The sequence below is a fragment of the Flagellimonas zhangzhouensis genome, from assembly GCF_900102925.1.
GTDB classification, from domain to species: Bacteria; Bacteroidota; Bacteroidia; order Flavobacteriales; family Flavobacteriaceae; genus Flagellimonas; species Flagellimonas zhangzhouensis.
The window spans coordinates 230,686-692,058 of record NZ_FNKI01000001.1 but is presented as its reverse complement, the minus strand read 5'-3'; the positions used below and the strand labels follow the sequence as shown (position 1 = coordinate 692,058).

At 39.5% G+C, this 461,373-nt stretch carries 406 protein-coding genes and 3 tRNA genes (2 of these 409 cut by a window edge); 185 read left to right on the top strand and 224 right to left on the bottom strand.

All coding sequences use genetic code 11. The features are described from left to right. The 11 genes from atpA to BLQ18_RS02950 all read right to left on the bottom strand — a co-directional run. Positions 1-1,242: the 5' portion of a F0F1 ATP synthase subunit alpha gene (gene atpA, locus BLQ18_RS03000; protein WP_090292461.1), read on the bottom strand. The gene continues 339 nt to the left of window position 1, outside the view; 1,242 of the gene's 1,581 nt are visible here — the first part of the coding sequence; the start codon lies at positions 1,240-1,242; the stop codon falls past the left edge of the window. A gap of 2 nt (positions 1,243-1,244) precedes the next feature. After that, complete coding sequence (gene atpH, locus BLQ18_RS02995; RefSeq protein WP_090292459.1) at positions 1,245-1,784, bottom strand: ATP synthase F1 subunit delta; 540 nt, start codon at positions 1,782-1,784, stop codon at positions 1,245-1,247. 3 nt (positions 1,785-1,787) lie between these two features. Continuing rightward, positions 1,788-2,288: a F0F1 ATP synthase subunit B gene (locus BLQ18_RS02990; RefSeq protein WP_090292458.1), complete on the bottom strand. Its 501-nt coding sequence runs from the start codon at positions 2,286-2,288 to the stop codon at positions 1,788-1,790. A 97-nt stretch (positions 2,289-2,385) separates the two neighbouring features. Continuing rightward, positions 2,386-2,577: an ATP synthase F0 subunit C gene (gene atpE / locus BLQ18_RS02985; RefSeq protein ID WP_053970734.1), complete on the bottom strand. Its 192-nt coding sequence runs from the start codon at positions 2,575-2,577 to the stop codon at positions 2,386-2,388. Positions 2,578-2,614: 37 nt separating this feature from the next. Further along, positions 2,615-3,754 carry a F0F1 ATP synthase subunit A gene (gene atpB, locus BLQ18_RS02980; RefSeq protein WP_090292454.1) on the bottom strand — a complete coding sequence of 380 codons (1,140 nt, stop codon included), beginning with the start codon at positions 3,752-3,754 and terminating at the stop codon, positions 2,615-2,617. A gap of 116 nt (positions 3,755-3,870) precedes the next feature. Continuing rightward, positions 3,871-4,263, bottom strand: coding sequence for a hypothetical protein (locus BLQ18_RS02975; RefSeq protein WP_090292452.1), 393 nt, complete (start codon positions 4,261-4,263; stop codon positions 3,871-3,873). Then, the gene (locus BLQ18_RS02970; RefSeq protein WP_090292450.1) at positions 4,260-4,490 is read right to left on the bottom strand and encodes an AtpZ/AtpI family protein; all 231 of its coding nucleotides are present in this window, start codon (positions 4,488-4,490) and stop codon (positions 4,260-4,262) included. The genes BLQ18_RS02975 and BLQ18_RS02970 overlap by 4 nt, the downstream gene beginning before the upstream one ends. Continuing rightward, on the bottom strand, positions 4,468-4,884 hold the full coding sequence (locus BLQ18_RS02965) for a bactofilin family protein (protein WP_090292448.1): 417 nt from the start codon (positions 4,882-4,884) through the stop codon (positions 4,468-4,470). Before BLQ18_RS02965 ends, BLQ18_RS02970 begins: the two co-directional genes overlap by 23 nt. Before the next feature lie 21 nt (positions 4,885-4,905). Then, on the bottom strand, positions 4,906-7,446 hold the full coding sequence (porW, locus tag BLQ18_RS02960) for a type IX secretion system periplasmic lipoprotein PorW/SprE (protein WP_175443706.1): 2,541 nt from the start codon (positions 7,444-7,446) through the stop codon (positions 4,906-4,908). An 84-nt stretch (positions 7,447-7,530) separates the two neighbouring features. Next, positions 7,531-8,226: an ABC transporter ATP-binding protein gene (locus BLQ18_RS02955; RefSeq protein ID WP_090292446.1), complete on the bottom strand. Its 696-nt coding sequence runs from the start codon at positions 8,224-8,226 to the stop codon at positions 7,531-7,533. Positions 8,227-8,249: 23 nt separating this feature from the next. Continuing rightward, a complete protein-coding gene (locus BLQ18_RS02950) occupies positions 8,250-9,719 on the bottom strand; it encodes a DUF5687 family protein (RefSeq protein ID WP_090293653.1) in 1,470 nt (489 codons plus the stop codon). 118 nt (positions 9,720-9,837) lie between these two features. Between BLQ18_RS02950 and BLQ18_RS02945 the strand changes: the two genes are divergently transcribed. Then, entirely contained in the window at positions 9,838-10,884 is a 1,047-nt protein-coding gene (locus BLQ18_RS02945) for a ferredoxin--NADP reductase (protein ID WP_090293652.1), read from the top strand. 6 nt (positions 10,885-10,890) lie between these two features. On the opposite strand, the gene BLQ18_RS02940 is transcribed toward BLQ18_RS02945, so the two are convergent. After that, on the bottom strand, positions 10,891-11,664 hold the full coding sequence (locus tag BLQ18_RS02940; RefSeq protein ID WP_090292444.1) for a patatin-like phospholipase family protein: 774 nt from the start codon (positions 11,662-11,664) through the stop codon (positions 10,891-10,893). 219 nt (positions 11,665-11,883) lie between these two features. Between BLQ18_RS02940 and BLQ18_RS02935 the strand changes: the two genes are divergently transcribed. Both BLQ18_RS02935 and arsS read left to right on the top strand, forming a co-directional pair. Beyond that, positions 11,884-12,219, top strand: a complete 336-nt coding sequence (locus tag BLQ18_RS02935) for an arsenosugar biosynthesis-associated peroxidase-like protein (RefSeq protein ID WP_090292442.1) — start codon at positions 11,884-11,886, stop codon at positions 12,217-12,219. 107 nt (positions 12,220-12,326) lie between these two features. Further along, positions 12,327-13,415 (top strand): arsenosugar biosynthesis radical SAM (seleno)protein ArsS, encoded by a 1,089-nt coding sequence (gene arsS / locus BLQ18_RS02930; RefSeq protein ID WP_090292441.1) that lies wholly within the window; start codon positions 12,327-12,329, stop codon positions 13,413-13,415. A 64-nt stretch (positions 13,416-13,479) separates the two neighbouring features. On the opposite strand, the gene BLQ18_RS02925 is transcribed toward arsS, so the two are convergent. The 5 genes from BLQ18_RS02925 to BLQ18_RS02905 all read right to left on the bottom strand — a co-directional run bounded on the left by BLQ18_RS02925 (position 13,480) and on the right by BLQ18_RS02905 (position 17,881). Continuing rightward, positions 13,480-14,169, bottom strand: a complete 690-nt coding sequence (locus tag BLQ18_RS02925) for a hypothetical protein (RefSeq protein WP_090292439.1) — start codon at positions 14,167-14,169, stop codon at positions 13,480-13,482. A 24-nt stretch (positions 14,170-14,193) separates the two neighbouring features. Next, a complete protein-coding gene (locus BLQ18_RS02920) occupies positions 14,194-15,132 on the bottom strand; it encodes a hypothetical protein (RefSeq protein ID WP_090292437.1) in 939 nt (312 codons plus the stop codon). A gap of 129 nt (positions 15,133-15,261) precedes the next feature. After that, positions 15,262-16,320, bottom strand: coding sequence for a glycosyltransferase family 9 protein (locus BLQ18_RS02915; protein ID WP_090292435.1), 1,059 nt, complete (start codon positions 16,318-16,320; stop codon positions 15,262-15,264). After that, the gene (locus BLQ18_RS02910) at positions 16,304-16,909 is read right to left on the bottom strand and encodes a DUF4254 domain-containing protein (RefSeq protein ID WP_090292433.1); all 606 of its coding nucleotides are present in this window, start codon (positions 16,907-16,909) and stop codon (positions 16,304-16,306) included. Before BLQ18_RS02910 ends, BLQ18_RS02915 begins: the two co-directional genes overlap by 17 nt. 39 nt (positions 16,910-16,948) lie before the next feature. After that, entirely contained in the window at positions 16,949-17,881 is a 933-nt protein-coding gene (locus BLQ18_RS02905; protein WP_090292431.1) for a DUF6427 family protein, read from the bottom strand. A 39-nt stretch (positions 17,882-17,920) separates the two neighbouring features. On the opposite strand from BLQ18_RS02905, the gene BLQ18_RS02900 reads away from it, so the two are divergent. Continuing rightward, on the top strand, positions 17,921-18,142 hold the full coding sequence (locus tag BLQ18_RS02900) for a DUF6341 family protein (RefSeq protein WP_090292430.1): 222 nt from the start codon (positions 17,921-17,923) through the stop codon (positions 18,140-18,142). On the opposite strand, the gene purD is transcribed toward BLQ18_RS02900, so the two are convergent. The 27 genes from purD to BLQ18_RS02765 form a co-directional block, all read right to left on the bottom strand. Next, entirely contained in the window at positions 18,131-19,408 is a 1,278-nt protein-coding gene (gene purD / locus BLQ18_RS02895) for a phosphoribosylamine--glycine ligase (RefSeq protein WP_090292426.1), read from the bottom strand. The genes BLQ18_RS02900 and purD overlap by 12 nt on opposite strands. 206 nt (positions 19,409-19,614) lie before the next feature. Continuing rightward, positions 19,615-20,601, bottom strand: a complete 987-nt coding sequence (locus BLQ18_RS02890; protein ID WP_090292425.1) for a UDP-glucuronic acid decarboxylase family protein — start codon at positions 20,599-20,601, stop codon at positions 19,615-19,617. Positions 20,602-20,698: 97 nt separating this feature from the next. Beyond that, the gene (locus BLQ18_RS02885) at positions 20,699-22,051 is read right to left on the bottom strand and encodes an undecaprenyl-phosphate glucose phosphotransferase (protein ID WP_090292423.1); all 1,353 of its coding nucleotides are present in this window, start codon (positions 22,049-22,051) and stop codon (positions 20,699-20,701) included. A gap of 53 nt (positions 22,052-22,104) precedes the next feature. Further along, on the bottom strand, positions 22,105-23,004 hold the full coding sequence (locus tag BLQ18_RS02880; RefSeq protein WP_090293651.1) for a GDP-mannose 4,6-dehydratase: 900 nt from the start codon (positions 23,002-23,004) through the stop codon (positions 22,105-22,107). Further along, positions 22,988-24,022: a GDP-mannose 4,6-dehydratase gene (gene gmd / locus BLQ18_RS02875; protein ID WP_090292421.1), complete on the bottom strand. Its 1,035-nt coding sequence runs from the start codon at positions 24,020-24,022 to the stop codon at positions 22,988-22,990. Before gmd ends, BLQ18_RS02880 begins: the two co-directional genes overlap by 17 nt. A 267-nt stretch (positions 24,023-24,289) precedes the next feature. Beyond that, positions 24,290-25,399 carry a glycosyltransferase gene (locus tag BLQ18_RS02870; RefSeq protein ID WP_090292419.1) on the bottom strand — a complete coding sequence of 370 codons (1,110 nt, stop codon included), beginning with the start codon at positions 25,397-25,399 and terminating at the stop codon, positions 24,290-24,292. Continuing rightward, entirely contained in the window at positions 25,399-26,442 is a 1,044-nt protein-coding gene (locus BLQ18_RS02865) for a glycosyltransferase family 4 protein (protein ID WP_090292417.1), read from the bottom strand. The genes BLQ18_RS02870 and BLQ18_RS02865 overlap by 1 nt, the downstream gene beginning before the upstream one ends. A 4-nt stretch (positions 26,443-26,446) precedes the next feature. Next, positions 26,447-27,424 carry a sulfotransferase domain-containing protein gene (locus BLQ18_RS02860; RefSeq protein WP_175443705.1) on the bottom strand — a complete coding sequence of 326 codons (978 nt, stop codon included), beginning with the start codon at positions 27,422-27,424 and terminating at the stop codon, positions 26,447-26,449. Between the two features lie 23 nt (positions 27,425-27,447). Continuing rightward, complete coding sequence (locus BLQ18_RS02855; protein WP_175443704.1) at positions 27,448-28,668, bottom strand: O-antigen ligase family protein; 1,221 nt, start codon at positions 28,666-28,668, stop codon at positions 27,448-27,450. After that, on the bottom strand, positions 28,643-29,950 hold the full coding sequence (locus tag BLQ18_RS02850; protein WP_090292412.1) for an O-antigen ligase family protein: 1,308 nt from the start codon (positions 29,948-29,950) through the stop codon (positions 28,643-28,645). Before BLQ18_RS02850 ends, BLQ18_RS02855 begins: the two co-directional genes overlap by 26 nt. A 50-nt stretch (positions 29,951-30,000) precedes the next feature. Then, positions 30,001-30,975, bottom strand: a complete 975-nt coding sequence (locus BLQ18_RS17050; protein ID WP_262492773.1) for a glycosyltransferase family 2 protein — start codon at positions 30,973-30,975, stop codon at positions 30,001-30,003. Between the two features lie 110 nt (positions 30,976-31,085). Then, the gene (locus tag BLQ18_RS02840; protein WP_090292409.1) at positions 31,086-31,997 is read right to left on the bottom strand and encodes a sulfotransferase family protein; all 912 of its coding nucleotides are present in this window, start codon (positions 31,995-31,997) and stop codon (positions 31,086-31,088) included. Then, a complete protein-coding gene (locus tag BLQ18_RS02835; RefSeq protein ID WP_090292407.1) occupies positions 31,997-32,554 on the bottom strand; it encodes an acyltransferase in 558 nt (185 codons plus the stop codon). Before BLQ18_RS02835 ends, BLQ18_RS02840 begins: the two co-directional genes overlap by 1 nt. Further along, the gene (locus BLQ18_RS02830) at positions 32,541-33,878 is read right to left on the bottom strand and encodes a flippase (protein ID WP_090292405.1); all 1,338 of its coding nucleotides are present in this window, start codon (positions 33,876-33,878) and stop codon (positions 32,541-32,543) included. Before BLQ18_RS02830 ends, BLQ18_RS02835 begins: the two co-directional genes overlap by 14 nt. Before the next feature lie 126 nt (positions 33,879-34,004). After that, a complete protein-coding gene (cysN, locus tag BLQ18_RS02825; RefSeq protein ID WP_090292403.1) occupies positions 34,005-35,258 on the bottom strand; it encodes a sulfate adenylyltransferase subunit CysN in 1,254 nt (417 codons plus the stop codon). Positions 35,259-35,265: 7 nt separating this feature from the next. Further along, positions 35,266-36,171, bottom strand: coding sequence for a sulfate adenylyltransferase subunit CysD (gene cysD, locus BLQ18_RS02820; RefSeq protein WP_090292401.1), 906 nt, complete (start codon positions 36,169-36,171; stop codon positions 35,266-35,268). After that, positions 36,171-36,761, bottom strand: coding sequence for an adenylyl-sulfate kinase (gene cysC, locus BLQ18_RS02815; RefSeq protein WP_090292399.1), 591 nt, complete (start codon positions 36,759-36,761; stop codon positions 36,171-36,173). The genes cysD and cysC overlap by 1 nt, the downstream gene beginning before the upstream one ends. After that, on the bottom strand, positions 36,743-37,177 hold the full coding sequence (locus tag BLQ18_RS02810) for a DUF2061 domain-containing protein (RefSeq protein WP_090292397.1): 435 nt from the start codon (positions 37,175-37,177) through the stop codon (positions 36,743-36,745). Before BLQ18_RS02810 ends, cysC begins: the two co-directional genes overlap by 19 nt. Next, positions 37,178-37,990 (bottom strand): 3'(2'),5'-bisphosphate nucleotidase CysQ, encoded by an 813-nt coding sequence (gene cysQ, locus BLQ18_RS02805; RefSeq protein ID WP_262492768.1) that lies wholly within the window; start codon positions 37,988-37,990, stop codon positions 37,178-37,180. It abuts the gene before it with no gap. Positions 37,991-38,002: 12 nt separating this feature from the next. Then, on the bottom strand, positions 38,003-38,548 hold the full coding sequence (gene rfbC / locus BLQ18_RS02800) for a dTDP-4-dehydrorhamnose 3,5-epimerase (protein WP_090292395.1): 546 nt from the start codon (positions 38,546-38,548) through the stop codon (positions 38,003-38,005). Further along, entirely contained in the window at positions 38,545-39,417 is an 873-nt protein-coding gene (gene rfbA / locus BLQ18_RS02795) for a glucose-1-phosphate thymidylyltransferase RfbA (protein ID WP_090292393.1), read from the bottom strand. The genes rfbC and rfbA overlap by 4 nt, the downstream gene beginning before the upstream one ends. A gap of 12 nt (positions 39,418-39,429) precedes the next feature. Further along, the gene (gene rfbB / locus BLQ18_RS02790; protein WP_417935092.1) at positions 39,430-40,485 is read right to left on the bottom strand and encodes a dTDP-glucose 4,6-dehydratase; all 1,056 of its coding nucleotides are present in this window, start codon (positions 40,483-40,485) and stop codon (positions 39,430-39,432) included. A gap of 48 nt (positions 40,486-40,533) precedes the next feature. Then, the gene (rfbD, locus tag BLQ18_RS02785) at positions 40,534-41,310 is read right to left on the bottom strand and encodes a dTDP-4-dehydrorhamnose reductase (protein ID WP_090292392.1); all 777 of its coding nucleotides are present in this window, start codon (positions 41,308-41,310) and stop codon (positions 40,534-40,536) included. Between the two features lie 4 nt (positions 41,311-41,314). Further along, positions 41,315-42,364 carry a hypothetical protein gene (locus BLQ18_RS02780; RefSeq protein ID WP_090292389.1) on the bottom strand — a complete coding sequence of 350 codons (1,050 nt, stop codon included), beginning with the start codon at positions 42,362-42,364 and terminating at the stop codon, positions 41,315-41,317. 6 nt (positions 42,365-42,370) lie between these two features. Continuing rightward, positions 42,371-44,059 (bottom strand): DUF6909 family protein, encoded by a 1,689-nt coding sequence (locus BLQ18_RS02775; protein WP_090292387.1) that lies wholly within the window; start codon positions 44,057-44,059, stop codon positions 42,371-42,373. Positions 44,060-44,108: 49 nt separating this feature from the next. Further along, positions 44,109-45,608 (bottom strand): GH3 auxin-responsive promoter family protein, encoded by a 1,500-nt coding sequence (locus BLQ18_RS02770; RefSeq protein WP_090292386.1) that lies wholly within the window; start codon positions 45,606-45,608, stop codon positions 44,109-44,111. After that, positions 45,609-46,478, bottom strand: coding sequence for a M23 family metallopeptidase (locus BLQ18_RS02765; RefSeq protein WP_090292384.1), 870 nt, complete (start codon positions 46,476-46,478; stop codon positions 45,609-45,611). Positions 46,479-46,641: 163 nt separating this feature from the next. Here BLQ18_RS02765 and tatA point away from each other — a divergent pair, with 163 nt between their 5' ends. The 3 genes from tatA to BLQ18_RS16950 all read left to right on the top strand — a co-directional run bounded on the left by tatA (position 46,642) and on the right by BLQ18_RS16950 (position 49,546). Further along, the gene (tatA, locus tag BLQ18_RS02760; protein WP_090292382.1) at positions 46,642-46,839 is read left to right on the top strand and encodes a twin-arginine translocase TatA/TatE family subunit; all 198 of its coding nucleotides are present in this window, start codon (positions 46,642-46,644) and stop codon (positions 46,837-46,839) included. A gap of 229 nt (positions 46,840-47,068) precedes the next feature. After that, a complete protein-coding gene (locus BLQ18_RS02755) occupies positions 47,069-49,129 on the top strand; it encodes an OmpA family protein (protein WP_090292380.1) in 2,061 nt (686 codons plus the stop codon). Between the two features lie 246 nt (positions 49,130-49,375). Further along, positions 49,376-49,546 carry a DUF6747 family protein gene (locus BLQ18_RS16950; protein ID WP_175443702.1) on the top strand — a complete coding sequence of 57 codons (171 nt, stop codon included), beginning with the start codon at positions 49,376-49,378 and terminating at the stop codon, positions 49,544-49,546. 69 nt (positions 49,547-49,615) lie between these two features. On the opposite strand, the gene BLQ18_RS02745 is transcribed toward BLQ18_RS16950, so the two are convergent. The 3 genes from BLQ18_RS02745 to BLQ18_RS02735 all read right to left on the bottom strand — a co-directional run bounded on the left by BLQ18_RS02745 (position 49,616) and on the right by BLQ18_RS02735 (position 53,551). Continuing rightward, positions 49,616-50,629, bottom strand: a complete 1,014-nt coding sequence (locus BLQ18_RS02745; protein ID WP_090292377.1) for a DUF4837 family protein — start codon at positions 50,627-50,629, stop codon at positions 49,616-49,618. A 12-nt stretch (positions 50,630-50,641) separates the two neighbouring features. Next, complete coding sequence (locus BLQ18_RS02740) at positions 50,642-52,243, bottom strand: lytic transglycosylase domain-containing protein (protein ID WP_090293648.1); 1,602 nt, start codon at positions 52,241-52,243, stop codon at positions 50,642-50,644. 117 nt (positions 52,244-52,360) lie between these two features. Next, the gene (locus BLQ18_RS02735; protein WP_090292375.1) at positions 52,361-53,551 is read right to left on the bottom strand and encodes a phosphoglycerate kinase; all 1,191 of its coding nucleotides are present in this window, start codon (positions 53,549-53,551) and stop codon (positions 52,361-52,363) included. 131 nt (positions 53,552-53,682) lie between these two features. Between BLQ18_RS02735 and BLQ18_RS02730 the strand changes: the two genes are divergently transcribed. Genes BLQ18_RS02730 through BLQ18_RS02705 form a run of 6 tightly spaced genes read left to right on the top strand, consistent with a single transcriptional unit; the run spans position 53,683 to position 57,391 of the window. After that, positions 53,683-54,834: a DNA polymerase III subunit gene (locus BLQ18_RS02730; protein ID WP_090292374.1), complete on the top strand. Its 1,152-nt coding sequence runs from the start codon at positions 53,683-53,685 to the stop codon at positions 54,832-54,834. Between the two features lie 15 nt (positions 54,835-54,849). Then, positions 54,850-55,245, top strand: a complete 396-nt coding sequence (locus BLQ18_RS02725) for a DoxX family protein (protein ID WP_090292372.1) — start codon at positions 54,850-54,852, stop codon at positions 55,243-55,245. A gap of 11 nt (positions 55,246-55,256) precedes the next feature. Continuing rightward, entirely contained in the window at positions 55,257-55,712 is a 456-nt protein-coding gene (locus tag BLQ18_RS02720; protein ID WP_245668054.1) for a hypothetical protein, read from the top strand. Between the two features lie 22 nt (positions 55,713-55,734). Continuing rightward, the gene (locus tag BLQ18_RS02715) at positions 55,735-56,310 is read left to right on the top strand and encodes a DUF7010 family protein (RefSeq protein WP_090292370.1); all 576 of its coding nucleotides are present in this window, start codon (positions 55,735-55,737) and stop codon (positions 56,308-56,310) included. A 12-nt stretch (positions 56,311-56,322) separates the two neighbouring features. Then, entirely contained in the window at positions 56,323-56,889 is a 567-nt protein-coding gene (locus BLQ18_RS02710) for a Crp/Fnr family transcriptional regulator (protein ID WP_090292369.1), read from the top strand. A gap of 52 nt (positions 56,890-56,941) precedes the next feature. Beyond that, positions 56,942-57,391, top strand: coding sequence for a DoxX family protein (locus BLQ18_RS02705; protein WP_090292368.1), 450 nt, complete (start codon positions 56,942-56,944; stop codon positions 57,389-57,391). A gap of 53 nt (positions 57,392-57,444) precedes the next feature. Here the strand turns inward: BLQ18_RS02705 and BLQ18_RS02700 are convergent, their stop codons facing one another. From BLQ18_RS02700 to BLQ18_RS02680, 5 genes are all read right to left on the bottom strand, one after another. After that, positions 57,445-57,951, bottom strand: a complete 507-nt coding sequence (locus tag BLQ18_RS02700; protein WP_090293646.1) for an OmpH/Skp family outer membrane protein — start codon at positions 57,949-57,951, stop codon at positions 57,445-57,447. 238 nt (positions 57,952-58,189) lie between these two features. Beyond that, entirely contained in the window at positions 58,190-59,020 is an 831-nt protein-coding gene (locus tag BLQ18_RS02695; RefSeq protein ID WP_090292365.1) for a class I SAM-dependent methyltransferase, read from the bottom strand. Positions 59,021-59,124: 104 nt separating this feature from the next. Continuing rightward, positions 59,125-60,993, bottom strand: coding sequence for a tRNA uridine-5-carboxymethylaminomethyl(34) synthesis enzyme MnmG (gene mnmG, locus BLQ18_RS02690; protein ID WP_090292363.1), 1,869 nt, complete (start codon positions 60,991-60,993; stop codon positions 59,125-59,127). Between the two features lie 2 nt (positions 60,994-60,995). Then, positions 60,996-61,415, bottom strand: a complete 420-nt coding sequence (gene ybeY, locus BLQ18_RS02685; protein WP_090292361.1) for an rRNA maturation RNase YbeY — start codon at positions 61,413-61,415, stop codon at positions 60,996-60,998. Continuing rightward, a complete protein-coding gene (locus BLQ18_RS02680; protein WP_090292359.1) occupies positions 61,408-64,836 on the bottom strand; it encodes a hypothetical protein in 3,429 nt (1,142 codons plus the stop codon). Before BLQ18_RS02680 ends, ybeY begins: the two co-directional genes overlap by 8 nt. Positions 64,837-64,998: 162 nt before the next feature. Here BLQ18_RS02680 and gltX point away from each other — a divergent pair, with 162 nt between their 5' ends. Together gltX and BLQ18_RS02670 are read left to right on the top strand one after the other, a co-directional pair. Next, a complete protein-coding gene (gene gltX / locus BLQ18_RS02675) occupies positions 64,999-66,501 on the top strand; it encodes a glutamate--tRNA ligase (RefSeq protein ID WP_090292357.1) in 1,503 nt (500 codons plus the stop codon). An 86-nt stretch (positions 66,502-66,587) separates the two neighbouring features. After that, positions 66,588-67,517 carry an SPFH domain-containing protein gene (locus BLQ18_RS02670; RefSeq protein WP_090292355.1) on the top strand — a complete coding sequence of 310 codons (930 nt, stop codon included), beginning with the start codon at positions 66,588-66,590 and terminating at the stop codon, positions 67,515-67,517. A gap of 50 nt (positions 67,518-67,567) precedes the next feature. Here the strand turns inward: BLQ18_RS02670 and BLQ18_RS02665 are convergent, their stop codons facing one another. From BLQ18_RS02665 to BLQ18_RS02650, 4 genes are all read right to left on the bottom strand, one after another. Further along, positions 67,568-67,783, bottom strand: a complete 216-nt coding sequence (locus BLQ18_RS02665) for a DUF6327 family protein (protein ID WP_090292353.1) — start codon at positions 67,781-67,783, stop codon at positions 67,568-67,570. Then, entirely contained in the window at positions 67,780-68,130 is a 351-nt protein-coding gene (locus tag BLQ18_RS02660; RefSeq protein WP_090292351.1) for a hypothetical protein, read from the bottom strand. Before BLQ18_RS02660 ends, BLQ18_RS02665 begins: the two co-directional genes overlap by 4 nt. Before the next feature lie 3 nt (positions 68,131-68,133). Further along, complete coding sequence (locus BLQ18_RS02655) at positions 68,134-68,463, bottom strand: YtxH domain-containing protein (RefSeq protein WP_090292349.1); 330 nt, start codon at positions 68,461-68,463, stop codon at positions 68,134-68,136. Positions 68,464-68,777: 314 nt separating this feature from the next. Further along, the gene (locus tag BLQ18_RS02650) at positions 68,778-70,463 is read right to left on the bottom strand and encodes a glutamine--tRNA ligase/YqeY domain fusion protein (protein ID WP_090292347.1); all 1,686 of its coding nucleotides are present in this window, start codon (positions 70,461-70,463) and stop codon (positions 68,778-68,780) included. Positions 70,464-70,729: 266 nt separating this feature from the next. Here BLQ18_RS02650 and BLQ18_RS02645 point away from each other — a divergent pair, with 266 nt between their 5' ends. The 6 genes from BLQ18_RS02645 (at position 70,730) to BLQ18_RS02620 (ending at position 90,752) form a co-directional block, all read left to right on the top strand. Next, the gene (locus BLQ18_RS02645; RefSeq protein ID WP_090292346.1) at positions 70,730-72,988 is read left to right on the top strand and encodes a T9SS type B sorting domain-containing protein; all 2,259 of its coding nucleotides are present in this window, start codon (positions 70,730-70,732) and stop codon (positions 72,986-72,988) included. Positions 72,989-72,994: 6 nt separating this feature from the next. Continuing rightward, entirely contained in the window at positions 72,995-75,052 is a 2,058-nt protein-coding gene (locus BLQ18_RS02640) for a PorP/SprF family type IX secretion system membrane protein (protein WP_090292344.1), read from the top strand. Between the two features lie 12 nt (positions 75,053-75,064). After that, the gene (locus BLQ18_RS02635; protein WP_090292342.1) at positions 75,065-89,248 is read left to right on the top strand and encodes a T9SS type B sorting domain-containing protein; all 14,184 of its coding nucleotides are present in this window, start codon (positions 75,065-75,067) and stop codon (positions 89,246-89,248) included. Between the two features lie 21 nt (positions 89,249-89,269). After that, entirely contained in the window at positions 89,270-90,229 is a 960-nt protein-coding gene (locus tag BLQ18_RS02630; RefSeq protein ID WP_090292340.1) for a PorP/SprF family type IX secretion system membrane protein, read from the top strand. A gap of 45 nt (positions 90,230-90,274) precedes the next feature. After that, positions 90,275-90,631: a dihydroneopterin aldolase gene (gene folB / locus BLQ18_RS02625; RefSeq protein WP_090293645.1), complete on the top strand. Its 357-nt coding sequence runs from the start codon at positions 90,275-90,277 to the stop codon at positions 90,629-90,631. 50 nt (positions 90,632-90,681) lie between these two features. After that, positions 90,682-90,752: transfer RNA gene (locus tag BLQ18_RS02620), tRNA-Cys, on the top strand. A 34-nt stretch (positions 90,753-90,786) separates the two neighbouring features. Here the strand turns inward: BLQ18_RS02620 and BLQ18_RS02615 are convergent. Genes BLQ18_RS02615 through rnr form a run of 3 tightly spaced genes read right to left on the bottom strand, consistent with a single transcriptional unit; the run spans position 90,787 to position 94,368 of the window. After that, positions 90,787-91,449, bottom strand: a complete 663-nt coding sequence (locus BLQ18_RS02615; RefSeq protein ID WP_090292339.1) for a LysE family translocator — start codon at positions 91,447-91,449, stop codon at positions 90,787-90,789. 2 nt (positions 91,450-91,451) lie between these two features. Further along, complete coding sequence (locus tag BLQ18_RS02610; protein WP_090292337.1) at positions 91,452-92,132, bottom strand: head GIN domain-containing protein; 681 nt, start codon at positions 92,130-92,132, stop codon at positions 91,452-91,454. 52 nt (positions 92,133-92,184) lie between these two features. Further along, positions 92,185-94,368 carry a ribonuclease R gene (gene rnr, locus BLQ18_RS02605; protein ID WP_090292336.1) on the bottom strand — a complete coding sequence of 728 codons (2,184 nt, stop codon included), beginning with the start codon at positions 94,366-94,368 and terminating at the stop codon, positions 92,185-92,187. Between the two features lie 595 nt (positions 94,369-94,963). On the opposite strand from rnr, the gene rpiB reads away from it, so the two are divergent. Genes rpiB through BLQ18_RS02590 form a run of 3 tightly spaced genes read left to right on the top strand, consistent with a single transcriptional unit; the run spans position 94,964 to position 96,760 of the window. Next, positions 94,964-95,395 (top strand): ribose 5-phosphate isomerase B, encoded by a 432-nt coding sequence (rpiB, locus tag BLQ18_RS02600; RefSeq protein ID WP_090292333.1) that lies wholly within the window; start codon positions 94,964-94,966, stop codon positions 95,393-95,395. Between the two features lie 4 nt (positions 95,396-95,399). After that, positions 95,400-96,320 (top strand): cation diffusion facilitator family transporter, encoded by a 921-nt coding sequence (locus BLQ18_RS02595; protein WP_090292331.1) that lies wholly within the window; start codon positions 95,400-95,402, stop codon positions 96,318-96,320. Beyond that, the gene (locus BLQ18_RS02590; RefSeq protein ID WP_090292329.1) at positions 96,320-96,760 is read left to right on the top strand and encodes a GNAT family N-acetyltransferase; all 441 of its coding nucleotides are present in this window, start codon (positions 96,320-96,322) and stop codon (positions 96,758-96,760) included. Before BLQ18_RS02595 ends, BLQ18_RS02590 begins: the two co-directional genes overlap by 1 nt. A 14-nt stretch (positions 96,761-96,774) precedes the next feature. Here BLQ18_RS02590 and dcm read toward each other — a convergent pair whose 3' ends face one another. Together dcm and BLQ18_RS16860 are read right to left on the bottom strand one after the other, a co-directional pair. Then, positions 96,775-98,010 carry a DNA (cytosine-5-)-methyltransferase gene (gene dcm / locus BLQ18_RS02585; protein ID WP_090292327.1) on the bottom strand — a complete coding sequence of 412 codons (1,236 nt, stop codon included), beginning with the start codon at positions 98,008-98,010 and terminating at the stop codon, positions 96,775-96,777. 37 nt (positions 98,011-98,047) lie between these two features. After that, on the bottom strand, positions 98,048-98,608 hold the full coding sequence (locus BLQ18_RS16860; RefSeq protein ID WP_139150350.1) for a hypothetical protein: 561 nt from the start codon (positions 98,606-98,608) through the stop codon (positions 98,048-98,050). 416 nt (positions 98,609-99,024) lie between these two features. Here BLQ18_RS16860 and BLQ18_RS16945 point away from each other — a divergent pair, with 416 nt between their 5' ends. Beyond that, positions 99,025-99,165, top strand: coding sequence for a hypothetical protein (locus tag BLQ18_RS16945; RefSeq protein WP_175443701.1), 141 nt, complete (start codon positions 99,025-99,027; stop codon positions 99,163-99,165). Here BLQ18_RS16945 and BLQ18_RS02575 read toward each other — a convergent pair. The 5 genes from BLQ18_RS02575 to BLQ18_RS02555 all read right to left on the bottom strand — a co-directional run bounded on the left by BLQ18_RS02575 (position 99,157) and on the right by BLQ18_RS02555 (position 105,710). Next, positions 99,157-100,782: a S41 family peptidase gene (locus tag BLQ18_RS02575; protein ID WP_090292323.1), complete on the bottom strand. Its 1,626-nt coding sequence runs from the start codon at positions 100,780-100,782 to the stop codon at positions 99,157-99,159. The genes BLQ18_RS16945 and BLQ18_RS02575 overlap by 9 nt on opposite strands. Further along, positions 100,766-101,212: a ribonuclease P protein component gene (locus BLQ18_RS02570; protein WP_090292321.1), complete on the bottom strand. Its 447-nt coding sequence runs from the start codon at positions 101,210-101,212 to the stop codon at positions 100,766-100,768. Before BLQ18_RS02570 ends, BLQ18_RS02575 begins: the two co-directional genes overlap by 17 nt. Before the next feature lie 107 nt (positions 101,213-101,319). Beyond that, complete coding sequence (locus BLQ18_RS02565; protein ID WP_090292319.1) at positions 101,320-103,170, bottom strand: M1 family metallopeptidase; 1,851 nt, start codon at positions 103,168-103,170, stop codon at positions 101,320-101,322. A gap of 3 nt (positions 103,171-103,173) precedes the next feature. After that, complete coding sequence (locus tag BLQ18_RS02560) at positions 103,174-104,820, bottom strand: S8 family peptidase (protein WP_090292317.1); 1,647 nt, start codon at positions 104,818-104,820, stop codon at positions 103,174-103,176. 23 nt (positions 104,821-104,843) lie between these two features. Beyond that, positions 104,844-105,710: an MBL fold metallo-hydrolase gene (locus BLQ18_RS02555; protein WP_090292315.1), complete on the bottom strand. Its 867-nt coding sequence runs from the start codon at positions 105,708-105,710 to the stop codon at positions 104,844-104,846. A 184-nt stretch (positions 105,711-105,894) separates the two neighbouring features. On the opposite strand from BLQ18_RS02555, the gene BLQ18_RS02550 reads away from it, so the two are divergent. The 5 genes from BLQ18_RS02550 to BLQ18_RS02530 all read left to right on the top strand — a co-directional run bounded on the left by BLQ18_RS02550 (position 105,895) and on the right by BLQ18_RS02530 (position 109,627). Further along, the gene (locus tag BLQ18_RS02550) at positions 105,895-107,730 is read left to right on the top strand and encodes a cation:proton antiporter (protein ID WP_090292313.1); all 1,836 of its coding nucleotides are present in this window, start codon (positions 105,895-105,897) and stop codon (positions 107,728-107,730) included. 136 nt (positions 107,731-107,866) lie between these two features. After that, complete coding sequence (locus BLQ18_RS02545; RefSeq protein WP_139150349.1) at positions 107,867-108,148, top strand: hypothetical protein; 282 nt, start codon at positions 107,867-107,869, stop codon at positions 108,146-108,148. 204 nt (positions 108,149-108,352) lie between these two features. Next, positions 108,353-108,781 carry a hypothetical protein gene (locus BLQ18_RS02540; protein WP_090292310.1) on the top strand — a complete coding sequence of 143 codons (429 nt, stop codon included), beginning with the start codon at positions 108,353-108,355 and terminating at the stop codon, positions 108,779-108,781. Between the two features lie 191 nt (positions 108,782-108,972). Further along, positions 108,973-109,221 (top strand): hypothetical protein, encoded by a 249-nt coding sequence (locus BLQ18_RS02535; RefSeq protein ID WP_090292309.1) that lies wholly within the window; start codon positions 108,973-108,975, stop codon positions 109,219-109,221. Positions 109,222-109,396: 175 nt separating this feature from the next. Continuing rightward, positions 109,397-109,627, top strand: coding sequence for a hypothetical protein (locus tag BLQ18_RS02530; RefSeq protein WP_139297732.1), 231 nt, complete (start codon positions 109,397-109,399; stop codon positions 109,625-109,627). 38 nt (positions 109,628-109,665) lie between these two features. Here BLQ18_RS02530 and lepA read toward each other — a convergent pair whose 3' ends face one another. Beyond that, a complete protein-coding gene (gene lepA / locus BLQ18_RS02525) occupies positions 109,666-111,462 on the bottom strand; it encodes a translation elongation factor 4 (RefSeq protein ID WP_090292305.1) in 1,797 nt (598 codons plus the stop codon). A gap of 152 nt (positions 111,463-111,614) precedes the next feature. Between lepA and BLQ18_RS02520 the strand changes: the two genes are divergently transcribed. Both BLQ18_RS02520 and dusB read left to right on the top strand, forming a co-directional pair. Beyond that, complete coding sequence (locus BLQ18_RS02520) at positions 111,615-114,035, top strand: TonB-dependent receptor domain-containing protein (protein ID WP_090292303.1); 2,421 nt, start codon at positions 111,615-111,617, stop codon at positions 114,033-114,035. Positions 114,036-114,086: 51 nt separating this feature from the next. Beyond that, a complete protein-coding gene (gene dusB, locus BLQ18_RS02515; protein WP_090292302.1) occupies positions 114,087-115,079 on the top strand; it encodes a tRNA dihydrouridine synthase DusB in 993 nt (330 codons plus the stop codon). Here the strand turns inward: dusB and BLQ18_RS02510 are convergent. Together BLQ18_RS02510 and rbfA are read right to left on the bottom strand one after the other, a co-directional pair. Next, entirely contained in the window at positions 115,076-116,284 is a 1,209-nt protein-coding gene (locus BLQ18_RS02510; RefSeq protein WP_090292301.1) for an ABC transporter permease, read from the bottom strand. The two genes, dusB and BLQ18_RS02510, sit on opposite strands and share 4 nt — an antisense overlap. 1 nt (position 116,285) lies before the next feature. Next, positions 116,286-116,681 carry a 30S ribosome-binding factor RbfA gene (gene rbfA / locus BLQ18_RS02505; protein WP_090292299.1) on the bottom strand — a complete coding sequence of 132 codons (396 nt, stop codon included), beginning with the start codon at positions 116,679-116,681 and terminating at the stop codon, positions 116,286-116,288. Between the two features lie 104 nt (positions 116,682-116,785). Between rbfA and mce the strand changes: the two genes are divergently transcribed. The 6 genes from mce (at position 116,786) to BLQ18_RS02475 (ending at position 123,928) form a co-directional block, all read left to right on the top strand. Then, the gene (gene mce / locus BLQ18_RS02500; protein WP_090292297.1) at positions 116,786-117,193 is read left to right on the top strand and encodes a methylmalonyl-CoA epimerase; all 408 of its coding nucleotides are present in this window, start codon (positions 116,786-116,788) and stop codon (positions 117,191-117,193) included. 59 nt (positions 117,194-117,252) lie between these two features. Continuing rightward, positions 117,253-117,326: transfer RNA gene (locus BLQ18_RS02495), tRNA-Ile, on the top strand. Between the two features lie 237 nt (positions 117,327-117,563). Further along, entirely contained in the window at positions 117,564-118,778 is a 1,215-nt protein-coding gene (locus tag BLQ18_RS02490) for an esterase (RefSeq protein WP_090292296.1), read from the top strand. 164 nt (positions 118,779-118,942) lie between these two features. Beyond that, positions 118,943-119,737, top strand: a complete 795-nt coding sequence (locus BLQ18_RS02485) for an N-formylglutamate amidohydrolase (protein ID WP_090293644.1) — start codon at positions 118,943-118,945, stop codon at positions 119,735-119,737. Next, a complete protein-coding gene (gene hutF, locus BLQ18_RS02480) occupies positions 119,734-121,113 on the top strand; it encodes a formimidoylglutamate deiminase (RefSeq protein WP_090292294.1) in 1,380 nt (459 codons plus the stop codon). The genes BLQ18_RS02485 and hutF overlap by 4 nt, the downstream gene beginning before the upstream one ends. A 199-nt stretch (positions 121,114-121,312) precedes the next feature. After that, entirely contained in the window at positions 121,313-123,928 is a 2,616-nt protein-coding gene (locus tag BLQ18_RS02475; protein WP_090292292.1) for a M14 family metallopeptidase, read from the top strand. A 57-nt stretch (positions 123,929-123,985) separates the two neighbouring features. Here BLQ18_RS02475 and BLQ18_RS02470 read toward each other — a convergent pair whose 3' ends face one another. Next, positions 123,986-124,741, bottom strand: a complete 756-nt coding sequence (locus BLQ18_RS02470; protein ID WP_090292291.1) for a sulfite exporter TauE/SafE family protein — start codon at positions 124,739-124,741, stop codon at positions 123,986-123,988. A 68-nt stretch (positions 124,742-124,809) separates the two neighbouring features. Here BLQ18_RS02470 and BLQ18_RS02465 point away from each other — a divergent pair, with 68 nt between their 5' ends. Then, positions 124,810-126,618: a sodium:solute symporter family protein gene (locus tag BLQ18_RS02465; protein ID WP_090292289.1), complete on the top strand. Its 1,809-nt coding sequence runs from the start codon at positions 124,810-124,812 to the stop codon at positions 126,616-126,618. On the opposite strand, the gene BLQ18_RS02460 is transcribed toward BLQ18_RS02465, so the two are convergent. Next, positions 126,615-127,205 carry a riboflavin synthase gene (locus BLQ18_RS02460; protein WP_090292287.1) on the bottom strand — a complete coding sequence of 197 codons (591 nt, stop codon included), beginning with the start codon at positions 127,203-127,205 and terminating at the stop codon, positions 126,615-126,617. The genes BLQ18_RS02465 and BLQ18_RS02460 overlap by 4 nt on opposite strands. Positions 127,206-127,263: 58 nt before the next feature. Here BLQ18_RS02460 and pdxA point away from each other — a divergent pair, with 58 nt between their 5' ends. From pdxA to BLQ18_RS02425, 7 genes are all read left to right on the top strand, one after another. After that, on the top strand, positions 127,264-128,331 hold the full coding sequence (gene pdxA / locus BLQ18_RS02455; RefSeq protein ID WP_090292285.1) for a 4-hydroxythreonine-4-phosphate dehydrogenase PdxA: 1,068 nt from the start codon (positions 127,264-127,266) through the stop codon (positions 128,329-128,331). A gap of 95 nt (positions 128,332-128,426) precedes the next feature. After that, positions 128,427-128,963 carry a YceD family protein gene (locus BLQ18_RS02450; protein WP_090292283.1) on the top strand — a complete coding sequence of 179 codons (537 nt, stop codon included), beginning with the start codon at positions 128,427-128,429 and terminating at the stop codon, positions 128,961-128,963. 7 nt (positions 128,964-128,970) lie between these two features. Continuing rightward, a complete protein-coding gene (gene rpmF, locus BLQ18_RS02445) occupies positions 128,971-129,171 on the top strand; it encodes a 50S ribosomal protein L32 (RefSeq protein WP_072876398.1) in 201 nt (66 codons plus the stop codon). A gap of 174 nt (positions 129,172-129,345) precedes the next feature. Continuing rightward, complete coding sequence (locus tag BLQ18_RS02440; RefSeq protein WP_090292282.1) at positions 129,346-130,341, top strand: beta-ketoacyl-ACP synthase III; 996 nt, start codon at positions 129,346-129,348, stop codon at positions 130,339-130,341. A gap of 27 nt (positions 130,342-130,368) precedes the next feature. Further along, on the top strand, positions 130,369-130,860 hold the full coding sequence (accB, locus tag BLQ18_RS02435) for an acetyl-CoA carboxylase biotin carboxyl carrier protein (RefSeq protein WP_090292280.1): 492 nt from the start codon (positions 130,369-130,371) through the stop codon (positions 130,858-130,860). Between the two features lie 88 nt (positions 130,861-130,948). After that, on the top strand, positions 130,949-132,307 hold the full coding sequence (gene accC / locus BLQ18_RS02430; RefSeq protein ID WP_090292278.1) for an acetyl-CoA carboxylase biotin carboxylase subunit: 1,359 nt from the start codon (positions 130,949-130,951) through the stop codon (positions 132,305-132,307). 33 nt (positions 132,308-132,340) lie between these two features. Further along, positions 132,341-133,462: an NAD(P)/FAD-dependent oxidoreductase gene (locus tag BLQ18_RS02425; protein ID WP_090292277.1), complete on the top strand. Its 1,122-nt coding sequence runs from the start codon at positions 132,341-132,343 to the stop codon at positions 133,460-133,462. An 85-nt stretch (positions 133,463-133,547) separates the two neighbouring features. Here BLQ18_RS02425 and BLQ18_RS02420 read toward each other — a convergent pair whose 3' ends face one another. The 10 genes from BLQ18_RS02420 to BLQ18_RS02375 all read right to left on the bottom strand — a co-directional run bounded on the left by BLQ18_RS02420 (position 133,548) and on the right by BLQ18_RS02375 (position 150,354). Beyond that, positions 133,548-134,210, bottom strand: coding sequence for an ABC transporter ATP-binding protein (locus BLQ18_RS02420; protein ID WP_090292275.1), 663 nt, complete (start codon positions 134,208-134,210; stop codon positions 133,548-133,550). 10 nt (positions 134,211-134,220) lie between these two features. Further along, positions 134,221-136,671 (bottom strand): ABC transporter permease, encoded by a 2,451-nt coding sequence (locus BLQ18_RS02415; RefSeq protein WP_090292273.1) that lies wholly within the window; start codon positions 136,669-136,671, stop codon positions 134,221-134,223. 21 nt (positions 136,672-136,692) lie between these two features. Beyond that, positions 136,693-139,125 (bottom strand): ABC transporter permease, encoded by a 2,433-nt coding sequence (locus tag BLQ18_RS02410; RefSeq protein ID WP_090292271.1) that lies wholly within the window; start codon positions 139,123-139,125, stop codon positions 136,693-136,695. A gap of 23 nt (positions 139,126-139,148) precedes the next feature. Next, positions 139,149-141,548: an ABC transporter permease gene (locus BLQ18_RS02405; RefSeq protein ID WP_090292269.1), complete on the bottom strand. Its 2,400-nt coding sequence runs from the start codon at positions 141,546-141,548 to the stop codon at positions 139,149-139,151. Positions 141,549-141,569: 21 nt separating this feature from the next. Continuing rightward, complete coding sequence (locus BLQ18_RS02400; RefSeq protein WP_090292267.1) at positions 141,570-143,984, bottom strand: ABC transporter permease; 2,415 nt, start codon at positions 143,982-143,984, stop codon at positions 141,570-141,572. 22 nt (positions 143,985-144,006) lie between these two features. Further along, entirely contained in the window at positions 144,007-146,394 is a 2,388-nt protein-coding gene (locus BLQ18_RS02395; protein ID WP_090292266.1) for an ABC transporter permease, read from the bottom strand. A gap of 30 nt (positions 146,395-146,424) precedes the next feature. Beyond that, on the bottom strand, positions 146,425-147,120 hold the full coding sequence (locus BLQ18_RS02390) for an ABC transporter ATP-binding protein (RefSeq protein WP_090292264.1): 696 nt from the start codon (positions 147,118-147,120) through the stop codon (positions 146,425-146,427). Positions 147,121-147,183: 63 nt separating this feature from the next. After that, the gene (locus tag BLQ18_RS02385; protein WP_090292261.1) at positions 147,184-148,434 is read right to left on the bottom strand and encodes an efflux RND transporter periplasmic adaptor subunit; all 1,251 of its coding nucleotides are present in this window, start codon (positions 148,432-148,434) and stop codon (positions 147,184-147,186) included. Positions 148,435-148,442: 8 nt separating this feature from the next. Next, positions 148,443-149,783: a TolC family protein gene (locus BLQ18_RS02380; protein WP_090293643.1), complete on the bottom strand. Its 1,341-nt coding sequence runs from the start codon at positions 149,781-149,783 to the stop codon at positions 148,443-148,445. Positions 149,784-149,997: 214 nt separating this feature from the next. Further along, entirely contained in the window at positions 149,998-150,354 is a 357-nt protein-coding gene (locus tag BLQ18_RS02375; protein ID WP_090292260.1) for a hypothetical protein, read from the bottom strand. 202 nt (positions 150,355-150,556) lie between these two features. On the opposite strand from BLQ18_RS02375, the gene BLQ18_RS02370 reads away from it, so the two are divergent. From BLQ18_RS02370 to BLQ18_RS02360, 3 genes are read left to right on the top strand one after another with little or no spacing between them, the layout of a single operon-like run. Next, positions 150,557-151,918, top strand: coding sequence for a sigma-54-dependent transcriptional regulator (locus BLQ18_RS02370; protein ID WP_090293642.1), 1,362 nt, complete (start codon positions 150,557-150,559; stop codon positions 151,916-151,918). Next, the gene (locus tag BLQ18_RS02365; protein ID WP_090292258.1) at positions 151,918-153,267 is read left to right on the top strand and encodes a sensor histidine kinase; all 1,350 of its coding nucleotides are present in this window, start codon (positions 151,918-151,920) and stop codon (positions 153,265-153,267) included. Before BLQ18_RS02370 ends, BLQ18_RS02365 begins: the two co-directional genes overlap by 1 nt. A 9-nt stretch (positions 153,268-153,276) precedes the next feature. Continuing rightward, the gene (locus tag BLQ18_RS02360) at positions 153,277-153,723 is read left to right on the top strand and encodes a 3-oxoacyl-ACP synthase (RefSeq protein WP_090292257.1); all 447 of its coding nucleotides are present in this window, start codon (positions 153,277-153,279) and stop codon (positions 153,721-153,723) included. Between the two features lie 3 nt (positions 153,724-153,726). Here the strand turns inward: BLQ18_RS02360 and arfB are convergent, their stop codons facing one another. The 3 genes from arfB to BLQ18_RS02345 form a co-directional block, all read right to left on the bottom strand. Continuing rightward, the gene (arfB, locus tag BLQ18_RS02355; protein WP_090292255.1) at positions 153,727-154,131 is read right to left on the bottom strand and encodes an alternative ribosome rescue aminoacyl-tRNA hydrolase ArfB; all 405 of its coding nucleotides are present in this window, start codon (positions 154,129-154,131) and stop codon (positions 153,727-153,729) included. Beyond that, complete coding sequence (locus tag BLQ18_RS02350; protein ID WP_090292252.1) at positions 154,109-155,104, bottom strand: ABC transporter ATP-binding protein; 996 nt, start codon at positions 155,102-155,104, stop codon at positions 154,109-154,111. Before BLQ18_RS02350 ends, arfB begins: the two co-directional genes overlap by 23 nt. 125 nt (positions 155,105-155,229) lie before the next feature. Next, positions 155,230-157,383, bottom strand: coding sequence for a prolyl oligopeptidase family serine peptidase (locus tag BLQ18_RS02345; RefSeq protein WP_090292250.1), 2,154 nt, complete (start codon positions 157,381-157,383; stop codon positions 155,230-155,232). Positions 157,384-157,668: 285 nt separating this feature from the next. On the opposite strand from BLQ18_RS02345, the gene BLQ18_RS02340 reads away from it, so the two are divergent. Next, entirely contained in the window at positions 157,669-158,910 is a 1,242-nt protein-coding gene (locus tag BLQ18_RS02340) for a S8 family serine peptidase (protein WP_090292248.1), read from the top strand. A gap of 67 nt (positions 158,911-158,977) precedes the next feature. Here the strand turns inward: BLQ18_RS02340 and BLQ18_RS02335 are convergent, their stop codons facing one another. The 4 genes from BLQ18_RS02335 to BLQ18_RS02320 form a co-directional block, all read right to left on the bottom strand. Continuing rightward, positions 158,978-159,991 (bottom strand): aspartate-semialdehyde dehydrogenase, encoded by a 1,014-nt coding sequence (locus tag BLQ18_RS02335; RefSeq protein ID WP_090292246.1) that lies wholly within the window; start codon positions 159,989-159,991, stop codon positions 158,978-158,980. Positions 159,992-160,182: 191 nt separating this feature from the next. Then, positions 160,183-160,590, bottom strand: coding sequence for a large-conductance mechanosensitive channel protein MscL (gene mscL / locus BLQ18_RS02330; RefSeq protein WP_090292243.1), 408 nt, complete (start codon positions 160,588-160,590; stop codon positions 160,183-160,185). Positions 160,591-160,664: 74 nt separating this feature from the next. Further along, a complete protein-coding gene (gene alr, locus BLQ18_RS02325; protein ID WP_090292241.1) occupies positions 160,665-161,774 on the bottom strand; it encodes an alanine racemase in 1,110 nt (369 codons plus the stop codon). Beyond that, positions 161,767-162,411: a thymidine kinase gene (locus BLQ18_RS02320; RefSeq protein ID WP_090292239.1), complete on the bottom strand. Its 645-nt coding sequence runs from the start codon at positions 162,409-162,411 to the stop codon at positions 161,767-161,769. Before BLQ18_RS02320 ends, alr begins: the two co-directional genes overlap by 8 nt. Before the next feature lie 157 nt (positions 162,412-162,568). Between BLQ18_RS02320 and BLQ18_RS02315 the strand changes: the two genes are divergently transcribed. The 3 genes from BLQ18_RS02315 (at position 162,569) to BLQ18_RS02305 (ending at position 165,198) form a co-directional block, all read left to right on the top strand. After that, positions 162,569-163,264 (top strand): hypothetical protein, encoded by a 696-nt coding sequence (locus BLQ18_RS02315; protein ID WP_090292237.1) that lies wholly within the window; start codon positions 162,569-162,571, stop codon positions 163,262-163,264. A 33-nt stretch (positions 163,265-163,297) separates the two neighbouring features. Next, positions 163,298-163,969, top strand: a complete 672-nt coding sequence (rsmI, locus tag BLQ18_RS02310; RefSeq protein ID WP_090292235.1) for a 16S rRNA (cytidine(1402)-2'-O)-methyltransferase — start codon at positions 163,298-163,300, stop codon at positions 163,967-163,969. Positions 163,970-164,067: 98 nt separating this feature from the next. Then, on the top strand, positions 164,068-165,198 hold the full coding sequence (locus tag BLQ18_RS02305; protein WP_090292233.1) for a DUF819 family protein: 1,131 nt from the start codon (positions 164,068-164,070) through the stop codon (positions 165,196-165,198). On the opposite strand, the gene BLQ18_RS02300 is transcribed toward BLQ18_RS02305, so the two are convergent. Further along, a complete protein-coding gene (locus BLQ18_RS02300; RefSeq protein ID WP_090292231.1) occupies positions 165,199-165,801 on the bottom strand; it encodes a carboxymuconolactone decarboxylase family protein in 603 nt (200 codons plus the stop codon). A gap of 54 nt (positions 165,802-165,855) precedes the next feature. Between BLQ18_RS02300 and BLQ18_RS02295 the strand changes: the two genes are divergently transcribed. The 4 genes from BLQ18_RS02295 (at position 165,856) to BLQ18_RS02280 (ending at position 169,731) form a co-directional block, all read left to right on the top strand. Next, on the top strand, positions 165,856-166,278 hold the full coding sequence (locus BLQ18_RS02295; RefSeq protein WP_090292229.1) for an OsmC family protein: 423 nt from the start codon (positions 165,856-165,858) through the stop codon (positions 166,276-166,278). A gap of 98 nt (positions 166,279-166,376) precedes the next feature. Then, complete coding sequence (locus BLQ18_RS02290) at positions 166,377-166,727, top strand: four helix bundle protein (protein WP_090292227.1); 351 nt, start codon at positions 166,377-166,379, stop codon at positions 166,725-166,727. A 49-nt stretch (positions 166,728-166,776) separates the two neighbouring features. After that, complete coding sequence (gene recJ / locus BLQ18_RS02285; RefSeq protein ID WP_090292225.1) at positions 166,777-168,465, top strand: single-stranded-DNA-specific exonuclease RecJ; 1,689 nt, start codon at positions 166,777-166,779, stop codon at positions 168,463-168,465. 6 nt (positions 168,466-168,471) lie between these two features. After that, entirely contained in the window at positions 168,472-169,731 is a 1,260-nt protein-coding gene (locus BLQ18_RS02280; RefSeq protein ID WP_090292223.1) for an MFS transporter, read from the top strand. On the opposite strand, the gene BLQ18_RS02275 is transcribed toward BLQ18_RS02280, so the two are convergent. From BLQ18_RS02275 to BLQ18_RS02260, 4 genes are all read right to left on the bottom strand, one after another. Then, positions 169,728-170,495, bottom strand: a complete 768-nt coding sequence (locus tag BLQ18_RS02275; protein WP_175443700.1) for a UDP-2,3-diacylglucosamine diphosphatase — start codon at positions 170,493-170,495, stop codon at positions 169,728-169,730. The genes BLQ18_RS02280 and BLQ18_RS02275 overlap by 4 nt on opposite strands. A 99-nt stretch (positions 170,496-170,594) precedes the next feature. Then, on the bottom strand, positions 170,595-171,362 hold the full coding sequence (locus BLQ18_RS02270; protein WP_090292221.1) for an enoyl-CoA hydratase/isomerase family protein: 768 nt from the start codon (positions 171,360-171,362) through the stop codon (positions 170,595-170,597). Positions 171,363-171,395: 33 nt separating this feature from the next. Continuing rightward, a complete protein-coding gene (locus BLQ18_RS02265; protein ID WP_090292219.1) occupies positions 171,396-172,730 on the bottom strand; it encodes an MATE family efflux transporter in 1,335 nt (444 codons plus the stop codon). Positions 172,731-172,742: 12 nt separating this feature from the next. After that, positions 172,743-173,243 (bottom strand): GNAT family N-acetyltransferase, encoded by a 501-nt coding sequence (locus BLQ18_RS02260; protein ID WP_090292217.1) that lies wholly within the window; start codon positions 173,241-173,243, stop codon positions 172,743-172,745. Between the two features lie 53 nt (positions 173,244-173,296). Here BLQ18_RS02260 and BLQ18_RS02255 point away from each other — a divergent pair, with 53 nt between their 5' ends. The 11 genes from BLQ18_RS02255 to BLQ18_RS02205 all read left to right on the top strand — a co-directional run bounded on the left by BLQ18_RS02255 (position 173,297) and on the right by BLQ18_RS02205 (position 180,599). Continuing rightward, positions 173,297-174,094, top strand: coding sequence for a universal stress protein (locus BLQ18_RS02255; protein WP_090293640.1), 798 nt, complete (start codon positions 173,297-173,299; stop codon positions 174,092-174,094). A gap of 56 nt (positions 174,095-174,150) precedes the next feature. Continuing rightward, positions 174,151-174,224: transfer RNA gene (locus BLQ18_RS02250), tRNA-Ala, on the top strand. A 393-nt stretch (positions 174,225-174,617) separates the two neighbouring features. Continuing rightward, positions 174,618-174,989 carry an ArsR/SmtB family transcription factor gene (locus BLQ18_RS02245; protein ID WP_090292215.1) on the top strand — a complete coding sequence of 124 codons (372 nt, stop codon included), beginning with the start codon at positions 174,618-174,620 and terminating at the stop codon, positions 174,987-174,989. Between the two features lies 1 nt (position 174,990). Next, positions 174,991-175,593, top strand: coding sequence for a mercuric transport protein MerTP (gene merTP, locus BLQ18_RS02240; protein WP_090292213.1), 603 nt, complete (start codon positions 174,991-174,993; stop codon positions 175,591-175,593). After that, a complete protein-coding gene (locus tag BLQ18_RS17065) occupies positions 175,593-175,802 on the top strand; it encodes a GDCCVxC domain-containing (seleno)protein (RefSeq protein ID WP_090293639.1) in 210 nt (69 codons plus the stop codon). The genes merTP and BLQ18_RS17065 overlap by 1 nt, the downstream gene beginning before the upstream one ends. 464 nt (positions 175,803-176,266) lie before the next feature. Further along, positions 176,267-176,536 carry a helix-turn-helix domain-containing protein gene (locus BLQ18_RS02230; RefSeq protein ID WP_090292211.1) on the top strand — a complete coding sequence of 90 codons (270 nt, stop codon included), beginning with the start codon at positions 176,267-176,269 and terminating at the stop codon, positions 176,534-176,536. Between the two features lie 75 nt (positions 176,537-176,611). Further along, on the top strand, positions 176,612-177,817 hold the full coding sequence (locus BLQ18_RS02225) for a primase-helicase family protein (RefSeq protein WP_090292209.1): 1,206 nt from the start codon (positions 176,612-176,614) through the stop codon (positions 177,815-177,817). A 205-nt stretch (positions 177,818-178,022) separates the two neighbouring features. After that, a complete protein-coding gene (locus BLQ18_RS02220; RefSeq protein ID WP_090293638.1) occupies positions 178,023-178,925 on the top strand; it encodes a CHC2 zinc finger domain-containing protein in 903 nt (300 codons plus the stop codon). A gap of 45 nt (positions 178,926-178,970) precedes the next feature. Then, entirely contained in the window at positions 178,971-179,267 is a 297-nt protein-coding gene (gene mbpA, locus BLQ18_RS02215) for a mobilization protein MbpA (protein ID WP_090292207.1), read from the top strand. Next, positions 179,264-180,133, top strand: coding sequence for a relaxase/mobilization nuclease domain-containing protein (locus BLQ18_RS02210; RefSeq protein WP_090292204.1), 870 nt, complete (start codon positions 179,264-179,266; stop codon positions 180,131-180,133). The genes mbpA and BLQ18_RS02210 overlap by 4 nt, the downstream gene beginning before the upstream one ends. Before the next feature lie 10 nt (positions 180,134-180,143). After that, entirely contained in the window at positions 180,144-180,599 is a 456-nt protein-coding gene (locus tag BLQ18_RS02205; RefSeq protein ID WP_090292202.1) for a DUF6730 family protein, read from the top strand. Positions 180,600-180,714: 115 nt separating this feature from the next. Here BLQ18_RS02205 and BLQ18_RS02200 read toward each other — a convergent pair whose 3' ends face one another. After that, entirely contained in the window at positions 180,715-181,932 is a 1,218-nt protein-coding gene (locus BLQ18_RS02200; protein WP_090292201.1) for a site-specific integrase, read from the bottom strand. A gap of 369 nt (positions 181,933-182,301) precedes the next feature. Here BLQ18_RS02200 and BLQ18_RS02195 point away from each other — a divergent pair, with 369 nt between their 5' ends. Further along, positions 182,302-182,544, top strand: a complete 243-nt coding sequence (locus BLQ18_RS02195; protein ID WP_245668052.1) for a GIY-YIG nuclease family protein — start codon at positions 182,302-182,304, stop codon at positions 182,542-182,544. A 90-nt stretch (positions 182,545-182,634) separates the two neighbouring features. On the opposite strand, the gene BLQ18_RS02190 is transcribed toward BLQ18_RS02195, so the two are convergent. Further along, complete coding sequence (locus BLQ18_RS02190) at positions 182,635-183,489, bottom strand: CPBP family intramembrane glutamic endopeptidase (RefSeq protein WP_090292199.1); 855 nt, start codon at positions 183,487-183,489, stop codon at positions 182,635-182,637. Between the two features lie 68 nt (positions 183,490-183,557). Further along, positions 183,558-184,427: an RluA family pseudouridine synthase gene (locus BLQ18_RS02185; protein WP_090292197.1), complete on the bottom strand. Its 870-nt coding sequence runs from the start codon at positions 184,425-184,427 to the stop codon at positions 183,558-183,560. A gap of 148 nt (positions 184,428-184,575) precedes the next feature. Between BLQ18_RS02185 and BLQ18_RS02180 the strand changes: the two genes are divergently transcribed. Then, on the top strand, positions 184,576-185,286 hold the full coding sequence (locus BLQ18_RS02180; protein WP_090293636.1) for an SDR family oxidoreductase: 711 nt from the start codon (positions 184,576-184,578) through the stop codon (positions 185,284-185,286). Here BLQ18_RS02180 and BLQ18_RS02175 read toward each other — a convergent pair whose 3' ends face one another. The 4 genes from BLQ18_RS02175 to BLQ18_RS02160 form a co-directional block, all read right to left on the bottom strand. Further along, positions 185,287-188,016, bottom strand: coding sequence for a PD-(D/E)XK nuclease family protein (locus BLQ18_RS02175; RefSeq protein WP_090292196.1), 2,730 nt, complete (start codon positions 188,014-188,016; stop codon positions 185,287-185,289). A 64-nt stretch (positions 188,017-188,080) separates the two neighbouring features. After that, entirely contained in the window at positions 188,081-189,439 is a 1,359-nt protein-coding gene (locus BLQ18_RS02170; RefSeq protein WP_090292194.1) for an OmpA family protein, read from the bottom strand. A 123-nt stretch (positions 189,440-189,562) separates the two neighbouring features. Beyond that, positions 189,563-190,756, bottom strand: coding sequence for a glycine C-acetyltransferase (kbl, locus tag BLQ18_RS02165; protein ID WP_090292192.1), 1,194 nt, complete (start codon positions 190,754-190,756; stop codon positions 189,563-189,565). Between the two features lie 11 nt (positions 190,757-190,767). Further along, positions 190,768-193,890, bottom strand: a complete 3,123-nt coding sequence (locus BLQ18_RS02160; protein ID WP_139150348.1) for a UvrD-helicase domain-containing protein — start codon at positions 193,888-193,890, stop codon at positions 190,768-190,770. Between the two features lie 122 nt (positions 193,891-194,012). Between BLQ18_RS02160 and BLQ18_RS02155 the strand changes: the two genes are divergently transcribed. Continuing rightward, positions 194,013-194,621 carry a superoxide dismutase gene (locus BLQ18_RS02155; RefSeq protein ID WP_090293635.1) on the top strand — a complete coding sequence of 203 codons (609 nt, stop codon included), beginning with the start codon at positions 194,013-194,015 and terminating at the stop codon, positions 194,619-194,621. A 522-nt stretch (positions 194,622-195,143) separates the two neighbouring features. Here BLQ18_RS02155 and BLQ18_RS02150 read toward each other — a convergent pair. The 6 genes from BLQ18_RS02150 to purN all read right to left on the bottom strand — a co-directional run bounded on the left by BLQ18_RS02150 (position 195,144) and on the right by purN (position 201,853). Further along, positions 195,144-195,611: a hypothetical protein gene (locus tag BLQ18_RS02150; RefSeq protein ID WP_090292189.1), complete on the bottom strand. Its 468-nt coding sequence runs from the start codon at positions 195,609-195,611 to the stop codon at positions 195,144-195,146. 12 nt (positions 195,612-195,623) lie between these two features. Beyond that, positions 195,624-197,195: a hypothetical protein gene (locus BLQ18_RS02145; protein WP_090292186.1), complete on the bottom strand. Its 1,572-nt coding sequence runs from the start codon at positions 197,193-197,195 to the stop codon at positions 195,624-195,626. A 436-nt stretch (positions 197,196-197,631) separates the two neighbouring features. Then, positions 197,632-199,530, bottom strand: coding sequence for an amidophosphoribosyltransferase (locus BLQ18_RS02140; protein ID WP_090292185.1), 1,899 nt, complete (start codon positions 199,528-199,530; stop codon positions 197,632-197,634). A gap of 43 nt (positions 199,531-199,573) precedes the next feature. Beyond that, complete coding sequence (locus tag BLQ18_RS02135) at positions 199,574-200,500, bottom strand: PfkB family carbohydrate kinase (protein WP_090292183.1); 927 nt, start codon at positions 200,498-200,500, stop codon at positions 199,574-199,576. Between the two features lie 154 nt (positions 200,501-200,654). Continuing rightward, the gene (locus BLQ18_RS02130; protein WP_090292181.1) at positions 200,655-201,290 is read right to left on the bottom strand and encodes a ribonuclease H1 domain-containing protein; all 636 of its coding nucleotides are present in this window, start codon (positions 201,288-201,290) and stop codon (positions 200,655-200,657) included. Next, complete coding sequence (purN, locus tag BLQ18_RS02125; RefSeq protein WP_090292179.1) at positions 201,290-201,853, bottom strand: phosphoribosylglycinamide formyltransferase; 564 nt, start codon at positions 201,851-201,853, stop codon at positions 201,290-201,292. The genes BLQ18_RS02130 and purN overlap by 1 nt, the downstream gene beginning before the upstream one ends. Before the next feature lie 161 nt (positions 201,854-202,014). Here purN and BLQ18_RS02120 point away from each other — a divergent pair, with 161 nt between their 5' ends. The 8 genes from BLQ18_RS02120 (at position 202,015) to BLQ18_RS02090 (ending at position 208,175) form a co-directional block, all read left to right on the top strand. Next, positions 202,015-202,248 carry an acyl carrier protein gene (locus BLQ18_RS02120; RefSeq protein WP_009778413.1) on the top strand — a complete coding sequence of 78 codons (234 nt, stop codon included), beginning with the start codon at positions 202,015-202,017 and terminating at the stop codon, positions 202,246-202,248. A 100-nt stretch (positions 202,249-202,348) separates the two neighbouring features. Further along, positions 202,349-203,599 (top strand): beta-ketoacyl-ACP synthase II, encoded by a 1,251-nt coding sequence (gene fabF / locus BLQ18_RS02115; protein ID WP_090292177.1) that lies wholly within the window; start codon positions 202,349-202,351, stop codon positions 203,597-203,599. Positions 203,600-203,608: 9 nt separating this feature from the next. Continuing rightward, entirely contained in the window at positions 203,609-204,346 is a 738-nt protein-coding gene (rnc, locus tag BLQ18_RS02110; RefSeq protein WP_090292175.1) for a ribonuclease III, read from the top strand. Positions 204,347-204,451: 105 nt separating this feature from the next. After that, positions 204,452-204,922: an IPExxxVDY family protein gene (locus BLQ18_RS02105; protein ID WP_090292173.1), complete on the top strand. Its 471-nt coding sequence runs from the start codon at positions 204,452-204,454 to the stop codon at positions 204,920-204,922. Between the two features lie 2 nt (positions 204,923-204,924). Next, on the top strand, positions 204,925-206,367 hold the full coding sequence (pyk, locus tag BLQ18_RS02100) for a pyruvate kinase (protein ID WP_090292170.1): 1,443 nt from the start codon (positions 204,925-204,927) through the stop codon (positions 206,365-206,367). 131 nt (positions 206,368-206,498) lie between these two features. Beyond that, complete coding sequence (locus tag BLQ18_RS02095) at positions 206,499-207,347, top strand: helix-turn-helix domain-containing protein (RefSeq protein ID WP_090292168.1); 849 nt, start codon at positions 206,499-206,501, stop codon at positions 207,345-207,347. Between the two features lie 89 nt (positions 207,348-207,436). Further along, the gene (locus BLQ18_RS16940) at positions 207,437-207,595 is read left to right on the top strand and encodes a hypothetical protein (RefSeq protein ID WP_175443699.1); all 159 of its coding nucleotides are present in this window, start codon (positions 207,437-207,439) and stop codon (positions 207,593-207,595) included. A gap of 31 nt (positions 207,596-207,626) precedes the next feature. After that, positions 207,627-208,175: a carboxymuconolactone decarboxylase family protein gene (locus BLQ18_RS02090; RefSeq protein ID WP_090292166.1), complete on the top strand. Its 549-nt coding sequence runs from the start codon at positions 207,627-207,629 to the stop codon at positions 208,173-208,175. Between the two features lie 53 nt (positions 208,176-208,228). On the opposite strand, the gene BLQ18_RS02085 is transcribed toward BLQ18_RS02090, so the two are convergent. Next, a complete protein-coding gene (locus BLQ18_RS02085) occupies positions 208,229-208,807 on the bottom strand; it encodes a TetR/AcrR family transcriptional regulator (protein ID WP_090292164.1) in 579 nt (192 codons plus the stop codon). Between the two features lie 241 nt (positions 208,808-209,048). Between BLQ18_RS02085 and BLQ18_RS02080 the strand changes: the two genes are divergently transcribed. After that, positions 209,049-211,832 carry a M16 family metallopeptidase gene (locus tag BLQ18_RS02080; protein WP_090292162.1) on the top strand — a complete coding sequence of 928 codons (2,784 nt, stop codon included), beginning with the start codon at positions 209,049-209,051 and terminating at the stop codon, positions 211,830-211,832. Positions 211,833-211,865: 33 nt separating this feature from the next. Here BLQ18_RS02080 and dinB read toward each other — a convergent pair whose 3' ends face one another. Next, the gene (gene dinB / locus BLQ18_RS02075; RefSeq protein WP_090292160.1) at positions 211,866-212,966 is read right to left on the bottom strand and encodes a DNA polymerase IV; all 1,101 of its coding nucleotides are present in this window, start codon (positions 212,964-212,966) and stop codon (positions 211,866-211,868) included. A gap of 27 nt (positions 212,967-212,993) precedes the next feature. On the opposite strand from dinB, the gene BLQ18_RS02070 reads away from it, so the two are divergent. Both BLQ18_RS02070 and BLQ18_RS02065 read left to right on the top strand, forming a co-directional pair. Next, the gene (locus tag BLQ18_RS02070) at positions 212,994-213,467 is read left to right on the top strand and encodes a CYTH domain-containing protein (RefSeq protein ID WP_090292159.1); all 474 of its coding nucleotides are present in this window, start codon (positions 212,994-212,996) and stop codon (positions 213,465-213,467) included. Continuing rightward, complete coding sequence (locus BLQ18_RS02065) at positions 213,461-214,129, top strand: lysoplasmalogenase (RefSeq protein ID WP_090292157.1); 669 nt, start codon at positions 213,461-213,463, stop codon at positions 214,127-214,129. Before BLQ18_RS02070 ends, BLQ18_RS02065 begins: the two co-directional genes overlap by 7 nt. Here the strand turns inward: BLQ18_RS02065 and BLQ18_RS02060 are convergent. The 21 genes from BLQ18_RS02060 to BLQ18_RS01960 all read right to left on the bottom strand — a co-directional run bounded on the left by BLQ18_RS02060 (position 214,126) and on the right by BLQ18_RS01960 (position 238,190). Next, positions 214,126-215,421 (bottom strand): Zn-dependent hydrolase, encoded by a 1,296-nt coding sequence (locus BLQ18_RS02060; RefSeq protein ID WP_090292156.1) that lies wholly within the window; start codon positions 215,419-215,421, stop codon positions 214,126-214,128. The two genes, BLQ18_RS02065 and BLQ18_RS02060, sit on opposite strands and share 4 nt — an antisense overlap. A gap of 51 nt (positions 215,422-215,472) precedes the next feature. After that, positions 215,473-216,612 carry an AEC family transporter gene (locus tag BLQ18_RS02055; protein WP_090292154.1) on the bottom strand — a complete coding sequence of 380 codons (1,140 nt, stop codon included), beginning with the start codon at positions 216,610-216,612 and terminating at the stop codon, positions 215,473-215,475. Then, on the bottom strand, positions 216,612-217,805 hold the full coding sequence (locus tag BLQ18_RS02050) for a pyridoxal phosphate-dependent aminotransferase (RefSeq protein ID WP_090292152.1): 1,194 nt from the start codon (positions 217,803-217,805) through the stop codon (positions 216,612-216,614). The genes BLQ18_RS02055 and BLQ18_RS02050 overlap by 1 nt, the downstream gene beginning before the upstream one ends. A 142-nt stretch (positions 217,806-217,947) precedes the next feature. After that, positions 217,948-218,553, bottom strand: a complete 606-nt coding sequence (locus tag BLQ18_RS02045; RefSeq protein ID WP_090292150.1) for a TetR/AcrR family transcriptional regulator — start codon at positions 218,551-218,553, stop codon at positions 217,948-217,950. Positions 218,554-218,556: 3 nt separating this feature from the next. Then, positions 218,557-219,957: an efflux transporter outer membrane subunit gene (locus BLQ18_RS02040; RefSeq protein WP_090292148.1), complete on the bottom strand. Its 1,401-nt coding sequence runs from the start codon at positions 219,955-219,957 to the stop codon at positions 218,557-218,559. Positions 219,958-219,988: 31 nt separating this feature from the next. After that, positions 219,989-223,135, bottom strand: coding sequence for an efflux RND transporter permease subunit (locus BLQ18_RS02035; RefSeq protein ID WP_090292146.1), 3,147 nt, complete (start codon positions 223,133-223,135; stop codon positions 219,989-219,991). A 32-nt stretch (positions 223,136-223,167) separates the two neighbouring features. Beyond that, positions 223,168-224,244 carry an efflux RND transporter periplasmic adaptor subunit gene (locus BLQ18_RS02030; RefSeq protein WP_245668051.1) on the bottom strand — a complete coding sequence of 359 codons (1,077 nt, stop codon included), beginning with the start codon at positions 224,242-224,244 and terminating at the stop codon, positions 223,168-223,170. Positions 224,245-224,284: 40 nt separating this feature from the next. Beyond that, the gene (locus BLQ18_RS02025; RefSeq protein WP_090292141.1) at positions 224,285-224,764 is read right to left on the bottom strand and encodes a GbsR/MarR family transcriptional regulator; all 480 of its coding nucleotides are present in this window, start codon (positions 224,762-224,764) and stop codon (positions 224,285-224,287) included. Between the two features lie 97 nt (positions 224,765-224,861). Further along, entirely contained in the window at positions 224,862-225,260 is a 399-nt protein-coding gene (locus tag BLQ18_RS02020) for a hypothetical protein (RefSeq protein WP_090292139.1), read from the bottom strand. Positions 225,261-225,266: 6 nt separating this feature from the next. Further along, positions 225,267-226,286: a phenylalanine--tRNA ligase subunit alpha gene (pheS, locus tag BLQ18_RS02015; protein ID WP_090293634.1), complete on the bottom strand. Its 1,020-nt coding sequence runs from the start codon at positions 226,284-226,286 to the stop codon at positions 225,267-225,269. A 159-nt stretch (positions 226,287-226,445) separates the two neighbouring features. Continuing rightward, the gene (locus tag BLQ18_RS02010; RefSeq protein ID WP_090292137.1) at positions 226,446-227,072 is read right to left on the bottom strand and encodes a carbonic anhydrase family protein; all 627 of its coding nucleotides are present in this window, start codon (positions 227,070-227,072) and stop codon (positions 226,446-226,448) included. Positions 227,073-227,081: 9 nt separating this feature from the next. Next, complete coding sequence (locus BLQ18_RS02005) at positions 227,082-228,668, bottom strand: SulP family inorganic anion transporter (protein WP_090292135.1); 1,587 nt, start codon at positions 228,666-228,668, stop codon at positions 227,082-227,084. Positions 228,669-228,741: 73 nt separating this feature from the next. Next, positions 228,742-229,056, bottom strand: coding sequence for a hypothetical protein (locus BLQ18_RS02000; protein ID WP_090292134.1), 315 nt, complete (start codon positions 229,054-229,056; stop codon positions 228,742-228,744). Between the two features lie 56 nt (positions 229,057-229,112). Further along, positions 229,113-229,877, bottom strand: coding sequence for a tetratricopeptide repeat protein (locus BLQ18_RS01995; RefSeq protein WP_090292132.1), 765 nt, complete (start codon positions 229,875-229,877; stop codon positions 229,113-229,115). Next, positions 229,874-231,652 carry a BatD family protein gene (locus tag BLQ18_RS01990; protein WP_090292131.1) on the bottom strand — a complete coding sequence of 593 codons (1,779 nt, stop codon included), beginning with the start codon at positions 231,650-231,652 and terminating at the stop codon, positions 229,874-229,876. The genes BLQ18_RS01995 and BLQ18_RS01990 overlap by 4 nt, the downstream gene beginning before the upstream one ends. Beyond that, positions 231,652-232,566 (bottom strand): tetratricopeptide repeat protein, encoded by a 915-nt coding sequence (locus BLQ18_RS01985; RefSeq protein WP_313795029.1) that lies wholly within the window; start codon positions 232,564-232,566, stop codon positions 231,652-231,654. The genes BLQ18_RS01990 and BLQ18_RS01985 overlap by 1 nt, the downstream gene beginning before the upstream one ends. After that, positions 232,547-233,593 (bottom strand): VWA domain-containing protein, encoded by a 1,047-nt coding sequence (locus tag BLQ18_RS01980; RefSeq protein WP_090292127.1) that lies wholly within the window; start codon positions 233,591-233,593, stop codon positions 232,547-232,549. The genes BLQ18_RS01985 and BLQ18_RS01980 overlap by 20 nt, the downstream gene beginning before the upstream one ends. 2 nt (positions 233,594-233,595) lie before the next feature. Beyond that, positions 233,596-234,594, bottom strand: a complete 999-nt coding sequence (locus tag BLQ18_RS01975) for a vWA domain-containing protein (protein ID WP_090292125.1) — start codon at positions 234,592-234,594, stop codon at positions 233,596-233,598. After that, positions 234,595-236,247: a BatD family protein gene (locus tag BLQ18_RS01970; protein ID WP_245668050.1), complete on the bottom strand. Its 1,653-nt coding sequence runs from the start codon at positions 236,245-236,247 to the stop codon at positions 234,595-234,597. A gap of 5 nt (positions 236,248-236,252) precedes the next feature. Beyond that, positions 236,253-237,119 (bottom strand): DUF58 domain-containing protein, encoded by an 867-nt coding sequence (locus BLQ18_RS01965; protein ID WP_090292122.1) that lies wholly within the window; start codon positions 237,117-237,119, stop codon positions 236,253-236,255. A 69-nt stretch (positions 237,120-237,188) separates the two neighbouring features. Further along, the gene (locus BLQ18_RS01960; RefSeq protein ID WP_090292120.1) at positions 237,189-238,190 is read right to left on the bottom strand and encodes an AAA family ATPase; all 1,002 of its coding nucleotides are present in this window, start codon (positions 238,188-238,190) and stop codon (positions 237,189-237,191) included. A gap of 158 nt (positions 238,191-238,348) precedes the next feature. Between BLQ18_RS01960 and BLQ18_RS01955 the strand changes: the two genes are divergently transcribed. From BLQ18_RS01955 to BLQ18_RS01945, 3 genes are read left to right on the top strand one after another with little or no spacing between them, the layout of a single operon-like run. Next, positions 238,349-239,221 carry an aldo/keto reductase gene (locus BLQ18_RS01955; protein ID WP_090292118.1) on the top strand — a complete coding sequence of 291 codons (873 nt, stop codon included), beginning with the start codon at positions 238,349-238,351 and terminating at the stop codon, positions 239,219-239,221. A 10-nt stretch (positions 239,222-239,231) separates the two neighbouring features. Beyond that, positions 239,232-239,987, top strand: coding sequence for an SDR family NAD(P)-dependent oxidoreductase (locus tag BLQ18_RS01950; RefSeq protein WP_090293633.1), 756 nt, complete (start codon positions 239,232-239,234; stop codon positions 239,985-239,987). Then, positions 239,984-241,120 (top strand): ATP-binding protein, encoded by a 1,137-nt coding sequence (locus BLQ18_RS01945; protein ID WP_090292116.1) that lies wholly within the window; start codon positions 239,984-239,986, stop codon positions 241,118-241,120. The genes BLQ18_RS01950 and BLQ18_RS01945 overlap by 4 nt, the downstream gene beginning before the upstream one ends. Here BLQ18_RS01945 and BLQ18_RS01940 read toward each other — a convergent pair. Further along, a complete protein-coding gene (locus tag BLQ18_RS01940; protein ID WP_090292114.1) occupies positions 241,117-243,045 on the bottom strand; it encodes an alpha-amylase family protein in 1,929 nt (642 codons plus the stop codon). The genes BLQ18_RS01945 and BLQ18_RS01940 overlap by 4 nt on opposite strands. After that, entirely contained in the window at positions 243,045-243,989 is a 945-nt protein-coding gene (locus BLQ18_RS01935; protein ID WP_090293632.1) for a carbohydrate kinase family protein, read from the bottom strand. Before BLQ18_RS01935 ends, BLQ18_RS01940 begins: the two co-directional genes overlap by 1 nt. A 154-nt stretch (positions 243,990-244,143) precedes the next feature. On the opposite strand from BLQ18_RS01935, the gene BLQ18_RS01930 reads away from it, so the two are divergent. Both BLQ18_RS01930 and BLQ18_RS01925 read left to right on the top strand, forming a co-directional pair. Next, positions 244,144-244,869: a metallophosphoesterase family protein gene (locus BLQ18_RS01930; protein WP_090292113.1), complete on the top strand. Its 726-nt coding sequence runs from the start codon at positions 244,144-244,146 to the stop codon at positions 244,867-244,869. 47 nt (positions 244,870-244,916) lie between these two features. Then, complete coding sequence (locus BLQ18_RS01925; protein WP_090292111.1) at positions 244,917-245,912, top strand: acyl-ACP desaturase; 996 nt, start codon at positions 244,917-244,919, stop codon at positions 245,910-245,912. A 25-nt stretch (positions 245,913-245,937) separates the two neighbouring features. Here the strand turns inward: BLQ18_RS01925 and BLQ18_RS01920 are convergent, their stop codons facing one another. The 6 genes from BLQ18_RS01920 to BLQ18_RS01895 form a co-directional block, all read right to left on the bottom strand. Then, complete coding sequence (locus BLQ18_RS01920) at positions 245,938-246,495, bottom strand: hypothetical protein (protein WP_090292109.1); 558 nt, start codon at positions 246,493-246,495, stop codon at positions 245,938-245,940. Between the two features lie 352 nt (positions 246,496-246,847). After that, positions 246,848-248,401, bottom strand: a complete 1,554-nt coding sequence (gene amaB / locus BLQ18_RS01915) for an L-piperidine-6-carboxylate dehydrogenase (RefSeq protein ID WP_090292107.1) — start codon at positions 248,399-248,401, stop codon at positions 246,848-246,850. A 60-nt stretch (positions 248,402-248,461) separates the two neighbouring features. Beyond that, positions 248,462-248,863, bottom strand: a complete 402-nt coding sequence (locus tag BLQ18_RS01910; RefSeq protein ID WP_090292105.1) for a DUF1304 domain-containing protein — start codon at positions 248,861-248,863, stop codon at positions 248,462-248,464. Beyond that, entirely contained in the window at positions 248,863-249,405 is a 543-nt protein-coding gene (locus BLQ18_RS01905; RefSeq protein ID WP_090293631.1) for a 3-hydroxyanthranilate 3,4-dioxygenase, read from the bottom strand. The genes BLQ18_RS01910 and BLQ18_RS01905 overlap by 1 nt, the downstream gene beginning before the upstream one ends. Positions 249,406-249,510: 105 nt before the next feature. Then, on the bottom strand, positions 249,511-250,020 hold the full coding sequence (locus BLQ18_RS01900; RefSeq protein WP_090292103.1) for a CAP domain-containing protein: 510 nt from the start codon (positions 250,018-250,020) through the stop codon (positions 249,511-249,513). A 185-nt stretch (positions 250,021-250,205) separates the two neighbouring features. Further along, complete coding sequence (locus BLQ18_RS01895) at positions 250,206-250,733, bottom strand: CvpA family protein (RefSeq protein ID WP_090292101.1); 528 nt, start codon at positions 250,731-250,733, stop codon at positions 250,206-250,208. Positions 250,734-250,793: 60 nt separating this feature from the next. Here BLQ18_RS01895 and BLQ18_RS01890 point away from each other — a divergent pair, with 60 nt between their 5' ends. From BLQ18_RS01890 to BLQ18_RS01870, 5 genes are all read left to right on the top strand, one after another. After that, on the top strand, positions 250,794-251,150 hold the full coding sequence (locus BLQ18_RS01890; protein WP_090292100.1) for a hypothetical protein: 357 nt from the start codon (positions 250,794-250,796) through the stop codon (positions 251,148-251,150). Beyond that, complete coding sequence (locus BLQ18_RS01885; RefSeq protein WP_090292098.1) at positions 251,151-251,459, top strand: antibiotic biosynthesis monooxygenase family protein; 309 nt, start codon at positions 251,151-251,153, stop codon at positions 251,457-251,459. A 6-nt stretch (positions 251,460-251,465) separates the two neighbouring features. Further along, positions 251,466-253,133: a glycerol-3-phosphate dehydrogenase/oxidase gene (locus tag BLQ18_RS01880; RefSeq protein WP_090292095.1), complete on the top strand. Its 1,668-nt coding sequence runs from the start codon at positions 251,466-251,468 to the stop codon at positions 253,131-253,133. 256 nt (positions 253,134-253,389) lie between these two features. Next, the gene (locus BLQ18_RS01875; RefSeq protein WP_090292093.1) at positions 253,390-254,628 is read left to right on the top strand and encodes a hypothetical protein; all 1,239 of its coding nucleotides are present in this window, start codon (positions 253,390-253,392) and stop codon (positions 254,626-254,628) included. 14 nt (positions 254,629-254,642) lie between these two features. Next, positions 254,643-255,299 carry a hypothetical protein gene (locus BLQ18_RS01870; protein WP_090292091.1) on the top strand — a complete coding sequence of 219 codons (657 nt, stop codon included), beginning with the start codon at positions 254,643-254,645 and terminating at the stop codon, positions 255,297-255,299. A gap of 8 nt (positions 255,300-255,307) precedes the next feature. On the opposite strand, the gene BLQ18_RS01865 is transcribed toward BLQ18_RS01870, so the two are convergent. Further along, on the bottom strand, positions 255,308-256,309 hold the full coding sequence (locus tag BLQ18_RS01865) for an NAD(P)H-dependent glycerol-3-phosphate dehydrogenase (protein ID WP_090292088.1): 1,002 nt from the start codon (positions 256,307-256,309) through the stop codon (positions 255,308-255,310). Positions 256,310-256,433: 124 nt separating this feature from the next. Between BLQ18_RS01865 and BLQ18_RS01860 the strand changes: the two genes are divergently transcribed. Further along, a complete protein-coding gene (locus tag BLQ18_RS01860) occupies positions 256,434-257,351 on the top strand; it encodes a nicotinic acid mononucleotide adenyltransferase (protein ID WP_090293630.1) in 918 nt (305 codons plus the stop codon). Between the two features lie 87 nt (positions 257,352-257,438). Here BLQ18_RS01860 and BLQ18_RS01855 read toward each other — a convergent pair whose 3' ends face one another. Continuing rightward, positions 257,439-258,281 (bottom strand): AraC family transcriptional regulator, encoded by an 843-nt coding sequence (locus tag BLQ18_RS01855; RefSeq protein ID WP_090292086.1) that lies wholly within the window; start codon positions 258,279-258,281, stop codon positions 257,439-257,441. Between the two features lie 136 nt (positions 258,282-258,417). Here BLQ18_RS01855 and BLQ18_RS01850 point away from each other — a divergent pair, with 136 nt between their 5' ends. Continuing rightward, positions 258,418-259,386 (top strand): phytanoyl-CoA dioxygenase family protein, encoded by a 969-nt coding sequence (locus tag BLQ18_RS01850; protein WP_090292084.1) that lies wholly within the window; start codon positions 258,418-258,420, stop codon positions 259,384-259,386. An 82-nt stretch (positions 259,387-259,468) separates the two neighbouring features. After that, positions 259,469-260,995 (top strand): SulP family inorganic anion transporter, encoded by a 1,527-nt coding sequence (locus BLQ18_RS01845; protein WP_090292082.1) that lies wholly within the window; start codon positions 259,469-259,471, stop codon positions 260,993-260,995. Positions 260,996-261,178: 183 nt separating this feature from the next. On the opposite strand, the gene BLQ18_RS01840 is transcribed toward BLQ18_RS01845, so the two are convergent. From BLQ18_RS01840 to BLQ18_RS01805, 8 genes are all read right to left on the bottom strand, one after another. Next, positions 261,179-261,784, bottom strand: a complete 606-nt coding sequence (locus tag BLQ18_RS01840; protein WP_217630562.1) for a DinB family protein — start codon at positions 261,782-261,784, stop codon at positions 261,179-261,181. 24 nt (positions 261,785-261,808) lie between these two features. Beyond that, positions 261,809-262,282, bottom strand: a complete 474-nt coding sequence (locus BLQ18_RS01835) for a hypothetical protein (RefSeq protein WP_090292080.1) — start codon at positions 262,280-262,282, stop codon at positions 261,809-261,811. Between the two features lie 2 nt (positions 262,283-262,284). Further along, positions 262,285-263,109: an META domain-containing protein gene (locus BLQ18_RS01830; RefSeq protein WP_090292078.1), complete on the bottom strand. Its 825-nt coding sequence runs from the start codon at positions 263,107-263,109 to the stop codon at positions 262,285-262,287. Then, entirely contained in the window at positions 263,106-263,525 is a 420-nt protein-coding gene (locus tag BLQ18_RS01825; RefSeq protein ID WP_090292077.1) for an META domain-containing protein, read from the bottom strand. The genes BLQ18_RS01830 and BLQ18_RS01825 overlap by 4 nt, the downstream gene beginning before the upstream one ends. A gap of 93 nt (positions 263,526-263,618) precedes the next feature. After that, positions 263,619-264,326, bottom strand: coding sequence for a hypothetical protein (locus BLQ18_RS01820; protein ID WP_090292075.1), 708 nt, complete (start codon positions 264,324-264,326; stop codon positions 263,619-263,621). 83 nt (positions 264,327-264,409) lie between these two features. Beyond that, a complete protein-coding gene (locus BLQ18_RS01815) occupies positions 264,410-264,889 on the bottom strand; it encodes a c-type cytochrome (protein WP_090292073.1) in 480 nt (159 codons plus the stop codon). A 112-nt stretch (positions 264,890-265,001) separates the two neighbouring features. Beyond that, positions 265,002-265,961: a YheT family hydrolase gene (locus BLQ18_RS01810; protein WP_090292070.1), complete on the bottom strand. Its 960-nt coding sequence runs from the start codon at positions 265,959-265,961 to the stop codon at positions 265,002-265,004. Positions 265,962-265,969: 8 nt separating this feature from the next. After that, positions 265,970-266,947, bottom strand: a complete 978-nt coding sequence (locus BLQ18_RS01805; protein ID WP_090292068.1) for an NAD(P)H-dependent flavin oxidoreductase — start codon at positions 266,945-266,947, stop codon at positions 265,970-265,972. A gap of 116 nt (positions 266,948-267,063) precedes the next feature. On the opposite strand from BLQ18_RS01805, the gene BLQ18_RS01800 reads away from it, so the two are divergent. Then, a complete protein-coding gene (locus tag BLQ18_RS01800) occupies positions 267,064-267,552 on the top strand; it encodes an acyl-CoA thioesterase (RefSeq protein ID WP_090292066.1) in 489 nt (162 codons plus the stop codon). Positions 267,553-267,559: 7 nt separating this feature from the next. Here the strand turns inward: BLQ18_RS01800 and BLQ18_RS01795 are convergent, their stop codons facing one another. Both BLQ18_RS01795 and BLQ18_RS01790 read right to left on the bottom strand, forming a co-directional pair. After that, entirely contained in the window at positions 267,560-268,456 is an 897-nt protein-coding gene (locus BLQ18_RS01795; RefSeq protein WP_090292064.1) for a DMT family transporter, read from the bottom strand. Further along, positions 268,453-268,806 (bottom strand): arsenate reductase family protein, encoded by a 354-nt coding sequence (locus BLQ18_RS01790; RefSeq protein ID WP_090292063.1) that lies wholly within the window; start codon positions 268,804-268,806, stop codon positions 268,453-268,455. The genes BLQ18_RS01795 and BLQ18_RS01790 overlap by 4 nt, the downstream gene beginning before the upstream one ends. Before the next feature lie 142 nt (positions 268,807-268,948). Here BLQ18_RS01790 and BLQ18_RS01785 point away from each other — a divergent pair, with 142 nt between their 5' ends. Then, complete coding sequence (locus tag BLQ18_RS01785; RefSeq protein WP_090292061.1) at positions 268,949-269,416, top strand: DinB family protein; 468 nt, start codon at positions 268,949-268,951, stop codon at positions 269,414-269,416. Here the strand turns inward: BLQ18_RS01785 and BLQ18_RS01780 are convergent. Then, positions 269,413-270,153 (bottom strand): DUF3298 and DUF4163 domain-containing protein, encoded by a 741-nt coding sequence (locus tag BLQ18_RS01780; protein WP_090293628.1) that lies wholly within the window; start codon positions 270,151-270,153, stop codon positions 269,413-269,415. The two genes, BLQ18_RS01785 and BLQ18_RS01780, sit on opposite strands and share 4 nt — an antisense overlap. A gap of 86 nt (positions 270,154-270,239) precedes the next feature. Here BLQ18_RS01780 and BLQ18_RS01775 point away from each other — a divergent pair, with 86 nt between their 5' ends. The 4 genes from BLQ18_RS01775 to BLQ18_RS01760 all read left to right on the top strand — a co-directional run bounded on the left by BLQ18_RS01775 (position 270,240) and on the right by BLQ18_RS01760 (position 276,098). Beyond that, positions 270,240-271,394, top strand: coding sequence for a cystathionine gamma-synthase (locus tag BLQ18_RS01775; RefSeq protein WP_090292059.1), 1,155 nt, complete (start codon positions 270,240-270,242; stop codon positions 271,392-271,394). A 131-nt stretch (positions 271,395-271,525) separates the two neighbouring features. Then, positions 271,526-272,869, top strand: coding sequence for an NADP-specific glutamate dehydrogenase (gene gdhA, locus BLQ18_RS01770; protein ID WP_090292057.1), 1,344 nt, complete (start codon positions 271,526-271,528; stop codon positions 272,867-272,869). An 87-nt stretch (positions 272,870-272,956) separates the two neighbouring features. Continuing rightward, positions 272,957-273,676 carry a DNA repair protein RecO gene (gene recO, locus BLQ18_RS01765; protein ID WP_090292056.1) on the top strand — a complete coding sequence of 240 codons (720 nt, stop codon included), beginning with the start codon at positions 272,957-272,959 and terminating at the stop codon, positions 273,674-273,676. A 1-nt stretch (position 273,677) separates the two neighbouring features. Then, complete coding sequence (locus BLQ18_RS01760) at positions 273,678-276,098, top strand: TonB-dependent receptor (protein ID WP_090293627.1); 2,421 nt, start codon at positions 273,678-273,680, stop codon at positions 276,096-276,098. 52 nt (positions 276,099-276,150) lie between these two features. Here the strand turns inward: BLQ18_RS01760 and BLQ18_RS01755 are convergent, their stop codons facing one another. Beyond that, on the bottom strand, positions 276,151-276,429 hold the full coding sequence (locus BLQ18_RS01755) for a hypothetical protein (RefSeq protein WP_090292054.1): 279 nt from the start codon (positions 276,427-276,429) through the stop codon (positions 276,151-276,153). A 180-nt stretch (positions 276,430-276,609) separates the two neighbouring features. Between BLQ18_RS01755 and ileS the strand changes: the two genes are divergently transcribed. The 4 genes from ileS (at position 276,610) to BLQ18_RS01735 (ending at position 281,731) form a co-directional block, all read left to right on the top strand. Next, on the top strand, positions 276,610-280,011 hold the full coding sequence (gene ileS / locus BLQ18_RS01750; protein ID WP_090292052.1) for an isoleucine--tRNA ligase: 3,402 nt from the start codon (positions 276,610-276,612) through the stop codon (positions 280,009-280,011). 3 nt (positions 280,012-280,014) lie between these two features. Continuing rightward, positions 280,015-280,398: a TraR/DksA family transcriptional regulator gene (locus tag BLQ18_RS01745; RefSeq protein WP_090292051.1), complete on the top strand. Its 384-nt coding sequence runs from the start codon at positions 280,015-280,017 to the stop codon at positions 280,396-280,398. A 61-nt stretch (positions 280,399-280,459) separates the two neighbouring features. Further along, on the top strand, positions 280,460-281,047 hold the full coding sequence (locus tag BLQ18_RS01740; protein WP_245668049.1) for a hypothetical protein: 588 nt from the start codon (positions 280,460-280,462) through the stop codon (positions 281,045-281,047). A 33-nt stretch (positions 281,048-281,080) separates the two neighbouring features. After that, on the top strand, positions 281,081-281,731 hold the full coding sequence (locus BLQ18_RS01735) for a lipoprotein signal peptidase (protein WP_090292047.1): 651 nt from the start codon (positions 281,081-281,083) through the stop codon (positions 281,729-281,731). Here BLQ18_RS01735 and BLQ18_RS01730 read toward each other — a convergent pair. Then, a complete protein-coding gene (locus BLQ18_RS01730) occupies positions 281,719-282,282 on the bottom strand; it encodes a 5-formyltetrahydrofolate cyclo-ligase (RefSeq protein ID WP_090292045.1) in 564 nt (187 codons plus the stop codon). The two genes, BLQ18_RS01735 and BLQ18_RS01730, sit on opposite strands and share 13 nt — an antisense overlap. A gap of 487 nt (positions 282,283-282,769) precedes the next feature. On the opposite strand from BLQ18_RS01730, the gene uvrC reads away from it, so the two are divergent. The 8 genes from uvrC (at position 282,770) to BLQ18_RS01685 (ending at position 295,346) form a co-directional block, all read left to right on the top strand. Continuing rightward, the gene (uvrC, locus tag BLQ18_RS01725) at positions 282,770-284,560 is read left to right on the top strand and encodes an excinuclease ABC subunit UvrC (protein ID WP_090292043.1); all 1,791 of its coding nucleotides are present in this window, start codon (positions 282,770-282,772) and stop codon (positions 284,558-284,560) included. A 2-nt stretch (positions 284,561-284,562) separates the two neighbouring features. After that, entirely contained in the window at positions 284,563-286,821 is a 2,259-nt protein-coding gene (locus BLQ18_RS01720) for a patatin-like phospholipase family protein (RefSeq protein WP_090292042.1), read from the top strand. 335 nt (positions 286,822-287,156) lie between these two features. Then, on the top strand, positions 287,157-287,936 hold the full coding sequence (locus BLQ18_RS01710; protein ID WP_090292039.1) for a DUF3108 domain-containing protein: 780 nt from the start codon (positions 287,157-287,159) through the stop codon (positions 287,934-287,936). 11 nt (positions 287,937-287,947) lie between these two features. Then, positions 287,948-288,922: a tryptophan 2,3-dioxygenase family protein gene (locus tag BLQ18_RS01705; RefSeq protein WP_090292037.1), complete on the top strand. Its 975-nt coding sequence runs from the start codon at positions 287,948-287,950 to the stop codon at positions 288,920-288,922. A gap of 6 nt (positions 288,923-288,928) precedes the next feature. Then, entirely contained in the window at positions 288,929-290,209 is a 1,281-nt protein-coding gene (locus BLQ18_RS01700) for a peptidoglycan DD-metalloendopeptidase family protein (RefSeq protein WP_090292035.1), read from the top strand. Beyond that, positions 290,209-291,846, top strand: coding sequence for a glucose-6-phosphate isomerase (gene pgi / locus BLQ18_RS01695; protein WP_090292033.1), 1,638 nt, complete (start codon positions 290,209-290,211; stop codon positions 291,844-291,846). Before BLQ18_RS01700 ends, pgi begins: the two co-directional genes overlap by 1 nt. A 172-nt stretch (positions 291,847-292,018) precedes the next feature. Further along, positions 292,019-294,814: a TonB-dependent receptor gene (locus BLQ18_RS01690; protein ID WP_090292031.1), complete on the top strand. Its 2,796-nt coding sequence runs from the start codon at positions 292,019-292,021 to the stop codon at positions 294,812-294,814. A gap of 94 nt (positions 294,815-294,908) precedes the next feature. Further along, on the top strand, positions 294,909-295,346 hold the full coding sequence (locus BLQ18_RS01685) for a hypothetical protein (RefSeq protein ID WP_090292029.1): 438 nt from the start codon (positions 294,909-294,911) through the stop codon (positions 295,344-295,346). Between the two features lie 28 nt (positions 295,347-295,374). Here BLQ18_RS01685 and BLQ18_RS01680 read toward each other — a convergent pair whose 3' ends face one another. Continuing rightward, positions 295,375-296,412, bottom strand: a complete 1,038-nt coding sequence (locus BLQ18_RS01680) for an endonuclease/exonuclease/phosphatase family protein (RefSeq protein WP_090292027.1) — start codon at positions 296,410-296,412, stop codon at positions 295,375-295,377. Between the two features lie 103 nt (positions 296,413-296,515). On the opposite strand from BLQ18_RS01680, the gene BLQ18_RS01675 reads away from it, so the two are divergent. Together BLQ18_RS01675 and BLQ18_RS01670 are read left to right on the top strand one after the other, a co-directional pair. After that, positions 296,516-299,248, top strand: a complete 2,733-nt coding sequence (locus tag BLQ18_RS01675) for a TonB-dependent receptor (RefSeq protein WP_090292025.1) — start codon at positions 296,516-296,518, stop codon at positions 299,246-299,248. Positions 299,249-299,258: 10 nt separating this feature from the next. Then, a complete protein-coding gene (locus BLQ18_RS01670) occupies positions 299,259-300,620 on the top strand; it encodes a DUF5689 domain-containing protein (protein WP_090292024.1) in 1,362 nt (453 codons plus the stop codon). Between the two features lie 53 nt (positions 300,621-300,673). Here the strand turns inward: BLQ18_RS01670 and BLQ18_RS01665 are convergent, their stop codons facing one another. Next, complete coding sequence (locus tag BLQ18_RS01665) at positions 300,674-301,204, bottom strand: lipid-binding SYLF domain-containing protein (RefSeq protein WP_090292022.1); 531 nt, start codon at positions 301,202-301,204, stop codon at positions 300,674-300,676. Positions 301,205-301,585: 381 nt separating this feature from the next. On the opposite strand from BLQ18_RS01665, the gene katG reads away from it, so the two are divergent. The 3 genes from katG to BLQ18_RS01650 all read left to right on the top strand — a co-directional run bounded on the left by katG (position 301,586) and on the right by BLQ18_RS01650 (position 305,151). After that, entirely contained in the window at positions 301,586-303,805 is a 2,220-nt protein-coding gene (gene katG / locus BLQ18_RS01660) for a catalase/peroxidase HPI (RefSeq protein ID WP_417935091.1), read from the top strand. A gap of 92 nt (positions 303,806-303,897) precedes the next feature. Then, on the top strand, positions 303,898-304,374 hold the full coding sequence (locus BLQ18_RS01655) for an ankyrin repeat domain-containing protein (protein ID WP_090292020.1): 477 nt from the start codon (positions 303,898-303,900) through the stop codon (positions 304,372-304,374). Then, positions 304,375-305,151: an amidohydrolase gene (locus BLQ18_RS01650; RefSeq protein ID WP_090292018.1), complete on the top strand. Its 777-nt coding sequence runs from the start codon at positions 304,375-304,377 to the stop codon at positions 305,149-305,151. Here BLQ18_RS01650 and BLQ18_RS01645 read toward each other — a convergent pair. Together BLQ18_RS01645 and BLQ18_RS01640 are read right to left on the bottom strand one after the other, a co-directional pair. After that, the gene (locus BLQ18_RS01645) at positions 305,135-306,754 is read right to left on the bottom strand and encodes an Ig-like domain-containing domain (RefSeq protein WP_090292016.1); all 1,620 of its coding nucleotides are present in this window, start codon (positions 306,752-306,754) and stop codon (positions 305,135-305,137) included. The two genes, BLQ18_RS01650 and BLQ18_RS01645, sit on opposite strands and share 17 nt — an antisense overlap. Positions 306,755-306,818: 64 nt before the next feature. Beyond that, positions 306,819-307,514 carry a ComF family protein gene (locus tag BLQ18_RS01640; protein WP_245668048.1) on the bottom strand — a complete coding sequence of 232 codons (696 nt, stop codon included), beginning with the start codon at positions 307,512-307,514 and terminating at the stop codon, positions 306,819-306,821. Positions 307,515-307,563: 49 nt separating this feature from the next. Between BLQ18_RS01640 and BLQ18_RS01635 the strand changes: the two genes are divergently transcribed. Both BLQ18_RS01635 and BLQ18_RS01630 read left to right on the top strand, forming a co-directional pair. Beyond that, positions 307,564-308,460, top strand: a complete 897-nt coding sequence (locus BLQ18_RS01635) for a hypothetical protein (protein WP_090292015.1) — start codon at positions 307,564-307,566, stop codon at positions 308,458-308,460. Positions 308,461-308,496: 36 nt separating this feature from the next. After that, positions 308,497-310,038 (top strand): glycine--tRNA ligase, encoded by a 1,542-nt coding sequence (locus tag BLQ18_RS01630; RefSeq protein WP_090292013.1) that lies wholly within the window; start codon positions 308,497-308,499, stop codon positions 310,036-310,038. Positions 310,039-310,124: 86 nt separating this feature from the next. Here BLQ18_RS01630 and BLQ18_RS01625 read toward each other — a convergent pair whose 3' ends face one another. The 11 genes from BLQ18_RS01625 to BLQ18_RS01575 form a co-directional block, all read right to left on the bottom strand. Then, on the bottom strand, positions 310,125-311,792 hold the full coding sequence (locus BLQ18_RS01625; RefSeq protein ID WP_090292011.1) for a formate--tetrahydrofolate ligase: 1,668 nt from the start codon (positions 311,790-311,792) through the stop codon (positions 310,125-310,127). Between the two features lie 104 nt (positions 311,793-311,896). Beyond that, positions 311,897-312,409: a DUF3124 domain-containing protein gene (locus tag BLQ18_RS01620; protein ID WP_090292009.1), complete on the bottom strand. Its 513-nt coding sequence runs from the start codon at positions 312,407-312,409 to the stop codon at positions 311,897-311,899. A gap of 67 nt (positions 312,410-312,476) precedes the next feature. Further along, positions 312,477-313,118 carry an SdpI family protein gene (locus BLQ18_RS01615; RefSeq protein WP_090292007.1) on the bottom strand — a complete coding sequence of 214 codons (642 nt, stop codon included), beginning with the start codon at positions 313,116-313,118 and terminating at the stop codon, positions 312,477-312,479. Positions 313,119-313,120: 2 nt separating this feature from the next. Further along, positions 313,121-313,375, bottom strand: a complete 255-nt coding sequence (locus BLQ18_RS01610) for an autorepressor SdpR family transcription factor (protein WP_090292005.1) — start codon at positions 313,373-313,375, stop codon at positions 313,121-313,123. A 210-nt stretch (positions 313,376-313,585) separates the two neighbouring features. Next, a complete protein-coding gene (locus BLQ18_RS01605; protein ID WP_090292003.1) occupies positions 313,586-315,058 on the bottom strand; it encodes a M28 family peptidase in 1,473 nt (490 codons plus the stop codon). 48 nt (positions 315,059-315,106) lie between these two features. Further along, entirely contained in the window at positions 315,107-316,096 is a 990-nt protein-coding gene (locus tag BLQ18_RS01600; RefSeq protein WP_090292001.1) for a metallophosphoesterase family protein, read from the bottom strand. A 3-nt stretch (positions 316,097-316,099) separates the two neighbouring features. Then, a complete protein-coding gene (locus BLQ18_RS01595) occupies positions 316,100-317,527 on the bottom strand; it encodes an amidohydrolase (RefSeq protein ID WP_090291999.1) in 1,428 nt (475 codons plus the stop codon). A 280-nt stretch (positions 317,528-317,807) separates the two neighbouring features. After that, positions 317,808-318,152 (bottom strand): iron chaperone, encoded by a 345-nt coding sequence (locus BLQ18_RS01590; RefSeq protein ID WP_090291996.1) that lies wholly within the window; start codon positions 318,150-318,152, stop codon positions 317,808-317,810. Positions 318,153-318,202: 50 nt separating this feature from the next. Next, the gene (locus BLQ18_RS01585; protein WP_090291994.1) at positions 318,203-320,263 is read right to left on the bottom strand and encodes a TonB-dependent receptor family protein; all 2,061 of its coding nucleotides are present in this window, start codon (positions 320,261-320,263) and stop codon (positions 318,203-318,205) included. 19 nt (positions 320,264-320,282) lie between these two features. After that, positions 320,283-321,389 (bottom strand): Gfo/Idh/MocA family protein, encoded by a 1,107-nt coding sequence (locus tag BLQ18_RS01580; RefSeq protein ID WP_090291992.1) that lies wholly within the window; start codon positions 321,387-321,389, stop codon positions 320,283-320,285. A gap of 38 nt (positions 321,390-321,427) precedes the next feature. Next, entirely contained in the window at positions 321,428-321,982 is a 555-nt protein-coding gene (locus BLQ18_RS01575) for a cysteine hydrolase family protein (RefSeq protein WP_090291990.1), read from the bottom strand. Between the two features lie 135 nt (positions 321,983-322,117). Between BLQ18_RS01575 and BLQ18_RS01570 the strand changes: the two genes are divergently transcribed. Both BLQ18_RS01570 and BLQ18_RS01565 read left to right on the top strand, forming a co-directional pair. Then, on the top strand, positions 322,118-322,882 hold the full coding sequence (locus BLQ18_RS01570) for an exodeoxyribonuclease III (protein WP_090291988.1): 765 nt from the start codon (positions 322,118-322,120) through the stop codon (positions 322,880-322,882). Positions 322,883-322,941: 59 nt separating this feature from the next. Beyond that, complete coding sequence (locus BLQ18_RS01565) at positions 322,942-323,982, top strand: NADP(H)-dependent aldo-keto reductase (RefSeq protein WP_090291986.1); 1,041 nt, start codon at positions 322,942-322,944, stop codon at positions 323,980-323,982. Position 323,983: 1 nt separating this feature from the next. Here the strand turns inward: BLQ18_RS01565 and BLQ18_RS01560 are convergent, their stop codons facing one another. From BLQ18_RS01560 to panC, 6 genes are all read right to left on the bottom strand, one after another. Further along, the gene (locus tag BLQ18_RS01560; RefSeq protein ID WP_090291984.1) at positions 323,984-326,140 is read right to left on the bottom strand and encodes an outer membrane protein assembly factor BamB family protein; all 2,157 of its coding nucleotides are present in this window, start codon (positions 326,138-326,140) and stop codon (positions 323,984-323,986) included. A gap of 51 nt (positions 326,141-326,191) precedes the next feature. Next, the gene (radA, locus tag BLQ18_RS01555; RefSeq protein WP_090291981.1) at positions 326,192-327,550 is read right to left on the bottom strand and encodes a DNA repair protein RadA; all 1,359 of its coding nucleotides are present in this window, start codon (positions 327,548-327,550) and stop codon (positions 326,192-326,194) included. A 103-nt stretch (positions 327,551-327,653) separates the two neighbouring features. Beyond that, the gene (locus BLQ18_RS01550; protein WP_090291979.1) at positions 327,654-328,796 is read right to left on the bottom strand and encodes an alpha/beta hydrolase; all 1,143 of its coding nucleotides are present in this window, start codon (positions 328,794-328,796) and stop codon (positions 327,654-327,656) included. A 29-nt stretch (positions 328,797-328,825) separates the two neighbouring features. Then, positions 328,826-329,791, bottom strand: coding sequence for a lysylphosphatidylglycerol synthase transmembrane domain-containing protein (locus BLQ18_RS01545; RefSeq protein WP_090291977.1), 966 nt, complete (start codon positions 329,789-329,791; stop codon positions 328,826-328,828). 2 nt (positions 329,792-329,793) lie between these two features. Next, complete coding sequence (gene panD, locus BLQ18_RS01540) at positions 329,794-330,144, bottom strand: aspartate 1-decarboxylase (protein ID WP_090291975.1); 351 nt, start codon at positions 330,142-330,144, stop codon at positions 329,794-329,796. Positions 330,145-330,156: 12 nt separating this feature from the next. Next, positions 330,157-331,005, bottom strand: coding sequence for a pantoate--beta-alanine ligase (panC, locus tag BLQ18_RS01535; protein ID WP_090291973.1), 849 nt, complete (start codon positions 331,003-331,005; stop codon positions 330,157-330,159). A 101-nt stretch (positions 331,006-331,106) separates the two neighbouring features. Between panC and BLQ18_RS01530 the strand changes: the two genes are divergently transcribed. The 6 genes from BLQ18_RS01530 (at position 331,107) to BLQ18_RS01505 (ending at position 340,920) form a co-directional block, all read left to right on the top strand. Then, positions 331,107-331,922 carry a glycogen/starch synthase gene (locus BLQ18_RS01530; protein ID WP_090291971.1) on the top strand — a complete coding sequence of 272 codons (816 nt, stop codon included), beginning with the start codon at positions 331,107-331,109 and terminating at the stop codon, positions 331,920-331,922. Positions 331,923-331,926: 4 nt separating this feature from the next. Beyond that, positions 331,927-333,756 (top strand): DUF4270 domain-containing protein, encoded by a 1,830-nt coding sequence (locus BLQ18_RS01525; RefSeq protein WP_090291969.1) that lies wholly within the window; start codon positions 331,927-331,929, stop codon positions 333,754-333,756. Positions 333,757-333,884: 128 nt separating this feature from the next. Further along, positions 333,885-335,732 carry a glutamine--fructose-6-phosphate transaminase (isomerizing) gene (glmS, locus tag BLQ18_RS01520; RefSeq protein ID WP_090291967.1) on the top strand — a complete coding sequence of 616 codons (1,848 nt, stop codon included), beginning with the start codon at positions 333,885-333,887 and terminating at the stop codon, positions 335,730-335,732. Positions 335,733-336,134: 402 nt separating this feature from the next. Continuing rightward, positions 336,135-338,897 carry a TonB-dependent receptor gene (locus BLQ18_RS01515; protein ID WP_090291963.1) on the top strand — a complete coding sequence of 921 codons (2,763 nt, stop codon included), beginning with the start codon at positions 336,135-336,137 and terminating at the stop codon, positions 338,895-338,897. A gap of 162 nt (positions 338,898-339,059) precedes the next feature. Next, the gene (gene atpD, locus BLQ18_RS01510; RefSeq protein WP_090291961.1) at positions 339,060-340,568 is read left to right on the top strand and encodes a F0F1 ATP synthase subunit beta; all 1,509 of its coding nucleotides are present in this window, start codon (positions 339,060-339,062) and stop codon (positions 340,566-340,568) included. A gap of 73 nt (positions 340,569-340,641) precedes the next feature. Then, the gene (locus tag BLQ18_RS01505) at positions 340,642-340,920 is read left to right on the top strand and encodes a F0F1 ATP synthase subunit delta/epsilon (RefSeq protein WP_090291959.1); all 279 of its coding nucleotides are present in this window, start codon (positions 340,642-340,644) and stop codon (positions 340,918-340,920) included. Positions 340,921-341,194: 274 nt separating this feature from the next. On the opposite strand, the gene BLQ18_RS01500 is transcribed toward BLQ18_RS01505, so the two are convergent. Together BLQ18_RS01500 and BLQ18_RS01495 are read right to left on the bottom strand one after the other, a co-directional pair. Further along, positions 341,195-341,725, bottom strand: a complete 531-nt coding sequence (locus BLQ18_RS01500; protein ID WP_090291956.1) for a GNAT family N-acetyltransferase — start codon at positions 341,723-341,725, stop codon at positions 341,195-341,197. Then, positions 341,726-343,522 carry a M61 family metallopeptidase gene (locus BLQ18_RS01495; protein ID WP_090291954.1) on the bottom strand — a complete coding sequence of 599 codons (1,797 nt, stop codon included), beginning with the start codon at positions 343,520-343,522 and terminating at the stop codon, positions 341,726-341,728. 110 nt (positions 343,523-343,632) lie between these two features. Between BLQ18_RS01495 and BLQ18_RS01490 the strand changes: the two genes are divergently transcribed. After that, positions 343,633-344,019 carry a putative signal transducing protein gene (locus tag BLQ18_RS01490; protein WP_090291952.1) on the top strand — a complete coding sequence of 129 codons (387 nt, stop codon included), beginning with the start codon at positions 343,633-343,635 and terminating at the stop codon, positions 344,017-344,019. An 18-nt stretch (positions 344,020-344,037) separates the two neighbouring features. Here BLQ18_RS01490 and BLQ18_RS01485 read toward each other — a convergent pair whose 3' ends face one another. After that, positions 344,038-345,537 (bottom strand): ArnT family glycosyltransferase, encoded by a 1,500-nt coding sequence (locus BLQ18_RS01485; protein ID WP_090291949.1) that lies wholly within the window; start codon positions 345,535-345,537, stop codon positions 344,038-344,040. Positions 345,538-345,625: 88 nt separating this feature from the next. Here BLQ18_RS01485 and BLQ18_RS01480 point away from each other — a divergent pair, with 88 nt between their 5' ends. The 3 genes from BLQ18_RS01480 to BLQ18_RS01470 all read left to right on the top strand — a co-directional run bounded on the left by BLQ18_RS01480 (position 345,626) and on the right by BLQ18_RS01470 (position 347,918). Continuing rightward, positions 345,626-345,835, top strand: a complete 210-nt coding sequence (locus tag BLQ18_RS01480; RefSeq protein ID WP_139150347.1) for a hypothetical protein — start codon at positions 345,626-345,628, stop codon at positions 345,833-345,835. A gap of 71 nt (positions 345,836-345,906) precedes the next feature. After that, the gene (locus BLQ18_RS01475) at positions 345,907-346,482 is read left to right on the top strand and encodes a hypothetical protein (RefSeq protein ID WP_090291944.1); all 576 of its coding nucleotides are present in this window, start codon (positions 345,907-345,909) and stop codon (positions 346,480-346,482) included. 5 nt (positions 346,483-346,487) lie between these two features. Next, on the top strand, positions 346,488-347,918 hold the full coding sequence (locus BLQ18_RS01470; protein ID WP_090291942.1) for a flotillin family protein: 1,431 nt from the start codon (positions 346,488-346,490) through the stop codon (positions 347,916-347,918). A 51-nt stretch (positions 347,919-347,969) separates the two neighbouring features. Here the strand turns inward: BLQ18_RS01470 and BLQ18_RS01465 are convergent, their stop codons facing one another. Continuing rightward, on the bottom strand, positions 347,970-349,463 hold the full coding sequence (locus BLQ18_RS01465) for an aminotransferase-like domain-containing protein (RefSeq protein WP_090291941.1): 1,494 nt from the start codon (positions 349,461-349,463) through the stop codon (positions 347,970-347,972). Between the two features lie 97 nt (positions 349,464-349,560). Here BLQ18_RS01465 and BLQ18_RS01460 point away from each other — a divergent pair, with 97 nt between their 5' ends. Further along, the gene (locus BLQ18_RS01460) at positions 349,561-351,393 is read left to right on the top strand and encodes a TonB-dependent receptor plug domain-containing protein (protein WP_090291939.1); all 1,833 of its coding nucleotides are present in this window, start codon (positions 349,561-349,563) and stop codon (positions 351,391-351,393) included. Between the two features lie 105 nt (positions 351,394-351,498). Then, positions 351,499-352,368, top strand: coding sequence for a cupin-like domain-containing protein (locus BLQ18_RS01455; RefSeq protein ID WP_090291937.1), 870 nt, complete (start codon positions 351,499-351,501; stop codon positions 352,366-352,368). On the opposite strand, the gene BLQ18_RS01450 is transcribed toward BLQ18_RS01455, so the two are convergent. The 3 genes from BLQ18_RS01450 to BLQ18_RS01440 all read right to left on the bottom strand — a co-directional run bounded on the left by BLQ18_RS01450 (position 352,369) and on the right by BLQ18_RS01440 (position 355,017). Further along, positions 352,369-352,842 carry a regulatory protein RecX gene (locus BLQ18_RS01450; RefSeq protein WP_090291934.1) on the bottom strand — a complete coding sequence of 158 codons (474 nt, stop codon included), beginning with the start codon at positions 352,840-352,842 and terminating at the stop codon, positions 352,369-352,371. It lies immediately after the preceding gene. Between the two features lie 60 nt (positions 352,843-352,902). Continuing rightward, the gene (locus BLQ18_RS01445; protein WP_090293624.1) at positions 352,903-354,456 is read right to left on the bottom strand and encodes an Rne/Rng family ribonuclease; all 1,554 of its coding nucleotides are present in this window, start codon (positions 354,454-354,456) and stop codon (positions 352,903-352,905) included. Positions 354,457-354,726: 270 nt separating this feature from the next. Beyond that, positions 354,727-355,017 carry an HU family DNA-binding protein gene (locus BLQ18_RS01440; protein ID WP_090293623.1) on the bottom strand — a complete coding sequence of 97 codons (291 nt, stop codon included), beginning with the start codon at positions 355,015-355,017 and terminating at the stop codon, positions 354,727-354,729. A gap of 124 nt (positions 355,018-355,141) precedes the next feature. Between BLQ18_RS01440 and mutY the strand changes: the two genes are divergently transcribed. From mutY to gldD, 4 genes are read left to right on the top strand one after another with little or no spacing between them, the layout of a single operon-like run. Further along, positions 355,142-356,179, top strand: coding sequence for an A/G-specific adenine glycosylase (gene mutY / locus BLQ18_RS01435; RefSeq protein ID WP_090291933.1), 1,038 nt, complete (start codon positions 355,142-355,144; stop codon positions 356,177-356,179). Positions 356,180-356,202: 23 nt separating this feature from the next. Further along, positions 356,203-356,664: a single-stranded DNA-binding protein gene (locus tag BLQ18_RS01430; protein ID WP_090291931.1), complete on the top strand. Its 462-nt coding sequence runs from the start codon at positions 356,203-356,205 to the stop codon at positions 356,662-356,664. Between the two features lie 24 nt (positions 356,665-356,688). Continuing rightward, a complete protein-coding gene (locus BLQ18_RS01425) occupies positions 356,689-357,999 on the top strand; it encodes a gliding motility-associated protein GldE (protein ID WP_417935090.1) in 1,311 nt (436 codons plus the stop codon). Next, complete coding sequence (gene gldD / locus BLQ18_RS01420; RefSeq protein ID WP_090291928.1) at positions 357,989-358,546, top strand: gliding motility lipoprotein GldD; 558 nt, start codon at positions 357,989-357,991, stop codon at positions 358,544-358,546. Before BLQ18_RS01425 ends, gldD begins: the two co-directional genes overlap by 11 nt. Here gldD and BLQ18_RS01415 read toward each other — a convergent pair whose 3' ends face one another. The 3 genes from BLQ18_RS01415 to BLQ18_RS01405 form a co-directional block, all read right to left on the bottom strand. After that, positions 358,547-358,984: a hypothetical protein gene (locus BLQ18_RS01415; RefSeq protein ID WP_090291926.1), complete on the bottom strand. Its 438-nt coding sequence runs from the start codon at positions 358,982-358,984 to the stop codon at positions 358,547-358,549. Positions 358,985-359,141: 157 nt separating this feature from the next. Beyond that, the gene (locus tag BLQ18_RS01410; RefSeq protein ID WP_090291925.1) at positions 359,142-361,214 is read right to left on the bottom strand and encodes a M16 family metallopeptidase; all 2,073 of its coding nucleotides are present in this window, start codon (positions 361,212-361,214) and stop codon (positions 359,142-359,144) included. Between the two features lies 1 nt (position 361,215). Further along, the gene (locus BLQ18_RS01405) at positions 361,216-362,538 is read right to left on the bottom strand and encodes a M16 family metallopeptidase (RefSeq protein ID WP_090291923.1); all 1,323 of its coding nucleotides are present in this window, start codon (positions 362,536-362,538) and stop codon (positions 361,216-361,218) included. A gap of 183 nt (positions 362,539-362,721) precedes the next feature. On the opposite strand from BLQ18_RS01405, the gene BLQ18_RS01400 reads away from it, so the two are divergent. The 8 genes from BLQ18_RS01400 (at position 362,722) to eutC (ending at position 372,205) form a co-directional block, all read left to right on the top strand. After that, complete coding sequence (locus BLQ18_RS01400) at positions 362,722-363,177, top strand: DUF4199 domain-containing protein (RefSeq protein ID WP_090291921.1); 456 nt, start codon at positions 362,722-362,724, stop codon at positions 363,175-363,177. A gap of 95 nt (positions 363,178-363,272) precedes the next feature. Continuing rightward, entirely contained in the window at positions 363,273-363,812 is a 540-nt protein-coding gene (rplU, locus tag BLQ18_RS01395; RefSeq protein WP_090291919.1) for a 50S ribosomal protein L21, read from the top strand. Positions 363,813-363,836: 24 nt separating this feature from the next. Then, positions 363,837-364,097, top strand: a complete 261-nt coding sequence (rpmA, locus tag BLQ18_RS01390; RefSeq protein WP_090291918.1) for a 50S ribosomal protein L27 — start codon at positions 363,837-363,839, stop codon at positions 364,095-364,097. Positions 364,098-364,238: 141 nt separating this feature from the next. Further along, positions 364,239-365,822 (top strand): tetratricopeptide repeat protein, encoded by a 1,584-nt coding sequence (locus BLQ18_RS01385; protein WP_090291915.1) that lies wholly within the window; start codon positions 364,239-364,241, stop codon positions 365,820-365,822. Positions 365,823-366,002: 180 nt separating this feature from the next. Then, positions 366,003-368,894, top strand: coding sequence for a TonB-dependent receptor (locus BLQ18_RS01380; RefSeq protein ID WP_090291913.1), 2,892 nt, complete (start codon positions 366,003-366,005; stop codon positions 368,892-368,894). Positions 368,895-369,001: 107 nt separating this feature from the next. Beyond that, entirely contained in the window at positions 369,002-370,027 is a 1,026-nt protein-coding gene (locus BLQ18_RS01375) for a phytase (RefSeq protein WP_090291912.1), read from the top strand. A 52-nt stretch (positions 370,028-370,079) separates the two neighbouring features. Continuing rightward, positions 370,080-371,450, top strand: a complete 1,371-nt coding sequence (locus BLQ18_RS01370) for an ethanolamine ammonia-lyase subunit EutB (protein WP_090291910.1) — start codon at positions 370,080-370,082, stop codon at positions 371,448-371,450. Then, positions 371,450-372,205, top strand: coding sequence for an ethanolamine ammonia-lyase subunit EutC (gene eutC / locus BLQ18_RS01365; protein WP_090291908.1), 756 nt, complete (start codon positions 371,450-371,452; stop codon positions 372,203-372,205). Before BLQ18_RS01370 ends, eutC begins: the two co-directional genes overlap by 1 nt. Here the strand turns inward: eutC and BLQ18_RS01360 are convergent. Beyond that, complete coding sequence (locus tag BLQ18_RS01360; RefSeq protein WP_090291907.1) at positions 372,202-373,311, bottom strand: D-TA family PLP-dependent enzyme; 1,110 nt, start codon at positions 373,309-373,311, stop codon at positions 372,202-372,204. The genes eutC and BLQ18_RS01360 overlap by 4 nt on opposite strands. A gap of 142 nt (positions 373,312-373,453) precedes the next feature. Between BLQ18_RS01360 and BLQ18_RS01355 the strand changes: the two genes are divergently transcribed. Next, positions 373,454-374,032 carry a DUF3332 domain-containing protein gene (locus tag BLQ18_RS01355; RefSeq protein WP_090291905.1) on the top strand — a complete coding sequence of 193 codons (579 nt, stop codon included), beginning with the start codon at positions 373,454-373,456 and terminating at the stop codon, positions 374,030-374,032. Positions 374,033-374,100: 68 nt separating this feature from the next. On the opposite strand, the gene ahcY is transcribed toward BLQ18_RS01355, so the two are convergent. After that, entirely contained in the window at positions 374,101-375,417 is a 1,317-nt protein-coding gene (ahcY, locus tag BLQ18_RS01350; RefSeq protein ID WP_090291903.1) for an adenosylhomocysteinase, read from the bottom strand. Positions 375,418-375,489: 72 nt separating this feature from the next. On the opposite strand from ahcY, the gene BLQ18_RS01345 reads away from it, so the two are divergent. The 6 genes from BLQ18_RS01345 to BLQ18_RS01320 all read left to right on the top strand — a co-directional run bounded on the left by BLQ18_RS01345 (position 375,490) and on the right by BLQ18_RS01320 (position 382,169). Beyond that, entirely contained in the window at positions 375,490-376,131 is a 642-nt protein-coding gene (locus BLQ18_RS01345; protein ID WP_090291901.1) for a 4'-phosphopantetheinyl transferase family protein, read from the top strand. A gap of 42 nt (positions 376,132-376,173) precedes the next feature. Next, positions 376,174-376,434 carry a thiamine-binding protein gene (locus tag BLQ18_RS01340; RefSeq protein WP_090291899.1) on the top strand — a complete coding sequence of 87 codons (261 nt, stop codon included), beginning with the start codon at positions 376,174-376,176 and terminating at the stop codon, positions 376,432-376,434. Continuing rightward, positions 376,418-377,053, top strand: coding sequence for a nicotinamide riboside transporter PnuC (pnuC, locus tag BLQ18_RS01335; RefSeq protein WP_090291897.1), 636 nt, complete (start codon positions 376,418-376,420; stop codon positions 377,051-377,053). The genes BLQ18_RS01340 and pnuC overlap by 17 nt, the downstream gene beginning before the upstream one ends. Beyond that, a complete protein-coding gene (locus tag BLQ18_RS01330) occupies positions 377,014-377,583 on the top strand; it encodes an AAA family ATPase (protein ID WP_090291895.1) in 570 nt (189 codons plus the stop codon). Before pnuC ends, BLQ18_RS01330 begins: the two co-directional genes overlap by 40 nt. After that, positions 377,576-379,114: a DUF4301 family protein gene (locus tag BLQ18_RS01325; RefSeq protein ID WP_090291893.1), complete on the top strand. Its 1,539-nt coding sequence runs from the start codon at positions 377,576-377,578 to the stop codon at positions 379,112-379,114. Before BLQ18_RS01330 ends, BLQ18_RS01325 begins: the two co-directional genes overlap by 8 nt. An 850-nt stretch (positions 379,115-379,964) precedes the next feature. Continuing rightward, on the top strand, positions 379,965-382,169 hold the full coding sequence (locus BLQ18_RS01320) for a TonB-dependent receptor (RefSeq protein ID WP_175443698.1): 2,205 nt from the start codon (positions 379,965-379,967) through the stop codon (positions 382,167-382,169). Between the two features lie 52 nt (positions 382,170-382,221). Here BLQ18_RS01320 and BLQ18_RS01315 read toward each other — a convergent pair whose 3' ends face one another. Next, positions 382,222-382,656, bottom strand: coding sequence for a Rieske (2Fe-2S) protein (locus BLQ18_RS01315; protein ID WP_090291889.1), 435 nt, complete (start codon positions 382,654-382,656; stop codon positions 382,222-382,224). Between the two features lie 187 nt (positions 382,657-382,843). Between BLQ18_RS01315 and greA the strand changes: the two genes are divergently transcribed. Together greA and BLQ18_RS01305 are read left to right on the top strand one after the other, a co-directional pair. Beyond that, positions 382,844-383,320, top strand: a complete 477-nt coding sequence (greA, locus tag BLQ18_RS01310) for a transcription elongation factor GreA (RefSeq protein WP_090293622.1) — start codon at positions 382,844-382,846, stop codon at positions 383,318-383,320. A 66-nt stretch (positions 383,321-383,386) separates the two neighbouring features. After that, a complete protein-coding gene (locus BLQ18_RS01305; protein WP_090291887.1) occupies positions 383,387-383,779 on the top strand; it encodes an HIT family protein in 393 nt (130 codons plus the stop codon). Here the strand turns inward: BLQ18_RS01305 and BLQ18_RS01300 are convergent. After that, on the bottom strand, positions 383,769-384,122 hold the full coding sequence (locus BLQ18_RS01300) for a hypothetical protein (protein ID WP_090291885.1): 354 nt from the start codon (positions 384,120-384,122) through the stop codon (positions 383,769-383,771). The genes BLQ18_RS01305 and BLQ18_RS01300 overlap by 11 nt on opposite strands. A 4-nt stretch (positions 384,123-384,126) precedes the next feature. Beyond that, positions 384,127-385,278 (bottom strand): sensor histidine kinase, encoded by a 1,152-nt coding sequence (locus BLQ18_RS01295; RefSeq protein WP_090291883.1) that lies wholly within the window; start codon positions 385,276-385,278, stop codon positions 384,127-384,129. A gap of 122 nt (positions 385,279-385,400) precedes the next feature. Between BLQ18_RS01295 and BLQ18_RS01290 the strand changes: the two genes are divergently transcribed. Together BLQ18_RS01290 and aat are read left to right on the top strand one after the other, a co-directional pair. Continuing rightward, complete coding sequence (locus BLQ18_RS01290) at positions 385,401-385,778, top strand: DUF3127 domain-containing protein (RefSeq protein WP_090291881.1); 378 nt, start codon at positions 385,401-385,403, stop codon at positions 385,776-385,778. Positions 385,779-385,869: 91 nt separating this feature from the next. After that, positions 385,870-386,520 carry a leucyl/phenylalanyl-tRNA--protein transferase gene (gene aat / locus BLQ18_RS01285; protein ID WP_090291879.1) on the top strand — a complete coding sequence of 217 codons (651 nt, stop codon included), beginning with the start codon at positions 385,870-385,872 and terminating at the stop codon, positions 386,518-386,520. Here aat and BLQ18_RS01280 read toward each other — a convergent pair. The 3 genes from BLQ18_RS01280 to BLQ18_RS01270 are packed head-to-tail and all read right to left on the bottom strand — an operon-like array spanning position 386,509 to position 388,313. Beyond that, on the bottom strand, positions 386,509-387,198 hold the full coding sequence (locus tag BLQ18_RS01280; RefSeq protein WP_090291877.1) for a DUF2490 domain-containing protein: 690 nt from the start codon (positions 387,196-387,198) through the stop codon (positions 386,509-386,511). The genes aat and BLQ18_RS01280 overlap by 12 nt on opposite strands. Next, positions 387,179-387,760, bottom strand: coding sequence for a hypothetical protein (locus BLQ18_RS01275; RefSeq protein WP_090291875.1), 582 nt, complete (start codon positions 387,758-387,760; stop codon positions 387,179-387,181). The genes BLQ18_RS01280 and BLQ18_RS01275 overlap by 20 nt, the downstream gene beginning before the upstream one ends. Then, complete coding sequence (locus BLQ18_RS01270; RefSeq protein WP_090291873.1) at positions 387,750-388,313, bottom strand: DNA-3-methyladenine glycosylase I; 564 nt, start codon at positions 388,311-388,313, stop codon at positions 387,750-387,752. The genes BLQ18_RS01275 and BLQ18_RS01270 overlap by 11 nt, the downstream gene beginning before the upstream one ends. Before the next feature lie 119 nt (positions 388,314-388,432). Here BLQ18_RS01270 and BLQ18_RS01265 point away from each other — a divergent pair, with 119 nt between their 5' ends. The 5 genes from BLQ18_RS01265 to BLQ18_RS01245 all read left to right on the top strand — a co-directional run bounded on the left by BLQ18_RS01265 (position 388,433) and on the right by BLQ18_RS01245 (position 394,268). Continuing rightward, entirely contained in the window at positions 388,433-389,122 is a 690-nt protein-coding gene (locus tag BLQ18_RS01265; protein ID WP_090291871.1) for a TetR/AcrR family transcriptional regulator, read from the top strand. Continuing rightward, positions 389,122-390,792, top strand: a complete 1,671-nt coding sequence (locus tag BLQ18_RS01260; protein WP_090291870.1) for a peptidase domain-containing ABC transporter — start codon at positions 389,122-389,124, stop codon at positions 390,790-390,792. Before BLQ18_RS01265 ends, BLQ18_RS01260 begins: the two co-directional genes overlap by 1 nt. 5 nt (positions 390,793-390,797) lie before the next feature. After that, on the top strand, positions 390,798-392,153 hold the full coding sequence (locus BLQ18_RS01255) for an HlyD family secretion protein (RefSeq protein WP_090291868.1): 1,356 nt from the start codon (positions 390,798-390,800) through the stop codon (positions 392,151-392,153). Then, complete coding sequence (locus tag BLQ18_RS01250) at positions 392,137-393,552, top strand: TolC family protein (protein WP_090291866.1); 1,416 nt, start codon at positions 392,137-392,139, stop codon at positions 393,550-393,552. Before BLQ18_RS01255 ends, BLQ18_RS01250 begins: the two co-directional genes overlap by 17 nt. A gap of 98 nt (positions 393,553-393,650) precedes the next feature. Beyond that, on the top strand, positions 393,651-394,268 hold the full coding sequence (locus tag BLQ18_RS01245) for a thioredoxin family protein (protein ID WP_090291865.1): 618 nt from the start codon (positions 393,651-393,653) through the stop codon (positions 394,266-394,268). Here BLQ18_RS01245 and BLQ18_RS01240 read toward each other — a convergent pair. The 5 genes from BLQ18_RS01240 to BLQ18_RS01220 form a co-directional block, all read right to left on the bottom strand. Further along, positions 394,251-394,970 carry a hypothetical protein gene (locus BLQ18_RS01240; protein WP_090291863.1) on the bottom strand — a complete coding sequence of 240 codons (720 nt, stop codon included), beginning with the start codon at positions 394,968-394,970 and terminating at the stop codon, positions 394,251-394,253. The genes BLQ18_RS01245 and BLQ18_RS01240 overlap by 18 nt on opposite strands. Before the next feature lie 62 nt (positions 394,971-395,032). Beyond that, entirely contained in the window at positions 395,033-395,722 is a 690-nt protein-coding gene (gene truB, locus BLQ18_RS01235) for a tRNA pseudouridine(55) synthase TruB (RefSeq protein WP_090293621.1), read from the bottom strand. A 31-nt stretch (positions 395,723-395,753) separates the two neighbouring features. Beyond that, positions 395,754-396,548 carry an undecaprenyl-diphosphate phosphatase gene (locus BLQ18_RS01230; protein WP_090291862.1) on the bottom strand — a complete coding sequence of 265 codons (795 nt, stop codon included), beginning with the start codon at positions 396,546-396,548 and terminating at the stop codon, positions 395,754-395,756. Between the two features lies 1 nt (position 396,549). Then, entirely contained in the window at positions 396,550-396,816 is a 267-nt protein-coding gene (locus tag BLQ18_RS01225) for a DUF3098 domain-containing protein (RefSeq protein ID WP_090291860.1), read from the bottom strand. A 100-nt stretch (positions 396,817-396,916) separates the two neighbouring features. Continuing rightward, complete coding sequence (locus BLQ18_RS01220; protein WP_090291858.1) at positions 396,917-397,795, bottom strand: cell division protein FtsX; 879 nt, start codon at positions 397,793-397,795, stop codon at positions 396,917-396,919. Between the two features lie 190 nt (positions 397,796-397,985). On the opposite strand from BLQ18_RS01220, the gene leuS reads away from it, so the two are divergent. The 3 genes from leuS to BLQ18_RS01205 all read left to right on the top strand — a co-directional run bounded on the left by leuS (position 397,986) and on the right by BLQ18_RS01205 (position 403,131). After that, positions 397,986-400,865: a leucine--tRNA ligase gene (gene leuS / locus BLQ18_RS01215; protein WP_090291857.1), complete on the top strand. Its 2,880-nt coding sequence runs from the start codon at positions 397,986-397,988 to the stop codon at positions 400,863-400,865. 370 nt (positions 400,866-401,235) lie between these two features. Beyond that, on the top strand, positions 401,236-402,336 hold the full coding sequence (gene ald, locus BLQ18_RS01210) for an alanine dehydrogenase (RefSeq protein WP_090291855.1): 1,101 nt from the start codon (positions 401,236-401,238) through the stop codon (positions 402,334-402,336). 93 nt (positions 402,337-402,429) lie between these two features. Continuing rightward, positions 402,430-403,131, top strand: a complete 702-nt coding sequence (locus BLQ18_RS01205) for a zinc metallopeptidase (protein WP_090291853.1) — start codon at positions 402,430-402,432, stop codon at positions 403,129-403,131. A 67-nt stretch (positions 403,132-403,198) separates the two neighbouring features. On the opposite strand, the gene BLQ18_RS01200 is transcribed toward BLQ18_RS01205, so the two are convergent. The 4 genes from BLQ18_RS01200 to BLQ18_RS01185 all read right to left on the bottom strand — a co-directional run bounded on the left by BLQ18_RS01200 (position 403,199) and on the right by BLQ18_RS01185 (position 406,083). Continuing rightward, complete coding sequence (locus BLQ18_RS01200) at positions 403,199-403,717, bottom strand: ferritin (RefSeq protein ID WP_090291851.1); 519 nt, start codon at positions 403,715-403,717, stop codon at positions 403,199-403,201. A gap of 114 nt (positions 403,718-403,831) precedes the next feature. Further along, a complete protein-coding gene (locus BLQ18_RS01195) occupies positions 403,832-404,152 on the bottom strand; it encodes a hypothetical protein (protein ID WP_090291849.1) in 321 nt (106 codons plus the stop codon). A gap of 39 nt (positions 404,153-404,191) precedes the next feature. Further along, on the bottom strand, positions 404,192-404,662 hold the full coding sequence (locus BLQ18_RS01190; protein ID WP_090291847.1) for an Lrp/AsnC ligand binding domain-containing protein: 471 nt from the start codon (positions 404,660-404,662) through the stop codon (positions 404,192-404,194). A gap of 47 nt (positions 404,663-404,709) precedes the next feature. Beyond that, on the bottom strand, positions 404,710-406,083 hold the full coding sequence (locus BLQ18_RS01185; protein ID WP_090291845.1) for a saccharopine dehydrogenase family protein: 1,374 nt from the start codon (positions 406,081-406,083) through the stop codon (positions 404,710-404,712). A 79-nt stretch (positions 406,084-406,162) separates the two neighbouring features. Between BLQ18_RS01185 and BLQ18_RS01180 the strand changes: the two genes are divergently transcribed. Both BLQ18_RS01180 and pckA read left to right on the top strand, forming a co-directional pair. Beyond that, on the top strand, positions 406,163-406,546 hold the full coding sequence (locus BLQ18_RS01180) for a DUF423 domain-containing protein (protein ID WP_090291844.1): 384 nt from the start codon (positions 406,163-406,165) through the stop codon (positions 406,544-406,546). A 72-nt stretch (positions 406,547-406,618) separates the two neighbouring features. Next, positions 406,619-408,235, top strand: coding sequence for a phosphoenolpyruvate carboxykinase (ATP) (gene pckA / locus BLQ18_RS01175; RefSeq protein WP_090291842.1), 1,617 nt, complete (start codon positions 406,619-406,621; stop codon positions 408,233-408,235). A gap of 53 nt (positions 408,236-408,288) precedes the next feature. On the opposite strand, the gene BLQ18_RS01170 is transcribed toward pckA, so the two are convergent. The 3 genes from BLQ18_RS01170 to BLQ18_RS01160 are packed head-to-tail and all read right to left on the bottom strand — an operon-like array spanning position 408,289 to position 411,350. Further along, positions 408,289-409,032: a uroporphyrinogen-III synthase gene (locus BLQ18_RS01170; protein WP_090291841.1), complete on the bottom strand. Its 744-nt coding sequence runs from the start codon at positions 409,030-409,032 to the stop codon at positions 408,289-408,291. Positions 409,033-409,038: 6 nt separating this feature from the next. Further along, positions 409,039-409,695 carry a DUF4271 domain-containing protein gene (locus BLQ18_RS01165; RefSeq protein WP_090291839.1) on the bottom strand — a complete coding sequence of 219 codons (657 nt, stop codon included), beginning with the start codon at positions 409,693-409,695 and terminating at the stop codon, positions 409,039-409,041. After that, positions 409,692-411,350, bottom strand: a complete 1,659-nt coding sequence (locus BLQ18_RS01160) for an ArnT family glycosyltransferase (RefSeq protein ID WP_090291838.1) — start codon at positions 411,348-411,350, stop codon at positions 409,692-409,694. The genes BLQ18_RS01165 and BLQ18_RS01160 overlap by 4 nt, the downstream gene beginning before the upstream one ends. 120 nt (positions 411,351-411,470) lie before the next feature. On the opposite strand from BLQ18_RS01160, the gene BLQ18_RS01155 reads away from it, so the two are divergent. Genes BLQ18_RS01155 through BLQ18_RS01145 form a run of 3 tightly spaced genes read left to right on the top strand, consistent with a single transcriptional unit; the run spans position 411,471 to position 413,992 of the window. Then, on the top strand, positions 411,471-412,199 hold the full coding sequence (locus tag BLQ18_RS01155) for a polyprenol monophosphomannose synthase (RefSeq protein WP_090291836.1): 729 nt from the start codon (positions 411,471-411,473) through the stop codon (positions 412,197-412,199). A 2-nt stretch (positions 412,200-412,201) separates the two neighbouring features. Further along, positions 412,202-413,536, top strand: coding sequence for a dihydroorotase (locus tag BLQ18_RS01150; RefSeq protein ID WP_090291834.1), 1,335 nt, complete (start codon positions 412,202-412,204; stop codon positions 413,534-413,536). Positions 413,537-413,539: 3 nt separating this feature from the next. Next, a complete protein-coding gene (locus tag BLQ18_RS01145) occupies positions 413,540-413,992 on the top strand; it encodes a DUF4296 domain-containing protein (RefSeq protein WP_090291833.1) in 453 nt (150 codons plus the stop codon). On the opposite strand, the gene BLQ18_RS01140 is transcribed toward BLQ18_RS01145, so the two are convergent. Then, complete coding sequence (locus tag BLQ18_RS01140) at positions 413,973-414,977, bottom strand: NAD-dependent epimerase/dehydratase family protein (protein ID WP_090291831.1); 1,005 nt, start codon at positions 414,975-414,977, stop codon at positions 413,973-413,975. The two genes, BLQ18_RS01145 and BLQ18_RS01140, sit on opposite strands and share 20 nt — an antisense overlap. 85 nt (positions 414,978-415,062) lie before the next feature. Here BLQ18_RS01140 and tyrS point away from each other — a divergent pair, with 85 nt between their 5' ends. Continuing rightward, on the top strand, positions 415,063-416,358 hold the full coding sequence (gene tyrS / locus BLQ18_RS01135) for a tyrosine--tRNA ligase (RefSeq protein ID WP_090291829.1): 1,296 nt from the start codon (positions 415,063-415,065) through the stop codon (positions 416,356-416,358). Positions 416,359-416,360: 2 nt separating this feature from the next. Here tyrS and BLQ18_RS01130 read toward each other — a convergent pair whose 3' ends face one another. The 5 genes from BLQ18_RS01130 to BLQ18_RS01110 form a co-directional block, all read right to left on the bottom strand. Then, entirely contained in the window at positions 416,361-417,347 is a 987-nt protein-coding gene (locus BLQ18_RS01130) for a long-chain-fatty-acid--protein ligase (protein WP_090291827.1), read from the bottom strand. A 71-nt stretch (positions 417,348-417,418) separates the two neighbouring features. Next, entirely contained in the window at positions 417,419-417,742 is a 324-nt protein-coding gene (locus tag BLQ18_RS01125) for a T9SS type A sorting domain-containing protein (RefSeq protein ID WP_090291826.1), read from the bottom strand. Between the two features lie 147 nt (positions 417,743-417,889). Beyond that, the gene (locus BLQ18_RS01120) at positions 417,890-418,201 is read right to left on the bottom strand and encodes a T9SS type A sorting domain-containing protein (RefSeq protein ID WP_090291824.1); all 312 of its coding nucleotides are present in this window, start codon (positions 418,199-418,201) and stop codon (positions 417,890-417,892) included. Between the two features lie 151 nt (positions 418,202-418,352). After that, positions 418,353-419,549 (bottom strand): multidrug transporter, encoded by a 1,197-nt coding sequence (locus BLQ18_RS01115; protein WP_090291822.1) that lies wholly within the window; start codon positions 419,547-419,549, stop codon positions 418,353-418,355. Between the two features lie 20 nt (positions 419,550-419,569). Then, the gene (locus BLQ18_RS01110) at positions 419,570-422,395 is read right to left on the bottom strand and encodes a TonB-dependent receptor (RefSeq protein WP_090291821.1); all 2,826 of its coding nucleotides are present in this window, start codon (positions 422,393-422,395) and stop codon (positions 419,570-419,572) included. Positions 422,396-422,583: 188 nt separating this feature from the next. Here BLQ18_RS01110 and BLQ18_RS01105 point away from each other — a divergent pair, with 188 nt between their 5' ends. Beyond that, positions 422,584-423,270: a response regulator transcription factor gene (locus BLQ18_RS01105; RefSeq protein WP_090291819.1), complete on the top strand. Its 687-nt coding sequence runs from the start codon at positions 422,584-422,586 to the stop codon at positions 423,268-423,270. Next, on the top strand, positions 423,270-424,346 hold the full coding sequence (locus BLQ18_RS01100; RefSeq protein ID WP_090291817.1) for a sensor histidine kinase: 1,077 nt from the start codon (positions 423,270-423,272) through the stop codon (positions 424,344-424,346). The genes BLQ18_RS01105 and BLQ18_RS01100 overlap by 1 nt, the downstream gene beginning before the upstream one ends. Here BLQ18_RS01100 and BLQ18_RS01095 read toward each other — a convergent pair. Beyond that, the gene (locus BLQ18_RS01095) at positions 424,250-425,362 is read right to left on the bottom strand and encodes a glycosyltransferase (protein WP_090293620.1); all 1,113 of its coding nucleotides are present in this window, start codon (positions 425,360-425,362) and stop codon (positions 424,250-424,252) included. The genes BLQ18_RS01100 and BLQ18_RS01095 overlap by 97 nt on opposite strands. 85 nt (positions 425,363-425,447) lie before the next feature. Here BLQ18_RS01095 and trmB point away from each other — a divergent pair, with 85 nt between their 5' ends. Genes trmB through BLQ18_RS01080 form a run of 3 tightly spaced genes read left to right on the top strand, consistent with a single transcriptional unit; the run spans position 425,448 to position 427,074 of the window. Then, complete coding sequence (trmB, locus tag BLQ18_RS01090; RefSeq protein WP_090291815.1) at positions 425,448-426,116, top strand: tRNA (guanosine(46)-N7)-methyltransferase TrmB; 669 nt, start codon at positions 425,448-425,450, stop codon at positions 426,114-426,116. Between the two features lie 3 nt (positions 426,117-426,119). Further along, positions 426,120-426,749: a LysE family transporter gene (locus tag BLQ18_RS01085; RefSeq protein WP_090291814.1), complete on the top strand. Its 630-nt coding sequence runs from the start codon at positions 426,120-426,122 to the stop codon at positions 426,747-426,749. Between the two features lies 1 nt (position 426,750). Then, positions 426,751-427,074 (top strand): MGMT family protein, encoded by a 324-nt coding sequence (locus BLQ18_RS01080; protein ID WP_090291812.1) that lies wholly within the window; start codon positions 426,751-426,753, stop codon positions 427,072-427,074. Here BLQ18_RS01080 and BLQ18_RS01075 read toward each other — a convergent pair whose 3' ends face one another. Beyond that, entirely contained in the window at positions 427,075-428,736 is a 1,662-nt protein-coding gene (locus BLQ18_RS01075) for an amidase (RefSeq protein WP_090293619.1), read from the bottom strand. Positions 428,737-428,959: 223 nt separating this feature from the next. Here BLQ18_RS01075 and BLQ18_RS01070 point away from each other — a divergent pair, with 223 nt between their 5' ends. From BLQ18_RS01070 to BLQ18_RS01055, 4 genes are all read left to right on the top strand, one after another. Then, on the top strand, positions 428,960-430,099 hold the full coding sequence (locus BLQ18_RS01070) for an Mrp/NBP35 family ATP-binding protein (RefSeq protein ID WP_090291810.1): 1,140 nt from the start codon (positions 428,960-428,962) through the stop codon (positions 430,097-430,099). Between the two features lie 11 nt (positions 430,100-430,110). After that, entirely contained in the window at positions 430,111-430,350 is a 240-nt protein-coding gene (locus BLQ18_RS01065) for a NifU family protein (protein WP_090291809.1), read from the top strand. A gap of 63 nt (positions 430,351-430,413) precedes the next feature. Then, entirely contained in the window at positions 430,414-431,472 is a 1,059-nt protein-coding gene (locus BLQ18_RS01060) for an NAD(P)/FAD-dependent oxidoreductase (protein WP_090291807.1), read from the top strand. 58 nt (positions 431,473-431,530) lie between these two features. After that, on the top strand, positions 431,531-431,863 hold the full coding sequence (locus BLQ18_RS01055) for a 2Fe-2S iron-sulfur cluster-binding protein (protein ID WP_090291805.1): 333 nt from the start codon (positions 431,531-431,533) through the stop codon (positions 431,861-431,863). Here BLQ18_RS01055 and BLQ18_RS01050 read toward each other — a convergent pair. Continuing rightward, on the bottom strand, positions 431,860-433,596 hold the full coding sequence (locus tag BLQ18_RS01050) for an ABC transporter ATP-binding protein (protein ID WP_090291804.1): 1,737 nt from the start codon (positions 433,594-433,596) through the stop codon (positions 431,860-431,862). The genes BLQ18_RS01055 and BLQ18_RS01050 overlap by 4 nt on opposite strands. Before the next feature lie 96 nt (positions 433,597-433,692). On the opposite strand from BLQ18_RS01050, the gene BLQ18_RS01045 reads away from it, so the two are divergent. Next, entirely contained in the window at positions 433,693-434,730 is a 1,038-nt protein-coding gene (locus BLQ18_RS01045; RefSeq protein WP_090291802.1) for a TPM domain-containing protein, read from the top strand. A gap of 50 nt (positions 434,731-434,780) precedes the next feature. Further along, positions 434,781-436,946: an acylase gene (locus BLQ18_RS01040; RefSeq protein ID WP_090291801.1), complete on the top strand. Its 2,166-nt coding sequence runs from the start codon at positions 434,781-434,783 to the stop codon at positions 436,944-436,946. Between the two features lie 12 nt (positions 436,947-436,958). Here BLQ18_RS01040 and BLQ18_RS01035 read toward each other — a convergent pair whose 3' ends face one another. The 3 genes from BLQ18_RS01035 to BLQ18_RS01025 all read right to left on the bottom strand — a co-directional run bounded on the left by BLQ18_RS01035 (position 436,959) and on the right by BLQ18_RS01025 (position 440,096). Then, the gene (locus BLQ18_RS01035) at positions 436,959-437,612 is read right to left on the bottom strand and encodes a hypothetical protein (RefSeq protein WP_090291799.1); all 654 of its coding nucleotides are present in this window, start codon (positions 437,610-437,612) and stop codon (positions 436,959-436,961) included. A 67-nt stretch (positions 437,613-437,679) separates the two neighbouring features. Next, positions 437,680-438,831 carry an acyltransferase family protein gene (locus tag BLQ18_RS01030; protein ID WP_175443697.1) on the bottom strand — a complete coding sequence of 384 codons (1,152 nt, stop codon included), beginning with the start codon at positions 438,829-438,831 and terminating at the stop codon, positions 437,680-437,682. A gap of 89 nt (positions 438,832-438,920) precedes the next feature. Beyond that, positions 438,921-440,096, bottom strand: a complete 1,176-nt coding sequence (locus tag BLQ18_RS01025; RefSeq protein WP_090291797.1) for a helix-turn-helix domain-containing protein — start codon at positions 440,094-440,096, stop codon at positions 438,921-438,923. A 77-nt stretch (positions 440,097-440,173) separates the two neighbouring features. Here BLQ18_RS01025 and BLQ18_RS01020 point away from each other — a divergent pair, with 77 nt between their 5' ends. Then, the gene (locus BLQ18_RS01020; protein WP_090291795.1) at positions 440,174-441,436 is read left to right on the top strand and encodes an aminotransferase class V-fold PLP-dependent enzyme; all 1,263 of its coding nucleotides are present in this window, start codon (positions 440,174-440,176) and stop codon (positions 441,434-441,436) included. On the opposite strand, the gene BLQ18_RS01015 is transcribed toward BLQ18_RS01020, so the two are convergent. Further along, positions 441,433-442,329 carry a metallophosphoesterase family protein gene (locus tag BLQ18_RS01015; protein ID WP_090291793.1) on the bottom strand — a complete coding sequence of 299 codons (897 nt, stop codon included), beginning with the start codon at positions 442,327-442,329 and terminating at the stop codon, positions 441,433-441,435. The two genes, BLQ18_RS01020 and BLQ18_RS01015, sit on opposite strands and share 4 nt — an antisense overlap. Before the next feature lie 117 nt (positions 442,330-442,446). On the opposite strand from BLQ18_RS01015, the gene BLQ18_RS01010 reads away from it, so the two are divergent. Next, the gene (locus BLQ18_RS01010) at positions 442,447-444,822 is read left to right on the top strand and encodes a GAF domain-containing protein (RefSeq protein ID WP_090291792.1); all 2,376 of its coding nucleotides are present in this window, start codon (positions 442,447-442,449) and stop codon (positions 444,820-444,822) included. Positions 444,823-444,825: 3 nt separating this feature from the next. Here BLQ18_RS01010 and BLQ18_RS01005 read toward each other — a convergent pair whose 3' ends face one another. Beyond that, positions 444,826-446,025: a Pycsar system effector family protein gene (locus tag BLQ18_RS01005; protein WP_090291790.1), complete on the bottom strand. Its 1,200-nt coding sequence runs from the start codon at positions 446,023-446,025 to the stop codon at positions 444,826-444,828. Positions 446,026-446,078: 53 nt separating this feature from the next. Here BLQ18_RS01005 and BLQ18_RS01000 point away from each other — a divergent pair, with 53 nt between their 5' ends. Beyond that, positions 446,079-449,792 carry a metallophosphoesterase gene (locus BLQ18_RS01000; protein WP_090291788.1) on the top strand — a complete coding sequence of 1,238 codons (3,714 nt, stop codon included), beginning with the start codon at positions 446,079-446,081 and terminating at the stop codon, positions 449,790-449,792. Here the strand turns inward: BLQ18_RS01000 and BLQ18_RS00995 are convergent. From BLQ18_RS00995 to BLQ18_RS00965, 7 genes are all read right to left on the bottom strand, one after another. Continuing rightward, positions 449,789-450,640: an NHL repeat-containing protein gene (locus tag BLQ18_RS00995; protein WP_090291787.1), complete on the bottom strand. Its 852-nt coding sequence runs from the start codon at positions 450,638-450,640 to the stop codon at positions 449,789-449,791. The two genes, BLQ18_RS01000 and BLQ18_RS00995, sit on opposite strands and share 4 nt — an antisense overlap. Continuing rightward, positions 450,633-451,535 carry a GyrI-like domain-containing protein gene (locus BLQ18_RS00990; protein WP_090291785.1) on the bottom strand — a complete coding sequence of 301 codons (903 nt, stop codon included), beginning with the start codon at positions 451,533-451,535 and terminating at the stop codon, positions 450,633-450,635. The genes BLQ18_RS00995 and BLQ18_RS00990 overlap by 8 nt, the downstream gene beginning before the upstream one ends. 22 nt (positions 451,536-451,557) lie before the next feature. Continuing rightward, positions 451,558-452,889 carry a vanadium-dependent haloperoxidase gene (locus BLQ18_RS00985; protein ID WP_175443696.1) on the bottom strand — a complete coding sequence of 444 codons (1,332 nt, stop codon included), beginning with the start codon at positions 452,887-452,889 and terminating at the stop codon, positions 451,558-451,560. Positions 452,890-452,899: 10 nt separating this feature from the next. Beyond that, complete coding sequence (locus BLQ18_RS00980) at positions 452,900-456,139, bottom strand: VCBS repeat-containing protein (protein ID WP_090291781.1); 3,240 nt, start codon at positions 456,137-456,139, stop codon at positions 452,900-452,902. Continuing rightward, the gene (locus BLQ18_RS00975; protein WP_090291779.1) at positions 456,132-459,479 is read right to left on the bottom strand and encodes a CRTAC1 family protein; all 3,348 of its coding nucleotides are present in this window, start codon (positions 459,477-459,479) and stop codon (positions 456,132-456,134) included. The genes BLQ18_RS00980 and BLQ18_RS00975 overlap by 8 nt, the downstream gene beginning before the upstream one ends. Before the next feature lie 259 nt (positions 459,480-459,738). Further along, positions 459,739-461,328 (bottom strand): RagB/SusD family nutrient uptake outer membrane protein, encoded by a 1,590-nt coding sequence (locus BLQ18_RS00970; protein ID WP_090291777.1) that lies wholly within the window; start codon positions 461,326-461,328, stop codon positions 459,739-459,741. A gap of 14 nt (positions 461,329-461,342) precedes the next feature. After that, positions 461,343-461,373, bottom strand: the 3' portion of a protein-coding gene (locus BLQ18_RS00965; RefSeq protein ID WP_090291775.1) for a SusC/RagA family TonB-linked outer membrane protein. It continues 3,032 nt past the right edge of the window; 31 of the gene's 3,063 nt are visible here — the last part of the coding sequence; its start codon lies beyond the right edge, outside the window — the gene reads right to left on this strand; the stop codon is at positions 461,343-461,345.

Genomic DNA, 461,373 nt, shown 5'->3' with positions numbered 1-461,373 from the left:
GAACTGGGCTTGATCCAATTTCAAAGTACCTGATACTTTTTTCATGGATTTGATCTGTGCAGATCCACCTACACGAGATACAGAGATACCAACGTTGATCGCTGGACGCACCCCTTGGTTGAACAAATCTTGCTCCAAGAATATCTGACCATCAGTAATGGAAATTACGTTGGTTGGAATATAGGCAGAAACGTCACCCGCTTGAGTTTCAATAATTGGAAGTGCAGTTAATGAACCACCACCTTTTACAATCGGTTTCAATGATTCTGGAAGATCGTTCATATCCTTTGCAATCTCGTCATCGGCAATCACCTTAGCGGCACGCTCCAACAATCTTGAGTGAAGATAGAAAACGTCTCCAGGATATGCTTCACGTCCTGGTGGTCTTCTCAACAACAAAGATACCTCACGATAAGCAACGGCCTGTTTTGACAAATCATCATAGATGATCAATGCAGGACGTCCTGTATCCCTGAAGTACTCACCAATGGCAGCACCTGCGAAAGGAGCATATACCTGCATTGGAGCAGGGTCAGATGCATTCGCAGCTACGATGGTTGTATAAGCCAATGCACCTTTTTCTTCCAAGGTTTTTGCAATGGCAGCTACTGTTGAGGCCTTCTGACCTACGGCAACGTAGATACAGAAAACTGGCTCACCAGCATCAAAAAATTCTTTTTGGTTCAAGATGGTATCGATACAAACAGTGGTTTTACCAGTCTGCTTATCACCGATCACTAACTCCCTTTGTCCACGACCTACAGGAATCATAGCATCTACTGCCTTGATACCAGTCTGCAAAGGTTCGTTTACAGGTTGTCTAAAAATTACCCCGGGAGCTTTACGTTCCAATGGCATTTCGTAGGTTTCACCAGAAACTGGTCCTTTACCATCGATTGGATTCCCCAAGGTGTCGATAACACGACCAACAATTCCTTCACCAACGTTGATGGATGCGATACGCTCTGTTCTTTTTACAGTGGCGCCTTCCACAATCTCTTTGGATGGGCCTAACAATACCACACCTACGTTGTCTTCTTCCAGGTTCAAAACAATACCTTGCATACCGCCTTCGAACTCTACCAACTCCCCATATTGGGCATTGGAAAGTCCATAGACACGGGCAATACCATCACCCACTTGTAACACAGTACCCACTTCGTCCAACGAAGCCCCAGCTTCGAAACCTGATAACTGTTTTTTCAAAATTGCTGATACCTCAGCGGCTTTTACTCCTGCCATTTTTATAGACTATTTGTAAATTCTCTTTTTAATCCGTTCAATTTGTTGGCGATGCTCGCATCGTACTGGGTATCCCCAACTCGAAGCACAAAACCGCCGATGATGCTCTCATCCACCTTGTTTTCCAAAGTCACTTTGTTACCAGTTGCTTTGGTCACTTGGGCCAATATTTTCTTTTCCAACTCAGCTGTCAATGGAACAGCGGTGGTTACGTAGGCCACTTCTTCACCCTTCATTTTTTCGAAAAGGATGATGTATTTATAGGCCACATCTTGTAACATGGCGATTCGCTTGTTGCCAATCAAAGTGTCCACAAGACCTTTTGTGATCTCGTTGGCACCTTTGAAGATTTCCAACAAGGTGTTCTTTTTAACCTCAGCTTTAATGATGGGGCTCTCCAACACATTTTGAAGCTCCACATTTTCAGCTAGGGTCGCAGCAATTTCGCGCATGTCTTTTTCAACGGCATCAGCCGCTTTCTTTTCTACAGCGAAATCCAAAGTTGCCTTGGCGTATCGTATGGCTGCCCTGTTCTGGTTCATGCCTTAGTTTAATTTGATATCACCCAACATATCGTCAACCAACTTTAGTTGCTTGTCTTTATTGGAAAGTTCTTCTTTGATTACTTTCTCTGCAATTTCTACTGAAAGATTGGCCACTTGCGCTTTGATATCGGCAACAGCAGCTTTTTTCTCAGCTTCAATTGTAGCCTGAGCTTGCTTGATTACCTTATCGCCTTCAATTTGTGCTTGCTCCTTAGCTTCTGCAATGATACTTTCTTTGATCTCTCTTGCTTCCTTCAACAACACATCTCTTTCCGCTTTGGCTTCTTTCAACAGTTTTTCGCTGTCGGCAGTAACGTTCTGCATTTCCTTTTTTGCAGCTTCAGCAGCTTCAAGGGCATCTTTAATTCCCTCTTCTCTTTTTTCTACCGCACCCAAGATTGGTTTCCATGCGTATTTACGCAACAACAACAATAGGCCCACGAAGAGCAACAATTGCCAGAAAAACAATCCGAAAGAAAACTGTTCGATTAACTTTTCCATGTATCTTAACTATTAAATCTTTTTAACTATATCACTTTGTAGTTTAATGAAGGACCATAGCCAACCGCTATGGCCTTCATCAATACTGTTACGGTTATTAAGCTGCAAAAAGAGCGGCGAAACCGATACCTTCAATAAGGGCTGCTGCAATCAACATTGCTGTTTGGATTTTACCAGAAGCTTCAGGTTGACGAGCAATAGCTTCCATTGCCTGTCCACCAATTCTACCGATACCCAATCCTGCTCCGATTACGATCAAACCAGCACCTACGATGTTTGGAATTGTCATGATATATGAATTTAAATATTAAACGTTCTATTCTTAATTAATGATGATCTTCTTCTACTGCCATTCCAAAATAAAGAGCTGACAACATGGTGAAAATATACGCTTGTAATGCGGCTACCAACAATTCCAACAAGGAAAGGGCAAATGCCAATACAAACGATAATGGACTTCCTATCCAGTTCTTAAAAATGAACATAAGTCCGATAATACTCATCAATACTACGTGACCTGCTGTGATGTTGGCATACAAACGAATCATCAACGAAAATGGTTTGATGAAGGTTCCCAACAATTCAATCGGGGCCAATATAATTTTCATGGGGGCAGGTACGCCTGGCATCCAGAAAATGTGTTTCCAGTAGTTTTTGTTTCCAGAGAATGTTGTAATCAAATAGGTGATCAATGCCAAAGCAAAGGTTACTGCAATGTTGTTGGTTACGTTTACACCAAGTGGAGTAAGACCCAACAAGTTGATGATCCACACAAAGAAGAATACTGTAAGCAAGTAACTCATGTATTTCTTGTACTTGTGCTCACCAATGTTTGGAATTGCAATTTCATCACGAACAAAAAGCACCAATGGCTCCAACACTCTACCTACTCCTTTTGGAAGACTGTTCTTTTTATAATTATTGGCAACGCCACGGAACATCAAGAACATCAACAAACCTACCAACATGATAAATACCACGTTTTTAGTGATGGAAAAATCCAAAGGCTTTTCGTTGGTCGGATGGGAATCATCTACCACTAAGTTCTCACCAAATGCATCCTCTGAATGGGTTTCTTCGCCATGATGGCCACCAAAATTGATGGTGCCCTCTGCATCTGTCTTGTAAATTTTATTGTGATAAAGTGCATAGTAGTTTCCACCAGCCTCAGCAACACCTTCTCCGTGCTCCAATTGTGCAGAAGAGAACACCTTTAGACCGTTGTCCCACAAAATAACAGGCAATGGAAAGCCAATGTATTTATGCTCGCCCTGATCTGTAGTGTAGGAATAAAGGGTAAAATCATGCGAATCTAGAAGGTGGTGATCGATGTATTCCTTGATTTGGGTCTTCAAATCATGGGCACCTGTTTCAACTTCTTCTCCCTCATGGCCTTGGGCCGATACAAATCCCGTAATCAATAGTGTTACGGCAACTAATTTTTTACTGATAAAAGAATATCGCATATGATCCAACTAATGGGTCCTCAAAAATTGGTGCAAAAATACATTCCTCATTTAAAAGAAAAAAGCTTTTTATAGTATTATTTGTTAAGCCTATTTTTTTGGTCGTTTCCAGACCTTTATCTCACAGTATTAAGCAGTTTCACCAAAAAGAAGGTTTCCAACACCAATGAAAATCCGTAGGGGGTAAAAAAAGCCAAGAACTCCGTGCGTTCCAAAACGCCGTCTTGGTGATAGGTGGGGTATAAAAAAATGAAGAAAAGGGTGAATTTGACCAAACTTCCACCTAAAAAAAAGAAGCCCAGCAAATCGCGATACTTATCCCTAAATATATATATGGCAAAAAAAACAATGGCGGCCATGATGGCATTCAGCACATAACTTTTTACCAACTGAAGGTCTGTAGCATTATAATCTCCAGATTCCAATATATAGGAATGACCAAAAAAAAGGGCAACAAGGCCCAACAGTAAAACAATAGTAAAATAGTACGGGTAAGCGCTGATCTTCAATTGTTGATTCTTTTCAATTGTTGCAGCACCAAATATATGGAGATTGCCACACCCAGAATGGTGCAAATGGCCAGAAAGATTTTTTCGGTTCCGAAATAACCGTCCAACCATTGGCCTCCTTTCACGGCCAAATAAATCACAACGCCCATTTGAATGGCAGAACCAGACAAACGGGCGGCGGTATTAATTGAGTTCTTTATGTTCTTAGGAGACTTTTGCTGGCTCATTTTTGTTCGACTCCGTTTTTGGTACGGCAACAGCTCCTTTGCCCATAGTACAGGCTGCATTAAAGGTTGCTCCTGGCTCAACAGCCAACTTAGCCACACTTACCGTTCCTTCGATTGTTGCGGAAGATTTAAGGGATAATAAATCTTTCACCAAAAGTTCACCATTGAATTTACCTTCGATATCGGCGTTAACACATTCTACTTTTCCGTTGATGTAACCATCCTTGCCGATTACTACTTTACCAGAAGTTTTTACGTTACCTTCCAATTTTCCGTCGATGCGGAAATCTGCTTCGGAAGTAATATCACCCTTAATTTTGGTGTTCTTTTCTATTCTGTTGGGCTGTCCGCCAAATTCAGTCATAGGCCGTGGTTTTTTGTTGTCAGAAAACATTGTGTTCTTGGATTTTGGGGTTTAAAATTGTGCTTTGTATGATTCGAGGTTTTTGTGTACTTGGATGATTTTATAATTATCGGATAAAACTACAAAATTCTCATCTTTAATGCGGTAGTCCCTATTGTTTTTTATAAGCTCGGCAAAGCCCAAGGCGAAATCCTTGCCCCTAAATCCGTGTACTACCACGAACTCTTTTTCCAAATCATAAATGTCCTTGGAGATAATATTTTTATAGCGCAACTCTTCCACGACTTCTTCCAAACGCTTCTTTAACGCTTCAGCCTTTTCATCGTTTGCCCTACTGAAGGTAAAGACCACTTTCCAATTGCCAGTCCCTGTGGAACCTGTTTCTGGAGAGAAATCCTTGCCCTCTAATTTGGGCAATTGCTCTTTTACCATCTGCTCGGCCTTTTTCCCCTCAGGGTTGTTGGGGTAAGTGAGCGCCACATAATTCAAGGCTTCTTTAAAGGGCTCAAAACCTTGAAGTCGACCGATGGCGTTGGCCTTCAACATTTCAAATTTGGGCACAATGGGGTCACCTGTAAATTTGTTGATGTAATCTTCCGATTGGGTAATCACTTGCAAGAAATGTTGCTGTTGATATTGTTTGAACAACGCATTATATCTCGTATCTGGACTATCGGTATTTCCATCCAAAACCGCCTGTGGATTTAAAAGAATTTCCGCGTAACGGGACCCTGAATGGTTGCGGATAATATCTTGCTTCATTTGGTCTGCCATTACTACCGTGCCAGATTCCTCGTAAATTTTGTACAGGTTGTATTTGGATGGTAAAATCAAACGCTCTTCTGGATCGGAATCCAATACGTTTTCCAATTTTGAGGCTGCCAACAAATTGTCCTTGAATTTTTCTTTATAGATCAATCCCAATTGATAGTTGGCAAAATTTCTTTCGGCCCTAAGACTATCAATCACTGATTCTTCGGAAGGAACAGTTCCCAAATAATAATCGACAGAATACTTTTGGTCTTGGGTCAAGTTTTCTCCATCTGCGCTGGCAACCACTTCTTCTCCTGTTGCCTCTGAAACCAAAGTTCTGGCCTTGTTGCTCCAGCGCCAATCATCCTCTAGCGCTCTTTCGCCCCATCGAGTTCTAAAATCATTTTTACCATATCCCAAACTGGTGATGTTGTAAAAATAAAACTTGCCCTGGTTTTCCTTCCCGCCTTGGCTATTGGCAAAAGCCGCAAATCCTGCTTCCGTTCTTTTCTTCTCGGCTTCGGCTGCTTGTTCCTCTTTTCGTTTTAATTCGGCAATATAATCTTCAAAATAGGCTTTACGCTCTGCTTCGGGCATCTCGTAAATGGTGATCACACTATCGGCATTTTGCGCAATGTCCTCATACTTGATTACATCTTCCAAATTGTCCAATTTCTTCTTGATGTTGCGATGCTCTCTCGTATTTTCTTTGAGATTGGTCAACGTACTGTCGTAGTATGCCCCAGCTGTTTTGTATTCGTCTTGATTAAAATAATAATCGGCCAAGCTTTGGTAGTTGAAAGAATTCAACTTGCGGTCACCTTGAGTAGCTTTAATGGATTTGTTGTAATAGGCGATCGCCAAACTATCGGAACCTGTGGCCAAATGAAATTGCGCCACTTCCCTATAGATTTTATCCAAAAAAGGACGGTTTTCCCTGTTTTCCTCCAATTTCGTGAGGTATTCCAGCATTTCTTCGCGGTTAGCCTCCGAAAGTTCAATGTTTTGGATTTTCTTTAAATGGGCATTGATGAAATACACCCGTGGTGTTCTTCTGTTGAGTTCAATAACCTTGTTGAAAGCATAGTTGGCACTATCCTTATGTCCCAATTCGTTGAACAATTGACCAATAATGAAGAGGTATCTCCCCTTTTCAGGATTCTTTTTGGTGTAAGCTTGGGCAATTTTTAATTTTTGAATGGCCGTGTCACGCACTTTTAAATTGATGTAGCATTGTGCCAAAACTGCATTGGCATCGGCATATTCTTGGTCCTTAAGCACTTCAAATTTGAAAAGTCGTTTCAAGTTTTTGATGGCCACTTCGGGATTGTCCAAACGCATATTCGTTTTTTCTCTCCAAATGGTGGCTTCGTTCAATTTGTCACTTTCGGAATATTTGCGAAGAATATAGTTGAACGATTCAAGGGCAGGAATATAGCGTTGATCAAAATAACGTGACTTGCCCAAAAGCAAAAAAGCCTCATCCGTTTGCGGATTTCGCTCTTCGTCTTTGATGTCCATACTGTGCTTTTGGATAGCTTTTGTGGCCTTTTCCTCTGCAATAATAAAGTTCGGGTTGTTGTCTTCGGAATCGAGTTTAATTTCATCGGTCACTTCCAAACGCTCAACAGGAAGAATGTCCCAATAATCATCTCGATAGCTATTATTGAGTTCTTCGCGCCCTTTTTCAAAGGCGATATTGCCATTGTACAACGTGTTGTATTTGGTGTTGAGGGCGTGCCAATTTCGGTTGATGAATTTATCTTTTTGAGTGGAACAGGCATTAAATGCAAGTCCTCCCAAAACCAAGGCACCCAAAAAAGTATAATGAAGCTTCAAAGTTATCGTCGATCTTGTGTAACCTTAACTCAAAAAAGAACAGATTATTATAAGGCTCGTCGATAAAATGCATGAATTTTTGAGCTATCCCCCAAAGAAGGTTTCCAACTCTTTTAAAGTTTCGGTGGAGGTATGGATATCACGCACAATTTCGCCCTTGTTCAAGACCACAATGCGCTCACAAACTTCAGTCACGTGAATCAAATCGTGACTCGACACCAAAACGGTCACTTCTTCCTTGGCGGCCAAATCTTTGATGATGCCTTTTAAACGGATTTGTGTAGTGGGATCCAAATTGGCAAAAGGTTCGTCCAAAATTACCACATCAGGGTTGCCGATAAAGCTGGCCACAATACCCACTTTCTTCTGGTTTCCTTTGGAAAGATCTCGCAAATACTTCTTTTGGCCCAAGATTTCATCATGAAAGAAATCCGTATAGTTGGATAGCAACGCATCCACATCGGCCTTGTTGCGACCACGAAGTTCCCCAATAAAATAGAAATATTCCTCGGGGGTCAAATAGCCTATTAAAAAGCTTTCATCAATAAAAGCGGAGGTGAAAGGTTTCCATGCCTCACTTTGGTCCACTTGCACATCGTTGTTCACAATATGCCCCGATGAGGGCTGAATCAAATCCAAAAGCAAACTGAAAAGTGTGGTTTTTCCAGCGCCGTTATTCCCCACCAACCCAAAGCTTTGTCCTTTGGGAATTTCGAGTCCTTCAATGTTCAAAACGGTTTGCTGGCCGTACGTCTTGGTTAAATTATGAACTGTGATCATATATTTTTTCTGTTAATGGTGTTTTATTTCTGTTTGTATGCTTGTAGTGTCTTGTATTTTTCTTTTTTGTAAATGCCCTCGATCATGGTGAATACCTTTTCCTTAAAGGCAAATCCCAACAATCCAAATATGGCCACAAATAAATATCCTGCAACTGGATTGATCAAAAAGTGACCAATGGCATAAATACCGATGGGCAAGGCCAACTTGGGCAAAGTGAGCAATAGCGTTTTGGCATTAAAGGCTTGTTTATCACCAAATGCTTTTTTGTTGGATGTCAATTCAATAGGAGTTTTTACATAAGCTCCCCCCCAAAGCACCAAATAACTGTTGATTCCAATATTATAAATGGCACCCACTAAAACCGCGGCATAGGCCTCCCAACCAAAATAGAGGTAAAACGAAGCCAAGATGGTTGATATAATGGTCGCAATGATCACCAAATACCATTTTGAAGAAAGGTACTCCCGATATTTAATGTTCTGACTCATCATCAAGGGATAATAGCTACTGTCCCAACTTGGCACGTATTGTCCAAAACTGAAAAGGAAGCCACCTGTGACAAAAATTCCCGCAAATATTTTCCAAAAAGGACCATCGTAGACTTCAATGGCACTTGTAAAGAACAACAGGCCATAAAAGATGAAAAAGAAGCCCATAATCACTGCAGTACGCGAGCGTTTGTTTCTTTTGATGAGTTTGATGTCGTTCTTCAAAAAAGTTCCCAAGTTGCCAAAACGATCTAACCATTCCAGATTTTCGGTTTTTGCTTCGGACTGCTTTTTAGCCAACCCACCATCCAAAAACATATGTTTTTTGAAATAAGCAAAAGCAGAAAAATAGAGGCTAACCAAAATCAACCAAGGAACAATGGCTGTCCAAGGCAAATCATAAAGGAAGTCAAAAACAGGTTGGGTATAAATCGTTATATCAAACCACTGGTAATATTGCGAAGCTCCCGCCAAAATGAACAAGGCGGCAAATACATAGAAAACACCATCCTTGTTGTTCACCATAATGTTGATGAAGTTGTTGCAATAAAACAGTGCCATCAACCCCAAATGCCATCCGATTACTTGTATTGGTGCATACCCTTCAATAAGCAACACCACACTAAAAGGAATAAAAAAGAAAGCATGGGCGATATTAAAAAAGGAGATGATGGTTTTTCCCAAGGAATAATTTACCACTTGACTTTTCTTAAACGGCAAATAGAGCAAGGGCTTAATGTTGGTCACTGGCATTTTTTGGAGCATGTATCTAAACACCAAGTCAAATGCCAAATAATAGATCATAAATCGGTTGACCACCCGCAAAGGATCTCCCAATCCTGATTTTTCAATGATATAAAAGGATCCTACTCCCATTCCGAGAAAAACGAGAATAAAATAGAGAGCTCCCAATCCCATTAAAATCTTGAACCAGATCTCGGTCTTGAACGAAGCAGACCTATAAAAGGATTTCCATTGGAGTCCAATAAAGTGTTTGAGCATGGTTAGTTTTTTATAGTTGGTATCTAATTTATTTGATTTGTTACAATTCCGTCTCCTTTTTATAAAAATTGGCATTCAAAAGATGCCCAATGCTTATTTTTGCAGCAAATTTGTTTCAATGAGCGATTTTCATGCCTTAAAAATAGCTGCGGTAGACCAACTTACTCCCAATTCCGTAGCCCTTACGTTCGAAATCCCCGTAAACCTTACGTCGACTTTCTCTTTTACTGCTGGACAATACATTACCTTAAAACATGAAGTGGATGGCAAAGAATTGCGAAGGGCTTACTCAATTTCATCACCACCATCTTCTGGAAAGCTGACCGTGGGAATTAAAAAAATGGAAGGTGGAACGTTTTCCGTTTACGCCAATGAAAAATTAAAGACAGGCGATATCATTGAGGTAATGCCACCTCAAGGCAGGTTTGTTTATAAGCCTTCGAAGAGAAGCAAAATTGCAGCCTTTGCGGCAGGTAGTGGCATCACACCGATCATGAGCATTGCTCAAACGGTATTGGAAAGCCATAGAAAAAATATTTTTGTGCTGGTCTTCGGAAATCAATCGGCTGAAGAGACCATGTATTTTAAGGATATCCAAACACTAAAAGAACAATACAAGGATCGCTTCTTTGTACAGTACGTGTATAGTAGAGGGATTGCGGCAGATGCTCTTTTTGGGCGAATTGACACCTCAACTGTAAACTTTGTGCTTAAAAACAAGTTCAAAAATACCAAGTTTGATGGTTATTACCTTTGTGGGCCTGAAGAAATGATTCACATGGTTTCAGATACGCTTAAAAACAACAAGATTTCTGAAGATAAAATACATTTCGAACTCTTTACAACTACAGATACCGAAGATGAAGTAGCAGAAGGTTTAGAGGGAAAAACCCAAGTTGAAATTATCTTAGACAACGAGCACCATACCTTTGTTATGGATAAGAAGGAATTGGTCTTGGATGTTGCCCTTAAAGAAAACATTGATGCCCCCTATTCTTGTCAAGGTGGGGTTTGCAGTACGTGTATTGCCCGAATCAAAGAGGGTAAGGCGGAAATGGTGCGAAATCAAATTTTGACCGATGGAGAAATCAAGGAAGGGTTTATTCTTTCATGCCAAGCACATCCATTAACGCCTAAATTGATTTTGGATTATGATGATGTGTAAATGGGATTAGGTTTTGGACAATAATTGTTCCAAGGCCCTGCTTCCATGTTCATAACCAATATTAAAGGCATTTTCAATTCCCTTTTTATCCAACACCCCTATTTGGTCCAATTCTTTGGGTTCGATAAACAAATCGCATTCGCGTAATTTTTCATCATTGGAAGCATGAATCATTAAGCTGGTTACCCTGCCTGTCAATTGAAAGGAATTTCGAAGATCTTTCTTTTGCAAGGGAACAGTTACGGACACATTGCTTCCGATGATAAAGTTGGTCTTGTTTTCTACATATTCCTTTGGAAAGTTGTTCATAATACCGCCATCGGCATATAATATGTCGTCAATATCCACAGGGCTAAAAACAGGAGGGAGTGCTGCTGAGGCCAGCAAAGGTTTAATAAGTTGACCCTGATAAAAAACGGTTTCCTTTCCAGTCAATAAATCTGTCGCTACAATAAACAAGGGTCTTTTTAAACTTTCGAAGCTGTTTTTTGGAAAAAAGCTGGTAAAAATCTTTGCATACTTTTCGGTATCGATAAATCCAGATTTGTTGATGGTAAAAAAGCTATACTGAAACAAAGGTGTTTCCTTAAAGAAAGTAAGCATTTCTTCAACGGAATTTTCATTGGCATAAAGCGCCCCAACCAAAGCCCCAATACTCGTTCCTGCAACCATATCAGCATCAATTCCATGTTCACGCATCGCCTTAATAAGACCAATATGAGCCATTCCGCGAATACCTCCCCCAGAAAGCACTAGACCAATAGATTTGTCTTCAAGCATTTTATTTGTTGCTTTTTACAGCACAAATGTAAACTATTGGTCGATTTGTTTTTAAAAGACTAGTAACCATATCCTTTTCTTAATCTATTTGAGAATCAACAGATCTTAATTTTTCACTACAAACTGTAATTGATTCTTGATGGCTACGACCAAAAGCAATAGTAATAATTGTTGTAGTTTAGGTGTAAAAATACATTTACTAACTCAAATTAATATATCATGGCCAATTCCTATTACGACCCAGCTGACTTGCGAAAATTTGGCAAGATTACCGAATGGAGTGAAGAACTTGGGACCAAATTTTTTGATTACTATGGAAAGGTCTTTGAAGAGGGTGCCTTGAGTGCACGGGAAAAATCCTTGATTGCCCTTGCCGTGGCCCATGTGGTCAAATGCCCTTATTGTATTGATGCTTATACCAAAGATGGTTTACAACGGGGAATCACCAAAGAGGAAATGATGGAAGCGGTTCACGCTGGAGCGGCCATTGAAAGTGGGGCCACTTTAGTGCATGGGGTACAAATGATGAACAAATACGACAAGCTTTCCATGTAATTCTCTAGAACGCTGCGCTTATAGACTTTAGACCGCCTCGCTTTTAGATGTTAGAATTTACCTAGATGAAATTGGAAATGCCTCAAATCGTAATAGAAAAGAAATAAATGGAACAAAGCATATTGACAGACTTAAAAAAGGCAGCTAAGAAATCCCTGAAAGCTCGTGACAACGAATTGGCCAACTCAAAAATGCAGTTGGACATATTGAACGGAGAGCTTTTTGCGGATGGAGAATTGCCTTTTTTTAAAGATAAAATCGCCGAGACTGGTCAATTTCCTTTGCGTCCTAAAAAGTTGGAAATCCTACAGATCAATGTGGGCTATATGTGCAACCAAGTTTGTAACCACTGCCATGTGGATGCTGGTCCAGACCGAAAGGAAATCATGTCGCGGGAAACCATGGGGCAATGTTTAGAGGTAATTCGGAACACTGGAGCCCATACATTGGACCTCACTGGGGGTGCTCCCGAAATGAACCCTGATTTTAGATGGTTTGTCGAAGAGGCTTCCAAAGCGGGCATCCAAGATTTTATTGTACGTTCCAATTTGACCATTATGCTGGCCAATAAAAAGTATAATGATCTACCAGAGTTTTTCAAAAAGCACAATGTACATGTGGTCTCTTCCATGCCTCATTATACCCAAGGAAAAACAGACAAACAACGTGGAGATGGGGTTTTTGACAAGTCCATTAAAGCGCTGCAAATGCTAAATGAGGTAGGTTATGGTATGACTGATAGTGAGTTGCGATTGGATTTAGTGTACAATCCATCTGGGGCATTTTTGCCAGCAGACCAAGCTGCGATGGAGCACGATTTTAAAAAGGCTTTAAAGGCTGATTTCAATATTGATTTTCATAACCTCTTTGCTATTACCAATTTGCCTATTTCACGGTTTTTGGACTATCTCATCGCTTCCGACAATTATGAGGATTATATGTATTCCTTAGTGGAAGCCTACAACCCTGCCGCAGTTGAGAATGTTATGTGCACCAATACCATTTCCGTAAGTTGGGATGGTTGGTTGTACGATTGCGATTTTAACCAAATGCTGGACCTAAAGGTTGCCAGTAAGGTGAAACACATCAAAGATTTTAACGATGATATGTTGAGCAATCGCGATATTATTATTTCACAGCATTGCTACGGTTGTACTGCAGGGGCTGGAAGTAGTTGTCAGGGTACGGTGGCTTAATTTAATCCACCACAGTTTCGTCCAACAAGTGTAGGTTCATATTTGGCACTACTTAAAAATCATATCAGAAAGGTTCAACCTCTTTTAAATCTTTGCTATAGTTCCACTCCATTGTTTTCCCGTTCAAAAAGGATTCAGTTAGATCAGAATATTTTTCTACCCAATCAGATAACTTAACCAAGTTAATGCACTCTAAAAGTATTTTCTTCATTTGATTTAATTCCCGTAGCAAAATATTTTCATGATTTACACAAGAGCTAAATTCTAGTGTTTGGACTCCATTTCTGAAAAACACTGAAAAATCAACAAAAGGTTTTTCGAAGTTAATTTTGATTTCGGCGGAATCCCGTGTTGTCGGAATTTTATAAGGTACATATTCAAGATTTCTAATCATCGAATGTTGAAGTTGGACAAACTTTTCATTCAATTCTTGCGACATTTCTTTTTTTATAGAACCTAGTTGTATGTCCACCTTAGGAAATATTGTTGAAGGCTCTTTTTGCGCTCTATCTAGATCTTTTCGCCTATCCCAAGTCAAATTTCTTATCATTGGTTGTAAAAAGCCCTTTTCCTTATTCATGGTGTCATCACTCCAAATAGAGAAAGATTCTAACCTTCCATTTTCTGGATAATGAAATATTATTTGCAAGTCCTTTTCGAGCCAATCTTGCCCAATTGAATTAAAAATAACATTTGGCCCTTCTATCAATGTGTTCCCTATTCTTACTAGCTTTTCAAAATGGGTCTCCTTCATCTAATTCTATTGATTTCAAATGGTTCAATTCACCACTTTAGGAAACATTCCCCTTGTTCCCATATCCACCACAGTTTCGTCCAACAAAGGTTCGTATTTGCCATTGCCGTTGGTGTCTTCCCATTCAAAACTTTGGTTGATGGATATCACCACCTCAATATTGATGTCTTCCGAAGCATTTGCAGGAATTACCAAAGCTGTCGGGAATTGACCCGTGACTACACAGGAGCCTTCAGGAACTGGTGAAGTATCGTTTATTGGATTTGGCACTGTGGTTTGAGCTGATTCACCTTCCGTCAATTGATTAAAAACAAAACCATTAATGTTTCCTCTGGATTCCAATCCAAAATAACCTTGGGCCTTATTTCCGTTGACGGTCACCGATAAATTATCCAATGTATATGTTCCAATATAGGTATTGTACCCTAAAAATGAGGCAACCGTAGCATCTACATCAATGTTATCATCAACACCTTCGGGCCAATCAGGAATTATATTTTCTGCCCCCTCAAGGTTGTAGACTATTTTATACTTCTGATATCCAATTGAAGCTCTTAGATATTCATATGTGCCAGGAGTAACATAACTCAAAGGAAGGCTAAGTGTATTTACTTCTTCATTAAAAAACACTTCACTATTAAAATCTATGGCCAAGGCACCTCCACTACCAGTTGTTGCTGTGGAAGCAATGGTTACGCCATCGTCATAGGGTGTAAATTGATCCGGATATAGCCCAACAAAATGAAGTCCTAAAAGTTCAAAATCGGGATTTTGAGCGGCATTGCCTTCAGGAACTGATACTGGGTTACCTAAATTGTCCAGTCGTTCAGCTTCGTCATCCATGATGAAGGTGATATTTAACCTCGCAGTTTCTGTTGGATTTGGTACAGGGTCTTCAGTGGAACAGGAAATGATTACCACTAATCCCATCAAAGACATTAACCCTCTTTTTATGTGTTGCATAGTTTGTTTGTTTTTTATGTGATGCACAATTTTGAAAAAGGTTGATTCAAAATATCAAGATAGTTGATATTTAATCATTAGAAGTGAAAAATGTACCAACGCCACTTTTGGCTTGACCAATATGCTTTATCAATCTACAATTGGTTCCAAAATGGACAAAAGTTTTTCCACAACTTTCTTTGGTTCTATTGTTTTCATGGCATTTTCATAACCTTCTGGAACTTTATTCCCATAGATAGAAGTCGGAATCAAGGGATACTTTTCTCTGTCGGCCAAAAGCGCATTTTCCAAGGGTTGATTGAAAGAGTAAAATCCAGCAAAAGGGTGGGTAACTCCCCAAAGAGTGACCACAGGAATTCCATAATTGGTGGCCAAATGGGAATTGCCACTATCCATGGACAACATTACATCCAAATTGGAAATGAGTTGCAGTTCTTCGGATAAAATGAGCTTACCTGCCATGTTCAAGGCGTTTTCATAAGTGCTTGCAAGTTCTTCCAATAGTTCTACCTCTTTGGCTCCCCCTCCAAACAACAAGATTTTATACTTATTAGTATTGTTGAGTTCCTTTATCACCTCTTCAGTGTGTTCCAGAGGATACATTTTACCCTCATGGGCCGCAAAAGGGGCAATTCCCACCCATTTTTTGGTGTCCTGCTGTACTAATCCAAGTACTTTTTCAGAAAGCTGAATTCGTGCTAACGGCTTTGCTTTGGATAATTCAATTGGAAAACCCAACTGCGTAAAAACATCGGCGTAGCGTTGGTGGGTCGACTTTAATTGCTGAAAAACTTTGTTTTTGGAACGGGTAAGGGCTTTCTTTTCTTTTCTACCCTTATCAATTTGTTCAATCGGTATTCGCTCCAAAGCAAAATACTTTTTGAGTACCCGACTGCGCAACACATTGTGTAAATCAGCCACTGCATTAAAATTCAACGGTTTTAATTCTTGATACAAACGCCAAAGACCTATAAGTCCTTTATGACGTTTTTTAACATCGGCCTCAATAGTCTGAACTCGTTCCATCCCATTAAAAATGGGCATGAAAAGTTTTTTGGTAAGAACAGTAACCTGAACTTCGGGATATTTTTCCGTAACTGCTTGAATAACGGGAACGGTCATGGCCACATCGCCCATGGCCGACAACCTTAAAAGTAAAATATGGGTGTGTTTACCCTTTTTGTCCACGAAGTACTGGGTTTAGTTCGTCGTCGTTGTACATTTTCATCTGCTTGTAGACTTTCATGTACTTGTCTCCAGCTTCAATATCTGCTAAAAGTTGATCAATTGCTGTGGAAAGGTCCTTTTTCTGTTCCAAAAGAACCGCTAATTTCTCGCTACATTTTTTAGTGTGTTCTGCTGAGGCATCGGTACGGTTCACCTCTTCCTGCATGTGATAGATCTTCAATGCCAAAATGGAAAGTCGGTCTATGGCCCAGGCTGGACTTTCGGTATTGATGGTAGCATCATCCTTTACTTGTACCGATTGGTATTTGTTTAAGAAATAGCTGTCAATATATTCTACCAAATCGGTTCTATCTTGATTGCTGGCATCAATCTTACGTTTTAGATCAAGAGCAGCTACTGGATCAATTTCAGGGTCGCGGATGATGTCTTCATAATGCCATTGTACTGTATCGATCCAATTTTTTCGATACAATAAATGCTCTACCTTATCCTTTGGATATGGGTTGGAGAAATCTTGATACACATCATCCTTAATGTGATAAGTGTCTATACTTTCCTGAAATATCTTGAATGCAAAATCACTGAACATAACTCATCTCAAATTTGTTCAAAGATATTGCTTTATGATTTATGAATTTATTTCCAACACAAAAAGCAGGATGGGCAAGACGATACTAAGTGCCAATAATGCTTCCAAAAGCTTAACTTTTTTAATGCCCTCCCCATAATTCCCTAAAAAAACTGCTGCTGGAAAAAATGTGATGAGCATTGGTGATTCATTTACTGGGGTAAGCAAGGCGGTAATTACTCCAAAAACAAAAACAATCAATAGCGTTCTAAGCATCAACAGTTTCCCTCCTCCTAAACTTCGAAGTCTAATAAATACGGAAAAGGCCACGATAAAAATCAAAATGAAGTAAATGAGTGCTTTTACGTTCAAGGCTTGAAAAAAGGAACTAGAACCAAAAATTCCCAAGGTGAATCGATAATGTTCTTTGAAAAATTCTAGAGAACCTGTCCATTTTAAATACGTAAACGAAAGGATAAAAACCGTACCCAAACCTAAAAATGGCACCAACCAATTTTTAAAGGTCTTGCGGTCATAAATTCCGACAACGTAAAAAACCAAAAGAATAAAAATGAGTGCCCAGTCATAGAATAAACTGGCAGTAGCTATTAAAAGGGAAGCATCAAAAATCTTATGCTTTACGTTTTTAAGTGATCGAACGGCAAACAATCTCCAAATGGCCAACAACAAAAACAGATTGGTAAAAATCACATTTTTATTGGCCAGTTCTTCAGAAAAAACAATGATCAATACCACAAAAAAGAACATGGCGTATGAGTTCAGCTCGGTCACTTTTTCCGCTCGGACCATTTGACCAATGGACAGAAGTGAAATCAAAAGAACCACAAATGCAATCAGCTCCACGCCAAAAACCCTACTGATTTCCTGATGGTTAGTTTCAAAAAAAACACTGGAGAAATAAAACAAAAAGAGCGAGATAGCTAAAACAATATGGGTAATGGGTTTTGTTTTTTCGAAAAAGCTTGAAATCATCCTATCTTTTGCTACTTTTGTAAAGTAAATATAGCCAACATGAGCAAGTTTTTTTACGGTATAGAAGACTTATTTGTAAACTACCTATTCGCCCCTTTGGATTTTTTGCGTTTTACGCACAGCTGGTGGGGAGCCAACACCATTAACTGGATTTTTATGGCCATTGGTTTTGTAGCCATGGTATATTGGATGAAAGAGTTGAAAATATTCAACGATAATGGTGAAGAGGACAAGAGCATTAGCTCACATTCATACATCTAGATCGAATCCTAAATCTTTACGGTAATACATGCCATCAAAATGGAGCTTTTCCATATTTTGATAGGATGTTTTTAGCGCTTCCTTAAAGTCTTTTCCAAAGGAAGTGATTGCTATTACACGCCCCCCATTGGTCACTACTTTTCCATCGGAAAGTTTGGTTCCTGCGTGGAAAACAATGGAATCTTGAATGTTTTCGGTTCCTGTGATTTCTTTTCCTTTTTCGTAGGCTTCGGGATATCCACCAGAAACGGCCATAACCGTTGTGGCCGCACGCTCATCAATCTGCAAGTCGATTTGGTCCAATGTGCCATTGGCCATTGCCGAAAGTACCTCAACCAAATCATTTTTTAATCGAGGAATTACCACCTCGGTCTCAGGGTCTCCCATGCGAACGTTGTATTCGATTACCTTGGGTTCTTCACCAACTTTTATCAAGCCGATAAAGATGAAACCTACATAAGGCAAATTATCCTTTTTAAGGCCGTGTACGGTCGGTTTTACAATTTGCTGCTCAATCTTATCCATGAATACCTCATCTGCAAAAGGAACAGGTGAAATGGCGCCCATACCACCTGTATTGAGTCCAGTATCACCCTCGCCAATTCTTTTGTAGTCTTTTGCTGTTGGAAGTACTTTGTAGTTGGTTCCATCAGTAAGTACAAAACAGCTTAATTCAATACCATCCAAGAATTCTTCGATAACCACTGTGGCACTTGCGTTCCCAAATTTGGAATCGACCAACATGGATTTTAGTTCATCTTTTGCTTCTTGTAGCTTTTGAAGAATTAAAACGCCCTTTCCCGCAGCAAGACCATCAGCTTTAAGAACATAAGGAGGGTTTAGGGTTTCCAGAAAGGCATAACCCTTTTCCAGAGACTCACTTGTAAAACTTTCATAAGCTGCCGTTGGAATGTTGTGTCGCATCATAAACTCTTTTGCAAATTCCTTGCTTCCCTCGAGTTCGGCTGCTGCTTTTTCTGGTCCGATTACAGGAACGGTCTTTAGCTTTTCATCATTCAAGAAGAAATCATGAACGCCATTCACCAATGGGTCCTCAGGTCCTACTACCACTAAATCGATGCTTTCATTCAACACCAATTCTTTAATGGCTTCAAAATCGTTTACCCCTACCTCAACATTTGTGGCAATTTGTGCTGTTCCCGCATTACCTGGTGCAACAAATAACTTAGTGATTTTAGGACTTTGAGAAATTTTAAGGGAAATGGCATGTTCGCGTCCGCCAGAACCCAAGACCAAGATGTTCATGATTCAACGTTTTGGCAAAAATAACGCAATTCAAATTTAATTTGATGGTTATTTATAAATGATTCGAACATACTTATTGATACGAATTTCATAGTAAACCACTGCATCATTAGTATCGTTTAATTGTCTCTTTGGATATTTGAAAAAATTAAAAAGGCCCGAGAAATTTCTTCGGGCCTCTAATCATTCTTCTTTTACAAAGAAGGTTACTTTTTATTGTGAGTGGTAAAATCTCGGTGTTCGGTTTTTTCCAAATCTTCTTTTGAAAGACCTTTAAAATATTCGAAAGTTTTACGCATTCCCTCTTCACGTCCCACTTTGGGTTCCCATCCCAAAATCTCTTTTGCTTTGGTGATATCTGGTTGACGTTGCATTGGATCATCCTTGGGCAAAGGTTTGTAAATAATCTTTTGATCGGTACCTGTCAGTTTAATGATTTCCTCTGCAAAATCTTTGATAGTGATTTCATTAGGGTTACCAATATTCACTGGATGCGTATAATCACTCATCAACAAGCGGTAGATACCCTCAATTTCATCATCCACATAGCAGAACGAACGAGTTTGAGAACCATCACCAAACACGGTTAAGTCTTCTCCACGTAGTGCCTGCCCCATAAATGCTGGGATAACACGACCATCGTTCAGTCGCATTCTGGGTCCATAAGTGTTGAATATTCGGACGATACGGGTATCCAATCCGTGAAAACGGTGATAAGCCATTGTTATTGATTCCTGAAAACGCTTGGCCTCATCATACACCCCTCTAGGTCCGATGGTATTCACGTTGCCATAGTACTCTTCAGTCTGTGGATGCACCAAAGGATCACCATAAATTTCAGAAGTTGAGGCAATCATAAATCTCGCACCTTTTTCCTTAGCAAGTCCCAACAAATTGTGGGTCCCCAAAGCTCCAACTTTTAAAGTCTGAATTGGAATTTTAAGATAATCAATTGGACTTGCTGGCGAAGCGAAATGTAATATATAATCCAGCTTTCCTGGAACATGCACAAAGTTGGTAACATCGTGATTATAGAAAGTAAAGTTTTCTAATGGAAATAAATGTTCAATGTTTTTAAGATCCCCTGTGATCAGATTATCCATTGCAAACACTTCATGCCCTTCAGCAATAAATCTGTCACAAAGATGGGAGCCTAAAAAACCTGCGGCTCCTGTAATTAAAGTTCTTTTCATTTATTGGTAGATTAATTGGAGTCTTTGACGCTTACAAACATAATTTATATGGTCTCAGATTGAAACTTTTATGGTCAACCTACACCAAATTATCGACTCAATACGCTTTTTCCTCACCTTTGAAGGCATTAAGAATGGTTTGGACTATAATTTTCAAATCCAAAAACATGGACCAGTTTTCAATATAAAAAATATCAAACTTTATTCTATTTTGAATATCTGTTTCCTGCTCTATTTCCCCTCTGTAACCCCTAACCTGTGCCAAACCAGTAATTCCTGGTTTGACAAAATGTCTTACCATATATTTGTCAACACTTGAAGCATATTCATTGGTGTGCTTAACCATATGGGGGCGCGGTCCAACTACAGCCATAGTTCCAAACAATACATTGTAAAATTGAGGAAGTTCATCAATACTAGTTTTTCTAATGAACCTTCCTATTTTGGTTATTCGCATATCGTTTTTGGTTGCTTGTATATGGTCTGCATTTTTATTGGGGGCCATTGAGCGAAATTTGTAGCAATAAAACTCCCTGTTGTCCAAACCATTTCTGGTTTGTCGAAAGAAGACAGGGCCTTTTGATTCCATGGCGATCAAAATGGCCAAAATTGGCGTGAGCCATGATAGTATCCCCAAAATGATGATCAGAGAAAAGATGATATCGAATGTTCTTTTAATAAAAGCATTTATCGGACTATCTAAAGGAATATCCCTTAAAGACAAAACTGGGATATAATCATAGTACTCAAACTTTAATTTTTTCGAAAAGATATTCTTGTTATCTGGAATAAACTTGAGTGTTTTTAGGTTGTTGTCCGCAAAGCTGATGAACCTGGCAATTTCTTCATTTTTGAGTTCTGAAATTGAACAATATATCTCATCAATTTTATGCTCTAAAATGTAATCTTGACATTCATAAATGTCAAAATCCTGAGATTTAGGTGAAAACTGTTTTTGAAAATTATACCCAAATTCTGCCCTTTCATTAAAAACTTTACGGAGTTGATCTGTCTTCTTGTTCTTACCTATGATTACAACATTTCTTAAGTTGCCCTTTACCCGTTCGCGATATTCCATCAACAAAAAGTAACTAAGAAGCTTTACAGAGGAAATAATTGCAAAAACAAGAACAAAATACTCTCCCAAAGCCAGTCTACTAATAATAGGCTGCTTAAAAAATCCGATAAAGGCGTATAATGCTAAAAAGTAAAATACAAACTGGACAAAAATCAATCGAAATACATAAGTGACCTTTGAAAATCGATAAATCGTATAAAACTCATTTTTAATGGATATTACAATCCATGCAGCCGTAATATATAAATGGATTAAAATTGGGGTCTGAAAGTTTATGGGGAGAAGGTACAAGAATATATTCAACACAATAAGATCAATCGCATACGAAATCGGAGCAATTAAATTCGAAAATCTATGTTGTTTGAAAAACATTCTTTTTAGAGCAGATCAAATTAAGATGATATTAGCTTAAGCAAACACCATTCTTAGCTAAGATACATTTCTTCCAGTGTATTTGGTAAAGAATTTGTTGAATCATTAACTGACCCTATAAGCTGAATTAATTTATTGGATGATCCCTTAAGCTCCTTTACTTCATTCTTTCTCACAAATTGGCTATTTACTTTTACCTGAATTTTATGGGAAGACAGATCCGTCATAATCGTTAATATATCATTAATCGAAAAAGTAGAGCCACTTGCGATGTTGACAGTATCAGATTTATCATCAATCAATAATAGTTTTCGATAACAACTGACCAAGAACCTTACATCATTATACTCCCTATAAGTATCAAGATTGCCAAGTTCTATTACATCCTTTTTCTCCTTGTAGTGTTTGATGATTTTTGGAATTAAAAAATGATCTTCCTGACCTATACCTGTATAATTAAATGGCCTAGCTATAATAATGTTTAGTTTATCAAAATAGTTGGCGACCATATTCTCCATGGCTAATTTGCTATTGCCGTAATGATTGACAGGTTTTGGACACATGTCTTCCGAAAGAACGGTCCCTATATTGCCATAAACGGCGGCACTACTTGCCACAAGAACCTTTTTAATAGGTTTATTTGCGCCAAGGAGTGCTTCCATTAGATTTAGTGTTCCTTGTACATTGGTTGCATAAATCTTTGGAATGTCTTTTGTCGCCACAAATGAAATTGCTGCAAGGTGAATTACATAATCTGGACTCGTTTTGGCAATTACCTTGGCCAATTGGTCAAGATCCAAAATGTTGCATTCAAAATGATTCTCTTGAAGCGGTTTTGAATACGTAGTCCCAAATACTTGAAACCCATTTTCTGACAATTCAGTCTCCAAATGTTTTCCAGTAAATCCAGTAACCCCAGTAATTAAAACTGTTCTACTAATAGGACTTTCCATTTTTGTTTTTTTCAATGTCCGATTTTACCATCATTTCGCACAATTCTTCCAAAGTGGTCTTGGCTTCCCAACCTAATATGTTTTTGGCCTTTGTAGGATCTCCAATAAGTAATTCAACTTCTGCAGGACGATAAAATTTTGGGTTCACCTTCACTAAGGTTTTACCTGTGTTCTTATCCAATCCTATTTCATTCTCGTCTTTTCCTTGCCATTCTAGATCTATTCCCACAGCTTTAAATGCCATTTCCACAAAATCCCTAACGGTTTCCGTTCTTCCTGTAGCCAAAACAAATACATCAGGTTTGTCCGCTTGCAATATTTGATACATTCCTTCAACGTAGTCTTTAGCAAATCCCCAATCTCTTTTCGCGTCCAGGTTGCCCAATTCTATTACATCCAACATTCCCAAGGAAATTTTGGCCACTGAGTCTGTAATCTTTCTGGTAACAAATTCCTTGCCTCTTAAGGGAGATTCATGGTTGAACAAAATACCGCTAGAAGCAAATAAATCATAAGACTCTTGATAATTCAAAGTTGCCCAATGTGCAAAAACCTTGGCCACACCATAGGGACTTCTGGGATGGAAAGGGGTTTCTTCCGATTGAGGGATAGCCCTCACCTTACCGAACATTTCAGATGTAGAGGCTTGATAAAACCTAATTTTTGGATCGATGGTTCTTATTGCCTCCAATAAATTCATTGCACCCACTCCCGTGATTTGAGCAGTTGCAATTGGTTGAGAAAATGATACTCCAACAAAACTTTGGGCAGCTAAATTATATACTTCGTCTGGTTGAATTTCCGAGATAATTCTAAATGCACTTGATAAATCTACAAGGTCGTATTCCAATAAATGAAGGTTTGGATGTTCCTCTATTCCTAAATCTTCTATTCTCCAAAAATTGGTTGAACTGGTCCTTCTATAAGTACCGTAAACTTCATAATTTTTAGATAATAGCAGTTCTGCCAAATAAGCCGCATCTTGACCTGTAATTCCTGTTATTATGGCTTTCTTCATTCTATTTGATAGTCGATTTTAATTAAAAATATTATTGAAATTCATCAATAAAATACCTTACAGAATCCTATTTTAGAATGAATTCGAAATTTTGAGTAAATTCTTTTTCAAATTCAAAATAAGAATTCTTAACCACGTAAGATTAATTGTGGCAAATATATGGCTTTGAAATTTCTAATCAGCTTGACAGATAATTTTTCAAGTAGAGCTTAAAATTGTATTAAATCTAAGTTCATTCCAACAGTCAGCATATTTAAACAAAGAAGACTACCGTTTAAATTCCATGTACTTCTTTTCCACAAATGATTTGATTTCATTCTCAAATCTATAAGTGCTAAACCTTAGTGCATTCTTTCTAATAACATCAGCATCAAAATCCATTCTTTCAAAGATTTCAATTGAATTTTGAATAGCTTTTTCCGTTTGCTGATAGAAATGTACACCTGTTTCCCCGTTTATTACCGTTTCTAATAACCCTCCTTTTGCATAACAAATTATGGGCGTTCCACAAGCTTGAGCTTCAACTGGAACAATTCCGAAATCTTCTTCGGCTGCATAAACAAATGCTTTGGCATTTTGTAAATGATTTATAATTTCTTTTTCAGAAACAAATCCCAAAAATTCAATGTTTTGCTTTGCAATTTTATTAAGCTTAGAAAATTCTGGGCCATGACCTGCCACTATCAATTTTTTATTTGGCATCCCGTTAAAGGCTCTAATGATCAATTCCATTTTTTTATATGGAACCATCCTTGAGGCAGTAAAATAATAATCTTCCTTATTCTTGTTTAGTGTAAATAATTGAGTGTCTACAGGTGGATAAATTACAGTTGATTCCCTGCCATATATCTTTTTGATTCTTCTAGCGATATAATTGGAGTTTGCAATAAAATGATCTACTCTATTTACACTCATGATATCCCACATTCTAATTTTATGGAGAACATACTTTGCATATTTGCCTTTTAACCCTTTATCAAGGCCAGATTCTTTAAGATATTGATGATATAAATCCCATGCATATCTAATTGGTGAATGACAATAACAAATATGTAGTTGATCTTGATTAGTGAGTACGCCCTTGGCCACTGACGCAGACGAACTTAAAATCAAGTCATATTCTTTTAAATCAAACTGCTCTATTGCAATGGGGAAAAGCTGAAGAAATTTCTGGTGACCTTTTCTTGATGTTGGTAAATTCTGAATGAATGAAGTTGACACTGTTTTACCATTTAGAATAGTTTTCCGATCATCTTCATTTAAAAAATCCACCAAGGCATAATGATCAAAATCATCCCAAACCGAATTAAATGATTTAATGACTTTTTCTGCACCGCCATCAACATAATACCAATCATGAATCAATGCCTTCTTCATTAGATATGCTTTTCTATTATTTTGATCAATTGGCTGGCAGAGTTGTTCCAATCATATTTTGCCACATTATCTGTCCCAAGCTTTTTAAGTTTTAATCTGGTCTCAGGATTTTCAATCAATGTATTTATACATTCTTTAATTGATTCAACTTCATATGGGTCACAATACAGAACTGAATTGCCATAAACCTCGGGCAAACTGGTTTTATTCGAGACTATACAACTACAACCGCAGGCTTGTGCTTCTAATGGGGGAATTCCAAATCCCTCAAATAACGATGCGTAAACAAAAATTTCTGAAGTATTATACAGTTTTACAAGTTCGTCATCTGTTAGGTAACCAGTAAACTTAATTTTTGGATTGTTCAAATAATCTTTAAAATCGATACTGGCAAAACTTTTGTTCTTTTTGCCCACGATCACGAGTTCATATTCAGTATCCAATAGATTAAAAGCATTAATAACCCTCAACAAATTTTTACGTGGATCTAGAGAAGAAACGGTCAAGATAATTTTATTTTTTTGTATTCCATTATCCCGAAACATTTTAGCTGGGGCAGCGTAAAGCACTTCTATCTTTTCTTTGTTTATTTTAAATTGTTTACAGATGTCATCTTTAACATAATAGCTATCTGTAATAATAAACTTAGTTCTTCTAATACTTATTGGTATTAAAGTGTTGTAGGTTTTTTGAAATGAAAAGGAAAACCATTCTGGGTAGTGTTTAAATGCAAGGTCATATAAAGCCATAATCTTATTTTTATAGAATATTGGCGCAATACCAACCAAGTTAATCAACAAAGGTTTTCCTTTTTGTGACAAGAATTTTGGGAGCTCTATCTGTTCCCATAAATTTCCTGAAAAATACCCAAATTGTATTATGTTTATATCTTTACTAAAATGCGTTACACTTTTGGATTTTGGAGCAACAAATACTACTTCTTCATCTCCGATTTTAGATGGTAATCGCTTACAAAGTTCTATGGCAAAACGTTGTACTCCTGTAATTGACTGAGTTAGAAATCTGGCGTTTATAACAATCATAAAATTAAATTGCTATTTTATTAAGCTGCTTATACAAAGCATTTGTTCTACTATTTATAAATTCAACTTCTTTTTCTGAAAGCTTGTTTTGCCATGAATTAATCTCATTTTTTGAGTTTCGTTTTACATCTTTCGTCTTCTTACTTTTGTGATTCCCTTGCGTAAATGATGTGATGGTTTCCAAATCGGCCTTTTCACTGAATTCTAATTTCTGGAATAACATTTCCATCTGTTCTTTAGGGTTTCTGGATAATTTATCGTGTGAAATACAAATTATTTTTGCACCATGATTAACTATTTGATCGAGTAATATTGTATTTATTACTATCCATTCATTAATAATTCTATCCGCCTCTGTAGCCGTAGGCAATTCTTTAATAAATGGATAATCCTTTACCAATTCATCCTGCTCTAAAAAGTTTTCCAGAGACATTTCCCAATTAAGCCTTTTCACGCTATGATAAAACCCGACTGGATTACGAAAAATGAACACAATACCCGTATCCGTACTATTCTTTAATATAAAACTTGTGGAAAGAGACATTAAAGCATCTTTAAAAACAGTTTTTCTATTTGAAAATATTCTTGCTTTTATATACGACAAATGATGGTTGCTTTTAAGAAAAATTCTTAAAAACCTGGTTGAAAAAAATTCCTCCGAACTATTCTTGAAAAGTTCTACAAATACATCCTTAAGACTTACATTAGCAACAACTCTATTTTTTTGATTATTTACAATACTGTATTTAAAAGGAACTTTTTTTAATTTCAGCAACCTTATTAAATCCTTTTTGATTTTCAGATTTTTATCATCATCCTTGAGATAAGGATACCAAATAAGGTCCAAATTTTTAATGCCCCTAATAGGATTAAAGGGTTCTTCTACATAATTCAACCCTTTTGCTGATAAACTCAATAATTTGCCAATAAATGTGGTGCCTGCTCTTCTGGTTCCAACTATTAAAATACTTTTTTTTTCCAATATTTTATTTTTGAACTCAATGATTATGTATTTAAAAACTTGCTTTTATACAAAATGGTAAAGGCTAAAAGAGAATTGAAGGCTGCAAATAGAACTATCCCTGTATTCCTTGACAAAAGATTTTCAGTTAATAGTACCAAGAAAAATAAAATTAAAAAATTAAAATACATATTGGTCTTTGCTCCAAGGGATATCTTTATAAAATAGGCAAAACAACAAATAATTAATACAAATCCCAAAATGCCGAAGGATGCTAAATAATCCAAATACTGATTATGCGTGTTATATATCTGTTGTGCATATGCTGGAGTTTCAAATTTAGTCTCATAACAAGCATCTAGTCTATCTTGAACATCTGCAGGGCCATAACCATAAATTGGTGCATCTTTTATTATGTCAAAGGAACAACTGTAAATCCCCATTCTAAGGTTAAAAGAGTTATAATGTAAGCCTTTGGGGAATAAATGCTTTGTGAAAATAATTTCATTAACCCTAGCTTTAATGGGCGGTAATAAATATGAGCTAAAACACATAATAAATAAAAGAGTCAAAACAGCATATCGTTTATTTCTTGACTTAATGTTTTGAAAAACAATCAATATCATAACCACAAAGAGCCCTAAAATTACGCCGCGGGAACTCGCTATTAATAAGGTTGTTCCATATATAGAAAACAGTAATGCATTGATTGCCCAGCCAGAAAACCTGTTATAAATCAATAAAAGAACCGAAACAGCCAACAAAAGAGAAAAATATATTGGATGTTCGCCTATAAAGGGTGCCGAATTTATGGCCTGTCTTAGTTTTATGCTGAAAACATAATTGCTGTTGCTTTGTAGGATTTCATTCAAATTAAATCCAATGTATAAAAGGATAATACATGAACTAATTGCACAAGAAATTAAATAGACCTTTATAAAGGTATTTATATTCCTAAAAGATTTAAATGGTTTTAATAAAAATAGGGTTGTAGGAAATATAAGAAAAGACATTTTCTTTTCTATTTGTTTGAGGCCAACCGCAAAATCATCTGTCCAAATTAATGAGATGATGTATAAAAAAAAAAGGGTGGAAAATACCAATATCAACTTCACTTCACTTGCACCCACTTTATGTTTTTCATATCCCAAACATGCACCTAAAACAAACAGTATAATACTAACACTAACCATTTTTAGTGATAGTAATGGAAGTAAAGCAACAGAATAAATAAGAATATTATTTTTCCCGTACAGATATTTCATTTTCATTTACGTTAAAAGAAGTCCTAGAATTTACTAGCGCCAAAAACACCCAAATAAACAACACTATAAAAGAAGGAAATGCATTGAATGACACCAAAAGTGCCAAGACCCCCCCAGTAAGCATATCATTTCTTGCTTTAAAAGATTTTAAAAGTAATAACAAAAGAAAGCTAACAAATATCAAAAAACCAACAATACCATATTCCGACCAAACCTCCAAATAAACATTGTTTGGGATAGCCCTTTTATTTTCTCTTTTAAAGTATTTCAATGAAAATTCTGTATTGTTGGTAATGAAGCTTTCAAAATCGTTATGCTCATCATAATGCAGAGCATAATTATATGGACCAACTCCAAATATTGGATTGTCCAAACCTTCATAAAATGCAATTCGGGCTGAAATCACCCTGTCTACCTTTGAAAAATTACTTGGGGACAATTCATTGGAAGGTTTAGCGAGTTTTGCATAAATCCGCTCTTGAAAAATTGATGACTGAATAAATATTGCAGTAGAAATTAGAATGAACGGCGATAAAATTAAAGCGTATTTAAGCACTTTCTTTTTGAGGAAAACTCTTCTGGAAATGAAAAGCAAAAAAACAAATACACTAACATAAGTCATCGTTGATAATGTCGTAATTGTGGATATCAACAAAAAAGTGGCTGTCTTAGTTCTGTTTAAATGCAAGGCAATTACCCCTGAAAGTATTAAATACAATCCAAAAAAATTACCCTCCTTAAAAGTACCGCATCTAATTACCCCATTAATGTTTTGAGGTACTTCATCCATCCCGAACAATTTAATATAAGGCAAGTTTAAACTTGAGAAAACAAAAAGGTGCCATGCATATACGCTCGCAATAACGGCCCCAGTGACCCAATACCCCAAAGCTTTAGGAAATATTTTAAAATACTTTTGAGAAATAAAATAGGCAAATACAGACAACCAGACATATAATAAACGTAATATACTATCAAGCTTTAGACTTCCCATTCGAGTAGGGATTTCTTTTAGGGGATATGGGTATTGCCAAAATAAGTTAATTAAAAATGAAAAAGTGGCCCATACTAAAAACAGAATAATAAGGTTGTTTGCGCCTTGCTTCACATTCACCTTGCCCACTTTTACTTTTGCAATTGAAACAATAATCAATAGAATTAAAAGTAACTCAGAAATTTTAAGAGGGAACCCAACATTAACGGTCAGGGCCTGGGTAAATGGCAAAAAAAGCAAAAACAGAGTAAATATACGACCAAGATTTAAGGTTACTTTTTTTGTCATAGGAAAGGGATATGTCTTAAAGTAGCTCAATCAAATCTAGTTACTATGTATCAAAACTTATTAGGGTTTATCTTTAAGACTTCATAAAAAAGACTTGCACCACGCTTAAATTTTAAAAACAAAAATCTTTTAAAGATAGAAAAAAACACTCCTAAATATGTGGTTGTCAGATAAGTCCTATTATACTTTTTAGCGAAATTAATCCTGTTTATTAGAGAGTATTTGTCCGCTATAAAACTTTTGTGATTAGACCCTATACTTACCCCTCCCTTATGATACACAAAACAATCTTCAAAATAGGTCGTAGAATATGTCACCTTTCCTCTTTGTACCCAATCCAATTCTTCATAATAAAGAAAATATTTTTCTTCCAAAAGACCTATTTGCTTTAGCACCTTGATAGAAAGAAACATAGCCGCCCCAACAGGATAATCAATATGTGCCTTTTCAAGACCCAATTCGTTGATTTTTATACCCTCCAAGGCTTGAGTGGTAATACCAAAATATTTATTGTATAACCCTCCTACAGATTGCACAATGTCGGGTTTTGAATATTCCAACAAGACACATCCAACAACCCCATAGTCATGTTCAACATATTTTGATGCCAATTTTGTAATAAGGTCCGGAGGGATGACCGTATCATTATTGAGCAAAAAAAGTAATTCTTCTTGGCCAGATCTGTCCAATTTAGTCTTTAAAACCACATTGTTGGCCGCAGCAAAACCCTCATTTTTGCCTGCCTTAACAAAAATCACATCATAATCGTCATTCTGTGATTTTTGCCAATATTCAGTGTCACTTATAGAAAGATATTTTAATGGCTTATTATTCTCCGGGAATACCAATGAAGAAAAATTGGTCCTTTCCACTTTGACATTACCTTCTGCCCAGGATTCCAAATTTTTAATAGAATCGAAACTAGGTGAATTGTCTACTACCACAATATCGATCGGTGAATATTTAGACTTTAAAACGCTTTCTAAACATTCTATGGTATCTTGCCAATTGTTATAATTTACTATGAGGACGGTAACTTTCAGTCTATATTCTTTTTTAAGCTTTTAAAAAACAAATCCCTAATTGTGATTGGGATCTTTGAATTGACCCGTTAGGAATTCCTTTTTAATATATTCTAATACTCCCAAAAATCAATTCTTCTGTTTAAAAATTTCTCCAATTCCTCAACTTCACTATCGAACTCCTTTCTTAATGATGAGTATATAAAAGGGGAAAGTTTTTTTTCTTCTTCAGAAAGTTCTTTTAAATTTATTTTTTTTACAAAATTTTTGATTCGAAGCCTAATCCAAGTAGGGGTTATCTTTTTTAAAACACTTTTTAAAGGAGAGGAGGTTATCAAGAATTTTGAAACTAAAATTGATTTTGACTTTTGTGCAGGATTACTTTTGATTGATAAATCAAATTCAAAATTATTATCTACCTCAATAAAATTTAATAGGTCAGTAATTGTATTTTGTTTATCCCCAAGAAACTCTTCAAAAAAAACCACTTTTATGTTTTTTTGGGGAATACGTTGATGCAAATGCTTTAATGTCTTTAAATAATGGCTTCTTAATGAATATCCTAGGTGGTCTTTCTCAAAATGTCCTAATTCGTTAGTATAATATTTTTTATAGTTTTTGGGGTTTTTAATTCTGTGACTTTCTTGATTTAATGCTTCTTGAAAGGTTAATTTCTCATACCCCCTTTTTTTACTCATTAAATAATGAGAATACATGCGTTTAACTGGATCCCTAAGGATAAATATTATCTTAACCTCTTTATTGCCATAAGAATCAATGATACGATCAATGGACCTATTTTCAACCTGAAGATTTGGATTAATATTACCTATTCTTTTTTGTCCAGAATATGTTGAGAAAAAAGTTTCAAAATAGTCAAGTCCTTTTTCATATCTTTCATTCACATCAAAAAAATGTGCTTCCTTATCTGGGGGTAAATAAATATCAGGGTGCTGTATAAGTATATCATGAAGCAGTGTAGTTCCGGCTTTTTGCGCGCCAATACAGAAAAAATTTACCTTCATTATTCTCTATATTTTATAATTTTTGCGGGAACACCTCCCACAATTGCATTTTTGGGCACGTTTTTGGTTACCACTGCGTTTGCTCCAATTATTGCTCCTTCTTCAATTATAACACCTTTGGTAATTACCGCGCCATATCCAATCCAAACATTGTCTTTTATCTCCACTTTTTTAGTGATAATCCCTTGAGATATCATGGGTTTACTTAAATCTTCAAAATTATGGTCTGTATCCCTGATAGAGACAGATTGAGCAATCATAACATTTTTACCTATACTAATGGATTCATTTGAACCAATAACCGAAAATGATCCTATAAAACTATTCTCTCCCAACAAGATCTTCCCAGAGCCCTGCAAAATTACATCATGGTAAATTTTAGCACTATTAGCCAGTAATATCGATAACCTTTTGTTTTTTACATTAAAGTCTCGAATATGGACCCTTTCTTGTATTATGTTTGCTCCGCTACAAGTTAAATATGGATAATAATATATCCTATTTGTCAAAGTACTTGCCCTATTCTTAATTTTTCTAATTATTTTACCTAGTACCATGAAAATTCCAAAATCTATAAACAGTTAAAATTTTGTATTTTTTATATACATAAAACACAGAAAAGACATTGATTATAAATGAACCAACCATACCAACAATTGCTGCTCCTACTATTCCTTGGTCAGGCACCAACACGGCATATCCGACTAACACAAAAATTGTAGTAATAGCCATGATATTTCGGAGTGTTTTTTGGTTGCCACTCATATTTAGAAAAAGTCCAGCAGGGCCTGATATCGTATTTATTGCTTGTCCAATTGCTAAATAAACAAGCGTCGTAACACCTGATTTAAAATCATTGCCAAAAACTCCTAAAATGAAATTTGAAAATGTAATAACAACCAAAATTGAAACTAGACTTATCCAGAAAATCATTTTAGAAGCCTGCTGAATAAACTTATCTAATCCTTTAAAATTTTTAGCCCAAAACAATTCGGAAATCTTAGGAGCGGCTATTGTATTAACCACTATTAAGATCAAACTTACCAAATTGGCTATTCGCAGGCAAACATTAAATATTCCCACCTGATCTGATGTTGAATAGGCTTCAATAAAAAAAGTAGCCGCATTAATCAACAAAAATGTAAATAAACTAGTAATTAACATTGGTGTGGATGTTTTTAGTAATTTACCAATGTTTAATTCATTGATTTGTGCTTTTGTTGATTTAATTTTTCTTAACTTATTGTAAATGAAATAAGTGGATAAAATATACCCAGAAATGCCAGCAATGACCAAGCCATAAACGGGATTTAACTTGTCCTTGCCTAAGATCAAAACAACTAATATTACCAGAAATGGTCTATTAATACTCCTCAAGAACTCTGATATTCTCAATATCTTAAGACCTCTTATGTATTCCACATTTACAAGGTTTATTGAATAAAACGGTGTTACAACGGCACAGATTTTCAATGCATTTTTATATGTAGAATTGCCAAAAATATTGGTTGCTATATAATCTGAATTAAAGTATATTACGATTGCTAAGAGTATCGAGAATGGAAAGACGACTTTATAGACATTTTTCACTAATAGTTTTAAAATTGACGGTTCACTTGAAACTGTATTAAATTGTCCTACATACCTTAAAACCGCAACATTTAATCCAATAGTGCCCAGAATTGATATAATTTCCAAAAAGCTTAAGGTCAACGTATAGATTCCTGTTCCTTCAGCATCAAATTTTTTAGATACAATAAACACCACAAGATAACTTAGAATAAGACCAAAAATTCTAATTACAAATGTAACTGTGCTTCCGGACAAAAGTTCTTTTAAATTTTTATCGGTCTCTAGCTTATTTTGGATATTTTTTATCAAAAAAACAAAGTTAAAGCTCTAAATTATGTAGAATGATACAATTATTGAAGATTTAGGATAACCTTAATTGGTTTTTATTAAAAAACCAAAAACATAGAATATAAGTCTAGGAAATTCTTTTCATACCTAAACTACCATTCCTGCCGCAACTGTCTCATTAGTCGCATCATCAATTAAAATAATACTGCCCGTGGTCCTATTTTCCCTATAAGAGTCGACCATTAAAGGTTTAGTAGTTCTTATCTTTACCTTACAAATATCATTCATGGACATTTCCATGTCTTCTGAATTACGGTTCAAGGTATTGATGTCTATTTTGTACATCACCTCCTTGATCATCGCCTTTTGTTCGTTAGAAGTGTGCTTTATTGAATATTTAGCTCTTGGTTTTGCTGGACTATTATTTAACCAACATAGCATTACTTCAATGTCTTGTTGAGCTTCCGGTTTGTTATTGGAGCGTACAATCATATCTCCCCTACTAATATCTATGTCATCCTCAAGTGTGATGGAAACCGACATAGGAGCAAATGCCTCTTCTACCTCTCCTGAAAATGTGTCTATAGATTTAATTTTGGAGGTAAAACCAGAAGGCATTATGGTAATCTCATCCCCTTTTCTAAGTACACCGCTGGCCATTCGACCTGCATAACCCCTATAATCTCTGAACTCTTCGCTTTGAGGCCTTAAAACCGTTTGTACAGGGAATCTCGCATCCACTTTATTAGTGTCGCTACTAATGTGCATGGTCTCCAAGGTGTGCAAAAGTGGAGCTCCTTGGTACCAATCCATATTTTCAGAACGGTTAACTACATTGTCACCTAAAAGGGCGCTGATGGGAATAAATCGAACATCTTTTACGAGCAGTTTTGAAGAAAACTCTTCAAACTGACCGATTACTTTATTATATGCCTCTTCACTAAAATCTACAAGGTCCATTTTGTTAATACAAACGATCACATGGGGTATTTGCAATAAGGAAGCTATAAAAGCGTGTCTTTTGGTTTGCTCAATTACGCCGTGTCTTGCATCTACCAAAATAATGGCTGCATTGGCAGTTGAAGCTCCTGTAACCATGTTACGGGTATATTGAATATGCCCTGGGGTGTCTGCAATAATAAATTTTCTCTTTGGTGTTGTGAAGTATCTATATGCTACATCAATAGTGATGCCCTGTTCTCTTTCGTCCCTTAGACCATCTGTGAACAGCGCCAAATCCACACCTACATGACCCTTTTTCTTACTAGTTGTTTCTATAGCTTCAAGTTGGTCTTCAAAAATGGATTTTGAATCATATAACAAACGTCCGATCAAAGTGCTTTTTCCGTCATCGACACTACCTGCCGTGGTAAATCTTAAAAGTTGATTGTTATCTATCATATCTTTTCTAAAAATATCCCTGTTTTTTTCTGTCTTCCATAGCCGTTTCAGAACGCTTATCATCGCTTCTGTTTCCTCGTTCGGTCTGTCTCATTGCCGATACTTCCTGTGCAATTTTTTCCACGGTATCTGCATCTGATTCTATGCCACCCGTAATGGTAATGTCACCAAGTGTTCTGAACCTTATTTTTTTTGTCAATACTTCCTCGCCCTCATCCAATTTTAAAAATTCGGAGTTGGGAATCCATGAATTGCTTCTCCAAACCACTTCCCTTTCATGGGCAAAGTAAAGTGATGGGATGGCGATGTTTTCTCTTTTAATATAGTTCCAAACATCCATCTCTGTCCAGTTACTGATAGGGAAAACACGGAAATGTTCCCCTTCAAATTGTTTGCCATTGAAAAGGTTCCACAATTCTGGACGTTGGTTTTTTGGATCCCATTGTCCAAAATCATCACGGTGTGAAAAAAATCGCTCTTTGGCTCTGGCTTTTTCCTCATCCCTTCTACCTCCACCAATTGCGCAATCCACTTTGTTTGATTCAATGGCATCCAACAGTGTGGTTATTTGAAGCGCATTTCTGGTGGCGTTCTTTCCTTTTTCTTCAGCCACTCTTCCCTGATCAATGGATTCTTGTACGGAACCAACGATAAGTCTAACTCCTAAACTATCAATTAGGTCATCCCTAAATTTAATGGTTTCTGGAAAGTTGTGCCCTGTGTCCACGTGCATTAAAGCAAAGGGAATCTTACTTGGATAAAATGCCTTTCTGGCCAAATGTGTCACTACGATGGAATCCTTACCGCCAGAAAATAAGATCACAGGGTTTTGGAACTGGGCCCATACTTCTCTAAGAACATAAATGGCCTCAGACTCTAACTCATCTAAATAGTTTAAATAATATTTACTCATTACAATTGTAATTTGGGTCGAATCAATTCATAAATTCTATTTACCGCCTCTTTTACGGACTCCATTTCCGTAAGCGTAATATCTGGATGTAAAGGTACTTCATATGGACTGGAAATACCTGTCATATCCTTTATTTCTCCTTTTCTTGCCTTCTTGTACAGACCTTTCACATCTCTCCTTTCGCATTCTTCCAAGCTTGTATTTACAAAAACCTCGATATAGTTTTCTTCACCCACCGCTTTTTTGATCAGGTTTCTATCCTTTTCATATGGGGCTACAAACGCGGCCAACACCACTAATCCTGCATCCACAAACAAATTGGCCACTTCACCGATTCTTCTATTATTTTCTGAACGATCTTCAGGGGAAAAACTTAAATCCTTATTGATTCCTTTTCTAACATTATCGCCATCAAGGGTATAGGTTTTAATGTTTTCCTCCACCAACTTTTGTTCAAGAGCATTGGCGATAGTGGATTTACCCGAACCTGAAAGACCAGTAAAAAATATAAGGAATGAAGAGTGACCATTGGCCTTTCTTCTATCCTCAATTCCAATTTTATAATTATGTTTTATGATGTTCTCTTCCATTTCCTTGCTCTATTTCTTTTATCAAGTCCATAATTGATCTTATACCAAGAACGCTCATGAAAATAATATAATATCATTTTGGTAATAACCTCAGCAAATCCAATTTTCAATCCTGTTAAAGGGTTTCCAGAAATAAACCATGAAAGGACAATGGTATCCAAAGTGCCTAATATCCTCCAAGTAATTGTTTTTATAATGTGTCTTTTTCTACTTTCCTCAATATCAATTTTTAACCAAACTCTCTCATGAAAATAATAGAGTGTCATTTTGGTGACTACTTCGGCAAATCCGATTTTCAATCCCGTAAAAGGATTCCCCGTTATTGCCCAGGAAAGTAGAATGGTATCCATTGTGCCTACCAGCCTCCAAGTAATTGTTTTGGCTAAATGCCTTTTATATGATACTTTTTGAGTCATTTATTTTACCAAGAAATACGGGTTCAAAAGGTTTTCCTTATTATACTTTAAATCTTCACCTGTTTCCCAATTTGTTACTTTCAATCCCATTGCTGTACATATCGCATGGCCCGCTGCCGTATCCCATTCCATGGTTGGGGCTACTCTGGGATAAATATCTGCCTTTCCCTCTGCCACGATACAAAATTTTAGCGAACTTCCCTTTGATACTATTTCAACTTCTTTTCCGTCATCCTTTAAATGTTGGATATAGTTTTCGGTTTCCTCGTTCATATGGGACCTACTACCCACAACACGGACAACTGATTGATTCGAATTAGTGGTAGTTTCCAATAAATATTCAGATGCGAAAATATCATTTGGAAGGCTCAGACTATCATTTAGAACAATTTTGTAAGATTTGTTTTGCGCAACATTTCCTAAATAAAGTTCTTTGCTTACAGGAACATAAATCACACCCAAAATAGGCTTACAATTGCTTATCAATGCAATATTTACGGTAAACTCCCCATTTCTTTTGATAAACTCCTTGGTTCCGTCCAAAGGATCTACCATCCAGCATAATTCCCAATCTTTTCTTTGGTCAAAGTCAAGGTTTTTATTCTCCTCACTAATAATTGGAATATCTGTATTTATCAAATAGGACATGATTACCTTATTTGACTCCAAGTCGGCTTGTGTTAAAGGTGAATCATCTTTCTTTAATTCCGTACCAAAATCCACAGAATCATATATTTTCATTATCTCCTGTCCAGCCTCAATGGAAGCCTGAACAGCTAACAAAAGTTGTTTGTCTAAAATTGCTGAGGTCAAATTATAATGTTTTTATGTTAATGGTTGTAAGGCGGTTGGCAAGATCTTATCTTTTTCAGAGAGCAACAAATCTTTTTGTTCCAATTTCCAATCTATTTTTAATTCAGGAGTATCAAATCTTATTCCCCCCTCAGACATTTTGCAATAGTAATTATCACATTTGTAAATAAATTTGGCAGTGTCACTCAAAACAACAAACCCATGTGCAAAACCTCTGGGAATAAACAACTGTTTATTGTTATCACTTGTTAACTCAACGGATACATGCTGTCCATAAGTTTCTGAATCTTGTCGCAAATCAACTGCAACATCCAAAACCCTCCCTTTTAGGACACGAACAAGCTTTGCTTGGGCATGTTTGCCTTTTTGAAAATGTAGGCCTCTTAAAACTCCTTTATTGGAGAATGATTGATTGTCTTGAACAAAATTTACTTCTTGCCCAATTGCCTTACAAAATGCTTTGTGATTAAAGCTTTCAAAAAAATAACCTCGTTCGTCTTCAAAAACCCTTGGCTCTAAAATAAAACAGCCTTTAAGCTTGGTTTCTGTTACTTTCATAAATTCTCATTGTTCAATATTCCCAAAAGATTTTTACCATAGCCACTTTTCATGAGTGGCTCCGCAAGAACCTTAAATTGCCGTGTGTTAATATAGCCCATTTCAAAAGCAGCGGCTTCAATGGCCCCGATTTTTAAACCTTGTCTTTCTTCAATAACTTCAACAAACTGTGAAGCTTGCATTAAGGATTGGAAGGTACCAGTATCCAACCAAGCTGTTCCCCTATCCAAAATACTTACATTAAGGGTACCCCTCTTCAAGTATTCCTTATTTATATCGGTAATCTCAAGTTCACCTCTGGGACTTGGTTTAATGTTTTTGGCTATTGAAACCACGTCATTATCATAAAAATAAATGCCCGGAACCGCAAAATTGGATTTGGGTTCAAGCGGTTTTTCTTCTATGCTTATAGCCTTTCCTTCTATGTCAAACTCAACAACGCCATACCGCTCTGGATCGTGAACCCGATAAGCATAAATAACACCTCCTTCAGGATCGTTGTTCCCTTGTAACAGTTTTGACAAACCTGACCCATAAAAAATATTGTCACCAAGAATCAAAGCTACCTTATCTTCCCCGATAAACTTTTCTCCAATGATAAAAGCTTCTGCCAAACCATTTGGTGCTTCTTGTACTGCATAGGAGAAACTGCAACCATACTTTTTGCCATTTCCTAAAAGTTCCTTAAAAAGAGGAAGGTCTTTGGGGGTTGAAATAATTAGAATTTCCCTAATCCCTGAATACATTAACGTCGACAATGGGTAGTAAATCATTGGCTTGTCGTAGATTGGCATTAACTGCTTGCTTACGGATAAGGTTAACGGATGTAATCTAGTTCCCGAACCTCCCGCCAAAATGATTCCTTTCATATTTCTCTGGCTTTATTGATATTGCTTCTTGTAGTAGTCTTTATAATCGCCTGAAGTCACATGGTCCAACCAATTTTGGTTGTCAAAATACCAATCAATGGTTATTTCTAGCCCCTCCTCAAAGGTTACGGTTGGTTTCCAACCCAACTCTTTATTTATTTTACTTGCGTCAATAGCATATCTTAAGTCATGCCCTGGTCTGTCTTTTACATAGGTGATCAACTCTTCTGATTCGCCTACCTTTCTGCCTAATTTTTTATCCATTAAACCACATAACAACCTTACCAAATCAATGTTCTTCCATTCATTGAATCCACCTATATTATAGGTTTCACCATTTTTTCCATGGTGAAATATTAGATCAATTGCCCTCGCATGATCTATTACATATAGCCAATCCCTTGTATAATTACCATCCCCATAAACGGGCAATGGCTTATTGTTGATAATGTTGTTGATGAACAATGGTATCAATTTTTCGGGGAAATGGTTGGGTCCATAATTGTTGGAACAGTTTGATACCACAAAGGGTAATCCAAATGTTTCTCCATAAGCTCTAACAAAGTGGTCTGAACTTGCTTTTGAAGCTGAATATGGAGAGTTTGGACTGTATGGGGTCGTTTCTGTAAAAAAACCAGTATCTCCCAATGCACCGTAAACCTCATCTGTACTAACATGATAAAATCGAAAATCTGGATTCTCTTTTGCACACTTAATGGCAAGATTCAATAAATTAACTGTTCCAAGAACATTTGTTTTAACGAATGCTAGTGGTTCGGATATTGATCTATCAACATGTGATTCGGCGGCTAAATGAATTATTCCATCAAATCTTTCTATTTCGAAAAGAGCACTTAAGAATTCAATATTGGTAATGTCCCCTTTTATAAAAGTATAATTGTCCTTTTCCTCAACATCTTTTAAGTTTTCAAGATTACCTGCATAGGTAAGTGCATCCAAATTAAAAATTTGATAGTCCTTATAATTTTCCACAAACCTTCTGACTACATGTGACCCAATAAAGCCTGCTCCTCCTGTTATTAGAACTTTTTTATCTTTTATTTCCACAAACTTAAATTAAGTTTAACTTAGGGGTTTTCGTTGCATTTAGACCTTTTAACTTAGAACACTGTTCTTCGGTCTTCGAGCGAAAGTACGATAATTCCTATCTAAAACAAGTTTGACCCTGTTTGATAGATCATTCTCCTTTAATATTTGCTTAGCAAAATCATACCAAGTCATGGGAACATCATCCGTTACATGATATGTGCCATATTTAATATTGCCTTGTATTACTTCATCAAGAATAAACTTGGTCAATGTTTCTGTATTGGTTGGGCACCCTATTTGTTCATCTGTAATTCTTAATTCAGCTCCTTCTTGGGCTTTTTTCAAAATTGTGCGGTAAAAATTATGCCCATACTTCTTACTATATAACCATGATGTTCGAATAATAAAATGGTTGGGTAATATTTTACGGATATTTTCCTCCCCTAGTAATTTAGATTTTCCATATTGATTGATAGGATTCGTTTTGTCTTCTGTTGTATAGGGAAAACCTTTGGTGCCATCAAAAACATAATCAGTTGAAATTTGAATCAAAGAAACATCTTCCGAACGACAAGCTATAGCTAGAGTTTTTACGGCATCAGCATTAATCCTAAATGCAGGAGTAGGGTTTATTTCTGCCTGTTCAACATTTGTGTATGCCGCACAGTTAACACAATAATCAAAATTACCTGTTGCAATTAAATCAATTATTTTCTTTTCATCGGTTATGTCTATTTCTTTCGAATTTTTAAATATAAACTTAAGATTAGAGTGCTCCGCAGAAAATTCTTCTATTGTCTTGCCCAATTGTCCCCCAGAGCCCAATACCAAAATTCTATCCATTGTCTTATTCTTCTCTATACTTTTTCAAAAATCTGTTTAGGTGCAATATCCATAAAATTCCAAAAACCAATGATAGTAAAACAATTGGAAGCTTAAATTTGTAACTATTCAAAATACCCTTCATCTCAACCCCTCGCGCAGGAAAATCACTTATGACATTAATTATTGTAGATTTATTTGCACGTTCTCTGTTCAAGGCAACCATTTTTTCTTTTAAAACGTCCTTTTCTTGAATAAGGGCCAGTTCGCGACTTTGTGATTCCCCAGATTCAGCCAAATTTATACTGGTACCTTGCATGGGTTTATCCGCCTCTTTTACTAAAACCGTTCTGTACAAGCTTTGTAAAGAGTCTATTTCAACCATTTGTTTTCTGTAAATGGTGTCTTGCATAGATAAGTTTTCATCGTTGATTCTTTTTTGTAACTTAAAATATTCGTTCACCGAAATGGAATTGATAATCGAAGGCTGCGTTTTTTTAGCAACTCTATTGTTGGTGCTTATCACAGAAATTTGATGAAACCTGGCATCCATCGAATTAAAATTTTCGAGATAATTTTGAAAATCAATTGTTTTAATTGTAGTTGTATCCAATTCTCGAATAAATTCATCGAACAGCTTAATTTTTTGATTTTCATCTGAATAGGAGTCAGTAAAAATCTCCTTTATAGTAGCTGCCTCTCTCTCTGTAATATTCAATGCGGTGGCCAAAGCAACAGAATCTTGAGCTTCTGCTAGGTCGTTATAAAATGAAATATTATTATAAAGTTGTTGAACACTATTAAAATTGGGTTCCACAACCATCTTGGAGACATATTTTGTTGGTGTCAATTTATCCAAAACAAATCCACCGACACCTCCTATAATAACGGCTGCCGCAATTATAACTATGTTCTTCTGAATAAAAAGAAGGAGTAGCATGAAAACATGGAAGATTCCTTTAAAAATACTCGCTATAAAATTGAAGAATTTCTGGAACGCATTTCCAATCATCTGAAACAATTGTCCCAAATCTATTTCATCTGAATTATTCTGATTTACTGGTTGGTCTGCCATACCCTTCTATGTGTTGAATATTTGTTTTAAAATCCTGTCTGTTATCAAATAGGTGGGTTTTACCCCTGTTGTTCCCAATCCACCAGAAGCCAATGTGCTTCCAGTTTCCAAGGGATTGTCAGATGCGTAGTATGCATAACGCACTTTTACATCCTTTTTTATACTTTTTCTAATTCTGGATGCTGATTGAATTGCCTTTTGGTAATGTACGCCCTCCATCTCCAAGCCTATCACATTCCATGTTGATTCATAAAAAAACTGGAGTATGTCCTTATTTTGAAGCGAGGTCCCCAAAACCGTAACCATGGTGCCCTCCAAAACTTTTAAGCCATTGCCTTCAAAATCTGATGCACAAAGTTCATTGTGAAACGGATAGTTGTCTGCCGTACCTTCAAAAATATGGGCGGAAGGAATCATCAAATCCCCTTTGCCTCCTTCCAAAATACCTGCTTTCCCCATAATCGATGCCGAATCCACATTTAAAAAATGGTTTTTGCCATCCTCTTTTAAGGGTTTCATTAATTCATCAATGGTTTCATAGGCTTGCTCCCCGAAAGCATAGTCCATTACAAATATAACGGGTTTTTCCGCTTCGGAAATTCCTTCAGCAAGTTCAAAACAACAACTACCATTGGCAAACTTTGCGGTATCAAATATCTGTACATCAATGTTCGCCCCTGATTCATCATCTATAAAGATCATCCCATTACTTTCAGCATGTGACTTTACCTTTTTATTGAGTGCCTTGTTCTTTTCGGAACTCAAGGCTTCAAATATCTCTAATGAATTGGTTTCTGGAAATTCCTCTGATAATGCCTTTTTGGCAAAAAGAGAGTTCATTACACTATGCATATTGGCACTGATAATATGTAGCGGACGATGTAAAAGATTATGTTCCTTAAGGGTCTGCTTTATTTTGGTGGCCCATTTTTCGCCATGTAAGTGATGGCCTAACCGCTCTCTTAATAGTGGGCTGAAAGTGATGGTCCTTTTCTCCTTGGTAGTTTCCTCCTCAATGGCCAGTTTGCCCAACCAAAAGATCAAGTTCAAAAAACGGTCTGGATCCTGTGCAGTTTTAAGTTTATCCTGAATATCGACTACCTCATCAAAAGTGCGCCCTAAAATATTGGCGGCATGAATCATGGCGACTTCTCTTTCGTCATTGGTTTTTTCCTCGCTCAGCACAAACTCGGTCAACTTATCCCAATCACGAATAGTTGCGGTTCCATCCTCCACCAAAACCCGCTTACAAATCTTTCCAGATTCGATGTATAAAAAAGTAAGGTGAGTTAGAATATCATAAATATCGCTTCGACCACGTGTGATCTCAATATTCATTTGCTCATCGTCGATGCGATAGCAATTGCGTCTTCGTTTTGGGGGTACAATGGGTTTTAGGTGTGATTTTGCAAAACCCTCATCCGAAGTAAGATTGATGTATCGGCATTCCTCGATACCATCGGGAAGTCGTTCCAAAACATAAATTAATCCATTGAGTTCCGCTTTGTCTTCTGCGATGGTTCCATAAATTTCTGGACGCAATAGCAAAAGAGCATTGCGCAAGGCATTGCCCGAAACTCCCGAAGGTTTATAAAATCCGCGATTAAGCAAATGTCGCATGGTGATGTACAAACGCTCAATAGCATTAGTGGACTCCTGAGCCCTAGTAGTTTGTTTTACTTCTGTTGCCATCATATCTAAAGGCAAAATAAGGGAATTCCTATGAAAAGTACTCTTTGGTGAGCTAACTAATTTTAAATGACTGAAGCCCGTCTGCCACTTTACGGTTATTAGCAAGCCGTTGTACTTTGTTTTGACCTCCAAATTTGCCAATAGATTTCATGTATTCTTGAAAACCGTTGGGTTTAATTAGAGTAATTTTTAAAGGTTGAAGAATGTGGCCGTCAATCAAATCAAAATAATAGCTATTTTGTTTTTTCATGCTTTCTTCAATAATGCTAGAAAACTTATTAGCATCAGAAGGTTGTTTTTCAAATTCAATTAACCATTCATGATAAGGAAGTTCTCCATCTTCTGGGCTTGTTTGCGGCGCCACGGTAAATTCATTTACCAAGGCATCGGTCTGTGCAATGGCCAATTGAAGGGCTTCTTCAACTTCTTTAGCAATAACATGTTCACCAAAAGCTGATATAAAATGCTTGATTCTGCCCGATACCACAACTTTGTAAGGTTTTTTACAAATAAACCGAATGGTATCTCCAAGGTTGTACCCCCACAATCCCGCATTGCTCGAAATTATCATAGCATAATCCACATCCAATTCTACTTCTGAAATGGTCAAACGCTTAGGACCCTCATCAAAAAACTCATCAGCTCGCACAAACTCATAAAATATCCCTGAATTTAAGAGCAATAGCATGCCTTTATCCTTTTGGGAATTTTGATAGGCAAAAAATCCTTCGCTGGCAGGGAATAATTCAATACTGTCCACTTTTCTACCAATCAGGTTTTCAAATTTTGCTCGATAGGGTTCATAGTTAACCCCTCCGTAAATGAACAATTGGAACTCCTTAAATAGGTTTCCAACCTTCATTCCTGTTTTGGCATTCAACTTTTCAAAATACATCTGCACCCAAGATGGAATTCCAGCTATCACCGTCATGTTTTCATTTTCGGTTTCTTCAATAATCTTATCCACTTTGGTTTCCCAATCTTCAATGCAATTGGTTTCCCAGCTGGGCAATCGATTCTTTTGAAGGTAATTAGGTACATAATGAGCCGAAATCCCTGAAAGTCTACCAAGTTTGATGCCTCCTTTATCTTCCAAAATGGGACTGCCCTGCAAAAAAATCATTTTACCGTCCACAAAATCGGCATTGCCTGTTTCATGAATGTAGTTGAGTATGGCATTTCTTGATGCTTCTACCTGATTTTTTATGGACTCTTTGGTTATCGGTATATACTTGGCTCCAGAAGTCGTTCCCGAAGTTTTGGCAAAATAAATGGGCTTACCAGGCCAAAGCACATCTTCCTTGCCATCTATGATTTGCTGCACATATCCTTTTAATTCTTCGTAATCACGGATAGGCACTTGTTTTGCAAAATCACTATATGATGAAATTGACCCAAAGTTGTGGTCTCTTCCAAATTGGGTGTTGGCTGCCTGAGCGATAAGCTCCTTGAATACTTTTTCCTGCGATTCAACAGGGCTATTGACCCATTTAGAGGTTTTTTGGGCTATTCTTTTGGCAAAGATTCTGGCGGCAAATGCTTTTAAGGACATTTAATCGAAGTCAATATAATTTTGGGGGTCTACAGGTTTTCCCCTTCTCCAAAGTTCAAAATGTAAGTGTGGACCAGTTGTTAATTCTCCTGTATTTCCAATGGCTGCTATCACCTCTCCTGCTTTTACCATGTCTCCTTGAGCTTTACTCAAAGAACCATTGTGCTTGTAAACCGAGGTTAAAGCGTCTTGGTGTTCCACAATCATTACGTATCCCGTTTCTGCTGTCCACTCCGCAAATAGTACTGTTCCGTCTGCAATGGCTTTAACTGGAGTGTCCTTGGGAGCGACCAAATCCACTGCATAGTGTTTTGTTTTTTGATCAAACCCTTGTGAAAGGGTACCGTCAACTGGAGAGAAAAGCAAGGTCGCCATGTTCTCAATGTTCCTTTCAAAAAGATTGTATTTGTCTTCCAACTCAACCTCTTCCCTCAGAAGTAAATCCTCTCGAATGGGGCTTAGGTCCACTGTTGAAGGGTCCAATTTATATTCCTCAAAAAGTGAATCACGATTTTGCTGGTTGTTTTCAATATCTCCGCGCAAAACCATACGAACATTATCTAAATACTTATTGGTATAATTTAAAACAGTGACCAACGAATCCGTTTTATACGTTAGCTCTGTGGCCTGTCTTTTAAGTTTTGTGGATGAATACCCAGGAATGTATTCCCTAAGTGGGGTAAAGGCAATAATCAGTGTGGTAACACCAATCAATACAATAATGAACAAAGTTCCAGTCACAAAAACATTGAGCCTGTTCAGTTTGAATGATATCTTTTCTTCAAAGGTACTTTCATTGAGAATCACCAAACGATACTTGTGCAGTAGCTTGCGTCTTATCTCTTTTCTTTTCTTTTTGTCCTTTGCCATAATTAACAAAGATAGTCTTAGATTTTAATTAAGGTGTTAAGCTTTTTAAAAAGCCATAGGTTTTTACCTTATTATTGAAGTAGTAAATGCTAATTTTCGTTAATCGGATACCGTCTTACAGTTCTTTTTACTACTTTTACTTTTCAATTTAAGTTTAGACATTATGATTTCTCAAACTATATTTCTTGGTATGCTTGGTCCATGGCAAATCGTATTGATTGTCTTGGTTGTTGTATTGCTTTTTGGAGGAAGAAAGATACCAGAACTTATGAGAGGACTTGGTAGCGGAATCAAAGAATTTAAGGATGCCACCAAAGAGGACGAAAAATTGGAGGGCGGCAGCAACGAATCCAAATCGTAAACCCTCGATTTTGTAAAATGTATGGCTGTTGAATGCCCCTAACCATGTGGGCTTTTCGACAAACAACCACAATTTTCATCCATACATGCCACAAAATAATCCGTTCACAACAAAAAGTTAACCTCCCCAATTCATTAACTTACTTTCGTTTTACAAATTAAGACGTTAGGCCCTCTATGCTTAACCTCCAAATAAGAATTTGATTCTTGTTTGAGCAGATGGAGAGTTAATGAAAAGACTATTTCTTTTACTTATTATAAGTGCTTCCTTGGCAAGTTATTCCCAAGAAGTTTCCCTTGTGTCATTAAACCATGACGGGAACAAGCCTGTGTTGAAGTCAAATTCCAATGCTTCCGAACCAGAGTCCAAGATTGTTTTGTTGGATACCTTGAAAAATCGCGATTTCAATTCCGATTTAAATGAAACTGGAAGTGAGGAAAGACTTATTGAGCAAGCGAATTTATACTTCGATAACATGTGGTATGCCGAGGCGGCTCGCATATATGACATTGTTTTGGAAAAAACAGAGGCCAAACATACCTCAGCCTTGTTGTCCAATGCAGGGGATTCACATTATTATACAGGAAATCTAGAAAAAGCCTATAAATGGTACAACGAACTTTATGATCTGTATCAAAATGAGATTTCTGACACCACTTATTCAAATTTCACCGAAACCTTAAAGGGTACTGGAAAATATAGAAGAGCCGCTGCCATTGCTAAATTAAATCGTTTAAAAAGAGATGAACCGCTTGCGGAATTGGAAAACAGCGAACCTTTAGGTTCCAATAGGGCCAATTTGGTGACCATTAAAAATATGGCCATAAATTCCCAGTACTCCGATTTTTCGCCCATGTTCCACAAAGATTCTGAAATTGTGTATTCTTCGGCGAAGGACTCTTCCATTTTTGTGACAAGAAAATATAAATGGACCAACCAACCTTTTCTTGATTTATATGTTGCTAAGCAAAAGAATGAAGACGGAGACCTGATGGGTTCCAAAAAATTCTCCAAGAAAATAAATACCAAATACCATGAAGCCTCGATGGCATTTTCTCCTGATCAGAAAACCATCTATTTTACCCGTAACAATTATGGTAAAAAGCTGAGGAGAGGTAAAAATGGCATCAACCACCTTAAAATCTATCGTTCTAGTTTGGTTGATGGGGAATGGACTTCTGCAAAAGAGTTGCCCTTTAATAGCGACGACTACTCCACAGGACATCCAACTATAAGTCCAGACGGTAAGAAAATGTATTTTGTGTCGGACAGACCAGGTGGATTTGGACAAACGGACATTTATGAAGTTGATATTCGCGAAAACGGAACCTTTTCCGAACCCAGAAACCTTGGAAGGTCTGTAAATACTGCCGCAAAGGAGATGTTTCCTTATATCGCTTCAAATGCGCTTTATTTTTCTTCTGATAGATCTATGGGCTTGGGTGGTTTGGATGTATACAAATCTGAGTTTACAGGAGAAGTGTTCAGCGTAGGAGTCAATTTAGGTACTCCCATTAATAGTCGCCGTGACGATTTCTCTTATATTATAGACACAAAAGGAATTCAAGGTTATTTTGCCTCTAACCGAAAAGGGGGTAAGGGAGATGATGACATCTACTCTTTTAAATTCACCCCAAACGAAAATCAAATTACTGGAGCTGTTACCGATTTTGTTTCTGATGAAAAACTTATCGGCGCCAACATTTCATTGATCGGTTCTGACGGTAAATTAATTGCTCAAAGTGAAACTGATGAAAACGGGCAGTATCATTTTGAAAATTTGGACCCAGCAACAGAATATACTTTAAAAGCCGAAAAAGAAGGGTACGATTCTAACACCCAAACGGCGATTACACAAAACAATGAGAATATTGAGGTTTCACATAAATTGCAAAAACAATTACTCCTAAATGAGAGTAAGGAAGCGCTCGAACTATTCGAACCTAATAATGTTTACTTTGCTTTTGACAGTTTTGAAATCAACACATCGGCATCAAAAGAGTTGGATAAATTGGTAACAGCCATGAATGCTAATCCAAAACTGGAAATAAAAATTGAATCCCATACTGATGCCATTGGCAACTCAGCATATAACAAATACCTATCCGATAGAAGAGCGAAGTCAACTAGAAACTATATTATCTCACAAGGGATAGACCCCTCAAGAATAAGAAGTGCAATAGGATATGGCGAGGAGCGACTCTTAAATAATTGTTCCGATGGCAACTATTGTCCGCCTGATAAACACCAATTAAATCGAAGGTCGGAGTTTATAATTCTCTCACAATAATAAAAAGGCCACCTAAATAGGTGGTTTTTTTATGGTTATTGCCCAATAGTGCATTTCATCGATCATTGGGCTCGGCAACGGATCTATTTCAAAAGTGCTGTTTATCGATCAATCCAATACCTTAGTGGATTTCAAGGACTCCTATTGCATTTTAGACGTTGATTTTGTGTCTTTTATCCTTTTGTTTTCCATTCCTATTTGCAAAAACAAAACTTTGTCATCTCAATAAATCTTAAAATCTTACTTATGAAAAGACTATTACTTGTTAAGGAAATTTATTTGGATGCATTTAGGAACATAGGCCACTTCGTTGTAGAAAGGTATTTTAAAATTTTCGCTTGGTTTAGTTTCATCATGTTCTTTATAGTGCTGTATGCCTTTATTTACAGGATTGCAACTGGTTTCGCTTTTGACTAAACATAACTTATAAAACAAAAAAAGCCCCAACTAAAGTTGGGGCTTTTTGATTTGTATGTGTTCAGAAACCTAGTCTGAAACCGGTTCTTCTGCTGGTTCAAAAGAAACTGTTTTCAAAATAGCTTCAAGCTCGAACATATAATCTCTTTTTTCTGTAGAAGGCGCAAATGTGAAACCTTCCAAAATCATTTTTCGATTGTTCTCTTTATCGTTTATAATATAGGTTAGAAATGGTCCAGCCATCGGATATCCGTGGATTTCCCAAACGCCTTTAACCTCTGCTGCCTTTTTTCCACCAATCTCAGCTGGGAAAACATAGGGAGAAAATGCCTTTTCGGTAATCATGTAGGTTGTTTTACCAGGCATATCTGGCCCTGGAATATATTTTTGACCAATGGAATCACGCATGCGCATAATGTCCTCTACCAAGGTAGAATCACTTTTAAAATAATCCCAAGGCATTTGGTAGGCAATAATGTTCATGGTTCCCTTCGGAATCTGAATATCCATCCAAATAAAATTATCTTCCCTTTTTCCCACTTTGTACAGTGAAGGAACCTTTAAGCTGATTCCAAATTCCTCTTCCAAAGCTTTATCCTTACTTAAAGAACGCTCAAAACGATGTTGTGCTTCGGTAATTTCAACTGCTTTAAACTCCTTGATAGCTCTTTTTGCCAAAGAATCCAAGTTTTTGATCAACACCTCTTCAGTAGGTCCTGTCACCACAGCTACCTTTTGTGGCTTGGCGTAGGCATCATCTTTTATGTGTGCCAAAGAAGTAGAATCTTGTTCCACGTATAAAATGGATCGAGAATAGGTTGTTGTGCCCTTAAACACTTTTGGAGGTAATTGCATTATGGTAAAAATCGGCTCTATTTGAGGTAGTCCAATAATTTGGGCAGCAAATTCATCTCGAATTTTATCCCCCACAGGGCCTTTCCACAATTCGGTGTCCATGACCACCGTTAAGGAGTTGATGCCCCCTGTTGAGGGTGGCAGAAATTTTTCTTTGGGTCCTGATTGGTTACAGGCCCCCAATGCCAAAATTGCAATGGCAAATAATAGTGTTCCTAATTTTTTCATCTTGTGCTAAATTTACGAAGAACAATTGCACAATTTAAGTTTTGTGCCCGGTTTTAGGTTATTCCCACTAATACCGTTCCATTCTCGTAAATTTTCAATAGAAACTCCTGGATATTTTTTAGAAATGGTCCAAAGGGAATCTCCTGATTGTACCGTATGCACTTTTGAAGCATTACTCGCGGTACTTGAATTACTTTTTGAAGTGCTACTGGTAGAAGTTGAAGCCACATAAGGTTTTCTCGGGAAAATGGTCAGTCGCTGACCAACACGAAGATCATTACTTCGCATTCCATTCCATCTTTTTATTTGACTTACACCCACACCATAACGTTCAGCAATCTTTCCTAAATAATCGCCACTTTTTACCCGATATCTAATTTGGTCTTGAGCTGTTACCATGTTGGGAAGTGGTTTCTCCAAAGAATCGAGCTCTTTTTTCACAAAGGCATATATCTCTTCTTCGTTGGAAACGAACTGTCCTATTTTGGTGGTTGGTAAACGCAGGGCATAATTTTTCCCCTCAACCTTAGGTATAATGTTCAACTTATAGGCAGGGTTCAACATTTCCAATTCCTCGGTGCTGATATTGACCAATTTTGAGATTTGATCAAAAGTGATAAGATTTTTTACATGAACCGTATCGGTGTCAAAATAAGGCCTATCTGCCTTTTTATATTGAAGTCCATGTTCCTCGGCGTATTCAAAAATGTACATGGTGGCCAAAAATGCAGGAAGATAGCCCGCTGTTTCACGTGGAAGAAATGGACGAATGTTCCAATAGTTTTCATACCCACCCGATCTACGAATAGCCTTGTTCACGTTTCCAGGCCCTGAATTGTATGCCGCCAAGGCCAAATCCCAATCCCCAAAAATGTCATACAATTTGGACAAATATTTACTGGCAGCTTTAGTGGCCATAATAGGGTCGTGACGTTCATCCACATAACTGCTCACATCCAATCCATACATTTTTCCAGTGGCATACATAAATTGCCAAAGTCCCTTTGCCCCTACTCGAGAACGCGCTTTGGGGTTCAAGGCAGATTCCACAATGGCCAAATATTTAATTTCTAAAGGAATATTTTGGTTATCCAATTCCTGCTCGAACAACGGGAAATAAAATTGACTGGCCGTCATCATCCGTTGCATCAAATCCCTTCTTCTTGTTAAAAACGATTTGATCACACTTTCTAAAGATGCATTATAAGTGACTTTAAATGGTGTTTTTTCATCCATTCGGGCCAAACGTGCCTTTAGTGTGTCGGTAGGAAGGTCGACTACAAAAATCGAATCTTGTTCTGGACCATTTTGAATTTCCAAAAGCATATCACTGAACAAATCTGCATTGCTGTAAAGCTCTTTAAGCCAAAGGCTATCGTACTTTCGAGCTTCTTCCAAATCCTGTAATTGATAAGTGCCGCTTTCCGATTTGGTCAATGCGACCAACTGCCCATCAATTTTGATTGGGGCAACATTTGCCAACACTTTGTTGTTGGCTTGTGATGTTGTGGAATCTTGCGAAGCTGGGTTAACCGCATCTGTCTGTTGTGCACATACAAAAGAGGTTACTGATAGCATCGCGGTGCAGACTGCAATTAGATTTTTTGGGTTCATTCGCAAGAGATTTGATTTTGGGGCAGGCGAAAATGGCGTTTTTTTTTGAAAAAATAAAATTTCAAGCGAAAAACAAATCATTTTCGGGGTCTCCCCCAATAACTCATAACGTGATAGTTAGTCCAATATTGCGGCAATTCCTGGAAGGGTTTTTCCCTCCAAACTCTCCAACATGGCTCCTCCTCCAGTAGACACGTAGCTTACCTTGTCATCAAACCCAAATTGTTTTACCGCAGCAACTGAGTCGCCTCCACCTACTAGTGAAAAAGCACCAGCTTGTGTTGCTTCATCAATATAGTTTCCAACAGCGATAGTACCCTTGGCAAAGCTTTCCATTTCAAAAACACCAACTGGACCATTCCACAAAATGGTTTTGGAGGCCAAAATAACTTGTTTGAAGATTTCCAAGGTTTTTGGACCAGCGTCCAACCCTTGCCATCCATCAGGAATCTTATCTACATCAACAAATTGAGTATTGGCGGCATTGTTAAAATCATCAGCGGCCAAAACATCAACGGGCAAATACACCTTTACGTTTTTAGCTTCGGCCTGTTTTAAAATTTCAAGGGCCAATTCCATTTTGTCGTCTTCACAAATGGAATCCCCTACTTTACCTCCTTGCGCTTTGATGAAAGTATAGGTCATTCCTCCACCAACAATTAGGTTATCGACTTTATCCAAAATGTTTTCGATAATGGTGATTTTGGAAGATACCTTGGCTCCACCCAAAATAGCGGTTACTGGTTTTTCTCCAGTTTGCATCACCTTGTCGATGGCCTTGATTTCTTTGGCCAACAAATAACCAAAGCATTTATTTTCTGGGAAGAACTTGGCAACAATCGTTGTAGAAGCATGTGCACGGTGTGCAGTTCCAAAGGCATCGTTCACATAAATGTCTCCATGTTTGGACAAAGCTTCGGCAAAACTTTCGTCTCCAGCCTCTTCTTCATCATGAAAACGAAGGTTTTCCAATAATAAAACTTCGCCGTCTTGTAAATTGGCAACAGCTTCGTCAGCAGCAGCACCCACACAGTTTTCAGCAAACTTTATTTGAACTCCGATAATTTCGGAAACAGTTTCACAAATGTGGGATAATGACATATCTGGATTCGCCTTGCCTTTTGGTCTTCCCAAATGGCTCATTAAAACAGCTGAACCTCCATCTTCCAAAACCTTAAGAATGGTTGGTTTGGCGGCATCTATCCTACTGGTATCCGTTACGTTGAAATCACCATCCAGGGGAACGTTAAAATCAACTCGGATCAATGCTTTTTTTCCTTCGAAATTAAAATCGTCTATCGTCTTCATGTAGTGTGGTCTTTATAGATTTCCAAAAGTAAAGATTTCCTTCTTTTTCATTGGGCTGAAACCTTCCTATTTTTAAACTTCCAACAAAAAACTTCGCAAAGCGAACGAACCTAAAAATGTATCTTTGAAATATGCTATTTAAAAATGTTTTAGGACTAGAGCATATTAAAAACCATTTGGTGACCACGGCCGAAACAGGTCGGGTGGCCCATGCCCAACTTTTTGTTGGTCCCGAAGGGTCTGGAGTATTGCCCATGGCCATTGCTTATGCCCAATATTTGTTGTGTGGAAATTCGGGTGGCGAAAATGTGGGTGACAATACAGTTTGCAATACCAAATGTGATTCTCTAACCCATCCCGATCTTCATTTTGCTTTTCCAGTTTCCAATTCGGATAAAGTTAAATCGCATGCCGTGAGTGATCATTACTTGCAGGAATGGCGTCAGTTTGTGAAAGAGCAACCTTATGGCAACTTGTTTGATTGGTATCGATTTATCGGTATTGAGAAAAAGCAAGGTCAAATTGGTGTGGATGAGGCCCAAGATATGGTGAAGAAGCTTTCCTTAAAATCCTATGAGGGAGGATTTAAGGTGTTGATTGTTTGGATGGCTGAAAAAATGAATGTTTCTGCGGCAAACAAACTGTTGAAACTGATTGAAGAACCTCCTGCAAAAACCATTTTACTTTTACTCGCGGAAGAAGAAGAACAGATCATCAACACGATCCGTTCTCGATGCCAAATATTGAACCTTCCCCCTTTGGCGGAACAGGTGATTTCCGATGAGCTTTTAAAAAGAGGTGCCAACCCAGCAGAATCCCAAACCATTGCTTTGGAAGCCAATGGTAATTTCAACAAAGCATTGGATTTGTTGAACAAAGATTCGGAAGATTTGGTGTTTGAACGCTGGTTTGTGCAATGGGTTCGCAGTGCCTTTAAGGCAAAAGGGAATAAAGGTGCCATTCAGGAATTGATATTATGGAGCGAAGAAGTGGCCAAAACAGGACGCGAAGTACAAAAGAAGTTCCTGAACTATTGCTTGACCATGATGCGACAAGCTTTGCTTTTAAACTACAAGGCTGATGAACTAGTGTATTCCAAAATTCATATCGAGGGTTTTGACTTGAACAAGTTTGCCCCTTTTGTTCATGAAAACAATATTTTGGAGATTGTGAATGAATTGGAAAAAGCTATTTTTCATGTGGAACGCAACGGTAACTCCAAACTCATTTTTACAGATTTATCCATAAAACTAACTCGGCTTTTGCACGCAAAGGCTGCCTAAATTATACTTTATCTCATGGATTTGATACTAGCACATGCTACAGAAATTTTATTGCTCATTTTTTTGACCATCACCTTTTTACAGAGCGGAATTGATAAAATCCTGGATTGGAAAGGGAATTTGGGGTGGTTAACAGGGCATTTTTCTAAATCTATTTTTAAGGGTGTTGTCCCCCTACTTTTGGGTATTATATTGGTTATGGAAATGCTTTCAGGTATTATGAGTGGGGTTGGCGTCATTCAATTCTTTTTGGATGGCGAAAGTATTATCGGATTATATGGGGCGGTACTTTCTTCTGTAACTTTATTAATGCTTTTGTTAGGTCAACGAGTTGCCAAAGACTATGAAGGTGCCCGAACCATTGTTGTGTACTTAATTCCCGCCGTGTTTTTGGTGTATTTGATGCAATAAATTTTCAAGCTATGATTCTTGAACCTATCGAAAGAACTGACCTTGCCCCTAAAACAAAAGAGCTCTACGATCAATTTGAACAATTGACCCTAGAAATCAAGAAAAAACGATTGCCTGAAGAGGTTGTTTTCGACATCAACAAGCATATTAATGAGCTCAATGCCGAAACTGATTCCGATAAACTTTTGAGAAAATTGATTCGTAAAAAGCAGTCGGGTATTTTAGAATTACTCGAGAAAAAGCTGAAAATTGTTACTATAAATCATTTTAGAAACAAATGGATGGCTTTAGGAATGCTTGTATTTGGCATACCCATTGGAACCGCATTGGGATCAAGTTTGGGCAATATGGCCTTTTTGGGCATTGGAATTCCCATTGGCCTATCAGTAGGTTTGGCAGTAGGCAATGGAATGGACAAAAAAGCCTTTGAAGAAGGAAGGCAACTAGACATTGAAATTAAAAGGTAAAGAACTCTAAACCAACTTATAAATGAGCGAAAACACCCATGAGTCAATCATATCCAACTCTGACTCCATAAACGTTGCACAATCCGATTTGCGTAAAGCCTATGCCAATGGCGCTTTTGGTGTTTTAGCATCAGGTTTGGTTTGGTTGGCTGTATCAATTGTGGCCCATTTAGTTGCTCCTCAAACTGCAGTTTGGTCGTTGTTTTTTGGCGGTATGCTTATTTATCCCTTGGGATTGATTTTAACCAAGATCATGGGTGTTTCCGCAAAGCATTCCAAACATAATCCATTGGGGAAATTGATCATGGAAGGAACTATTTTTATGTTGATGTGCATTCCCTTGGCATTGCTTCTTTCGCTGCAGAATCCTGCTTGGTTCTTTCAGGGTATGTTGCTTATAATTGGAGGGAGATATTTATCGTTTTCCACACTTTATGGCCTAAAAACCTATTGGATTTTAGGAGGGTGTTTGGGTCTTGTAGCATTTGGTCTGTTTTTTCTGAATGCCCCTTCCGCTGTTTCTGCGCTTTGTGGTGCGGTAATTGAATTGATATTTAGTTGTTTATTATTTCAATCTTACCGAAAATCTCAGAATTAACCTTTCATAATTTTGGAACAATTACGACATTATTTTGAGGAAGAATTCGGCATCTCAGATTCAGATTGGAAACTGTTTTCATCAAAACTAACGCGACATGAGTTCCCTGGGAAAACGCAACTGCTTCAAAAAGGTAGTATAGAAAATTACCTGTCCTACATTGAAAAAGGTATTGTTCGATTGTACTTGCCCAATGAAAACGGAAATCTCACTTTTGGTTTTGTTTTTAACGGAGCTTTTGTCAGTGCCTATGATTCTTTTCTAACCCAAAGCCCATCCGAATATGTTGTTGAAACAATAACGGATACCATCTTATGGCGATTATGTCATCAAGATTTACAAGATGTTTATACAACTACCTCGATTGGAAATTTAATTGGAAGAAAAGCAAGTGAGGAGCTTTTTCTTAAGAAATCCAAAAGGGAACTTTCTCTGTTGAACGATAGTGCAGAAGAACGGTACTTGAAGCTATTTGATGAACGACCTGAATTGATTCGTGAAATTCCCTTAAAATATATCGCCTCCTATATTGGTATAACCCCGCAGGCCTTGAGCCGTATCCGAAAACGTATTTCTTAACCTAGGTTCATTGTGTTATATCACTGTTTGTTAGAGCTTTGTAAAAAAACTAATGAAACCACTCTTTGTGCTTTTGGGGACCTTTTTAATTGCCTGCATTGCGTTTTTATTATCTAAAAAGAATATTGATTATCGATTAGCGGGTAGAATCGCAATGGCATCCATGTTGGTTTTTACCGCAATGGGACATTTCATCTATGTTGAGGGAATGTCAGCCATGATACCTTCCTTTCTCCCTTTTAAAAAACAGCTTGTCTTCCTTACTGGAGTTCTGGAAATTATCATCGGAATTTTTTTGTTACTTCCTTATTATCAAAATGTTACGGCATGGGTGTTGATTGTTTTTCTTATAGTTGTTTTACCTGCAAACATCTACGGAGCTTCACATCATATTAATTATCAAACTGCAATAGCCAACGGACCAGGGTTGGCTTATTTGTGGTTTCGAATACCGCTCCAAATATTTTTTATCATCTGGGTATATATTTCTACGAATCGATAAACAAAAAAGCCCACTCGAAATGAGTGGGCTTTTTTATTCTTAATAGTCCGATTTTAATTCTCGTACTTATCGTTCAAGATTTTAAGGATAGCATCTGTAAGGTCATTGGCATCTTCTCCATAAAGCACAGATCCGCCATCACCACCACCTAAAATATAGGTGTATCCGTTGGCCTTTCCATATGCCTTAATTTCCTTTTTCACCTTTTTAACCAAGGTATCCATTTGGGACTGGCTGGTTTGCTGCAATTGTTGTTCTTCTTGCTGCAATTGTTGGCCGATAAATTGCCCTCTTTGCTGTAACTGACCGTACTCCTCTTGAGCGCTGTTTTGAGACATTTTTTCAGCCTTTGCCTGAAATGCTTGAAGCTCCATTTGAAACGCTTGGGAAATACTATCCCTTTTTCTAGTCATAGCATCAGCCTTAACTTTAAACTTGACTTCAATATCCATTTTCTCTTGATATTCATCCATTAGCTTAACGCTGTCCACGTAACCAATTTTATTTTGTTGACATGCCATGGCGGTCAAGGCAATGGCAAACACGATTAATTTCTTCATTCTATAGGATTTAATAATGGGCAAAAATAGAAAAGCTTTTGAAATGACAACCATTAAGTTTTTGGGATTGAAAGCTAACAATTTATCATTATAATTAATATCTATTTAAGATTTAAATTTGAATAGATTGTTCTTATTGATGTAGAATTTAAATAAGGCTTAAAATAAGTCTGTCCCATATTTTTGATGGTATTGGGTGTTCGCGGTAAAAAAGGTGCGGCAGAGGGCTTGAAAACGCTTATTTCTGGTGTTTCAACACATAAATAACAGAAGAATGCTCTTTAGAGAACAATGCTTTTGTATTTGACCAAAGTCCTATCAAAAAAGCCTTAAATAAATATAGAGCGCTTCCTTTATATTTTTCTGAAAGCATAGAAACATAAAATGCATCAAAAACCATGGGTTTGGTTTTTATGACTTTCATTTGATGTTTTTGAAAAAGCTTATCAATCGAAGATTTTGAAAAATGCCAAAGGTGTCTTGGCACATCATAAGCCGCCCAAAAAGTTTTATAGTGTTTGGAATCGTAGGATTTAAAATTCGGAACAGCGATAATTAAGGTTCCTTCATCTTCCAATAACGAAACAAAATCTTCTATTTGTTTATCCAAGTTGGGAAGATGTTCCAAAACATGCCAAAGTGTGATGGTATGAAATTTTCGATTTTCTAGTTCCTTCATTTCAGAATGAAGCTGAATTCCCTTTTCTGCCGATAAATTTCTAGCCCCCTCATTGGGTTCCACTCCATGAACTTTAAAACCCAAGTTTTTTCCATAAACCAAAAAATCTCCGGTACCTGCACCAATATCCAAAACAGTTTTTGATCCATTGTCAAAACGTTGTACCAAACTCCATTTGCTTTTTAGATTCAGTTTTTTAACCCACTGATACAATTTATCGGTTAAAGATTTTGAAGCATCTGTATGGGAAATATAATCCTCGCTTTCATAATAGGAAGAAAGATTCTTTGGTTGAGGGCTGGTCACCAACATGTCCAAATCTTCGTCATGTAAAAGCGAAAATGATTCTCCAGAAACGGAAAAATCTTTGGTTTGTAAGTATTCTTTCATTCAGTTTTTCTCAGGGAATTTTGAAATAACCAGGCTCGAATATACGAGAAAACAAAGTTGAAATTGACCTTAAATCTCACATTTGTTCCACGTGGAACACAAAATTATCTGCCCAAATACACTAAAAGCACACTAATGTCTGCAGGGGAAACTCCACTGATTCGTGATGCCTGTGATATGGTTACAGGTTGTATTGATTTTAATTTTTCTCGTGCTTCAAACGATAAGGACTTCAACTTAGAGTAGTCAAAATTATCTGGAATTCGGACATTTTCTAGACGCTGGAGTTTGTCCGCATTGGTCTTTTCTTTTTCAATATATCCAGAATATTTAACCTGAATTTCGGTTTGCTCCAACACTTCAGAATCCAAATTATGATCATTTACATAGGTAGAAACATCTTCCAATTGAAGCATATGATCCATGGTTAGTTTTGGTCTAGAAAACACCTTAAAAAGTTTATCGGATTGATTCACCAAAGCAGAATCTAAAGACATTAAAATTGGATTAACCTCTTCTAGTTTAAAGCTTGTTTTTCTAAAAAATGAAACAAAATCTTCAGACTTTTGCTGTTTCTCCTCCATCCTTTTCAGGCGTTCTTCTTTGGCTAAACCGATTTCATAACCCTTAGGCGTAAGTCTTAAATCGGCATTATCTTGACGTAATAAAGTACGATATTCTGCTCTGGAAGTAAACATGCGATACGGCTCCTCTGTTCCCTTTGTGATCAAATCATCAATCAAAACTCCGATATAAGCCTCATCTCTTTTGAGTATGAAAGACTCTTTTTCATTAATTTTTAAGTGGGCATTTATTCCCGCCATCAGACCTTGTGAAGCAGCTTCCTCATATCCTGTTGTTCCATTAATCTGACCAGCGAAATACAAGTTATCAATTAATTTTGTTTCAAGCGTGTGCTTTAATTGTGTGGGCGGAAAATAGTCATATTCGATAGCATAACCAGGTCTAAAGAACTTCACATTTTCGAATCCAGCCACTGATTTTAATGCTTTATATTGGACATCCTCTGGCAGTGAAGTTGAGAAGCCGTTTACATAAACTTCAACGGTATTCCACCCCTCAGGTTCTACAAATATTTGGTGCGAATCCTTATCAGCAAAACGATTGATTTTATCCTCAATGGATGGACAATATCTGGGGCCAATACTTTTTATTCTACCGTTAAACATGGGTGATCTATCAAAGCCCTCACGTAATAAATCGTGAACCAGTTGACTGGTCCTAGTCATGTGACAATCCCGTTGCACCTTTAAAATAGGCGTAGGTAAATAAGAAAACTTCTCTGGATTGTCATCTCCAGGTTGGGGTGTCATTTTAGCATAATCCAACGAACGGCCATCAACTCTTGGCGGTGTTCCTGTTTTCATTCTGCCACTTTCAAAACCAATATCCACTAACTGTTCTGTGATACCAGTGGCCGCCTTTTCACCCGCTCTTCCGCCACCAAATTGTTTGTCACCAATATGAATAAGCCCATTTAAAAATGTACCATTGGTTAGCACTACTGCCCTAGCCCTTATCTCAATTCCGAGACTCGTTTTTACACCTACAACTTTATTCCCATTAACCAATAATCCAGAAACCATCTCTTGGTAAAAATCAGCATTCGGAGTGTTTTCCAAAGCCATCCGCCATTCCTCAGCAAAGCGCATACGATCATTCTGGGCTCTTGGACTCCACATTGCTGGCCCTTTGGATTTATTAAGCATCTTAAACTGAATGGCTGATTTGTCCGTAATGATTCCGCTATAGCCTCCAAGAGCATCTATTTCGCGTACAATTTGTCCCTTTGCAATTCCACCCATAGCAGGATTACAAGACATTTGTCCAATAGTTTGCAGGTTCATGGTAACCAATAAAGTGCTTGAACCCATGTTGGCAGCAGCAGCTGTTGCTTCTGCACCAGCATGTCCTCCACCTACAACTATAACATCATATTCCTTATCAAACATATCTATGGTTCCACGTGGAACATTTTAATTTTTTCATCCTCTTTCTCTCTCATCAACTTCTTCTCCTCAGCAGATTTATCACCATATCCAACAAGGTGCAAAACACCATGAGACATGACCCTTAAAAGCTCTATCTTCCAATCAACATTGAAGTCATTTGCATTATCCTTAACCCTATCTGTTGAAATAAAAATATCACCTGAAACAACACTTCCATCAGTATAATCAAAAGTGATAATATCCGTTAAAGTGTCGTGGTTTAGATATTCCAAATTAAGCTCAAGAAGATAATCGTCAGTACAAAACACATAGTCAATCTGACCTGTTGTATACCCCTCACTTTCTAAAATCCTATTTACCCAATCGGAATAATTGGATATATCCTTTAATAACACGTCAGATTTAAAATGAAACTCAATCATTATTGAAATAAACTTTTACCTTCTTTTCAAAATTTCGCCGCAAAGGTAAAGCTTGTCTATTTAAAATTTCAATGTCGTTCTGGTATTCTTTAAGTAAATCAGGTCTAGTCGTAATAGGATTTGTAAATCTATTTGTATTGGTTTCACTTTCACGTTCCTTTTTCTCCCCTTGTTCCATACTAGCATTCTCCAATTTCATCAACTGGTGTTGAATGTTATTTGCCTTACTAACGGAACGATTCGTTATGCCATTTTCCAATAAATCCTCCTCAAAGTCTTCCATCTGTTGTAACAACTTTTTAGTAAGATCCTTATCAGATTGATTTATCATATCTTCAAGCTGCTTTTCCAATTGTTGTCTCAAAAATTGTTGTTCCTTATAAATTTCATAGACCTCATTAAGGTCCATTTCTGAACCTCCATTGCCTTGACCATTTCCATTACCGTCATTCCCTTGTGATCCATTTTCACCACCCTCTTGTTGGCCCTTACCATTTTGCCCGGAACCATTTTCACCACTCTTACCATCCTGACCACTCTGACCATTTTCACCATTCTCTCCCTCCTGTTCTCCATTTTGTCCAGACTGTTGCCCCTTGGAACCCTGACCTTCGCCATTCATTTTATCTTGAATACTTTGTTGCCCTTGAATTATATCTGGCAACTGAAAACCTTCACCACCTCCGTTGCTTTGTCCACTACCCATATTCTCCTGCATATTATCCAAAACATTGGCTAGGAAATCAGCTAAAGCATTTGTTGCATTTATCACGTATTGTTGATAGGCAGCTCCTTGATAAATCTGATTTTCTGAAATGCTTTCAAGTGATTTATCAATGTTATAATATACCTCGGTAATCTGTTCATTTACAAACTCTGATAATTCAGCACGCCTTAAAGAAAGTGCGAACAAACTATCATCAACGTGTTCGAACAAACGCTTTAAGTTTTGTTGTTCCTTAACGGTTTTGGAGAATTGAGAAATATCAACATCCGAAGTTTGGAGCTTATCGAACAACTCTTCTTGTTTAAAAGAAAAGCGGACCAAATTATCCAGGACCTGTCGAAGCATTTCAGCATCCTCAGCATCGGATTCCTCTCCACTCATTCCACTTTGACTCATAGCTTCAGACAACTCCTTCATCTTTTGGGCGGCAGATTTTTGCTTCTTAGATGCATTATTACCTGCCTTTTGCTTCTTCTCCTGCTGGGATGATTCGTCAGCGCCTTGATGCTTGTTAATTTCTTCTAAAGCATCTTCTTGATCTTGCTTAATATCTTGTACTTTACCATTATCAATTTGAAGTGGAATTGGCTTTTTTAGATTAGCATTATCCTTTTGAAGTTGCCCTATTTCTTTCTCAATATCCTCAAAGTCGGCGTTTAGCTTTTCCTGTTCTTTATTACTAAAATCCTCTCCAAGTTTTAATTCAGAAAGTATTTCCTGTCGCTTTGAAAGTTCATCCAACTCATTGGCCAATTGGGATAGCTTTTCAGTTACATAATATTTTTTAGTGAGTTCTAATATCTGTTCGAGACTACGGGTGTTTTTACTTTGATTCTTCCCTAGCTCTTCCAAGCGTTTTTGTAAATCTTCTTTCTTGATTTTATCTGCTACAGAATCCAATTGCTTTAACAACTCCTCATTCTTACGCGCTTCCATTTCTTGACGCTTCAATCTTTCTTGAAGCATTTTATTCATTTCAGAAGACTCATCTTTCTTAAGGCCATCTGCCATTTCCTTAGTGAACTTCTGCATGAACTCTTCTTGTTGATTCTGCTTTTGAATCAAATCCTTTAAAGAATTCCTATCCTCAAAATTTAAAGCATTTTCCTCCTTTAATGAATTGCTCAAACGCTTTAACTCCTCCATTTGAGTCTTAGACTTTTCAAGCGAGGTATTGGCTTTTGATAAACTACTAGACCTCTCCTCTAACCTTTGCTTTAATAGATCCTCATCTGAGTAGAAAACAGTGCTAAATGTCTGACTTTTAGCTACTTTTCCACCTCTAACCCCGTCATTATCAACCACTTCGAAGTATAAATCATACTTTTTGCCTTGTTGAACATCTAATCCTGACGGAAATGTATAGTAAAACTGATAAACAGTCTCCTTGGGCTTTTCTAAAACTAACTTTTGTGGATGATTTTTATCGGATGGGTCAACACAAACCAATCGAATTTCAGCAATTCCATAATCATCAGCAGCTTGTCCATCATAATACGATTGATTGGGGTTTAATGAATCCAAGGTTTGATTCACTTTCACCTTGGCTTTTTCATCTTTAACCACATCAATCAAATAACTTAACTTTTCATAGTCCTTAACATTTTCATTGGAGGTAGAGAGGGTATATTCTAAATCATTAAAAACTCTGTTTGCGGTAGAAAATGTCGTTTTGTTCCTACCCATTGCATAGGTAGTGTCGCTAGTATGAAAATCTATATTATCTGTATTTACACCATCAATATTCCATATAATTCTAGTTCCCTCAGGCACGGAAGTGTTACCCGTTCCAGTAACTATCTCGCTCGTTCTATTTAAATAATTAGGGAAGTCCAATCGCATTTCAAAATTACTGAGACCTGGTGTGCTATAACTTTTAATTTCATAGGTTCTGGATGTCCAGCCATTGGCTTCTAAATAAAATGAAGAAGCAGTAACTGGAGCTTCCAGTGTATACATAAACTTACTCCCTTGTTTATACATGACCACCTCATCACCATCCAAATTGATGTTGACACTTTCGGGTCGAACATCGCCATCAATAGCCACCTCAATGGTTAAAGGCTTGTCGTCTAAAACCTCTAGACTTTTATTCAAAACCAAAAATGAAAACGGAGCGGGTTTCTCGTAAGCCAAGTTGTAATGCACAACCCGTTGATGAGAATTGAAAAAAGAAATAATATCACCCGTAATCCAGATAAAAGTAAGAATCACAACAGGCAATACAATGTATTTTGCATAACTAAAGCTCTCCTTAAAATTCACTGCATTTACAAATGGAACTGGCTTAAGTTCAGATGCTCTTTGATCTATACTTGCTAAAAGCAAATCTGATTTATCATTACTGTCTGAGAGTTCCAAAAGGTTCAACAACTTATCATCGACCTCATTAAAATGAATACCGATTAATTTAGAAGCTTCTTTATGCCCTATTCCATTTTTGATTTTAAACAAGTAAAATATGGGAACCAATATCCAACGATACAACAGAAATGCCTCAACCAAAACGAAGATCACAAAAAGAGCAAAACGCCAACTGCTATTTAGCCAAAGCGTATACTCAAGGGACAAAACCCCTATCCAAAACAACAGACCAAAAGCTAAAAAAAGCATTAATCCTTTAATCAATTGCTTGGTATAGAACTTTTTAATGAAAGCTTCTAGTTTGTCAAGTATGTCTTGGTACTGATTCAAAATGAGGGTTTAGTACTACCAAAATACCTGATCCTGAGTAATTCAGCAGAAAATTATTTGTTAAACCTTGAAAGTGAGTTTTAAAACCACATAGTCCAACGATACAAAACAGCTTTACAAATCACGATGAGCAATGTATCTTTGCAGCGAAATAAACACGAAATGAGCGATAAAGTAAGAGTGCGTTTTGCACCCAGCCCAACAGGTCCTTTACACATTGGCGGATTAAGAACTGCCTTGTTCAACTATCTATTTGCCAAGAAAAATAACGGCGATTTTTTGCTTCGTATTGAAGACACCGATCAGAACAGATACGTGGAGGGTGCTGAACAATATATTATCGATTCATTAAACTGGTGCAACATTCCATTTGATGAGGGACCAGGAAAAGAGGGAAACTGTGGTCCTTATCGTCAAAGTGAACGCAAACATTTATACAAAGCATATGCTCTTGAATTGATTGATTCTGGCAAAGCCTATTATGCTTTTGACACTGCTGAAGCTTTAGATGCAAATAGAAAAGACCATGAGGCAAAAGGAAAAACATTTATATACAATTGGCACAATAGATTAAAGCTGAGCAACTCCCTTTCATTATCTGCGGATGAAGTGCAACAAAAATTGGATGCTGGAGAAGATTATGTGATTCGTTTTAAATCTCCACAAGATGAAACTTTGGTTTTGCAGGATATTATCCGTGGAGAAATTAAAATTGACACCAACATTTTAGATGATAAGGTGCTTTTTAAAAGTGATGGTATGCCCACCTATCATTTAGCCAATATTGTAGATGATCATTTAATGGAAATCACTCATGTAATTCGTGGGGAAGAATGGTTACCGTCTTTGGCGTTGCATCAATTACTTTACAATGCATTTGATTGGAAAGCTCCACAATTTGCACATTTACCATTGATCATGAAACCCGTTGGTAAGGGAAAACTGAGTAAACGCGATGGTGAAAAAGGTGGTTTCCCAGTTTTTCCATTATCTTGGAACACTTCTGTTGGTTACAAAGAATCTGGGTTTTTCCCAGAAGCTGTGGTCAACTTTTTGGCCCTTTTGGGTTGGAATCCAGGAACAGAACAAGAAATATTTTCTCTTGAAGAACTAATTCAAACTTTTAGTTTAGAGCGTGTTAACAAATCAGGAGCACGATTTGATCCAGAAAAAAACAATTGGTATAATCAGCAGTGGTTACAAAAGAAAACTGACGCTGAACTAGCTTTAATCTTTGCTGAAGACCTTAAAGAAAGAAATGTTGCTGTTGATATTTCCTTTGTTGAAACCGTAGTTAGTTTGATCAAAGAACGTGCAAGCTTTGTTTCTGAATTCTGGGATTTAAGCGATTACTTTTTTCAATCTCCATCCGAATACAATGAGAAAACTGCTAAAAAACAGTGGAAAGAAGACACGCCTGAAATCATGGCCGAGGTAGCAACAATTCTTGAAAGTGTTTCAGATTATTCTTCAGCAAACATTGAAGCAATAGTTAAAGAATGGATTTCTGAAAAAGAATTGTCTTTTGGAAAAGTGATGCCTCCACTTCGTTTAATTATTGTTGGGGATATGAAAGGGCCTCATTTGTTCGATATTTTAGAACTTATTGGAAAAGAAGAGAGTATTAAGCGTATAAAAACAGCCATTTCCACCCTAGCCAATTGATGGATATGTAACATTAATTGACGAATGGCGACTTATAGTGTGCGAGAGTTTCGTAATTTCCATTTCTAACATAAATTCTAAACACTATGGGCAACTATTTTTTTATACCTATTCTTTTTTTAGCACTTGTAATTCTTTTCAAGTTCTTCTTTATCGTAAAACAACAGACCGCTGTTGTTATTGAACGGTTTGGAAGGTTTCAGAGTATCCGTAACTCTGGTCTTCAAATGAAGATTCCAATTGTAGATCGAATTGCAGGTCGTTTAAGCCTCAAAATTCAACAATTGGATGTCATCGTTGAAACCAAAACCTTGGACGACGTATTTGTAAAACTTAAAGTTTCGGTTCAATATGTTGTAATCCGTGATAAAGTATACGAAGCATTTTACAAATTGGAATACCCTCATGATCAGATCACTTCTTATGTTTTTGATGTGGTTCGTGCCGAAGTTCCTAAAATGAAATTGGACGATGTGTTCGTTAAAAAAGATGATATCGCCATTGCGGTTAAAACAGAATTGCAAGATGCGATGTTGGATTATGGGTACGACATTATTAAAACTTTGGTAACCGATATTGATCCTGATGCACAGGTTAAAGCGGCCATGAACCGAATCAATGCTTCGGAACGTGAAAAAATTGCAGCTCAGTTTGAAGGTGATGCACAACGTATTCTTATTGTTGAAAAAGCAAAAGCTGAAGCAGAGAGTAAAAGACTTCAAGGTCAGGGTATTGCAGACCAGCGTAGAGAGATTGCTCGTGGTTTGGAAGAATCAGTAGAAGTTTTGAACAAGGTGGGCATTAACTCTCAAGAAGCATCAGCGCTGATTGTGGTTACCCAACATTATGATACGCTACAGGCCATTGGAGAGGAAACCAATACCAATTTGATTTTACTCCCAAATTCACCTCAAGCGGGTAGTGACATGCTAAACAATATGGTCGCCTCGTTTACGGCAAGTAACCAAATTGGTGAGGCCATGAAGCAACAACAAAACAAGAAAAAAGAAGAATAAAAAAGAAAGGGCCCTGAAATCAGGGCCCTTTTTAATTGATTGGTAACTGGTCAATTAAATTTCTTGATTAACTTTTTCGCAACCACCGAGATTGCAATTTTTTGAATAATTGGCGACAGACTTCCCAAAATATTTACTGGATAAAGTTCCTTTTTCGTATTCTGAACGGCCAACTTTAATTTCTCTTCTCGAATTTGACGTTTCAACTTCAAGACTTTTAGGTCGCGGTCTATTTCCTCAAATGAGGTGTATTGTTTCTGTATCATAACACATCAAAATAGAAATCTGAAAACTTCTTCAACAATGGTTTTTCAATTCTTTTTCTAAATACATAAAATAAGAGTCCAATGAAGAGATAAAAACCTCCACCGATTAAAAAACCCAATGCTGTACTATTTAATTCTTGCCCCATTTTAAAAATTGCTGCTAAAGAAAGGAACAGAATAGCCAAGCATAAGGCTGTGCCCACCAAAAACAATTTGGCGGCAACAGTTATCCCCTGCATCATGGACCTAAAACTTTTTAGTCTGTAAAAGTCCAAACTCTCATTCACATAAGCCTTACCGTTTTCCTCGGCATGTTTTATCTGTTCATTTATTTCTTCAAAAGCCATATTCTATTTTTGAAGTTGAGCGTTTTTCTCTCTTAGATCCTCCAACTTTCTTTCCAAGGCAACGATGATATCATCAGCCTTATAGCTCATGTCCGACAAAGTATCTTCTAACTTTGCCTCAAACTCAATCTTTTTGGCTTCGGCTGATTGATGAAATTCATCTTTTGCGTTGGTGATGGTCTGAGCAATATCATCTTTCGCTTTGATTGCCGATTTCTTAATTTTCTTTCTTGTTTTATTTCCTTTGTCTGGTGCATAGAGAATTCCAACTCCTGCTCCAACAATTGCTCCAGTTACTAATGCGGTTAAAACATTTCCGGTATTATTTGACATAATGTTTAGATTTTAAATTAAACTTCAGTGAAAATTGATGAAGCATTGAATTTTAGTAAAAAGACACATACTCCAGCAATTCATTTCAAAATTACCTCTCATTGAACTTCAAGTTTGATTCATATGCGGTAATCCTTAACGCTGAAGCTAAACTTTCACTTAAAATTAAGAATTAAGCCTCCTGTTGAAGCTTTTTGTTCCAACTGGCACAATTACATTGGCAAGAAAAGATATGAGCTAAAAAAGCGCCCGAGAGAGCGCTTTTAATAAGTTAAATTAATAAGAAATTGTGCCAACAATAAACAAAAACTATATTAGTTTTTTTGCTCCAATTTTGCCCAAGTGTCCCTTAAAGTTACTGTTCGATTAAAAACCAAATTTTCTTCTGTTGAATCTTTGTCCACATTAAAATATCCCAAACGCTGAAATTGAAAACTGTCACCAACTTTTACATCTTTTAGGCTTGGCTCCAAATATCCTGTAACTTTTTGTAGCGAATCAGGATTTACGAAATCCATAAAATCCTTTTCCTTATGACCATCTGGTGTAGCATCCGAAAAAAGACGATCGTAAAGTCGAACTTCGGCTGTAATGGCATGCGGAATTGAAACCCAGTGCAATGTCCCTTTTACCTTACGCAAACTTTCTTCCGTTCCAGAACCACTTTTACTTTTTGGATCATACGTACATTGCACCTCAATCACATTGCCGTCTTCATCTTTTGTACAACTCTCCGCTTTTATGATGTATCCATTCTTTAAACGAACTTCACCACCCAACTTTAATCTAAAGAATTTACGGTTGGCTTCTTCCCTAAAGTCCTCTTTTTCAATGTATATCTCTCTTGAAAATGGCACTTTTCGGTTACCTGCAGCCTCATCTTCAGGATTGTTTTCAGCATCCAACCACTCCTCTGCTCCTTCTTCGTAATTGGTTATCACAACCTTTAAAGGATCAAGAACCGCCATTACCCTTGGAGCAACTTTATTCAAATGATCCCGTACATGAAATTCCAACAAAGAAACATCTACCACATTCTCACGCTTCGCAATTCCAATGGTATCGGCAAAATTTCTAATAGATTCAGGAGTATATCCTCTTCTTCGCAAACCAGAAATAGTGGGCATACGTGGATCATCCCAACCTGAAACCACTTTATTCTCAACCAATTGAAGCAATTTTCGCTTACTTACTACGGTATGGCTTAAGTTTCTACGGGCAAATTCACGCTGTTTAGGGCGCAATTTGTCTGAGGATACCAATTGGTCCAAAAACCAATTATACAGTTCGCGGTGTGGTAAAAACTCTAGTGTACAAAGGGAATGAGAGACTTGTTCTATATAATCACTTTCCCCATGGGTCCAGTCGTACATAGGATAAATACACCAGTCGGTATTTGTTCTATGGTGTGCCTTGTGTAAAATTCGGTACATTACAGGATCACGCATTAACATATTGGTAGATGCCATATTGATTTTGGCACGCAATACATGCTCCCCCTCTTTAAAATCACCATTTTTCATACCCTCAAAAAGGGTCATATTTTCCTCAACTGTTCGATTTCTATATGGACTTTCAGTTCCAGGTTCCGTAGGTGTACCTTTTTGTGAGGCTATTTGCTCGGAAGTTTGACTATCTACATAGGCTTTTCCATCCTTGATCAATTGAACGGCCCAATCGTAAAGCTGTTGAAAGTAGTCGGATGCATAACATTCTGTATCCCATTGAAATCCAAGCCATTCAACATCGCGCTTAATGGCATCAACATATTCCTTTTCTTCCTTTGCAGGATTGGTATCATCGAATCTTAGATTAACAGGGGCATCGTAACGCAATCCCAAACCAAAATTCAAGCAAATAGAACTCGCATGACCAATGTGCAAATAGCCATTTGGTTCAGGAGGAAAACGAAACCTAAGTTCATCCTTTTTGTACCCTTTTGTTAGGTCCTCCTCAATGATGTGCTCTATAAAATTCAACGATTTAACTTCTTCCGACATACCTAAAATTTGATGCGCAAATGTAGTAAAATACCGCGTTCCTAGCTACTTTTCACGATATCGCGTATACAAACTAGTGCATTTCACAACACTTTTGGGTTAGGCTACAACAATATCTTTCCCTTGGCCTAAAATAAAGACATATTTGTTATTGAATACTATATGAAAAAGAGGCGCCTCAAAAGGGTCTCACTGAACTAATTACAATTAAGGGGCACAAAACTAACAGGGCTATTTGGCCCATAACCTCTTAAAAACTAACTGTGATGAAAAAACTTTGTTCAACATATAGCATTCTGGTACTGGCCATCGCCTTTGTGCTTGTTGGTTCTTTTAGCGCTCAAGCACAGGTGCTTTATCAACCTGTTCCCGCTGACAACCCTAACCTTGCAGGTAACTCTGCATGGACAGCGGCTTGTGCCTCCAGCAGTTTTAACGAATACTTTGTGAACTTTAGATGGGATCCACCAATGGTCGGCTCCGATAATGAGTTCATTTTAGAGCTTTCCGATGCGAACGGATACTTTGCTTCACCAACCGAATTGGCTCGAGTAAGCGATAAAAATGGAACTTTCGATTTTGAATTTGAGTTTTCATTGCCAACGGATACTCGTGGCGAAAACTTCAAATTTAGAGTGAGAAGCACCTCTCCAGCCAAGACAAGTCCAGCGTCTGAGCCATTTTCCATGTATTTTATTGATTACAACTATCCGTTGTTGATCAGTGAAAATGGTAGCGGAAGCATTCCATCGGGTGGTTTGATTCAATTGTGTGGTGGAGGTTCAGTAACTCTTAAGCCTCATAACATTCCAAATGCAAATACGTACATATACAACTGGTACCGTAGTGGTACCCTTTTGGCTGAAAAATCAGAAAGCATCACAGTTTCTGAGCCAGGCATGTATTACGTAGAATTGGATTATGGAGATTGCTCAGGTTCGGCCAACACTTTATCCAATACCATAGAAATCAGTACAGGAACTAGTTCTGGATTGGCAATCAATGGAGCCTCAAATATCGAAGTTTGCCCTGGTGAAACGCACCAACTTGAGGCAAATGTTTCTGGTTTAGGACTTACCTATACGTGGTACAAAGATGGTACTGTTGTTAGCGGACCTACCGTAGATGCCAGTACTTATACCGTTGACGCCAGTATCAATGGTTTTGAAGGTTCATATGCTGTAGAAATAGATGGTGCCAATACGTGTAAAGAATTATCCGAAGCCGTGACTGTTTCCAGTCCAGGTTCTTTTGACGTAACACAGAATAATGAACAAAATATAGTGTTGTTGCCTTCACAGACCAAAACATTGTCTGTAGCTACAACAGCTACTACTCCAGCTTATCAATGGTTTAAAAACGGAAGTGCAATTGCGGAGGCAACCAGCAGCTCTTTGGTAATCAATAGTGTAGGAGAGTACCATGTAGAGGTTACCGATAATGGTGGTGCTTGTGAAGCTGCCCCACTAAGCTCTGAAACCACTACCGTAGTTGCTCCAGAATCATTCGAATTTGTTATTGAAATTATTGGTTCTTACGCCACTTGTGAAAATACCGATGCCACCTTGAGCCTGTCTATTATCAATGCAGTAGGTAGCAATGGTTCTAAAACTGATGTAACCTCAGAACTACAAAATTCCTTCGCATACCAATGGCAATTTGATGGGGCTCCTTTAGCAGGTGAAACCTCAAAAACCATTACAGTTTCAAGCCAAGAAGAAAATGGGGGATATATATTAAAAGGTACTATTGATTCCTTTAATGCTACTTCCAACAACCTTCAAATCAAGTTGGCTTCCAACGAAACATTGACCATTTCATCCAACGGAACGGTGTACTGTGAAGGGGGAGATGCCATTGTGTTAAGTACTACAAAAGACCTTACAAATGAATCATTTAGCTGGAAAAAAGATGGGGTTGCTCTTGCTTCCACTTCAGAAGCTTTGACTGTTGGTGAACCAGGCGTTTACCAATTGGTTATAGACACCAACGAATGTCCAGTTGTATCAAACGAAATTACAATCCAAGCCTTTGACGATTCCTTATTGGTCTTGGATAACTCAGAAAATATCATCCTTGTTGAAGGAGATTCCCAAACCTTAACCGCCAATGGTGCTGACTCTTATGAGTGGTACGATGCTGGCAACAATCTTATCTCAAATTCTAACGCATACGACTTCCAAGAAGAGGGAGAGTATTTGTTGATTGCAAGCTTCGGTACTTGTACCATTAGCAAGATAATCACTGTAACCTACAGGGATATGTTTGCAATTCCCAATGTTATTACCGCGAATGGCGACGGTATTAACGATTTATGGGTATTGCCCAACACCTATTCCAGAGACCCTAATGTTCTCGTCACCATTTTTAATGAGAGGGGAGAACAAATTTTTAGCCAATCAGGTTATGAAAACAATTGGCCTCAATCCACCACTGCGTTTAACAAACAAAGCATGATTTTCTATTACAAGATCACGCGGGGTGGTAGAAGCCTTAAACAAGGTACCATTACGGTTATCAAATAAACAGCGATGCAAACTAAAAAACCTCTTTTACTACTAACTATCTTGCTACTTGCCTTCTCTGGAATGAGAGGACAGGAAGAGGAACCCTTTGTGGCCTATAACGTGCCCTCCCAAAACTTGTTGAAGTTCAACAGATTCTTGTTGAACCCAACATTTTCAACGGTTAGGGAAGACAAGTCATACATCAATTTGTTTCATAGAAACCAGTCGGTATCTTTTGATGACAACAACCAGGTGTATTTCTTGAGTTATAGTGGTAGAGTTAGTGATAGAAGCGGTGTTGGTGTTAGTTTGTTTACCAACAGAGAGGGGCTTTTTAACAACTTTGGTGTACATGCCAACTACGCTTACGGAGTTCGATTGAGCGAAAACAGCACCTTTACGTTCGGTGCCAATGTTAGTTACTACCAAAGTGCCTTTAATCAAGATCGTGTAAATTCCGTTGAGGTAGACCCATACCTTAATACTTTGGAAAGCAGCTCTTTGGTGAGCTTTCAGCCTGGTTTCAACTTTTCGTTCGGGAATTTTGATATCGGGGGTTATGCAGAAAACTTATTCGATTATAACCTAAAAACCAGTGAATCGGTTACAGATATTAACGAGAAAACCTACTCTGGTCACTTACAATATACCCATCAGTTTGAAAACGGTGTGGGCATCTTTGAGCAAGCACGTTTAATGCCGCTTGCCAGAGTAAAAAGAATAGGGGAGGACAACCTAGTTTTAGGTGGAAACTTGATTCTTGACCTTCCAAAATTAGGGTGGGTTCAAGCGGGTTACGATGATTACTACGGCGCATCTGCAGGTTTAGGTTTTAACCTTACCAAAAACATTTCTTTAGGATATACCGTAGAAAAAGGTTTGACCACTGAATTCGACAACTTCGGGGTTACCCACGAAATCTCTTTGGCCTACTCCTTTACACCTAACCTTACCGAGGACAGAGTTATGCTTGAAAAAGATAACGAAGACTTGGTATACAACGAAGAAGAAGTTCCTCAAGACAGCCTAAACATTACAGATAAAGACCTAGAAATTTCTCAATTAAAAGACAAATTGGCCGAAAACGATGCCATTTTGGATGAGCTCTTAATGCGTCAAGATTCCATTGAAACAAACAGAAGAGAAGATTTGGAAAGACGTTTTGAGACCGTAATGAAAATGGTAAAACGTGAAACCAAAGGTGAAAACCCTGCTTTGGAAGAAAAAGCAAAACAACTCTATTTCGCCAACGCCGATACTGCCGATTTGGTTTCCGAAAGAAAACAACCATTGGCCAATCACGGACTGTCCAACACTACGGCCACAAAAAAGGTTATCAGAATTAACGAAACCAAAGAAGACAAAGCTATTGCTAGCACCAATACAACTCCAGTTAAAAGAGATGTAACCTATAGTGCTCCAAAAAGAAATAAAACTCGATTTAAAGCCAATGTTGTTCCTAATGTAGAAAGTGGACACTACTTGATTGCCAATGTTTTCAGAAATCCTGACAATGTTGATGCCTTTATCGAAGAATTAAAAGCACAAGGAATTGACGCCGATTACTTCGTGAATCCTAAAAATGGACTCAACTACGTGTATTTGGGTGACTTCAATAATAAACAAGAGGCATTAAAAGCCTATCACAATAAAATGGATGGTAAATACCAAGGTGATGCCTGGGTAATGAATGTTAGCGGGAGCAGTTCTCCAATTGCGGGATATACCCCACCAACAACCTCCAATAGCAAGTACAGCAATAGTGTGCTTACTAAAAATGTAGCTGGTTCTGGAAACAAAATGATGATCAAAACACAAGCGGTAGATGGTTTGCCAGAAGGCTATTACATTATTGCAAGTGTGTTTGATAATGCATCCAATGCAAGAAATTTTGTAAAAGAATTGAATGCCAGAGGATTGAACGCCAGCTATTTCCTTAACCCAAATGACAAGCTAAGGTACGTGTACCTGAAGAAGCATGAAACTTGGGTAAATGCCTTGACCTCTTACTATAACAAACTCAATGCTTCATACGAAGATTCCATGTGGATCATGCGCGTGAAGTCTAATACCACAGTCTAGACCAACTAACCGATGAGAAAACAACTACTTAAATGGTGTATTGCCCTTTGTGCGATTCTATTTTCATATACTGGTTATTCCCAGGTTAAGAACAGTTTTGATGTTCGCTATGAAAATGAACTCAGAGGTGACCTTACATTTATAGCAAACAATATTGTGAATAGGGATGAGGGCGGAGACGACCCAGAGGATCCTTATAACCTAACGGGGTCAAGTTCGGAGTACAACGACAGGTTGAACATGCAATACATTGATGTTGACAGTGATCCTTCAACGTTCAGCTCCAGTAGTGCAACCCTTGCAATACCCGATACAGGATGTTCTTTGATCAGATATGCAGGTTTATATTGGTCTGCAGTTTATAGCGACAGCAATAGGAGTACAGATTTTAATCAAATTAAATTCCAAGTACCCGGTGCATCCTATGTAGACTTAACTGCTGATGAAATTTTGTTCGATGGACAGGGAGATTCAGACTTTGGTAATTATGCTCCATATGCTTGTTATAAAGATGTTACCTCAATACTTACTGGCCTTGCCAATCCAGATGGTGAATATACTGTAGCCAATGTTCGGGCAAGTTCTGGTGATAATGTTCAAGGAGGAGTATCTGGTGGTTGGACCTTGGTTATTGTTTATGAAAACCCAACTTATCCTGGAAAATATATCACAACGTTTGATGGTTATGCTGGTATCAAATCAGGTCAAACCGTTGATATTCCATTCAGTGGTTTTACAACACTTCCTGCTCCATTCCCAGTAAATGCAAAATTGGGGGTAGCTGCGCTTGAAGGAGATAATAGAATTAGTGGTGATGGCTTGTCCATTAGAGCTGATAGTAATAGTACATTTACTTCATTGTCCAATGCTGCCAATCCAGCTACCAACTTCTTTAACAGTAACATTACTGATGAAGGGGTGATTCAAACCAATCGGAACCCAAACAGCATTAACACTTTAGGGTGGGATGTTGATTTGTTTACCATTCCAAACCCTAGTAGATCAGTAATTCCAAACAGTGAAACTGGAGCCACTTTACGCGCTTCTTCATCACAAGATAAATACGACATCTTCTTTACATCTTTAGATGTAGAAATTATTGAACCTCATATGAACTTGGCCAAAACGGTTGAGGACATTGGAGGTAACGATATTACGGGACAAGGTGTAAATCTAGGTCAATACTTGGATTATGTGCTTACGTTCCAAAACGTGGGTAATGATGACGCCATCAATTATACAATTAGGGATATCCTTCCCATCAATGTTACTTTAGATGAGTCAAGTATAAGTATGCCTGCAGGTGTTACCTATACTTACGACCCAAGTACACGAACTGTTTTATTCACTGTTCCAAATGGGATTATAGAAGAAAATGATCCAGCGGCCACCATTCGCATGCGTGTTCAAGTAGCAGAAAACTGTTATGATTTTATTGATGCTTGTACAGATATTATACAAAATGTGGCCTATTCCACTTATCAAGGAGCCATAAACTCGGCACAAATCACAGATGACCCCAGTGTGTCTGAATTTGATGGTTGTGGATTTGGTACACCTGGTGCCACCAACTTTTTGTTGGACGACTTGAGCGCCTGTAACTTTGACCGTACTGTACAATTGTGTGGTGATAATGTGCTTTTGGATGCTGGTGATAACTTTGACAGTTATACTTGGTATTTGGATGTTAACGGCAACAATCAAATTGATGTTGGGACAGATACTGTGGTTACCGATACCGATTCTGACAACGACCCTAGTACCCTTTTAGTAACTGAAACAGGAACTTATTTAGTTGACAAACAAGTTGCTGACCCATGTAAGGATTTCATGGAAATCATTACGGTTGAATTGTTCGGTTCGGTTCAGTCCAACCCAATTACAGCCTTAATCAACGACACATCCAACACCATAGACGGAGATATCATTGTATGTCCAAATGATGGTAGCGAAACTCCTGAAATCTTTTTGTGTGGTCTTAACGATACGGAATTGATTCAGATCAATGTGCCTGATGCATTGAGCATTGTTTGGGAACAATTGGATGAGGCTAGTTGTGGAGCTGCGGTAGATGGTTGTGCCAACACAGATGGGTCATGTACTTGGGACACCGTAGATACAGGAAATGATTTCTTGGCTACCGACTCAGGTCAATACAGAATCACCCTTAACTACCAAAACGGTTGTTTTACCAGGTTCTATTTTAATGTTTACAAAAACCCTCTTGATCCACAATACACCTCAAGAGACATTATTTGTAACACAGACGGAAACATTACCGTTACCAATATGCCTTTGAGCTATGAGTTCCAATTGGTGAACCAATCAACTGGAGCAATCATTACTCCTTACCAATCTAGTCCAAGTTTTGATATTTCTACCAATGGAGCTTACATGGTAGAAATGAGACAAGCTGGTGTTACTGGTGGTTGTGTTTTTTTGTTGGATAACATCGGTATTCTTCAAAGAGATTTCCAAGTAGATATTACAACCCAAAATACCAACTGTACAGGATTGGGAGAGATTTCCATTTCTGTTTTGGATGTAGAACCTCAATATTATTACGAAATTTCCACAGGTGGAACAGTGGTTGATACTTTTGGGCCTTCTGCTGACAACAACTATACATTCCAAAACCTAAATAGTGGAGTTTATGATGTAGCGGTTACAACCGACGATGGTTGTACTTACAACGAACAAGTAACCATTTTAGATGAAGCTGATCTTGAATTGACTGCAAGAATATCACAACACATTACCTGTCGTGAAGGAAATATTCAAATGGAATCAACAGGAGGAAAAACTCCCCACCTGTATGCTATTTGGTCATTTGTAGATGAAGACGGAATCACCCAAATTTCCTATCCATCCGTTACCGATGTTCCTGCTTCTGAATTTCAGACAAGTCAAATTTTCGATATCTACGATCCAGGACAGTACACCTTTGTAGTTGTGGATAGATATGACTGTTATGATATATCCAACACAGTGACCATTGAGTTTAGACCTGCTGCAGATTTTAATGCAACTACGGTTTTAGATGTATTGTGTAATGGTGATGCTACAGGATCTATCACTTTTAACCTTGTGAACAGTAATGGATATCAGTTAACCTATTATTTGTTCGATGCTACAGGTTTTGATGAGGATAACTACGATTACGCAGATGCTTTGAGCACTAATGCTTCAGGAAATTTTCCTGCTTTGGGAGATGGCGATTATGTAGTGGTCATCAACCAAAGAAAAGGAAGTGCCTCTTGTGATTACTTCGAGTACCACACCGTTTCCGCTCCTGGCGCCACAATTGATGGTAGTGCAGTTTTAGTCCAAGACTATAGCTGTTTATCAGATGGTGTTGTTGAAATTCAAAATGTAACTGGAGGAACTGCTCCATATGAATATAGTATTGATGGTGTAAACTTTGTAAGCTCTCCAACTTTTAATGGTCTTACAGATGGTACCTACTCTGCTGTGATTAGAGATGCCAACGGATGTACATTCGATACCAACCCTATCACCATTGACCCTCTTGTACCACCAACCGATATCGATTTTGCGGCAACAAATCCTTTGTGTCCTACTTTCGAATCAGACATTACATTAACAGTAACAGGTGGTTCACCAAGTTTAACTTATGAAATTATTTCTCCAGCTGCTAGTGCGGTGAACAATGGAAACAATGCCACTTTCGCTGACTTGTTGCCAGGAACATATATGTTCCGTGTAACAGACAGTGACGGGTGTTTCTATGATGAAAGTTACACTATTGCTCCAGTAACAGAGATTTCAGTGATTGGTCAAGTTGTAAGCAACGTCACCTGTTATGGTGACACTGATGGTGAAATTGCATACACTGTTTCCAACTTCAATACTGATTACGATTATACGGTAACAGGACCAGCTTCTTTCTCTGGAACAGGAGAAACCAACGGAACTATTTCTTTGACTGGTTTGGCCGAAGGAACTTACACCATTACAGTAACTGATAACCTTACCAACTGTACCGATACCACAGATGTAACCATTGCTGCTCCACCAGCAGCCATTACCGCTCCTGTAACCTTGGCACAGCCTACTTGTGTTGCCGATGGTTCTGCGAACATAGTTGCTAATGGTGGATGGGGAAGTTATACCTATGAAATTACGTCTGGCCCAGCTGGATATGTTTTGTCTGGACCCCAATCTAGCGGATTATTCAGTGGATTGGCCATTGGAGGAACCTATACTTATACAGTAACCGATGCTAACGGTTGTGTGTTTACCGATACCTTCATTTTAAATGAGGCCGTTGCGCCTGTTTTGGAAATTGTTCCCAACGATATTTGTTACGATGATGCTACAGGTTTGACCCTTACAGCAAACATCACATCAGGTGGTGACGGAAATTACGAATACAGTCTAAATGGAGGTCCTTTCGGAACCAACAATGTATTTACCAACTTAGGCCCAGGCACCTATACCGTTGATGTTAGAGATGGTAATGATTGTACCGATACAGCTTCTATCACAATTGACCCTGAACTTAGTGTTGTTGCTTCGGCTCCAAATATTACAGCCTGTGCAACAGATACAGATATTACCATTACTGCCGCTGGTGGAGATGGAAATTATGTGTATGCAGTTGTGGCCAATGGAGCAACCCCAAATGCTGGAGACTTCTCAACTACAAATCCTATTACCGTTACTTCTGCTGGGGATTACGATGTGTATGTAAGAGACAACAACGGTGCAGCTGGATATTGTGAGGCTACTTACGACATTACAATCACACAAGATGATCCATTGGTTATTTCAGTTACAAATACTGATATTCTTTGTAGTGGTGAATCACAAGCTCAAATTACCATTGCTGCTTCGGGTGGTGAAGGACCATATTTGTACAGTATTGACAATGGTGCCAATTACCAAACTTCAAACACTTTTGTAAATCTTCCTGCAGGAAGCTACAATGTACGTGTAAGAGATGCCAACAACTGTCAGGTAACCGAAATTTATACCATTACTGAACCTTTAACGCTTTCTGCATCAGCAGCAGTGACTGCATTGGCAGAATGTTATCCAGGAATGGGAGCAGAGGTGCGTATTACCAATGCCATTGGAGGAACCGCTCCTTACGAATATAGTTTTGATGGAGGTTCAACCTACGGTGCTAGTTCAATTGGTTATTTATTGCCAGGAACGCACACCCTTTATATTAGGGATGCCAACCTTTGTACCTTCCCAATGTCTGTAACTATTGATCCAGAACCTGAAGCTCCTACAGCTACTACTTCAATAGATTACGAGTGTGATGGTGAGGGTACAATTACTGTAACTCCAAGTAGCACAGATTTTGATTATACTTATGAAATTGATGGTTCACCAAATACTCCAAACACCTCCAATGTGTTTACGGATGTTGCTGTTGGAAACCATACAATTACGGTAAATTATACAAGTAATATTGCTCCTTCTCCGAGTATTCTTCTTTCTGAAAACTTTGGAACAGGACCAAATACCAGTATTCCAGAGGTAGACCCAGCGTATTGCTATGAACCTCAAAATGGGTCTGCAAACTCTTGTGGATGGTCAATAAATACTGAAATACAAGACGGGGAATACTCAGTGACCCAAACCATTGTAAATCCATACCCATCATGGTTAAGTCCTAATGATCATACAGGTGTGGCCAATGGTAGATTCCTTGCCATGAATGTTGGTGGCGCAGTTGGTGCCAATGGCATTATTTATGCCAAAAGAGGCATCGAAGTAGTTCCAAACAGAGATATTACCATTTCCCTTTGGGCATTTAACTTGCTAAGAAATGGAACTGGCGGAGCTGATCCAGATATCGACATTCAATTAGTTGATGGAGTTGGAACTGTAATTGCGAGCACAACTACAGGAAATGTTCCTAAAAACAATGGTGTTAACGATTGGCAAAACTACTCTGTAACCCTAAATCCAGGAGCAAATACCAACTTAGATATTGTTATTAGAACAAATTCAGCTGTTACTGGCGGAAATGATATCGCGATTGATGATATTGAAGCCTACCAAACTCCTGAGGTTTGTACAGAATCTTTGACTATCAATGTAAACGTTGAGGATGGAAATGCCTTTGATGGAGCCATCACTTCTTACACAGATTTAACGTGTAACAGTGCTAACGATGGAACCATCACCTTTGAAGTTGAAAACTTTGACCCAGCAACAGGTTATACCTACCAAGTAGATGGTGGCGTTGTTTCTGCGGCTCAATTTGCAAGTCCTATCACTGTTTCAGGATTAGCAGCTGGTGCACATACGATCAACATTGTAGACCTAAGAGACCCTGCTTGTTCGGTAGTGTTGAACCAAACATTAGCACAACCTGATGTATTGGATGTAACTGCAGTGGTGACCAACGAACTTACTTGTACCAACGGTGGTGCTACTGTAACAGCAACCACAACAGGTGGTACTCCTGCATACCAATACCAATTGGAAGATACTGTAGGTGGTGTAATCACGACTTACCAATCTTCTAATGTATTTACTGGATTGGCTGCTGGAGATTATGTGATTCGATCAAGAGACACAAATCTTTGCGAGGATACAACTCCTATTACCATCGCTCCACCAGCAACCATTGCTTTCACCTTAACACCAACAGCTTGTTATAGTGGAAACAACGACGGAACTATTCAGGTTGATGTAACTTCTGGAAACGGAAACTATCAGTTCAGTATTAACGGTGGTGCTTGGATTACCCCAACGCCTACCTCAGCTACTACCTATACATTCTCAAGCTTAACAGCAGGAACCTATACCATTGATGTTCGTGATCAATATGGATGTTCTATTCAAGATACCGTAACCATTGTTGATGATTTGGTGGCGAACGTAGAAGTTGTGGATGTTTCTTCTTGTGCTGATGGAAGTATTACCGTAACAGCTTCTGGCGGAAGTCCAGTTCTGCAATATGCTTTTGTTCCAACTACGACTGACCCAACTGGATCCTTCTCAACTACCAATGTTTACACTGTGAGTGCTGGTAACGAAGGTACTTTTGATGTGTACGTAAGAGATAATTCGGCAACTGCTCCTTATTGTGAATATGTTGAAACAGTTACCGTAAATCCTGCTGTACCATTAACAATGGTTGCAACGCCTACTGATCCATACTGTCATGATGGAACTGGAAATATTTTGGTGGATATTACCTCTGGAATTGCCCCATATACCATAGAAATTGTGGATTTGGACAATGGAGGTGCTTCCAACCAAACCGATACAAACGTATTGGCCTCTAGCCGTACTTACTACAACCTAATGCCTGGGGATTACACAATTAATGTAACCGATGCAACAGGTTGTACCATTACAGATACACAAACCATCAACAACCCTGATGAATTAACAGGTATTGTTACAGGTGTAGTACCATTAAATTGTGACGCTAGTGTAGGACCAAACGATTTTGGATTTGATTTCTCAGGCTACCCATCGACCATTGGAACCATCGAATTTAGTGATGATGGCGGTACAACTTGGCAGTCATCTGATCAATTCCGTGGATATAATCCTGGAGATACGGTTTATCCTTCATTGAGAACTGTGGATGGATCAAGCAACACGGTTTGTCAAACAGATTTAGAGCCTTTCATTATTCCTTACCCATTGGATGATTTGGATATTACCATTTCAGCTTTGATTGTAAACTGTAATGAATTGCAGGTTACCGTTCAAGGTTCCGAAGGTGTGGCTCCATACGAATATGCATACTCTGATGATCCAGCTAATTTTGATCCAACTGCTGCAACATGGCAAGTTGGTGGAACAACAGATAACCTAGGAAACACTGTGCCAGCTGGTCATGGAATGTACCAATGGACAGGTTTGGTTCCTGGTAGAACCTATGTTTTCTATGTAAGGGATACGAGTGGTTGTGTGCGTCAGAGTAATGTAAACGTGAACGATTTGATTACCGTTCCTTTGGAAATTACTTCTGTAGTAACTCCAACTTGTGATGGATTAAGCACTGGTAGTATCACATATACAATCACCGACAACCAAGCTCCATTTGAAACTCAGATGAGATGGACTGTTTATGACATGTCTTCTGGTTCGCCTGTATCTGTGGCTACCAGTGGTGGAATTGTGCCATTTTCATCTCCTCAACAAGATGTTACAGTTAACAATTTACCTGAAGGAAATTATTACATTGAAGTTACCGAAGTAGATGGTTCCAACAACGATAGTTGTGTGGGTGCAACGGAAAATGTCTTTTTACCAGAATTGAACCCTCTTTCTGGTACGTTGAATGTACTACAAGATATTAGCTGTAGTGAGCCTGGTTTGATCCAAGTTCAAAACCCATTGGGTGGAGGTGGAACGTACACCTACACTGTAACTGGACCTGTTGGATTCACGACTATAACTTCAACATCTGATAACCCTATTGAGATTCCTGCAAACTCACCTGCAGGTAACTACGATGTAACTATGGAGGATCAATATGGTTGTGGTGTGAATCTTGGGTCAGTTCCTTTGACACTAACTCCAAATCCAACCATTGACAGCATTGTAATCGATAGCTGTGCCCTACCAATAACTGTTACCATTAACGCAACAAGTACTGCGCCTCAAATTTTCTATTCTTTGGATGGAGGTGCGACCTATGAAAACAACGGAGGCATATTTACCAATGTAGCTCCAGGAACCTATAATGTTTCGATTATTGACAGCAATGGTTGTACTGATACGGATGTGATTGAGGTACATCCTCCATTGGAGTTCACTGCAATTCAAACTGTTGCTTTGGATTGTGAGCCAGGAGCCTTGGCCAATGCAGAAATTGAAATCGAAGTTTTTGCTGGATCTGGAAATTACGAGTACATGATCGATGGGCCTGGTACTAACGACCAAGCTAGAGCTGTGCTACCTTCCAATCCATTTACTTGGACAGGTGCTGCTGCTGCTGGCAGTTATGATGTGATTGTATTTGATATGGGAACAGCCCCACCAAACTGTTCACGTACCATAACAGTTGAGGTGCCAGACGCACCGCTTCCAAGCTTCACTGAAACGCATACGGATGTAACTTGTTTTGGTGCCAGCGATGGAACCATTACACTTACAGAAATAGATAATGGTATCAACCCATTAACCTATACTTTATCTCCAATGCCAGCTGGTGCTGTATTGAATGGTAACACATTTGAAAACCTTCCTGCTGGTACATATAGTGTAAGAGGAGTTGGTTCTAACAGCTGTTTTGTTGACATCTTTGATATCATTATTGGAGAGCCAGCAGCCATTGCTGTTGCTGCACCAACAGTGGTTGAATTTGGTTGTACTGCTGGTAACAATACCAACAATGCAACAATTACCGTGGACACTGCTTCCATTACAGGAGGTAGCGGAAACTATGTTATCTATGAATTTATCAATGATGCTGGTTCTGTAGTGGTTCAGTCAGGTAGCAACCCTGTTTACACTGAAACCAATACAGCAGGTGGCAATTATACCATTAATGTATACGATAGTAATGGATGTTTAGGAACTACAACTGCTGTTATTGCACCATTCGATAGTTTGGATTCTGCAACCGTAGCAGTTGATGCTGTAGCCACTTGTGTAACAGGTGAAGATATTACTATTACTGCTATTGGATCTATAACAACATCTGTTACAGACCCAGCAAACTATGAGTTTAGAGAGTTGCCTTCTGGAACTTTCCAAGCTTCAGGAAGTTTTACTGGACTGTCTGTTGGTATTCACAATTTTGAAGTGAGAAATACAGTAACAGGATGTATCATTACCGTTTCACACGAAGTAGCTGATCCAGAAGTGTTGGATTTAATGGTAGTCAGCACAACAGATATCACTTGTTATGGTGATACCAATGGCGCTGTTGAACTGAACTTGGTAGATGCTTCTAGCATTACCTATGCAAGTGCAATAACATATACCTTATACTACGATATCAACAATACCCCAACCAACTTGGCCGATGATGTAACCTCAACAGGATCTGACACAGATGGAAACTTTACCATTTCAGGTCTTGCGGCGGGTACTTATTATATCGAAGTTACTGATACCAACCCTCCAGGTGCTGCTTGTGTGTACAGCGAATCATTCAATATTGCTGGTCCTGCCGCACCGATTACAGGTTCTACTGTGGTAACCGATATCACTTGTGTGGGTAACGATGGTATTATCCAAATTACTGGCGTAGCTGGTGGATGGGGTGGATACTCCTACTATGTGGGAACTACTTCTCCAACAGGCCCTGGTGACTATGTGGCTAGTCCTAACTTTACAGGATTGTCCGTAGGAACTTATGAAGCTTGGGTAATCGATTCAAGCGGATGTGAGCAATTGGTGGATACAGTTACGTTGACCGATCCTCTGCCAATTACAGCTTCACTGCAAGTAAATGTTGAAAACTGTACCAACCTTCAAGGAGAAATCGAAGTTGTTGGAACCACTGGTGGTCAAGGAAGCAACTACACTTATCAATTGATCAGAAACGGAGTGAACGTTGGTTCGCCTAAAACAAGTACCATTTTCTCAGGATTGGGTGCTGGTTCTTATGAGGTATTGATAGCTGATCAGTGGACATGTACCACAACTGTTGGTCCAGTAGTTCTTTCTGATGCAATGACTGCCAATACAACCGTGGTTAAGCCAATTGACTGTACTGTTGATCCAGGAGGACAAATTACCGTGAATGTATCTGGTGGTTCATCTAACCTAACATTTGATTTGGTTTATCCTGATGGAACTACAACCGATAGCAATGCTACGGGAGTATTCACAGGACTTGTTCAACCAGGCGTTTATACCATTACCGTAACCGATAATGATACTACTACTCCATGTACTTATGTGGTAACACAAGAATTGGATGATAAAGTAGATCCTGTTATCGATAATGTAATTGAAGAAGATGTAAGCTGTAATGGCGGTTCAGATGGTAGTTTGACTGTGGTTCTTGACCCAGCAACCGTTGTTGACCCTGTTTACACTTACGAATTATATCAAATGTCCAACTTGGTAACTCCTTACCGATTTGCGCAATCGAGCCCTGTATTCGATAATCTACCAGCTGGTGATTACCGAGTAAGAGTAATTTCTTCCAGAGCTTGTGAAGATACCTTTGATGCTACAATTGGAGAACCTCCAGTATTAGCGGCCACTGCTACTGCTACTGATTTCTCTTGTAGCCCAAGTAATTCAGTTAATGAAGCAACTGTGACTGTTGTTCCAACTGGTGGAACCGCTCCATTTGTCTATAGCTTCAATGGAAATGCCTTTACTTCATCTACAACATTTGATGTTGTGGATAATGGAAGTGTTCAAACCATCAACTATATTGTAAGAGATGCCAATGGATGTGAATATCCAAATAGTATTGATATTCAACCATTGAATACGTTCACCGTAGCTACCAACCAAGATGTTGCTATATCTTGTGTGAATCCAGAAACGGTAACCCTAACGGTTACAGAATATATTCCTGGTGACACCTATACATTTGCCTTGTTGCCTGTTGGAAACACTTATGGAACAATGACGGCTTCTACAGGTACCACTGCAACATTTGACTTGAATGCTCCAGGAACATACACCTTTAGGGCTACTAATGATGCAACGGGATGTTACGTTATAACTTCATACACCATTGCACCCTACGATACCATTGATGTTGTTGCTACGGCTACTTCACCAGCTATGTGTTTTGGTGATGCAGGAGAAATTACAATAGATGTTTCTGGTTACCCAGGATTATATGATTATGATGTTTACAGAACCGATGGTACGCTTATCGTATCTGGAAGTGGAAATGCTTCAGCTGGTTCCTTGGCCATATCCCATCCTGATTTGGTTGGTGGCAATTATTATGTTGAAGTAGAGGCCACAGAAGCTCCTTTCTGCACATCTACATCTGGTACAGTTACCATCATTTCGCCAAGTTCAGCATTGGATGCTGCTCCTTTGGAAGTCGCCAATGTAACTTGTACTAACGATTTAGGTGAAATAATGGTAGCACCAACAGGAGGATATGCACCATACGATATTGTATTGACGAATACCACTACTTCAGAAGTTTACACCATGAACGATGTTCAAAGTTTCGTGTTCACAGGATTGTCTGCTGGAGATTATACGGTAAGAGTTACCGATAATGGTGGTTGTTTTGAAGATAGAACATTGACCTTAACAGAACCAGATCCTATCACCGCAGATATTGATGCTGCTCCGATTGATTTGGCTTGTTATGGAGATGACAGTGCTGCTGTTTGGGCCATCAACGTAACTGGTGGAGAAGGTTCATATGCATATCAGTTGAACTATTATGATGCAACTGGTACTACCATTGAATTCACAACAGGTGAACAAACCAACAATACCTTTACAGGATTGGGTGCTGGTATCTATAGCATTACCGTAACTGATGGTTGGAACTGTGGTGTGGAAACTCCACAAGTAACTATCAACGAGCCAACTGAAGTATTTGCTTCTTTAGTTCAGGTTACCGAAATGACTTGTACCACTGATGCAGAAATTTTATTGACCGCTTCAGGTGGAAACGGTTCTTACTTGTACAGTACCGATAACATCAACTTTACTCCAATGGCAGGTAATTCAATTACGCTAGCCGTAGGAGAGGGAGTATACCAATATTATGTTCGTGATACAAATGGTTGTGAGGCTGAAATCTCTAACCAAGTAACCATTGATCCTATACCAGAATTAATATTGACCATTGACGATTCTGCAGCATTCATCAACTGTATGGGTGAAGCATCTGCAACAATCACTGCTCAAGCAACTGGTGGATTGGGTAATTACTATTACGAATTGTTCAGTGATGCTGCTTTGACCAACCTATTGGCTGGACCACAGACCAGTGGAACATTCAATACGTTGCCAGCAGGTAGCTACTACGTAAGAGTTATCAGTGAGGATTGTGTTGAGGTGTCTCCTGAAATCATCATTGTTGATCCAGCTCCATTGGTAATTGAAAGAGAAGAGTCTACCGATATTACATGTGCAGGAATGGACGACGGTACAATCACTGTTGAAGTATCTGGTGGTACAGGAGAAATTCTTTACGCAATTTCACCAAACCTTGATCAGTTCGATACCGAAAATACCTTTACCGATTTGGCACCTGGTATTTACGATGTAATCGCTCAAGATGTGAACGGTTGTTTCTTGACCTTCCAATTTGAAATTGTTCAACCAGAACCAATCGCTGCAGAAGCTATCAACATTATGCACGAAGTATGTTTCGATAGCGCAGATGGTGAGTTTGAAATTCAAGTTACTGGAGGTACAGCACCATATATGACCAGCTTGAACTCTAGCCAAGATGCAAACTTTGTACAAGATCAGTTCTTGTTCCAAAATCTTGCAGCAGGAACTCACGTAGTATTTATTAGAGATGCACAAGGTTGTGAAACCAATGTGATTGTGGAAATCGAGCCAGGTGTAAATCTTGCGGCTACGGTAACTCCAATGTATGAGTGTACAGGAAATATTCCGAACAATTACTTGGATATTGTTTTTGAAAACGAGTCAATAATAGACGATGTAATGTATGCAGTGGATTCAACTGATCCTGCAGATATGCAATTGACTGCAGATTTTTCAAACCTTACCCCAGGTGATCACTTTGTTACTATTGCTCATGCCAATGGTTGTATGACCACTTATGATTTCACCATTGAAGGTTATGAACCATTGACCTTGGTATTGGAGAACAACAGCTTTAACCAAATCACTGCTATCGCTGAAGGTGGTGTAGAGGATTATACCTTCTATTTCAACGATATCAACAATGGATCGGACAACATATTCTACATCAACTATACAGATACTTACACGGTAACTGTTATTGATCAGAATGGATGTGAGGCTACTGCTGAAATCTATGTGGAATTCATGGATGTGGACTTCCCAGACTTCTTTACCCCAGATGGTGATGGTCTTAACGATTTTTGGCTTCCTGACAATGTTGAGGGCTTCCCTGACGTACTAATTAAAATTTATGATCGTTATGGTAGAGTAGTGGAAGAAATGACCCGCGAAATCAAAGGGTGGGATGGTAATTACGATGGTAAACCATTACCTACTGGAGATTACTGGTATGTAGTTCGCCTAAATGGTGATCGTGATGACAGAGAGTTTGTGGGCCACTTTACACTCTACCGCAATTAATGATTAACCTACTTTAACCTCATGTTAAAAAAGATATACTCAACTATCCTCCTTGTTTCCTTGGCACTTTGTGCCAGGGGACAAGAGTTGACAGTACCCCAATTATCGCAATACATAGCTGATAATCCATTTTTAATGTCTCCAACCTATGCAGGTATCGGAGATCATATAAAAGTGCGTTTAAACGGCTTAACACAATGGGTAGGGATAGAAGATGCACCAGATACGCAAACCTTGGCAGCAGATGCCAGAATTGGGAACCGTTCTGGATTGGGTATGCTTTTGTATAATGATAGTAATGGATATACCCGCCAACGGGGTGCGAGGGTATCATTTGCTCACCATTTAACCTTGGATTATTACGACGATATATTCCTTTCATTCGGATTATCGTACAATTTTAACCAGTTTAGGGTAGATGTTGAGGAGTTTGAAGCCAATAATGGTCAATTGCCAACCGATGACAAAGCAACAACAAATCACAATTTTGATTTGGGCGTTTTGTACCGAAATAAAAAGTTCTATTTAAGTTTAAATGCTGCCAATATCTTGAACAAGGATTTGTCCAAATTCAATACCGATATTGTTCAAATAGAACCTAACAAACTAAGAAACTATTACCTGTATACTGGATATAGCTTTTCAAAAAACAAAAACAGTAAATTGGAAGTAGAACCCTCTGTTTTCTTCCAATGGTTTGAAAGTGATGGCCGTTCCGTAACCGATTTGAATACCAAATTCCGTTTTCACGATTTTGAGGATTACTATTACGTAGGGGTTACCTATCGTTTTTTGAATGACCAATTTGGATCACCATTGTACATAGCTCCAATTGCTGGATTCAAAAAAAGTAACTTCTATTTTGGCTACTCCTATCAGATAATCACCAATGAAATATTGGGATACAGTACAGGTACCCATGTTCTTACTGTGGGTATGGACCTATTCCAAGGCTTGAGCAATTGTAGGTGTATGTATTAATTGTTCTGGTTTTATGCTACTTTTGCCCTTTCATACAAAGAAAGCGTGGGAAAAATTAGGCTAAAGAACGTTCGAATACACTCCAACCATGGGTGTTTAAAAGAAGAAATGCTAATTGGAAGTGATTATAGGGTAGACCTAGAAATTACTGCCGATCTTTCTCAACCTGCAATTTCTGATAATTTAAGTGAAACTGTTGATTATGTTCAACTGAACAATATCATAAAAGAAGAAATGAGCGTTCGTTCCAACCTTTTGGAACATGTGGCCAAAAGAATAAGCGATCGTATTTTTGAGGAAATTCCTCAAGTTATTGAAGTGGAAGTGGAGGTAGCGAAAATAAATCCACCAATTGGTGGAGACGTTGAAAGTGTTGCAGTAATACTTAAGAATCAAAGGTGATATTATTACTTTGCTAAAGCTAAAAAAGTAGTACATTTGCACACCAAAATGGCATCGTGGCCGAGTGGCTAGGCAGAGCTCTGCAAAAGCTTGTACAGCGGTTCGAATCCGCTCGATGCCTCAAAAACCCAGTACTTAGTGCTGGGTTTTTTATTTTAAAGCTTCTCTATATTTTCAATTTTTTCTTGTAGGTCGAACTTTTCTTTCGGAAGAAAGCCTTTTACGATAAGTACAATTCCACACAGAACCAGAACTATCCCCAACCCTTTTTTAATAAGTACAATACGCTCTTGGGTTAAGTATCGTTTTAGTTGTTTTGCCAATAAAATTTTAAGCAAATCAGTCCCAAAATAGACCATGAGCACAGTTCCAAAAAATACCATCATCCTATTGGAATCGTTGTCCAAACTTGGTCCAACAACAATGATCAAACCCAACCAAAATGCAAGAACCCCGATATTGATGAAATTCAATAAGAATCCCTTTACCATCAATCCCAGATAAGTCCCTTTGGAGGCCTTTACGTTTGATTTATTCTTTGCTTTTTTCACAAAAAGGAGAATCCCATACACCAGCAATATCATTCCTCCAAAAACAAACAACCCTGGTTGATTGCTTAAATTTTCCAATAATTGAAAACTACTGAAGTACGCAATCAATAAGAAGACAATATCTGCAAAAATAACCCCGATATCCAAGCTAACACCTGCCCTAAATCCTTTTGTTGCACTAGTTTCCAGTAAAACAAAAAACACAGGACCTATCATAAAGCTCAATAAAAAGCCCAATGGTATTGCTGCCTGAATGTCGTCAATCATTATTAATTCACTCTTTTTATTTTTCCGCCGAACAAAGTGTGTTCATCCATTTTTTCGGGGTCGCCATAGACCAAAACCTCTCCACCTGCCTTTACATTGGCCTTAACATATTTGGAAGCATAAATTTCCGCATTTCCACCGGCATTTACGCTAATCGTAGTAAATTTTGTTTGGAAAGTCCTCCCATTATAAGCACCTCCAGTATTTATGATCACATCTTGCGTATTCGAAAATCCACCTGAAAATATCTTTCCACCTGAAACTGCTTTTATCAATAACTGGTCAACTTCGCAATTGATTTCCAACTCACCACCCTCTTGCGCTTTTAGCTCCAAAATGTCTTGCTTATAGGTGTCATCAGAAGATATTCTAGCATCTTCGTTAACATCGATCACAACCAATTCTTCCGTGTGGTACAAATCAACATAAGTTCTGTAACCACTGAAAATCTTTACAATTTCCATTCGGATCTTTAATACACCATCGTTATTTACAATGGCCACATTATCCGTATTGGCTCCAGAAATAACAGCTTTGTTTTCACTGGATTTGATCAAATTGATGGAAATCCCATCAAAACCTTTGATTTCTGTGAACTTTTGTAGGTTTTGGGTAATTGTATTCTCTTGAGCAACAATGCATTGCAAACTCAAAAACACTATAACAATCGTAATTTTTTTCATGTTATAAAAATTTGGTTCTCAATAGAATAACAAACTTTGTTCCAAAAAAGTATTATTCCTTTTTACCAATCAACGAAAAGTCCAAATGACGTTTCACTAAATCGGTGCTTTTCACCATTACATATACTTCATCCCCCAGTTGATACATACGTTTTCTACGCTCCCCAATAATCGCATATTGGCGTTCATCAAAAATGTAATAATCATCCTTAATATCTCGAATTCGGATCATCCCCTCACATTTGTTCTCAACAATCTCAACATAAATGCCCCATTCGGTTACGCCAGAAATAACACCCAAGAACTCCTGGTCTTTATGATCTTCCATAAACTTGATCTGCATGTATTTTATGGAATCGCGTTCTGCATTGGCCGCCAATACTTCCATATCGGAAGAATGTTTACACTTTTCCTCATAAGGAGCTGGCTTTGGCATTTTCTCTTTATCCAAATAATGTTGGAGCAATCTATGCACCATTACATCGGGATATCTTCGAATTGGAGAGGTAAAATGGGTGTAATATTCAAAACCCAAACCATAATGCCCAATGTTTTCTGTGGTATAAGTAGCCTTATTCATACTCCGAATTGCCAAAGTGTCCACTAGGTTCTGTTCTTTCTTCCCTTTTACATCTTCCAATAACTGATTTAAAGACTTATTAATGGACTTACTATCCTTTAGGTTAAGACTATGTCCAAATCTGGAAATTACCCCATTCAAGGCCATTAATTTATCCTCATCGGGCTTATCGTGCACACGGTATACAAATGTTTTCTTCTGTTTTCCGATAAACTCTGCTACTTTACGATTGGCCAACAACATAAATTCTTCAATCAATTTATTGGCATCCTTGGCTTCTTTAAAAAATACACCAATAGGCTCGTTATTTTCTGAAAGGTTGAACTTCACCTCAATTTTATCAAAAGAAATGGCTCCAGCATCCATTCGAGCCGTTCGCATTATTTTTGCCAATCGATCAAACGTGAGAATGGCATCCACTATCTCATCCGAAACAGCATAAGCACCATCTCTTATTGAAATTTCCTTTGGAATGGTATTTTGTTCCGTTTCAATAACATGTTGTGCTTCTTCATAAGCAAAACGCTCATTGGAATTGATAGCCGTTCTTCCAAACCATTGGTTCACTACTTTAGCTTTGTCATCCATTTCAAAAATGGCGGAAAAGGTATATTTCTCTTCGTTTGGTCGTAAGGAACAAGCTAGGTTCGATAAAACTTCAGGAAGCATTGGAACCACACGATCTACCAAATACACCGAAGTGGCGCGATCATAAGCTTCGTCTTCCAAAATGGAATCGGGTTGCACATAATGCGAAACATCTGCAATGTGGATCCCAATTTCATAGTTACCATTTTCCAATTTTTGAAACGAAAGTGCATCATCAAAATCCTTTGCATCTTTGGGATCAATAGTGAAGGTTAACACATCACGCATATCCCTACGCTTGGCAATTTCAGATTCTTTTATACTGGTATCCAATGTTTTGGCAAACTGTTCTACTTCATATGGAAACTCATAAGGAAGTCCATATTCAGCCAAAATCGCATGGATTTCGGTATTGTGTTCCCCAGGTTTTCCCAAAACTTCCACAATTTCTCCATAAGGTGAATCGGCATCATCGGGCCAATCTCCAAGGTTCACTAAAACCTTATCACCATTATTGGCTTTCTTCAGCTTTTCTGGTGGAATAAAAATATCGGTGTACATTCTGGAATCCGTAGGTCGAACAAAAGCAAAACGTTTTTGCTTATCAACAATGCCCACATAAGAAGTCTTTTTACGTTCCAAAACTTTGGAAACTTCCCCTTCCAATTTCTTTCCTTTTCTTTTAGGTTTCAGGAATACTTCAACCGTATCTCCATGAAACGCCCTGTTCAATCGGTTGTTGGAAACAAAAATATCATCATTTAATTCATCAACAATTATATAAGCGTTACCACTACTGGTCAAATCAACTTTACCCGTAAAATAGGTGTGCAAAGATGGCTTCTTTTTGTACTTGCCCCGTTCTTCTTCAACAATACGATCTGTAGCCCTAAGTTGTCCTAAACGTTTGATTAATAGATTTCTATCTTGAGTGTCGGTTATTCCTAGCTTAGCAGCTATTTGTTTATAATTAAAGCTTTGTGATGGCTCTTTTTCCAGAACCGTGAAAATGCCCTTCGTTATCTCATTCTTTCTTTGGCTACCAGCTCTCTTTTTTTTCTTTGACATTAACGTCTTCTTATTTTCCTGAAAAGTACGAATTATAATTCTTGAGCGTTAATGTATAGATAAGCAATGTCAGATAAAACAACATTTATCAACATTAATACATATTATCTTTTTTCTTCTTTTTTAAAATTTATAAAAATGATGATTATGATAGATCGTTGATATGTGGAATAAAATTTTCTTCAAAAAGTTGCTTTCAACATTTGAATTACTTTGTTCACGATCTGTTAGATAAATTTTATTTTAAAAATCAATCCATTAGATTCTTTATTCACACTTTTTAATAACCGTTATCAACATCAATTTATTGAAAAGTAAATGTATTTTTAATGTTAATTACTGTCAATAATTATTTAATAGTCGTTGATTAATTTTTAATTGAATCCAAGGGCTTCGTTAAGTAATTATTCCTATTGCTTCATTTTTCCGAAATATCAAAATTTGGTTACTACAACTTTTCTTAAATAAATTAACAATTGGTGCATATTTATAATCCGCTGTAGGTAAAGGATATGTGAAAATTTGGTGGTTTTTATAAACATCGCCCAAATAAAAGATGTTGTACCTTTGTTGTAATCCTCAAAATACTATAACCATGAAGATTGCCATAGGAAATGACCACGCCGGCACCGATTATAAACTAGCTATAATAGGAATGCTAAAATCTAAGGGAATTGATGTTGTTAATTACGGTACCGACAGTACCGATAGCGTTGATTATCCAGATTTTACACACCCCGTTGCATCCGATGTTGAAGAAGGTAAGGTTGATTTTGGAATTGTTATTTGTGGTAGCGGTAATGGAGCCACAATGACCATTAACAAACACCAAAATATAAGAGGTGCTCTTTGTTGGAACAAAGAAATTACACAATTGGCACGTGAGCACAACGATGCCAACATTTTAAGTTTACCTGCTCGCTTTATTTCTTTACCACAAGCTTTGGATATGGTCGATACCTTTTTAAACACCAAGTTTGAAGGTGGTAGACACGAGCGTAGAATTGAAAAAATCCCGTGTAGATAATTTTATGGGGCACCACCATCACCATCATGGACACTCCCATTCCCACAATGATCTAAAAGGGAGAAACTTACTAATATCCATAGTTTTAAACATTGCGATAACACTATCGCAGGTTATTGGTGGAATTCTTTCAGGAAGTTTGGCCCTGCTATCGGATGCACTACATAATTTTAGTGATGTTCTTTCATTGGTCATTAGCTATGTCGCACAGAAAATGGGCAAGAAACAAGCATCAAAACACCGAACTTTCGGATATAAAAGAGCTGAAATATTAGCGGCTTTTATCAATGCCTCGACCTTGGTTATTGTAGCCATTATTTTAATGAAGGAAGCCATTGAAAGATTGGTGGAACCTCAAGAAATCAAATCAAATTTGGTGATTTGGTTGGCCTTGATAGCTATTGCAGGAAACGGTTTTAGTGTACTCCTGTTGAAAAAGGATTCCGAACACAACATGAACATGAAATCGGCCTATCTGCATTTATTAACAGATATGATGGCATCTGTTGCAGTATTGATAGGTGGTGTTTTAATGAAGTATTATCAAATATATTGGGTAGATGCTGCGCTGACGATGCTCATTGGTATTTACTTGATTTATATGGGCTATGATCTTTTAAAAGAATCCACTAAAGTGTTGATGCTTTTTACACCCAGAACTATTGAAATCGAAGATATAGTGGAGTCCATATGTACTATAAATATGGTAAAAAATGTGCATCATGTTCATATTTGGCAGCTTAATGAAGAAGAAGTTCACATGGAGGCGCACATCGATTTTACAGAGGATATTAAACTATCACAGTTCGATGAGATTTTAGAGGAAATAGAGGAGCACGTATACCACAAACATGGCATTAACCATGTGAATATCCAACCTGAGTTTGATAAGTGCGATTCCAAAAGTGTAATAGTTCAAGATTAATGCAAATTGCTGTAAAAACCTTTGATGAATTAACCACTTCGGAACTTTACGAGCTATTACGCTTAAGAAGTGAAGTTTTTGTGGTGGAACAAGATTGTGTATACCAAGATGTGGACAACAAGGACCAAAAAGCTTTACATGTTTTGGGAACAAAAAATGGTGAGTTGGCAGCATATACTCGAATATTTAAGCCAGGTGATTATTTCAAAAATGCAAGTATTGGCAGGGTAGTAGTAGCTGCGGATCAACGAAAATATGGCTTGGGAAAGCAAATAATGCAAGCTTCTTTAACTGCAATTGAAGAAAAATTTCCCAATCAACCTATTGAAATCTCAGCCCAATCCTATCTACTTAAATTTTACACGGAACTTGGCTTTAAAGCCTTTGGGGATGAATATTTAGAGGATGGTATTCCACACAAACGAATGTTGAAAAGCTAAAATTTAGCTTGAGCTTACTTTTCTAATTCAGTTATTTTCTTGATCAGGCTTGCTCCAACTTTTTCTACGATTCCAACTACAAGAGCATTTCCCATAAAAAAAGCACGTTTAGCATCCGAAATACCTTCCAATTTGGTGTGATTATCTGGAAACATATTCAACCGTTCCAATTCAACAGGTAAAAGTCTTCGAAGACCGTCGGATGTTTGAACCACATGTTTAAATCGGGATGCAGTTTTGCCACCCTCACCAGTTATAATGGTTCGTGAAGGTTGATCTAAGGCATCGGGGAAAACCATGCTCCCCTCACTATAATGGTACTCAAAACCAGATTTTGACTTGCGGGTTTCTTTTTTTGCTCCCTTTAAATATTCCCATTTTGGGTATTCGGATTCGGCGATAAAATAATCCGAAGACACATTCGATTGCTCCAAAATATCAGCCAAAACCGTTCTTTTTCCATCGTATTTGGGAGACGCTTTTAGGGTTGTAACCTTACCATCAACACAAATTCCAGCATTTAAAAAAGAAGATAGGCCTTGTTCTTTGTTGAAATTATCAGATACCGAAACAATATTTTCTTCTAAATTAAAAGTAACAGGTTTTTGAACATTTTGGCTTAAAGGAAAAGCTTCTGAAAATGTACTTTTTCTTAAGATCCAGTCTTTTGCAATCGTATTTTGCAGTTGTTCATAGATGGGGGAATCCTTAAAATACGCCAGAAAAAAAACGCGCCTTCGGCGCTGAGGCATTCCGTACTCGGCAGCATTAATTACGCGCCATTCCACCGCATAGCCCAAATCCGATAAACTACGCAACATTACAGCAAAATCTCGTCCACGTTGATTAGAGGGGGATTTTAAAAGACGGTCGACATTTTCTAAAAAAAGATATTTCGGTTTGTGCTTTTTTTCTGAAAGAATACGGTGAATGGACCACCAAAGCACCCCTTTTTTGCCTAAAAGTCCTTTGGAATTATTTAAAGAAGTGGCCACAGAATAATCTTGACAAGGAAATCCACCAACCAATATATCATGGTCCGGAATTTCGTTTGTTGGTACCTCTTCAATATTGCAATTGGAATGATTTTCCGCTCCGAAACGGGCTTCATAAACCATGGAAGCATGCTGTGTTTTTGTGCTGGGTTCCCATTGATTGCTCCAAACCACTTCAAAATGATTTGTGTTTTCCAATCCCAATCGAAAACCGCCAACACCGGCAAAAAGTTCACAAACCCGTAGCTTTTGCATGCTCAAAAATAGGATTAATCCATCTTTTTTGGAGCAATTAATAGAGGAACATGATTCTGAAAAACAGGAATACAAGTATCAATGAGAAAATAAAAGCACAAACCATAAAAAGTAGATGTACAAATCGGCCAAAATTATGGTCGTCCAGATTTTCGGTTAGTCGCGATATTTCAGGGTTTCCTGCCAAATACATTATTTCCAATTTCTCAATATCTGTAAGAGCGCCAACCTCCAGTTTTTCAATCACTTTTTTATCGCTTCCCTCAAAGGTTCTACCATCTTCATCTGTAAAAGAATACACAAACTCAACTACAGGATTGTCATTTATTAACGCGCCTGTATCTTTATAAGATTTCACTTTTGCCTTGTTCGCGACTCCGTGATACAGCAAGTCCCAATTTTCTTTCTTAGTTTTTCCATTAACAAGCAGACCGATTTTTTCCAGCAAAAAATAAAGAAAAACACAAAAGGCTAAAATCAATGTGCCAAACTGCCAGAATATAGAATCTTGAAAAGCCGTTTCAAAATAAGAAGGATCAGCCATTATTTTTTCAATGGCATCCCCAATAAAAATAAAGCAGACAGAAATAAAAACCACAATTTTTACAATGCACAACAACGTAAAGGCAAATGAAAACCTACACACTCCTTGAGATAAAAAAACAGGATCTTTAGGTTTTCTGGCTTCGTTTAACCCAATCAAAAGGGTGTTTTCAGGGACAAATCGCTGTAAATTGGGTTGACTATCCCATACGCGTATTTTTCTTTGAATGTGATACCCTGAAAAGTTTTGAAACAAGACTAAAAGCTCTAAAAGTGGTTTTTCTTTATCCTTAATGGTTTTTACAGAAAGAATGGACGCCTCTTTTTGGGCTACATTGTTGTTTTTGCGATTTTTTAAAATACAAAATGAGCGACAAAAGCAGTTGCGTAGTAGGTTTTGTAACCAGAAAACGACGACTACCCCCACAAGAAAAAGGGAAATGACAGTATAGGTCATACGCAATTTTTCCAATGAAAATAGTGATTGAACCAAGAAAACAGTTGGGCTATTTGACGGTTGCCTTATATGAATTGACGGAACACACCTTTGGATTGGTCAGCACCAGTTTGATTCAACCTCAAAATGAAGTGTTGCGACAAAAACTAATTTAAAATACTCTCGTATTTGGAAGAATTTGCTAATAGTTCTTTTGCGGTTAAAATGGCATCATCGTGGCTTAGATAGTATTTGTACAATCCATCACGATAAAAATACCTTACAATGATTTCGTCTTCCAAGTTCTTTTGAATTTCTGGTTGAAAAGAATCCAACGCAGCAAATTTGGAACGATTTACAGCCAATAACAGGTCTTTGTACTTGTCCTGAACATCGTTGCCCAAAAGGGATTCATCTGCATTAATGGATTGTTCCAAAAGCGTTTCAGTTTTGGTTTGAAACGTGAAATTTTGCTCCTGAACGTATTTTTTAAAGGCAGCATAATCAGCATTGGAAAATGAAAAATCATTCACAGATGAAAATGTGTGATCGTAATAATAGTCCGTTGCAAAATCGAACACAATTTGATTGCTTTCCAAGGCATCGATTAGCGTATTGGTTTGGAGTGTGTTGATTTCGATATCGGGCATTACACCTCCGCCATCCCAAACTTTGCGACCATTTCTGGTTTTGAATTCTGTAAAATTTGTATTTCTTACGGCATTTCCTTCATTATCACGGTTCCAATAATCCAAAGATTGAATACAACGCCCAGACGGCGTGTAATAGCGTGAAATGGTTACTTTTAATTGGGTGCCATAAGTTAATTTAAGCGGACGTTGCACCAAGCCTTTGCCAAAGCTTCGTGCACCTATAACAACCGCACGGTCCAAGTCTTGCAATCCACCTGAAACAATTTCACTGGCGGAAGCACTACGGCCATTTATGAGCACCACCAAAGGAATTTCCAAATCCTCTGCTTTGTTTTTGGTTCTGTATTCTTGATTGAATTTTTTAACCTTCGATTTAGTGGTCACAATCAACTCCCCTTTGTCTACAAATAAATTGGTCACGTTGATGGCTTCCGAAAGTAAACCACCAGGATTACCGCGAAGATCTAGAATCAATTTTTCCGCACCCCTGCCTTTAAGGTCCTGCATCGCAGATTTGGTTTGTTGGGATGCTTTTCTATTAAAACGAGACAAAACAATGTACCCAGTTTTATCATCTACCATATCGTAATAAGGAACCGCATCAACTTCAATGGCCTCTCGTGTTATGGTTGTGGTTTTGGTTTCCCCCTGACGCACAAAAGTGACCTCAACAGAAGAATTATTGGCCCCTTTGAGCAATTCACTGGCGTTATCATCAAAATCGGCCACTTTGGTCTCGCCAATTTTTATGATTTCGTCACCCGCTTTTAAACCTGCTTTGTCTGCTGCATAGCCCTCATACGGCTCTACAATCAACAATTTGCTTTCAAAAGAACGGACCAATGCACCAATTCCAGAGTATTCCCCCGTATTATTGATTTTATAAGATTCCACATCCTGTTCATTCAAAAATTGGGTATAGGGGTCAAGATCATCCAACATGCTTTTAATGGCCGAATTCATAAGTTCTGCAGGATTTGTTTCATCCACGTAGTTCATGTTGAGCTCCTTAAAAAGGGTGGTAAAGATTTCTATCTGTTTGGCAATTTCGAAGAAATCGCTTTTAAATCCACTGGCCACAACCAAAACAGTTAGGGCCAAAATGGGGATAACAATCTGCTTTTTAATCTTTCGTTTCATGGAGTTCCTTTTTAAGAAAGGCCTCTAAAAGTAATTTCATGGCCTTGTCAACCTCATTAAAGCTAGGCATTGTATTGCCAAGGTATAAAAATATGAACGCAAAATTTCCCTCAATGTTGTTAAAAATAAGGGGTTTATTCAATCGATATGCCTCACGCATCAACCGCTTGACGTGAATGCGGTCAACTGCTTTTTTGAACTTTTTTTTTGGTGCAACTACAGCAACTTTTATTTTGGATTCATCTGAAAAATTGGTGTTGAGGTAGATAAGCTTTATCGGATTTTGCTTCAGGTTTTTGCCCTCGGTAAATAAAGCCTCTATCACCTTTTTATTTTTCAGTTTTTCCTTTTTAGGAAATGAAAAACTGTCCCCTTGAGGGGACTTTGGGCTGCTTTCTTTCAGATTGGGATTCGTGTTTTCTTCTACCATTTGATGGGCAAATCCATTTGGGCGTTAAATTACTTAAATAAAATTAAGCTGAAATAAAATAGGGCGACACAAACGGCCGCCCTATTGATTCTTTTTTGAATTGGATTTTACTCCTGGGCTTGATATACGTTGTTTTCCCCGTTCACATCTGCCATTAATTGAGATGGGTCGATCATGATGGCGGTAACGTTTTCCAATGGCATGTCCAAGGTAAATTCGTAGGTTGGATAAGCCCACGGCCAATCCTCCAAAACTGTTCTTTTTAAACTTGGATATGGATTGTCTTTTTCACCATACATCATGCGCAATGGCACATAGTAAGTTTCTTGTGTACCATCGGCACCAACAACCAAAATGTCCAAAGGCATAGGCATTTCACCAATACGCTCTAAAGTAACTTTTGTCTTGTCACCATCTGCCTCAACAGTTTTAATTCCATAATCAATGGTGTTTGTCGTTTGTGTCCAATCGGTCAAATACCAGTTCAATTCCATTCCAGAAACTTTTTCAGCCGTTCTTTTAATATCGTTCGGCGTTGGGTGTTTGAATTTGAAATCAGCAAAATACTTTTTAATGGTTTCCATCAATTTATCTTGTCCAATTACATATCCCAATTGAGACAAAAAGATGGATCCTTTGCTATAGGCTGCAATTCCGTATGCAAAATTCGTAGTGTAGCGGTCGGCATGGGTGGCCTGCGGCATTTCTAAACCAGAATTCACCAAAGCGTAGTAACTTTTATAAGACCCTTCAAAAGGGTTTTGTTTGCCTTGTTCCATGATTTGATTCATGCACAAACTGCTGATGAAAGACGTAAAACCTTCGTCCATCCATTCGTGCTCGGATTCGTTGGTGGCCAATACGTGTTGAAACCAAGAGTGGGCCATTTCGTGAACCATTACGCCCACAAGACTTCCATAGGAACGATTTCCTGTAACCAAAGTACTCATGGCATATTCCATTCCACCATCACCACCTTGAACTACTGAATATTGTTCGTATGGGTATTTCCCAACATTAGTGCTGAAAAACTCCATGGCCTCAGCTGTTTTGGGCTGAAGTTTTTGCCAGTTCTCATTAAATTCTGGGTTGTCTTTATAGAAGAAGTGCAAGGTTGGCCCATTTTCCATTTTAAGGGTATCATGGATATATTCAGGGTCGGCCGCCCACATAAAATCATGCACATTTGGCGCTTTAAAGTGCCATGTAAGTGTTTTCCCTTTTGTTTTTACTTTGGTGCCAGGTGTTTCGTATCCATGACCTATTTCGTTGGGATTTTGAAGATATCCTGAACCGCCAACGGTATAATCTTTATCCAAAGTAATTTTTACATCAAAATCACCCCATACCCCGTGAAACTCACGAGCAATGTATGGATTAGGATGCCATCCCTCAAAATCGTATTCTGAAAGTTTAGGGTACCATTGACTCATGCTCAACGCCACACCTTCCCTACTGTTTCTTCCTGAACGTCTAATTTGAAGTGGAACCTGACCTTTAAAGGTCATTTCCAAAGTGGTTTTTCCACCAGCTGGAATTGGTTTGTCCAAATCAACTACTAAAATGGTTCCGTTTTCTTCAAAAGAAACTGCTGTGCCGTCCTGGGTCAAGGCTTCGGCATGTAAATAACCCATTTCACTTTCTGATAGGGAAGCGATTCTACTCTGATCGCCATCCATCATTCGTTTATCAGGATCTTTAATGTTTTGCAACCTAATATCCATTTCGCTCCCTGGTTGAAAAGCATTGAAGTACAGGTGATAAAATACTCGACTCAATTCATCGGGAGAGTTATTGGTATAGACCAATTTTTGGGTTCCGGTGTATTGGAAGGTTTTTACATCCATATCCACCTCCATGGTGTAGTCTACATGTTGTTGCCAGTAGGTTGTGCTTTGTGCATTCAGTAAAGAAGAGGCCAATAAGGCCACTAAAAATAGGGGCATTAATCTTTTCATATGTTATTTTGAGTTACTTTCTAGAGTGGTTTTACCTTTTGCAATTTGGTCTGCTAAAATTAAGGCATTATAGGCATTAACCATTTTGCCCGATTTCGAAATTTTATCAAAAGCAAAAGCTTTGGTTGCATCCCCAGCTACGATTACCGAAGTCTTTGATTTTAATCCAGATTGCATGATGATATTTTTTACTTCGGAAGCCGTTAAGTCGGGATAGTATGAGCGAATAAGCGCAGCAACGCCCGCCACAGCAGGTGCGGCCATAGAAGTTCCGCCTTGAAATTCGTATGAACTTTCTGGCATGGTCGAATAGATTTCATCTCCAGGAGCAAAAACATCTACATTTTTACCACCATAATTGGAAAAAGTAGCAACCATTTCCGATCCGTATTTGCTTGAAAGCGCTCCAACGGTAATCATGTTGTCTACAAATTCTATTTTTCCAAGTTTGTGATCGTTTGGATAATTGGTGTTGTCGGGGTCTTCAAGATCGTTGCCGTCGTTTCCTGCAGCATGCACAATCAACACATCTTTAGAGGCCGCATATTCAATCGCATCGTATACCCACTCAGCTTTTGGCGAAAATGCTTTTCCAAAACTACAATTGATGATAGATGCTCCATTGTCTACTGCGTAACGAATTCCCAGAGCAATATCCTTATCGTATTCGTCGCCATTTGGAACGGCGCGTACACTCATGATTTCTACATTTTGGGCAACACCGTTCATTCCTTTTCCATTGTTGCGCTCAGCGGCAATAATTCCAGCTACGTGCGTACCATGACTTTCGGTATCCACCATATTTTTTGGGTTCCCATTTCCATAAGGAACATCGGTAATGTCGTATGGGTCGTCACCAACAGGGGTTCTTCCATTAAAATCTTTGTTGAGATTATAGTTGGCCTGATCAGAGAAGTAGTTAATACCTTCTTTAAGCTCTTCCAACACCACTGGAATGCTTTCTCCATAGCTGAACATTTGGTTCAATACAGCAACACTTTGCTCCATAATGGGAGAAGTGGCTTTCAGGGTTTTTAAATCTTCTTGTGTATAGGTTTCTTTTCCAAGTTCTTTTTTAACGGCCATATCGGCACCTTGCACCACTTGGTAAATTTGCTCGTATTGCTGTTTGTTCTGAAGTGCTTCAGGGTATTCTTTATCCAACAACAATCTAGCCTCAGCTCTTTCAGAAGCATCACCAATATTTAAACGAAGCATCCTTACATATTCCAATTGCTCATTGTAAGAGTCTCCCAAAAAGTTGTAACCGTGAACGTCATCAACATATCCGTTTCCGTCGTCATCTTTTCCATTATTTGGGATTTCATCTTTGTTGGTCCAAAGCACATTTTTTAAATCTTCGTGCTCTAAATCCATCCCAGAATCCAGAACGGCAACCACAACGGTTTGTCCTTTTTTGTTTTTGATGACCTCAGCATAGGCTTTATCCACACTCATTCCAGGGATTGTATCGTTGATCAAGTCTAAATGACCCCAATGCTTTTTCTCGGCATCGGTGAGTTCTGAAATTTTTAGAGGAACCGTATCAATGTTTTCAACGGGGGTTGAAACCAGTGCAGTAGATCCACATCCTGCCAACAAAACGGTAGCAGAAATGGATAAAATAGTTTGTTTGTATGTGCGATTCATATAAGGTATTTGTCTAACTGAGTTTATTGTGTTTTGAATAGTTCATCGAAAGAATAGCGTTCGTCCAATCGAACACCTCTTTCGGTTTGCTTAAGGGAACAAAGTTGATTGTGTGCGTCATGCTCAAAAAGAAGCAACCAATTATTTTCGACAGCAGCATTTAAAAATGCAGCTTTTTCTTCCATGGTCAACAAGGGTCGTGTATCATAGCCCATCACATAAGGCAATGGAATATGGCCAACAGTTGGAATTAGGTCAGCAACAAACACTACGGTTTGTCCTTTATAATGTAAATGGGGTAACATTTGTTTATCGGTATGCCCATCCATAAAATGAATACCAAATCCTAGTTCAGATTGTTCAAGAAAAGAGGAGTTTTTTCTATCAATAAAATGAAGTTGCCCACTTTCTTGCATGGGCAAAAGATTTTCTTTTAAAAAAGATGCTTTTTCTCGAACGTTGGGTTGAGTGGCCCATTTCCAATGCGCCTCATTGGTCCAAAACTTGGCATTTTTAAACGCTGGTTCGTAACCTGTTCTGTCGGAGTTCCATTGAATGCTTCCCCCACAGTGATCAAAATGCAAATGCGTCAAAAACACATCGGTAATATCATCTCGGTGAAATCCTGCTTTTTTTAGCGAACCGTCCAAGGTATGATCTCCCCACAAAAAGTAATAGTTAAAAAACTTTTCCGATTGTTTGTTGCCTAGTCCATTATCCACCAAAATAAGTCTTTCTCCGTCTTCGATCAAAAGGCATCGGGCAGCAATATCAATCATGTTATTGCTGTCGGCAGGGTTGGTTTTATTCCAGATTGATTTTGGCACCACACCGAACATGGCGCCTCCGTCTAACTTAAAATTTCCAGTTTCAATGGGGTAAATCGTCATTTAGAAAGCAAAAGGCCTGCAAAATAAGAAAAGAGCAATCCAAATGCGTGAAAAATAAGGATTTATTAGCCGTATTTTAACAAAAAGAGGTCAAGTTGAACCGTTTGAGCTCAAAAATATCTCCCAAGAATTGCACCTAGAGGTAATCTAAAAGAAAAGCAGTAAATTTCCGAAAACTTAAAGAATGCTTGAACTTGCTGGAATTATTATTCTTGGCATTATTGCTCAGTGGGTGGCTTGGCGGTTTAAATTACCTGCCATTTTACCCTTAATATTGATTGGATTATTAGTAGGGCCTATTGCGACCTTATACACTGAGGATGGCTCTAAATTAATAGAACCCATTTGGAATGGGACCAAAGGTCTTTTTCCTGGAGAAGGACTGTACAATTTTGTGTCCTTGGCCATAAGTGTAATTCTTTTTGAGGGTGGATTAACCTTAAAAAGGGCCGAAATTTCCAATGTGGGGCCTGTAATCACTAAACTTATCACCATTGGCACTGTTGTTACCTTTTTCGGAGCAGGTGTTTCCGCACACTATTTTTTTGGGCTTACCTGGCAAATTTCCTTTTTGTTTTCGGCATTGATTATAGTTACTGGACCAACAGTAATTACCCCGATTTTGCGAAATATTCCGTTAAAAAAGGATGTGTCGGCGGTATTAAAATGGGAGGGGATTTTGATTGACCCAATCGGAGCCTTGGTTGCAGTATTGGTATTTGAATTTATAAGTGTTGGAGAGGGCAGCGAATTTACCCAAACAGCCTTGGTTGAATTTGGAAAAATCATACTTTTTGGAACCACCTTCGGCTTCACGTTTGCCCATGCACTCGGTTTTGCCATAAAAAAAGACTTCATACCCCATTATTTGTTGAATGTGGTTTCACTTTCCACGGTGTTGTTGGTGTATGTGGAATCGGATGTTTTTGCTCATGAATCTGGACTTTTGGCGGTCGTTGTGATGGGAATGGTGCTCGGCAACATGAATTTGCCTAACATTAAAGAACTACTCTATTTTAAAGAATCGTTGAGTGTTTTGTTGATTTCAATTCTGTTCATCCTGTTGGCGGCCAACATCAACATTACAGATATGGAGTTGATTCTAAACTGGAACACGGTAGCGCTTTTTGCCATTATTGTTTTCTTAATAAGACCGCTAGGGGTGTTTTTAAGTGCCCAAGGTTCCAATTTAAAATTTAAGGAAAAGCTATTTATAGGATGGGTGGGTCCACGTGGTATTGTTGCCGCTGGTATCGCTTCGCTTTTTGGTTCCAAATTGATGGCCAAGGGAGAACCTGGAGCAGAATACATTACCCCCTTGGTGTTTATGATCGTATTGGGAACTGTATTGTTGAATGCTACCACAGCTCGTTTCTTTGCCAAAATAGTGGGTGTTTTCTTAAAGAAGTCCGAAGGTATTTTAATCATTGGCGCATCCAAACTATCCCGTTTAATTGCCAATTATTTGAAAAAGAACAACAGGCATGTGGTGTTGATTGACAACAACCAAACTAATGTGGATAAAGCTAAAAAGTTGGGATTGGAAGCTATTACAGCCAATATTTTTTCTGACAATCTTACCGACAATATCGAACTGAACGATATGGGATATTTGATGGCTTTAACAGGCAACTCAGACATTAACAAGTTCGCCATTAAAAAGTTCCAAAAGCAATTTGGAGAAAACGGAGCCTTTCGATTGGTAAATACAGAAGAAGTAAACGACCCAGAAAATAACCCAAAAGAAGGTCTGTTTTCACATACGGATGACTTTATACAGTTAATGGATACGGTGCGAACCCACCCGACCATTCATGAAATAGACCTAAGGGATAAGGAACACTACGATAATCTCATCGACCTTACCCAAAAGGAGACCGATATTGTACCACTGTTTACCAAAGCCCCAAGCGGAAGTATAGATATTATGCCGGCCAACAGCAAGGATTTTGTGCCCAAAGGTGACGGTTACAAATTGGTATATCTAGGTAAATTGATCGATGAAGACCAAGAAGAGTAAATAACAGTTCTTTACAACCAAAACTCTTTAGAAACCTTTTATCCATCAACTCAAAAGGGGCATTCGTCAATTGCGCCCCATAAAGGACAGGCTTCACAAGTACATTTATCTCATTCAACAACTAAAAATGTTTAAAATGAGAAAAATTGTACTTGTCTTTATGGCTTTGGGTTTAATTTCTGTAAGCTGCTCTAAGGATAAAGATGAAGCTCCAGAATCTGAATGTGAAAATTGCACAGCTCAGGGAGAAAAATTGGAAATCTGTCCAGGAAAGAGTGGGTCATTAGAGAAAACCTACACAATAACTTCGGGAGGGACATTAGTAAAAACAGTAACCCAAACCCAATTGGACGATTTGGGCGCCACGCCAAAACAATATGTACAAAGCTTATGTGATTTGGAGAATTTAAATCAATAGGGTATATCTTCAACGTTAAATCAGACATAAATGCTTGTACTCGGATTTCCATTTTCCCTTTGAAAGAAGAAGTTGCTCTGCGTTGACTAATTCAATATTAAAACACCCATCCATCAACTCAATCGGGGTATCGGTCAATTGTAACCCCTAAGGAAAACACCACACGAGTACATTTAGCTTATTCATAACCAAACATCTTTAAAAATGAGAAAAAGGGTACTTGCCTTTATGGCTCTTGGTTTAATTTCTGTTAATTGTTCCAAAAATGATGATGCCCCCAAATGTGTGTCATGTACTTCAGAATTGGGTAATGAATTTGAAATTTGTAATATCGGAAATGATATATTTAAATTTACTGAATTTGGTGTAATATGGACTTTAGATAAAGGAGATTTAAAGGGGCAAACACCTCAAGAGTTTGTTCAGGAAGCCTGTGATGATGATGACGGTTGTGAATCATGTATTTCTAATTTGGAAAATGAATACGAGATTTGTGATAATGGTGATGGAACATATCTTATAACTATTAATGGAGAAGAAAGCCATACATTTTCGGAAGCAGAATTAGAGGGCTATGCCCCTGATGAGCTCTTATATTTTTTGTGTAGTGATGCCCCTGAATTAAAATTTTGATTTCAACCTTCACTTTTTTAATTAGCTCCGGCAATGAGCCGTAATTTAAAATTAAACAAGTGTAATAGTTAAAAGATTTCTTTTAAAACCACGCATCCATCAACTCAAAAGGGGCATTCGTCAATTGTGCCCTATAAAGGACAGGCTTCACAAGTACATTTATCTCATTCAATAACCAAAAATCTTTAAAAATGAGAAAAGTTGTACTTGCATTGATGGCTTTGGGTTTGATTACAGTGAGCTGTTCAAAGGATGATGAACCAAGCAAAAAATGTGACACATGCGATAGCAGTGAAGGCACAAAGGTTGAAATTTGTGATTTAGGAAATGGAAAATATGAACTTACACTTGGTGGAGTGGCAACTCAAGAATTGACAGCTGAGCAACTTGGGAACATGAGTCCAGAAGAATATGCTCAAGAAGTTTGTAATAGCCTTTAATTAATTTATGAAAGATGTAATGTGCTTTTTAGCGCATTTCCTTTTTTATGACCAATCCATCAACCCAAAAGGGGCATTCGTCAATTGTGCCCCATAAAGGACAAGCTTCACAAGTACATTTATCTCATTCAATAACCAAAAACCTTTAAAAATGAGAAAAATTGTACTTGCCTTGATGACACTTAGTTTAATTTCAGTAAGCTGCTCAAAGGACGATGACAAAAAGTGCTATTCATGTACTTCCGAACTAGGTAATAAATTTGAGCTTTGCGACAATGGCAATGGAACTTATGACGCCACAGCATATGGTATCAAAGGAACTATGACCGAAGAAGATTTAGAAGGGAGTACTCCTCAGCAAGTCGTGGATGAGGCTTGTGCCGATGATTCTGAAGGTGATTTCTAAATCTTTGAATTTACAGGATTGCGTTAAGTGGGGGTGTCTTAATCATTCAACTTTAAAACGGCCATAAAAGCTTGTTGTGGAATTTCTACATTTCCAACTTGGCGCATTCGCTTTTTACCCTTTTTCTGTTTTTCAAGCAGTTTACGTTTACGGGAAATATCACCACCATAGCATTTGGCGGTAACATCTTTTCGCAAAGCTTTTATGGTTTCCCTAGAAATAATCTTGGAGCCAATCGCAGCTTGGATAGGAATATCGAATTGCTGTCTTGGGATAAGCTCTTTTAACTTTTCGCACATTTTTTTACCAATAGTGTGTGCATTATCAAAATGGACCAATGCAGATAAAGCGTCAACAGGTTGCGCGTTCAAAAGGATATCCACTCGGACCAGTTTGGATACTCGCATCCCTATTGGTGTATAATCGAAAGAGGCATAACCTTTTGAAACGGTTTTCAATCGGTCATAAAAGTCAAACACGATTTCGGCCAAGGGCATATCAAAAATAAGCTCTACCCGTTCCGTGGTCAAATAGGTTTGATTCACAATTTGACCTCGTTTTTCAATACAAAGTGACATCACATTCCCCACAAAATCGGATTTTGTGATGATGGTCGCTTTAATATAAGGTTCCTCAACACGATCTACCGTACTCGGGTCTGGTAAATCGGAAGGATTGTTTACAATTAATGGGGTTTCCCTGTCTTTTGTAGTAAAGGCATGGTAGCTTACGTTGGGAACCGTGGTGATTACGGTCATATCGAACTCACGCTCCAAACGCTCTTGGATGATTTCCATATGCAACATTCCCAAGAACCCACAACGGAATCCAAATCCTAGTGCGGCACTACTTTCTGGGGTGAACACTAAAGAAGCATCATTCAACTGCAACTTTTCCATGGAAGAACGCAATTCTTCAAAATCCTCAGTGTCTACTGGATAAATTCCTGCAAAAACCATGGGTTTTACGTCTTCAAAACCAGAAATGGCATTTTTGGTCGGGTTAACGGCATCAGTAATGGTATCCCCAACTTTTACTTCGCGAGCGTCTTTAATACCCGTGATCAAATAGCCCACATCCCCAGCGGAAATTTTTTGTTTGGGCATTTGCTTCAATTTCAAGGTGCCAATTTCATCAGCATCGTAGGACTTGCCCGTTGCGACAAATTTGATTTTTTGCCCTTTTTTGATTTCCCCATTTACTACCCTAAAATAAGTTTCAACACCTCTAAAAGGATTGTAAACAGAATCAAAAACCAAGGCCTGCAAAGGCTCATCGGCATTACCACTTGGCGCAGGGATACGCTCAATAATGGCGGTTAAAATTTCTTCAATTCCAATACCAGTTTTAGCACTGGCAGGAATCACCTCTTCAGGTTTACAACCCAAAAGATCAACAATATCGTCGGTAACTTCCTCTGGATTGGCACTTGGCAAATCCACTTTATTAAGGACTGGAATTATTTCCAAATCGTTCTCAAGAGCCAAATAAAGATTGGAAATGGTCTGTGCCTGAATGCTTTGTGCAGCATCGACTACCAAAAGCGCTCCCTCACAAGCTGCGATAGAACGGGAAACTTCATAAGAGAAATCCACGTGACCAGGAGTGTCGATAAGGTTCAGAACATAAGTTTCACCCTCGTGCACATATTCCATTTGAATGGCGTGACTTTTAATTGTGATTCCGCGTTCGCGCTCCAAGTCCATATTGTCTAACAACTGGTCTTGTTTTTCGCGTTCGGTAACAGAACCCGTAAAGTCCAACAAACGGTCTGCCAAGGTACTTTTACCGTGGTCTATATGTGCAATTATGCAAAAATTTCGAATCTTTTTCATATCAACATTAACACCTCCCCAAAAGGGCACATGATCAACTGCAAATATAATTGTTTTAGTGGCCCGTAGATGTATTTTTCAAAATAAGAAAAGAGGTAAGCTATTTCGCTCAAAAATAATTTATTAGATTTGAGGTTCAACCCTAACTCTACATGAAGCTAACCACCTCAACCTTTGTATTGGTATTTTTTGTGATGCACGGACTTTGTGCCCAAAAATATACAGTTACGGGAAAGGTGGTGGATGAGCAAAATGAAACCATTCCCTACGCGAACATTCTTCTTTTGCAGGCTATGGATTCTACCTTTGTAAAAGGTACTTCCTCAGATGATAATGGCTTTTTTGAGTTAACGGGAATAGACCCCGACCTCTATTTATTACAAGCAAGTTATGTGGGCAGGGGCTCAGAACCAAGAGCTTTGGACATTTCAAGTGACATTGCCTTAGGCGCGTTAATTATTCCTATGGGAAGTAATGAATTGGATGAAGTTGTGGTCACCGCGCAGCGTCCCAAGCTTCAAAGACTCCCAGACAGACTGGTTTTTTCGGTTGAAAACACGGTAGTTTCACAAGGAAATTCATGGGATATTTTAAAAAGCACTCCTGGGGTTATAGTAAATCAAGATGAATTGTTGATTCGAGGGCAGAATGCAACAGTTTACCTCAACGACAGAAAAGTTCAGCTTTCTGGACAAGAAGTGCAAGACCTATTGCAGGGGCTTGCGGGCGCGAATATTAAATCGGTTGAGGTCATTGCCAATCCACCCGCAAGTTATGATGCAGAGGGTGGCCCAGTTTTAAATATTGTGACCAGTAAGAACATTGTGCCAGGCTACAAGGGAAGTATAAACGGCAATTATACACAGGCTGTTTTTTCTAAATATAGTTTGGGTACAAGTCATTATTATAAAACGGATAAACTGAACCTGTTTGCGAATTATAGCATCAATCCTAAAAAGGACTTGGTGAAAACCAAAAAGGGCATCAATTTCATGGACGGTTCGAATGCCTTTTTTTCGCAATGGGATACGGATTACAACCAGCTTGAAAGAACGCAGTCGCACAACGGAAGTTTTGTATTGGACTATGATTTCAATGATCGAAACAGTCTTAATCTTACATCCAATGTACTTTTTAACCTCAACCAAGAGCAGCAGACCAATCTTGAAACCGTGATGAGCAATAATCTGGGTCAATTGGATTCCACATTTACCACTCAGAACAATGCCGACATGGATAATACGAATTTGGCTTTTGATTTAAGCTATGTGCACAAACTAAAAAAAGAAGGTGCACAAATTAGCGCCAATGGCCACTATACCTATTTTAATGGGGACTATTTTCAAAACCTGAACACCAATTATTTTGATGCTGGAGGTGTATTTTTGAGGGATTTTGGTTTTGATTCCGATTCCAAACAAGATATTCAGATTTATACGGGGCAATTGGATTATTCCACTCCAATTGGAAACGCTTCGTTTGAATCTGGCGCCAAAATTTCTGTGATCGATTCAGAAAGCAGTGTTCGTTTTTTCAATTTTACTGGGTCAGATGATAATGTGGATGCTTCTCAATCTGACCGCTTTTTGTATGATGAAAAAGTATATGCAGCCTATTTCAGCTTTGTAAAAAACTGGGAAAAATGGTCTATGAAGCTGGGTGTTCGAGGCGAATTGACTGAAGCAGAAGGAACGTCGCTGACATTGAACCAAGTTAACACCCAAGACTTTTTTGAGCCGTTTCCCTCTTTTTATTTGTTGTACACTCCATCGGACAAGCATAGCTTTTCTTTCGATTTTGGGAGAAACGTAAATAGGCCAAAATATGATGATCTTAATCCATTTCGATTCTTTTATAACGAAAACGATTATGAGCAGGGCAACCCATCATTAAAACCTAGTTTCAGCAACAATTTCAACTTTAATTATACCCTTAACAGCGAATACTTTTTTGATGTGTACTACAAAGATAATGGGAGCAATATTGCGTATTTGGTGTTTCAGGACAACAACAACCAAACCTTGGTCGAGTACAAGCAAAACGTGCTCGACAGTAAATCGTATGGTTTGGATTTCACATTGAGCAAGGCCATTGTTCCAGCATGGTCTGTGGTGGCATACACCTCAATTTTCCACGAAGAGGAGACTTTTTTGGCTGAACAAAGCGGAAATGTGGCGTTTACGAACAAGGTCAATGGGGTTTATGCCGATTTGGGGAACTATTTAACCCTGTCAAAAGACGGAACATTTACGGGTGAAGTGGCCGCCACTTACATTTCAAAATTCTTGTTCGGGTCTTACGTTTCCGATGAGCAATTTAACCTCACGGTAGGGCTTCGAAAAACACTTTTCGATAACAAAATCACGCTTTCGCTTGCTGCAGAGGATATTTTGGAAAAGTATGTGCCCACCTATCGCTCGCAGTATTTAAATCAGGATAACTTTTACCGTAGACGTCCAGAAACTCAATTTATCAGGTTCGGATTCACCTATAATTTCGGGAATTTTAGGTTGGAAGACAATCAGCGAGCCATCGACAAAAAAGAGCGCGAAAGACTTCAACCCCAAGATTAGTGCGTTCATTTTAAGTGATTTTGTACTTTTGCAGACCAAAAAACAAAGGATTTGCCAAAAATTCGAAACATAGAACTCCCTGATTTCCCGCTTCTTCTAGCTCCGATGGAAGATGTAAGCGACCCACCATTCCGTGCACTTTGTAAAGAACAAGGTGCCGATGTGGTCTATACTGAGTTTATTTCTTCAGAAGGGTTGATTCGCGATGCCGCTAAAAGTGTCATCAAACTGGATATTTATGAAAAGGAGCGTCCCGTGGGCATTCAGATTTTTGGTGCTGAATTGGATTCCATGTTGCAGGCGGTGGACATCGTAGAACAATCCAACCCTGATATCATCGACATCAACTTTGGTTGTCCCGTAAAAAAAGTAGTCTGCAAAAATGCAGGGGCAGGTATTCTTCGTGATATACCTTTAATGGTAAAATTGACCGAAGAAATTGTAAAGCGTACCAAACTCCCCGTTACAGTAAAAACAAGATTGGGTTGGGATGCCAATTCCATTAAAATTGTTGAAGTAGCCGAACGTTTGCAAGATGTGGGGATTGAGGCTATTTCCATTCACGGTAGAACCAGAGTGCAGATGTACAAGGGGGAAGCTGATTGGAAACCTATTGCTGAGGTGAAAAACAACCAACGTATGCACATCCCCGTTTTTGGTAATGGTGATGTAGATACTCCCGAAGCTGCTGTAAAAATGCGCGACGAATTTGGTTTGGATGGGGCGATGATAGGCCGAGCTAGCATTGGTTACCCTTGGTTTTTTAAAGAGGTGAAGCACTTTTTTAAAACAGGGGAGCATTTGGCGCCACCATCTATGACCGAGCGAGTGGATGCCGCAAGAAGACATTTACAAATGTCCATTGATTGGAAGGGCGAAAAATTAGGTGTTTTTGAAACCCGAAGACATTATACCAACTACTTTAAGGGCATTCCCCATTTTAAAGAATATCGCATGAAAATGGTGACCAGTGATGATGCCGCCGATGTTTTTGCCGCTTTTGACGAGGTTTTGGAAAAGTTTGGGGATTATCAGTTTGCTTAAATAGCAATCAACCTTTTGTTGATTCGACTGCTGGCAATTTTGGATGAAATAATGCCCAAAACCAAAATAGTACCCATCACAATCAAAACATTTATGGGATTGTATTCCACGGGATAGGCCAAAGTAGGTGTGATTTTTACCCACCCGAACAACAATTGCGAAGCAATCAACAAAGATCCGAGCAGCACTCCAATAAGTCCACCAAAAGAAGTGACCAACAGCCCTTGAATAAAATAGATTCTGCGCAATTCCTTAATGGTTGTACCCAAACTGAACAGGGTTTTGGAGTTTTGTTGCTTGTCCAGAATCATCATGATAATGGCGCCTACTACATTAAAAAGCGCAATGATCAACACCAATGTAAAAATCAAATAGGTGGCGAGGTTTTCAGTATTCAACATCCGATAGAGCGTGCTGTTTTGCTCTCTACGAGTTAAAATAGATACTTTATCCCCCAAAACTTGATTGATTCCTGTTCTAACTTCCTCATCAGAAGCTCCATCTTCCAATTTAAAATTGATTCCAGAAATTTCAGTACTGTCTTTTTGCAATAGTGCTTGCACTAAAGGAAGGTGGGTGAAAACATATTTTTTGTCCAGATTATCTTCCACTGCATACATCCCGCTCACCACCAAAGGAAGTTCGTTATACGGTTTGGAACCCATCAATCCCTGTTGCGAAAAAGAACCTTTTCCAGGTTTAGGAACCAAAACCTCCATGGGGGTTCGGTTATTCATGGGTACCCCGAGCAAATTGAAAATTCCCATGCCAATAACACCATTTTGCTCTAAATTTCCCCAGTTTCCAGCGTATAAATTGCTATCCAAACCAGTAACGGACCTGTAGTTTTCATCTATCCCTTTGATATAGGCAATAGTGCTTTTTTCCTTATAAGTCAGATAGGCACGCTCTTCTAATTCTTTGGCATATTGCGCTAATCCTGGAATTTTTTGGAGTGCTCCTTCCTCTTTTGGCGAAAGGGTAAAATGTTTTCCAGTTGTTGGAGAAGCCTTTAAATCGGGATCAAAAGTATTGGAAAAAGAAAGGCTGAATGTTTTTAGACCCGCAAAGGCCGAAAGCACTACAAAAAGTGCCGCGGAGCCAATGACAATGACCAAAAACGTAATAAAATTAATTATGTTCACCGCATTTTGGCTGCTCTTGGACCGTAGGTAACGCTTTGCGATGTAGAGGGGAAAATTCAAATCAGGATTTCTTTCTTTTGTCCAGTAAATCTCTGTTTATAATTGGGTTTTCTTCTCCTTTCAAGGATTTTTCTATGTTGTCGATGTACTCCAAGGAGTCGTCCAAATAAAAGTTCAGTTCAGGAACACGACGCAATTGGTTTTTGGTACGCTGCGCCAATTCATAACGAATGGCCACTTGGTTTTCCTTGATGCCTTCTAATAACCCTTTGGCATCTTTGTTCGGAAAAATACTTACATACACTTTGGCCAAAGACAAATCCACGGTTACGGAAACCTTCGAAACAGAGATTAAAGTGCCCTTGAGCCCACCATCGGTAGCGGCCCGTTGCAAAATATCTGCGAGGTCTTTTTGGATGATTCCCCCTATTTTTTTCTGTCTTTGTGTTTCTTCCATAGTGCAAAAATAAGCGAATTACTGACTATCCTCACTTTCTGAACCAATTACAGTGCGTAATTTTGGGAAAAGCACCTTTAATTTGAATTAAATATCGGAAATCCATGGATAAAATAGAACATATTGGCATCGCCGTGAAAGATTTGGAGGCATCAAATAGCTTGTTTGCCAAATTATTGGGCGTACCCAACTATAAAATTGAAGATGTAGCCTCTGAAGGAGTGAAGACTTCTTTCTTTCAATCAGGCCCCAACAAGATTGAACTATTGGAAGCGACCAATCCAGAAAGTCCCATCGCTAAATTTTTGGAGAAGAAAGGCGAAGGCATTCATCATGTGGCCTTTGCCGTGGAGGATATTGTTTCAGAAATAGAAAGATTAAAAGACGAAGGATTTATCGTTTTAAACGAAACCCCAAAGAAAGGTGCTGATAATAAACTGGTTGCGTTTTTGCATCCGAAGGGCACAAACGGGGTTTTGGTAGAGCTTTGCCAAGAAATAAAAGCGGAGTAGCAGCGTTAAAACCTTGCGGTGGTGAAAAATAAACACTAATATTGCATCCGCAAAAATGCGGTCCTATAGCTCAGTTGGTTAGAGCACCTGACTCATAATCAGGTGGTCCCTGGTTCGAGCCCAGGTGGGACCACTTAAAACCTTTTCAAATCAGTGATTTGAAAGGGTTTTTGTTTTTCAGGACATCTTCTTAACCTCGACCATCTCAAAACCACCATTTTATATTATCTCATTTTGAGACATTAGAAAAAAACACCTTATCTTGGTGATAACATCCATTGTGATAATGGCAGGATTTTCAGAAGTAATAAAAGCTTACTTATAAAAGGACAGCCTACACCACATAAATAAGAACTAAACAGAATTAAAAATGAAAAAACTATCTAACAAAGTAGGCATATGCCGTTTGCAATTATTGCTATTGGTTTTATGTCTACCCTTAATGTCAATCGGTCAAGAAGTAGGTTCAATGGAGCGATTGGTCTCCCCCGAGATTGCCGATGACAACACTGTAACTTTTAGAATTAAGGCACCAAAAGCAGAAAAGGTTGTGCTTTCTGGCAATTGGATGCCATCCGTACCAATCGAGGGAGGCATGGGTATGACCCGCCAGACTGTGGAGCTGACCAAAGATGAAAATGGCGTTTGGTCTATAACCGTTGGGCCATTGGAGCCCGAACTTTATGGCTACACATTTGTGGTTGATGATGTGAATACTTTGGACACAGCTAATTTAATGGTTGCCCGAGATGGTACATTCAGAACGGAAAATGTACTATACATACCTGGTGCAGCCTCCGAATTGTATTGGGCCAAAACTGGACCAAAAGGAACAGTGCACAAAATTTGGTATGAGTCACCAACACTGGAATTAACCCGTAGAATGTTTGTGTATACCCCACCTGGCTATGAAGATAGCAATGAAAACTACCCTGTTTTATATCTATTGCACGGTGGGGGTGGAGACGAGGAAGCTTGGTCGACCCTTGGTGTTGCTAACCATATTTTGGATAACCTAATTAACTCAGGCAAAGCCGAACCCATGATTGTGGTGATGACCAATGGCAATCCAACCCAAGCAGCTGCAATTACGGTTAGCCCTAAAATAAAGCCCTCCGACCAACCTGCTGGTGGAATGGCCAATATGTTGTTTGAAAAGAGTTTGGTAAATGATGTGATTCCTTACGTTGAATCACACTTTCAAGTGAAGGCCAATAAAGAAAACCGTGCGTTGACAGGTTTGAGCATGGGAGGCTTACAGACTCTCAATACCTCATTTGAGAATCCTGAGCTGTTCGATTACATTGGGGTGATGAGTATGGGCTTTGCGGATTTGAGCCGCTTTGGAATCGAGGTGGATCACTCTAAAAGAGGGAAACAGATAGATGCTTTAAAAGCTGCAGACCCTGAATTGTATTGGATTGCTTGTGGCACGGATGATTTCCTATATCAAAGCGTGGTTGACATGAGAAATGAGCTGGACAAACACGATTTTGAATACACCTATCGCGAAAGCACTGGTGGACACACATGGTCTAACTGGAGAATCTACCTATCGGAATTCGCGCCGATGTTATTTAAATAATGAATGGATTCATATTGTTTGAATCTTCTATAAAATTAAAAACCCTTTCAAGTTGATGATTTGAAAGGGTTTTTTTCTGCCCAGAATTTCAATTCCATTTAATTCACTGAACACAACTTTTACTTGTAAGTTTGTAGGGTTTGAATTCCGAAATCAATCATTGCATGAAGCTTTTTAACATTATAAAACCTAAGGCAGTAAAAGTTCCGATCATTATAAGTTCCCCACATTCGGGAACCTATTTTCCTGAATCAATTGCTGAAAAGTTCCGACCAGAAATGATTGAAAAACCAGACGATACAGACTGGTTTATAGACAAATTGTATGATTTTGCCTCTGATTTGGGTATCACCATGATTTCCGCCAATTACAGCCGTTGGGTGATAGATTTAAATCGCGACCCCGCAAGCAAACCGCTGTACGATGATGGTAGGGTGATTACAGGATTGTGCCCGACCACCAATTTTAATGGAGACCCTTTGTACCGAAATGAAACTCCAGATGAAGCGGAAATTGATTTCAGAATTAAAAATTGGTACAGGCCCTACCATGATAAAATTGGAGAGCTTTTAGAAGAAACCAAACAGCAATTGGGTAAAGCATTGTTGTTCGATGCACATTCCATTCGAAAAGTGGTGCCAGGGATTCAAAAAGATCCGTTTCCAGATTTAATTTTGGGTGATAATGATGGCGCAACGGCTTCCGAGGCACTTATCAATGCAACTTTGGGCGTTCTAAATAAATCAAAAAAAACAGTCGAACACAATCATCCTTTTAAGGGAGGATACATCACAAGATCGTTCGGAAATCCTACAGAAAACATTCATGCTTTACAGCTTGAAATGGCCAAAACCAATTATATGGACAATTCTGAAACCCAATACCACAATGAGAGGGCAGAGGAAACAAGGGAGAATTTAAAACAGCTGTTTCAAGAGTTGATAACCATTTTAAAATGAACAAAAAACTACAATTTAAGAGCATACTTACTGTTAAGGGCTGGTTGGAAAATGCCGTAGCAGAGATAGATGAAAATGGAAAATTGGTGTCCATTGTTAAGGATCAAACCGCCGCTGAAGAATATGTTGATGGGTATGCGTTGCCAGGCTTTCAAAATGCGCATTCCCACGCTTTTCAATATGCTATGGCGGGTTTGGCAGAGCTTCATGAAGGCACGGGAACACCCGACGACTTTTGGAGTTGGAGAAATGCCATGTACAATTTGGCTTTAACCGTTTCTCCTGAACATTTGGAGGATATCGCCAGCATGCTCTATGCAGAAATGGCACGACACGGCTACACGGCAGTGGCCGAATTCCATTATTTACACCATGATGTCAATGGTAAACCGTATTCCAATTTGGCGGAACACGGGGAGCGTTTGATTGCTGCCGCCACCAAGGCTGGAATCCACATCACTTTAGTACCTATGTTTTACCAGCAAGGTGGATTTGGGCTTGCTGCAGAAAGCAAACAAAGACGATTTATTTCCGAAACTGTAGAAGATTATTATAGTTTATTGGATAGTACGGCCGAGGTCACAAAGCAGTACGAAAATGCAAATTACGGCATGGGGCTTCATTCCTTGAGGGCTGTTCAAGAAGAGGACATTCTTTCGGTTTGCAATAGTTTTAAAAACAACATTCCCTTTCACATTCACATTTCAGAACAAAAAAAAGAGGTGGAAGATTGCTTGAAATTTTATGGAAAAAGACCTGTGGAATGGTTGTTGGATAATTGTCAGGTGACCGAGAATTTTCATTTGGTACATGCCACCCATTTAAATGAAGATGAGGTGAAAGAAATAGCCCAATCTAAGGCAAATGTGGTCCTCTGTCCATCCACCGAAGGAAATTTGGGGGATGGTATATTTGCCTTTGAACAATTTAAAAGCCAGAATGGAAATTGGAGCATAGGTACCGATAGCCATGTTGGATTAAACCCATTTGAAGAGCTTCGCATTTTGGATTATGGTCAACGACTCACTTCACACAAACGAAACACATTCTACCAACCCTTAAAAGGTGATAGTGGTTTTAATGCGATAGAAATGGCTTGGAAAACAGGTAAAAAAGCTATGGGAGAAAACCGAAACGACTTTTTCGAAATCGGTCATTCTTTTGATGCAGTGGTGATAGATGCAAAAGCCCCATTGTTGGCTAGCACGGCAACCAAAAATTTGTGCAACACCTTTGTGTATTCCAGTGAAGCATCCAATATTTTGGGAACAATAATTCAGGGCAAATGGGTGTCTCAAAACGGCAGACACATGAATTACGATTCTATTTACGAGCGTTTTCAAAAAACCATGAAAGAATTGGGTTGTAGGATTTAAAAGATGTTTTGACTTTTCCCAAAAGCCTTGTTTTTAAATGTTAAAGCAATTATAAATTGCTGACATTTTCATGATTTTGGACAAACATCGTCATCAAACTAATAAAAATAGATGCGCCAACAACAATTCGATGGACTACAATTTAATTAGCTCCCTACAATTGCTTAATTTTCAGTCCAATTATAACTAACTCAAAAAAATGATTTCTAAAATTGTAAACCTCAAAACATTGCTGTTTTCTACCGCGATGTCTTTGACATGCGCCACTGCCTTGGTTGCGCAAAAAGTTCCCTCACCAAAAGACGTTTATGGATTTGAAGTGGGTGCGGACTACAAATTAGCCGACTACTCACAAATTGAAGATTACCTAACCAAGTTGGACGCTGCTTCCGACAGGGTTCAAAAAATTGAAATTGGGGAAACCGTTCTTGGTCGTAAAATGTACGTTTTGTTCATTTCAACCAAAGAGAATTTGGCCCAATTGGACAAATGGAAAGACATCAGCACCAAAATGGCCCGCGCCACAGTAACCGATGCCGAAGCCCAAAAATTATCTGAAGAAGGAAAAGCCATCGTTTGGATTGACGGCGGGATGCACTCCACAGAGTTGGCCCACGGACAAATGACCTCTGAGTTGGCCTACACTTTGGCAACTTCAGAAACCAAAGAAATGAAGGACATCAGGGAAAATGTAATTACCATCCTTATGCCTGTAATGAACCCAGATGGATTGGATATTGTAGTGGACTGGTACCGTCAAAACTTGGGTACAGCCTATGAAACTTCACGTCCTCCAGTTTTGTACCATTACTATATGGGACATGACAATAACAGAGACTGGTTCATGAACACCCAACCAGAAACCTACAACGTAACCAAGATTTTGTACAACGAGTGGTATCCTCAGATTGTGTATAACCACCACCAATCATCCCCAGCTTGGACAAAAATTTCGCTACCGCCTTATGCGGATCCAGTTAACCCAAACATTAACCCAGCCATCACCGCTGCGGTGAGTGAAGTAGGTTCTGCCATGTCCAAAAGATTTTCTTTGGAAAACATGCCAGGGGCTATTGCCGATAACAACTATACCATGTTCTGGAACGGTGGAGGTAGAACTGTACCTTACTACCACAACATGATCGGTATTTTGACCGAAACTGGTCACACTACGCCAACCCCAAGATTTTACGACCCTAAAAAATTGCCAAAATTGGTTGCGGGAACCACTCCAACCGATGGAACCGACATTATGTATGCCGATGTTTGGAAAGGTGGGGAATCACACTTTAGAGATGCGGTGGATTATATGTTGACCGCAACTTGGGCCACTTTGGATTTAGCCGCTGATAGAAAAAGTGATTACCTGTATAACATTTACAGAATGGGTAAGGACGCCATTAAAAAAGGAGACACCGAAGGATTATTTGCCTACGTGATTGACAAAAACCAATGGGATTCTTTTGAAGCGGTAAACTTGATCAATGTATTGCTTCGTGGAGGAATTGAAGTGGAGCAAGCCACTAAAGATTTTACCGTTGGAGACAAAAAATACGAGAAAGGTTCTTACGTGATCTATACGGGTCAAGCTTTTAGACCGTACTTGATTGACTTGATGGAGAAGCAAAACTATCCAACCCGTTTCCAATATCCAGGTGGACCTCCAGACACCCCGTACGATTTGGCAGGATGGACATTGCCTTTGCAAATGGGAATCGACGTGGATAGAATCGCTGATTCTTTTAAAGCACCAACTGAAAAAGTATCTGGATTGGTGGATTATTACGAAGGAAGTGTAAACAAAAGCGGTTCTTTCGGATATGCACTTAGCGTAAACACCAATGCATCTGTGGCAGCCACCAACAAAGTATTGAAAGCTGGCGGAACAGCCTACAAAGCCATGACCGAATTTAAAGCTGGAAAAACTACGTTCCCAGCAGGTTCGTATGTAGTTTCTGGCGATAAGGAATTGATGGAGTCATTGGCTGATGAATACGGATTGGAATTCACTGGATTGGCAGCGAAACCAGAAGTACAGTTGACCAAAATCCACTTGCCAAAAGTTGGATTATATAAGTCTTGGCAAGCCAATATGGATGAAGGATGGACTCGTTTTGTAATGGATGAGTACGAATTCGATATGGATACGCTTCACGATGCTGACATTAAAACCAAAGATTTGTCCAAATACGATGCGATCATTATTCCATCACAAAGACCGGGCTCTATTTTGCACGGAAACAACACTTTGAGCATGCCTGAGCAGTTCACTGGTGGAGTTGGTTTGGATGGTTCTTTGGCATTGAGCAACTATGTGAAAGAAGGAGGAACTTTGATCGCTTTTGATGAAGCTAGTAACTATGTGATCGAGCAATTTGGACTTCCATTAAGTGATGCTACCGAAAGAGCGGACAGTAAGGATTTCTTTATTCCTGGATCTCTGATAAAAACAGGAATCGACACCACCAACCCGATTGCATTTGGTATGAAGGATACCGTTTCTGTTTCTTTTAACAGATCTAGAGCATTCGTAATCGATAAGCAACGTAAAAGTGGTGAAGGTGGAACAGAAGATATTAAAGATGCCCCTGCTCCAGAAGTTGAGGTAATTGCCACCTATGCCGCTAAAGGATTGTTGATGAGTGGATGGGCCATGGGCGAAGAGCGTTACATCGCTAAAAAGCCTGCTTTGGTTAAAGCAAAATACGGAAAAGGTTCAGCTGTTTTGTTTGCGTTCAGACCTCAGTTCCGTGCGCAACCAAGAGGTACTTACAAATTGATTTTTAATGCCATTTACGAAGCTGCTTCGGAATAGTGCTTAAAATATATTAGTGTAAAAGAAAGGTCCGACTATTGTCGGACCTTTTTTATTTTATCTAAACAAAATCGCAACCGCTCCAATAGCCGTTACGATCAAAATAAAGCGTTTGTAGTTTTTCTCATTGATTTTCTTTACCAAGAAAACACCCAAGGTCAGACCCAAAAAAATTGCAGGCAATAATTTTAGGTTGATGGCCAAGGTTTCAGGAGTAACCGTTTTCCATACCCAAATATGAAAGGGCAACTTAAAAAAGTTGGTAATCAAAAAGAGCCAAGCCGCAGTGCCCACAAATTCATTTTTGGGCAATCGCATCGCTAAAAAGAAAATATTGGTGAAAGCCCCAGCCAAGTTTCCGATCATAGTGCAAATCCCTGCCAAAATTCCCATCGAACCAGAAAATAACCAATGCGAAGGCACACTTTCCGATTTTCTTCGCTCCCAAAACAACAAAAGTCCCAAGCTCAAAAATATTACGATGACCATGCCCCATTTAAACTCGGTTTCGGGCAAATCTTTTCCGATCAAAACCCCGACCAGAATCCCCAAAATCATCCAAGGCAGAAACTTTAAAATATACTTCCATTGTGTATGGCGATTGTAATACACTACGGCAAAAACATCACCCACCAATAATAAAGGAATAAAAAGTCCAGTACTGGCTCGCGAACCAAATGCTAGCGCCATGAGCGTTACATTAAAAATGGACATGCCTTTTAGGCCCGCTTTGGAGACTCCCATCAAGAATACTGCGGTGGCCGCCATGGTCCATGCTGCAATCGAAATTTCGGAGAGGGAAGAAAGAAACATGCAAAGTTTTTGATGGATAACAAAAGTAACCCAAAAAAGCTATCTTTAGCGCCAGCCAAACTAAACAAATGGAACTACAACTTTTAGATTACCTTATCATTTTTGGGTTCTTCGCCCTCGTCCTTTTCATCGGAATTTACGTTTCAAAAAAATCAGGACAAAGCTCAACGGAATACTTTTTATCAGGCCGTAGCATGCCTTGGTGGCTTTTGGGATTATCTATGGTGGCTACCACATTTTCTACCGACACGCCCAATTTGGTAACCGATTTGGTACGCTCGAACGGGGTCTCAGGAAACTGGGGCTGGTGGTGCTTTTTGCTCACGGGAATGTTGACGGTTTTTGTGTATGCAAAGCTTTGGAGAAAGTCGAACGTAAAAACCGACTTGGAATTTTACGAGTTAAGATATGGAGGAAAAGCGGCCAGCTTTTTAAGAAAGTTCAGGGCCGTTTATTTAGGGGTGCTTTTTAATGTAATCACTATGGCTTCGGTAACCTTGGCCGCCATTAAAATTGGTGGAGTTATGCTTGGATTGGACCCTTGGGTAACCGTGGTGAGTGCTGGACTTATTACTGTAATTTTTAGTGCCCTTGGTGGATTTAAAGGAGTGGTTTATAGTGACTTCTTCCTCTTTTTTATGGCTATGGCGGGGGCCATTGGTGCGGCCATTTATTTGGTGAACCTGCCCGAAGTAGGTGGACTGCAAGCTGTTTTGGAAAATGAGAATGTTAAGGACAAGTTGAGCATTCTTCCTGATTTTGATGATAAAAAAGCATTGATTACTGCCTTGATCATTCCGTTAGCGGTGCAATGGTGGAGTTCTTGGTATCCTGGAGGGGAGCCAGGGGGTGGAGGGTATATTGCCCAGCGTATGTTGGCGGCAAAAAATGAAAACCACGCCATTGGCGCCACATTCTTCTTTAATATTATGCACTACGCGCTAAGACCTTGGCCATGGATTTTGGTGGCTTTGGCTTCTTTGGTGGTGTATCCAGATATAGCTAGTATCCATGAAGCATTTCCGAATGTGACCGAGGATAAATTGGGTCACGATTTGGCGTATTCCGCCATGATGACCAAATTGCCCACAGGGCTTTTGGGTGTTGTTCTGGCTTCTTTAGTGGCCGCATACATGTCCACCATTTCTACCCAGTTGAACTGGGGTTCTTCCTATATAGTATATGATTTCTACAAGCAACAGATAAACCCAGACGCTACCGAAAAGCAAATGGTGAACGTGGGACGTATTTCCACCGTACTATTAATGGTATTGAGTGCCTTTTTGGCCTTGGCCTTACAAAATGCCATGGGTGTGTTCAACCTATTATTATCATTCGGTGCAGGAACAGGGCTCATCTTTATATTAAGATGGTTTTGGTGGCGCATCAATGCGTGGAGCGAAATCACGGCCATGTTTTCCTCAGGAATTTTAGCGGTGCTTTTGGAAACAACATCTTTAAGAGAATATTTGTTTGCTCCCGAAACTGGAATTTTCCCTGAATGGGCCGACCTACCTTTTATTATGGTAGTGACTTCCATTATATGGTTGACCGCAACATTTGTGACGCAGCCAGAAAGCAAAGAAGTATTGCGAAGCTTCTATTTGAAAATTCAGCCAGGAGGTCCAGGTTGGGCCAAAATTGTGGATGAAGCAGCTGCTGATAATGTGGAAATCGTGAAGACCAATGAAAAGTGGAGTGTGCCATCAGGCATCAAGGCCATGATTTCAGGGGTTGTGTTGATCTACTCCATTATGTTCGCCACAGGATATTGGATCTATGGGGAATACCAATTGGCCTCGGTACTTACAGCCTTGGTTGTTTTATCCGCACTTATACTATTAAAGGTATGGCGTGGAATGAAAAACGTATTCTAATCACGGAGTTCCAATAATCGGGCAACATATTTCCCGACCACATCAAACTCCAAGTTAACCACTGTACCTATTTTATAGGTATGGAATCGGGTGTGCTCGTGCGTGTATGGAATTATGGCCACGCTGAACTGGTCTTTATGGGAATCAACAACGGTCAAACTAACCCCATCAACGGTAATGGAACCTTTTTCAATGGTTACGTTGTTCAATGTAGAATCGTATTGAAAAGTGTAGGCCCAGCTTCCATCTTTTTCTTCAATGGAAATACATTGGGCAGTTTGGTCCACATGTCCTTGTACAATATGACCGTCCAATCGGGCACCAAGCACCATGGCGCGTTCCAAGTTCACCACATCACCAATCGAAAGATCATCCAAATTGGTTTTATTGAGGGTTTCTTCAATCGCCGTAACGGTATAACTCTTATCTGTTAATGAGACAACGGTAAGGCAAACCCCATTGTGGGCCACACTTTGGTCAATTTTCAATTCAGAAGTTATATCCGAAGCAACTGTAATATGAAGATTGCCCCCCTCTTTTTCAAGATTTTCAACTTTACCCAAAGTCTCGATGATACCAGTGAACATGTGTGTTATTATTTAACTAGCTTTGTAATGCAAAAGTAGCCATATCGGCATTGATTTTATGGAGGAAACGCAAAAAATAAAGCTGGGGATTTCCATTGGGGATTTCAACGGCATTGGGTGTGAAGTGGCATTAAAAACCTTTGAGGACGCAAGAATGTTGGATTTTTGCACGCCTGTCATATTTGCATCGAACAAGATAATTTCCCAACAAAAGAACGATTTGAGCATTGACATCAACTTTCATGGGGTGCGCGATGCTTCACAGGTGGTTGAGGGTAAAATCAATATCGTGAACGTTTGGAAAGAAAATCCAAGAATCGAATATGGCCAAGCAACCAAAGAAGGGGGTGATTTTGCAATCCGTTCGTTGCGTGCCGCAGTTTCCGCTTTAAAAGAAAACAAGATTGATGTTTTGGTCACAGCGCCCATCAACAAAAACAATATTCAGTCCGAAGACTTTAAATTCCCAGGGCACACCGATTTCTTTGCCCAAGAATTGCAAGGGGAAAGTTTGATGTTTATGGTGACCAACAATTTGCGCGTTGGGTTGCTAACCGATCATATTGCAGTAAAGGATGTAGCCAAGGCTATTACCCCAAAATTGATTCGGAACAAAGTGACCACTATGGAAAAATCCCTGAAAATGGATTTCGGCATCCGCAAACCAAAAATTGCCCTGTTAGGTATCAATCCGCATAGCGGAGATAACGGCACTATCGGGGAGGAAGATGATAAAATAATGAAGCCGACCATCCAAGAATTGTTCGCCAAAGGCACTTTAGTATACGGTCCTTATTCCGCAGACAGCTTTTTTGGGTCGGGAACCCATGAAAATTTTGATGCGGTCCTTGCGGCCTATCATGATCAAGGGTTGATTCCATTTAAAACCCTTAGCTTTGGAAAAGGCGTGAATTACACCGCTGGCCTAAACAGGGTTCGAACCTCGCCAGATCACGGTACAGCTTATGAAATTGCTGGAAAAGGCAAGGCGGATGAGGGCTCTTTTAAAGAAGCGGTATTTATGGCGCTTCAGGTATTTAAGAACCGAATGGAGTACTTGGAATTGACCAAAAATCCACTGCAAAAGCAAAAAATACGGAAGGGCGGACAAAAAGTTGACTCATAATCTGATATTTATTGTTGATAAAATTGCAGTTTTGTAGATAAGTAGTATCTTTGCACCCGCCTTTAAAGGCTGGTACACAAACCTTAAGTGTAGAAATGATGAAGCTGAAAGAGTTTTTTATCCCTTTTTCAGGTCTGAAGCTGGGAAAACATGATTTTGTGTACGAGATTGACAATGCGTTCTTTGAGTCTTTTGAATACCAAGAGTTTAACGGAGCTTCAATCCGAGTAAAAGCCATTCTGGAAAAGATGAGCACCATGATGGAATTACAAATTGAAGCCGAGGGAACTGTTAATGTGGATTGCGACCTCACGGGGGAGCCTTTTGATCAATCCATCGAATCGGATTTGCACCTTGTCATTAAGTTTGGCGAGGAATACAACGACGAGGATGATGAGATTTTGATCATACCACACGGGGAACATCAAATTAATATTGCACAATATGTGTACGAAATGTTGGTGTTGGCCGTTCCACAAAAACGAATTCATCCTGGTGTAGAAGACGGAACGTTGCAATCGGAAATCTTGGATAAGTTGGAAGAACTCCAACCCAAGGAAACAAAAGAATCATCAGACGATAAAACAGATCCCAGATGGGACGATTTAAAAAAGTTATTAACGGACAAATAGGTTTATAATGGCACATCCTAAAAGAAAAACATCGAAAACCAGAAGGGACAAAAGAAGAACCCATTACAAAGCGGTAGCCCCTACCATTGCCAAAGATTCAGTTACAGGTGAAATGCACTTGTACCACAGAGCACACTGGCATGAAGGTAAATTGTACTACCGTGGTCAGGTTTTGATCGACAAAACTGAGGAAGAAACTGCAGCTTAATTGCAAACTCCTTAAAATAAAGCAACTCCCGTTTTAAAACAAGCGGGAGTTTTTTTATGGCCCAACGTTAATTTTAAAAACGAGGTGATTTAGAGGGAAAAGTCATATAAAATGACTAATTTTCACCGCTTTTGGGTCAAATTTGAATGTTTTTGACAATAAAGAGAGGCTAAAATGAAAAAAACAACGGCAGCAATTACGGCTGTAGGAGGGTATGTTCCCGAATTCGTTCTTTCCAATAAACTATTGGAAACCATGGTGGATACCAACGACGAATGGATTACCACCAGAACAGGAATCAAAGAGCGAAGAATCTTAAAAGAAGAGAACGCAGGCACATCTTTTATGGCCATTAAGGCTGCAGAAGATTTAATTCAAAAAAAGGGAGTAGACCCATCCGAAATAGATTTTGTTTTGGTTGCTACCGCCACTCCCGACTTACCTGTAGCTTCTACAGCAGCTTATGTGGCATCGGAAATCGGTGCTGTAAATGCTTTTGCTTATGATTTACAGGCTGCATGTTCCAGTTTCTTATATGGAATGTCCACCGCAGCGAGCTATATTGAATCAGGTAGATATAAAAAGGTATTGGTCATCGGGGCAGATAAAATGTCTTCGATATTGGATTATACCGATAGAACTACATGTATCATTTTTGGTGATGGAGCAGGAGCGGTTCTTTTTGAACCCAATGAAGAAGGTTTGGGACTTCAAGATGAATATTTACGTTCAGATGGTATTGGGCGTCAATTTTTAAAGATTGATGCAGGAGGTTCCATTTTACCAGCTTCGGAAGAAACTGTAAAAAACAAACAACATTACGTTTATCAAGATGGGAAATCGGTGTTTAAATTCGCCGTTTCCAATATGGCAGATGTTTCAGCATTGATCATGGAGCGCAACAACCTTACCAAGGATGACGTGCAATGGTTGGTGCCACACCAGGCTAATAAACGTATTATAGATGCAACCGCAAACCGAATGGGAGTTGAACCAGAAAAGGTGATGATCAACATTGACCGTTATGGCAATACCACTTCGGCAACTTTACCTTTGTTGCTTTGGGATTACGAAAAGCAATTAAAAAAAGGAGACAACTTAATCTTTGCCGCATTTGGTGGAGGTTTCACTTGGGGATCTATTTATTTAAAATGGGCCTATAATTCTTAAATCATACAACTAACAAATTTATATTCCATGGACATTAAGGAAATTCAAAGTTTAATCAAGTTTGTAGCCAAGTCGGGTGCTAGCGAGGTGAAATTGGAGATGGAAGACATCAAAATTACCATCCGTACTGGTGCAGTGGGCTCAAGCTCTCCCGAAACCACAATTGTTCAGCAAATTCCAATGGCTCAGGCTCCTGCGGCACAACCTGTTGCAGCAGCGCCAGTTGCCACCGAAGCTGCAGCTCCAGCAGCTGAATCTTCAAAAGCTGAAGATTCAAAATACATTACCATTAAATCCCCTATCATTGGTACTTTCTATAGAAAACCATCCCCCGACAAACCAGCATTTGTTGAGGTTGGAAGCTCTATCAGCCAAGGCGATGTGCTGTGCGTGATTGAGGCAATGAAACTTTTCAACGATATCGAATCAGAAGTTTCAGGTAAGATTGTTAAGATTTTGGTAGACGACTCCTCACCAGTTGAGTTTGATCAACCATTGTTCTTGGTAGACCCATCGTAGTGAATTTTAAATGCTAAATTTTAATCCCCTTGATAAGGAGGATTAAAGCCATTTAAAATTTAGAATTCAGAATTTAAGATTGTGTTCTATGTTTAAAAAAATATTGATTGCAAATAGGGGAGAGATTGCCTTAAGGATAATCAGGACCTGTAAAGAAATGGGAATCAAAACAGTGGCGGTGTACTCCAAGGCAGACGAGGAAAGTTTGCACGTCCGCTTTGCCGACGAAGCTGTTTGTATTGGCCCTGCTCCCAGTAGTGAATCATACTTGAAGATTCCAAATATTATAGCCGCGGCAGAAATTACCAATGCCGACGGTATTCACCCTGGCTACGGATTCTTATCTGAAAACGCCAAATTTTCAAAGATCTGTGCTGAGCACGATATCAAGTTTATCGGAGCTTCAGGGGATCAGATTGACCGAATGGGAGATAAGGCGACGGCCAAAGAAACTATGCGTAAGGCTGGAGTTCCGACCGTTCCAGGTTCAGAAGGACTTTTGAAAGATGTTGCCCACGCCAAAGCTGAAGCAAAAAAAATGGGCTATCCAGTAATGATCAAAGCTACCGCAGGTGGTGGAGGTAAGGGTATGCGTGCCATTTGGGCTGAGGAAGAAATGGAAAAAAGCTTCAATAGTGCCGTGAACGAAGCAACCGCTGCATTTGGCAATGGTGGAATGTACATGGAAAAACTGATTGAAGAGCCACGCCATATTGAAATTCAGGTAGTAGGTGACCAATACGGGAAAGCATGTCACCTTTCAGAGAGGGATTGTTCCGTTCAGCGTAGACACCAAAAATTGACAGAAGAGACTCCATCGCCATTTATGACGGATAAACTTCGTGAAGATATGGGTAAAGCGGCCGTAAAAGCTGCTGAGTACATTAAGTATGAAGGTGCGGGTACCATCGAGTTTTTGGTGGACAAACACAGAAACTTCTACTTTATGGAAATGAACACCCGAATTCAAGTAGAGCACCCGATTACCGAGCAAGTTGTGGACTACGATTTGATTCGTGAGCAAATTTTGGTAGCTGGTGGTGTTCCGATTTCTGGTAAAAACTACTACCCAAAATTACATTCCATCGAGTGCCGAATCAACGCGGAGGATCCTTATAACGACTTTAGACCATCACCAGGAAAAATTACCACCTTGCATACCCCAGGAGGGCACGGAGTTCGTTTGGACACGCACGTTTATAGCGGATACATGATTCCACCGAACTACGATTCCATGATTGCCAAGTTGATCACAACGGCACAAACCAGGGAAGAGGCTATTAACAAAATGCGTAGGGCTTTGGACGAGTTTGTAATTGAAGGGATTAAAACTACCATTCCATTCCATCGTCAATTGATGGATCATCCAGATTATTTGGCGGGTAATTATACCACCAAATTTATGGAGGATTTTAAAATGGATCCAAAATATTTAGAGCATCATTAAAAAGAGCCCCGATTTTATCGGGGTTTTTGTTTTATGGAATTAAGTTATTGGGAGCATAAAAGTTGGTTTTCCAATGTGGATTTTACCATTATTGGAAGTGGTATTGTTGGGTTGAATTGTGCCCTTAGCCTCAAAGAAAAGTATCCCAAGAGCAACATTTTGGTCTTGGAAAGAGGAAGTTTGCCCCAAGGAGCAAGCACCAAAAACGCGGGTTTTGCTTGTTTTGGGAGTGTTTCTGAGTTGTTGGCAGATCTTGAGCATCACACAGAACAAGAAGTCGCAGAACTCGTTCAAAAGCGATGGAACGGGATTCAACGATTGCGCAATCTGTTGGGAGATTCAGCCATTGGGTTTGAATTGCACGGTAGCCATGAACTTTTTCCTTTGGAAAAACCCGCTTTTTTTGAAAAGTGTATGGATTCCATTTCCTATTTGAATGATTTGATGGAGTCTGTTTTTGGGGAGAAACCGTTTTTGCCCAATAGAAATCTATTTGGGTTTGAAAACATTCAGGAGCAATACATTACCCATGTTTTTGAAGGGCAATTGGACACGGGTAAGATGATGAGATCGCTTATTCAAAAGTGTTTGTCCAATGGAATTCCCATTTTATATGGCGTAGAAGTAGAAGCGTTATTGGAAGCGGAAACAAAAGCTGTGGTTAAAACCAAAAACTTTGAATTTGATTCCAAACAAGTTTTTGTTGCGACCAACGGATTTGCCTCTAAACTTTTGAAATCAGAATCCATTAAGCCAGCAAGGGCTCAAGTTTTGATTACAGAACCCATCAAAAATCTTCATATCAAAGGCACTTTTCATTTTGATGAGGGCTATTATTACTTCCGAAACATCGATAACCGAATTCTATTCGGCGGTGGTCGAAATCTAGATTTTGATACGGAAGAAACCACTGAATTTGGTCACACAGAAATCATACAAAACAAATTGGAAGCATTGCTGAACCAAACGATTTTGCCCCATCAAAACGTAAAAATAGAGCGCCGTTGGAGTGGCATTATGGGCGTTGGCAATCAAAAATCACCCATTGTAAAACCCATTTCCAATTCCATATTTTGTGGGGTTCGTTTAGGTGGAATGGGTGTTGCACTAGGCAGTTTGGTCGGCAAAGAATTGGCCGATTTGGCAGACCTATAAAATTCAAGCGCAAGTGTCAAGTTCAAAAATCAACAATTTCCTTTCCATTGAGTTTGAACTTGAGTTTTTATCTTGTGCTTAAAGATTAGATCATTCTTCCATCCAACAAATTGATAATTCTTGAACCATATTCCGCATTTTTTTCTGAATGTGTTACTTGAATAATGGTTACTCCCTCTTCATTCAATTGTTTGAACAAGTCCATGATTTCTTCCCCTTGTTTGGAGTTGAGGTTTCCTGTAGGTTCATCTGCTAAAATGAGTTTAGGATTGGAAATCAAGGCACGGGCTATGCCCACCAATTGCTGTTGACCACCACTTAGCTGGGCTGGAAAAAGGTCTTTTTTTCCTACGATATTGAATCGGTCCAACATATCGGCCACCATGGCTTTGCGTTCGGAGCCTTTAAATTTTTTGTAGATCAAGGGCATTTCCAAATTTTCCTGAACAGTCAAATCATCCAATAAATGGTATTGCTGAAACACAAACCCGATGTATTCTTTGTACAAATTTGAGCGGTGCTTTTCTTTCAGATTGTGCACGGAATCCTCTAAAAAATGGTACTCGCCCTCATCAAAAGCATCCAGCATTCCAATAACGTTGAGTAAGGTCGATTTTCCTGAACCCGAGGGACCCATAATGGAGATGAACTCTCCCTCTTGAACTTCCAGATTTATATCTTTCAATAAAAAAATACGTTGTCCGCCCGATTGGACCCATTTGAATATGTTGTTGAGTTGTAATAGCATGTTTAATATTTTATTCGGTTCGTAAAGATTCAACAGGATTAATGTTTGCTGCGCGATAGGTTCTTGTGCCAATCACGACCAATGCAACCAATACCATCCCAATGCCACTGGTCAAGAACACCCACCAACTCAAATTGGTTTTAAAGGCAAAGCTTTGAATCCATTCTTGAATCAAATACCACGAAATGGGCACTGAAATCACAAAAGCGATACCAATAAGAATTAAGAATTCTTTGGAAAGTTCCATATTGAGCTGAGCTAAATTGGCTCCCAAAACTTTGCGAACGCCAATTTCCTTAACTCTTCTTTCCGTAGTGTACACCACCAATCCCAAAAGTCCCATGCAACTGATCAAAATGGATAGTCCAGTGGCCCATGTCAATAATTGAACAGTGCTTCGTTCAGTTCTATAAAAGCCCTCGACAATTTCATCCATAAACTGCACTTGAACTTCCTCATCTGGATAAACTGAGGCCCATGCCTCTTCAATTTGCTTTACCGAATTGGTCCAGTTGTCTGAATTTTCACCAAGGTCAAAATGAATACTGCTGAACATAGAATAATCGTCATCCGCCCAGTCACCTGTTATGGCCATGGGACCAATATCGGATCGGAGGGAATGTTGATGAAAATCACGCATTAATCCAACGACGGGAATTTTTACTGTATCCTGTTTTACAAAAGTGCCAATCACATCTGAGGTGTTTTGAAATCCAATTGCTTTGGCAAAAGATTCATTCACAATGTATTCCTTAACGCTGTCATTCAGCATTTGTCTTCCCGATATAATAGGAATTTTATAGGTGTTGAGGTAATTGACATCGCCCCACAACAATTGGGTTTCTTGATGCATTTCGGCATCTTTTTTAAAATAGGTCAGCACCGAGGAGGAGTAGTTGTTGGAGGCAGGTGGATTTCCGCCCCAACTCACATTTGAGAGTTCTTGAATGTCTTTTACGGCATTGAACAATCGTTCTTTTTTTACTTCCGAATTATTGTTCCAAGGCGTATTTATGTAGGCCGTGGCATTGGTTTTGAGCCCCATATCTTTGTTCATTACGTAATGGAGCTGTTTGGTCACCAACAAAGTTGCAATCACAAAAACCTGAGCTACCACAAACTGAAAAACGGTCAAGGTTTTACGAAGACGAACGCCTTTATCTCCTTTCGAAAACTGTCCCTTTAAAACGGAAACTGGTCTAAATCCTGAAAGCACAAAGGCAGGATAAAATCCAGATAAAAAGCTCACCAAAACAATCAACGCCAATATGCCCAAAGCACCTTTTAGGCTATATAAAATGGATAGATTGATGTCTGATGGTAAAAAATCTACAAACTGATTGAGCAAAAGCGGAGCGAGAACCAAGGATAAAATAGCCGCAATGCAGGTAAGAATCATTGTTTCGAATAAAAACTGACGAATTACCTGCTTTTTGGAACTTCCCAAGGTTTTTCGGATTCCAATTTCCTTGGCTCGTGTTAATGCTTGAGCTGAATTTAGATTGATAAAATTGGCACACCCCAAGAGCAATAAAAACAATGCAACAAACCCTAAGCTTTTTAAAACCTTTATGCTTGCCACATGGTCGGAATTGTTAAATGGATATTCGCCATATTCTCCCCCAAAATGGAGGTTGGTCAAAGGTTGAAGCACAAAGACACGCTTATCATTTATGGCCCATTCCGCCTTGTTTTTATGTTCCGCTGCCAATTCTTTAAGACGCGATTCTACCAAGGCAATGCTGGCTTCGTCCTTTATTTTAAAAAACAATTGATCCCCCGAGCTTGTACCGTTCCATTGGTTATTGGTGACAATATCTTTAGCTCCTAACATTTTGGCTGAGGATAAAGACATGAACTCGGTGAACTTAAAGTCACTGTTTTGTTTAAAATCAGCGACAACCCCACTAACCTTTACCGAAATGGAATCGTTGTAAATGAGTGTTTTGCCCACCACATCTGCAATTGGAGTATGCGGAAAATACTTTTGTGCCTTATTTTCTGAAAGTACCACTTGGGCAGGGTTGGAAAGTGCTGATTTGTTATCGCCCGCCAACCATTCGTATTCAAAAAGTTCAAAATAAGCGTTGTCCGCCAAAATTGAATTTTCAACATTTTTAAAAGTAAGGTCTTGTGATTTGTTTTCAACCTTAAAAAAATTGGTACTCATAAACGGAGCTGCCAATTCAACGCCTGGCATCCCTTGTTGAAAGGTTCGCATTAAAGGAACGGCAACCCCCCTATTGGAATATTGGTTTCCATTCGATTCAAAAACTGTAGAAACCCGATATATTTTGTCTTTGTCCTTATGAAAGGTATCAAAGGAAAAATCAAAATAAACAATCGCCCCAATAACCATGGCAGAGCATATTCCAATGGACAAACCCAGCACATTAATAAAGGAGAAGAGCTTGTTTTTAAGGATGCTTCGCCAAGCAATTTTTATATGGTTGAAAAACATGGTTAGTGTTTATAGAATTAATTATTCAGTTCTTAGACTTTTTACGGGATTTACAATCGCGGCTTTGATACTTTGATAGCTCACCGTAAGCAATGCGACACCTACCGCCAATAGTGCAGATAAGGCAAAAATCCACCATGGAATATCTATGCGATAGGAAAAGTCCTCTAGCCATCGATCCATAGCGTACCATCCCAATGGAAGCGCAATGATCACCGATAGCCCCACAAGTTTTAGAAAATCCATGGATAAGCGATAAACGATTTGTCCAACACCCGCACCCAAAACTTTGCGCACCCCAATTTCTTTCACCCGTTTCTGGGCATTGAATGCTGCAAGTCCAAAGAGTCCTAAACAGGCTATTAAAATAGACAGAATAGTAAAGATCATAAAGATCTGACCTAATCGCTGTTCTGCTTCATAACTTGTATTGAAGGAGTCGTCCATGAAGTAGTATTCAAAGGGTTGTGTAGGTGCAATATCCATCCAAATATTTTCAATATCTGCAATGGTGCGGGTTACATCACCCTCGTTAAGTTTTACGGAAAGATTGCTTGCAAATTCTCCACCATAAAACAGGGCCAATGATTCCACTTGGGTTCGTAAAGATTCAAAATGGAAATCCTTAATAACGCCAATAACAGTAATCAATGATTCATCATCAAAATCGTTTACAAATTGCTGTCCCAAAACAGTTTCGGGTGTTTTGCCTAAAATCGAGACTGCTTTTTCATTAAGGATAATTCCTGTGGAATCACTTGCGTAGCGCGCAGTGTCAAAATTTCTACCAGAAATTAAGGTTAGACCCATTGTGGAGATATAATCTTCGTCCACACGCCATTGCTGCATGTTAATGGCCTTTTCTTGACTTCGATCTTCTTTTCTCATGAAGGAACTATCACTTCTGGAAGATGGAGTAGGCAAATAGCTACTTAAAGTGGCTGTACTGGTCTGGCTCAATTGCTCTACTTCATTCTTGAACGCTGTTCGATTTCCTTCCAAGCCATTCACTCCTCTGATGACCAATACTTGGTCTTTTGCATATCCTAGATCTTTGCCTTGTATGTACCGCAATTGTTGAGAAACCACCAAGGTGCCCATAATTAATATCACGGAAATGGAAAATTGGAGAATCACCAATATGTTTCTTACACGCCCACCTCCAATGGAATTGTCGCCTTGTCCTTTCAGTACTTTAGCGGCCACAAATTTGGACATGAAAAATGCGGGGTAGCTACCTGAAAGAACTCCTAGTGCCAAGGAAGCAACTAGTAAAATAATCCAAAATAAAGGGTTGCCAAATGGAATGGAAAGCTCCTTACCGCTTATCTCGTTATAGAATGGCATTGCGATTACCGCGATAAGTACAGCAAACAACAATGCGCCAAATGTAATCAATCCTGATTCCGTTAAAAATTGACCGATCAAACTGCTGCGTTGCGAGCCCAATGTTTTTCGGATACCCACCTCTTTAGATCTTTTAAGGGAATGGGCAGTAGTAAGATTCATAAAATTGACACTAGCCAATACGAGTAAAATAATGGCAATTGCACTAAGAATGTAGACGTTTTTAATATCGCTTACGGGACTAAATTCTGGACTTCTACCCGAATGCAGGTGAATATCGGTAAGGGCAATGGTTGAATATTTCATGTAATTGCCCGATGCTATAAATTGTTCTTCGGTGATACCTGGAAAATAGCGTTGTACGTAGGGAATCAAATATTTACCCACCATTCCTTGCAATTTGTCCTGAATATCTTGGGGTTTTGCACCTGGAATCAATTTTACGAGGGTATAAAAATTGTGGCTTCCCCAGTCACCTGCTCGGGAATCTTCATACCCTGCCATGGATAAAAACAAGCCTCTATCTTGAAGAAATGAATTATGGGGCATATCCTCTATAACACCCGAAACAGTGTACACATCTTGATCGTTCAGCACAACGGTTTTCCCAACGGCTTGATCTATGGGAAAATGTTTTTCTGCAGCAGTTTTGGACATTACCACCGTATTGGGTTCTTTCAATGCGGTGAATTCATCCCCATAAAGCAACTCTACCCCGAGCATTTTAAAGAAAGTAGAATCGGCATAGGTTACCCCTGGTTCACGTACATTGCTTCGTACACCCTCTTCCTTAATAAACACACTACCAATGCCCCGAAAACGGGTAGCTAGCTCCACTTCAGGAAAGTCGCGCAGCATAGTTTCACCCATCGGTGCAGAAACTTCTGCCATTTGCTCTTCTTTGCCCCCAAACTTTACATCTGCATTCACACGGTAAATGCGTTCGGCATCGGCAAACATTTTATCATAGCTCAGCTCGTCGTAGATATAGAGACTGAGCAAAAGCCCGCCAGCCATTCCGATGGCTAATCCAAATATGTTCAGGAAGGTAAAGAATGGCTGCTTTTTAAGGCTTCTCCAGGCGATTTTTAAATTGTTTTTAAACATGATCTGTGTTTTTTGAAGATGAATTATTCAGTTCGTAAGCTTTTGGTCGGGTTGGATTTTGCCGCTTTTATGGCTTGAAAGCTTACGGTAATAATGGTGAGTAGGAACGCCCCGATCATGGCCAAGGCAAAAATCCACCATTTAAGGATCACACGATAGGGGTATTCTTGCAACCACCCATTCATAACATAATACGCTATGGGCACCGCAATAAAACATGAGATGACCACTAGCTTTAAAAAGTCTTTGGAAAGCATGTTCCAGACATTGAAAACAGATGCGCCCAAAACTTTGCGCACCCCGATTTCTTTGGTTCGTTGTTCTGCAACAAAGGAAGTAAGACCAAATAGTCCCAAACAACTGATCAAAATGGCCAATGCGGTGAAGATTCCAGACAATCGCCCTACACGAACTTCAGAAGCGAATTTTTTGCCGTATTCCTCGTCCACAAAATCATATTGAAAAGGAATATTTGGAAAATGCTCTTTAAAAACACGCTCGATTATGGCAATGTTTTCCGAAGCACTTTTGTTGGGATTCAATCGCATATTATAAAAAGATCCATTATCGTTTCTGTCGAAAACATACCACCCTTGCTTTACGGGTTCATACGGAGATTGGGCGATCATATCTTCCACCACACCGATAATTTTCATGGGTTCAAAAGGGTCTTCGGTATCAGAATCCGTAATAATCTGACCTACTGGATCTTGGAGCCCCATATATTTTACAGCGGTTTCATTGATCAATATTCCTAATGAGTCGGATGCAAAATCCCTTGAAAAATCTCTTCCTGCAACTATTTTAAGTCCCAAGCTTTTGGCGTATTCTGGAGACACTTCGGTCCAGGCCAAATCTTCTTGGAAACCTTCAGGTTTGCCTTCCCAATTAAAGCCACTACGGTTAGACCAGATTCTGGTAGTTGGGGCACTGGATGTCGACATTTCGGTAACTGCACCTGATTTGATGAATTCATCTCGCATCAGTTCGAACTTTCCAGTAAAATCTTGACTCATGGTCGGAATCTGAACCAAACCTTCCTTGTCATAACCAATGGGTCGGTTTTTGGCATGGTTGATTTGTTGCATCACGATGACAGTTCCAATAATAAATGCCACGGAAACCGTAAACTGTACCACCACCAATATTTTTCGTGGCAATCCAGAGTGTTTACCAGTTTTAAATGTTCCTTTCAAAACATCTACTGGTCTAAATGAAGAGAGATATAATGCAGGATAACTACCCGCCAATAAGGCTGTAATCAAAATGAAAACCAACGAAACACCCCAAAATAAAAGGGAGGTCCATGGGAACTCCATTTCTTTTCTGGCCAATTCGTTGAATCCGCTTAACGAAAGCACCACGATACCAACAGCGATAATGAATGCCAAAAGAACTACTAAGAAAGATTCACCTAAAAATTGGTTAATCAGCTGGCCGCGTTGGGAACCTATGGATTTTCTAATGCCCACTTCCTTGGCTCTTTTTTCGGAACGGGCAGTGCTGAGGTTCATAAAGTTTATACAGGCCAAAAGCAGCACGAAAACGCCAATAATGCCAAAAAGCCAAACATATTTGATTCGGCCACCAACTTGTTTTCCATTTTGGAAGTTGGAACGCAAATACCAATCTTCCATGGGCAACAAGAACATTTCTGGATTGAACTCAACCAAATCTGGATCCTTAATTTTCTTTACGTCCCTAATTTTTTCAGAGACTGCCTCTATGGTAGTGTTATCCGCAATCTGCACAAACATCTGGAACGAGTTATTATCCCAATAATCCTCAGAACGTTTTACCCAATCCCAAAGTGTAACGTATTTTGCCCAGGGCATTAGATAATCGGCATCTGAAAAAGAGGTATTGAAAGGGATATCTTCGTAAACAGCCGTTACCATCATGTCATGCTCGCTGTTCACCTTTAAGGTTTTTCCAATGGGGTCCTCATTGCTAAAAAGGGCATTTGCAGAGGACTCGGAAAGCATGATGGTATTGATTTCACGCAAACCGTCTTTTTCACCCTTTATAATCTTAAGATCGAGCATTTCGGGCGCATCCCTTTGAATGAAATAACCATTTCTGGATAGGCTGGTTTCACCATTTTTTAAATATTGGGGAGTATTCCACGAGGACATCACCACATACTTAAAATTATCCATGTAATCTTCTCGCATGGCCATTTCCAAAGGCCTGGGAATAGCTGGCCCTGTACCTGTTTGCCCATTCATGGTTTGGGACTGATACACTTGGGCAATCTTATCTTTTTGGGGAAAGTGGCTGTTGTGGTTCAATTCATCATTGATCCAAAGGCCGATAATCAAAGTAACGGCCATACCCAAGGCAAGGCCCCCCACATTGATAATGGTGTAAGCCTTGTGCTTGGTTAGGTTTCTCCAGGCGATTTTTAAATAGTTCTTAAGCATGACGTGTCGTTTTTGATTGATTTATTCCGTTCGCAGACCTTTGGTGGGTTTCACCAAAGCGGCTCCGATTGATTGATAACTAATGGTTAGTATGGCGACACCGAGGGCGATGATGCCTGCGGTTATAAAAATTCCCAGTCCTATGTTGATGTGATAGGCAAAACCTTCCAACCAGTGGTTCATTAAATACCAGCCCACTGGAATGGCAATGCAAATGGAAACCAAGATCAACTTTAAAAAGTCGAGGGTTAACAGTTGATAAATACTTTTGAAAGGTGCGCCCAAAACCAAACGGATGCTGATTTCCTTTTTGCGTTGTTCCACCATAAATGCAGAAAGCGCAAACAAGCCTAAACAGGCTACAAGAATGGCAAAAAGCGCAAAACTGTTGAAGATTTTACCCATACGTTGCACATCGTCGTGCATTTGGGCAAATTCCTGTTCCATAAAATTATAGCTCAAGGCCTGGTTCGGAATATTGCTGTCCCAAATAGCTTCAATGGCCGCCAATGCTTCGGTTGGATTGCCTTTTTCCAATTTCACAGAAACAGCACCAATATTTTCTCCAATAACTAAAGACAAGGCAGAAATATCTTCTTTGAGTGATTTAAAATGAAAATCTTCAATTACTCCAATTATGGTAAAAGTTTGTCCATTGCTCACTTTTTTCCCGATGGGGTCTTTCAAACCTAAATCGGAGGCCATTTTGGAATTGATTACAATCGCGTTTTCGGAGTCGGTGGCGAATTCTTTGGAAAAATCTCTTCCTTTTTTCAATGCTATGCCCAAGGTTTTAATGTAGTCGTAATCTACCCTCCATATTTGGGCAGGAACGCCTCGACCGCCATCATCTTTGTTTTCTAGCCTAAAGGTATTCCCGTTTCTACTTCCACCATCAAGGGGCAAATAGCTGGTTGCGGTAACACTTTTTACTTGGGATAATCCCAAAAGTTGATTCTTAAAGGATTCCATTTTGTCACCCAAAATATTTGTGCCTTCCAACACAACCACCTGTTCTTTTTGGTAGCCCAATTTTTTGTTGATGATGTAATCCATCTGTTGGTAAATAATCAGCGTACCTATGATCAAAACCACCGAAGTAGTGAATTGAAACACTACAAGACCACTTCTTAATTTGCCACTTTTACTGCCAATACTCAAGCTGCCTTTTAGCACATTGGCAGGTCTAAAGGCGGATAAATAGAATGCAGGATACAGTCCGGCCAAAACCCCCACAAGTAAGGACGAAGCCAATAATAGTGGAAGGAACCACCATGATAACCATGGCATGGCGATGTTTTTGGCTGCGATTTCATTGAACATGGGCAAAAGCGCCCAGGCCAATGCGGTACCCAAAACAAATGAAATGATACTGAACAAAACAGATTCGGTTAAGAACTGGTTGACCAAATTATTTCTAAACGCTCCGATAGTTTTTCGAAGTCCAACCTCTTTGGCTCTATTAGCAGATTTTGCGGTGGATAAATTGATAAAGTTGATGATAGCCAACAACAACACAAAAAGGGCTATAGCGGCAAACAACCAAACAAATTTGATGTCACCATGTTTAAGCCCGTCCTGCATTTTTAGGTCGGATTTTAAATAAATGTCCGAAATGGGTTGAAGCTTGTATTCAATCGTTCTCAACACTTCGATAAAGTCGGCAGAGCGACCTCGTTCAATTTGAGCGGGGATGATATATTTATCCACCACCGTTGCCAATTTGTTCTCCAATTCGGCAATATTGGTATTGGGATTCACCAAAACATAGGTAAAATAATTCTGGTTCGTCCATCCTCCATAATTGTCATCAACGGGAAGTAAAAAATCAAAATTGAGATGTGAGTTTTTGGGCACATCGTTCATAATGCCCGTGATGGTGTAGGGCTTGGTCGCATCGTTGTCCAAAAACACCGTTTGGCCAACAGCATTTCCATTGGGAAAATATTTCGCGGCCTTGGATTCAGATAAAACAATACTTTGTGGATTTAGCAAAGCAGTTTCTGCATTTCCTTGCTCCAATTCGATTTCTAAAATGTTGAAAGCCTCTTGGTCGGCCAACAGGAAATTTTCTTCAAAGGTGTTTTCTTGTTTTCCTTCCAATCGGAACCCTCTTTTTCCCGCACCAAAAATCTCGATGGAGTTTACTTTTCCTGCTTTTTCAATTTCGGCAAAATCGGTTTGAAGTGCTTCGGAAAACGGCAATGGAAAATGCGTGCTTTTCATCACCTCACCCTCAAAAACACCTTGCATCACCACCCTATAAATTTGGTCGTTTTTTGCGTAGTGCTTGTCGTAGCTCACTTCATTTTTAATGAAGAGGGAAATCAAAATACAGGCGCAGATACCCACGGCAAACCCTCCAATTTTGATGATGGTGAAGAGTTTGTCTTTTTTGATGGATCGCCAGGCGACATTTAAATGGGTTCTGAACATGTTTTTTGATTTTGATTGATGATTATTCGGTTCGGAGGCTTTTTACGGGGTTGGTCAGTGCTGCTTTTATGGCTTGATAACTTATTGTAGCCAGAGTAATGGTCATTATTATGGCGACGGCCAAGACAAAAACCCACCAGTTGATGGCTGTTCTATACTCAAAATTTTCTAGCCAGCGGTGCATAAAATACCAGGCGATAGGTGTTGCAATAATACCAGCGATAACAATGAGTTTTAGAAAATCCTGCATCACGAGTGCCACCAAATGCTGTATACTTCCTCCCAATACTTTTCGGATTCCGATTTCCTTTGTTTTTTGCACCACAAAGAAGAGGATAAGGCCATAGATGCCTAAACAACCTATAAAAATGGCAATTCCAGAGAACACCCCGATCAATGAAAGGAATCGTTGTTCGGTTTCATAAAGTTCGGCGACATTTTCATCTAAAAATGCATAATCGAACAAGTAATCGGGAAATAATGCGGACCATTCTTTTTCGATATGGCTCAATGCTTCATCCGAAGAGGCCAGATTGATCTTCACGGCCAATTCCGAGTATATTTGGGGTGCGGGAGCAATAAATATGGGGTTGATGCTACTATGAAAATCGCGATCATGAAAATCGGCCACTACACCTACAATTTTAGCATTTAAGGATCCGCCGTTAATGGATAATGGTTTGCCCAATATTTCCTGTGGACTGGAAGCGCCTACTTTGCGTACGAAAGTTTCATTTACCACTAATTCGTCAACCGAATCCTTTTCATAAAAGTTTCGCCCCGCCACCAATTCAAGATCAAATGCTTCAATGTAATTTTTATCACCCGCTTTTACTTGAAGACTGAATTCTTCAGGTTCTGGACGGTTGTTGTAGACTACTCCAGTTCCCCAATTGTTGTTGCTTGCTCCTGGTGATCCAAAACAGGCGGTTACATTTGCCACGCTGGAGTTTTGTGCAATTCTTTCTTTTAGGCCATTTAATTGGGTTAATTCGATGTATTCTGGGATTTCAATCATGACCATTCCATCTTTGGTAAAGCCCAGATCTGAATCAATGGCATATTTTAATTGTTTGGATACAACGATAGAGCCAATAATCAATACGATAGAGATAGCAAACTGAACCACGACCAAAGCTTTTCGGGTAACATAACCTCCTGCATCGTTTTGTGAAACCTTTCTTTTCAAGGCCAAAACAGGAGCTATTCTTGCCAATAAAAGACCTGGATAACTTCCTGCCAATAAGGTTACCAATCCCAATAGAAGAATAACAAAACCAGCAAATTTTAATTGAAATAGCGTGGTAATGGAAAGTTCAAGATCAAAGAGGGTATTGAAAGAGGGCAAAATGGAAACGCACATGCCAATACCGATAACCAAAGCCAAAACGCTAACGATAAATGTCTCGGCCATAAATTGCCAGAACAGTTGGTTTTTAAAACTGCCCAACACTTTTCGAACACCAACTTCTTTAGATCTATAGGTAGATTGTGCGGTAGAAATATTAATAAAGTTGATACAGGCAACAATGAGTATAAAAAGGCCGACCAAGGAAAAAATCCATAAGGTTTTGGTGTCTATTCCTCCCTCATATCTCGAGTCCAAATGAGTCTGGGCGAGCGGTTGCACTTTGTAATGATGTACATTTTTGGTGTTTGGCCTATATTTCTGCACATACCCTTGAAGCTGATTTTCAATTTGTGCGATGTCTTGATTCGGACGCATTAAAGCAAAACAATGCAACGAAGAGTTGAGGCCTCCCCAAGTTTCTGATGACATAAATTCATCATAACTTTTCAAAGTTTCGAACGACACAAAGATTTGCTCCCCCACAAAAGTATTGTTGGGCAAATCTTGGAGCACCGCTGTGATAGTGATGGTCTGATTGTTTTCTATCTCAAAAGTTTGGTTGATAGGATTGGTATCCCCAAACATGAGTTTCGCCATTTCCTCAGTGATCATGGCGGTATTTGGCTCTGCAATGGGAGCACCATTGGAACCATCTACCAATGGAAAATTAAAAATGTCGAAGAACTCAGGTTCCACAAATGCAACTTCAGAAGTAAATTGCTTTCGACCCATGTAGCCGTCCAAAGTGATCAAGTAATTGCGTCGATCTACATATTTGGCCACTTTTTCGGCGTAGTCGTAATCTTGTCTAAAGGCATTGGCAAAGCCAGGGGGCACTGCTGCTTCATACTCAATAAAATCGCGATGTTCTTCAGTAGCAAAACGGTAAATACGATCACTATTGTTGTGGAAATTATCGAACCGCAAATGGTGTTGTACAAACAGAAATACCAGAATACTGCAGCCAAAACCAAGAGACAACCCCAATATATTGATCAGGGTAAAGCCTTTGCGTTTCCGAAGACTTCTCCAAGCGATTTTAAATTGATTTTTAAGCATGATTTGTTTTTTGATTGATGAATAGACCCCTTATACCATGGCACCCATAGGTTTGTTCTGACTTTCGGTCACAATTTGACCATCGAACAGGTTGATGACCCTGTGTGCATAATGTGAATCGCGATCGGAGTGCGTCACCATCACGATGGTTGTGCCCTCTTGGTTCAGTTCGGTCAATAGGTTCATCACCTCGATTCCGTTTTTGGAATCCAAGTTACCTGTTGGCTCATCCGCCAAGATCAATTTTGGATTGGTCACTACGGCTCTAGCGATTGCCACCCTCTGCTGCTGACCCCCTGACAATTGCTGTGGAAAGTGTTTTTCGCGGTGGGCAATTTTCATGCGCTCCAATACTTTTTGCACTTTTTCCCTACGTTCGGCCTTGTTCATTTTAAGATAGATCAAGGGAAGTTCTACGTTTTCAAAAACGGTAAGCTCATCGATGAGGTTAAAGCTCTGAAATACAAAACCAAGGTTTCCTTTGCGCAATTGAGTACGTTGGCTTTCTTTAAGGCCGCCAACTTCGTGTCCAGCAAAATTGTAACTGCCCTCGCTTGGGTTGTCCAACATGCCAATGATGTTCAACAAGGTTGATTTACCGCATCCCGATGGACCCATAATGGCAACGAATTCCCCTTTTTCCACTTTTAGGTTTACCCCGTTCAGTGCCAAGGTCTCTACTTCCTCGGTGCGGAAGCTTTTCTTAAGATCTGTTATCTGTATCATTTTTTGATGGTTGTTTTATGAATTAAAGACTTTGTTCGTTTGATTGATGTTACACTCCTCGGATTATTTTAAGACAATCCGTTCTGCATCACCAAAACTGTCGTAGTTACTGGTAATGACTTGATCTCCTGGTTCTAGCCCCTCAAGGACTTCATAATATCTTGAATTTTGTTTTCCTAAGCGCACATTTCTTCGAATGGCTTCATTTCCGTTGGCATCCACAACGAATACCCATTGGCCACCAGTACTTTGGAAAAAGCCTCCTTTGGGCAACAACATTGCGTCGTTGGATTCTCCCAATTGTAGGCGAATATTATAGCTCTGTCCAGCACGGATTGTTTCTGGTTTATCATCTGTGAAAACCAAGTCCACCTGAAACCTACCATTACGCACTTCAGGATACACTTTTCGAACTCGCAAAGCATATTCCTTGCCGTTTCGTTCCAAAGTGGCAGAAAGGTCACGTTTTACACGATCAATATAATGTTCGTCAATGTTGGCCTCGATTTTAAAATCGGTTAGCACGTTTATTTGCCCAATGCGTTCCCCTTGAGCAATGCTCTGTCCAATTTCGGCATCTAAAAACCCTAACTGCCCATCTGCAGGAGCTCTAACGTTAAGGTGATCCAAACGTTCGTAAACCATGGACAAGGTTTTGCTCATACGCTCCATGTCGGCATCCAATCCCTTTAGGGATGTTTCTCGTAATTCATCGTCTTGCTCCGTTTGAATTTTTACAATATCGTATTGCTTTTGGGCAAGCTGAAAATCCTCTTGGGCTTGCAGATACACCTCTTTGGACACCAACTCGTCTTCATACAAGGCTTTGTTTTGCTCATAATTTCTTTTGGAACGTTGCAATTCAAATTGTGCATCGGCCAAAGAGCGTTTTCCCTGTACTTGTCTGGAATCGAACGTAAGTTTGGTTGAACGCAGGTCGTTTTGCTTTAACGCCAAGTTACTTTCACTGGCCAAGATCTGCTCGTACAGGTTCATGTTTTCCAATTTTAGGATGATGTCACCCTTTTTTACCATGGAACCTTCCTCAATCAATTTTTCTGAAACCCTACCACCCTCATAGGCATCCATAAAAATGGTGGCGATGGGCGCAACGCTTCCGTTTATCGTAATGTAATCATCAAATTTACCAGCGGTAACCGACGCAATGGAAAGTCGTTCCTTTTCGGTTCTGAAAGTGGACATGGATGTCGCAAACAATAGTTTGTACCCAACGAACAATAGGAGCACGCCCAATGCGATGTATCCGAAGTGTTTTGGTTTAAGTCCTTTCTTTTTTTCTAATTGTATATCCATGGTATGTTTTAGTTGATGTTAAAAATGGGTAGCCCGTTATAAAAATCTATAGTACTCTGGTTCACCTTCAGTCTTAGGGCCACCTGTAAGTTTTCATTTTGTGCTACGCCAAACAAGTTTTTTGCTTGAAAAAGTTCTAATGCGTTGATCAAACCTCTTTCGTATCGTTTTTGGGCAATGGTAAAGGCCAATTTTTGGGACTCCATTCTTTTTGTACTTTGTTCATATTCTGAAACCAAGGCACGATTACTCTGCACTAATTGCTGTAACACTTTAAAAAGTTCCTGTTCTTGAATCTCTAAATTGTTTTTGGCTTGTTGAAAAGCAATTTTTTGCTGCTTTACCCTTGAATGATTGGACCAACCATTACTGATTGGAATATTAAGCGAAGCCCCAACATATTTGGAAGAGTTGTCTTTAAACTGTGTTCTAAATGGAATTAGATTACCATTATCATCTACATTGGTTTCAAAATAACTGGTTCCGATTCCCGCAATTAATGAAAGTGATGGATAAAGTGAACCACGTGTGGCCTGTAATTGTTTTTTGGCAGCAGTCACCCTATATTCTTGGGACTTAACCAAGGGAACAAATCCTCTTGCGGTTTCGTAAAGTGAATCCAACGCTACACCTTGCTCTTCAATTTCTGGAGCATAGTTCAGATTTTTCTCCAATTCAATATCATTTTGACCTATCAAGTTCATTTCTTGAAGCAAAATCAATTTAGCATCGGCCAATAAGTTGCGGTTTTGGGTCACCAAAAACTTATCGCCCAAAAGATTGGATTCAGCTTCGTACAAATCAGAACCAGCTTTAAGTCCCAGTTCCACTTGTTTTTCCACCAAATCGTAATTGGCTTGGGAAAGTTCTTGTTGTTCCAATGAATTGGCTAAAAGACCTTCGTAATATTTGATATCGTAGAAAGCGGACATCACTCTAAAGGCCAGCATAAATTTTTCTTGATCAATGTCCTCTTCTGAAGCCCTGTAAATAAATTTAGTGGCTTTGATCATGTTCATTTTTTGAAAACCTCTAAAAATGTCAAGATTGGCCCCGATAGAATAGTTGTTGCTAAAGAAATCCGTATTCACATAAGTGTTTGTGTTTGGATCTGGGGAACGACCATAGCGAATGGTATAATCTGTGGATCCGTTTACGGAGGGCAATAGGTCCCTGACCGATTGCCTATAGCTTTCCTTGCTGGAATCCATATTGAAGTTGGTATTCTTAACCTGAAGGTTGTGTTCTATGGCATAGGCCACACAATCATCCAGCGTCCAAGTTTGTTGGGCGACTCCTTTAAAAGTTAGGAATACGAATAAGGTTGTAATGTAAAATCTTAGGTTCATGTTTTTTAACTGTGCCAAAACATAGTCTATTCTTGTGCCAAAAACATAAACCATTGAAAATCAGTAAATAAATTATTTTAATGATTAAATTTTTAATTTTTACTGTTAAAAATTTATACACCCTTGTGTAAAATTATTAGACACGTTAAAAAAAGGTACAAAAAAAGCCTGGTCTACTGCCAGGCTTTTGATCAATCAAAATATAAATAAAGGATCATTCCCTATTTGGAGGTTTTGGCGGCCTCATTTTTTCGATAACGGATAGGTATTTTTTATATTCAGATTCAGAAAGAATAATTTTTAATTCTTCATTTTTATCTTCCTCTAAAGCTTTCATTTTTTCGAAACCTTCCTTGCGATCACCCTCCATAAGTGCATGCGCTTTTTCGTCGTATTTGTTGAAAATTTCAAGAAAGGACTTCCCCTTAATTTCATCCAAATCAAGGGATTCCAATAATTCTTTGGCCATTTGGGTTCGATTCGGTGGTGCCCCAGAATGACTTCTGTCTTTGCCTTGTGCAAATGTGTTTGCGCCAAAAATTAAGGCTGTGATTATAACTAAAACTCTCATAATTTAATTTTCATCAAACACTAAAGTATATAGGCAATTACATTTTATAAGTCAGTAATCGACCAAGTCCAGTATTCTATATACAAACACTAATATTTAATGGAAATCCACCAAACTGAAAAGGATTTTAAAAAACACTATCTTGGTTTTTCAATATTGGAACGAAGGTTGGTGGGGATTTAATACCAAACCACATAATAGCATGGTCAACGGCAAAATTTTATTGGTAGATGATAATAAAAGTATCTTGAGTGCGCTCGAGATCTTGCTTCAATTTGAATATAAAGAAGTGGTATCTATCTCCAATCCAAACCAGATTCCTTCTTTTCCCCAATTGGACAGTTTTGACCTTGTTCTGTTGGACATGAATTTCTCAGCAGGGGTAAACACTGGGAATGAAGGTCTATTTTGGCTACGTGAGATTCGGAAAAGGGCACCCCATACTTCGGTAATTATGATGACAGCCTATGGCGCTATTGATTTGGCGGTTAAGGCATTAAAGGAGGGAGCGGCGGATTTTATTCTAAAACCTTGGAACAATGAACGGCTCATGGCTACGGTTAGGTCTGCTTTTGAGTTGCGAAGATCTAAGCAAGAGATTCATGATTTAAAAAAGAAAGAAAGCAATCTGAAACAAGTGATCAATGAGGATAAAAGTCTCATTGTTGGAAATTCAAAACCCCTAACTTCAGTTTTGGAATTGGTGAACAAGGTGGCCAAAACCGATGTGAATGTATTGATCACAGGAGAAAATGGTACTGGAAAAGAATTGATTGCCAGGGAACTCCATCGATTGTCATCTAGAAAAAATGAGGTTTTTATTGGGGTAGATATGGGATCCATTGCCGAAAATTTGTTCGAAAGTGAACTGTTCGGACACACCAAAGGATCCTTTACCGATGCCAAAGAAGACCGAGCAGGAAAGTTTGAAGCCGCCCACCAAGGCACTTTGTTTTTGGATGAAATTGGAAATTTGTCCTTACAAATGCAGGCCAAGTTATTGTCTGCTATTCAAAATAGGTCTGTGGTTCGTGTAGGATCTAATAAACCTATAAAAGTTGATATCCGATTGATCTGTGCCACAAATTGCAATTTGGAACAAATGGTGGCTGACGGACTATTTCGGGAAGATTTGCTCTATCGCATCAACACCATTCATATAGAAGTGCCTCCTTTAAGGGAACGCGAAGAAGATATTTTGGTACTGGCAGAGTTCTTCTTGAAAAAGTTTGCCCAAAAATATGACAAGCAAGGATTGCGCATTAATAATTTGGCACAAGAGCGCTTAATGGAATACCCTTGGCCTGGAAATATCCGTGAGCTGCAGCATACTATGGAACGGGCAGTTATTTTATCGGATGGCAATGTGCTCAAACCAGCAGATTTTCTGCTTCACGCCAAAACCATGCAATCGTTTGAAAGTGACCCCACGACCCTGGACGAAATGGAACAAATCATGATTTCCAAAGCATTGGACCAACACGGCGGAAATTACAGTGCAGCAGCAGAGCAATTGGGAATTTCTAGACAAACCCTATACAACAAGCTTAAAAAGAAGAAATAGTGGCCAGCAGGAATTTCTATATACAGCTTATTGTTCGGGTTTTGATATTGACCGCGACCATTTTGGGACTGTCATTTTCGGTGTTGAACGGATGGTATTTTTCATTTGCTTTTTTGACGCTGATCGCGGCTTCGCAGGTGTATTCCCTAATTGTTTTCATTAATAGGACCAACCGAAAAATTGCATACTTTTTTGATGCCATAAAAAATGAAGACTTTACGCTTCATTTTCCTGAACGTGTTGCTATTGAGTCGTTTAAAGACCTCAACAAAAGTTTAAATCGGGTGAACGATTTGATTCATGAGGTGCATTTACAACTTCAGATTCGGGAACAGTATTACCAAGAGATTTTGAAACAGGCGAGTATTGGTATTATGACCTACAATGAAAAAGGGCATATCCTTTTTGCCAATCCCACAGCGGAAAAAATATTGGATTATACCCCTTTGAACCATATTAAGCAATTAATGCAGGTTGATGAAAACCTCTACCGAATTTTCAAATCTTTCAAGGCATTTGATCGCAAACTGTTTCAACTTTCCAATGAGCGTGAACAGATTCAATTGGCACTAAAGTCTACACCGCTGACCTTGGATGGACAATCTTTATTGTTGGTAGTGATTCAGGATATCCAGAGGGAATTGGATGAAAAAGAAACCGAATCTTGGGTACGACTAATTCGAGTTTTAACCCACGAAATCATGAACACGATTACTCCGATTGTGTCTATTTCAGATTCCATCATGAAATATTACAATGATAACGGACGGGTGATTGCACCTGAAAGTATCGATGAAAATCAAGTAAAAAACACGGTAAAAGGGTTGGAAGTCATTAAAGATCAAGGTGGGGATTTAATGGAGTTTGTACAGTCCTACCGTAGTTTGCTACACGTGCCAGACCCAACCAAGACCCTTGTGAACGGGCAAGGCCTTTTTGATAAAATCAATGTGTTGATGTCGGCTAGGTTAGGGGATAAAATTGACCTTAAGGTAATTTGTGAACCAGAAAAACTTGATTTTTATATTGATGAAAAACAGATATCCCAAGTCCTCATCAATTTGACCAAAAACGCCTTACAATCTGTAGAGAAAACCGAAAACGGTAAAGTGAGATTGGTAGGCGGAATAGATAAAAATGGCTCAAAATATATAGATGTTATGGACAATGGTCCAGGCATTCCTCCCGAGGTGATGGATGAAATTTTTGTTCCCTTTTTTACTACTAAAAATGAAGGTACGGGTATTGGATTGAGTCTTTCCAAAAGAGTGATGCAATTGCATGGCGGAAGCATTCAGGTTAGATCAGTGCCTCATCAAGAAACAGTTTTTAGGTTAACTTTCGCGTAAGGAGATGTAATGAAGAAAGCGGATATATTGAATTTTTGTTGGGATTATGTAAACAACAAAGCAGACCGATTAAAGAGAACAAGCAATGAGCTGCAACAATCCTTGACCTCAGAAACCAAAAGTACTGCAGGTGACAAACATGAAACTGGGCGGGCCATGGTGCAATTGGAACAGGAGAAATTGGCACAACAAATTCTGGAATTGGAAAAAGACCGAGCTGTCCTTAAAAAAATTGATATTGAAAAACTCCCTCAAAAGATAAGTCTGGGGTGTTTAGTAAAAACTTCGGCGGCCAATTATTTTATTTCCATTTCTGCAGGAGCCTTTAAAAGTGGAGGAGAGGTGGTGTATTGTATTTCTGCCAGCGCACCCATTGCGCAACTACTTTTGGGTAAGGAAAAGGATGAAAACTTTGTTTTTAATGAGAAATCGCAAACCATTCAAGAGGTTCTTTAATTTCTAATCCCAATTCGGTTTTTTACGGGTGGCTTTTCGTTCCGCTGACATCTTTTTTAGTTTAAGCCTTTTTTCCACGGAAGACTTTGTTGGTTTTGTTTTCTTTCGTTTTTTGGGAATTTCAAATGCTTTTGTAAGCACATCAAAAAGTCGTTTAACCACCAAATCTTTGTTGCGGTGCTGACTTCTAGCTTCATCGCATTGCAAAAGCAAGACACCGTCATTGGATAAACGCGATTGTAATTTGAGCAAAATTCGCTGCTTTTCGATATTGGATAATCCTTGCGATAATGCAATATTAAAAGACACCTCCACTTTAGAGGAAACTTTGTTCACGTGTTGCCCTCCAGCACCACTGCTTCGAACAGCCTTAAATTGTAATTCGTTATGTATTTGCTTTTTGTCCAACTTGAAGCCTCTTGTTGATGGTCTTCAAAGATACATTAAGAAAAATAGTGTCCCCTCTTTCTTGTTCAGTGTCCGTTTTGAAGAGAATTTTGGTACCATCTTCGGCTTCACTTTCGTTGAGGTAAAAACTACCCATAAAGAGGCTGTTGGTCACTTCGACCCTTAAACCCGAAGCATCGGAAAATTTGAATTCATGAGGATATACCAACACGGACCTATCTATTTCAGAATATGATTTGAGAAGTTTCATGGGCACTTGGTTAACATGCCCAAATAAGGATGCTGTATAATGATTAGGGGGATTTTTATAAAGGTACCTCGTGGTGTTGAGTGCAACTAATTCTCCCTTGTCCAATATCAAGGTGCGTTCAGCAAATGGCAATACATCACTTGGATCATGACTGGCCGTAAGTACCGTAATACCTTTTTTCTTGAGGTAGGGGAACAACTTTCTTCGTAGCGTGTTCCTTTTAAAGTTGTCGATATGTCCAAAAGGCTCGTCCAACAATAAAATTTCAGGTTCTTGAGCCAAAACTCTAGCCAAGGCTACTCTTTGTTGCTGTCCACCACTCAAATTTTTGACTTTGGTTTTGGCAAAATCTTCCAATTCAATCAGCTCCAATAATTCTTGGATACGCTCTTGATGGGTTTCACGTTCAAATACCGATAGAAACTGACCGATGTTTTCCTCAACGGTAATAAAGGGCATCAAATCGAAATCTTGTGCCAAATATTTCATATAAGGTTCGCCAGGCACCAAATTGAAATTAGGTCCCAAAGCTTCTTGTTCACCCCAAAAAATGGAACCATCCTCCACATGGAGCAGTCCATAAATAATTTTGAGCAATGTACTCTTGCCCGACCCACTTTCACCCATCAAGGCCAAATGTTCCCCAGGGACTACTTCAAATAAAATGTCCTTGAGTATCGGCTTTTCTTGGTAGCCAAAGGAATCAATCTGTACTTTAAGCATGTATGCGAATCAAAGGTCAGTTTAAGAAATCTGTCAAGTTGAGCGAAGCCGAGATTTGTTGATTAGCCCAAATAAAATGGTTCTCGACTCCGCTCGAATTGACTGTTTATATCTTAGAATTAAAGTTAATCTTTAAATTCTTTTAGCACGGCTTGGTTAGGCAGTTCATCATATCCCATATTGAACAAGGTAAATCCAAAAATATCGGCATATTGCTCAATGGTCTTGCTCACAGGAGTTCCTGCTCCGTGACCTGCATTGGTCTCAATTCTGATCAATGTAGGTTGATTTCCAGCTTGTTTTTCCTGCAATTCGGCAGCAAATTTAAAACTGTGTGCAGGTACCACACGATCATCATGGTCACCAGTTGTCACCAAAGTTGCTGGATAAGACGTTCCTTCCTTTACATTGTGTACAGGAGAATATCCTTTCAAATATTCGAACATTTCTTTGTTGTCTTCCGATGTGCCATAATCGTAAGCCCATCCCGCTCCAGCGGTAAAAGTATGGTAGCGAAGCATGTCCATAACACCAACAGCTGGTAAAGCCACTTGCATTAAATCTGGACGTTGGGTCATGGTGGCTCCCACCAAAAGACCACCATTAGATCCGCCACGGATGGCCAAATATTCTTTGGAAGTATAGTTTTCAGCAATCAAATACTCGGCTGCCGCGATAAAATCATCAAAAACATTCTGCTTTTGAAGTTTGGTGCCAGCAATGTGCCATTTTTTACCATATTCTCCACCTCCACGTAGATTGGGAACAGCATACACTCCACCTTGCTCCATCCAAACTGCATTTACAATACTAAAAGAGGGGGTCAAACTAATATTGAAGCCACCGTAACCATAAAGTATGGTTGGGTTTTTCCCGTTCAATTCCAATCCTTTTTTATAGGTGATGATCATCGGAACTTTTGTGCCATCCTTAGAATTGTAGAATACCTGCTTTGATTCATAATCCTCGGGATTAAAATCAATTTGAGGTTTCCAATACAGCTCGTATTCGCCAGATTCAACATTGAATTTATAGGACGATCCTGGTGTGTTGTAATTGGTAAATGAGAAATAAAATTCCTTATCCTCTTTCTTGCCGCCAAATCCACCAGCACTGCCTACACCAGGCAATTGCACTTCGCGAATCAATTTTCCATCATAATCGTATTGAAGCACTTTGGAAATGGCATCCACCATATACTCCGTGAAAAAGTAACCTCCACCAGTGCCTGCGGTCAATACATTTTCGGTTTCTGGAATCAAATCCGTCCAATTTTCAGGAGTTGGGTTTGATGCATCAACCACAACCACTTTTTTATTTGGCGCTTCACGGTCGGTCACCAAATAGAGTTTGGAACCTTCGTTGTCGATAACGTAAGTATCCGAATCAGTATCCCCTAAAATGGTAACCAATTCAGGATTTGGATTGGTGAGGTCCATCAAAAATAGCTTGTTTCCAGAAGTGGAAATAGATGCCGAAATGAAGAGGTAGTTTTGGTCTTCGGAAACATATCCACCTACATAACGGTGTTTTTCTTCTGGGGTACCACCAAAAATGATTATATCCTCGGATTGCGGTGTTCCCAATTTATGATAGTACAATTTGTGTTGATCGGTCTTGGCCGAAAGTTCACTGCCTTCAGGTTTATCATAACTGGAATAGTAGAAGCCTTCATTCCCTTTCCAAGAAATGCCACTGAATTTAATATCCACCAAAGTGTCTTCCACAATTTCCATGGATTCGGTATCGATGGTGATAGCTTTTCTCCAATCGCTACCCCCTTCTGAAATAAGATAAGCGGCTTTGGAACCGTCCTTGGTAAAATTAAGTCCCATTAAAGAGGTTGTCCCATCTTCAGAAAAGGTATTTGGATCCAAAAACACTTCTTCTTCGCCACCTCCTTTTTTGCGGTACACCACATATTGATTTTGGAGGCCATTGTTTTTGTAGTAGTAAGTATAGTCACCTTCTTTGAAAGGAGAGCCTACTTTTTCGTAGTTCCAAAGCTTTTCCAAACGGTTTTTAAGGTCTTCACGGAATGGAATTTTATCCAAATAACCAAAGGTGGCGGAATTTTGTTGTTTTACCCAAGCTTCGGTTTCTTCGCTTCGGTCGTCTTCCAACCAGCGGTATGGGTCTTTTACTTCGGTGCCGAAATAGTCCGTTACGGTATCGACTTTTTTTGTTGTAGGATAGGTCACTGCTATAGGTTCTCTTTTGGTAGTTTTTTGACAGGCCGTCAACAAAACGATGGTAGCCAATAGACTAATGTTTTTCATATAATTTGTTAGAATTGATTCTGATAAAAATACCATAAAATCAAGTAATCCCCAGAAGTCAAATACGGCTTTAACGAATTTTGTGAAAGAAAGACAGAAAGGGCATTATAAGTGCTAACCTTAAACGTTGAAAAAAGCTTGACAAGCTAAGATTTTTAAAAGTCTGGTTGCACTTAAATAATTCAAAACGTTAACGTAATGTTAATAAAAATGTAACATGGTAACATAAAATTGTGAGGAATTGTATTACATTGAGACCAAATGAAAACTAAAACTATTAGCATTATGAAAAAACCTCTTTTAAAGAGCGCAGTCTTATTGGCCAGCACAGGGATGATTTTATTCTCTTGTTCTGATGATTCTCAATCAGGGTTGGAAAGCCCCGAAAATCAAAGTATTCTTCCTGAAGAAGCAGTGATTTTTAATCAGGGCAGTTATGAAATTGATGGATCCTATATTGTAGTGTTCGACCAAAAAGTTACTGGCGATGTAGGGGCAAAATTTGGAACAGATTATAAATCGGCAACAGGAGCTGTAAAACAATTGGCCACTGAGGTGTTGGGAAGTCTTCAAATGAAGGGTGACCTCATCGAGCGAGTTTACAGCAAAACGTTGACTGGAGTTTCTGCGCGTTTGAGCAGTGATCAAGCCAACACTTTAAAATCAGACCCAAGAGTAGCATATATTGAAAAAGACCAAATGTTCACGTTGGCGCCTCCTCCAGGCAAAGGTCCAGGTGGTGGAGGTGGTGGAGGAACCACTGGTCAAGAAATTCCTTGGGGAATTGCTAGAGTTAATGGTGGTGCAACCTACACTGGAAATAACGTAGCTTGGATCATTGATTCAGGTATTGAATCTACCCATGAGGATTTAAATGTTGATGTAAGTAGAGGCTACAATGCCTTCACCAATGGACCTGATTCTGACCTTTCTGTTGACAAAAACGGTCACGGAACCCATGTGGCAGGTACTGTTGCAGCTCTAGACAATGAAATAGGCGTTGTTGGTGTTGCGGCAGGCGCAACCGTGATTCCAGTTAAAGTATTGGATCGTAGAGGAAGCGGTTCCTATTCTGGAGTTATTGCGGGCATCGATTTTGTGGCTGCCAACGCTTCCAATGGCGATGTTGCTAACATGAGTTTAGGTGGTGGATTCTCACAAGCAGTGAATGATGCAGTAATTAGCGCTTCATCCACAGTAAAATTTGCAATTGCAGCAGGTAATGAAAGTTCGGATGCCAATGGTTCATCACCAGCTTCTGCCAACGGAAATAATATTTATACCATTTCTGCAATGTCTGAAGGGGATAACTGGGCTTCTTTTTCCAACTATGGGAATCCACCAGTGGATTACTGTGAACCTGGAGTTGCCATCAAATCTACTTGGCCAGGCGGATACAACACCATTAGTGGAACCTCTATGGCTTCTCCACATGCTTGTGGCTTGTTGCTATTAGGAAATATTAGCAATGGAGGAACGGTAAGTGGCGATCCTGATGGGGATGCAGATACTATCGGAGTAAATTAACACTACCACTATAAAAATTAAGGGGCCAATTAGGCCCCTTTTTTATTTTATCGTTACTTCGGAAAACTTAGGAAACAGTCTCAGAAGTATTAGAAACCAAATTGTTTTCTACCAAATACTCTGCAATCTGAACGGCGTTGGTAGCAGCCCCTTTTCTTAAGTTGTCGGCCACGATCCACATGTTCAACGTATTCGGTTGAGTTTCATCTCTACGGATTCTACCCACAAAAACATCATCTTTTCCATTGGCATAAATCGGCATAGGGTAAGAGTTGTTCGCAGTATCATCCTGAACAATGATTCCAGGCGTTTCGCTTAAAATAGTGCGTACTTCTGCCAAATCAAAATCGTTGTGGAACTCCACGTTTACCGATTCGGAATGTCCTCCAGCGGTTGGGATACGCACTGCGGTTGCCGTAACTGAAAAGGTACGATCGTCCAATATTTTCTGTGGCTCACGAGCCAATTTCATTTCTTCTTTGGTATAGCCATTGTCCAAGAATACATCGCAATGCGGCAACGCATTTCGGTTGATAGGGTAAGGATATGCCATTTCACCTTCGATGCCAGCGGCCTCATTTTCCATTTGCTGAACGGCTTTTACCCCAGTTCCAGAAACGGATTGGTAAGTTGAAACAATCACACGTCTCATTTGGTATTTTTTGTGCAATGGATCCAATGCCATTACCAATTGAATGGTAGAGCAGTTAGGGTTGGCAATAATTTTATCCTCCGCTGTCAATTCTGATGCGTTGATTTCTGGAACCACCAATTTTTTGGTCGGGTCCATTCGCCATGCAGAAGAGTTATCGATTACCGTTGTGCCTACTTCCGCAAATTTGGGAGCCCACTCTAATGAAGTATCTCCACCTGCTGAGAAAATGGCAATATCAGGTTGTGCGGCAACAGCATCAGCCAAACCGATTACGGTAAATTCCTCATTTTTATAGGTAAGTTTTTTGCCCACAGAACGTTCTGAGGCAACTAACAACAATTCTGAAATAGGGAAGTTTCTTTCTTCCAACACTTTCAACATTACTTCGCCTACCATTCCGGTGGCTCCAACAACTGCTACTTTCATTGTAATTTAATTTCTTGCCGCAAAGGTAATTCAGTCAGCGAGTTAAACAAGCATTTTAGCAATGAATAATCAAAAAATAACAAAATGTTATAAATAAAACAACCATCAACATGTTAGCGAAACACATTGATGGTTTTTAAATGGTTATTGTGATGTAGCGGGGATGCTGAAATGAATCAGCACCAACGATTTTATTTCTTCAACAAATCGCGAATCTCTGCCAACAACTCTTCTTGGGTTGGACCCTTTGGAGCTTCTGGAGCAGGTTCTTCTTTTTTCTTCATTTTGTTCACACCTTTTACGATCATGAACATTACGAAAGCAACAATCAAGAAATCGATTACATTGGTCAAGAATGCACCATATAGAACTGCAATTTCACCCACTGTTTCACCTGCATCGTTTACAGTCCCCTCTGTTATCACATATTTTAAATCGTTGAAATCTGATTTGAACAGCAATCCAATCAATGGGGAAACAATTCCACCAGTAAAAGAAGAAACTACTTTATTGAAAGCAGCACCCATAACGAAACCTACGGCGATATCCACCAGGTTTCCTTTCATCGCAAAGTCTTTAAACTCTTTTAAAAATCCCATTTTATAGTCAAGTATTGGTTAACAGGGACAAATTAAGCAAAAAAGCATATGATTTTACCAAAATATTAGGGAAATCAACCTTCTTTAACCTCTCTTTTTACACGTTGAGAAATGGCAGTAAGGATCTCATAGGAAATGGTGTTTGCCCCTTCCGCAAAACTTTCTGCGGATTTGTCAGGACCAAAAACTAAAACTTCATCCCCCTCTTTGCAATCAATCCCTGTAATATCCACCATGATCATATCCATACAAACATTCCCAATTATGGGAGCTTTTTTACCATGAATCGTAACAATCCCTTTTCCTTTACCGTATTGTCTGCCAATGCCATCGGCATGGCCAATGGGCAACGTAGCAGTTTTCTTCAGTTCTTGGGATGAAAAAGCACGGTTATACCCTACGGATTCGTTTGGACCAATATGATGAATTTGTGAAATGATGGTTTTTAAAGTAGCCACAGGTTGAAGTGATGCATCCACAGCAGCTTCGTTTCCATAGCCGTACAATCCTATGCCGCTGCGAACCATTTCAAATTGCGCTTCGGGATAATTGATGATACCCGAAGTGTTCAACATGTGTCGCATTGGAGCATAGCCCAACTTTTGATTAAGGGCACCACTTAACTTTTTAAACGCTGCAATCTGATTTAGGCTGAATTCCCGTTCATTGGCATCTTCCGAAGCTGCTAAATGGGAAAAGGTAGAGACTACTTTTACATTTCTATTTTCCTTGATTTCATCTGAAATAAAGTCCAAATCAGATTCAGAAAACCCTAAACGGTTCAATCCGGTGTTGAATTTAATATGGATGGGATAGGCATCAAGCTGTTTCGAGCTAGCTTCAGCTAAAAATTGGGTTAGTATGTTTTTGGAATAGATACTGGGCTCAAGATTGTACTTGATCAAACCCTCAAAATTGGAAGCCAATGGATGTAGCACCAATATAGGAAGTTTGATTCCTGTATTTCTGAGCAAAACACCCTCGTTCTCATAGGCAACGGCCAAATAATAAGCGCCAAGCTGCTCTAGTTTTTTAGCGATAACCACCATATCACTTCCGTAGGCAAAGGCTTTTACCACACCCAAAAATTTGGTTTCTGGCTTTATTTTAGAGCGTAAATAGTGGTAATTGTGAGCCAAGGCGGATAGGTCGAGGACCAATGTTGTTTCGCCCACCTTACTCATTGGATGATTGTTTTTTGGATGTCACTTCTTCCGAATCCACATCCATTTCGTTAATTCTTTCCCGCAGCATCGCTTTAAAAAAGGCGGCACGGCTCAAAGGTTCATATTCTTCGGTTTCTCCCAAAAGCACCAAATTGTCGTTATGCGACTTACGAAAGCTATAATTGGCCAAATTTCCTGTACGGGTGCATACTGCGTGCACCTTGGTTACATACTCCGCAGTGGCCATCAAAGCGGGCATGGGACCAAAAGGATTGCCCTTAAAGTCCATATCCAATCCTGCAACCACAACGCGGACCCCTCTATTGGCAAGATCATTGCAAACCGTAACGATTTCATCATCAAAAAACTGGGCTTCGTCAATCCCCACCACATCGCAATCGTCTGCCAGCAATCGAATATTCGCCGCGGCAGGTACAGGAGTGGATCTTATTTCATTGGAATCGTGGGATACTACCATTTCTTCATGGTATCGTGTATCCACAATGGGTTTAAAAATTTCTACCTTTTGTTTGGCGAACTGGGCTCTTTTTAATCGACGGATGAGCTCTTCGGTTTTTCCTGAAAACATGGAGCCGCAGATAACCTCAATCCATCCAAACTGTTCTTTATGGTTGACCGTGTTTTCGAGAAACATACCGTATTTTTGAACGAAATTGTGTGTTTTCCCGTTATATTGGGACTAAGCACAAAGCTACTAAAAAAATATACCCCTAGTTTAGTACAAAATTTAACCTTTCGTTCTTAAAAGAATCGAGAAATTGATTATATTTTTAAAGTAAAGAAAATTAGTTATGATAAAGAAGTTGCGGGAAGAGTTGATCAAGCTATCCACCGAAATTATTACGGCTAGGGAGGATTCCGATTTGATCTCGATGTACGAAAAATCCAAAGAGATTTATGAAAAATTGGCCGTACTTAAGTTTATCGATGAAAAATTGAGTGATGTTGAGGTGGATACTTCCAAAAATGTCATCGCCACTCGGTTTGAAAAATTGGCCAATGCTGTTCTAAGTGGAAATATTTCTGTGCCCGAAAGCAATCCTCACCAAGATGATATTATTACAAGACCCTCGATGGCCACTATCAAGGATATTGTTTCGGAAATGCCATCCCAAGCAGATTTGGAAAGGGTATTCGCTGAATTTGTAGCCAAACCAGAAGTCATCAAAAATGATAAAGAGCAAGTAGGTGGACAGGCAGATACTCAAGTTGTGGCTGAAAAATCTACAAAAGTAAAATCTGTTAATGATAGGCATGCCAAAGATTTGCAAGTGGGCCTAAATGATAAATTGGCCTTTGTGAAGCATCTTTTCCATGACAGCATGGAGGATTATACTCGTGTGCTATCCCAGCTCAATACTATCGATTCTGAGGAGCGTTCTGTTTCTTTCATCCAAAACATGGTAAAACCCGAGTACGATGGCTGGAAAGGAAAAGAAGAATACGAAACCCGTTTTATTGCATTGATTCAAAGAAGATTTTCTTAAATCTAATTCCCAATAAGACCGTAACTTTGGTTTATGGGAAAATTATACCTTGTTCCAACCCCAATAGGAAATCTAGAGGATATCACTTTACGCGCCATTAAGGTGTTGAAAGAAGTCGATGTGGTGCTGGCCGAAGATACCCGTACCAGCGGCAAACTGCTGAAACATTTTGAAATTGATACGCCCTTACAGAGCCACCACATGCACAATGAGCATAAACAGGTGGAATCCTTGGTTCAAAAATTGAAAGGAGAGGCTACTTTTGCCTTGATTTCCGATGCGGGAACCCCAGCGATTTCCGACCCTGGTTTTTTATTAACACGCGCTTGCGTGGAAAATGATATAGAGGTGGAATGCTTGCCAGGAGCCACAGCATTTGTTCCAGCCTTGGTGAATAGTGGACTGCCCAACGACCGATTTGTTTTCGAGGGATTTTTGCCCGTAAAAAAAGGAAGACAAACCCGATTGCAGCAACTGGCCGAAGAGACCCGAACCATGGTTTTTTATGAGTCTCCGCATAAACTTTTAAAAACTTTAGCACATTTTGCTGAATATTTTGGGGAGGACCGACCTGTTTCCGTTTCCCGCGAATTGACCAAATTGTACGAAGAAACCGTTCGAGGTACGCTTTCAGAAGTTTTGCAACACTTCACTGAAAAAGCTCCCAAAGGTGAATTTGTAATTGTGGTTGGCGGGAAGAAATAAAGCCTATATTTATTTCTAGAATCAACTCAATGAAAATCAAAGCAATTCAACTTCGAAAACTGCTTTGTTTCCATCTTTGAGATAAATGGGAATAAATAATGGAATGGATACCTTGGGGTATAACATGTTTCACGGTAATCTGTGTTTATTTTTTGGACCGTTGGGAACACAAATGGGTCAAATCACTTTTTGATTGGGTACCCGCTATTTTGCTTTCCTACATTATTCCCGCCGTGATAAGTTATGTTTTTGGGCTTGATTTTTCCCAATCCAGCATACACGGGTTAAGTCGTGATTTTTTTATTCCATTGACCATTGTTGCCGTTATGGCAAGTTTATCCCTGCATCAGCTTAAATCCATTGGCTACAAACCCATTGTTGTTTTTTTGGCAGGCTCTTTATTTATTGCACTTTTTCCAGTGTTGTTTGTCATCCTTTTTGATAAAACCGAATTGGTGGCAACTACCTTATATGCAAATGGATTTTGGAAAGGGGTTCCGCCCATTGTTGGGAGTTGGATTGGGGGCAGCACTAGTCAATTGGTGTTGAAAGAACTCGTCAATTGTCCAGAGAACATTTTTCTTTCGGTGTTGATCATGGACAATATTTTGGTCAATGTATGGACTATTCTCATGTTTCAAACCATTAAAAAGAGTAATGCTTTAAATAAATCCTTTAGGATATCCGATCAAGAAATTCCTGAACGAATTCAAACCGAAAACGGAAGACTTCTTTCTCCTTGGTTGACACTGATTGTTATGCTTTTTGTAGTATTTGCCATTGATTTATTATTGAATGCTTTTGTGGCCAAAGTGGTTGTTTTGTCTTTTCTTGGATTGGCTTTGGGCAATTTTATCCCTAAATGGAATTTCCGATTCACCTTAAAATTGGGACGTATTTTAATTTTGGTGGTAATGTCAATTTTAGGACTAAAATTGCGATTTGATATGTTTGGGTTTGATATGGCCTTTTTCGGTTTTCTGTTGATTTGGCTGGGAGGGCATTTTATTTTCATGATCATTGTTGCCAAACTGTTGAACGTGAACATGGCTTGGGTGCCTATTGCAAGCATGGCCAATGTAGGTGGAATTGCCACTGCACCTGCCGTTACGGCCGCTTATAGAAGTAGTTGGATGCCCCATGCCATTATTTTAGCCATTTTAAGTATGGCCACAGGCACTTTTTGGGGGATGTTGACGATTTATTTGTTGGAGGGATTGATGGTGTGATCAATAACGAGAACCATCGTGCTTCCCTTTTTCCCAACCAATTTCACCTAAATATTTGTTGGCACTTTCCACAGCGCCATCTTCAATGGTAGTGCCCATGGAATCATTCCATCGGTTGAGGTAACCAAAAAGTGAAATTACCCCAAGAATTTCCACAATTTCACCATCATCCCAGTATTTGTGCAAACGTTTTTTTAAATCAGCATTTACAGTATTGGGTACTTGTGAGGCAGCAATGGAAAAGTCCAATGCGGCCCTTTCAGCTTCTGAAAAGGCAGGGTGTGTTCGGTATTCCCAAATATTGTCCAATTGCTCCTGTTCCGCCCCATAACGTTCAGCAGCTCGTATTGCATGGGCCTGACAATAGCGACATCCCGTAGCGTTGCTGCTTACCCAAGCCACCATTCGTTTTAAGGCTGAGGTCACGCGCCCTTCATTGGCCATTACCGCCTTGTTTAAATTAATAAATGCCTTTGAAATAGCAGGCCTATGCTGCATGGTGAGGACAGAGTTTGGACAAAACCCAAGAGTTTCGTTAAAGAACTCAGCAAGTTCTTTGGTTTCGAGGTCGTGGTCTGGGTCAAGTGGTAAAACTAAGGCCATGAATGAGATTTTAAATCGTATTTTTGACGCTACAAGAAACAAAAATTAAACATCATGACAAATCATATCACAACTACTTGGTTGGGTGGGATGAAATTCGAAAGTAACAACCCATCGGGAAAGACTTTAACCATTGATGCAGGGCCAGAAAGTGGCGGTGAAGGGGATGGATTGCGTCCAAAAGCATTGATGCTTTCAGCCTTGGCTGGATGCTCAGGTTTGGATGTGGCTTCCTTAATCAAGAAGATGAAGTTGGAAGTTGATGATTTTAAGATAGATACCATTGCAAATCTTACCGAGGAGCACCCCAAATATTACGATTCGGTAATTGTGGAGTACCATTTTTATGGAGCAAACCTAAAGGAAGACAAGCTTAAAAAAGCGGTTGATTTGTCCGTAGAAAAGTATTGTGGTGTTATGGAAATGTTCCGAAAGTTTGCTAAGTTGGATATTCAGATATTTTATCATACTAAGTAAATCAGTTATCGGAAAAGGGTCAAGCACAATGCTCAAGTTCAAATTCAGATAAATCATTTATATTTATTGGGTCAACCTCAGAATCAATTAAAAGATTTATGACTCAAAAAAAATTTGATTTAGAGGAAAGGTTTGTGGATTTGGCGGCTGACATCGCTACTTTTTGTCATGATTTAACCAACGATTTTACTGGTCAATTTTACGGGAATCAATTACTTCGTTCCGCTGGAAGCGCTGCCTTGAATCTTGGGGAAGCTCAAGGAACCAACTCAAACAAGGACTTTGTTTATAGGGCTACGATTACCTTAAGGGAATTGAAAGAATCAAGGGTAATCCTAAAGATCTTGAAGAAAATAAACTATGGCAATAAAGGAATTTGCATAGGGTTATTGGACGAAGTTGAACAATTGATTAAAATCACTGCTACCGTAATCAAAAAGAAAAAGTAACTCGAAATTTGAGATTGAGCTTAAATTTTGAACTTGAACTTTTAAAACTATGCGCTGGACCATTAAACCAAAACCTACCCAAGAATCCATCGATGCACTTGCCCAAGCTTTGGGAGTAGATGATTTGGTTGCTCAACTGCTGTTGCAACGCGGAATTACCAATTACGAACAAGCAAAAGCATTTTTTCGACCCGACTTGATCCATTTGCACAATCCATTTCTGATGAAAGATATGGATAAAGCTGTGCAACGGATAGAAATCGCCATAGCCAATCAAGAAAATATTCTGGTTTTTGGTGATTATGATGTGGATGGTACCACAGCCGTGGCGTTGATGTCCTCATTTCTTTTGGCAACCTATCCCAATGTGGCCACCTATATTCCCGATCGATACGAGGAAGGTTATGGAGTTTCCTATCAAGGGATAGATTTTGCCGAGGACAACAATTTCTCTTTGATCATTGCACTGGATTGTGGCATCAAGGCCATTGACAAGGTAGAATACGCCAAAGAAAAAGGAATAGATTTCATTATTTGTGACCACCACCGACCAGGTGATAAAGTGCCAGATGCTATTGCCATTTTGGACCCCAAGCAAGAGGATTGTGGTTATCCATACAAAGAATTATGTGGTTGTGGTGTAGGTTTTAAATTGATTCAGGCTTTGACAGTAAGGCAAGGAGGGTCGGTAAAGGATTTATTCCCTTATTTGGACCTAGTGGCTACGGCCATAGCAGCCGATATCGTTCCGATTACAGGAGAAAATAGGGTATTGGCCCATTATGGTTTGAAAGTAATCAATTCGAATCCAAGAATAGGAATCCAGGCCATTATTGATCAAACCCAAAAGAGCGAATTGACCATAACGGACGTGGTTTTCATCATTGCACCCAGAATCAATGCCGCAGGTCGAATGAAACATGGTCAACATGCAGTGGCCTTGCTCACCGAAACCGATTATGTAACTGCCCAAAAGTTTGCGCAAGAAATTGAAGCATTCAATACAGAGCGAAGAAGCTTAGATCAAGAAATTACAGAAGAAGCTTTGCTTCAAATCCGCGAAAATGAAGAAGAACAAAGATTTACTTCTGTTGTTTACAAAGAAGAATGGCACAAAGGCGTCATCGGAATTGTGGCTTCAAGGCTGACAGAAACCTATTACCGCCCAACCCTGGTTTTCACAAAAAGTGGCGACAAATTGGCTGCGTCCGCGCGTTCGGTAAAGGGGTTTGATATTTACAATGCACTAGAAGGTTGCTCTGAACATATAGAGCAGTTTGGGGGGCATATGTATGCTGCGGGATTAACCTTGTTGGAGGAGCAATACGAAGCATTCAAAAATCAATTTGAGAAAGTGGTTGCAGAAACCATTGATCCAAAATTATTACAACCCGAAATTACTATTGATGCCCAAATTGAAATGCAGCAGATAACCCCAAAATTCATGCGTATTTTAAAACAATTTGCCCCTTTTGGACCAGGAAATATGACCCCAGTTTTTATGGCAGAGGGATTAAAAGATTCGGGATACGCCAGAGGAGTTGGTGAGGGTGAGAAACATTTGAAAGCAAGTGTGCACCAAAATGGTACAACACCTATTGGTGCCATCGGATTTAATTTGGGAAATAAATTGGAAGTGGTAAAGCGAATAAAACCTTTCGATGCTGTATTTTCGTTGGACGAGAATGAATGGAACGGAACGGTGAGCCTGCAACTAAAACTCAGAGATATTCGCTAGCACTTTATGGACCCCTACGCAGCACTCCGATATAAGGAATTCAACATATTTTTATTGGTACGTTTTGCCATGGTATTTGCTTGGTCCATGCAATTTATTGTGATCGAATGGCAGGTGTATTCCTTGACCAAAGACCCACTTTCCTTGGGAATTATTGGATTGATGGAGGTGATTCCTGCGGTCAGCATGGCCCTCTTTGCAGGGCATATTGTGGATCAACGGGAAAAAAGAAACCTTTTGGTGACTTGCATCGCTGGATTTTCGGTGATTAGTTTGGGATTGTTTTTATTGAGTTGGCCAGGTTTGGAAGATTCTTGGTCGTCTAAGACCATTTTGTACTCTATTTATGCTTTGGTGTTTTTAGGTGGATTTGTCCGTTCATTTTTAGGACCGACCATTTTCTCCTTGATTGCCTTGATCGTTCCCAAAAAAATATATCCCAATGCCGCTACTTGGAGTAGTTCCACCTGGCAATTGGCCTCGGTTTTGGGTCCAGCTTTAGCTGGGTTTTCCATCAGTTGGATAGGGGTGCATTGGAGCATGTGCCTCATTTTTGGTTTCTCGTTAATGGCACTTTTATTCTTGTTTCAGATTCCGAAAAAGCCCATTCTCAACCCTAAAATTGGAGAGCCTGTTTTCCAAAGTTTGAAAGATGGACTCAAGTTTGTTTTTGGAAGCAAAGCCATTTTTGGCGCATTGACTTTGGATATGATTGCGGTATTGTTCGGGGGAGCTGTGGCACTTTTACCTGTTTATGCCCAAGATATTTTGCATGTGGGTTCCGAGGGATTTGGAATTTTGAGGGCAGCACCCGCCGTTGGGGCATCCATTACCATGTTGGGGTCTACGCGATTTCCATTGCATAAAAATGCAGGTAAAAAATTGTTGCTGGCCGTTTTCGCATTTGGAGTTTGTATCATCGTTTTCGGACTTTCAGAACTTTTCTGGTTATCGGTTGTTGCCTTGTTTTTGAGTGGGGCCGTGGATGGCGTTTCCATGATTATCCGTCAGACCATTTTACAATTAAAAACTCCTGACAATATGCGTGGAAGGGTAGCATCGGTAAATTCCATGTTTGTGGGGTCTTCCAATGAGCTGGGCGCTTTTGAAAGTGGTTTGGCCGCCAAATTACTGGGTACAGTGACCGCAGTGGTATTCGGTGGATGTATGACCTTACTCACAGCTGGTGCCACAGCCGTAATTTCTCCGACCTTTAGAAAGCTGGATCTTCAAAAGGATATTGATGAACACGAAAAGGAAGATTAAGCTTCGTACTTTTCCAAGCTCAGTTTTTCTCCATCAAAAACTGCATAAGTGAAATAAGAAATCCAATCACCTAAATTGGTGTAGGTCGACCTTTCATTCAGTTTGATTTCCATCGGTAAATGACGGTGTCCGAAAATAAAATGGTCGTAATGTTGGGTTTCCAATTTACGCTTGGCATACAGAATCAACCACTCTTTGTTCTCCCCTAAAAATTTAGCATCAGCTTCCCCAGAAATAATCTTATTGTTCACGGATAAATGTTGTCCCAAGCGAACCCCAAGGTCGGGGTGCAACCATTTGAACAACCATTTGGCAAGAGGGTTGGTAAATACCTTTTTCATCCGTTTGAAACCCTTGTCGTGGGGCCCCAAACCATCACCATGTCCAATAAAAAAGGAAGTATTGTTGATGTTGAATTGCTGGGGATTGTGATAGACAGGGATGTTGAGTTCTTCCTCAAAATAACCATTCATCCATAGATCGTGGTTGCCCACAAAATAGGTGATATGGATGCCCATGTCCGAAAGCTCGGCCAATTTGCCTAAGGTTCTGGTAAACCCCTTTGGAATCACTGTTTTGTACTCAAACCAAAAGTCAAAAAGGTCACCCATTAAAAAAATAGCAGCTGCATCGTGCTTAATGGAATCCAACCATGCCACAAACTTCTTTTCACGGGGCAAGCTGTCCTTTGAAGTGGGAGCACCGAGGTGATTGTCGCTGGCGAAATAGACTTTTTTGCCTTTGGCAAGGGTAATATCGTTCATTTATCTTTTATAGCGTCGATTACTTCTAATCCTATTGACCACGTAGACTACAACTACAAAAAGGGCCAAAATGGGGAACATTAAATTCGTCATGACATCTTATTTTTTAAATTTTTCCAATGCTTGTTTTGTATTGGGCGAAAGGGCAAGCTTACCTGAAGCTTCGGCACGTTCCAACAAAAGGGAATCCCAATGTTCGGTCCCTTCCCACAATACTTTTTTCATTTTAGATAGAGCTTCTGGATTGTATGTAGCCAATTTTTGAAGCTGAATGTCCAGTTCTTTGTCCATTTCAGAAATAGAATCGTAGACCTTGGCGTACAACCCTTTTTCTTTGGCCCAATAAGCATTTTTCCACTCGGTGGGATATAAGGTCAACTCTGCCAAGGCAGCTTTACCCATTTTACGTTCCACTGCTGGGGCGATGACAAAGGGACCAATTCCAATTGAAATCTCAGAAAGTTTGATGGCAGCCTCCACAGTGGCATGCACATAATCGCAGGCTGAAGCCAATCCAACTCCGCCACCAACAGTTTTTCCTTGAACTCTTCCAATAATGGGTTTTGAACATTTGCGCATGGCGTTGATCACATGGGCAAAGCCACTGAAAAATAGTTTGCCTTCCTCCAAATTGGAAATGGCAACCAATTCATCAAAAGAAGCGCCCGCACAAAAAGCCCTATCGCCCTCAGATTTTAAAACGATGATAGAAACTTCATCATTCTGCGCCAACTGGTCAAACTCCTTGGCAAGTCGAGCCAAAAGTTCCGATACAAAAGAGTTGCTGGCAGGATGCCCAAACTCAACAGTCGCAATCCTGTTTTCAATTTTGGTATATAAACTTCCGTTGGTTCTATCTGTTGACATGGAATCGATTATCAGATGTCTTTGGGTGCTAAATTAATGGTTTTGAACCAAGGGGTGGAACTTTTGTCTAAATTTCCAAACCAGGGCAAAGCCACGAATCATCATCCAAACTACAAAAGCGATCCAAATGGCATAGAATCCCCATCCTAAAAACTTTCCAAGATAAAGTGTGGGGATAAAGCCTAAAAATGTAGCTGCCAGGAGTACATTTCTCAAATATTTCATCTCACCCATTCCTTTAAATAAACCATCAAAAATAAAAGCAAGGGTATTCATGGGCAATCCAAGAATCACAATGTAAAAAATGCCATAAAAAGTGGTAAGCACGACACTTTCATTGGAAAAAAGTCGGCCGATTGGTTGGTAAAAAAGGAATCCAAATCCCATTAAAATTACACTCACGACCATGCCGTAAAGCAGTATTTTTTTTGAGAGCAGCCAGAGCCCAGAGTAGTCTTTGGCACCCAAAAGTTTCCCTCCCATGCTGTTGCCTGCGGCAGAGAATCCATCAATAAAAAATGCTGAGAACAACCAAAGGTTGATGGCGATCGTGTGTGCTCCTATAAATTCATCCCCCAAAGTGGTGGCTTCTCGAACGGCCAACATTAGAGCCGCATTCAGTGCAATGGTGCGCACGAACAAGTTCAGACTCATGAAAATCACATTTTTCATTTCCTTGTTGAGAGGAAAAACCAATTTCATGCTGATTTCTGTCTTTTTCAACAACAAAATCAAAGCAATTATGGCCATAATCGCTTGAGAAATTAAACTGGCCCACGCAGCGCCTTCAAGGTACATGGCGGGTAAAATGCCATCAATACCATAAACAAAAGCGAAATCCAAAACAATGTTCAAGCCTGCTCCGAGCATGGCAATGACCATGGGATAAAAGGTGTTTTGAAGCCCTCTGAAAATGCCAAAAACGGCAAAAGTGAATAGCGTCAACGGGAATCCCCAAACGCGAATGGAGTAATAGGAAATGCAATACTCCAATATTTTTCCTGAAGCATTGAACAGCGAAAAAATTTCTTCAATAATAAAAATGGTGGTCAACAAAACGAAAATGCTGAGCAAAATATTAAAGAAAATGGCCTGTGCTGGGAGATTTTTTACTTCGTCCAATTTGCCCGCTCCAAGGTATTGGGAAATTATGGCCGAAATGGAACTTCGCGTTTGTCCAAGCACCCAAATCAACATGGATAAAAACGACCCCACAATGCCCGCTGCAGCCAAGGATTCCAATCCATCAACAGGAATATTTCCGACAATAGCGGTATCTGTGATAGAGAGAATTGGTTCTGCAATTCCTGAAATGGTTGCAGGAATGGCCAGTCGGGTAATACTTTTAAAATTAACGGGTGTACTCAAATCGGCCGCAAGTTACAGCACTAATTCATAACAATGAAAGGGATGCTCACTTTGTTTGGTAAAGAAGATATCTCCTAATTTTTGATAGCCTCTTTGTTCGTAAAAACGTTGGTTTCTCAGGTTTTGGGAAAAAGTGTCCAACCGCACCGAAATAAACCCCTCTTTTTTGGAGTGATCTTCTGCAAAATCCATCATTCGCTGTGCGAATCCTTTGCCTTGATGATCTGGGTGAACACTGAGGCGATGGATGTAGGTACTGTTTCCATTTGGGGTGAGCCATTCGATGGGTTGGTATTCCTTATCCATTAAAGTTGATATCACGATTGTTCCCAAAACCATATCGTTTTCGGTGATTACATAAAGTTCATTTCTTTCAATATCTTTTAAAAATGCTGCCTTGGAGGGATAGTGCTCGTTCCATTGAAAAATACCGTTCGACTGCATTTTTTGGGCGCATGCCTTTGTTATGGTCAAGATATGTTCCAATTCAGATATCTTTGCGGGTCTTATCATTGATTGATTTCAATTTAATTGTAAATTTAAGGTTTAAACGTAATCACCAAACCATGAACAATATTCTTGTACCCATTGGGACATCCCCTGATTCTTCTAAAACGCTTCAATATGCCATTGACTTTGCCACACAATTTGGGGCACATGTCTACATGATGGACGTATTTTCTGTGGCAACTGCCGTTGGAACTCTCGCCAATGTAGAGGAAAAAGTAGCAAAGAGCGCTAAAGAACATTTAAAGGAAGTTTTGGAGCAGGTAGATACCAAAGGTGTTGATGTTAAAATGGCTACCTATAATGGCGATATTGTTGATGGCCTAAAAGAAATAAATAAAGAATTGGGAATTGATTTGATCATTATCGCCCCAAGAAGTAATGATATTCAAGAGGAATTGTACTTAGGGAACACTTCTGGTAGAATTATTAAACAAACCGAAATTCCAACGCTAATTGTTCCTAAAGGAACTGAATTTAAGCCTGCGAAAAAGATCTTGACTGCTTTTGGATCGGGTATCTTAAAGCGAAACAGTATCCTGAACCCTTTGATCATCATCAAAAATAAATTTAGATCAGAAGTGAGCCTATTGTTGGTAAAAAGACCTGGCTATACCCAAGATGATCTTAAGGTTAATACGGCTTTAATGGACTTGAGTTCTCAGTTGTCCATTACCGAAAATGCAACTACCTATTTAGGGGTAACCGAGTTTTTCCAAAAGGAACATCCAGATATGTTGTGTGTGTTCCGTAGAAAGCGTGGTTTCTTTAAAAAACTATGGGAAACAAACACGATTCCGAAATCGGAGTTCTTTGTGCCGATTCCTGTGTTGGTACTCAGCGTTAAAAAAGATTAAGCAAGCGCACTATTTTTGATACTTTCAGAAAAAAGTATTTCCTTTGCGCACGCTTTGGGGGATTAGCTCAGTTGGCTAGAGCGCTTGCCTGGCAGGCAAGAGGTCACCGGTTCGAATCCGGTATTCTCCACAGTAACAGTAAGGCTTCAAGAGTTTTTAACTTTTGGAGCTTTTTTCATTTGCACGCAATTTGCACGCAAAACTGGTTTTAAATTAAGCTCGGTATTATTTGATTCAAATTGGGCTATTTCTATGCTTTTTAATCCTTTATAGCATAATTTTTTGAAAAAGTATCACATTTATTACATGCGTTAGCTTCATTATTAGATTTATGAATCTAAGTCCCATAAAAGGTCAATTAACGAAACAAATAAAAGAGACCACAAATGTGACCGAATGACAACAGAATTTTTGAAATAGAAAAGAAGTTCAAAAAAAGGGCCGTTAAACAGAACCGCATCTATTCTATTTAAGTACTTGCTTAAATAATTATATTAATGTAGCTTTGTTGGAAAGAATATATATGAAACTTGAAACTAGCTGCATTAGGGCAGAGGCCGATTACGTTCAAATACTACGCTGTAAAGAAGATTTGAACGCTGTATCAACTTCCATCGAGGGAATAAGTAAGGTTATGGCACTGGCCGGTAATAAGGTTCGTTTTAAAATGTTGTATCTGTTGCAACGAGAAAACGAATTATGTCCTTGTGACTTTGCGGATATTCTGGAAATGAGCGTTCCCGCTATTTCCCAGCATTTACGTAAGATGAAGGATGTCAATGTCATTTCTACCCGTAGAGATGGTCAAACCATCTTTTATCGAATTTCAGAGGAGAATAAAGCTTTTTTGACTACTATTTTAAGTAATGTAGCATCTGAAAGAAAAACTGCATAAGATGAAAAAAACAATGACATCAAATCGAACTGCTTTTGCTGGGCTGTTTTCGGCTATCGTAGCTTCTCTATGTTGCATAACTCCTGTTTTGGCGTTGCTTTCCGGAACTGCGGGAGTTGCCTCTACCTTTTCTTGGGTAGAACCCTATAGGCCTATTTTGGTAGGTTTGACCGTTTTGATTCTTGGTTTTGCCTGGTATCAAAAATTAAAGCCACGTCCACAGGATATTGATTGCGCCTGTGATGATGACAAACCTAAATTTATCCAATCAAAAAAGTTCCTGTTTTTGGTTACAATTTTTGCGGGTATAACGTTGGCATTTCCATACTATTCGCATTTGTTTTATCCCAACTCGAATGTTGAAAAGCAAATCGTTTATGTATCTGAAAGTAACGTAAGTGAAGTGAACTATTCCATTGAGGGAATGACGTGTGCAGGTTGCGAAGCCCATATCGAAAACGAGGTAAATAAACTAGAGGGTATTTTAGAGGTAGATGCCAATTATGAGACTTCTAAAGCTTTTATAAAGTTTGACAACAGTAAGGTAAACACTAATGAAATAGAAGCTGCGGTTGGAAAGACAGGATATAAAATCATAGAATGATGGAAGCTATTTTAGAATCTACAATTACGTGTCCAAACTGTGGACACAAGAAAGAAGAAGAAATGCCAACGACAGCTTGCCAGTTCTTTTATGATTGTGAAAATTGTAAAGAAGTACTACGCCCTAAAGAGGGGGATTGCTGTGTTTTCTGCTCCTATGGTACTGTCGCTTGTCCACCCATCCAACAAAACAAGAGTTGTTGTAGTTGATCTCTGAATCTCTTTCTAAGCATTGTACTGTTAAACGAACGATTTTCAAGACAGTATTTTTCAAAAAAGCGCTAGACTTTCTTAAAGTAGTATCAAAGTATCAGACTTCATTAAGACAATCCAAAGATTAAAACATGCTTTTTTAAAGTGCCTATTTTCTAACTCCCCTAGTCTTAATTGTTGATAACTCTGCTTTCTTCCATTAAACCACCTATTTGCCAAAAATAAGAACAGTTCCATTTGGTATCAAATGAAACCAAATAAAACCAAATAAAACTAAGGGTTTATCAATACCATTATATTTGAACTTTTTTAACATAAAAAACTGTATATCAATTATTTGTGAATAAAATCAATCGGTCAATCTTACTTTCCCTCCTCCTTATTTTTATCTTTATCCAAAGAATTCTTCAAAAGAAAACAAAAGCGCTTTTGTTCATTTCTAATCTTTAAAAAGAAATAAAATGGACAATTTTTTAATACTGGAACGGCTCGACCGTTTGGAAAGGCTATTGATCGCCAATAAAGAAGTGCTGACCTTCGATGAGACCTGTGACTATACCGGCATATCAAGAAGCTATCTGTACAAGCTTACCGCTGCGGGGCATATCCCGCACTCCAAGCCCAATGGAAAACTGATTTTCTTCGAAAGGAAAAAGATAGTGCGTTGGCTGCTGCAGAACCAACAGAAGCCTTTACCGGAAAGCAAAACGATCGGGGATTCGATTCCCTAGTCGAATTCCTCTTTAAATTATTTGTGGACTCACGATAATTTCATAGAAACCCTAAGATTTCAAAAATTTCAAAATATGAAAATAGTACCTTATATAAGGGTGGGCACGTCTTTCTATAAAATTGTAAAGTATCCTACCATTTCGGGACATTTCAACGAGCAGCTGGTTCCGTGGAACGAGCATATCATCAAGCAGGACCATGGCAAGGACTATCTGGGCAAGGTGCCCAAATATGACGGGTTCGCCTGTATTCCTTGCCATGTGAATTTTAAAAAGGAACACCATGGTTTCTACAATACCTATTCCCCTTTGACGCATGAACCGAAAGAGGGATGTATAATAAGGACACGGGGCTTTTTGAAGCATATCTTCGGAAATCAACTGGAGCTGGGACTGGACTATCTGAAACTCCTGTACCAAAGACCGGTGCAGGTGCTCCCCATCCTCTGTCTGGTATCCACCGAAAGAAACACCGGGAAAAGCACCTTTCTCAAATGGCTCAAGGAAATCTTTGGCAACAACCTGACCTATCTGACCAACGACAGCTTTGCAAGCCAGTTCAATGCGGACTGGGCCAACAAGTTGCTGATATGCGTGGACGAGGTGCTGTTCAACAAGGAGGAACTCACCGAGCGCATCAAATACCTGAGCACCACCAACCGGAACAAGCTGGAGGCCAAGGGCAAGGACAAACGGGAAGTGGAATTCTTTGGTAAATTTATACTGTGCAGCAACAACGAGGACAGTTTTATCAAGATCGATGCCCATGAGACCCGGTTCTGGGTGAGGAAGATCCCTTCCCTTAAAAGGGAGGACACCGATTTCTTGGACCAGTTGGCCCAGGAGGTGCCCTCTTTTTTGCAATTCCTTTCAAAAAGGGAGTACAGTACCAAGCAAAGAACACGAATGTGGTTCACACCAAAACAGGTCTATACCCCTGCCCTAAAGAAACTGGTGAACAACAACCGGAACCGGGTGGAGAAGGAACTGGCCAGCCTATTGCTCAGCGCCATGGAAAAGTTCGAGATGGACTCGGTTGACCTTTGTCCCATCGATGCCCTACACATGCTCAACCGCACACGGGTCAAGACCGACCTGACCCAATTGAGGCGGTTGCTGAAAAAGGATTGGAAACTGGACAACCAGCCCAATTCCAACAAGTACCAAAAAATCACCATCTGGAACACCGGTGAGATCAACACCGAGGACGCCAAGGGAAGGTACTTTACCATAAAAAAGAATTTTTTGGTCCAAAATTTTGATGATTTGATGACAGATTGATATAAGCCCAGTGTTCATAAGGGTTTGGGCTGTCATCACTTTGTCATCATTCTGTCATCAAAATAAAAAATGATGACAGGTACTATGAAGAAAAAAACAAAAATGATGAAACGATGACAAAATGATGACGGGGGAACTACTAGTATTTATAGGGTCTCCCAGAGGTTTGTCATCAAATCATCAAAAATCGATTAAAAACAGAACCATGAAAGAAAAAAGATTGGACTGCGAAAAAGCCCGCAACATTGACATCGTTTCCACGCTTGCCAATTTGGGGCACTTTCCAGTCCGGAAAACGGAAAAAGAAGCTTGGTTCCTCAGCCCGTTCCGGAGCGAGACCCAAGCCTCTTTCAAGGTATCGTTGAAACAGAACTATTGGATAGACTTCGGGACCTTCGAGGGGGGCAGTACCATTGACCTGGTCATGAAAATGGAGAACTGTTCCGTAAAGGAGGCATTGGAACGACTGTCCGGGAACATGGGCCATTTTTCTTTTCACCGGCGGCCGAATCCAACCAAAACTGAACATAGGGCCAATCCGATTGAAATCATCGAGGTAAAGGAAATCGAACACCAGGCCCTGCAAAACTATCTGAGCTCGAGAAAGATATCGACCAAGACCGCAAGAAAACTTTGCAAGGAAATCCATTATCGAATAGGAGGACGGACATACTTTGGCATCGGACTCCAGAACAGGTCGGGAGGCTGGGAACTGCGGAACAGCTATTGGAAAGGGTCCACTTCGCCAAAGGATGTTTCATTGATCAAGAACGACTCCAAAAATTTGGCCATTACCGAAGGCATATTCGATATGCTCACCCTAATGGAGCTGAAACCGGATATCGGGAACAGCCATGACCTTTTGATATTGAACACCACGGCCTTTGTAAAACGGATGATCACAGAAATAGGGGAATATGAAAGTGTGGAGCTGTTTCTTGATAGGGACAAAACGGGACTGGGGATGACGGAACTGTTACTGGAAAAGTGCCCGAACAGTAGGGATATGTCCTCTCTCTATGGAGGATTCAAGGATATCAACGAATGGAAGGTAAAAAACGCGAACGATGAAGTTCGGCAACGAATTCAAGATGTGTCATTGTCATGACAAATCTTGCTTTTGCTCCCGTAGGTCGCAAAAGATGATGTGAAAATGAAGAAAGAGTTCGTACAGTTCCGGTGCTCGGTCTACGAGAAGAAACTGCTGAGAATCAAGGCCCGGAAGAGCGGTCTTTCCATCAGTGAGTACTGCCGCCGTGCCGCATTCGATGATAGGATAGTTGAAAGGATGACGGACGAACAGATAGAGGCCTATAAGCTATTGGTCAAATACCAACGGAACTTCAAACTGATCACCAACATGTTCCGCAAGCGGAACCCCAGATTGGCCGAGGAAACGGCCCAGCTGGCCAAAGAAATACGACAACACCTTTTAAACTTCAAGAAATGATAGGCATGGGAAAATCCATATCGCACACATCGGCCTCCATGAGCTACGGGATGAACCAGGAGAAAGGATCGGAGATCATCCATAGCCAATATCTGGCCGGGGAGACCCCAAGGGAGATCACCGAGGAGTTCAAGGTCATCCAAGAACAGAACGAACTGTGCCGGAAGAACACGCTCAGCTTTGTGCTGAGCCCCACCATCGAGGACGGCAGGAAACTGGAAAGGGAACGGCTCAAGGAGATGACGGAGCGGTTTATCAAGGAGATGAACCTCAAGCAGCACCAAGCGGTTGCCTTTGTCCATAGGGACAAGGAACATGTGCACGTCCATCTGTATGCCAACCGGATAAACTTTCAGGGCAAGGCCTATAACGACAGTTTCATCGGAAAGCGGAGCCAACAAGTGGCCGAGCGGGTGGCCAAACAAATGGACCTGACCACGGTAAGGGAGGTACAACAGGAAAAACTGTACAGGATGCAACATGTCCGGTCGGAAATACAGAAGATCCATGAAAAGGTCATGGCCAGGGATCGGCCAAGGGACTTTGACCGGTACATCAAGTCGATGGAGCAAAACAACGTAAAAGTCATCCCAAGCATCAATAGGCAGAACCAACTGCAGGGCTTTCGGTTCGAGTACAAAGGAACCAATCTAAAGGGCAGCGAGGTGCACCGTTCTATGTCCATGGGCAGGATTGCCCGTCAAATGAATTTTGAAAGGAACATGGCACAACGAATGGCCAAGGACAAGAGCATGCAACTTTTGGGCAAGACCGTGAATGTCCCAACAAGTCTGACCCAGACCATTATCAAGAAAACCATTAAACTGGCCATAAAAGTGGCAAGGGACACGGGAATAGGAATCTAAATAGAACAACATGGCAAAACTGGATGAAATCGCGGAACTGTTGACCGAGGAGATCAACGGCTTTGAGAAGAGCATCGGCAGACTGGAAAAGGCACATGAAAATTTGAAAGGCCTTCCATTAAGGCCGGATACCAGCGAGTTAAATGCGCTTCTAAAAGAGTATGGCAACAACCAAAAAAACAACATTGAGGAACAACAAAGACTGATGGAAAGGATTCTTCATAAAGTAGAGCGGTCCGTTCTCTTGCCCAGTTGGGCCCTAAAGCTGTCTTGGGGATTGTTAATCTGTGTCCTGTTGGTCCTTGGTTATTCTCTCTATCAAGTATCAAGGATTTCCAAAAAAGAAGAGGCAGCATATCTAAAAGGTCGGGATGATGCCATTGAACACTACGGGACATTCCTTGACGATAGCCCAGAGGCGAAGGAACTCTACCAAAAATGGCTGGAGGATAATGGCCAAAAGTAGGACAGCGCCCTATCCTATTTTTGTTCAACGCTTATCTTCCCAAACGCTACAAAAATAGGCCAGGATCCATGCGCTGAAGTTGTGAGTAAGGATTTGGGACTAGGAAGGGTTAAGGCTACAGTTTAACCAATTTCTGATTATAATTGTCTAGTATATTATTCGGCAGGGACTTCAGATATATTTGAGTAGTTGATAGTCGATTATGGCCAAGCATGGAAGAAATAGCTTGTAAGGGAACGTCCTGCAGCATAGCTTGGGTTGCAAAACTATGACGAGATACATATGAGGTCAACCGCTGCTCTATCTTGCATTTTTTTGCAATTTCTTTAAGCCCTTTATTATATCTCTTTCGTGCCCATAAGACGTCTTTATATTGAAGTTCAAATGTGGCTCTTTTAATGATTGGAAATATAAATTCAGACCTCTCTTTATCCTTAAGATAAAACGAGAGGATTTCCTTTAACTGAGGCGTGATGTTAATATCATAAGGCTTTGACGTTTTTTTTCTTTGGAATTTAATTCGGTTGTCAATGATATTTTGAACCCTTAAAAAAGCCAAGTCCATAAAGGAAATACCATAAAGCATGTAAGAGGCAAGGAAGTAATTTCTATAGTGAAACAGACTATCCGTTTCTTCCAGTTTTAAAAGCATAATTGATTTGATGCTTTTAATGTCAAGCGCTCTTTTTTCTGTAGGAGTAGTTTTAATCTTATAATGTGTAAAAGGATAAGCATCTCTAGAAACAACATCAGACTTAATGGCCTTGTTAAAGACCGCTTTGATTGTTCTCATATACGTCGATAGGCTGTTAACAGAATTACCTTTGGAAAAGTGCCAGTTCTCAAATCTTTTGAGAAAATCATAATTGATTTCGTTGAATTTGATATCATTTCCATCAGCGAATTTCTCCAATACCTTAATTACCGCGTAGTATGTGTTTGCATTACCATAACGTTCAGCTGCTTTTAACTCATCGACAATATCCTCGCTAAACTTAAAAAATGAATCCAATGATGCGGTTTTTACAATCTTCTTCTTAAGCTGCAAAATGGATAAAAAGTTAAGCTCGTCCTTTTCGTTCAGGTCATTAATTATGTCGACCGCTCTGGTCTTTTCTTTTAAGAGTTGATTATTTAGTTTACTAACTGATGAAGTTCCTTTGAATGCTCTTTTAACTTTCTCGTTTTTATTATCCCAAAATTCCTTTTTTATTGATTGACCTAAGCTTATGGAAGTTGTTTTTCGAAAATGGGTTAATCGTAAAATAATAGGATAGGAGTCATCTTTTTTCTTCCTACGCGTATCTAAAGAAAGTTTTATATTGGTATTCATCCTAATCAAAGGTAAAAAAAATTTGCACGCAATTTGCACGCAAATGGGTGATTTTATTTGAAATTAAATGAATACGAAATTATATAAAATACTGAAAAACAATTTATTATATATTTATTTGTATTGGATTGATATGGTAATCCTCTTGCTGGCAGGCAAGAGGCCACCGGTTCGAATCCGGTATTCTCCACCAAAATTGTAAAAGCACCTCAGAAATGGGGTGCTTTTTTTGTGATGTTTTGTTAAAGTTTTATGAGTTTTAGCCGGAGCGTTCCGAAGGCTTTCGGAAAGGTCACCGGTTATTACAAAGGATTTCGGGACAGTATTTTCCATCAAGATTACAGGAGCGCCTTTTTAATGGAATATTTTGTGTACATCATTTATAGTGAATCTTCTGACCGATATTATGTGGGCCAATGCCAGGATATATCGGAAAGGATAAAACGTCATAATACAGGAAGATCTAAATACACAAAAATTGCTATTGATTGGAAAGTGAAATACACAGAAAAGTTTGGTTCAAGAAGTGAAGCAATGATTAGAGAAAAAGATATTAAAAGAAAGAAAAGCCGAAAATATATTGAATTTTTAGTAAAAGAGAATGAGGCTTAGAGCGTTCCGAAGGCTTTCGGAAAGGTCACCGGTTCGAATCCGGTATTCTCCACCAAAATTGTAAAAGCACCTCTTTTTGAGGTGCTTTTTTTATAAGCCTTCTTTCCCAGCTTTTACCCAAAAGTAAACGGCAAATACAGTGGTCACAATGGGAATCATAAAACCATATTCATCTATCCAAAACGAGGTGCTTTCATTTGAAATGGTTAATGGAGTGCATATTTTTTGAATGTAAATATTGTGAACCGAGTGGAATATGGCTGCTGGCCAAAGGCTATTGGATTTAAAAGTGTAGTAGGCCAAAACCACCGACATTCCAACAATCATTAGGGTAAAAGCACTTATGTGCAATAAAAGAGAATCTCCTCTACTATACATTAAATTGATGATGGGATAATGCCAAACCGCCCAAATTACACCACTCACGATCGCAAGTGCTTTAAAAGACATCACTTTTCGCAATTCGAAAATGAGGAAGCCACGCCATCCAATTTCTTCACCGAGGGTAGACCCTAAGTTTTTTATGACTCCAACAGTTAAAAGCAGGCCAACCATTGTAAATAAAACCAAAGTTTGATTGGATTCGGCAATTCCTAATTCAGCACTCCACTCTGAAATGGTTTCGGCATTGAAAAAGCTTCCAAAACCGAAGATCCAAAGTAAAATGTATGCAATGGAAACATATAGGATGGGGGTGAAGTACGAAAATTTTAAATATGTAAGGTTATTTAAACTCCAGGGTAAACTTGAAATAGGCCTCCCTTTTATTTTTAAAGTAAGAAAAGAGGCCAAAGCTGGACACATCATTAGCAATCCAACGTAAATACTCGTTGGATTTAATTTAAGGATTGCATAATAGGCGATGGAACTGAAAGTGATAAGCAAAAGAAAAAAGATGCCCAACGAATTCCATGCTTCCTTCTTTTCTGTGGTTGATTTTGTCATTTTGTTTTTTGATTGATTGTATTAAATGACGAGCTGCTTTATATTTTGTTACCAAATCCTTACGAACCTCATTGTGTTGAAACCTGAAATATCTTCCCAAACTTCTCAGGAAGTTCATCCGAAATACAAATTTGTTCCTGAGTAAAAGGATGTTCAAATTCCAATGCATAAGCATGTAAATACAATCCCTTGCCTTTTAAAAGTAACCCTTCCAAGAAATAATCCCTATCACCCAATATTGGATTTCCTAATTCTAATAAGTGTTTGCGCAATTGATGTCTGCGACCAGTTTTAGGATTTAATTTTACCAAATTCAATTGACCAAATCGTTCCGAGGGCACAGATTGCATTACTTGATATTCAGATTGTGAGGGTTTATGGTCAATCTTTGAAGTGATGGTTCCACTTGCTTGCATTTTACCTATGGAAATGGCATAATAGGTTTTAGCAACTACTTTCTCCTCGAACATTTGATTCAGGGTTCGAATGCTGTTCTTTGTTTTACCGACCAAAACAATACCTGTAGTGGCATAGTCCAAACGGTGTACGGGTTGTGGTGAAGTGGCGTCTGGCAGAGTACTTGGTTGTAGGTTTTGGGTTAAGGCATTTGCTATGGTTTTGAATTTGTTTCCACTTACTTCAATACCTGCAGGTTTGTGAATAGCAGCCAGATGTTCATCTTCATATAAAACATTAAGGGGAAATATGAGCTGTTTTTTAGGTTCTGCCTCCTCTGGAATAGTCAAAATAATACGTTCACCACCAGAAATAAAGGTGGCAGTGGTAGCCAAGGAACCATTGATGGTAATGTAGTTTTTCTTTAGCGCTTTTTTAAGGGCCGATTTGGTGGGTAAAGTTTTAAAAATTCCCACACCATATTCTTGTAACCGCTGTGGTGATATAGTGCTGGGGACATTATGTGTTTCGGATAGTTCGATTGTTCAAGTGTTGGATAATGAGTAAAAGTACAGTTTTTGAAAATTAATTGTAAACCATAGATGCCTTTGCAAACATTAACCATCCTTTAGGATGGATTTCTTGTTTTTGGCATATGCTTTTTTGAACTTTACTACAAAACAAATTAACATGAGTTTAGAAGGAAAAGTTGCATATATCACGGGAGGAACCAAGGGAATTGGTTTTGGAATCGCTGAAAGTTTATTGGAACAAGGTATGAAGGTTGCCATAAGTGGTCGAAGCCAAGAGGGGGTAGATTGGGCCGTAAAAAACCTTGGAGATGGAGAACGCGTTTTAGGTTTGGTTTCCGATGTTTCTAAATTGGAAGATGAAAAAAATGCGGTAGATCAAATAATCGCCAAGTTTGGACAATTGGATGTTGTCATGGCCAATGCAGGGGTTGGTAAATTTGCCCCTATCGACGAAATGTCTGATAAAGATTGGCATCAAATGATCGAGACCAATTTAAATGGTGTATTTCATACATTAAAAGCATCCGTAGAAGCTTTAAAGGAATCCGAAGGGTACTACATGACCTTGGCCAGTTTGGCTGGCACGAACTTTTTTGCCACAGCAGCAGGATACAATGCCACCAAATTTGGAGTAGTTGGCTTTACACAAGCAGCCATGTTAGACCTTAGAAAATACAACATCAAAGTAACCACCATTATGCCTGGATCTGTTGCTAGTCATTTTAATGATCACGAACCCTCGGAACAAGATGCTTGGAAAATACAACCAGAGGACATTGGAAAGCTTGTGGTGGATTTGCTCACCATGCACCCACGTACTTTGCCAAGTAAAATAGAAGTACGCCCTACACGTCCCGATTTAAAATAATTAATTCACTTTTTCAGTTAGGGGAATTGCTGTATTGCAGATTTCACCTATTAATTGGAACAGTAGATTTTCAAAGGTGGCAAGAGTATCCGAATTTATTCGGGTATTCTTGTCTTCTGAAAACGGGAACAATCCTTGACTCAGATTTTTAAATGAAATGATGCCTGCCTGTAAATCGCTCTTACCATGTTTTTTGGAATAGAGATAGGCATAGCAAAGTAATTGGAACGCTTTGCTTTTGTCATAATCAGTCGTCAATGCTTCCCAATCCGTGATTTTTACGTTTTTGGCTTCTACTTTTCCCGTTTTATAATCTATTATCCGAACGGTGCCATCAAACTGATCTACTCTATCCAAGGTTCCTTTTAATTTGATGGGGAAATCAAGGCCAGGAACAGAAATAAATTCTTCATAGCGTTGTTCCAAGGCTAATATTCTGATTTCATGTTGTTTTACTTGTTTGATTTCATCCTCCAAGAAATTGTTGAGGTATTTTTTGATGACATTATAGACCAGTAGGAACTTACCTTTAGTAAAATCGACACCAGATAGATTTAATTGGAAATGATGTTGTACCACTTCAGGTACTTGTTTTTGTAGCCCTTTTAATTGGTCTTCCGTCAAAACTTGGTTGATCAGTGGTGTGTATAGTTGCTCCAGACTATCATGAATAATGGTTCCAAACGTATTGGCGGCAATGTTTTCTTCCACTTCGTCCAAATCATTGATTTTTAAAATATTCCTTGTGTAGAAATCAATAGGATTTTTAATATAATTGGTCAGTGAAGTAGGTGAGAAGCCAGAAGCTGCAAAGAGTTTGATGTCCTCCAAGAGCAGATCAGTTTTTTCAACCTGAAATAATGGTTGTGATTCAATGGAAACCTCGGGGGCAGCAATAGTGTGTTTTATATAGGGCTTTAAATTCTCGTCAGTTAGTAATTGCGAAATAAGTCTGCTCCTTTCACCGCCTTCCAACACATCGGGTTCGGTGTTGTAAATAAGATAGATGTTTTTAGCCCTTTGCAGTAATCTATAAAAGTGATACACGTAAATGGCATCTTTTTCCTTGTAGGTGGGTAATCCAAAATCCCGTTTTACATCAAAAGGAATAAAAGAATTGTTTGATTTACCAGACGGAAGAATCCCTTCGTTGACCGAAGTAATGATGACGGTTTCAAAATCGAGATTTCTACTCTCCAACATTCCCATTATTTGAAATCCAGTTAATGGCTCTCCTATAAAATCCAAGTTTTCCATTCCTGCCAATTGCTTGTACAGACTTTTAACCGATTTTAGATCTTCCATAAAATCAACCTTTGCCAAAAACAGCTGCAATTGATTGAAAATCAAATAGAAACGATATAGGAATTCCAACTCCAACGCATTTTGTTGATTTTGAAAATGGGTTTTTAGGTGATCAATAAACGTCAGGCAGTTATCAATCCAACCTAGGGCTGTTACTTTGTTTGATGGAAAAATGTTCCCCAATATCCCTTGATTGTCCGTGAATTTGGAAAGTACATTCTCTTCAATATAAAGCCAATTTTCTTCTTTAATATCCTTAGCCAAACGTGATGTGAAATTGTTTGTAGCTATTTCTGATAGAATGATTGTGTAGGGATTGGAAATAAATTCCAAGACATGTTTATGGAACCACCCTCTATCTGTTTTGTTGATTGTGAGGTCTAAATAATTTAAAAAGAAAGAATACAAAACCGTTTGGTTCAAGGGCATTCCCATGGTTATGTTTACTTCTTGAATCTGTTGTGGAATGGCATTTAACATTGGGTTCAGCAAGGATTCATCTGCAAGAACAAGTGCCGTATTTGCTGCTTGATTTTGATTTTCTTCCGCCAGTTCCTCCAAAAGTTGCCCTACATATTTGGTTTGGGAAATATTTTTAGGGACTCCTGTAATGGTAATGCTTTTAGGTTGTAGAAAATTGTTTTGGGAATTTAAGATCTTCCCATGATGGTAATAAGGCCAAGTTCGCTTGTAATTTCTGATAAAAAGGCCTGCATCATGGATAGGGTCGTCCAAGAAATAAGAATCGATGTCCCAATAAACATGGGCATTACCCTCCCCCAAAAAATGTTGAATTATTTTGGACTCTGCCGCGTTCAAGGCATTGAATCCAACAAACACAAGCGGATTATTAATTTCTACGTACTCTTTCTGTTCTAGCTTTTTAACTGCTTCACGTTGAATTAATCCCTGATAACCCAATTGCCTTGAAATCAATTGCCCATAAAATTCATTGTAAATAGTCTCAAGGTTACCCCAAAGTTGCAAGTAATTTTCAATCAGTTCAGTTTTATCCTTTTTAAGCGACCAGTGGTTTATTTCTTTAATTGCGGATAAATAATTAAGAATTTCGTTCGCAGGAATCAAATACCCATCAATATCATTAAAGTCGGATAGTAGGGTTTGCCCCCATTTCATAAAGGAGCCAAAATCGTCGTGTTGGGCTATTGGTGACTTTTTGTAAACTTCAAAAAGTAAAAGCAGTAAATCTATATTGGCAGCTGGTGCTAAGCCTGAAATTTCAGTAATAAATTCCTGAATGGATTGTGTTGATGAGCTAAAGATTGTTTTGCCTGCGTGTTTTGCAATGATCTTTTTTAGAAATGTACCTGAACGTTTGCTAGGCAACACAAAAGTACATTTTGTGCTATCCACATTTTGATTGGAAAGGTCGTCCACTACATATTCTAGGAAAGTTTTATGCATGGACTAAAAATAAAAAAGGCCCCGCATTTGCGGAGCCTTTTTCTAGAAAACTTTGTTTCCTTTATTATTTAATCAAGTTGATTTCAACTCGTCTGTTTTCAGCTCTACCAGCTCTTGTGTTGTTAGTGGCGATTGGCTTAGCCTCACCGTAACCGATAGCAGAAAGTCTATCAGCACCGATTCCTTTGTCAATCAAGAAATCTCTAACAGAGTTAGCTCTTTTTTCAGAAAGCTCTTGGTTCAATTTCTCGCTACCTACGCTATCAGTGTGACCTTCTACAGTAAATTTAGAAGTTGGGTACTCGTTCAAGATTTGGATGATATCAACCATTACAGAAGTAGATTCTGCTTTGATAGAAGATTTACCAGTATCGAACAAGATAGTTCTAGCGTAGTCGTTCAATTGTTTCTGAACTTCTTCAGTTACTTCAGGACAACCGTTGTTAGCTACAGTACCAGCAACTTCTGGACACTGATCGTCTTTGTCAAGTACACCGTCACCATCAGTATCAGGCCAAGGGCATCCGTTGTTTGCAGCAGGACCAGCTTCGTTAGGACATTCATCATCTTTATCAGCAACACCGTCTCCGTCAGCATCTGGACAACCAGCTAGCTCAGCAAGACCTGGAGTGTTAGGACAAGCATCATCTTTATCAGCAACACCGTCACCATCAGAATCAGGACAACCGTTCAATTCGGCAGGACCAGCTTCGTTAGGACAAGCATCTTTAGAATCTTCGATTCCGTCACCGTCAGTATCAGGACATCCGTTGAATTCTTCAAGACCAGCTACTTCAGGACAAGCATCGTATTTGTCATAGATACCATCACCATCAGTATCAGTACCACCAAACTTAATGCTGATACCAGCCAAGTGTTGGAAGTGAGTGATTAAGTAATCTTCGAAAGCGTGCTTGTATTGAGTTTGTAATGTCAAACCAAGGTTGTCAGAGAACCAAAAGTTAACACCAATACCACCATTAACAGTACCAGCACCAATTTCATCAATCCAAGTATAACCACCACCAATCTCTACGAAAGGATCAATTGCAGTTTTCTTAAGGATGTTGTACTTGATGGTACCATCGATAGCGTAGTGAGACAAATCGTCAACTTCGAAGTCACCGATTTTTTCGATTCTGTTCAAGGAACCTCTAGCACCTACAGAGAAACCATCACCAATGTACTTGGAAACAGCTACGTAAGATACAGAAGGTAAAATGTTCCAGTGGTCAGATACGTTGAAATACTCATCGAACAATGTAGTACTTGAAAAAGGATTTTCACTATCATTGGTTGGGTATGCGTCGATGGCATTTACCCCGATGCTAACCTGCCATGGGTTATCCTCGTCTTGCGCTTGGATGCTGTTGAACCCAACAAAGATAAGGGCAACAACCAATAATTTGCTAAGATGTTTCATGCTCAAAATTTTAAGTTTAAGTGTTTATCAGCAGCAAATGTAAGTTGTTAAGAATTATTAACAAAATCTATAAATCTTTTTTTTTAGCTCATTTGCCTTTAAAATTGCTGCATTTCATCGAATTTAGATGAGATTTAACGATTTTCCTACTTTGGTGAATGCTTTTATTGCTTTATCCAAATGTTCCTTCTCGTGAGCAGCCGAAAGTTGTACTCTAATTCTTGCTTTTTCTTTGGGTACAACTGGATAAAAGAATCCGATTACATAAATGCCTTCTTCCAGAAGCATATCGGCCATTTGTTGGGAAATTTTAGCATCGTATAACATAACAGGGACAATGGCAGAATCACCATCAATAATGTCGAAACCTGCTTCTTTCATTCCTTTTTTGAAGTAGGCTGTGTTGCTTTCCAATTTATCACGTAGGGTAGTATCCTTATCCAACATATCGAACACCTTAATAGAAGCCCCAACAATGGCAGGAGCCAAAGAGTTGGAGAATAAATAAGGTCTGGAACGCTGACGCAGAATCTCGATAATCTCTTTTTTTCCTGTGGTGTACCCACCCATAGCGCCACCAAGGGCCTTACCCAAAGTACCTGTGATAATGTCGATGCGATCCATTACGCCTTTCTCTTCCAAAGTGCCTCGACCTGTTTCACCAATAAATCCTGCAGCATGACATTCATCGATCATTACCATTGCGTCGTACTTGTCCGCTAAGTCACAAATTTTATCCAATGGAGCTACAAGCCCGTCCATGGAGAAAACACCATCGGTTACTATAATCTTAAAACGGGCACCATCTTCAATGCTTTGTTTTAGTTGGGCTTCCAAATCTGCCATATCGCTGTTGGCATAGCGGTAGCGCTTGGCTTTGCACAAACGAACTCCATCTATAATGGAAGCGTGATTCAGCGAATCTGAAATAATAGCATCCTCTGCCGTAAGTAAAGGTTCAAAAACACCACCATTGGCATCAAATGCAGCAGCATATAATATGGTATCCTCAGTACCGTAGAAATCAGCGATCTTTTGTTCCAATTCTTTGTGGATGTCTTGGGTTCCGCAAATAAATCGAACGGACGACATACCAAAACCGTGTGTATCCATGGCATCTTTTGCGGCTTGAATTACCTCGGGATGGGAGGAAAGTCCCAAATAATTGTTGGCGCAAAAATTAATGACTTCCTCACCTGTTGAAATTTTAATGACTGCTCCCTGTGGTGAGGTAATGATACGTTCCTTTTTATAAAGCCCAGCTTCTTCAATGGCTTCCAATTCGTTGGCTAAATGCTCTTTGATCTTTCCGTACATATATATTAGGTTTAAACGAAAACGGTTTTAATATTTTGGTCAATATAGACAATAATGGACTCTTTGATTGCGTAGCCCATGTCTTTCAATACATCCGCATAATGCGAGATTTGTTCTTTGTGCAAAGGTGATGATTTTCCTGTTTTATAATCAATAATGACAGCTTCATTTCCTGAGATTGCAATTCTATCTGGACGAAGCGATTGACCATCTTTTAAAAGAATTTCCTGCTCGTTCAAAATTTGAAACTGATCAGAGAAATATGTTGACAAATCAGGGTGGTTCACCACCTCCAATATTTTTTGTTTGATGGATTCCGTGGAAGCATCAGGAAAGTGCCCTGCCATTTCCAATTTTTCCAATACAGGGGTGACTTCCTCCCTTGTTTTGATTAAGCTCAAGGCAAAATGAACCAAATTTCCCATTTCAATGGCTTCCATGCGTTCATCATCCCATAATCTCCCTGATTTGGTTGAAATCGCATATCCATCGTCTCCTTTGGGGCGGGTAACATATTTGATGTAATTGTGCACTGAATCAGTTGATGAAGTTGCATCATCAAACGATGGAAATTCACCAATCACATAAGTGTTGCCCTCTTTTGCAGGAATGCTTTGCTGTTTCAGATAATATTGAAACAATTGGGAGTAGGAAGTTGCATCCTCTGCACTATTCACTTCATTGGCGGTTTCAGAAATCACATAAAGTCCTTTCACGGGTCGGGTGAGGGCCACATAAAGCACGTTCATGGAATCCAACAAGGTTTTTTGTTCCTCTTCCCTATAAATATGTTGTGCAACGGGATTGTATTCCAACATATCTTTATTGTTGTTAATCAGCAAGTATTCCAATCCTAATGATTCTTCATTTTTGGTGGCAGGCACCCAAGCTTTCTTTTTCTTTCGTTTGTCGTCCAAAACCGCATTGGCAAATGGGAAAATCACAAAAGGAAATTCCAATCCTTTTGCTTTGTGAATGGTCATAATGCTCACGGCATTCACACCATCTGGAGCGGCAATGGAAAGACTATCCTTTTTTACTTCCCAATATTTTAAAAAGGCATAAATACTTGGGCCGTCCCTTTTTTCCAAATCCACAACCTCATCCATTAAAAATGAAATATGGGCAATGGAGTTTTTACCCAATTCAAACTGAACAATAGCCCGCTCCAAAATTTGTAAAACTGATTTGCCTTTTAGTTGATTTAGGTCAAAATCGTATTCGATTTTAAGAATTTGGGCAATGTTCCCTAAATGTTTTGAAATGAAATTGTGTTTGCGTTCACTTTCTTTACCTAAATAGGATAAAATATGATAGGCCGCTTCGCGGTCTTGTAGATTTTCAAAAATCCGAAGCAAGGAAATCAAGAAAATAACTTTCTCGTTTTTGTTCAACAACAAAGCATCCGAAGAAATTATGGGAATGTTTTGCTGTGCCAAGAAGTCGGCTACCAGCACTCCTTTTTTGTTATCACGCACTAGAACACAGATATCCGAATAGTTGTGTTGGTTTGAGATAATCTCTTCAATGGCTTTCAAAACTTCGTCGCAATACAAATCGTCCTTTTCCTCATCATCTTTATCCAAAAAGGATATTCGAACAAATCCGCCTGGTTTGTTGTTGGTTTTTTGATGGGAATCGTTCAAAAACAGATTGCGGTAATCTTCATTTTGCAAAACGGGAGCTACGGCCGTGAAGAAACTATTGTTAAAGTTGACGATTTCATCAAAACTTCTCCAGTTGGTGTCCAAGGAACGAATGCTGGGGGGTATCGCAAATGGATGTGTTTTATTATTGATCAGATCAAGAAACTGTTCTGCTCTACCACCACGCCAACGGTAAATGGCCTGCTTTACATCTCCCACCAGGAACAGTGAACCGCGTTCGTTTCGTTCATCTTCACTCTCCAAAGCATTTCCGATTAAGGGGACCAGATTGTCCCATTGCATTTTGGAGGTGTCTTGGAACTCATCTATAAAGTAATGACGGTATTTTTCGCCCATGCGTTCATAAATAAACGGTACAGGTTGGTCTTTGATTTCCTTGCTCAAAATAGCATTAAGGGAAGAAATGGGAATAATATCACGTTCTACTTCAATGTTTTTAATTTCCTTAGAAATCTCATTTAGGACGGTCAATGGAACTATATTTCCGTAAATATTTTTAAGGTAGCTCCGATTATAGATCAACTGCTTTAGAGACAGATACGCATTGAGCAGGTTCATCGCCAGGTCCGTAACATCTCGAGTGTCTTTTGCTTTAAGCAATTTTCCCTCAATTAGGTTGGGCTCTAGAGTTTTGCTTGTATAAAGACTTTTGGGGTTGAACTCCCCATCCACCATTTTCTGAAAATGATTGGGTAGGGTTTTTCTTGGGAAGTCTTCAAACTCGAAACCTTGGTTTTGAATTTCCTGCAATGCGATTTCTGCTATTTGAACCACCTTTTCCTCTAAGGCCTTTATCTGATGGGTGAGTTTATCTTGAATTTCCTGAAAATCGCTGATGGATTTTTCACTTAAACCAGCGACATGTTCAGCATGGTTTTCCTGAAAAAGCAACTTTCCAATTTCGACCAAATCGTAGGCAATGTTCCAACTTTTGTCGTCATCAATCTTTTCTAAAGAAAAGGCAATCAAAACTTCTGTAAGTTCTTCGTCGCTTCCAGCTCGGTCCAACAATCTGCCCACCGCCTCTTCCAACAACAGATCAATGTTGAGCTCTACCTCAAAATTTTGAGATAAATGAAGATCCCGCGCAAAAGTCTTTATGATTTTATGGTTGAACTTATCAATCGTGGATATTTCAAAAAAAGAGTAGTTGTGCAAAATCCGTTTGAGTACCAATTTTGCTCTTTGTTGAAGTTGCTCTTCCGATAATTGAAGTTCATCGCATAACTCCAAGAACAAACTTTTGTGTTTTCTTTCCTCTTGGGTTTGGGCAAAATCAAAAAGATTTTCAAGTACTCTAGTTTTCATTTCGTCCACCGCTTTGTTGGTGAACGTAATGGCTAAAATTTGCCTGAACTTGTTGGGTGAATCGTTGAACAATAACAACTTTATATACGTCTTGGCCAAGGCATAGGTTTTGCCCGAACCTGCCGAAGCACTGTATATTTTAAAGTGGGAATCGTTCAAAAGAGGATTTTCATGCAAAATAAGGATTCCTTACATGATGTTAACATGGTTTTAGCGGAATATAAATGTTAAAACTCGTATTTTTACAGGAATTGATTAATAACTATAAAAACAAAATAATTATGGCTTTTGAACTACCTAATTTACCGTATGCATATGATGCATTGGAACCAAATATAGATGCTAGGACCATGGAGATTCACCATACCAAGCACCATAATGGATATACTACCAAACTAAATGGCGCCATTGAAGGAACCGACCTTGAAGGAAAAAGTATTGAAGACATCCTTTCTGGATTGGATATGTCCAACAGCGCAGTTAGAAATAACGGAGGTGGATATTTTAACCACTGTTTGTTTTGGGAAGTAATGTCCCCAGACGGAGGAGGAACTCCAACTGGTGATTTGGCATCTGCAATCGATGCTGCTTTTGGTTCTTTTGATGCTTTTAAAGAAAAATTTGCCGCTGCTGCTGCATCTCAATTTGGTTCTGGATGGGCTTGGTTGTGTGTGCACGAAGGTGGTAAAGTAGATATTTGCTCTACGCCAAATCAAGACAATCCTCTAATGCCAGGTATTGGTTGTGGTGGAACGCCAATTTTAGGATTGGATGTTTGGGAGCACGCGTATTACCTAAACTATCAAAACAGAAGACCAGACTATATTTCTTCTTTTTTCAATGTAATTAATTGGGAAAAGGTATCAGAAAACTATGAGGCTGGTAAATAAATGAATTCATTCTGATAGTTGAAAAAGCCCCGCACATTGTGCGGGGCTTTTTTTGTTTTCGTTTTCTAAAATAGAAAAGGGTGAGGAAGCCCTCACCCTTTTCGTCCCAAATCTTACCATAAACTTAACCTACTTATGCTATGGCGAGACTAAAATACTGGTATTGTGTAAAATAACAAAGGCTTTTAGATAAATTTTTGATTTGTGTAGGAAAATGAAAACGTGCAGTTCGTCGATAATTTAGATAAATACTTGGTAGTCAAACATAAAGAAGGCGGAGATAACTCCGCCTTCTTTCCCCAAATCTTACCATGAACTTAACCTACTTATGCTATGGTCCTCCAAATGTAAGGCAAGCTTAATTTTGGAAAACAAGTTTTCGGATGAAAGTCCCCGAAATTGGTTGAAGTGTACTATGGAACCGCTTTATTGATATTTGTCAAGTAACGGATACTGAATTTTGAATTTTGGGAATTGTAGAAAATAAAAAAGGTGGAAGCTATTCCACCTTTTTAGCTTAATTTAGAATTCTATATCTTTAATTACTTTGATTGTGAATGAAGTGTCTTTATAAATAATTTCACCATTTACTTCTGAATTTTCGATTGGGCTATAAAAGTAAAAACTACCCTTTTTCCATTCACATGAATCTAATTTGATTGAGAGAATAAGATTTGTTTCCTTTTTAGGAATTGAATCAACTATTTCAACCTTAACTCCTTGTGATAAATTAAATGTTGACAAATCTGAAATGAACCCATTTTTTACTAATCTAATGGGCAATCTTTCCGCTAATTCCAAGTGAAGATATCTCTGGATATTGTCGGTGTATAATATTTCAGAAACAACAGCTTCTTTTTTTTCTTTTGTTAAGCATTCTTTTTTGCCGTTTGATATTGCTCCATTTTTTAAATCATTACTAGATTTTTCCCTACAAGCCATCAAGGACAAGGAAAACAATAATAGATATAATGATGATTTTACGTTCATTAAAAATTTATGTTAATTGTTTATTTTATTTAAAATTAATCTAGCATTGTCGGGCTGAACATTATTGCCATAGACCATAATTTCGAATTTTCTTCCTTCCTCCCCTGGATAATCAAATCCATTATTGTAATCACCATAATGTACATACTCATGTAGGATGGTGGTACCTAAAAAGAAAATAGCCGCATCATTATCATTTTCAATAAGGGTGCCATTTTCTAGTTGGGCTACATAGTCAATGTCAAGGAAAATTTTGTTTGGATTTTCAGGTTTGTCAAAATACCCTACTGTGTCTTCTGTACATGTATTGCAGTCTGGGTAGTTATCCAATTGTGCAATATGCACCTCTGGCCCTTTGCCCCATTGTAGATCATTTTGTATTTGGTTAATTGGCAGTTGGGTAAACTGGTGTATGGCATTGGTGATTTTTGGGATGTTGGCCACATTGGGCAGTTGGCTTTTCAAATATTGGGTCAACTTTGGGTAAAGGATATGGTAGTTGCTCCCCGTGGGGTACTTTACAAAGGGGAACGGAGAAACACAGGTATGGGCATACCTGGAGTTGATCACATTTTGGGCAAGCGTCCTCGTCTCCACCGAAGATCCGTTCATTTCCATAAATTCACCGACCAATTCGTAAAACGCCTCATTATTTGCAGCGATGAACCAATTATATACAGGAGTTGCCGTGTTCAACCCTATTTTATAGGCCAAAGGGTCGGCTCCCTCGGGCATATTGTTCTCCACTACGGAGGAGATAAGGATATCGCTGCCCTCCGAGGTGTAGCTTGTGCCACCGCCCCCAAAATTGTTTTCGGACACATACTCTTGGGCCGCACCGTTTGAACTGCTATCACTGGTACAGAACATTTCATTTTGGTAGTCGGTATAGGGCGAACTACAGGAGCCGTTCCCATCGGTACAGTTGCAGTCGCTGTCGTGGTAGTGCGTGCCAGTGGCACCGTTTCCAGAACAAGCATAGCTTATATAGACCTCAACGTTGTAACAATAGACACCTCCATTGTTGCCTCCGCCCCCGTTGCAATCTGGATCGTCCATAAGGCAGGGTTCCTTACTGGCAAGCGATCCCATTTCGTCCATGTCAAAATCCAATAGTTTTTCAAAGGTGGTGTTCTGCGCCATGTTGTAGTCATGTGGCAAAGTTCCCTTTTCGGCACCCCCATAAAAGAAACGATATACCTCAAGTTCATTTTTTCGTTTGACCACCATTAGGTTCTGCAGTATGGTGGGGTCTTCCAGGTCATCGTCCGTCATATAAAAAGTGAACGAGGTATAGTCCACACTTTTCTTGCTGATCTTCTTTACGTGCTTTTTGTGTATGTTGAACTTGTGCTTCTTCTTTCCTTTTAAGGTATTGCCATCGATTGGCTCAAAATCCAAATGGTCGCTCAGGGCACTATAAAAAGGTTCTTGCCTAAAGGATTCGAATGCTATCTCTTCGATCTCTAGTTCTTTTTCCTTTTCAAGGTTTTCGGTTTGGTTGTTTTCTGTTTCTTCCGATGTGCATTGGTAGGCCAATATGGCCACTAACAACACTGGCAGTAGGTTACGCAGTCGTTTCATTACTTGTTCAATTTTAATTTTTAATTAGATTTGGGCGGGAATCTTTAAAAATTACACCGCAACTTGTTGTAGATGACCATTATGGTCAAATACGTTTATGCTGCGTTGAACAAGTAGTGGGGATTGTGTTGCGTCTAAACTAACAACTTTATTTTAATTAGGATTGGGTGAAAACCCTAAAAAAACTAGGTGTTTTCCGTAGTAATGTTTTTAATTAAAAGTTTATCAGGGAAAATAATGTGATTTGGCGGCTATAAAATAAAAAAGGTGGAATAGCTTCCACCTTTTTTGCCCCAAATCTTACCATGAACTTAACCTACTTATGCTATGGCAAATACTAAAGTATAATGGTGTATAAGCCGTTGTATAAAAAGCCGCCAATCTACAGGATTCATCGATGAACTGCATGGATTGATCAGCTAAAGGTCAGTAAATGTTAATATGCTCTCTCGTTCTTACCTTCGAAGAAGTTAATGAACGCCTTGTTAACCACTCTGTTACCTCCTGGAGTTGGGTAGTCTCCAGTGAAATACCAATCCCCAAGATTTTTTGGACAAGCCTTGTGCAAAGCTTCCACACTTTGGTAAATAATTTCAACTTCTGCGTTGATTCCTTCAGGGCTTAAAATCTCACCAATCTTTTTGGAAATTTGCTCTGGTGTAAAGGGCGCATAGAATTCTTTAACATAGTTCACCACATCTTTGTCATGTGATTTAACTTGTGCCAAACATTTTTCGTAAATCTCTTTGATTTTATGCGTTGTTCCATGGTCTTCGTGTAATGCCTGAGCCGCTTTAAAAGCCACAAAGTCTTCCAATTTTGCCATGTCTATTCCGTAACAATCGGGATAACGAATTTGTGGGGCAGAAGAAACTACTACAATTTTCTTTGGACTTAATCGATCTAGAATTTTAAGGATGCTTCGCTTCAAAGTGGTACCACGAACAATACTATCGTCAATAATTACGAGATTGTCGTTCGGTTTTACAGAACCGTATGAAATATCATAAACGTGAGCCACCAAATCATCACGGCTGCTATCTTGTGTAATGAAGGTTCTCAGCTTGGCATCTTTAATGGCAACTTTTTCAATACGTGGCCTTACCGCTAATATTTTATGAAGCTCTTCACGGGTAATGTTTGTGCCCAATTCCAAAATTTGTTCCTCTTTTTTCTTGTTGAGGTAATTCTGGGCCTCTTTCACCATTCCAAAAAAAGAAGTTTCGGCCGTGTTGGGAATATAGGAGAATACCGAGTTTTCCAAATCCCCATCAATGGATTCCAAAATTTGAGGAAACACCAATTTCCCCAATTTCTTTCTTTCTTGATAAATTTCTTTATCACTACCCCTTGAGAAGTAAATACGCTCAAAAGAACATGCTTTGCGCTCTGTAGGTTCCAAAATTTCTTTGAGTGCAACGGAACCGTTCTTCTTAATGATTACAGCATGACCAGGATCCAATTCTTTTACGTCATCAAACTTTACATTGAAAACGGTTTGGATCACAGGACGTTCAGAAGCTACCACGACAACCTCGTCATCTTGGTAATAATATGCTGGACGGATTCCTGCAGGATCTCTCATCACAAAAGCATCACCATGGCCCAAAAGGCCACCCATAGTGTAACCGCCGTCCCAGTTTTTGGATGCTTTCTTCAATATTTTGCCCACGTTTAAACGCTCAGCAATTATTGGAGAAGCTTCTCTTTTACTGTACCCTTCCTTTTTTATCTGTTTGTACAATTTAGCAACTGCATCATCCAAAAAGTGACCAATTTTTTCCATCACGGTCACCGTATCGGCCATTTCTTTAGGGTGCTGACCCAATTCCACCAAATTACCGAACAGCTCATCAACATTCGTCATGTTGAAGTTACCCGCAACGATAAGGTTACGGTGCATCCAGTTGTTCTGTCTTAAAAAGGGGTGTACACTTTCAATACTGTTCTTTCCAAAAGTACCATACCTCACGTGACCCATCAAAAGCTCCCCGATATAGGGAATGTTCTTTTTTTGCCAAGCCACATCATCATCATGGCCTGGATTTTCGGTCAAGGCGGTATTGATTCTGGTGTTGATTTGGTCAAAAATATCTTGAATAGGTTGCTGGTTGGCAGATCGTACCCTGCTCATGTACCGCTCACCTGGATCCATGTCCATTTTTATACTGGCAAAACCAGCACCATCCTGTCCACGGTTGTGCTGTTTTTCCATTAATAGGTACATTTTATTCACCCCATAAAAGGCCGTACCGTATTTTTCCTTGTAGTACTCTAGAGGTTTAAGCAAACGGATCAGTGATATTCCGCATTCGTGCTTAATAGCGTCACTCATAACAAACCAAATAAAAAAAGCCCCGAAAAATCAGGGCGCAAATTTACGTTAATTCTATATTGAACTGTGTCAATTCTTTAAATTGTTCCAGTCGGGCCTCGACTTCATCTTTTTGCAGATCCACCATCCGTTCTGTTCCGAACCGTTCTACGCAAAACGATGCTAGATTAGATCCATGGATAATGGCATTTTTCATGCTTTCAAAAGAAACATATCCTGCTTCGGCCAAATACCCCGCAAAACCACCCGCAAAGGTGTCTCCTGCACCTGTTGGATCAAAAACCTCTTCCAAAGGAAGTGCTGGGGCAAAGAAAATATTTTCTCTGTGGAACAAAAGTGCTCCGTGTTCCCCTTTTTTGATCACCACATATCTTGGTCCCATTTTCTGAATTTTGGCCGCCGCTTTCACCAAGGAATATTCATTGGTCATTTGTCTGGCCTCTTCATCATTAATGGTAAGCACATCAATTTTGGAAATTACGTTCATCAACTCATCCCAAGTATGGTCCATCCAAAAATTCATGGTATCCAAAATGATAAGCTTTGGTCGTGTTTCCATTTGATTAATTACACTCAATTGAATGTTTGGGTGTAGATTGCCCAACATCACAATTTCAGCATTGGTAAAATCGGCAGGTACAACAGGATTGAAATCGGCCAAAGTGTTCAATTCGGTGGCTAAGGTATCCCGAGAATTCAAATCGTTATGGTATTTACCTTCCCAGAAAAAGGTTTTTCCTCCTTTTACAACCTCTACTCCAGATAGATCAATGTTCTTATTAAGAAGAATATCCATGTAGGATTGCGGAAAATCGTCACCCACTACAGATACAATGGCTGATTTTACGTTGAATTGAGATGCAGCCAAACCTATAAAGGTGCCAGCGCCCCCTAAGATTCTACCTGTTTTTCCGAACGGTGTTTCAATGGCGTCGAATGCCATGGTCCCCACGATCAGTAAATTGCCCATTACCTAATTTTTGCTGCAAATATACGCTTTGAAATTCCATAATGGAATCATTAACAAAGGATTTAAGAAAATCGGGGAATAAATGAGGTGTTAAGTGCAAATTATAGTTCAATTTCAAGCTAATATCTCCTAGCTCAATACTCGTATCTGCTTTCTATTTACGTCCGAAATCGGCTGGAATTTCACCCCACGCTTTGGTTTCCCATTTTACTATCGGGGTAGTATATCTGTTATTTTTTAGCCAGGTTTCTGCGCGCTCGATAAGCTCGAAGAGGATTTCGTTTTTAGCAGACTTTTCCAATTTGGTGCCACATTTCCCTTTTCGTACCCAACCAATGGCTATTCTTGAATCGGAATAAATGATTCGATTGCTCTTTTTCTGTTTAAGGAAAGCCAATCCGTGAACCAAGGCTAAAAACTCACCTACATTGCTGGTGCCCTTTTCAAAAGGCCCTTGGTGGAAAAGTACTTTTTTGCTTTTGGTGTCAACACCTCGATACTCCATTTTTCCAGGATTTCCACTCGAAGCTGCATCTACTGCAATGGAATTGTAATTGGGGTCGCCAATTTTAAGGAGTTCCTCTTGGCTCAGTTCCGATTTTCCTTTGGATTTTCCCTTATAATCTGAATAATTGCCATTGTAGGCTTTTTTGGCGTCGGCAAAAGTTGAAAATGATTTGTATTGCGCCCCTTTGTATCCTTCTATTTGAGCTTTGCAATCGGCCCACGATTCAAAAATTCCTGGGTGCTTGCCCTGCCAAACCACATAAAACTTTTTCTTTTTGGCCATTAGGATAGGAGTTTTTCTATCACTTTTGGGAAGTGCTCGTACTCCAATTGGTGTACTTTTTGGGCAATGCTTTCGGCATTATCGGAACCATCCACTTGGGTTTTGGCTTGAAAAATGATAGCGCCTTCATCGTAATTCTCGTTTACGTAATGAATAGTGATGCCCGTTTCAACCTCATTATTATCCTTAACAGCTTGATGAACCCTTTCTCCATACATTCCTTTCCCACCATATTTAGGTAAGAGAGCAGGGTGAATATTGATGATCTTATTTGGGAAAGCTGCTATAATATTGGAAGGGATTTTCCATAAAAAACCTGCAAGAACCACTAAATCGGTCTGCATGCTCTTTAAAAAGTCCACTACAGCATCAGAGTTTTTGAAAGCAGTTTTATTAAAATAAAAAGCAGGCACCTCCAAGCGGTCGCAGCGTTCCAAAACTTTGGCGGTACTTTTATTAGTAAGCAAGGCAACCACTTCAATAGTAGGGTTGTCACCAAAATAATTGATGATATTTTCTGCATTTGAGCCACTTCCAGAGGCAAAGATTACAATTCGTTTCATCCGCTAGGAAATCAAGGGATTTTGGATTAACTTTCGGAAGCTAAAGTAAGATACTGAATCTTAAGTAGCTTTATTTGGAGCACATTTTATCGACAAATGGTGTATTTAATCCAAAGTTTTATATTTTTGCCAACGATTAAATTTTTAAAACCACAATAATTATGTCAGACATTGCATCAAGAGTAAAGGCTATCATTGTTGATAAACTAGGCGTTGATGAGAATGAAGTTGTAGCAGAAGCTAGCTTTACCAACGATTTAGGAGCGGATTCCTTGGACACTGTTGAACTTATCATGGAGTTTGAGAAAGAATTTGATATCCAAATACCAGATGACCAAGCAGAAAACATTGCTACTGTAGGTCAGGCCATTAGCTACATTGAAGAAGCTAAGTAATTTTATGATATATTGCCAAAGATTCTAAATTATCCATGTGGTAACCACCACATGGATAATTTTTTTTTAATTTAGGCCTAAAGGGTAAAAAAATAGTTCAATGCAGTTAAAGCGAGTTGTAGTAACCGGAATGGGAGCATTGACCCCCATTGGTAACAATTTAGAAGCTTATTGGGAAGGACTACGGACCGGTAAAAGCGGTTGTGCCCCCATTACGTATTTCGATACCGAAAAGTTCAAGACTAAGTTTGCCTGTGAGTTAAAAGGGTACGATCCGAACGATTTTTTCGATAGGAAAGAAGCCAGAAAACTTGACAGGTTTGCCCAGTATGCACTGGTTTCCTCCGATGAGGCGATTGCAGATTCAGGGATAGACTTGGATGTTGTAGACAAATTCAGGGTCGGTGTAGTTTGGGGAGCAGGAATTGGAGGTCTTGAAACTTTCCAGAATGAAGTGATCGGGTATGCTCAAGGAGACGGAACTCCTAGGTTCAACCCCTTCTTCATTCCAAAAATGATTGCGGACATTGCTCCAGGTAATATTTCCATTAAACATGGATTTATGGGGCCTAACTATACTACCGTTTCCGCTTGTGCATCTTCGGCAAATGCCATGATTGATGCCCTAAACTATATCCGTTTGGGACATTGTGACGTTATTGTAACCGGAGGTAGTGAGGCAGCGGTAACCATTGCAGGAATGGGTGGGTTTAACGCCATGCATGCCCTGTCTACCAGAAATGAAAGTCCAGAAACAGCTTCAAGGCCATTCGATGCAACCCGCGACGGTTTTGTATTGGGAGAAGGTGGAGGAGCTTTGATTTTGGAAGAATATGAGCATGCAAAAGCAAGAGGTGCCAAAATATATGCTGAAGTATTAGGAGGTGGACTTTCCAGTGATGCCTACCATATGACAGCACCACACCCAGAAGGAATTGGTGTGGTAAAAGTGATGGAGAATTGTTTGCAAAATGCTGGCCTGAAACCAGAAGATGTAGACGCCATCAATACCCACGGAACTTCTACACCATTAGGAGATGTTGCTGAGTTGAAGGCTATTTCTAAAGTATTTGGGGATCACGCCTCAAACATTAACATCAACTCAACAAAATCCATGACAGGACACTTGTTGGGTGCTGCTGGGGCCATTGAAGCAATAGCCTCTATTTTGGCGATGGAGCACAGTTTGGTTCCACCGACCATTAACCATACCGTGGTTGATGAAAACATTGACCCTTCTTTGAACCTTACCTTGAACAAAGCTCAAAAGCGAGAGGTGAAGGTAGCCATGAGTAACACTTTTGGTTTTGGAGGACACAATGCTTGTGTGCTTTTCAAAAAATTAGGGTAGTTTTGTAACATGAAACTCTCCTCAAAAATATTCAATTCCCATCCGAGCACGGATGGGGATTTTTTTTTGGGAATGAAACGAATACTTGGATTTAAGCCCAAAGATCTTAGTGTTTACAAAACAGCTTTTCTACACCGATCCATGAATCAAAAGGATGCCAATGGCAACCCCATGAACTACGAACGTTTGGAGTTTTTGGGAGATTCCATGTTGGGAACTATCATTTCAAGACATCTATACAATGAAGTGCCCGAAGGGGACGAAGGCTATTTGACCAAGATGCGATCCAAAGTCGTAAGTAGAAAGCACTTGAACGAATTGGGCAAGGACTTGGGACTTTTGAAATATGTGGAAAGTAGAATCCCCAAGACCCATTTTGGAGAAAATATTCACGGCAATGTGTTCGAAGCTTTGGTTGGAGCCATTTATTTGGATAGAGGCTATACCTATTGCGAAAAATTTATTCAAAATAGGGTAATAGAACCTTATGTAGATATTGAGCAGCTGGAAGGAAAGGTAATCAGCTATAAAAGTTTGGTCATCGAATGGTGTCAAAAACAGAAAAAGCCTTTCAACTACAATGTGTACGAGGACACAGGTAAGGATGAGCTCAAGCATTTTGCCGTAAAACTTTCCATTGGGGATCGTTTAATGGCAAAGGCACGGGCAACCTCCAAAAAGAAGGCCGAGGAAAAAGCATCCAAAAGAGCATATTTTGCACTTCAAAGCAAGATTGAAAACCGTTAATTTTAAATTATGGTAAATTCAAACGTTTTCGCTTTGATTAGAAGTGTATTCTGTTGCATAAACTAGGCAGTCAATAGGAATAGGCCTATATTTACCTTTCGTGTTATGGGAACGTATACGACGCATAAGATTTCGGCAGACTTGTATGATGACAGTTTTAAACTCATCGCCATTCATAGTGATTTGCAAGATTATGCCTTAACGTATGCTATTAATTCCCAATGCGGATTGTATTTAAAACGCATGAAAAGGGATTTGTGTTTGAATGGAAACTTAACCTTTTCTGTGTTTGATTGGGATGATGGGATGAATGATGTGTATTGGACGCTCATTTCGAACAAATGTGTTGTGGAAGAAGTGATTCCTTCCGACGGACTCTTTGGAAACGATGTAAATGTCACCACAAATCATCTGATAAAAGAAAGAAAAGAAGTGGATTATTTTTTAAAGGTGGAATCATCGGACGATTCACTATTTTCGCAAAAAATTAAATACATCAACCAGATATCCAAGGTAATAACAGCTTACCCATTGGAAACTCAAAACTTAAAATCAAAAAGAAATTTAATCTTTTAACAATGCCAACTAGAAAGAAGACAAAAATTGTAGCAACCTTAGGTCCAGCCACTAGCAAAAAGGAGGTCCTAAAGGATATGATGGAAGCAGGTGTGGACGTTTTTCGTATAAACTTCTCCCATGCCTCATACGAAGATGTTGCTGAGCGTATTAAAATGATCAGGGAACTTAATGACGAGTTGGAAGTTAACACTGCAATACTTGCTGACCTTCAAGGTCCAAAACTTCGTGTAGGAGTTATGGGCGGAGAAGTAATCGTTGCCCCTGGCGATACCGTAACTTTTGTAACTGGAGAACCATTCGAAGGTACTGCAGAGCGTGTATACATGAACTACCAAAACTTTCCGAAGGATGTAAAAGCTGGGGAAAGAATTCTTTTGGATGATGGAAAGTTGATCTTCGAAGTAAAGTCAACCAACGGAGAAAATGAAGTTCAGGCAACTGTAATTCAAGGAGGTCCTTTAAAATCTAAAAAAGGGGTAAACCTTCCAAATACAAACATTTCTTTACCCGCCTTGACCAAAAAAGACATCAAGGATGCCATTTTTGCCATTGGCCAAGATGTGGATTGGATTGCCTTGTCTTTTGTGCGTCATGCTCAAGATTTGTACGATCTACACAATTTGATCAAGGAGCATACCGAACATAAAATCCCTGTGATTTCCAAAATTGAAAAACCAGAAGCTCTTGAGAACATCGAAGAGATTGTAAAGGCTTCCGATGGTCTTATGGTAGCGCGTGGCGATTTGGGTGTTGAGGTTCCAGCCCAAGAAGTACCATTGATTCAAAAGCAATTGGTATTGGCAGCTAAAAAGGGTAGAATTCCAGTAATCATTGCCACTCAAATGATGGAAACCATGATTACCAGCCTTACACCAACTCGTGCTGAGGTGAACGACGTGGCCAACTCAGTAATGGATGGTGCCGATGCGGTAATGCTTTCAGGTGAGACTTCAGTGGGTAATTACCCAGTTCAGGTAATTGAAAAAATGGCAAGCATTGTTTCCAGTGTAGAGGGTTCAAGTTTGATCAAGGTGCCACAAACACCACCACATGTTAGAACCAACAGGTATATCACAAAATCGGTATGTTACCACGCGGCATTGATGGCCAATGAAATTGAGGCAAGAGCAATTTCTACCTTAACCAACAGTGGATATACGGCCTTCCAAATTTCAGCTTGGAGACCAGCAGCCCATATTTTGGTATTTACCTCCAACAAGAGAATCCTTACCCAATTGAATTTGCTTTGGGGAGTTAAGGCATTCTATTATGACAAGTTTGTTTCAACCGATCAAACTATTGAAGATGTAAACCAAATTGCCTGTAAAAAAGGCTTCTTGGAAGAAGGAGATATGTTAATCAGTTTGGCGGCTATGCCTATTAAAGATAAAGGTATGGTGAATACCCTAAGGGTAACCCAGATTGAAACTTGTAATTTCTAACAGGAGATTAAACAAACAAAAAAGGCGCTCAAACTTGAGCGCCTTTTTTGTTTGTGTATTTGGCATTTGTTGGGACTGTAAGCATACAGAATTAATTGTGACTAAGGGTATTGTAACGGAACAATCAACCCATGAAATACGAATACAAAGATTCCAGATTAGGGGCCATTTTAGGTTTTACAGATGATATCAAAAGAGACCAAGAACGTTTCTCCATTACCTCCAAGACCATTAAGTTTTTGTGGAACAGAAATGATTGTCCATTGACCATCCAAATAGATGGGATGGACTTAGAACTGATGCCAAACCAGATTATCACCGTTACCTATTTGCAGTTTGTTTCCTATGAACAAACACAATTGCCGCTCTCTGCCATTCTGTTCAATAGGGAGTTTTATTGTATTTCCGATCATGATAGTGAGGTTTCCTGCAACGGAATCTTGTTTTTTGGAACGCAGGATATTCCAATAATCAGCATTCCACAAGACCAAGAAAATAAGTTCAAGGTGTTGCATCAGATGTTTGTGGAAGAGTTTTCAACCCCCGATAACATTCAGGGTGATATGCTGCAAATGTTGCTCAAAAGGTTGATTATTATGAGCACACGATTGGCCAAGGAACAACTGATCGTAAAATCATTGGGAAATGAACAAATAGACATCATCCGTAGATTCAACTTTTTGGTAGACATGCATTACAAAACCAAAAGGAAAGTAAGTGACTACGCCGAAATGTTATTCAAATCTCCCAAAACACTATCCAACTTATTTTCCATCTACAATCAGAAATCGCCCCAGCAAATAATTTTGGAGAGAATTGCCTTGGAAGCGAAACGCCTCATTAATTATACCGATAAACAAAATCAGGAAATTGCCTTTGAATTGGGCTTTAACGACCCTGCTCATTTTAGTCGATTCTTCAAAAAAATGACCCAAATGACCCCTTCGGAGTATCGTGAAAACTTGGTTTTGGCCGCCTAGGGAAAATTAGTCAAGCCGTCGGGAAATCCTTCCTAACACCTGCCCTTCTTTCCGCCGCATCTTTGCCCTGTAATTTAAAAACAGAAAAGATGAAACCCACGGAAAAATCCATTTTCAATCTCATAGAGATTTTTAGAACATCACAGAAAACCGAAGTACAACCAGTAGCGGTATCGGACCACTGTGAGCAGCAATACCATCACGATTTCTATTGTGATGCGGAAAAACCCTTTGTACAGACGTATTAATCTTTATATAAATTTCAAAATCATAATAATTATGAGCACAATCAATGTACCCAAAAGAGAAGAAGTAAGTGTAGCCAACCAGGCTATTTTCGACAATCTTAAAAACGCAGTAGGCTTTGTACCTAACCTATTTGCTACCTATGCCCATTCAGAAAATGCATTAGGCAACTACCTAGGACTTTCCAATGCAAAAACATCATTGAAAGCCAAAGAGAAAGAAGTCGTGAATTTGGCCGTAAGCCAAGTAAACAATTGTATTTACTGTTTGTCTGCGCATACCGCTATTGGTAAAATGAACGGATTTACAGATGAGCAAATCCTTGAATTAAGAGCAGGTAAAGCTCCTTTTGATCAAAAATTGGATGCTTTGGCACGTTTAGCCAAAAATATTACTGAAAACAGAGGAGCAACAGACGAACAGGTTTTGGAAAACTTCTTTGCAGCTGGATGGACCAAAGAGAATTTAATCGACACTATAGTTTTGGTAGGGGATAAAACCATCTCAAACTATGTGCACAGTACCACAAAAGTACCTGTGGACTTTCCATTGGCACAGCCATTGGAAGCTGTAGAGGCTTAAAAATTATCCATCATCAATCAAAAAACGCCCTTTCAATTTAATGGAAGGGTTTTTTATTCTTCCACCATTTCAGAAAAGAAATTTGGGGCTATGCTTTTGGCCATAAAAATGGGCCAATCATTCTTGAACAAATAGCTTTCAGTGATGGCACTTTCATAAAGCAAATAAATGCCACTCGAAATTTTTTCGGTCTCTGCCTTGGAAAGATTGGAAATATTGTCACCTACCACTTCCCCTATAAACAAAAGCAGTTCCTTTTTCTGTTTTTGAATCACATCAAAAATCTTCTGATGATCAGCCGAAAGCTCACCTAGAGTTTTAAGACACCAGCAGCCATAAAAGTTTTCTTCTAGATAAAGATCACGGAGCAAATCGAAAATGGCCAATAGTTGGTTCTTGCCCTTGGCCCTCTCCTTCACATAACTTTTAAGCCGTTCCATGAACACGGATTGGCGCTGTTCCAGATACGCAATACAAATGTCTTCTTTGGACTTAAAATGACTGTACAGCGTGGCCTTGGCTATGCCAGTTTTCTCGATAATCTCGTTGATTCCTGTAGAATTATAACCTTGGGTGTAAAAAAGATGGCCCGCCGTAGTAATTATGTGTTGGTGCAATTCGGGTCGTTGCATAAAATAAATATGATAAAATTAGCGGGGGGCTGCTGTACAAATTAAACAAGAAATTATGTTTTGGCAATGGATTAAATAAAACAATAATTTACAGTTGAAGCGATTCGTTCAATACCTACAGGTGGAATCCTACACCAAAAAACTTCAAAAATCATAACTCATTAAAAACCTGATCATTGGAAACAATTCTTTATATTAGGTTATTCATTTTTCAATCAAAATAATTTAAACACTATCCAAAATGAAAAAGTTATTACTGGTCCTACTCTTGGGACTTTTTTGTCTACCCATTACTTATGGGCAAGAATTCCAATTCAAAGCCGATGACATTAACATCGATTACAAAACCTACACCTTAAAAAATGGTCTTACGCTATTGGTCTATGAAGATCACAAAGCACCCATTGCCGCAGTTAATGTGTGGTACCATGTGGGTTCCAAGAATGAAAAGCCAGGAAAAAGTGGTTTTGCTCACTTGTTTGAGCATTTAATGTTCAACGGAAGTGAGAACTACAATACCGATTATTTTCAAGCCTTGGAAAGTATCGGGGGAACCGATTTGAATGGAACCACCAACAACGACCGAACCAATTATTTTCAAAATGTACCCGTATCTGCTTTAGATCAGGTGTTGTTTTTGGAATCTGACCGAATGGGACATTTATTGGGTGCCATTGATCAAGAAAGACTTGATGAGCAACGTGGTGTGGTTCAAAATGAGAAAAGGCAGGGCGAGAACAATCCCTACGGAATGCAATGGGATTATTTAACCAAAGCTATGTATCCCAAAGGACATCCCTATTCTTGGACCGTAATCGGTGAAATGGAAGATTTGAATGCAGCTTCTTTGGAAGATGTGCAGGAATGGTTTAAATCCTACTATGGAACTGCCAATGCCGTGGTTGCAGTGGCGGGTGATGTGAATGCCGATGAAATTTATGACAAAGTTGTTCAATATTTCGGGGATATTCCATCTGGACCTACGGTGGAAAGACAGGAAGTAAACATTCCGAACAAGGTTAATGATTCCCGTCAAGTGTATCAAGACAGAGTACCTGAAACCAGAGTGCTTTTTGCTTGGAATACACCTCAATTTGGCGCTAGGGAAGATCTTCATTTTGATTTGATTTCTGCGATTTTGACCAGCGGTAAGAATTCAAGATTATATCAAAAGTTTATTTACCAAGACCAGTCGGCAAGCTCAGCAGTTTCCTTTCAGGCATCTAGTGAAATTGCCAGTCGCTTTATCACCTATTTGAATGTAAAAGCGGGAGAAGATCCAGCTAAATTGGAAAAGGAGCTTTGGGAAGAAATAGATAAATTCATAAAAGAGGGCCCAACAGAAGAAGAATTGAAAAGAGTAAAGGCCAATTATTTTGCCAACTTCATCAAAGGATTGGAACGAATAGGTGGTTTTGGGGGCGTTTCCGATATTTTGGCTTCCAATCAAACCTATCATGGTGATGCTGCCTACTACAAAACCCAATTGAAATTTGTAGAGGATGCAACCATCGCCGACCTTCAAAAAACGGCAGCCAAATGGTTGACCAAAGGCAAGCATATTTTAATATGCAACCCTTTCCCTGAATATGAAATTGTAGAATCTTCCATCGATAGATCCAAATTACCAGCCTTGGCAGAACAAAAAAGTTCCAAATTCCCAGAATTGCAGCGCACCCAACTTTCCAATGGACTTAATGTAGTGCTTGCACAACGAGAAGGTGTACCAACCGTCATCATCAATTTAGTGGCCGACGCGGGGTACAAAACCGATTATTTATCCAGTCCAGGGACAGCAAATTTGGCCATGAACTTAATGGACGAAGGAACCAAAGACAAAACCTCGTTGGAGATTAACGAGCAGTTACAGCTTTTGGGCGCATCGTTGAGCACATTTTCAAGTCAAGATGAGTCCAATGTGTATATGAGCACCTTGAAGCCAAGTTTAGACGCCAGTTTGGATTTGTTTATGGATGTTTTGCTTAATCCTGTATTTCCAGAAAAGGAATTTGAACGACTACAGAAAGAACAGATCAATAATATTAAACAGGAAAAGGCACAGCCTATAACCATGGCGCTTCGTGTGATGAACAAATACCTTTATGGAGATGACCACCCATACAGCACGCCTTATACGGGTACGGGCTACGAGGAGTCTGTTTCCAAACTGACCCGCGATGATGTGGTGGCATTTTATGATACGTGGTTCAAGCCAAACAATGCTACTTTGATCGTGACAGGAGATGTTGAAATGAAGGATTTGAAATTCAAATTGGAAAAAACCTTGGGCAAATGGAAAAAAGGCGATGTGCCAACCATTACTTTCAACGCACCAAAGACCAACTCCAAGAACACCCTGTATTTAATGAACAGACCCGAATCACAACAGTCTGTGATTTTGGCAGGTCATTTAACAGAAAAATACGGTGATGTTTCCGAGATAGCATTGGAACAAATGGTGAATATTCTTGGAGGTGATTTTACTTCCAGAATCAACATGAATTTAAGAGAAGATAAACACTGGTCGTATGGTGCTGGAGGATTTGTTTTGGGCTCAAAAGAGGTTCGACCTTTTATTGTGTATGCCCCAGTTCAAACCGATAAAACTGCAGAATCGGTGACTGAAATTAGAAAGGAAATTTCTGAATTCACTTCTACAAGACCAGCCACCAAAGAAGAGTTGGATAAAGTGAAAACCAATCAAGTGCTGAAATTACCAGGACAGTGGGAAACCAATAGTTCGGTGAACAGTTCGGTGAGAAGTTTGATCAGATATAATTTGCCTGACGATTATTATCAAAAATACGACCAGAATGTACGTGGCCTTTCCTTGGACGATATTCGTAAGGTGAGTAATGAAGTGGTGCAACCCGAAAAGGTAAATTGGTTTATGGTAGGCGATAGAGCAAAAATCATTGACAAATTGGACGAGCTCGGTTTTGACAACATTATCGAAATTGATGCGGATGGAAATCCAAAGAAACCAGCGGTGGCTGAACAAGTAGAAACAGACATTAAAAATTAAAAAATGAGGCCTCCCTAAAGGGAGGCTTTCTTTTTATAGGTCAAACTTAAGCTGCACAAGAACAGCTTCTTTTTTCTCCTTTGCTTTTTCTTTTTCGGTGTTGAGGTTGGCCAACGAGATGCCCAAAAGACGAACGGAATTCTCCAATGTAGACTGATACAAAAGTTCCTTGGCTGTTTCCAAAATCAGGTCTTTGCTGGCGATAAAGTAGGGCAGGGTTTTGCTCCGTGTTTGCAAGGTAAAATCACTGTATTTGATTTTTAACGTGATGGTCTTGCCAGCAATTTTCGATTTTTGAAGCCTTCTTTCCAGCTCGGCAGCAATGTTGTCCAGTTTTTCCAACATAAAAATCTCGCTGCTCAAATTTTCAAAAAAGGTACGTTCCGCTCCCACCGATTTAGGAATACGATGTGGCTTTACTGAACTTAAATGAATGCCGCGAACTACATTAAAATAATGCTGGCCACTTTTTCCGAAATGTTGGTTTAGGAATTCCAAGGATTTTCCTTTAAGGTCTAGTCCAGTGAAAATACCTAGCGAATACATCTTTTCCGCAGTTACCTTACCGACACCGTAAAACTTTCGAATATCCAAATCCTCCAAAAACTGGATGACCTCCTCTGGATTTACCGTTTTTTGTCCGTTGGGTTTGTTGTAATCGCTTGCAACCTTGGCTATAAATTTATTTATGGAGATACCAGCAGATGCCGTGAGCCCTGTTTTTTCAAATATCTTTTTTCGGATGTCTTTGGCGATGAGCGTAGCAGATGGATTCCCTTTTTTGTTTTCTGTGACATCTAGATAGGCCTCATCCAAAGAAAGCGGTTCCACCAAGTCGGTGTACTCATAAAAAATCTCTCGAATTTGTATTGAAACTTCTTTATAGCGGTCAAATCGTGGTTTTACAAAGATGAGTTCGGGACAATTGCGTTGGGCCATATGTCCAGACATGGCACTGCGGACACCAAACTTTCGTGCTTCGTAACTGGCAGCAGAAACTACCCCTCGTTTGGAGCCTCCACCAACAGCAACAGGTTTGCCTTTTAGCTCGGGATTATCGTGTTGCTCCACCGAGGCATAATAGGCATCCATATCCACATGAATGATTTTTCTTAAGGGAAAATCAAAGTCCATTTTCAAATTTAGGGTATATTTAGTTTGATGGAACATTTGGAAATAGAACGAAAATTTTTGGTTAAAAGCGAAGCGTATAAGAAAGAGGCAACTTCACCAATTCGCATTGCACAAGGGTTTTTAAACACCGACCCAGAACGAACCGTAAGGGTCAGAATCATGGGAGAAAAGGGCTTTTTAACCGTAAAAGGTCCCAGTAACGAGTCGGGAACCACCCGTTTTGAGTGGGAAACAGAGATTACCGCATCCGAAGCCACCAACCTCATTGATCTATGTGAAGATGGGATTTTAGAGAAAAACCGTTTCGAGGTCAAATTGGGAAACCATGTGTTTGAGGTGGATGAATTTATGGGAGACAACAAGGGGCTCGTGGTTGCCGAAGTGGAACTCAAACATGAGGATGAACGTTTTGAAAAACCGAGTTGGTTGGGCGAAGAGGTCACGGGACAAACCAAATACTACAATTCCCAATTAAGTAAACTTCCGTATTCGAAATGGTAAACAGCAGGCTGGTCATCAATGTACTTTTTATTGTTTCTGCGCTAACCAGTATTGTTTTGGAGTACCTGAACATTAGGGAAGGGTATGTGTTTTTTAAACCATTTACTACGTTTTTAGCAATTGTATTGCTGTTTTCTTCAGGGAGAACTTCCGTTCCCAAATTCAAAACCTTGATGATTGTCGCACTTGCTTTGTGTTTGATCGGCGATACTTTATTGCTGTTCAAATCTTATTTTGTCTTTGGACTGGCCTCATTTTTATTGGGGCATCTTCTTTTTATTGCAGCGTTTATCCAATTAAAAGGGTTCTACGCCCATTGGATTTCGTTTTTCTGTTTGATGGTCATTGGTGGAAGTCTCTTTTTATGGCTAAAACCCGATTTAGGGGATTTATTGGTTCCTGTATCGTGCTATATTCTTGTGATTTGCGTAATGGCCTGGCAGGGTATCGGATTGTATGTTCGTAATAAAAGCAAGCCTTTTTTGTGGATTGCCATGGCGGTATTGTTTTTCATGTTTTCGGACAGTATGATTGCAGTGTCCAAGTTTAAAATGCCATTTGACTATGCCAGTGCCTTGATTTTATCGACCTATTGGTTGAGTATCGGTCTATTGGCGAATGCTGGGTATCAAATTATATCCGAGGAGAAAGGATTTGCTTAATCCAACTTCTTATCCAAAGCCAAAATCGTTTTTAAAAGTACATTGGCACCATTGGCCATGTCTTCGGCTGAGGTAAATTCTTGTGGTGAATGACTGATACCTCCTTTACTGGGAACAAAAATCATCCCCGCAGGAGCAAATCGGGAAATATCTTGCGAATCGTGTCCCGCGCCACTGGGCATTTTTTTGAAGGAAAGTCCTAAATCTTTTGCTGAAGCCGCTATCTCATCCTGAATCATCGGAGTGGTCAACGCAGGGTCGGAAGTCGTGTCTAAAGGCTTAAATTCTACGGATACGTTGGATGCTTTTGCAATTTCTTCGGTCTTGGTTTTTATGGCATTGTAGACTTTCGCAATCACTTCAGAAGATAAATCTCTAATCTCTAAACTTGCGGTGACCTTTCCAGGAATCACGTTGGGAGCTCCTGGCTCGGCTTTAATACGTCCAACCGTTCCTACTTGGCTGCCTTCAAAACTATTGGTGACATCGTTTACCGCTACTATAAATTTAGCGGCCGCCAACAGTGCATCCTGTCTAGCATTCATAGGGGTGGTTCCTGCATGGTTGGCGAAGCCAGTGAATTCAACATCCCACCATTTTAAACCTACAATCCCCTCAACTACACCAATGTCCAAGTTTTCCTTTTCCAAAGTCCCACCTTGTTCAATATGCAGTTCCAAAAAGGCGGCCAAGCTTCCTTTTTCTTGTTTGGCTTGGTCAAGTTTAGTGGTGTCTCCACCAATACGCATAATGCCCTCACCCATAGAATATCCAGTGGAATTCACCACAGAAAGAGCTGCTTGGGTCAAATTCCCTGCCATGGCCCTACTACCCATAACCCCTCCTTCTTCATTCGGAAAAATTAGTACTTGTAAGGGATGTTCCGTTACTAGTTCGTTTTCGTTTAAAGTTTCAATAACCTCAAGTGCGGCCATAGAACCCACACACCCATCGTAATTACCGCCATGGGGAACTCGATCTATATGTGAACCAAAAGCAATGGGTTTTTTGCTGGCATTTTTTCCTGATTTTGTGCCTATGATGTTTCCAGCTGGATCAATTTCTACAGTCATCCCAAAACCCTTTAGGGTTTTAACTACCCAGTTTCGAGCTTCTATATCTGCATCACTAAAAGCAACACGTTCGGTTTCTCCATTGGATTGCAGGCCAAACTTGGCCAAATCAAAAATGCGTTGTTCCAGTCGGTCTTGGTTGACCGTCAATGCATCTTTTTGAGCCAATAATTCACCAAAGCAAAATAGAAATAGTGCTGAAAAAAGGAGTTGTTTCATAATCACCTAGTTTTATGAAAGATAGGGTTTAGAAATAACTTTTAGAAAGGTTTAGGCTGCTTTTTCTGTTGCCGCTGATTTCAATTCATGGTCGATGATGCGTTGTTCCGACCATTTTTTTTTCTTTACACCACTTACCAAAGGAATAACCACCCCAATGCCTAATAGTGCAAATGCAACCATAAATATATTGAATGGGTTTACAAAGAAGGAACCGCTATTTAGGGTAGCCAAAATCAACATAGTGGACAATGGGAATGATAGTGCCAAAATTGCAACACCAAAATCACTACTAAATGTTTTGTTCTTCGGTTTTTTGTCCATTTCCATGCTATCCACAGTAGCAATGTGGGCATAAGGCCAAAAACTACAAGCACTCAATCCAAAGGCAATGGTCAACAAAATGTCGTTTCTTGCATCAATGCCTGTTGCAGCCACAAAAATGCCCGACAACAGTAGAACCAATCCTGCTCTTATACTTAAAAGTGAAAAGATTTGGAAAAACTGCTTCTTTTTGATTTTAACCGCCAATCCAATAAACAATAGGACCAAAGGTGTCATGATCAAGCTTAATTTTTCCAAAGTTTCACTTAAAAAGAAGGGAAGAGAATCCATGTGGAAACCAAATGCTAATAAAAGCAAGGCCACTCCTATAAATACGTTTACAGGTTCGGAAACCATAGCCTTTACCAATGGTTTCAATTTGGTTCCGTTCTTTTTTCCATCGGAAGTTTGGAGACTATAATGCCAGTTCATTGCAACCAAGTACAAAAAGAACAGTACAAATACCTTGTTTCCTAAGTCGGACATGGCAGCCATGGCCAAATAATCGTCTCCTAAAAATTCCAAAATAAATGGGAAAGAGGAGAGTCCTGGTGCAAGGGAAGGAATCAACATCCTTGCCGTACGGAACTCTGGAGTTCCTTTGGCCACACCCATTAGGGGCATTACCAAGGGCATTAAAAAGAACAATAATAGGTTAAGCCCAAGGGCTAAAAGAGGCAATATTAATAAATGCAACTCGACCTTGACCCCCAGCAACGCAATAAAAATGGTTGCAGGAAGGGCAAGGTTGAGTATTATTTTTTTGATTCCTGTGATTTCTTCTTTGGACTTAAATTTTACTTTAAGTAAGATTCCAATGAAGATGAAAAAGAGAAATACAATAGTTTTTTGAAATCCAATATCCACTACACCAATACTTTGCTGAGAGCGGCGGTGAACATTTTCATTTCATCCATGGTACCCATACTAACACGGCACCAATTTTTACCCATAAACTGGAATGCTCTTACACCAACTTTCAATTCTGTCATTTTTTCCAAGAAATCGTTTCCTTGCATTTCGATAGGGAAAATAAGGAAACTTGTATAGGACGGTACGTACTCAATGCCCATTTTATCTAGGCTTTTGTACACGTATTCCCTACATTCTGCATTTAGGGTTCTGGATTTTTCAATGAAGGCAGCATCATCCATGGCAGCCATGGCAGCGTATACAGATGGCAAGGTAATACCCATACCACCTCTGGTTATTTTTTGAATACGACCCAAAGTTTCTTCCAATGCAACTACATAACCTACACGAAGACCAGCCATACCGTGAATTTTGGAATAGGTACGTGCAATGATCACATCCTTACCTTCTTTTACCAAGTCGACCATACTTTTTTGATCTTCTTCTTCCAAGAACCATAAATAAGCTTCATCCACAAATACAGGAACTTTTTCGGATACTCTTGAACAGAAATCCAATAGTTCTGTTGCATCGGTCATGGTACCTGTAGGGTTGTTTGGGTTACAGATGTAAACCAATTTGGTATCGTCATCTATGGCTTCTTCCATAGCTTTTAGGTCATGCGACCAATCATCTTTTAATGGAACAGGCTTCCATGTAGCTCCTACTGATTCGGCAACCCTAATTAAAGACATATAAGCTGGGTCAGCAGAAACAACATTACCACCGTTCATAAAGAATACCATGGCAGTTTTTTCCAAAAGGTCGGAAGACCCAGGACCCATCATAATATTTTTACTTTCAACACCTTCATAGGTAGCGATTTTTTCTACCAGTTGGAACAATTCTTTCCAAGCGTAGCGGTTACCACCTGTTGCAGAGTTTTTGAAAGCTTCCACGGCCATTGGAGATGGACCGTAAGGGTTTTCATTGGCATTCAACTTAGCGGACAACTCAGGAAGCACCGCTGGATTTTTAGGTAAATATTCTTTAAAAAATGGACTGTACACTGCATTTCCTTCGGTATCCAATAATAATGGTACCCTAGGAGTTTCAGCTAAACCAATATATGGTAAGGCCATTGCACCACCTGCGGTGAGCACACTTTTTCTGATCCAATCTCTTCTGTTGATGTTTGTAGTTCCCATTTGAGTATTTAGTTTTTAGCAAGTTTCTAAAATTAGTCGATCATTTAACATAATCCAATACTAAAAACATAAAAATCAGTGTCTTATAGAGGAATTTATTAAAATAAGGAGTGATTTATTGAAAAATTAACAGTCAAATTCTTCAATCAAGAGGGTTGGTCTGCAGATATTCCAAAGTTAGGATACCACGTAGGTTATTGATAATGATATGATCTAGCAACTCGTGAATGCTGTATTCTTGAAATAAATTGTCTTTGGAGTAGACGGTTTCTTCCATTCGGGCTAAGAAAAGCGAGCAGACCAGATCAATGTTCACATTTTTTCGAATCTGACCCAGTTCTTTTGCTTTTTTCAAGAGCGGATTTACAATATCCCAAACGATATTGGACTTTATTTTGGAATAAAACTCATAGGCATTGGGATAGTATTTATTGAGCCCATGAAGAAAGGAAGGGTTGAGTTCTTGAAAGGTCATCAACCCTTGTTTATATATATAGATCACAGTATTGAGGGGCTGCCCATTATTGGGGTTTTCGAGCATGTATTGGTCTATGTTGGAAAGAATTTTTCCAAAATAGTAGGTCAAACTTTCCTGAACCAATGCCTCTTTACTGCTAAAATATTTGTAGAGGGTTTTTTTGGAAATGCCCAAATGCTTAGCCAAATCGTCCATAGAGAAGCGTTTACTGCCGAATTTCGTAAAGTTCTCTATGGCGTAGGCTAATATGTCGTTTTTTCCCTCGATCATGTTTTACTTCCAGCCACCACCAAGAGCTCTATACAGCTCTACAATGGCATTTAGTTGTGCGTATTGTGAATCCACGTAATTAAGCTCGGAATTCAAAGCGTTTTGTCTTGCAGTCAGAACTTCCAAGTAGTTGGCCAAACCATTGTTCAACAATTCTTCGGAATAATCCTCAGCGGTTGCATAGGCTTCAAGTTCTTTGGCCCTGGCTTCCATTTTTTGGGTTTCTGCATCATAAGTGTACAAGGCATCGCTCACTTCTCTTCCAGCGGTTAACAAGGCTTGTTTATAACCAAGCAAAGCCTGCTCTTGTTGTGCCTTAGCTACCTCCATTTGGGTACGCAATTGTCTTCCATTAAAAATAGGCTGGGTCAACCCCCCCACTAAAGTGGAAAATAGGGAACTCGCATCCAACCAATTTTCAAACTCCAAACTTTGAAATCCTCCGTTCGCGGATAAGGTTAAGGAAGGGTACATGCTGCTTTTGGCCACATTGGTCAATTCGAAAGCATTGATAAGCCCATATTCAGCCTGCATTACATCAGGTCTGTTTGCCAATATTAAATAGGGAACTCCAGTACTCAATTCAGTGTCGATGGATTGATTGTCCAAAGAGCCACGTTCAATGTTATGGGGAGCTTCACCCAAAAGAATACTAAAGGCATTTTCCAACAATTTGATGTTGTTTTCAAGGTCGATAACAATAATCTCTGTGGTATGTACTTGTGCTTCGGTTTGTTTTACGGCAACTTCGGTTACCTGACCTGCTTCTTTTAAAGCAATGGTGGTCTCCAAACTACGCTTTCTGGATTCCAAGGTTTGTTTGGAAACTTCCAACTGTTTGTCCAAAGCCATTAATTGATAGTAAGTGCCTGCGATACCCGCAATCAAATTAGTTTTTACCGCTTGGTGGGCCGATACACTTTGTAAATAGGAAGCTCCAAAAGCTCTTTTGTTACTTCTGATCTTGCCCCAAACATCGGCTTCCCATGAAAGGGCACCCGATAGTTCGTATTGTTCCAATGCACTGGTGAAAAAACTACCGAACTGACTGTTCTGTGAGTTTTTTGTTCTAGTAAAACTTGCCGTTCCAGAAAGCGTTGGATAGTATCCTGCCTTACCCTGTTTTACATAGGCTTCAGCTGCCAATACGTTTTGAAGCGCGATGCGGACATCCAGGTTGTTCACCAAGGCCGTATCAATGTATTGCTTCAATTGGTCATCGTTAAAAAGATCTCTCCAAGAAATATCTGCCATAGAAACACTGTCCTGTGGCAAATTATCGGTTCGGTAGAGATTCTCGGTCTCTAATTCTGGTCTTGAGTAGTCTTTGGCCACAAAACACGATTGCATTAAAAGTGGTGCCGTAAGAACCAAGAGCAGTTTATATGTGGATTTTATTTTCATGGTTGATATACTTTGTTTGATCAAAGAATAATTAAGCATTGTTTGCGTGTTGAATTTCTTCTGGCTTGCCTGTTATCTTTTCTTGAAGTGCTTGGAAGACCACAAAAAGAACAGGGATTATGAAGACCCCTACAATGGTTCCTACAAGCATACCCCCAACGGCACTTACACCGATGGAACGGTTACCAATAGCACCGATTCCAGAAGAAAGTGCCAATGGTAAAAGACCAAAAATGAATGCAAAAGAGGTCATCAAAATAGGACGTAGCCTTGCTCGCGCCCCATATGCAGCGGCATCGAAAAGGGATAATCCTGCCTTACGTCTTTGCAAGGCAAACTCTACGATCAAAATGGCGTTCTTGGCCAAAAGACCGATCAACATGATCAAGGCAATCTGGAAATAAATGTTGTTTTCCAAACCTGCGAAGTTGATAAACAAAATTGCTCCTGCAATACCAAATGGCAATGACAACAAAATGGCAAGCGGCAAAATGTAACTTTCGTACTGTGCACTCAACAAGAAATACACAAAGACCAAACTCAAAATAAAGATGATAATGGTTTGCGCACCTGAGTTACTTTCCTCCCTTGTTAATCCTGAATAATCGTAGGTATAGGAATTAGGAAGTACTTGGGCCGCCACTTCCTCGATGGCCGTAATGGCATCCCCTGTAGAATAGCCTGCATTTGGAACCCCAGTAATGCTTACAGAACTCAAAAGGTTGAAACGAGACACAACTTCTGGACCGTAAATTCGCTCTAAATCCACAAACTGACTAACTGCAACGGACTCACCATCTGCATTTCGCACAAAAATGTGGTTCAAGGATTTTTCATTGGCACGATCTTCAGGTTTGGCCTGGATCATTACACGATATTGCTTACCAAACTTGTTAAAATCGGTTGCATAAATACCACCATAATAACCTTGAAGCGCATTAAAAATGTCGGTAGCCGACAAACCTGCCATTTTTACTTTCTCCATATCAATGTCCAAGTTGTATTGTGGAAAACCTGGGTCGAACTGTGAAATGGCATATTGAATTTCAGGTCGGGCATTTAGCGCTCCCAAAAACTGATTTTTAATGTCGTTGATAGAGTTCCAGTCTTCACCTGTTTTACTTTGTAACTGGACTTCAAAACCTGAGCTGGTACCAAAACCTTGGATACTTGGAGGTGTAAAGTAAATGATCTGTGCATCGTTGAACCCAGCAGTTGTAGCGTACAATTTCTGCATAGTGGCATTTACCGATAAGGAATCCGCATCCCTTTCGCTCCAGTCTTTCAATTTCATAATGGAGAAAGCATAGGAACCTGCACTTACTCGGTTAAGAATACTAAAACCAGCTACGCTCATCCTAACATCGATGATGTCCATGGATTCATAAATGGAATCCAGTTTCATGATGGTCTCTTCCGTTTTTTCGATGGTTGTTCCTGGAGGCATGCTCACGTTGGCAAAGATCATTCCACGGTCTTCATCGGGAATAAACCCTGTTGGTGTAGATTTGAACAAGTATGCTGCCAAGGCACCAAAGGCCAAAAGAAGAAATAGCGTAATCCATTTTCTTTTCACCAAATTACCAACGGTATTGGTGTATTTATTGGTCATGGCCGTAAAGCCAACATTGAAGGCTTTAAAGAAGCGAGCTAACAGATTGGTTTTTTTGCCTTTTTCATGGTCGTGTGGCTTTAAGAAAAGTGCTGCCAAAGCAGGACTCAGTGTTAAAGCGTTTACCGCCGAAATTAAAATGGCAACTGCCAATGTAATACCAAATTGCTGGTAAAATACACCCGAAGAACCTTGTATAAAGGATACAGGGATAAATACCGCGGACATTACCAACGTAATGGAGATAATGGCTCCAGAGATTTCGCTCATCGCGTTTTTGGTAGCGGTTTTTGCTGAATCTGCTCCTTCTTCCAATTTGGCGTGCACCGCCTCCACAACCACAATCGCATCATCCACCACAATACCAATCGCCAAGATCATGGCGAAAAGCGTTAACATGTTTATGGAATATCCGAAGAGTTGCAGGAAGAAAAACGTACCAACAATGGCCACAGGTACCGCAATGGCAGGAATCAAAGTAGACCTGAAATCTTGCAAGAACAGGAACACCACTATAAATACCAAAATAAAGGCTTCGATCAAAGTTTGCACCACGTGATCAATGGAGGCATCCAAGAAATCTTTGGAGTTGAACGGAATCACATAATCAAAACCTTTAGGAAAATCAGCTCTCGAATCTTCCAAAATGGTTTCAATTTGGTCGATGATCTCTTTGGAGTTGGATCCTGAGGTTTGATATACCCCAACGGCCACACCAGGTTTCCCCATCCCTGAGTTTTTCCTGATATAACTCTGTGCTCCCAATTCAATGTCGGCGACATCTTTCAAACGAAGAAAACCACCATCATCTGTTGTTCTAAGAATGATGTCTTCGTATTCGGCAACTTCCGAAAGACGACCTTTATATTTAATTACGTATTCGAAAATACCATCTGCGTTTTCTCCAATTTTACCCGTTGCAGCTTCCGTGTTTTGCTCACGTAAGGCAGCCTGGATATCGGCTGGCACCAAATTATAGGCAGCCATTTTATCTGGGGAGATCCAGATACGCATGGAATAATCCTTGGCACCAAAAACGTTTACGTTACCAACCCCTTTTATACGCTGTAATTGGGGTACAAGGTTAATTTTGGCATAGTTTTCTACAAACGTGGCATCGTAATCTTCATTTTCCGAATAAATGGAGAAGAACAACAAGGCACTGTTCTGTGCTTTCTGCGTAGTTACCCCTGTATTGATTACTTCTTGAGGCAAAAGACTGTTTGCCCTGGCCACACGGTTTTGTACGTTTACCGCCGCGATATCTGGGTCAACACCCAATTCAAAAAACACGCTGATATTCGCAGCACCATCGTTACTGGCAGATGAGGTCATGTAAGTCATGCCCTCCACACCGTTGATTTGTTCTTCCAGTGGAATCACCACACTTTTAAGTACGGTCTCGGCATTGGCACCTGTATAGTTTGCCGTCACCTGAACCGTAGGAGGAGCAATCTCAGGATATTGTTCTACGGGCAAAGTACTTAATCCCAGCACACCCAAAATCACGATGATTACGGATATTACTGTGGAAAGTACAGGACGATCTATAAATTTTTGGAACATATATAATTTGTTCTAAGTATGATTGATTGCAATTATTTTTTTACGGGATTGATCGCTTGACCATCCTTTAATTTAGAAACCCCTTCGGTGACAATGGTACTCCCAGCTTCCAAACCTTCATTCACAATAAATTCCTTATTGGTTTGCGAGGCAATTTTTAATGGAACGGATACCACGGTGTTGTCTTGATTAAGTACATATACCATTTTGGTTCCTTGACGGTCGATGGTAGCAAATTGTGGAATTACAAAAACATCCTCGAAAGTGGATGGAATTTTAATGGTTCCTGTACTTCCAGAGCTCAATAATAATTGTGGGTTGTCAAAATCAGCTCTTAGGGTTACACTTCCTGTTGTTGGGTTGATGATGTTGTTGACCATCGCAATTTTTCCTTTTTCAGGATAGGTTTCACCATTGATCATGACCAACTCCACTTCTGGAGCATTCGCTGAAGATGCAGCTTCCCCATTATTGGTGATTTCACTTTTCATGTCCATCAATTCCTTTTCGGTCATGGAGAAATAGGCACGAATACCGCTGATATCAGAAACAACAGTCAAAGGCTGACCCATGGTACTGCTTACCAAAGCACCCACTTTATAAGGAATCTCACCAATGTAACCGCTTACGGGACTCGTAATGTTGGAATACCCAATATTTGCAGCAATACTGCTGTAATTGCTTTTGGCTTGTGCCAATTGCGCTTTTGCGGTTTCCAATTGTACTTCACTTATAATTTCCTTTTCTACCAAAGGAATCAACTTGTTCACCTCTACTTGTGCCACATTTACGGCTGCTTTTGCAGCTTCGGCATCTTGGGAAAGGGTCTGTGTTTCCAATTTGAAAAGTAATTGGCCTTTTTTTACTTGTTGACCTTCTTCCACATAAATGTTTTGCACAAATCCAGAAACTTTGGGCCAGATTTCTACATTCTGAATTCCCTCAATGTTGGTGGAATATGAATTATATATAGAGATATCCTGTTTTTTAAGCTGGGTTACCTCTAGCGAAGGAGCTTGTGGAGCAGCGGCTTGCTGCTGATTATTACCTCCACAGGAAAGGAACAAAAGTGTACCTGCTGCTACTAAGATTGATGTGATTGTTTTCATGTACGAACTTACTTTGTTGCGTTTTTGGTTGTAGGAGTGATTACTCATTTAAAATTGACTCTAATTTCTTGACTGATTTTTTTAGAATTTCTTCGGTCTCGTTCACATAGTCCAGATATACTTGGGTTCTTTCTTGACCCTCTTCGTATTTTTTAGGACAGTATTGTTTGTGATAATCCTTGACCAAAGTGATTATGTGTTTTTCAGTTTCCACCTTTTTCAGGCTTTCTTGAAGTTTAGAAAGGAAGAATGTTTTCTTCTTTGCAGTGGTAAAATAACGTTTGCGATCACCGTGTTTGGTAAAATAGGTTACAATGTCCATGTTCACCAAAAGGTTCAAAGAGGTGGAAATAGAACTTTTACTGGCGCCCAGTCTGTCTAAGCAACCTTCAAAAGTTAATCCGTCCTTGTCCGTTAAGATTAATACTGCGTAGATTCGGGCCGCTAAGGGAGGTAGATTGTGCTCTTCCTCTAAATGCAGTCCCAATGTTTCAATAATTTCTTCCTTCGATTTTTCCATAAGATGGATTTTGAAGGTGCAAATATATGGTTGGTTCGGAACAAACCGAACCAAAAGAACCTAAATGTTTGTTAAATAAATTTAAAGTGGGGTAGAATTAGTCCTTTGATAGTATCCCTTCCTTATCAATTATTGGGATATTGGAAAGGTTTTCTTCAGTGATGGAGTGTTTTGGAAATAGAAACCTTTTTTCAAACAATTTGTTTTCGGCAAAAAAGGTGACGAAGAATTCATTGTTCAATGCCAATACATCTTCTTGAAGCAATTCAACTTTACGATAAGACTTTGGTTCAATGGTGCCAATGCCATGTCGCATGGTCGAAGTTTTTATATCCCCATCAAAACCTTTGGAAACAACTATGGCCATTTCAATGGTATCTGCACGGTTATTGATTAGGTAGGCATTCCAATCTTTGGATAGAAATTCTTCGTTCCACTCACGAATTACCGCAATGTGCACATCCTTGGCAACGGGAATTTCAATATCCTTTTTCATGAAAAACTATAAAGCGCTTTTAAACTGCTCTAGGAAACGAACATCATTTTCGCTCAACAAACGAATGTCAGAAATCTGATGCAGCAACAAAGCAATTCGGTCGATTCCCATACCAAAGGCAAACCCAGAATATACTTCAGGATCAATGCCACAATTTTTAAGTACGTTGGGATCTACCATGCCACAACCCATAATTTCCAACCAGCCAGTTCCTTTGGTCATACGGTAATCGGTTTCGGTTTCCAATCCCCAATACACATCTACTTCAGCACTAGGCTCCGTAAACGGGAAATAGGAGGGACGTAACCTGATTTTAGATTTACCGAACATTTCTGAAGTGAAATATTGCAAAGTTTGTTTCAAATCTGCGAACGAAACGTTTTTGTCCACATACAATCCTTCCACTTGGTGGAAAAAGCAGTGCGAACGGGCAGAAATGGCTTCGTTTCTATATACCCTTCCTGGAGAAATGGTACGGATAGGCGGTTTATTGGCCTCCATATATCGCACCTGTACGGATGAGGTGTGGGTACGCAAAAGAATATCGGGATCGGTCTGGATAAAGAAGGTATCCTGCATATCGCGTGCAGGGTGGTATTCTGGAAGATTTAAGGCCGTAAAGTTGTGCCAATCGTCTTCAATTTCTGGTCCTTCGGAAACATTAAAACCTATCCTCGAAAAGATATCGATTATCTGATTTTTAACTATGGAAATGGGGTGTCTGGAACCCACCTTAATTGGCTCTCCAGGACGTGTAAGATCACCATATTTACCAGTAGTTTCCGATTGGTTTTCCAATGCCTCTTTAAGAGCATTCACCTTGTCGGTTGCTGTGTTTTTTAACTGGTTGATTACTTGACCGAATTCCTTTTTTTGCTCGTTGGGCACATTTTTGAACTCGGCAAAGAAACTGTTCAAAAGTCCTTTTTTGCCCAAATATTTAATTCGGAATGCTTCTATTTCGTCTTTTGAGGTTGAAGTAAACTGTTCTACTTCAGCAATGTGTTCCTTTATGGTATCTATCATGGTCATCCACAGTATTGGGCGACAAATTTAGGAAATTGTCCTTGAATACCTAATCAATTGGCGCAGGTAGTTTATTGCGTATAGCTTTTTAATGCACTTTAAAAAGAAAAGGCCGATGAAAACATCAGCCTTTATATTTGAAATTTGATATTTTATGGATTAAATATAAGTAACCTTACCATCGGAGATGTCGTACATAGCCCCTACGATGGCAATTTCTCCTTTTTCCTCCATTTCTTTTAAAATCACACTTTGACTGCGGATGTTTTCCAATGCCATCTCTACATTTTTAACCGCTACCGCATCAACAAACTCCAAGTTTTGTGAGTTTCTCAAATCATCGTCTTTTGGTTCTTTTACGGCAAAAACAGCAGGTTCAATTTTATTGATTAATGCAGTTAGATTTCCCATTCTCGCATGATCACAGGCACCTTTTACGGCTCCGCAGCTTGTATGTCCTAAAACCACAATAGCTTTGGTTCCTGCTAATTTGCAAGCAAATTCCATGCTTCCCAAAATATCTTGGTTAATAAAGTTCCCAGCGATTCTTACACTAAAAATATCACCTAGACCTTGGTCAAACACCAATTCGGCCGATACTCTTGAGTCAATACAACTAAGTATGGTCGCAAAAGGGAATTGTCCATCTTTGGTATCGTTTACCTGCTCCAACAGGTTTCGGTTTGCTTTTAAATTTTGTTGAAAACGCTCATTACCTTCCTTCAAAAATTGAAGGGCTTTTTCGGGCGTCATGGTCGACTGCGTTTCTTTGGTATGTGCTTTCATATCTTTATTTTATGCCGATTTCTTTTTCGGTCTCAGATTAAAGAATTCAATATAACTTTCAGGATTTTCCACTTCACCTCTCTCAGAGATGAGCATAATATCGATGTTCCTGTTTTTTGCCTTGCTGGAAAAATCTTCAAGAATTTCAACAATATCGTTATCGAGGTACTTGGTTTTTCTAACATCCAAAGTTAGATAAGAATTTTCGGGAAGACTATCCAATTCCTTTAAAATAGCTCCTTTGTTAAAAAAGGTCACTTCCTCAGCTAGGGTCATTTTAATTTTATGGGAGCCATTACTTTTATCCTCAATGTGTAAAAAGTGGGAGTTTTGATAGCTTTTGAACAAAACCACAAAGATACCGACCAAAAGGCCTAAACTTATACCCACCAATAAATCGGTGAATACAATGCCCACAACAGTAACTATAAAAGGCACAAATTGCTTCCAACCTGATTGGAACATGGTTTTGAACAAGCTAGGCTTAGCCAATTTATAGCCCACTATAAATAAGATGGCTGCTAAAACAGATAATGGAATCTTGTTCAATAATGTTGGAATCAAAATCACCGAAATCAACAAGAAAAAACCATGTATAATAGCAGATAATTTTGTTTTACCTCCTGATTGTATATTTGCCGAACTACGAACAATTACTTGGGTAACGGGTAAACCGCCAACTAAACCTGACAACGTATTTCCCACACCTTGTGCCATCAATTCGCGATTGGTAGGTGTGGTTCTTTTATCTGGGTCCAATTTATCGGTAGCCTCCACACAAAGCAAAGTTTCCAAACTGGCCACCAAAGCAATAGTGAAAGCGGTTATCCAGACCTCCATGTTGGTAATGGCAGAAAAATTTGGGAAGCTGAAAAACCCTAAAAAGGACTCAAGACTGTCTGGAACAGGTACTTTAACCAAATGTTCGTCAGATATACCCAAGGTTTCATGTCCTTGAGTGGAAACGTAATAAACTATTCCAACAACCACAGCAACAAGAGGTCCTTGAACCAATTCAAATATTTTTGATTTTTTAGTTAAGACCGAACTCCATAAAATGAGGATTGCCAAAGCGATAATGGCAATTAGAGTTGCACCTGGACTTATAAAATTGACGGTGTTTATGATTTCACTAAAAGTGTTTTGACCATCTACCTGGTAAAAGGCCCAATCGCCTTCAGGATCAGAATCGTAACCAAAAAAGTGGGGTATTTGTTTTAAAATGATGATGATTCCAATCCCAGTAAGCATTCCTTTGATTACTGAAGATGGAAAATAATAAGCGATAATTCCAGCTCTGAGTATCCCAAAAATAAATTGGATAATTCCACCGAGTACTACAGCAACCAAAAAGTTTTGGTAGCCTCCCAAAGTACCGATTGCAGTTAGCACAATGGCGGCCAATCCTGCTGCGGGACCACTTACTCCAATTTGTGAACCACTGAGTGCACCGACCACGATTCCTCCGATGATACCTGCAATCAACCCTGAAAATAATGGAGCTCCACTGGCCAAAGCAATCCCAAGACAAAGGGGTAATGCCACAAAAAAGACCACAATACTGGCGGGCAGGTCGTTTTTAATATACTTAAACATAATATTAGGTGTTTGTCTTTGGTCGTTATTGGTTAGGCCTAAAGACGATTAATAATTGATGATGAAAATGAGGTTACATCAATTGCCTGGGAGGAGGGTCTAATATTTCTAAAGTATGATCGGAAGTTGGGAATAAGTACCCAGAATAAGTAATGAGTTGATTTTGTTTAACGAGTTCGTGCCGTAATTCTGAGAAGTACTTGATGTAGAAAGTTGTTTCATCAAACTTTTTCATCATTTCCTCCATAGAACTGCTTTCTTCTTCCTCACCCGAAGTAAGCATTATGGTCTTGCCCAGTTCTTTGTCCAATAATGGAATAAGAGGTGTTACCAATAGGGAACCTACCAGTATAATGGCAAAAACAGGAATGATTAGTTTGTTGAGCACATTAACACATTTGTAGTAAAATTAAAATCTTAGGCAGAATAAAGTGTTAAAAAATGTTAAAAATCTTTCAAGGCCTTAATACTGCCCTCAAGTAGCCAACCTGTTTGGCCATCTGCGATTCTAATTTTTTTATAGCCATCCAATTCGTCCAAAATATTGACTTTGGTGCCTTCGTGCAATGTGAAAATAACTTCACTATTGGAATTTGGTTCTGCGCTTACGCTGATTTCTTTATTGAAAACTATCGCAGGATTGTTCTTTTTCTGTTGGTCATGCTGAAGGTAGCCCATCAAAACACAGAAAACAGCAAGTCCCAATGAAAAGAAACTCGTAATAAAAGCAATTCTTTTTCGATTGGCCATTCGAATGAAATAATAGGCCAAATACGCTAGAACAAATAGAATGGCAAATGCCACGGTTAAATAGGCCCAACCATTACAACTAAACCAGTTGATGACCTTGTTGTAGATCTGTGCCATTTCAGTTTGGGGCATTTCTTCAATGGCATCCAATCGCATGTTCTGCGCAAACTGTAAGTTGTTTTTTATTTCGGTATCATTTGGAGAAAGCAACAAAGCCTTTTCGTAGTAATAGATACTCGGCCCAATCGCATTTTGCTTATAATAGCAATTGCCCATATTAAAATAGAGGGCTGAAGAATGGTTGCCACTTTCCAAAATCTGTTCGTAATTTTCAATGGCCTTTGAAAACTCCCCGTTATTATAAAATTCGGTGGCTTGTTTAAATAGGGCACTGTTCTGTGCGGAAAGCACGGACAAGGAGAATAGCGCTATGAAAACTAAATACTTCTTTATACTCATAATTGCTTGTCCAATTTAGAGATTACATCACTGGCCGATTCATAGTCTTTTTGCATTTGCACATTCGAAAACGGACTATATCGTGCCATTTCACAACTGGTCAACAAGGCAATAAAACTTTGGATATCGTTGGCATCAACTTGTTTTTCCTTTAAAATTTCAGTTATTTTTTCCTTACTGAATTCAGAGGTTACAATATGCAATTTGGCTTTTAAATAATTGTGCAATCCTTTTTCCAGAGCCACATAAAAGGCCTCTTTGTTACCAAGTTCTTTTTTGGCAGTGGAAAGGTATTTTCTGGCCAACTTATTGGCTTGTTTAATTCGGTTTCCAACTACATCGCTGGCAATGGCCTCTCGCTTTTTAAAGGAGAAAATAGCAATAGGAATCAATAATAGCGGTAAGAAAACAAGCAGGTAAAAACTTCTGGAACCTAAGAAACAACTCTGGTTCATAGAAGATAAATTCGCATCCAATTTGATGAAATGGAATTGATCGCCAGCTGGCACCACCAATTGCTGGTTAGCCGACGGAGCTGCGGCATTTGTACTTCCCGTTGGGCCTTCCATAACCTCAATATTTATTTCATTCGAGGTCAAGGTTTCATACGTGCCCTTGTCTGGATTAAAATAACTGAACGAAATGCTAGGAATGGGATATTTACCACGGAAAGCGGGCACAATGGTATAATTGTCCGATACCTTTCCTTCCATTCCTGTGCTATAGGTTTGAATGGCCTCGTCGTGTTCTGGATCGTAAACTTCCAAGGCACTTGGCAGTTCGGGTTCTGGAAGTTGAAACAATTTTAAGTTTCCTTTTCCAGTTACTTCAACCTTTGCCTGGAGCGATTCAGAAGCATTTAATTGTGTTTTGGTCGTGGTCACCGAGAAATCAAAATCCCCAACAGCACCACTAAAGTTGCTAGGTTTACCAGCTTCGGGTAATGCTTTTACATTTAAGGTTCTTTTTCCTGCGGAAACCGTTTTACTGGTTTGCGTATAAATGCGTCCTCCAAAAAAGTCCCTTCTGTTGGTAGGCACATCCACAAAAATTTCCAAAGAAAGCGGTTCAATATCCAGTTTTCCAGATTTTTGAGGATACAACACCACTCGTTTCAATACCACAAATCGATAAGGTTTTCCCTCAAAAGTGCCATTTTGGGCCGTATGCTTGGTCACTGGAATATCCTGACTCCAAAAATTGTTATAGGTAGGGTTGTCTAGCGGACGGTAATTCGTCACACTAATATTTGGACTCACATAAAGTTTGTAAACTACAGTAACAGCTTCGTTCAAATATGGATTTCCTTTGGAAACTTCTGCTACCAGATGCAAACTTTCATCTGCAACATCATCTACCGTTTTTTGATCACTGGGTTTATCTACCGCGGCGGTAACTTCTACCGATTTTGGGGTAGTTTTATAGGTTTGACCATCTATTTCGATAGTGGCTTGTTCTATATTAAAGTTACCTCTTGCTGTAGGTACTAATATATAAGTGTAGGTTTTGGAAAAGGATCGTTTGCCATTGATCCATGAAGAACTTATGGATTGGGAAGGCCCCATCACCACTTTAAATCCATTGAATGCTGGTGGGTTAAAATTGTCCCCATCCTTGTTCATGGTAAAATCAACACGAAGCCTTTCGTTCAAACCCAGTTTTTCCTTACTGAGGTTCATAGTGAACTCAATTCCTTCTTCTTGCGCATACGAAAAGTTCGTAGCGAGTAGCAAAAAGCTAAGAAAGAGTACTATGTTGCTCCTTAAGGTTTGCATTACCAGTCTTTTTCGTTTTTAACCTTTGCTCCCCTCACTTTTCGGGCCTCCATTTTTTCCTGCACCTTTTTCTCTTCATTTTGCATGGCCTCTAACAAATTCTGAATCTGTTGTTGGGAAAGCTGGTTGGGTCGAGGTTGTTGTTTTTGGTCTTGGGGCTGATCACCTTCATTTGGTTTCTTTTCCTGCTCTTTTTTCTTATCTCCGTCACCTTCTTTGTTTTCTTCAGGCTTTTCTTCTCCATTATCTCCTTTGTCGCCCTGATCGCCTTCGTCCTTGTTTTCCTCGTCGTTTTCTTTGCCTTCGTCCTGTTTGTCCTTATCGCCTCCTTCGTTATCCTGATCTTTGTTTTCGTCCTTCTCTTGGTCTTTTTGATCCTGATTGTCCTTGTTGTCCTGGTTTTGATCGTTCTTTTGCTCGTCCTGTTGTTGTTCGAGCATCTTTTTGGCCAAAGCTAGATTGTAGCGGGTCTCATCATCGTTCGGATTTTTACGTAGTGCTTGTTTGTAGGCTTCAACGGCTTGTTTGTAATCCTTTTGCTGCATAAAAACATTTCCCATATTATGGAATGCCTTATGCTTTTCCGTTTTATCATCAGCTGCTTCAGACGCTTCTTTAAATCGACCAAAGGCTTCACCAAAACTCTCACGGTTATAGTAGGCTGTACCTAAATTAAAAGGTGCCGCAGCATTTTGACTGCTTTTGGAAATGGCTTTTCGGTAATTGGCCTCTGAGTTGATGAAATCGTTGGCTGTTAGCTCCTCATTGGCCTCATATGTGAGGTTGGTAGAAGCTTGAAGTGCTTTTTCTGCCTCTTTCAATGCCTTTTCTGTAGTATCGTTTTGTGCTTGGGCTATGCCAAAACATAACAATAGGCCAAACATCAATCTAATCTTATTGCTCATCATGCTCATTAAAAAGATTTAGTTTTTTCAACCATTGTGTTTTTCTGTCCAAAACGAAGATGTCCAAAAATAAAAATAAAAAGCCTGCACCGAGGAACCATTGAAACTGGTCCTTGTATTCGGCAAATTGCTTGGCTTCAAATTCCGTTTTGTCCATCCTGTTCAATTCTTCTTTGATATATTCCACGGCATTTTCCGTGTTGGATCCATCAATATATTCTCCATCGCCACGGTCGGCAATGATCGATAATACTTCTTGGTTCAGTTTGGTGATGACCACTTCGCCTTGATTGTCTTTTTTCAAACTTTCCACAACTCCATTTCTTTTTATTGGAATTGGGGCTCCTTTAGGTTTTCCAACCCCGATGGTGTAAATGCGGATTCCATTTTGAATGGCATTTTCAACGGAATTGATCGTAGCACTTTCTGAATGATCTTCCCCATCAGAAACAATAAACAGTACTCTGTTGGTCTGCTGTGAATCGTCGTAATAGGTGCTTGCCAAATTAATGGCAGCGTCAATCGCTGTTCCTTGGGAAGACAACATATCGGTATTCATGCTCTGCAAGAACATTTTGGCCGCTCCGTAATCCGTAGTAATCGGTAATTGAGGGTACGCTTGACCAGCATAGGCAATAATTCCGATTCGGTCACTGGCCAATTGGTTGATGATTTCGGAAACAATTCGCTTCGCTTTTTCCAATCGGTTGGGCGCAATATCCTCTGCCAACATACTTTTGGAAACGTCGATAGCGAACACAATATCAACCCCTTCACGTTTTACGGTTTCGAGTTTGGTTCCAATTTTTGGGTTGACCAATCCTAGCACCAAAAATGCCAATCCAGCCAATAAAAATCCAAGTTTAACCGTGGACTTGAAGCTGGAACGATTGGGTGCCAATCTCTTTAATAGATTTAAATCGGCAAATCTTTTTTGGGTTCTTTTTTTCCAGATTTGAAGAAAAAAGAACGCCAAGACCATTACGGGAATAATGGCCAAGAGGTAGAAATATAATTTTTCGTCAAACTGAATCATTCTTAAATAAAACTTTTAAATATGGAATTGCGCAAAGCCCATTCCAACAGCAATAAAATTCCTGCCAAGAAAATCAAAGGGCGGAATTTCTCTTCGTATTTATAATATTTGAATTCCTCTATTTCTGTTTTTTCCAAACTGTTGATCTCATCATAAATCTCTTCCAAGGACTCGTTATCCGTAGCACGGAAATATTTTCCTCCAGTTACTTTGGCTATTTCTTCCAATAACTTGTCATCAATCTCCACTTGGCGCATTCCGTAGCGAAAAGAACCATCGCGATTATAGGAAATAGGGGACAATGCATTTCCATTGGTTCCCAATCCGATTGTGTAGGTTTTAATACCAAATTCAACGGCAAGATCAGCTGCAGTTCTAGGCTCAATAAAGCCAGAATTATTGACACCATCCGTTAAAAGAATGATAACTTTACTGATGGCCTTGCTTTCTTTCAATCGGTTTACTGCTGTGGCCAATCCCATTCCAATGGCGGTACCATCTTCCAGTTCCCCGTAGGTAATTTCATTTAGGGCATTTAGCACTATAGCCTTATCACTGGTAATAGGAGTTTTGGTATAGCTTTCCCCAGCATAACCCACCAGACCAATACGGTCGTTGGGTCTTTTTTCGATAAAATCGGCGGCCACTTCTTTTAAAGCTGCCAATCGATTGGGCTTAAGGTCACGTGCCAACATACTGGACGAAACATCGATGGCCATCACAATATCGATACCTTTCGTGGTCTTGGTTCTGGATGAAATATCTTCAGTTTGTGGTCTTGCCAAAGCGGTAATAATGGCTGCAAGGGCCAATAATCGCAATCCAAAAAGGATGGGTTTTAATTTGGAGGCAAAACTTTTAACGGTAAACCCTTTGATGCTCGAAATGCGCAAGGACGCCATTTCGTTTTTGCGTCTGAAAAAATACCATAGCAAAGCCAATGGAAGCAAAAGAAGCAACCAGAAAAATTCAGGGTTTGCGAATTCTATATTTTCAAACATTTATACTTGTGTTTTTACGTCCAAACTGCCCAAAATTCGATCAACGATTTGTTCAGCATACTCATCTCCATCTTCCCAGGTTATGACCAATTGTTGTATAAAACCCTTACCACCAAAGGTGAGGATATTGTACTTCGCTTTTTTGTCATCTCCACTTGCGGGATTTTCAAAAGACCCTGTCCCAAAGGTTTTCATGCCTTTTACTCCAGATTGGGTCACAAACTCTTCTTGTTTGGTAATAATATTTTTTAAACCCAATTGTTCAAAGTTGGTCAAGGTTGCACCAATTACAGCTTCGAAGTTAGGCTCGTTTTGCTCTTTGTAAGTGACGGAACTTGTACTCACCGAAAAGATTCCGACATAGCTTCCGTAGGAGAAGGTTTGAAGCTCCTTAATCAACTCTTTGGTCTCAGCAGGAATTTCAACTTCTTGGCGAACCAATACGTCTGGTGTTTCCACTTCAATGGGAGGGAAACCATAAGAACTGGCAACCCATTCTCCTTCCAACAAATCTTTGGTTGGATAGCCAAAAACGGTGTCTTTTACCTGCTTGAATCCAAAATAGGCAACGGAAATTCCACTTCCAATCACGATTAATCCAGCAAAAATGGCCGCAGCCAAATAAATTCTCTTGCGTTGTTTTTGACGCGCGAGTTCTTCGAGATATTCTTCGTTCAGCAATAAATCTTCTTCGGTAGGTTCTGGAAGACCATCGTGGGTTTGAGTAACAATTTGCTCCACCAAAAGGCGGTCTTGCTCTGCTACTGAGGTAGCTGGTTTGGACTTGGCAAATTTTACCAAATCCGCAGTCTGTAATATTTTTTGGAATTGCTGAAGGGTGTCATCCTCCAATTTCAATTCACCAGCATCACGTAACATTTCCAACTTGGTGATCAATTCGGAAGTGGTGCTTTCCATGGCGGTGACATGTACGTCTTCTTCCAAATACATTCGAACTATATTGGTCAGTTCGGAATAGTATTGTTTGTACTCATCTTGAATGAGGTATCTGGAATTTTCCAATTTCTTCAATTCCAAAATAGCACGATCGTATGGCGGAAGCAAAGCTTCTTTTTCTTCCTCAGTCAAAGGTTTCTTTCTTAAAAAGAACCAATAAACCAATCCGCCGATTATTGCCAAACCAAGAACAATGTAAAGAATGGTGAGCCAGAATTGAGCTCTGCTACGCTCAACCGCAATCAAGGGTTTGATGTCGTACATTTTTTGCTTGGTGGTGTCCACGACAACATCAGCGACCTTTACTTGGAACGAATCAGTGAAAAAAGGCTGTTCGTTGATGGCAATTCGCTGTGGTGGAATCGTATAAGCACCGCTATCAAATTGGGTAAGGGAGTATATTTTTTGAAGAATTACCTTTTCATTGTTTTTGATGGTATCGGCCATAATGGCTTCGACAGTTTCCAATGGGGAAAAGGTTTGTCCCTCTGGGAAATGTACCACATCCAATGAATCGGCCTCGACGGTAATCGCATATTGGATTTGCTCCCCAATTTTAATGGAAAGGGTATCCACATCAACCGAAACATTTGGGCTCGATTGCGCAAAACCTATCAAAGGACATATCAATAAAAACAAAATACCCCATCTTAATAAGGGGAAACTTTTGTTGGTATTTCTATTCAATGTTTGCATTCGTATTATCCTCTTCTTTTAAAATAGCCCAACAGTTTTCTTACATAACTTTCATCTGCTCTACAATTGATCACACCGCAGCCCGATTTGGTAAAAGAATCCGTAAAATAGGATACTTTTTCGGAATAGTATTTTCCATAGGCCATTCGAACTTGTTTGGATTGGGTGTTCACCAATTGCAATTCTCCTGTTTCGGCATCTTGCATTTGAACCATTCCCAAATTGGGGATGGACTCTTCTCGTTCGTCATAAATTCGGATCCCCGTAACATCGTGTTTGTTGCCCACAATGCGAAGCGTGTTGTCGTAATCGTCTGCAATAAAGTCAGAAAGCACAAAAACGATAGCTTTTTTCTTCATCACATTGGTCAAAAACTTCAAGGCTTCGGCAATGTTAGTTTTACTGCTTTTGGGTTGAAATTCCAACAACTCACGAATGATGCGCAACACGTGACTTTTTCCTTTTTTGGGTGGAATAAAGAGTTCCACTTCGTCCGAAAATAAAATCACACCTACTTTATCGTTATTTTGAAGCGCAGAGAAAGCTAAAGTTGCTGAAATTTCGGTCACCACTTCTTTTTTGAACTGGTTGGAAGTTCCAAAAAGTTCGGAACCACTCACATCCACCATCAACATCATGGTAAGTTCGCGTTCCTCTTCAAAAACTTTTACATAGGGTTCGTTGTAACGGGCAGTTACGTTCCAGTCAATACTTCGAACATCATCACCAAACTGGTATTGGCGAACTTCACTAAAGGTCATACCCCTACCTTTGAACGTAGAATGATACTCCCCACCAAAAATATGGTCGGATAGACGCCTTGTCTTTATTTCAATCTTACGTACTTTTTTTAGTAGTTCTTTCGTATCCATTTGGTTCAAAAAATAGGTTTACGGTTGGTTAAAAGTAGTGGGTTACTTTATCCGATAAACGTTGAACCGCTAAGGCACCTCTACCTCGTTTACAATCTTGTTGATGATTTCTTCGGAAGTTATATTTTCAGCCTCGGCCTCGTAAGTAATTCCGATTCTGTGGCGGAGTACATCGTGTACAACGGCTCTAACATCTTCGGGAACGACATAACCTCTTCGTTTGATGAAGGCATAGCATTTGGATGCTGTTGCTAAGTTGATACTACCCCTTGGGGAGGCACCAAAACTGATCAGGGGCTTTAGGCTTTCTAGGTTATATTTTTCAGGATATCTGGTAGCAAAAATCAAGTCCAGGATATATTTTTCAATCTTTTCGTCCATGTAAACCTCACGAACGGTTTGTTGCGCACTTAAAATCTGCTTCAAGGAAACAACAGGTTTTATAGGTTCGGAAGCTCCTTTCAAGTTTTGACGAATGATCAATTGTTCTTCGTTCAATTTTGGGTAGTCGATTACCGTTTTTAGCATAAAACGGTCAACCTGTGCTTCAGGAAGTGGGTAAGTACCTTCTTGTTCCACGGGGTTTTGTGTGGCCATAACCAAAAATGGCGCGTCCAGTTTAAAAGTTTCATCACCAATGGTCACTTGCTTTTCCTGCATGGCTTCCAAAAGCGCGGATTGTACTTTGGCTGGAGCCCTGTTGATCTCATCTGCCAAAACGAAATTGGCGAATATAGGACCTTTTTTAATGGAGAAATCGTTCTCTTTTATGTTGTAGATCAACGTACCGATTACATCTGCTGGTAAAAGGTCTGGAGTAAACTGAATTCTGCTAAAATCTCCTTTTACAGCTTTGGCCAAGGTGTTGATGGCCAAAGTTTTTGCCAATCCAGGTACACCTTCCAATAAAATGTGTCCTTTTCCCAAAAGTCCGATGAGCAAACGTTCCACCATGTGGCTTTGTCCCACAATGGCTTTGTTCATTTCAGCGGTAAGTAGATCAATAAAAGCACTTTCTTGGGCTATTTTCTCGTTCACTGCACTAATATCAATAGTAGTGTTTTCTTCCATTATAAGCTCCTGTTGTTTGGTTTAAAGTAAGTGATTTTGCTAAGAGGTGCAAAATGAAAATTTATTTAAAATCAACCTGTTAATTAATGGTTAAAAAAATCGCTAAAGCCCTAGTTTTATGAAGGATTTAAGGGTTTAATTTTATACTTTCAACCGATATGATACAGAATGAGAAATTTTCCCGAATTATCTCGGGAGCGATGACTTGGGGAAGTTGGGGAAAGAAACTTTCCAAAAAAGAAATGGTAGAGTTGATGCACCATTGCATCGAACAAGGATTGGTCACCTTTGACCATGCCGATATTTATGGCAGTTATTCCACTGAATCTGATTTTGGATCGGCCTATGCCGAGAGTGGAATAGAACGCGAGAATATCCAATTGATTTCCAAATGTGGGATTCAATTGACACGAGGCAGGGATAACAAAATCAACCATTACCAGTACGATAAAGAGTACATTGTTTGGTCTGCGGAGCAATCCCTAAAAAAGCTGCACACGGAATATTTGGATTTGCTTTTGGTACACCGTCCAAGTCCCTTGATGGACCCAGCTGAAATTGCTGCGGCTGCAGATGAATTGTTGAGCAGTGGAAAAATTAAAGCGTTTGGGGTTTCCAATTTCACACCCTCGCAAGTAGCCATGCTGGAAAAGGAAATTCCCGTTTCTGGGAACCAAGTAGAGTTTTCTTTGACGCATGATGCGCCGATGTACGATGGTACTTTTGATGATTGTATTGCCAATAAAAGATTGGCCATGGCATGGAGTCCACTGGGCGATTTGTTTCGAGAGGATAATGAGCAAACCCAACGCATCAAAAAAGCGATGAAGCCACTATTGGATAAATATGATGCCAATGAAAGTCAATTGTTGTTGGCTTGGATTTTAAAACATCCCGCCAAAGTGCATCCTGTTATCGGTACCACAAACAAAGAAAGAATTATAGAATCGGCTGCTGCCGCAAAAATAGATTTGGAACTTCAGGACTGGTTTAGCTTATTGGTAGCAAGTCAAGGTCATGATGTTCCCTAAAAAATTGAATATGAAAAAAACAGCGTTGATAACAGGCGCCACAAGTGGAATTGGTAAAGCAACAGCAGAACTTTTTGCAAAACAGAGGTTCAAACTGGTGTTGTGTGGCCGTAGGCAAGAGCGTTTGGAACAACTGATGAATGAATTGGGTAGGGATACTGCCATTCACATTCTAAATTTTGATGTTAGAGATCGAGAGGCTGTTTTTTCAGCAATTGAAAGTTTGCCAGAAGAGTTTTCCCAAATTGATATTTTGGTGAACAATGCAGGAAATGCCCATGGATTAGACCCCATCGATAAAGGAAATCCTGATGATTGGGAGGCTATGTTGGACATTAATGTAAAGGGCCTGTTGTACATGTCCAAGGCTATTATTCCTAAAATGGTGGAGCGTAAATCGGGCCATATTATCAATATTGGTTCTACGGCGGGTAAAGAAGTTTATCCAAATGGCAATGTGTATTGCGCTAGTAAACATGCAGTTGATGCGATTAACCAGGGTATGCGAATTGATTTGAATGCCTATGGCATTCGAGTTGGGGCTGTAAACCCTGGTTTGGTTGAAACAGAATTCAGCGATGTACGCTTTAAGGGAGATACCGAAAGGGCATCCAATGTGTACAAAGGATTTCAACCCTTAAAACCAGAGGATATTGCGGACATTATCCTATTTGTCGTCACTCGACCTTATCATGTAAATATTGCCGATTTGGTGGTGATGCCAACAGCTCAGGCGAGCAGTACAATTGTGAAGAAGGAGCTATGATCAATAAACGCCTCCTCGTAAAAAATCTATTGGCCCACAACGACGAAAATAGTTTTTACGATAAGAAGCGTTTTATATCCATTGGAGAAAAAGAAGGAAAGGCCAAGTTCCTCAAACATGTGTGTGCCTTGGCCAATTCCAACCCCAAAAACAACTCTTTTATTGTTATTGGTGTTGAGGATGAAGACAACAAAATTGTCGGGGTCGATTTCTTTGACGATAGCAAAATCCAGAATTTGGTGAATGCCTATTTGGATAATCCTCCTATAATTTCTTATGAAAATATTCCATTTCCACATTTGCCTGAGGGCAAGGTAGTGGGTTTGGTAACAATTGCATCCAACGGGAAAGTTTGTGCACTTCGCAAGAACATTTGGAAGTACTACGGAGGGGCGGTTTTCTTTCGGGAAGGAAGTATTAGTTTGCCCAAGGCTTTTGATATTGAACTAAAGGATATCAATTCGGAAAAAGTGGCCACTATTGAGCATCATGCCCGAAACAATATTGAATTGACGCTTGATGCCGTCATCAAGTTTTTTAATACGAGGCATCCTGATCTTACAAGTAATTATAAAGTTTTTAAAGAGCAATTTGTGGTGTGTTGGGCGGGAAACAAGAAAAAGGTAAAGAACAAAACCTACTATTCCCGAGTTGATATTGAACTGATAAACGAACAGGTAAAACTATTTTATTCTGCATTGGATGAAATCACCATTGAGTACGATGATGATTCTTTCAGCACCTTGGAATATGTACAGTTGGGACTTGGGTCTCAACAAAAGTATTATCCTTTGGAAGAAATGGTCATCACCTTTTCTGATAATGGCAAGTACACCATTAACAGTAAATTGATTTTTGAACCGCCCCAATACGACAAAAAAACACTTTACCATGTGTACAACACCAATAATGCGCTCTTAAGAAAGTTGGAAAACAAAATTCCTTTGACCGATTCCGAGCATACGGATATGACACACCTTCCAGCCACCTATCTGATCTGTTATTTGAATGGTTTTGAGGAGGCGAAGGATAAAATGGATGGTTCTAGGGCACTCATTAAATCGTATGACAGTCATGTGTATCAATCCTTGAAGGAATCGCAACGAATTCTGAGAAAGGTGAGGTACGCTTAACCTCTTTTCAGCCAGATCATTTGATAAGGGGCCAATTCCAAAAGTCCACTATTGGAAATAATCTTTTGGTCGGAAACCAAATCAAAAGGGTCGCCTTGGGAAAAATACCCCATTCTCTTCATCCAACTGGTTTCAACCACTTGTGGGTTTTCATCAAAATTACAAATGACCATAAGTCCTTCTTGCGGAGCTCTCTTTTTTTCAAAAACCAGGATATGGTCATTGCCCGTATGGCAAAGTTCGAGTTCGTTGTTGTCCTCAAATACAGGATTACCTTTTCGAATGTCAATCAGTCGTTTCAGGGTATGGAAAATTTGGGATTGAGGCAGCTCTTTTTGGTCCAATTTGGAAATTACTTCCCAATTCTGTTGAGGTCTATTTACCCATCTGCTATCTTCTTTTTTAGAAGGTTCATCTTTAAAAGAGTAGTCGTTCAAAGTTCCGATTTCATCACCTGCGTAGATCAGTGGAATGCCCCCGAAGGCTAAAATAATGCCATGTAGCATGATGATTTTGGCAATTGAATCCTGTATCAATTTTGGATTGTTTTGGGTAATTCCTTTTTCCAATCCCAATAATGAAGCAGCACTTCCTGTAATTCTGCCATCCCCTGTTTTTGGGTTGTACATAAACATAAGCCCTTTGGATGGTGACCAATCCAATCGCTGGCAATAATAATCCAACAAAAATTTGCGGTGCTGTTCTGGGTTCCAACCCAACTCCTGAATCAAATGGTTTTCATAACCCAAGCCAATATCATCATGACAGCGGATGTAGTTGATCCAAGTACAATCTTTTGGTTTTTCTGGAACGTGCAACAAGCTTTTATAGAGTAACGATGTCTTTTTTGTGGCGATGGAATTCCAAAGTAAGGCCATGAGTGAAGCGTTGTAAGCGATTTCACATTCATTGCCTTCCTTAACACCTTCTCCAAAATACTTTACGATATCAGTAGGAGCCACAATGGCCTCTGCCAATAAAATGGTCCCAGGTGCTACCACTTGCAAACACATTCGAAATAAAGCAATCAGATTGTGGGCTTCGGGCAAGTTTTGGGATATGGTTCCTATTTTTTTCCATAGGAAAGCCAATGCATCAAACCGAACCACATCGACACCCATATCGGTCAATTTCACCAAATTGGTGAGCATTTCCAGAAACACTTCGGGGTTGGTGTAATTCAAATCCCATTGGTAACTGTTGAACACCGTCATCACCCATCTTTCCATTTCTGGAATAAAGGTGAAGCTACCTGGTGATGTTTCAGGAAAGACTTCGGGCAATACTTTTTCAAATGCCTCGGGAATGGTGTAATCTTCAAAAGTGTAGTAGTACCCTTGGTATTTTTTATCGCCTTTTATGGCTTTTTTGGCCCATGAAAACTCGTCGGAAGTATGGTTCACCACAAAATCCAACATCAAATAGATTCCTTGTTTTCTGAATTCGGCTGTCAAGCCCAACAAATCCTCCTTGGTGCCATATTTTGGGTCGATATCTGTATAACTGTTCACGGCATAACCTCCATCACTTTCACCTTTCGGACGTGTGGTGATGGGCATCAAATGCAAAAAGTTGACCCCTAATTCTTTGAAATAGGGTATTTTTTCTTGTAGGCCATTTAGGTCGTGGTTAAAATTCTCCACATACAATTGCATGCCCACAATGTTTTCGGATTGATACCAGTTGCCTGAATTCAACCGAACCAAATCTTGCTTTTTTAATACATCGGGTCGATCATCAAACAATTTTGAAAGCACGCTCAACAACTTTTTAAAATATGGGTCATGTTCTTTTTCATCATAAAGCGAAAAGAACAATTGTTGAATGAGTGGGAGATTGGTGGCCATTCGCAATTCGAAAAGCGCTTTAGGGTCTTTCTTCTTCAACTGAGAAGCAACTATTTGATGTAATCCCGCCTGGTTCATTATTCCGAAAGCTGATCTTTGGTCGGTAGGGCAACTATGGCCCCATATTTTGTAGTGGTAATGGCTCCTGCTTTGTTTGCGGTTGCTACCATTTTTTCCAATAAATCAAAATCTTCAAAAACGGGATCAAAATTACCCAAATCGGATATCTGATAGAGTAAACATCCTATGAAGGCATCACCTGCTCCTGTTGTATCAACAGGTTCAACACTCACACTTGGAATAATTTTCTTGGTTCCATTGGCACTCAACAGCGTCCCCTCTTTTCCAAGCGTAACGGTGATGACCTGTGTGCCTATTTGATGGAGTTTATCGCAGGCTTCATGCAAATCTTGTTTTCCTGAGATCAATTGTGCTTCTTCCATACTGAATTTGCACAAATGTGATTTTTCAACCAGCGGCATACATTTTTTAATGAAGGTTTCCTCATCATCTTTCCAAAGATCACCTCTAAAATTAGGATCGAATGAAATGAACATGTCCTTGGTTAGACCATCAAACAAATATTTACCATAGGCTTTTTCCAGAGGTCCACCCAACAAAGCTGTTGCAGCGCCAAGATGGAGCATATTCCCTTTTAGGGATTTCCTTAATTCGGGATCATAGGTGAGTTCGCGATCAGCCCCACGGTCAAAAACAAAATCTCGTTCACCATCTTCGGCGATTGAAACAAATGCTAGAGTGGTAAAGGTTTCTGATTGTTGTGTATGGGAAATGTCTACACCTTCATTTTTTAGGGTATCCAACAAAAATTTTCCGAAGGGATCTTCACCTACACAACCAATAAAAACCCCGTTACCACCCAATTTGGAAATGGCACAAGCTACGTTGGCAGGTGCGCCTCCCGCTTTTTTGGTGAATTCGGTGGCTTTGGAAAGGTCATTGCCTTGTCGTTCCGCGACAAAATCAATCAACAGTTCCCCAATACAAAAAACCTTTTTCATGTGCTTTGGAATTATCCTAAGGTACATAGAATTTTAGTCGATGACCAAATTGAAGTTGCATTTTTGAACGAGATAGCGGATAAACCGTTGATAAACTTTCCTTTATTTTTTATGTGCCCGAGCATTTGTGTGTAATTTTGCCAAAAACTTTTCTATGCGAACACTTGTAGTGGGCGACATTCATTCAGGAGTGCGTGCTTTGGAACAGCTTATGGACAAAGCAAAAGTGACCTCCGAAGATCATATTATTTTTTTAGGGGATTATGTGGATGCTTGGAGCACCGCGGTGGAAACCATCGATTTTCTTATAAATCTAAAATCAGAATATAACTGCACATTTATTAGAGGCAATCACGATGAATTGTGTAGGGCTTGGCTCATGGATCAGAAAGAAAATCCACAATGGTTGGCGCATGGGGGAACAGCAACTAGAGCTTCTTATTTAAATGCCGATAAAGCCAAATGGGAATTGCACCTTCAATTTTACGCAGAACTTGAAAACTATTATTTGGCTGAGGATAACCGTCTGTACCTTCATGCAGGATATACCAATCTTAAGGGAATAGACTACGAATATTTTGAACAATCTTTTTATTGGGATCGTACCCTGTGGGAGCTTGCCATGGCTCTCGACCCTAAATTGAAGCCAACCGATCCTAAATTTCCCAAAAGATTAACACACTACAAAGAGGTTTTTATTGGGCATACTCCATTGTCCAAACAAGGGTTTGCGCATCCGCAGAATAGGGCCAATGTTTGGAATGTGGATACTGGTGCCGCTTTTAAGGGGGCATTGACAATGTTGGATGTTTCGTCAAAAGAATATTGGCAAAGTGAACCTGTCCACACATTTTATCCTGGGGAAAGAGGAAGAAATTAACACGGTTTTACATAATTAATCGTGATCTTTGTGAAAAACCCCGTACAATGTCGATTAAGAATGTAAGATTGGAAGTGATGCAGGCCATAGAACCTCAAGTTGATGGTTTTATGAAGGATTTTTTGATGCCGATTGAAAAGATATGGCAACCCACCGATTTTTTACCAGACTCACAAAGCGATAAGTTTTTTGATGATGTGGAACAATTGCGTGGCGAGGCTAAAGAATTGGGCTACGATTTTTGGGTGACGCTTGTTGCGGATACCATTACGGAAGAAGCATTGCCAACTTACGAATCGTGGTTAATGGATGTAGAAGGTATTGACCAACACAGTGGCAAGGAAAATGGTTGGAGCAAATGGGTGCGCGCTTGGACGGCTGAAGAAAATAGACATGGGGATGTTTTGAACAAGTACCTTTACCTCTCTGGTCGTGTGAATATGCGCGAGATCGAGATCACTACCCAACATTTAATTGCCGATGGGTTCGATATTGGAACAGATCGAGATCCCTATAAAAACTTTGTGTACACCTCATTCCAAGAATTGGCTACCAATATTTCACATAAAAGAGTAGGTAAATTGGCCAAACAAAAAGGGAATACCTTGCTGGCAAAAATGTGTAACATTATTGCTGGTGATGAAATGAGACATCATTTGGCATATCGTGAGTTCGTAAAAACCATAATGGGTCAAGATCCTGATGGAATGGTTTTGGCTTTTGCGGATATGATGAAGAAAAAAATTGTGATGCCCGCTCATTTCTTAAGAGAATCTGGAGAATCTATTGGTGAGGCATTTGAGCATTTTTCAAGTTGTGCACAACGTTTGGGTGTGTATACCGCACAAGACTACGTGGACATTTTGAAAAAACTCAACGATTACTGGGATTTGGGTAATCTGCGAGGACTTTCAGACCAAGCAGAAAAAGCCAGAGTTTATTTAATGAAATTGCCCGAAAGATTACAGCGTATCTCGGAACGTATGCAATTTTCTCAAGAACAGCGTGCTTTTAAATGGGTTGAGGCCAACGGAATGTTATAGAAAGACAAGTCGTTCTGTAGCTAAATCAATATTTTCCCGCTCGGTGTTTTTCTTGCCATTCGGCCAATTGTTCCCAATGACCTTCGTAGGCCATTTTTGCTTGCATAGGCCAAGATGCGGGGTCGTGTATTCGGTATCGTTTTCCTCCTGAATCAAGTACTTTTTGACAAGTATCTGCTGAGGTTTCGGAGAGTTTTTCCCAGGTTTTAATGTCGAAATTATGGAATAGTCCTTCGATTTTGGGACCGATTCCTTCCACTAGTTTTAAATCGTTTTCCTTGATGTTTTTTCCAAATGCGGCTTTGGCGCGTTTAGGGTCAAAGGTAGCTTGTGTGCCAAGCGCTGCAACATTTTCAGTTTTAAAATGGTCTTCTTGTTTTTCTTTTGAGGGTAATTTCTGTTGACAAGCCATCAAATCTGATTTTAGCTGTGCGTTGGCAATTTCCAACATTTGGATATCTTCAGAACTCTCGTTTGAAGATGATGGACTTGCCTTTCCATAAATGAATCCCAAGATTCCAAAAATTACAGCAACAACAAATAAAATGGTCCAGTAGAACAAGGGTACTTCTTCAAGAGACATAACGGTGTAAGGTTTAAAAGTACTACCTATACAAAGTATTAAAAAAACGGCAAAAAATTACGCTTAAACCGTTGAATTTATGGGGATTTCCGATGAATCTAAATAAGGTTGAAAAAGATCAAAACTAAAAAGAGGTCAAAAAAGACCAATCATACAATTTTTGGAACCAACTGTAAGATACAGACGGGATACCTCGACAAATATTTGGAAATTTAGGACAAATATTAGGTAAAGAGCCCTATTTCTCCCGACAAAGATCCGGCATTGGAATAGGGTTTAACGTAAAGTTTGAGTTAGTTAAGTTGGTTTTAAAGACTGCCCGTTTGTTGTTCATCACAAACGGGCAGCTTTGTTATAGGTCAAATTTGATGCCTTGTGCCAAAGGCAATTCTGTTGTATAATTAATGGTATTGGTCTGTCTCCGCATGTAAACTTTCCAAGCATCCGAACCGCTTTCACGTCCACCGCCTGTTTCTTTTTCTCCTCCAAAAGCGCCTCCGATTTCTGCACCTGAGGTACCAATATTTACATTTGCGATTCCACAATCGGAACCATTCGCTGACAAAAAGTGTTCAGCCTCTCTCAAATTGTTGGTCATTATGGCTGAAGATAACCCTTGAACCACACCATTTTGTTGATCGAGTGCGTTTTCAATACCACCAGAATATTTTAATAAATATAAAATTGGAGCAAAGGTTTCTTCTTGCACTATTTTGAAACTGTTTTTTGCTTCAACAATGGCAGGTTTTACATAGCAACCACTTTCATATCCTTCGCCTTCAAGCACTCCACCTTCAATCAAAATGGTTCCACCCTCTTTTTTGGCTTCTTCCAAAGCATTTAGGTAGTTGTTTACGGCATCGGTATCAATAAGCGGACCTACATGGTTGTGTTGATCGAGTGGATTACCGATACGAATTTGCGCGTATGCTTTGGTGATTGCATCTTTCACTTGGTCATAAATGGATTCATGAATAATCAATCGACGTGTTGATGTACAACGTTGCCCAGCGGTTCCCACGGCACCAAAAACAGCACCAATTACGGTCATTTTAATGTCTGCATCTGGAGTTACGATAATGGCATTGTTTCCACCCAACTCCAAAAGAGATTTGCCCAATCGTGCAGCCACAGCTTGTGCAACAATTTTTCCCATTCGAATGGAACCTGTTGCTGAAACCAATGGAATTCGTTTGTCGTGGGTCATTAATTCCCCAACTTTGTAATCTCCATTAATTAGGCAGGAGATACCCTCGGGCATGTTGTTTTCCTTTAAGATTTCTGCTATAATGTTTTGGCAGGCAACTCCAGTTAGTGGAGTTTTTTCTGAAGGTTTCCACACGCAAACATCTCCACAAACCCAAGCCAAGGCTGTATTCCATGACCAAACAGCAACAGGAAAGTTAAATGCGGAAATAATTCCGACCACACCTAAAGGATGATATTGTTCGTACATGCGGTGTCCTGGCCGTTCTGAATGCATGGTAAGTCCGTGCAATTGTCTGGAGAGGCCAACTGCAAAATCGCAGATATCTATCATTTCTTGAACCTCACCCAATCCTTCTTGGTAAGATTTTCCCATTTCGAAGGAAACCAATTTACCCAGTGGTTCTTTTAGCTCGCGAAGTTTATTTCCAAACTGTCTAACAATTTCCCCTCGTTGAGGTGCTGGAATAGTTCGCCATTGTTTGAATGCTGTAGTGGCAGTTTCCATTACTTTATCGTAATCCTCAGGAGATGTGGTCACTACTTTTCCAATGAGTGATCCATCTACTGGGGAATAGGAGGCAATGGTTTCGCCAGAACCAAAATTCGCAGAACCTGTTGAGGTTCCATTATTTATTTCTTTGAGCCCAAGTTGACTAAGGGCTTCTTCAATTCCAAAAGAAGTGGTAGTAATTGACATTTATAACTTTTTAGGGATGAAATGTTATATTTCTACAAAAATAACGATAAAGATTCAGAGCTAGATCATTATTTTAAATTGAATTCCTTTAATGGAATCCAATGCTATAATATAAAGGATGATTCCAATAAGAGCAGGTACTGCCTGAACGATAAATATTTTTTTAGAGACACTGATGGCGCCGAATATTCCTGCGACTGCCACACAGCTTAAAAAGAAAAGTGCCACATACACTTGCCACATTGGGTCGGGAATCACTAAAGCCCAAATTAAGCCCGCGGCCAAAAAGCCATTGTAAAGCCCCTGATTGGCAGCCATGTTTTTTGTGGATTCAAAAAGTTCTTGGGGAAAATTTCGGAAAACCTTTCTGGCTTTGGTGGTCCATGCGAACATTTCCAACCATAAAAAATAGCAGTGAAGCAAGGCCACGATGGCAGTTATTATTTTAGCGAATATCAACATTATTCCTCTTTTGCAACAAAGCGTTCATCAACGGGCATTACAGTACCACAATTATCACAGGTTCTTAGGTCTTCTGAACCATAAAAATGTTTGAAATGGGCCAAAAAGTCTTTTTCAATATCATTTAATGTAAAATAAGCCTCGTACAATTTGTGGTTGCAGTTATCGCAAAACCATAGTAATCCGTCGTCAACATTCATGTCAGCCCTTTTGCGTTCCACTACTAGGCCGATGGAACCTTCATGGCGCACTGGGGAATGAGGCACTTTTGCAGGATGCAAATACATATCTCCAGGTCCCAATTTCATGGTTTTTTTCTGCCCATCTTCTTGAATATGTACCTCGATATTACCTTCCAATTGATAAAACAGTTCTTCCGTTTCGTTATAGTGGTAATCTTTTCGAGCGTTGGGTCCAGCCACGATCATTACAATATAGTCACCCGACTCTTTATAAAGATTCCTGTTTCCAACGGGCGGTTTTAGGGTATCCCTGTTTTCTTCAACCCATTTGTTCAAGTTGAAGGGAGCTTGTATGGCCATAATCAAAGATTTTAGGAAAGGTAAAAAAAACCTTTGGGGCATCATAGTAAATAAAAAAAAAGACCCGCAATGTTGCAGGTCTTTTTAGTAATTATGTTGGGTCGATTATTCTACTTTAATGAAAATCTCCGTGTAATAAGGTCTACCATCTTTATCTAGCTGAACACTTAGAGTGGTATGTGTAAAATCCCCTTCCATGGCCGTTCTGTGTGTTGCGCTTTCCAACCAAGCTTCCATTGTGGTCTCAGCGGAGCTATAATATCTTGCAACATTTTCTGAAATGGAAACAGCTGACATTTCACTTGCTATTTTTTGGGCTCTTTCATCAAAATTATCGTGACTCAAAGAGTTTTTGGAGATCATGTAATCGTTGTGTTCCTCGGCATACTTATATGAAGTAGTACTGTTTTCCAATGCATTTAATCCCATGGATAAACGGTGCTCATTGATTAAATCGAGTAAGGCATCTTCCATAGCTACTGGGTCAACCGTAATTTTTTCGTTACCCGTGGTGGATTGGGTGTATTCCAAGTCTTCTTCAAATGAGTTGCTGCTGCAACTGGTAAATGTAAGAGTCCATGTAAGGACAATTAATAGGCCAAATAATCTGTTCATTCTATAGTAATTTTCGGAGTGTCTCAAGCTCCTAAGTGTTCTCTATTTGCTAAACTATTGGACAGTAGCGCATAGTCCATATAATTTCCATAGGAAGCAGATTCTTACGTCAAAATGCAAGTATTTGGGGGTGAGTAGGTTTATAGAAACGGAAACAGTACGTTTTATCGATGAAACCACACCGTTTATAAGGTTTCGGTTCTTGGCTCTATTTCTGGAACATCCTCAATCTCATCCTCGAGCACCAATGAAAATACAAGAGCGCCGATTTCTTTTATGGGTTCGTAAAAGACAGATTGGGCCTTTGTTTCCTCATTTATCATATTTAATGGGGAAGTGAGTCTTTCAAAGAAGATAAGTAGCGCTCCTAAAATCACAGCAACTTTTAATAGGCCGAAAATGCCGCCAGCTATTTTGTTCAACAATCCCAGCATGGCAAAGTCTGCAATTTTGGTAAGGAGTTTTCCAGCTAGGTTAACTACTATTATTATGGCAAAAAAGGTAATTAAAAAGGCTGCTATTTGAATGTACTGCTCGTTCCAGTCCAAACGGTCCGCAAGATATTCCCCTGTGATGTATGAAAAATGGATAGCTCCATAGAGCCCTGCAATCAACGCAACCAAAGAGGCCAGCTCCACAAAAAGCCCATTGCGAAGACCTTTATAAAGTCCCCAAATCAAAAGAATTCCAAAGATGATATCCAAAAAGCTCATATGCAGGTTTTAACAAATATAGAATATTGATTTGTACCTTTGGCACTCATTGCAAAACACATGTCAAGAGACGAACAATTAAAGGAACGATGGGATTTTTTGGTGGAAAAACTATCAGCGCAATTTTCTGATGGAGATCCATTGGAATTGGATGGGATTGTGTATTTGGTAGGCGTTCAGGAATTGGGGAATTTTCACCGAAAGTTTAAGAAAGACGAAAAGGTAAACCTGATGCACATAGCCATTTGTAGGTTGTTGGAACCTTATGGGTACTACGATTTCGATTTTTTTGATGATGAAGGTTGGCCACACTATAAAATAAAGGAACAATTACCTCCATTAAAGGCAGGAGAACAAGCCGTTTTGATGAAGGAAGCCTTGGTCAATTATTTTTTGGAAAAGGAATACATCAACTAAATGGAACTACAAAAACCCTATTACGCCGTAATTTTTACCAATCTGAGAACCGAAGGGGACAATGGATATGGTCAAATGGCAGAAGTAATGGAAACTTTGGCCCGAAAACAGCCTGGATTTTTGGGTTTTGAAAGTGCTCGTGATGGATTGGGAATTGCCGTAAGTTATTGGGAAAGTTTGGAGGCAATCGCCAATTGGAAATCACAAATGGATCACAAACAAGCCCGGAAAAAGGGAATCCAAACTTGGTATTCTTGGTACAAAGTTCGGATATGTAAAGTGGAGCGCGAATACGAATTCAACAAATAAAATTATATGGAAGGGAACATCAATTTTTCAAATGTCAATAGAAAAGAAACCCTTCAAAATATAGCTAAGGACTCCTATGATCTCATTGTAATCGGAGGAGGAATCACGGGAGCAGGTATAGCATTGGATGCTTCTTCCAGGGGTATGAAAGTGCTGTTGTTGGAAAAGGGGGATTTTGCCTCGGGTACCAGCAGTAAATCCACCAAATTGATTCACGGAGGACTTCGCTACTTAAAGCAATTCGATTTTTGGTTGGTGAAAGAAGTCGGTTCCGAACGTGCCATTGTGCACAAATTGGCTCCTCATTTAGTGTTGCCTGAAAAAATGTTGTTGCCCTTGATAGAGGGTGGTTCCTATGGAAAATGGTTGACTTCGATTGGCCTTAAAGTGTATGATATTCTGGCCCAAGTGACAGGAGACGACAAACGTCAAATGCTCGAAAAAAAGGAGGCCATGAAACTGGAACCTCTTTTGCCAAAAAAGATTTTGAATGGAGCGGGCTATTATGCCGAATACCGAACCGATGATGCACGACTCACCATGGAAAATGTAAAAACGAGTCTTCAATTTGGCACCCATGCTTTTAATTATACCAAGGTTACCGATTTTGTGTATGAAAATGAACGTGTGGCTGGGGTTAAGTTTTCTGATGAAGTGTTTGGAGATGCTTATGAAGTTTCATCCAAGTATGTGATCAATGCGGCAGGCCCTTGGGTAGATGAATTGCGAAGTGTAAACCATTCCAAAAAAGGAAAGCGTTTGCATTTGACCAAAGGCGTGCATTTGGTGTTTCCAAAGGAGAAACTTCCTGTAAAGCAATCCGTGTATTTCGATATTCCAGACGGACGCATGATGTTCGCCATTCCACGTGGTAAGATAACATACATTGGTACCACCGACACCAATTACAATTTGGACAAAGATCAAGTGACCACCGATATCGCCGATGCCATTTATTTGGTTTCAGCAGTAAACCATATGTTCCCTGATATTAATCTGGAGTTGGATGATATTATTTCTTCTTGGGCAGGATTACGCCCTCTGATTCATGAAGAGGGAAAATCGGCCTCTGAGCTTTCCAGAAAAGATGAAATTTTTACTTCGGATACGGGATTGGTGAGTATCGCAGGAGGCAAGTTGACAGGCTATCGAAAAATGGCTGAGCGGGTGGTGAACCGAATCGCCAAAGAAATGGAAGAGGATTTTGATTTAAAATTAAAACCATGTTCCACGGACAAAATTCCACTTTGTGGTAATGGGTTTAAAAAGTTCAAGCACGTAAAAAAATACATTGCTGAGGTTTTGGAGCGTATTGAAAAGGATGGTTTTAAAAAGTACGATGCATGGTATTTGGTGACCACTTATGGCAAACAGACCGAAACCATTTTGGAATTGTATTCAAAGATTGAGGGTGATTCACCCAAAGAAAGAATGATCAGGGCCGAGGCTCAGTTTGCCATTGCATATGAAATGGCTGTAATTCCTTTGGATTTTTTCATTAGACGAACAGGTAGACTTTATTTTGATATTGAAAGTGTTCGTAATTATATGCAAGTTGTTTTTGAGGAATTTCAACAAGCCTATTCCTATTCAGATACAGAAATGGAAGTATTTAATGAGAAACTTGAAGCCGAATTGGAAGAGCATTCCAACTTTAGTTTGGATAGGGCTTAATCCAACTTCTTAGTCAATTTTTCGAAAACTTTCTTGGGATTGTTCTCTAATTTCTGCATTTACGGGTAGGTTCTGGACAAATCTCACCATTAAATCTTTTTTTTCTTTCAAAAAAACCTCAGAATTGCCAATCGGTCAATTCAAAACCACCATCCGTCAACCCAAAAAGGGTATCCACTGATTTCGAAGACTTTGAAAGATAAGGATTACATAGCTTCATGCCAATCTTAAAATTAGTTGACTAAAATCCTACTTTATGCAGTTCTATAAAATCAAATCCTCGGTCAATCCAAATGCCTTTTTTTCAATTTTATTTATTGTTTTATTAATACTATTGAGTTCATGTGAAAATGAAGAAGAACCAAGCTTGGTTATAGAAGAAAACCAATCCAATTCATTACTTTTTGACAAAGCAGGTATTGAAAGGGCTGAATTAAAAGAAAAATTAGCTTACAAGAATTATCACCTAACAAAATTAATGGAAGAGCTGTATAGGCTTAATCCCAATTTTGATAACGAAAAAGCTGGGAAATCTGCAAAAGCAGAGCATTTAAATGCTTTTTATTTTAAGGATTTATTTAGCAAAAACATAGAAGGAAAGAGTGAAAGTACATTGAATGATAGTATTCAGTATTCATTGGAAGCATTTATTGAACTTGAAGGTGAATCTTGGTACCCATATGTTTATAAAATAAAAGATGGCACTGGAACTCAACCATTATTCTTGATAAATAGCTTTGACCTTGATTTGAAAAAAGAGATTGTGCAGGGATATATATTAAATGTAAGGGGACAATTGGAACTGAAATATCGTGATTTGCTAGAGAATGACATTTTTGGTCCAAACCCTGTAGAGGAAGCTTTGGAAAATGAAGTTTTTGTTTTAGGGATTGCTCCAGAAGATCAAGAATATATATTACCAGAAGACGAAAATGCAGATTCTTATGGGGGAGGTGGTGGAAATGATGACATACTTCCAGAGGATCTGCAAATTTTTAAAATTAAAATAAAGGACAAAAAGGAATCATGGTTGGAAAAGGCAGATGTCCATATTTATGGATATGCTATGTCTGATGATGAGGATTTTTTTCAACCTTTAGGATTTTTTTGGGGGGATAGAATAACCATTGATGGTGCACAAATTAGAAATAATCCTGAGTATGTTTTGGGTAAGTTTTCAAACTCAGATGTGAATAATGGTACATTTAAAACCATCAATAAACATTTGATGAATAAAAGGGCGTCATCTAGTATTTTTATTTCATACATAATTTATGAATATGATGGTTTCCCAGCACCTTTGAAACAGGTTTCTTTTGGAAGACCAGGAGGTACTGATGCCCTAATTAGTTATAGGTCATACAATCAAAAATATATTTCTGCACAAGTTCGTGCTTGTGATGATTTCATTCCAGAGAATTATTTCGTATTGAATGGTTTTGGAAATAGTATCTCAAATTCGACGATAGAATTCTATTACAATGCTTCCAATTAATCCAACCCCTTTTTATGAAGAATTTATTCCTAATTCTATTTATACTACCATATTCTATCTTAGCCCAAAATAATTCTCGAGAAAAAAGCTTTTTTTTCAATTTAGGTGCGGAATTTAGAATCACTCCCATCCATAATTCGGGTGATCAAGCTATGGCAACTGTATTTGTAAGTCCTGATTCTCAAAATGCAGGTCCCGTGCTAAATCTTGGGGTTGAGTATTATTTTACGAAAAATTTCAGCTTAGGATTTATAAGTTCCATTCGCTATGACTTTCTAACAACCCCAATTGAGACCACAGTACCCAGTGATGGAACATACTCCAAAATTGAACGGGGCTTATTGTTTGGCTACAATTTTAATTTAAATTACCGCTTCGCAGTTTTTAAAAAAGGAGATTTATTGGTTGGTGCTGGATGGTCTTTACTCAACAGAAATAGCGAATATGTAAGAACTGAACCAATTTATAACGAAGAGGGACAACAAATAGACTCAAATACCTTTATTGATAATTATAATTTCAGTGCTAATAGAGTCTCAATCGGATATGGCAAAGGCAAATCTAAGTTAACGATGGGAATGTATATATCTCGTAACACTAAATACTTCTCCGAAAAAACAACCTTTATGATTCCGTTTATGAGCTATAGTTTTGATGTTGTAAAGCTTTAATTTTTTAATTAATCCAACTTCTCCGTCAACTTTTCAAAAACTTTCTTGGGATTTTTCTCTTTGTACAACACTTGGTAAACGGCATTGATAATGGGAGTTTTGGACTTTTTCTCCAATTTTTCCATCAATAAATGGGCACTTTTGGTGGCATAATACCCTTCGGCCACCATGTTCATTTCCATCATGGCGCTTTTTACGGTGTAGCCCTTACCAATCATATTACCGAACATACGGTTTCTGCTAAATACCGAGTATCCTGTCACCAACAAATCCCCCAAATAGGCAGAAGCGTTGATGTTGCGCTTCATTTTATAGACACGGTCAATAAAACGTTTCATTTCACGGATGGCGTTGCTCATCAACACACTTTGAAAATTATCACCATAACCCAAACCGTGGGCAATTCCAGCAGCGATGGCATAAATGTTTTTCAACATCGCAGCATATTCGGTTCCGATGATGTCATCAGATATTTTGGTACGGATATACTCACTTTTTAAATGTTTGGCCACCATTTTCGCCTTATCGGCATCTGCACAGGCAATGGTAAGGTAAGAAAGTCGTTCCAAGGCCACCTCTTCCGCATGACAAGGACCTGTAAGCACCCCAATATTTTCAAAGGGGATATCGTATTTGCTGTGAAAATGCTCTCCAACGATCAAACCAGTTTCGGGCACGATGCCCTTAATGGCCGAAAATATAATTTTGTCCTTTAAAGAAACGGTAAGATTTTGCAATTCACTTTCCAAAAAGGCCGAGGGAATAGCAAAAATAAGCACATCCGATTCAGCTGCCATTTTATTGATATCATGACTAAGTTCAAGTTGAGCCACATCAAACTCCACAGAGCTTAAATAATTAGGATTGTGACCCTCTTTTTCAATATGGCGAATGGCAGAATCACTTCGCATATACCAACCCGCTTGATCTAAGTTTTCCGTCAACATTTTAACGATGGCCGTTCCCCAGCTTCCTCCTCCAAAAACACAAAATTTAAGGTTGTCTTTCATGCAAGCAAATTAGGCTATAAAGCTAAAAAATAAAATCATGGCATCATTATAAATTGATTATCAAATAATTAAAGAATTTGGCACAATGCTTGGTTTACATGAAGTGAACTTTAAAACCTCGATTATGAAAATAAGAAAACTACTTTTAGGAATTATAGCAATAGGTCTTTTGGCCAGTTCTTGTTACACCGAGGTGATCATTGATGATGATTATGTGGAAGTTACACCCTTAAACACTGCTTTGGTTTTAGAGAACTATGATCTGTGGTATGTAGATATCAATGCATCATCAGGTAGCGGCGAAATTCCATTTTTGCAACGGGCATTTACCATCTCTTTTGATGGGGGAATTGTGTACGCCAATAACAACCTTGTTGGAATTGGAAAAACAGGCAATGGATTAGGTATTGATGTTGGGGCCTACGGAACCTTTGGTTCCGAGTTAGAAGTGGATCATGATGTGGACGGACTTTGGTTGTTGGATGTGTATCAAGTAAATTCCAATACCGTTGAATTGTATGATGCTAGCTCAAACACTACATACGTGCTTAAAGGCTACTATGCGAGCAATTTTGATTATGATGCTGTTTTTTACGACAACATTCATTACTTCTTACAGGAATATCAGGTTTGGGAAAAAACCTATACCAGTGACTATGGAGCCATCAACGAGTTTGATGAAGAGAACTATCTGCAGTTCAATTCAGATGCAGGTGGGTATTTTAGATCATCCATAGATAATCAAGGTATTCCGTTATCCAATATTCAATGGGATTATGAGGGAGACTATGTGGTCTATGATGTGGTCAATGACCCAACCCTTAAAACGATAACCTTGGATTATGACTTTTTGGGCAATGATTATTTTGAATTGTACGTTATAAACGATAGTACCATAGAGTTGTACCATGTATCCAGCGGAACGGTATATGAATTTTCGGGCAGGGGATACATTCAATATTTGAAATCGGACGGTTCGGGCAAAAAACGCTCTAAGGAAAACAACCCTACCATGAACGTGACCCGACAACGCAAAATATAGGTCAGAACAACAAAGTTTGACTTTACAATACATTTTTTGGTTGGTTAGTTAAGAATCGCTCCAAGCATTATGGTTTGGGGCGATTCTTTATTTGTTTCTGTTTTTATAGTCCGACGGATTTTCCCCAGTAATTTTTTTAAACGTTCGATTAAAATAGGACAAGCTTTCAAACCCGCATTCGTAGCAAGTTTCGCTAATGTTCCTACCTGTGAGCAACAATCGTTTGGCTTGCGTAATGCGATATTGGTTCAAAAAATGGGTGAAAGTGCTCCCCGTATTTTTCTTGAAATACCTACAAAATGCTTCTTTGCCCAAGTTGATGGAATCTGCAATGTCCTCCAAAGCTATTTTTTTGGAATAGTGCTTGTCAATAAAGGAATAGACCTTTTGCAAACGTTCTTGCTGCTTATTGGCCTTGTTGCTTATAATGGGGTTGGAATGTAAAAGTTCAAACTCATCACTTTTTGCCAACAATTTTAGTAGCTGCAAAATTTTAAGGAATTGCTCAAACTTGCCCATGCCCTGCAACTGCATCATGATGGCCCCGACTGTTTTTTTGGTTTCTCCATAAAAGGCGATGCCATGCTGTGATTTATCCAATAGCTCATACACATCTTCCAATTCTTCGATTTCGGTAAACACCTTTTCTTTAAATGAAGCACTGATGTGCAACACCTCTTTATGGTATTCGGTTTTGATTCCGTGATCAAAATTCAAATGCGGAATATTGGAACCGATCAATACAAGGTCACTTCCCTTAAAATTGGAAATGTGATGTCCAACATGTCGCTTGCCATCGGCTCCTTCAATATACACCAACTCAAATTCGGGATGAAAATGCCAAAAGAAGAGATCGTTCAACTTAGGATTGTGCAATAAATGAAAAGAACTTTTCTCGTTGGGTTGTATGTTTTCGAGTTGAATTTTCATTGAATTGCTCAAATAAATTTAAAAATAACCAATTTAAATCAATATAGTTCAAATTTTGGTCAATGATAGGGTAGAAACCCCATTTCGGCTCCTATAGTTTTGGGATATAGAATTTTAACTAAAAAAACAGAACAATATGATGCAGCAAAAAATGGAAATGGCGAACAAAGCACATGAAGCCATTCCTGGAAATCCATCCACCGCAACCAGCAGTAAAACAAAACTCAACGATAGATCTAATGGTAAACCTTTACGAGTACTGTCTGAAGAAGATTGGGCATTTTGGATTGAGAACGGATACATCGTGATCAAGAACGCCGTTCCAAAGGAACAAGCCAAAGCAACTGCCGATTTTTTATGGGAGTTTGATGAAAAGGATCCTAACGACCCAGAAACTTGGTATGCTCCACCACGGGCAGAAATGCAAATGAAAGAACTTACGGGAACAGGCATGGTTGAGGTGTACAATCACCAACATTTATGGAACAACAGACAATCCCAAAAGGTGTATGATGCCTTTGTGGATATTTGGGGCACAGAAAAATTATGGGTAACGATAGATCGCGCCAACTTGAATATGCCACAACGCCCAGGAGAAAACAAAAAAGGATTTATTCATTGGGATTACGACCCTGAGACAAGACCTCAAAATGTGCAAGGTGTATTGGCCCTTGCGGACCAAATGGATGAGAATATGGGCGGATTTCAATGTATTCCTTGGTTGTATCGAAACTACGATACTTGGAAATTGACCCAACCTGAAGATCGAGACCATTTTCAACCCGATGTTACTGGATTGGAGGATGAAATAGTGAAAGTAAAACTGGAAGCTGGTGATCTATTGATTTTCAACAGTACTCAACCACACGGAATTCGTCCCAATAAATCAGGAGATAAAGTGCGAATCGCCCAGTATATTTCCATGATGCCAGCCGAAGAAGACAATGAGAAAATGCGGGAATGGCGTATCAATTCATGGAGAAATAGGATTGCACCAGAGGGCTATGCATTTCCTGGCGACCCAAGAAAATGGGAGCAAACCAAATACGATACTGCAAATTTAAGTTCGTTGGGAGAAAAGTTATTGGGATTGACTAACTGGTAGATTATCAAATCCTTAAAAATTTCCAAGCGATTAGGGTCTTGCATTTAATAATGCTATTTTTGCCCGCTTCAAGAATGAAGCCATGAAGAAGTACCTCAATCTTTTCGATTTTTCCCAAAAAGTAAACTACCGAACTGAAATATTATCAGGCTTGACCGTTGCCCTTGCTTTGGTGCCCGAAGCCATCGCTTTTGCCTTTATCGCAGGTTTGTCTCCACTGACGGGTTTGTATGCAGCCTTTGTGATGGGATTGGTTACTTCCATTTTGGGTGGTAGGCCAGGAATGATTTCAGGGGCAACTGGTGCTGTTGCCGTAGTGATTGTGAGTTTGGCGCAACAATATGGTGTAGAATATGTTTTCGCCACCGTTGTGCTAGCAGGTATCATGCAGATGTTGGCAGGTTTCCTTCGTTTGGGAAAATTGATGAGATTGGTCCCACATCCAGCCATATTTGGGTTTGTGAACGGATTGGCGGTAATCATTTTTATGTCCCAGCTAAGCCAATTTAAAACTGCCGATGGTGAGTGGTTGACTGGAAGTACCATGTTGATTTTTCTTGGATTGGTGTTGTTGACCATGTTGATCATTTGGGGAATGCCAAAACTTACTAAAGTAATTCCAGCGTCGTTGGCGGCAATTTTAGTGGTTTTTGGCATTGTATTTTTCTTTGGATTGGATACTCGAACTATTGGGGATATTGCTTCCATTCAAGGAACTTTTCCTCCATTTCACATTCCTGATCTCCCTTTTACATTTGAGACCTTACAGATCATATTCCCGTTTGCTGCGATTGTAGCAGGAGTTGGATTGATTGAAAGTTTATTGACCTTGAACATTGTGGATGAAATTACAGAAACCCGTGGTCGAGGAAATAAGGAAGCTGTGGCACAAGGAGCTGCAAATGTGCTATCTGGTTTGTTCTCTGGGATGGGTGGTTGTGCCATGATCGGTCAGAGTTTGATCAATACTTCTAATGGGGCAAGAGCTCGACTTTCTGGAATTTTTGCAGCCTTGATGTTGTTGGTGTTTATCATGTTCGGTTCAAGTCTGATTGAAAAAGTACCGATGGCCGCATTAACAGGTTTGATGATCATGGTGGCATTGGGAACTTTTGAGTGGGCCAGTTTAAAAACTTTCCGCCGTATGCCAAAATCTGACGTTTTGGTAATGGTGCTCGTTACCTTGGTGACCATTTTCCTTCACAATTTGGCCTTGGCCGTTTTGGTAGGGGTCATTATTTCTGCTTTGGTATTTGCTTGGGACAATGCAAAACGTATACGAGCTAGAAAATATACGGATGAGGATGGCGTAAAGCATTACGAAATCTATGGCCCATTATTCTTTGGTAGCACTACCTTATTTGCTGAAAAGTTTGATGTGCTCAACGATCCAGAAGAAGTGGTAATTGACTTTGCCGAAAGTAGGTTGGTAGATATGTCAGCCATTGAAGCGGTGAATAAAATCACCGAGCGCTACCGAAAAGTGGACAAAAAAGTTCACTTAAAACACTTAAGTAGCGACTGCCGAAGATTGTTGGCCAATGCCGATGATATTATCGAGGTAAATGTTCTGGAAGACCCAACCTATAAAGTTGCGGTGGATAATTAAACAACTAAACTAGTTCTGCATTTTAGCTGAAATTTGTCAGTTCGAGTGATTTTTCGGAAGAAAAATTGTATCGAGAACTTGAATTTTAATCCCAAAACCAATTCTCGATATAAAATTCCTTTGGAATTTCACTCGAATTGACGGCTTTGGTATAAAGACTTTTAAAATATACAACGGGTTAACTTAATCTTTTGTAACTCCCAAAAATGGATTCACGTTGGGGTTTTGTGGATTTCCACTCGACCTACGCATTAATGTGATTTGTCCTGTGTGATAAATGCAGTCAGAAATCATCCCATTGATCATGTTCCAATAGGCAAATTCCGATTGTTGGTCACCACGTTTAAAGATGATTTTAAAGTCTTTCATTTCTTCCGCACTGGATCCCAAAACTTTTTCACTGGCTCTTTTAAGGTTTTGAAGTGTAAGCGTCCTTAGTTCCTCATACGAATAAGATGGTGCGTTGGCAGGCTTTTCATAGGGCAATGCATCTGGAGCCAACAAAATATTGTTGCTCATGGTATTGATATGCTCCATGGTCTCTTTAATGGAACGGCCATCTTCAGACGGTTTATAGGCCAAATCCTTTTCCGTAAGTCCTTCCGTAGCCCAATAAAAACGATAGCCCAAACCATCGATCATTCGGGAAACCAAATTGCCAGGCCCATAATTTTCGGGTTGAGGAGGAATTTGTTTATAAGGAAGTTCCATTTCTTGAGCTTGCATAAAAAGGTTGGCCGTTAACATAAAGATAAGGGCTGTTAATTTTAAAACGGAAAAATGTTTCATGTAGGTTTTGGGGTAAAAAAGTTCCTAATCGCAATCAGTTTTGGTCAAAGGCATGGAGGAACTGTAAATTATGGTCTCTTTATCCTTGAATTTGGTGCCAGTTTCATCCAATTCACCAAATCCTTCATAGAGTTGACCATCTTTCCATAAAAAAGCAACCTCTCGGGAGCTTTCAATGCCTTCGGATGCAAAAGTATAACTTCCCATAAGAATACTATCCCGTAACATTCCAGAAAATGAACCTGAGTTAGCATCCTTTTCTTTAAAGGCATAGTTCAATTGCCCAACTATTGAATCATTGGATTGAGAAATCTCCAATTCAATTTTATTGCCATTGGCTTCATACGTATAACATCCCAAGTCCAAACTTTGTGGAACATGCACATCGGGTATAGTTTCTTCTGTGATTATGGGTGGATCAACTTCTTTGCTTTCTTCTTTGGTTTTGCATCCAAATACCAAAAGGATGAAGAAGCTTGTAATTAGCAAGTGCTTCATAGCTAGTCTATTTTTTTGAAAACAAGTAGGTTTTCTTCATTCGGATTTGAAAGATACAAGCGATTGTTTTCCACTTTATAGGTGGTGCTTGCCTGCAAAGCCGTCAAGAATTCAGATTCCTTTTCCATGGATGGACATGCCATTCGAGTACCAGCTATTTGGGTGAAGCGTAGCAAACCGTTTTCAAAAAATAAACTTCCTGTCATTCGATTACAGCCTGAAAATCCAGAAAAGCGATTGGAATTCACATTGACTTCCATATTTGGCACATCTTGTTCATTAAAATCTTCCTTGGAAACAGTTGTACCTTTCATGGATTCCAGTACCCAAATATCATGCAGTCGATAATCGGTGATGTAGCTGCCACAACCCTCATAAACTACGGTTTCTCCACCACCTGTACTTTTATAGGATACGGTAACCGTGTATGTAAATTCTTCACCAGACATGGCGTTGGTACACGGTTTGTGTGCAATAATCACATCCATTTCGGTAGCTTCTGTTTTAATCCGATACATGCTGATGTTTCCATCCTGAGCCTTTATGGCCTCGGTTGGTGGCGTCATGATTGTATCCTCCATGGTCTTAAGTTCCACCTTGTCACCATATAATTTTAACCCCCAAAAAGGTTCGGTGCCATTCGCGCTAAAATAACTGCCGTCGGGTTCAAAAGCCAAAGGCTCAATAGTTCTTTTTATTTCTTTTTTCATGGTGTCAACAGAAGTTTCGAAAGGTTGTGCTTCTAGTTCAGATGGTGTCTCTTTTTTCCTTTCTACGCAATTGGAAAACAAGAAAAGTGCGGTCAATGCAAATAGGAGTTTTTTCATGGTGTTACGGATTTAAATCGCATCATTACAATATCACCCATTAACAGGTTGAGTTTGTCTTCTTCAAAGGAATAGCCATCTATTTTTTTCATCATTTCCAAAAATTGGCGTTCGCTTCCACCACAAAACATCATGGTAGTGGGCCCAGGTTCTCCAAACGAAATGGAGTCTTCTGAAAGTGTATATTCTGTTCGATACCCATTGCAACTATCGGTTCCTGATACTATTCCAGTTTCTTGGTCGAATGTTATAAGTGGTTTTTTATCGGGAAACAATCCCTTAAAGGCAATGCGTGGACCTGTGATGTATTCCAATTCCCAAGTTTTGCCAAATAGGGAATCGGAAGTTGATTTACTGCTTGAACAGGATTCTGCTAAAATTAGGGCAGAAAAAAATAGGATGATAGAGGCCTTCATCTTTATTTGTTAATGGTTTAGTGACAGAAAATTACTAAAAAATAAGATGAAAAGCACCCCTTTAGAGGGTTAATAAAAGGCTAAATGATAGGATTATGACTTACGCTTGCTCCAGATTTCATAAATGGGATCCCCTTTACTACTAAAACCTGAATGATGCCAGTTTCCATCTTTGAGTTCGTAGTTGAATTCCAAACTAGCACCCACCCTTGAATCATCACGAGAGAAAAAGCTAATATTTTCGGTATATTTTCCATCTATTGTAGTGTACGTTCCTCCACCTGTTCCCATAAATTCTTTGGTTTCGATGTTGTATGCAATCCATTGGAAACGGGTGCCCGATAATATTTTCATGGTCTTTCGGGGACCTGAAATATCTCGCATTTGGATCTCACCATCCCTTTTTCGACCAGAAATCAACCATGCGCCGAAAAGGTCACCAGGTGTCCCATCATCAATTTTGGTCCAACTCAATTTTCCCAATTCCAAGTTTCCATTAGTAAAGGAGTATGATTCCGTTTTAGTTTCACCAACAATGCCAGAATTATTGGAGGCATACTCATAGGTTAGGTTTAAACTTTCCCCATCCAAAGCATAGCTGCCTCCCTTGGTGGCCAGAAACTTTCCATTCGGTTTTTCAAAAATGGCTTCCGAAAAATATTCTCCCGTAAAAATCAAAGTATGCTCCACTTGGTATCCTTTCCCGTCAGATTCAACCATGGTCCATGCACCATCTAAACTTTGAGCCATTGAAATGTGGCTTAAAAACAGGGAGCAAAGAATTAAAAAGAGATGTTTCATGGGAATTAGTTTTACCCTAAAATAAAAAAATGCTGTTGCTTAAACTAGTAAACAACAGCATTTTAAATGTATTGGTTTGGTCTTTATAGCGTTCTCAAGTATTCAGCTACGTCCCTTGCTTCCTCTTCTGTTAGGTTTTGATTCAGCATAATAGCGTTGTTGTATTCTTTCAACAAGGCTTGTGCAATGGAATCTTCTTTCAACATTCCGTCAGGATTCAAGATCATATTCATTACCCATGCAGGACTTCTTCTGTCGTAAACATCTTTTAAAGCAGGGCCGATCATTCTTTTGTCAATCATGTGACAGGCAACACAAATAGCTTCAAATTTTGCTTTTCCGCGATCAGCCATAGCTTGATCAATATCGGCTGGGAATTCCAAATCTTTGATGGGACCAACACCATTATTGTCCAAATCAACAGGAACAGTTGCTTTGGTTTCAGCCGCTTTTTCTTCAGTTTTGGTACGGCTCACCTCAAAACCATCTTTCTTTTCTTCTTTCTTTCCGCCGCAACTAGCGATCATAGCACCAAGTGCCAAGAACAGGACAACTTTTTTCATTATTACTTTCTTGATGTTTGTTTGTGTAAATGCAGCTACTAATATAGGTATTTAGGGTGTAATAATGGTAGGGATTTTTGTTTTGTCCCTCACAAAGCCTATAAGATTGATCTTAAATGGAGTTGAAAAAGGTTACTGCTTTTTTTTCGGTGTAGGTGATATTGTCTTTTCCCCAGAAACCAACATGCCCCCCATAAGTTGGAGTTTCCAAATATAAGTTGGGATTTTTTTCCACTTCTTTGAAAGGGTAGCATTCAGGCCCCAAGAACGAATCGTTTTTGGCATTGATGATCAGGCTGGGTACTTTAATATTTGGTAAAAATTGCAGCGAACTGCATTGTTCGTAATAATCCAAAGCATCTTTAAATTGATGCGCCTTGCTGGTGTAGGTGTCGTCGAAATCCTTAAGCGTCTTTATTTTCCTGATTTCTTGCTCGGTGATTTGATCTGGGAACATGTCACGTTTGATCCGCAATTTGTCCAATAGATTTCTCTTGAAGCGCTGTGCGTACAAAATATTTTTAGTAGAATGCAATTCCTTGCAAGAGCTATGAAGACTACATGGCACTGAAACCGCTACGGCTCCCTTTATGTTTTCTGAAGCATTTGAATTTTCACCCAAGTACTTTAATAATAGGTTGCCACCCAAACTAAACCCTTTTAAATATATTGTAGGATAATTTCTGGTGTTTAAAATGTGACGAACAACTTCGGTTAAATCTTCCGTAGCCCCTGAATGATATGATCGATACAGTTTGTTCGGTTCTCCGCTGCATCCCCTTAGGTTGATGGCGCAACAATCATAACCGTTTTGATTCAAGATTTTGGCACTTCCCGTGATGTATGGTCGTTGTGCATCACCCTCTAATCCGTGAATCAAAATCACCAATTTATCCGACGGTTCAGAAGCATAACTCCAATCTAAATCCAAAAAATCACTATCAGAAAGGGTAATCCGTTCCCTTTTTTGCACCACCCCGTTTACCGAACGAATTATCCCCGAATAAATAGTGGAGAAATGTCCATTCTTAAAAAATATCGGAGGGTTATATTTCGATGCAACTTGTGGCATTTGAGAAACTAGTTTTTTGGAAAGGTTTCCAACAATTTGGCCTGAGCTTCAATGGCTGTTTTAAATTCTGATTTCAGATTTTTGACCAGTTCAGAAACTGGCAGTACATCGTCAATTGTGGTGACTCCTTGCCCTGCCGACCAAATCGTTTTCCATGCTTTGGCTTCGGTGTTGAGTTCCTTTCCAAAATCAATTTTGGTATCTTTTTTAAGGTCTTCATCGGTAATTCCTGCTGCCTTTAAGCTCGATGCTAAAAAGTTTGCATGTACTCCAGAAATGGCCGCGGTGTATACAATATCACTTGCGCCAGCATCTACAATCATTTTTCGATATTCTTCTGGGGCTTTGCTCTCTTCCGTATTTATAAAACGGGTTCCCATATAAGCCAAATCGGCCCCCATTTGTAAGGCAGCAGCAACATCTTGACCTGTACTAATGCATCCCGAAAGCAATATGGTCTTGTGGAAGAATTTCTTCACCTCGGCAATCAAACTCATCGGATTGATGGTGCCTCCGTGTCCACCAGCACCAGCAGAAACCAAAATAAGACCGTCTACTCCAGCCTCGGCCGCTTTTTCAGCGTGACGTTTTTTAATAATGTCGTGAAAAACCAATCCACCATAGCTGTGAATGGCATCCACCACCATACTCACGGCGCCCAATGATGTAATCACCAAAGGCACCTTATGTTTCATACAAAGTTTAACATCGGCTTCCAACCTAGGATTGGTTGGATGCACTACCAAATTCACGCCAAATGGAGCCGCTTTCTTTCCTGACTCCGCCTCAAATTTTTCGAGTTCAGATTTTATTTCAATAAGCCATTCCTCAAAACCCTCACTAGTGCGTTGGTTTAGTGCTGGAAACGTTCCAACAATACCATTTTTGCAACACTCGATGACCAATTTAGGTCCTGAAATCAGGAACATAGGTGCGGCAACAACGGGGAGTGACAAATCGGAAATAAATGCTGCTTTTTGACTCATAAGGGTAGTGTTAAACTATGATTAAAAATAGAAACAATTCTGCTCAAGATAGGCATCGGTTTTCAAAACTATGGTATTTTTACGATTATTATGCATGCATAACAAAATAACCCGCTATGTTTTTAAAAGAATTTGAGATCAGATGGAGCGATATTGATGCCAACAGGCACATGGCCAACTCTGCATATATAAATTTTATGAGTCACACCCGAATGGATTATTTGGGAAAGGCTGGATTCAACCAAAAAAGTTTTGCCCGTTACAATTTAGGGCCTGTGGTTTTCTATGAGCATGTCTATTATTTTAAGGAAGCATTTCCAGGAAAACCCGTAAAAGTGTCTTTGGAGTTCGTAGGAATGAGCGAGGACGGAATGTTTTTTGAGTTTAGACACAACTTTTTTGACATCAACGGGAAAAATTTTGCCCGCTGTGAGATGATGGGTGCATGGATTGACTTAAAAGAAAGAAAGTTGATTGGATTGCCAGATGAATTGTTGGGTGCACTTCAGGGTATGGAAAAAACAGATGATTTTAAGACCTTGACCAAGGCCGATACCCGCAAATTTGTTCAAAAGCCAATGGATTTGAACATTCCTCAAACATAAGGTAGGTTTAAGATATCCTCGGTTTTGGCTTTTTACTGGCCAAATACACCCCGATCAAAACAAAGCTAGTTGCCACCACCTTGATTAAGGTGAGATGGTCTTTGCCCGTTAAAATGGCAAAAATGATTCCCACCAATGGTTGCACGTACATAAAAGCGCCAATGGTGGATGCTTTTACCTGCATCAGGGCATAGGCGTTGAACAAATAAGTTAAAAAGGTAGTGCCAATAACAACAAAGGCGATGGATCCCAAAGCCCAAAGTGGGATGGTGGACCATTCAATTTCAACAACTTCATGCCAAGTCAATGGCAAGTTGATGATGACGGCAATGGTGAACAACCATTTCATTAAGGTAAAAGGATGGTATTTTTCAATCAATTTTTTAACCACGATGAGATAAGCGCCATAGGATGTTGCATTCACCACAAAAAGGAAATTACCTAAAGGGATATTGGGAGCATCTTGCCGTACTTCGGCCCCAAACATAATGAGTCCGATAGCGCCAACAAATCCTAAAAATACGCCTAGTCCTTTATTTAGGGTGATACGCTCCTTTAAAAGGAAAGCTGACATAATCACCACAATAATTGGGCTTATGGTGACGAGCACCGAGCTATTAATTGGGGTAGAAAGTTGCAGTCCTTTAAAAAAGGACAACATATTGATGACCATTCCCAAAATGGAACAAACCAAAATGCGGAGCCAGTCCCTTTTTTCAATTTTTTCCTTGGGTCCCCAAAAAGAAATCAACCAAAAAAGCAATGCAGCACCCGTGACCCTCAGGAAAATAAATCCAAAAGATTCCACATAAGTGGGCATTACCCCTTTTGCAATGGTGTGATTGACGCCATAAATGGTTGTGGCGCCCAAGGCAGCCAATATGGCCAAGGTTCTTTTACTCATGAATGCAATGCCTCATTGGCCGCTTCGACCACTTTTTTGGAATTCCCAACAAATATTTGTCCATCAACCAAGGTCACAGGACGCTTTAAAAAAGTGTAATGTTCCAAAATCAGGTTTTTGTAATCGTCTTCGGTTAGTTCTTGTTCATGAAGTCCTCTTTGGCGAAAAAGCATGGCTCTTCTGCTAAAAAGAGATTCGTAACTGCCTGAAAGTTGGGCCATTTCATCCAATTGCTCAGGAGTTATGGGTTCTGATTTTATCTCTTGCAAGGTTACTCCATCCAAAGGTTCCAACTCTTTTAAAATACGAATACAAGTTGAGCAGCTGCCCAAATGGTATATTTTTTTCATGCTATTTGGTATTGGAGGACAAAGGAAGCCAAATTTCAAACAATACTTGTGAAGTAAAGGTAAATTCAACAGCTTTTGGGAAAGCTGTTTTAAAAATTCAAAGTAGTTTTATCGCATCAAAACGGTTTAAAAAATCACAGGCATGGAAAAGATTTTCGATATACTCTTAAAGAATAGAGCCATTCTTCACAACTTTTTAGAGAACACCCCCGAAGAAGATTTATTTAAGATTCCTGAGGGGTTTAACAATAATATTTGGTGGAACATTGCCCATGTGGTGGTGACTCCACAATTATTAATGTATAAATTGAGTGGATTGGATTTTACCATTGAAGAGGAATTGGTCAATGCCTATAAAAAAGGAACTTTCCCCAATGGAATTCCTAGCCAAGAGGAACGCGATAAAATTTCAATGTATTTGTTCAGCACTGTGGAACAAATTCAGAAAGATTACGAAGCTGGGAAATTCAAAACTTTTCAGGAGTATATGACCACCCCGAAAATTGGGTTGAGCAGTCCAGAGGACGCACTATCCTTTAACGTGTTTCACGAGGGATTGCATTTGGGAGCCATTCTGGCCTTGAAAAAAGCGGTAAAAGAACAAGCTTAAGGCCCGACCTTTCTTTTTAAGTACAAATTGATTTCGTTGTAAGGCAAAACCATGGAAATTGGTCCATCTGCATACGAAGCCACTTCGTATTGGTTGTAGATCAATTGAATGCCCTCTTTGGTATACCCTATATTATTGGGTAAATGAAAAGCATCACCCTCGAACATAAAACCCGTGGAGTTGATATTTTTGTCTTGCGGGATATCTTCTTGAATTCTGAATTTGGTCTCTGCGAATTTTTCAAAGCCCTCCAAATTGCTAAATAGCTCCCAGTTTTCCAATTCAGCACCTTGCGCTTTATCAAAATTTAAAAAAGAGGTTGCGGCATAACCGTGTGCTCCTCCCGTAAAAGAATACGATTCCAATTTAATAGTGATGATCCAATCATTCTCAAAAACCACTTCACCCTTAATCTTGGCCTCCCAAGCTACCTCTTCTGGAAATTTGGTCTTTAATTCTTTATAACTACTGGTGAAAGAACTGATCGCCTTGTCCACATTATCGATAGTTCTATCCTCACTAAACGACAAAAGACTTATGATTTCTTCCCGTAGTGCCACATCTATGGCTTTTGCCACAGGAGTTTCATCCAAAACCGATGGTATATTGATGGTAATATTAGGGCAATCTGCACAAGTCTCTCCAATAAGGGAAACAGTCTCGTAAGTAAGTTTGGTATCGGTAGCACAACTTCCTATCACGCCTAAAATAAGGGTCAGGCCGAAGAATTTTTTCATGGGTTGAGGTTTTTGGGTCATCAAAAATACTACTTCGTTGATTACCCCAAAAGATAACGATACATTTGTGGTAAGATTTAAAGGGTATGAGCAAGAAAGAGCTAAAATTCAATAGCAAAACCATACACGGAGGTCAACATCCAGATGCCGCTTACGGAGCTGTGATGCCTCCTATCTACCAAACCTCTACCTATGCCCAACCCACCCCGGGCGGACATAAAGGATTTGAATATTCTAGAGGGGCCAATCCTACCCGAACAGCTTTGGAAAATGCGGTGGCAAGTCTCGAAAATGGGAACTACGGAATGGCTTTTGGAAGCGGTATGGCCGCCATTGATGCTGTGATTAAATTGCTGGGTCCAGGAGACGAAGTAATCTGTACCAGTGACTTGTACGGGGGGAGTTACCGCCTTTTTAAAGGAGTGTTCGAGAAATATGGAATCAAATTTAGGTTTTCGGATATGGTGGATATGAAAGCATTGGCTTCGCAAATCGACCAAAACACCAAATTGGTTTGGGTGGAGACCCCGACCAATCCCATGATGAACATAATTGATATTAAAGCGGTGGCCAAAGTCACCAAAGCTAAGAATGTGTTATTGGCGGTGGACAATACGTTTGCTACCCCTTATTTGCAACGCCCTTTGGATTTGGGAGCTGATCTAGTGATGCATTCTGCAACCAAATATTTGGGAGGGCATAGCGATGTGGTGGTCGGAGCGTTGGTCGTAAAAGATGAAAAATTGGCGGAACAACTTTACTTCATTCAAAAATCAAGTGGGGGTATTTGTGGGCCTATGGACAGTTTTTTAACGCTTCGCGGCATAAAAACCCTTCATGTGCGCATGCAACGGCATTGTGAGAATGGAGAAGTCATTGCAAAATATTTAAAAGCACATCCAAAAGTGGAGAAAGTGTATTGGCCAGGATTCACATCTCATCCCAACCATAAAATTGCCAAAGAGCAAATGAGTGGTTTTGGGGGTATGATTTCTTTTATTCCCATGGGAGCAAATTATGATGAAGCTATCAAAATTGTGGAGCGATTGAACATTTTCACCCTTGCCGAGTCTTTGGGGGGAGTTGAAAGTTTAGTGGGCCATCCAGCGAGTATGTCGCACGGTAGTATTCCCAAGGAAGAACGCGAAAAAAATGGTGTAGTTGACGCACTTATTCGATTAAGTGTCGGAATTGAGGATGTAGATGACCTAATCAGTGATTTGGAACAAGCCCTCAATTAAAATATTTTGAAAAATTTATAAAAAATAAATATTCAAATTATGTAAATAATATAATTTTGCGCTCAAATTAACAATATAATAAAATTAACCCATGTCTCAAGGGTAAAGGGACAACTAATTATAATCCGTTTATGGAAACAAAAATCAAAGCGTTTATGGATGAGGTGATTGCCAGAAATGGGCATGAACCAGAATTCATTCAAGCAGTGCAAGAGGTAGCGGAAACCGTTATACCTTATATTGTTCAGCACGACATTTATCACGGGAAAAATATCCTACTTCGCATGGTAGAGCCTGAGCGCCTAATTTCATTTAGAGTGGCTTGGGTTGATGATGATGGGGAAATACATGTGAACCGTGGTTACCGTATTCAAATGAACTCGGCCATCGGACCTTATAAAGGTGGATTGCGTTTTCACCCTACAGTAAACGCAAGTGTATTGAAATTCTTGGCTTTCGAGCAAGTTTTCAAAAACAGTTTGACTACCCTTCCAATGGGTGGTGGTAAAGGAGGTTCCGATTTTGACCCTAAAGGAAAATCCGACGATGAGATCATGCGTTTTTGCCATGCTTTCATGACCGAGTTGTGCCGACACATTGGTCCAAATACCGACGTTCCTGCGGGAGATATTGGTGTGGGTGCCCGTGAAATCGGATTCTTGTTCGGTATGTACAAGAAAATCAGAAACGAATTTACTGGAGTTTTGACAGGTAAAGGTCTTTCTTGGGGTGGATCATTGATTCGTCCAGAAGCAACAGGATATGGAACCGTTTATTTTGCTGACAGCATGCTTAAAACCAAAGGAGAGACTTTTGAAGGTAAGAATGTGGTGATTTCAGGTTCTGGAAACGTTGCCCAGTACGCTGCTGAAAAAGTATTGCAATTGGGTGGTAAGGTTTTGACCCTATCGGATTCTGGAGGATATATTCATGATAAAGACGGAATTGATGCCGAGAAATTGGCGTTTGTAATGGATTTGAAAAACAACAAACGCGGAAGAATCTCCGAGTATGCTGATAAATATCCATCTGCAGAGTTCCACAAAGGTGAAACACCTTGGAAAGTAGCTTGTGATATCGCCTTGCCTTGTGCAACCCAAAATGAGTTGCATGGTGATGATGCAGAAATTTTGATCAAAAATGGATGTATTGCCGTGGCAGAAGGAGCCAATATGCCTTCTACACCTGAAGCTATCCATTCATTTCACGATGCTAAGATCTTGTTTGCGCCAGGTAAAGCATCCAATGCTGGCGGTGTGGCCACTTCTGGATTGGAAATGTCGCAAAACTCTTTGCGTATCAGCTGGACACGCGAGGAAGTGGATGATCGTTTAAAAGGTATCATGTCTGATATTCACGATGCTTGTATTCAATACGGCCAAGAAGAGGATGGATATTGCAACTATGTAAAAGGAGCCAATATTGCTGGTTTCGTTAAAGTTGCAGATGCCATGTTGGCCCAAGGGGTGATATAATAACAAACCATCTTGAATGGTTTTTAGTTAGCAGTTACCGAAAGGAGTAATTACTTTTACACTTCTGGTAACTGCTTTTTTTATTCCATGCAAGTAACAACAAAGGCTATTGTACTTTCCTCCCTCAAATATGGGGACACCAGTCTTATTGTTCGCGCTTTCACCGAATCCGATGGGATGAAATCGTATTTACTGAAAGGAGTACTTGCTTCCAAAAAAGGAAAACTAAAACCCGCTTATTTTTTACCCTTGATGCAATTGGAAATTGTGGCTAACCATAAAAACAAGGGCACTTTGGAAAGTATCCGAGAGGTAAAAGTGAGCGCTCCCTACCAATCTCTGCATACGGATATTGTAAAAAACAGTGTGGTTTTATTTTTGGCCGAAATGTTGGGCAATTCCATTTCCGAAGAAGAGCAAGATCTTGGCCTTTTCAATTATTTGGAATATGCTTTGCATTGGATGGATATCCACTCGCTTTCTCCCAATTTTCACATCCTCTTTTTGTTGAATCTGACCAAGTTTTTAGGCTTCTATCCAGACACATATCAGCAAAACTCGCCGTTTTTCGATTTACAAGAGGGAAGCTTCTGCAAAACACCCTCCCTCAATCCCTTGATTCAGAGTGAAAATCTGGAAAATTTCAAAAAGTTTTTAGGCACGAATTTTGAGGCATTAAATACAATCCAACTAACTAAGTCTAATAGGCGAGAACTCTTAAAAACAATGATACTATATTTCCGATTGCATGTGCACGGATTTAGGGAACCAAAGTCTCTTGCCGTATTAAATGCTGTATTTACTTAAAATGCAAAACCTAAAACCAACTTTAACCCTATTCCTTTTATTTTTCAACCTAACCTTTTATGCCCAACAAGTAACCGTTTTAGATGCCGATACGGGTATCCCGATTGATAATGTTGCCATTTTCAACAAGGACCAGTCTAGTTCTACCATTACCGATTCCAATGGTAAGGGAGATTTGAGTCTATTTTCGGAAGATGAAAGAATTACATTCAAGCACATCAGTTTTGATGTGTATACGACAACTAAAACGATGATCAATCGCAGAGGCAATCGTGTGTATCTGCATTTGAGTACCGAAGAATTGCAGGAAGTGGTGATGTCTGTATCCAAGTGGCAACAACAACGAAAACACATTCCCCAGAAAATTGAAACCTTGGACGACAAAAGCATAGCTTTTACGAATCCGCAAACTTCGGCAGATCTGTTGCAGAACAGTGGAACGGTTTTCGTTCAAAAAAGTCAATTGGGTGGAGGTAGCCCTATGATTAGGGGTTTTGCCACCAATCGAATTCTTTTATCTGTTGATGGTGTGCGAATGAACAACGCCATATTTCGAGGAGGAAATCTTCAGAATGTAATTTCAGTTGATCCCTTCGCCATCAAGAAAACAGAAATCACTTTTGGTCCTGGGTCTGTAATTTATGGTAGTGATGCCATTGGTGGAGTTATGAATTTTTATACCCAACAACCACACTTATCTTTTACGGACAGTTTGGCTTTTTCGGGCAATGTGAATTATAGGTTCGCCACTGCCAATTCGGAAAACACGGCCCATGTCGATTTTAACTTTGGACAGAAAAAATGGGCTTCGTACACCAGTTTCACCTACAATAATTTTGGTGATTTACGAATGGGTGAACATGGTCCTGACTCCTATTTGCGCAACAATTATGTGATTCGAGAGAACGATCAAGATGTGTTGGTTGCCAATGACAATCCCAAGAAACAAGTGACCACAGGGTACGATCAAATCAACTTTCTTCAAAAATTCACCTATAAACCCAATAACATTTGGAAGTACGATTTAGGATTGTACTATTCAGAAACCTCAGACTATTCAAGGTATGACCGTTTGATTCGCCCAAGCAGGGATGGTGACGGTTTACGTTCTGCGGAATGGTATTATGGCCCACAAAAATGGTTTATGGGGAATTTTCAGGTTACAAAAAAAGGCAAGAATATGTTTTATGATGGCGTAAAACTGACCACTGCCTACCAATTTTTTGAGGAAAGCCGTCATGATAGAGGTTTTGGTGATGTGGAATTGTACTCCACCCAAGAAAAAGTGGATGCTTTTTCGGTTAACCTCGATTTTGACAATAAAAAAATCGGAAATCTAAATCTGTTTTATGGCGCTGAATATGTGTTCAACAAAGTGCATTCCAATGGTAGCGTTCGTGATATTGAAACGGATGAAGTTGCCGAAACAGCATCCCGTTATCCTGATGGAGCAACTTGGCAAACATTGGCTGGATATGTGAATGGGGAGTATCAATTAAAACCCAATTTTACCCTTTTGTCTGGAATTCGATACAGTCAAGTTTGGGTCGATGCCGTTTTCGACACCACTTTTTACCCTTTTCCGTTTGATGAAGCAGACATCATCACAGGTGCATTAACAGGAAGTTTAGGGTTTAGCTGGTTTCCTTGGTCCGATTTTCAAGTGACCTTGAACGGTTCAACTGGATTTAGAGCACCCAACATTGATGACATCGGAAAGATTTTTGATTCCGAACCTGGTTCTGTAGTGGTTCCCAATACCGATTTGGAGCCCGAGTACGCTTACAACGGAGAATTGGGATTGCGAAAAAATTTCAACGATTTTTTGACCTTAAAAGGAGCGGCTTTTTATACCTATTTGGTGGATGCTTTGGTGCGTCGCGATTTTGCCTTTAATGGAGAAACCGAGATTGAATACAATGGCGAGTTGAGCAATGTGCAGGCCATTCAGAATGCAGCAAGGGCCTATGTGTATGGTTTTGAATTTGGAATGGAAGCCTATTTTGATGAGCATTGGTCGCTAACATCCAACCTTACCATTACCGAAGGAACGGAAGAGGATGATGACGGCGTGGATAGCCCATCTCGACATGCTGCCCCAACGTTTGGTGATGTGCATTTGATATGGCAAAACCAAAAATTAAAAACGGATGTATTCTTGAATTACAACGGAGAGGTGAGCAACGAAGATTTATCACTTTCTGAACAAGGTAAGACCTATATGTATGCCGAGGATGCCAATGGAAACCCGTATTCGCCTTCGTGGTACACCTTGAATTTTAGATCGCAATATCAAATTACAAATGCCTTAAAAGCTTCGGTAAGTTTGGAAAATATGACCAACCAACGTTATCGAATGTATTCTTCAGGGATTGTGGCCCCAGGAACAAACCTTATTTTAGGTGTTGGCTACGTATTCTAAAAAAACAATAGGCTCGGGATTACCCGAGCCTTCTTTTTTATTTTTTTGTTGATTAAAGACTATCAATAGCCTTTTTTACTGTTTCTTTAGCTTCTTCTGCGGCTTTTTCAAGACTATCCAATGCTTTTTCGCCAGCTTCCTTGGCGTCCTCACCTGCTTCTTTCAAAGCTTTTGCAGCTTCATCGGCTGCATCTTGCAAATCTTTACTGGCATGTTCCAGCGATTTACTGATTTCTTCCTTGGCCTTTTTGGCCTTGTCATCCTTGTCATTGCATGAGCTGATAGACACTGTGAACAGCAGGGCAAAAGCGATAAAAAGTAATTTTTTCATTGTGTGCGTGATTTGAGTTAATGATCATTTCAAGATAAAGAAAGTAAAGTTAACCAGTGATTTGGGATTTATCATATTTAGGTTAAGGGAATTATGGGAATTCTAATGCGAAAAGGGAGCCTATAATTCCATCTAAATTTATAATTTTGCAAACTTGAATTCGAGAAGAAGAAGCAGTTTATGAAGTTTGCGGAATATAAGGGATTGGATTTACCAAAAGTATCTGAAGAGATTCTTGCTTTTTGGAAGGACAAACAAATATTTGAAAAGAGTGTTTCCACAAGGGAGGGCAAAGAAAGCTATGTGTTTTACGAAGGCCCACCCTCTGCAAACGGAATGCCTGGAATTCACCACGTAATGGCACGTACCATCAAGGATATTTTTCCGAGGTACAAAACCATGAAAGGTTTTCAGGTGAAAAGAAAAGCTGGATGGGATACCCACGGTTTACCTGTTGAGATCGGTGTGGAAAAGGAATTGGGAATCACCAAAGAGGATATCGGTAAAAAAATCTCGGTGGAAGAGTACAACGCAGCTTGTAAAAAAGCGGTAATGCGTTATACGGATGTTTGGAACGAGATGACCGAAAAAGTCGGCTATTGGGTAGATATGGATGATCCATACATCACCTACAAACCCAAATACATGGAATCTGTTTGGTGGTTGCTCAAGCAGATTTACGACAAAGGACTTTTATATAAAGGCTATACCATTCAACCGTATTCACCAAAAGCGGGCACAGGTTTAAGTTCCCACGAATTGAACCAGCCTGGGACTTATCAGGATGTAACTGATACAACGGTTACAGCACAGTTTAAGGCCAAGAAAGAAACGCTTCCTGATTTCTTGAAGAATGTTGAGGGCGACCTATTCTTTTTGGCGTGGACGACCACACCTTGGACGTTGCCATCAAACACAGCGTTGACGGTAGGGCCAAAAATCGATTACGTAACGGTAAAAACATTTAATCAATACACCTTTGAGCCGATCATTGTTGTTTTGGCGAAAAACTTGGTGAATTATAATTTCTCTGGAAAGTTTACAAAGGTTGAAACCGAAGAGGAATTGTCCAGTTTTATAGAGGGAGACAAAAAGATTCCATTTTTGGTGGGAGATAGCTTTTTAGGAAAAGATTTGGTAGGCATCCAGTACGAGCAATTGATTGATTATGTTCAGCCGTATGAAAACCCTGAAAATGCTTTCCGAGTAATTTCTGGGGATTTTGTTACCACAGAAGATGGTACTGGAATCGTGCACACGGCTCCAACTTTTGGTGCGGATGATGCCTTGGTGGCAAAACAGGCTACTCCAGAAGTGCCTCCAATGTTGGTGTTGGATGAAAATGATAATCCAGTTCCGTTGGTGGATCTTCAAGGAAAGTTTAGACCTGAGCTTAAAGAGTTTGGTGGCAAGTATGTGAAGAACGAATACTACGATGAGGGAGAAGCACCCGAGAAATCGGTAGATGTTGAGATTGCCATCAAACTAAAAGAAGAAAACAAGGCCTTTAAGGTTGAAAAATACGTGCACAGTTATCCAAATTGCTGGCGTACAGATAAACCGATTTTATATTACCCATTGAATTCATGGTTTATTAAGGTAACCGATGTGAAGGACCGTATGTTCGAGTTGAACCAATCCATCAATTGGAAGCCAAAATCAACGGGAGAGGGACGTTTCGGAAACTGGTTGGCAAATGCCAACGATTGGAACCTTTCTCGATCTAGATATTGGGGTATTCCCTTGCCAATATGGAGAACGGAAGACGGTAAAGAGGAACAGATCATCGGTTCTGTGAAAGAGTTAAAGTCAGAAATGGCAAAAGCTGTGGAAGTAGGAGTGATGGATAAAGATGTGTTCGATGATTTTGTGGTGGGCGACATGAGTGAGGCCAACTACGATAAAATCGACCTACATAAAAACATTGTGGATGGAATTACCTTGGTTTCTCCATCAGGGCAACCCATGAAACGCGAATCGGATCTTATTGATGTTTGGTTTGATAGCGGATCCATGCCCTATGCACAATGGCACTACCCATTTGAAAACAAGGAATTGATTGATGACGGTATTGCGTTCCCTGCCAATTTTATTGCTGAGGGAGTAGACCAGACTCGAGGTTGGTTCTATACGCTTCACGCTATCGGCACCATGGTTTTTGATAGCATTGCCTATAAAAATGTGGTTTCCAACGGACTTGTTTTGGATAAGGAAGGCAAGAAAATGTCCAAGCGACTGGGGAATGCCGTAGATCCATTCGAGGTATTGCCAGAGCACGGACCCGATGCCACGCGTTGGTATATGATCTCCAACGCCAACCCCTGGGACAACCTTAAGTTTGATATTGAAGGAGTGGTTGAGGTAAAGCGTAAGTTCTTCGGAACACTTTACAACACTTACTCTTTTATGGCACTTTATGCCAATATTGATGAGTTTGACTATTCCGAAGCCGATATTCCTTTGGAAGAAAGACCAGAAATTGATCAGTGGATTCTTTCTGAACTTCATACGTTGATCAAGAATGTGGATGAAGCTTACGAAGATTATGAGGCTACCCGTGCCGCTCGAATGATATCCGATTACGTTCAAGAGAATTTGAGCAACTGGTATGTGCGTTTGAGTAGAAGACGTTTCTGGAAAGGCGATTATGAGCAGGATAAGATTTCGGCCTATCAAACCTTATATACTTGCTTGGTGACTGTGGCGAAACTTTCATCGCCGATCGTTCCTTTCTTTATGGATCGTTTGTACAAGGATTTGGTGGCTACCACACAAAAGGAATCATTTGAAAGCGTCCACTTGGCAGAATTTCCGGTGTACGATGCTTCAATGGTGAACAAAAAGCTGGAACGTAAGATGCAATTGGCTCAGAAAATTTCATCTTTGGTACTTTCCATCCGTCAAAAGGAGAAAATAAAGGTGCGTCAACCCTTGCAAAAAATTATGATTCCTGTGTTGGATGAAGAGCAGAAATTGGATATCGAAGCTGTATCTAACCTGATCAAATCCGAGGTGAATGTAAAGGAGATTGAGTTGTTGGATGATGCTTCGGGAATCTTGGTGAAACAAATTAAACCAAATTTTAAGGTGTTAGGCCCGAAATTTGGTAAGGATATGAAAGCGATAGCTGGTGCTGTTGCGCAATTGGGTCAAGAAGATATCCAAAAAATAGAACGAGAAGGAGAATTATTGCTACAATTGGAAAATAAAACCGTTAATTTACAGTTAACCGATGTAGAGATAAGTTCTCAAGATATTGAAGGTTGGTTGGTAGCCAGCTCTGGTTCTTTAACAGTTGCATTGGATGTAACCATCGATGAAACTTTGAGAAAAGAAGGAATTGCAAGGGAACTTGTAAACCGAATCCAGAACATCCGAAAGGAGTCAGGATTTGAGGTTACCGATAAGATTGATATTAAAATATTGAAGGACGGCTTTGTGGAAAATGCCATTTCCAGCAACGAGGATTACATTAAAACTGAAACCCTTACAGCCGAGCTTAACCTAGAAGAAAATTTGGAGGAAGGCGTTGCCATCTCCTTTGATGAAGTGAATACCAAACTGTTTATTCAAAAGCACTAGACCATGGCAGAAGATTTAAAAGTTAGATACTCCGATAAGGACCTAGAGGAATTTAGAACGCTAATAGAAGAAAAAATAGAGAAGGCCAAACAGCATTTGGAGCTTTTAAAAAGTTCCTATATGAACGATGGTAATAATGGTACGGACGATACTTCGCCTACCTTTAAGGCTTTCGAAGAAGGTTCCGAAACAATGAGCAAAGAGGCCAATACCCAATTGGCAATTCGTCAAGAGAAGTTTATTCGCGACCTGAAGAATGCTTTGTTGCGTATTGAGAACAAAACTTACGGCATTTGCAGAGTGACTGGAAAGCTCATTAATAAAGAGCGTTTGAAATTGGTTCCCCATGCTACATTGAGCATTGAGGCGAAGAACATGCAGAAATAACAAGAACGCCCGAGGGCGTTTTTTCTTTATGAGGTCTTTTCTTTTTTTTATGAGCTTGCTTATGTTCATGAATCTTCATGGGCAAAAATTGGTGAAAAAGGCCTTTCTGGATCCTAGAACTGAAACCATACAGATTGATGCGGAATATTGTTACCGTATTGATGTGAAGACCTCCAAAGACAAAGAACTCCATGTGAGTGCAAGTATGGAGGGCGAATATGCAGATGATTTATTGATTTCGATTGAGGAAAGCGGTACCACAGCCATGGTCAGTGCAGATTTCCAACCTCTTTTTGTAAATCCTAACGATAAATTAAGTGCCCACAAAGTGGTTTCCATTGCCCTGGAAGTTCAAGTTCCCGAATACAAGAATGTGCAGATTTTTGGCACCAATAGTAATGTGTATGCCCAAGGCAATTACCATAAATTGAACATTACGTTGGCCGATGGTATGTGTGCCCTTGAAAATGTTGCGGAAAGTGTGGAGGTGAGCACTCAAGAGGGCGATATTACGCTTTCGGCTCCAAGCGGAGATATAATTGCCGAGAGTAATTATGGAAAGGTGGAATCCAATTCCATTCCCAAAGGGAATAATCAATTTATATTAAGGTCGGTAGAAGGAAACATCTACCTGAAGAAAACAAAATAATATCCATATTTTTGCAATCCTTTTACTAAAAGTATGAGTTTAAAAAAGTCCCTGATTATCATAGTTCTGCTACTACTTGTAGATCAGATCAGCAAAATATATATCAAGACCAATTTTATTTTGGGTGAATCTCATGATGTGTTGGGATGGTTTAAAATTCTATTCATCGAGAATGAAGGGGCAGCTTGGGGAACTAAACTGAGTGATCTTTTGCCTATTTCTGAATCTGCAGGAAAATTGGTACTTACCATTTTTAGAATATTCGCTGTTTTTGGAATTGGATATTGGCTTTGGGACATTATTAAAAAGCAATCCCCAAGAACATTGGTTTTGGCAGTTTCCCTCATTTTTGCTGGAGCAGTTGGGAACATAATCGACTCTGTGTTTTATGGAATTATTTTTGATCACAGTAATGGTCAGGTAGCTACAATTTTCGCTCAAGAGTCCTATAGCAGTTTATTTCACGGAAAGGTTGTGGATATGCTTTATTTCCCTTTAGTGGATACCACGTGGCCCGAATGGGTTCCTTCAGTTGGTGGTCAACGATTCCGTTTCTTTGAACCAGTATTTAATATTGCCGATACTGCAATTAGTACGGGTGTGGGTATTTTAATCGTGTTCAATAAAAAGGCGTTCCCAAAACCAGCTGAGAAAAAGGAGGAATTGGAAGATCAGAATGCATAAACCTTTTCTGGGGTAATGCAGTAGTCCAATTTCACATCATTTTCGTGTACATCCGAAATGGGTTCGGTCTCTGCACTAAAAAAGGACAATCCAATTTTAACCGTTTCTGTTCTGCACTTACCAAGAAAGGTATCGTAGAAGCCTTTGCCGTAGCCAACGCGATTTCCCATTGCATCAAAAGCCAATAAGGGAATAAAAACCACATCAATTTTATCTTCTTGAATTACAATGCCATCAACGGGTTCTGGGATTCCCCATTTATTTTTTTTAAAGGGAGTGCTATCGGTAAGCAAATAATTTTCCATACTATTTACCCCTCTCACTTTGGGAACAACAACATTTTTATCTTTTCCTTGAAGAAGTGTGATTAGCGGAAGCGTGTCAATTTCTTTTTGTTCTTCGATGCTGAGAAAAATATGAAAATAAAAAAAATCCCATATTGGGATTTGCAGTGCTTGATTGGCTAAAATCAAACTTAAATCCGAGATTTTGGACTCATTCAGTTCCAATCTTAGATTTTTGTATTTTTTTCTTAATTCATGTTTCAACATCTTACTGTTGAAGAATTTGGGGTTGTTTTGGGTATTTTTATTTATTCACCTTTTGATGAAACGGAGAAAAATATCTTGAAGAATAACATTAACATCAAGTACATTCCCAAAACGATAATATAATTTTCCATAGGATTGTATTTATAGGGTTAAATATAGGTAAAGAGAATGAAAAAATTACCATGAAATGCATCTTTTATCGATGAAATGCATCTTTTTTATCACTTTTTAACAATTTAGACCCATTCCACACTGTGAAATTCACATGTTTTAGCAATAACACTGAAAAAAATCTTTTGATTCATAGTCGAAATTTAGAATTCCATAATTCAAAATTTCTTCATTTGGATGGTCTTATCTATGTAAATTACCTGATCATCAATGTAAAACGGCCACTGATAAACCAAAAACGGTAATTGATCAAGTTTAACATCAAAGCACATAATTAAACTTTAAATTTGGGGTAAAGTCCAGCTAGGTCGCTTTTATGTCCAAATCAACTTCTATAAAAGTACAGTTAAGTGCATTACCCGATAACCCAGGGGTGTATCAATTTTATGATGCCGATGGAAAGATTCTATATGTAGGTAAGGCCAAAAATTTAAAAAAGAGGGTTTCTTCCTATTTTAATAAACAACAAGAGTATGGAAAAACCAGGGTGCTGGTAAAAAAAATCCATACCATTAAACATATTGTGGTACCAACAGAATCCGATGCGCTTTTGTTGGAGAACAATTTGATTAAAACCTTGTTGCCTCGGTACAATGTATTGCTTAAAGATGATAAGTCCTACCCTTGGATTTGTATTAAAAAAGAACGTTTTCCAAGAGTTTTTTCTACCCGTAAGTTAATAAAAGACGGTTCGGAATATTTTGGTCCCTACACCAGTATGAAAACGGTTCGCACCTTGTTGGAATTGGTAAAGAGTCTCTATCCACTTCGTACCTGTAATTACGATCTTTCTGAGGACAAAATTGAAGCTGGAAAGTATAAGGTGTGTTTGGAATATCATTTGGGCAATTGCCTTGGACCATGTGAAGGATATCAAACCGAAAAGGAGTACCACGATCAAATAGAGGATATCCGACAGATCATAAAAGGGGACTTAAGGAACGCTTTGCAATCTTTTAAAGAACAAATGAAGGCCTATGCAGCGGAGATGGAGTTTGAAAAAGCACAACGCATAAAGGACAAAATTGAGGTGCTTGAAAACTACCAAGCCAAATCCACCGTGGTGAACCCCAAGATCAATAATGTGGATGTGTTCACTATTATTTCTGATGAAACCCATGCTTACATCAACTTTTTACAGCTTTCTCATGGCTCCATTGTTCGATCTCATACTTTGGAAATAAAGAAAAAGCTTGAGGAAACCGATGAGGAATTATTGCAATTGGGTGTTACAGAGTTGCGCCAAAGGTTTAAATCTACATCTAGGGAAGTGTATTTGCCTTTCCCAGTTTCGGTGGATGGGGATTTAAAAGTCACTTTGCCCAAATTGGGAGATAAGAAAAGAATTTTGGATCTCTCTGAAAGGAACGCCAGATTTTATAGACAGGATAGATTAAAGCAGATCAAGATTACAGACCCTGATCGCCATACCAAACGAATCATGGCGCAAATGAAATCCGATTTACGATTGTCTGAAGAACCAAGGCATATTGAATGTTTTGACAACTCAAATATTCAAGGGAGTAATCCCGTTGCTGCCTGTGTGGTGTTCAAGGATGGAAAACCCTCAAAGAAAGATTACCGACATTTTAATATTAAAACCGTAGAGGGTCCAGATGATTTTGCCAGTATGGAAGAAGTCGTCTTTAGGCGATACAAAAGATTGGTCAACGAAGGGGAACCACTTCCACAACTCATAGTAATTGATGGAGGAAAAGGACAGCTTTCTTCGGCATTAAAAAGTTTGGATTTATTGGGGCTACGCGGAAAAATTGCAATTATCGGAATCGCCAAACGTTTGGAAGAAATCTATTTTCCCGAAGATCCAGTGCCACTTTATTTGGACAAGCGGTCGGAAAGCCTTAAAATCATACAACAATTACGGAATGAGGCTCACAGGTTTGGAATTACCCATCACCGAAACAAACGAAGTAAGGGAGCCATTAATTCGGAATTGGAGAATATTGATGGTATTGGAGAAAAAACGGCCGAACAATTATTAAAAAGCTTTAAGTCTGTAAAACGAATCAAAGAAGCATCGATTGATAGTCTTGCGGCATCAGTGGGAATGGCCAAAGCCAAGAAAATATTTAAAACGTTTCATTAAACATGCATAAAAAAATCCTGTTTAACGCCATATTAATTGTCTTTGCAGCTTTTTCAGCTATTGGACAGGATTTGGATGGTATAGAGTCTCCTAAAGTTGGACTTGTGCTCAGTGGAGGAGGAGCCAAAGGATTGGCTCACATTGGCGCATTAAAGGTGATAGAAGAGTCAGGAATCAAAATTGACTATATAGGCGGTACCAGTATGGGTGCCATTGTAGGGGCTTTGTATGCCTCGGGATATTCGGCAAAGGATTTGGATTCTATTTTTAGGAATACAGATTTTACCGATTTGATTCAGGATAATGTGCCCCGAAGTGCAAAAAACTTTTATGAAAAGGATAATAGCGAACGTTATGCTTTAACATTGCCTTTCAACAATTTTAAAGTATCCTTTCCACAGGCTATTTCTGGCGGACAAAATATCTACAATATGTTGGTGCAGTTGCTGTATCATGTAAAAGATGTAAATGATTTTAGAAAGCTGCCCATTCCCTTTCTTTGTGTAGCCACTAATGTGGAAACTGGAGAGGAAATCTTGTTGGATAAAGGTTATCTGCCTTCTGCGATTGTGGCCAGTGGAACATTTCCATCACTTTTTGAGCCTTCCGAGATTGACCATCAGATTTTGATTGATGGTGGTGTGGTGAACAACTACCCCATAGATCAGGTAAAAGAAATGGGTGCCGATATTATTATCGGAGTAGATGTGCAGCACGATTTGGCAACCAGGGAATCCCTTTCTTCTGCTACTGAAATATTGTTGCAGATCAACAATTATCGTACGGTCAACGATATGAAGGATAAATCCAAACGAACCGATGTGTACATAAGACCCGATATTGATGCATTTTCCGTTATCGATTTTGAAAAGGGAAACCAGATCGTGAAAAGCGGAGAGGAAGCAGCATTGGAAAAATTAGATGTTTTAAAAGGAATTGCCGAACAACAAAATGCCCCTAAATCAACCCGAAACAGGATTGTTGAGGTGGATAGTTTAACCATCAATCGAATGATCATTGAGGGGAACGATCGGTACACAAGAGGCTACATAAAAGGTAAATTGAGGTTTCCATTGGCTGAACCGATTGCTTTTGAAGATCTAAAACAAGGCATCAATAATTTATCGGCAACAGGAAACTTTAAGGCCATTCGTTATGATTTGGTCTCGAACGGTTTGGGAACTGATCTTATCTTGAAGATCAAGGAGAACCCTACCAAAATGTTTGTAAAGGTATCGGCGCACTACGATGACCTTTATAAAAGTGCAGCCTTGTTCAATATCACAAAGAAGAATTTATTCATGAAGGATGATGTTGGTTCATTCGATTTTATTCTGGGTGATAATATCCGCTACAACATGCACTACTATTTGGATAAGGGCTATTATTGGAGCTTGGGAGTGAACTCTAAGCTAACAGATTTTAACTCGGATGTGGAGTTTTCTTTGATCCGTGGGAATTTTGATGTGTTTGCCGATGCCAATGTACAGCGGATTACCATGGATGTAACGGACCTTACCAACCAGATTTATCTTCAAACGGTTTTAAAGGAAGAGTTTGCTTTTACCATTGGGATAGAGCACAAATTTTTGAATTACAGCACTAGAACCTTAGCACAAGGTGAAACGGTGACCACGGTTCCATCGGACGAAAAAACCACCTTTGAACGATCTAACTACTACAGTGCGTTTTCCAGAATATTGTTGGATACCTATGATGACAAGTATTTCCCTAAAAAAGGGTTTTTGTTTGATGGTGACATGCATTTTTATGCCTTTTCTTCAGATTACAATGACAACTTCAGCGAATTTGCAGTGGGCAAGGTCAAAATTGGAGGAGTACAGCCTTTAGCCCATAATTTAAGTTTAGGAATTGAGGCTTCTGGAGGGGTGAAATTGGGGACCTCGGATGTCACTTCTTTCGACTTTGTTTTGGGAGGATATGGGAACGATTTTGTAAACAACTTTGTGCCATTTTTAGGGTACGACTTTTTAAGGTTGCCTGGCAACAGTTTTGTGAAAGCCAATATGCGATTGGATTATAATGTTGCCCCCAAAAATCACATTATGTTATCCGCAAATTTTGCCAATGTAGGGGATGATCTTTTTAGATTGGGCGAATGGTTTGAAGAACCAACCTATTCGGGCTATGGGATAGGTTACGGATTTGAATCTTTTATTGGTCCCATCCAAATTTATTACACATGGTCGCCAGAAAATGATAACAATCATTTTTTCTTCAGTGTTGGCTACTGGTTTTGATTTTCATAAGATCAAACTTCCGTTCAAAACTCTTAATTATTTGTCAAAAAAACAGCTTAAAACCACCAAATACTATGTGGTTAAGTTAAAGTCCGTTAAAAACCAAATTAACAAGAAAACCTTGGCGTATATTTGTACTCAGATAAGGGGTGGTTCCCTTATAACTTTAAGTATTGGTTTTTCATAATTTAAAGTTTGGTTGGTTATTTAGGAAAAGCCCAGTTTTAAGACTGGGCTTTTTTTGTATATAATATTTTGGAACAAGAATTGTTAAGTATTTGTAAACAGCATAGCCCCTAAAGCGATTTTACTAATTTTATAACATAAAATTGTACATGAAGAAGTTTACAATCCTACTTTTAATGCTAATGGCTATCCCAGTGATGGGTCAGGAAGACAGACCCGCATTTAAGCCAGGCGAATGGTTAAAATTCCGAATCCATTACGGATTTCTAAATGCCAGCTATGCCACTTTGCATCTTACTTCCGATAACTTTAAGGGTACTCCCGTGTACCATGTTGTAGGAGAAGGCAAGACCACTGGTTTTGCAAGTATATTTTTTAAAGTCGATGACACCTACGAGAGTTATTTTGATCGTGAAGACGGTAAGCCCTATAAATTTATTCGAAAGATTGATGAAGGGGGTTACACCAAAGACATGGAAATAGAATTTAATTACGACCGCAAGAATGCGGTTTTAATTGACAATAAAAATAGCACCAAACAAAGTTTTGAAATTCATAACCAAATTCAAGATTTGATTTCAGCTTCCTACTATTTACGAAGCAATTACAATCTGGATGAATTTGTGGAAGGTGAGGCCATAGATTTGGATATGCTTTTTGATGATGACGGAGTTTTTCGGTTTCAACTGAAATATTTGGGAAAAGAAACCTTGCGAACCAAGTTTGGAAAGGTGGAATGTCTTAAATTTAGGCCGTTGGTTCAATCAGGTCGGGTTTTTAAGGAAAAAGAGAGTCTAACGCTCTGGGTTTCCAACGATTGGAATAAAATTCCAATCAGAATTAAAGCTGATTTGGCAGTAGGTTCGCTCAAAGCCGATTTGGATGGTTACAATGGACTTAGGAACCAGTTTAAAATTATAATGAACTAGTACGGGCAGAGATGATAAATGATGCCAAAATTGCATCCCAGATAAACAAGTTAGAGGAGAAGTACAAAAACTCAGGTCAAGATCTAAGTTCCTACTTGGACGGATTGCTTTACCAACGTTATTTAACCTATTGGGATTATATCCATTTAGATACCCTACTCAGTCTTCAGGTGCCCCGTACCCATTTCCCCGATGAGGAAATCTTCATCATGTACCACCAGATTACGGAACTGTACTTTAAACTGATCCTGCACGAACAAAAACAAATTGTTGAGGATAAATCCCAAGATCTTCAATTTTTCATAGAAAAGGTCAGACGTATCAATAGTTATTTCAAGGCACTTATTTCTTCCTTTAGCATTATGATCAAAGGAATGGAACGGGAGCAGTTTTTACGTTACAGAATGGCTTTATTGCCTGCTAGCGGATTTCAATCAGTCCAATATAGAATGATTGAATTTTACGCCACACCTTTGGAAAACATGATTCATGTTTCTGAAAGGGAAAATTTCTCATCAGAAAACAGCATAGAAGAACTTTTTGAACGTATATATTGGAAGAAAGGAGCAACCGATTTGGATACGGGTGAAAAAACACTTACCCTAAAGCAGTTTGAAATTCGGTACACTCCAAGACTGTTGCGTATTGCGAATCAAACAAAGAACAATACAGTCTACGAAAAATACCTTCAATTGCCAGAAGTATCTAGAAATAGTGAAGAATTGATCAAGGTACTCAAGGAAATGGACATCAATGCGAATGTAAATTGGCCCTTGATGCACATGGGCTCTGCATACCGTTATTTGGCCAAAGAAGGTAAAGATGTAGATGCAACAGGAGGGACGAATTGGAAGGCATATTTGCCTCCCAATTTTCAGAAAATAATATTTTTCCCAACTTTGTACTCAGAAAATGAGTTGGATACTTGGGGAAAACAATGGGTAGACCATGTATTTAATCCATTAAACAAGGAAAACAAGGAATAGAGGAAGATGCAGAAATTTATTGGGGCAATTTTGACACTAATGGTTGTTTTGGTGTCATGCAAAGAGACAAAAGAACCATTGGAAGAGGTGGCAACCGTGGAAACTATTGTAAAACCTCCAGTACTACATTATGGTTTTAATCTGGACGACTATAACGTGGTTCACGATACGGTTCGCAATGGAGACAGCTTTGGGGAGCTAATGCTCAAGAACAAAGTAGATTATCCAAAAATTGCAGCTATTTCAGAAAAATTCAGGGATACGTTCGATGTTCGAAAAATTCAGGTGGGTAAACCCTATGTCATTTTAAAATCGAAAGACACCTCCGAAGTTGCGGAAGTTTTTATCTACCAGAACGATAGGATCAATTATACAGTTGTGGATCTTCGCGATTCTACAAATGCCTACAAAAGCAAGAAAAAAGTAAAATTGGTGGAGCGTGAAATAGGAGGAGTTATCGAAAATAATTTGTCCATGACCATCGATACATTAGGAGTGGACTACAATCTTACCTTCGCTTTGGCAGATATTTATGCATGGACTATTGACTTTGGTCGTTTGGATCCAGGGGACAAATTCAAGGTTGTATTTGAGGAGCGTTATATCAATGATAGTATTTATGCTGGAATTGGATCTGTTAAGGCGGCCTATTTTGTTCATAAAGGTAAACCCATTTATGCCTTCCCATATTTATCGGATGCCACTAATAATATTTTAGAATATTTTGACCAAGATGCCAATAATTTAAGAAGTACCTTTTTACGTGCACCAGTTAAATTGCAGTACCGATTGTCATCCAGGTATAACCTGAGAAGAAGGATTGCTTATTATGGAAATAAAGTAAGACCGCATAGAGGTACTGATTTTGCTGCACCCATCGGAACACCTATTGTAGCTACCGCAGATGGAACCGTAACTGAATCTACACGCAGAGGTGGAAATGGCAAATACGTAAAGATCAAACATAACGGCACTTATAGCACCCAATACCTTCACATGAAAGCCCAAAACGTTAAACGAGGTGATTTTGTACGTCAAGGGGATGTGATTGGCTGGATTGGAATGACTGGAAATACAGGGGGACCTCACGTGTGTTACCGTTTTTGGAAGAATGGAAGGCAAGTAGATCCATTTAAAGAAGAACTGCCTGCCGCAGAACCTATTGCCGATTCCTTGCGTACCGATTATCTAGCATACATTCAACCCTTGCGCGATCAATTGGATTGTATCGAATTGATTGAAGCTACCCCCGAACTCGAAGAAAATCTTATAACCTATAACCCGTAATGGCATTACCCACAATCAACCCTACAACATCTGAAGCTTGGAAAAAACTTCAAGCCCACTACGAAGAAACAAAGAGCACACATTTAAGAGAATTGTTTTCCAAAGATGAAGAAAGAGGCAAAAAGTTCTCTTTGCTTTGGAACGATTTCTATGTGGACTATTCAAAAAATAGGATTACCGATACTACTTTGGACTTGTTGCTGCAATTGGCACAAGAAGTTGGACTTCCAAAAGCGATTGAAGGTTATTTTGGAGGGGATTTAATCAACCAGACTGAAGGACGAGCGGTACTTCATACAGCCTTGAGGGCAGAAAAAGGAGACCAGATCTTTGTTGATGGTGTTAATATTGTGGATGAGGTTTTTGATGTAAAAGCAAAAATCAAATCTTTTACAGAAGCTGTTATTTCTGGTGAAAAGAAAGGATACACAGGAAAAGCATTTACCGATGTGGTGAATATCGGAATCGGTGGTTCCGACCTTGGACCTGTAATGGTGGCTGAAGCTCTAAAGTTTTACAAAAACCACTTAAAAATGCATTTTGTGAGCAATGTGGATGGTGACCACGTTCACGAAATCATAAAAGATCTGAATCCAGAAACAACCTTATTTGTAATTGTTTCCAAAACCTTTACCACCCAAGAAACCTTGAGCAACGCCATGACCATTAAAAAATGGTTCTTGGAGAGTGCCTCAGAAAAATATATTGCCCATCATTTTGCAGCCGTTTCAACCAATTTGGAAAAAATTGATGAATTCGGAATCGCCAGTGAAAATGTATTCCCGATGTGGGATTGGGTAGGTGGCCGTTTTTCATTGTGGAGCGCGGTTGGACTTTCCATTGCGATTTCCATAGGCTATGAAAATTTTGATGCTCTGTTGGCAGGTGCCCATGAAATGGATGTGCATTTCAAAGAAACCGCCTTTGAAGAAAATATTCCAGTGATCTTGGCTTTGATCAGTGTTTGGTACAATAACTTTTATGGTGCCGAAACAGAGGCTATTATTCCTTACACCCAATACTTGAGCCGTTTTTCAGCTTATTTACAGCAGGGAATTATGGAAAGTAACGGTAAAAGTGTGGATAGAGCTGGTAATCGAGTAGGACATGAAACTGGCACCATTATTTGGGGAGAACCAGGGACCAACTCTCAGCACGCTTTCTTCCAATTAATTCACCAAGGAACCAAATTGATTCCAACAGACTTCATCGGATATAAAAAATCCCTTCACGGCGATGTGGACCACCACAATAAATTGATGGCCAATTTCTTCGCCCAGACCGAAGCCTTAATGAACGGAAAAACTGCAGATGAGGTAAAACAAGAACTGGAAAGTCAGGGAATGTCGGGTGCTGAGCTTGAAAAACTACTTCCTTTTAAAGTGTTCGAAGGCAATAAGCCTACCAATACCTTATTAATTGATAAGCTGACGCCAAAAAGTTTGGGTGCACTAATTGCCTTGTACGAACATAAAATCTTTGTGCAAGGGGTGGTTTGGAACATCTTTAGCTTCGACCAATGGGGTGTTGAGCTCGGAAAACAACTTGCCAAAAATATTTTGGGAGACATCGAAAATTCCGAGATTGGTAAACACGATAGCTCCACAATGCAGCTTTTACATTTTTTTAAGGGTTAAATTATCAGGTTTTCATTTCTGGGTAAAAAGCCTAAGCATTTGTTTGTCAGGGGTTTTTGTTTGTTAATTTAGTGTTAACTATATTAGCGCGATTTTAACTTTTGCTTAATCGCGGTGTGTTGAAAATACAGCACATTTGCAGCGCTAATTAAACACTTAAACACTGAATTAAATGAAAAGAATCTACTTGGCTTTTGCGGCTATTTTGTTTTCCGCAATGGCATTTGCTCAAGGAACTCTTACTGGTACGGTAACCGACGGTGACCAAGGCGGACCACTACCAGGTGCTAGTGTAATGGTTAAAGGAACCAGCATTGGTACATCAACAGACTTTGATGGAAACTTTACTTTGGAAGTAAGTCAAAGCTCAGGAATCTTGGTTGTTTCTTACATCGGATTTTTAGACAAGGAAGTTTCTTTCTCTTCTACTGGTAACGTAGGTACCATTGTATTGATGCCAGACGCACAAGAACTTGGAGAAGTTGTGGTAACTGGGGTAATGGATATTGCAAAAGAGCGTGAAACTCCTGTTGCAGTATCTACTATTAGAGCCTCTGAAATTGTGGAAAAATTGGGTGCTCAGGAATTTCCTGAAATCTTGAGATCTACTCCTTCCATTTATGTTACTAAACAAGGGGGTGGTTTTGGTGATGCCAGAATCAACGTTCGTGGTTTCGACCAAAGAAACACTGCTGTTATGATCAACGGTGTACCTGTAAACGATATGGAAAACGGATGGGTTTACTGGAGTAACTGGGCTGGTCTTTCTGATGTAACTTCTGCTATGCAGGTACAAAGAGGTCTTGGTTCTTCCAAATTGGCTATCTCTTCTGTGGGTGGTACCATTAACATTCTTACAAAAGCTGCCGATAACAAAGAAGGTGGTGCTGTGGCTGCTACTTTGGGTAACAACGATTACTTAAAAACTACAGTATCTTACAACACTGGTTTGATGGAAAATGGACTTTCTGTAAGTGCCATGTTCGGTCGTTCTGCTGGTGATGGATACGTACAAGGAACTCCTTTTGAAGCTTACAACTATTTTGTAGCTTTAGGATATAGACCAAACGACAAGCACGATTTCCAATTTATGGTAACTGGTGCTCCTCAGCAACACTTCCAAAGAGGTTATGCTGAATCTATCTCTAACTACATCAGGTACGGAAACAATGGAGTGGATCCTAATATCCGCTACAACTCTGACTATGGTTATAGAAACGGAAAAGAAGATACCTTCTCTGGTAACTTCTACCACAAGCCAAAAGCTATGATCAACTGGGACTGGAAAATGTCTGACAAATCTACTTTGTCTTCAGTGGTTTACGCTTCACTAGGTCGTGGTGGTTCTATTGGTTCAATTGGTAGAATCAACGGTGGTCAATCTTATTCAGGCCAATTTAAAGACGCAAACGGACACGTTCGTATTGATGATATCATTGCATGGAACAGCGGTGCCAACATTCCTGATTTTGGTGTGCCAAGAGAAGGGTACACTGGAGGAGGTAATCCAATGTACCAAGGAATGTTCGTTAACGGTAACGCCAACAGCTACGGGTTTGTTGATGAGTACGGATTTACAAGAGGACCTGAAAATGGTATCTCCCAACGTTCTTCTATGAACTCTCACAACTGGTTTGGTACCATTATCAACTTCCACAACGATGTGAACGAGAACTGGTCTTTTGATCTAGGAGTAGATGCCAGAACTTATAAAGGTATCCACTACAGAAGATTGGTAGATCTTATGGGTGCTGATGTTTATGTAGACAACGATGACATCAACAATACGTACAACTTTACAACAAACACTTACGCTCCTACTATTGGAAACATTTGGAATGTATTCAAAAATGTAGATGACGAAACCAAAATCGATTACTACAATGATGGTAAAGTTCAGTGGTTGGGTGCTTTCGGTCAAGTAGAGTACAAAACTGATAAGATTTCTGCCTTCTTGCAAGGTGGTATTTCTAACCAAGGATTCAAAAGAATCGATTACTTCAACTACTTGGATTCCGATCCAGAGCAAGAAACTGATTGGGTAAACATCGTAGGGGGTAACATTAAAGGTGGTTTGAACTACAACATCAACGAAAAACACAATGTGTTCGCAAATGCTGGTTACTACCTAAAACAACCTATTTTCGATGCTATTTTCTTGAACTTTGTTAACGATATCAACGAGAACTACCAAAACGAGAAAATTTTGGGTGTTGAGGTTGGATACGGTTTCAGAAGCCAGTTCTTCAGTGCTAATGTTAACTTGTACAGAACTTCTTGGAGTGACAGGTACTTGACTGACGGTGTAACCATTACTGATGATCAAGGAAACCAATTGTTTCAAGGTACTGCCAACTACGATGGTGTAGAGCAGGTACACATGGGTGTTGAAGTTGATTTCACTGCTCGCCCATCTCACTGGTTGACTTTCACAGGTATGTTGTCTTTGGGTAATTGGGAATACTCTGGTAACCCTCTAGGTACTGTTTATGACGATGGTCAAAATGAAGTAGGTCAAGCCAATATTATTTTGGATGGTCAAAAAGTAGATGACGCTGCACAAACAACTATGAGATTGGGAGCAACTATCGAGCCAGTAGAGAACTTGTTCTTCGATGCTAGCTGGTACCACGCTGCTGATCTTTATGCTCAGTTTGATGTATTGGATTTGCAAGATCAAGATTCTGATGGACAACCTGATGGTGGAGACTTTCAGTTGAAGTTGCCTGCTTACGATTTGTTCGATGCTGGTCTTTCTTACCGCATGACTTTGGGTAAAGAAAAGAGCAAATACCTAAACTTGAGATTGAACGTGAATAACGTATTCAACGAAGTATATATTTCTGAAGCTACTTCTAACAGAGAAGCAGAAGCTGGAGATGAAACTTGGAACGGTGTTAACGTAAGAAACAACGTATTCTGGGGCTTCGGTAGAACTTGGAACGTAGGTTTGCGTTACAGATTCTAAGAAACGCTTTTAAGTATAAAATTAAAGTCCCTTGCTAGCAAGGGACTTTTTTTATGTTCAAAATTCCGTACTTTTAAGCCTCAAACTATACCCTATGGAAATCATTAAAAACCTGCACTCTTACCTAGCTTATGTTGTTTTGGCCATTTTGGTTTTGGCTACCATTAATGCCATAATCGGATGGATGGGCAAAAAAGACTTTACCATGCACAAGGATCTTCGTGTGAGCCTCTTTGCGCTTATTCTGAGCCATATTCAGTTATTAGTTGGGCTAATCCTATATTTTACAAGTGCCAATGGATTAAAGGCCATTCAGGCATTGGGAATGGGCGGATTGAACGCTCCTGCCCGTTTATTGGCCTTGGAACATCCTTTTATCAATATTATTGCTTTGGCTTTGATTACCATTGGGTGGTCTCGTCACAAAAAGTTCATGGAAAGCGACAAAAAGTTTAAGACCATCGCCATTTTTTACGGATTGGGTCTTTTATTGATCTTGAGCCGCTTGCCTTGGTCACAGTGGTTGGGGTAAATTAATTCCTGCGTAGGCAGGAATCTTTTTAATCAGACTTCTTTATCAAAAACAAATAAGTAGGGAAGTGATCACTGTATCCTGCAGTGTAGGTTCCACCCGAATATGTCCGTAAAGGATAGCCTTTAAAGCGACCATTTTCTGTGCGCATAAAGCTGGGTGCAAATATGCCTGCTTTCCAATACGAAAGTTTTTGATGGGATTCATCCAACAAGCTAGAGGTCATGAAAATCTGGTCAAAAAGATTCCATTTATCTCGATAGGCAAGGGATCCAACCCCTTTTCGGAACATTTTTTCCATAGGATTGAATAGGGAAACACTATCTACTTGTTTTATGTTCCCTTTGGTTTTTAAAATCTTTTTTAAGCTGTCATCAATAGGGTCGTCGTTCAAATCTCCCATAGAAATTATCTTGGCATCTGGATTCAACCGTTGAATGGAATCCATGATGCGTTTGTTCAGCAGCGCTGCTCTAATCCGCAGTGGTTGACTTTTAGCTGACCCTCCCCTTCGTGATGGCCAATGGTTCACAATAAAATGAATTTCCTCTTCGTCCATAATACCGCCAACCACCAATTGGTCACGTGTGTATTCCCTATCACCCATATCATCAAACAATAAAAGGCGATGACTTTTAAAAGAAGTAGGTAAAAAAGAAGCTTTTTTGAACAACAAAGCCACGTCTATCCCTCGTTCATCTGGTGAATCAAAATGCACAATGCCATAATCCTTTTCAACAAGATCGGCGTGGGCAATCAAATCCTCAACCACTTTTCGGTTTTCCACTTCGCAAAGTCCAACAATATCAGGAGACGTTTTGGAAGTCTCTTTACCAATTTGGGAAATAACCTTGGAGAGATGTTCAACTTTTTGCCAATAGCGCTCCGTTGTCCAATGATACCTGCCCTCAGGAGTTCGGTCATCATCAAAGGTAAGTGAGTCATTCTCCGTATCGAAAAGGTTTTCGCAATTGTAAAACGCTATGGTTCTTAACGTAAAATTTTTGGACTGTTGTCCATAAAGTGAGGTCGATATTAATACAAGTAGGCATATTAATAATCGCATTATATTTTGATTTTGTAGCTAAAATAAGTAAGATTGCTCGCTTTTTGCAAACTCTGTACAGCAATTACAACCCCAAATTTAGAATTTAACCTACAAATAAGTTATGAGAACAACTATGCTCATGACGGTGCTGGGGTGTTGCTGTATATTCGGTCAACAAAGCACTGTCATTACTGGTAGTGTGTATGAAAAAGGGATAAACAAGCCCATTTCAAACGCTACGATTGCCCTTCAAGGGAATTCACAAACCTTTTTAACCAATGCTTCAGGAGAATTTGAACTTTCTGCTACCGTCCAAGGAGATTTTATTGTAGAAGTTGCTGCTAAAGATTATCTCCACAAAGAATTTTCCCTGTATTTAGAGGGGAGCCCCATCAACTTGGGTAAAATTTATTTAGAACGGGACATTCAATTTGAAAAAACCGATAATCTCATCACACTAACCGATGGTGATCTTCTGGATGATTTCGAATCCGTTTCAGGCTCTATGGGTTTATTACAATCTACCCGTGATGTTTATTTGAATCGTGCCGCCTTTGATTTTGGCCAAGCCTTTTTTAAAGTACGTGGTTATGATTCCCGAAATGGTCAGGTACTTATTAACGGCGTACCCATGAACAAATTTTTTGATGGTCGCCCTCAATGGAACCATTGGGGAGGACTTAACGATGTGACCAGAAATCAAGAATTCACCAACGGATTGGCCATTAATCCAGTCACCTTTGGTGGGATTTTAGGGAATACCAACATCAATACACGGCCTTCGGGAATGCGACCAGGGATTCGACTTTCAGCCTCCTCCAGTAATCGAACCTATCGGAGCAGACTTATGGCGACCTATAATTCTGGAGCACAAGAAAATGGGATGACTTATTCCGTTTCAGCCTCCAGGAGATGGGCTGAAGAAGGATATGTAGAAGGTACATTATACGATGCCTACTCTTTTTTTGGCTCGGTAGAATATCAATTGAATTCCGAACATAGTATTTCAATTACAGGTATGTGGGCAAGAAACCGCCGAGGTCGTTCAGCAGCAGTTTCGGATGAAGTTTATCAGCTGATGGGCAACAGATATAATCCTTATTGGGGATATCAAGATGACAAAATTCGCAATTCAAGGGAACGTGAAATTTCAGAACCTGTTTTTATGGTCAACTATACTTTGGAACAGGAAAAATGGAATTTGAATATTGGAGGCTATTACCAAACAGGAATTAATTCTAGGAGTAGACTTGGCTATTACAATGCACCAAATCCAGACCCAACGTACTACAGATATCTTCCCAGTTATTATATCAATGGTTCGTTTGGAGCAGATTTTACGAATGCTAATTTGGCCAAAGAAGCAATCTTGGAGCATCCACAAATGTCATGGGAATCTTTATACACCGCCAATAAAAATTTTGGACCCAAAGCTTCGTACTTGCATTACGATGATATTGTTGAAGATCAAACTATTGCCGCATCTGGCACCTTTAACTATTCGGTGAACAATTGGTTGAAAATTGGAGTTGGAGGAAACTACATGATTACGGCATCCGAAAACTATGCAGAGATTTTCGATTTGCTTGGGGCGAGCTATCATGAGGACTTGGATACCTTTTCAAACACACTTAACGATGCCCAAGGAAGTCTTCAAAAAACGAAAGGAGATAAATTCAATTACCATTATAATCTGGATACTTCAAAATGGGAAGGCTTTGGTCAAGTGGAATTGACTTTGGATAAATGGAGCGGTTTTGCATCAGCGGCATTCTCTACTTTCGAAACCCAGCGTACAGGCTTTTTCCTAAATGAACGCTACGCTGAAAATTCGTTAGGTAAAGGGGAGAACGTTTCATTTTCTAATCTTGCTTACAAAGGTGGAGCTACCTATTTTCTTTCAGGGAGACATTGGTTTACTGCAAATGCAGCCTATTTGGAACGACCTCCAACCTTGCAGAATATTTTCATCAATCCACGGGAAAATCATGGAATTGTAAATGATCTACAGGCAGAAACAGTAGTAAGCGTTGATCTGAGTTATTTTGTTCGTTTACCCAATCTTACAGGCCGAGCTAGTGCTTTTTATACCCGATTTCAACATGAAACCGATATCAATTTCTTTTTTACAGATACAGGATTGGGATCCGATTTTGTGCAAGAGGTGATTACAGGAATGGACAAACTTCACAAAGGCATTGAATTTGGTTTTGAATACGAAGCCTCATCAAGTGTAAAATTGACCGCAGCAGGAAATATTGGCGAGTATACTTATGCCAGTGATCCTATGGTTCAAATCAATTTTGACACTTCCAGTCCAGAAGAAGACCTTATATCAACGGATGGGTATAGTGATTTGGGCTTTGCCCAATTAAAGGGCTTGAAATTGGCGCAAGGTCCTCAAACCGCATTAGCAATTGGAGTGGAATATCGTTCTCCAAAGTATTGGTGGGTGGGTGCCACCACCAATTATCTCACTAATAATTTCATCAATATTTCGACTATTCCTAGAACGGCTAGTTTTAAAATCGACCCTAAAACGGGTAAAAAATTCCCTGATGCATCCGAGGAAAATATAGAAAACTTATTAGCTCAAAATAAAATGGAAGATATCTACCTATTGAATTTGGTAGGTGGAAAATCTTGGTTGTTGGGAGGTAAATACATCAGTGCTTTTGCAAGTGTGAGCAATCTTTTTGATGCTGTATTTAGAACTGGAGGATATGAACAAAGTCGAAACGGAAATTTTGGACAAATGAGGCAGGACAATTTGAGCGGCAGCCCTTCATTCGGACCCAAATATTGGTATGGCTACGGGCGCACTTACTTTTTGAATTTAGCAATCAGTTTTTAAAAACAACATCATGAAAAACACAATATATATTTATGCATGCTTAATGCTATTGATTCAGTTTTCTTGTACAGAGGGTAAAGAGTTCGATGAGCTTCAAAGATTATGTAGTTCAGAATTGAAATCCAATTTCAGCTTTGCCAATCTTGATCAAATGGCAACGGAAGAGACCGTTCAAGTTCAAGAGAACCTTGTAATTGAAGGTTACATAATTTCATCGGATAAAGCAGGGAACTTTTTTAATGTGGTATTTCTGCAAGATGCTCCCGTTAATCCAACCAAAGGTCTTCAGCTGGAAATGGATTTACGAGAATCTCATCTTCAATTTCCAATCGGTAGCAAAGTGCTCATCAAGCTAAAGGATTTGTATTTACAAAAGAAAAATGAGAATATTTTGATAGGCAGTGTGTTCTCTTCCTTTGGAAATATTTCAGTTGGACGATTGCCCGCCCCAAAAGTAAAAGAGCATGTTTTTCTGGCCTGTGAAGACGATTTGACTATCCAACCTTTGCTATCTACAATTTCTAAAATTGATAGTTTGTCTCCCAACATATTGGTACAATTGGAGGATGTTGAATTTGTGGATGAGGAGTTGGGCGAACTTTTTGCTTTAGCTCAAGAAGAAACCGAAAGGCATATTCAAAATTGCGAAGAGAATGTGCTGGCCATATTAAATAGTGGTTATGCTGATTTTCAATCCGAGCCATTACCTACAGAGAATGGTACAATCACAGGAGTTTTACTTCGGGACAAAAACAAGTCCCAATTGGTGATTCGTGATTTGGACGATGTGGATTTCAACCAAGAGCGTTGCCCAGAAATTATCACCGAATTTACTTCTGATCTAATTTTCATTTCCGAATTGGCCGACCCTGAAAATAATTCGGGTGCCCGTTTTGTTGAACTCTACAACGCAGGTTCAGAACCTTTGGATTTAAACTTATGGTCACTGCGTAGATATACAAATGATAATATCGAAGTTAGTTCTACTATTGATTTGTCGGGTTTGATAATAGGGCCAGAAAGCACATTGGTTATTTCACCAAATGCCACAGAGTTTGAATTGGTCTATGGATTTTCTCCTGATTTGGGTGTGGGCACCAATAGTCCTGCCGACTCCAATGGAGATGATAATTTAGAATTGGTTGATCCTTTTGGAACCGTTATCGATGTATTTGGAATTATCGGAGAAGATGGCTCAGGCACCAACCACGAATTTGAAGATGGAAGGGCCATTAGAAATATGGATGTTGTTAAAGCCAACTCTATATATACGTTTTCGGAATGGACCATTTATAATGATACAGGTGACGCGGGAACCATAAACTTGCCCCAACAAGCACCACAAGATTTTACGCCTGGCCAACGAAACTAATAGCACTAAAAAAGCCCCTTTAAAGGGGCTTTACTTTTTTTTGTTGGTATAACTTAAAAAGCTTTATAACCAAATTTTTGTCCGCCTACCGAGGCATCGGCCATAAGGCCAGCCTTTGGCAATGCAAAAACAGCTACGCCATCTTTGTATTTGGCGTTAAAGGCAATACCCGATTTAAGGGCAACTGCCGAAGTTTCAGCCGCAAACTGAAAATCACCTTTCTTAAAGCGTTCCAAGTCCACATCGGATTCAAAAAAGATAACTTCGATTATCGCTTGCCCACCAGCTTGCAACCCAATGTTCAATTTTTTAAGGTCGGCCATACCAATGGCAGTTCCACCATCGTAAACCACACCATTACCAGATGCTCCACCAATAATAAACCCACCTTTTCCCACATTCGGAAAAATTACATATCCAGCAGAATTATTAAAAAATCCATCTAGGTTGGGAGCAGCTTCCAAAAGTGAAGATTTGGCCTTTTTGGCATCCTCCATCAATTTTTTGTCTTTGCTATTTTGTGCCATGGCTCCAGTTCCAACCAACAGAACGGCCATTAAGGCAATTGCTTTTATTGTTTTCATTTTTAGACTGTTTTAGTGTTTACCCAAAATTAGAAAGTCATAACCTATTCTTATATCAAGAGAATGCCAATTAATGTTAAGGAAAACTTATAGTTTTTGGTAGGTTTCGAACATGCGGCCTTTCTTTTATTCCCATAAGTTATAACGTGCTATTATGTAGGATGTTTAGTTGAAATTCAATCAAATTACACTTTTAGATTGTCCAGAATTTCTTAAATTTAAATAGCACACAATCACCACTATAAAAAAGTTCGACACTGTATTTTTAGCATAGAGAATATCTATTTTTTAATAGTATTTTAATATTGGTTATCTATTTTTCAGGTTGGCTAATTTGTATTTTTACAAGAGCAGAATCTATAATTTAAACAACATACTATCATGAGTAAAGAAATGGCAAACGGGGCAGATGCAAGTCAATGCCCATTTTTAAGTGACGTTGCCGGTGGAGGCACACAAAATGAGGATTGGTGGCCCAACCGACTGAAGTTGGAACTATTGAGCCAGCATTCAGAAAAATCAAATCCACTCGGAGAAGATTTCAACTATGCGGAAGAGTTTAAGAAGTTAGATTATGAAGCCCTTAAACAGGATTTGTTGAATGTGATGACCGATTCACAAGATTGGTGGCCAGCAGATTTTGGTAGTTATGCAGGTTTATTTATCCGAATGGCATGGCACAGTGCTGGAACCTATCGTGTACAAGACGGCCGTGGTGGTGGTGGACGTGGACAGCAACGTTTTGCGCCTCTTAACTCTTGGCCAGATAACGTGAGTTTGGATAAAGCCCGTCGTTTATTGTGGCCTATCAAACAAAAATACGGTCAAAAAATATCTTGGGCAGACCTTATGATTTTGGCCGGTAACGTGGCCTTGGAATCAACAGGATTTAAAACCTTTGGTTTTGCTGGAGGTCGTGAAGATGTTTGGGAACCGGACCAAGATGTATATTGGGGTAACGAAACCGAATGGTTGGCAACGAGTGATGCGCCAAACAGCCGTTACCAACATAATAAAGAAGAACGTGAAATCGAAAATCCATTGGCAGCAGTGCAAATGGGATTGATTTACGTAAACCCAGAAGGACCAGATGGTAATCCTGATCCAGTTGCCGCTGCACATGACATTCGCGAAACATTTGAGCGTATGGCCATGAACGATGAAGAAACCGTAGCATTGATTGCTGGAGGTCACACTATCGGAAAAACACACGGTAATGGAGATGGTGATAAAGTAATGATGGATGCGGATCCTGAAGCAGCAGATTTGGCATCACAGGGCTTTGGATGGGAAAATAAAAATGGTTCAGGAAAAGGTTCAGATGCCTTTACTTCTGGATTGGAAGTAATCTGGACATCTACCCCAGTGAAATGGAGCAACGATTTCTTTAAGTTCTTGTTCGAATTCGATTGGGAATTGAGCAAATCTCCAGCAGGAGCACACCAATGGGTAGCTTCAAATGCCGAAGCCATTATTCCAGATCCGTTCGGTGGGCCAAACAGAAAACCAACTATGTTGACTACGGATCTTTCGTTGCGTTTTGATCCTGCCTACGAGAAAATTTCACGTAAATTCTATGAGAATCCTGATGCTTTCGCAGATGCTTACGCTCGTGCTTGGTATAAGTTGACTCACCGTGATATGGGGCCTGTTTCCCGTTATTTAGGACCAGAAGTACCAAAAGAAGAATTGATCTGGCAAGATCCAATTCCAGCAGTGGACTATACCTTGGTTGATGCTTCAGACGTAAAAGCGTTGAAAGCAAAAGTATTGGAATCTGGAGTTTCCGTTTCTGATTTGGTGTATACTGCTTGGTCATCCGCAGCAACTTTCCGCGGAGGAGACAAACGTGGTGGTGCCAATGGAGCACGTATCAACTTGGAGCCAATGAAAAGTTGGGAAGTAAACAAGGGAACCGACAAAACCATATCTGTTCTTGAAGGAATAAAAGATGAATTCAATAGCAATGCTAGTGGAGGTAAGAAAATCTCCTTGGCCGATATGATTGTTTTGGCGGGTAGTGCAGCAGTTGAAAAAGCAGCTAGCGATGCTGGTGTGCCAACTGAAGTTCCATTTACACCTGGCCGTAACGATGCAACTCAAGAACAAACTGAAATTGATTCAGTTGACTATTTGAATACACCGTACGATGGCTTCAGAAACTATGTGGTTAAGGGAATAAAAGTTCCTGCAGAACATTTATTGGTGGACAAAGCACAATTATTGACGCTTACTACCCCTGAAATGACTGCTCTTGTTGGTGGTTTGCGTGTACTTGGTGCCAACTTTGATGGTTCAAGACATGGAGTGTTTACCGATAACATTGGTGTGTTGAGCAACGATTTCTTTGTGAACTTGCTTGACATGTCTACCGAATGGAAGGCTGCCAATGAAGAAAAATCACTTTACGAAGGTGTTGACCGTAAGACAGGCGATTTTAAATGGTCTGGAACAAGAGTGGATCTTGTATTTGGTTCCAACTCTATCTTACGCGCCTTAGCAGAAGTATATGCTGAGTCTGGATCAGAAGCAAAATTTGTTAAAGATTTTGTGGCCGCTTGGACCAAAGTAATGAATCTAGACCGTTTTGATGTAGCCTAATTTAAACGGAAAAAAGAAAAAGAAAATTAAAACTAAAGACTGCCATGACCCATCTAGGTTGTGGCAGTTTTTTTATAACTTTCAACAGTCCTATGAGCAATAAAGAAGAGTTTTTTAATCAGATTCGAAGTGGTAATCTTAATGCCATCGAAATACTTTTAAAAGAGGAGCCAAAGTTGTTGGAATCTCAAGACCAAAGAGGGTCCACCCCGTTATTATTGGCGGCTTATTACGGGCATAAAAATGTGGTTGATTATTTATTGGAAAAAGGTGCAAAAGTAGATGCATTGGATGGTTCTGGAAACACGGCTTTAATGGGGGTTTGCTTTAAGGGTTATGCCAATATCGCAAAATCTTTGATTGAGGCAGGAGCCAATGTAAACCAAAAAAATGCCATGGGAGCCAACTGTCTAATTTATTCTGTAATGTTCAACAAGATGGATATTGCTGAATTGTTATTGGCCAATGGCGCCACTACAGGAGATAAAGATGCCAAAGGAAAGAGTGCCTTGGACCATGCCTTGGAACAAAACAATCAAGATTTTGTACAACTGTTAGAACAGAAATAAATGTCATTAACCCTCAAAATAGCGCTGATTCAATCTCCCATGCATTGGGAGAATCCTCAAAAGAATAGAGGCATGTTTGAGGAAAAAATCAATGCCATATCTAAAGATGTGGATCTGATAATTCTCCCTGAAATGTTTACCACGGGGTTTACCATGACGCCACAGAATTTGGATAGTAGTGAGGGGCAGAAAACTGTTCAATGGATGCAAGATTTGGCCATTCAAAAAGATACTGCCCTAGTTGGTAGTGTGGTAATTCAAGAAGGTGAATTATATTATAACCGTTTATTTTTTGTGTACCCAGACGGTACTTTTAAAACTTATGATAAAAAGCACACCTTTACTTTAGCAGGTGAGGACAAAGTCTACAAAGCTGGAACCGAAAGATTGACTTTGGAGTACAAAGGATTTCGAATTTGTCCGTTGATTTGTTATGACCTCCGTTTTCCCGTTTGGGCAAGAAACACTTCCGATTATGATGTTTTGATCTATGTGGCCAATTGGCCAATTCGACGTATAAACGCTTGGGATACCTTGTTAAAAGCACGAGCCATCGAGAATATGTCTTATGCTGTTGGAGTGAATTGTTTGGGTAAAGATGGTCTAGGATACGAATACCCAGGTCATTCGGCTGTTTATGATGTGTTGGGAGAGCCATTGACCTATTCCGAAAAAGAAGAAGTGCTTTACGCGACTTTGGAAAAAGAACACATCACCACAATTAGGGAAAAACTAAAATTCTTGGAGGATCGAGACGATTTTAATTTGAAAGGATAAAATTTTGTCTATCAATCCAATTGGCTCTTATTTTTATAACTCCAGGATAATAACTGATTCGTTCGGGTTGTATTTTTTTCAGGTAATTCCCAGTATCCCATTTTCCATTTTCATTGGCATCAAAAATTACACGTGCAATATATTCTCCTGGATCCAAGTTGTTAAATTCAAACTCTTGAGGTTCAACTGCTTTTATTTCACGCTTTACCTCCCCTTTTTCATTGGTAAGTTGTACAAGTATGGGAAATTTCACATCGCCTCCCAAAGTTATTATTAGATTTCCGTAGTCAGCTAAACTTCCCGTGGAAAGGTTGTAATCCAACGTATCATTTTGTATCCCAAAGAAATCTGTAACGGCTCCTGGCAACAACGAGAAGGAATATTTTTTATTAGGTTCCGCCTCAAAGTCAAAATCTATCTTATTCTCCAACGAATCTAAAGCATAGGAATACTGCATTGGAATGGAATCACTAACATTTAAGGTAATAAGACTTGTATCCACTTCAGTAATTGGCGTGTTTGCCATAATACTAAAGGTGTCCTCCAAATTAAACTTTCGTTGAACACTGGAAGTTAACTTGAGCGAATCCATTGGTAGGTCACGTAGCTTAACGGTAAATGTATCAATTACCGCAGCGGTTTCATTGGTCACAGTGAAGATGATGGAATCCAATTCTGTGGGAGTGAACCAATAGTTCAATGTATCCTTATTTCTTTCTTTGATGATTTTGGTGCGAACCGAATCTGGTAGTTGGGTCAAGGTTTCAATTTTCATTTCCTTTTCATCGCCTTGAAAACCAAAGATAATCTTGTTATTGGCCAAAAAACTGGGGACGGTTGCCTTGTAATTCAATTCTTCCCGAAAAAGATTCAATAAATAAATGGAATCAGTAGGCAAGGTAATGGTATCTTCCACGAACCCGATTTTATCCTGGCCTTGGTCAAATTTGTTGTTCTTATTTACATCCTTCAACCCAAACAGCGCATATTTTCCTGCCTTCAAATTTTTAAGCTCAAAAAATGGAAGGCTGTCACCTGTACTGGTTAAATAAAGAGGCGGACTTTTATATACCGTGGAATCAGTATAGGTGCTGTCCATTTCGTAAAGCATCACACTGATAAATTCATCTGGCTTTCTGTTAAAAGCATCTTTGACGGCACCAGAGACGGTGAGTGAATCAATATAATCGCCAGTGGAGAAAACGTAAGTCAAAAAATTATTGGGATTTCCTTCATTATTGTCCACAATACTTTGCCCAAAGTTGATGGTATAAGTGGTGTTTTCCCGAAGCGTGTCTTTTATGATAACCTCAATATACTTGCTCGCGGTGCCCATTGGTTTAACCTCGGCAGGGTTTTTAAACGGAGGGGAAACAACCAATTGATTTTGTGCATCCTGAAGTTTGATCAACTCATCAAAATAGAGTCGGATTTTCTTTTCCTTAAAATTTATGGTAAAATTTTCTGGTTCAGCCCTTAAAAGTTGTGGGGGCGTAACATCTTTTGGACCACCACTCGGGGAACCTCGCTTGGCACATTGCCAAAGGGCAAGAACCAAAAAGGTAAAAAATAGGAGACCGAACAATTTTTTTAAGTACACCATGCTTAAAATCAATGTGCGACAAAGAAACAACTAATTTAAAAATTGGGACAAAGATTAATAAAATTTAACCCTGAGGTACTACCGCCATGCTCAAAACGGAAACTTCTACTCCTTTTAGTTGCAGTAACTTCTTAGCACAGGATTCGATAGTAGCACCCGTAGTGATCACATCATCCACCAAAAGAATGTGTTGGTAATTTTTATTTGAAGTTAGGTTAAGATCAAAAGCGTCTTTGGAATTTAACCATCTCGATTGCCGATCTTTTTTGGTTTGTGTTTTCGTGTTTGTCACTTTTAGTAGTAAATCCTCCCGAAATTCTGCTCCAAGATTTTCGGCAATCTTCTGCGCAAATTGACTTACTTGGTTGTACCCTCGTTTCTTTTGTTTTTTGGGGTGCAAAGGAACGGGAACCACTAAATCGATGTTTTTTAGTGCCTCGTCATCTTTAAGGGAAGCTCCACACCAGTCACCTAAAAACTCGCCAATGCCCTCTTGGTTTTTATATTTTAACCAATGCAATAAATTTTTTACAAGGCCATTTTTGGAGAAAAAAACGAACGAAGCAGCCTTTTTTATTGGTATTCTTCCATAAAAAATACGGTCCACGGCGTTTTCTGTCAGGTAGTTGTGATCGGTGAGCGGCACATCATGTCGACAAACGGCACACAAAACGTTTTCTCCCCTATATAATTGAGCATTACATCCAAAACATGCCTTTGGCAATAGGATGTTGTTAATCTCGTTTATTATCTTAGCCAACCTTTTTGGTATCAAAATCTCATACATCTAAGTGTAGTCTGTCAACCACATGAACCCCCAAGATAACAATTTCAACTACAAGATTATCTTTGCCGCATTGGTAGCGGTCATTGTGGGTATTCTCATTGCCTTTTATTACAGCTATGCTCAATCCAAAAACCAGATGTTGTTTTTGGAGCAGGAAAAGTCGCTTTTAGTGAAAGATCTTACGTTGATGCGTGCTGAGGTGGACCGTTTATCTGGGTTGAACGAGGTGAATGAAATAGAGTTGCAGACTTCTAGGTTCAGGGTGCAACAATTGATGGATTCCGTAGGGCGATTGAACTTTAGTTTGACCAAACTGAAAGAAACCCGCAAGGAACTTCGCAAGCTCGAATTAAGTTTCGATAGTTTAAAATTGAAAAATAACTTCCTTCGATATAACAATAGTTTGTTGGCAAGTCGTTATGACGAAACCTTAAAACAATTGGAAGAGCTCAGGGGTAGGGCCAACAATATGGAGCGCACGGAGTCTTTACTTCGAGAAACCAATAAAGAACTGGCTCGTGAATTGCGGGTGAAGAGTTATTTGAAACTTCAAGACGCGGAAGGTAGTGGATTTCGTTTGAGGGCGGGCAGACCTATTAAAACGAACAAAGCTTCCGTTGTTGAAAAATTAAGAGGTTGTGTCACCATTATGAGCGACCCAAACTCAAAAGGGGATATCAAAGTGCTCTATCTACAATTTTTGGACCCCAATATGGCAGTAATCGAGGATAATGCCAGCACTGTTTCTGTAAGTGGGAATATCTACAGCAAAAAGGTTGAGGTGATTTATACGGGCAAGGAAATCAGTATTTGTGATGCCATTACCGTTCCAGAAGGGTCTTTGCCCGAAGGAATTTACACCTTAAATGTTTTTGAGGACGAAAGATTGCTTTCCAGTTCAGAATTTGAGCTGAAATAACACGCTACTTTTTAGGTAAAATTCTATTTTTGCCCAATGGCAAATCAGGAAGACATTTTTAAGAAGGTTATCTCCCACGCAAAGGAATACGGTTATGTATTTCAATCCAGTGAGATTTATGATGGACTAAGTGCAGTTTATGATTACGGTCAGAACGGTGCCGAGTTAAAAAAGAACATTCGCGAATATTGGTGGAAAGCCATGGTGCAGCTCAATGAAAACATTGTGGGCATCGATGCGGCCATTTTCATGCATCCGACCACTTGGAAGGCCTCTGGCCACGTGGATGCCTTCAACGATCCTTTGATCGATAACAAGGATTCCAAAAAGCGATACCGTGCCGATGTATTGATTGAGGACTATGTGGCCAAGATCGAAGCAAAAATCGAAAAAGAAGTAACCAAAGCTGCCAAACGTTTTGGTGATAGTTTTGATAAAGAGCAATTTTTGGCTACCAATCAAAGGGTGGTAGACTATCAGGAAAAAGCCGATAGCATCCTAAAACGCATGGGTCAGTCTTTGGAGAAAGAGGATTTGGCCGATGTGAAAGCCTTGATCGAGGAATTGGAGATTGCCTGTCCGCTTACTGGATCTAAAAACTGGACCGATGTAAAGCAGTTCAATTTGATGTTCGGCACCAAATTGGGTGCTTCTGCAGAAAGTGCCATGGACCTGTACCTTCGTCCTGAGACTGCTCAAGGTATTTTTGTCAACTTTTTGAATGTACAGAAAACGGGAAGGATGAAGATTCCTTTTGGAATTGCCCAAACTGGTAAAGCCTTCCGAAATGAGATTGTTGCCCGTCAGTTTATCTTCCGTATGAGGGAGTTTGAACAGATGGAAATGCAATTCTTTATAAAACCGGGTACCCAAATGGAGTGGTACGAAGCCTGGAAAGAAAAACGAATGAAGTGGCACCTTTCCTTAGGAATGGGATCAGATAACTATCGTTTCCACGATCATGAAAAATTGGCGCACTACGCCGATGCCGCTGCTGATATCGAATTCAAGTTCCCATTCGGATTCAAAGAGTTGGAGGGAATCCATTCCCGTACCGATTTCGATTTGGGCAAGCACGAAGAATATTCAGGTAAAAAACTACAGTATTTCGATCCAGAGGAAAACAAGAGTTATGTGCCTTATGTACTTGAAACTTCCATTGGATTGGATCGTATGTTCTTGGCCGTGTTCTCAAACTCTTTGCAAGAAGAGGAATTGGAAAACGGTTCTACCAGAACTGTATTGAAGATTCCTGCTGTTTTGGCACCGAACAAAGTAGCTGTTCTTCCATTGTTGAAGCGTGATGGTTTACCAGAAGTGGCCCAAAAATTGGTGGATGAGTTGAAATGGGATTTCAATGTGGATTATGATGAGAAAGATGCCGTAGGTCGTCGTTACCGTCGTCAAGATGCGGCTGGAACGCCTTTCTGTGTTACCGTTGATCATCAAACTTTGGAAGACGATACCGTGACCATTCGCCACAGGGATACCATGGACCAAAAACGTGTAAAACTTTCAGAGGTGAAAGATATCATCTCCAAAGAAGTGGATATGCGTTACTGGTTGCAGAAAATCTAAGTTGTCAAATTTCCCAAAGGTGTCAGTTCGAGGCAGTCGAGACCTCTCGACTGCGCTCGAGGTGACATTTATTACAATTTAGATCATTAAAACAGGCCTGTAATTTCCCCATCATCGTTAATGTCGATGCCTTCGGATGCTGGATGCGCTGGCAACCCTGGCATACGCATGATGTCACCCGTGATGGGAATCAAGAATCCTGCCCCGACCGCAATCTCGATTTCGCGGACGGTAATGATAAAGTCTTTGGGTCGTCCCAACAGTTTAGGGTTGTCCGAAAGTGATTTTTGGGTCTTGGCAATACATACAGGTAAGTTATCCAATCCCAAATCTGAAATTTTCCGCAAATTGGCCTTGGCCTTCGCAGTGTAATCCACATATTCTGCCCCATAAATTTCGGTGGCAATGGTGGCGATTTTATCCTGAACACTGGAGTTCCAATCGTAAAGGGGTTTAAAGTCGGATGCACCAGATTCCACTACGTGGATTATATGTTGCGCTAATTCCAAAGCACCTTCGCCGCCTTTGGCCCACACCTCGGCAACTGCAACGCGAATACCTTTGGATTTTGCTAGTTCCTTGATGACTTTAATCTCTTCATCCGTATCAGAAATAAATTTGTTGATGGCAATAACGGGAACCACATGGAACTTGGTAATGTTCTCCAAGTGTTTTTCCAAATTGGGCAAGCCTTTTTTCAGGGCTTCCACATCAGGTTCGGTTAAGGATTTTAAATCCGCTCCTCCATGGTATTTCAAGGCTCTAATGGTGGTGGTTAGCACCACGGCTTTGGGTTTTAAATCGGCGCTTTGGCATTTAATATCAAAGAATTTCTCGGCTCCCAGGTCAAAGCCAAAACCTGCTTCGGTAACCGTGTAGTCGGAATGCGTCATTCCCATCAAAGTAGCAATTACGGAGTTGGTACCTTGGGCAATATTGGCAAAAGGTCCACCATGAATAATAGCAGGATTCCCTTCAATCGTCTGTACCAAATTAGGTTTTATGGCATCTTTCAACAAAGCGGCCATGGCCCCCTCGGCTTTTAAATCTTTGGCATAAATAGGCTCTTTATCAAAAGTGTAGCCCACAAAAATATTTCCCAGTCGTTGTTTTAAATCGGTCAAGCTTTCGGCTAGACATAAAATCGCCATGATTTCAGAAGCAGCAGTAATATCAAAACCAGTTTCACGGGGAACGCCAGAAGTTGTTCCACCTAACCCAACAATAATATGTCGCAGGGAACGGTCGTTCATATCCATTACCCGTTTCCAACCTATGGTTCTAGGATCCAATCTTACAGAATTGGTCTTGCTCTGAATGTTATTGTCAATAATCGCAGCCAAAAGGTTGTGCGCTTTTTCAATGGCGGAAAAATCCCCTGTAAAATGCAGATTGATGTCCTCCATGGGCAATACTTGGGAGTAACCCCCACCAGTTGCACCACCTTTAATTCCAAAAATGGGCCCCAAGGATGGTTCACGCAATACGACTGTCGTTTTCTTTCCCAATCGGTTAAGCCCTTCGGAAAGCCCGATGGACATTGTGGTTTTCCCTTCGCCAGCTGGAGTAGGGGAAATAGCGGAAACCAAAATTAGATTACTGTTTTTGGCCTTTACGCGGTCTATGGCATTCAGAGGAATTTTTGCTTTGTATTTACCATACATATCAATGGTTTCGGGATCAATCCCAAATTTTTCGGCAATTGTGGCAATGGGTTTCAGCACCACTTGATGGGCAATTTGCTGATCGGTCATACAGTAGAAATTTTAAGACTGGAACAACTCAAAGAGTTGTTTTAATCCTTAGACAAGATACCACAATCCCTTCAGAAATTATATGACATTGGTTGGGTGTGTGGCTACTCTACCCGAATGCCTTTGGTGGTAAAGGAAAGCCCTTGTTGGCCCGAAGTGGAAATCATTACCCCTTCAAAATAAGGCTCGTGTGAGCTGGGTTTTGTGCTCCAATGAAACAAAAAGTTAGCTCCTGTGCCGCCCTCTTGGTCTTTCTCATCAATCACAATTTCAACGGTTTCCATGGGTTTAATGTGGATGGGAAAATCAAAATAGGTGCGGATGGAGTTGCCGTGGGTATCAAAATATTCCGCTTTGCGGATAAAAATGGTATCCCGAAGGTTGGTGTTCCGCATGCTGATCGTACTCGTAAGATTATGGGTGCGATGTTCCGTTTCACTATAAATTTCGGAGTATACAGAAAGATAGGAAATCCCATTCAACAAGGAATCCGCTTCGGAAATGGAAACTTTTCGTTGATTCCAATTCACAGGGTCTACCGAACTTACCTTTACGGGCGGTTTTTCGTTGCAGGAAATAATGGTCAAAACCAAAAGTAGTGGGAATAACTTCCTCATAATCCTATTTTGCTTGCTGCAAACTAAGATAAGGATTCTGCAATACTTGAAATGCGCCCTTCAAAAATTATTCTTTCTGCTTTTTGAACAACATATAAGAATAGATAATCGGAATCAATGCGATAATTATGGTAATCCCCATAAATACTTTAAAGTTGGTTTCTACTGAGAGGACTAGGCTGCTGATAATGGCCACAATGCCTCCAACAAACCAAACCTTACCGCCTAGTTTGTGGGTTTCTTTCCATACATATTCACTCTCCAAGGTCCAAGGGGTTCGGATTCCTATAAAATAATTGGCCTTGAGGGTCTTGAAGTAGTTTCCGAAAATAAGATACATGACCCCGATGATTACAAAGATAAAATTTGGATTGCTCAAACTGCCACCTTTGGTGGAATAAAGGATAAAAAGTGCCAAGGCAGATGTGATTAAAGTAAGTACCAATTTTAGGGATTGGTATTTGTTTCCCATTTTCTGTAGCTGCTTTTTCGGGTCGATGTAGGGAACCACCAATAAGAGCACGTAAATGAGGAAGGGCAACATAAAGGGAATCATGATGAGTTCTGATTTGTCCCCGTAGCGGTCTATTTCTCCTTGGGCGTTGTAGTGCAGGGGTACTTCTTGCGGAAGTTGGTTCCAGATGTAGGCCAAATACACAAACGGAAGTAAAACAATGCCGATGATCGGAAGTTCTTTTTTTAGGTTCATAGTTATTTTTTTAAGGTTAGTATCCAATTGAGCAAATCTTCCAAAATGGTGGTGTTGAGGGAGTACTCCACAAACTGCCCTTTTTTTTCGCTGGTTACAAGATCGGCTTGCCGAAGTATGTCCAAATGGTGCGAAATACTGGGTTTGGAAATATTAAAGCGTTCCGAAATCTCCCCAGCGTTCATGTCCTTTTCTTTGAGGAGCTCCACAATCTGTCTTCGGGTTTCGTCATTAAGGGCCTTGAACAGCGAATTCATTTAAATTAGTTATTTAGATAAATATCTAAATATTAAATGAAATTTGCAAATGGCTGATATAAAATATTTTAGCAACTTATATTGAAAATTGGCTGGATGTGACCCTGAAACAAGTTCAGGGTGACGCAGTAATGTTTAATTTGAAAAGGAATAAAATCGTCATGCTGAACTCCTGCTAGAAGGAATTCAGTATAACTTAACTTTTATCATTTACTTCATCCCATACAATGCCTTTCCAGCCTCTTCGTATTTATCGCCTGAGTTCCAAAATAATTTCTCCGAGGTGTTGGCAATCAATCTGCCAGTGTATACATAACCCTGGTAGAATTTGAGCAAATAGCCATAATCCAATGAGTCGGCCTCATCGCTGGCTTGGTGATAATATTTAAAAATTTCATCATCAAAACTGTGAAAGCCTGTGGAGTAGGTAGGTGCTGGAATCCCTTTTTGGGCAAAACTTACATTATCACTTCGGTCGAACAGCCCTTGTTCGGGTGCTGGGTCGCCAATGGCCTTTAGGCCAAAAGTGGAAGCTCCTTTTTCAATCAAAGGTTGGGCCGAGGTGCGTTCCAATCCAATAATGGTGGCCAAAGAAGTATCGTTGTAGCCCCCACCATCGGTATTAAAGCAATACGACATTTGATTTAGGGGAATCACGGGGTGGTCGGCGTAGTATGCACTTCCCAATAACCCTTTTTCTTCCGCCGTAAACAAAATGAACAAGGCAGAACGTTTGGTTGGGTATTTGCCCAAGTTTTCAGCCATGGAAAGCACGGCAGTAGTTCCAATTGCATTGTCGCGGGCGCCGTTGTAAATGGAATCTCCTTCGGCATTTGGTTGGCCAATGCCCACATGATCATAATGGGCAGAGTAGATTACGTATTCGTTTTTGAGTTTAGGGTCAGAACCTTCAATAACTCCAACTACATTTTGGGTAGACTTTATTTTCTTGGTCTGCCCATCTGATTTTAATGCATAGGAAATGGTTTTTCCATTTTCAAAACCTGAGTTGTTGGTGGTGTTCACCCAAACATGGAACATTTCACCTGTGTCTGCTGAAATGGTTCCTGGTTCCTGTACTTCGGTTTGTGATCCTAAATAATGTTTGATACGTGTCCACATGCCTTCTTCAAACCCAACAAGTTCAACAAGACCAGCTGCACCTGAACTGTTAACCCGCTCCATTTTTTCACTACTACTTTGGAACATTTGCCCTGGATCTTGCCCTGCTGCACTTCCACCTAAAACAACAACAACTTTGCCTGCAAGTGCTTTTCCTTCAAAATCCGATTCGGATCCATAGCCCAAGAAAATGGCTTCTCCAGATTGTTCAGTCGCGGGCATTTTAAAAGCCGCGTTCAAAGGAAAGTTGGTCCCATTTAAACTCAACTCCAAATTTTTAGGAGGTGTGGTTTCTACCAAATCAAAAGTTTGGTAATAGGTGTCTGTTCCAGGAATGGGTGATGCCCCATACCTGCGCAATTGGTTGGCTAAATAACTGGCTGCAATTTTGTTGCCGCGTGTTCCAGAAGCACGACCTTCCAATAAGTCATCTGCCAAAAAGTATATGTGGCTTTTTATGGAGTTTTCGTGTACTGTGGATGCCGCTTTTTCTTGATCGCTTTGCGCAGATAGAAGTCCGATGCCCAAAAACGCAATGCCGAGGGAAAGATATTTTTTCATAAAATTCAAATAAAGGTGTTCGCCGTTTTTAAAGATAGGTAAAATGCTTTAGTGGGGAGAAGGTACATTTCCCTTCTCATTTAAAATACCGTCCATTTTTAGGTGGGTAATTACTGGTTTTTTGGCCATTCGAACCAAAGTAACGTGGTCAAACGCCATGGAATCCTGTGGATTTTGACTTCCTCCTGTGGTTCCTAATATGGAATAGCTGTGTCCTTTACGGATGGTATTGGAAAAGGAATGGAAATGCCCATTGATCACGGTGTATTCTCGATCGGACAGTACATCTTCCAAAGGCCCCAATCCTTTTTCGTCTTCGCGCATCCAAAGCGGTTTGTGCATCAGCACGAACGTCCATTTTACATCGGGATGGTCTTGTAAAACCTTGGTGAAATAGTTCAATTGGGCACTACTCATGCCTCCAATGCGTCTTTCGGGCATACTGTAATATTCGGATTCTTCATATTTGCCTTCAATTTCGCCATCAATAATTTTAAGGGCTTTGGCACGTGCTTCGTAGATTTCAATCATGCGCTTTTCCTCGTAGTCTTCGGAATCCATCATCAAAAACAGCACATTTTCATATACAAAATGATAATAACGAGGACCAAAACGGTTTTCCCAGAATTCTCGCATCACAGGGTTGGTGAGGTCGTGGTTGCCTCCCAAATGAAAAAACGGCATATCCAACTTCGCTGTGCGATCATCAAAGGAATCCCATTCTTTTTGAAGTTGATTTTTATCTTCGGTTCCGCCATCGATCAGATCGCCCACACTGAGGACAAAAGTGGGGTCGAGCATGTTCAATTGTTGCACGGCGGTGGCATAAACCCCTTCTCTTTCTCCCCCATTCAAATCGGAAATAATGGCAAAGGTGAAATCATCTTCCGTTGGTTCAAAAGTTTCACTGTTCCAAGGTTTGGGTCCCGAAGTAATATCGTGGGTAAATTTGGGTGAAACTTTGACAACAGTAGCAGTATTTTGTTTGCACCCGATAGCAGCTATTAAGCTTAGGAGAAGGAGAAGGTAGTTTTTCATTTTTTAGTTTTTTCTATAGTCCAAAGCAGGTTCTCTATCACCCAACAAAGCTTCGTATTTGAAATCAGGACCTCTTCTTTCGTTGAATTCCGCCTTGATCTCATCCAATAACTTTGGATTTTTGAACAAATCCATTGCAGAAAGCGCCATGGTTTTGGCGGCAACCATCATTCCTTTAAAACCAATATCGGTTCCACCAGCAGCTACAGCTTGCCAGCTATGTGCAGGAGTTCCAGGCACCCAAGTAGCAGTGGTAACGGCCCCAGTTGGCGTGTTCCAGCTTACATCACCAGTATCTGCCGATGCTTTACCATAGGTAAATTGCATAGGTTGAATCTCTTGTGCACTTTCAATAGGTTTTGGTGCTCCTAATGTTTTTTGAATTTCTTTCGCAAATTCAACATCTTCGGGAGTGTAGTTCACACCACCTACGATCGTCATATTGCTGTGCATCAATTTTGCAAGAGCTTCATTGGGTAATTTTTCATAGGTTCCACCGATGATTTCATAGCTCATTTCAGTTTCGGTTCCGATAGCGGCACCTTCAGCAGCTTTTACCACACGATCCCAAACAGCTTTAACTTCCAATCTGTTGGAGTGGCGGATTACGTAATATACTTCGGCTTCTTTTGGAACAATGTTTGGCGCATCACCACCTTTTGTGATCACATAGTGAATTCGGGTTGGCTCAGTGGTATGTTCACGAAGCATGTTCACCAAATCGTTCATTCCTTCAACACCATCTAATGCTGAACGACCCAATTCAGGAGCCATGGCAGCATGGGATGACTTTCCTGTAAATCGGAATTTTCCTGAAATAGTGGCCAAGTTGGTGCTTGGATTTGCTGCATTTTGATTGCCCGCATGCCATGAAACAATCGCATCTACATCTTTAAAAAGTCCAGCACGAACCATATACACTTTTCCAGAACCACCTTCTTCGGCAGGGGTGCCATAAAAACGGATAGTGCCCGATTTCCCTGATTCAATTAAGTAGTTTTTAGCTGCAATGGCGGCGGCCATGGATCCTGTTCCGAATAGGTGATGTCCACATGCCTGTCCAGGTGCGCCGACAACTCTTGGTTTTCTGAAAGGAACGGCATCCTGTGACATGCCTGGTAAGGCATCGAACTCACCTAGAACTCCAATTACAGGCGAACCAGAACCATAGGTAGCGGTAAATGCGGTTGGAATTCCAGCTACACCTTTTTCAATGGTAAAACCCTCTTTTTCCAGCTCACTTTGAAGTAGCGCAGAGGTATTGACCTCTAAATACCCTAATTCGGGATTGGTCCATAACTCCTTTGCAATGGTAGTGTAATGTTCTTTTTTCGCGTCGAGATCAGCTATAATTTTTTTCTTGTCTTTTTGCCCAAAGGTCATCGAAGAAATTAATAGAAGGGCAAAGGTGCATAAAAGCGGCTTTTTCATTTTGAGTAGTTTAGTAGTTGGTTTTGGTTATAAGTTAAATCACGCAATTCATTGAAAAGTGATTCTCTCAAAGATACTATTAAAACCCAAGAAGATAGCTTAGGATAAGCTACTCCTTTTCACTATTGAAAAATCCGAAAAATAGCTCACTTTTTCTTGATGGGAATCCAAAATTCCTATTCTGAATCAGGATGCTTTCCTATGTATTTCTCTCCCATTAGGGCAAAGTAGGGCCTTGCATTCATTACATATTCGGAGTTGGGTAGCCATTCGCAATAAATTATTTTGATTTGTTTTCTTTAACCCTAAACTCCACTATTTTTTGAATTAAATCATAAGGAATAGGTTGACCCAAAGGAAATTGGACAGACCCTTTTCCTTGTTTATAGTTCGAAAGCTCTTTTTGAAATTCAGCATGTCCTGAGGGCGTGGCGTAAAATCCAATATGATTTTTGTATCCTGCGAAATAAACCAAAGGATTACCGTTTGTTTTGTACCCTGGCATGCCATAAGCCATTACCTCCAAAGCTTCTGGCGCTAACTTTTTAATAAGACTTCTGATTTTTAACAGATGTTCCTGAACTTCTTCTGGAAACTTGGCAATATATTGATCTATTTCGCTCATGGTCAGTCTGTTTTGATTTTAAAGATAGGCCGATCTTCTAAATCAAATGCTTAAAAAACATAGTTTAACTTCACCCCACCAAAATAATTTCGTCCATTTCCAGGGTAAAAATATCTAGGTTGTGCCCCTCCAAAACCTACCGCATTGATCAGAACAGATTGGGCATAGTTGCTATCAAAAATATTATTGACTCTAGCATTTAATCCTAAACTAATATTTTGAGAAATTGAGGTTCGATAACCAAGCTTGGCGTGGAACACATTGAAAGCATCGCTATAGGCCGAATTGGCGTCCGTTAACGGAATTTTGTCCACAAACTGATGGGTAAGATTCAATTGTAAACCGTTTGAGTGTTGCACATCCAACCCAGAACTGATTCGATGCATTGGCACCCCAGTAAGTGGATTTCCAGAATAATCGTTATCCCCATCTACAAAATCCACAAAACTATGGTCGTTCAAGGTATAACTGAGGTAAGGGGTTAAGATTAAGGTTTGAGAAAGCTTTCCACGGTATTGTAGGTCGAGTTCCAAACCTTGGTGTCTTGTTTTTCCAGCATTTCTGCCAATATATTGGTCTTCGCCTACTCGTTGTGACACCAAAAGGTTTTTTACATTCATTCGGTAGACCGTAACATTAGCAGAAAGTCTTTTTTGAAACAATAACCATTCACTTCCCAACTCATAGTTTACTCCAGTTTCTTGGGCAATATCTGGGTTGATAATACCATTAGGAGTTAGGGTTTCCTCCAGACTTGGATTGGAAAACCCCCTGCTGATATTGGCGTAAATTTTGCCATCTTCCATTTGATAATTCAATCCAAGATTGGGCAACAAAATGGCATCAAAATCACGTTCGGCTGATGCATTGTTTTCTCCTTGATTAAACAAATCCCTGAAATCATAAAATGTCTTGTTTAAATTAAGGCCTAGCTGTGCCGATAATTTTGAGGTGACTAGATAAGTAAAAGTTCCGAACAGATTGAACTGTCTTCGAAATTCTTTGTTGTTGCTCAATGGATCACCTTGCAAGCTGCCATTTCCATCATTCTCTTGATATAAATTTTCAAAAGTGCCCCAGTGGTATTCGTCTTTATACAACTCGCCACCAAAGGTGAATTGCGACTTACCCCAATTCCCAGCAAAATTTGTTCGAAGTCCGAATCCGTTGGTGTACTCGTCCAAAATATTGAAAGGCCGAGGTTCGTAATGGTCTAAATAGGTGTAGAAAATACTTGTGGTATTTTCCAGCTTTTCAGAAAATTGAAAGGTGTGTGATAGGCCCGTCAAAAGATATTTATTGGCTTCATAACCTTGTGCGGCCAACCAATTGGAGGCTGCCCTTGTGGGGTCTTCTTCCAAATAGGTCTGGTTGATGGAACTTGCGATATGGGCAGTGTAGTCGATATAATTCACTAAAACGGCTATACTACTTTTTTCTCCAGTTTTGAATTGGGAATTCAACAAAATACCATCCCTATTAAACTGATTGTTCTGTCGGTAGCCATCCGTTTCCATATGATTGTAACTTAAGGATAGCTTAAAATCTTTTTCTGAATGTGAAAAGGTAAGGTTGTCCTTGAGCATGTTGTACGAACCTACCGAAAATGAGTTCAGCAGTTGGGTTTCATCTTCCACGGATGGTTTGGTGTCCAATAAAATTGCACCACCTAAATTGGAACCAAAAACAGTGCCCTTTGGCCCTTTTATGACTTCTACACTACCTAAATTCTCAAAATCGTACGCCTCAATCGTAGATGAGCCAGTGCCATTGGTCACGGGGATGCCATTAAAATACATGCGTAATTTATTGGTGCCGTAGGGTGTTCTTGCCCCTATACCCCGAACCGTTATTCTATTGGTGTTGATGGCTCCAGAAAGAATATACACCCCAGAAATCTGGTTCATGGCGGATGGAATATCCGTTGGGTTGAAACGTTCAAAAGATTGGGTGGATATGGTCGAGGAAGGGGTGATTCCTGTAGCTTTTTTTGGTATGGATTCTTGGGTCAAGATCACTTCTTCCAATTGGGTAATGGAGTCTTTGGGAGAAATTTGAGCTATTAGAATGATGGGTAATAGAAAGCAAATGAATGCGATGGTAACTCTCATTTTTGGTACTAAAGGGGTGTTATTTTTTTAGCTTGATAGTTTTGCCTGTTTTGGCGCTTTTGCGAGCGGCATCCAAAATTTCAACTACGGTCATGTTATTTTCCAATGCCGTTAGGTCTTCTGGATTTAATTGAATGGAGCCACGAACCACTCCTACTAATAATGCAAAAGGATCATTGTATGGATAGGTTCTTTCTTCCAAGGTAGTAATTTCTTCATCGTAGCCATCATAGCCCTCTGCCATTCGAACACGAAGCGTGTTTCTGTTGTCGGCAAAAATTGCACCCGTTAGACCGTAAAGTTCCATGTCTTTTCTGCCAATCGGCCAGTTCCAAGAGGGTTGCAAAACGGCTTGGCAATCATCATAGGTTAGGATAATAACGGCATCGTCATCTACATTTGGATTGTTTTCTGGTTGAAGTTGCTGAGTTACCGCTGTAACGGTATTCGGTTTTTTTCCTTTTAAAAGCCATGTGCTAAGGTTTGCTCCGTAACAACCGAAATCGGTTATGGCGCCACCTCCATTGAGCACAGGATCCTGAAGCCACTCTAAAAACTCTTCATTTACGCCAATTTTCACAGGCCCTCGATGGCCATCTCGAACAACAACTTTATGGAGGGAACCAATTTTTCCATTATCCAAAAGAGTTTTAGCTTCATGATTCGTCGGGTACCACGTGGTTTCGTAGTTGGTGAGCAAGTGGATGTTATGTTTTTGTGCAAGTGCTTTCATTTTTTTGGCATGCTCCATGCTAACGGCCAAAGGTTTTTCTACCATCACATGTATTCCTTTAGGTGCACAGGTTTCTACCACTTTCAAATGCTCAAAAATGCTTCCAAAAGCGGTGACGGCTTCTGGTTGGGTGGCGACAATCATTTCTTCCAAGCTATTGTAGACCAAATCCATTGAAAAACCGTGCTGTTCTGAATATCGTTGCGCAAGTTCACGATTGGGTTCCGCTATGCCCACAATTTTTATATCACCTATATCCTTTCGACCCAAAATGGAATGAACGTGGGAGTGGGATAGTCCTGCGACACCAACTTTTAGTGGTTCGGACTGTGCAATCAGTTGCATGTTCACGAAAAACAAGAATGTCAAAATGAAAAGTGCCGATCGTACCATTTGAGCTATGTGGATATTGATTTCTATAAAAATAAGAACTAATTATCAAGTTCTTCCAAAAGGGCGGAAGTACACTGAATGGTAGCAAATTCATCCTTTAAGTTGGCCATTTCGGTTTGAAAAATGATATCCGAGCTATAGCGTTTGCCATCAATTCCAATTTTATCAAAGGCGGCAGTGGCATCAGAGCTTAAAGTCACATTAAAACCAAGATTTGCCGCCATTCGGACCGAAGTAGAAATGCAATGTTCAATGGTGAGGCCTGCAATGACCAAATGGGTAATGTTTTGGGTTTTTAATCGTGCTTCCAATTCGGTACCAATAAAAGCACTGTTTACGTTTTTCTCAAAAATGGGTTCGTTCTCCAATGGTTTTACTGCTGGATGAAAATCATTTCCCATTTTACCTGGGAACAATGGGGAATCTTCATTTTTGGAATTGTGTTTAACATGAAAAACAGGTATTTGTTTCGCTCTGAAAAATGCCAAAAGTTTAATGCAATTTTCTTCTGCTTCTGGATTATTTCTTTCCGTACCGTAAAACTCCATTTCTTGGAGGCCTTTTTGAATATCTATCAAAACAAGTGCGGTCATGGGATAAATTTTGAGCTAAAATTAAGGGAATTCAGCAAGAAAGATAATCATGATTCTTTTCGTTGATGTGCCTATTGGCAAATTCAATTTTAGGGAGCGGTCAACAATGGCTATTTTTAGACAAAATTTACTTCGATGAAGATTGCATCATACAACGTCAACGGAATTCGAGCCGCCATGAACAAAGGTTTTGTGGACTGGTTGCAAACCGTTTCACCAGATATTATTTGCCTTCAGGAAACCAAGGCCATGGAAGATCAAGTGGACACCAATCTGTTTGAGGAGGCTGGATACCCACATCATTATTGGTTCAGTGCCCAGAAAAAAGGATATAGTGGGGTGGCTTTGCTTTGCAAAGAGGAGCCCGATCATGTGGAATTTGGAACGGGGATCGACTACATGGATTTTGAGGGAAGAAATATTCGAGCGGATTATGGAGACCTTTCCATCATGAGTATGTATTTGCCGTCGGGAACTAATATGGATCGTTTGGATTTTAAGTTGACCTATATGGCCGATTTTCAAAAATATGCGGATGAGTTGCGGAAAGAACGACCCAATTTAATTGTGTTGGGGGATTATAATATTTGTCATGAAGCCATCGATATTCATGATCCAGTTCGAAACAAAAATGTTTCGGGGTTTTTACCTGTGGAACGAGAGTGGATAGGAAATTTTATGAAAAGTGGCTTCATTGATAGTTTCAGGCATTTCAATAAAGAGCCCGATAATTATACGTGGTGGAGTTACCGAGCCAACGCACGGGCCAATAATAAAGGATGGCGTTTGGATTATGGGATGGTGGCAGAACCTTTGGAAGATCGATTAAAGCGTTCGGTGATTTTATCCGAGGCCAAACACAGCGATCATTGCCCCATTTTATTGGAAGTAGAAAAATAACATTGCCGTAAGACTCAGTTGTTCTGATTGACTACCTTTAGTCGTCCTAAATTTGAAACATGAAGTATACCAGAATTCCACATACCAGTATTAGAATTAGTAAAATTTGCTTGGGTACCATGACTTGGGGTCGCCAGAACAACCAATATGAGGCTTTTGAGCAAATGGACTATGCTTTGGATCAAGGCGTCAATTTTTTTGATACGGCTGAATTATATCCTGTGCCCGCCAAAAAGGAATTGTATGCGGTAACCGAAGAAATTATAGGAAACTGGTTCAAAAAAACAGGAAATCGGGATAAAGTAGTTTTGGCCTCTAAAATTGCTGGCCCTGGTCATGCTGCAAAACATATTCGAAGCACTGGATTTAGCAAGGAATCTATTATAAGTGCGGTTGAGGGTAGTTTAAAGCGATTGCAAACGGACTATATTGATTTGTTTCAATTGCACTGGCCAGAACGAAATACCAACTATTTTGGACAGCGAGGATACAATGCCCATGCTGTTGATGTTTGGGATGATAACATCCATCAGGTTTTGGAAACCCTACGTGATTTAATTGAAGAAGGAAAGATTCGTCATGTTGGTTTGTCCAACGAAACGCCCTGGGGCACCATGCGTTATTTGGAGGAGAGCAAAGTGCACCAATCCTTGCCCCGAATGTTGACCATCCAAAACCCATATAGCTTATTGAACCGTTTGTTTGAAGTAGGACTTTCTGAAGTTTCCATGCGGGAACAAATCGGTCTGTTGGCTTATTCGCCAATGGCTTTTGGGGTGTTGAGTGGAAAATATCTAACTGAAATTCCACCTAGAAAAGCAAGGGTAACTCTTTTTCCAAATTACAACAGATATAGTGGTGAAACGGCAACTCAAGCTACCCAATTGTATGCTGATTTAGCCAAAGAACATGGTTTAAGTTTGGCACAGATGTCATTGGCCTTTGTGAATACCCGTCCTTTTTTGACCAGTAATATTATTGGTGCGACAACCATGGAACAGCTTAAGGAAAACATAGAAAGTATAGATGTAGATCTTTCGGATGAGCTATTGGATGGTATTGAGGCAATTCACAAAGCCATTCCAAATCCTGCGCCTTAAATTATTCTAGGGCATAGGCTCTATATTCATCTCCTGAAGCAGTTCCCATTTTACCTCCACCACAGGAAATTACGAGGTATTGTTTGCCATCAACTTGATAGGTAATGGGAGTAGCATAACCTCCTGCAGGGAGTTGGTCTTCCCAAAGTTGTTCTCCAGTTTTCATGTTGAACGCGCGGATTTTTTCATCCTTGGTGGCCGCAATAAAGAGTACCCCACCTTTGGTGATCACGGGACCACCATAATTTTCCAATCCTGAAACGGGTACATTGGGGTCGTTTAAACTTTCTTCATGGCCCAACGGAACGGTCCAAAGATATTCGCCTGAGTTGAGGTCAATGGCATTAAGTGTGCCCCATGGTGGTTTTACAACAGGATATCCTCTGTCATCTTTAAATCTAGCAAAGCTCGAAATGGAATAGGGCACATCAATTTTAGTCTTCTCTACCCGATGATCTTTTGGTTTTTCCATACCCATCAAGAAATCGACTATGGCATCTGATTCTTCTTCCGAAAGGTTGGGCATGCCTGGCATAGCGCCACGCCCTTTTTGAATAATTGTTTGTATGGAATCAGATTCCAATCGCAGTTTCACATTTTGAAGCTCAGGTATTCCGTTCAGACCTTGCAGTTCACCACCATGGCAACGAGCACAATGAATTTGTGCTAAACTTTGTCCTAAACTAGAACCTTCGGCATCACCACCAATTTCTTTCATTTTAATGATCCATGCCATTTCATTGGCATTTACGTACATCACCCCATTTCGTGGGTCGAGGGCAGCACCTCCCCATTCAGCTCCACCATCGGCTCCTGGGAATAAAATCACTCCAGTGGTATCCATGGGGATAAATTGTCCTTTTGAGGTAATAGATTTGAATTTTTCCAATACTGTTGGAGTTGCGTCAGTTTCGTTTCCCAAAACCAAATCATCCACAAATGCTTTTCGGTCTGGTGCATATAAATCTGCTTCCGTTAAAATTTGACGGGCAAAAGGCACTGGTTTTAAAGGTAGGGGTTGGGTCTCGAACTCTTTTTCACCTATCAATGTAGAAGTTGGGTATGATTTTTCTTCAATGGGGAACAAGGGATCTCCCGTAATTCGGTTGAAAACAAAAACATGACCACTTTTAGTGACTTGAGCCACTGCTGGAATGGTTTGTCCATCTCTTTCAATATCTAACAAGTTTGGTGGAGCAGGCAAATCCCGATCCCAAATATCGTGGTGCACCATTTGAAAATGCCAAATCCGCTCTCCTGTATTTGCATTTAAAGCCAATAAGGAATTGGCAAACAGGTTGGCACCTTCGCGGTCACCTCCGTACCAATCAAATGCGGCGGAGCCTGTTGGAACATAAACGATACCTTTTTCGGTATCCAATGCCATACCAGGCCAACTATTGGCACCCCCTACTTTTTTATAAGCTTCGGCAGGCCAAGTATCGTAACCTAATTCGCCTGGCTGTGGAATCGTATGAAATGTCCACAGGATTTCTCCAGTGAGAACATCATAGGCACGAATATGTCCTGGAGAGGAGCCAGGTCCTTCTCCAACTCTTGTACCTTGGATGAGTATGTTTTTAAAAACAGCTCCTGGAGTATTCGATACTACCGACAATTTATTGGGATCTCTGCCTAAACCATCACGTAAATCAATACTTCCGTTATTGCCAAATGAAGAAATAGGCTCCCCCGTTTGAATGTTGATAGCATATAATTTTGGTCCAGACGAAAAAAAGATGCGACTTGGTGCTTCACCATCCGATTTCCAATAATTTAAGCCGCGATTCAATCCCAAACCAGATTCGTCTTTGGTTTTGGGTGAAAATTTCCAGATTTCTTCACCTGTTTTGGCATCTACGGCAAACAATTCAATTGCAGCGTTTACGCCATAAAGCACATTGTCGACCACCAAGGGGCTGGTTTGGATCTGTGTAGTCCTACCTTCTTGCAAACCGCCGCTTTTGTAGCTCCAAGCTAGTTTTAATTGAGACACATTGGTGGTGTCAATTTCATCAAGGTTGGAAAAATGGGTGCGTTCAGGGTCTCCCAAATAATGTTCCCATGTGGTGAAATATGGCTTGTTTGTTTTGTCTGATTTTGGATTGGAGCAGGATGCCAAAAAGGCTATGAATAGGAGAATGAAAAATCGTTTCATGTGCAGTTTGAAAGTTTCTTAAATATAGAAAGAAACCATCAGAAACTTAGTCTAACCAAATAGGTGGGCCACTACATCTTCAATCTTTGAAACTTTTTGAATCTGTATGCCTGTCTTTTTCAAACCTATTTTATTGCTTTTGGATACGAATATTTTGGAGAAGCCCAATTTTTCAGCTTCAAGGATTCGTTGATCCACACGCTGTACAGGTCTAATTTCTCCAGCAAGTCCTACTTCTGCAGCAAAACAAACTCCCTTCTCTATTGCGATATCCGAATTACTGGACAAGATTGCGGCCATTACGGCTAAGTCAATAGCAGGATCGTCCACGGAGATGCCACCTGTAATGTTCAAAAAGACATCTTTTGCTCCCAGTTTAAAACCTGCTCGTTTTTCCAAAACGGCAAGTAGCATATTCAATCTTTTGGCATTGAAACCCGTGGCAGATCTTTGCGGTGTACCGTAAACTGCCGTGCTCACCAATGCTTGAATTTCAATGAGTAAGGGGCGCATGCCCTCCACTGTTGCGGCAATCGCAGTTCCGCTGAGGTCTTCCTCATTTTTAGAAATCAAAACTTCGGAGGGATTGTTCACTTCGCGCAATCCACTCCCTTGCATTTCGTAGATGCCCAATTCGGCGGTGGAGCCAAAACGGTTTTTAAGGGAACGTAAAATTCGGTAGACATAGTTGCGATCTCCTTCGAATTGGAGCACTGTATCCACCATATGTTCCAAAATTTTGGGGCCAGCGATGGTACCATCTTTTGTGATGTGACCTACCAAAATAACTGGAGTGTGTGTTTCTTTGGCAAATTTGATAAGTTCCGCCGTACACTCGCGGATTTGTGAAATGCTCCCAGCTGCTGATTCAATATAATCGGTGTGTAACGTTTGAATGGAATCAATAACAACCAAATCAGGTTCTATGGTCGAAATCTGCTGAAAAATATTTTGAGTTTTTGTCTCGGTAAGGATGTAGCAGTTTTCACTATTGGGTTGAATACGATCGGCACGCATTTTTATTTGTCGTTGGCTTTCCTCCCCTGAAACATAGAGTATTTTGTAAGGGAGTTTTAGGGCAATTTGAAGCAGCAACGTACTTTTTCCAATACCTGGTTCACCCCCTAAAAGGGTCAAAGATCCTGGAACCAATCCACCCCCTAAAACTCGGTTGAATTCTTGATCTAAGGTATCTAAACGAAGTTCTTTTTCTTGAGTGATTTCTGAAACACGTAGGGGTTTATTGGCTTGTTTGGCTACGGTATCGGTCTTCCAACCTTTTTTGTCCTCTTTTTGGACCACTTCTTCCACAATGGTGTTCCATTCCTTACAAGAGGAACATTGTCCTACCCACTTGGCATATTGGGTGCCGCAGTTTTGACAAAAAAATGCTGTTTTGGTCTTGGCCATTTCAAATTTGATGAAAGGCTAAAGATATGGAATTGAGAATTGGAATCTTGGAATTGAATAGTCCAATAATCCAATTAATCCAGCTATTTACCCATCTAGAAAATTACCAACCGAAGTCAGCTTTTAGCGCATCTATTTTTTCGAGTGCCAAATCCTTGGTCAAAAAGTCGATTTCTTCCATTTGGAATGCTTTTTCAAATGCTTTGAACGCTTTTTTGGGCTCTCCTAAAAATTCATAATGCTCTGCTTCAAAATAAAATCCCATCATTGTTTCAGGAAATTCTTTTTTGCACAAATCGGCCAATGGTTTTAGGGATTCGTAGTCTTGCTTTTTTAAGCAGGCCGCATAAATGGCCATAATGTCGTTGAGCTCCACTTGTTTTTCAAAACCAAATAGGTCCTCGATGGTATTGTAACGCTTTTCCAAATAGTTGAAAACAGGTTCTTCGGAAGTCACAATTTCGGTTTTGTATTCTTCAGGAGTGATTGGTCTGTAAATTTTGAACACATTATCGAAGGCTTTGCTTATCCCGTAAGCGGCAACGGATTCGTGGTCAGCATCTTCGTATTCATCAAAAAAGTAGTGTAACGATTCTTTTTCGATAGAGTTGATACTGTGGTTCATTTGTAAAATAAGCTGTCTGTCTTCCGAAGGGGCTTTTTCTAAAATTAGGTTATAAAAAATTGTTTGGTTTAAAGCGGACAAACGTTCTGGTACGCGATTCTCCATTTCTGGTGCCAAAACTGGCGAAATACTAACAAAGGAATTGAAGAATGAATTGTCCTTGAACAAATAATAGTTTCCAAAATTTGCGGTGATATCGTATCCAACAAACATTTTAAATGGGGCAATCTTATAAGTTGTTGCCATGTAAGGAATCAACTCGGTTCCCAAAAATTCGTAGAACATTTTTCCTTTTTCCGTTGGCAGTCCAGTGCCATCTTCCCAATCGCAATCTTCCCATCTTAAATCGTTTTCGGATTGGTGTATTCCAACCACGATGGATTCTGGCATACGATCCAAACGGCTTTGAAATTTTACATTTGCAACTACCAAATCAAAAAAGTAATCGGCATCTAGTACTATAATTAATGGATACAGTTTGTCGTCGGAATAATCTTCGGGGAAGTAATAGGAAACATCCCTTCGCTCTTGTAGTTTGAAGGATTCAAAGATTTCCTTTTGCACTTGCGCGTTCAGGTTCAAGCACAAAAAGCCTATTAAAGCGAATAGACATTTTTTCATTTGGTTAAGTATTTTTTACGGCTTTGGGGTTACCGATTTCTATTTAGTAACGGTAAAACTATGAAAGATATTGTGCCAAAAACTACGACCATGAGGGTTTGTGCGATCCACATGATCCATCCGAAAGCATCACCAGAAATGGAATTGATTCCATAAATGCCCAAGGCGGCACTTACAGCGATAGGATACAGACCTATTCCGCCGTTTGTTGTGGACATGGCAAAGGCGCCTGCGACAAATCCTACCAATAATTGACTAAGGCTTAAGTCTACGGTTTCTTCAACGGTGTGTTTAATCACCCAAAACATGCCAAAATAGGCGATCCAAATAAATAAGGTGTGTAAGATGAACGGCCATTTGTTTTTCATTTTGAAAATGCTCATTACACCATCTAAAAGGCCGTTTAAAAACCCTTTCAATTTTAAAGCAAAGGGTGAATTTGATCTACGGATGATAAAGGTGCCAACGAACAATCCAATTATTCCGAAGGCTAAAATACCTATGGCTCCCAAAATGTTTACGCCTTTTTCTTCCAAAAAGCCCAAGATAAAATCGGTCTGAAGCACCAAGGTGATCATGATGATGATCAATAACATTAAAAGGTCAATGACCCTTTCCGTAACGATGGTGCCGAACCCTTTTTCAAATGGAACATTCTCGTAAGTAGTTAAAGCAGTTGCCCTTAATATTTCACCAGATCTAGGAATTCCCAGATTGGCAAAATAGGATATCAGGACAATAAAAACGTTGTTGATGATTTTGGGTTTGAATCCTAATGGCTCCAAAAGATAATTCCAACGCATTGCCCTGGAGATATGACTCAAAATTCCTATGATTACTGAAATTGTTACCCAAAATGGGCTTGCATTGGAAATGTAATGGATGATTTGTTCCCTTTCTTCGGGTGTGGTGGAATTGTAGGAATACCAAACCAAGAAAAGCCCAAAGGCCATGGGAACAAAAATCTTAAGGAATTTTTTCAGGGATTTTCCCAAAATTAGTTGAGTAGATTGGTGGCTTCGTTGGGGAACACCAGCGACGGGTTGAAGACTTTTGCTTCTTCAATATCCATCCACGCATAAGTGATCAATATCAATACGTCGCCCACAGCCACTTTACGGGCTGCTGCTCCGTTTAAGGTGACTTCACCTGAACCTCTTGGACCTGGAATCGCATAGGTTTCCAAACGCTCACCGTTATTATTGTTCACAATTTGTACTTTTTCGCCACGGATAATATTGGCGGCATCCATGATATCTTCATCAATGGTAATGCTCCCAATATAATTGAGGTCTGCCCCAGTTACTTTAACTCTGTGAACTTTAGATTTTACAACTTCTATTTGCATGGTGCAAAAATATCAATTCAATCTTAGATTATCAATTAAACGCACGCCGTCTGCATAAACGGCAATAAACGCCCTATATTTTTGGTTATTTTTTATTTTTAAAATAGGAGTCAGGGTGGCCTCATCTGCTATTTCAAAATATTCGAGGTCGAAAATTGGATGTTTTCCATATTCCGATTCAACCCATTGTACTATTTCTTGTGCACTTTCCGTGCCAAATTTAGTCTTGGCAGTTTTAAGGGTTTCGTAAATAAAATTTGCTTCATCTCTTGTCGTAGGTGAAAGTCTTTCATTACGTGAACTCATGGCCAGTCCGTGTGGCTCCCTTTCAATGGGACAACCTATTATAGTATAAGGTAGTTTTTTGATTTCAACCATTTTTCGAATGATCTGCAGTTGCTGAAAATCTTTCTCTCCAAAATAGGCCTTATCGGGATCAACCGTACGAAGCAACAACTCTACAATGGTTCCAACTCCGTCAAAATGTCCTGTCCGAAACTCCCCTTCCATTACCTTGTCCAACCCATCGAACTGATATGTTTCGGATTTAATGTTATCACCATAAATTTCGTCAACTGTCGGAGCAAATACTACAATATCGTCCGAAACTACTTTAAGAAGTTCTGCATCCTTATCAAAATTGCGCGGATATTTTTCTAGGTCGTCTTTTTTATCGAATTGGGTGGGATTTACAAAAATGCTCACAACTACCGAATCATTCTCTAAAAGAGCTTTTTTAACCAAAGATATATGACCCTTGTGTAGTGCGCCCATAGTGGGTACAAGGCCAATTGTGCGGTTTTTGTTTCGCTCTTCCTCAACAAAGGAATTAAGCGCATTTTTTTGGTGAAATATCTTCATATCAAGGTCCAAAAGCGTGCAAAAATACTATAAATACTGGTAATCAGCATAATTTTTGTACTTTTGCAGCTACGTTTTTCAGATAAACAAAAGAAAGTTTTATGAATGGTAAAAAGGTATTGTTTGTATCTTCTGAATTAGTCCCCTATCTTCCAGAGAATCCAGTTTCTTTAATGTCGTACGAGGCACCCCGCATGGTGAACAGCAATGGGGGGCAAATCCGTATTTTCATGCCAAGGTACGGAAACATCAACGAAAGAAGACATCAATTGCATGAGGTTATTCGTTTGTCGGGAATGAATCTTGTTATCAATGACATGGATATGCCGTTGATCATTAAGGTAGCTTCTATTCCAAAAGAACGGATTCAGGTCTATTTTATAGACAATGATGAATATTTTAAAAGAAAGGCCACTTTCGCCGATGCGGATGGCAATCTTTTCCCAGATAACGATGAAAGAGCAATTTTCTTTGCAAAAGGGGTTGTTGAAACCGTTAAAAAATTGAATTGGGCTCCAGATATTATCCATGTTCATGGTTGGATGGCTTCCATGTTGCCACTTTACCTTAGAAAATACTATGGTGATGAGCCATTGTTTGCCGATAGTAAAATTGTTACTTCGGTGTATGGTAAAGGTTTTGAAGGCGAATTGGATACCGCAATGATTGATAAAATTTCCTTCGATGGTATTGATAAAGAAGAAATTAAGGCCATATCAACTCCCGACTATAATAATTTGTTAAAGATTGCCGTAGATCATTCTGATGCCGTTATTTTAGCCGCGGAGGACTTATCTGAGGACCTTGTTAATCACATAAATAGTCTTTCCAAACCCGTTTTGCCCTATGTTCCTTTACAAGAAGCAGAAGAGGCTTATACGAATTTCTATAACCAAGAGGTATTAAAAATAGATTGATTGAATGAAATTTTCTAAGGTTTTCAAAGTTTCAGCGATATTGGCTGGAACTTTCTTTTTGTCGATGACTTCATGTGAAGATGAGTTGGAGACCATAGGTAGTGGAGTTATAGATGGAGAGCCCTTTACCACTGGTAAAATAGAGTACGATGTGTTTGCCTATAATAAAGGTATAACTGCTGTACAGACCAATAGATTGTCCTTATACCAACTTGGAACCTTTAATGATCCTGTGTATGGTAGAAGAAAGGCAAGCATTATTTCCCAAATAACATTGCCCAATTCATCATCCCCTACGTTTGGAGGTCTTTCCCAAGATTCTGAAGACAATGCTGATACTGATGAAAGTGATTCTACCATAGATGAGAATGAAACAGTTAAGGAAGTATATTTATACATTCCTTTTCAATTACCTCCTTCTGGTGATAGTGATGGGGATGGTGTAGATGATGAGTTTGAAAGTGGTGACGATGTGGATGATCCCAATTCTGATTGGGATAACGATGGCGTAACCGATAACCAAGAACGTATTTTGGGTTCCAACCCGTTTGACCCTGAAGATACGGGTTCTCAAGAAGGTTTTGTGGCCAACAACTATCCTAACAGGTTCGATTTGGACAGTATTTACGGAGACCGCGATCAGACTTTTAATCTATCAGTTTCCCGTTCCAATTACTTATTGCGTAACCTTGATCCAAATTCTGGTTTTCAAGAAACTCAGGAGTATTATTCCAATCAAGATTTCTCAAGTTTTATTGGGGAAACACTTTTTAACGGTGAAGTTACTGTGAGCAATGAGGAGTATTTGTTCTATGAAGATGAGGATGACCCTGATACAGAAGATGTGGATGAGTCAACCGTTATAACCTCAAGGCTAAATCCAGGAATTCGTGTTCCATTGAACAATCAATTTTTTCAAGAAAACATATTGGATAAAGAAGGAAGTTCCGAATTGTTGAGCCAATCCAATTTCACCAATTTTATACGTGGTATTTATTTGGAGGGGTCAGATATGGAGGAGCTTATGTTCCTGTTGAATTTAACAGAAGCCAATATTACCATTACATATGAGTACCAAGACTACGACCCTGAGGAGGATGAAGTAGTAACGGCAGAAAGTGAATATGTGCTTAACTTTTTACAGGCGAGCTCCACAAATGTTGTCGGAAATGCGGTAAATGTGTTCGAAAATGAAGTGTACCCAACAAACATAGCAAGTGCCTTGGATAATGGTGAAAATGCTTCTAGAATTTATATGAAAGGTGGAGGTACGCAAACCGAGATAAGATTATTTGACGCTTTGGAAAATGGCGGGGATGAAATCATTAACCAGATAAAGCAAAACAACTGGATAATTAACGAGGCCAATCTTGTTTTTTATGTGGATCGTGAAACCTTGGATGCATCAGGAAATGAAGTTTATGAGCCACAAAGAATTTATTTGTACAATCAAGAGACAAATTTGCCTTTGTATGATGTCAATGAAATCTCGAACCCACAGACCACAGCAAATCCATTGGAGTATTATTCTGAGTATGATGGAGTGTTGGAAAAGAATAATGGTTTAGGCTATAAATATACCATTAGAATTACGGAGCATATCAACAACATTATTGTTAGGGATTCCGTGAACGCGAAATTGGGATTGACCTCCACAGCAAATATTGCTTTTACAGCAGCTCAAGAAGCACCTACAAATGTGGGTGGAATTATTGACTATCCAGTTGCTGCAACAATTAGCCCTTTAGGAACCGTTTTGTATGGAAGTAATGTGGCAGCGGGTGAAGAGGATATGAAGCTAAAGCTGGAAATTTTCTATACGGAAGCCAACTAAACTTGCCAATAAAGGGATTTTTTGAACTTTCATCGTTTAAAACAATCGGAATTGTCAATATACACGTATACATTATAAATTTGAGGAACATATCTCCCCCAAATAGATTGTTAACTTAAAAATATCTTATGTGTGGAATAGTTGGATATATCGGTCATAGAGAAGCCTATCCCATATTGATCAAAGGATTACAAAGACTTGAATATCGTGGTTACGATAGTGCAGGTATTGCCCTTTTTGATGGTGAAAACACCTCGCTTTCCAAAACAAAAGGAAAAGTTGAAGATTTAAAAAACAAAGCCGAAGCTACCATTGCTACAAATGGTAAATTAGGACTTGGCCATACACGTTGGGCAACGCATGGTGTGCCAAACGACGTGAACTCACACCCACACTTCTCCAATTCTGGAGATTTGGTCATTATTCATAATGGAATTATCGAGAACTACGAAAGTATCAAGCAAGCCTTGATTAAAAGAGGGTATACTTTTGAGTCCGACACGGATACTGAAGTTCTTATCAACCTTATTGAAGAGATACAGAAGAAAGAAGGTGTAAAATTGGGTCATGCTGTTCAAATTGCATTGAACCAAGTGGTAGGAGCCTACGCTATAGCTGTGTTTGATAAAAACAAGCCTGATGAGATTGTTGTTGCCAAATTAGGTAGTCCGCTAGCTATCGGAATCGGAGAAAACGAATATTTTATCGCTTCTGATGCTACTCCTTTTATTGAATACACCAATAATGCGGTGTATTTGGAAGATGAAGAAATGGCTATTGTTCGTATAGGAAAGGAAATCAAACTTCGAAAAATAAAGGACGATTCCATTGCTTACCCTAATATCTTGGAACTTCAAATGAACTTGGAGGAAATTGAAAAGGGTGGTTACGATCACTTTATGCTCAAGGAAATCTACGAACAACCAAAAGCGATTTTGGACACCTATCGTGGTAGACTTTTAGCTGATAAAGGATTGGTGAAAATGGCAGGAATTGACCAAAACTTGGAAAAATTCCTGAATGCCAATCGTATTATTATCGTTGCTTGTGGTACCTCTTGGCATGCTGGTTTGGTAGCAGAATACATATTTGAAGATTTGGCTCGAATCCCAGTGGAAGTAGAATATGCTTCAGAGTTCAGATATCGTAATCCAATCATTACCGAAAACGATGTGTTGATTGCAATTTCACAATCTGGTGAAACCGCAGACACCTTGGCAGCAATAAAATTGGCCAAGGAAAAAGGAGCCTTTGTATTTGGAGTTTGTAATGTGGTGGGATCATCCATTGCAAGGGAAACCCATGCAGGAGCCTATACACACGCAGGACCTGAAATTGGTGTTGCATCAACCAAGGCCTTTACCACACAGATAACCGTGTTGACCATGTTGGCCTTAAAATTGGCTCAGGAGAATGGTACACTATCACAGACTGCTTACCATCAATATTTGACCGAATTGGAAGGAATTCCAGCCAAGGTTGAAAAAGCGTTGCTATCCAATAAGGTGGTTGAGGAAATTGCTAGTATCTATCAAGACTCCTCCAATTGTCTATACTTAGGAAGAGGTTATAATTTCCCTGTAGCTTTGGAAGGAGCGTTAAAACTTAAGGAAATCAGTTACATTCATGCAGAGGGTTATCCAGCTGCCGAAATGAAACACGGACCCATCGCTTTGATTGATGAGCAAATGCCAGTTGTTGTAATTGCAACCAAAAAGGGACATTACGAAAAAGTGGTGAGTAACATTCAAGAAATCAAATCAAGAAAAGGAAGAATCATTGCCGTTGTTACCGAAGGGGATGAAACCGTAAAGGAATTGGCCGATCACGTTATCGAAGTACCTGAAACTTCAGAAAGCCTTTCACCTTTGTTGACTACTATTCCATTGCAATTGCTTTCATACCATATTGCGGTAATGAGAGGATGTAATGTAGATCAGCCAAGAAATTTGGCCAAATCTGTAACTGTAGAATAAAAGCAATTATCCTATTTTAATATCGAGCGCTGCATTTTAGAATGTGGCGCTTTTTTTGCTTCTATCTAATTTGATTCAAATAAGTATAATTAGAAATATAGAACACCTTCAGTAAAGAAGATATAGGGTGTGCCAATATCCTCAAAATGACACATAAGTTTGGAGGCATCCCCAATTCCATCATTCAGTAAGAATCAAATTTCTGTTGTTTGATTCATGGAAAACAAGTGAAAAACGTGGTCTTTTTTGTTAATTAACTATAATTGAGTGGTTTTTTTATCAAAAAAGTATTATGCATGCATAATTTTTTTCAATTTTATATATTTGAAATGAAAAATAATGTATCTTCCCAGCCGATACATAAAATGCACTTGAATCTTAATTAACTCTAATCCATAGCAAATGAGAAGACTTATGTTTTTCGCCCTGATGCTGTTTGGTTTTGCTACTTATGCACAGACCACTGTTCAGGGGAAAGTTGTAGACGCAAACAATGATCCCATACCCGGAGCCAACGTGATTTTGGTTGGGCAATCAGAAGGAACAACTACTGACTTTGATGGAAATTTTACATTTAATACAAATGTCGCTCCTCCATTTAAATTGTTGATCTCCAGTATTGGATTTTCAGATTATACAGCGAACATAACCTCAAACAATCAGACTATTTCTGTTACACTTTCGGAGGCCAATACTATGTTGGATGAGATAGTAATTTCCGCATCCAGAACACCAGAGCGTATTTTTGAATCTCCAGTGTCAGTTGAGCGATTCGGACTGAAAGAAATTAAAAACACCACCGCTGAATCTTTTTATGGTGGACTTCAAAACTTAAAGGGAGTTGATATTAACACCAACAGTTTAACCTTCCAATCAATCAACACGAGAGGTTTTGCCACTTTAGCGAATAATAGATTTTTACAGTTGGTAGACGGTATGGACAACACCGCTCCAGGTCTAAACTTCGTATTGGGTAACTTGGTAGGGATGTCCGAATTGGATGTGCAGAGTGTTGAGATTCTTCCAGGAGCATCTTCCGCTTTATACGGTGCAGGTGCCTTTAACGGGATTTTGTTCATGACCAGTAAAAGCCCTTTCGATTTCCAAGGAATCAGTGCTTATGCAAAAGGTGGGGTAACCACTCAAGATGCAGCAGGAAGCAATTTTTATAAAGATTTTGGAATTCGTGCAGCACATGCCTTTAGCGATAAAGTAGCTTTTAAAGCCAACCTTTCTGTGTTGACCGGTGAGGATTGGCATGCCAATAGCACCGTGGATTTGAACAACCCAGGTGCAGATCGTTCCAATCCAGCATACGATGGATTAAATGTATATGGTGATGAAGTTTCAACCGTTTTGGATTTTGATGCCGCCGCAGGATTACCATCAGGGACTGTAGGAAGCGCTGTTATTTCAAGAACAGGTTATGATGAAGCCGATTTGGCTAATTACAATGCAGAAAGTGTAAAAGCAGATTTTGCATTGCATATAAGACCATTTGCCAATGATTTGGAGGTTATCCTTAATAGTAGAATAGGTAGAGGTACCACTATTTATCAAGGCGCCAACCGATATGCCGTAGCTGGATTCACCATGCAGCAGCACAAATTGGAAATTAAAAACGACAACTTCTTTATTAGAGGTTATATTGTATCTGAAAATTCAGGAGATGCATACGATACTCGTTTCGCGGCAATCAACGTGAACAGAGCTTGGAAATCCGATGTGCAATGGTTCACCGATTATGCATCAACATATATTCCCGCCTATTTGGGTGGTATTCAACAAGGAGGTCTAACGCCAGAGCAAGCATCTACCGCTGCACACGCAGCAGGAAGACAAGCAGCAGATCAAGGGAGATTGATTCCAGGAACTTCAGCTTTCCAAAGTACTTTCAATAGGGTTATTAATGATGGTAACCTTTTAACAGGTGCTAAATTCATCGACCAGACCAAATTCCGTCACGTAAACGGAAACTACAATATTGCGCATTTGATTGACGATTGGGCGGATATTCAAATTGGAGGATCTTACAGACAGTACGAATTGAATTCCAACGGAACCATCTTTACTGATACTGATGGACCAATCAAATACAACGAATACGGAGCTTATTTGCAAGTGCAGAAAAAATTCTTGGACGATCGTTTGAAATTTACTGGTTCAGCTCGTTATGATAAAAATGAATTCTTCGATGGATTCTTGTCGCCTAGAGTATCTTTTGCCTATACATTGGGCGAAGAAAGAAACCACAACTTAAGAGTATCAGTTCAACAAGGTTTTAGAAACCCAACAACACAAGATTTGTTTATTGGATTGAATGCGGGACGTGCCATTTTGGTTGGTTCTGCCCCAGCGAACTTGGACAGGGATGTTCGTACCTTTGATTTGAGTCAAAATGGACAGGCGCTAACTGGTCAATCAACTGTAGAAATTGTAGGTAGGGCTGCATATGAAAATGCATATTCAACAAGCTCATTACAATCCGGAGGACTTCCAGAAGCGGTGGAAACTCCATTGGTGAAGCCAGAAGAAATTACGGCTTTCGAAGCAGGATATAGAGGTCAGGTTGGAAAATTCACTATCGATTTGAGTGGTTACTACAATAGCTATTCAGATTTCTTGGCAAATACTGCCGTTGCAGTTCCTTTTTATGGTGAAGCAGGAGATATGGGGTTGTCTTTATTGGCGCTTCAAAACGGAGACTACCAAGTGTATCAAACCTACACCAACTCTGAAGCAAATATTAACTCTTTTGGAGGTACCATTGGTGTGGATACCAAATTGGGAGGTTTTGATTTAGGAGTGAACTATACCTATGCAGAATTGGATATAGATGAAGGCAAGTATCCAGATCTAAGAACCAACTTTAACACACCAAAACATAAGGTAAAAGCTTCCTTTGGTAAAGCAGACCTTTTCAAAAACTTTGGATTCAATGTGAACTACAGATGGAGTGATAGCTACTACTGGGAAGCATCTTTTGCGGATGGAGATGTTCCAGCATATACCGTATTGGATGCACAAATCAACTATTCAGTTCCATCCATCAAATCAGTGTTCAAATTGGGAGGATCTAATATTTTAGGTGATGAATACTTCACTGCAATCGGTACTGGTAATATCGGTTCCATCTACTATTTGTCTTGGAGCATAAATCCTTAAACAACAGTAAAAAAGCTAAAGAAAAGGCGTTGGGGTTTCCAGCGCCTTTTTTATTGAAAAAAAAGCTGAAATCGGTTTCTGAATAAGAATGTAAAAGCATATCTTTGCAGCCGAAAAAATAGCGGTCATTTTCCGCGTATTCAATTAAAAATAAACATACTAATGTCTAAAGTAACAGGTAAGGTTGCCCAAATTATAGGCCCGGTCATTGATGTTGAGTTTGAATCTGGGGTAGTAATCCCAAGAATTTATGACTCCCTTGAAATTACAAAAGCCGATGGTTCCAAATTGGTATTGGAAGTACAATCACATATTGGTGAGAATACGGTAAGAACCATTTCCATGGACTCTACCGATGGTTTGAGTAGAGGTGTTGAAGTTGTTGCCACTGGTGCTCCAATTCAAATGCCAATCGGAGAAGATGTATATGGTCGACTATTCAACGTGATCGGTGATGCCATCGACGGGATGGAAAACCTTCCTAAAGCTGGAGACAATGGACTTCCAATTCACAGGGAAGCTCCAAAGTTTGAAGATCTTTCCACTTCAACAGAAGTACTTTTTACAGGGATTAAAGTAATCGACCTTATCGAGCCTTATGCAAAGGGTGGTAAAATTGGATTGTTCGGTGGTGCCGGTGTAGGTAAAACCGTATTGATCCAGGAGTTGATCAACAACATTGCAAAAGGTCACGGTGGTTTGTCCGTGTTTGCAGGTGTTGGAGAGCGTACTCGTGAGGGGAACGATTTGCTTCGTGAAATGTTGGAGTCTGGAATTATAAAATACGGAGACGATTTCTTGCACTCTATGGAAGAAGGAGGATGGGATTTGTCCAAAGTGGATAAAGCCGCAATGAAAGAGTCCAAAGCAACATTCGTATTCGGTCAGATGAACGAGCCACCAGGAGCACGTGCACGTGTTGCCTTGTCTGGTTTGACTATTGCTGAGTACTTCCGTGACGGATCAGGAGAAGGACAGGGAAAAGATGTACTTTTCTTCGTAGATAACATTTTCCGTTTCACCCAGGCAGGTTCTGAGGTATCCGCACTTTTGGGTCGTATGCCATCTGCGGTAGGTTACCAACCAACATTGGCTACCGAAATGGGTGCGATGCAGGAAAGAATTACATCAACAAAAAGAGGTTCCATTACATCCGTACAGGCGGTTTACGTTCCTGCGGATGACTTGACGGATCCTGCACCAGCGACAACATTTGCTCACTTGGATGCAACTACCGTACTTTCACGTAAAATTGCTGAGTTAGGTATTTATCCTGCTGTGGATCCATTGGATTCTACCTCTAGGATTTTGACTCCTGAGATTTTGGGTAAAGAGCACTACGGATGTGCACAACGTGTTAAAGAGTTGTTGCAACGTTACAAAGAGCTTCAGGATATTATTGCCATCTTGGGTATGGAAGAACTTTCTGAAGAAGATAAATTGGCCGTAGGTAGAGCAAGACGTGTACAACGTTTCTTGTCTCAGCCTTTCCACGTAGCTGAGCAGTTTACTGGTATCCCTGGGGTATTGGTAGACATTAAGGATACCATCAAAGGATTTAACATGATCATGGACGGTGAATTGGATCACTTGCCAGAATCTGCTTTCAACCTTAAAGGTACCATCGAAGAAGCTATCGAGGCTGGAGAGAAAATGTTGGCTGAAGCATAAACAAGTTAAGAGTAAAGAGTTAGGAGTTCAGAGTAACTCAAAACTCGAAACTTATAACTCATAACTAGATAACATGTATTTAGAAATAGTATCACCCGAAGCGACTTTATTCTCAGGCGAGGTAACAGCAGTTACTGTACCTGGTGTTGATGGAGAGTTTCAAATGTTGGAAAATCACGCCCCGATCGTTTCTTTGCTGCAAGCAGGAAATGTTAAGGTAAAAGGTGACATCAAAATCGATGAAGCTTTTCAAGATAAATTTTCCACAGGGAAAAACGGCGAAACTTTGTTGTCCATCACAAGTGGAACAATAGAGATGAAAGACAATAAAATTATTGTCCTAGCCGATTAAATAAATTGAATTCATTCACAAAAAAGGCCACTCAATTTGAGTGGCCTTTTTTTATCTGTAAGATGGCATACTTTTATTTAGATCGCAAGTGCGATTGAAGATTTACCAATCTCCTCTAGACCTTCTGTTTTTAGGTCGATACCCTTTACTATTTTTTGTAAATACTCCAGTGAGCCATATAAAAATGGCGACTAGGGTAATGGATCCCGCCAAGTATATCATTTCAATTGGAATGCTCATATTACCAGTAAGTTACAAAATATTTTCAACTTTTTTATTGGAGTGCAACAAGATGCCACTCTTTATCACCTGACATATATACTTTAAGGGTGGTAAATCCTATGGCAGCATGTGCGGCCAAGGATCGCTTATTTTTTCCGTCCACTTCGGTGATTATGGTGTCAAATCCATCGGGTAGTTTTTCTTTCATAGTGAGATATAAATTCCTGAAAATCCCTTTTCCGCGATGACTTTTGGCTACACAGATTTGCCCCATGGCCATGTAATTTTTTTTACCAGTAATCACTTTATTGATTTCAACGAACATGGGTTGTAGTACTTTAATGGAGAGGGCAAATTTAGGATGCATGCATAAGGCATAACCAACTACTTGATCATCATCAACGGCAATAATGTGGCCACATACATCATTCATAGCCTTTAAAATATCCATGTCATGCTCTACGGTGAGAAAGCCTTCATTTAAACTTTCTTCAGCTGAAATGTTTTTGGGCAAATTACGCTGTTGAAGAGCCAGAATCTGTTCCAACTCCTCCAAGGTCTCCGCTTGTTTGTAGGTAATCATTTAATCCACTTTAAGCCAAGCTTTGCGTTGTTCCAGCATCTTTTTGGATGGTTCTTGATTTTTGTCCTCCATCAAGCTAAACACATAATCAGGACTTGGAGACAGTATTAAAGTAGTGGTCTTAGGCTCTCCAAATCTTGTGAATTTCACGCTCAATTCCTGACCAAGCTCGAATTTCTTAAGGTAATCCTCAAATTTTTCACCCTCGGTTAATGCAATATCGTTTAACGAAGTAATCACATCCCCTTGATCTAATCTAGCTTTATAAGCTGGACTTCCCATAACTGCATTGCGTACTACTTTGTAACCCTTATTATCGGGATTCATGGATACATAGGCCCCAAAATAAGGTTCAGCCTTTGGTTGCTCCAAAATAACCCCCATCGGCTCAATCAAAGTTTTATAATCGGGCATATTGCTTTTATAAATGAAATTCTCAAAAAAGCTGTCTCCGAATTTCTTACCTGCAAAATCATTTAATGAGGCATGTAAGTTTTCAACAGTATATGGATTTTCAGTTTTACCATATTTCTTCCAAACAAACGTCATAAAATCATCCAAATTGAGATTTTCTTCACGGAGGGATAAGTCCAAGGCCAACCCCAACACACTTCCATAGGAATAGTAAGATATAAAGGTGTTGTCTCTATTCACAGGATCTACCGAAGTAGCAGCATCCACAAAGGGTGCTTGGTAGCTCATTTCAATCACATTAAAAAACTGTCGAGCTGGAGAATTCCATACATAATTAAAAGTGCCTGCAAGACCCTCAACATATGCTTTTGGGGTAATTAAACCCGCTCTACAAAGAATCAAACTGGTATAATAACTGGTGAAACCTTCAGCAAACCAAAGTTCACCGCTCATATTGGCTTCTTCAAAATCGAAAGGCTCTAAACTTTTTGGACGGATACGTTCTACATTCCAAGCATGGAAAAACTCATGGGAAACGGTTCCAATATTGCGTTCCATACCTCCATTGGCCAAACTGCGGGTACTGGTCAAAATAGTCGAATTTCTATGTTCCATTCCATCACCTGAAGCGTTTGGAATGTAACAGGCCAAGAATGTGTAAGCATCATAATCAAAATCAGGAAGCTCACCATATACCTCTTTTTCGGCTAATACCACTTTCTTTACTTTTTCAAAATATTCATCAGCTTCTGCTTCCGTTCCATTATGGTGCAAAGCCAAATTGATGGTTTTTCCGTCAACTGTAAAAGAGCGAAGCATGTAATTGCTGATTTCCGTTGGGCTATCCATAAAATAGTACATGTTCGGAGCAGAAAACGTATTTCCAGAAACCTGTGGCAACTGTGTGGCCACTTTCCAATTTAAGTCCTCACGAAGATCAAATGTCACTTCTATTGCTCTATCAAATAAGGATGGAGCAAACATAAAAGTCGCGGGAATATTCAAATGGGCATGGGTTTCATCTACCTGAGAATAGGTTCCTCCTCCTCGGTTGGCGAACAAGATATATTCAATGTTTATGGTGCCATCATGACCAGAAACTTGCCACTCGTAAGGGTTTGGGCGGGTTACTTTTAAAACCTTGCCCTTGCTATCCGTAGCCTTAAATCCGTACAAATTTTTAGCAAATTCGTGCAGGGCATATCGCCCTGGAGAGGTTCTACTCATTCTAAAAGTTACCATATCCGAAGTCAAATCGGGGAATGTGGCTTTGATTACCGCTTCGTGATGCACTGCATTTTCAAAGGAGATCTGATAGGTATTCGTTTGAGCAGAAATGCACAAAACGGACAACAAAAAGAATATGGAGAACGTAAATTTCATTGCAATAGGTTTATGACGCACTAAGATAGGGCTTAAAAACAGGAAGTACTACATTTGTGTTAGGGAGAAATTCCCAGCGTTTTGCGAACCCTCAAAAAATATTTGGAAGGATGAAAACTGAATTTTACACTTTGGGAAGCTTTGAGTTTCCAGCGGATGCTGTAGTTATTAAAGGGAAACTAGAGGCGGAGGGCATCCCAGTTTTTTTAAGGGATGAAGCCACCATTAATTCAGACCCTTTGATCAGTGCGGCTTTGGGAGGAGTTAAACTTCAAGTGTACTCGAGTGACAGGGAACGGGCCAAGGAAATTTTTGATGAAGTTCGTAATTATGCAACAGATAATTTAGGCAACCCTGTTGTCTGCCCGAATTGTAAAGCAACCAAATCCGAAATATATTACTCAAGAAGTAATGTCTTCTATAAGCTGTTTCCATTCTTTGAGCCCAGAAAATACCAGTGTATGCAATGCAATTTTATTACCAAGCCCGCTAGATAAAATTATCTGTCACTGGAATTATTCGAGTCGTTGATAAATAAGACCTCGATCCACAGTTGCGATTAGGGTGTAATTATCTTTAAGGTAATTGTCGATATAGGCATTGAAATCCAATAATTTTTTATCGAAAATCTCCTTGCCCTCACGAGCTACCAGGATTTTGGGTTTCACAATTTCCATGATATAGTGCAATTCCTCCAATCCTGTTTCCCGAGGGTTTTGCATGTAGGGAAACAATTCTTCCCGTGTAATATTACTGGGATGGGTAGCTACTTTGGTGGGAGGGGATACGCCCAACACCCAATAGCCGATGTGATATTCCGTAAAGAATATGTTTTTAGTCTCTAGGTGGTTTTCCAAAATATATTGTGGAACTGTAAATCCTTCTCCATTAAAAAAAGTTCCTTTTTCCAATTTGTTCGAAATAATATTCGCGTACTCCAAGTATGATTCCATGGGAATCAAAAACAAAAGAATCACTACAATCGGCCTATACTTTTTGGAAAGTTCGGGCAGTTTGGAAATCGCGATGCCAATCGGAATCAAAATAAATGGGTAAAGTTGAATCAGGTAATGTCCATTAACTTTTCCAGTTTGCATAAACGATATAAGTACTCCAAGAATAATAACCGTTAGGATTTGAAGTGGTCTGGATTTCCAATCAATAATTTTAAGTCGAAATCCAGTTACGAGCAACCCTAAAATAATTACAAGAAAAGGCAGGGTCTTTAATGGAGAATGAAATTTCCCTTCGGAATAGGCCAATGGGGCCTCAAATATAGATGCCCACCAAATTTGGAGATTACCTTGTAAATAATAGGGTAATGCAGTCAGTGCAATGGTGAACACAAAACCAATTCCCATAAAAACAAGGTTTTTAAGAGTGGTTCTCAGCTGTTTTTTATAAAATCCTTCCCATAAAAAGTAAATTCCCAAACTCAAAACAGGGTATACCATGTTCAATTTGGTCATTACCGAAAGTCCAAACAAAAGTCCTGTGGTAAAGTACCATTTGGAGTCATCTTTTAGAAATAAAATAAAAAGACCCGCAACAAAAAAGAACGTGCAAATATGTTCGGACATTACTCCTTGCAGACTTCCAAAGAGACTTTGAAAACACACACAGAACAGTGCAACCCAAAAGGCAATTTTTTTGGAGCTAATTTTTGATGCAATGCTATAGGTGAACATTGATGTTAAGGCAACCAACAAGCTTCCAAAAAAACGGATAGCAATAAAACTCTTTCCAAAAATTTTAATGATGATGGCAAAAAATAAGAAAGTTACAGGTGGTTTTAAATCCCATAGTTGGGTATAGGGTAAAAATCCATTGGCCCAAGATTGCCCCATAATAATAAATGTACTTTCATCCCGATCTACATAGTCCCTAAAGAAAAATGGAAAACGAATGATCAAGGCAACCACAAATAAAATCAGGAAAACGGTTTTCCAATCAAGGTTTTTGTAGTTGGGAAAGGGGAATTTTTTAAGCACGTTTCGTTGGATTGTTTTGCCCATTACTTATCATTTGGCAATATATGTAAATTTGAATGTTTTGAGTGATTCTGTAGTCGCTGAAAAAGTATTTTGTAACAAAACTCAATTTTTGACTACCAATAAATGGAAAGTAGGACAAATCTTCGGAGCTTCTGGTTCACTCAGCTTAGAATTAGCAGTGTTGATGCTTAACCACCAGAGGCCAAAATCCATTCCGTTCGTCACTTACAAAACATTTCCAAAAACCATTAAAAAAGTCATGGTGAATGCTGTGGTCTTTGGTGGAAATGCTATGTCCATTTTGCTTTCAAAAAGATAACTTTAGTGCTATAAGAATTTCTGCACAAAGTCTTATCTTAACACCTAGTACCAACTTTAAATTTTATTACCATGGAAAATTGGTTTGCAGCTTTGACTGTGTTTGAAAAAGTCTATTGGATTGTTGCTATTGCTGGTTCAGCCATCCTTTTGGTTCTTGTAATTATGACCTTAATTGGAGGTGATGTGGATGATTTGGGAGATGTGGATACCGATATTGAGGCCGATACTGGAATCGATTTTCAATTTCTGTCCTTTAAAAACCTGATGGGCTTTTTTACCATTTTTGGTTGGTCTGGAATTGCATGTATCGAAAATGAATTGTCTACGGGACTTACTGTTATAATCTCAGTGGTATGTGGACTTTTAATGATGCTTGCGATGGCTTCACTTTTCTACTATTTGGCCAAATTACAGAGCAGTGGAACACTAAAATTATCCAATGCCGTAAATCAAATCGGAGAAGTCTACCTAACCATCGGAGCAAATCGTACTCGAATAGGAAAAGTTTCGGTTAATGTACAAGGTACTTTACGTGAGCTTTCGGCTCTAACGGACGAGGACCATGATTTGGTTCAAGGGAATGTTGTTAAGGTGCAAGAAGTAACCGATACAGGAATTTTGATTGTAAATCTTTTAAATAAATAACTACTATGCTAACACTACCATTACAAATGGCTGGAGGTGCCACATTGCTGGCCATCGGCTTCGCCATTCTATTTTTCTTTATCATAATTGTCTCTTTCATTCGGAGGTATAAAAGGTGTCCTTCAGACCGTATTCTTGTGGTTTACGGAAAGGTTGGGACTGGAAATTCAGCTAAATGTATTCATGGCGGGGCAGCCTTTGTTTGGCCTGTTATTCAAGACTATGAGTATTTAGATTTAACGCCCATTTCCATAGAGGTGGATTTAAAGAATGCACTGAGTAAACAAAATATTAGGGTAAACGTGCCTTCTAGATTCACCATAGGTATTTCTACGGAACCAGGTGTTATGCAAAATGCCGCTGAACGTTTGTTAGGCCTCGGATTGCCAGAAGTTCAAGATTTGGCCAAAGAAATTATTTTTGGTCAGCTTCGTTTGGTTGTGGCTTCCATGGATATTGAAGAAATTAATTCTGACAGGGATAAATTCCTTACCAATATTTCCCAAAGTGTGGAATCGGAATTGAAGAAAGTGGGTCTAAAATTGATCAACGTTAACATTACGGATATTGTTGATGAATCTGGCTATATCGAAGCTTTGGGTAAAGAAGCAGCGGCCCACGCCATCAACGCGGCAAGGAAATCCGTAGCAGAAAAAAACAGGGATGGTTCCATTGGTGAAGCCAATGCCAAACAAGATGAACGTACCCAAGTGGCTGCGGCGAACGCAAAAGCGGTAGAGGGTGAAAACATTGCCAAAATTGATGTAGCCAATTCAGATTCCTTAAGAAGGCAACGCGAAGCAGAAGCAGAAAGAACCGCAATCGCCTCTGAAAAAGTACAGGCAGCTAAAGCTTTGGAAGAGTCGTATTCTGCAGAACGAGATGCGGAAGTCGCAAGGGCTGAAAGAGAACGTAGCTCCCAAATGGCCGATATTGTGGTTCCAGCGCAAATTGACAAACAAAAAGTGGAAATTGAGGCTGAAGCCGAAGCAGAAATGATTCGAAGAAGAGCCAAAGGAGAGGCCGATGCAATTCTATTCAAAGCTCAAGCAGAGGCAAAAGGTATTTTTGAGGTATTGACTAAACAGGCCGAAGGTTTGGATAAAATTGTTCAAGCTGCGGGTAATAGCCCAAAGGATGCGGTACTCTTGTTGATTGCTGATAAATTGCCAGAACTGGTTGAAAAACAAGCAGAGGCCATCAAAAATATCAAAATTGATAAGGTTACTGTTTGGGATTCTGGAAATAGTAAAGACGGAAAGAATTCTACAGCAAACTTTATTTCTGGCATGTACAAATCCGTGCCGCCATTGCAAGAAATGTTCAACATGGCAGGAATGGAGTTGCCAGAATACTTAAAAGGAAAGGACCAGAGCGACAAACAAAGCGCATTTAAGGAGGAAATAGATACTCAAGAGACCTCGGAAGAGGAATAGTTTATAGAATTCATCTAATAAAGAGACCATTTTAAATGGTCTCTTTTTATTTTAAGCAGCCACTAACTGGTACGCTTGTTTTAACTTTTCAATTACGATTTTAAGTTCTCCCTCGTTTAAATTCCCATAACCAAAACGTATGGCGCAAGTATTTTTATCTTGATAAAGTATGGTTTTTGGAAGGAACAAATCCAGTTTTTCAGCTTCTTCGGCCAGTTTTAATAAGGATATGGGTTTTTTAAATCGCAACCACATGGCAAGTCCACCAGAAGGCATTTGCCATTGAAGGATGTTGTCAAAATGTTCTTCTAAAAGAGCGCATAGAGCATCCCTACGTTGTTTGTAGGTTACTATGTTTTTTTTCTTGAGCCGATATATTTCGCCTTCGGATATCAGTTCCGAAAGCATTTGTTCTTGTATGAGGTCTCCTTGGGTATCCAATAATTGCAAGTAATTATTGGCTTCTGTAATTACTTGTTCTGGTGCCACAACAAACCCCGTATGAAAACTTGGAAATAGGGACTGCCCCAGTTTACCCAAGTAAATAATATTTCCATTGGCATCTGCACTTGCCATGGGCAACATGGAAGACCCTTCAAACTGAAAATCATGGTCAAAATCGTCCTCGATTATGGCAAAACCATGGATTTTGGCCAATTCCAATAATTGCAGCCTTCTTTTGGTGCTCAGTGTTGTGGTTGTAGGATAGTCCCTGTTGGAACAAACATAAATGCAACGAATTTGTTCATGTATCAAATGCTTTTGTAAATAACCAATGTCCAATCCCTCATCATCAACAGGTACTGTTTTTATTTTTGCCCCAGCTTGTTGAAATATCATGTTGGCCACATAATTACTGAGTTGTCCAACCAACACCAAATCGCCTGGATTAATCAATACCTGCGAAACGATATACAGGCTCATTTCCGTACTGCGGGTATTCAATAAATGGGTAGGTTTTATATGAAATCCCCTGGTGGCATTTAAGTAATTGCAAAGTTGCGTGCTAAAAATAGAAGGTGCCAAAGCACTGGTTCTATTCCATTTATTGATCAAAGGCTTTCGTTTCATAGCAGCACTGTACCACCTAGAAAATTGGTGAACAGGATGTAATCTTAAATCGGGCTTACCATCATTTATGGAATATTTAGCAGAGGTCTCCTCTTTGGTTGATGCCAGATTAAAGGATTGTTGGAACGGAAATCCTGGAGTTTTTGGATGCTCGTAAACTTGATTGATAGTTTGTGTGGTGGCTTTGATTTTAACTTTGGAATCTTCTGGAACTACCACAAAAGTTCCTTTGTTGGGTATGATGTTTACCCAACCCTGCGAGGACAATTCATCATAAATGGCGACAGCTGTATTGCGATGAACGTTCAACAACTCACTTAAACCCCGTGTTCCAGGTAACTTACTGCCTTTTTCCAGATAACCACGTTGAATGGCGTTGGTGATCTGTTGTGCCACCTGTACGTATACAGGTTGTGCAATAGACTTATCTATAGATATTAGTTTGACCAATAAATCCAATACCGGACTACTCATTGTTTTAAAACTGGACTAGTTTAATCGTCCGGAAAGTTAGGACTTTTGCAGCATAAAATTAATTGACTTAAAAACTTGCCTTTTAGAAGCTTAGATAATGAAGAAATCAATTTTATTTTCTGCGATATTACTTGCAGTTGCTTTTCAGGTACAAGCACAACAGGATGATGATGCTATAAAAGTAGACTCGTTAAGTGAAGTTGTGGTGACCGCAAACCGAATCAACCTTCCTTTCAAGGAAAATTCAAGAACCATAAACATTATCACTTCCAATGCTATTAAAAATAGTGCTGCTGTGAATGTGGTAGATCTGTTACAACAAGTTGCAGGTGTAGATATTAGAAGACGTGGTACAGGTGGTAGCCAAGCAGATTTGTATATAAGAGGTGGTGGTTTTGACCAAACCTTATTATTGATAGATGGGATTAAAATGGACGATGCACAAACGGGTCACCACACCTTGAACGCAGCCTTGCCATTGGAGGTTATAGAAAGAATAGAAATTATTAAAGGTCCTGCAGCTCGGGTTTTTGGACAAAATGCATTTGCTGGTGCAATCAATATTATTACCAAGAAGGATTTGGATAATGCTGTTTCTTTAAATGTAGAAGCAGGTTCTTTTGGACAATTGAATGGAAGTGCAACTGCTGGCATCGATACAGAAAACTCGACGCATATATTACATGTGGGAAGGATGACTTCTGAGGGATATAGAGATAACTCAGATTACGATAATAGCAATTACTATCTAAAGAGTATTTTCAATAAAAATGCGCAGCCTATAGAAATGACGGCTACTTTCTTGGAGCGTAATTTTGGTGCTGAGAATTTTTATACCACCAACCCTACATTTCATGAGTACGAAGAAACCCAAAACAGCCTTTTGGCATTTTCTACCACCTTTAAGAAAAACAAGCTAAAAATACAGCCAAGAGTCTATTGGAAGCGGAATCAAGATCTGTTTCTATTGAGGCGAGATGAACCAGATTTTTATAGGAACATGCATATTTCTAATAAAATAGGTGTGGAAACCAATGCATCTTACGCCTCTAAATTGGGAATTACTGGATTTGGGGTAGAGTTTTCTGAGATCTATCTAAGAAGTAACAATCTAGGCAGCCGAAACCGTTTCATGTCCAATGTGTTTTTGGAGCACCGTTTTAGTATAGCAGATAACAAGTTGGATATTACCCCAGGCGTGGCGCTAACGTATTTTTCAGACTTTAAGTTTAAAGCATTCCCTGGTTTGGATATAGGGTATAACCTCTCCAATTCGTTTAAAGCATATGGTAATATTGGATATACCTACCGCGTGCCGACGTATACAGATCTGTTCTATAACGACCCAGTTACCAGTGGAAATCCAGATTTGGAGCCAGAGGAAGCTTTTGCGCAAGAACTGGGCCTAAAGTATACCACTCCTAAATTTAATGCCAGCGTTGCCATTTTTAATAGAGACGCAGACAATCTAATAGATTATATTAGAAATGATGTTTCTGAAGATGTCTTTGTTGCAACAAACATTACGGAAGTAAATACCAAAGGTTTGGAGCTGGATGCTGCCTATAATTTTAAGTTCAAAGACTTTACGCAAACCTTAAGTGTAGGCTATGCGTTTTTAGATGACAATATTTTAGATCAAAACGAAGAATTGTCCCGTTACTCATTAAACACGCTAAAACACCAATATACCACGCGCCTAAGCACGCAATTGTTCAAAAATGTACGTCAAAACATAATTTATAAGTATGCAGAACGTACTACGGGACAAACCTATAATGTTTGGGATGCATCGTTGGCGGTTAAAGTGAAACAGGCGGAATTTACCATTACTGCAAGTAATATTTTCGATGCAGATTACATTGAGTCTGGCTTTATACCTATGCCGCCAAGTAATGTGCTATTTGGTTTGAGATATAGTTTTCAATAAAACGAAACAGCAAAACAAAAGGGGAGTTTAATGTTCAAAGAATAAGGTTTAGATAAACATTTTAAAACCTTTTATTAATTTAGTGAATTCAAACTCCTTGAAATCTTGAAGCTGAACCTTGAACAGATACCTCGGGAAAAAACCTTGACCAAAAAGGATTTTCTTAAAAAATATTTCAAGCCCCAGAAGCCAGTAGTTATTGAGCGCTTTATTGAGGATTGGCCTGCATATTCCAAATGGAACTTGGATTATATGAAGGAAATTGCTGGGGATAAACAAGTGCCATTGTATGACGACCGCCCTGTTAAACACGATGAGGGCTTCAACGAACCGCATGCACAAATGAAGATGTCGGAATATGTGGATTTGCTTAAAAGCGGTCCAACCAAATACCGAATATTTCTTTGGAATGTGTTAAAAGAGGTGCCACAATTACAAAAGGACTACACTTATCCTGATTTTGGTTTAAGGCTGATGAAAGGATTGCCCATGCTCTTTTTCGGAGGGGAGGATTCCCATACATTCATGCACTACGATATTGATTTGGCCAATATTTTTCATTTTCATTTTGAAGGAAAGAAACAGTGTATTCTGTTTTCACAGGACGAGACCAAATTCTTGTACAAGATTCCACATTCTTTAATAACCAGGGAGGATATTGATTTTGCAGAACCCGATTTGGAAAAATGGCCAGCACTTTCAAAGGCAAAAGGACACATCACTCATTTAGAGCATGGTAACGTGCTGTATATTCCCGAAGGCTATTGGCACCACATGAAGTACATCACTCCAGGATTTTCCATGAGTTTACGTGCCATTGCCAGAAAGCCCAAGAACTTTAGCAAAGCGGTCTACAATATTTTTGTGATGCGCCACTTTGATAATCTTATGCGCAGAATAAAAGGGCAGGAGTGGATTGATTGGAAAAATGAGCAAGCGATTTTGCGTACCCAAAAGTTGTTGGTGCAAGACTGATCAACGAATCAACTCATTGATTTTATCGTACACCAAATGATTTTCCCAACCACGATACAGGAGATAATCAGCTAGTTTCTTCTTTTTTTTGAGTGGGTTGGTTTCTGTGATTTGCTCCAGACGCTTTTTGGAAAGTTCATCTAAGTTGGTCAAATATTCCGCTTCTTCAATTTCTTTAAGGCCACTTTTTATGTTGAAAGCAGTAATATCTCTCATTTTAAGCTCTCGAACTATGCGGTTTTTGCCCCATTTTTTAACTCGGAATTTTCCCCGCGTAAAACTTTTGGCAAAGCGTTCTTCGTTCAAATAGTTTTCCTTGATAAGATGACCCACAATCTGATCAATGGCCTCGGGAATCATGCGCATTCCCTTTAATTTTTGAACTACTTCTTGGTGACAACGTTCTTGATAGGCGCAGTAGTGCTCCAGTTTTTTGGTCGCTTCGGTAAGGGTGTAAGTTTTGGTAAACTGCATATTTCAAAAGTACATAAAACAAAAAAGCGACCCCATTGCTGGAGTCGCTTTCTATATGTATTAAGGAGTTAGGGTTTTGCCATCCTTATCCTTAAAACGGTATTCAAGGTAAGTGTAGGCGTCCCTAGGTTGGATTTTAATCCACTTTTTGTAGGTTTTAAACCATTTGGAACGAATAGATGGAAATCCTTTGGTAAGGTATGCTGCAATAAATGGATGAATATTCAAAATTACTCCATTGTTGGCATTCTTTCCTTTTAGGATTCGCTCTAAATCTGCTTGGATCTTATCGATCAAAACAATCGGAGCTTCCACTTCGGCACCTGAAGCATTATTTGGGTTTTCTTCGCTGGTTTTGATATTCATTTCAGGACGTACTCTTTGTCTGGTAATCTGAACCAGTCCAAACTTACTAGGTGGCAAAATCTTATGTTTTGCCCGATCGTCCTTCATTTCATCGCGTAAGTGATCAAAGAGTTTTCTTCTGTGTTCACCACGGGTCATATCAATAAAATCCACTACGATGATTCCTCCCATGTCACGCAATCGCAATTGTCTTGCAATTTCGGATGCGGCCAATAGGTTTACTTCCAATGCGGTATCTTCTTGGTTCTTGGCCTTGTTGGAGCGGTTACCACTGTTCACGTCAATTACGTGAAGCGCTTCAGTATGCTCAATAACAAGGTATGCCCCTCGGCTCATAGATGCAGTACGACCAAAAGATGTTTTGATCTGTCGCTCAATACCGAATTTTTCAAAAATAGGGGCCGAACCGGTGTATTGCTTTACAATGGATTCTTTATCGGGTGCAATTTCATGCACATAATCCTTAATTTGATTGTAAAGTGTTTCATCATCAACATGAATTCCGGTAAAGGAGTCGTTGAACACATCCCTAAGGATGGATGATGCCCTGTTCAATTCCATCATCACTTTTGATGGATGGGGCGCTTTGTGCAATTTTTTGCACATGTTGGTCCATTTGGACAACAAGTTCTGAAGATCTTTGTCCAGTTCTGCAACCTTTTTGCCTTCTGCAACGGTACGGATAATTACACCAAATCCTTTGGGCTTAATACTTCTTACAAGTCTAATAAGTCTATCTTTTTCCTCTTTGCTCGCTATCTTTTGAGATACCGAGACTCTGTCGGAAAATGGGACCATGACCAAATAACGTCCGGCAATGGATAGCTCGGAACTGATTCTTGGGCCCTTAGTGGAAATGGGTTCTTTTACAATTTGTACCAGTAATGACTGATTGGCTTTTAACACATCGTTGATGGTGCCATTCTTGTCAATGTCTTTTTCAAATGGAAAGTCCTTTAAGGCAAAATCTTTTTGTTTGCCCATTCTAACTTTTTTGATAAATTTCAACATGGAGGACAGTTGCGGACCAAGGTCATGGTAATGCAGGAACGCATCTTTCTCATAACCTACGTTGACAAATGCCGCGTTAAGTCCAGTAACGGGTTTTCTTATCTTGGCTAGGAAGATATCCCCTACTGTAAAATTGTTGTTGTCCTCTTCCTTGTGTAATTCGGTGAGCTTTCCATCCTTTAATAAGGCAAAATCGACTGCTTCTGGTGTAGATCTTACTATTAATTCTCTATTCACCTGAATCGATTTTATTTGCACCTATATAATAGGAACAAATGATTAAACAATATATGTATCGGTTGTTTTTCGAACCGACTGAAATTCAAATTCTTAGAATCTCTATGTCAAAGAACGTTTACATGCAAAACGAAAAAGTAGTTGAAACAACTACTTTTTCTTGTGTCGGTTAGCTCTTCTGCGCTTTTTACGCTTGTGGGTAGCTACCTTGTGTCTTTTTCTTTTCTTACCACTCGGCATAATACTCTTCCTTTAGTGTTGTTAATTATGTTATTTTACCTGTACGTTTGTTTTTACACCTTCAACAAAAACTTTTGCCGGTTTGAAGGCAGGAATATTGTGTGCGGGGATTTTGATGGTAGTGTTCTTTGAAATGTTTCTACCTGTTTTTTCGGCTCTGGTTTTAATGATAAAACTACCAAAACCTCTTAAATAAACATTGTCTCCATTCTCCAAGCTAGTTTTCACTTCTTCCATAAAAGATTCAACAGTCGCTTGAACGTCTCCTTTTTCAATACCTAATTTCTCTGAGATCTTAGTTACAATATCTGCTTTCGTCATTTCGTCTAAATATTTTTCTAATTTTTTTCGGCTTGCAAATATAAACATTAAAATTAATCTTTCGGTTTAACCCTTTAATTTTAAGTATTTAAACTGATACTTTTGGGCTGTAGTATTTTAGCATATGACTTTTTCCCAGAAAATCTTAACCTGGTACCATATAAATAAACGGGATTTGCCGTGGAGAAAAACCCGCGACCCATATAAAATTTGGCTTTCGGAAATCATGCTGCAACAAACCCGAGTAGCTCAGGGAATGCCCTATTATCACAGGTTTGTAGAAGCTTTTCCAAAAGTGGGGGATCTTGCCAATGCCTCAGAGGAACAGGTGTTAAAGCTGTGGCAAGGGCTTGGTTATTATTCGCGGGCAAGGAACCTGCATGCCACGGCAAAAATGGTTGCAAACGACTATCAAGGTGAATTTCCCAACACCTATAAAGGGTTAAAATCCTTAAAAGGAGTTGGGGATTATACGGCAAGTGCCATTGCTTCTTTCTGTTTTGATCTTCCAGAACCTGTTGTGGATGGAAATGTGTACCGAGTTTTGTCTCGATATTTTGATGTAGATCTACCTATCAACAGCACAGAAGGCATCAAATATTTCAAAGAATTGGCTCGCGAAGTCATGGATTCCGAAAATATTCGGGACTACAATCAAGGTATTATGGAGTTTGGAGCGATACAATGCGCACCAAAAAATCCAGATTGCGAATCCTGTCCATTAAATGAAAGTTGTTTGGCTTTGCAGCAAAATAAAGTTGCCCAATTACCTGTAAAATTGAACAAGACCAAAATCCGAAATCGCTACTTTAATTATATAGTGTTGTTGGATGATGATCAAAATACAATTCTGGAACAACGAAAGGGCAAGGGGATTTGGCAAAACCTGTATCAATTTCCTTTGATTGAATCGGAAAAAACAATTCAACTGAATGATTTGGAAGAAGCATTAATTGAAAAATCCGAGCTTCCGAAAACAGAATCTTTATCCTTATATAATAAGGAACCCATCGTTCACAAATTATCACATCAACATTTGCATACCCAATTTTGGGTGGCAAAAACCTCGCAACAAATTGAAAATGGAATTCCATGGGGGAAAATTGACACCTTTCCCGTACCAGTTTTGGTCGCAGATTTCATTAAGACATTGAAAATTTAGTACTTTTGATTAATTAAAGAGATATGAGCGGAACATTAAACAAAGTAATGCTGATCGGGCATTTGGGCGACGAAGTTAAAGTACACTATTTTGAAGGCGGAGGATGTATAGGTAGATTTCCTTTGGCCACTAACGAAACCTATACTAATAGGCAGACTGGCGAAAAGGTGACCAATACGGATTGGCACAACATTGTAGTACGAAACAAAGCCGCAGAAATTTGCGAAAAATATCTCAGCAAGGGGGATAAGATTTATGTAGAAGGAAGGTTAAAAAACAGACAATGGCAGGGTGAAGATGGAAATACCAGATACACCACCGAAGTACATGTGCAAGACTTTACCTTTTTAACCAATAAGAATGAAAGTGGAGGCTACCAGCAATCTGGAGGTCAACCGCAAAGTCAACCTACACAACAACAACCAACTGGTTCGCCAGCTCCTGTTCAAGATTTTGAAGAGGAAGATGACGACCTACCATTCTAAAAACAAAGTTTAAAGCAATTCAATTTGGATCCCGAGCCCCATTGTTTGGCGTTAATGTTTACAACGTTTAGTGGCATATTCACTATAAAAGTTATTGTGCTTATATTTCTTTTGGCTGGTTCAGCATTGATTTCTGCCGCCGAAGTAGCCATGTTTGGCCTTTCTCAAACCGATCTCAACGAAATGGAGGAAGGCGATTCTCCCCGTGGCAAGCTAATTGTTCAACTTTTAGAGAAACCCAAAAAATTACTGGCGACTATACTTATTGCCAACAATGCCATTAATATTGGAATTGTATTGTTGTTCAGTAGTATCGGCAATACCCTTTTTGAAGGTATTGAAGGACCTTGGCGTTTTCTACTGGAAGTAGTGGTGGCTACCTTTCTTATTTTAATGTTCGGTGAAATTCTTCCAAAGATCTATGCGAACAGGAACAGGGTACAATTTGCGCAAACCATGGCATTGCCTCTAAAAGGATTGAATTGGTTGTTCACACCTTTGAGCTCCCCAATGCGTTCGGCTACCTTATATATGGAAGACAAATTGGGCAAGAAAAAGTCCAATTTGAGCATCAACCACCTTTCTCAAGCATTGGAACTGGCCTCCGAAGGAGATACCACCAAGGAAGAGCAGAAAATATTGGAAGGTATCGTAACCTTTGGTAACACAGATACGAAACAGGTGATGCGCCCCCGAATCGACATTTTTGCCCTCAACGAGAACATGAAGTTTCCAGAGGTGATGGAAGAAATCAAAAAGAATGGCTACTCCAGAATTCCAGTATTCTCTGAAAATATGGACAACGTTTTAGGCGTTCTATATGTGAAGGACCTATTGCCCTATATCGACCGAAAGAGTTTTAACTGGATGTCCTTGATTCGTGAACCTTATTTTGTGCCCGAGAACAAAAAGTTGGATGATCTTTTGTTGGAATTTCAAGATAAAAAGAACCATTTGGCCGTGGTGGTGGATGAATATGGAGGTACCTCGGGGATTGTAACCTTGGAAGACATCATTGAGGAAATTGTTGGGGATATTAGTGATGAGTTTGATGATGAGGACCTGATTTTTTCCAAATTGGACGATTACAACTATGTTTTTGATGGCAAAACAGCCCTGAAAGATTTTTACCGCGTGGTGAAAATTGAGGACGATGAACTCTTCGAAAGTAAAAAAGGAGAGTCGGAAACCATTGCAGGCTTTGTACTCGAAATTTCAGGAAGTTTCCCCAAAGTAGGTGAAAAGGTCCTGTTCAAAGACTATCAGTTTATCGTGGAAAGCATGGATAAAAAAAGATTGAAACGCGTTAAAGTAACATTGCCCCATGAAGCATAGCATTTTATTCTACATCGTATTGGCAGTATTGTTCACCAGTTGTAAAGATGAAGTATTGCCCAAACCAAAGGCTATGCTAAAATTGGAATATCCTACTGCGGAATATCAAATAGCAGGTGAGGATTGTATTTATACGTTTGATCAAAATACCCTTTCTGTTTTAAAGGAAAATAAGGAGTGTTCTTTGGTTTTGGATTATCCCATGATGAAGGGATCCATTTACCTTACCTATAAACCCGTGAACAATAATCTGGATACCTTACTTATTGATGCTCAAAAATTATCCTACGAACATGTGGTAAAGGCTGATAATATTGTAGAGCAACCCTTTATCAATCAAGATAATGGTGTGTACGGTATGTTTTATGAGGTTAGTGGAAATGCGGCTTCCCAATCACAGTTTTACGTAACGGATAGCACAAACCATTTTGTAACAGGTTCGTTGTATTTCTATGCAAAACCCAATTACGACTCTATTTTGCCAGCAGCCATGTACTTGCAAAATGACATCCGAAGAATTATGGAAAGTTTACGTTGGAAAAAGTAATTACTCTACCTTGGCTTCAGCCAATAAGGATTCGGCTCTTTCAATACTTCCGTTGATTTTATCGGCAACCACATTTACTTTTTCTTCCTCTACATCCAGCAATTCTAATTGTTCAGGTGTGAGTGGTTCTCCTTTCATAGTTTGACCATAATCGAAAGTAGTACCGAAATCTTTCATCCAATCCATCATGGATTTATGGGCATCCTGAAGGTCTTTCATGGCCACATCATATTTTTGACCTACTTCGGTGGTATCAACCATTGGCTTTAACTTTCCAACAAGTTTGCCAATTGTACTCATTTTGGGCATTACCTCATCGTGAATTGCAATTATTTTTTTCATTTGGGCAACCCCTTCATTTTCCTTTTTTGGGTCTTCTTTACAGGAAAAACCAATTAAAAGTGAAGAGATAAATAGTAGGGATATGAATTTGCGCATGATCAAAAATTTGAACACAAAAATACGTATGAAAAGTTTGGGCAGAAAATAACAGAAGTTTAAAAAGTATTAATAATAGGTTATTCCTAATTACAAAAGATTGGAATATAAAAAGGCGCTCGTTTGAGCGCCTTTTTGTTATTAAGGATGGAATTAATTATTTGAAATCGGAAGCATCAACTCCTTCATTTACTTTAATTTCCAAAACTTTGAACTCAAAGTTCTGAGGTCCTACACTTTGTTTGATGATGAAAGGGAATTTGATTCCTGATACTTCTTTGTAATCGTCATAACCTAAGGTGCTGGTAAATTGCTGCCCTTGTACTTCTTGAACGCTCACTTCTTGAACTTTTAAGCCTGTTTCCACATCATAAAAAACAGATTTACTGTCATTTATTTTTAATTTATATACTTGTCTGTCGCCTACAGGCTCAATACCTTCCAGGGTAACATCGCCTGCGGCCAAATAATTCAATTCAGGGAACGCAGCAGATTCTTCCTTGATCTTGGCAACTTCTTCTGGTGAAAGGTCTTTACGCTGGCCTTGAACCATGGCATAACCAGTGTCTCCATCCAATACTTGTTTTTGCATGGAATTCCCCATTACTTTTACATCTTGCATGAATTGATCTTTGGAAGTTTTTTTCATTTCCAGTTCCAATTTCATGCCTTGCATTTCAGCTTCTGCCATCATGGAATAAGAATCTACTCCTTCCAATTTTGATTCACCGCCAATCGCTTCAATGTATTTTTCCAAAACTGCATTGGCATCCATGCCTTCAGGAACTGCCGCATTGTAGTCAGGTTTTTCTGTTTTGTTGGCATACTTGTCGTAAAAAAGTACAGGGACAGCCTTCCCTTTAAAAGTTACTTTTTCCAAGTTTTCCAAAACTTCGCTTCCTTTTCCTGTTACCACTACACGTGCATTGGTGGTGGAAAAATATTTTTGAGCGGCTTTCTGTACATCATCTTTGGTAATAGCATCGATACGTTCCAAATAGGTTTTGTAAAAATCTTTTGGAAGACCTTCGGTTTCGATGTTAAGGGCATAATTCGCAACAGTTTCTGGCTTTTCAAGCGCCATCACAAAACTTCCTGCGTATTTGGATTTGGCATTGGCCAATTCTTCATCGGTAACGGGTTCAGAAGTCATTTTGTCAATTTCTTTCAAAATTTCGACCACAGAACTATCGGTAACCGCATTACGAACCTGGGCAAAGGCATCAAATCGCATTGGGCTAAATTTATTGGCTCTGATTCCAGAGTAGGAACCGTACGTGTAGCCTTTATCTTCGCGCAAGTTTTTGAATAAACGTGCTTGGGAGCCTCCTCCCAAAATTCTGTTGGCCAAAAGCGCATCCAAATAATCTTCATCCTTCATCTTTAGATGGGTGATGTTTTCCACGGCAACTTCGGATTGTACCGCATTGGGCACATCCACAAAATTGATTTGGGTGTATTGCACATCTTTGGGATCCGTATAAGAAAATGAGGGCGGTGCTGCTTTGGTCCATGGAGTAAATGCTTCGGTCACCAATTCTTTCACAGTATCAAAGTCTACATCACCGATAACTACTAAATATGCATTGGCTGGAACAAAATAGGATCTGTAGAATTCTTCAACATCCATTAAAGTGACGTTGTTTACCGTTTCTTCGGTCATAAACTCCCCGTATGGGTGGTTTTTGCCATAGGCCAATGCTCCTTGCACTCTAGCAGCGATGGCAGAAACATCTTTTTCTTCGGATTTAATGGAAGTTAAAATAATGTTCTTTTCCTTTTCAAATTCTTCTTGGGTAAAGTCGGGATTTAAGGCCGCATCGGCCATCAATTCCAATACTCTTGGGAAATATTTTGACAAGGAACTTGCGAAAGCACTTTGATCTCCAATATAAATATTGGCCCCTAAGAAATCCACTTCTTCATAAAAGTCATCCTTAGGAATATTTTTGGACCCTTTGCCCAACATGCTTCCTGTTAGCGCAGATACGCCAGCTTTGTCACCTTCCAAAATGGGAGGGTTATCGATTGACAATTGAAGTCTAACTCGTGGTAGTTTGTGATTTTCCACCACCAATACCTTTAAACCATTCAACAGCTCAAAGCGAGCAGGTTCTTTTAAGTTGATTTGAGGTGCTGGCCCTGGTTTTGGAGGGGTAGTTCGGTTTATTTGAGCGTATGTGGCTGTTATAAAAAGCGACAGCGCGGCTAAAACAATATACTTTTTCATCTTAATTAGCGTCTTTTTGTTCTGGTAAGTATTCCAACTCAATACGTTGGTTTACCTTCAAATATTTTTTGGCTACTTCCATGATTTCCTCACGGGTAATGGAGCGGTAAATGTCAATTTCTGTGTTGATGAGGTTGGTGTCATCCTTCAACATGTAATTTTCGGCCAAAGAGTTAGCGATTCCCTCCACACTGCTATTGGCATTTACAAACTGGTTCTCGAATTTGTTCTGAAGTTTTTGATAATCTTTCTCAGAAATCAATTCCATTTGAATTTTCAAGATTTCTTCATCAATTTCATTTTTGATGTCTTGAATGGAGTTGTCACCGACTGGAAGTCCACCGACAATGTAAGAGCTGTAATCTTCGGCATCGATTGGTACAGAAAGTATCTGAAGGGCCATTTTCTTTTCGTCTACTAACTTTTTATACAATTTAGAACTTTCGCCATCACTCAAATAGGTGGAGATCATATTGATCACATAAGCGTCCCGTTGCCCTTGTCCTGGTGTTCTGTAGGCCAATAAAATTGCTGGGATTTGAATGTTTGGATCGTAATACTTTGCAAATTTGGTTTCAGTAATAGGATCTTCTTTTACATCTGGACGCTTTATTTCTGCCCCTCTAGGAATAGGTCCAAAATAATCTTCAATCATTTTTTTGGTCTTGGCAGTTTCAAAATCGCCAGCTACAACCAATACCCCATTGTTGGGCACATAGTAAGTTTTATTGAATTTTTTAAAATCATCCAAAGTGGCACTGGCCAAATGATCTAAAGAACCAATTACGCCCCAACGATATGGGTGTTTGGTGTACAGATTTTTCAGGATTTGCTCAAAAAACGCCCCGTAAGGTGCATTGTCTGTCCTTAGTCTTCTTTCTTCTTGAACCACTTCTTTTTGCGTATCCACCCCAACTTGACCAATAATTGGGTGCATCAAGCGTTCAGATTCCAGCCAAAGCCCCACTTCCAAACTGTTGGATGGAAATACCTCGTAATAATAGGTTCTGTCCAAAAAGGTGTTGGCATTGTTTCTACCTCCGTTTGCAGCCGTGATTTGGTCCCATTCACCTCTTTCGATGTTTTTGGTTCCCTCGAACAACAGGTGTTCAAAAAAGTGGGCGAATCCTGTTTTGTCTGGGTCTTCATCTTTAGAACCTACATGGTACATTACCGATGTTGTGACCACAGGGGCCGAATTGTCCTGGTGCAAGATCACGTGCAGACCATTGTCCAGGTCGTACTCCTCAAAATTTACCTCCTGTGCTGAAAGTAAAACTCCTGAAAAGACCAATGTTAATGTTGAAAACAAATGTTTTTTCATCGTAATAGTCAGTATTTAAAATTGATGTTGTTGTGAGGTTGGTAGTGATTTGGTGATCGATGTTACGTTAAATATAAAATAAAATTAGGAAGATATGCGGGAGATAAGGAACTCTTAACTTTAAAAAGTGGCATAATTCGCAAACATTCAGTACTTTAAACAGTGCATATAAAAAACAAGGCAATGAAAAGATTAACATTACCCATTCGATTTGGCATCGTTACCAGTGCTGTATTGATTGCCTATTTTTTGATTTTGGCAATCTTGGGAAAACACACCAACGTGTTTTATAGTTTGTTTAATGGCGTAATCACTGGATTCGGTATTTACGAGACTATTAAATATGAAAAATTACGGCGTGGAGATGCATTTAATTATAGCAGTGGCTTTACTTCGGGCTTAACTACTGGCTTTGTTGCCACGATTTTGTTCACCATATTTTTTGCATTTTATGCGACTGAATTGGATACTCAATTTTTGAATCATCTCTCATCCGCTTGGGCCAGTGATTACCAGAATTTTCAAGGAATTGTGTTTTTTACCGTGGCCATTATGGGATTTGCTACGACCTTGGTTTTGACTCTCTCTTTTATGCAATTGTTCAAAACCAGTAACAATGCCAAAAAAATTATAGGCTAAAACGGCAATAATACTTGTGGATTAAGGATTTAGCAGTATATTTGCACCCGCTAATTTTGATAAAGGCGGAATAATTTTAATCTAATCAACGCATTATGTACGCAATTGTAGAGATGGCAGGGCAGCAATTTAAAGTTGCAAAAGACCAAAAAGTGTACGTTCACCGTTTGCAAGAAGACGAAGGTAACAAAGTTACTTTCGATAAAGTTCTTCTTTTGGAAGATGGTGGTAACGTAACTATTGGCGCCCCGGTCATAGAAGGTGCGGCTGTAGAAGCCAAAGTAGTAAAACACCTTAAAGGAGATAAGGTAATCGTTTTCAAAAAGAAAAGACGTAAAGGTTACCAAAAGAAAAACGGTCACAGACAATATTTGACTGAGATTGTTGTTGAAGGTATTGTAGCTAAAGGTGCTAAAAAAGCAGCTCCAGCTAAAGCCAAAGAGGAAGCAAAACCTGCAGCTGAGCCAAAAAAGGCAGAAGCTAAAGCAGCAGCTCCTAAGAAAGAAGCTCCAAAAGCAACTGAGGATTTGAGTTCCAAAACTGTTGCTGAGTTGAAAGAAATGGCAAAAGCCAAAGAAATCAGCGGTTACTCTTCAATGAAGAAAGCCGAGCTTATCGAAGCATTAAGTAAATAAGACACGAACTAAAATTTATATATCATGGCTCACAAGAAAGGTGTAGGTAGTTCAAAAAACGGTAGAGAATCAGAATCGAAACGTCTTGGCGTTAAGATTTTTGGTGGTCAGGCAGCTGTAGCTGGTAATATCATTGTTAGACAACGTGGTACTAAGCACAACCCTGGTGACAATGTATACGCAGGAAAAGACCATACCTTGCATGCCAAGGTTGATGGTATTGTAAAGTTTGAAAAGAAAACTGGTGGAAAATCTTTTGTTTCCATCGAGCCTTTCCAAGCTTAAGACAAAGACCTATATAATTTAAAAGGCTCCACTTTAGTGGGGCCTTTTTATTTTACATCACTTTTAAAGGTTTTATAACCTAGCCGTAATATTCTGTTTAGCCCGATTGGTTTACTTGTACGTTTATTTCAAACGCAAGTAGTGGGCAATCACGATAAGGCATTTTTGATTTTCATTTGGATAGGTTGCTGCCTTTTTCCTTGTTTAGGTATTGCTCAAACCGCTACTGAAAATCAGATAGCCTATTTTCCACTCAAAGAACAGTTGGAAAAGGCCAAAGAACACCCTGAGAATACGAAAGAAATAGCTCAGGCATATCTACAACTGGGAGAATATTACCATTCTTTAGGCCTATTTTCAGAAGCTACCGAACAATACAATCTAGCTTTGGAACAGTTAGGGACTTCCCTTTCGGATAAATTGTTTATCACGCTCAACAATAATATTGGCAAAGTGTATTTGTCTTTGGGTAAATACGAACTCGCCGAACAACATTTTACTGAATCTTTACTAGCTTCAAGAAATCTTAATTATGATTTAGGATGGGCGACTTCTGCTGGACTTTTAGGCGCTAGCCATGAAAAGCAAGCAGAACACAAAGATGCCCTTGAGGATCAATTGCAAAGTCTTTCGCTTTTTGAAAAATTAAAAGACTCCTCTGGAATTGCTCTTACCAATGAAAATATTGGGAGTATATATGAGGATTTGGAGGAGTACGAACAAGCCCATCAGTACTTTGAAAAGGCGTATACTTTTTTTGAGGGGAGTACTACCGTTGAAGAAACCAACGTACTCAATAATTTAGGCGACATCTACAGAAAAACTTCGGACTACGAGGAAGCCCTGGTATTTACCACTAGATCTTTGGTACTAGCTGAAGAACTCAACGATTTACATCAGTTGGAAAGTGCCCACAAGGATTTGTCCAAGACGTACGCTTTAATGGGAGACTATGAAAAAGCCCATTCCCATTTATTGTTGGCTTCGGAGTTCAACAACCAAATGATCACTTCCCAAAACAGTGACCAGTTGAATGTGCTTCAGACCATTTTTGAGACCAATAAAAAAGAAGCGGAAATTGAATTATTGAAAGAGCAAGGTAAGGTAAGCAAGGCGAATCAAAATGTACTTTGGATAGCACTATTTGCCATCGCTGCGATTCTCACCCTTTTGTATTTCTATTTAGGAAGAAAAAAAGAAGCCAAAATCAAACTGCAAGAATACAAACAACGCATGCTTAAAGCAGAGTTGGAAAAGAAAGCCATAGAAGAGAAAAATCTACAACGTGAAGTGCAGCTAAAAACATCTTCCTTATCGAGATACAGTTTACATCTATCCCAAAAGAATAAAATCTTGTTGGACCTTTCTACAACCTTGACCAATATCGCATCCCGAAAAAACATGAACACTTCGGAGAAGATAAAGACCTTGGTCAAGGAAATAGATCACAATCTTCAAGAAGAAAACGAATGGGATGAATTCATGTCCTTTTTCAAAGAAATCCATCCAGAGTTCATCAAAAAACTGTCTTCGCTATCCGAAAATAGTTTATCTCCTGCCGAGCTAAGACTGGGCATGTTGTTGCGATTGAATTTATCCTCAAAGGAAATTGCCTCCATTTTACGGGTGACCCCAGATAGTGTTCGCGTGGCACGCTATCGACTCAGAAAAAAATTGCCCATCGACCAAAAAGAGGAGTTGGTAAACTTTATGGTTGACCTTTAGGCACTTTTGGCCCTGTCTCTTTACATAAAGTTAATCGCATGTAAATAAACTGTAATTGTTGCCTTGTTGTTAATGCCCATTTTTCGATTTGTTTCCCTTTTGTTCTCTTTTAGTTTAAATCATAAAGAGTTGATATACATAGTTTTGGATGACCAATTAATGTAATTCAAAATTCAACTGATGAACCTAACAAAACTCTTTTATGTAACGCTGTTTTTAGTGTTTGGAGCTCTTTCCGCACAAGCACAAACAGGAAACATCCAAGGAACCATTACCGATGAAAATGGTATTTATGTTCCTGGAGCAAACGTTTATATTCAATCCATTTCAAAAGGAGCGATATCTAATTTTGATGGAAAATTTACTCTTGTGGGAATTCCAGAGGGATCCTATACCCTATCCATTACCTATATGGGTTATTCCGATGTAGAACAAGAAGTTGCTGTAACTGCTGGTCAAACCACCGCAGTTAGTATTTCATTAAATCCCTCCAATGTGGAGTTGGATGAGGTACAAGTAAGTGCTTATGGATTAAGTGGACAGTCCAAAGCCTTGAACACCCAAAAAACCAACATGAACATTACCAATGTGGTTTCCACAGACCAAATTGGTAAATTCCCAGATGCCAATATCGGTGATGCTGTAAAACGTATACCAGGTATCACCATGCAAGTAGATCAAGGGGAGGCTAGAAATATTATTGTTCGTGGTTTGTCCCCACAATTAAACTCCGTTACCTTGAATGGTAGTAGGATTCCATCAGCAGAATCGGATAACCGTAACATTCAGATGGACCTTATTCCATCGGATATGATTCAGACTATCGAAGTAAACAAAGCCGTAACTCCTGATATGGATGGTGATGCCTTGGGAGGTTCCGTAAACTTGATTACCAGAACCGCACCTCAAGGATTCAGACTTTCTGCAACTTTAGGTTCAGGTGTCAACTTTATCACAGACAAAGGGATTTGGAACGGATCTATCTTGGTAGGTGACCGCACCAATGATGGTAAATTTGGATATATGCTTTCAGCCACTATTAACGATAACGATTTTGGTTCAGACAATATAGAAGCAGAATGGACGGACGAATTCGAATACAATACAGGAGCCGAAGATGATGAGGGTGAGCCTATTTTGGAGGAAGCCGATGTTGATCCTTATACCAACGTTACCGAACAACGTACCTATTTGGTGCAAAGGGTTAGAAGAAGTTTTGCTGCGAATTTTGATTACCAAATCAACGCCAACAACAACATCTATTTAAAAACCATGTACAACTGGAGAGACGACCGCGAGAATCGTTTTAGGTTGGAGCAGGAAATCTTGGATGGTGAAGACATAGAAGTGGGTGACTTTACCATCAATAATGGAGTATTGACTCGTTTTCCTGTGGAAGTTAAACGTCAGTCCAAAGGTGGTATTGCGGGTGGAAGAAACAATAACAGGCGTTTGGAAGATCAACGTATGCAGAACTACACTTTGGGGGGTGATCATTTATTCGGTTCGCTTAAAGTGGATTGGATGGCTTCTTATGCCAAAGCTTCCGAAGAGCGTTTGAACGAGCGTTATGCTGAATACGAATCGGAATATATTGTGAACAACGATAACAGCAATCCTAAATACCCTATCATGACGGCTGCCAATGCTGATGATTTCAATGATTTGGGCAATTTTGAATTTGGGGAAATTACCAACGAAAACCAGTACACCGAAGAAGAGGACATTAACTTCTTTGCCAATTTTGAATTGCCAGCCGATTTGTTTGGCAAAGGAGGTACTATCAAATTTGGAGGTAGAGGTCGTTTCAAGACTAAGTTAAGGGATAACGATTTCTACGAGTACGATTTGGAGGATATGTACCCAACTTTGGCCGATGTTCCTGTAAAATCTTATACAGACCCAGATTATTTGCCTGGATCAAAATACGTAGCAGGAAATTTTGCCAGTGAAGAGTGGTTGGGATCTTTGGATCTGAACAACGCCAACGGAGAAGCAATTTTAGATGAATTCTTACCAGGAAACTTTGAAGTAAAAGAAAATGTATTGGCCGCTTATGCCATGTTCAACCAAAAATTGACTGATAAGTTGAGTGTTTTGGCTGGTCTTCGTGTGGAAAACACCAAATTAGAATCTGAAGGAAACAGAGTAACCTATATTGAGGAAGATGAAGATGCTGGTATCGAAGAGGGAATCGAAGTAGAGCAAGTTTCTGATGAAAACTCTTATACCAACTTTTTGCCAGGTGTGCACTTTAAATATGATTTGAACAACAATACCATTTTACGTTTTGCTTGGACAAATACCTTGGCACGTCCAAACTATGCTGATTTAATTCCAAGAGCTGAGATTGTAAATGAAGACAGCGAAGTTGTTTTGGGGAATCCAGATTTGGACCCGACCACGTCTATGAACTTTGATGTAAATGCTGAACATTATTTTGAAAGCGTAGGAATTATTTCGGGAGGATTGTTCTATAAAAGAATCAACGATTTCATCTATACCTTTATCACCGAGGCCGAAGATGATTCATATGCACCTGGAACTGCAGGGTATGATGTATTCCAACCGTTGAATGGAGATTCAGCTTCCATTTTTGGAGCTGAGGTGTCTTTCCAAAGGCAATTGGATTTCTTGCCAGGGTTTGCCAAAAACTTTAGCATCTATTTGAACTATACCTATTTGACATCAAGCGCAGATGGAATTCGCAACGAGGATGGTGACGAGCGTACCGATTTGGATTTACCAAACACAGCGCCAAATATGTTCAACGGATCTTTGGGTTATGCCGATAAGAGATTCAGTGCAAGACTCTCAGCTAACTTTTCCGATTCTTATATTGATGAAATTGGTGGAAATCCTTTTGAAGACAGATACTACGACACACAGTTCTTCTTGGATTTTAATGCAACTTATGCCATCACCAATAATTTGAGAATCTATACCGATGTGAACAACATCACCAATCAGCCTTTGCGTTATTTCCAAGGCGTGAAGTCTAGAACCCAGCAAATGGAATTCTATGATATCCGTTTCACTTTTGGTTTGAAATACGATTTGTTCAAAAAATAATCGCAGTCAAAACTATTTGATTGCACCTAGTCACATCGAGCGCAGTCGAGATGTTTAGAACATTGAAACGTTCTCGACTGCGCTCGAACTGACATAAAAGTATACTTATGATTAAAAAATATATACCCATATTAATGGTGCTGGTCGCAATTTCCTGTAAAGAACAAGGAAGTAAACTGCCAGCCATTGCACCCGATATAATCACAGAAAAAACCCCAAACGATACCGATGACCCTGCCATTTGGATCAACCCTGAAGATGCATCAAAAAGTATTGTGTTTGGAACCGATAAGGAAACCAACGGGGGCATCTATGCTTTCGATCTGAACGGAAAAATCATCAAAGAAAAGTCCATTACAGGTGTTCAACGCCCAAATAATGTGGATTTGGAATATGGATTTCAATTGAATGACTCCGTTACTGTCGATGTAATTGCATTCACTGAAAGGGAAAAACAACAAATTCGTTTGTTTTCCGTGCCCGAAATGAAACCTTTGGACGATGGCGGTTTTCCAGTTTTTGAATATGAGACGAATATTGAAAATCGTTTGGCCATGGGAATCAGCCTGTACAAATCTCCCAAGGATTCAACGCTTTATGCCATTGTTGGTAGAAAAATTGGGCCTAGCGGATCGTATTTATACCAATATAAATTGGAATCTGACAGCATGGGAGTTACTGCCAATTTGGTTCGGAAATTTGGAAGCTTTACGGGTGGCAAAGAGATTGAGGCCATAGCCGTGGACAACGAATTGGGTTTTGTGTACTATTCTGATGAGGGGGAATGCGTTAAAAAATACTACGCTGAACCAAGTATGGGCAATGAGGAACTGGCCTGTTTTGGTGGTGAACACTTTTTAGAGGATATAGAGGGAATTGCCATTGCCAGATACCCCAATGGCGAGGGTTACATTATTGTATCTGATCAGCAGCGAGGACAATTCAATATTTTCTCCAGAAAGGATAACAGCTTTATCAAAGCAGTGAATCTATCCACCACCGAAACTGACGGTTGCGATGTGGTCACTGTTCCATTGAACGATACTTTTCCGAATGGCCTTTTCGCTGCCATGAACGATCAAAAAGACTTCTATTTTTACGATTTGGGCAAATTGGGTCTAAAAGTGGAATAATTCTTTTTGGTTAGTTGCACAACAGGTTATATTTAAGGGAATAACATTAAAAATGGCCTATAAACATACCATAGATCAGCAAACATTTTCATTTCCCGATCTAAAATCGGTTTTGGCCAAGGCCAGCCCTTTTAGAACGGGAGATTCCCTTGGGGGTTTGGCCGCCGAAAGCAACATGGAACGGGTTGCTGCCCAATGTGCCCTGAGCGAAATCCCTCTCAAGGATTTTTTAAATGAAGCCTTAATTCCCTACGAGCAAGATGAGGTGACCCGCTTGATTATGGATACGCATGATGAAGTTGCATTCCAAGAAATTTCAAGTTTTACCGTTGGCGATTTGCGCAATTGGTTGTTGACCCATGAGGTGGACACCCAAAAATTGTCCAATATTTCCAAAGGGTTGACTCCAGAAATGGTTGCGGCAGTATCTAAATTAATGCGCAACCAAGATTTAATTGCCGTTGCCCAAAAATGTGAGGTGGTGACCCAATTTCGGAATACACTCGGAAAAAAAGGGCAGCTATCCGTTCGTTTGCAGCCCAATCACCCGACCGATAATTTAAAAGGAATCGCGGCAAGCATAATCGATGGTCTTTTGTACGGAAGTGGAGATGCTGTTATTGGAATCAACCCCGTTACCGATAGTGTGGATATAGTTGGTGATCAACTTAAAATGATGGACGAGATTCGAATGCAATTCGAGATTCCAACCCAAATTTGTGTGTTGAGCCATTTGTCCACATCATTGGAATTGTTGGATAAAGCCCCTATAGATCTTGTTTTTCAATCTATCGGTGGCACCGAAAAGACCAACGCTTCCTTTGGAATCAATTTGGGAATGATACAAGAAGCCTACGAAGGTGCACTGGAATTAAATCGCGGTACTCTCGGTCAAAATGTAATGTATTTTGAAACAGGTCAAGGTTCTTCACTTTCTGCCAATGCGCATTGGAATGTAGATCAGCAAACCTGTGAAGCACGGGCTTATGCCGTAGCGCGTCATTTTGATCCGTTGTTGGTAAACTCGGTGGTCGGCTTTATCGGTCCAGAATATTTGTATGATGGCAAGCAAATTACCCGAGCTGGATTGGAAGACCATTTTTGTGGCAAATTGATGGGCTTGCCCATGGGGATGGATGTGTGCTACACCAATCATGCAGAAGCCGATCAAGACGATATGGATAATCTGTTGACACTTCTCGGAGTGGCAGGAGTCAACTTTATTATGGGAGTTCCAGGTTCCGATGATGTAATGTTGAATTATCAATCCACCTCATTTCACGATGCGCTTTATGTGAGAAAGGTGTTGGGTAAAAAACCAGCTCCCGAATTCGAAGCTTGGCTCGAAAAAATGGGAATCATGGATGAAAAAGGGGAACGAAGAAGCATTGAAGCATCACACAAACTTTTAAAACCGCTGTGATGAAATCGGAAAATAATACTCCAATAAAAAAAGACCCTTGGGAAGATTTGAAAACGTTTACCAATGCGCGGATTGCCTTGGGAAGTACGGGTAATGCCATTCCATTGGATGAGGTATTACAATTTCGGTTTGCCCATGCCAAGGCGAAAGATGCCATTGAATCGGAACTCGATATAGTTGATTTTAAAATGGAAATTGAATCTTGGGGCTTTCCAGTTTGGGAAGTGCAAAGTAGAGTCAATGGTAGAAATGAATATCTGCAACGCCCTGATTTGGGTCGCAAGTTGAACGAAATTTCAGAAAAAGAACTCCAAGAATCTCAACAGGAGTTTGATTTGGTTTTTGTGATAGCAGACGGACTTTCTGCCAATGCAGTGAACCAAAATGCGATTCCTGTATTAAAAGAATTGTTGCCAAAACTTGAGGGCTATAAAATCGGATTTGTTTTGGCCAAAATGGCGCGTGTTGCACTTAGCGACCCTATTGGTATTTTGCTCAAAGCTAAATTTGTGTCCATGTGCATTGGTGAGCGCCCTGGGCTTTCTTCACCAGAGAGTATGGGAATTTATACCACCTATGCCCCACAATTGGGATTGACCGATGAACGCAGGAATTGTATTTCCAACATACATTCAAACGGATTGAACAGCAAGGAGGGAGCTTCTTTGCTTTTCTATTTGATTCGACAATCCTTTGCTAAAAAAATTAGTGGTGTTGCTATTAAAATCAACCTAAAGGAGTTGCTGGAAGATTAAAACTGCAATTTTCTTTTTCGGGCGGTAATTTCCCATGTGGCCACCTTTTTGCCGTTTTCAATCACCGAGACCTCATCATGCAGATTGATCGTAGGGCAAATATGATAGGGAACCCCGTAAAAAACATCTCCAACTTTATAGTTGTCCCAATCTTTTACTTTGATCACTCCATGTTCTTCACTTTGGGAAAGCAATTCGTAATCTTCCAAATTGAGGAACTTGACACGTTTGTCAATCGGGTTTTCCGCAGCAACCGATTTATGTCCCAAATCCACTGTAATAATTCCCTCCGTTGGTTTTGAAATCACTCTCGTAACCAAAAGGGCAGCGGTTTTAAACTTCTGCTCGGTTAGTTTTTCACCATACCCCCAATCCCAAAGTACACAGGTTCCTGGACTGGTAATCCTGTTTTTTTCAATAAGGTGGGATGTAAAAGAAGGTGTACCTCCACAGATCATTTGCGCATCTTGATATTTTTCACGCACTGCTTTAAAATAGGCAGATACATCCTTGAGTCCAGTTTCTATTTTTTCATTGCGGACAGCAAATTCAGGGTCCCTCAAATGCCCATCATACACATGAAATCCTTTAAATTCAAGAGCTTTGCAGGTGTTTAAAAATGCCATTAAATCATCTAAACCCTCCCCGATTTTAATCCCTGATCGGTTCATTCCATTGTTGATGTCGATATAAATAGGAACGGTAACTTTTTCATCGGTTGCCAATTGATCCAATAGTTCAGCACTGTCTGTATTATCCAACAAAGTAGAAAATTGGGTATCTGGAAAATACTTTATCAGTTGAAGAAAACGCTTCACTTTTGGTCCAACCAATTGGTGTGCAATCAAAACAGAATTGGCACTTGCTTCGGCTGCAATTTCAGCTTCAGCGATGGTGGAGGCCTTAAAATGGGAAATCCCAGAGTCTATCAACAATGCCATTACCTTTGGCATTTTGTTGGTTTTTATGTGGGGCATCAACCTTTCCGTGTTTCCATCCACCAAGGAAATCATTTCTTCAATATTGAATTTTAGATGTTCCAAATACAATACAATTGAGGGAGAATCAACTGTTTCTATATTTTCAATTTCGTACCAGTTTTTCATGCTTTTCAGGATTGAAGGCTAAAGGTAAGGATCTAAATAAAATTTATATCCAACTTATCAAACATTAAAGAATGCATACTCTCTAACAGATTCAACCTTAATTTTTTGTAGATTTAAGGATATTAACCATTAATCTCTTCTTATGAAAAAAGTAATTATTGCTTCATTGATGGCCTGCACAATTTTATTTACAAGTTGCTTGGGGTCGTACAGTGCATTTAACAACCTTAGGGGGTGGAACCAAGGAGCTACGGACAGTAGGTTTCTAGACAATTTAATTTTCTGGGGACTTTGGATCGTGCCAGTATATGAATTATTCATATTGGGAGATACGTTAATTTTTAACGTGATAGAATTCTGGTCGGGATCTAATCCGATTGCCATGAAAGATGGGGAAAGTGAAACCCAAATGGTAGAACACGAAGGAAACACTTACAAAATGACCGCCACTAAAAACAGGGTGCAAGTTGCGGTGGTTGATGGTCCTAAAAAAGGAAAGAAAATCGATTTGGTGTACAAGCCAAGCGAAAAGTCATGGAATGCTGTTAGACCAAATGGAGAAATCATTAAGTTGTCTTCATTCGAAGAAGGTTTCTACATTGTGTATATGCCAAACGGAGAAAAAGTAAAAATCGACCCAATGAAGACGAGGGAAGAAGGTCTTGCTATTTTAAAGGAACATAAGACTTGCTATTATCAAGAAGCACTTTTGGCCGATTAAAAAAAGCTTAACCCAATAAAAAACCCATGGTGTTTGCCATGGGTTTTTTTATGATTAAAGATGAAATCTTAATATCTATAGTATTCAGGTTTAAAGGGACCTTCAACGGTAACACCAATATATTCGGCTTGGTCTTCCTTCAATTCGGTCAATTCAGCACCCAAACGAGCTAAATGCAATTTGGCCACTTTTTCGTCCAAATGTTTAGGTAACATATACACATCGTTCTCGTATTTGTCGCTAAACTTCCAAAGCTCAATTTGAGCCAAGGTTTGGTTCGTGAATGAATTACTCATTACAAAACTTGGGTGTCCTGTGGCGCAACCAAGGTTTACCAAACGTCCTTCGGCCAAAACAATTACATCTTTACCATCAATGGTATATTTATCCACTTGTGGTTTGATTTCATTTTTGGTGTTTCCGTAGTTTTTGTTCAACCAGGCCATATCAATTTCATTATCAAAATGCCCGATGTTACAAACAATAGCTTTATCCTTTAAGCCTCTAAAGTGCTCTTCACGGATAATATCTTTGTTTCCAGTTGTGGTGATAACAATATCAGCATTGCCAATAACAGTTTCCAATTTTTTAACTTCAAAACCGTCCATACAAGCTTGAAGCGCACAAATTGGGTCTATTTCGGTCACGGTAACAATGGCACCAGCTCCACGGAAAGAAGCTGCGGTACCTTTGCCCACATCACCATAACCAGCAACAACAACACGTTTTCCTGCCAACATGGTGTCGGTAGCTCTGCGGATGGCATCTACGGCACTTTCGCGACAACCGTATTTATTATCAAACTTGGATTTGGTCACAGAATCGTTCACGTTGATCGCAGGCATAGGAAGTGTTCCTTTCTTAACCCTTTCATACAAGCGGTGAACTCCAGTAGTAGTTTCTTCAGAAAGGCCTTTGATTCCAGCAGCCAATTCTGGGTATTGGTCCAACACCATATTGGTAAGGTCACCACCGTCATCCAAAATCATGTTCAATGGCTTTCTGTCTTCACCAAAGAACAAAGTCTGTTCTATACACCAATCAAATTCTTCTTCGTTCATTCCTTTCCAAGCATAAACAGGAACTCCTGCTGCTGCGATTGCAGCTGCTGCATGGTCTTGGGTAGAGAATATGTTACAAGAACTCCAAGTAACTTCCGCTCCAAGGGCAACCAAAGTTTCAATCAATACTGCAGTTTGAATGGTCATGTGCAAACAACCCGCAATTCTGGCACCTTTTAAAGGTTGTTCCGCTCCGTATTCTTCTCTCAACGCCATTAGTCCAGGCATTTCTGCCTCGGCAAGCTCAATTTCTTTTCTTCCCCAATCAGCTAGGGAGATATCCTTTACCTTAAATGGTACATACGGAATTGTCTTTGTGCTCATACTTTTTCTAAATTTACTTTTGTAGCTTAGCTTAAATAGTGCACAAAGATACAAATTCACTTAACTTTTGTTATGCCCATTTACAAAACCATAACAGTTTCACCCACCTCCAAGGTTTATATTTGGAAAGTTACCGAAGAAGAGGTCGAACTTTCTAAGAATGTGGAGCTTACCCCACATTGCCAAAATCGTATGGACGGGATGAAATCGGAGGCGCACAGAAGGGCATTTTTAAGCATTCGACACCTTTTGGCGGAAGCGGGTTATGTGGACCATGATCTCTATTATGATGACTTTGGAAAACCGCATTTAAAAGACGGAAAATTTATTTCCATTACCCATTCGCACAACTTTACGGGGATAATCGTAAGTGAAAGTGATGAGGTGGGCATTGATATTGAAATGCAGCGGGATAAAATTTTAAATATCGCCCATAAATTCACGCCCATTGAAGAGTATAAAACTTTGGCCAATGCCGAAGCTATTATTCGAAAACTGACCATAGTCTGGGGCGCCAAAGAATCTCTCTATAAAATATATGCAGAGCGCGGACTTAGCTTTTTAAGGCATATGAATGTCATCGATTTTTCTTTTGATGATAGCAGAACCGTGGCAGAGATTATGTATCATGGGAAAAAATCGCATTATGAAATCGAGTTCATGGAGTTTGAAGGATTTACCTGTGTATATGCCATTAAAATGATGGGTGGATAATATTTCCTTTTTGTAGCTTTACCATCTAAATAGGCAACCCCCATGAATATATCTGTTGAGCTAACCCTTTCTCCATTACAAGATAATTTTGAACCACCAATTATAGATTTCATCAAAAAATTAAGGGCTTCTGGATTAACTGTTTTGGAAAATCCTTTAAGTACCCAAGTGTATGGAGAATACGATGCAGTAATGGAGTTGCTGCATAATGAGATCAAAGAATCCTTTGAAAATTTGGATCATGTGGTGCTCACCATGAAATTGGTAAAATCCGACCGAAGCGAATATGAACCCCATTTTTGATTTTTTTATTGGTCCGTACGAGGATCGGGAACTTTCTTTGATCATTCTGGAGGCTACGGCCTTTTTCTTCGGAATCGCCAGTGTGATCTATGCCAAGCGGGAAGATATTTTGGTCTATCCCACAGGATTGGTCGCCACGGTGATTACTACCTATATTTTTTTAATGGACCACCTTTATGGTGATATGATGATGAACTTCTACTATTCCATAATGAGTATTTATGGCTGGTGGAACTGGGCTCGAAGAAAAGATAATAGAGAATGGGTTGTTCAAATAAATAGAACCACTTCGAAGGAAAAATGGGTTGGTTTTGGCTTTTTTATCCTTACCATGTTGGTCACATATGGTGTGTATAGAATTTTCGGTGCTGAAATAGGCCCAACCAACTATGTAGATATTTTTACTTCTGGGGTTTTCTTCACCGCCATGTGGTATATGGCCACTAAAAAATTGGAAAACTGGACGCTTTGGATCTTGGGTGATTTGATTACCGTACCTTTGTATGCCTATAGGGGATGGGGTATGTTTTCGTTACAATACCTCATTTTTACCATATTGGCTATTCAGGGATATTTAGCATGGAAGAAAAACTTGGTCAACAACCTTCAGACCTCATAAAAATTGTCCTTTTCGGACCAGAATCAACAGGAAAAACCACATTGTCCCAACAACTGGCGCAACATTACAATACCGAGTGGGTACCAGAATATGCAAGGGAATACCTTCAAGATAAATGGGATCGTGAGCAAAAAACATGCGAACCACACGATTTGGTTCCGATTGCATACGGACAAATGAAATTGGAAAATGAATTGACGAAAACTGCCAATCGGGTATTGATCTGTGATACAGATCTTTTGGAGACTAAAGTATATTCCGAGGCCTATTATAACAGTACTTGTGACCCTGTTTTGGAAAAGTATGCCTTGAAAAACACCTACGACCTCTATTTTTTAACCAATATAGATACGCCTTGGGTAGCAGATGACCTAAGGGACAAACCTGATGAACGTGAACGAATGTTTGCGTATTTCAAGGAAGCTTTGGAGAAAAATAACCGAAATTTTGTTACTTTAAAGGGAGATAAGGCCACTAGACTGGCAAAGGCAATAAAACACATAGATAAACTTCTCCAACAACATGATTGAATTGAGTCCTAAAGACTTGGAACAATTGGATTCCAAAGGTATTTCCAAGGAAAAAGTAATAAACCAAATTGAAACTTTTAAAGAAGGTATTCCCTTTGTAAACTTGGCACAAGCTGCCGTAGTCGGCAATGGAATTCTTCGTTTTTCAGAAAAGGAACATGACGAGCTCGTCAACTATTTTGAGACCCATCGAGGTTCACTTGACCTTTTAAAGTTTGTTCCCGCATCTGGGGCAGCATCCCGAATGTTCAAGGCAATGTTCAATTTTTTGGATGTATACGATCCTTCCAAAGAAAGCTTAGCGGATTATATTGACCGAACAGGTGATAAAGACGTGCAAAAGTTCACGGACCAAATGTCCAAGTTTCCTTTTTATAACTTAATCATGGAACGCATCATGGGCAAGGCTGCCAATAAAGATGAGGAAGCCTACCTTTTTGCCAAAGAAATGTTGGTGGAAAGCGGGTTGAATTACGGATTTTACCCGAAAGGACTATTGCCATTTCATAAATATGGCGATGATACCGCAACTCCATTTAAGGAGCATTTAAAAGAGGCCGTTCTGTATGCCAAAACGGATGGAAAGGCAAATTTGCATTTTACGGTTTCTGAGCAACATGATGAAATGTTCAGCGAGGAAGAAAATGCCGTGGCACCTAAAATTTCCGAAGAAACAGTTACCACATTTAATATTTCCTATTCCAACCAAAAACCTTCTACAGATACGATTGCGGTGGATATGGACAACCAACCTTTTAAAAACAGTGATGGTTCCATACTCTTTCGTCCTGGGGGTCATGGAGCATTGATTGAAAATCTGAACGATCAAGATGCTGATATCATATTCATAAAAAATATTGATAATGTAGTGGTCGATAAGAACTTGGAAACCGTTGCGAACAGCAAAAAAATGCTGGCTGGAGTCCTTAAAAAAGTTCAGGACAAAGCTTTTGGTTATGCTAAAATGTTAGAGGAAGGAGATGTTTCTGTTGATAAAGCAGACGAAATCAAATCCTTTTTAGAGCGCGAACTGAATGTTCGCATACCCAACAATTATGATGATTTGGGCGTAAACGAGCAAAAGGAAGTTTTAAAAGATAAACTTAATCGCCCTATTCGTATTTGCGGAATGGTTAAAAACGAAGGCGAACCTGGAGGAGGGCCATTTTGGATCAAGGATTCCGATGGAAATATTTCCCTTCAAATTATTGAGTCGGCTCAAATTGATGCCGATAATGCCGAACAAATGAGTATCCTTAAAAATTCAACCCACTTTAATCCTGTGGATTTGGTTTGCGGTGTTCGTGATTTTAAAGGAAACAAATACAATTTGCTCGACTTTGTGGATGTAAAACAAGGATTTATTACAGGGAAAACCCAAGAAGGAAAAGAACTTAAGGCTTTAGAACTACCTGGACTTTGGAATGGCGCTATGGCTTTTTGGAACACCATTTTTGTGGAGGTTCCATTGGTTACTTTTAACCCAGTTAAAACAGTTAACGACCTTTTAAAACCAACGCACCAAATCTAAGTTTTTATAAAAAGAATTTGAATCCGCTGTCTGCAAAGTCAGCGGATTTTTTTGTGCCCAAAGTGACCTTTTGCGATTGAAGGTGTCTAAACTATATATCGGACAATTGGCTTTTATGTTCAATTTGTCGGATACCACATTTGGATTTCGGCAATTCTGGCAATTGTCAAGATTTAGGTTGGTTGATTTGGTTAGAAAGCCGTACTAAACGTGCGGCTTTCTTATAACCGCGCATAAAAACGAAAAGAATGCTATTAAAAATAGTTTTGTTTTTCAATGTAATATCTGTCGCAATGGCAATCTATATGTTGATTTCATACTTAAAGGAAAAGAAAAACAAAAACAATGAAAATCGTTCGGATGATGCTATATGAACACTAACCAAAGTATTATCCTAAATGCCAAACTGTACCGTGGTCTTATTTCCTTGTGACCATTGATTGGCAACAATGAAAGGCTGCTTCGGCAGCCTTTCTTATTTAACTTCTAGACTTAAATTTTTCTCTTTTGTTATGAAAAATGAAAGCCGAGCATTACATTTGCGGCATCTCAAAGGGGTGCTTTACTATAGTGATAGGTGCTACGTAATTAGTTTTAAGTAAATATTTTTCTACTTAAAACTTAGAACTGAAAGCTTAAAACATAGATAAGGCTGAGATTATACCCAATGAACCTGGGCGGGTAATGCTGCCAAGGGAATGCGCAAGCCGCATCTTGGAATTTCTATGTTTCTTTAGAAACAAAATCAATTTACTAACGAGAATAATGACCCCTTTTATTCGTAACATTTTTACGAATGAAACTCTATTCAATTATTCAAGGCAAGTCCGCAGCCTTAAATTGCGGTACAATGCGACCGACAAAAAAAAGTAAGAACCATCGCATTAAAATCCTTTTTTCAACCTTAGCTTTTTCTGGACTGGCCCTTAATTTAAGTGCGCAGGAAACCGAAACGGATACTTTGGAGGGCAAAAAAGTAGTGCTCGATGAGGTTTTGGTACAAGCCATTCGGGTAACCAAAGAATTTCCGATTACTTTTTCCAATTTGGACAAAGAACAGCTTCGCTCCAGAAATTTGGGACAAGATGTGCCTATTCTAATGAATTTTATGCCAGCCGTAGTCACTACATCCGATGCAGGGGCAGGAGTGGGTTACACGGGAATTCGTGTACGTGGAAGCGATGCGACACGAGTGAACGTAACCATAAACGGAATCCCATATAATGATGCCGAATCGCAAGGGACATTTTGGGTAAATATGCCCGATTTTGCATCTTCTACCCAAAGTTTGCAATTGCAACGTGGTGTTGGAACTTCTACAAACGGAGCTGGAGCATTTGGGGCAAGTTTAAATATGCTTACGGATGCCTTTTCAGAAGAAGCCTATGCAAGGATTTCATCGTCAATCGGAAGTTTTAATACCCTTCGGAACAATGTGAAATTCAGTACGGGACTTTTGAACGACCATATTGAGTTTTCGGGAAGGTTGTCGAGAATTACTTCTGATGGTTATGTAGATCGTGCAAGTTCTGAATTGGACTCGTATTTTCTTCAAGGAGTGTATAAAGATGATAATACCTTGATCAAAGCTTTGCTTTTTGGTGGACATGAAATCACCTACCAAGCTTGGAACGGAATCACAGCCGAAGAGTTGGAAACCAACAGAACGTTCAACTCTGCAGGAATGTACACTGATGCCAATGGAAACACCCAGTTTTACGATAATGAAGTGGATAATTACAAGCAAGACCATTTTCAGCTGCACTGGAGTGAAACTTGGAGCCCTGAGTGGGATATGCACATAGCTTTGCACTACACCAAAGGACGGGGATTTTTTGAGCAGTATCGCGATGACGATGATTTTTCAACATACGGATTGGAGCCCATTACCGTAAATGGCGAATTGGTGGAAAATACCGATTTGATCAGAAGAAGATGGTTGGATAATGACTTTTATGGCACCGTGTTCTCAACAACATATACCAAAAAGAAGGTAAAGTTGATCATTGGTGGTGGTTACAACAAGTATGAAGGCGATCATTTTGGTGAAATCATCTGGGCACAATACGCCAGCAATAGCGAAATTCGAGATAGGTATTATGATGATACTTCAACCAAAACGGATTTTAATGTGTACACAAAGGTAAACTACCAATTGAACAACAAATGGTCTGTTTTTGGCGATTTGCAATATCGAAATGTGGGATATCAAGCCAATGGAGATGAAACAGGTTTGGTTGATGACACCTTTGATTTTTTCAATCCAAAAGCTGGGGTGACCTTTGATTTAAATCAAAACAACAACTTCTATTTCTCTTATGCTTTAGCAAATAGAGAACCCAACAGAAACGATTACGAAAGTGGGAGCCCAAAACCTGAAAAATTGAACGATTTTGAATTGGGTTGGCGTTATGTTTCACCAAGTTTTCAGTTGAACACTAATGTATACTACATGAAGTACAAAGATCAGTTGGTGCTCACAGGGGAATTGAACGATGTGGGTGCGCCATTGCGTGCCAATGTAGGTGATAGTTACCGTTTGGGATTGGAAGTGGATGCCAATATTAAATTATCTCGTGCTTTTAGTGTAAGACCGAACATTGCTTTGAGCGATAATAGGAATGTTGATTTTTATTTTCAACGTGATGGAACTCTTGAAAATTTAGGAAATACCCATATTGCTTATTCGCCGCAAATTGTTGCAGGTAATATTTTAGCTTTTCAACCCAAAGAAAATTTCCAATTGGCCTTGTTGACCAAGTTCGTTGGAGAGCAATACATGGGCAACATAGATTCTGAAAATTCCACCTTGGATAGTTATTCCCAAACAGATTTTAATGTGCAGTATGTCATCGAAACCAACTCGTTTGTGAAAAGTATTGTGTTATCAGGGTTAGTGAATAATATTTTCGATGCCGACATCGTATCCAACGGCTATTTTTACACCTATGATGATAGCTGGTCCAATCCAGGTGCAGTGTCCACTATTGAAGGAGCTGGATATTATCCACAAGCAGGAATCAACTTCCTGTTGGGCGCTACCATTAATTTCTAAAAGCTTAAATGGGATGCTGTATTTGAATACGGCATCCCATTTTTATTCTTTTTTAGTTGGAAATGATTACCGTATTTCCACTCTGCGTAGTGTTGTAAATAAGCAGGTCATAATAACGATTGCCATCATCTGGTCTATCCAATTGTTGTCCTGTAAACAAACTATACGTATACCCTTCACAACTGCATACCGCATTTTGTCCAGAAATGGTCATGGTGGAGCAATTGTTCGGTGCATGATTCGGACAACTGGCTTCCCAAGCAAGATAACTATTCCCGATATTCATTACAAAAGCACCTCTTGTGCCCACACCGTTATTGCCAATATAAACAGGATTTCCAATACTGTTGAGGTTGGCATAGAGCGGAAGATTCAAGTTGATCTCGAACCTAAAACTTACCTCTTGGAGGTAAGGATTTTGGTTATTTCTATCCGCACTGCATGCTGAAATAAGGGTCAAAACAAAAAGGCTCCAAATATGCTTCATTGAGTGTGTTTCTGAAGGTTATGCGAGCAAAGTTGAACAAAATTTACCTATATTTGCGTTAAATCCTCGCAAAAAACCATGCTGGATCATGGCTGTCGTAGAGGATTTTTTCTATTTGTAAGAACGAGTGCATTGGGGAAATTATTTTGATTTTCTTCGATGTTTCTATGCATTAAAAATTAAGGATATGAGCAATATATCTTACTATACACCTGAAGGATTAAAAAAATTAAAGGATGAGTTAAATCATCTTAAAGATGTTGAACGCCCCAAAGCCTCCCAGGCCATTGCCGAGGCAAGGGATAAAGGAGATCTTTCGGAAAATGCGGAATATGATGCCGCAAAAGAGGCCCAAGGACTTTTGGAAATGAAAATCTCCAAAATGGAAGAGACCTTGTCAAATGCCCGATTGATTGATGAATCACAATTGGATACCTCTAAAATCTTGGTGCTTTCCACGGTAAAATTGAAGAACAAAGCCAATGGCATGGAAATGAAGTATACCTTGGTAGCAGAAAGTGAGGCAAATCTAAAAACGGGAAAAATTTCAGTGACTTCTCCCATAGGAAAAGGTCTATTGGGAAAATCAGTTGGTGATGTTGCCGAGATCAAAGTTCCCAATGGTACCTTGAAATTCGATATTTTAGAGATTACAAGGGAATAAGAGCAAACAAAATTCTTATATTTAATCCCGTCTCAGCACGGGATTTTTTATTTAAACCAACTTACAATGCCTAGTATATTCACCAAGATTATCAACGGAGATATTCCTTGCTATAAAATAGCAGAGGATGAAGACAATTTTGCTTTTTTGGACATCAATCCCAACTCCAAAGGACATACACTTTGTGTTCCCAAAAAAGAGGTGGATAAGATTTTGGATATGGAAGAGGAAGCTTATATGAAACTCATGGCTTTTTCAAGAAAAGTGGGGTTAGCTTTGGAAAAAGCTGTTCCCTGCAAACGAGTTGGCATGACGGTTATTGGATTGGAGGTGCCTCACGTGCATGTACATTTGATACCGTTGCAAACTATGGCCAATGCCACATTTCAGCATAAAGAAAGTCTTACCCCTGAAGAGTTCGAAGAAGTGGCAGAGAAAATCAAATCTTTTATTGATTAAAGTGCTCCAAATAAAAATACACTCCAGCGGCAACCAAGCATAGCAATGCTATTAAAAGGATAAAAAACAGGGTGGTAAAACGTACCGATGGTCTATCGGGTTGTACCAGTTTGCTGTAATATTCGAAAACCCTTTCAATATCTTCGGTCCAATTGACAGGGTAAATGGTGGAATTGCAGGTTTTGCACTTGATTTCGTGGGTGACTTCACCCGTGGTTCTATGAAAGAACGCATTAAAGGTATGCTTTTGATAAAAGGTAAGTGATAGCTCTTGGTTAAAACATTCGGGGCAATTGTTAGTAATATCAGCTTCCTTTATTACGAGTTGTTTTTCCTTTGACATGGATTCAATTTTCTATTACTCTTAGGGAAATTTGCATGATAGTTCCTTCTTTACTTGACGAAAATACTTTAATTTTTCCGTTATGGTACTCCTCAATAATTCTTTTTACCAAGGAAAGTCCTAATCCCCAGCCTCTTTGTTTGGAGGTGACACCAGGGTTAAAAATGTTCTGAAAATCACTCTTGGCAATACCATGCCCTGTGTCGGAGATCATTATATGTATGTTTTGCCCCTTTTTTTCAATTTGTAGGGCAATATTGCCCTTACCTTTCATGGCATCAATTCCATTTTTCACTAAATTTTCAATACTCCAATTATAAAGTGGAGGGTTCAATAGTACTTTGGCATGCTCAACATTACTGCTGAATGAAAAATGGACCAGTTTGGAACTTCGTTGTTTCAGGTAATCGAAAGCTTTTTCAGTTTCGGAAACAATATCATGTTCTTTAAGCTCGGGAATAGATCCAATTTTTGAAAAACGTTCCGTAATCGTCTGCAAGCGATCTATATCTTTTCCAATTTCTTGGGTGACCTCTGGGTTAATGTTCTCAGTTTTCAACAATTCGTTCCAGCCTAAAAGTGAAGTCAAAGGGGTTCCAATTTGATGGGCCGTTTCCTTGGCCATTCCTGCCCAAAGTTTGTTTTGCTCCGATGCCTTGTTGGTCCTAAAAAAGAAGAAAATGACCGTTCCGAACAAAAATATGATCAACAAAAGAGCAAGTGGATAATATTTTAATTTGTTCAGCACTTCGGAGTTGCCATAATATAGGGTTTCCAAAAGTTCCTCTTCTTGAATGATCAAAATAGGTTCATTCTCATTTTTGAACTGGGCTATTTTTTTGCGGATATAAACACTGTCGTTAATCTTGTCTTCAGGAATGTTGTGGGTTTTGTAAGACCCTTCCTCGTTCACCAAAATCATAGGGGTGGAAGTGTTGTTTCCGAGGACTTTTAAAGTAAGGTTTCCCAATTCTTGGTCAACACTGGATTGAATCAATTCCAATTGGGCGGTCGCCCAAATCTCCATTTTTAAACGTTCCTCTTCCTTGAACTTTTTAAAAAAGCTATTGGTGTTCCAAAGAATCAAACTCACAATAACAAAAGCCGAAACCAGCATAACGATATTGGAAGCTTTCCTTTTAGGACTAAAGTTCATGGTAAGTGAAATTGTTATTAAAGATAACCGAAAATGGAAAACATGTTAATACTTAGTTTGAATAACGGCTAGTATTGGGTTTCATTTTGTGTACTTTTGAATTTCAACAAAAATTAACATTCATGGAAGTTCAGGGAAGAATCAAGATGATCGATGATACTAAAACTTATGGAAACAACGGTTTTAGAAAAAGAGAATTGGTGGTGACCACCGAGGAACAATATCCGCAACATATATTAGTAGAATTTGTTCAGGATAAATGCGATTTACTGAACAGCTACAGTGTTGGTCAAATGGTAAAGGTGAGCATTAACCTAAGAGGCAGGGAGTGGACCAATCCACAGGGCGAAACCAAATATTTCAATTCAATCCAAGGGTGGAGAATTGAGAGCTTGCAGCCAGAATCCAATACAAATGGAATGCCGCCCGTACCTCCAATGGAAGCCTTTGAGCCAGCTGATGATTTTAATGAAGAAGATCACGACGACCTTCCTTTTTAAGGAAAATCCAATATAAAAGATAGAAAATCTGGACTTTTGTTCCAGATTTTCTTGTTTTTGGGCCATTCCGTATTTTTATAAAAATTGCTCCATGGAAAATATGCCGCTCCATTTTTTAAGCAGTAGGTTGGAATTTCCACCCGTTAGTACCGCCAATGAGGATGGTCTATTGGCCGTGGGTGGCGATTTATCTCCAGCACGTTTAATGTTGGCCTATAAAAATGGAATTTTCCCATGGTTCAATGATGATTCCTTGATCTTATGGTGGAGTCCCGATCCACGAATGGTGCTTTTTCCCGAAAAGCTCAAAGTCTCCAAAAGTATGCGAAAGGTGATTCGAGACGAGCAATTTACCCTTACCCAAAACACGAATTTTGAAATGGTGATGGACTATTGCGCTAATGTGGATCGAAAGGGGCAGGAAGGTACTTGGATTACTCCTGAAATGAAGTCAGCTTATGTGGCGCTACACGAAAAAGGACAAGCAAAATCTTTTGAAGTTTGGAAGGACGATATTTTGGTGGGTGGACTTTATGGAGTGGACCTGGGTCATGTATTTTGTGGGGAGAGCATGTTCAGTTTGGAGCCCAATGCCTCCAAATTTGCCTTTATAAAAATGGTGCAGGAATTTGCAGAAAAAAACTATCAACTTATCGACTGCCAAGTGCATACTGACCATTTGGAAAGTCTTGGAGCCGAATTAATTTCTAGAGAAAAATTCTTGGCTATTTTACAGGGATAATTGGGCGCTGGTGTACAAAAAGAGCACATTTTCAGGAACAATTGCCGTGTAATCTTCCATTCGGTACTCCAATCCTAGTTGTAATTTCAAATTTTCGTCCAATTTCCATCCAAGATGAGAGGTCAATCGGACATCAAATTGAGGTTGGGTAGTTCTGGCAACGCTCCATAAATTCTCCACAGAACTCACAAAATAGGGTTCACCCACATCCAGTTTTTCACCCACCAAAGGAAAATCCATTGCAAAACGATAACGGAATCTAAATATGGTCAGTGAATTGGTTATGCGTTGCTCCGAACGTAAACGGTGTCCAAAACGAATAACATTGGGCGACTTGGTAAAATTATATTGCTGGGTAAAGCGCAATTCATTCTCCCTATCTTCAAAATTGTTTCGAAATCGGTATTGAAAACCCAAGGCCAAACTCTGATTGTCGGCTGTTTTCCAAGTTGAAAAATGGGCTACATCAATTTGTCTCGTTTTTAAGCGAAAGGAATCATCCGAAAAGGCATAGTTCCGATTGGCAATGGAAAAATTGTGGGAGTAAAATCCATTTATGGGATAATTCACTGCCACTTCAGGTTGCCAATAAGCCGTAAGATTGTCTTGAGCACTTGATAGTTTGCCAACCAACATCATCAACAAAGGGATAAACCATTTAGTAGAGTATGTGGTCATAATTAGGAGGGTAGGATTTGCGCAGGGTAATTAGTTTTCCGACAGAATTAAATAGAGCTTCATATGCTTGGAAACCCTTTTCTGTTTTGGCCGAAAAGATGATTTCATAGTTTATTTCTGGTAAAATAAGATTCTGAAAAGCCTTTCGAAGGGTTTCTTTTGGATTCTCATCTGTTAGAGTTGGATGCTGTTGCTGAATTTTTTTGACTCGGTATTTGTTGTGATTGGATTTCAGATAGTTTTCTATGGTCATCCAATTATCTTCTGGAATGTCTACCACATCGATTTCAAATTCTACATCCTCAAGTGTGCCTTGGGGATCAAACTCCACGCTATAATGCAATTTTCGCTTCTTGAATTTGACTTCAAAGCTTTGCTTTGTGCTATCAATCTCCTTGTAAAATCGAATTCGTCTGGCATTTTCAAGATGTGTTTCAAGTAAGGAATAGGCATTCTCTGGAAAATCTGCTTTATCGATTCGAGTTTCCTTTTCATACTTGTTTTGTGCACAAAAAAATTGTGTAATAAAGAGAGTGAAAATGAGAAGAAAGTTAAACTTCATGGTATCTAAAACAATTTACCTCGTGGTCGTTTACCATACCTGTGGCTTGCATATGGGCATAAATCACGGTACTGCCCACAAATTTAAAACCTCTTTTTTTTAGGTCCTTACTAATGGCATCAGAAATTGGAGTAGTTGCTGGTGCTTCTTTATAATTCTGAACGGCATTTTTGATGGGATTGTGATCTACGAAATCCCAAATGTATTTACTAAAACTTCCAAATTCTTTTTGAAGGGCCATAAAGGCTTGGGCATTGGAAACCGTAGCATGCACCTTTAATTTATTTCGGATAATTCCAGGATTTTGAAGCAGTTCTTCAATCTTGGATTGATTGTAATTGGCAATCCTTTGGTAATCGAAATGATCAAAGGCTTCCCTGAAATTTTCACGTTTTCGCAGGACCGTAATCCAGCTTAAACCTGCTTGAAAGGTCTCCAAAATCAAGAATTCGAATAAGGTAGCATCATCTTTAACTGGTACTCCCCATTCTTCATCATGGTATGCTTCATATAAAGGGTCACCTACGCACCAGCCACATCTATGTTTATCCATTTTTCACAAGAATTTAACCAAATGTAAAGGAAATAATAACAGTTAATTGAAAGTTAAAGAGTTAGTAAATGATAGTATTACTATTATATTCGCGAGAATTAAAATTAAAATATGGGATAATGGATATTTTAATGCAGTCGGTACGAATAGAGATTAATGAAAAACTTTACTTGAAAGACCCCGAATCATCGAGTTTGGGAAAGAAAATCGTAGAGGAAAGCATTCACATGATTGTTGAATTGGGTTTTGACCATTTTACTTTTAAAAAGTTAGGAGCCAAAATCAACTCAAATGAAAGTTCTATTTACCGCTATTTTGAGAACAAACAAAAACTTTTGTTGTATTTGGCCGCGTGGTATTGGGGCTGGATGGAATACAGAATGGTCTTTGCGACCCACAGTATTTCAGATTCCAAAGAAAAGCTCGAAAAGGCGATTGAGGTGCTCACTCAAAATGTAGAGGAGGACAATGCCTTTTCACATATTAACGAGATTGTGCTCAATCAACTGATCATTAATGAATATTCCAATTCCTATTTAGTAAAGGAAGTTTATAAAGAAAACAAGGGTAAAAAGGACGATTATTTTACCATTTGTAAACGTTTGGTGGCCAGATTGAGCGAGATGATCACCGCGGTAGACAAAAAGTATCCTTACCCCTTAAGTTTGGCAAGCACCATTGTAGAAGGGTCCTTGCACCAACATTTTTTAAAGGAACATTTCCCCACACTTACCAATTGTAACGATAAAATAAACCCAACTGACTTTTTCACGGATTTGATTTTCCGAACGCTAAACCAAAAAAATTAATGGCTAAAAAGGATATACTAACTGCATGGCAGCGACTTATAGATTTGTTGTCGCTGGATAAAAAGGACATTTTTCAAATTTTTTATTATGCCATCTTCGCTGGATTGGTGAACCTTTCCCTGCCTTTGGGAATTCAGGCGATTATCAACTTGATCCAAGGAGCCAGGGTGAGCACATCGTGGATTGTTTTGGTGATTTTGGTTACCACTGGTGTCGCCTTTGTGGGTGTGCTCCAGCTGATGCAGATCAGGATCATTGAAAATTTGCAGCAGAAGATTTTCACACGATCTTCCTTCGAATTCGCATATCGATTCCCAAAAATTAAAATGAGCGAGCTCAAAAATTACTATCCTCCCGAATTGGCGAACCGTTTTTTTGATACCCTCACAATACAAAAATCTTTGTCGAAAATCCTGATAGATTTTCCAGCAGCGTTTTTACAGATTGTTTTTGGTCTGTTGTTGCTTTCCTTCTATCACCCCTTCTTCATTATCTACGGATTGCTGTTGATTTTGTTGATCTACATCGTATTTAAGTTTACGGCGCAACGAGGATTGGATACCAGTTTGGAAGAGTCAAAAGTTAAGTACAAAGTAGCCCATTGGATCCAAGAAATCGCAAGATCAATTGTAAGCTTTAAACTTTCTGGAAAGACTTCACACGGAATCAATAAAAATGATGCCTTAGTTTCGGAATATCTCGACGCAAGGGAGGGACACTTTAGAGTTTTGGTGCTCCAATTTATTCAGATGATCGGTTTCAAGGTTTTGGTTACCGCAGGTTTGTTGTTGATTGGAGGTTTGTTAGTGCTTGATCAAGAAATGAATATTGGTCAGTTTGTTGCTGCCGAAATCATCATCCTTTTGGTGATCAACTCTGTTGAAAAAATGATTCTTGGGTTGGAGACTTTCTACGATTTGTTGACCTCTCTGGAAAAATTGGGTCAAGTTGTAGATAAAGAACTGGAACCACAAGGTGGTGAAACTCCTTTCCTTTCGGATAAAGGATTGGTGGTCGAGCTTCAAAATGTGGTTTATAAAGTGCCAGATCGGGACAAAAAAATCATTAATGACCTTTCTCTAACCATAAAACCAGGAAGCAACATACTCATTACAGGAAGGAATGGTTCAGGTAGGGCAACACTACTGCGATTAATCGCGGGAATTGTTAACCCCGACAACGGAAATATTTTTGTGAATAATGTATCATTGAGCGGAGTAAATCTTAGAGATTATAGATCAATTTTAGGGCATTGCTTAATAGAGGAAAATCCTTTTGAGGGCACCATTTTGGACAATATTACTTTCGGAAGAAAAGATTTGCCATTAGATGATGTGTACTGGGCATTGGATAAAGTGGGATTGACCCAATTTGTAAAGGAACAACCGCTCGGATTAAAAGCGATTTTGTATCCAGAAGGTAAAAAGATACCAGACTTTATAGCAAAGAAGGTTGTTTTGGCAAGAAGCATAGTTAATCGTCCAAAATTGATGATTCTTAAAGAGCCATTGGAGTTTTTTAATGAAGATGAACATGATGGATTAATGGATTTCTTAACGGACCCAGCCAATGGTTGGTCCTTGGTAGTGGTTAGTGAAAATCCAAAATGGAAGAGCCGTTTCAAGGAAGTTTATAGAATGGAGAACGGTCAATTGATCAACCTTAAATAATAGTCATGCTAAATATATCTTCAAATAATAAATTGAACGAGGAGGTGGACATTACCGTTTACAATGCGGGCAAAAAAGTATTCCACAAAAGGCATTACAAACAGTTCAACCGATTTTTGGCCGCGTTTTCCCTCATTGCCGTTATCATTCTGTTTTTTCCTTGGACACAGAATATTTCTGGTAGGGGTTATTTAACTACATTGACTCCAGACCAGCGACCACAGACTATTCAATCTCCTATTCCAGGTAGAATTGAAAAATGGTACGTGCGTGAGGGAGATTTTGTGGAAAAAGGGGATACCATCCTACATATTTCAGAGGTTAAGAGTGAATATTTCGACCCCGATTTGGTAGAACGGACAGGGCAACAGATCAAGGCGAAGTCCATGTCTGTTACCTCGTATCAAGAGAAAGTAAAAGCTTTGAACCAACAGATCAATGCGTTGACCACTGAACGAGGGCTGAAATTGGAACAGTCCAGAAACAAACTTATCCAATCTCGACTTAAAGTTAAGAGTGACAGTATTGATTTGGAAGCTGCCAAGACCAACATTTCCATTGCACAGCGTCAGTATGATCGGGTGGATCAACTATTGGCTGAGGGGTTAAAAGCGGTAACAGATCTCGAGGAAAAAAGATTAAAATTACAAGAAGCCCAAGCAAAGCTTATCAGCCAAGAAAACAAATTGTTGGCCAGTAAAAATGATGTGATCAATGCCCAGGTAGAGATCAATAGGGTGCAAGCGGAGTATACCGATAAAATTTCGAAAGCCCAAAGTGATTTGTATACGGCACAGTCGAATCAATACGATTCGGAGGCCCAGGTAACCAAATTGGAGAACCAATACGTGAACTACGAAATGAGGAACAGCCTTACCTATATCAAGGCGCCTCAAAGTGGGTATATCAACAGAGCTATAAAATCGGGTATTGGGGAGACCTTTAAAGAGGGTGCCCAGTTGGTGGGTATAATGCCTGCAAACTATGATATTGCCGTGGAAACTTATGTGGATCCCATCGATCTTCCGTTGATTCATGTGGGTGAGAAGATAAGAATCCAGTTCGACGGTTGGCCCTCTATCGTATTCAGTGGTTGGCCCAATGCCTCCTATGGAACATTTGGGGGCGAAGTTGTGGCCATTGAAACTTTCATTAGCCCAAATGGAAAATATAGAATCTTGATTTCCCCAGATGAAGAGGAAGCGGATTGGCCTAAAGATATTAGAGTGGGGTCAGGTGCCAGCACCATGGCCTTATTGGAAGATGTTCCAATTTGGTATGAAATCTGGCGACAACTTAATGGCTTCCCACCGAATTATTATCAACCTCAAAATACGAGTACAGATGCTGCTAAAAAATAGAGGAAACAGTATAATCTATGTGCTCTTTTTTATCATGGCCCTTCCTGTTTTTGGACAACAGGATAGTACCATCCTTGGTTTTAAGGAATATCTGGGCTATGTAAAAAAATACCATCCCATTGCCAAGCAGGCTCAATTGAACATTGCCATGGGGCAGGCCAATTTAATGAAGGCAAGAGGAGGATTTGACCCCAAAGTGGAGGTGGATTATGAGCGCAAGGAATTTAAGGACACCCAATATTGGGAGCGATTGAACACCACGTTTAAGATACCAACTTGGTTTGGAATTGAGCTTAAAGGAAACTATCAACAAAATGAAGGGTACTATCTGAACCCAGATGAGACTTTGCCCGAAGATGGATTGTACAGCGCAGGGGTAAGTATGTCTTTGCTTCAAGGATTTTGGGCCAATGAACGAATGGCAGCCCTTCGTAAGGCGAAATTTTTCAGGGAGCAGAGTAAGGCGGAGCAAGACCTTCAAGTGAATGAAATATTGTACAAGGCTTCATTGGCTTATTTTGATTGGCTTCAGGCTTATAAAGATGCCGATGTTTATAAAGATTTTCTGGAAAATGCCGAAATCAGGTTTAATGGGATAAAGGAAAGCGCCTTGGCTGGGGACATTGCAATGATTGATACGGTAGAGGCTAAAATTGCCGTGAACAATCGGGCATTGGGATTGGAACAGGCCAAGGTGAAACTGATGAAAAAATCGTTGGAGGTTTCCAATTATTTGTGGATAGAAGAAGTTCCCGTTGAGCTTCAACCTGGCGTTATGCCCGATATGGCTTCCGACATTCAAATTGACTCCACTTTAGAGATCGAAGGTGTTCCGTTGGATAGTTTTAGATTGGAGACACACCCTAAATTGCGTTCATTGGAATATAAAATTGAAGGATTGGGTGTCGATAAAAGGTTGAAGGCAAACAAGCTACTTCCAAAATTGGATGTGGAGTATAATTTTATCACAGAAACACCAGACTTTATCAATTCCTATGTCTTTGAAAATTATAAGGGAGGAGTAGCGTTTCAGTTGCCATTGTTTTTGCGTAAAGAGCGAGGCGATTTAAAACTCGCCAAGTTCAAACTGCGCGATGCCGAATTTGAGCGCGATAATGCCCAAGTGGAAATTCAGAATAAGGTAATTGCCATTTATAACGAATTGGATTCCTATACAGAGCAAAATAGGCTCATCTACAATATAGTTCGAGATTATACCACAATGTTGGATGCAGAGGAAAGAAAATTCAGTTTTGGGGAAAGTTCATTGTTCCTGATCAATTCAAGGGAAAGTAAACTTATCGACGCCTATTTAAAGCAGAACGAAATGCAAAACAAGTTTTTCCACACCAAGGCCAATCTGTTTAAAAGTTTAGCCATCAATCCAGAAAATCTATAAAATCCGCTTTTGTAAGGTTTCTAAAGTTAGTGCTACCAATGTGACTAATGTCACTAAATAGAAAATAGAGGAGGTTTACCTTTGACAAAATTATTTTTATGGAAGTATTAGAAAGCAGACTCGAATTAGCACAAGAATACATAGCTAAGGGTATGGACTACGACCAATATAGAGCAATGGTTGATGCTTATACTGAGCAGGGAAAATCAACAGGTCCAGAACAATCCGAAGCTAGAATTGAATACACAAAGCTAAACCAACGCAGAATGAAACGTTGGGACAAAACTTTCAAAATTTCCGTAGCTAATTTGAATGCATTGGCTCAATCTACCACAAAACTTACTTTTTTGGCGATTACCGAAAGTTGGTGTGGCGATGCAGCGGCCAGTCTTCCTATCATCAATAAAATTGCCGAGGCCAGCCCTAATATTTCTTTTAAAGTAGTGTTGCGAGATGAAAGTCTGGATTTAATGGAGGCCTTTTTAACCAATGGCACCATGTCCATCCCCAAATTGATCATTATCAACGAGGATGCACATGAGGTTGTTGGAGAGTGGGGTCCAAGACCTAGTATTGCCACTCAAATGGTTCAAGCTTGTAAAGCAGAACACGGTAAACTAACTGAAGCGTTTAAACAAGATCTTCAGTTGTGGTACAACAAAAATAAGGGTGAAAATATCCTGACCGATATTTTGGGATTACTTACCTTGGAATAGATAGGTAATCGTTCCAATCTGCTCATTTCTGGAACTTGAATTGAAACGCGCCTTTAAGGCATAGGTAATGGCATTGTCGACCAAGCACCCATTGGCTGTGGTAGAACTTTTATCGTTAAAATTGGCATCAGTCACATAGCCATTGGAATCTACAGAAATGTTGATGACCACTTTACCTCCTTCAATACAAGTGTAAATGGGTGGTGGCAATTCGTAAGCATTACGTTCCACTAAAGAATAGGAAATGGAGGTGCGTTTATCCTTTAAGTAATTGGTGAATTCCTCTTTTTTGGCATCGCGCTCACCAAGCTGCTCTTTCTTCTGATCTCTATCTTCACGCAATTTTTTCAATTGCTCTTCAAATCCAGCATCGTTGGCATATTCTCCAGTTTCACTGCTCAAGGCTCTTTCTTCCATAAGCTCCTCAAGTGTTTTCAATGGTTCTGGATTGCCAATGGAAGGTTTTGCAGTTTCGTTGAGGGCCATATGGCTTTTTATGGGGTCGCTATTGGCGGCCAATTCCTCCAATTGCTTTTCTTCTTCTTTAAGAAGTTCTTCAATATCTTCATCGGCCAAGCTCATCTCAATAACATACTCATCCTCTTGCACGCCACCTAAATGGATGTTGAACAAGACCAACACCACTATTGACATGGAGAAGAAGGTGATCAAAAGAGATAACTGACTTCTAGTTAAGTTCATGGTGTATGTATAACCGTTTTTTTTCAAAAATATTTTGACCTAATGGACAAGATTTCGGGTTTCTAACCCAAATTTTCTTTGAAAACCATTGGGCTTGTAGCATTATCTACGTTAAAATCACCTATTTTGGTTCTTCTGAGGGCGGATAAATAGGCTCCTGAATCCAAAGCTTTTCCAAAATCGTGGGCCAATGAACGAATATAAGTGCCCTTACTGCACACAACCCTGAAATCTACGTCAGGGAACTCAATTCGCGTGATTTCAAATTCAGAAATCTCTATTTTTCTTGATTTTATCTCCACCTCTTTGCCTTCGCGTGCCAATTCATACAAACGTTTTCCATCTTTTTTAAGGGCTGAAAATACAGGGGGGACTTGGTCAATTTCGCCTAAAAATTGTTCGGTTGCAGTTTGAATAGCTTCATCGGTAATATGTTCAGTTGGAAAAGTCTCGTTGATTTCCGTTTCCATATCGTAGGAGGGGCGGGTAGCTCCAAGGGTAATGGTACCTGTGTATTCCTTTACTTGACCTTGGAGTTCAGGAATTTTTTTGGTGAATTTCCCTGTGCAGATGATCAATAGACCCGTAGCCAAAGGATCCAAGGTTCCAGCATGGCCAATCTTAACTTTCTTAAGCTGGAATTTTTTGCGGATGGCCCATTTTAAAGCATTCACCGCCTGAAACGAACTCCATTCCAGCGGTTTGTCAATTAACAGGATTTGACCGTTTAAAAAATCTTCTTTGGTGTTCAAGGATATTTGGGTTTGCGGCAAAGGTAAAAATCTATCCCCAAATGCTCCAAGCAAGGGCGATAAGTCCCACAATCAAACAATAAATTGCAAAATAGGTAAGCTTGCTTTGGCGTACCAATTTGATCATCCAAGTACAAGCAGCAAGACCTGCAACAAAAGCAGCGATAAATCCTGCGCCCATGGCCACAGCTTGATCTCCGTGGAAATTGATGTCACCTCCCATTAAATCTTTGGCTACTTTTCCAAGGATTAATGGAACTACCATCAAAAATGAAAAACGGGCCGATTTCGTTTTGTCAACTCCTAAAAGTACGGCTGCAGAAATGGTTGCTCCACTTCGGGAAATTCCAGGCAAAATGGCAACAGCTTGTGCCATTCCGATAACAAAAGCACTTCGGAACGATACACCTTTGTCGGTAGTTTTGGCCAAATCGGCCAAATACAATAAAAATGCAGTGATGATAAGCATGATACCTACGATGACAATGGCACCATCAAAAAACACTTCAATAAAATCATTCAGAAAAAGCCCGACCAATGCAGCGGGAATCATGGAAATAATAATTTTCAAAGAAAATTGGGTTTCCTCGTTCCATTTAAATTGAAACAATCCTTTAAATATTTCTAGGATATCCTTTCTAAAAACCACAATAGTACTCAATGCCGTAGCAAAGTGAAGAATCACGGTAAACAATAGGCTTTCTTCAGGAACGGCCTGTGCACCCAAAATGGCTTTTCCCAATTCTAAATGACCGCTGGAAGAAACAGGTAAAAATTCGGTCAATCCTTGGATGATTCCGAGGATTATAGCATCAATTAATTCCAAATTACTCCTTGTTTTTCTTGTTTGGGTTCAACAATATGGCATACACTTGAATGCCAAGGCCAATTAAAATCAAAGTGGGAGCAAGACGAATTCTCCTAAAATTATAGATCTCTGGATTAAAAACGTTGGGATCGTCACTTCCGCCACCGCTCATCAAAATAAATCCAAGGGCTATAAAAGCAATTCCTATAAATAGGAACAGGTAATTTTTCTTCTGGAAAACAAACTCCTTGTTGGGTTGTTGGTTGTTTTTGTTTTTCTTGCTCATGCCGCAAATTTAAAGAAAAGATTCACAAAATGAACCTGTTGTATAATGTATAACAGATGTTGTCTAGAGTCCAACAGCGAAGCGGTCCAATATCAAGCATCTAATAGTAAAGATCGTCCGTTCTGAGGTTTAGGAAACGTTGGGTAGCAAAGTGGGTGCTGGCCCACGATATGACAACGCCCAAACCAAATATTCCTGCAAACAGAACGATAAGAACAATATAATCTTGTATTAAGTTGAGTTCGGGGAAGTTTTTGTCGATATAATACACCAAAATACCCAAACCAATCAATGCCACGACCGCTCCAAGCATTCCCAATTTTATGTTCGTCCAAATAAAAGGTCTTCGAATAAAGGTCTTGGTCGCTCCCACCATTTGCATGGTTTTGATGATAAATCGTTTGGAATAAATGGACAGTCGAATGGAACTGTTGATTAACAAAACTGCAATTGCCATAAATACTGCGCTGGCCACCAAAATCCAAAGGCTGATTTTTCGTGCATTGTTGTTGAGCAGTGAAATCAGGGGTTTGTCATAGCTCACTTCATCCACATATGTTTTAGAGGCAATGTCTGCAGCTATGGTGTCAATTTGTTCGGGAGAAACAAAATCTGCCTTTAGGTGCACATCGATGGCATTTTTAAGTGGGTTGTACCCCAAAAATTCCACAAAATTCTCCCCAATATCCTCGCTGTACTGCTCGGCTGCATCCTCTTTCGAAATATAATCTGCCGATTTGGTGTATTCGGCCAAGGCCAAGCTTTTTTGCAATTGGTCAATTTCGACCAATTTGGCATTGTCTTTTAAGAATACCGATATGGTGATCTGTTCCTTAAAATGGTCGCCCAATTTTTTGGTGTTGAGCACCAAAAGGCCCAAAACACCCAACAAGAATAGCACCAAGGCTATGCTCAGGGCAACGGAAAAGTAGGAGGAAATGAGTTTTCTTCGCTGGTATCGTTCAATATATTGACTCATAAAGTGGAATCGGTACGTAAAAATAGAAAAGTAAATCGTATTTGGGGGATTAAACCTATTTTTGCACTCGAAAATAGATTTAGAATTATGTCATTTCGAGTCCTTTAAAAGGGCGAGAAATCTCATTCTTTTGTTTGAAGACATCTCGACTGCGCTCGATGTGACACAATTTGACCATGAAAGAAGTATGATGAATTACGATTTCCGCGAAATTGAAGCCAAGTGGCAGAAGTACTGGGCAGAAAATGAAACATTTAAAGCCTCGAACAATTCTGAAAAACCCAAATTTTATGCATTGTCCATGTTTCCTTACCCGTCTGGGGCAGGGTTGCACGTGGGGCATCCGCTGGGTTATATCGCCACTGACATCTATTCGCGTTATAAAAGGCACAAAGGTTTCAATGTGTTGCATCCGATGGGTTACGATTCTTTCGGATTGCCTGCGGAGCAATATGCCATTCAAACAGGGCAGCACCCAGCCATTACCACCGAAAATAACATCAACAGGTACCGAGAGCAGTTAGATCAACTTGGTTTTTCTTTTGATTGGAGTCGCGAAGTGCGTACCTCTAACCCACAATATTACAAGTGGACGCAATGGATTTTTATCCGATTGTTCAATGCTTGGTACAATAAGAAATCAGATAAGGCTGAAGATATTTCCACGTTGGTTTCCATTTTCGAAAAAGAGGGAACTGCAACTGTAGATGCTGCTTGTGATGATGATGTAGCTGCATTTACTGCTGAGGAATGGAATGCGTATACAGAAAAGCGAAAGCAAGAAATCCTATTAAAATATAGATTGACCTATTTGGCGGATACCGAAGTAAACTGGTGTCCAGCTTTGGGAACCGTTTTGGCCAATGATGAAATCGTAAACGGGGTTTCCGAACGTGGAGGTCACCCTGTGGTTCGTAAAAAAATGACGCAATGGAGTATGCGAATCACTGCCTATGCTCAGCGTTTGTTGGACGGATTGGAAAAAATTGATTGGCCGCAACCTTTGAAGGATTCCCAAACCAACTGGATTGGACGTTCTGTTGGAGCATCGGTTACTTTTAATGTATTGGACGCTGAGCGTAGTCGAAGCAACCAAGATGTGATTTCGACTCCGCTCAATCACCCATATCAAATTGAAGTTTTCACCACCCGCCCCGACACCATTTTTGGAGTTAGTTTTATGACATTGGCTCCAGAACACGAATTGGTGGCCAAAATCACGACACCAGAACAGAAAGCCGAAGTTGAAGCTTACGTAGAAGCCACGGCAAAACGTTCCGAGCGCGATCGTATGGCCGATGTGAAAACTATTTCAGGAGTATTTACAGGGGCGTATGCAGAGCATCCTTTCACTAAAGAGCCTGTTCCTATATGGATTGGCGATTACGTATTGGCCAGTTATGGAACAGGAGCCGTAATGGCGGTGCCTTGTGGCGACCAACGTGATTACGATTTTGCAAAACATTATAATATAGAAATCCCCAACATTTTTGAGGGAGTTGATATTTCCGAAGAGGCTTTTGCCGACAAGGAAAGCACCATTATTGCCAATTCAGACTTTTTGAATGGTCTTTCTTATAAAGATGCCATGAAGAAAATTATTACTGAATTGGAAAACATCGGACACGGAAAAGGAAAAGTAAACTACCGACTTCGCGATGCCGTTTTTAGTCGTCAGCGGTATTGGGGGGAGCCATTCCCAGTGTATTATGTGGATGGCATGCCACAGATGATCGGTTTGGAACATTTGCCATTGGAGCTTCCTGAAGTGGAAAAATACCTCCCCACTGAAACGGGCGAACCGCCATTGGGCAACGCCACAACTTGGGCATGGAATATTGAAACAAATGAAGTGGTTTCCAATGATTTGATTGATCATAAAACCGTTTTTCCGTTGGAGTTGAACACCATGCCAGGTTGGGCGGGCAGTTCCCAATACTTTAATAGGTATATGGATCCTCGCAATGATGATGCTGTATTCTCACCAGAAGCGATCAGCTATTGGCAAGATGTAGATCTATATATAGGAGGTAGCGAACACGCAACGGGTCACTTGTTGTATTCCCGTTTTTGGCAAAAGTTTATGTTCGATATGGGGTATGTGCCCAAAGATGAATTTGCCCAAAAATTGATCAACCAAGGGATGATTACGGGGACAAGTGCGTTTATCTATCGAGATTTGGACACTAATAAGGTATACTCCAAAGGATTAATTGATGGAAAAAATGTTGTTCCAATCCATGCTGATGTTTCGTTGGTCAATGCATCTGATGAATTGGATGTGGAAGCTTTCAAACAATGGCAACCCGAATATAATGATGCAGAGTTCATACTAGAAGAAGGAAAATACATTGTGGGCCGTGAAGTGGAAAAAATGTCCAAATCCAAATACAATGTGGTCAACCCAGATGCCATTTGTGAGGAATACGGGGCAGATTCCCTTCGTTTGTATGAAATGTTCTTGGGGCCATTGGAGCAATCCAAACCTTGGAATACAGCTGGAATCACAGGAGTGCATTCATTCCTTAAAAAGCTTTGGAAACTCTATTCCCCATTTATCGATTCGGACGCTGAGCGTAGTCGAAGCGCCACTGAAGCGGAACCCACCGCAGAAAACCTAAAAACCCTGCACAGAACCATCAAAAAAGTAGAAGAAGATATTGAGAACTTCTCATTCAACACTTCGGTTTCTACTTTTATGATTTGTGTAAATGAATTAACTGCACAAAAATGTACCAGCAAAGCTATTTTGGAACCGTTGGCGATTTTGGTTTCACCTTATGCGCCTCATATAGCCGAAGAGCTTTGGAGTCGTTTGGGTCATACGGAATCCATTGCCGAAGCACTGTTCCCTAAATTTGAGGAGAAATATTTGGTGGAAAGCAGCAAGGAATACCCCATATCCTTTAATGGTAAAATGCGCTTTAAGTTAGAATTGCCACTCGATATGGGCAAAGACGAAATTGAAGCTGCAGTTTTGGCCCACGAGAAAACACAGGAACAATTACAGGGTCGTACTCCTAAAAAGGTAATTGTAGTTCCTGGAAAGATTGTGAATATTGTAGGGTAATCTGATGATTTACTTTTCTGTCATTCCGAACTCGATTCGGAATCTCATCAATTTTTTATGAGAACCTGAAACAAGTTCGGGTTGACGAAAACATCGTCTTACGATAAAATCAATACGAATTTTATAGAAATCCCACTAAAAAGCATGCTGATCGGCATGCTTTTTCATTTTATGAATCTGCAACCCCTAAAATAATAGGGGTATCTATTTAAAAAGAGAAAAAAAAATATTTTACCCCTATTAAAAAAGGGGTATAAATGTTAAAAAACACTTATTTAATCGTTTTACCCCTGTTTTTTGTCGAGTATTTCGTCTTTTATTAGATTTTTTTGTTCAACTTTGACCCTAGAAACCAATTAAAAGCAACAAAATGACTGTTGGGATACCTAAAGAAATCAAGAATAACGAAAGTAGGGTCGGTATGACACCTTCTGGCGTATTTGAATTGGTAAAAAACAACCACACCGTTTATGTGCAATCAGGAGCAGGTGAAGGAAGTGGTTTTTTTAATCAGGATTACCAACAGGCAGGGGCTACTATTTTAGACACTATCGGACAGGTGTATGCTATGAGCGATATGATCGTAAAGGTAAAGGAACCGATTGCCGAAGAATATAATTTGATTCAAAAAGGGCAGATTGTATTTACGTACTTTCATTTTGCTTCCAGTGAGCCCTTGACCAGAGCCATGATCGATAGCAAAGCTATATGTATAGCATATGAAACTGTGGAAGATGAAGATGGTTCATTACCCTTATTGACACCAATGTCTGAAGTGGCTGGAAGAATGGCCATTCAACAAGGTGCCAAATATTTGGAGAAACCCGTAAAAGGAAAAGGTGTGCTTTTGGGAGGTGTTCCAGGCGTATCACCAGGACGTGTTTTGGTGTTGGGAGCTGGCGTTGTAGGAATTCAAGCTGCAAAAATGGCAGCAGGCCTAGGTGCCCAAGTAACCATTATGGATGTGAACATGAAGCGTCTTCGCTATGTGAATGACATTATGCCAAGTCACGTTGTTACCGCATTTTCAAACGAATTTAATATTAGAAAGCAAATAAAAACTCACGACCTTATTATAGGTGGTGTTCTGTTGAAAGGTGCAAAAGCCCCTAACTTGATCACTAGGGACATGCTTAAGGATATGCATCCGGGAACGGTCATCGTAGATGTTGCCGTAGACCAAGGAGGATGTGTTGAAACTACCAGACCAACAACCCATGAGGACCCAACATTTATTGTAGATGATGTGGTCCACTATTGTGTAGCCAATATGCCAGGGGCAGTGCCTTATACTTCTACTGTTGCCTTGACGAATGTAACACTGCCCTATGTGCTAAAATTGGCTAATTTGGGATGGCAAAGTGCTTGTAAACTCGATAAATCTCTCGAAAAAGGTTTAAATATCGTTGAGGGAGAGGTGGTTTACAAAGAAATAGCAGAAGCCTTTCACTGGGAACCTGTTCTAGTGTAACTAACATTTTGACAGTTAATCGGCCCCGCCATTTTTTGGCGGGGTTTTTGCTTTTATATGGTATATTTATAATACCTAAAAAGAGATAAAGCTATGTTTACATATTATATATTGATTGGTGGAATTGCTTTGGTAAGTTGGTTGGTGAGCAATCAATTAAAGAGCAAATTCAAGAAATATTCAAAGGTGCATCTGAGAAACGGAATGAGTGGTGCGGAAATCGCTCAAAAAATGTTGGATGACCATGGAATTCGCGATGTACAGGTGATCTCCACTCCTGGAATGTTGACCGACCACTACAATCCAAAGAACAAAACCGTGAATTTGAGTGAAGGTGTGTACAACCAACGTAATGCCTCCGCTGCTGCCGTGGCAGCACACGAATGTGGTCACGCGGTGCAACATGCCCAAGCCTATGAATGGTTGACCATGCGTTCCAAATTGGTGCCTGTTGTAAGTGTTACTTCGGGAATGTCCACTTGGATTGTGTTTGGGGGTATTGCCTTAATGGCAGCCACTGGGGTTGCAGGAGGTATAGGTTTCTATATTGCCGTAGCAGGATTGATCATGATGGGGTTTGCCACATTGTTCAGTTTTATCACCCTTCCTGTGGAATACGATGCGAGTAAAAGAGCTTTGGTTTGGTTGAAGCAGAAGAATATGGTCACCCAAGAAGAATATTCAGGTGCAGAAGATGCCTTAAAATGGGCCGCCAGAACTTATTTGGTAGCAGCATTGGGTGCCTTGGCTTCGCTATTGTATTGGGCATTGCAAGTTTTTGGAGGAAGAGATTAAATCAGAATTTCATAAAAATTAAAAAGGGGCCGAACGGCCCCTTTTTTCATGACTTTTAAAGAATTGATTACTCAATCCAGTTCGCTACTTGATTGTCAATCATTTGAAGGCCGACACCTTCGGTACCAGTTACTTCGATCATATCCAAGATATCTCGGATTGTATTTTCTTCTTCAACTTGTTCCATAACGAACCAGTCCAAGAATCTTTCAGTGGTAATGTCTCCCAGTTCGCGGGCTTTTTTAACAATGTTGTGAATTGAAGTGGTCACTTTTACCTCATGCTCCAATGTGCTTTCAAAAACATCTACAATTGAAGAGTAATCATGATTGATATTTGAAATTTCTGGAGAAATTGGACTACCGCCAGTATCAATTAAAAAGTTGAAGATTTTCATCATGTGCTCGCGTTCCTCTTCGGCTTGTTTAAAGAAGAATTTTGCACTTGTGAAGAATCCATTTTGTTCACACCAAGATGCCATCGCCAAATAAATGGCTGAGGCATGGGCTTCCATTTTTATCTGTCCATTGAGCATATCCATGGATTCCACTTTAATGCTCATGCTCTGTCTAGCAATATCTTTCATAGTTAAATGTCTAAGAATTATACCTTAAAGGTACGCAATAAAGCGTTTAAAATTTAGTCAAATCCCCTATTTATAAGGAATTTAAGACTGAATAAAGACAAAGTTTCTAAGGTGTTAAACAGAAGCGGTTTGTCTTGTGGCGGCGATTCCCATTACACAGAAACTATGCTGTACCAACTCTTTAAGGTCTAAAATTTCTAGGGTATTCAAAACGAAAAGATGCTCTTTATTACAAAGTAATAATACCTCAAATCCATGTTTGTTGAGGTCGCTATCAAAGTGGTCTTCAATGGAAATAGACAATACTTTATGTCGTAGCGCTATGAGCTGACACAAATTCAAAGGGATGGTCTTTTGACCAAAATCAATGTAGAACCGACGCTCTTTTTCCGCCTGGTAGAAAGTATAATATTTGGACTGACAGATAAGTTCCATGGGTCCAAAAATAATATTTATTTAGATTGAATACAAATATTAAATCTGTATCTGTCGGTCAATTTGTTGATCTAAGGAAATAAAGGTTTCTGTTCTTGAGACTCCCTCAATCTGTTGAATTTTTTTGTTCAATACTTGCATTAAATGTTCGTTGTCGCGGCAAAGTACCTTGATTAAAATCGACCAGTTTCCTGTGGTATAGTGGCATTCCAATACCTCAGGTATTTTTTCCAATTCCTTTACTGCTCTAGGGTTGGCCATGGCTTTGTCCAAGAAAATACCGATATAGGCCATAGTGGTATACCCTAAAACCCTAGGGTTGATCACAAACTTGGAACCAGCTAAAAGTCCAGAACTTTCGAGTTTGCGAAGTCGTTGGTGAATGGCTGCTCCTGAAATACCAATGTTTCTGGCGATTTCCAAAATAGGTCTACGGGCATCCTCCATTAAATATCTTAGGATTTTCTTGTCAATACCGTCAATCTTTACAGAATTGTTATTGTTTTTCACCTGTTCGATTTTAATTTAATGCTAAAGGTATTGAATTCTGTTAGAAATTAACTAGCTACAGAATCAGGATTGTACCCTAAATAGGGTACTTCAAATTCCTTAAAGTTGATGCCATTGGCTTTTAATTCGGTAAGAATGGGATGGTATACCTCTTTAGTGATTGGGATTTGAACCCCAGGAGTCGTAATTTTTCCGTTCAATATTTGAAGTGTGACCATGGCAACAGGCAAGCCAACTGTTTTGGCCATGGCGGTAAAAGTTCTGTTTTCCCCTGTGACCACCATATTGGCATCAATTTGTTTCTTTTCACCATTTAGCTCATATCCAAACTTATGGTACATGACAATCATATCCTTTTCATCAGGTTGTAATGTCCAACTGTCTTCCAATATGTACTGCAGCATTTGTGCTGGGGAGGCTTTTTTCAATGGGATTTTCTTGGTGGCATCAAAAAGGTTCAACTCCAATAATTTGCCCCAGCGAATATCATCTTGATCTATTTTAAGGTAGTGTCTCAATTTGAGTTCCACCGAATCCGTAGGTGAATAGGGAAGAAATAGGTTGACAAATTCCCGATACGACATGCCTTCCGAGTTTTCAATCGTGTAACTATCATCCGTCATACCCAAAATCACAAACATTTGCCACGCCTTTGAAAAACCAACCCTGCGCATGGTGCCACGATAAAGGGTAAGCACATCTTGCAAACCGTAGGCGTCGCGATAATCCAAGGAATCCCGATTGGCATAGGCCTCAAAGGTTCCATAACCTTCAATTTCCATGAACTCAGTTCTCCTGAATAGTTTTTGATAGGGAATGTATTTGTAGGTGCCTTCCTGAATAAATTTTGCCGCTCCACCTTGGCCAGCCAAAACCACATTTCTGGGGTTCCAAGTGAATTTATAGTTCCAAAGGTTAGTGTCACTTTCTGGAGCGACCAATCCTCCAGTAAAAGATTCAAACAAGATCATTTTTCCACCAGCATCCCGAATGCGGTCGATTACCTCCATCGCACTCATGTGATCAATGCCAGGATCTAATCCAATTTCGTTCATGAAAACGAGACTGTTCTTTTTCACTTCGGCATCCAGCGCTTTTAGCTCTTTGCTCACATAGGAAGCAGTGATCAGATGTTTTTTAAGTTGAAGACAATCCTCAGCCACTTTAATGTGCAGGCTTGCGGGCAACATGGAAACCACAATTGAGGCTTCGGAAATGGCTCTTTTTCGCTCTTCATCATTAAAAATATCCAAAGCAAAAACGGTGCAGTTCGGGTGGTCGGAAAAAATATTGGGAATATGTTCAGGATGTAAATCACCAATTTTAATATGCAATTGCTCTGCATCAGATTTTTTAAGAAAATAATCCAACAGATAGGAGGTCGATTTACCTGCTCCAATCACCAAAATAGTACGGACCATGGGTTTTGCTTACTTTTGAGTTTCGAGATTACTAAGGTATCAAAATGTTATATTTATAAAAAAACATCGCTATAAAGTTATGAACAGAACAATTTTGTTGACTGGAATTGTATTAGGTCTATTGGCTGTGATTCTTGGTGCCTTTGGAGCGCACGGATTGGAAAAATTGGTGGAAAAGGATGCCATTGAGACTTACGAAGTTGGTGTTCGCTATCAAATGTATCATGCGCTGTTTTTACTTTTTGTTGGCCTTTGGACTGGCATTGCTGAAAAAACAAAAAGACGGGTTTTTATTTTCGTATTGATAGGGGTGATTCTGTTTTCTGGCTCCATTTACCTGTTGACAATGAATGACTTAACATCTTTCGATTTTAAAATCATTGGTTTTTTAACACCAATAGGAGGGGTATTCATGATTTTGGGATGGGTTTATTCAGGATACCACATTTTAACCCATAAATGATTCAATTTAGCCTTATTTAAAAGGTCAAAAGGGTAATATTTTCTAGTTTTGTACCAACATAAAAGTTAAACTATGAAGGACTCTGCTCAAATTACGAAAACGATTTCGCTGACTTCATATGGCATAGACCATAACAACATTCATTATCAACTTTCGCCAGGCGAACTTCAAGACCTCACCATTGATATGAGAATGGGTGTTGAAGCTGATTCGGGTGCTTTGGCGGTTAATACGGGAGAATTTACAGGACGTTCACCCAAAGACCGATTTATTGTAAAAGATAGCATCACCGAAGATAAAATTTGGTGGGGCGATATCAATATTCCATTTACCAGCGATAAGTTTGATGCACTTCAAGAAAAAGTCATTGCATATTTAAATGAAAAGGAACTTTTTGTTCGCGATGCTTATGCCTGTGCAGATTCCAATTACAAGCTAAACATTAGGGTGATCAATGAATATCCCTGGTCCAATATGTTTGCTTATAATATGTTCCTAAGGCCATCGGAACAAGAATTAGAGGATTTTACTCCAGAATGGACCGTAATCAATGCCCCTGGTTTTAAAGCGGATCCGACAGTTGATGGGACACGTCAGCATAACTTTGCCATTTTGAATTTTAACAAGAAAGTAGCACTTATTGGTGGAACGGGCTATACGGGTGAAATTAAAAAGGGAATATTTTCTGCTCTCAACTTTATTTTGCCTGTATTTAAAAATACATTGCCCATGCACTGCTCTGCCAATGTGGGAGAAGAAGGGGATACGGCAATTTTCTTTGGACTTTCTGGAACAGGAAAAACAACACTTTCCACAGATCCAAATCGTAAATTGATTGGTGATGACGAACATGGTTGGACGCCAAAAAATACGGTTTTCAATTTTGAAGGTGGTTGTTATGCGAAAGTCATCAACCTTTCGGCGGAAAATGAACCTGAAATATATGGGGCTATTAAAAAAGGTGCCATTTTGGAGAATGTGATCATGGATGAAAATGGAAAGGTGGACTTCGCGGATACTTCCATAACCCAAAATACCAGGGTGAGCTACCCAATAGATCATATTGAAAATATTCAAGAACCTTCTATTGGTGAGAATGTAAAAAACATCTTTTTTCTTACTGCGGATGCCTTTGGGGTATTGCCTCCTATTTCCAAATTAACGCCTGCGCAAGCGGCCTATCATTTTATATCAGGTTATACGGCCAAAGTAGCTGGAACCGAAGCAGGTGTTGTTGAACCTCAACCCTCTTTCTCAGCTTGTTTTGGTGCTCCGTTTATGCCATTGCATCCAGCAAAATATGCTGAAATGCTGAGCAAAAAAATGATAGAATCGGGTGTGGATGTTTGGTTGGTGAATACAGGCTGGACAGGTGGACCTTATGGTGTGGGTACCCGAATGAAATTAAAATATACCCGAGCTATGATCAGCGCAGCATTAAGTGGTGAGCTTGGCTTGTATTCATACGATAAGTATCATATTCACTCTGTATTTGGTGTAGCACAACCACGAGAATGCCCAGGAGTGCCAAAAGAAGTTTTGAGCCCTAGGGCAACTTGGAACAATGATGAGGCTTATTACACCACAGCATTTAAACTGACCAATGCGTTCAGGGAAAACTTTAAAAAGTTTGAAGCTTATGCCAGTGAAGAAATTCGGCGTGGTGGACCGCAACGATATGCTTTCTAAAATAAAAACCCCAGCAATTGCTGGGGTTTTTTAATATCTAAAAATTAGATTTTTTACTTGTTTACACTGGTAATGTATTTCTGCAAAGCCATCGTCATGGATGGGGTTTCAGGGGTCGGCGCTTGAATATCGATTCGAAGACCAGCCTCAGTTGCAGCTTTTACAGTACTGTTTCCAAACACAGCAATTCGCGTGTTGTTTTGTTCAAAGTCTGGAAAGTTCTTCAACAAAGATTCAATTCCAGAGGGGCTAAAGAACACCAAAATGTCGTAATACACATTTCTTAAGTCGGAAAGGTCACTGATTACGGTCTTATAAAAAATACCGCGTTTCCAATCCACGCCAAGTTCATCCAAAGCAATCGGCACAGTAGGCTTTAGGGCATCGGAAGAAGGCAAAAGAAATTTTTCGTCCTTATACTTTTTGATCAAAGGAATAAGCTCAGGGAAAGTTCTTTTCCCAACATAGATTTTTCGCTTTCTGTATACCACATATTTCTGCAAGTAGTAGGCTACGGCCTCAGACTGACAAAAATATTTCATGGTATCTGGTACCTTGAAGCGCATTTCATCGGCGATCCTAAAAAAGTGATCTACAGAATTTCTACTGGTTAGGATGATAGCGGTGAAGTTGTTCAGGTCAATTTTTTGTTGCCTTACATTTTTGGCTTCAACACCTTCAACGTGGATGAAAGGTCTAAAATCTACTTTAACTTTCTCTTTTTCAATTAATCTTGAATAAGGCGAGTTATCGACTTTGGGTTCTGGCTGGGAAACCAAAATTGTTTTTACTTTCATAAGTTTTCAACCTTTTATAAAGCTTCCAATTAACACCAAGGGCGCAATTTCGAGTGTGCAAAGGTACAAAATAAAATATACAAAATACGGGAACAGTGTATTTTGATGGTTCTTCAGTAGTTTAAGTATCCCAATGCCATTAATTGCAATAATTAGGAAAAGCGTTCCATATATTATTGTTTTTGAGTCTTTTAATATGTACACCAGAAAAATATTGGCCAAGGCGACCACAAGACTACTGAAATTGAGATAGGAAATTTTGTTGAAGATGATACCACCTATGAATTTGGTGTTGTTGAACACAAAACCAGTAAACATCTGGAGAATAAATTTCGAAAATTCGAAGAGCAGTAAAAACCCAAAAACTATAAAATAGGTCTGTGCCTCCATTTCATTTTCCAAAAGTCCTAATACATGAAGCATTATTAAAATAAAAAGGGATAGGTTGAGAATTTGAAAGATGGTCAATAACAATTGAAACCAGTCGAACAATTGCCCTTTTTTACTCTGAAACAATACGTATTTGTCGTTAAAGGGTAGAATAAGAAAGTTGAGGAATTTAGAATGGTCCAAATATTTGCCCAATGCCAAAAGTATCAATCCACCAAACAACACCAAGGTCATCCAGTCAAATGATAAAATTGTTTTTTCTATGGGATTCATTCCTCAATTTTGATGGGTCTTCCGTTTAGTCCTGGGGGTAGACCGTGCTCTGAAATTCCAACCCTAAAATACGATGGATTTTCCATTTTAGACAGGGGCAATTCAAAAGTATAATTAAGCGTATCCTTAGATTTTAAAATTGAAGGTTCATTCGGTGCTTTTTTCACCTTCAAAGGAAGCATTTCCTGTACCTGTTTATATGGGTTTGAATATGAAATGGTGTATTTCAAATCACTTAATTCTATATCAAACGGATAAGGATTGTACACTTTGAGTAGGTAACCAACACCTTCATTGGGTTTTTCAACTATGCACTTAATATTTCTGTAAGACTGGAAATTGTCTATATATTTCCCATATCCTTCGGTACCATCAGCATGTTTAAATTTAGCATCTTCAAACTTTGAATAAATGGAGACGTAAACTACTTCCTTGCCTCTAACTTTCTCCTCTGAACCATCTATGGAATATTGATTTTTTCGATACATAAAATTGTTCAAAGAAAAGGTGGTTACCCCTGTATAAAATTGGTACATGGGTGCACGTCGGTACGAATTTTCAAAAACAATAGGTGTGTCCCCAGTTTGTTCATGAAGTTCGTTAACCCAAGTTTTGTTACCATGTGTTTCATAAATGAAAGGGAACAAAGGTTGATAAATCATCCAAGCACGGGCATACAATAGTACAACGGCGCTAATCAGGCCAATTCTAAACACCCATTTTCTGGTATTGGCATGATTCAATAAGCGATTATAGGCAATAAGTATTAATGGAATGGATATAGCAATGGTCCATTGAGCCTGAACGCGTCGGTTAAAGCTCGAAATGAAAAAGAAAATCAAAACGCCATAGATCAAATACACCAAAGCTTTTGAAAATTTATCTTTTGCCTTAAACTTAAAAAGTGCACTGTAAATCCAAAAAAACAACAATCCAATGATCACAATCAAATTCAGAAAGTACCCTAACGTGAAACTATCAAATTTGTACTCTTGATTTGGACGTTCGTATAAATGAAAGGTAATTGACGCAAAATCATTTTGGTAGAGCCACCAAAAATGGGGAGCATAGCAAAGCAAGGCCAAAACAACCGCATTCCAAGCTTTTTTATTATAAATAAGTTTAAAGTTGGATAGGAAGACGGTAAGAATCACCAAAACAGCGTGGTATTTACTGTACATAAGGGCAGCCATAACCACTCCCAGTGAAAGTGTGATGACAATGGAAGGATTCTTTAAGAATTGTTTGTATAACCAAAGAAATAGTGCCGTAAAAAATAAAAGGGGTGTATCTGGTAGGGTCAGAAACCCATAGGCATTCATTAAGGTAAAAGAGAAGGTCAATAAGAAAAAATGAACTACATAATCTTTCTTCTTTGGATTATCGATGAGCAACCAAAGCAGCATATAAGTGCCTGCCGAGAGCACACAGCTCATAAAACGAACCCCGAGTTCCCCATTAAAAAACAAACTGCTGATCTTAATCAAAAAGGCCACCATTGGGGGATGGTCAAAATAACCCCAAGCCATATTTTGGGCATAGTACCAATAATAAGCCTCATCATAAATAAGCTCTGTAAAAGAGGCTTGAATAAGGTTGAGTACAAAAAGAATTGCCAGTAATATTAAAAAAAGCTTGGGAAACTTTTGAGACATCAAAATGGGATTTAAAAGCGCAAAGTTACAAATATTGCTTCAGTGCTAGTAAGCTTGCCCGCAAGCTACTTGCGAAGACAATCTAGAAAACCGTATTTTTGAATTTCTAAACTCGTGAGAATGGCAGATGGCTTGGTCATTATACCCACCTTTAACGAAATTGAGAACGTTGAAGCGATTATTAGAGCGGTTTTCGACCTAAAAAAGGATTTTCATGTTCTTATCGTAGACGATAATTCCCCCGATGGTACCGCACAATGCGTGAGGGACCTTCAAGGTGAATTTTCAGACCGTTTGTTCTTGGAAGTCCGAAGGGAAAAATCTGGATTGGGTACAGCCTATATTCATGGGTTTAAATGGGCTTTGACAAAAGGATATGAATACATTTTTGAAATGGATGCCGACTTTTCCCACCGCCCAGATGATCTTTCCCGTTTACACCGCGCATGCTTAAATGGTGCGGATGTGGCCGTAGGTTCGCGCTATAAAAAAGGAGTGAATGTGGTCAACTGGCCATTGGCAAGGATTTTATTGTCTTACGGAGCCTCATTTTATGTAAAGTTTATAACTGGGATGAAAGTGCACGATCCAACGGCAGGATTTGTGTGTTATCATCGAAGGGTTTTAGAGACTATCAATTTGGACCATGTACGATTTATTGGCTACGCCTTTCAAATTGAGATGAAGTACAGGGCTTACCTGAAGAAATTTAAAATAGAGGAGGTTTCCATAATTTTTACAGATCGTGTGAATGGGAAATCTAAAATGAATTCAGCCATTATCCGCGAAGCCATTTTTGGGGTGATTGCGATGAAATTCAGAAGTATATTCTTTAAAAAGAACTTTTAGTTATGTCAAAAATACTGTTGAAGAATGCAAAGGTTGTTAATGAGAACAGCGTTTTTGAATCCGATATTTTATTGGAGAATGATATAATTGCCCGAATTGATAGTGACATTTCTGATGCAAATGCTACGGTCATCGATTTAAAAGGTAATCTTTTACTGCCTGGGGTGATAGACGACCAAGTGCATTTTAGGGAACCAGGTCTTACACATAAGGGCACCATTGCCACCGAGAGTAGGGCAGCCATTGCAGGGGGAATCACCACCTTTATGGAGCAGCCAAATACCAATCCACAGACAACAACCATTGAAAAGCTGGAAGAAAAATTTGCCATGGCGGCAAAGGACTCTTTTGCGAACTATAGTTTTTTGTTCGGAGGAACCAACGATAATTTGGAAGAACTGAAAAGTTTGGATAAAAATGCCTGTTCAGGAGTAAAGCTGTTTTTGGGATCCTCAACTGGAAATATGTTGGTGGATAACGAAGTTGTGTTGGAGAAAATATTCAGCAATACTGAAATGGTGATTTCTGCCCATTGTGAGGACGAGGGAACCATTCGTGCCAATATGGCGAAGTACCAAGAAATGTTTGGAGACAATATTCCCATTGAAATGCACCCCATCATTCGAAGTGCCGAAGCTTGTTACCTATCATCATCCAAAGCCATAGCCTTGGCGAAGAAAACAGGAGCTAGATTGCATGTTTTTCATGTATCAACGGGCATAGAAACGGATTTGTTCACCAATGCCATTCCATTGGAAGAAAAGAAAATCACCGCTGAGGTATGCATTCACCACCTTTGGTTTTCTGACGAGGATTATGCTGAAAAAGGCACTTTGATCAAATGGAATCCAGCAGTAAAAACCAAAACTGACCGTGAAAAATTGTGGGAAGCTTTGTTGGATGACCGTATTGATGTGGTAGCCACGGATCATGCACCACACACCATAGAAGAGAAGGATAATCCTTATACCAAAGCACCCTCTGGAGGACCTTTGGTGCAGCATGCTTTGTTGGCTATGCTTCAAAAGGAAAAAGAAGGTGTGATAAGCTTGGAAAAAATGGTAGAGAAAATGTGCCACAACCCTGCCAAACTTTTCGATATTGACCGACGTGGATTTATCCGTGAAGGCTATTTTGCCGATTTGGTACAGGTGAACCAAAACTCACAAAATCAGGTTAAAAAAGATAATATTTTCTATAAATGCGGATGGTCTCCTTTTGAAGGTGTTACTTTTGATTCCAGCGTGGCTCGAACCTTTGTAAATGGATTGTTGGCTTATGAGAATGGCAGTTTTGCCAAAGAGAAAAGGGCCAAAAGGCTTACGTTTAATCGATAGGTGATGAAAAAAATTATCGTTGCATTTTTGGGTACGGTTCTATTTGCTGCTTGCGCTGAAGAAGTAGTGAAAAAGCCCGATAATTTGATCTCTAAGGATGATATGGTCAAAATATTGCATGATTTGGCACTTTTGAACGCGAATAAATCTGCAGCTGCGAGCGATTTTGAAAATTCAGGTATTGATATAATGGAGTATCTATACAAAACCTACCAAATAGATAGTGCACAATTTGCACAAAGCGATTTGTATTACGCTTCCATTCCTTTGGAATACCAAACAATTTATAAAGAAGTTGAGCGAAGATTAACAGTTCAAAAGGATACTTTGGAAGACAGGGGCAAAAGAAAAAATGAGGAGATGAGGCAAGCCAGTGTTCGCAGACAGGATTCAATCAACGCTTTGAAGGACTCCTTAAAAGTGAAAAAAGAAACTCCTACCCTCGAGAAGAACTAAACTTTTCATTACAAAAGGCAATGGCATCATCCAAACTTTCATATTCAAAAGGGAGTACGGATTTTATTTTGTCACCATTATAATGATCTTGGTGCATTAATCCTTTTGCCATGGTTTTGGAAAGTCGTCTTCTTTTTCCCATGATGTTGCTTCGGAACCAATCTAAACGCCAAAAACATTCCAACATAAATCTGGATATTTCTTTTTCTGGTGCTTTTACTCCCAAACCATGCGCAATTTTGGTAAAGAATTCAAGATAAGTCAGGTTTTTACTTACGAGAATGTATCGTTCCGATTGTATTTCGGAATCCATTAAGGAGCACATTGCGTTAACCACATCTTTTACGGTAACAAAACCTGTTCCGCAAGGAATGTAATATTTCTTTTCTTTGGAAACATAGGTAAAAAAGGAACCGCTTCCTGATCTCCAAAATCCTGGCCCCACAACTACTCCTGGATTAACAATAACAACAGAAAGCCCTTCTTGAGAACCTCGCCATACCTCCAGTTCAGCATTGTATTTGGTCAACCCGTAAACCGAAGCCTTGTTTTCGTTCCATTCGGTTTCTTCAGTAACCATTTGACCATTTAAACTAGGTCCTATGGCAGCAATGGAACTGATGTAACAAAGCTTTTTGATTCCGTATTTAAGACAAAGATTCACCACATTGGCAGTACCCTCCACATTGGTTCGTTCCAATTTTTTGTAATCCTTAGGGTCAAATGAAATCAATGCAGCACAGTGGTATACCTGATCAACTCCATTAAAAAGACATTCCAAACTAGAAATATCCGTAATATCGGCCTGTTGCCAATCTATTAGATTGATAAGGTTTGGGTCATCGGAATAGAAGCTAAAAATTTTGGAAACCTTTTCTATGGATTCCTTGGTTCTATAATTGCTTCTGACCTTCTTCCCTTGCTTCACTAAATGTAAAAGCAAATGCGAACCTATCAATCCCGTACCACCAGTAACCAAAATCATATGGTAAAAGTACCTATTTGTGACGGAAATATTGAGCGAAGTGCCAACTTCATTTTATATTTGCAGTTATCGCAAAAATATAATCATGGCGAAAAATTTTGTAGAAGAATTGCAATGGAGAGGAATGGTGCACGATGTTATGCCTGGTGCCGAAGAACATCTTTTGGAGGGAATGAGATCTGCCTATGTGGGTATTGACCCAACGGCCGATTCGTTGCACATTGGTCACCTTGTTGGGGTAATGATGTTGAAACACTTTCAATTGGCTGGGCACAAGCCTTTTGCCCTTGTTGGTGGTGCTACGGGTATGATCGGTGATCCTTCGGGCAAATCGGCAGAGCGTAATTTATTGGATGAGAAAACATTAAGACATAACCAAGATGCTTTAAAAGGACAATTGAGTCGTTTTTTGGATTTTGAAAGTGATGCGCCGAATGCAGCGGTATTGGTGAACAATTACGATTGGATGAAGGATTTTTCCTTTTTGGAGTTCATTCGTGATGTTGGAAAACACATTACAGTAAACTACATGATGGCCAAGGACTCCGTAAAAAAGAGACTTTCTTCTGATGCGAAGGAAGGAATGTCCTTTACTGAGTTCACCTACCAATTGGTGCAGGGGTACGACTTTTTGTATTTGTACCAAAACCATGATTGTACCCTTCAAATGGGAGGTAGCGACCAATGGGGAAATATTACCACGGGAACTGAATTAATCAGAAGAATTGGTGGTGGAAAGGGTTTTGCGATGACCTGTCCGTTGATCACCAAGGCAGATGGCACCAAGTTTGGGAAAACCGAAGGAGGTAATGTTTGGTTGGATGCTGAACGGACTTCCCCTTATAAATTCTACCAATATTGGTTGAACACCTCCGATGATGATGCCGAGAAGTACATCAAAATCTTCACTTTTTTAACCAAAGACGAAATAGAAGATTTGGTGGCAGCACATAAAGAAGCACCACATATGCGTTCGCTTCAGAAGAAATTGGCTGAGGAGATCACTGTAATGGTGCATTCCCAAGAAGATTTGGACAATGCAATAAAAGCCAGTAACATTCTATTTGGTAAATCCACCTCAGAAGACCTTAAAGGGTTGAATGAAAAAACCTTTTTGGATGTTTTCGAAGGCGTTCCTCAAGCAACGGTATCCAAAGCAGATATTAAAGATGGGTTGGACATGATCGGTGCTTTGGCTGCCAAAACCAACTTTTTGGGTTCCAATGGAGAGGCCCGAAGAGAGCTGAAACAAAATTCCATTTCTGTAAACAAGGAAAAAGTAAAAGAAGATTTCTTGATTACTGAATCGGACTTGATCAACAATAAGTTTGTTTTGTTGCAACGAGGTAAAAAGAACTACTTTGTTCTTGTTGTGGAATAGCATCACAGCACCATTAAATTACAACCCCGAATATCGGAATTGTCGAATCTGCCCATGATTTCGAATGACTTATTGGTATGAATTTTACCTAGGTCTTGGGTCGCTATAAAGGAACAAGAATACACGTTGGCCAAATCGATGATGTTTATGCCGCCCGTTTTGCCATTGTCCAATAAGGTAAGTGGATCTTCGGTGTCTCGCGTCACCAATTTCATCCACGGAGGTGTTTCAAATATGCCATTTCCTTTGGAGTAGGCCTGTGATAAAAGTTCAGTCATACCGTATTCAGAGTGAATCGTGGCAACTCCGAAAGCTTGGGTTAAAATCTGGTGGAGTTCAGCCCTAATCAATTCTTTGCGACGTCCTTTCATGCCCCCAGTTTCCATGATGGTCGTGTGCTTTAATTTCATCGGAAATTGTTCAGCAAGGTCTAAAAGCGCAAATGAAACACCAATCAATAGTGTTTTGGTGCCTTTTTGCTCCAATTCCATGAGTTTTTCATGCAATTCATGCAGATTGTTGAGGTAAAAACCACTACTTGGATGTTTGGAGCGTTTTACCAAATCGTCCACCATATAAACCAATGAAGATCCTTGGCGTTCCAAATAGGCTGGAAGCAACGCCAGAATGCAATAATCCTCCACTGGACCGTAAAATTGTTCGAACCCTTTTAAAAAACTCTCCTCATAAATTTTCACATCTGGAACCAAGTGTTTGCTGGTTGTGCTTTGGGTGGTGCCACTACTTTCAAAAATGATGTCTGGGTCTTTTTGAGTGGAAATTATGGAATGGGATTTAAAAAATTGAATGGGTAAAAATGGGATTTGGAATACCTCTTTTACGTTGTTTGGATTTCGATTTAAAAGCTTGCAATAACTGTGATATACCGCATTTTTTTGGTATTGAAATTCGAAGACCTTTAGTGCCAAGTTTTCGAATTCAGCCTCACTTGAAATAGAAAAAATCTGTTGGGTATTAAACTGCTCCATTCGAATACAAAAGTATCCAAAATAAAAAAGCCCTTTTTATAAAAAGGGCTTTAATAGGGGGATATGTTTTATTATTTCACGACCAGTTTTCGGGTCATGGTTTTTTTCTGTTCGGTGACTTGCAGCACGTACACACCTGGAACCAATCTAGAAATGTCAAGAGTATTGGTGGAGATTCTATCGGTGAGTACGACTTCACCAAAAACATCAAAGATTTTGATTTGCTTCGTGCCATTGGATTCGGTGGTGATATACACCTCGTTTCCATAGGCAGGATTGGGATACATTTTAAATCCCTTTAGTTCTTGTTCAGGCTCAGAATTTACACTGACCAGATCTTGGCTGAAAGTAAATAAGGGTATTGCCATAAGTAAAACAAAGTAGATTTTCTTCATACAAGCTGATTTGGGGATCTATGTGCAATATAAAAGTAGAAAATAGGTTAAGGGTGTGCCATTTAATGTTGTGAAAGCACTAAAAGTGTTGGTAAAACATCAAAATATGTGGTTTGATGATTTGAAAAATGGGAAAAAGTAGGTGAACTACTTAATAATGAGCTTTCTGGTAGCTACTTTGTCTTTTTCAAAAACGCGGAGAATATAGACTCCTTTGGCCAAATCGGAAAGGTTGAGTTCTTTGCCCAAAATGGTGGTTTGTAATACTTGTGTGCCCAACACATCAAAAACCAAAATTTGCTTTGGAGAGTTCAGTGTAGTTTCTATATATACCTTGCCTTGCGTAACTGGATTGGGATACAACTTAAACCCGTCAATATCTGCTGTGCTCTTGGCATTTTCTTGCGAAAATCCGAGGGAACACACAAATAAAAGAATGACTAGGTAAAAGTGCTTCATACGTTAATGGTTACAAACGTTGTGCCACAAATATATAAAAATTGGAATGCGATTGTGGAACCGTTTGACGAATAGGAGGTTACTTTTCGATGAAATGCAAAAAAAAGCCCACGAATACTTGTGGGCTTTTTGCTTTTTTAATGGAAAATGATTAGTTGATACCAATGGTCCAACCAGCTCCCCATGTTGCAATATCGGTTCCTGTACCGTTTCCGATTCCTGATACAAAATCAGCTTCGTCGAAAACAAATCCAGTGTCATTTTTAACGTTGGTGGTTACATTGGTAAAAGTTGCATCAGTAACGCTCAAAAGACCGTCCAATACACCTTGACCAGTTGGGTTATCACCTGTGTCACCATCTAAATCGAAAGCTTCATCGAAATCGGTGAACAAAATGTTGGTGAAGATACCTTGAGTACCAGCTCTCAATCTAATTGCTTCACTAGTACCATCGTTAACACCTACAATAGTTACGTTGGTAACTGTAGGAGCAGAGAAATATCCACCTTCATTGCTGAAGTCAGTGTTGTAACCATCACATTCGAAAGCTTTATCGTGGCTAGTTCCGTGCTGAACGTAAACGTCAGTCAAAGTACCCACAAATCCTTCCGTCCAGTCGATAGAATCATCTTCAGAGTTTACAACTACCAAGTGGCTAGCTTCAACAGTTCCACCAAAGAACTCGAAACCATCATCAGAACCTTCATAAACTTCTACGTAATCGATAGTAGTTCCAGTTCCAACACCATAAACAGAAAGTCCGTTCAGCTCAGCGTTACCATCAATGGCACCACCAGCGTACTCGATACGAACATACTGTAGGCTACCTGAATCGTCATCAGAAACATTTCCACCGTAAGAAAGACCACCTACTTCAGTTGTAGCAGTATCGGTAGAACCGTCTGCAGTTGAGTTGATAGGTGCTCTACCGCAAAGTACGATACCACCCCAGTTACCAGAACTTGGAGCAGCAGCATTTGAAGTAAATACAATTGGGTCTGCAGATGTACCATTTGCTTCAATTCTTGCACCTTGTTGAATAGCAATGTAAGCATTAACACCTACTGGCTCAGCCTTAATGGTCATACCTGCAGGAACAGTGAAAGTTGCTCCACTTGCAATAAGAACAGGACCAGTAATAACGTACTCCATTTCTGGATCCAAAGTGATGTCAGTTGTGTAAACCCCACTCAAATTAACGGTGTTGTCTTCTTCGGCACCACCACCAGTGTTGGTAGTATTGTTTGTAACACTGTTATCGTTGATAACAATATCGGAGGTATCGTCAGCTTCACAAGCTATGAACAAAGCAGCGGCTATACCTAAAAATAAAAACTTGTTTTTCATTTGTCAGAATTTAAAATAATTTAAAATTTATATTTAAGGGTTAGCCCTACGTTAACCCCAAGGTTATACTGTCTAATAATAACATCTCCAATTCCAGTTCCTTCACGAACCAAAGAGACATCAGGATTCAAAATATTTTTTGCAGAAAGATTGGCTTCAAAGTGTTCTCCGAAGGAGTTTTGCCAAACGAAGTTCAATGTTGGAACTGCTCTTTCTACGATATTACCCAAACTACCTGCTCCCAACGAGAAAATACGATCGGAGAAATATGAAAAGGCCACGGTAGCTTTAGGTTTGTAGCTTCCAAAAACTGGGCTATAGTTTAAGTCGGCATTGATGATAAAAGGAGAAGCTCCTTCCAATTCATCGGAATCCCTGTCGAATACTGTTCCAAAAGTGTTTTCGGAACCTGCAGGAATATCTTTTAAGTCTTGTTCTGTATGCGTGTAAGCGGCATTTACCCCAAGAGAAACCACTGCATTTTCATCAGCATCCAACAAAAGGTTTTTGCGCAATTCAAGCTCAACCCCGTAGATGTCGGCCTGATCACCAGTTCTAAAATATCTTTGTGTTCCTGTTGCATCGGCGGCAACTACTCTGTTTACAGGATCTTTAATGGTTTTGGCAAATGCGGCAACAGAAATAATTTCACCTCTTTCCAAGAACCACTCATATTTAAGGTCGTAGTTGAAAACATCAGAATAAGTTGCTCCATCACCGTTAAGTCCACCCAAAAGGTCAGGGTTACCACCCACACGTTGCGTTACGGATTCATATACAAAAGGGGCAACCTCTTTAAATTCTGGGAAAGATGCTGTTTTACTGAAACTTGCTCTCAAGTTTGAGTTTTCAGTAAGCGCATACTTGGCATTTAAGCTTGGTAAGAAGATGTTTTCATACACTTCACGGAAACCAGGATCCAAAGGATTAATGTTGATTACATCGTACTCCACTTTTTGGCTGTAAGATTCTACACGAACACCAGGAACAATGCTGAATTTATCAGTAAGACCAATTTCTGCAGTGGCATAAAGCGCATGGATATCCAAATTACCTTTATAGGTGTTTTCTGGAAGACCAGGTCTGTTGGTGTTTCCTATTTCATTGCTGATAGGATTCAAAACGATAGTATTCCACAATCCTTCTCCCTCAGGAATGTTGATGTTGGTGTAGTGGAAAATAGAGTTGAAATCGTTTACATCGGTGATAGGAGTATTGGCTCTGTCAACAATGTCATAACCGTATCTAATACTGTTAAATCTTCTTTCTTTTCTTCTACCGTTGTATCCGAAATTGAACTTTACTTTTTCAGAAGCTTTGTAGCCCAAGTTCATAAAGCTGTTCAATTCGTCATCCTCGATACTTTGAAAGAATCTTTGGTTGTCAAAAGGAATGTTGGTATAAAAAACAGGATTGGTACTAGCGTCGTTGTCCAAAGCGTATTGGTAGTTTTCCAAAGTGATACGCTTACGATCTGGCTCATCTGAGAATACCTTGTTGAAACCAACACCCCAATCAAAGGATAGTTTTTCATCAAATAGGTGCTGACCTGTCAATTGGTTTACAAAGATCATGTCTTGGTTAAACTGAACGTTCATCACATAAAAACCTTCGTCAGTATTCAAGATGGCATCCCTGTTGGTACCTTGACCATTCACACCGTAATATCCAACACGATCAGCTGCACTGTTCACGAACAAAGAGCTGAATTTTACTTTGTGCTCATCGTTGATTCTATAAGAAATGTTTCCAAGCGCAGTGGTTGTGGTTTTGTAGGCATATTCACGTACATTCGGGAAATCTACCTTTAATACATTGGTAAAATCCCTGGCAGGACCTTCCAAAATTTCAAAACCATTGGAGAAACTAGCAGCTCCGAAGAAGCTCAATCTAGATTTTTCATTATTAAAGTTGAAGGAATATCCACCTTCAATAGCTCCAGAAAGGTTGATAGGTTCCCAAGCAGCTTCAGGATCCACACCGTGCGAAAGAACTACGGCAAAAGGGTCGTTATCATAACGGTTATAAAAACCAAAATCACTGGTACCCTCGCTTTTGTAAAAATCCTCGCCTGCCGCGTTGGTATTGATTCCTCCACCAACGGCAACTTCCAAATAACCGTCTCCAGTGTATTCTTTAGAATCTACGTTAACATTACCAGCAGCAAAATCACCATAAAAGGTTGGGCTATATGCCTTACTTACCGATACATTTTCAATAATGCTTGATCCAAAAAGGTCAAGGTTGATGTTTTTCTTGTTTACATCATTCGATGGCAATGAAAGACCGTTCATGGTAGTGTTCTGGTAACGATCGCCCAAACCACGAACATAAACATTGCTGGACCCCTGTTGTTTAGAAATCCCTGAAATCTGTGCTACCGCTGCAGCTGCATCATCAATACCTTTTAAAGTAAGGGCTTCGGCACTAATGGCCTCTTGCATTACCAAGGCATTTTTTTGCTGCAACAACAAGGCAACCTCAGAATCTTTTCTGGCAGATGTGGTAACAACAACTTCTTCCAATCCTACGCTGCTGGCTCCAAGTCCTGTATTGATCTCGGTAACCTTTCCAGCTTCAACTACTACATTGGGTACTTCCAAAGTCTCATAACCCAAAAAGCTGAAAACCAAAGTATAGGTTCCAGGCTCTACATCATTTATTTCAAAAAGACCATCAAAATCAGAAGTGGTACCCTTTGAGGTTCCTTTGATCAAGACATTGGCAAAGGGAAGAGGGTCGTTGTTTAGTTCCTTGTCGGTTAGTTTACCAACAATGCTTCCGTTTTCTTGCGCGGAAAGCAATAAAGTAAACAAAGACATGGCCACTATTAAATATGTTTTCATACGTTGCTATGAAGGTTTTAAATTTTGTGGCAAAGAAACGGGTAGGTTGTAAAAGCGATGTTACACGTGGGTTAAGACTTTATTTCAGATATGTTACAATAAGGTTACCAGATTAAATCAACGTTAAGCATTTATGCTGTAAGTGTATTATCTTTACATTTGGGCGATTAACACAGAAATACCATCCCATGAAAAACAAGGACATAAAGATTCTATTGGTAGACGATGAACCTGATATTCTGGAAATTATAGGTTACAACCTCAGTGCTGAAGGCTACGAAGTTTTTACCGCTAAAAACGGTCTTGAGGGGGTAAACAAGGCGAAAAAAAAGAATCCACACTTGATTATTATGGATGTGATGATGCCCGAAATGGATGGTATCGAAGCCTGTGAAGCCATTCGTAATACTCCAGGTTTAGACAATACCATTATTGCTTTCTTAACCGCAAGAGGAGAAGATTATTCCCAAGTTGCAGGATTTGATGCTGGGGCGGACGATTATATTACCAAACCCATTAAGCCAAAAGTTCTGGTGAGTAAGGTAAAGGCCTTGTTGCGCAGGCTGAAAGATGACAAGAAAGAAGTCGAGGAAATTGTAAAGGTCGGTAATATTGTAATCAACCGAGAGGAATACAAGATCGTAAACAATGGGGAGGAGATGGTATTGCCTAGAAAAGAGTTTGAACTTTTATCCCTTTTAACATCAAAGCCCAACAAAGTATTCAAGCGTGAAGTGATTTTGGACAAGGTTTGGGGCAACGAGGTAGTTGTTGGAGGTCGAACCATTGATGTTCACATTAGAAAACTACGCGAAAAAATTGGGGATGATCACTTTAAAACCGTAAAGGGCGTAGGCTATAAGTTTGTTCTCTAATGGCCATTAAACTAAGGAAATCATACAAGTTTGCCCTAAGGTCTTCCTTATTAATTACCCTTATTGTAACCACCACGTTTATCATATTTCAGATGGGAGAAGACCATTTGGAATGGCTAAACACAGTCATTTTTGGACTGGTAATTTTTGTGGTTTGTTTTACGGTGATCCAAGTACGAGTGGAGCGATTTATTTATCGTAGGGTCAAGAAGATTTACGATGATGTTTCCCTTTTGGAATCCACATCTTTCTCTTCCAAACCTATCACTACGGACATGACGACCCTGATGAAGGAAATTGAAAAATTTGCCGAAGGGAAGAAAATTGAGATTGATACCTTAAAGATTCGGGAAGAATACCGAAAAGATTTTTTGGGGAATGTGTCGCACGAACTAAAAACACCATTGTTTACGGTTCAAGGGTATATTCTTACGCTGCTCGATGGCGCAATGAAGGACAAAAAGTTACGTGAAAAGTACCTTGAAAGAGCCAGTAAAGGAGTGGAGCGGTTGATTTATATTGTAAAAGACTTGGATTTGATCACCAAGCTGGAGGCAGGGGAACTTCAGGTGGAGCCCGAAGATTTTGATGTGATCGAACTTATCCAAAACACCTTTGATCTTTTGGAAATGAAAGCTTCCAAAAAGCAGATTACCCTCACTTTTGATATGGAATATCCATCTCCGATTTATGTTCATGCCGACAAGGAGAAAATTCAGCAAGTGATCAGTAACCTTTTGGTGAATTCCATTAAATATGGCCACACCAATGGTACTACCGAGGTGAGTGTGGAGAATCTTATCAAGAACAAAGTGATTGTTCGGGTAACGGATAACGGAATTGGAATTCCAAAGGCCAATCTACCTAGATTGTTTGAGCGTTTTTATCGCGTAGACCAAAGTGGAAGTCGAAAAGAAGGCGGTTCAGGATTGGGACTTTCCATTGTTAAGCACATTATTGAGGCCCATGGCGAAAAAATCTATGTGGAAAGTGAAGTGGATGTCGGTTCCGAATTCTCCTTTACCTTGGAAAAAACAGTGAACAAACCTGAAAAATCTGAGGTGGTCTCAAACTGAGTCAATCCTGAAAATTTGTCCATTCGGTCTAATTCGGAAAGTGTAAAATCTTCCTGATTGCAATAGGGGACAATCCCTTTTTTCTGTAATCGTTTGCCCAAATATTCCTGTTCGTACTGTCCTGGTGTTGGGATAAAGAATGCTTTTTTCTCCAATTTGGCCAAATCCATCACAGTGGTGTAACCTGAACGGCACAATACTTTTTTACTTTGATTCAATGCAGTTTGAAGCGTTTCCGATTGCATAAAATTGTAGAGGGTTATTCTTCCTTTGGAAAGTTGTTGCTCTTCTACCGTTTGCTCTGATTCGATTTTGCCTTTCACAAAAAGAATGTTTCCTTCAAATTGTGTCAATTCTTCTAATAATTTTTCCTCCAAAAAGGTGCGTTGCGGTTCAGGACCAGATAAGAGCACCATCAAATCATAAACCAAGGGCAATTCCTTTTTCTCAAAACGACTCAAAGGACCGAGGTAGGCAATCTTCAATTTGGATTTTTTCAAATGCCCTAATTTTCCAGTCAAGTTAGGTTTGCCTTCCACATCGGGTACCCAGCAAGCATCAAATTTTTTTATGATTTTTTGATGCGCTTTGGAACTCATCCATGTTGTGTTTCCCGAAAGCACATTTAATTGGTGGGTAATAAAAACGCAGGGCACTTTTTTATAGTAAGCACCCAGGCGATTGTCCGAAATAATACCATCCAATTGCTGCTCTTTGACCAACTTTTTAACTGCTTTTTTTTCCAATGCCATCGCCTTCATCACTTTTGGGGAATCCCAAATCATTTTGATCTTGAAATTCTTTCCTTTTTCGGCGTAAGTGATTTTGTAGGAAGGCAATTCAAAAGAAGGAACATTGGGAAATTCCTTTTGCAACAAGGATAGTGCAACCCCATCAGAAGCAATAAATGGCTGATGCCCTTGATCAAGCAAAGCTTGGATGATGGGAATACATCTAGTGGCATGCCCAAGGCCCCAATTTAAGGGAGCGACCAGAATTCGTTTCGAATTTTGCATGGTTGTAAAAAAACAAAATCCTAATTGCATGAAGATTTCCTTAGTTTTGCCAAATCATTAAATTTTTGCACCATAAATTTCAATAGTGGGAAGTAAGAACAAGCTGAAACGATTTAAGGAAAATGAAACCTTTGCCAATGTGGTGCAGCCCACAAGGGACGAGGTTATGGCTGGATTCAAACACAAAGGAAACTGGTCCGACTTTTTTGGCAACGATAATCCCATTGTATTGGAATTGGGTTGCGGAAAAGGGGAATACACTGTTGGATTAGCCAAGCAAAATCCAGATAAAAATTATATTGGAGTTGATATTAAAGGGGCTCGTTTTTGGAGAGGGGCCAAGATTGCATTGGAAGAAAATTTGAGGAACGTAGCCTTTTTGCGTTCCCAAATTGAATTGGTAGATCACCTTTTTGGAGAAAATGAAGTATCAGAAATTTGGATAACCTTTCCCGATCCACAGATCAAATACAAGCGCACCAAACACCGAATGACCAACCCTGAATTTCTAAAGAGATACAAGTATATTTTAAATCAGGACGGGACAGTCAACTTAAAGACCGACAGTGAATATATGCACGGGTATACTTTAGGGTTGTTACAAGGTTTGGGACACGAAATCATCTATGCCAACCACGATGTGTACAAAAACGAGGGGGCTCCATCTGAAGTGCTTGATATTCAAACTTTCTATGAAAATCAGTATCTTGAAAAAGGAAAACCAATTACCTATATCCAATTTAGGATCAACTAACCAATGACCCACATACTCATACTTTTCTTTGCCACGTTCTCGGCGGCCTTTATGGCAACCGTTCCTCCAGGGCTGCTTAATATGAATGCAGCAAAAACCAGTGTGGAAAAAGGTAAATTGAATGGGGTGATTTTTAGTATTGGGGTTTCAGCCACCATTATGGTGCAGGCCTATATCGCTGTTTTTATTTCAAAGTTTTTGTATCGGAACCCAGAAGTAATAGATGTTCTTTTCAAAATTGCAGTCGCGGTCTTTGCTTTCTTCACCATTTACTTTTTTCTAATGGCCAAAAGGAAAAAAGAACAGAAAATTAAACAGGTGAATCTTAGTAAAAAGAACTCGTTTTTTAAAGGTGTATTGTTGGCCGCATTAAACCTGCTTACCATTCCATATTACAGCGGTTTAAATGCCATGTGGAACGAGGCAGGTTGGATAAAATTCGAGGCTAAGGATATAACAACTTTTGTGGTAGCTGCTGGTGCAGGTACTTTTTCCGTACTTTATCTCTACACGTTTTATTTTGATAAGTTGGAGACCAAGACCAACCGCTTTGCCAAAAATTCAAATTACATTTTAAGTGCTTTGATGCTTTTGTTGTTGATCATTACACTAATCCGAATCATGTACCGATAACATGGAAGAGCCTAGTTTTTTTGACAAGGTCTACGAAGTGGCCAAAATGATTCCATATGGCAGGGTAACCTCTTATGGTGCCATTGCCAAATATTTGGGTGCGGCTCGAAGTGCACGAATGGTAGGTTGGGCCATGAACAATTCCCATAATAAAGATGTTCCAGCACATCGCGTTGTGAACCGAGTAGGGGTGCTTACTGGTAAACACCACTTTGATGGCACTAACCTGATGCAGCAATTATTGGAAAATGAAGGGGTCCAAGTAAAAGACAACCAAATTATCGACTTTCAAAAATATTTCTGGGACCCCGCCAAAGAACTTTGATCAATACCCTGGAGGGTGCATCTCGTCAAATTCCGTTGCTTCTTGAAAGGCTTTTGCTAATAACAAAATACTGGCTTCGTCGTACAAATTACCCACAAACGTCATACTGGTCGGGTGGTTTTTCTTGTCCAATCCCGTTGGAATAGCAATCACAGGATGCCCTGTTAAATTGGTCGCCATAAGTTGGTCGTTTCCAAAAGTAGGAGAGATCAAAACATCATAATCTTTCATCAAATCCTGCATTTTTTGAATCAATACCTGTCGTTGACGATTTGCTTGCAGGTATTCCACAGCGGGAATAAATCTACTTTGACGCAAAGAATTTGCTCTGGAACGTTGGTCTTGTTCTACCATTTTGTCCACATCAGCAGAACGAACTAGCTCGTCGAAAAAAGCACCCGCTTCAGCGCGAAGAATAATGTCAAAGCCACGGTAAGGAACATCCTCGGGCATTTCAACCGCCGTTGGGTTGATGCCCAATTTTTCAAGAGATTTTAAAGCTTTTCTTAGATTATCGCCAGTGTCGGTAGTGTCCTTTTCAATATCTGCCTTCAAATAGGCTACCCTTAAATTTTTAATATCCTTGTTCCAATCCACGCCAAAAGGAAGATCGGCAGTGGATAAATCTTGAGGGTCATTCCCTTGGATGGTCTCAAAAATAATGGCACAATCCTCTGCATTTCTGGCCAACGGGCCTACTTTATCCATGGACCAGCTTAAGCTCATTACACCATATCGACTTACTCTTCCGTAGGTTGGACGCAGACCAGTTACCCCATTTCTAGTACTGGGAGATGTAATGGACCCCAAAGTTTCTGTTCCCAAGGCGAATGGAACCAATCCTGCCGAAGTAGCAGAACCCGAACCCGCCGAAGAACCAGTGGCTCCCTGTGTTGTGTCCCAAGGGTTTTTGGTTTTCCCTCCAAACCAAACATCACCTCTAGCCAATGATCCAGATACCAATTTGGCCACTAAAATTGCCCCCGCATCTTCCAATTTTTGGATTACCGTGGCGGTTTCATTGATTATTTGATCTTTATAAGGTTCGGCTCCCCAAGTAGTGGCGTAACCTGGAACGGCCATCAAATCTTTGGTGCCATAAGGTATACCATGTAAAATGCCTCGATATTTCCCGTTTTTGATTTCTTCATCAGCACGTTTGGCCTGTTCCAAAGCCAAGTCTTCTGTTATGCTGATCGTGCATTGTAGAGCAGGTTGATATTTCTTCAAACGGGCCAAGAAAAATTTGGTAAGCTCCGTTGAGGTTATTTTTTGATTTTTGATCAATGAGGCCAACTGTGGAATGGTGTAATAGGCCAATAGATTATAAGGCTCGGGAATTTCTACATTATCCGGAATTTCCCATTGGGTGCCACTCAATTGTTCTGGCATGCTAAAGCCCATTGGTGTAGGGTCAAACCGAACCGCTGGAAAAACATTGTTGTCGATGGGATATTTTCTCAACGAATCAAATCCACTTCGATTTCTTTTTAAATAAGGGTAAAGTGTATCTACATCCTTTTTCGAAAAATCCAGTCCGATCAGTTTTTCTGAACTTCGAACATCTTTCTTGGTAAAAGGACCTTTGTTGGTGGAACAGGAGAACCACAAAAGGGATACACACAACAATATAAGGTGGGGGAGTTTGGTTGATTTAAGCATGTTGGTTGATAGTTTCAAAATATAAGCTTCTAAGCTACATTTTTTGTGAAAAACCATCACAATGACAACCCTATTTTGTGTGATTCCTGAGTAAATATTCAATTACCCGTAGTTTCCATCTGGTTTTTTTTGAAATATAACACCCTAACTTCTTAATCTAACACCTACGCCGTATCTTTGTAGTTTAGAATCAGTTCAAACACTGAATGAAAAAATAGGATTCATGAAGTTGAAAAAAGCAGACATTCTTAAGGCATTGGAGAAGATATCCGCACCCGGTGAGGGCCAAAATTTGGTGGAAAGTGGTGCGGTAACAAATATTCAGGTATTTGGCGATGAAGTTGAAGTGGATGTAACCATTAAAAACCCAAGTCTACAGGCCAAAAAGAAAACCGAAGTGGAAATATTAAAATGTATCCACAGAGAGGTTTATGAAAAGGCAAAAATAAAGGTCAACCTAAAGGTTGATGCCCCTGCAACACCAAAGGTGAACCAAATTAAGGGGAATCCGATTCCGGGAATTCAGAATATTGTAGCTGTTGCATCAGGAAAAGGTGGTGTTGGGAAATCTACCATCACTGCCAATTTAGCGGTGACCTTGGCCAAAATGGGCTTTAAAGTGGGATTGTTGGATACCGATATCTACGGACCATCCATGCCCATTATGTTCGATGTGGCCAACGAGAAACCGCTATCAGTAAATGTGGACGGAAAAGCAAAAATGAAACCCATTGAAAACTATGGGGTGAAATTGCTTTCCATCGGATTTTTCACCCAGCCCAATCAAGCAGTGATTTGGAGAGGCCCAATGGCTGCCAAAGCATTGAACCAAATGATTTTTGATGCACATTGGGGTGAATTGGACTTTCTATTATTGGATTTACCCCCAGGAACAGGGGATATTCACTTGAGTATTATGCAATCCATGCCCGTGACTGGTGCCGTCGTGGTAAGTACACCTCAAGAAATTGCCTTGGCCGATGCCAGAAAAGGAGTGGCCATGTTCCAACAAGAGGCCATAAATGTGCCTGTATTGGGAATCGTGGAGAATATGGCGTATTTTACACCAGAGGAACTTCCTGAAAACAAGTACTATATCTTTGGTCAACATGGAGCCAAGAATTTGGCAGAAGACCTAGATGTTCCGTTCTTGGGTGAAGTTCCATTGGTACAAAGTATTCGTGAAGCAGGTGATGTGGGAAGACCCGCCGCTATGCAAACTGCTACGCCTATTGAGGAAGCATTTGAAGAGATTACAAAGCAAGTAGTGCAGGAAGTGGTGAAAAGAAATACGGATCTTCCGCCTACCGAAGCGATAAAGATTACAACAATGGCTGGTTGTTCCGCCGTTAAAAAGAAATAAGCATGACAACAATGACTTCAGAAGAGATTAAGAGCAATGTTGAAAAAGCTTTGGACGAAATTAGACCATTTCTACAAAGTGATGGTGGAGATATTACACTCATCTCCATTGATAACGATACTTCAGTAAAGGTACGTTTGGAAGGCAATTGTATTGGTTGCAGTGTGAATCAAATGACATTGAAAAGTGGTGTGGAAATGACCATTAAAAAATACGCGCCACAAATCGAAGAAGTGGTCAATATTAGCTAGCGGACAAAAATCATTTATCTAAAGTTGGGCAAATTATAAGTTGCGGCCCAAAATCCCTATTGTATGATAAAAACTGATATTCTGATAATTGGAGCGGGACCTACGGGTCTCTTTGCTGTTTTTGAAGCAGGTCTTTTACAGTTAAAATGCCATTTAATAGATGCTTTGCCCCAACCAGGTGGGCAATGTTCCGAAATATATCCCAAAAAACCCATCTACGATATTCCTGGATATCCAGAAGTGCTAGCTGGGGATTTGGTAGATAATTTGATGGAGCAAATCAAACCTTTTCAACCAGGATTTACCTTGGGAGAAAGAGCGGAAACCATTGAAAAGTTGGAGGATGATACCTTTATCGTTACTACAAATAAAGGCACCAAACACCATGCGCCCGTAGTAGCGATTGCAGGTGGGTTGGGAAGTTTTGAGCCAAGAAAACCTTTACTTGACAATCTATCCAAATACGAGGATAACGGAGTGGCCTATATGATCAAGGAGCCCGAAGTATATCGCGATAAGAAAGTATTGATTGCTGGTGGAGGGGATTCTGCTTTGGATTGGTCCATTTTCTTGGCCGATGTTGCTTCTGAAGTAACTTTGGTGCACCGAAGAAATGAATTTAGAGGTGCTTTGGATTCCGTTGAGAAAGTACAGCAACTTAAAAACGAGGGTAAAATCAACTTGATTACCCCTGCCGAAGTTGTAGGATTGAAGGGTGAAGAAACTTTGGAAATGGTTTCTGTAAAAGACACATCAACCGATGAGGTAACTGATATTGAAGTCGACAATTTTATTCCTTTATTTGGACTTTCCCCAAAATTAGGGCCCATTGGAGATTGGGGATTGGAAATTGAGAAGAACGCCATCAAAGTGGATAACACACTCGATTATCAAACCAACATTCCTGGAATTTATGCCATTGGTGATGTGAACACCTACCCAGGAAAACTAAAGTTGATTTTGTGCGGTTTTCACGAAGCCACATTAATGTGTCAAAGTGCTTACCAGCGAATTTTCCCAGATAAAAAATATGTGATGAAGTATACCACCGTGGGTGGCGTAACTGGATTCGACGGAAGTAAAAAAGAAGCGCCGAAAGCAGTCGTAAAAGCTATCGACTAAAAAATAACGAAGAAAATGTCCCCTTGAGGGGACTTCAGGGGTGTTCCCCAAATAGATTATGAGTGATATCAAAATAAAAATTATTGACCGAGAAGGAGTGTCCCACGAAGTAGATGCCCCAACCGATATGAATATGAACCTCATGGAAGTGGTTCGTTCCTACGAATTGGCTCCTGAGGGAACTATTGGAATTTGCGGAGGAATGGCTATGTGTGCTTCTTGTCAATGTTATGTGCAATCTGAGCATGAACTTCCAGAAAAATCAGATGATGAGGAAGCTATGTTAGCCGAGGCCTTTTTTGTAAAAGACAATAGCCGTTTGGGTTGCCAAATCCATATTACGGAAGATTTGGATGGTCTGGAAGTGGAGCTTGCACCAGCAGAAGATTAGATTCTTGCCTGGTAGGTAAACAGGTTATAATACCTTCCTTCTGAAGCAATCAATGAGTCATGGGTGCCTTGTTCAATAATATTACCGTTTTCGATGACTAAAATTTGGTCCGCTTTGCGAATGGTACTTAATCTGTGTGCTATTACAAAGGTGGTTCTACCTTTGGTCAGCTCAACCAAACTTTTTTGAATAAGGGCTTCGGACTCGGTGTCTAAACTTGAAGTTGCTTCATCCAAAATTAAAATTTTAGGGTCGGCCAAAATGGCTCTGGCAATAGCGATACGCTGACGTTGCCCTCCTGAAAGTTTAACGCCACGTTCGCCAATAAGCGTATCCAAACCTTTATCAAAACGGTCAGTGAATTCATCCACATAGGCCGCTTTTACTGCTTCTTTTAATTTTTCTTCTGTGGCATTCGGTCGTGGGAAAAGTATGTTTTCACGGATAGTGCCTTCAAACAGAAAATCATCTTGAAGCACAACGCCTAAATGTTGCCTAAAACTATTAAGGTTTACTTTGGATAAATCTTTGCCATCAATGGTGATGGTTCCAGAATCAGGATTCAAAAAACTAGCCGCTAACCCAGCTATGGTCGATTTTCCAGAACCAGAACTACCAACCAATGCGATTACTTGCCCTGGATCAACATCGAAAGTAATATTGTGAAGCACTTCTTTATCTTCTTCGTATGAAAAATTCACATTGGAAAATGACATACGCCCAACCACCTTATCCAATAGTATGGTGCGATTTTCCTCATCGGATTCTTCTTCCAAATTCATGAGTTCTTCGGTGCGATCCAAACCAGCTAATGCTTCTGTCAATTGACTTCCCACACTGCTCATTTGAACAATCGGAGCAATCATAAGGCCGAGCAGTATGGTAAATTGCACAAATTCACCTACGGTTAAGGTATCCTGAATAATCTTGTAACCCCCAAAACCCATAACGCTTGTGGTTGCCACTCCTAATAAAAAAGTGGAAGAACTGGTCATAAATGCTGTTGTGGTGAGACTTTTTTTGACGTTTTCATATAAGCGTTCCACACCATTTTCAAAAACTTCTTCCTCTTGTTTTTCGGCATTAAATCCTTTGATAACGCGGATTCCACCCAAGGTTTCAGTCAACCTACCTTTTACTTCCGCATTAATTTTTCCTCTATTTCTAAAAATGGGTCGGATTATTTTAAAGGCCTTTAAGGCAATAATGGCGAAGATGGTTAGAGGAATAAAAGTAAATAGCGTCATGAACACACTGATTTCCATTAATAATATCAAGCAAACCACAGCTGTAATTATTCCGCCCACCAATTGAACCAATCCCGTGCCAATTAGATTTCGAACACCCTCAACATCCGACATAATTCGCGAAACAAGAGCACCTGACTTTGCATTGTCAAAAAAGCGAACGGGCAAGGCAAGTACCTTTTTCTGGACTTGCGCCCGCAACTCCGAAATTAAATACTGTGCCTGAACACTTAAAATTTTGGTGAGCAAAAATGAGGTAAGAGCTTGCACAAAAATGGCCAACATAACTCCAGAAACTAAGTACTTGAGCATATCCACATCTTTGTTTACAATTACATCATCAATAAGGTATTTGGAAGCAATTGGAGCAACAAAACTGGCAGCTTTACTGATGGCAATCAACAATAAGCCAATAAATACAAGTTTTCGTTTGGGCCAAATGATGGTTTTAAAAGCGGTAAGTATGCTAACTTTTTTTTCGGGCATGATCAATTTTCAGAAGAAGTTGCAAGTTAAGGCAAATAAAAAGGATGCTTAAAAATTACAAATGCTATATTTAACATCTTGATTGTTAACCTAATTATGCCAAAAGCAGTCTGGTCTTGTATTTTAATTCTGGTGCTTTCCTTTGCGAATGCTCAAGAAGACTATCCCAATTTAACCCAAATTGTAACCGATAACGCAGCAATTTTTTCTGAAGAGCAGCTAGAAAGTTTACGTTCTAAATTAACCCAGTTTGAATCTGAAACTACCAATCAATTGGTGGTGTTGACCATCGAGGAATTGGGCGATGAAACCATTGAGGGGTATGCCAATAGTACCTTTAATCAAAATAAATTGGGTCAGGCAGACAAGGATAATGGAATCTTGATCCTGTTTGCGGAATTCGATAGGGAAGTACGTATCGAAGTAGGATATGGTCTTGAACCCTATATCACCGATGCTGTTGCTTCTAGAATTATCCGAAATACAATGATTCCTTATTTTAAGGATGAGCAGTATTTTGAAGGAATTGATATGGCCACAGACCAAATCATTACCTTTTTAAATGACCCAGCAGCACTGGAGGAATTTAAGGAAGAAATTGCATCCGAGGGTGATATGCCATGGTGGGTGATGCTTTTTGTTGGACTGTTTTTATTAATGTTTGTGGCCGCAGGAGGATTTATTTTTTATAAAAGTTATGCGTCACTTTTAGAAATGTTCCGTGGTATTTTCATTGGAAAGTTGGGATTGCTTCGCGGTATTTTCATGATGCTTTTTATGTTGATGCCCATTGCATTTAGTCTGGTCTTTATTTTGTTGCCCGTATTTTTTATGGTGGAGGTTTTTGGGTGGTCACCTGATTATGATTCATTCTTTATGAATGCCTCTTGGCTGCTATATGGGGTGGTTCTCTTTTTTGTGGTGACTATTTTGCTTGCCATCATAAAAATTGTCCGAAAAGGAAAAGAAGACATCAAGATTTCCTTTTTCAAATCCGATAAAAAATACATGAGCAAAACCTTTTCCAAATCGGGAACCCATTCCTTTGGTTCTAGTTCTGGGAGTAGCTCCAGCAGTAGTTTTTCTGGGGGTGGTGGAAGCTCAGGTGGTGGAGGCGCAAGCGGAAGTTGGTAATTGATGTCGATTTACCGTATTTTCACGATGAAATCAAATTACCCCCGACAATGAGAATTGTACTTTTTGCCTTTGCTATATTTTTTGTCTCCTGTGCTCAAAAGGAAGCTTCCGAAGTTGAAAAATGGGAAGCACAAGCCGAGAACATCACAATAATTCGAGATGATTTTGGAGTGCCCCACATCTATGGGAAAACAGATGCGGATGCGGTATTTGGGTTGCTATATGCCCAATGTGAGGATGATTTTAACCGTGTAGAGCAAAACTATATTTGGGCCACAGGTCGTTTAGCGGAAGTAGAGGGTGAAGATGCTATTTATAGTGATCTTAGAGCAAGACTCTTCATGACCGAGGAGGAAGCCAAAGCCAATTACGAAAAAAGTCCCGAGTGGCTGAAAGAATTGTGCAACGCTTTTGCTGATGGAATCAATTATTACCTCCACACCCATCCCGAGGTTCAACCTAAATTATTGACCCGTTTTGAGCCTTGGATGCCCATGTATTTTAGTGAAGGATCTATTGGTGGTGATATTGAACGCATTTCAACCCGAAAAATCCAAAGTTTTTACGAAAGTGGGATGGAACTTCCAAAAATGGAGGCGATTCAAATCAAAAAGAAAGAAGAATTGGCAGAACCACAAGGTTCCAACGGAATTGCCATTTCTGGTGATCTGACCGAATCTGGGAATGCGATGTTGTTGATCAATCCACATACTTCATTTTATTTTAGGGGTGAAGTGCATGTGGTGAGCGAAGAGGGATTAAATGCCTACGGAGCTGTTACTTGGGGTCAGTTTTTTGTGTATCAAGGTTTCAATGAAAAAACAGGTTGGATGCACACCTCTACCTACACCGATGTGATGGATGAGTATAAAGAAACCTTGGTGAAGAACGATGGAAAATTGTTTTATCAATATGGTGAGGAATTAAGATCTGTAGATTCCACTTCGGTTACCTTAAAATATAAAGATGGAGAAAGTTTCAAAGAGAAGACTTTTCCCATGTACCGAACCCACCACGGACCTATAACCCATATGGTGGATGATCAATGGACAGCTTCGGCAATGATGTGGGAACCTGTGAAAGCTTTGGAGCAATCCTACATCCGAACCAAGCAAGATGGTTATAAAGGGTTCAGGGAAATGATGGACATTCGAACCAATTCTTCCAACAATACGGTTTATGCCGATGCCGAAGGGAATATTGCCTATTTCCACGGAAATTTTGTACCCAAACGGGATACCATTTTCGATTTTACACAACCTGTTGATGGAAGTAATCCAAAAACCGATTGGCAAGGATTGCATACCGTGGATGAAAATATTTTGGTGTTGAACCCCGAAAATGGATGGATTCAGAATTGTAATTCTACGCCTTACACTTCGGCTTTAGAGTTTAGTCCAAAAAGGGAGGATTACCCTAAATACATGTCTCGGGATCAAGAAAATTTTAGAGGTGTTCATGCCATTGAATTGTTGACTGGAAGAAGCGGATACACTTTGGACAATTTAATCGAAATGGCGCATGACCCTTATTTGCCCGCATTCAAAGCATTGATTCCAGGATTGATAAAAGCGTATGATGCAAATCCATCTCCCGAATTGAAAGATGCTATCGAGGCATTGCGCAATTGGGATTTTACCACTTCAAAAGAATCCGTTGCGATGACTTTGGCTCATTATTATGGAATGGCCTGTTATAGAAAAGCGGAACGTCCTGAAGGTTTGTATTCTATGCAATGGGTGGAGTATTGGGGAAGTGATTGGCCTGATGATAAAAAATTGGAAGTTTTTAAAGAGGTGGTAGAAACACTCGAAAATGATTTCGGCACCTGGAGCATGCCATGGGGTGAAGTGAACCGCTACCAACGATTGAACGGGGATATCCGTCAAGCCTTTGATGATGCCAAGCCAAGTATTCCCATCGGATTTGCCAGCGGTACTTGGGGTGCCTTGGCAGCGTATGGGGCACGTTACGACAACAATACCAAGAAAATTTATGGAACCCGAGGAAACAGTTTTGTGGCTGTGGTGGAATTTGGAGATAAGGTAAAGGCAAAGACCATGTTGGCAGGCGGGCAAAGTGGTGATCCAGAATCACCTCATTTTAATGATCAAGCACAACGATATGCCGATAAGGAATTTAAAGATGCTGCGTTTTACAAAGAGGATGTCTTAAAAAGAGCTCAATCAACTTATAAACCAGGGGAGAAATAAAAAAAGATTGGATTAAAATCCTGTTTCTTCTTCTTTAATGATAATCAAACTGGCTTTTGAGCCCGTGGAAAGGTTCCAACGGTTGTTGTGAATTACCTCGCCCTTATCATCAGTAACCACTACTTGGGCCGTGTTTGGACCAGAGGATCCTTGGTTTAAGGCTTCAAATTCAATGCGGTTGAAACCTTTGACCAAATCGATATTGACACCCTTAAATGATCCAGTCAATAATAAATTAAATTCCACGACCTCACCATTCAAGTAAATTTTGATGCGGTCCCCATCTACAAATTCATGATCTCGAGCCACTATGCCAACAAATTTTGCCGTGGTCTTAAAATCGCCCAAATATTGATCTCCAAAGTGGTCATTGGCCCCTTTTTCTTTTTTTTCTTTCACCTTGGGGTCAATCTCCATATCGTAACCTGCCTGTAACAATTCCTTGTCGGGAAGCATTTTAACGCCAGGTTTATTGTCTTTGGAAATCAAACTCTCATCCAGCACGGAGGGCATTCGAAGTAATGTGCCCTGATTACTGGCTTTTACGTCAAGATTGTTTTTTGCCCCAATTTTTAAAGGTCTGGTAGTGGGTAAATCAGAGGATTGGGCTTGCATGGAAACAAAACCTAAAAAACATCCCGCTAAAGTTAAAACCAGCTTTTTCATGGCAAAATATGAGCAAATTTAATTTTAAAGATAACAAATACCTTGCCATGAAGTTGATAAATTGAAGTTAAATCGGTAAGCTGTATGGTTTTTTCGCAACACCCCTCTTTAATCCAAACAAAGGGTGTAACCATTTCACTCTAAGAATAATAAGGTCGTAAATCAACCAGCTTATGCCAAAGGTGCCGACCACCATTAGGGTTGCTTTGGGCCATAACCCCCAATCCAAGTTCATTATATAATAGCCTACTGCCACGGTAATAGTCTGATGCAAAATATAAAATGGGTACACGGCACGGTTAGCATATGCTAGTCCTTGACTCGGTTTATTCAAGTATTTGGCAGCATACGAAAACAGTACCAATATCCAAGACCAAAGGTTAGCCACTTTAAAAAGTGCTTCGGTAAAATGGATAATAACGCTATCCTCAAAAAACAGCCAAATAATTAACAAGCTGCAAAAAGAAACAATTCCAACTATCAAGGCTTTCGAGCGAATTTGTTCTACCATGTTCCAAAAAGTATCGCCAGTGGCAATCAATACAAATCCATAAAAGAATAGTATGATGCTAAATAGAAAATTGAACCAATCGTTCACCAAAGCATGGGTCACTGGAAAAAAGGGTTCCACCAAAGATTCGGTCAAGTACAATGGAATAATGAAAGCGTAAACGCCCCATGGTTTTACAATCAATTTTTTAACCCAATCAATAAATCGTGTTTGGTGCTTTCTTAAATACACAAATAGAGGTGCCAAAATCCAAGAGAAAACCAATAGGTAAGGTAAAAACCAGAGGTGGTGCCAACTGTAGTTTCCTTCAGGGTAGATGCCATCAAAGGCTACTGTGGTAAAATATTCCCAATAAGATCCAGTAAATGCACCTGAAGCCAAACGTTCAAAGTAAACCTGTGGCGGAACAATGATCAGCATTCCAAAAATTAATGGAATTCCCAATCGGAGGAACCGTTCCCACATAAACTTTCCCGTCGATCTTTTGCCCAACGCATAATAGGTTCCCATTCCTGAGATCATAAATAAAATAGGGAGTCTCCATTGGTTTAAAAAGAGCATGGGCCAGCGGAGATTGTCGTAGATCACATTGTTTTTTACGTGCCATCCCCAAGGCACAAAAAACATACCTACATGATAAAATATAAGCAAAGCGAAAACAATCACCCGCAGCCAGTCTAAATCGTAACGTCTAATTGATGTGTCCATTTTTTGATTTTTTCCAAAGGTGAAAAATGACACTTAGAAATGGGTGATTTTAACTCGGAGAGACGTCCTGAATTGCAATTCAGGAGAAATTAAGCCTGTTTTTGGGCTATTTTCTCCTTTACATAGGCTGATGGAGATTGTCCAACATGCTTTTTAAAAGCATTGTAAAATGCTGATTTTGATTTAAATCCGACCGAATTTCCGATAGCTTCTACGGTAAGATGTTTAAAATCTACATCCAACAACCTGATTTTTGCCAGTTCTACTCTTTTCTGGTTGATGTAGTCATTAAAATTGGCCCCAGTTGCTGAATTGATCAATTTGGAAACGGTGTTTGCATTGGTGTCCAATTTTTCTGCTAAGCTTTTTAGCGTCGCATCTTGATCCGAAAAATATTGGGAATCGGATAAAAAAGCTTCAATATGTTCAAATTGGATGGAGTCGGAAGCAAGGGTCTCGTACTTATCGGCTATCCATGATTTTTCAAAAAATCGGGATTCCGACAGTATAAAAAACGAAGTAATGTAAATGGTCACTGTTTGAATAATCCCAATATAATGGTCTCCGCCATCATCATCAAAATTGATATATATAACTAATAGGGTAAACAATAAAATGATGAATATGATTACGGTATTTAAGGAGAATATATACTTATCCACTTTGATGTTTTTGGATGTGACCCAACCTTTTTTTCGGGATTTTAAAATCAAAACAATAGATAAAATGGCATATAAAGTAAAGCTAAACAACACCAGCCATCGGTACTCATCCTTAATAAAATGATAGGAATAGTTAAAACCTTCAGGCACTTCCACATAGCCGAAATTGCGATAGTAAGCTCCCAAATAGGCATTGAGTTTTACTTCTGTTGGACTCAAATAATAGGTGATTTGAGATAGAGCATAGAGTACAGGAAGAATAAAATGGGGCCAATATTTTTTGAATGAAAACGGTTTCCGCTCAAGAAGGGCATATAGAAAAAAGTACATGCTAGGGGCTATCAACAAAACCAAAGGTTCGGTGGAGTCATTAAAATGAATGACATATTTGATCAAGCCGGTATAACAGAGGTATACATCCAAAAACACCAAACATTGAATCACCAATACCCATCCGAATAAGTTGATGGCCGATTTTTTTTTAGCTCTCAAAAAGATGACAAGAGCCAGAAAAAAACCTTGAACTACCCCTAACAGCATCAAATGCGAAGAAAGGTCGAAACGCAATGGAATCTGATCAAATATCGCTTGTATATCGTTCATGTATTGTGCTTAAATCGTACCTTGTGGACAAGTGAAAATTGAAATTAACCATTCTTTTTTAATCAACCAGCCGAACCATGAAAAAGAGACAGTTCCTGCGATATATGGGAAGCGCCGCAATGGCAACACCGTTTATGCCCTTAACGCTAAATTCCCAAGAAACTTCTAAGGAAATACCTTATCCAAACCCCGATAGTGATGAATTTTGGGATAGGATCCGCATGGATTTTAAATTGAAACCCGATTATATTAATCTGGAAAGTGGTTATTACAACATTACCCCAACCCCGATCCTTAACAAATACATGGAGCACATTCGTGATGTGAATTATGAGGGTTCCTATTATATGCGAACTGTGCAATGGGATAATAAACAAAGTGCAGCATCTCGCCTGGCTGGTTTGTTGAACTGTTCGGAAAAGGAATTGGTAATTACCCGTAATACAACAGAATCTTTGGATACCATAATTGGTGGTTTTCCTTGGGAAAATGGAGATGAGGCCATTTATGCAGTTCAGGATTATGGGGCCATGCAAGTGCATTTTGAGCAAATGGAGGAGCGTTTTGGCATTGTTTGTAAAAAAGTTTCGGTACCCAACCACCCAAATTCGGATGAGGAAATTGTGTCTCTGTACGAATCGCAAATTACACCAAAGACCAAATTGTTGATGGTGTGCCATATGGTGAATGTGACTGGGCATATTCTTCCGATTCGAAAAATTTGTGACATGGCTCATTCCCATGGTGTTGAGGTCATGGTAGATGGTGCGCATTGCGTAGGTCATATAAAGGTTGATTTGGCCGAATTGGATTGTGATTATTATGGCTCCAGCTTGCACAAATGGCTGTGTGCCCCTTTAGGGGCAGGGATGCTGTATGTGGCTGAAAAGAATATCCCCAAAATTTGGCCTTTGTTGGCAGACCATGAAACGGACAAAACTAAAATCCGAAGATTGAACCATACAGGGACCCATCCTGTAGCTACGGACTTGACCATTAATGATTCCATTGATTATTTGGAAATGATTGGGATGGAACGCAAAGAAGAACGCATGCGTTTTTTACAAAGGTATTGGAGCGATCAATTACGCGATGTGGAAAATGTGGTGATCAACACGCCCATTGAACCGCATCGTAGTTGTGGTATCGCCAATGTGGGATTGACCAACATTAAACCCCGTGATATGGCCAAAATTTTATTGGATGAATTTAATGTGTGGACCGTGGGCATCGATTTTGAAAATGTGCATGGTTGCCGCATAACGCCTAATGTTTTTACGACTACAGATGAATTAGATCAGTTTGTGAGTGCCATTAAAACGATGGCAAAACGAGCTTAAGCATCAATGTAATCCTTTAATTTTTCTGGACCTTCCAGTAGTACACGAACAATTTGAAGGGTGCCGTCGGGTTTGGTATCAATATGCCATTTGATAAGCGAAATTTCACCTTTTTCTATTTCGATACCTGTGATGCTTCTTGGGTGAACACAACTCCCATCATTAAAAAATGGGATTTGCCCTGGTTCTGGAAATCTTGGTCGGTGGGTATGCCCCGCTATGGTGATCAATAAATTCTTTTTTAAGATCCAGCGTTTGATACGTCTCTCTATGCGAATCAACTCTTTGTAGTTTTTTGCAGGACTAGTAGGATCTGCTATCCCCACTACTTGAAGCGGTTTCCATAAAATACGAACCAAAAAACGACCAACTCGCCAATATGTATAATTCCACCAATCGGCTTGGTGACCATGAACTAAAAAAAGTTCCTGATTTGTCTCTTTGTGCTTTAAGATTAAACCTTCATGGTAAAAAAGGTCTTTAAAAAGTGTTTTGTCCTCCCCGTCAATAGGTTCAAAATAATGTGAAAGGTGCTTTTTTACATAATCGGGGTCACGATATACCATGTCGTGGTTGCCCCAAAGCATTTTCAAACGCTTTTCCAAATGGAATTGCCGAAGTAATTGATATACATTTTTATGGGCTTCAAAAATGGCATCAAAACTCATATTTTCCCAAAGCTCGTCACCATCACCCAGCTCGTAATAATGAAAGCCTTCACGATAATAATGGTTGAGGGCGTGGAAATAAATATTTCGATTGTTGGCAAAGTCATCCGCAAAACTGTTGTCCCCTCTATGGCAATCACTAAAGAAGATAAACTTCGAATCATCATCAAAGTCGATGACATTGGCATTCGAATAAGCTCTGTCTAATCTTTTGGACGAGGACATGGGTCAAATTTTGCTAAATATCCTTAAAAATGACCATATATCCATAAAGAAGCGACACGGGTTAGTCGCATTTTTAGATTTTGTAACTTTACACCCTATTTTTCGACTAAATAGCCCATGATACACGACAGCAATATGGAAAGCCCTTTGGTGCAATTGGTAAGCTTCAATAAATTATTGGAGCATTACGATGAGCAGCTGAAAAGTCCGAACAAACATTTGGCGGACAGGGCAAAATATGTTTTGGATGCGCAAGCACCCTATCCTGTGCTGCGTGAAGGTTTTAAAGAGTTGTCCGTATTGGAAAAGCACAAGGATGTCATCAAAATTATTTTGGAAGACTCTTTTGCTCCTATTCTTACGTTGAACGAAATCAAAGCAGCCTCAACACCTTTTGAAAATTTGGTGTTCAATTCTTCGGAACGTTTCCAACAGATTTTGAAAGATGCTGGGGATTCCTTTGATCTTTCCATCAGTAATATTCCCCAAGAGTTTGGGTACATAATGCGTTGTACCGTAATCTTGAAGTTCTTTTATGGATACAATTTGGATTTCAAGAGGCCATTCTTTTATGACATCCCCGACACCAATGGGGTAATGAGGCGTTATCGAATTCTGTACAATGCAGATTTCATGGAAATTATTCCGACCGAAAATGCCAAGGAGCTTACGCAAGATGATGTGGATGACCTTTTGGATAATTTCAACAACCTAGATTTATGGAAGGAAAAAATTCCACCCAATAGTTTTATAGCCAAAGGTTTTGTGATTTCCAATATGTTCGATGTAACCGCCGAGCATTCCATTTCGGAAATTAAATCAACATTGATCGGGAGAACCCAGCTTCATGAACAATCCTTTATGGAGAGTTTTGAGGATACCTTTAGATCCCTGTTTAAGCTAAACGATATAAAAGTGGGCTTTGCTGGATATGACAGTAATGCTAATAACTTTTTTAAGATCTATGGCAAAAACATGGAAAGTTACATTCTCAACGGAAACGAATTTGAGGATTGTGATTTTAAATTCTGCAACCATACCCATAGTAAACTCTTCAAGGAGAACAAGTATTTTGCCATATCCAACGTAGAGAAATATTTTGAGAATTCAGAAGGGGAAACCCAGCCCTATAAAAATTTGATGGAGCAAGGCATTAAAAGTGCCATTCTTGCCCCCATTTCCATAAATGGAAACCTTTTAGGGGTGCTGGAATTGGTTTCAGGGAAGAAAAATGAGCTTAATAGTGTAAACGCAAACAAGTTGGATGGAGTGATGCCCTACATTATTGCCGCTGTTATGCGTACCATTGAGGAGGAAGAAAACCTTATCGATGCGATAATTCAGCATGAATGTACCTCGGTGCACCCATCCGTATATTGGAAATTCCAAGAAGAGGCTAAGCATTTTATGGCCGATGAATTGGCTGGAAAGGAACCTGTGTTTAAAGAGGTTGTTTTTAAAGATGTGTACCCACTTTACGGTCAAATAGATATTAAGGATTCTTCCAAAGAGCGTAACCTTGCCATTCAAAGAGATTTGATGATTCAGTTATCTGAAATCAATGATATTTTGGAGTTGGCTTTTGAAAGACACACGCTTCCTATTTATGAGGAATTGCAGTTTAGGGTGAACAATTATTTAAGTGAGGTGAAAGAAGCCTTGTTCACACATACCGAACAAGCTGTTTTTGATTTTGTAAAGGAAGAAGTGAACCCTATTTTGCTTCATCTTAAAAAGGAAGATATTGAGGTTGCTGCCTTGATAGAAAAATACGAAGAGAAAATAGACAAGGCCACCGAAAGCTATTATGATCATAGAAAAAACTATGATCGAAGTGTGATGGATGCCAATTTAAAACTTGCAGCACTTCTAGATAAAAAGCAAGAAGCTGCCCAAGAAATGTTTCCACACTATTTTGAGCGCTACAAAACCGATGGGGTGGAACACAACATGTACATTGGAAGTTCCATTGCCAAAGACCGCCAGTTCAATAAATTGTATTTGAGCAATCTTAGATTGTGGCAGTTGCAGGTTATGTGTGAAATGGAGAATAAGTACTATTCCCTAAAACCACATTTGCCTGTTAAGTTGGATGTTGCTTCACTTATTTTGGTGTACAGTACCTCTTTGGCCATTCGTTTTAGAATGGATGAAAAACGTTTTGATGTGGATGGAACCTACAATGCCCGTTATGAGGTAATCAAAAAACGTATCGATAAATCATTTATAAAAGGTAGTAACGAACGCCTGACCCAAAAAGGAAAGTTGGCCATCGTGTATTCCCAAAAGAAAGACGAGCGTGAATACATGCGTTATATCAGTTTCCTAAAATCAAAAGGATACTTCACCAACAATATTGAAATAGTGGAGTTGGAAGGTCTTCAAGGGGTAACAGGTCTAAAAGCTATTAGGGCTGAGATTTTATATCAAAAAGATAAAAAATCGGAGCGTACCTATACCTACGATGACCTGATGGAAGAACTTAAATCCTAAGGTTTAAAACAAATACGTAAAATTTTCAGGACCAAAAAATCGGAAAGCTATTCCAAAAGCAATTACCGATATGATCATACCTATCATAAAAATGGTATAAGTCATTCGCAAGAGCTTGTATTTTTTGTTCAATACCAATCCCAAATAATACAAATCCTTGGTAAGTGAATTGTAAATGTATTCCTTGTCCTTAACCAATTCGCCCAAGGCCCATTCGTATTCTTGCAGGCTCATTTGATGAAAGTTTCCGAAGAACAAAAGGTTTACATCTTTGTTTTCTACATCTTCTTTTGAGAATTTCCCCCTAGTAATATTGGGCCGAGTGGCCAACACCGATAAAATCATGGAAGTGACGCTTGAAAGAATCAAAATAAAGGTGGGGTAAATCAAATAGGTGTTGGATGGGTTGTCCAATTTGGTCAATAAATTTGCCAATACCACAGATATCACGATTGCATTCACCGACAACAAAATATTGGCTTTGGTATCCGCAATGTCACTAAGTTTTAAGTGGTTTTTTAGTGTTACCCGATAAAGCGTCTGTATGCTTCGGTCTGGACTTTCGCTTTTATATTTGGCTTTTAAAGCTTCTTTTTTGGCAATTTTCTTTTCAGTCTTTTTCTCCTTAAGAAGTTTTTTAAGGTTGTCTTCTTTGCCAGGCTCCCATTTTTCTTTGGCGTAATCCGTATAAAACTTATGTTTGAGCCTAAACATTTTAATGTTTTTGTCTCTCCATTCCCTGGCGGAATAATCGGCTATACCCAATTCGCGAAGTTCATCACGTAAATAGTCAGTGGTTTCCCAATAACTTTTTTTGGCAAAGTGCGATATATCAGCATCTCTGATAATACCTTCCATTAAATTGGAAGGCTCATGGTCCATTTTGGTAGCCATGATCAAATTGCAGACTTTTGTTATGCCTTCATCATCATATCCATTTTCTTCAAGAAATTTTTTAGCTGTTTTACAGCTTTTTTCTTCATGATTTTCCATTCCCTGGATATGTCCAACATCGTGAAACCAAGCAGCTAAGAGTAGGTGTTCGTTCTCCTGGTCGGAAAGGTTATAGAAATTGAGCAATTCTTTAGTACTTTTAACTACTCTTTGGGTATGTTTAAGGTTGTGATATAAAAACTTAGGGTCAAGTTTTTCGGTTAAAATATTTGAAACGAAACGTTCAGTTTTTTCAACAATTTCCGACATAGCATTATATTGAATATCCAAATTACAAAATTTTGGAATCAACCTCACGGGATATGCAGAAACATCTACTATTGTTCTTACTACTTGTTTTGGGATACAGTTGTGCCACTTATGAGACCAAGGTGCAAGATCCATATTCCCAATCTGAAGATTTTAGTGGTAAATCACTGGAACACACCTTTTTTTTAATCGGTGATGCTGGATTATCCCCTGAAAATGATTTGAATCCTACTCTAAAAAGATTTAAAAACACCCTAGAGCAAGCTGATAAAAACAGTACCGCAATTTTTTTAGGGGACAACATTTATCCAGCAGGTTTGCCCAGTAAAAAAGATGACCCCGAAGGACATAAACGATCCAAACATTATTTGGATGCGCAATTGGCAACCGTTGAAAATTTTAAGGGAAATACCTTGTTCATTCCAGGTAACCACGATTGGTACAGTGATGGTTTAAAAGGTCTAGAACGAGAGGAAGATTACATTAAAAAGGTGTTGGATGATAAGGATGTGTTCCAACCCAAAAATGGTTGCCCCATTGAGAAAATAGAAATCTCCGACAAGGTGATGGTCATTGCCATTGACACAGAGTGGTATTTAACGGATTGGGATAAGCATCCCACCATGAACGATAAATGTGAGATCAAGGATAGGGAACGCTTTTTTGAAGAACTGGAAAGCTTGATCAAAAAGAATTTGGACAAGACCTTGGTCATTGCCATGCACCATCCTTTGTTTACCTATGGTGAGCACGGAGGTCAGTTTTCTTTTAAAAATGGCCTATATCCCACAGGCGGAAAAATCCCTCTACCTATTTTGGGTTCGGTGGCCAATGTATTGCGAAAAACTACTGGAGCCACTACCGAAGACTTGTCCAACAAAATGTACAATTCGTTAAAAAAGCGCATACTTACACTAAGTCAGTATTCGGAAAAGGTGATTTTTGCATCTGGACACGAGCATACCCTTCAATATATTGTAGAATCAGGAAAAGCACAGATTGTAAGTGGATCAGGGGCTAAATCGGGAGCCACCCGATTGTTGAATGGCAGTCAATTTTCAACCAGTAAAAATGGATATGCGGTTTTAAAAATCTACAAAGATGGTTCTTCGGAAGTGGCCTTTTATGGAGCTGATGAAAATGGAGAAGAAAAACTGTTCCAAACCTCAGTACTCCCACCTGACAGACCTGAAAATGTTGGTCCTTTTTCAGAAAAATTTCCTGCTTATAAAACAGCATCGGTCTATACACCAGAGGAGGTTGATAAAAGTGGATTTCACAAATGGACATGGGGTGAACGTTACCGAAAGTATTACGCTACCCAAGTTAAGGCCCCAACAGTGGGTCTGGATACGCTGTATGGAGGTCTAAAAGTGGTTCGAAAAGGTGGAGGAAATCAATCCAATTCGTTACGATTAGAAGATAAAAAGGGAAGGCAATATGTAATGCGCGACCTTAGAAAAAGTGCTGAACGATATTTACAAGCCATGGCATTTAAAGAGCAGTTCGTGATAGGACAATTTAAAGACACCTACACGGAAAAACTGTTATTGGATCTCTACACTGGGGCACATCCTTATGCTCCTTTTACGGTTGCCAAGCTTTCCGATGCTGTAGGCATTTATCATACAAATCCCATATTATATTACGTGCCCAAGCAGGCTGTTTTGGGTGATTTTAATACCGAATTCGGTGATGGACTTTACATGATCGAGGAACATGTTTCGGACGGTCACGATAATTTGGCAAGTTTTGGGCGCACCAAAAAAATTGAAAGCACCTACGATTTTATCAATAAGCTCCGAAAGGATGAAGAATATAAACTGGACCAAAAGGAATACGTGAAAGCCCGTCTTTTTGATATTCTTTTAGGTGATTGGGACCGACATGTGGATCAGTGGCGCTGGGCAGAGTTCAAAACAGAAGATGGAAACAAATTGTACAAGCCCATTCCTAGGGATCGTGATCAGGTTTTTTCCCGTTGGGGAGACGGTCTGGTTATGGGATTTGGTACCAGAGCCGTTCCAGCACTCCGAATATTTGAAGGTTTTCACGATGAAATCCGAAGTGTGAAAGGTTTTACATCTTCTCCGCGAACCTATGCTTTGGATATGGCTTTATTATCGGAAGTTGATTTGGATATGTGGGAGGAGCAAGCTAAATATCTTCAAGACAATCTTACCGAACAGGACATTGATGAGGCCTTTTTAGAATTTCCAGAAGAGGTAAGGGATGAATCAATTGATGAAATTAAAAAGACCCTTTTAGCTCGTAAGGCAAATTTACTCACAACTGCTAGAGACTATTTTGAGGTGCTGAACAAGTACAGTGTGATTACGGGAACGGATAAAGACGATTATTTCAATATTGTCTCCTTGCCCAATGGCAATGTGGAAGTACGGGCTTATCGCATTAAAGGAGGAGAGTTTACAGATTTGTTTTTCCATAAAACCTATAGTCCCAATTTCACCAAGGAAATCTGGATTTATGGATTGGATGATGATGATGAATTTGAGGTGAATACGGCAACCTCTAAAATTAAGGTGCGAATCGTTGGAGGACAGAACAATGATGTGTACAAGATTTCGGAGGATTCAAAAAAGGTGTATGCATACGATTTCAAATCCAAGAACAACACGTTTGATGAAGCCTATGGTGGTAAAATTAAAAGAGTGGATGATTATCAGGTTAACACCTACGAATTCCTAAAAGTAAATGCGACCAACAACCAAATACTTCCCACTATAGGTTATAATCCCGATGATGGCGTTCGAATTGGTCTTACTGATACCTACACTATAAATGGTTTCAGAAAAAATCCTTTTACCCAACAGCATCGATTTAATGCCGCCTATTATTTTGCAACAAAGGGTTACGATTTAGGGTATAAAGGTGAGTTTGCTCATTTGTTCAACAATGTCAATTTTGAAATTGATGCAAGGTTTACTAGCCCAAACTTCACGCGTAACTTTTTTGGATTTGGTAATGAAACTGAAAACAATGATGATGACGAACCTTTAGGTTTGGATTACAACAGGGTACGCATTCGCACCTTAAGGGTTGTCCCATCTTTAATTTGGAGGGGGTATTTGGGGTCTAAAGTCCGCATTGGATTGGCATACGAACATATCGAAATTGAAGAAACCGATAACCGTTTCATCAACGAATTTTACATTGAAAATGGAGAGGAGAATGGCAAGAGCTTCTATGGTATCGATGGGGAATATAATTATGCCAACACCGATAATAGTGCTTTTCCAACCATCGGTATGGATTTTACTGTTCAAGGTGGATACAGAACCAACATAGAAGATACTTCCAGAACCTACGGATATATAATCCCAAGTTTTTCCATTGACCATAAGATTACTTCGGATGGGAGGTTGGTCTTGGCCACGAAATTTAAGGGTCATTTTACCTTGGGCAATGGCTACGAGTTTTATCAAGCAGCCAGCATTGGAGGAAACAATGGTTTGAGAGGTTACCGTTTTCAACGCTTTACAGGAAAAACTGCCTATTACCAAAATACTGATTTGAGATATAGCTTTTTAGGTCAAAAAACAGGATTGATGCCAGTTACGCCTGGTATTTATGCAGGTTTTGATTATGGTAGGGTATGGTTCCCTGGCGATTCTTCAGATAAATGGCACAATTCGTATGGTGGAGGTTTCTTTTTAAATGGAACCGATATTATTACTGCCAATGTTGGGCTATTTAATAGCGCAGATGGAATGCGAGTGGCTTTCGGTCTTGGCTTTGGATTTTAATCCAGGGTGAATTGATAGATTTTTCGACCTCCAAACTTATTTTGCTCGTCTGCAATTAGTACCGTATTGTTATCAGTAAAAACTACTGATTCAATTTGAGTGGTACATTGTAAATCTATGATTTCAGTTATAGCCGTTGAGAAATCAGGAAGTTTAAAATCCCGAAGTAATATCAGTTTACCATAGGTAAGGAGAGCAATTGTTTTTCCGTTGGGAGACAAATCAACACTGGTAACGGAACAACGATTCTGGTCATCACATAAAAATAAAGAACTTAAAAGTTCGGCTTTGTATTCGCCTTTTTTGTCAGGAACCCTATAAATTAAAGTTTTTCCAGAATATGGTCTTGTTCTGTTTTTAGTGAATATGTATAAATAACCATCCCAATGGAACATGCCTTCAGTGTCATAATATAAACTGTCCTTTTTAGGCGGGAAGTCTGTTTGTTGTGGATACGAAATCTTTATTTTTTCAGCATTGGGCTCTTTTTTGTCCAATTGCGATTTTGAAATTTTATAGATGACCAAATCATCACGTTCGTTCGCATTGTTCCCGAAATCACCAATATACAGATTACCTTCCGCATCTAAAGTCAGGTCTTCCCAATCCTTGTTTTTGGCATGGTCAATTTTAAGGGTTTCCTTGATTTTTCCAGATTTATCGACCCTGTATATTTCATCTTTGTTACCACTATCCTCAATCACCCAAAAAGTGCCTTTAGTGGCAGTTTCAATCCCTGAAACCTCTTTTAGTTTCTTTGGAAATCTACCGAGCGGTTCCAATAGCCCATGGTTTTGGGCACAGGCCTGAGTAGTGATCAAAAGAAGTAAGGCGATAATTTTATTCATCGGACTCTTTTATGGGCAAATAAATTTCTGCGGTCCATTTAAGTTGATTTCCTTCATTCATAGGGTTGTCATGAAATACCTCCAAAGGCGTATTTTCAACTTCAATGTTATGCTTTTTTGCGTAATCCATGAGGGCATACCACGCTCTGTCTGAAGTGATATAGTTGCCATTGTACTCAGCCTTCAGAGCTCTTTTTCTGAAAATCCGTTTGTATTCAATTTCTGTTCCAATGGGTAGTTTTTCTGAACGGATGATAGGTCGTCCAAAATTAAAATGGATGCTATCGTTCTCTTGATTCCAATCAGTGATTTCAATTACTGGAAACCCGTCAAACTCCACACCGTTATCTAAAAGTGTCCCCATAAGATAGCTGAAATTTCGCATCATTTCATCTGTTTTATGAAGTTGCGTAGTTTTTATGGGTATATAGGCGATGTATTTTGTGGGTATTTCCTCTTCACCGATTATTCGAACCTTGAATTTGTCAAGGTGTTCGTCAAGGTCCTCCATAAATTCCATTACGGTGGATTCACTCCGCTTTTTAAAATCTGTATTGGAAAACGGAACAGTAAGTTTGTTTTTTAGGCTGTGCGCTTCATCTCGAATCGCAACAATTACCCGTGAAGTAGAATCGGTAAGGGGTTCAATTTCCCAATTGTAAATATGGGTGGAATCTCCAAACTTCATGGTTTGGGTCAAATGCAATAAATCTCCATCTTGTTGGATTTTCTCTGAATTGTTCAGATCTCGTGCCCAACGTTTAAGTCTCTGGTTGATTTCACCAGGGAATGTTTTGGCCTTAAATCGAACAATGTAATCTGAAGGTTTTAAAAATAGATACCATAAAACTGCTCCCACCATAAGGGCAAGAAGTATTGAAAAAATCTTCCTCATAACTATGCAGCAAAAATACGGATTAGCCTTTGGTCATGTCCAATTTGTCGACCACAAATTTTCCCAAGTCCCTACCTTGTTTAATACCTACTTCGATGGCAGCACGGTAATGGATGCCACCATACATTCTGCTCATGGCCGCTTCACTGGCAGCTTGGTTAAAGGAAGTGAATGAACGTACTGGTAAACCATAGGCTACTTCAGTGTCGTCATCGAAAGCAAAATTATCGCCAAATACGCTAGTCAATGCCGTAGAAGCAGCTCCCGAAACTACACTATGTCCACTTGTGTACTCAGGAAATGGTGGTGTTTGAAGTACAGGCTCCCAACTGTCATCAATATATTCGTTGATTACAGTTTCAGGTCGAATAAGGTTACTTCTGTATTTTTCATCCCAACAGCTAATAAAGGCATCGGCAATGGCTATGGATGTTTTGGTGTAGGCATAAACTGTCTTTGCAAAATCAGCATCGGTTTTTCTAGCCGCAATTTTAGTAATGCCAATCCAGTGTGCCCCAGGAGTAATTTTTTTAGTGGCAAACATCAAGTGACCGCGGGTAACTGAAACATAAGGGTTACAGTCCCAAAACTGTGCAATGGCAATTTCTTCCGATTTGTCTCCTTTTCCAATCATGTTTTTGCGTACCTCGTATACCTCCATTACCTCTTGATAAAATTTAGAGTCTTTTTCCATGGAGAACTCTGGTGGTGGAATAGGTTTGAATTGCTGAGCTGAATCAATGGCAAACGGACGTATTTTTTCCCAATGCGGTTCTATACCGTTCATGTAGGCTGGTGGGGTAGGTTGCCAGCGAGAAGGATCGTTAGAATCTACGGAGAACTTAGGCATGGTACGGGTTTCTTTGTAGTTGTCCTTGCCCATCCATTCTCCAACAAAATTGGCGACTTCCAAGCCATACTCTTTCGAAGCATTAAAAACAGGTTCGTTCTTTTCCATCCAAACGGTGTACAAACTGTCTCTGAAAGATTCCAGTTTTTCTTCTGAGAAAATCAATCTTTTGCTCAAATCCATTTGCGCGATCATTGCGGCCATATCGTAGTTGAGGTTTTCGGTGCTTTTAGGTTCTGGTATATTGCCCAATTCACTTACTTGTCCTGCCAAAGATTTATAATTGGCATCTTTTTTAGCCATGATTTCAAAAGCGGCAATATTTGGATAGGCGAATATTCTACTGGCTACAGGCGGAGAGAATATATCGTGAATCATAATTTCGATAACCTTATCCACCGATGCATGGTATACTTCAGGTGAAATTTCAATAGGTTCCTGCTTTTTTTGACATGATGCCAAAACCAATACAACTGCTGCAATTAAACTTATTCTTTTTTTCATGGCCTTGCGATTAATCATTGATGTTATAGACTTGTGCCCGATCATTATTGAATACGGCCAACAAGTATTTTTTGTTGTTTACTGTTATTGTTTTTAAGTGTCTGATTGATTTTTTTGTGAAATCCAATCCCAATTGGTTGCCTAGAACGATTTCCCCATCTTTACTAAGTATAGCCCCAGGGAAAGAGTCCAGTCTTCCATGGTAGGGTTTAACGCCAAAGTAGTTTCCTGCCATCAACACCTCGGGAGTTCCATCTCCATTGAGGTCATCTACCAAAAAGGTCATGATGGGAGAAACTTGTAGCTCGTTTTTGAAAGGTACAAAAACAAATTGTCCGTCATCATTCCGTAAATAACCAGATTTAAGGGTGTTAACTTCCAAAACGGTGGATGCTTTCAAAGTATCATCCCCAAATATTTCTACTATGGTTGCCCCTGCAAAAGACTTGTAGGTGGTGTATTTTTTCTTCAGATATACCATTTGTGAAGCAAGCCCGTCCAAGGATTCTAAAGGATAGTATTTACCGTTTTTTTCCATGGCGGTAACGGTTTCGGGTTGCCCGTTATCATCAAAATCGTTGAAATATAATTTCATGGGATGTGCTTCGGAAGCCTTGAATTTGGAATTGGTGCCCCAATTACCCAAAAGGTAATCGGTATCTCCATCTCCATCAATATCAAAAGCTTCAATGGCCTGCCAAAGCCCTGAGATGTTAGCTTGTTTCACTTCGGTAAAACTGCCATCCTGATATTTTAAAAATTTGGGCGACATCCATTCTCCGACCAAAATAAGGTCTGTGATCCCATCCCCATCAAAATCACTCCAAATGGCATCGGTAACCATCCCCTTGCTTATGGATTCAAAACCTTTTTTCGGTGAAAAAGTTCCGTTGTTGTTTTCCAATAAGTAAGATGTTGCAGGTGCTCCAAAATTTGAAGTAATGGTGTGTCCACCAACAAAAACATCCAAATCACCATCGTTGTCATAATCGAAAGGTCTTATTACAGATGAGTTTTGGTAATATTTTGGAAGTTCCACACGATTGAATGTGGTGTCTTGTTTTACAAAATAAGCATCCAAAAGAGGTTCTGATGGACCAAAAAAGTCTCCTCCTCCAGAAGAAATGATCAAATCATTTGTTCCATCGCTATTGAAGTCGACAATGCTCGCAGAAATTTGTTCTTGAATGGAATCGCTTTCTATGGAATTGAATTTTTCTCCCACAAAAATGCTGTCTTGTAGCACAAAAACTTGTGAAGGCTCATATTTTGATCCTCCAAAAAAGAGATCTTCTTTGCCATCGCCGTTCAAATCACCAATTGCCAAAGCTGGCCCTCTATCCGAAATTTGATAGGGTATCAGTTTTTCACGGTTAAAGTCGGTATAGTTGTCCTCTACATGGGTAAAGTCAAGTCCAAGATTGTTTTCAACTTTGGTGAAAAGTGGTTTTGCAACCTTGTTTAGTCTGCTATAATCAAAAGGTTTTGCATTTTGGGGTGCAATTGTGAGCGTTTGGTTTGAAGCTACATTTTTTAGGGTTTGATATGTTCTGTCTGGCCAAATAATTCGAATGCTGTCTATTTCAGTTGCATTTTCAAATCCAAAATGAATCATCGGTTCAGACGAAGCTTGAAAACCACGTGTGGTAAAAAGCTCCTTGAATTGAAGATTACCATCAACATAAGTATATACTTTAGTTCCAATCCCAAACTTATTTTTGACTGTATAATTGAATTTTATCTTTAGATAAGTGCCCTTGTCATTGGTTTTGTTGATGTACAAAGAAGCGGGTTGATTGATGTTGTTGGTCACCACATCCAAATCCCCATCGCCATCAAGGTCACCAATAGCCGTAGCGCCAGAAACCAAAGTGTCTTTGCTCATCCAATCCTCGGTCATGTTTTGAAACTGGAGATTTTCGGTGCCTTTAAAAACATAGTTGTGAACACTTCCAGATGGCATTAAACCCAATGCCTGTTGATCTACCATTTTAGTATTGTCAATTTTTTGCTGGATCTGATCATTGGAAACAAATTTGATAAAGTCCAAATCGTTCGGTCTTTTGGGAATTCCGTTGGAAATAAACACATCTTGCTGACCATCTTGGTCAAAATCGGCAAAAAGGGCACTCCAACTCCAATCGGTTGCGGCAATACCGCTCATTAGGGCGGTTTCCATAAAGTTTCCGTCAGGTTGGTTTACATAGAGCATGTTTCTGGTAAACTGATAATGGTACCCAAAACGGTCGATTCGCATTTTTTGGGTCTGAATATTATCATCCCCTTCGGAAGATTTTAATGGAATTTCATCTTCAGGAAGCATGTCCAAGGAGATTAAATCGGGTCGTCCATCATTGTTGATATCTGCAACGTCATTACCCATGGAAAAGCGTGAAGTATGACCGAAAAATTGTTTCAAACTTTCGGTAAAGGTGCCATCCCCGTTGTTGAGGTAATAGTAATCGTCCTCATGAAAATCGTTGCCTACATAAATGTCGGGATAGCCATCTTGATTAAAATCAGCTATGGCTAATCCTAATCCATACCCATTGATGCCTCCATAAATACCTGCCTCTTCACTTACATCGACGAATTTACCGTTATCGTTTCTCAGGAGTTTGTCGCCAGTTTCGTAACGACGCTCGAACCGCAAGTCAAACTTGCCAAAGGAATTTTGGGTGTGCACGGCATGGTTCAATAAATACATGTCCAAATCCCCATCCAGATCAAAGTCGAAAAAGGCAGCGTTGGAACTGTACGAATCGAAATCCAAGCCATATTTGGCCGCACTTTCAGTAAATGTGTTGTCGCCGTTATTTATGTAGAGTTCGTTGAACCCATTAAAACCATTGATGCCCACGACAGCGCTAACGTAAATATCCAATAGCCCATCGCCATTCACATCGGCCATGGTTACTCCCGTGTTCCAAGTGCTATTGCCTTCAATTCCAGCAGAAACAGAAATGTCTTCAAAATCTAAATTGCCCTTGTTCAGATAAAGTTTGTTCTTGACTTGATTCCCACTTAAGAAAATATCGGGCAAACCATCGTTGTTGATGTCACCAATGGAAACTCCTCCGCCATTATAAAAATAGAGATAGTCAAGAATACTTAAATCTTTGGAAGTGGTAAGGGTATTGGTGAATTCCAACCCAGTTTCTGATGGAGCTGGCGTATCAAAAAGACCCCCACCTTTCTTGCATGAAACAAGAAAGACAGCAAGAAGTAGTATGATCAAAAACCTATTCATTCAGGGCAAAAATCTTGGGTTTGTTGTTGTTCACGGCTGCGATAACGTAGGTTTTTCCGTTTTTATCCTTGAATTGTTTTAGGTACTTAACTTCGTCCCGAACCTTAAATCCACTGGTTTCATAATCTTGCCAAATGAAGTTCAAATTGCCATCGCCCAACAATAGGTTCCCTTGACTTGCATCCAAACGGGAAAACTGTGGTTTAAACTCAAAGTTGTTACCTGCCATGATCAAATCGATGTTTCCGTCCTTGTTCACATCGGCACAAGTAATATCGCAGACGCAGGAAAGTTGCACTCGGGGTGGTAGATTTTTGATAGTGAATTTTCCACCTCCTTCGTTTATTGCGATAACAGAAGCTGAAGTCTCTGCCTTTTTAACGATTGATTTCTCCATCACTTCTTCTGGGAATAATTGATGGATGGTTCTTTGTGCGTAATCGGAAGCTTTTAGGTTTTGCTTTTTTAAAGATGGCAATTGCTCAGTTAGCTCCCTTTTTTGATGGATGGGGTAGTCGCCTCCATTTTCTTGCATGGTCACAATCTGTTCCAGAGTCCCGTTGTTATCGTAATCGTTGATGTACATTTTCATCGGGGCATAGTCCGTTGGCTTGTAGTGGAGGTTCAATCCTTGATTTCCCAAAATTAAATCTAGGTCGCCGTCTCCGTCAAGGTCAGCGGTTTCCACAGTGTTCCACCATCCGTATAAACTATCCAAGGAAGTGGACATTTTGGACAATCTTCTGCCTGTGTTTTTATAAATTTTAGGGGTATCCCAATCCGCAGTAATAATAAGGTCTTTTTTACCATCACCATCCATATCTTCCCATTTGGAATCGGTCACCATTCCCGCATCCTTTAGGTCGTATCCAGAACGTTCCGTTACATTGGTGAAAGTGCCATCGCCCATATTTTCGAGTAGCAAATGGTCAGGATTGATGCCATAAACACCTACTACACTTCGAGAACCGATGAAAATGTCAATATCTCCATCGTTGTCAAAATCGTATGGGGAAATGGTGGATATATTTTTAAAGGTAGAAGGCAGTTCTTTTTCAGATTTTGAAAAGTTTCCATTGCCATCATTCAAATACAACCGAGCTGAATAATTTCGTTGTTGATCTACATTGTTTCCTCCAGAACCTACAATCAAATCCAAATCGCCATCTCCATCGGCATCAAAAAATGCTGCTGCAACATCCTCGTGATCTTTGTCAGCTTCAAAAACGGCAGATGATTTTTGGGACACCTTTCCATTTCCTCGGTGCAAATAAATGGAGCCAGCTTGACCCTTTGCTCCGCCGATAAAGAAATCTTCATGGCCATCGCCATTTACATCCGCCACGGCCAAAGATGGTCCTTCTTGGGATAGTTTATGGGAAATAAGCCCTTCGTAATCAAAATCGTTATAACTGTCCTCTTTGTGTTCTGCAATCAAATTATTATCCAATTCTGTCAAAAAGGATTTTTTGTTGAGGTTCTTTGGCAACAAATATTTTTCAGTGGCATTGGAATGCTCAAGGGTCAGCACTTGATTCACTGGCACATTTTCCAATTTTTGTGTTTGTTCATCGGGCCATACAATACGAATGGAATCCAATTGTTGGGATTTTCCCAATCCAAAAGTCATATCGTACTGCACCGAAGATTGAAATCCACGGGATGGAATCAATTCTTGGTTTACGATGTTGCCATCAAAATATAATTGTGCCAATGTTCCAACCGCAAATGGGTTGTTTTCTGGCCCTTTGAATTTTAATTGGATGTAATTGTTATCCATTTGCGATTCGGTGTTGTTTCGGTAGATAAATGCTGGTGTATTAACATTGTTGATCACCAAATCCAAATCCCCATCGTTGTCCAAATCAGCATAGGCAGCTCCGTTGGAGCGGGAGGGAAGTTCAAATCCCCATTCTTTATTGGCATTTGTAAATGAAATATCGCCGTTGTTTTTGTAGGCATAGTTGGGCTGTGGCTTAATGGGCATTTTGCTGATGATGGAATCGATGGATTCCTTTTTGCCCGTCAAAGCCATTTTTTGAACGATTTCATTCGCAAAAAAGTCAACAAAATCTAAATCGGTAAGGTCATGATTGATTCCGTTGGTAATGAAAATATCTTTAAGGCCATCGTTGTCCATATCGAACATCAGTCCTGCCCAACTCCAATCTGTTGCATCAATGCCACTGTAGTATGCCACTTCAGAGAAAGTGCCATTTCCATTATTAAGCTGTAACGTATTTTGGATGTACTGTTGACCGAAATCCTTATTTTGTTTTAGGTTGAAGATATTATAACCCTCAAATTCCATTACAGATTTAACTCTTGTTTCGTCTTCTGGAAGCATATCCGTAATGAATATATCATTGTGTCCATCGTTGTTGATGTCTGCAATATCGATACCCATAGCCGAAAGGCTCAAGTGCGAGGTCCAATCGTTGATTTCTTCTTTGAAGGTGCCATCTTGTTGATTGATATAGAGGTAATCCCTTTCGTAAAAATCGTTGGAAACATAAATATCTGGATATAGATCGCCATTAAAATCAGTGACCAAAACCCCCAATCCAAAACCGATCAAACTTCCATAAATACCAGCTTCTTCACTTACATCGATATATTTTCCATTGTCGTTACGTAAAAGCATATCCCCAACACCTTTAAAAATATGTGGAACTCCTTCCCAATCTTGTGCGCGAACTTCACGCTGTTCTGCATAGCCCAAGCTGCTTACGGGAATATTACTGTTATTTAGAATATACACATCCAAATCACCGTCTTTGTCAAAGTCGAAGAAGGATGCATGTGTGGTAAATCCTGTTTTTGCTAGATTATATTCATCGGCTTTTTCTGTAAAAGTGAGGTCTCCATTATTGATGTAGAGATCGTTGTCGTGGTTATTGCCTTCCATGTTCCCTGCATTGGAGACGTAAATATCCAAAAGGCCATCGTGGTTAATATCGACCATAGTTACCCCAGTGGACCATGGTTTATTTCCTAAAACACCTGCACTTTCGGAAATGTCTTCAAATTGCATGTTGCCTTTGTTCAGATAGAGTCTGTTGGGCTCCATGTTGCCTGTGAGATAAATATCTTGAAGGCCATCGTTGTTGATGTCCCCAATGGCAACTCCACCACCGTTATAGAAATTGCGGTATTTAAATATGTTGAAGTCTTTTTGGTTTACCACCTTATTGACGAACTGCACTCCTGTTTCTTCAGGTTGCAACAGGGTGAATAGTGTTTCTTTTTTTTCTTCCTCTGGAGATGGATTTTCACCTGTGTCTTTACAGGAAAAAATAACCAATAGAAGAAGGCAAACCGTTATATAATTGAGTTTCATTTTTAATTTTCTTTTTCAACCGAAAAAAGGAACTCGGAAATTCATTTGCTCATAGAAATTCTCCGTTCCCAACATTCTGCAATATAGGGCAATATCAAGCCTCCAATCTACCAAGATGAGGGGTTATCTCAAAATAATAGGCCTCCATTAATATTTCATTAATCTATTTTTTATTGAAATTTATTGGATGCCAAAAAAAGTAATGCCGCCCACGGATGGTGGGCGGCATTGGTGTTATAAAACAACTTAAACTTTATGTTTAGTAACCTGGATTTTGTACTAGGTTTGGATTGGCCAAAACATCAGATACTGGGATTGGGAAAATCAACCTTGTTGCATCTGCAGCTTCTTTAAGGTTCCATGCTCTAAGGTATTGTCCAAATCTGATCAAATCTTGTCTTCTTACAGATTCTTGGTACAATTCACGTCCTCTTTCTGCCAATAAATCATCTTCTGTGATTGAAGTAAGTGCAGAGGCACCTCTAGTGGCACGTAAATCGTTGATCATGGCCAATGGACTTGTACCCATTCTGAACATAGCTTCAGCTTTCATCAAATAAGCATCTGCAAAACGATATTTAACAACGTGCTGTCTTCTATCACCACCTTCTTCGTTAGGGTGATATTTCAACATTCTGATACCTGAAGTTTCCAATTGAGCATTATCACCTGGAGAAGTGTATTCCGCTTTTTCGGTTTCTCTTGAGAATACCAATGGAATTCCACCAACATTGTTTCTAGCATTTAATGGGGTACCATCTTGCTCATATTGTTGGTTGATCAAGAAACCTAAACCGATACCAAGGTTTTCAGCATTCGCTGTACTTGGATCGTGAACCACACCTCTTCGCTCTTCTTGACCATCACTTGGATAGTTGGTGTCTGTAGGACCTTCGAATAGATCGTAGAACTCAGCTAGAGTTGTAAATCCATTCCATCCCCCTCCATCATTTCCAGGAGAGTTTTGGTTGTAGTGCAATGTGTGCCACATTCTGGATCCAGCATCGGCTGGTGACCACCAAATGGTCTCAACATCATTGCTAGGTCTGAAAATATCGAAGAATTCCCCAGAAGCAGCTAGAGTATATCCGCTTGCGGCGATTTCATCAACTGCATCGATAACCACTTGCATGTCTGCAGGGTCCGCAGCTGTGTCAAGGTAAACGTGCTTGTTTAAATGAACTTTTGCCAAAAGGTGCAAAGCAGAGGCTTTTGTTGGATTTGATTTTAATGCAATTCCGTCACCAGCAGTAACGTCTGGCAAATCTAGGATAGCTAGGTTCAAATCGTTTACAATAGAATCAATAGCTTGTTGACCAGTCAATACATCAGGAATTGCACTGTTTGGAAGGTCCACATCTCTGTAAGGCACCTGTCTCCACATGTCCAAAATCCAATGCATGGCCCAAGCTCTGTAAAAACGAGCTGCAGCTTTTTGCTCAGTAATATCTCCACCAGCAGTATTCACACTTTTTGGGCTGATAATACGTGTGGCATTGATAGTAATACTGTTCAATTCTCTCCAAGGTGTTGTAATATCGGAAAGTTCGGCATTCCATGTTTGTCTGTGAATAGACAACCATCTACCATTATCCCCCCAGTCAGTACCCCTTGTTGGTACAATATATTCGTCTGTTGATACCTCGTTAAGAGCAAATAGACCTTCTTGGTTACCCAATTGTCCACCTGCAACAATGTTTCTAAGGTTAGCAACTTCACCTTGCACGTTTGCTACTCCAGCAAACCCGTCTGTTATTAATGAGTCTGTACCTTCAATCTCCAAATCGGTGCAGGAAAACACCAAGGAGGCCAAAAGTGTAATATTTAAAAATTTAGTTATGTTCTTCATGGTTTGCAATTTTTTTAAAATGTAACATTAACCCCAAAAGTGAAA

Coding starts and splice junctions, on each gene's coding strand:
- BLQ18_RS01295 (WP_090291883.1), bottom strand. CDS start 385,278: ATGAACTTTAGTCCTAAAAGGAAAGCTTCCAATATCGTTATGCTGGTT.
- rfbD (WP_090292392.1), bottom strand. CDS start 41,310: ATGGATAGAATTTTGGTATTGGGCTCTGGGGGACAATTGGGCAAGACA.
- BLQ18_RS01745 (WP_090292051.1), top strand. CDS start 280,015: ATGGCAGAAGATTTAAAAGTTAGATACTCCGATAAGGACCTAGAGGAA.
- BLQ18_RS02755 (WP_090292380.1), top strand. CDS start 47,069: ATGAAAAGACTATTTCTTTTACTTATTATAAGTGCTTCCTTGGCAAGT.
- BLQ18_RS02270 (WP_090292221.1), bottom strand. CDS start 171,362: ATGTCAACAGATAGAACCAACGGAAGTTTATATACCAAAATTGAAAAC.
- BLQ18_RS01375 (WP_090291912.1), top strand. CDS start 369,002: ATGATTAAAAAATATATACCCATATTAATGGTGCTGGTCGCAATTTCC.
- BLQ18_RS01465 (WP_090291941.1), bottom strand. CDS start 349,463: ATGAGTAGTCCGGTATTGGATTTATTGGTCAAACTAATATCTATAGAT.
- BLQ18_RS02065 (WP_090292157.1), top strand. CDS start 213,461: ATGGTAAACAGCAGGCTGGTCATCAATGTACTTTTTATTGTTTCTGCG.
- BLQ18_RS01940 (WP_090292114.1), bottom strand. CDS start 243,045: ATGAACCAGGCGGGATTACATCAAATAGTTGCTTCTCAGTTGAAGAAG.
- BLQ18_RS02030 (WP_245668051.1), bottom strand. CDS start 224,244: ATGAAAACAATCACATCAATCTTAGTAGCAGCAGGTACACTTTTGTTC.
- BLQ18_RS02010 (WP_090292137.1), bottom strand. CDS start 227,072: ATGAAAGCACATACCAAAGAAACGCAGTCGACCATGACGCCCGAAAAA.
- BLQ18_RS01500 (WP_090291956.1), bottom strand. CDS start 341,725: ATGATTACCTACAAACAAGCGGAGACCTTGGAGGAGTTGGAACAGATT.
- mscL (WP_090292243.1), bottom strand. CDS start 160,590: ATGGGATTTTTAAAAGAGTTTAAAGACTTTGCGATGAAAGGAAACCTG.
- BLQ18_RS01165 (WP_090291839.1), bottom strand. CDS start 409,695: ATGAATCCCATAGAAAAAACAATTTTATCATTTGACTGGATGACCTTG.
- BLQ18_RS01150 (WP_090291834.1), top strand. CDS start 412,202: ATGTCAAAAATACTGTTGAAGAATGCAAAGGTTGTTAATGAGAACAGC.
- BLQ18_RS02045 (WP_090292150.1), bottom strand. CDS start 218,553: ATGATCGAGGGAAAAAACGACATATTAGCCTACGCCATAGAGAACTTT.
- pckA (WP_090291842.1), top strand. CDS start 406,619: ATGAAGGACTCTGCTCAAATTACGAAAACGATTTCGCTGACTTCATAT.
- merTP (WP_090292213.1), top strand. CDS start 174,991: ATGAAAAAAACAATGACATCAAATCGAACTGCTTTTGCTGGGCTGTTT.
- alr (WP_090292241.1), bottom strand. CDS start 161,774: ATGAGTAAGGTGGGCGAAACAACATTGGTCCTCGACCTATCCGCCTTG.
- BLQ18_RS01120 (WP_090291824.1), bottom strand. CDS start 418,201: ATGAAGCACTTTTACCTAGTCATTCTTTTATTTGTGTGTTCCCTCGGA.
- BLQ18_RS02120 (WP_009778413.1), top strand. CDS start 202,015: ATGTCAGACATTGCATCAAGAGTAAAGGCTATCATTGTTGATAAACTA.
- BLQ18_RS02200 (WP_090292201.1), bottom strand. CDS start 181,932: ATGAATACCAATATAAAACTTTCTTTAGATACGCGTAGGAAGAAAAAA.
- lepA (WP_090292305.1), bottom strand. CDS start 111,462: ATGAAAAAGATTCGAAATTTTTGCATAATTGCACATATAGACCACGGT.
- rbfA (WP_090292299.1), bottom strand. CDS start 116,681: ATGGAAGAAACACAAAGACAGAAAAAAATAGGGGGAATCATCCAAAAA.
- BLQ18_RS01220 (WP_090291858.1), bottom strand. CDS start 397,795: ATGAGTCAATATATTGAACGATACCAGCGAAGAAAACTCATTTCCTCC.
- ahcY (WP_090291903.1), bottom strand. CDS start 375,417: ATGAGCACAAAGACAATTCCGTATGTACCATTTAAGGTAAAGGATATC.
- BLQ18_RS01990 (WP_090292131.1), bottom strand. CDS start 231,652: ATGCAAACCTTAAGGAGCAACATAGTACTCTTTCTTAGCTTTTTGCTA.
- BLQ18_RS01925 (WP_090292111.1), top strand. CDS start 244,917: ATGTCGATTAAGAATGTAAGATTGGAAGTGATGCAGGCCATAGAACCT.
- BLQ18_RS02700 (WP_090293646.1), bottom strand. CDS start 57,951: ATGAAGAAATTAATCGTGTTTGCCATTGCCTTGACCGCCATGGCATGT.
- glmS (WP_090291967.1), top strand. CDS start 333,885: ATGTGTGGAATAGTTGGATATATCGGTCATAGAGAAGCCTATCCCATA.
- BLQ18_RS01690 (WP_090292031.1), top strand. CDS start 292,019: ATGAAAAGAATCTACTTGGCTTTTGCGGCTATTTTGTTTTCCGCAATG.
- BLQ18_RS01935 (WP_090293632.1), bottom strand. CDS start 243,989: ATGAAAAAGGTTTTTTGTATTGGGGAACTGTTGATTGATTTTGTCGCG.
- atpE (WP_053970734.1), bottom strand. CDS start 2,577: ATGACAATTCCAAACATCGTAGGTGCTGGTTTGATCGTAATCGGAGCA.
- BLQ18_RS01265 (WP_090291871.1), top strand. CDS start 388,433: ATGGATATTTTAATGCAGTCGGTACGAATAGAGATTAATGAAAAACTT.
- BLQ18_RS02990 (WP_090292458.1), bottom strand. CDS start 2,288: ATGGAAAAGTTAATCGAACAGTTTTCTTTCGGATTGTTTTTCTGGCAA.
- BLQ18_RS02360 (WP_090292257.1), top strand. CDS start 153,277: ATGAAGAAAGCGGATATATTGAATTTTTGTTGGGATTATGTAAACAAC.
- BLQ18_RS01180 (WP_090291844.1), top strand. CDS start 406,163: ATGAACAGAACAATTTTGTTGACTGGAATTGTATTAGGTCTATTGGCT.
- BLQ18_RS02475 (WP_090292292.1), top strand. CDS start 121,313: ATGATTTCTAAAATTGTAAACCTCAAAACATTGCTGTTTTCTACCGCG.
- BLQ18_RS02615 (WP_090292339.1), bottom strand. CDS start 91,449: ATGATTGACGACATTCAGGCAGCAATACCATTGGGCTTTTTATTGAGC.
- BLQ18_RS01485 (WP_090291949.1), bottom strand. CDS start 345,537: ATGGGCAAAACAATCCAACGAAACGTGCTTAAAAAATTCCCCTTTCCC.
- BLQ18_RS01025 (WP_090291797.1), bottom strand. CDS start 440,096: ATGAACGATATACAAGCGATATTTGATCAGATTCCATTGCGTTTCGAC.
- BLQ18_RS01665 (WP_090292022.1), bottom strand. CDS start 301,204: ATGAAAACAATAAAAGCAATTGCCTTAATGGCCGTTCTGTTGGTTGGA.
- accB (WP_090292280.1), top strand. CDS start 130,369: ATGGACATTAAGGAAATTCAAAGTTTAATCAAGTTTGTAGCCAAGTCG.
- BLQ18_RS01785 (WP_090292061.1), top strand. CDS start 268,949: ATGGAAAAGATTTTCGATATACTCTTAAAGAATAGAGCCATTCTTCAC.
- BLQ18_RS02385 (WP_090292261.1), bottom strand. CDS start 148,434: ATGGATATACAATTAGAAAAAAAGAAAGGACTTAAACCAAAACACTTC.
- gdhA (WP_090292057.1), top strand. CDS start 271,526: ATGGAAACAAAAATCAAAGCGTTTATGGATGAGGTGATTGCCAGAAAT.
- BLQ18_RS01160 (WP_090291838.1), bottom strand. CDS start 411,350: ATGTCTCAAAAGTTTCCCAAGCTTTTTTTAATATTACTGGCAATTCTT.
- BLQ18_RS02260 (WP_090292217.1), bottom strand. CDS start 173,243: ATGATAAGACCCGCAAAGATATCTGAATTGGAACATATCTTGACCATA.
- BLQ18_RS01970 (WP_245668050.1), bottom strand. CDS start 236,247: ATGCAAACATTGAATAGAAATACCAACAAAAGTTTCCCCTTATTAAGA.
- BLQ18_RS02335 (WP_090292246.1), bottom strand. CDS start 159,991: ATGAAAGTAGCAGTTGTTGGAGCCACCGGAATGGTAGGCGAAGTAATG.
- BLQ18_RS02520 (WP_090292303.1), top strand. CDS start 111,615: ATGAAGCTAACCACCTCAACCTTTGTATTGGTATTTTTTGTGATGCAC.
- BLQ18_RS01830 (WP_090292078.1), bottom strand. CDS start 263,109: ATGAAAAAACTCCTATTTGCATTGACCGCACTTTTCTTGTTTTCCAAT.
- BLQ18_RS01820 (WP_090292075.1), bottom strand. CDS start 264,326: ATGAAACATCTCTTTTTAATTCTTTGCTCCCTGTTTTTAAGCCACATT.
- BLQ18_RS02095 (WP_090292168.1), top strand. CDS start 206,499: ATGAAATACGAATACAAAGATTCCAGATTAGGGGCCATTTTAGGTTTT.
- BLQ18_RS01460 (WP_090291939.1), top strand. CDS start 349,561: ATGAAGAAATCAATTTTATTTTCTGCGATATTACTTGCAGTTGCTTTT.
- BLQ18_RS02890 (WP_090292425.1), bottom strand. CDS start 20,601: ATGAAAAGAACTTTAATTACAGGAGCCGCAGGTTTTTTAGGCTCCCAT.
- BLQ18_RS01890 (WP_090292100.1), top strand. CDS start 250,794: ATGTCAAGAGACGAACAATTAAAGGAACGATGGGATTTTTTGGTGGAA.
- ybeY (WP_090292361.1), bottom strand. CDS start 61,415: ATGATTGAGTTTCATTTTAAATCTGACGTGTTATTAAAGGATATATCC.
- BLQ18_RS01920 (WP_090292109.1), bottom strand. CDS start 246,495: ATGTCTCTTGAAGAAGTACCCTTGTTCTACTGGACCATTTTATTTGTT.
- BLQ18_RS01790 (WP_090292063.1), bottom strand. CDS start 268,806: ATGAAAAAAATATACCATTTGGGCAGCTGCTCAACTTGTATTCGTATT.
- BLQ18_RS02730 (WP_090292374.1), top strand. CDS start 53,683: ATGCTATTTAAAAATGTTTTAGGACTAGAGCATATTAAAAACCATTTG.
- BLQ18_RS02085 (WP_090292164.1), bottom strand. CDS start 208,807: ATGCAACGACCCGAATTGCACCAACACATAATTACTACGGCGGGCCAT.
- BLQ18_RS01000 (WP_090291788.1), top strand. CDS start 446,079: ATGCAGAAACATCTACTATTGTTCTTACTACTTGTTTTGGGATACAGT.
- BLQ18_RS16945 (WP_175443701.1), top strand. CDS start 99,025: ATGAAAATAGTGATTGAACCAAGAAAACAGTTGGGCTATTTGACGGTT.
- BLQ18_RS02190 (WP_090292199.1), bottom strand. CDS start 183,489: ATGACAAAATCAACCACAGAAAAGAAGGAAGCATGGAATTCGTTGGGC.
- rnc (WP_090292175.1), top strand. CDS start 203,609: ATGAAACTCTCCTCAAAAATATTCAATTCCCATCCGAGCACGGATGGG.
- BLQ18_RS00995 (WP_090291787.1), bottom strand. CDS start 450,640: ATGAATAAAATTATCGCCTTACTTCTTTTGATCACTACTCAGGCCTGT.
- BLQ18_RS01900 (WP_090292103.1), bottom strand. CDS start 250,020: ATGAACAGATTATTTGGCCTATTAATTGTCCTTACATGGACTCTTACA.
- fabF (WP_090292177.1), top strand. CDS start 202,349: ATGCAGTTAAAGCGAGTTGTAGTAACCGGAATGGGAGCATTGACCCCC.
- rfbA (WP_090292393.1), bottom strand. CDS start 39,417: ATGAAAGGAATCATTTTGGCGGGAGGTTCGGGAACTAGATTACATCCG.
- BLQ18_RS01060 (WP_090291807.1), top strand. CDS start 430,414: ATGATAAAAACTGATATTCTGATAATTGGAGCGGGACCTACGGGTCTC.
- BLQ18_RS02040 (WP_090292148.1), bottom strand. CDS start 219,957: ATGAAAATAAAATCCACATATAAACTGCTCTTGGTTCTTACGGCACCA.
- BLQ18_RS02635 (WP_090292342.1), top strand. CDS start 75,065: ATGAGAAAACAACTACTTAAATGGTGTATTGCCCTTTGTGCGATTCTA.
- BLQ18_RS01855 (WP_090292086.1), bottom strand. CDS start 258,281: ATGAAAATTCAACTCGAAAACATACAACCCAACGAGAAAAGTTCTTTT.
- BLQ18_RS02415 (WP_090292273.1), bottom strand. CDS start 136,671: ATGTTTTTCAACCATATAAAAATTGCTTGGCGAAGCATCCTTAAAAAC.
- BLQ18_RS02090 (WP_090292166.1), top strand. CDS start 207,627: ATGAGCACAATCAATGTACCCAAAAGAGAAGAAGTAAGTGTAGCCAAC.
- BLQ18_RS02920 (WP_090292437.1), bottom strand. CDS start 15,132: ATGCAACACATAAAAAGAGGGTTAATGTCTTTGATGGGATTAGTGGTA.
- radA (WP_090291981.1), bottom strand. CDS start 327,550: ATGGCCAAGACCAAAACAGCATTTTTTTGTCAAAACTGCGGCACCCAA.
- BLQ18_RS01440 (WP_090293623.1), bottom strand. CDS start 355,017: ATGACGAAAGCAGATATTGTAACTAAGATCTCAGAGAAATTAGGTATT.
- BLQ18_RS16940 (WP_175443699.1), top strand. CDS start 207,437: ATGAAACCCACGGAAAAATCCATTTTCAATCTCATAGAGATTTTTAGA.
- gmd (WP_090292421.1), bottom strand. CDS start 24,022: ATGAAGAAAGCCATAATAACAGGAATTACAGGTCAAGATGCGGCTTAT.
- BLQ18_RS02775 (WP_090292387.1), bottom strand. CDS start 44,059: ATGATGGCAACAGAAGTAAAACAAACTACTAGGGCTCAGGAGTCCACT.
- BLQ18_RS01345 (WP_090291901.1), top strand. CDS start 375,490: ATGCCCATTTACAAAACCATAACAGTTTCACCCACCTCCAAGGTTTAT.
- pheS (WP_090293634.1), bottom strand. CDS start 226,286: ATGATAGATACCATAAAGGAACACATTGCTGAAGTAGAACAGTTTACT.
- BLQ18_RS01045 (WP_090291802.1), top strand. CDS start 433,693: ATGCCAAAAGCAGTCTGGTCTTGTATTTTAATTCTGGTGCTTTCCTTT.
- BLQ18_RS01170 (WP_090291841.1), bottom strand. CDS start 409,032: ATGAAAGTAAAAACAATTTTGGTTTCCCAGCCAGAACCCAAAGTCGAT.
- BLQ18_RS01880 (WP_090292095.1), top strand. CDS start 251,466: ATGGAAGGGAACATCAATTTTTCAAATGTCAATAGAAAAGAAACCCTT.
- pdxA (WP_090292285.1), top strand. CDS start 127,264: ATGGAGGAAACGCAAAAAATAAAGCTGGGGATTTCCATTGGGGATTTC.
- recO (WP_090292056.1), top strand. CDS start 272,957: ATGCAAGTAACAACAAAGGCTATTGTACTTTCCTCCCTCAAATATGGG.
- BLQ18_RS02905 (WP_090292431.1), bottom strand. CDS start 17,881: ATGATTTCAAGCTTTTTCGAAAAAACAAAACCCATTACCCATATTGTT.
- BLQ18_RS01415 (WP_090291926.1), bottom strand. CDS start 358,984: ATGCGCAAATTCATATCCCTACTATTTATCTCTTCACTTTTAATTGGT.
- BLQ18_RS01145 (WP_090291833.1), top strand. CDS start 413,540: ATGAAAAAAATTATCGTTGCATTTTTGGGTACGGTTCTATTTGCTGCT.
- BLQ18_RS01755 (WP_090292054.1), bottom strand. CDS start 276,429: ATGAAAAAATTACTTTTTATCGCTTTTGCCCTGCTGTTCACAGTGTCT.
- purD (WP_090292426.1), bottom strand. CDS start 19,408: ATGAACATCTTGGTCTTGGGTTCTGGCGGACGCGAACATGCCATTTCC.
- rnr (WP_090292336.1), bottom strand. CDS start 94,368: ATGTCAAAGAAAAAAAAGAGAGCTGGTAGCCAAAGAAAGAATGAGATA.
- BLQ18_RS01945 (WP_090292116.1), top strand. CDS start 239,984: ATGATCAATAAACGCCTCCTCGTAAAAAATCTATTGGCCCACAACGAC.
- BLQ18_RS01910 (WP_090292105.1), bottom strand. CDS start 248,863: ATGTTGATATTCGCTAAAATAATAACTGCCATCGTGGCCTTGCTTCAC.
- BLQ18_RS01760 (WP_090293627.1), top strand. CDS start 273,678: ATGCAAAACCTAAAACCAACTTTAACCCTATTCCTTTTATTTTTCAAC.
- BLQ18_RS02630 (WP_090292340.1), top strand. CDS start 89,270: ATGTTAAAAAAGATATACTCAACTATCCTCCTTGTTTCCTTGGCACTT.
- rpmA (WP_090291918.1), top strand. CDS start 363,837: ATGGCTCACAAGAAAGGTGTAGGTAGTTCAAAAAACGGTAGAGAATCA.
- BLQ18_RS01275 (WP_090291875.1), bottom strand. CDS start 387,760: ATGAAGTTTAACTTTCTTCTCATTTTCACTCTCTTTATTACACAATTT.
- BLQ18_RS01560 (WP_090291984.1), bottom strand. CDS start 326,140: ATGAAACGATTTTTCATTCTCCTATTCATAGCCTTTTTGGCATCCTGC.
- BLQ18_RS02595 (WP_090292331.1), top strand. CDS start 95,400: ATGGGGCACCACCATCACCATCATGGACACTCCCATTCCCACAATGAT.
- ileS (WP_090292052.1), top strand. CDS start 276,610: ATGAAGTTTGCGGAATATAAGGGATTGGATTTACCAAAAGTATCTGAA.
- BLQ18_RS02470 (WP_090292291.1), bottom strand. CDS start 124,741: ATGTTTCTTTCTTCCCTCTCCGAAATTTCGATTGCAGCATGGACCATG.
- BLQ18_RS00990 (WP_090291785.1), bottom strand. CDS start 451,535: ATGAGGAAGATTTTTTCAATACTTCTTGCCCTTATGGTGGGAGCAGTT.
- BLQ18_RS01730 (WP_090292045.1), bottom strand. CDS start 282,282: ATGTTGAAACATGAATTAAGAAAAAAATACAAAAATCTAAGATTGGAA.
- BLQ18_RS01780 (WP_090293628.1), bottom strand. CDS start 270,153: ATGAAAAAATTCTTCGGCCTGACCCTTATTTTAGGCGTGATAGGAAGT.
- BLQ18_RS02705 (WP_090292368.1), top strand. CDS start 56,942: ATGAAACCACTCTTTGTGCTTTTGGGGACCTTTTTAATTGCCTGCATT.
- BLQ18_RS02665 (WP_090292353.1), bottom strand. CDS start 67,783: ATGATACAGAAACAATACACCTCATTTGAGGAAATAGACCGCGACCTA.
- BLQ18_RS02970 (WP_090292450.1), bottom strand. CDS start 4,490: ATGAGCCAGCAAAAGTCTCCTAAGAACATAAAGAACTCAATTAATACC.
- kbl (WP_090292192.1), bottom strand. CDS start 190,756: ATGTACGGAAAGATCAAAGAGCATTTAGCCAACGAATTGGAAGCCATT.
- BLQ18_RS02440 (WP_090292282.1), top strand. CDS start 129,346: ATGAAAAAAACAACGGCAGCAATTACGGCTGTAGGAGGGTATGTTCCC.
- BLQ18_RS02050 (WP_090292152.1), bottom strand. CDS start 217,805: ATGGGAACTACAAACATCAACAGAAGAGATTGGATCAGAAAAAGTGTG.
- BLQ18_RS01895 (WP_090292101.1), bottom strand. CDS start 250,733: ATGAGCTTTTTGGATATCATCTTTGGAATTCTTTTGATTTGGGGACTT.
- BLQ18_RS01965 (WP_090292122.1), bottom strand. CDS start 237,119: ATGGATACGAAAGAACTACTAAAAAAAGTACGTAAGATTGAAATAAAG.
- BLQ18_RS01340 (WP_090291899.1), top strand. CDS start 376,174: ATGAATATATCTGTTGAGCTAACCCTTTCTCCATTACAAGATAATTTT.
- BLQ18_RS16950 (WP_175443702.1), top strand. CDS start 49,376: ATGAAAAGACTATTACTTGTTAAGGAAATTTATTTGGATGCATTTAGG.
- BLQ18_RS02465 (WP_090292289.1), top strand. CDS start 124,810: ATGGAACTACAACTTTTAGATTACCTTATCATTTTTGGGTTCTTCGCC.
- BLQ18_RS01010 (WP_090291792.1), top strand. CDS start 442,447: ATGATACACGACAGCAATATGGAAAGCCCTTTGGTGCAATTGGTAAGC.
- BLQ18_RS01075 (WP_090293619.1), bottom strand. CDS start 428,736: ATGCTTAAATCAACCAAACTCCCCCACCTTATATTGTTGTGTGTATCC.
- BLQ18_RS02290 (WP_090292227.1), top strand. CDS start 166,377: ATGACTCAAAAAAAATTTGATTTAGAGGAAAGGTTTGTGGATTTGGCG.
- atpD (WP_090291961.1), top strand. CDS start 339,060: ATGTCTAAAGTAACAGGTAAGGTTGCCCAAATTATAGGCCCGGTCATT.
- dinB (WP_090292160.1), bottom strand. CDS start 212,966: ATGGACTTTGATTTTCCCTTAAGAAAAATCATTCATGTGGATATGGAT.
- BLQ18_RS01735 (WP_090292047.1), top strand. CDS start 281,081: ATGAGTTTAAAAAAGTCCCTGATTATCATAGTTCTGCTACTACTTGTA.
- BLQ18_RS01130 (WP_090291827.1), bottom strand. CDS start 417,347: ATGGAGCAGTTTAATACCCAACAGATTTTTTCTATTTCAAGTGAGGCT.
- BLQ18_RS02740 (WP_090293648.1), bottom strand. CDS start 52,243: ATGAACCCAAAAAATCTAATTGCAGTCTGCACCGCGATGCTATCAGTA.
- BLQ18_RS01495 (WP_090291954.1), bottom strand. CDS start 343,522: ATGAAATTTACGTTCTCCATATTCTTTTTGTTGTCCGTTTTGTGCATT.
- BLQ18_RS01100 (WP_090291817.1), top strand. CDS start 423,270: ATGGCCATTAAACTAAGGAAATCATACAAGTTTGCCCTAAGGTCTTCC.
- BLQ18_RS01515 (WP_090291963.1), top strand. CDS start 336,135: ATGAGAAGACTTATGTTTTTCGCCCTGATGCTGTTTGGTTTTGCTACT.
- BLQ18_RS02590 (WP_090292329.1), top strand. CDS start 96,320: ATGCAAATTGCTGTAAAAACCTTTGATGAATTAACCACTTCGGAACTT.
- BLQ18_RS01020 (WP_090291795.1), top strand. CDS start 440,174: ATGAAAAAGAGACAGTTCCTGCGATATATGGGAAGCGCCGCAATGGCA.
- BLQ18_RS01685 (WP_090292029.1), top strand. CDS start 294,909: ATGGAAATCATTAAAAACCTGCACTCTTACCTAGCTTATGTTGTTTTG.
- BLQ18_RS01960 (WP_090292120.1), bottom strand. CDS start 238,190: ATGGAAGAAAACACTACTATTGATATTAGTGCAGTGAACGAGAAAATA.
- BLQ18_RS02305 (WP_090292233.1), top strand. CDS start 164,068: ATGGAATGGATACCTTGGGGTATAACATGTTTCACGGTAATCTGTGTT.
- BLQ18_RS01305 (WP_090291887.1), top strand. CDS start 383,387: ATGCCTAGTATATTCACCAAGATTATCAACGGAGATATTCCTTGCTAT.
- BLQ18_RS01195 (WP_090291849.1), bottom strand. CDS start 404,152: ATGGAACTTATCTGTCAGTCCAAATATTATACTTTCTACCAGGCGGAA.
- BLQ18_RS01575 (WP_090291990.1), bottom strand. CDS start 321,982: ATGACCGCACTTGTTTTGATAGATATTCAAAAAGGCCTCCAAGAAATG.
- BLQ18_RS02900 (WP_090292430.1), top strand. CDS start 17,921: ATGAGCAAGTTTTTTTACGGTATAGAAGACTTATTTGTAAACTACCTA.
- BLQ18_RS01450 (WP_090291934.1), bottom strand. CDS start 352,842: ATGCAGTTTACCAAAACTTACACCCTTACCGAAGCGACCAAAAAACTG.
- BLQ18_RS00970 (WP_090291777.1), bottom strand. CDS start 461,328: ATGAAGAACATAACTAAATTTTTAAATATTACACTTTTGGCCTCCTTG.
- BLQ18_RS01240 (WP_090291863.1), bottom strand. CDS start 394,970: ATGAACTTAACTAGAAGTCAGTTATCTCTTTTGATCACCTTCTTCTCC.
- BLQ18_RS01505 (WP_090291959.1), top strand. CDS start 340,642: ATGTATTTAGAAATAGTATCACCCGAAGCGACTTTATTCTCAGGCGAG.
- rpiB (WP_090292333.1), top strand. CDS start 94,964: ATGAAGATTGCCATAGGAAATGACCACGCCGGCACCGATTATAAACTA.
- BLQ18_RS02950 (WP_090293653.1), bottom strand. CDS start 9,719: ATGCTCAAACACTTTATTGGACTCCAATGGAAATCCTTTTATAGGTCT.
- BLQ18_RS01245 (WP_090291865.1), top strand. CDS start 393,651: ATGGAAGTATTAGAAAGCAGACTCGAATTAGCACAAGAATACATAGCT.
- BLQ18_RS02460 (WP_090292287.1), bottom strand. CDS start 127,205: ATGTTCACTGGTATCATCGAGACTTTGGGTAAAGTTGAAAATCTTGAA.
- BLQ18_RS02300 (WP_090292231.1), bottom strand. CDS start 165,801: ATGGCCTTAGTTTTACCACTTGACCCAGACCACGACCTCGAAACCAAA.
- BLQ18_RS01185 (WP_090291845.1), bottom strand. CDS start 406,083: ATGGTCCGTACTATTTTGGTGATTGGAGCAGGTAAATCGACCTCCTAT.
- rpmF (WP_072876398.1), top strand. CDS start 128,971: ATGGCACATCCTAAAAGAAAAACATCGAAAACCAGAAGGGACAAAAGA.
- BLQ18_RS01835 (WP_090292080.1), bottom strand. CDS start 262,282: ATGAAGCACTTGCTAATTACAAGCTTCTTCATCCTTTTGGTATTTGGA.
- BLQ18_RS02850 (WP_090292412.1), bottom strand. CDS start 29,950: ATGACAAAAAAAGTAACCTTAAATCTTGGTCGTATATTTACTCTGTTT.
- BLQ18_RS01930 (WP_090292113.1), top strand. CDS start 244,144: ATGCGAACACTTGTAGTGGGCGACATTCATTCAGGAGTGCGTGCTTTG.
- BLQ18_RS02810 (WP_090292397.1), bottom strand. CDS start 37,177: ATGACTCAAAAAGTATCATATAAAAGGCATTTAGCCAAAACAATTACT.
- cysD (WP_090292401.1), bottom strand. CDS start 36,171: ATGAGTAAATATTATTTAAACTATTTAGATGAGTTAGAGTCTGAGGCC.
- BLQ18_RS02745 (WP_090292377.1), bottom strand. CDS start 50,629: ATGAAAAAATTAGGAACACTATTATTTGCCATTGCAATTTTGGCATTG.
- BLQ18_RS01320 (WP_175443698.1), top strand. CDS start 379,965: ATGCGACCGACAAAAAAAAGTAAGAACCATCGCATTAAAATCCTTTTT.
- BLQ18_RS00980 (WP_090291781.1), bottom strand. CDS start 456,139: ATGAATAGGTTTTTGATCATACTACTTCTTGCTGTCTTTCTTGTTTCA.
- dcm (WP_090292327.1), bottom strand. CDS start 98,010: ATGCAAAAGCTACGGGTTTGTGAACTTTTTGCCGGTGTTGGCGGTTTT.
- BLQ18_RS01810 (WP_090292070.1), bottom strand. CDS start 265,961: ATGCCACAAGTTGCATCGAAATATAACCCTCCGATATTTTTTAAGAAT.
- BLQ18_RS01330 (WP_090291895.1), top strand. CDS start 377,014: ATGGAAGAAAAACTTGGTCAACAACCTTCAGACCTCATAAAAATTGTC.
- BLQ18_RS02965 (WP_090292448.1), bottom strand. CDS start 4,884: ATGTTTTCTGACAACAAAAAACCACGGCCTATGACTGAATTTGGCGGA.
- BLQ18_RS01860 (WP_090293630.1), top strand. CDS start 256,434: ATGAAAATAAGAAAACTACTTTTAGGAATTATAGCAATAGGTCTTTTG.
- BLQ18_RS01625 (WP_090292011.1), bottom strand. CDS start 311,792: ATGACCGATCAGCAAATTGCCCATCAAGTGGTGCTGAAACCCATTGCC.
- BLQ18_RS01015 (WP_090291793.1), bottom strand. CDS start 442,329: ATGTCCTCGTCCAAAAGATTAGACAGAGCTTATTCGAATGCCAATGTC.
- BLQ18_RS01430 (WP_090291931.1), top strand. CDS start 356,203: ATGAGCGGAACATTAAACAAAGTAATGCTGATCGGGCATTTGGGCGAC.
- BLQ18_RS01205 (WP_090291853.1), top strand. CDS start 402,430: ATGTTTACATATTATATATTGATTGGTGGAATTGCTTTGGTAAGTTGG.
- BLQ18_RS02925 (WP_090292439.1), bottom strand. CDS start 14,169: ATGAAGGAGACCCATTTTGAAAAGCTAGTAAGAATAGGGAACACATTG.
- arsS (WP_090292441.1), top strand. CDS start 12,327: ATGGAACAAAGCATATTGACAGACTTAAAAAAGGCAGCTAAGAAATCC.
- BLQ18_RS01705 (WP_090292037.1), top strand. CDS start 287,948: ATGATAAATGATGCCAAAATTGCATCCCAGATAAACAAGTTAGAGGAG.
- BLQ18_RS01825 (WP_090292077.1), bottom strand. CDS start 263,525: ATGAAGGCCTCTATCATCCTATTTTTTTCTGCCCTAATTTTAGCAGAA.
- BLQ18_RS02765 (WP_090292384.1), bottom strand. CDS start 46,478: ATGGCAAAGGACAAAAAGAAAAGAAAAGAGATAAGACGCAAGCTACTG.
- BLQ18_RS01470 (WP_090291942.1), top strand. CDS start 346,488: ATGCTAACACTACCATTACAAATGGCTGGAGGTGCCACATTGCTGGCC.
- BLQ18_RS02420 (WP_090292275.1), bottom strand. CDS start 134,210: ATGCTATTACAACTCAACAACATATTCAAATGGGTCCAATCGGGCGGA.
- BLQ18_RS02655 (WP_090292349.1), bottom strand. CDS start 68,463: ATGTCAAATAATACCGGAAATGTTTTAACCGCATTAGTAACTGGAGCA.
- BLQ18_RS01270 (WP_090291873.1), bottom strand. CDS start 388,313: ATGGATAAACATAGATGTGGCTGGTGCGTAGGTGACCCTTTATATGAA.
- BLQ18_RS02855 (WP_175443704.1), bottom strand. CDS start 28,668: ATGAAATATCTGTACGGGAAAAATAATATTCTTATTTATTCTGTTGCT.
- BLQ18_RS02450 (WP_090292283.1), top strand. CDS start 128,427: ATGATGAAGCTGAAAGAGTTTTTTATCCCTTTTTCAGGTCTGAAGCTG.
- BLQ18_RS02640 (WP_090292344.1), top strand. CDS start 72,995: ATGCAAACTAAAAAACCTCTTTTACTACTAACTATCTTGCTACTTGCC.
- BLQ18_RS02610 (WP_090292337.1), bottom strand. CDS start 92,132: ATGAAAAAAATTACGATTGTTATAGTGTTTTTGAGTTTGCAATGCATT.
- BLQ18_RS02380 (WP_090293643.1), bottom strand. CDS start 149,783: ATGAACCTAAGATTTTACATTACAACCTTATTCGTATTCCTAACTTTT.
- BLQ18_RS01260 (WP_090291870.1), top strand. CDS start 389,122: ATGGCTAAAAAGGATATACTAACTGCATGGCAGCGACTTATAGATTTG.
- BLQ18_RS02555 (WP_090292315.1), bottom strand. CDS start 105,710: ATGACGATTTACCCCATTGAAACTGGAAATTTTAAGTTAGACGGAGGC.
- BLQ18_RS02395 (WP_090292266.1), bottom strand. CDS start 146,394: ATGCTTAAAAATCAATTTAAAATCGCTTGGAGAAGTCTTCGGAAACGC.
- BLQ18_RS02255 (WP_090293640.1), top strand. CDS start 173,297: ATGAACAATATTCTTGTACCCATTGGGACATCCCCTGATTCTTCTAAA.
- BLQ18_RS02070 (WP_090292159.1), top strand. CDS start 212,994: ATGGAACATTTGGAAATAGAACGAAAATTTTTGGTTAAAAGCGAAGCG.
- BLQ18_RS02155 (WP_090293635.1), top strand. CDS start 194,013: ATGGCTTTTGAACTACCTAATTTACCGTATGCATATGATGCATTGGAA.
- BLQ18_RS02715 (WP_090292370.1), top strand. CDS start 55,735: ATGAGCGAAAACACCCATGAGTCAATCATATCCAACTCTGACTCCATA.
- BLQ18_RS01620 (WP_090292009.1), bottom strand. CDS start 312,409: ATGAGGAAGTTATTCCCACTACTTTTGGTTTTGACCATTATTTCCTGC.
- BLQ18_RS01360 (WP_090291907.1), bottom strand. CDS start 373,311: ATGAAAAACTGGTACGAAATTGAAAATATAGAAACAGTTGATTCTCCC.
- BLQ18_RS17065 (WP_090293639.1), top strand. CDS start 175,593: ATGGAAGCTATTTTAGAATCTACAATTACGTGTCCAAACTGTGGACAC.
- BLQ18_RS02650 (WP_090292347.1), bottom strand. CDS start 70,463: ATGTCGGAAGAAGTTAAATCGTTGAATTTTATAGAGCACATCATTGAG.
- BLQ18_RS01955 (WP_090292118.1), top strand. CDS start 238,349: ATGATACAGAATGAGAAATTTTCCCGAATTATCTCGGGAGCGATGACT.
- BLQ18_RS02275 (WP_175443700.1), bottom strand. CDS start 170,495: ATGAACGATATTACCCTTGCCAAAGGCAAAAAAGTCTATTTCGCCAGC.
- mce (WP_090292297.1), top strand. CDS start 116,786: ATGGATAAAATAGAACATATTGGCATCGCCGTGAAAGATTTGGAGGCA.
- BLQ18_RS02350 (WP_090292252.1), bottom strand. CDS start 155,104: ATGCTTAAAGTACAGATTGATTCCTTTGGCTACCAAGAAAAGCCGATA.
- BLQ18_RS01645 (WP_090292016.1), bottom strand. CDS start 306,754: ATGGTGTACTTAAAAAAATTGTTCGGTCTCCTATTTTTTACCTTTTTG.
- BLQ18_RS01700 (WP_090292035.1), top strand. CDS start 288,929: ATGCAGAAATTTATTGGGGCAATTTTGACACTAATGGTTGTTTTGGTG.
- atpB (WP_090292454.1), bottom strand. CDS start 3,754: ATGCGATATTCTTTTATCAGTAAAAAATTAGTTGCCGTAACACTATTG.
- BLQ18_RS02230 (WP_090292211.1), top strand. CDS start 176,267: ATGGACAATTTTTTAATACTGGAACGGCTCGACCGTTTGGAAAGGCTA.
- BLQ18_RS01565 (WP_090291986.1), top strand. CDS start 322,942: ATGAAGTATACCAGAATTCCACATACCAGTATTAGAATTAGTAAAATT.
- BLQ18_RS01585 (WP_090291994.1), bottom strand. CDS start 320,263: ATGAGAGTTACCATCGCATTCATTTGCTTTCTATTACCCATCATTCTA.
- BLQ18_RS02645 (WP_090292346.1), top strand. CDS start 70,730: ATGAAAAAACTTTGTTCAACATATAGCATTCTGGTACTGGCCATCGCC.
- BLQ18_RS02735 (WP_090292375.1), bottom strand. CDS start 53,551: ATGAAGACGATAGACGATTTTAATTTCGAAGGAAAAAAAGCATTGATC.
- BLQ18_RS02660 (WP_090292351.1), bottom strand. CDS start 68,130: ATGGCTTTTGAAGAAATAAATGAACAGATAAAACATGCCGAGGAAAAC.
- tyrS (WP_090291829.1), top strand. CDS start 415,063: ATGGCGAAAAATTTTGTAGAAGAATTGCAATGGAGAGGAATGGTGCAC.
- BLQ18_RS02945 (WP_090293652.1), top strand. CDS start 9,838: ATGAGCGATTTTCATGCCTTAAAAATAGCTGCGGTAGACCAACTTACT.
- BLQ18_RS02205 (WP_090292202.1), top strand. CDS start 180,144: ATGGCAAAACTGGATGAAATCGCGGAACTGTTGACCGAGGAGATCAAC.
- BLQ18_RS01530 (WP_090291971.1), top strand. CDS start 331,107: ATGAATGGTAAAAAGGTATTGTTTGTATCTTCTGAATTAGTCCCCTAT.
- BLQ18_RS01985 (WP_313795029.1), bottom strand. CDS start 232,566: ATGAGCATGATGAGCAATAAGATTAGATTGATGTTTGGCCTATTGTTA.
- BLQ18_RS02140 (WP_090292185.1), bottom strand. CDS start 199,530: ATGAGTGACGCTATTAAGCACGAATGCGGAATATCACTGATCCGTTTG.
- BLQ18_RS02725 (WP_090292372.1), top strand. CDS start 54,850: ATGGATTTGATACTAGCACATGCTACAGAAATTTTATTGCTCATTTTT.
- BLQ18_RS01005 (WP_090291790.1), bottom strand. CDS start 446,025: ATGTCGGAAATTGTTGAAAAAACTGAACGTTTCGTTTCAAATATTTTA.
- BLQ18_RS02695 (WP_090292365.1), bottom strand. CDS start 59,020: ATGAAAGAATACTTACAAACCAAAGATTTTTCCGTTTCTGGAGAATCA.
- BLQ18_RS01405 (WP_090291923.1), bottom strand. CDS start 362,538: ATGAAAAAACATTTGTTTTCAACATTAACATTGGTCTTTTCAGGAGTT.
- BLQ18_RS02225 (WP_090292209.1), top strand. CDS start 176,612: ATGAAAATAGTACCTTATATAAGGGTGGGCACGTCTTTCTATAAAATT.
- BLQ18_RS02035 (WP_090292146.1), bottom strand. CDS start 223,135: ATGTTCCAAAAATTTATAGATCGTCCTGTACTTTCCACAGTAATATCC.
- BLQ18_RS00985 (WP_175443696.1), bottom strand. CDS start 452,889: ATGAAAAAAAGAATAAGTTTAATTGCAGCAGTTGTATTGGTTTTGGCA.
- BLQ18_RS01740 (WP_245668049.1), top strand. CDS start 280,460: ATGTTCATGAATCTTCATGGGCAAAAATTGGTGAAAAAGGCCTTTCTG.
- uvrC (WP_090292043.1), top strand. CDS start 282,770: ATGTCCAAATCAACTTCTATAAAAGTACAGTTAAGTGCATTACCCGAT.
- BLQ18_RS02835 (WP_090292407.1), bottom strand. CDS start 32,554: ATGGTACTAGGTAAAATAATTAGAAAAATTAAGAATAGGGCAAGTACT.
- BLQ18_RS00975 (WP_090291779.1), bottom strand. CDS start 459,479: ATGAAACTCAATTATATAACGGTTTGCCTTCTTCTATTGGTTATTTTT.
- BLQ18_RS01845 (WP_090292082.1), top strand. CDS start 259,469: ATGAAGAAGTACCTCAATCTTTTCGATTTTTCCCAAAAAGTAAACTAC.
- BLQ18_RS01635 (WP_090292015.1), top strand. CDS start 307,564: ATGAACCCCCAAGATAACAATTTCAACTACAAGATTATCTTTGCCGCA.
- BLQ18_RS02105 (WP_090292173.1), top strand. CDS start 204,452: ATGGGAACGTATACGACGCATAAGATTTCGGCAGACTTGTATGATGAC.
- BLQ18_RS01095 (WP_090293620.1), bottom strand. CDS start 425,362: ATGCAAAATTCGAAACGAATTCTGGTCGCTCCCTTAAATTGGGGCCTT.
- hutF (WP_090292294.1), top strand. CDS start 119,734: ATGAACAAAAAACTACAATTTAAGAGCATACTTACTGTTAAGGGCTGG.
- BLQ18_RS02560 (WP_090292317.1), bottom strand. CDS start 104,820: ATGAATCGCACATACAAACAAACTATTTTATCCATTTCTGCTACCGTT.
- purN (WP_090292179.1), bottom strand. CDS start 201,853: ATGAAACGAATTGTAATCTTTGCCTCTGGAAGTGGCTCAAATGCAGAA.
- accC (WP_090292278.1), top strand. CDS start 130,949: ATGTTTAAAAAAATATTGATTGCAAATAGGGGAGAGATTGCCTTAAGG.
- BLQ18_RS02025 (WP_090292141.1), bottom strand. CDS start 224,764: ATGGAAAAATCGAAGGAAGAAATTATTGAAACATTGGGACTGCATTTA.
- BLQ18_RS01110 (WP_090291821.1), bottom strand. CDS start 422,395: ATGAAAACATATTTAATAGTGGCCATGTCTTTGTTTACTTTATTGCTT.
- BLQ18_RS01490 (WP_090291952.1), top strand. CDS start 343,633: ATGAAAACTGAATTTTACACTTTGGGAAGCTTTGAGTTTCCAGCGGAT.
- BLQ18_RS01125 (WP_090291826.1), bottom strand. CDS start 417,742: ATGAAGAAAATCTACTTTGTTTTACTTATGGCAATACCCTTATTTACT.
- BLQ18_RS02880 (WP_090293651.1), bottom strand. CDS start 23,004: ATGGAAAGTCCTATTAGTAGAACAGTTTTAATTACTGGGGTTACTGGA.
- BLQ18_RS02865 (WP_090292417.1), bottom strand. CDS start 26,442: ATGATTGTTATAAACGCCAGATTTCTAACTCAGTCAATTACAGGAGTA.
- BLQ18_RS01475 (WP_090291944.1), top strand. CDS start 345,907: ATGGAAAATTGGTTTGCAGCTTTGACTGTGTTTGAAAAAGTCTATTGG.
- BLQ18_RS01250 (WP_090291866.1), top strand. CDS start 392,137: ATGCTGCTAAAAAATAGAGGAAACAGTATAATCTATGTGCTCTTTTTT.
- recJ (WP_090292225.1), top strand. CDS start 166,777: ATGCGCTGGACCATTAAACCAAAACCTACCCAAGAATCCATCGATGCA.
- BLQ18_RS01290 (WP_090291881.1), top strand. CDS start 385,401: ATGGAAGTTCAGGGAAGAATCAAGATGATCGATGATACTAAAACTTAT.
- BLQ18_RS02935 (WP_090292442.1), top strand. CDS start 11,884: ATGGCCAATTCCTATTACGACCCAGCTGACTTGCGAAAATTTGGCAAG.
- BLQ18_RS01800 (WP_090292066.1), top strand. CDS start 267,064: ATGTTTTTAAAAGAATTTGAGATCAGATGGAGCGATATTGATGCCAAC.
- BLQ18_RS02720 (WP_245668054.1), top strand. CDS start 55,257: ATGATTCTTGAACCTATCGAAAGAACTGACCTTGCCCCTAAAACAAAA.
- BLQ18_RS01795 (WP_090292064.1), bottom strand. CDS start 268,456: ATGAGTAAAAGAACCTTGGCCATATTGGCTGCCTTGGGCGCCACAACC.
- BLQ18_RS02145 (WP_090292186.1), bottom strand. CDS start 197,195: ATGAAACGACTGCGTAACCTACTGCCAGTGTTGTTAGTGGCCATATTG.
- BLQ18_RS02535 (WP_090292309.1), top strand. CDS start 108,973: ATGAGAAAAGTTGTACTTGCATTGATGGCTTTGGGTTTGATTACAGTG.
- BLQ18_RS01805 (WP_090292068.1), bottom strand. CDS start 266,947: ATGAGTCAAAAAGCAGCATTTATTTCCGATTTGTCACTCCCCGTTGTT.
- BLQ18_RS02840 (WP_090292409.1), bottom strand. CDS start 31,997: ATGAAGGTAAATTTTTTCTGTATTGGCGCGCAAAAAGCCGGAACTACA.
- BLQ18_RS01280 (WP_090291877.1), bottom strand. CDS start 387,198: ATGACCACATACTCTACTAAATGGTTTATCCCTTTGTTGATGATGTTG.
- rplU (WP_090291919.1), top strand. CDS start 363,273: ATGTACGCAATTGTAGAGATGGCAGGGCAGCAATTTAAAGTTGCAAAA.
- BLQ18_RS02135 (WP_090292183.1), bottom strand. CDS start 200,500: ATGGGCAATTTACTGATCGTGGGGACCATGGCATTCGACGCCATTGAA.
- BLQ18_RS01055 (WP_090291805.1), top strand. CDS start 431,531: ATGAGTGATATCAAAATAAAAATTATTGACCGAGAAGGAGTGTCCCAC.
- cysC (WP_090292399.1), bottom strand. CDS start 36,761: ATGGAAGAGAACATCATAAAACATAATTATAAAATTGGAATTGAGGAT.
- pgi (WP_090292033.1), top strand. CDS start 290,209: ATGGCATTACCCACAATCAACCCTACAACATCTGAAGCTTGGAAAAAA.
- BLQ18_RS01200 (WP_090291851.1), bottom strand. CDS start 403,717: ATGAAAGATATTGCTAGACAGAGCATGAGCATTAAAGTGGAATCCATG.
- BLQ18_RS01650 (WP_090292018.1), top strand. CDS start 304,375: ATGTCATTAACCCTCAAAATAGCGCTGATTCAATCTCCCATGCATTGG.
- BLQ18_RS02565 (WP_090292319.1), bottom strand. CDS start 103,170: ATGAAAAGATTAATGCCCCTATTTTTAGTGGCCTTATTGGCCTCTTCT.
- BLQ18_RS01905 (WP_090293631.1), bottom strand. CDS start 249,405: ATGGCCATACAAGCTCCCTTCAACTTGAACAAATGGGTTGAAGAAAAC.
- BLQ18_RS01710 (WP_090292039.1), top strand. CDS start 287,157: ATGAAGAAGTTTACAATCCTACTTTTAATGCTAATGGCTATCCCAGTG.
- BLQ18_RS02405 (WP_090292269.1), bottom strand. CDS start 141,548: ATGCTTAAGAACTATTTAAAAATCGCCTGGAGAAACCTAACCAAGCAC.
- BLQ18_RS01035 (WP_090291799.1), bottom strand. CDS start 437,612: ATGAAAAAGCTGGTTTTAACTTTAGCGGGATGTTTTTTAGGTTTTGTT.
- BLQ18_RS01300 (WP_090291885.1), bottom strand. CDS start 384,122: ATGTCAAAGGAAAAACAACTCGTAATAAAGGAAGCTGATATTACTAAC.
- BLQ18_RS02060 (WP_090292156.1), bottom strand. CDS start 215,421: ATGAAACAACTCCTTTTTTCAGCACTATTTCTATTTTGCTTTGGTGAA.
- gldD (WP_090291928.1), top strand. CDS start 357,989: ATGAAGCATAGCATTTTATTCTACATCGTATTGGCAGTATTGTTCACC.
- BLQ18_RS01225 (WP_090291860.1), bottom strand. CDS start 396,816: ATGAGCAAGAAAAACAAAAACAACCAACAACCCAACAAGGAGTTTGTT.
- BLQ18_RS02485 (WP_090293644.1), top strand. CDS start 118,943: ATGAAGCTTTTTAACATTATAAAACCTAAGGCAGTAAAAGTTCCGATC.
- BLQ18_RS01720 (WP_090292042.1), top strand. CDS start 284,563: ATGCATAAAAAAATCCTGTTTAACGCCATATTAATTGTCTTTGCAGCT.
- BLQ18_RS02150 (WP_090292189.1), bottom strand. CDS start 195,611: ATGAACGTAAAATCATCATTATATCTATTATTGTTTTCCTTGTCCTTG.
- BLQ18_RS01670 (WP_090292024.1), top strand. CDS start 299,259: ATGAAAAACACAATATATATTTATGCATGCTTAATGCTATTGATTCAG.
- greA (WP_090293622.1), top strand. CDS start 382,844: ATGAGCAATATATCTTACTATACACCTGAAGGATTAAAAAAATTAAAG.
- BLQ18_RS02575 (WP_090292323.1), bottom strand. CDS start 100,782: ATGAAACGAAAGATTAAAAAGCAGATTGTTATCCCCATTTTGGCCCTA.
- BLQ18_RS02280 (WP_090292223.1), top strand. CDS start 168,472: ATGGACCCCTACGCAGCACTCCGATATAAGGAATTCAACATATTTTTA.
- BLQ18_RS01570 (WP_090291988.1), top strand. CDS start 322,118: ATGAAGATTGCATCATACAACGTCAACGGAATTCGAGCCGCCATGAAC.
- BLQ18_RS02020 (WP_090292139.1), bottom strand. CDS start 225,260: ATGAAAAAGGATATTGAAATTCCCGTTGCCAAGGATGTGCACATTGCG.
- BLQ18_RS01400 (WP_090291921.1), top strand. CDS start 362,722: ATGAAAAGATTAACATTACCCATTCGATTTGGCATCGTTACCAGTGCT.
- BLQ18_RS02540 (WP_090292310.1), top strand. CDS start 108,353: ATGAGAAAAAGGGTACTTGCCTTTATGGCTCTTGGTTTAATTTCTGTT.
- BLQ18_RS02410 (WP_090292271.1), bottom strand. CDS start 139,125: ATGTTTAAAAACAATTTAAAAATCGCCTGGAGAAGCCTTAAAAAGCAG.
- BLQ18_RS02340 (WP_090292248.1), top strand. CDS start 157,669: ATGAAAAAACCTCTTTTAAAGAGCGCAGTCTTATTGGCCAGCACAGGG.
- BLQ18_RS02130 (WP_090292181.1), bottom strand. CDS start 201,290: ATGGCCAAAAAGAAAAAGTTTTATGTGGTTTGGCAGGGCAAGCACCCA.
- aat (WP_090291879.1), top strand. CDS start 385,870: ATGGAAAATATGCCGCTCCATTTTTTAAGCAGTAGGTTGGAATTTCCA.
- BLQ18_RS01840 (WP_217630562.1), bottom strand. CDS start 261,784: ATGAAACATTTTTCCGTTTTAAAATTAACAGCCCTTATCTTTATGTTA.
- BLQ18_RS02570 (WP_090292321.1), bottom strand. CDS start 101,212: ATGGTAGAAGAAAACACGAATCCCAATCTGAAAGAAAGCAGCCCAAAG.
- BLQ18_RS02080 (WP_090292162.1), top strand. CDS start 209,049: ATGAAAAAGTTATTACTGGTCCTACTCTTGGGACTTTTTTGTCTACCC.
- BLQ18_RS01370 (WP_090291910.1), top strand. CDS start 370,080: ATGGCCTATAAACATACCATAGATCAGCAAACATTTTCATTTCCCGAT.
- BLQ18_RS02955 (WP_090292446.1), bottom strand. CDS start 8,226: ATGATCACAGTTCATAATTTAACCAAGACGTACGGCCAGCAAACCGTT.
- BLQ18_RS01975 (WP_090292125.1), bottom strand. CDS start 234,594: ATGTTTGAAAATATAGAATTCGCAAACCCTGAATTTTTCTGGTTGCTT.
- BLQ18_RS01595 (WP_090291999.1), bottom strand. CDS start 317,527: ATGAAAAAGCCGCTTTTATGCACCTTTGCCCTTCTATTAATTTCTTCG.
- BLQ18_RS01980 (WP_090292127.1), bottom strand. CDS start 233,593: ATGATTCAGTTTGACGAAAAATTATATTTCTACCTCTTGGCCATTATT.
- BLQ18_RS01380 (WP_090291913.1), top strand. CDS start 366,003: ATGAACCTAACAAAACTCTTTTATGTAACGCTGTTTTTAGTGTTTGGA.
- BLQ18_RS01600 (WP_090292001.1), bottom strand. CDS start 316,096: ATGAAAAACTACCTTCTCCTTCTCCTAAGCTTAATAGCTGCTATCGGG.
- BLQ18_RS01815 (WP_090292073.1), bottom strand. CDS start 264,889: ATGAAAAAAGTTGTCCTGTTCTTGGCACTTGGTGCTATGATCGCTAGT.
- BLQ18_RS01675 (WP_090292025.1), top strand. CDS start 296,516: ATGAGAACAACTATGCTCATGACGGTGCTGGGGTGTTGCTGTATATTC.
- BLQ18_RS02400 (WP_090292267.1), bottom strand. CDS start 143,984: ATGTTCAGAACCCATTTAAATGTCGCCTGGCGATCCATCAAAAAAGAC.
- BLQ18_RS01580 (WP_090291992.1), bottom strand. CDS start 321,389: ATGGTACGATCGGCACTTTTCATTTTGACATTCTTGTTTTTCGTGAAC.
- BLQ18_RS02780 (WP_090292389.1), bottom strand. CDS start 42,364: ATGGCAGACCAACCAGTAAATCAGAATAATTCAGATGAAATAGATTTG.
- gltX (WP_090292357.1), top strand. CDS start 64,999: ATGAGCGATAAAGTAAGAGTGCGTTTTGCACCCAGCCCAACAGGTCCT.
- BLQ18_RS01885 (WP_090292098.1), top strand. CDS start 251,151: ATGGAACTACAAAAACCCTATTACGCCGTAATTTTTACCAATCTGAGA.
- BLQ18_RS01875 (WP_090292093.1), top strand. CDS start 253,390: ATGCAGTTCTATAAAATCAAATCCTCGGTCAATCCAAATGCCTTTTTT.
- BLQ18_RS01255 (WP_090291868.1), top strand. CDS start 390,798: ATGCTAAATATATCTTCAAATAATAAATTGAACGAGGAGGTGGACATT.
- BLQ18_RS02245 (WP_090292215.1), top strand. CDS start 174,618: ATGAAACTTGAAACTAGCTGCATTAGGGCAGAGGCCGATTACGTTCAA.
- BLQ18_RS02005 (WP_090292135.1), bottom strand. CDS start 228,668: ATGTTTAAGTATATTAAAAACGACCTGCCCGCCAGTATTGTGGTCTTT.
- pnuC (WP_090291897.1), top strand. CDS start 376,418: ATGAACCCCATTTTTGATTTTTTTATTGGTCCGTACGAGGATCGGGAA.
- BLQ18_RS01870 (WP_090292091.1), top strand. CDS start 254,643: ATGAAGAATTTATTCCTAATTCTATTTATACTACCATATTCTATCTTA.
- leuS (WP_090291857.1), top strand. CDS start 397,986: ATGAATTACGATTTCCGCGAAATTGAAGCCAAGTGGCAGAAGTACTGG.
- atpH (WP_090292459.1), bottom strand. CDS start 1,784: ATGAACCAGAACAGGGCAGCCATACGATACGCCAAGGCAACTTTGGAT.
- BLQ18_RS02770 (WP_090292386.1), bottom strand. CDS start 45,608: ATGTCCTTAAAAGCATTTGCCGCCAGAATCTTTGCCAAAAGAATAGCC.
- BLQ18_RS02545 (WP_139150349.1), top strand. CDS start 107,867: ATGAGAAAAATTGTACTTGTCTTTATGGCTTTGGGTTTAATTTCTGTA.
- ald (WP_090291855.1), top strand. CDS start 401,236: ATGACTGTTGGGATACCTAAAGAAATCAAGAATAACGAAAGTAGGGTC.
- BLQ18_RS01605 (WP_090292003.1), bottom strand. CDS start 315,058: ATGAAAAAATATCTTTCCCTCGGCATTGCGTTTTTGGGCATCGGACTT.
- BLQ18_RS01315 (WP_090291889.1), bottom strand. CDS start 382,656: ATGAAGCATATTTGGAGCCTTTTTGTTTTGACCCTTATTTCAGCATGC.
- BLQ18_RS01030 (WP_175443697.1), bottom strand. CDS start 438,831: ATGGACACATCAATTAGACGTTACGATTTAGACTGGCTGCGGGTGATT.
- BLQ18_RS01040 (WP_090291801.1), top strand. CDS start 434,781: ATGAGAATTGTACTTTTTGCCTTTGCTATATTTTTTGTCTCCTGTGCT.
- BLQ18_RS02885 (WP_090292423.1), bottom strand. CDS start 22,051: ATGTTTTTCAAACAACATAGATTTTCGAATTTAATTGCTCCGATTTCG.
- BLQ18_RS01865 (WP_090292088.1), bottom strand. CDS start 256,309: ATGAAAGACAACCTTAAATTTTGTGTTTTTGGAGGAGGAAGCTGGGGA.
- BLQ18_RS01525 (WP_090291969.1), top strand. CDS start 331,927: ATGAAATTTTCTAAGGTTTTCAAAGTTTCAGCGATATTGGCTGGAACT.
- BLQ18_RS02210 (WP_090292204.1), top strand. CDS start 179,264: ATGATAGGCATGGGAAAATCCATATCGCACACATCGGCCTCCATGAGC.
- BLQ18_RS02490 (WP_090292296.1), top strand. CDS start 117,564: ATGAAAAAACTATCTAACAAAGTAGGCATATGCCGTTTGCAATTATTG.
- BLQ18_RS01085 (WP_090291814.1), top strand. CDS start 426,120: ATGACCCACATACTCATACTTTTCTTTGCCACGTTCTCGGCGGCCTTT.
- BLQ18_RS01590 (WP_090291996.1), bottom strand. CDS start 318,152: ATGAGCGAAATAGATCAATATATTGCCAAGTTTCCAGAAGAAGTTCAG.
- BLQ18_RS01655 (WP_090292020.1), top strand. CDS start 303,898: ATGAGCAATAAAGAAGAGTTTTTTAATCAGATTCGAAGTGGTAATCTT.
- BLQ18_RS02180 (WP_090293636.1), top strand. CDS start 184,576: ATGAGTTTAGAAGGAAAAGTTGCATATATCACGGGAGGAACCAAGGGA.
- BLQ18_RS02295 (WP_090292229.1), top strand. CDS start 165,856: ATGACAAATCATATCACAACTACTTGGTTGGGTGGGATGAAATTCGAA.
- pyk (WP_090292170.1), top strand. CDS start 204,925: ATGCCAACTAGAAAGAAGACAAAAATTGTAGCAACCTTAGGTCCAGCC.
- BLQ18_RS01105 (WP_090291819.1), top strand. CDS start 422,584: ATGAAAAACAAGGACATAAAGATTCTATTGGTAGACGATGAACCTGAT.
- BLQ18_RS01115 (WP_090291822.1), bottom strand. CDS start 419,549: ATGAAAAACAAGTTTTTATTTTTAGGTATAGCCGCTGCTTTGTTCATA.
- eutC (WP_090291908.1), top strand. CDS start 371,450: ATGAAATCGGAAAATAATACTCCAATAAAAAAAGACCCTTGGGAAGAT.
- BLQ18_RS01775 (WP_090292059.1), top strand. CDS start 270,240: ATGAGCAAGAAAGAGCTAAAATTCAATAGCAAAACCATACACGGAGGT.
- BLQ18_RS01140 (WP_090291831.1), bottom strand. CDS start 414,977: ATGATTTTGGTTACTGGTGGTACGGGATTGATAGGTTCGCATTTGCTT.
- panD (WP_090291975.1), bottom strand. CDS start 330,144: ATGCAAATAGAAGTTGTAAAATCTAAAGTTCACAGAGTTAAAGTAACT.
- BLQ18_RS02170 (WP_090292194.1), bottom strand. CDS start 189,439: ATGAAACATCTTAGCAAATTATTGGTTGTTGCCCTTATCTTTGTTGGG.
- BLQ18_RS01050 (WP_090291804.1), bottom strand. CDS start 433,596: ATGCCCGAAAAAAAAGTTAGCATACTTACCGCTTTTAAAACCATCATT.
- BLQ18_RS01850 (WP_090292084.1), top strand. CDS start 258,418: ATGATGCAGCAAAAAATGGAAATGGCGAACAAAGCACATGAAGCCATT.
- panC (WP_090291973.1), bottom strand. CDS start 331,005: ATGAAGATATTTCACCAAAAAAATGCGCTTAATTCCTTTGTTGAGGAA.
- BLQ18_RS01080 (WP_090291812.1), top strand. CDS start 426,751: ATGGAAGAGCCTAGTTTTTTTGACAAGGTCTACGAAGTGGCCAAAATG.
- rfbC (WP_090292395.1), bottom strand. CDS start 38,548: ATGAAAGTAACAGAAACCAAGCTTAAAGGCTGTTTTATTTTAGAGCCA.
- BLQ18_RS01610 (WP_090292005.1), bottom strand. CDS start 313,375: ATGAATTCGCTGTTCAAGGCCCTTAATGACGAAACCCGAAGACAGATT.
- tatA (WP_090292382.1), top strand. CDS start 46,642: ATGATTTCTCAAACTATATTTCTTGGTATGCTTGGTCCATGGCAAATC.
- katG (WP_417935091.1), top strand. CDS start 301,586: ATGAGTAAAGAAATGGCAAACGGGGCAGATGCAAGTCAATGCCCATTT.
- BLQ18_RS01995 (WP_090292132.1), bottom strand. CDS start 229,877: ATGAGTATAAAGAAGTATTTAGTTTTCATAGCGCTATTCTCCTTGTCC.
- BLQ18_RS01550 (WP_090291979.1), bottom strand. CDS start 328,796: ATGAAAAAATGTCTATTCGCTTTAATAGGCTTTTTGTGCTTGAACCTG.
- BLQ18_RS01615 (WP_090292007.1), bottom strand. CDS start 313,118: ATGAACCTAAAAAAAGAACTTCCGATCATCGGCATTGTTTTACTTCCG.
- BLQ18_RS01065 (WP_090291809.1), top strand. CDS start 430,111: ATGACTTCAGAAGAGATTAAGAGCAATGTTGAAAAAGCTTTGGACGAA.
- rsmI (WP_090292235.1), top strand. CDS start 163,298: ATGGGAAAATTATACCTTGTTCCAACCCCAATAGGAAATCTAGAGGAT.
- BLQ18_RS02315 (WP_090292237.1), top strand. CDS start 162,569: ATGATAAAGAAGTTGCGGGAAGAGTTGATCAAGCTATCCACCGAAATT.
- BLQ18_RS02175 (WP_090292196.1), bottom strand. CDS start 188,016: ATGCATAAAACTTTCCTAGAATATGTAGTGGACGACCTTTCCAATCAA.
- BLQ18_RS02345 (WP_090292250.1), bottom strand. CDS start 157,383: ATGAAAAACATTAGTCTATTGGCTACCATCGTTTTGTTGACGGCCTGT.
- mnmG (WP_090292363.1), bottom strand. CDS start 60,993: ATGTTTGATAAGGAATATGATGTTATAGTTGTAGGTGGAGGACATGCT.
- BLQ18_RS02670 (WP_090292355.1), top strand. CDS start 66,588: ATGGGCAACTATTTTTTTATACCTATTCTTTTTTTAGCACTTGTAATT.
- mbpA (WP_090292207.1), top strand. CDS start 178,971: ATGAAGAAAGAGTTCGTACAGTTCCGGTGCTCGGTCTACGAGAAGAAA.
- BLQ18_RS02870 (WP_090292419.1), bottom strand. CDS start 25,399: ATGAAGAAGGCATTGATTCATGATTGGTATTATGTTGATGGCGGTGCA.
- BLQ18_RS01325 (WP_090291893.1), top strand. CDS start 377,576: ATGATTGAATTGAGTCCTAAAGACTTGGAACAATTGGATTCCAAAGGT.
- BLQ18_RS01355 (WP_090291905.1), top strand. CDS start 373,454: ATGAAAAAAGTAATTATTGCTTCATTGATGGCCTGCACAATTTTATTT.
- amaB (WP_090292107.1), bottom strand. CDS start 248,401: ATGTCAATTACTACCACTTCTTTTGGAATTGAAGAAGCCCTTAGTCAA.
- BLQ18_RS01950 (WP_090293633.1), top strand. CDS start 239,232: ATGAAAAAAACAGCGTTGATAACAGGCGCCACAAGTGGAATTGGTAAA.
- BLQ18_RS02390 (WP_090292264.1), bottom strand. CDS start 147,120: ATGATACAGATAACAGATCTTAAGAAAAGCTTCCGCACCGAGGAAGTA.
- BLQ18_RS02940 (WP_090292444.1), bottom strand. CDS start 11,664: ATGCTTGAAGACAAATCTATTGGTCTAGTGCTTTCTGGGGGAGGTATT.
- BLQ18_RS01155 (WP_090291836.1), top strand. CDS start 411,471: ATGGCAGATGGCTTGGTCATTATACCCACCTTTAACGAAATTGAGAAC.
- BLQ18_RS02425 (WP_090292277.1), top strand. CDS start 132,341: ATGGAATTAAGTTATTGGGAGCATAAAAGTTGGTTTTCCAATGTGGAT.
- BLQ18_RS01630 (WP_090292013.1), top strand. CDS start 308,497: ATGGCAAATCAGGAAGACATTTTTAAGAAGGTTATCTCCCACGCAAAG.
- mutY (WP_090291933.1), top strand. CDS start 355,142: ATGACTTTTTCCCAGAAAATCTTAACCTGGTACCATATAAATAAACGG.
- BLQ18_RS01070 (WP_090291810.1), top strand. CDS start 428,960: ATGAAGTTGAAAAAAGCAGACATTCTTAAGGCATTGGAGAAGATATCC.
- BLQ18_RS02375 (WP_090292260.1), bottom strand. CDS start 150,354: ATGAGAGTTTTAGTTATAATCACAGCCTTAATTTTTGGCGCAAACACA.
- BLQ18_RS02220 (WP_090293638.1), top strand. CDS start 178,023: ATGAAAGAAAAAAGATTGGACTGCGAAAAAGCCCGCAACATTGACATC.
- cysN (WP_090292403.1), bottom strand. CDS start 35,258: ATGATAGATAACAATCAACTTTTAAGATTTACCACGGCAGGTAGTGTC.
- BLQ18_RS01410 (WP_090291925.1), bottom strand. CDS start 361,214: ATGAAAAAGTATATTGTTTTAGCCGCGCTGTCGCTTTTTATAACAGCC.
- BLQ18_RS02550 (WP_090292313.1), top strand. CDS start 105,895: ATGCTTGAACTTGCTGGAATTATTATTCTTGGCATTATTGCTCAGTGG.
- BLQ18_RS02910 (WP_090292433.1), bottom strand. CDS start 16,909: ATGTTCAGTGATTTTGCATTCAAGATATTTCAGGAAAGTATAGACACT.
- BLQ18_RS02320 (WP_090292239.1), bottom strand. CDS start 162,411: ATGTTTCTCGAAAACACGGTCAACCATAAAGAACAGTTTGGATGGATT.
- BLQ18_RS01680 (WP_090292027.1), bottom strand. CDS start 296,412: ATGCGATTATTAATATGCCTACTTGTATTAATATCGACCTCACTTTAT.
- BLQ18_RS02370 (WP_090293642.1), top strand. CDS start 150,557: ATGGTCAACGGCAAAATTTTATTGGTAGATGATAATAAAAGTATCTTG.
- BLQ18_RS02530 (WP_139297732.1), top strand. CDS start 109,397: ATGACACTTAGTTTAATTTCAGTAAGCTGCTCAAAGGACGATGACAAA.